Genomic DNA, 357,441 nt, shown 5'->3' on the forward strand with positions numbered 1-357,441 from the left:
AACACGATCGACGTCGAGCCTGCTCGCCGTCGAGCCCACGTGAGGGAGGTCGATCAATGCGTTGAGGGTTCCACCGCCGAAATCGAGGCAGTAGAACTGCACTTGCTCCGGCGTGTGCGTCGACGCCATGGACATGATCAGAGTGCGCACGGCAGTCGACTTTCCGGTCTGGGGACCACCGACTATCGCCAGATGCCCCTGTGCGCCGGACAGATCGACCTGCAGGAGATCTCGGCGCTGATCGAACGGTCGGTCGACGATGCCGATCGGTGCCCGCAGCGTCGCCGGTCGCTGGGCGAGCGCCGCCGGATCCGTGGCTCCGACCAGGCTGTCGAGCGCCGGCGACCGGTCGAGCGGAGGGAGCCAGACGTCGTGAGCCGGGTTACCGTGCCCACGAACACGTTCGACGACGACGTCCAGAACCGTACGGACGTCCTGAGTGTCGTCCACGCTCGTGGCGCCGTCCGCCAGGAGGTCCGCGGTGTCGACCGGGTGCGTTTCCTCCACCTCGCGCGCCCGGTCGCCGGGCGAAACCGGTACGGGGAACGCACCGAACAGCTTCGGAACGATGTCGACGTCCGTACGTCCGTTCACCTGACGTGCCGTACGCGGACGAACGTACGGACCCGACACGTAGGACGCCGCGAACCGCATGATCTCGGCAGAGTCGCACTTGAGGTAGCCCGCGCCGGGTTGCGCCGGCAGGTGGTAGGCGTCGGGAACCCCCAGGACCGTCCGAGACTCGTTCGCCGAGAACGTCTTCAATCCGATCCGGTACGACAGGTGGCTGTCCAGCCCGCGAAGCTTGCCTTCCTCGAGTCGCTGACTGGCCAGCAACAGGTGCATGTGCAGCGATCGCCCGAGACGTCCGATGGCGACGAAGAGATCGGCGAATTCCGGCTGCTGACTGAGCAACTCCGAGAATTCGTCGACGACGATGAACAGTGCGGGCATCGGCGCCAGGGCCGCGCCGGACGATCGGGCTTTCTCGTAGTCCGTGACGTTGGCGAAGTTACCGGCGTCTCGGAGGAGTTCCTGACGGCGGTTCATCTCACCGGCCAGCGCATCCTTCATCCGGTCCACGAGTGCGAGGTCGTCGGACAGGTTGGTGATCACGGCGGCGACGTGCGGCGCGTCCTCGAGCCCGGCGAACGTCGCGCCACCCTTGAAGTCCACGAGGACCAGGTTCAACTGATCCGGGGAGTGGGTCGCCACCAACCCCAGAACCAATGTCCGGAGAAACTCCGATTTTACGGATTCGCGCCTGTGACGCCAATAATTCGGCCCCGGTAGGTGCTCCAACACCGACCAGGGCCTCGGACCACGACGGGGACTATCCGCCATGAGCCTTACCGACAGTATATCGGCAGATGCCGACAACCGAGTTACGTTGCGCTGCAATGTATGCGACCGCGCGCTGGGCACCGTACACCCGCCGGCACCGCCGGTCCCCGTCCGCTGCTACGCCTGCCGGACCGGCCAGTGAGTGCCGAGCAGCGTCTACTCGACGCGATCCACGAACTCGACGCCGCTCTAGCCGCGGCCTCCAACCCAGCCAAGTACGACACGGGCATCGCCGAAGTCGACGATTCAGGCGACGAGCGCGAGCACATGCGCTACTTCATCGCCGAAGCTCAGGTGATCGTGCGTCGCGCGATGCGCGCCCACTACGACACATAGCCCACCAGCTCGACGTCGTTCTCTGGCAGCGCCCGACGTAAACCAGCCTGCCCCGGTTGACTGTGACCCCTTTGTAAATCCCCGGAGACCCGGCCCAGGGCACCGTCCGTTCGACTGATCCCCGAACGGGTGGCGATACTGCATAGCCACGCGCCCTCTCCGGCGCGGGGCTATCAGGCGTGGAGCGGACACCGTGGGGTCGGAAATTTGGCGGGAGCCTTGGGGGGTCCAGGACAAGCCAGGCCTTTAGTCCGTCGATCGTTAATCGGTCCGGCAACCATCGTTTAATCTGCACCGATGACAGATGACAAGGACTCTTCATCGCGATTCTTCAACAACTGGCAAGAACAGTTCATGCAGTCACCGGACCTCACCGCAGCGTTCCGACACTCTGCCGAGGAAGAGTCGAGGCGGATGCAGGAGACCAACCGAAAGATTGAAGAAGTCGCCAAAGCTAAACGCGAGGAAAAAGCACGTGAAGTCGCCGACCGAGAACGCGCTGTCGAGCTGGCCGAGCAACAGCTACAGATCGCAGAGGACAGCCGCCAAATTGCCAAAGACAGCAGGGACGCCGCGAAGTCGAGTCTGTCGATCGCAAAGTGGGCGCTCGCTGTAGCGGTGATCGCTGTGCTCGTCGCCGTGGTCGCTATTCTCGTTACGACCCTTGCGACCTGAAAATGAAAAGTGGGCAGCGGCTCTGTCGAGTCGCTGCCCACCTTTGCCCAGCTGTCTTAGCCCGTCGTTTCCTCTGTCTCGATCACGACGACACCGTCCGGGCGTGCAATTTGTGGAGCCGCCCGCAGCTCAGCACGCGCGCGAACCTGGTTCTTACTGAAGTCGTCCGACACGTTCTCGGACCAGCGCACAGCGACCCCAGCGTCAGTGCGGAGCGCCACGGAGCCGGCAGACAGCAGAACGCCTTGTCCGTCCGTGAGTCCGGCCGACACTGCGACGGGTACACCGTGCAGCCGGCGCGCCGCACGGTCGACGGGCGAGTCGATCATTTCGAGCTGCCCGGACCCCGGCGCGCGGGTCAGCTCGATTGCTTCCCAATCCGCCGGCGAGAAGCAGAACCCGGTCGGCGTCAGGCCCTCGGACTCGAGCTGCGTGATCGCCTTGCGCGTGGTGGTGATCCGATCACCCGCGAATGCTTGTTCGCGACGCCCGGCCGTGGCGAGGATCCCCTCGAAATTCTGGCCGGTACCGTCGCCGGAGAGCAGCTGCGCCTCCAGCGCGATTTCCAGACCGTAGATCAATTCGGACCCGACGAACTGCTCCAGGCCGGCGAGGTCTTGCAGTAGGTAGTGGTCGATCGGGTCGGACAGGTGCGCGACGACAGTCAGGTCACCCTTGACTGGCTCGAACGCGAACTTCGACGTCGGCTTCGTGGTGCCCGGCGCGATAGGTGCCGCGTTCATTTCGCGCAACGTCTGGCGAAGGTACTCGAACCGCGACGGACTGTTCGCAATTACGGGAATCAGGTCGAGCAGGCCGGCGGCCCGCTTGCCCAGTGCGACGGGCGACGTCGCGACCTGCACCGCGCCGACGCTCTCCCCGCTCGACGTGATCGCTTTGCGGCCGCTCACCCCGGAGGGCGTCATCATGCCGGCCGCGATCTTGCGAGCAAACCCGGCACTCTTCAGGCTCAGCACCCGGCCGCCGTTCACACCGCCGGCCGCCCCGAAGTCGCCGGGATCGTCGGGCAGGTCCGACCCGTCGCCCTCGTTCGGCTGGCTGGCGATGTTCTTCAGCGCGTTCTGTGTGTCGTCGTTGGCGGCGATCGCGGCGCGGTACGACTTGATATCGGTATCGAGCTTGGTGATTTCTTTGATCTGCTCCGCAGAGAAATCGCCCTGGTGTTTCTTCAGCTCCGCCACTCGTTCGAGTGCGGCTTTCAGCTTGGACTGTGGACCCATGATGTACCCCTAGATGAGATGCGCACATAGCGCGATAATTGAAAGATGTTTTGAGACAGGCTCTTTCGCATTCGCGGGATTGTCGCCGCGGGCCGCGGCCGCGCCGCTGGCGTTCGTGACAATCCGGCGGGGCCAACTCCCGAGACTGGATGCGCCGCCGGCTCTGCCCCACCGAGCAGTAGCGAGCGACGGCACCCAACCTCACGAGCCGGCAAGCCCGAAGGACGCACCGCCAGCCAGGACCGGCGATGCGTGTGCAACGTTAGCGCCGGCCGGCGGCCGCGTCGACAGGCATCGCGTCGAGGTCAGCGTGAACCGGCACGAGCACCCGGTTTTTCACCGACCACTCGACGAGTCGTCGACCTTTCATCAGACCGCCGACCTTCCGGACCGCATCGCGAATTGCGGCCCACTCATCGCCGTACATAAGCTCACCCGATACGTCGACTCCACCCGCTCGATTGGCAGAAAGACCGTCGACGTACCCGACGATATTCATAGGGTCATCAACCCGGCCGCCCAGAACGACATATCCTGGAAGTTCCAGCGTTACAGTCGATTTCAGCGAAATAGTAAACGCACCCGTATCGTCGAACTTGATAACCCGACCCTGTATGGCATCCATTATCGATCACCTCGCGTCAGCTCGTCGAGGAACAACAGCAGGTAGGCGTCCGGCTCGTCGGGCGATAGTCGGTTCGCGAGCGTCGCGCCGAGGCCGGCGAGCGCGACGATCATTCGAACAAGCCCATTCTCTTCCGCCATTGCTTCCGAAATGACTGCGTTCATGTTCGCCAGATCGTGGTTCTGCGACGCTAGCGAGACGCGGGCGGCCCGCGTCAGGTCTGCCGGCATCAGTTCCCTAACCGGTTCGTGTGCGCTCATCGCCGGTAGCTCCTGCCCTCTAGTTCCCCGGCCGCTCGCATCTCACCGAGCGACCCATGCCAGCCGTTGTCGACCCATGTTTCGTCGACGGGTGCCGGATCCGCGATCGGGTCCGGGTCGTCGTACGCGCTACGTTCACTCATTGGCCCGTGTCTCCCGTCTGCGTATCACGCGAAATATGTTGCACTGTAAGGCGATTCTTGTGAACTCCACCTTGCAGTCCTCGCGTGGAAGCGAGGTTTATCACGACTGCCTCAACCTTGTAACCAGGCTCGGGCACCACCACGGACGCAACGTTCGTCATCGTCACCGGCCGCTGGTCGTCCATCTGCGCCATAACGAACGTATAGAGACTGTTATCGGGCCGCAGCACTCGAATCTCCCACCAAATGTGACCGGTGAGAGTGGAGACGAAATCGAAAAACAACTGGCACCGAATATCCCACAGACCCTCACTTTCGAGCACAATTCGACCGCCCTCGAGCCTGCACCCGCGCATCGGGCCGACTTGGTTCGTGAACGGCAGCGGCTGACCACTCCACCGCGGATTCGTGTGGTTCATGTATGCCGACCCGTAGTCGAGCAACGGCGACAGCAGATCCTGACGATGGTTGAGGTCTTCCTGCTCGATCGCCGTCCGCTGGCCCTGCTCGTACGTCTCTTGGACCATGTAACCGAACCGTCGTAAAGACTGCTCGGCCGCTTCCTTGTCGACGCCCCGCGGAATCGGTAGCTGTACGGCCTTCCTCACCATGCTCTAGCCTCCGTCTCTCGTTGTGAGCGCCTGGTGCGCTCGGGTGGTAGTTGAATCAGCGGCTCGTGCGCGTGTACGCGCGCGATGGGTGGTCACCCTCCGGGGGGAGAGGACGGGTACCGACCCGAAGGGGTCCGGCTGGCCGGCGATCCTGTGATCGGAAAGCCCCTCCCCCTTTGCACCGAAATCGCTGTGACCTGCAATAAGTGGCGTGTGTGGCGTGTCTTCTGTATGTCCTGAATGCGCGTGTGCGTAGGGCGAACCTGGAAACGCGCCACTCACGCCACCTACGGTTGCGTAGGTTTGGTTCTCACTCATCGGTTGCGAGTCCGATTCCTTGTCGGATCCGGGTTCCGCCGCCGCCTTTGCGGGACGTGAATCCCTTCCGGTCGAGTGCTTCGCCGAATGCTTTCTTGGTCCCCGGTTCCGTTCCGTCGTCGGCGGCCCACTTACGCCAGGCGTCGAACAGTTGGCCGGCCGGCACACTCACGAGCGGGGACTCGACACAGGAGTCCTTCACGAACCGTCCGAGCGCGTCCGCGTCGGCTTGGTACGCGTCGGTTGCGGCGAGCACCGCAGCCGGCTCAGCTAGTCCTGTGCGTAGGTACTCCGCCCATCCCTCTACGGCCCACGTCAGAATCGCGTCCGCATCGCCCTCCAGCTTCTCTGGGAGCGACTTGTCGCGCCGTTCTGGTGGCACCACTACCGAGAAAGGCACGACGCGAATGCGCGCCCAAATGGCGGGGTCGTCGCCGGACACCTTGGGTAGGTGGTTGGTCACGAGCGCCGGCGTGTGGCTGGCCTCGAACTCGACGAAGTCCTGCCGCATCCGACGCGCCCGGATCCGGTCGCCGCCAGTGAGCCGCTTCACGGTCGCCTCGGCGAGCCGGCGGCCCTTGTCGGACTCGGACACCACGACCCACCGGACACCGAGCAGATCCATTTCTCCGGTCGGGTGTGCACCTTCGCGCGCCATGAATAGGTCCGGTTCGGCCACTGTCGAGTAGTCGCCGAGCGCGTGCCCGAACGCGCCGTAGAACACACCCTTACCGTTGCGGCCGGATCCGGTCAGAATCGCGAGCGTGTGCTCGAGCACCCGGCCGCAGAGCGCGACGCCGGCGTACCGCTGCACGAAGCGTCGAACGTCGACGTCGGGTAGCACTTGCTCCAGAAACATTTCCCAGGGCAGCGACGCCTTACCCGGCACGTATGCAGCCGTCGTCGCTTTCGTGATCCTGTCGGCCGGCCGGTGTGGTTTGAGCTCGAGGGTGTGCAGATCGACGGTGCCGTTCGCCGCGTTCAGCAGGTACGGGTCACGGTCGAGGTCGTTTACTGTGAATGCGAATTGCTTTAGGGCGGATGCTATTTCGAGCACACCGTTAATGCCGGCCGCGGTCTCGCATCGGCGGACGTCCTTCCGGAGGTCGTGGTCGTTGAGCGAGTCGGCGAGGCACGACCGGAGCAGTTCGGCGACGGATCGTTTCGCGATCCCGTGGGTGTCCTCCGTCCACCGCCGGCCGTCGTAGGTAAACCATCCGATCCCGTGCACGAACATGAGCAGATCGGCGTACGCGCGGGCGAGCATGTAAGCGATTCGCACCTGCCCGCGGTGGACGTCCTCGGGGCGCGCGTCGGCCGGCGCGCCCTGGTCGACCGCCGTATCGGCGGACGCCGCAGCGGCCGTCACTTCGGCCGTCCTGCAAGTCGGGTAATGAGCTGCCGCGTTCCGTCGTCGTCCGCGAGGGCGTAGGCCGCGCGCAGATCCGCGACCGCGAAACTGCCGTCGACACCGATCGTCGCCAGGTGCAGAACTGTCGCCAGAGTTGCGGCCGGCATCACGGCCGGCCTCGTGCAGTTGCACGTCATCGGGTCGTGACACCCGCAATCCAGCGCCGGCATACGCAGCGCGGCCGCTGTCCGCGGGGGCATCTTGCCGGTAAATCTTGGTGTTATAGTCACCGGAACCACTGCCTTTCGAGTGAGGTGGTTACGTGCAGGTCACTCCCGCCGGGTGGCCTGCACTTTTTTGTCAGTACTGCCGCCGCCACATGCGCGCCTCGCCGGCGACCACGCCGTCGACGAGCTGCTTTCGTTCGTCCATGTCCGCGAGGAATCGCCGGCAGGCAGCGAGCGCCGGGCAGACGCCGCAGAGGTAGATCCCGGTTGCCTGCCGTTTGCGCATATCGCGCCACGTCTCGCCCGGTGCCGATCCATCCCAGAACGTGATTCGGCCGACCTCGGGCCGGTAGGTCGGCCGCTGGCAGATGCCCTCGTCCTCGGGTCGGGTCATCGGGCAGCGCCGCGGATTACGCCGGCGATGCGCTCCACTGCGTCGGCCGATAGTGGCGGCGCTTGTGCTGCAACGTGTTTCGCGTAGTCCCGAATGCGCGCTTCGGCCGCAACCCTGCGCAGCTCGGTTGTGTCGCCGCCGTGCCGCGCCGTGTTCGCGAGCCGGCGAATTAGTACCTTTGTGTCGTCGCTTGCGTTGTAGCCACGTGTCATTTGTCCCGCTCCCAATGCTGTCGTCTTCGCTCGCGGAATGACGATCTACCGGGGGGCACGCAAGCCTCAACACCCGAAAAACGTTGTGCCTCATAACGTTATGAGCGCGTGTTTACAGAACGCGCCGGCCGTGCGGCCCGCACTTTATAGCGCGCTTACGCTGGGCACGTTCATACGAAAAACAGCGGACGCGACCAAGATCGGCCGCGCCCGCTGCTGCTGTTTCCTACCTAAAATGTGATTATCGACACATTCGCCTAGCCGACCTTCCAGTCGATCTGCACACCCTCCGGCCGGAAATAGACGCCGCCCGGCGCGCGCCCCGGAGGAACGGGAAGGATCGTCACCGTCATAAGCGCGTCAAGGATCCGCCGGCGACGGTCGAGCGACAGTCCGCCGGCGCGATCCTCGCCGACGCCCCACCAGACGCCGGCGATGTGTTCCGGCCCCGGCAGGTCGGAGAACGGTCCGTCAGTGACCGCGCGGGCGATCTGGTCGTCGAGTTCGTCGAGCTGCGATCGACACCGTTCGGACCCGGAGGCCAGTTGTGCGCGCGTCAGCTCACCGTCTGCAAACATGCCGGCGAGCTGTTCCATTCGCACCTGTACCGCCCGCCGCTGCACCGTTAGCGCGTCCACGTCCACGTCGACGTCGACGGACTTCGGCGCGATCGCTGCCCGGAAGTCCGGTTGCTGTAACCGTTCGACGACAAGAGTTTCGACGAACAAGTCGAGGGGTGCCTGTTCGCGCCCGACGTGTGCCGTCGCGACGCCGCGAGTCCGGTTCTTGCAGCGGTAACGGGTACGGCCGTCCCGGTGGTATACGCGCACCTGGTCGCTGCCGCAGACGCCGCAGCGATAGATCCCCGATCCGAGCCACTTCACCGCGCCGCCGGAATTGTTCGTCTTACGCGTCGGATCGTCGAGGAGTCCCTGTATCGCCTGCCACTGCTCGACGGGTACCAACGCCGGCCATTGCGCGACGCCGACGACTTCCCCGTGGTGGGTCGACAGGCCGGCGATGCGCGGCGACCGGACCAACGAGCGGACCGCCGTCGACGTCCAGGCCGACCGCCCGGTCGTTGTCGAGACACCTCGTTCGTTCAGATCGGCGACGACTGCCCGGAGTGATGCGCCGGCGAGCAGATCGGCGACGATGCCGGCGACGACGCCAGCTTCGGCTGGCCGCACGGTCACGCCGTCCGGCTCATAGCCGTAGCAGCGCCGGCCGCCGTTGTTCTTCCCGGCGCGCGCCGCTTGTTCACGTGCGCGCCGGATCCTGTCGCCCTTGTGTTCTGACTCGTACCGCGCCCACGCGCCCACGGTCCGCGCCACCGCACGACCGGAAGGGCTAGACAGATCCCATGCTCCAGATCGAACGGTGTGCGTCGTTGCGTCCCGTCGCTCAGATAATGCGATGTAGTCCTCAAGTTCGACGGGCGAGCGGTGCAACCGATCTGGAGCCCAGGCCAGCACACCGGAAACACTTCCGGATGCTATGTCCTGCAATAGTTTTGAGTAACCAGGCCGCGGCGCGCCCGAGTACGCACTCACCGAGTTGTCAACGTACACGCCCGCCACTTCCCACCCGAGCCGTTCGGCGAGCGCGCGACAGTCCTTCTCTTGCCGCTCGACGCCCAGCCCCTCCCCGGCCTTGTCACGAGAGATTCGGCAATAGATCCCGGCGCGCACAGTCATAAGTGCTAGAGTAGTCGTAGGCGAGAATCCGCATTTCCCGATCCCGTTGCACCGATGCACAGTCCGTGCGGACCCATGCCGTTCTCCGCGGATTCCTTCAGGTCGATCTCGACCGCGCTTCCGTCGGGCGCGACGCCTATCGGTACTCGCAGCCGGTCGCGCCCACGCCTCGGCGTCCACACACGCATCGGATCGAGGTCACCGACATCGGGGATCGCGAGCAGTCGGTTCCATGTCGATATCGACTCACCCTCGTCGACGGTGACGTCGCTGTGCCGAGCGGTGGTCGTACGGAAGGGAGACAGCCGCCGCGCCACCGTTTCCGCTGCTGCGACACTCAGCGTGTCCGCCTGCCCGAAGATCTCGACGCCGGGGCCGCTGACCGCACCCACCGTTCCGTTCTCGGTGACGAGTCGCAGCCCTCGACTGGACGCGAGCGACGTCGCGAATCCGCAGAGATCCAGCACCGTGACCGCCTCCAACCCGGTTCGTGTCACGTCGGTGCCACTGTTGTCCAGCAATCCCCCGTCGACGACGATCACGATGTGCGCGACACCGGCTGTTGCCGGCGCGCCGCGCGTGAACCTGTTGCGCAGTGAAAGTTGCTCGCCCAGAGCACCTTCGAGTTCGAGGAACGAGCCGTAGATCATCCGAGCACTGCCGACTCCGTCTTCGAGAAGCTCGTGCTGCGCGTGCGGGAGCCACTTGATCCAGTCCCAGTGCATCACCGTGTCCGGCCCGCACACCACTGCGATGCGCACCTGATCCGGGTCGTGGAAGGTGCACAGCGACGCGATCATCGCACGCACCGTCGCCCTCGCAGCGGAACGGTCCCCGGTGAGGGCGATCGCCGCGAATCCGCGCAGCGACAGCGCGGTCGGCAGGTCGTTCACGACCGAATGCGCACGCACGAAGCGCCTGAGGGATACCGCCGACACCGGCTCCAATTCCTCGACCGGGCCGGTTTCCGGTGGCACGAGCCGGGTGGCCAATCTCTGCGTGCCACGGCCGATCCGCACGTGGCAGAAATCGGGGTCCGCGGTGCGTCGTTCCCACATTCGGTGGGTTCCGGCGAACGACCAGAGGACGGCCGGATCCGGATGCGACCATTCGAGGGCTGTGCGCTGCGCGTCGGCCGTGACGCGCACGTCCTTGCGCAATTGGTCCAGGTAACGAAGGTAGTCCTTGCGGTCCTCGTTCGCCTCGGCGGTCCGCGCGCCGCCGCCTTTTCCTCCGCCCGCGACCATCCCCAGCATCGATACCAGCATCATCGCCGGGAACATCAGCATCATGGGGTTCGCGGCCATGCCGGAGGTGAACATCAACGCGACCATGCCGACCATCGCCGCCACCATGACCACCGGCATGAGCTTCATCAGCAGATTTCCCGGCACGATCCGAGGAATTTCGGGCGGCGCCTGAAGGGTGACCTCGCCACCAGGGGTTCTGGGCACCGGACGGCGGGCACCACGAACGAAACGAACCGTACTCACGCTGCTGCCCCCACCGTCTCGCGCTGTCCCCCCCGACACGAAGACCGCGCTCGTTCCCAGGCGAGAGCGACTCCGGCCCGAAGGCTAACGCATGCGCGCACGGTGAGCCAGCCCTCGCGTCGAGCGTCGGAATAGCTCGCAGTCCTCGCTGGTTGTCTTCACGAAGAGCGTTCGGTCGCTCTCGAACACGATATTTCTCGTCGAAAGGCTGGCAGCGCGCATGTCCTTATCCCCGTCGCAACCGTTCTCCGTACCGGTGTCGATCCTCGATCTGGCACACATAGGTCCAGGTGAAAGCGTCAGGGACAGCTTCGATGCGAGCGTCGAACTCGCTCGACACGCGGAGAAATGGGGTTACCGGCGAATCTGGTACGCCGAGCACCACAACATGCGCACCATCGCGTCGTCGGCGACCAGTGTGCTGATCGGTCACGTCGCCGCGAACACAACCACCATCCGGCTCGGGTCGGGCGGAGTGATGTTGCCCAACCACGCGCCGCTGACGATCGCAGAGCAGTTCGGCACCCTGGCCACGCTGCACCCGGGACGCATCGATCTGGGCCTCGGCCGAGCACCGGGCAGCGACCAACAGACCATGCGTGCGATGCGCCGAGACCCGTCGTCGGCGGACCGCTTCCCGCAGGAAGTTCAGGAATTGCAGGGGTTCCTCTCCGACAATTCTCTCGTGCCGGGCGTGGTGGCCACGCCGGGAGCAGGCACGGGGGTACCGCTGTACATTCTGGGGTCGTCGTTGTTCGGCGCGCAGCTCGCGGCCGCGCTCGGTCTGCCGTTCGCTTTCGCGTCGCACTTCGCACCCGATGCGCTCGAGCAGGCCGTATCGATCTATCGCCGTGAGTTCCGCCCGTCGGACCAGCTGGACGCCCCCTACGTCATCGCAGGTGTCAACGTGATCGCGGCCGACACCGAAGCCGATGCGCAGCAGCAGTTCCTCGCGACCAAACGCAGTCGCGTCAGCCTGCTGCTCGGCCGTGGGCGAACCTTCACCGACGAGGAAGCGGACATGCTTCTCGACGCGCCGCAGGGCCGACAGATCATGCAGATGACCAAGTATTCGGCGGTGGGAACACCGGCAACGGTCCGGGATTACCTCGATCGGTTCGTACGCCACGCCGACGCCGACGAGTTGATCGTGGCGTCCGGGGTCGTCGACCGAGCGTCGTGGCTGCGCTCCTACGAACTCCTTGCCGAGGCGACGAATCTGCGGAGCGAGGAACCTGCGACCAGCGCAGTCTGATCGAACCGTCCGGCACGTCGCCGCAGGCCCCTGCTTCCGAGTATCGTGGGCCACGCTCGTAGCCAGGGGGGCACGAGCGGGGTGACTGTGCACGACGGGGGAACATCAGTGACGAGGGACGAGCAGTGACGGGGGATGTTTCGCAGGCCGTGAACGGACACGGCGCGCGGTTGCAGCCGAACTCGGTGGAACCGAGCACCAGGAGCGACGTGCGGGATCGTGGCGCTGCAGCGCCGCTCGACCTGTGTCGACTGACGGTGCTCGGCAAATCCGCACAGGTGGACATGGCTCTACCCACCGACGTGCCGATCTCGCTGTTGATCCCCGGCATCGTGGACATCGTCGACTCCCGTGCAACAGCTGCCAACGACAGACACGGCCGAGACTGGGTGCTGTCGAAAGTGGGGATGCCGCCGATCTCGGGCACGGCAACGCTCAACGAGGCATCGGTTCGCGACGGTGAGCTGCTCGTTCTCGGTACCGCCGACGCCCCGGCGCTACCTCCCCTTCACGACGATCTGATGTTCGCGGTGGCGTCCGTCGACAGCTCGGGGGATGGCTCGAGGGACGGCCTCTGGACAGCCGCCACCGCGCGGCGAGTGGGTTTCGTGACAAGTGCGTCGGCGGTGTTGCTCGCCTGCATCGCCGTGATGCTTCCACTGCTGCAACTCGGCGGTCGCGTCGACGCCGGTGAGGTCGGCGCCCGGAGCGTCACTGCAGCCGTGGCCGCGGCGACGACCGCAGTGCTGATGATCGTCGCGGGAACCGTCGTCGGGAGATTCTATCGGGACGACAGCACCGGTGTTTTTCTGTCCGCATGCGCGCTCCCACTTATGTTCGTGGCCGGATCTCGGTTCGTTCCAGGAGAATTCGGGGCACCACACCTCCTGCTCGGCGGGGCTCTGGTCGGCGCCTCAGCCGTTCTTGCACTGCGTACCGGCGGCCACGGATCCGCAGTGTTCACCGCGGCGAGTGCCGCAGCAGTCACCGTGTGCGCAGGCGCAACGGTGTCGATGTTCACCGATCTTCCGGTGAGCACCATCGGAGCGGGGACCACCGTGGTTGCGTTGGCCGCCTTGGCGGCCGCACCTCGTGTGTCGATGATGCAGGCAGGACTTCCACTACCTCCCGTACCGACGGCAGGAGCTCCGCTCGACGACGCAGGCGACGAAGACCCCACCAGCGCGGCCGAACTCGCCGATCGGGCGCGGCGAGCCCGTAGTCACCTGACCGGTCTCGTGTGTGCCGGCGGCGCGGCGGCCACGGGTGGCGCCCTTCTGGCTGCGCTCGGATCGAGCGACGCCATCTATCGGCCGGGCGTGTCCCTTGCACTCGCGACGGCCTTGCTCCTGCTGTTGCGCGGGCGAACCTTCGCGCAGGTGACCCACGCGCTTCCTCTCGTCCTCGGCGGTGCTTCGATCCTTCTGACTTTGCTCGCGGCCGTCGTGTTCACTCCGGCCGTATCCGATTCGGACGCGATCCAGCCGGCAGTCTTCGTCGCATGCGTCGCTGTGGCGCTCGTGGCGCTGTTCTTCGGTTCGGCCGTGCCCACCCGGGAGTACTCCCCGGTCCTTCGGCGCACTGCAGAACTGATCGAGTACGCGGCGATCGCCACCGTGATCCCACTGGCGTGCTGGGTGTGTGGCTTGTACACGGCCATGCGCGCGCTGTGACGGTCCGATCGAGTCGGCGCGCCCGGGCACGAACACTGACGGTTCCGATCGCTGCCGCGATGATCTCGGCAACCGTCGGAGCCGGAGTCGCGAGCGCGGACCGGCCCGTCGTCGATCCGGGGCTGCTGCCCGAACCGGGGCCTGCCGCCCCTCTCGATCCCACCGAGCAACGAAACGCCTGTGTTCCTGTCTCGGAGATCCCGGACGGCAGCGCGATTCCCGCGGAGCTTCAGGCTCTGGACTTCGCGTCCGTGTGGCCCATCACCCGAGGCGCCGGGCAGGTCGTCGCCGTTATCGACACGGGCGTCTCACCGCACCCGCGACTGCCTGGTCTGCGGCCGGGAGGCGACTACGTTCACACGGGCGACGGACTGTCCGATTGCGACGCCCACGGAACTCTCGTCGCCGGTCTCATCGCCGGGTCACGGGTGGAGGGCAGCGGCTTCGCCGGCGGCGCTCCGGAAGCACAGATTCTGTCGATCCGTCAGTCGAGCAACGCGTTTCGGATCGTCCGCGAAGGCGGTGAGCCCGACTCCGAGGATCCTGCTGCAGCGAACGCGTCGGGCTACGGCAACGTGATGACCATGGCGATGGCCGTACGCACTGCCGCGGACCTCGGCGCGACCGTCATCAACATCTCCGAGGTGGCGTGCGTACCGGGTGGGACGGGTCCTGTCGACGGCCCCCTGGGCGCGGCCGTCGAGTACGCCGCCACGGTCAAGGACGTCGTCGTGGTCGCAGCCGCAGGCAACACCGGAGGCGGCGGGTCCGCGTGCGCCACGCAGAACCCCCTACCCGACCCGACCGATCCGTTCGCCGATCAATGGGATCGCGTCGCCACGATCGCAACACCGGCATGGTTCGACGATCAGGTTCTCACCGTCGGGTCGGTGAACCCCGACGGATCACCGGCGGCGTTCACCCTCGCGGGCCCGTGGGTGGACGTCGCGGCACCGGGCACGGCGATCACGTCTCTGTCGCCGACGGGCACCGGACTCGCCGGCGGCACCATCGACAATCAGGGCGGTGTGACTCCGATTCAAGGAACGAGTTTCTCGGCTCCCCTGGTCGCCGCGGTTGCTGCACTGATCAGGGCGCACCGGCCCGACCTTCGGGCTGCCCAGGTCATCGAACGCATCGAGGCCACAGCGCACGCACCCGCCGAGGGCTGGAATCCTTTCGTCGGTCACGGCGTCGTCGATCCGCTGGCCGCGGTTACCGGGCAGGTACTCGACGACTCTGCGCATTTCCCTGCCTCGCCGGTCGACATCGCCGCGCCACTCGTGCCGGAGCCGCCCGACACCCAGCCGCGGACGGTGGCTCTGACCGGCGCGGCGGCGGTCGGTGTCGTCCTCGTTCTCGGTCTCGGATTGTCACTGCCCCTGCGGCGCAGGGTCGTTCCTCATTCGAACGGAAGCAGGGCTGCGTCCGGATCTGGTCCGACACCGTCGTGAGCGGTCAAGGCTGCGTCTCGACTCAAAGCCGGCCCTACGCCGAGCAATTCGACTATCTGCCAGGGTGCGGACGCAGCCGCTCCGAAGCCGAGTGCCTTGGCCGCGTCCGCATCCGCGACCCCGTACCGCACGCCGGTGTCGGCCACGAAGAAGTATCCGTCTCGTCGCACGCTCGTCGGCGAGATCCCCGTGGTCTGCACGAAACCTCCGCTACCCGGCTGCACGAACACTTCGTCGGCCGCAGGTCCCCCACCGTCGGCCTGCGCCAACGCAACGGGTCGAGCAGAGTCCGGCAGCGGAAGCACTCGGCCCGAGGAGAATTCGAGACGTGCGGTGGGGCCGCCGTCGGGCGCGTCCTGTGGGAGCCAGGCCACGCAGCCCACCGGCTCGGACTCTCGATCGACGATCGACGGACGGGACCGCGGAAAAGTCTTCACCGCGAGCGAGTCGGCCGACGGTGCATCGCTGAGTGCGTCGGGAGTCAACGAGTCGATCTCCGGACTCCCCTGCGAGTCGGCGAACGTGATCAGCTGCGCGGTGGCAACGCTGACCTCCTGAATCCCCTCGGAGAGGACCACGTAGTAACGATCCTCGGTGTCGACCACTTTCACCACCGAGCCGACGGTCTTCCCCGCGAGCGAGTAGGCGGGTGACTCGCCCGCCCGCGGAATCAGCGGCGGTGTGATCGGAGGAACCACGGGCACGGTGTTGGCCAGTGCCTCGCTGACTCCGGAGGGCACGGTGTTCTCGAGCCCGAGCGCTCGAACGACCGACCTGTCGTTCAGATCGATCGCGGCGCGTACACCGTCGTAGACGAGAAAGATCCCGTCTCCGGTCTCCCACAGGAAAGCCTGGGTGTCCTGCAATTGTTCGATGCCGTCACCGTGTCGGGGATCGCCTGCGATCACGGTCGTGCCCGCCACGGACCCCGCCGCGCCAACGGTGTCGCAGACGCTCCACGCGACCGACGTACCGTCGACGTCGTACGGCAGCGACGACGGCGCACCGGGTATGCCCACCAACGCCCCTCGCGGCCTGTTCGCGAGCTCGCTGTCCTTGACGATCGTCGGATCGTCCGCCTGCCCGACGACGAGGCGTGCCGACGCGAGATTCAGCACGGGATGGAAGGTTTCGTCGACGCGGACGAACATCGCGCCGGATTCCTTGCCGACGACGATCGCCGAGTCGCCGATCTTGTCCTGGGGCCGCAGCAGAGCGAGCGCTGCGCACCCGGCAAGTCCGATGCACGCGATCACGAGACCGACTGCAAGTGCACGGGATTGAGAGCGCATGGGGTCGTGCAGCATTCGCACGTCCCGCCGAACCAATGCGTGTTCCATTCGGCGAACGAGGAATCTGTATCCGCCGACCTGCCATTTCGTTGTCGGCGTCGCCGCCACGGTGCCCCCTACCGTTTCTTCGGACCCGACACACCCTCGGGTCCGTCCCCGGCGCACACCCTACTACCCACCCGGCCACGACCGCCGTCGACGACCGCTCGGGGACGGCGAGCACGAGGTTTCAACATCGTTGCGCACAGCGTAGAGTCGCCGCTGAGCCGCGATGGGGGTCCGGCTCGTCACACGGACAGCCTTCGGGGGGAGGATTTCATGATGGCCGCGCTACCGGGGCGCCGTCGCCCGGCCCGCACGTCGGTATTTCGAGCACCGACCCTGCGTCGAGCTCTGGGAGTCGAAGTATTCGCGGTCCTGGTCTGCCTCTCGGCGGTGCTTGCCAAGCTTCCGCCCCTCACCGTCGTGCTGTGTGCACTGCCGTTCGCGCTGCTTCCGTTCGTCGTCGTGGGCGGACGCCCCCTCCTCGACTGGGGGTTCACGTCGGCTCGATATCTGGCGGGGACCGTCCCCTCGACAGGCGTCACCACCGAGTACATCGACGGCGACGGAACCGCCGTCGGAGTGCACCGGCGAGGGACCATGGTCTCGTGTGTGTTGGAACTTCTCCCGACACCTGGAGCCACCACCAGGCTCGGACGGTCGACCGCCATGACCGACTCTGCGTTCGGCCTCGGCGACCTCACTGAATCTCTTGTCCAACACGACATTTCTCTGAGCCGAATCGACATCGTCTCACACGGCTCGAGAACGGCGCCGGGATCACCTGCGACGGACGTGTACGAGAACCTGATCGGCCCGCTCCCCGCCGTCTCGGCTCGGTCGGTGTGGGTCACCGTGACGCTGGACGAGCGGAAGAACCGTGAAGCAGTCGACGCCCGTGGCGGCGGCCGCGACGGTCTGGACCGGACGATCGCGATCGCTACCCGGCGGGTTGCGCGGGCGTTGGAGGCCGGTCGCGTACGTACTCGGACGCTCACACGCTCGGAGATTCACGCCGCCGCCTCACGCATGTGCCGCGGGACGTCGTTCGAATCCCTCACCCAGCGTTGGTCGTTCGCTCCTCTGCCGGGAGTGATCAGGACCGGTTTCGGGATCGATTGCCGAGGGCTGGACACCGAAACTCTCGAAGATCTGTGGTCGGTGCCCGCGTCCACGTCGACCGTCGTCCTCCGCATCCAGCCGAGTTCGGGTGTCGGCGTGGTGTTGCTCTCCGGATCCTGCGGATTCGTCACCAGGTCGGCAGTCCCGACGCCGTCCATTCCGCGTCCGGTGTCGATGCGTGGTCGCCAACGGGAAGCCCTGCTCACGTCACTGCCACTCGCGATCACCGCCCGCGGGTACGCCGATCCCGTCAGATCCATCGACCAGGATCACGCAGCACAGCTCCGGTTGCCGACGTCGGGATGTGGGCAACTTCTCGGTTCGGACGCATCCGGCCACGGAGTCGCGGCGCGGATCCACGGCACGGACATCGGATCGGTTCACGTCGCCGGCGAGCTGTATCTCGCCCAGCAGCTGGTCTTCAGGGCTGTCGCCACGGGTGCACGTATTCTGATCCGTACCGACAGACCCCACGCGTGGGGTCCACTCGTCGACTCGCTCGCAACTCCGGAGCGGTTGAGAATCGACGGAGGCCCACACCGAACCGGTACACGGGTGGATCTGGTGGTGCACGACTTCTCCGACACGATGAGCACACCGGGTCAGGTCCGCAACGACGGGGTCACCGTGCTGACACTCACCGAGCAGATTTCACGAACACCGATGCCGGACCCGACGGTGTCCATTCACCAGCCGGGCGCGGCCGGTGATCGCATCCGGGTTCGAACGTCCACGAGCGAGGTGGAACTGGTCCTGGTCACCATCCCACAGGAGACAGCCTTCATCGGCCGACCGCGCAGTCTGCGACGTTCGAACTCGACCTACTGACCGGCTCCTAGGAATGCGGATACGGGTCGACAGCGCCTCGTGCCGCTGCAGCCGACGCCCACCACCACAGCTGATCGAGCATTCGGTTCGCTGAATCCAACTCGGGGCCGGTCTCAGGAATCCGATTGCCGCCGAACACCTTTCGCGCACGTGCGAATCCGACGCTGTCTCGCACCGTCACCATGTGCAGTTCGGTTGCAACCGAACGCAACTGCTCCACCGCTCGCGCACCTCCGAACATGCCACCGTAGGACACGAACCCGATCGGCTTGCCTCGCCATTCGTACTTCAACGTGTCGAGGGCGGTCTTCACCGACGCCGGGTAACCGTGGTTGTATTCGGGCGTCACGACGACGACCGCGGCGGCCGACGAGATCGTCTCGGCCAGTCTCTCGGCACCCGCCGACGGCGACAGATCCGACTGCAGCTCCAATTCCAGCAGATCGAGCAGCGACACGGAGAACTCCGCCCGCTGCCCGGCGACATCCACGAACCACTGGGCCACCGAAGGCCCCAACCGCTGCGGCCTGACGCTCCCGACGATCACCGCGAGTTCGATGCGACCACTGCTCATCGGTCGAGCCTAACGGCGACCGGTCAACAACAGAATCCGGAGGCCGGAATCTCCGGACGGACTTCGCGGGTTGCTGCATTACGTTCGGCGAGTTCCTCGTCCTGTGGATAGTCGACACCCACCAGGGAAAGACCGTGTGCCGGAGCGACCGTCACCGCGCTGGACCTCGAGCGGGTCTCGAGCAACGACGCTGTCCACTCCGGACTTCGTCGTCCCTCCCCCACCGCCTGCAGAGCGCCCACCAGGCTCCTCACCATCGACCAGCAGAATGCGTCGGCGCTCACGTAGGCCGTGACGTGGTCGCCGTCCCGCTGCCAGTCGAACCGTTGAAGCTCCCGGACCGTGGTTGCACCCTCGCGGCGCTTGCAGAATGCGGCGAAATCGTGGAGCCCGACGAGCCTCGCCGATGCGTCGCGCATCGCGTCGAGGTCGATCTCCCGCGGCCACGACACGATCGATCGACGGTCCAACGGGTCGACTCCGTAGCGTGCCACGCTGAACCGGTACTCGTAATGTCGTCGCAGCGCCGAGAAGCGTGCGTCGAAGTCCTTGCTGACCGTCGTCAATGCCGTGACACGCACGTCGGCCGGTAGAAACCTGGCCATTCGTCGTATCAGTCGATCCGGTTCGTCGACGCCCCCGACGACGTCGGCATGCGCGACCTGTCCGCGTGCGTGGACGCCCGCATCGGTGCGGCCGGCGACGGTCAACTCGACGGGCTGACGTAGCACTGTCGAGAAGGCTTCCTCGAGAACACCACACACCGTGCGGATCCCTGGCTGACGTGCCCAGCCGGAGAAGTCGGTTCCGTCGTAGGAGATGTCGAGGCGCAGTCTCCGGGACGCCGAAAAAGCGGACCCGCCGTTCCCGGTGGGAACGACGGGTCCGCTTGCGCTGAACTCCGAGACCAAAGTGGACTAGTCCTTCTTGCCCTGGTCTTCGGTGGACACAGCTTCGGCCTCGGACGCGTCCGACGCGTGGGCGTCCTTGTCCTCGATGCCCTCGACGACGGCGTCGGCGTTCTCGACCTGAGCGTCGGTCGCGTCGGCTTCGACAGCCTCGACGACGTTCTCCTCGGCCGACTCTGCAGCGGCGGGAGCCTCTGCAGCAGCCGGTGCGGTCTGCGACGCCTTCACGCGACGAGCGCGATCGGCCTCGTTGGACACCGTCTGCTCGTTGACGAGTTCGATGATGGCCATCGGTGCATTGTCGCCCTTGCGGGGGACGGTCTTGATGATGCGTGTGTAGCCACCGTCGCGATCGGCGAAGAACGGCCCGATCTCGGCGAACAGCTTGTGCACGACATCTTTGTTGTTGATCGTCTTGAGAACCTCACGACGATGAGCGAGATCACCCTTCTTGGCGTGGGTGACAAGCTTCTCGGCGTGCGGACGAAGGCGCTTGGCCTTCGACTCGGTGGTGGTGATGCGGCCGTGCTCGAAGAGTGCCGTCGCCAGGTTGGCCAGGATGGCCTTCTGGTGCGACGCCGACCCGCCGAGACGGCGGCCCTTGGTGGGCTTGGGCATGATGAATCTCCTAGTAAGAGCTCAAAGCGAGCTGATTACAGCTGTTCTGTCTCGGCGTAGTCCTGCTCGGCGCCTTCGCTGTCCGCGAAGGATCCAGCATCGGTGTCGCTCCACGTTCCCGTGGTGGCGTCGTATCCGGGCACGGTGGTCGGATCGAAGGACGCGGGGCTGTCCTTGAGCGAGAGGCCGAGCGAGTGCAGCTTGACCTTCACCTCGTCGATGGACTTCTGTCCGAAGTTACGGATGTCCAGCAGATCGGACTCGGTACGGCCAACCAGCTCGCCGACGGTGTGAACACCCTCGCGCTTGAGGCAGTTGTAGGAACGGACGGTGAGGTCCAGGTCCTCGATGGGGAGTCCGAAGGAAGCGATGTGGTCGGCCTCGGCGGGCGAGGGTCCGATCTCGATTCCTTCTGCTTCGACGTTCAGCTCACGGGCGAGGCCGAAGAGCTCAACCAGGGTCTTGCCCGCAGATGCGAGCGCGTCCCGCGCGGTGATGGAGTTCTTGGTCTCCACGTCGAGAACGAGCCGATCGAAGTCGGTGCGCTGTTCGACGCGAGTGGCCTCCACCTTGTAGGTGACCTTGAGCACGGGCGAGTAGATCGAGTCGACCGGGATACGGCCGATCTCTGCGCCCGAAGCCTTGTTCTGAACGGCGGGGACGTAACCGCGACCGCGCTCTACGACGAGCTCGATCTCCAGCTTGCCCTTGTCGTTCAAGGTCGCGATGTGCAGATCCGGGTTGTTCACCGTGACGCCGGCCGGGGGAACGATGTCGCCTGCGGTGACAGAGCCGGGGCCCTGCTTGCGGACGTACATGGTGACCGGCTCGTCCTCTTCGGAGCTCACGACGAGACCCTTGAGGTTCAGGATGATGTCGGTGACATCTTCCTTGACTCCGGGGACAGTGGTGAACTCGTGGAGAACGCCGTCGATGCGGATGCTGGTGACAGCAGCGCCGGGGATCGACGACAGCAGGGTACGGCGGAGCGAGTTGCCGAGGGTGTAACCGAAGCCAGGCTCGAGCGGCTCGATGACGAATTTCGAGCGGTTGTCGGCGATGACCTCTTCGGTCAACGTCGGGCGCTGTGAAATGAGCATTGTGTATTCCTCCTGTACGGACGTCCGCTATTTGACGTCCACGTGTGGAGGCGAGAACGCCTGCGGGTATCGATGACACCCGCAGGCGTGCTGCGCCTTACTTCGAGTAGTACTCGACGATGAGCTGCTCCTGGAGCGGCACATCGATCTGTGCGCGCTCCGGTACCCGGTGAACCAGGATGCGAAGGCGGTTGGGAACGACCTGCAGCCACGGGGCAACCGGACGATCGCCGTAGCTCTCGCGTGCAACCTGGATCGGGAGAGTCTGTGCGGACTTCTCGCGGACATCGATGATGTCGTACTGCGAGACGCGGTAGCTGGGGATGTCCACTCGCTGGTTGTTGACCAGGAAGTGTCCGTGCGTGACCAGCTGGCGTGCCTGACGACGCGTGCGAGCGAGGCCCGCACGGTAGATGACGTTGTCGAGTCGCGTCTCGAGGATCGTCAACAGGTTCTCACCGGTCTTGCCGGGGCGCTTGTTGGCTTCCTTGTAGTAGAGACGGAACTGCTTCTCCATGACGCCGTAGGTGAAGCGTGCCTTCTGCTTCTCCTGCAGCTGGAGCAGGTACTCGCTCTCCTTGATCCGCGCGCGACCGTGCTGGCCGGGCGGGTAGGGGCGACGCTCGAACGCCTGGTCGCCTCCGACGAGGTCGACGCGCAGACGACGCGACTTGCGGGTAGCGGGACCGGTATAACGTGCCATTTTCTAAACCTTCCTTCCCGCTAGACCCGACGCCGCTTGGGCGGACGGCAGCCGTTGTGCGGCTGAGGGGTGACATCGGAGATGGTGCCGACCTCCAGGCCAGCAGCCTGGAGCGAACGGATAGCGGTCTCACGGCCGGAGCCGGGACCCTTGACGAACACGTCGACCTTCTTGACGCCGTGCTCCTGCGCCTTGCGGGCAGCGTTCTCGGCTGCGAGCTGCGCGGCGAACGGAGTCGACTTACGCGAGCCCTTGAAGCCCACGTGTCCCGACGACGCCCACGAGATGACGTTGCCTGCCGGGTCGGTGATCGACACGATCGTGTTGTTGAACGTGCTCTTGATGTGCGCAGATCCGTGCGGGACGTTCTTCTTGTCCCTGCGACGCGTCTTCTGCGTCTTCTTCGGGCCTGTACCGCGTGCTTTAGGGGGCATTACTTCGCCTTCTTCTTGCCGGCAATGGTGCGCTTGGGGCCCTTACGGGTGCGCGCATTGGTCTTGGTGCGCTGTCCACGTACGGGCAGACCACGACGGTGGCGAAGGCCCTGGTAGCAGCCGATTTCGATCTTGCGACGGATGTCGGCCTGCACCTCGCGGCGCAGGTCGCCCTCGACCTTGAGGGACTCCTCGATGTACTCGCGGAGCTTGGTCAGATCTTCGTCGGACAGATCCTTCGAACGCAGATCCGGGCTCACGCCGGTTGCGTCGAGAATCTCCTTCGAGCGGGTACGGCCGACGCCGTAGATGTAAGTCAGTGCGATCTCCATGCGCTTTTCGCGCGGCAGATCCACACCTGCGAGACGTGCCATGTGGCATTCCTTTTCATGTCCGGAGGTCTGCTCCCAGTCCGTCCCCTGTGCCTCTGTACTGCCGAGAACCTTGCGGCTCTCCAAAACTCAGTGGGGCCCCGGCCTCCGTGCCGGGGGTGTGCCGCAACTCGAATGTTGCGGTTGGTGCTGGGAGGTCTTCTTCTAGCTATGTGCCAAGCAGAAACGCGAATGCTCGGTGGTTATCCCTGACGCTGCTTGTGACGCAGGTTGTCGCAGATGACCATGACTCGTCCGTTACGACGAATCACCTTGCACTTCTCGCAGATCTTCTTGACGCTCGGCTGAACCTTCACGTCGTTGATCTCCTGTGTGTAGCCCTCGCGCACCGCACAGCGGTACGTCGCGAGCATGGTTCTCTCCGACCGGACCTGGCCGGAGAAGCTTGTTACTTGTAGCGGTAAACGATGCGTCCACGCGTGAGGTCGTACGGAGAGAGCTCCACTACGACGCGATCCTCGGGGAGGATGCGAATGTAGTGCTGGCGCATCTTTCCACTGATGTGTGCGAGCACCTTGTGGCCGTTCTCGAGCTCAATGCGAAACATCGCATTGGGCAAGGGTTCGACTACCCGGCCCTCGACCTCGATGGCACCGTCTTTCTTAGCCATATCCTCCGCGTCCCTGGCTTAACACCTGGTTGATTGCATCTGTTTTGCGTTACCGTGATGCTCACTGGCCACCGACCGAAGGCCGGGGGAAGCAACCGGTCGAACACCCGCCGGCTTGCGCAGGCATGCGAACAACCGGAACGCAGAGCGCACCGCCGACCTATGCTACCGGCAAAGTCGCACCAGGCCAAATGCATGATCGACCCATGGCAAGCTGAACTGATGCGCGCGGTGATCCAACGGGTTTCGGAAGCATCCGTCACGGTCGACGGCCACGTCGTCGGCTCCCTGATACCGGCCCCCGGAGGCCAGGGCCTGGTCGTCCTCGTCGGCGTCACCCAGTCCGACGACGCACGGATCGCCGACGCGCTGGCGGACAAGATATGGCGGATGCGAATCCTCGACGGCGAGAAGTCTGCAGCCGACGAACTCGCGCCGATCCTGGTGATCAGTCAGTTCACGCTGTACGCCGACACCTCGAAAGGACGTCGACCGTCCTGGAACCGCGCTGCGCCCGGCGCCGCAGCCGAGCCGTTGGTCGACCACGTCGTACATCGACTACGCGACCTCGGCGCCACCGTCGAGACCGGGCAATTCGGAGCGCACATGAAAGTGTCACTGGTCAACGACGGACCGGTCACCATCACCGTCGAACTGTGAATTACTCGAGCGCCGAACTACTCGTGCGTCGAACTACTCGAACCTCGGACTACTCGTACGTCGAACTACTCCGGCCGCAATGTCAGAATGCGGGGGCCGTCCTCGGTCACGGCGACAGTGTGCTCCCAGTGCGCGGCACGAGAGCCATCGGTGGTGACGACAGTCCATTCGTCGTCGAGAATCTCGGTTTCGTACGTACCGAGTGTCAGCATCGGTTCGATCGCGAGAGTGGACCCGACCACGAGTTCGGGACCTTTGCCCGGAGCGCCTTCGTTGGCCAGAAACGGTTCCATGTGCATCTCGCGGCCGATGCCGTGGCCACCGTAGCCGTCGACGATTCCGTACTTGCGGCCGTGCAACTTCTCGGCGGCGTACGTTCCGTTCTCGATGGCGTGTGAGACGTCGGTCAGCCGGTTGCCCGGCAGCATGGCAGCGATTCCTGCCTCCATCGACAACCTCGTGGCCTCACTGAGCAACTCGTCGGCTTCGATGATGTCTCCGACGCCGAACGTCCAGGCGGAGTCGCCGTGCCAGCCGTCGAGAATTGCGCCGCAGTCGATGGAGACCAGGTCACCGGCAACGAGAACATCCGACGCGGAAGGGATTCCGTGAACCACACGGTCGTTCACCGACGAGCAGATGCTGCCGGTGAACCCGTGGTAACCCAGAAAGGACGGAACTGCGCCCGCGTCACGGATGATCGCTTCCGCGACGCGGTCGAGCTCCAACGTCGAGACACCCGGCTTGGCCGCGTCGCGCACGGCAACCAGTGCGGCGCCAACCACGGCGCCGGCCGCAGCCATGGCGTCGAGTTCGCCAGGACTGCGAAACGGCACTACCTTGCGCTTACGACCGAACGCCATTACTTGTCGGTGCCCTCGATCGCCTTCAGTGCGCGAGCACTGACTTCTTCCACGTCGCCGATCGCGTCGACGGTGACGATCTGGTCCGTGTAGTAGTCCAGCAACGGTGCGGTCTCGTCGCGGTAGACCTTGAGGCGATTGCGGATGACGTCTTCCTTGTCGTCCTCACGTCCGCGAGCGAGCATGCGCTCGACCACGACGTCCTCGTCCACGACGAAGGACAGGACGGCGTCGAGCTTGGCGCCGAGATCGGCGAGGATTCCGACGAGTGCTTCCGCCTGGCCGACGGATCGGGGGAACCCGTCGAGCAGGAAGCCGTTGACGGCATCCGGCTCTGCGAGGCGGCTGCGGACCATGTCGACGGTCAGCTCGCTCGGGACGAGATCACCGGCGTCGAGGTACTTCTTCGCTTCGATTCCCAGTGGAGTCTTCTCACCGATGTTGGCGCGAAACAGATCGCCGGTCGAGATGTGGGGAACGCCCAGCTTCTCCGACAGGACTGCTGCTTGGGTGCCTTTGCCTGCACCGGGAGGACCAAGAAGAACGAGTCTCACTTGAGGAACCCTTCGTAGTTACGCTGCATCAACTGACTTTCGATCTGCTTCACGGTATCGAGGCCGACGCTGACCATGATCAGCACGGCGGTGCCACCGAACGGCAGGTTCTGCGCGCCGCCGGAGCTTCCGATGTCGAGGAACAGGTTGGGCAGCACGGCGATGGTGCCCAGGTAGATAGCGCCCGGCAGGGTGATGCGGCTGAGGACGTAGTTCAGATAATCGGCGGTCGGCCTGCCCGGACGGATTCCGGGGATGAAGCCTCCGAACTTCTTCATCTCGTCGGCGCGTTCTTCTGGATTGAAGGTGATGGCGACGTAGAAGTACGTGAAGAAGACGATGAGGCCGAAGTAGATGGCGATGTAGACCGGGTTCGCCGGATTCACCAGGTACTCGTTGATGATTCGCTGCCACCAACTGGGGTCCACGGCGGTGCTTGCGGACGTGAGCTGGGCGATCAAGTTCGGTAGGTACAGAAGCGAGGACGCGAAGATCACCGGGATGACTCCGGCCTGGTTGACCTTCAGAGGGAGGTACGTCGACGAGCCGCCGTACATCTTCCGGCCCACCATGCGCTTGGCGTACTGGACAGGGATTCGGCGCTGGCCCTGCTCGACGAACACGACGCCGGCGATGATGAGGAACGCAGCGACGCAGACGAGCGCGAAGACGAGGCCTCCGCGGCTGTCGAGGATGGACTTGCCCTCGGACGGGATACGCGACGCGATTCCGGCGAAGATCAGCAGCGACATACCGTTGCCCACACCACGTTCGGTGATGACCTCACCGAACCACATCACCACGGCCGCACCTGCGGTCATGACGAGAACGATGATGACGAGTCCGAAGATCGACTGGTCGGCGATGATGTCCTGCTGGCATCCCTGAAGGAGCTGTCCGCGTGAAGCGAGAGCGACGAGGCCGGTCGCCTGCAGGATCGCGAGCGCGATCGACAGGTAACGGGTGTACTGCGTCATTTTCGCCTGGCCGGACTGGCCCTCCTTGCGGAGCTGCTCGAACTTCGGGATGACGACCGTCAGGAGCTGAACGATGATGCTCGCAGTGATGTACGGCATGATGCCGATCGCGAAGACCGACAACTGCAGCAGCGCACCACCGGAGAAAAGGTTGATGAGCGAGTAGATACCCGCTTGGTCACCACCGGAGACCTGGTCGATGCAGGCTCGGACGTTGGCGTAATCCACACCCGGCGACGGAAGCGTAGCGCCGAAGCGGTACAGGGCGACCAGACCGAGTGTGAACAGGATCTTCCGTCTCAGGTCAGGGGTCCTGAGGGCCGACACGAAGGCGGAAAGCAAAGATCCTCCTGGCACGACTGCGATGGCATCGAAACTTGCATCGAGCCACCAGGCTCTCGGCTGTTCGATCTTGGATTGCGCACGACACGGGTCGTCCGCATGAAACGCATGTTCACGTAACTCTAGAACTCTAACAGTGCGCGACGAACCGCCGGACGGACAGTCCGCGCACCACCCGACCGGTCGGCGGGCGAACTACTGCACTGCAGCGATGGCCGCAGCGTTGCCCTCGAAAGGGGTTGCCGCTGCGGCCATCGTCACACTGTGTGCTCACTCGACCGGAGTCGAGTTCGCGGCTATACCTCGGTTGCAGAACCGCCGGCAGCGGCGATCTTTTCCTTGGCGGAACCGGTGAACTTGTTGACGGAGATGTCGACCTTCACGGTCAGCTTGCCGTCGCCCAGAACCTTGACGGGCTCGTTCTTGCGGACTGCGCCCTTGGCAATCAGGTCAGCGATGCTGATCTGGCCACCCTCGGGGAACAGGCGCTCGATGTCGCGAAGGTTCACGACCTGGAACTCGACACGGTTCGGGTTGGTGAAGCCCTTGAGCTTCGGGAGACGCATGTGAAGGGGCATCTGACCACCCTCGAAGCGTGCCGGCACGTTCTTGCGTGCGCCGGTTCCCTTGGTACCGCGACCTGCGGTCTTGCCGCGCTTGCCACCTTCACCGCGGCCGACGCGAATCTTCGCCGACTTGGATCCGGGTGCGGGGCGCAGGTGGTGCAGTTTGATGGTCATGGTTAGACCTCCTCAACTGTTACGAGGTGGCGCACCACGTTGACCAGTCCGCGAGTCTGCGGGGTGTCCTCGCGGACGACGGACTGGCGGATGCCTTTGAGTCCGAGGGTCCGCAGACTGTCCCGCTGGTTCGACTTCTGGCCGATGGTGCTCTTGATCTGAGTGACCTTCAGCTGTGCCATTACTTCACCGCTCCTGCCTGTGCACGCGCACGCAGCATTCCGGCAGGTGCAACCTCTTCGAGGGTGAGTCCACGGCGAGCCGCGACTTCCTCGGGACGCTGCAGATCCTTGAGGGCTGCGACGGTGGCGTGAACGACGTTGATGGCGTTGTCGCTACCGAGCGACTTCGACAGCACGTCGTGGATGCCTGCGCACTCCAGCACGGCGCGAACAGCACCACCGGCGATGACACCGGTACCGGCGCTGGCCGGGCGGAGCATGACGACGCCTGCTGCTGCTTCACCCTGGACGGGGTGCGTGATGGTGCCGCCGATCATCGGTACGCGGAAGAAGCTCTTGCGGGCCTCTTCGACTCCCTTCTGGATGGCTGCGGGAACTTCCTTGGCCTTGCCGTAGCCGACGCCGACCAAGCCGTTGCCGTCTCCGACGATGACGAGGGCGGTGAAGCTGAAGCGACGACCACCCTTGACGACCTTGGAGACGCGGTTGATCGCGACTACGCGCTCGATGAAGTTCGACTTCTCGGCAGCGTTTCCGCCACGCGAGTTGTCACGGCGGTCGCGTCCACCACGGTTGTCACCGCGGTTGTCGCCACCACTGTTGGGTCCACTGTTCTGTCCGGCGGGGCCATTTCCGCCGTCACGCCGTTGACGTCCCGGCATCAGGCTGTCCTTCCGTTGTCAGTTGCAGTCATCATCAGAATGCCAACCCGCCTTCACGAGCGGCATCGGCCAGAGCCGCGATGCGGCCGCTGTAGCTGTTGCCGCCACGGTCGAAGACGACCGCGTCGATTCCAGCTGCCTTGGCGCGGCTGGCGATGAGCTCGCCGACCTTTGCGCTCTGCGCCTTCTTGTCTCCGTCGAGCGCACGCACGTCGGCTTCGATCGTCGATGCGGAAGCCAGGGTGTGGCCTGCCAGATCGTCGACGAGCTGAACGTGGATGTGGCGCGAAGAGCGGTTGACGACCAAGCGAGGACGCTCGGGCGTTCCGGAGATCTTCTTGCGGAGACGGAAGTGGCGACGCGCCTTCGAGAGGCGACGCTTCGTCGAGATGTCCGTGCCGCGAGGCGTGCGGTCGACCTTCGCCTTGTCTGCTGTTTGCTGGCTCATATCACTTACCCGTCTTTCCGACCTTGCGGCGGATAACTTCACCCTCGTAGCGGATGCCCTTGCCCTTGTACGGGTCCGGACGCCGCAGACGACGAATGTTGGCAGCGATCTGGCCGACTGCCTGCTTGTCGATACCGGTGATGGTGAAACGCGTGGGCGACTCGACCGTGAAGGTGATGCCTTCCGGCGCCTCGATCAGCACAGGGTGGCTGTACCCGAGCGCGAATTCGAGATCCTTGCCCTTCAGCACCGTTCGGTAACCGACGCCGTGAATCTCCATCTTGGTGGTGTAACCGTTGGTGACACCGGTGATGAGGTTCGCGACCAGGGTGCGCGAGAGACCGTGCAATGCACGGCTACGACGCTCGTCGTCGGGGCGGGTCACGGCGATGCTGCCGTCATCCGCACGTGCGATCTGGATGGGCTCGGCGATCGTCAGGCTCAGGGCACCCTTGGGGCCCTTGACCGCGACGTTCTGGCCGTCGATCGTGATGTCGACGCCCGCGGGGACCGCGACCGGCAATTTTCCAATACGTGACATGGTGGTGGCCTCCCCTACCAGACGTAGGCGAGGACTTCTCCGCCCACACCCTGCTTGGCCGCCTGACGTTCTGTGAGCAGACCGGTGGACGTGGAGATGATCGCCACGCCCAGGCCGCCGAGAACCTTGGGCAGATTGGTGGATTTTGCGTATACGCGAAGACCAGGCTTCGAGATACGACGCACGCCCGCGAGGCTGCGCTCACGGCTGGGCCCGTACTTCAGATCGACGATGAGGGTCTTGCCGACCTCGGCGTCTTCGGTGCGGAAATCAGCGATGTAGCCCTCACGCTTCAGGATGTCGGCGATGTTCGCCTTCAGCTTCGAGTGGGGAAGCTTCACCTGGTCGTGGTACGCCGAGTTGGCGTTGCGCAGACGGGTCAAGAAGTCTGCAATTGGATCGGTCATCGTCATGGTGTGACCTGTGCACCTTTCTCGCAGCGGTTCCCATGCAACACGTGCGAACTGGTGCCCCCTGGGTTGGCGAACAACCCGGGCCTGGCTCGTCACATCGTGGGCCTACAACGAAGTGAACATGTCCTGACCGACTGTTGCCGGTCAGGGGTTGCGCTCCAAGCAATGCATCTCTGCACTGCCAGGTGTTTCGAGCTTCCGCGTGGTGATGCCGCGTGCGGAGAACTCGAGGTTGCGTCTGTATTGCAAGGACTCGTGTGCAGGCACGACGAAGCCCGGGCAACCGCACTAGTGTAGGCAACCGGTGGGCAAACTCCAAATCGTTCGCCCTCAGTCCTGATCCAGCCTGTCGACGTCGATACGCGGCGCACCCTGCCCCGTCGCTCGGTTGACGACGTAGGTGACCGCCCACAGGACGACGCCGAGCAGCAGCATGGCACCGGCGATCTTGTACTGAATCATCTGTGCATCGGTTCGAGCCCACGGGCCCACCAGGAACAGGCACAGCACTGCTCCGGCGACCGGTACCCAGAACGGCGCTCGGAAGAAGGTCTTGTCCGCCCGTTGCTTCAACACCAGGCAGGCGACGTTGACCACGGCGAACACTCCGAGCAGCAACAAGCCGGTGGTTCCCGACAGGGCGCTGACCACCGAATTGCCGGACAGCCGATTGACCACGACGATCAGCACCACCGCAAGAACAGTCGTGAAAAGGATTGCGGTCCAGGGCGATCGACGTTTCGGAAGTACTGCTCCGAGTGCCGTCGGCAGGACTCGCTGCTGGGCGAGACCGTAAATGCATCTGCTGGCCATCAGCATGTTGATGAGTGCAGTGTTGGCCACGGCGAACACCGTCATGTAGGGGAATATCTCGTCGATGGGGAGACTCGGTGCACCGACGCGCACGACGTGCAACAGAATTCCTTCGCTTCCCGAGTCGTAGTTCAGCGGTAGAACGGCGATGACCGCGACGACGACCAGCACGTAGATCAGGCAGGCGATGCCGAGACCGGACAACATCATCTTCGGGAAGATCTTCTGCGGCTCTTTCGTCTCCTCGACCATGTTCACGGAATCCTCGAAACCGACCATGGCGAAGAACGCGATCGTCGTGGCGACCGTCACCGCGAGAAACATGCCTTTCTCGTTCTGGTCCTCGAACACCACGAGGTTGGCGATATCGCCCTCGGCACTCCCCCGGCCCACCGCGACGAATCCGATCACGATGACGATTGCCAACGCAGCCATTTCGATTCCGGTCAGGACAACGTTGAATTTCACGGATTCTCCGACGCCCCTGAGGTTGATCGCTGCGAGAAAGCCCATGAACAGCAGCGCGACGACGAGCTGAGCCGTCGAGCCTGTTGGTATGTCGAACCAACCGAGTCCGTCTGTGGTGCTGAATGTTTCGTGTAGCCCGGCGAGCAAATTACCGGCCACGACGTTCGACGACGTCGCCGCGCTGGTGATGCCGGAACAGATGACGGCGAAAGCCACGATGAATGTCGCGAAATGAATTCCGAAAGCTTTGTGGGTGTACAGAGCCGCGCCCGCAGCCTGCGGGTATTTCGTCACCAATTCCAGGTAGGAAAAGGCCGTCAGAGTCGCGACGACGAATGCGAGCACGAACGGTACCCACGCGATACCACCGACGTTGGAGATCATGTCGCCCGTGACGGCGTACACACCTGCACCGAGGATGTCGCCGACGATGAACAGAAGCAGTAGCCCTGGCCCGAGGACGCGTTTCAGTTCGCCTTTTTCTTGCGCTTCGTCGTGCTTCAGTGTTGCCATGGCGAACCTCCGAAAGCGTCGGTTCGGTTCACGATAGACCTGCAGGCGTGGTCTGGATACTCGAAACGTCCACCCGTTGCAGCCGGTTCGATCGAGGTCGATAGTGCAGGTAGAGGGCGCACACGAAAAACGGGCGTGGGTTCCTGTCGGAACCCACGCCCGTCAGCGTGATGCGTCAGCGTGGTAACTACGCGAGGCCCTGAGACATCGCCGTTTCAGGGCCTGGAGGTCACCAGGAGCTCTTGTGAACGCCGGGGAGTTCTCCGCGGTGCGCCATTTCGCGAACGCAGATACGGCACAGGCCGAACTTGCGGAACACGGAGTGGGGACGGCCGCAGCGGTTGCAACGCGTGTAACCACGCACTGCGAACTTCGGCTTCTTGTTGGCCTTGTTGACCAATGCCTTCTTCGCCATGGACTCAGTTCTCCTTGAACGGGAAGCCGAGGTGCTTGAGCAGCGCGCGGCCTTCTTCGTTGTTGGTTGCGGTGGTCACCACGGTGATGTCCATGCCGCGCGGACGATCGATCTTGTCCACGTCGATCTCGTGGAACATCGACTGCTCGTTGAGGCCGAACGTGTAGTTGCCGTTGCCGTCGAACTGCGTGCCGCTCAGGCCGCGGAAGTCCCTGATTCGGGGAAGGGCAATGGAAGTCAGGCGGTCCAGGAACTCCCACATGCGGTCGCCGCGAAGCGTGACGCGGGCACCGATGGGCATTCCTTCGCGAAGCTTGAACTGTGCGATGGACTTGCGGGCCTTGCGGATCTCCGGCTTCTGGCCGGTGATCGCTGCCAGGTCGGCAACTGCACCGTTGATCAGCTTCGCGTCACGGGCGGCGTCGCCGACACCCATGTTGACGACGACCTTGACGACACCGGGGATCTGCATGACGTTGTCGTATGCGAACTCGGTGTTCAGGGCGTCCTTGATCTCGGCGCGGTAGCGCGCCTTCAGCCGGGGCTGCGTGTTCTCAGTGGTAGTCATCTCAGATGTCCTTCCCGTTCTTCCGGGAAACACGAACGCGCTTGCCGGTCTCTTCGTCGGTCCGGTAGCCCACGCGAGTTGGGTTTCCGTCCGAGTCGATGACTGCAACGTTCGATACGTGGATCGGGGCTTCCTGCGTGACGATTCCGCCCGAGGATGCGCCACGCTGGTTCGCGGAAACCGCGGTGTGCTTCTTGATCCGGTTCACGCCCTCGACGAGGACCTTGGAGTCAGCGGGGTAAGCCTGAATGACCTTGCCCTTGGCGCCCTTGTCCTTGCCGGCGATCACGAGAACGGTGTCGCCCTTGTGCACCTTCATTTACAGCACCTCCGGGGCGAGCGAGACGATCTTCATGAACTTCTTCTCACGCAGCTCGCGGCCGACCGGGCCGAAGATGCGGGTTCCGCGAGGGTCGTTGTCCGGCTTGATCAGCACGGCAGCGTTCTCGTCGAAACGGATGTAGGAACCGTCCGGGCGACGACGCTCCTTGACGGTGCGGACGATGACGGCCTTGACGACCTCGCCCTTCTTGATGTTTCCACCGGGGATGGCGTCCTTCACCGTAGCTACGATGATGTCGCCGATTCCGGCGTAGCGACGTGACGAGCCACCGAGAACGCGGATGCAAAGGATTTCCTTCGCGCCCGTGTTATCAGCAACGCGTACTCGCGACTCCTGCTGAATCACAAACTTCTCCTAGACCTGGATGTGCATACGTGCCGGATTTCCGTCCCGACACGCGCGGTCGGCTACCGCGGAGCGGGCGCACGAAGACACACCGCTGCCACAGGCAACCGGTCAAGTGTAGGGGACGCACCGGATCGAATCCAAATCGTGGCTGGTCGACACGTACGCATCCACTACGTCTCCGGGTAACCCGACGCGTGGCGGCCTGCGCCTGTGGGCCGCGCCGCACGTCGTGCACACTGGAACACGTGAAGACCCTCGCCCGCGGGGAGAATTGCCCCGCTCCCCCTGGGACGTTGACTGTCACGCTCCGAACTTCAGCGACAGTCGACGTATCGGCACTGCTGCTCGGCGCTGGCGGAAGAGTGCGCTCGGACGACGACCTGATCTTCTACAACCAGCCTTCCGGCCCCGGAGTGCAGTACCACCGGGACCCGAGCGGGCACCGGATCACCGTCGAACCCGAACGAATTCCCGCAGGTGTCGACACAGTGGCCATCACTGCCTCGCTCGACGGCACCGGTGCACCGACGTTTGCTGCCTCCGGGCCCGTCGAGACAAGTGTCGTCGACTCCACCGGGACCACCGTCGTCACGTACCCGGCCGACGCATTGGGCGCCGAGAATGCACTCGTGTGCCTCGAGATCTACCGACGCGGTGACGCCTGGAAGATCCGTGCCGTCGGGCAAGGCTTTACCGACGGCTTGGCCGGTGTCGCGACCGCGTTCGGGATCACCATCGACGACGACAGCGCGCCGCCCGACCCCCCGAGTCCCGCCCCGATCACAGTTCCGACACCGACCCCGACCCCGACATCAGGAGGACACCTCCCCATGAGAAGCGAATTGTTCGCACCCGCCCACGCGGAAGTGCCAGGGGCGGGTATCCAGAAGCAAGGCAGCAAGATGTGTCGCGTCGGCATGAACGGCGAGATCATGGCCAGGGCTGGTTCGATGGTTGCCTACCAAGGCGATCTTCAGTTCGAGGCCAAAGGATCCGGCGGGCTCGGCCGTGCGCTGAAGCAGGCGCTGTCCGGAGAGGGCGTACCACTGATGAAAGTCTCGGGCCGCGGGGATCTGTTTCTCGCCAACGCGGCTCAGGACGTCCATCTGATCGACCTCGACGGTACCGACGGCCTCACGATCAACGGCGCCAACGTGCTGGCGTTCGAATCCAGCCTGACCTACGACGTCAAACGCGTTCAAGGTGCTGCGTCCGGCGGTAACGCCGGCTTCTTCAACTGTGTGTTCACCGGGCGTGGGCGGATAGCGATCACGACCGACGGTGTGCCGGTGGTTCTCCAGGTGGATCAGCCCACTTTCGCGGACCCGCAAGCCGCGGTTGCCTGGTCGTCGAGCTTGTCCACCCGTGTGAAGAAGAACGATTCTTTCGGGCTCGGGACATTGATCGGGCGCAGCACCGGCGAGCGGTTCACCCTGGAGTTCGGCGGCCAGGGTTTCGTCGTGGTTCAACCGTCGGAACAGCCTCCGGGCGGTTTGATCGGTGGCGGCGGAAGCGGAGAGCAGGCGGGGGTCGGCGGGGCGTTGGGTGGTCTGCTCGGTCGGTGACCGGTGGCGGTGGGCACCGAAACCGATATCTCGGTACGGTTCACGGAGTGGGGAAAAAGTCCGAAGCACCAGGGGGTCGTGCTTGATCGAATTGCCGGCTGCAGCGCGCGACAACGACACTGACTGGTGGCGGACTCTACCGCTGGACAGGGTCACTCGGCTCCACGGCTCGACGTACCGGAGCCTCGCAGAGTCGGTGGATCCGCTTCCGCCGCCCGCGCCTGCGGTGACGTTCTATTCGTTGTCGTCCGTCCGTGTTTCCTCCGCGCCCTCGATCGTCGGCGAGGTAGTCGACGCGCTGGAATCGGCTGCGGTACAACTGACGTCGCTTTGGCTTCCCGACGCAGGCTCGAGTTCGGGTTCGTCGCTCCTCGACCGGCACGCCGCGCGACTCGCTGCACGCAGAGTCGCTGCGTCGGGGCCACATTTCGGACCGTACCTGGCAGCTCTCGCCGACGCCGCCGTCGTCGGGAGTCCACCGCGGCCGCTCGCGTTTCCGATCGAGACACGGGCCGAGGGAGCGGCAGGAATCATCGCTGCCGCCCATGGTCGTGATGCATGCGCCTTGGTGGTCGACGTGACGGACTCTCACGACCCCACCGAGGTCGCCACCGCCGCCGAATGGCTGTGCGCACACGGACGACTCGGGGTCTGGCTCACGGGCACCGGCTCACACACCGTCGACCGATTCCCCACCGTTCGAGTGGCGGCGCCCGCGGTCTCGGACACCGTGTCCACCGTCGTGGATCGAATCCGGCCGCTCGGCTATCCCCCAGTCGAAGGAAGCCCGCACCCGGGCAGCGTGCCCGAGACGACGCTGTACCGGATGCTCGACGCCTCCGACTGGGCTACAGGTCGCGAACACAATCGTTCGGTCAAACTCTCCGATCTGTCGCAACCGTTCACCGTCGACGTACTCTGGCGTGCCGAAAAGGTCGTGGTCGAGATCGATGGTGACGAACACCGTGCGGCAGTTCGATTCTCGCAGGACCGCTTGCGCGACAATCAACTTCAGACTCACGGTTACGTCGTGTTGCGTTTCACCAATGCTCATGTCGTATCCGACCCACAACAAGTGGTGGCGGCCATCCGCCGAGTAGTGACAGCACGACGATCGAGAGGGAATTGACCGATGAGCACCGCCGACCTGACTGGCACCGAGGCAGCCGTACTCCTCGTTCTCATGGCCGAAGCCACCGCGGTACCCAATCCACAGCTGAACAATCTCGGGCCCGAGCTGAAGAAGGCCTCTCGCGACAAGTTGACGAAGTCGGGCCTCATCGAAGTGGGCCGTGCCGGGAGGTCGATGACGCTCGAGTTGACCGACAAGGGTTGGAAGGCGTGTGCTGATCTGATGGGCACTGCGCCTCCCGCTCGTTCGTCGGGGCCGGGAAAGGCACTCTTCACCGTTCTCGCAGGCCTGCGTCGCTGGTTCGACGAATCCGACACCCGGCCCGCCGAGATCTTCTCGCCTCGTGCCGCGGCTGCGTCGACGACGGCGAGCGACGCACCGACGGATCACGAGGTCGAAACACGGATCCGGGAGGTGTATGCGCGGCTGGTCAGGGAACCTGGCACCGCGGTCCGCTTGTCGCGCCTTCGACCGGAGCTGTCCGACATCCCCCGAGACGCGCTCGACGCGGCCCTGGCGCGGCTTCGCCGAGCCCCCGATGTATCGCTCATTCCCGAGGAGAATCAGAAAACGTTGACCGCAGAAGATCACGCCGCAGCCGTCGTCGTCGGCAACCAGCGCAATCACCTGATCGAGATCGAGCTGTGACCGCCGACCAACAGATCCGAGCGCTCGAGTCGGTCAGGCTGAGCTGGGCGCCCACACCGGACGATGTCTGGCGATCGCAGTCCAACGTTCATGTCCCTGGCATGCACGAGCGGGTGTTCGCCGAAGTCATGCGTGCCTACGACGATGCCGAGCACTCGGACGATGCCAGCCCGCTCGGCGTCGTGGTTCGCGGTCCTGCCGGCTCCGGTAAGACTCATCTCCTCGGTCAGGTGCGGGAGGAAGTTCAGGCGAAGGGCGGGTATTTCTTCCTCATCCGGCTCCTCGACGCCGCAGCATTCTGGCGGTCGACGCTCATGGGCATGTTGGACGACCTGATGCGGCCGTCGGGCGATGGGTCGGACAGCCAGCTCGCACTTCTGTTGAGGCGATTGACCGCCATCGCCGGACTGGCCGATTCAGAGCGCAGCAAGGTCATGGGCGAGTCGATGATCGACGCAGATACGTTGAACGCGTTCGTGACTGCGTTGTACAAGGCGCATCCTCGGCATCGTCGTACTTCGCAGCACACGCTGCGAGCGCTCGTGTTGTCCATCGCACCCGACTCGTCCGTCCAGGATCTGGGCGATGCGTACCTGCAGTCCATCGACGACGTCGATCCCGAAGAATTCTCCGAGTGGGGTATTCGCCGGGCCGAGCTCGGCCACCAGGGTATTGCGGAGAACATCTCGCGTTTGCTTGCGATCACCGGACCCACGGTGTTGGCGATCGACCAGATCGACACGCTCGTTGCGCAGGCCAGGACCGGAACCGATCAGGCATTCGCCGAAGCACAGGAGGACAAGGTCGTCGAGCACCTCGCTCACGGCCTGATGTCCCTACGCGAGACCCTGCCTCGAACGGCGTCGATCTTGTCGGCGCTGTCCAGTGCGTGGGAGCTGATCGCGGCGCGCGGCGTGGCGCCGGTGCAGGATCGCTTCCGGGTCATGCAACCGCTCAAGCCGATTCCGTCGTCGGAGGTCGGCCGTCTGCTTCTGGGCCGACGTCTCGCGGCGTGCTTCGACGAGGCGGGCTTCGCGCCTCCTCATCCGACGTGGCCGGTCGCTCCCGAGGCATTCGAACAGGCCCCGGACTTCACGCCGCGCCAACTTCTGATCGCGGTGGATCGGCACATTCGCCACTGCCTCGACACAGCCACGGCGTCGGAACTGACCAGCTTTGCGGACCGGAGCGGGGCGACGGCAACCACGTTGGTCGCTCCTGCGAGTGAGCTCCTGGCTCTCGACGAGCACTATGCGGACCTGGTGAACAACGCCGACGTGTCCGTGCCGTTGTCGCCCGACAGCGAAGATTCAGTCGTACCCGCCCTGCTGACCTCCGGTTTGACCGCGTGGATTCACGAACATCAGAGCTCCGACGACAGTCTCGCTCAGGATCCTCCGCCCAGTGGCAAGCCCGCCCTGCACGCTCGCCTTCGTCATACCGTCGACACCGACACCGACGACGAGGAGCACTGGTGCTTCCGCGCCGTCACGTCTCCCAACGCTCGGGCTGCACTCGCTCGCGTCGAACGCGCCGTCACCACGGCAGGACTTCACATCGACATGCCGCGGAGACGGCTGATCCTGATTCGTAACGAGCCGTGGCCGTCCGGGGCGAAAACCGCGCAAACCATCGCTGCGCTCCGACGCGCCGGTGGAGTCGAAGTTCGACTCGGCGACGACGATCGACGTGCGCTGACCGCGTTGGGCGTCCTGCTTGCGGAAAACGCGCCTGCCCTGACGTCGTGGCTCCTCGCCCGGAAACCGGCGCACTCCATAGATCTGTTCCGGACGGTTCTCCCCGAAGTGAGTGTCGTCGACGACGAGACTGCACTGATCGCACCGCCCGCCGCCGCTGACGGAAACGGAACGGCCGTTGTCGATACAGCGGCGGCCGACGCTGTTCCTCCTCGAGACCGCTCTGCAACCGAACCGAACAAGATCGTCATCGGCCAGGAAACCAGTACCAATGCCGACGTCACGGTCCCACTCGAAGCGCTACGCAAGCACACCGCGATCTTCGCCGGCTCCGGATCGGGAAAAACGGTGCTGATACGGAGACTGATCGAAGAATGTGCCCTGCAGGGTGTCTCGGCAATCGTTCTCGACGTGAACAACGACTTGGCCCGGCTCGGTACGCCCTGGCCCTCGGATGAACGAACCTGGCCGCCCGGTGACGAGAACAAGGCCGACGCCTACCTACGCAACACCGACATCGTGGTGTGGACGCCTCGCAAGTCAGCGGGTCGCCCGTTGAGTTTTCAGCCGCTCCCCGACTTCGCCAGCGTTGTCGGTGACGCGGACGAATTCGATGCCTCCGTCGAGTCTGCGCTGGCTGCGCTCGAACCCGCCGCGGGGGTCATGGGTTCCTCACAGAAGGCGAGGCACGGACGAGCCGTACTGCGCCAAGCGCTGGACGGTTTCGGAAGGCGTTCTCGAGGAGGCACACTCGGGGACTTCATCGACCTGCTCGAAGAGTTTCCCGAGGACGCGAGCGAGATGCGCGACGCGGTGCGCATCGCCGCAGGCCTCGCGGAGAACCTGAAGGCTGCGTCGGCCAACGATCCGATGTTCGCGGGCTCGGGAACGCCGATCGACCCGGCAGTGTTACTGACACCAGCCGACGGCAAGAAGGCTCGGGTCTCGGTCATCAACCTCTCGGGTTTGACGACCGACGAACAAAAGCACAGCTTCGTCAACCAGCTTCAAATGGGGCTGTTCGCGTGGATCAAGAAAAATCCGGCAGGCGATCGACCCCTGGGCGGGTTGTTCGTCATGGACGAGGCTCAGAACTTCGCGCCATCGGATCGATCGACCCCGGCAACGCAGAGCACCTTGGCCCTCGCGTCGCAGGCGCGGAAGTACGGATTGGGGCTCGTGTACGCCACTCAGTCTCCGAAGGGGCTGCACAACCGCATAGCCGGCAACGCGTCGACCCAGTTCTACGGGTTGCTCAACAGCCCGTCCCACGTGGAGGCCGCCAAGGAGATGGCGCGGGTGAAGGGAGGACATGTTCCCGATGTCGGGCGCCTGCCCGCAGGGCAGTTCTACGCCGCGATCGAAGGGACGGAGTTCCGTCGCACCGCCACTCCCCTCTGCCTGACATACCACCCGAAGAGTCCGCCGACCGAAGAAGAGGTTCTGCTCATCGCGCGGGGCTGATGCGGAGTCCGAGGCAGCGAAACACGAAAAAGCCCACTTCCGAGAGGAAGTGGGCTTTTCGCAGCAGTGAATGCTTACTTGGCTTTTTCGAGGACCTCGACCAGTCGCCAGTGCTTCGTGGCGGACAGCGGGCGGGTCTCCATGAGCTGAACGCGATCGCCTACTCCGGCGTCGCCCTTCTCGTCATGTGCCTTGACCTTGGTGGTCCGACGGATGACCTTGCTGTAGAGAGGGTGCTTGACCCTGTCTTCCAGCTCGACCACGATCGTCTTCTCCATCTTGTCGGATACGACGTATCCGATGCGGGTCTTGCGGTTGTTGCGTCCTTCAGTCACAGTCTTTTCCTCGCTCATGCCGCGTCACCTGCAGTGTCGTCGGCAGGACCTGTGGCCAGACCGAGCTCACGCTCACGCAGGACGGTGTAGATGCGCGCGATCTCGTGACGAACGGTGCGCAGTCGACGGTTGTTGTCCAGCTGGCCGGTAGCCATCTGGAAGCGAAGGTTGAACAGCTCTTCCTTCGACTCACGCAGCTTGGTGACCAGCTCTTCACCGGTGAGCTCGCGGAGCTCTGCGGCTGGGGTTCCGGTAGCCATCAGAACTGCTCCTCCCTGGTGATGATGCGTGCCTTCATCGGCAGCTTGTGGATTGCGCGCGTCAGGGCCTGACGTGCGACGGCCTCGTCGGGGAACGAGAGCTCGAAGAGCACGCGACCCGGCTTGACGTTCGCGACCCACCACTCGGGCGAACCCTTACCGGAACCCATTCGGGTCTCGGCAGGCTTCTTGGTGAGCGGACGGTCCGGGAAGATGTTGATCCAGACCTTGCCGCCACGCTTGATGTGGCGGGTGATCGCGATACGGGAGGCCTCGATCTGACGGTTGGTGATGTAGGCGGGCTCGAGAGCCTGGATGCCGTAGTCACCGAACGTCACGTGGTTGCCGCCCTTGGACGCACCCGATCGCTTCGGGTGGTGCTGCTTCCGGTGCTTGACCCGGCGTGGGATCAACATCGTCAGCCCTCCTGATTCGGCTCGGTCGAGGCCGGAGCCTCTGCGGATGCCGCACGGCCTGCCTCGGTGCTCGTCGCGGTGGTGCCCGAAGCACCGGAACGACGCGGACGCGAGGGACGCTCACGGCGCGGGCGATCGTTGCCTGCAGCAGGTGCAGCAGCGGCCAGTTCACGACGGCCACCGACGATGTCGCCCTTGTAGATCCAGACCTTCACGCCGATACGGCCGAAGGTGGTCTTTGCCTCGTACAAGCCGTAGTCGATGTCCGCACGGAGGGTGTGCAGGGGCACACGGCCTTCGCGGTAGAACTCCGAGCGAGACATCTCGGCGCCGCCGAGACGGCCGGAGCACTGGACACGGATGCCCTTGACGTTCGGCTGACGCATGGCCGACTGGATGGCCTTACGCATTGCACGACGGAAAGCGACGCGGTTGCTGAGCTGCTCTGCTACACCCTGGGCCACGAGCTGAGCCTCGGACTCGGCGTTCTTGACCTCGAGGATGTTCAGCTGGACCTGCTTGCCGGTCAGCTTCTCGAGAGCTCCGCGGATGCGGTCGGCCTCGGCGCCACGACGACCGATGACGATGCCCGGACGTGCCGTGTGGATGTCCACGCGAACACGGTCACGGGTGCGCTCGATCTCGACCTTCGCGATACCTGCGCGCTCCATGCCGGTGGCGAGGAGCTTGCGGATGGCGACGTCTTCCTTGACGTACTCCGAGTACTGCTTGTCTGCGTACCAGCGCGACTTCCAGTCAGTGGTGATACCCAAGCGGAAGCCGTGCGGGTTGATTTTCTGACCCACTACTGAGCCCCTTCCTTGGACGCCTGGCCCTTACGACGGTTACGACTTGTTCCGCCGGTCTTGGGCAGGCTCTCGACGATCACCGTGATGTGGCTGGTGCGCTTGCGGATCCGGAAAGCACGACCCTGAGCGCGCGGCTGGAAACGCTTGCCCGTCTTGCCCTCGTCGACGAACGCGGTCGCGACGATCAGCGTGCTGGGGTCGAGATCCAGGTTGTTCTCTGCGTTGGCCGCTGCGGAGGCGATCACCTTGGCGACCGGCTCGCTGGCTGCCTGCGGCGCGAACTTCAGGATGTTGAGCGCGTCCTCGACGGAGCGCCCGCGAACCAGATCCACGACGCGACGAGCCTTCATGGGCGTGACGCTGACGTGCTTCGCGACGGCCTTGGCAGTCGGGTTGGCGGTTTCGGTGTTGCTCATCGCCTCTTCGCCTTCCGGTCGTCCTTGATGTGACCCTTGAACGTGCGGGTCGGTGCGAACTCTCCGAGCTTGTGGCCGACCATCGAGTCGGACACGAACACCGGCACGTGCTTGCGACCGTCGTGGACGGCGAAGGTGTGACCGATGAAGTCGGGGAGAATTGTCGATCGACGGGACCAGGTCTTGATGACCTGCTTGGTTCCCTTGTCGTTCTGGACGTCAACCTTCGCGAGGAGGTGATCGTCTACGAACGGGCCTTTCTTCAGGCTGCGTGGCATTCTGAACTCCCTCCTAGCGCTTGTTCTTGCCGGTACGACGACGACGGACGATCAGCTTGTCGCTCGCCTTGTTCTTGCGGGTACGGCCTTCAGGCTGTCCCCAGGGGCTGACCGGGTGGCGTCCACCGGAGGTCTTGCCCTCGCCACCACCGTGCGGGTGGTCGACCGGGTTCATCACGACACCACGAACGGTCGGGCGCTTGCCCTTCCAACGCATACGGCCGGCTTTACCCCAGTTGATGTTCGACTGCTCGGCGTTGCCGACCTCGCCGACGGTTGCGCGGCAGCGCACATCGACGCGACGGATCTCGCCGGACGGCATACGCAGCGTCGCGTAGGGGCCTTCCTTACCGAGGAGCTGGATGCTCGCGCCGGCCGAACGTGCCATCTTCGCGCCGCCGCCCGGACGAAGCTCGACCGCGTGCACGGTCGTACCCGTCGGGATGTTGCGCAGCGGCAGGTTGTTGCCCGGCTTGATGTCGGCGCCTGCACCCTGCTCGATGGGCGAACCCTGAGCGATGCCCTTGGGGGCGACGATGTAGCGCTTCTCGCCGTCTGCGTAATGCAGCAGTGCGATGTTGGCGGTGCGGTTGGGGTCGTACTCGATGTGAGCGACCTTGGCCGGCACGCCGTCCTTGTCGTTGCGACGGAAATCGATCAGACGGTATGCACGCTTGTGACCGCCACCCTTGTGCCGGGTGGTGATACGACCGTGTGCGTTACGTCCACCGCGACCGTGCAGGGGGCGAATCAGCGACTTCTCGGGCGTGCTGCGAGTGATCTCCGCGAAATCGGAGACACTGGCGCCGCGGCGGCCCGGAGTGGTCGGCTTGTACTTACGGATTGCCATGAGTCTTCTCGTCCTTATATCCGAAGAGTCCCAGTCGCTTACGCGACCGGACCTCCGAAGATCTCGATGGGCTTGCTGTCGGCGGAGAGCGTCACGAGCGCGCGCTTGGTGTCCTTGCGCTTGCCGTAACCGGTGCGGGTCCGCTTGCGCTTGCCCTGACGGTTCTGCGTGTTGACGCTGGTCACGGTGACGTCGAAGATCTTCTCGACGGCAATCTTGATCTGCGTCTTGTTCGAATCCGGGTGCACCAGGAAGGTGTAGGTGCCTTCCTCGATCAGTCCGTAGGACTTCTCGGAGATGACCGGTGCAAGCAGGATGTCGCGGGGATCGGCGATGGTGGTCACTTGCTTCCCTCCTCGTTCTTCGCAGGCCCTGCGATGAACGTGTTCAGCGCTTCCACGCTGAAGACGACGTCATCGGCTTCGAGCACGTCGTACGTGTTGAGCTGATCGGGTGCGATGGGGTGCACGCCGTCCAGGTTCTGAACGCTCTTCCACGCTGCAACGTCCTCGCGGCCGACAACAAGAAGAAGCTTCTTGCGATCGGAGATCTCACCGAGGAAGGACTTCGCGACCTTGGTCGACGGAGTCTGTCCGGCAACCAGTTCGGTGATCACGTGCAGACGCTCGCTGCGAACCCGATCGGAGAGGGCGCCGCGCAGTGCAGCTGCCTTCATCTTCTTCGGGGTGCGCTGGCTGTAGTCGCGCGGCTGCGGTCCGTGGACCGTGCCTCCGCCGACGAACTGGGGAGCGCGAGTCGAGCCCTGACGAGCCCGGCCGGTGCCCTTCTGCCGGTACGGCTTCTTGCCGCCACCGCGAACCTCGCCACGAGTCTTCGTGGAGTGAGTTCCCTGACGAGCAGCAGCGAGCTGAGCCACGACGACCTGGTGCAGAAGCGCGATGTTGGCAGGCGCATCGAAGATCTCGGCGGGGAGATCGACGGTGCCGTTGGTCTTGCCGCCGGCTTCCTTGACGTCGAGCGTCAGGTTGGTCTTCTTCTCGAGGCTGGTCATGCCCGAGCACCACCCTTCAATGCAGACTTGACGATCACGACATTGCCGCGACGGCCCGGGATTGCTCCCTTGATCAAGAGCAGACCGTTCTCGCTGTCCACCTTGTGGACCGAGAGGTTCTGCGTGGTAACGCGGTCGCCACCCATGCGGCCGGACATACGCATTCCCTTGAAGACGCGACCGGGAGTGGCGCAACCGCCGATGGATCCCGGACGACGGTGCACGGCCTGGGCGCCGTGGCTTGCGCCCTGGCCCTTGAATCCGTGGCGCTTCATGGTGCCTGCGAAGCCCTTGCCCTTGCTGGTGCCGGTGACGTCGACGAAAGCGCCGTCCTCGAACACTGCAGCGGTGAGCTCCTGGCCGACCTCGAACTGCGAGGCGTCGGCGACGCGGATCTCCACGACATGGCGGCGAGGCGTGACGCCTGCCTTCTCGAACTGGCCGGTGGTCGGCTTGTTCACCTTGCGGGGATCGATCGCGCCGAAGGCGACCTGGACGGCGCTGTAGCCGTCGCGCTCCTGCGTGCGGATCTGGGTGACCACGTTGGGTCCGGCCTTGATCACGGTCACGGGAACGACGCGGTTGTTCTCGTCGAAGACCTGAGTCATTCCGAGCTTGGTGCCCAGAATGCCTGTGGCAGGCCGATTCTTGTTATCAGTCATCGTTGTCTCCGCGCTCACTGGATGTTGACGTCGACACTGGCAGGCAGATCGATGCGCATGAGCGCGTCGACCGTCTTCGGCGTCGGGTCGAGGATGTCAATGAGCCGCTTGTGAGTACGCATCTCGAAGTGTTCGCGCGAATCCTTGTACTTATGGGGCGAACGGATGACGCAGTACACGTTCTTTTCGGTCGGCAACGGCACCGGTCCGACGACGCGGGCACCCGTACGGGTGACCGTCTCGACGATCTTGCGCGCTGACGCGTCGATCGCCTCGTGGTCGTAGGCCTTGAGCCTGATGCGGATCTTTTGTCCCGCCACGCTTAGTGTCCTTTTCTTGCCGCTTGTCGTGAAGCCGGCCTTGTGGCCTGCTCCACCTCGTCTGCACAGTCCCCGAGCCGCTCGGCGAAAACCGAAGAGACTCGAACTGCCCTCGTGCTCACACGACGAACCGAACGTTGGCGATCAGGAAAGACCCGATCCGTTGCCGCTGTTCATCTGTCATGGTTCTCCGGTCCACGCGGTCGGGCGTGTCGTATTTCTACTGACACTTCTTTCCGCTTGCTCTTCTTCGATGACCGGGTGCGCGAGGCGTTCCTTCATCTCCGAGCCGGCAAACCGAACGCACTCACGCGGAGTGCTGGTCCTGTTCTGCTCTTACCTGGCGCAGGCCGCACGAAAGCGCGTCCCGTGTCCAGGCAACCCGACCAGTATGCCGTAGACCGCGCCGGAGCACAAATCCCTCCCTATGCGCATTCGCCGCTCGCACCTTACTCGGCAGTAAGATGCGAGTATGACCGCCACCAGTACTACCTACGGCCTGTGGAAGAAGCTCCCCGACAACGTCGTCGGGCAGACGATCTTCTCGATCGGCATGTGTCTCAGGGTCCCGTACTTCGGATCCGTCCTCCCCCGCGTGAAGTCCCTCGAGCCAGGTCGTTGCGAGGTGACTGCCCCGAAGTGGTGGGGAATCAGGAACCACTTGGGCACATTTCACGCGATCGCCGCGTGCAATCTCGCCGAGGTGGCCATGGGCATGCTCGCCGAAGCGACGGTGCCACCGACGCATCGCTGGATCCCGAAGGAGATGACGGTGCGCTATCTGACCAAGGCCACCACATCACTGACCGCGGTAGCCCTGCTCGATTCACCCGATTGGGCAACCGTCACGGAGGGTTCGGACGTCGTCGTGCCCGTGTCGATTCGCGACAGCGCCGGAGTCGAGGTCGTCCACGCGAACATCACCATCTGGATCTCCGCCGCGAGCCGACAGCGGTGATACTCGACGAATGAAGTCGTATGACGCTGTCGTGGTCGGTGGCCGTGGAGCCGTCGGCACCCTTCTGGCCGGGCTCCTCGTCTCCGACGGGCTGTCCGTCGTCACCGTGGATGTCGACGCAACCGGCGATCCGCAGCACGGCTGTGACCATGTGCAGGGCAACATCGTCGATCCGGACGACACTCTCCGCGAGTTGTTGGCGTCGACGACCGTCGTCGTCCTGGCGGTCCCGGAATCGGTAGCTCTTGCCGCGCAGGTACCGAATTCCGGCCGGGACATACTGCTGGTCGAAACACTGTCGGTGAAGTCCCGATTCGCCTCCTCGGTCGAGGCTCGGTGGACGCAGGCCTCCGTGCTCGGTATCAATCCGATGTTCGCTCCGTCCCTCGGGATGGACGGACGCCCTGTCGCGGCGGTCGTCCACCGGGACGGCCCCCGCGTCGGCGAATTTCTTGCTCGTCTCGAAACGTGGGGCGGGCTGATCGTGCGAGTGAACGCCGACGAGCACGACCGGGTGGCTGCCGCAACGCAGGCTCTGACCCACGCTGCTGTGCTGGCGTTCGGATCTGCTCTCGCCTCGCTCGACGTCGACCCGGCGCTCGTGCACGCTCTCGCCCCTCCCCCTGCTCGTACCGCCTTGGCATTACTGGCTCGGGTGACGGGCGGTGAACCGGAGGTCTACTGGGATGTGCAATCCGGAAACCCCCATGCGGTGACCGCGCGGTCCGCGCTGGCGTCGGCGATGTCCGAGTTGAATTCGGTCGTCGAGGACGGCGTAGTGCCTGACTTCGAGAAGTTCCTCGATCGCGCCGAGTCGGGCCTACCCGATCCCGCCGGATACGCGGCTCTCTGCGCTGCACTCTTCGGTATCGTGCGAGAACAAGGACGTGAGGAGAACCGGTCATGATCGACAATCCATCACTGCCCGAGTTCGACCCGGATGATCCAGTGGAGAGCGCGATCGTGTCGAGGCTGGCCGGCAACTGGGCCAATCGGGCCACGGTCAAGAAGCCCGAACCCGATCTGGACGACCTGTTCGATCATGCCAAGCACGACTTCCCGGAAGCTCTGATCCCGTTTGCGGAACACGACGTGTACCTCTCGCTGCCGGACGAGAAGCGGAAACGGATCCGGGCCTGGGGCTGGATCGCGTTCAACAAGAACGTCATGGACGTGGAACAGCACGTGGTCAATCCGGGCTTCTCACTCCTTGCCCAGGACGTGTTCGACACCGGAATGGGTGACGTCCTCGCGATCGCTGTCACGCAGGCGATGGTCGACGAGCAGTACCACACCCTCATGCATCTGAACGCGAGCGCGCTCACCCGTCGTCAGCGCGGATGGGCGATGCCCGAGCGACAACTCCCGTTCAGCGCGACAGTCCGTGCTCAACGCGCCGCGCAGCTCGGTGCGGCGAACTCCGGAGCTGCTGCATTGAGCGCCCTCGCGTACACGACTGTCGCGGAGATCTCGATAACCTCCTACCTGGACTTGATCGAGGACGACGACATCATCCAACCGGTGAATCGCGCAACGGTGAAGCTCCACAATCGCGACGAGTACTGCCATGCCTCGATCGCCGACGAGATGGCCAAGATCGTCTTCGGCACACTGGACGACGGCGATCGGAGAGTGTTCCTCGACGGCCTCGCCCAGGGCATGAGAGCGTTCTCGGGCACGGACTTCTCGACGTGGGAAGCTATTCTTCGAGCCGAGAAGGTCGACGGCTTCGAGACAATGCTTCGAGACATCGTCGACGACGGGAGCCGGGATCACCTCGTCCAGGACTACAGCGGCATTCGATCACTGTGCCGCGAACTGGACGTCGAGGACGAAATAGGAATCGAGTGGTCGTGAGCGATGTGAAATCGCCATCTTTCCCGGCAGGTAACATTTCGGTCCGGTGCCTGGATTGAACTGACGGGTACGCGCTCACCGAATCTCGCCTTCCGAAGAATCCGACTGCACCACCGACCGCACGGAGTATCGATGCCCTTTCCCGAGGACGTAGCTGTACTGGTCGAAGACGTCCACAAATCTTTCGACGACGTGCACGCCCTCCGAGGCATCAGCTTCTCGGCTCCCAAGGGGACCGTTCTCGGAATACTCGGCCCCAACGGCGCTGGTAAGACGACCACGGTCAAAGTTCTGGCGACACTGATCAAACCGGACACCGGCAGGGCACTCGTCGCGGGCCACGACGTCGTGACCGATGCACCTGCGGTCCGCAGGTCCATCATGATGACGGGCCAGTACGCCGCCCTCGACGACACTCTGTCCGGACGGGAGAACATCGAGCTGTTCGGTCGACTGATGGGCCTGGACAAGAAGGCGTCGAAGGCCCGCGCCCACGCGTTGCTCGAGGAATTCGACCTGGCGGACACCGGCAAACGACCGGTGCGCGGATACTCCGGTGGAATGCGCCGCCGCATCGACATCGCATGTGGTCTGGTCGTTCGTCCGGAGGTCGTGTTTCTCGACGAACCGACGACGGGGCTGGATCCGCGCAGCCGTCAGGGCGTCTGGTCACTGGTCGAGGCACTCAAAGCGCAGGGCATCACCGTGCTGCTCACCACGCAGTACCTGGAGGAAGCCGACGTTCTGAGCGACAACATCATCGTCATCGACAAGGGAACGGTGATCGCGGAGGGAACGTCGGATCAGCTCAAGGCGATGACGGGAGGCAACTTCTGTGAAGTTGTCCCGGTCGATCCGAATCGCCTGCCGGAGGTTGTGAGGATTCTGGGCGAATTGGTGCCCGGCGTCGTGGCACGGGAACTCGCGCCCGGCGCAGACCGCATCTCCATCCCTGCTCCGGACGGTGCTGCCACTTTGTCCGAGGTTCTTCGTCGAATCGACCATGCAGGCATTCCCTTGGCAGACATCGCACTGCGCCGGCCGTCTCTGGACGACGTCTTTCTCTCCCTGACCGGCCACTCCAACACCGCCGCCACGCAGTGACCACGACTTCTCGAGACTCGACGGTGGCTGCTGCCTCGACCTCGGCAACGCCGACCGGCCGCACCCGTGCCAAGGCTCGTTTCGAGCCCTCGGGGTTCGTGCAGTGGAAAGTCCTCACCGCGCGCACAGTCCGAACCATGGTCCGCAAAGGTGAGCTGTTCATCGCAGTCCTCGCACCCCTGATCTTCACGCTGGGCTTCTTCCTGCCGCTGAAGTTCGTCATGCAGTTCCAGGGGATCGACTACGCGCAGTTCCTCATGCCGATCATCGTTCTGCAGGCAATGGCGTTCACTGCGATTTCCTCGGCGCAGCGAGCCTCGACGGAGACCCTGACGGGTCTGTCCACCCGCCTGAAGACCATGCCGGTCGTCATCGGCGCTCCTCTCATGGCACGAATGACGAGTGCGTTCCTCCGGTCGACGGTGACTCTGACTGCCGCTCTGATCTACGGGCACGTCATCGGGTTTCGATTCAGCGCGGGGTTCGACCAGGCCGTCATGTTCGGCGCCATGGCGCTGGCAATCAGTACCGTGCTGTCCTTCGGCGCCGATGCGATCGGAACTCTCTCGAAGAGCCCGGAAGCCACCAGTCAGGCGCTGACGTTGCCGCAGTTGATCCTGGGTATGGCGTCGACAGGGTTCGTTCCGGAGTCCGGCTTTCCCGAGTGGATTCGCCCGTTCGTGCGTAATCAGCCGATTTCACAGTTCGCGGCAGCGATGAGGGACATGGCCGACGGGACGGTCCAGCTGTCGGTCGTGCTCCCCGCCGTTCTCTGGATCGTCGGCCTTACCCTTGTGCTCGTTCCACTTGCCCTGTGGGCGAGCCTGCGACGGAGAGACTGATCATGACCGACATTCAGCCGCGCGCCGCTACCCGTGAGACGTTCGGGTTTCCGGAGCCCACGACGATGCTGCCGGAGTCGTCGGCACGTGCTCTGTTCGTCCACAGCACCATCCAGTGCACTCGCTTGCTCAAGCGTTGGTCGAGAGACCCTACGACCATGATTCAGGCCATGCTCTACCCGGCATTGATGCTTCTGATGTTCCGAGTGGTACTCGGGGACTCGATTTCGATGGCCACCGGGCAGCCCGCCGTGTACGGCCAGGTGCCTCTCATCGTGCTCATCGGCGCAATGTTCGGCTCCATCGTCAGTGCAGTGGGCCTCAAGCAAGAACGCATGAACGGGTTGCTGCCGCGTTTCTGGACTCTGCCCACCCACCGTGCAGCCGGATTGGTGGGTCGGATGATGGCCGAGGCCGTGCGTGTGTTCGTGACCACGCTGGTGATCATCGCCATGGGGTTCGCGCTCGGATTCCGGCTCAACCAGGGCTTGCTGGCCGGACTGGGCCTCGTGCTTCTACCCATCGCGTTCGGGATCGGGTTCGCGGTCCTGGTGACGTTTCTGGCCACCGTGTCACGAGACGCGCCGCTGGTCGAGTTGGTCTCGATTCTGTGCACTCTGCTGCTCTTCTTCAACTCCGGGTTCGTGCCGGTGGCGGCGTACCCGACTTGGCTGCAGCCTGTGGTTGCAGCGCAGCCCATGTCGTGTGCGGTGGATGCGATGCGTGCCTTCGCTCTGGGCGGACCAACACTGACGCCCGTCCTGCAGACTCTCGCGTGGTCCTTCGGTCTGGTGATCGTGTTCCTCTACCCGGCTATCCGCGGTTACCGTCAGGCGTCCAGTTCCGCCTGAGCAGTTTTCTTTTATGCTGTCGATATGACAATCGACGCGCACCGAACTGTTCGCCCGACTGTTTCCGTCGTAATTCCGATGAATGGAATTATCAGCCAACTCGACGAACAACTCGACGGATTGGCACAGCAAAATTATTCGGGGGAATTCGAAGTCGTAGTAGCCGACAACGGAGTCGGCGATTTACTGAGGCGCCACATATCCGACCATTCGCTCAATACTCGTATGAAAATTCAGTACATCGACGCTTCCGAGCAGGCAGGTGTGTCGTTTGCCCGAAACTGCGGCGCACGGCACGCGTCGGGCGAATTTCTCGCCTTCTGTGATGCGGACGACATAGTCCACGAGAACTGGATCAGTTCACTTGTCGGCTTCGCGCAGGATTTCGACGTCGTCGGAACGGCTGTGGAGACCGCGGGGATCAACACCGCGAAGGCAATGTCCTGGACGCCGTCCATGCCCGCCGAGCGGCAGGGACGGACCACATTTCTGCCTCACGCCATCGGCGCCAGCATGGGGGCCTGGACGGGCGTGTGGCGTGACCTGGGAGGGATGGACACCTCCTATCACGCCAGCGAGGACGTCGAGTTCTGCTGGCGAGCACAATTGGCCGGGTACACCTTCGGATTCCTACCGGTGGCCGAGGTCGCCTACAGGCTGCGCGAAGAGTTGCGGCCATTGCTTCGGCAGTCCTACAAGCTGGGGTACGGATTCGCGAGGCTGCAGGGCGAATACCGCGCCCGAGGCTGCCCTCCGGTCAGCGTTCGGCGGGTCGCTTACTGGTGGACGCTACTGATACTGGGAAATCCTCTGGTTCCCTCATTCGTCACCAAAGTTTCACGCGGCCAATGGGCACGAGCGGTTGCCGCGCATGCCGGTGAGGTGCGTGGAGGCTTGAAATATCACACTTTCGGCTGGTAGCCATTTGCATTTACCCGCATGTCTCGTAATGCTGGGTAGATGTGCCGATCCGACGGGCGACAATTGTCGCTCTCTCCGATGACGGCATCGGACGCGCTTCTGCTGGACACAGAACTGGTCGAAGCGACCTGAAGCAAACTGCAGGGGATGGACGAACCGCAGTGGACCAACCAACAAGGAGCAAGCAGTTGAACGCATGCGTACGACGCGGCCGAGCTTTCTTCACGACGCGGTCACTACGTGCACTCGTTTCAATGTGTGCCCTGGTCGGACTCGCTGCTGTGATCGGCGCACCGACTGCGTCCGCGCAGCCGGGAGTCGAACCGGAGCCGTTGTCCCTGGAGCGCATGGGTACGCCTCCCGAAGGCGCGAACGACTTCTCGTGCAAGCCCTCCGAAGCGCATCCTCGCCCGGTCATCCTGGTCCACGGAACCGACACCGACATGCAGGAGAGCTGGCCGAAACTTTCGCCCGAGCTCGCTGGTCAGGGCTACTGCGTGTTCGCTCTCAACTACGGCGCGATGCCGGTGATGTGGGACCACAGTCGCCTCGTCTGGGGAATCGACGACATCGAGCAGTCAGCGAGCGAGCTCGGCCAATTCGTCGACTTGGTCCTGTCGAGCACCGGCGCTTCCCAGGTCGATCTCGTCGGACATTCGCAGGGAGGCACGGTCTCGCGGCAGTACCTCAAGTTCAACGGTGGTGCCGATGCATCCGACGCGTCGCGCAGCAAGGTGAACCAGGTCATCACTCTCGGCGCCACCAACCACGGAACCAGCTTCAACGGGCTGCAGCAGCTGTACCTCCTCGCGGCATCGTTCGGGCTTCCCCGCGATCTGACGTCGCAACTGGTGTTCGGAATCGCGGGCACACAACAGCTCATCGGTTCGCCCTTGTTGAAGAAGCTCAACGCCGGTAGCGAAGTCATGCCCGGTGTCGAGTACACCGTAATCGCAACCCGCAAGGACGAGGTCGTGACGCCTCCGGAGCGAACCTTCCTGAACGACGGCGGTACCGGCCAGGTGAAGAACGAGTGGGTCCAGGACATCTGCCCCGGCAACACGGCGTCGCACATGGGTCTGACGCGTGATCCGGATGTGTTCTACATGATCAGTCGCGCGTTGGATCCCACGTACCCGGACTCGCACCCCTTGGAGTGCGCTCCACAGTCCTGACCCGCCGCTACTGCGCCCACGGGTGGTCGATGACCACGTCCACGACATCCGTCCCACCGAGGTCCACGTCGGCGCCACTGCCGTGAACGACGTGCGTTGCCCAAGTGTCGTCGACGAGGTCGGGCACCTGGGCACTCCGGTCGTCCATCACGAGCGCAGCTCCCGTCGCGGCCGCGACGGCCACCGTCAGGACGTCGCGATCCCCGAGAAAGTGTCGTCGATCTGGCCGAGTCACCGAGCGTGCGTCACGATCGACGGTCAGCAGGCGTGCCTCGTGGTCGACGGCGAAGGTTCGCCCTGACGTCGACGCCGACTGCGCCAGCCGATGGTGCGTGACCACTTCCCCGCCGGAGATGACGGCCGTGTCGTCGGGGTCGATACCGAAGCCTCGTACGCCCCGGTCGACCGGCCGCGTCGATCGGCCGGACAGGCTCGCGTCGTCGACGGAGATCCAGGGAAGCGCCGAGCCGGACGGATCCGAGAAACCTACACCGACCGCGACCTCGCCGGCGTCGAGAGACACCGCGCCTCCGGCTGACCAGACAGCAAGGATTGCCCAGACGCCCTGCTCGGAGAACGGGAGATGGATCGTCACGGGTGTCCCCCGGCCGACGCCCTCGGACATCAGCAAGCGGGCCAACTGCGCGACGTGGTCCGAAGTCCGGACGTAGGACTGCTCGCCGTCTATGTCGACGATCATCGGCGCACCCGGTTCCGCTTCGACCGCTGCGTCGAACATCGCCGCCATCGTGCGCTGGGCGGCCAGGCTCGAGTCGGCATCGCGGGGCTCGGGTGGAGGCGGGGCGGGCTGGGCGATCTCGATGTCGCCGACGACGGCGTCGTCGGCGATCCCGAACGAACGCAGAACCGACAACAACACCTCGGCGACGTGGACCACCGTGGACTCGTCGTACAGGTCGGTCGCATAGATCAACGAGCACGCGGATTCGGCTCGCCCATCGGATGCAACCGCATCCGAGAACACGAACTGAAGGTCGTATCTCGCGACGTGTTCTTCCGCCTCGAGTGCGGACACGGCCAGATTCGGAAGTTCGAGAACGGTGGTCGCGTGATTCTGTAGTGCGAGCAGCACCTGGAAGAACGGCGATCGAGACCTCGATCGCGGTGGGTCGAGCATGTCGACGATGCGATCGAACGGCACATCGGCGTGCGAGAACGCGTTCAGGTCGGTCTCGCGCACCAGGGCAAGCACGTCGCCGACGGTCTCGGATCCGTCGAGCGGTGTTCGCAGGACCACGGTGTTGACGAACATCCCCACCATGTCGTCGAGGGCCGAGTCCCCGCGTCCCGCAACCGGTGTCCCCACGGCGATGTCGGCATCGCCGGACAGTCTGGCCACAACAACAGCGAGGGCAGCGTGCAGTGTCATGAACAGCGTCACGCCATGACGACGAGCCAGCGTGTCGAGGGCCGACCGCAAGTCCGCGTCGACGACGAAGCGGTACTCGGCACCGACTCGACCGACGCCCACGTCCCGTGCTCGATCGACGGGCACACCCCGCTGCTCGAGAAGTCCGTCCAGTGCAGTCCTCCAGTACGACTCCTGCCGTGACACCAGCGAGTCCGGGTCGTCGGTCGACCCCAGCGCCTCGAGCTGCCACAGCGCGTAGTCCGCATACTGAACGTCGAGCGGTGTCCACGACGGCTCCGTGCCGCGAATGCGTGCGTTGTACGCGATCAGCAGATCGCGCGTCAGCGGTGCCATCGAGAAACCATCAGCTGCGACGTGGTGGGTGACGAACACCATGACGTGCTCGGTGGGCGTCACCTCGAGAACACGCAGGAGCACCGGGACCGACGCGGTGACGTCGAACGGGGTCGCGAGTATCTCGCGTACACGATCGACGACGTCGTCACCCGTGATCTCTTCGACCACGAAGTCGATTGCTGCATCCGCGCGTGGAAGAACGACCTGCGTGCCGACGCCGTCGATGTCGGGATAGTACGTTCGCAGGGTCTCGTGGCGACCGACGACGTCGTCTGCGGCCCGACGCAGGACGTGGACGTCGAGGGTGCCGCTCGCTCGCAGCGCGAACGCGATGTTGTAGTCCGTGGACGTCGGGTCGAGTCGAGCGAGCAGCCACATGCGTTGCTGCGCCGGGGAGAGCGGAAGCGTGTCGGGTCTACCGAGAGACACCAGTGTTCGACGCCTGCCCGTCCCGACCTGGGACGCGATCCTCGCCGCGAGAGCCGACACCGTGGGCGCTTCGAACAGCGCTCGTAGGTCGACCTCGGTGTCCAGAGCCGCGCCCAGTCGGGCGGTGACCTGGGTCGCGACCAACGAGTTGCCGCCCAGCGCGAAGAAGTCGTCGTCCGAGCCGACCCGGTCGTTACCGAGGACGGCCGAGAATGCCTCCGCCACCGCTTCTTCCACGGCGGTGGACGGGGCGCGGTACGCCGTGTCGACGACGGTCGGTGCAGGCAGTGCGCGCCGGTCGAGCTTGCCGTTGACGGTGAGGGGCAGATCTTCGAGTTCGACGAAACCGGACGGAATCATGTAGTCGGGCAGTCGTTCTCCTACGGTTCGACGGATCGAGTCGAGGTCGCGAGACGCACCGGCCGCACGTACGAAGTACGCGACGACCCGAGGCCCGAGCGGTGGGTCCTCCCGCACGACGGCAACCGCTGTGGCTACCGAGGGATGGGCCGCAGTCGCTGCTTCCACCTCACCGAGTTCGATACGGTAACCACGGACCTTGACCTGTTGATCGGCTCGACCCGAGAATTCGAGCTCGCCGGTCTTCCCGGAGACCACCCATCGGACCCGGTCACCGGTGCGATAGAGAGGTTCGCCGTTGTCCCCGAAGGGGTTTGCTACGAAACGCGTCGCTGTCAAGCCCGGTCGTTCCAGATAGCCGCGGGTCACTTGAGAGCCACCCACGTAGAGTTCGCCTTCGACGCCTACCGGCACGGGATGCAGGCGACGATCGAGTACGTGTACGGACAGGCCCGCAATCGGCATCCCGATTATCGAGCCGGACTCGACGTCGGATGCAGCGATTCGCCGGACAGTGACATGCACCGTCGTCTCCGTGATTCCGTACAGGTTGAACAGTGCAGGACCATGGGCTTCGCCGTCGCCGTGCCTGCCGAACCACGTGCGCAGACGCCTCGGTTCGAGCGCTTCTCCCCCGAACAGCACGTGCCGGAGAACGAGTTCCGTCGACGACTCGGTGTCCACGTCGACCAACCGTTGAAACGCCGACGGCGTCTGATTGAGAACTGTGACACGCTCGGAGGCGAGTAGTTCCCGAAACACCTCGGGAGAACGAGCGGTGTAGTGATCGACCACGACGAGCGTGCCGCCGTGAAGGAGGGCTCCCCACATCTCCCACACGGAGAAATCGAATGCGAACGAGTGGAACATCGTCCAGACGTCGGTCGCTCCGAACTCGAAGACGTCGTTCGTCTTCTCGAAGAGGGTCAGCACGTTGTCATGGGTGACTCCGACGCCTTTCGGCTGCCCCGTCGATCCCGACGTGTAGATGACGTACGCGAGCGACCCACGACGCAACGACGAATGCCGTTCTGCATCGGTCACTGTCGCCTCGGAGCGCCGATCCACCTCGGCCGCGGTAGGAGCGACAGCCGCCATGTCGACGGCAGGCAGTCCACCGAAGCGTGAGTCGACGCCCTGGTACACGGCCGCGACCGGGGCGCAATCGTCGAGGACGAAACGAACCCGATCGTCCGGGTGGTCCGGATCGATGGGGAGGTACGCGGCGCCCGAGGTGACCACGGCGAGCAGCGCGACCACGAGGTCCGCCGATCGGGGCAGCGACACAGCGACCGTAGCTTCCGGGCGTGCACCCAGCGCGATCAGTTCGCGAGCGATCACGTTCGCTTTCGCCGCGACATCTCGGTAAGTCCAGGATCTGCCCCCGTCACGCAGTGCAACGCGATCGGGTACCTCTCCGGCCATGGCATGGAACCGGTCGACCAACGTGGAGAATGCGGACGGCATCGGGTCGTCGGTTGTCTCGGTGACGAGTGCGAGCTCCAGCTCCGCAGCCGGAAGCAGCGTCACGTCCCCCAGCGGCTCGTGCGCCTGCTCCACGAGCGCGGACGCAGCACGTGCGTAGGCGTCGGCGATGCGCTGCACCGTGGCTCGATCCAGTGCATCCGCGGCGTACACGAATTCGACGTCCCACCCGGCCACGTCACCGGCGTCGTAGGCGTCGGCCACCGTCACCTGCAGATCGAATTTCGCCTCGACGGAATCGAATTCCACCCCGCTGATGGTCAGGTCGGGCAACTCCAAGTCGATCCGAGCGAGGTTCTGGAACACGAACATCACTTGGAAGAGCGGGTGTCTGCCGCGGATTCGGTGCGGATCCGTCACATCGACGATTCGCTCGAACGGCACGTCGGCGTTGGCGAACGCGGACAGATCGGTTTCACGTACGTCGGCCACGAACCGGTCGAAGTTCGCGGCCGGATCGACCCGGGTGCGCAGAACGAGAGTGTTGACGAACATACCGATCATCTCGTCGAGGCGACTGTCCCCACGACCCGCGACAACGGTTCCGACGGTGATGTCCTCGTTGGCGGACATTCGCGACAACACCACGGCGAGGGCGGCGTGCATGACCATGAACGGAGTTGCCCCGACGCCTCTGGCGTACGTTGCCACCGCATCTCGCGTCGACCGATCGATGGACACGACGACGGCGCCTGCCCGTTCCTCGGCAGCGGCCGTCGTCGTCGCGCGAGAACTGCTGCGCGGCAACTCGATTTCGGCAGGCACGTCCGACAGCTGCCGGACCCAGTAGTCGATCTGACGCGACGCGGGCGATGCGGGATCGTTTTCGGAGCCGACGAAATTGCGCTGCCAGACTGCGAAGTCCGCATACTGCAGGGGCTGAGGATCCCATGCGGGTTCGTTGCCGGTCGCCCGAGCTGCGTACGCGCGCGCCAGGTCCCGGGTGAGCGGACCTACCGAGAATCCGTCCACGGAGATGTGGTGGGCGACGACGACGAGGACGTGCTCGTCTGCGGACTCCCGCAGCAGAACCGCGCGTACGGGAACCGTCTCGGTCACGTCGAATCCACGAGACACCATCTCGAGGACTCGCGCGGTAGTCGACGCGGAGTCACTGTGCTCCACACGTAGTGCAACCGAACGGTGGGGTTCGACGAACTGGAAGCCGACCCCGTCGACGTCGGGGTAGCGCGTCCGTAGGATCTCGTGTCGGGTCGTGACGTCGTGAAAGGCCTCGACCAGGGCTCCGACGTCGAGGTTTCCTGTTATCCGGATCAGCGCGGGCACGTTGTTCGCTGCCGAACGAGGATCGAGTCGGTTGAGGAACCACATGCGTTGCTGCGGTAGGGACAGCGGAGCCGGGGTGTCGTGGTCCGGTCGTCGCGCCAGAACGCCTCGGACCGACCGCGTGGTCTCCCGCTCGATTCGTCCTGCGAGGACCTCGACTCCCGGAGCGTCGAACAACATCCGAAGGGGAACGTCGGTGGACAGCTCTGCTCCCAACCGCGCCACCACCTGGGTTGCGATCAGCGAGTTCCCGCCCAGGGCGAAGAAATCGTCGTCCAGACCCACTCGGGGTGCGCCGAGCATGTCCGAGTAGGTCGAGGCGACGATCTCCTCGACGGGAGTCGACGGCGCCCTGTGCGTCCGCACCTGGACCGCGGGCGCGGGCAGCGCCCGACGGTCGAGCTTGCCGTTCGGACCGACCGGCAGCCGGTCGACGACGACGATCGACGTCGGAACCATGTAGTCGGGGGCGAAGCGCGCAGTAGCCGCACGGATGTCCGCTGCGTCGATGCTCGCCCCGTCCTCGGGTACGACGTACGCCACCAAGGAGTCACCGACGATTGCGTCGGTGTGCAGTACCACGACGGCCTGGCGAGCGTTGGGATGAGTGAGCACTGCAGCCTCGACCTCACCGCATTCGATGCGCTGGCCTCGAAGTTTCACCTGGAAATCGCTGCGGCCCACGTAGTCGAGTTCACCGACGGGGTTCCACCGCACCAGATCTCCAGTCCGATAGAGTCGTCCGCCCGTCGAATCGAACGGGTCGGCGACGAACCTCTCGGAAGTCAGTGTCGGTCTCGTCGCATAGCCTCTGGCGAGTTGTACCCCTGCCAGATACAGCTCCCCCACGACACCGGGCCATACCGGGTTCAAGCGCGAATCGAGCACGTACACACGGGTGTTCGAGACCGGCCGGCCGATGGGTACGGTCGGCGCAGCGGAGTCGACGATGTCGTACCGGGTGACATCGACGGCGGCCTCGGTGGGTCCGTACAGGTTGACGAGGTCGGTTCCAGCCAGAATTTCCGATGTCGCACGCACTGTGGCAGCGGGGAGCGCTTCTCCGGATGCGAAGATCCGCCGCAGCCTTCGCGCCGACCGCGCGTCCGGATGAGCGGTGAACACCGCGAGCATCGACGGTACGAAGTGCGCGACGGTGACGGAGTGCGTCTCGATCAGCCGTGCAAGATAGGTGGGGTCGCGGTGACCGTCCGCATCCGCGATCACCAGCGTCGCCCCGATCCCGAGCGGCCAGAACAGCTCCCACACAGACACGTCGAACGTCAGCGGAGTCTTGTGGACCACGACATCGTCGGTGCCCAGTGGATAGCACTGCTGCATCCAGTCCAGCCGATTGACGACGGCGCGGTGGCTGACCACCACACCCTTCGGCCTGCCGGTCGACCCGGACGTGAAGATCACGTACGCCGCGACGTCCGGATGGTGCCGATGGACCGACACAGTCGCGTTCGGTTCGCTCTCGACCGTGTGGTGCACGTCGATGGTGACGACCCCGGTTGTCGCCTTCGACAACTCCACGCTCGACGCAGCACCGTCGACGAGAACGACTGAGGCTTCGGACGCCTCCAGAACGTAGTGCAGGCGCTCGATCGGTTGCTGCGGATCGATCGGTACGTAGGCACCGCCGGCATCGAGCACGGCGTACACCGCGAGGACCGACTCGAAAGACCGTGACACTGCCACACCGACGGTGGTCTCCGGTCCGACACCTGCGTGTTGCAGCGTCCGAGACAGCGCCTTCACCTGATCGGAGAACTGTGCGTAGGAGATCTCGTGGTCACCGTGGCGAATCGCAATCGAATCGGGAGACCTCTGGGCAACCCGGCGGAATCGATCGAGGAGCATGTCCTCGCGGGCAGCGACCGCGGTTCGGTTCCATTCGGTGAGAACCGATGTCGTCTCGTGGTCGTCGAGAAGGTCGATGTCACCGACGACCGCGAACCGATCGGTGACCATGGCCTCGAGTATTCGGACGAATCGCCGTCCGGCTGCGGCGATGGTGTCTTCGTCGAACAGCTCGGTCAGGTAGAGGAACTGAGCCGACATTCCTGCGGGTTCGCCGGAACGGTCGAAATCCTCCGACATGGTCAGGTACAGATCGAACTTCGACAGCCCGGTTTCCAGTTCGACGCCCGCGGCGCGGATCTCCGGGAGCTCGACGCTTGTGCGTTCGAGATTCTGGAACGCGAGCATCACCTGGAACAGAGGTTGTCTCGCCGTCGACCTCGTCGGATCGAGTATCTCCACCAGCCGCTCGAACGGAAGGTCCGAGTTCGCGAACGCGTCGAGGTCGGATTCGCGCGTCGACGCGAGCACGTGCCTCACGGTGTCCGAGGGACGGATCTCGGATCTGAGCACGAGCGTGTTGACGAACATGCCGATCACATCGTCCAGCGCACGCTCACCACGGCCTGCGATCGGCGTTCCGATCGTGACGTCTTCCGTTGCCGCCGCACGTGCCAACAGAATCGCGAACGCTGCGTGCACGACCATGAACGGCGTGCATCCCACGTCGAGGCCCAGCGCGACGACGGCGCGATGCAATGCACCGCCGATCGCGAAGCGGTGAACGGCACCGCGCTCGGACTGCACGACCGGGCGAGGACGGTCGGTCGGTAGGTCCAGCTGCTCGGGGCTCCCTGCGAGACGCCGCTTCCAGTAGTCGATCTGCGTGCGAACCAGAGATTCCGGATCGTTCTCCTCCCCGAGGACCTCGCGCTGCCACACCGAGAAGTCGGCGTACTGCACCTTCATCGGCTCCCACATCGGTGTCCGACCTCCGACTCGTGCCGCGTATGCGTACACGATGTCTCGCATGAGGGGACCGATGGAGAAACCGTCGGCGGCGATGTGGTGGACGACGACCGCGAGGATTCCTTCGGTATCGCCGACTCGGAACAGATGGGCACGGAACGGCGGAGCTTCGGACAGCGCAAAACTAGTGTTCACCAGCACGCGGATGCGTCCGAGCGCGTCGTTCTCGGTGCAGGTGTCCACACCGAGCTCGAACGGGCTCTCGTCGATACGCAGAATTCGTTGGTGGCCGACACCGTCCACATCCGGATACACGGTGCGTAGCGTTTCGTGGCGTTCACGGATGTCGTCGATGGCCGTTCGGAGGGCTGTCTCGTTCAGCTCACCGGTGAGACGGACGACGATGGGAATGTTGTAGGCGGCGGAGTCCGGTTCGAACTGATCCAGGAACCACATTCGTTGCTGCGCAAGGGACAGCGGTATTCGTTCCGGACGTGTGCGCGCCGTCAGGGGTGCGCGCCGCTTCTTCCCGACGCTGCGATCGATCACTGCTGCCAGGGCAGCCACCGACGGTGCGTCGAACACGGCGCGGACATCGAGGTAGACGTCGAGTTCTGCGCCGACCCGGGCGGTCACCTGAGTGGCGAGAAGCGAGTTGCCACCGAGAGAGAAGAATTCGTCGTCGCGCCCGACTCGATCGACACGCAGGAGGCTGCTGTAGACCTCGGCGACTACGTGCTCGGCGCGAGTACGCGGCTCGGTGAACTCTGTGCGCTCGAACATCGGCTCCGGCAGCGCTCGCCTGTTCAGTTTGCCCGACGGTCCGAGCGGGAGCTCGCCGATCACGAGGAACGCCGACGGAACCATGTATTCGGGCAGTACCCGCCCGGCCACATCCCGCAGCCGTTCGGTGTCCACGGACGACCCGTGCGAGGGGACGATGTAGGCAACGAGCCTGTCACCTCGCACATCCACCACGGCGTGGTGGACCGAGCCGTCGCGGAGAAGAACGTTCTCGATCTCCCCGAGTTCGATGCGCAACCCTCGCAGCTTGACTTGAAAGTCCGAGCGGCCGAGGTATTCCAGCTCGCCGTCGGTGCGCATCCGTACGACGTCACCCGTGCGATAGAGCCTCGCCCCGTCGATCGAGAACGGGTCGGCGACGAACCGGTCAGCCGTCAGGTCCGGCTGATTCGAGTATCCGCGCGCGAGTTGCACGCCGCCGAGGTACAACTCCCCTTGCCCACCCACGGGGACCGGGTGCAACCTCGGATCGAGCACGTGCACACGAGTGTTGAACACGGGACGTCCGATCGGTACGCCGTCGGTGTCGGTGTCGGAGAACTCGTGGTGGGTCACGTCGACGGCAGCCTCCGTGGGGCCGTACAGGTTGACCACGCGTGCACCCGGCAGTGCCGTCTGCAGCGACGATGCCGTTGCGGACGGCAGGGCTTCTCCCGAGCAGAACACCCATCGCGGCGCGACGTTCGCCGGTGCCCTATCGGAGGCGTACACGGCGGCCATCGACGGTACGAAGTGCAGGACCGTTACCTGCTGGGACGACAGGAGCGAGGCCAGGTAGTTCGGATCACGGTGGCCGTGCGGACGCGCGATCACCGTTCGAGCACCGATGTGCAACGGCCAGAACAACTCCCACACCGACACGTCGAACGTCACCGGAGTCTTGTGCAGGACGACGTCCTCTCGGGTCAACCCGTATTGTTCCTGCATCCAGACGAGCCGATTCACGATGGCGCGGTGGTCGACCGACACCCCCTTGGGGGCACCCGTCGATCCCGACGTGAAGAGAACGTAGGCAGTGTTCGCCGCGGTGAGCGTACCGAGACGATCGGCGTCGGTCAGCGGTCCGGGCGAGAAGGCGCGCAGGTCGATCTCGTCCACGGACACCACCGGGACACTCGATGCTTCGAGCGCCTGGCTCGAGATCGACGCGCCGACAAGGTCCTCGTTCCTCGACAGCACCAGCACAGCGTTCGACGCCGTGACGATGTGCCGCTGCCGCTCTCCAGGCTGATCCGGATCCATCGGGACGTATGCAGCACCAGCTGCCTGCACGGCGTAAATGGCCACGAAGAGGTCGAAGGAGCGATGCATCGAGACCGCGACTCTCGTTTCCGGACCGACGCCTCGCGAGATCAGGTACCGCGCAAGCGTGTTCACGCGTGCGTCGAACTCCCGATAGGTCAGAGTGACGTCGTCGCACGTCAGAGCGTCGGCATCGGGCGACGCTGCCGCGCGCGCAGCGTACATCGACACCAACGTCGACGTCTCGTCGAACTCGTGATGGGTCGAATTGATCTCGTCGATCAACCAGCGACGCTCGGCGGCATCGATCAGAGCGATGTCGCCGACGACCGCCGTCGAATCCTCGGACACCACGTCGAGGAGAAGACGAACGCGAGCGGCCAGCGCGTCGACGGTCGACGTATCGAAGATGTCGCGCGCGTACGTGATGGAGAATTCGATGCCGTTCGGGTCACCGGAGCTGGAGTAGCTTTCGGAGAAGACCAGTTCGAGGTCGAATCTGGCGGCATGGACGGCGACCTCCACGGGCGACAACGCAAGTCCGGACGCCTGTACGGTCGCGCGGCCTCCGTCCTGGAAGGTCAACAACACCTGGAACAACGGGTGACGTCCAGAGAAACGAGGTGGGTCCAGTATCTCCACCACACGGTCGAACGGAAGGTCCGCGTGAGCGAACGCGGACAGGTCCACCTCGCGTACTCGGGCCAACACGTCGTCGAAGGTCGCCGACGAGTCCACCGGCGTCCGCAGCACCAGCGTGTTCACGAACATGCCGACGACTGCGTCGAGATCGGTCTCACCGCGGCCGGCAACCGGTGTACCCACGACCACATCCGATTCACCGGACATCCGCGCCAACAACACTGCGATGCAGGCGTGCACCACCATGAACGGAGTGACGCCCCGGCGTCCGGCGAGTTCGACGATTCGCCGATGGACGGCTGCATCGAGACGTCGGGAACTACGTCCACCCGATCCCGACCGAACTGGCCCTCGCGGCCTGTCCGTCGGGACGATCGTCTCCTCCGGCGCACCGGCGAGTGTCGTCGACCAGAACCTTTCCTGAGCCGCAGCCAGTGACGTCGGATCGTCGGATGCCCCGAGCAGCGCTCGCTGCCACACCGTGTAGTCCGTGTACTGCACCGGTAGCGGTATCCACTCGGGCGCGTGCCCAGCGAGGCGCGAGACGTACGCTTCCGTGACATCCGACGCAAGAGGGCGCATGGAGAAGCCGTCGGCTGCGATGTGATGGACCACGAAGATCAAGACGTGATGCTCGGATGCCGTGCGCAGTAACCTGACTCGGAACGGCGGCGCGGCCGTGACGTCGAACGGCGTCGTGGCGGCCCGCTCCAGGTGACGCATCACCGACGACGGATCCGCGTCGACGACGCTCAGATCGATCGGGGCATGCCCTGGATCGGCCACCGATTGGGTGCCTGTCCCGTCGACCTCCGGGTAGGTGGTCCGCAGTACCGCCTGGCGAGCGACCACGTCACCGACAGCTGCCGTCAGAGCAGTCGGATCCAGCGGCCCGCGCAGTTCGAGCGCCAGCACGATGTTGTCGGCGGCGGACTCGCTGTCGAGCCTGGCCGAGAACCACATTCGTTGTTGGGCAGCCGAGAGCGGGACGGGGTAGGTCACCGGCAGACGCCCGAGCACGGCGGTGCCGTCGGGCCCGGAACCGGCGGCGAACTCGACGACCGTCGCCCACTGTTCCACGGTCGCGTTGTCGAAGAAGTCACGGACGACGGTGCGTACGCCGAATCGAGAATTCACACGGGACACCGCACGCGTCGCCGCCAAAGAGTTCCCACCGAGGGCGAAGAAGTCGTCGTCCAGCCCGACGCCGGATACACCGAGGAGCACCTCGAACTCCTCCGCGACACCGATTTCCGTGTCGGATTCCGGTGCGCGGAAGGCGGTTCGTTCGGCCGGGGGGTCAGGAAAGCTTCGCCGATCGAGTTTGCCGGAGTGTCCGAGTGGCATCGCGTCCAGTTCCACCAGGGCACTCGGCACCATGTACGCCGGAAGCACCGCCTTCAGCCTGGCCGTCGCCGCCTCCTCGTCGAATTCGGACGATCTCGTCGGCACCACGTATCCGACCAGGCGGTCGCCGCGCACGATCACCGCGCATTGAAGCACGGAGGGATCCTGCTGCAGAACGGTTTCCACTTCGCCGAGCTCGATCCGCAGTCCGCGGAGTTTGACCTGGGAGTCACTGCGGCCGAGGTAGACCAGAACCCCGCCGTCGGTCCACTTGACCAGGTCCCCGGTGCGATACATGCGTCGACCTGAACCGAATGGGTCGGCCACGAACCGATCCGCAGTGAGCTGCGATTTTCCGACGTATCCGCGTGCCAGTTGAATACCGGCGAGGTACAACTCTCCGACCGTCCCATCGGGCACGGGGCCGAGTGCACCGTCGAGTACATACAGCTCGGTGTCGTCGGCAGCTACGCCGATGGGTACAGGTCCGTCGCCTGCCCCCGTCACGTGGTGCGCGGTCACGTCGACGGCGGCCTCGGTCGGCCCGTACAGGTTGTGCAGCTCGGCAGCCGACAGCGATGCGAACCGTGCTGCGGTGGCGGCACCGAGCTCTTCGCCCGACGCGAAGAGGTATCTGAGACTCGAAATATCCTCTACGCCGACGACATCGACGAACACCGCCAGCATCGACGGGACGAAATGCGCGACGGTCACGTCGGTGGACCGGATGGTCGTCGCAAGGTATTCGGGGTCGGTGTGCCCACCCGGCTCCGCGACGACGAGCGTCGCACCCACTTGCAGCGGCCAGAAGAACTCCCATACCGACACGTCGAAGGTGAACGGTGTCTTCTGCAGGACGACGTCCCGCGCGTTCAGCCGGTACAGGCGCTGTCGCCAGTGCAGGTTCGCGGCGATTGCGCGGTGCGAGACCCCGACGCCTTTCGGCCGACCGGTCGATCCGGACGTGAAGATCACATAGGCCAGGTCGTCCGGCGCCGGTCCCGACAGATCCCCGTCACGGGCGTCGGAACCGTGGGTCAGGAGGGTTCGAACATCGACGACGGGCACTTCGGACGGCAGCCGGTGGGCCATGGTGTCCTCGGTGACGATCAGTACCGGCTCGGCGACGTCGACGATGTAGTCGAGCCGCTCGCGCGGATGATCGGGGTCCAACGGTAGATAGGCGGCGCCGGACTTGACGATTCCGTACATTGCCACGATCAACTCGACCGACCGATGCATGGCCACGCCGACGGTTCGGTCGGGCCCGGCACCCAGCGACACGAGGTGACGTGCCACCTGCTCGGCTCTCCGATCCAGCTCTCCGTAGCTCAACACCTGGTCTCGAAACCGCACCGCAGGGCTGTCCGGTGTGCTCTCCACGACAGCGTCGAATTCGTCGAGCAACGTGCCGGACGGCCTGACATCGTCGCCGTCGAGCTCGGGGGCGGCGACGAGACGGGACAGCGAGGCGGCGAGCTCGGTGAGAACGCGGTCGAACGCACCCTCGTCGGACTGGAAGGTCGCGGGAAGCAGGTCTCCCAGGACCAGAGCGAACAGCGCGTCCGGTCCGAGGACCCCACCCATGCTGGAGTCCAGCCGGTCCAGTGCCTCGGCCAGCTGACCGAATCGGACGGTCACACCGTCGAACACGAGGGCGGGACGATCGGCCTCCGCGTGCGCGACGGACGTGACGAGCCTGCGAACGTCGGCGACCGAGAGGGGCAGGCTGTGGTCGGGATCGACAACCATGTGGTGCAATCCTCCCCACCCTCGATCGAATGTTCGGTACCGCGGTGTTCGCGTGCCGAACAATCAAGAGCGGTCTACCTTGCCCACGATACTGTGACGAACGCGTCGTCTCCGGTCGGGGCTGGGCGTTTTGTGAAACTTCCCTGACCGTCAGTCTCCTCTGGTCGCACCGGGAACCGACGGTGCGAGGGCCTCGCCGATGGTCACGGACGGGTCGATCGACACGGCGTCGAGAAGACGTGAGACGCCGGCTGCCAGTCGTTCCGCCGTTTCTTCGCGAAACAGGTCGGTCGCATAGAGCACGGTTCCTGCCAGCGCGACGTCGCCCGCGTCACCCGTCACGTCCTGAAACACCAGCTGAAGCTCGTATTTGCTGACCCCGTAATCGAAATCGACCGGTGTGATCCGCAAGCCAGGCAGTTCCAAGCCCGGCCACCCGAGGTTCTGGAAACTGACCGTCGTCTGAACGGGCAGTTCACCGGTGTCGACTCGGCTCAGCACGTCGTCGATGGGCACGTCTGCATGCTCCAGAGCACTCAGGTCGACGGCGCGACTGTGCGCGAGCAGGTCCGTGAACGCGGTATCCGGGTCGACACGCGTTCGCAGCACCACCGAGTTGTTGAACTTCCCGATGAGCCCGTCGAGTTCTGCGAGCCCTCGACCGGCCGTGGGAATTCGAACGGCGATGTCGTCGGATCCCGATTCGTGACCGAGCACTGCTGCCACTGCAGCGTGTACGGCCATGAACAGCGATGCGTTGTTCTCCAAGGCCAACGTTTCCACGGTTCGACGAACGTCCGCGGAAATCACGAAGCCGACATTCGCACCCGACGTCGTCACCGTCGCCGGACGTGCGTGATCGGTCGGGACACGTCCGGCCGACGCGAGGCCGTCCAATCGCGACCGCCAGTACTCGACCTGTCGGTGTGCCAGCGACTCTGGATCATCGGGGTCACCCAGGACGCTTCGAAGCCACAGGGCATGGTCGGCGTACTGGATCGGCAGCGGCTCCCACTCGGGCGTACGGCCGTCTGTTCGCGAGACGTACGCGGTCAGCACGTCCGTGGTGAGAGGACGCATCGAGAATCCGTCACCGGCGATGTGGTGCAAGACGAAAACGAGAACGTGGTCGACCGGCGATACCCTCAACACCGCGGTTCGCACAGGGACCTCGGCGGTCACGTCGAAGCGGGTCGCCGCTACCTTCTCCACCGCGGAGACGATGTCGTTCTCGTCGACGTCGATCGGTTCGAGGTCGAGCCGAACGTCGTGGGCTGCGACTGCCTTCTGGTGTCCGACACCGTCGACATCCGGATAGACGGTTCGAAGTACCTCGTGCCTGTCGACGACATCGAGTGCCGCCGCACGCAACGCGGAGACGTCCAGTTCTCCCTGCATCCGTACGGCCACAGGAATGTTGCGCGCGTGGGTCTGCGAAAGACGGTTGTCCTCCCACAGCCGCTCCTGATTGGGGGACAACGGGACCAGGGTGGCCCGCTGTGTCGTCGTGGACGGCGCACCGGCAGCACCGAAGGTCACCGGATCCGGTCTCGGATCGTCCGCCAGGTGATATGTCCGACGAAACTTTTCGCGGGCAACCAGGTCGGCGACAGCCAGGTCGACAGCGTCCGCATCCAGGTGGCCCGACAGTCGAGTGCGCTCCCCGTATCTCTCGGTCATCGCTGCGATTTCGCGAGCCAAACCTGCGACCGTCGGCGCGTCGAACAACAACCGGGCGGGCACGCAGCAGTTGAGCCGTGATCCGACACGTGCTGCAACCTGGGTTCCGATCAGCGAGTTCCCACCGAGTTCGAAGAAGTTGTCGTCCGCGCCCACCCGGTCGCGGCCGAGCAGTTCCGCATACACGGCGGCAACTGCTTTCTCGGCGAACGTCGACGGTTCACGGAACTCACGCGCGGTGAACTCCGGCTGCGGCAATGCAGAACGATCCACTTTGCCTGCACCGGTGAGCGGCACGTGATCGATCAGCACGACAGCCGACGGAACCATGTGCGACGGCAGTGACCGGCCCGCCCACTCCTTCAATTCAGCGGCGTCGGGTGCTGCGGATTTCGAGGGCAGAACGTAGGACGCCAGCGCAGTGGTTCCGGCACCGGCGTCGACGCCTGTCGTGAGGGAGAAATCGACGTCCGGGTGAGATCGAAGGACAGCGTCTATTTCACCGAGCTCTATTCTGAATCCGCGAATCTTCACCTGGAAGTCGTTGCGGCCGAGGTACTCCAGACCGCCGGACGACGTACTGCGAACAAGGTCGCCCGTCCGGTACATACGTCCACCGGAGGAATCGCGGGGGTCGGCCACGAATCGCGCCGCGGTCAACGACGAGCGACCGTGATATCCCCTGGCCACACCGGGTCCGGCAAGGTACAACTCTCCAGCGACCCCCGGTGGAACAGGCGCGAGACGCGCGTCGAGAACGTGAGCGCGCATTCCGTCGACAGGGCGGCCCATCGTCACGGGGGAACCGTCCCGGATCGGATCGGACATCGTCGCGAAGATCGTGGCCTCGGTGGGTCCGTACCCGTTGATCAGCGACCTGCCGGGTGCCCACCGTGCGACCAGATCGGCCCCGAAGTCCTCGCCTCCCACGACCAGAACCTCCAGGTCGTCGAGTCCGTTGCCGTCCACCGATGTCAGGGCCGCAGGGGTCGAGAAGCCGTGCGTGACGCGTTCTCGGCGAAGTAGCTCGACGAGTTCTTCGCCGCCGTAGTTGTCCGGAGGCGCGATCACCATCGTTGCGGACGAGCCGATCGCGATCAGATAGTCGAACACCGACACGTCGAAGCTGGGTGAGGTGAAATGCAGTGTCCGGGAACGATGGGTCAGGTCGAGCGTCCGCACTGCCTGAGCGCACAGGGCTGCCAGCCCCGCATGCGTCACCACCACCCCTTTCGGCGTGCCCGTCGAGCCGGAGGTGTAGATGAGATAAGCGGGGTTCTCGGCACGCAGGGTACCGGTTCGTTCGCTCGTGGACACCGGCTCGTCGGACAGTTCGCCCAGGCGCGCCCCCGTCTCGGTGTCGTCGAGCGCGGTCCATGCGCACGCATTCGGTAGCCCGGCCGGGTGCATGGTGGACGACGACAGATGCTCGGTGAGGGTGAGCCCTCGGCTCGCGCCCGAGTCGGTCACCATGTGGCGGATGCGTTCGGCCGGGTAGGACGGGTCGACCGGAAGGAAGGCGCCTCCCGATTTGACGACGGCCCACACCGCGACGATCGACTCGATCGATCGAGTCAGAGCGAGTGCGACCACGACTTCGGGGCCGACTCCGCCGGAGATGAGGTACCGAGCCAGCCTGGACGACCGGGCGTCGAGTTCGGCGTACGTGACCGTCCGCTCGCCGTCGACGATCGCGACGGCGCTCGGATCTCGTTCGACCGCGGTACTCAGCAACGCCGGTAGCAGCGTGACCCGACTACGGGCCGGTCTACGTCCCCGTTGCCCGCGATCCTTTCGTTCACCCTTCACTCGGTCACTCGACGACGTGGACCGCGAACTCATACGTGAACAACCCCTCGACCGTGCTCGTTGGACGCCGCCTCGTGGCCAGGTCGCCCGCCGTTCGTCGTGGGCAGGCTTCGTTGGAAACATGCTCACCCGGACTCGACGAACTATTACAACACGATTACGAAAAGGTTCGGCGAACACCCGCCGACCGCGCGGCGAACAGCGCATCAGCCAAGTCACACTGAGGTTTTGGATTCTGAGACAGTCGCCCGAACAAGCCGCATACGGTCGAATGTCCGAAATAACAGGATCGAAGTCGAATCGAAAAGTGCATAGCAATACTTTCGATTGTTATGCACTATTTCGACGAGTTCACCACTTTCGAGACGATGGCCAATGCGCGAGCAGATGCCATTCCCCAGTGAGTTTCTTCGACCACCTGATTGTCCACCCGGCCGGTGAGGAAGGGTTGCCATCCATCTGCGCCGACTCTGCCCGTCGGATCGTCTACTCCGGCGGTGAAGTACACCACGTCACCGTCGAAGACCTCGGGCACGTGCCCGGCCAGCAGGGAGCGTGCCTCCTCTGCGCCGGAGACCACGTCGGCTATTCGCTCCGCCGAGATCTCGGAGAACGGAGCGGGGAGAGTGGCAACGGCGGCAGCTATGGACTCCGCGGTGACGTCCGAACCGTCGAACGTGGCATCCGGTAAGAGTGCGCCGAACAGGTGCGACATCGTCACGGGGGTGGCACGCGCGGCGACGTCGGCTGCTTCCTCCGATCCGCCCAGCGCGCTGTCCATCATCGCCAGAAGTCGAACGGTGCTCCCCTGTTTCTGAAACCGCACTGCGACGGCATGAGCCAGGACACCCCCGAGCGACCATCCCAGGAGTTCGTACGGACCCTCCGGTTGAACGCGTCGAATTTCGTCGACGTACCTGTCGGCCCAGTCCGCTATGGATCTCGGAGCCCACTCGGGCTCCGTCAGTGCCGGTGACTGCAGTGCGGTGATGCCGATGTCGGACGCCAGCGTCTGCGCCAACCCTCCGAACGACCACGACACGCCCACTATCGGATGGAAACACCACAGTCGACGACCGGACGACGAGGGTCGTATCGGCAACACGACGTCCAATGCTGTCCGGGCGTCCGTGACCGCAGGTCCTTCGTCGATTCTGCGCGCCAACGCGTCGACGGTCGATCCCGAGAACATCCACAGCAACGGGACCTGGAAGCCGACCGCCGTGCTCAACCTAGCCACGATCTGGGTGGCCACCAACGAATTGCCACCCAGTTCGAAGAAGTCGTCGTCGAGGCCGACCTGCTCGACTCCGAGCACGTCCGCGAACACGTCGGCCACCGTCTGCGCTGTCGGCGATGTCGGTGCACGGAACTCCCGCACCTCCATCTCGGGCTCGGGCAACGCAGCACGGTCGAGCTTTCCGTTGACGTTCCGAGGCAACTCGTCCAGCACGACGAACGCGGCCGGGATCATGTACGACGGAAGCCGTTCGGCCACCGCCGCTTTCACCGCACCTGGATCGACGTCACCCGACGATCCCACGACGTACGCGACCAGGCGGTCCCCCAGCCGCTCGTCCGACCGCGCCAGAACGGCGACGTCACGAACTCCGGGCACACCGGCGACCACGGACTCGATCTCGCCCAGTTCGATTCGAAATCCACGGATCTTGACCTGGAAGTCACTGCGTCCGATGTAGTCGAGTACTCCGTCGGCTCGCCACCGGACCAGATCACCGGTGCGGTACATCCTCTCACCACTCCCGGCAGGGTCGGCGACGAACCGATCCGCGGTCAGGTCGAACCGACCCTGATATCCCCGAGCCAATTGCACTCCGGACAGGTACAGCTCGCCCACGACGCCGACAGGAACCGGATGCAGACGCGAATCCAACACGGCCACACGACAATTCCACTCCGGCCGGCCGATCGGTACGACGGAGTCGATCGGAAGCTCGAGCTGGATCGACGTGACCGACACCGCGGCCTCGGTAGGACCGTACACATTGTCGAGGCGGAGGTTTCCGCCGCCGAGCACCGTCCGCGCAGTCGACGCAGGCAACGCCTCACCGATGGCCAGTACCCGACGAATCGACGACGGCAACGCCCCACCCGATGCCTCCACCATCGCCGCGAGCACCGATGGCACGACGTGCAATGTCGTCACTGCTTCGTGCTGCACGAGCGTCGACAGATACACCGGATCGCGGTGCCCGTCCGCAGTGGCGATCACCAGGCGACCACCCACGACCACCCACGACCACAACTCCCACACCGACAGGTCGAACGTCGCAGCAGTCTTGAGCAGGAAGACGTCGGACTCGTCCAATTCGTACTCGGCGCGCATCCATTCGAGCTGATTGATCACCGAACGATGCGACACCGCGACCCCCTTGGGGCGACCGGTCGAGCCGGACGTGAAGATCACGTACGCGGTGTTGTCCGGGCGCAACGGCACCGCCCGATCTTCATCCGTCACCGCCGTACCGTCGACGCCGCCGAGGTCCAGATCCTCGATGTCGACGACCCGCTGCCCGGCCGGAATCGACGCGCCGGCGAACTCGGCACCGTCTCCACCGGCGATCAACACCACCACGGGCGCGGCGGACCCGACGATGTATCCGACACGGTCCGCGGGTTGATCCGGATCGACGGGCACGTACGCACCGCCCGCCTTGACCACCGCGAACATCGCCCACACCATCACCTCCGACCGCCGGATGGCGACCGCGACCGTGGATTCGGGCCCGACACCACACGAAATCAAATATCGAGCAAGACGGTTCACGCGTTCGTCGAACTCCCGGTAGGACCACGATCGATCCCCGAACGTCAACGCGATCGCATCCCGACGACCGGACACTGCCGAGTCGACAGCGGCCACCAGAGTCGCCCCCGAATCGATCTCGTGCGCCGTCTCGTTCCACGTCACCACCGTGAGCTCGCGCTCACTCGCGCCCATGATGTCCACATCACCCACGACGACGGAGGGGTCCGACGCCACCGCAGTCACGAACGCGACGAACCGATCCACGATCGACCGGGCGGTGTCCTCGTCGAACAACGCCGTCGCGTACTTCAGGGTGGCGCCCATCCCTGTCGCATTACCGTCCTCGTCGTACTGGTCGGAGACGATCAGATGCAGATCGAACTGCGCGACCTCGGCGTCCGCATCGACCGCGGACACCGACAGCCCTGGCAGTTCGAGCACCGCCTTCTCGATGTTCTGAAACGACAGACCGACCTGGAACAGCGGATGACGTGCAGTGGACCGCGCGGGGTTGAGCACCTCGACGAGCCGCTCGAACGGAACGTCCGCGTGCGCCAGTGCACGCACGTCCACCTCGCGCACAGCAGCCAACGTCCGCTCGAAGCTCGCCGACGGATCCACCTCGGTCCGAAAGACCAACGTGTTCGCGAACATTCCGATCAGATCGTCCAAGGCAGCTTCACCGCGACCTGCGATCGGCGACCCGACTGCGATGTCCACCGAACCGGACAGCCGCGCCAACACACTCGCCCACGCTGCGTGCACCGCCATGAACAACGTCGCGTTGCTCGACCGTGCCGCCGCCGACAACGACTCCTGGACCGAGGCGTTCATCGAGAAATCGATCTTCCCGCCGGCAAAGGACTGCACAGCAGGTCGCGGCCGATCCGTCGGCAACTCCAGCTGATCCGGAAGCCCGGCGAGCTCCTGCTTCCAGAACGACAACTGTTCGAACGCAATCGATCTCGGATCGTCTTCGGAACCGAGAACTTCACGCTGCCAGATCGCGAAATCTGCGTATTGAACCTCCAGCGGCGCCCACCCCGGAACCCCACCGGCAGACCGGGCACCGTACGCAACCATCACATCGCGGGTCAACGGACCCATCGATCCACCGTCGGCGGAGATGTGCTGAACCACCAACGCCAACACGTACTCGGTCTCCGACAACCGGTACAACCGCACCCGAACCGGCACCTGGGCGGTGACATCGAAGGATGTGGCCGCCAATGCTCGCACTACAGACACGATCTCACCAGGATCGACATCGACGACCTCGAGATCGACACCTGCCTGGGCGGCGGGCAGAATCTTCTGCACCGGCCCCGACTCGTCCTCGGGATACAACGTCCGTAACGGCTCGTGCCGTCCCACCACGTCGTCGATCGCAGCCCGTAACGCATCGACGTCCAGAGCGCCGGACAACCGGATCGCGACGGGAATGTTGTACGCGGCAGATTCCGCGTCGAACCGATTCAAGAACCACATGCGCTGCTGCGCCAACGAAACCGGAATACGATCAGGACGCGGCAGCTCTCCCAACGCGATGCGGCGAGCAGCTCCTGCCTTTGCGTCCACAGCCCGAGCCAGGCCGGCGACCGTGGAATCCTGGAACACCTCACCTGCAGCGATGTTGACGTCCGTGGCAGCGCCGATTCTCGCCGCGAGTCTGGTCGCGGACAGGGAATTGCCGCCCAGTTCGAAGAAGTCGTCGTCGAGCCCGACCTGTTCGATCCCGAGAATCGTCGAGAACACCGCTGCCACCGCGCGCTCGGACGCTGTTTCGGGAGAACGATATTCACGACTCGCGAACACCGGTTCGGGAAGCGCGTCACGGTCGAGCTTGCCCGACGGGGTGAGCGGAACGGTGTCGATCTGCATGATCGACGCGGGCACCATGTGTTTGGGCAGCACACCGCCGGCGAATGCCGTGAGCTCGGCGGCATCGATCTCGTGGCCTACGACCGGACGGACGTAGGAGACGAGCGCAGTGTCTCCGGTCGGTCCAGGAACTCCGACGGTCACCGCGAACGCCACGGCGTCGTGCGAGCACAACGCGGTGTCGATCTCGCCGAGTTCGATACGGAACCCGCGGACCTTGACCTGGAAGTCGTTCCGCGCGAGATATTCGAGAGCACCGGAGGCCGTGACACGAACGACGTCCCCCGTTCGGTACATCCGTGTTCCCTGATCGGCCGACGGATTCGCGACGAAGCGAGACGAGGTCAAGCCCGGACGTGACTCGTACCCGCGCGCCAGACCGGCGCCGTCCAGATACAGCTCACCGGCGACGCCGGTTGGAACGGGGCGCAGCCGGCGATCCAGAACGTGCGCTGTCGTACCGACGATCGCCTTACCGATGACCACGGGATCTCCGGGCCTCAGTGCCGGCGAGATGGTGCTGGCGACGGTGGATTCGGTTGGCCCGTACGCGTTGAAGAAGGAGCGGCCGGGCGCCCACGCCTCGACGAGTTCGGGTGGACAACTTTCACCGCCGACCACGACGGCCACCAAGTCGTCCAGGTCGACCGGTTCCACCGACGCCAGGGCTGCGGGTGTGACGAACGCGTGGGTGATGCGGTTCCGCCGTAGGAAGGCACCCAGTTCCGCTCCACCGTAGATGTCGGTCGGTGCCACGACCATCGTGGAACCGGCGGCAACGGCCATCGACAGTTCCAGCACCGACGCGTCGAAGCTCGGTGATGCGAAGTGCAGTGTGCGTGCCTGGCTGGTGAGCCCGTAATCGGCCTTCTGAGCTGCCGTGAGGTCGGCGAGTCCACGATGGGTCACGACGACGCCCTTGGGCAGACCCGTCGAGCCCGACGTGTAGATCAGGTACGCCGGATTGTCGCTACGGAGAACTGCGGTCCGATCCGACACCGAGATTCGCTCGTCGGAGACGCGGTCCAGTTCGGTCTGGAATCTTGCGTCGTCGAGGACCGTCCACACACACTCGTCGGGCAGAGAGTCCCGAAATTTGCTGGTGGTCAGGCCGACTCGCGCGCCGGAGTCCGAGATCATGTGCTGCACTCGGTCCGCTGGATACGTGGGGTCGACGGGTAGGAACGCGGCTCCGGTCTTGGCGACGGACCACACCGACAGCACCGATTCGATCGATCGAGTCATCCCGATCGCGACGACCGATTCCGGCCCGATTCCAGACGAGATCAGCACGCGTGCGATCCGGGACGATCGACGATCGAGCTCGGCGTAGGACAGCGCGATGTCTCCTGCTACCAACGCGGTGTGCGACGGGTCCAGTTCGACGGCCGCCGCGAGCAACTGAGGCAGCAGCGGAGACGTGTTCCGTACCCTGCGGGGTCGTGGAGGCCTGGGTCTGCGCGTCGACCGTGCACGGTCGACATCCGAGGGTCGGTCGTCGCTCATGCGTCGCGGTCCGTGCGGTAGCCGGTGCAGTCCATGCAGTACACGATGTCCATTTTTGCTGACTGCACGTACACGTTCCGTTTCGCCCCCTCGATCGACGCTCGGCCCTGGGGCCGAAGCTCGGTTACATCCACACCGGTATGCGAACTACAGGTGGTTCGATGCACTCGGCACCGCAGATTGCGTACCCCACCGTTCATCGATTGCCGAGCGGACGACGTTACTGCGCGGTAAGGTCCGCCCGGCCGGGCCGAGACCGCTCCCTAGTGGCGCCCGAAAGCTCGTTCGCCTGCAGTCAACCGAGCCTCTCCGATCGCACGGGCCGAGGTTTCGTTCTCTGTCGGTGCGTCGACGAGAACGACGAACTGGAGGTCCTCGGACTCTTCCTCGGCCAGCTCCTCGACTCGATCCGCGGTGACGAACGCATGCGTGACCCAGTCGTCCAGGACCGCATCGCTCAGCGAGACGTCGGCCGCAGGTACCACCCACGCCGCTCCGACGAGAGCTGACGACAGCAGCGTGGACAGATGCCAGAGCGGTCCCGCAGCGACATCCGCGAGCACCCGTGACTCGAACGTCATCGACAGTCGTGCATCCGCGGCGAGCAACGACGCCACCAACTCACTCTGGGCGATCACGAACGGCTCGGTCGCTCGATCGTCGACCACGACGACAGCCGCGTCGTCGACGGCGAGCAGTCGAGTGCGCGCAGAGTACGCAATCGGTCGACGCGATGCGGACTGCACGGCCTCGGACACTGCGGAATCGTCGAGCGCAACGAGCTGCGCACCGTCACTCTTCTGGGACACTGCCATGTCCGACGCCGAGGTGCCGATCACCCACGTCGCATCCGCGCTCGTGCCGAGTACCGATGCGGGTGTGTCCGCCTCCGACACCACCACGGCGGCACCCGCGAACACGACCGCAAGCACGGTCACTACCCAGTCCACCGACATCGCGACGTCGACGACCACGCGATCACCGGGCCCGACACCGCGGTCGACCAGGACACGCGCCAGCGCGGACGACCGTCCTTCGATGTCGATGTAGGACATCTCGTCACCGTTGTCCACGACCGCGGGAGCCTCCGGATCGAGCTCGACCACGGATCCGATCACCTGCGGCAGCGACCGTTCGACGGCGACGGCCGTGGCGTCGTTCGCCCCAGCCGAGGTCGTCTGCGCGTCGGTTCGAGCTCTTTCCTCGTCGGACATGATCTCGATATCACCGACGATCACGAACGGATCCGACGCGACAGCCTTGAGGATGCGCGTCAGCCGGTCTGCGAACGACGCCGCAGTCTGCTCGTCGAACAGGTCGGTGGCGTACAGCAGCGAGCCGAACAGTCCGGCAGGTTCGCCGGCGTCGTCCATCCTGGACTCGACGGTGAACTGCAGGTCGAACTTCGCGCCGAGCTCCCCCGCTTCCAGGCCTTCCACCGACAGTCCCGGCAGTTCCAACTTCACCCGTTCGAGATTTTGGAACGACAAGGCAACCTGGAAGATCGGGTGGCGTGCCTGAGACCGTGCGGGGACGACGGCGTCGACGATCTCCTCGAACGGCAGGTCGGCGTTGCCGAATGCACCGAGGTCGACCGTCCGCACGTCGTCGACCAGACCGGAGAACGTTCCACCGAAGTCGACGTGGGTGCGCAGCGCGAGGGTGTTGACGAACATGCCCACGAGATCGTCGAGTTCGGCGGCTCCGCGTCCCGCCACCGGGGTTCCGACGACGATGTCGCTGCTGCCGCTGAGACGGCCGAGAAGAACAGCCAGACCAGCGTGCACGATCATGAACAGCGAGGTGCCACGATCGCGCGCGAAGTCGATCAATCCTGCTTGCGCCGCGGGGTCGACATGGAACGGCGTCGAGTGCCCTCGCATCGACTGGGTCGGCGGACGCGGACGGTCGGTCGGTAGATCGACAGCCTCCGGAATTCCCGAGAGGGTCTGCTTCCAGTAGTCGAGCTGTGTCGACGCCGGCGATCCCCCAACGGTCGTGTCGCCGAGCACCTGGCGTTGCCACAGTGCGAAGTCCGCGTACTGCACGGGGAGCGCAGTCCACATCGGTGGGGTGCCCTGCGTCCGGGCCGAGTAGGCCACCATGACATCCCGGGCGAGCGGCGCAATCGAGGCGCCGTCGGCGGAGATGTGATGGACGACGAGGGCAAGCACGTGCTCGGTCGGGCTCAGCTGAACCAACCCCACACGAACCGGTACCGTCGCCGCGACGTCGAATCCTCCGAGAACCAGCTGGGCGACTGCCTCGAACGCCTCTTCTTCACCGTCGACGACTGTGGGACGCAGGTCGAACACGACCTCCTGCGGTGACAGGATCTTCTGCTCCGGACCGTCGGTGTCCGACGGGTAGGTCGTACGCAGCGTTTCGTGGCGAGCGACGACATCGCCGATCGCCGCGGCGAGCGCATCCTGGTTCAGCTCGCCGGTCAAACGCACCGCGAGGGGGATGTTGTACGCGCTCGACTCCGGGTCGATGGTGCTCAGCACCCACATCCGCTGCTGCGCCAGCGACAGCGGCAGCCTCGCCGGACGCTCGGTCGCGACCAGAGGTGCCCGGCTACCCGTGCCGGCCAGACTCTCGACTGCGGCGGCGAAGGATTCGACCGTCGAGAAATCGAACAGTGTTCTGACCGGAATCGACGCATCGAGCGCCGCGCCGACGCGGGACACGACCTGGGTAGCGATGAGCGAGTTGCCGCCGAGGTCGAAGAAGTTGTCGTCGAGACCGACCCGTTCGAGCCCCAGGACCTCGGTGAAGACACTGGCAACCGTGACCTGAGCCTCGGACGTCGGTTCACGGAACTCCGACAGCTGGGGCGCCGGGTCCGGCAGCGCCTTGCGGTCGAGCTTGCCCGCTGAGCCGAGGGGGAACTCGTCGAGCACGACGAACGCCGCGGGCACCATGTACTCGGGCAGCGACTCCGCGACGGTGCGCCGGATCGCGTCCACGTCGACGACTCGACCTGCTGCGGGAACGACGTAGGCGACCAGCCGGTCACCACGGACCAGAACGACCGCCTGTCCAGCCGAATCCGATTGCAGCACAGAGGATTCGATCTCTCCGAGTTCGATGCGCAATCCGCGCAGTTTGACCTGGAAGTCGGACCGTCCGATGTACTCGATCTCGCCGGCGGAGTTCCACCGCACGAGGTCGCCGGTGCGGTAGAGCCGCGCGCCGTCGACGCCGAACGGGTTCGCGACGAATCGGTCCGCGGTGAGATCGGGGCGGGACGAGTATCCGCGCGCCAGTTGCACGCCACCGAGATACAACTCGCCGACCGCGCCGACGCCGACCGCGTTCAGTCGCGCGTCGAGAACGTACACCTGCGTGTTGTGGACCGGTCGACCGATCGGGACGGCGGCGATATCAGCTTCGGAGACCTCGTGGAAGGTGACGTCGACAGCCGCTTCCGTCGGTCCGTACAGGTTCACCAATCGGGTGGACGGAAGAACCTCGGCGAGAGCACGCGCCGTCGACGTCGGCAAGGCTTCACCTGACGAGAACACGATCCGCAGAGACCTGTCCGACGCCGCAGACGGCTCGGCGGCGAACACCCCGAGCATCGACGGAACGAAGTGCGCCACGCTCACGCGTTCCGCGGCGATCAGCTCTGCGACGTACTTCGGATCACGGTGCCCGTCCGGCCGTGCGATCACCAGTCGAGCGCCGATCTGCAACGGCCAGAACAGTTCCCACACGGACACGTCGAACGTCGTCGGCGTCTTCTGCACCACGGTGTCGTCCACCGTCAGCTCGTACTCGTCCTGCATCCACACCAGACGGTTGACGATCGAACGGTGCTCGACGACGACGCCCTTGGGCTTTCCGGTGGAACCGGAGGTGAACAGAACGTACGCGGGATCCCGAGGCGTGAGTGCTCCCGTGCGCTCGGCGTCGGTGAGGGGACGGTCGGGGTGGACGGTCGTGTCCACGTCGTCCAGCACGACCACGTCGTCGCCCGCGAGTTCTCCGCGATCACGCGTCGTCGTCAGGGTCAGCGCGGTGGCCGCAGTGTCGAGGATGTAGGAGATTCGCTCGGTCGGCTGCGACGGATCGACCGGAACGTACGCGGCCCCTGCCTTCAGCACCGCGTAGATGCCGACCATGAGCTCGATCGACCGGCCGACCGCTACTGCCACCGTTCCGCCCGGACCGACGCCGCGCTCGACGAGGTACCGCGCGAGGCGGTTGGCACGCGAGTCGAGTTCTCCGTATGCGACGGCCTCGCCTTCGTAGGTCAACGCCACTGCATTCGGCGAGATCGACACGCGTGACTCGAACATCGAGACCAGCGTCGCCGACGGATCCAGATCGTGATCGGTCGAGTTCAGCTCCACCAGCAATCGGCTTCGCTCCGCGTCGTCGACGAGGTCGATATCACCGACGACGACCGAAGGATCAGCCGCGACCGCACCGAGCACCGTGACGAACTGCGCGGTGAGTAGTTCGATCGTCGACGCGTCGAACAAGTCGGTGGCGTAGACGATTTCGGCCTCACGGACCGGTGCGCCGTCGAGGCCTGCAGTGGGCTCCCCGACAGTTACCTGAAGGTCCATCTTGGCCACCGCGGCGTCGAAGTCGATCGACGATGCCTTCAGACCGGGTAGCGAGAACGAGGTGGATGCGAAGTTCTGGAACGTGAGCAGCACCTGGGTCAACGGGTGTCGTCCACCGACTCGCGGTGGATCGAGAACCTCGACGACACGCTCGAAGGGAACGTCCGCGTGTGCAAAGGCGGACAGGTCCGTTTCGCGGACGACCTTCAACAGGTCGACGAACGTCGAGGTTCCTGCCACCGGCGTTCGAAGCACCAACGTGTTGACGAACATTCCGATCACGTCGTCGAGCTCGGCTTCACCGCGACCGGCGATCGGAGTGCCCACCACCACGTCGGATTCACCGGACACCCGCGACAACAACACGGCCAGCGCACCGTGCACCACCATGAACGGAGTCACGCCGGCACGGGTTGCCACGGAATCGATGGCTGCCACCGTCTTCGCGTCGATGGTGAAGCGGTGGGCGGCACCCCGCCCACTGGCCACGGCGGGACGGGAACGATCGACCGGTAGTGCCGGCTCGTCCGGAGCATCACGCAACCGTTCGAGCCAGTACCGTTCCTGGGCAGCCATGGGTGACGTCGGATCGTCCGAGGACCCCAGTACTTCGCGCTGCCACAACGTGTAGTCCGCGTACTGCACCGGCAGGGGCGACCATCCCGGCTCGTCGCCTGCTCCGCGCGCCACGTAGGCCGTCACCACGTCTCGGATCAACGGCATCATCGAGAAGCCGTCGGCCGCAATGTGATAGGCGACGACGACCAGCACGTACTCGTCATCGCCGAGGTCCAGCAGCCGAATTCGAACCGGCACCGACCGGGTGACGTCGAATCCTTCGGACACGATCGTGGTCACCGCAGAGACCACGTCGGCCTCGGAGACCTGCTCCACCCGGAAGTCCGGTCGAACAGCCGTGGCAGGAAGGACCACCTGGATTCCGGTTCCGGAAGATTCCGGGTACACCGTGCGCAGACTTTCGTGGCGAGCGACGACATCGTCGATCGCTGCACGCAACACATCGACGTCGAGTGCACCGCTCAATCGCACCGCCGCCGGGATGTTGTTCACCGCCGACTCGGGCTCCAGACGGTTCAGGAACCACATACGCTGTTGCGCAGGCGACAGCGGAATGCGGTCCGGTCGCGGGCAAGGGGTCAGAGCGGGGCGGGCGCCGGAGCCCGACTCCACGCGTGCCGCAAGGGATTCGACCGAAGACGCATCGAAGACCATGCGCACCGGAACTCGACTGTCCAGGGCGACTCCGAGTCTGGACACGAGCTGAGTCGCAACGAGCGAGTTGCCGCCCAATTCGAAGAAGTCGTCGTCGAGACCCACCCGTTCGAGACCGAGTACGTCCGCGAAGACGTCTGCGACGATCTCCTCGATCGGTGTGCGAGGTGCTCGGAACTGCGTGGCATGGACCGTCGGGGCGGGAAGCGCCTTCCGGTCCAGCTTGCCGGAGGTGTTCAACGGGAACTCGTCGAGCGTGAGGATCGCACCGGGAATCATGTAGCGAGGCAGCGCCTCGGCAAGCGAATCGCGCAGTTCGTCGATGTCGATGTCGGTGTCCTCGGCGGACGCAGGAACGACGTATCCGACGAGTTGGTCACCGGTGTTCGTCTGCACCACCGCAGCGGCGGACAAGCCCACCCGCGGGTGGGCAGCGAGCGCGGCCTCGATTTCACCCAACTCGATACGTTGCCCACGGAACTTGACCTGGAAATCGGTGCGACCGATGTACTCGAGCGTGCCGTCGGATTGCCACACCACGAGGTCGCCCGTCCGATACATCCGGCTGCTCGCCGAGGACGAGCGAGACACGAACGGATTGGCCACGAATCGATCGACCGTCAGGTCGACTCGACCGTGGTAGCCACGCGCAAGCTGGACGCCGGCAAGGTAGAGCTCGCCCGGAACTCCGACCGGGACCGGCCGGAGTCGTGAATCGAGCACGTAGACAGCGGAATTCCACTCGGGTCGCCCGATGGTGACAGCCGAGCCGATCGCGGTGTCGGTCACGTCCGCGTACGTGATCGACACGGCCGCCTCGGTGGGGCCGTACAGGTTGTGCACCCGCGCGTCCGAGACTCGCGCGAAGTCACGGACCGCTTCTCCGGGAAGAGCTTCACCGATGACGAAGATCTGCTGCACGGACCGAAGCGCCGCACGTCCTACCGCCGATGCGAACACCGACAGCATCGTGGGAACGAAGTCCGTGACCGTCACGTGTCGCTGCGAGATCACCTCGGCGAGGTAGCGGGGGTCGCGATGACCATCGGGGGTGGCGAGCACCAGTTGTGCTCCCACTCTCAGCGGAAGGAAGAATCCCCAGAGCGAGACGTCGAACGTCGTCGCGGTCTTCTGCAGATACACGTCCGACGCGTCGAGCGAGTACTCGGACTGCATCCATTCCATCTGGTTCACGATCGCGCGGTGACTCACCGCTACGCCCTTGGGACGGCCGGTGGACCCGGACGTGAAGATCACGTATGCGACGGACTCGGCAGACGCACGAGAACGCGGCAGGACCACGTCCTTGCCGCCCCGGAACTCGGCCGCCGCGGAGTCCACGTCGATCGCTCGGACGGCCCCGGGAGGTGTGAACAGGTCCCGACCGCGCACGAGGACGCAGACCGGTTGTGCGGCACCGAGTATGTAGTCGATTCGCTCCACCGGGTGATCGGGGTCGATGGGGACGAAGCCTGCGCCCGCACGCAGCACCGCATACATTCCGACGACCAGGTCGATCGATCGGCGCATCGCGATGGCGACCAAAGCGTCGGGCCCCGCGCCTGCGTCCACCAGCACGCGCGCGAGTTCGTCCACCCTCGCGGCGAATTCGCCGTACGTCAGAGAGTCGTCCTCGTACACCACCGCGACGGCGTTCGGTGTCTCGCGCGCGGCGTCGGCGAACCGGTCGAGCAGCATCGCATCGTCGACGGTTCGTCCGGTCTCGTTCCATCCGGCAACGAGCAGCTCCGCCTCGTCCGCAGCGACCAGTTCGATATCGCCGACGATCACCGTCGGCTCGTCGGTGATCTGCTCGAGAACGCGGAGGAATCGCCGTTCGAGCGTCTCGACGGACGCCGGATCGAAAAGGTCGGTTGCGTAAGCGAATTCGACGGACCATCCATTGCCGTCGACCGGCTCACTGACCGCGACCTGCAGATCGAACTTGGCGATCCCGGCGTCGAAGTCGACTGCCGACACGGACAGATTCGGCAGCTCCAACGAGGATCGGCCGAGATTCTGGAAGAAGAGCGCTACCTGAAAGAGTGGGTGACGCGCCGCGGACCGAGCCGGATCGAGTATCTCCACGAGGCGTTCGAACGGTAAATCGGCGTTGGCGAATGCCGCGAGATCCGTGCGGCGCACCGTGTCGAGCAGGTCCTCGAAGGATGCCGCGGTATCCACGTCCGTTCTCAGGACGAGGGTGTTGACGAACATACCGATCATGTCGTCCAGCGCTGCGTCGCCGCGGCCGGCGATGGGCGCACCGATGGCGATGTCCGACGTTGCCGACAGTCGTGCGAGCAGGACGGACAACGCAGCGTGCACCACCATGAACGGAGTGGCTCGGTGCTCCTGCGCGGTCCGTTCCACGGACGCGCGAAGCTCGCCGGAGACCTCGAATCGGTGGGTTCGACCGCGATTGCTCGCCACGGCCGGACGGCGACGGTCGAACGGCAGATCCAACTGAGCAGGGAGCCCGGCGAGCGCGCTCTGCCAGTAATCCTTCTGCGCGGAGATGATCGAATTCGGATCGTCCTCGGAGCCGAGCACTTCCCGCTGCCAGAGCGTGTAGTCGGCGTACTGGACGGCAAGTGGTTCCCAATCGGTGTCCAGCCCTGCCGCGCGTGCGGTGTAGGCCCGGACGACGTCTCGCGTCAGCGGACCGAGCGAGTACCCGTCCGCGGCGATGTGATGGACGACGAACACCAGAACGTGCTCGGTCGACGACACCTCGAACAGGCTCGCGCGGAACGGCGCTCGCCCGGTGACGTCGAAACCGGCGAGCACGGTCTCCTCGATCGCTGCCGGAAGCTCGTCGGCGTCTATCGGGATGGGGGCGAGGTCGGGGATGACAGCGCGGGTCGGCACGACTTCCTGGCTGCCCACCCCGTCCACCTCTGGGTACACCGTCCGCAGAGATTCGTGGCGGGCCAGTACGTCGGCGACCGCGACGTGCAGTGCATGTCTGTCCAGCAGGCCGGACAACCGGATCGCGACCGGGATGTTGTTGACCGCCGACTCCGTGTCCAGTCGGTTGAGAAACCACATGCGCTGCTGCGCGAGGGACAGTGGCACACGATCGGGCCGCGGACGCGGGACGAGAGGTACCCGTGCCCCACCGCTTGCCTCGCTCTCGATTCGTGTCGCCAGGGCTGCGACGGTCGAGGTTTCGAACATCAGTCGAACCGGAACCGTCGTGTTCAGCGCAGCACCCAGCCGTGACACGACTCGTGTGGCGATCAACGAGTTTCCGCCGAGCGCGAAGAAATCGTCGTCGACTCCTACCCGTTCGGCCCCCAGCACCTCACCGAACACGCTCGCGACGATCTCCTCGACGGGGGTCGACGGCGCGCGGAATTCTGCCGCTTCCACCTGCGGTTCGGGTAGTGCTCCACGATCCAGCTTTCCGGCGGAATTGACCGGGAACTCGTCGAGTTCGACGATCGCGGCCGGCACCATGTACGACGGCAGTTCACGTCGTAGCGTCTCTCGCAGTTCGGCCGCGTCCACACGGTCGCTCGCCGGCGACGCGACGTAGAGCGCTATCCGGTCGTTGCGCACGACGGCAACTGCATCCGCGACGCCGGGAACGGTACGGGCGACAGCGTCGATCTCGCCCAGTTCGATACGCAGTCCTCGCAGCTTCACCTGGAAATCGGTTCGGCCGATGTACTCGAGGTCGCCTCGTTGGTTCCAGCGCACGAGGTCGCCGGTGCGATACATCCTCCCGCCGCCGAACGGATCGGCGAGGAACCGGTCGGCGGTCAGATCGGGTCGACCGTAGTACCCGCGCGCGATCTGCCGTCCGGACAGATACAGCTCACCTGCGACACCTACCGGTACCGGATGAAGACTGCCGTCGAGTACGTACGCAGCCGTGTTCCACACCGGGGTGCCGATGGGTACGGATGCGTCAGCTGGAGCTTCCGCGCCGGAGACCGAACGGGCCGTCGCGTGAACAGTGAATTCCGTTGGGCCGTAGAGGTTGTGCACCGAAGCGTCGGTCACTTTCGACAGTGCGGTCACCGTCGAGGTCGGCAAGGCCTCCCCGGCCAGTTGGATCAGGCGGAGAGCCGAGAGGTCGCGGCCGACCGACTCTCCCAGGAACGCACCGACCATCGACGGCACGAAGGACAGCGCGGTGATTCCCTCCGATTCGACCACATCCACCAGATAGGCCGGATCACGGTGACCGTCCGGAATCGCGACGACGAGTCGCGCCCCGGATGCGAGCGGTACGAACAACTCCCACACCGAGACGTCGAAGGTGAACGGCGTCTTCTGAAGCACCGAGTCCTGACTGCTGATCCCGTATTCGGCCGCGAACCACGCTGTCTGGTTCGCTGCGGCCGAATGCGATACGGCGACGCCCTTCGGCCTGCCGGTCGAACCGGAGGTGAACACGACGTAGGCGACGTTGTCGCCTCGGGGCGCTCGGCGATCGACGTCGGACAGCGGGGCGCCCGACAACTCGGACAGACTCAGTCCGTCGAGGCGAACGGTCTCGGCGACTCCACCGGCCACATCGGCGTCGGACGTCGTCAGTACGACGGAGGCACGCGAGGTCTCGAGAATGTACCGGTTCCGTTCGGCCGGCTGGCTCGGGTCGATCGGTACGTACCCACCGCCGGCCTCGAGTGCCGCGTACACCGCGACCATCATGTCGAGCGAGCGTGGAATCGCAACCGCGACCAATACTTCCGGACCGACGCCCCGTCCGAGCAGGTACCGCGCGAGCCGAGCGACACGGGAGGCGAACTCGGCGTACGTCAGCGATTCGTCACCGAACTGCAGTGCCTGCCCGTGCGGAGACTCCGCTACTGCCCGATGGAACCCGTCCAGCAGGGTGACGTCGGCGACGACGTGGTCGGTCGCATTCCACTCGTGCAGCACCCGAGTCCGCTCGGACTCGTCGACGATGTCCACGGATGCCACCGGCAGATCGGGCGTCGAAACGGCCGAGTCCAGCACGAGGAGGAACCGTCGCGCCATGTCCGCGACCGTTGGTTCGTCGAAGAGATCGGTGGCGTAGGTCAGATCGAGCGACCACCCGTCCCCACGATCGGACACGGTCACCTGCAGGTCCGTCTTCGCGACAGCGGTGTCGAACTCCACGCCCGACACCGTGAGACCGGGGAGCCGAAGATCGGTCGAACCGACGTTCTGGAACACCAGGAGGACCTGGAAGAGCGGATGACGGGCCTGCGACCGAGCCGGGTCCAGAACCTCGACGAGTCGCTCGAACGGTACGTCCGCGTGCGCGAAGGCGTCGAGATCGGTGTCTCGGACGGAATTCAACAACTCGGTGAAGCTCCGGCGGTCCTGAACGTCGGCTCGCAACACCAACGTGTTGACGAACATGCCGACCAACTCGTCGAGTACCTGCTCCCCTCGTCCCGCCACCGGGGTCCCGACCACGATGTCCGACGTGCCCGACAGCTTCGCCAGCAACACCGAGAGTGCGGCGTGCACCACCATGAACGGGGTAGCGCCTCGGCCCGAGGCCAAAGTCTCGACCCTGCGCCGCATCTCGGCGTCGACGAAGGCCGAGTAGTTCGCGCCGCGGCCCGACGCCACGGCCGGTCGACGTCGGTCCGAGGGCAGATCGAGTTGGACCGGACTATCGGCGAGTGCGCCGATCCAGAATCGTTCCTGTTCGGCGATGAGCGAGTTCGGATCGTCGTCCGATCCGAGTACCTCTCGCTGCCACAGCGAATAATCGGCGTACTGCACCTCGAGTGGCGCCCATTCCGGCGCCGCCCCTGCTGTGCGTGCCACGTATGCGGACACGATGTCCCGGGTGAGCGGAACCATCGAAAAACCGTCTGCTGCAATGTGATGCGCGACCACGACGAGTACGTGTTCGCTCGACTCCAGTTCCAACAGTGTCAACCGGACGGGAACCTCGGACGTCACGTCGAAGCCTGCCGACACCAGCTCGACGACTCGGTCCAGAACGGTCTGCTCACTCACGACGACGGTCTCGAGTTCCGGAGTGCGGTCACCCATGTCCGCGACGACCTGACGGCCCACACCGTCGGTGTCGGGGTACAGCGTTCGAAGCACCTCGTGGCGTTGGACCACGTCCTCGACTGCCGTGGTCAGCGCATCCTTGTCCAATTCGCCGGACAACCGGATCGCGACGGGGATGTTGTCGACGGCCGACGTCGGGTCCAGTCGATTGAGAAACCACATGCGCTGCTGTGCCATCGACAGGGGGACGACGTCGGGGCGTTCACGTCGAGTCAGGGGCACGGAGGTGGCCGATGTTCCCGACGCCAGGGCACTCTCCACCGACGCGGCGAGTCCCGCAGCCGTCGGAGTGTCGAAGAAACCGCGGACGTCGACCTTGACCTTCGAGTCCGCGTTGACGCGAGCGACCGCGCGCGTCGCGCTCAGGGAGTTGCCGCCCAGAGCGAAGAAATCGTCGTCGACGCCTACTCGGTCGACACCGAGAACGTCCTCGAACACGGCGACGATCGCGCGCTCGACGTCGTTCTCGGGGGCGCGGTACTCGGTCGCCAGGTCCGCGGAGCCGGGCACGGGAAGTGCCTTACGATCGAGCTTTCCGCTGGCGTTCAGCGGAAACTCGTCGAGCGCGACGAACACGGCCGGCACCATGTAGTCCGGCAACGTGCCGCGAATTCCGGCCGCCAACTGCTCGGAATCCGCCGTGCCCGTCGAGGTGACGACGTACGCCACCAATCTGTCGTCGACTCCGTTGTCGGACTCGTCGGAGACGACGACCACCACGGCCTGGCGAACCTCGCCCAGCGTGAGCAGCGCTGCCTCGATCTCGCCGAGCTCGATACGCAGACCGCGAAGTTTGACCTGGAAGTCGGTGCGTCCCAGGTAATCCAGCACCCCGTCGTTGTTCCACCGCACGAGGTCGCCGGTGCGGTACATCCGCTCGCCGGACGAGGAGTTCACGTTCGCGACGAAGCGGTCGGCCGTCAGATCCGGGCGGCCCAGGTACCCACGCGCCAATTGCACACCCGACAGATAGAGCTCACCCGGTACCCCGGGCGGCGTCGGGTTCAAGCCTTCGTCGAGTACGTGCAGTTCGGTGCGCGGCACCGCCGATCCGATCGGAACGGACACCGCGTCGGCACTGTCGGTCCGGTGGAAGGTCACGTCGACGGCGGCCTCGGTCGGGCCGTAGAGGTTGTGCAGTTCCGCGTCGAACAGCTCGTGGAACCGGCGAGCGGAGCTGGCCGGAAGTGCCTCGCCGGACGCGAACACCTGCTTCAGTGCCGGCAGGCTGTCTCGCTCGTCCGAACCGTCGAACTGGCCGAGAAAGACCGTCAACATCGAGGGCACGAAGTGAGTCGTGGTCACCCCGTGCGCACGCATCGTGTCGGCGATGTAGGCGGGGTCGCGATGACCGTCCGGCGCCGCGATCACCAACCGTGCCCCTGCCTGCAGCGGCCAGAAGAACTCCCACACCGATACGTCGAACGTGAACGGTGTCTTCTGCAGAACGACGTCGGCGTCGGACAACGGGTACGCCGCCTGTCGCCAATCGAGGTTCGCCACGATTGCTTCGTGCGAGACGGCGACACCTTTGGGTCGTCCCGTGGAGCCGGAGGTGAAGATGACGTAGGCGGTGTTGCTCGGACGTGCCGGGCCGAACGGCCGCTCGGCGTCGGTCAACGGGTCGGACGAGTAGTCGTCGAGCGGCTCGGTGTCCACCGACAGAACCGGGATGCCGTCCGGCAGCGCCACGTGCTCCCCCGACGAGGTGAGCACGAGCAGCGGCTCGGCGATGCCGACGACGTAGGCGATTCTCTCCGCAGGGTGACCCGGATCGATGGGGACGTAGGCGCCGCCCGCCTCGACGATCGCGTACATCGCGACCACAAGGTCCACGGAGCGGGAGATGGACAGGCCGACTCGAACATCGGGGCCGACCCCCAGTTCGACGAGTCGGCGAGCCAAGCGATCGACGTGAGAGGAGAATTCGCCGTACGTCAGGGTCCGGCCGTCGAATTCGAGGGCAACGGCGTCCGGAGTGCGGTCCGCGCGATCGCGGAAACGGGTGGCCAAGGTGACGTGTTCCCCCACACCCGTCTGTAGGGAGTCCGAGCCGAGAACCGAACGCACGTCGCTCACGATTGCGGCGACGACGGACTCCAGACCACCGTCGGCCGACTCGACGGCTCCCGGAGCGAGCGTCGACAGCGCAAGCGGAACGAGGGCGTCGGCGCCGAGAACCCCGCCCATGGCAGCATCCAGATTCGTCAGCTCCAGTTGGACGGCACCGTAGGACACGACATTGCCGCCGATGTCGACGGTCCTGTCGGGCTCGGCCGCGACGACACGGTCGACGAGCCCAGGTAGATCTTCGATCGCCGTCGAGTGCGAACCGGATCCACCAGACACCATCTACTTCTCCTCCTGATCACGACACGCGTCGAGTACCCGGTCGATTATCCCTACTCCCACGACAGCAGCCGACGTCCCCCTCTCCCGCCGAGGAATTACTCGGTGGGGACGTCAGCTGACGTCGTGGGTCAGCTGTCGTCGTGGGTCAGGGGCCGACTACGTCCTCGGCCGCGGAAATCATCGTCGCTACCGCTTCCGCGTACCCCTGAGCACCGAGCGCAGGGAGAATTCCAGGCACCAACTGCGACAGAGCAACGGTGACCAACGCCTCGGGCTTGAGGGTCGTACCCATCGCCTTGGACACCGACGCGAGCTTGTCCGACAACTCCTCGAACGAGATCTCCCGCCCCTCGTGCGCCAGAACGGTCGCCGCAGGGCTCACCGACGCAGCCTCCGACACCAGCGACGGAAGGTCGTCCACTGTCCGCGGAGCTCGTTTCGGTGTCAGCGCCGCACGTTCCGACTCCGTCAGGATGTCGATCGATCGAAGCGTCACGGACGGATCCTGGGTGACCGTGTCGAGGATGCGCCGGAACCTGTCCGCGATCTTCTCGACGGTCGATCTCGTGAAGATCGAGGTCGCGTAGTTCAGCAGCGCCCGGACGTCGGTGAGCGCACCGAACTCGTCGAACTGCTCGATCGCAGTCAACTGCAGGTCGAACTTGGCTTGATCCTCGTCTGCCGCCAGGGTCGACACCTCGAGCCCGGGAAGCTCGAACGTGCCGCTGACAGCGTTCTGGAACGTCAGCATCACCTGGAAAAGCGGCGAATACGCACTGGATCGCGTTCTACCCATCTGCTCGACGAGCCGCTCGAACGGCACGTCGGCGTTGCCGAAGGCCGCCAGGTCGCGGTCACGCGTGTCCGCCAACAACTCGGAGAACGTCGACCCTCCCTGCACGGACGAACGCAACACCAAGGTGTTGACGAACATGCCGACCAGATCGTCGAGGGCTTCCTCGCCTCGGCCCGCCGTCGGCGTTCCGACAGCGATGTCGTCGGTGCCGCTGAGCCTGGCCAGCAGCACCGCCAACGCACTGTGGACCACCATGAAGACGGTCGCGTTGTGCTCGCGAGCGGTCTTCTCGATACGCCCCGCGATATCGGCACCGAGCGTGAACTCGTACGCCTCACCGATCGTCGACTGCCGCGCCGGTCGCGGATGATCGGTCGGCAAGGGCAACAAGTCCGGAAGCCCGGCCAACTCACGAGTCCAGAACGCGAGCTGCCCACCGAGTGCACTGTCCGGGTCGTCCTCACTACCGAGCACCTCGCGCTGCCACAGGCTGAAGTCCGCGTACTGCACCGGCAACGGTGCCCACTGCGGAGCATCCCCCGCGGCACGAGAGGTGTACGCGAGCATCACGTCGCGGATGAGCGGGCGCATCGAGAACCCGTCTGCCGTGATGTGATGCGCAACGAGCGCGAACACGTGATCGGTGTCGGACAAGGCGAAGAGAGCCGCACGAACCGGCACCTCGCTCGTCACGTCGAAGCCTTCACCGAGGATCGCGCCGACGCGGCCGAAGACGTCGCTCTCCGTGACGGGAATCGGCGTCAGATCCGGCAGAGCGTCCGACACCGAGCCGATCAGCTGGATCGGTCCGTCCTCACTGTCCGGGTACCGCGTCCGGAGCACTTCGTGACGTTCGATCACATCGGCCATGGCGGCTGCGAACGCTGCCGTGTTCAGCGCACCGGTGAACCGCACGGCTGCCGGGATGTTGTACGCAGCCGACGAGGTGTCCACCTGATTGATGGTCCACATCCGTTGCTGCGCAAGCGACAGCGGAACCGCGTCCGGCCGGATGCGCGGAGCGAGCGGAACCCGCGCCCCGCCACCGACGAGTGGCTGAACCCGTGCGGCCAGCGCCTCCACCGACGACGCTTCGAAGATCGTCCGCACCGGAATGCGGGTATCGAGGGCTGCGCCCAGTCTGGACACCACCTGCGTCGCGATCAGGGAGTTTCCGCCCAGTGCGAAGAAGTCGTCGTCCAACCCGACACGAGCGAGACCGAGCACGTCGGACAGCGTTCGTGCGACGACTTCCTCGATGGGATTGGTCGGGGCCCTGAACTCCCCGACGGTCGTCTCCGGCTCCGGCAGTGCTGCGCGATCGAGCTTGCCGTTGGCGTTCAGCGGCAACGCATCCAGCATCACGTACACCGACGGAACCATGTACGACGGGAGGATTCGGGTCAGCTCGATCCGAATCGTCTCGGCATCTGTGCCGTCTTCGCCCCCGGCGAGGTTCGGCACGACGTACGCCACCAGCTGGTCACCGGTGCGTCCGTCGTTGTAGACGGTCACGGCGGTGTCGCGAACGGAATCGAGTCCGCGCAAGGCAGATTCGATTTCACCGAGTTCGATGCGGTATCCGCGAACCTTGACCTGGAAGTCCGCACGCTCGATGTACTCCAGCTCACCCGAGCGCGTCCACCGCACGATGTCGCCCGTTCGGTACATACGTTCCGAGCTCGCATACGGATTTGCGACGAATCGATCGGCTGTCAGATCGACCCGACCGTGGTAGCCACGCGCCAGCTGAGATCCCGCCAGGTAGAGCTCACCGCTGACGCCGACGGGAACGGGCTGCAGACGCGCATCGAGAACGTGAACCCGACTGTTCCACTCCGGTTTTCCGATCGGAACCGTCGTGGTGTCACCGTCGACGACGCGGTGCGAGGTGATCGACACCGCCGCCTCGGTGGGCCCGTACAGGTTGTACAGCTCCGCGGAACTCGCCTTCTTCAGCGCCGACGCGGTCGCCGCGGGCAGTGCTTCACCGATCGCCAGGACTCGCCGCAGCGTCGGTGGCAGTGCACCGTCGGACACCGTGGTCAGCATCGACAACATCGACGGCACCACGTGCAGTGTCGTCACCTCGTGGTCACGGAGCAGACCCAGCAGGTAGTCCGGATCACGGTGACCGTCGGCCGAGGCGATCACCATGGATGCACCGACGGTGAGGGCGGACCAGAACTCCCACACCGAGAGGTCGAACGTCGCAACGGTTTTCAGCAGCACCGAATCCGACGAGTTCATCCCGAATTCCGCGTGTTTCCACACCAACTGGTTGACGATGGCGCCGTGCGAAACCGCGACGCCCTTCGGCTTACCGGTCGACCCGGAGGTGAAGATCACGTACGCCGTGTTGTCGGCGCGAAGCGCGCGGTTGTCACTGCGAAGCGCGCGCGCGTCCGTCGTCCGGCCTGCATCCGCGTCCTTCTCGAGATCCGTCAGATCGACGGAGCCGTCGATGACGACGTTCTCGCGAGCCGTGGTGATCACGCAGACCGGTGCCGCCACGGACAGGATGTACTCGGTGCGTTCGATCGGCTGATCTGGATCGAGAGGAACGTACGCACCCCCGGCCTTGGCGATCGCGTACATCGCGACCACGAGGTCGGTGGACCGTCGAATGGCAAGTCCCACCAGACTTTCGGGTCCGACGCCGCGCTCGACGAGCGACCGCGCGACGCGCTCGACGCGAGCGTCGAACTCGGCGTAGGTGAGCGAGACACCGTCGAACACGACCGCGGTCGCGTCCGGGCTGCGCCGTACCTGCGCGTCGTACAGATCGACGAGAGTTCGGTCCGCCCCGAGGTCGCGAGCGGTGTCGTTCCACGTCGACACCAGCTCGACGCGTTCGCCGGGCGAGGTGATGTCGATGTCTCCGACCGGAACGTCCGGCCGCGCCACGACCTCCTCCAGGACGCGGACGAAGCGTGCGACGACGGCGTCGACCGTCTCTGGCTCGAAGAGATCGGTCGCGTAGGTCATCAGCGCCTCGAAGCCCGCAGGCGCACCCGAGTCGTCGTACTTGTCCGCCAGGATCAGGTGCAGATCGAACTGCGAGTTACCCGAGTCCGCGTCCACCGCCGACACCGTCAGATCACCGAGCTCGAGGGCCGTCTGCGCCACGTTCTGGAACGAGAAACCGACCTGGAACAGCGGGTGCCGTGCCGTCGACCGCGTGGGGTTGAGGACCTCCACGAGGCGTTCGAACGGAACATCAGCGTTGGCGAACGCCCGTAGATCCGTCTCGCGTGCCTGCGCGAGCAGGTCCACGAAGTCCCGGCCGCCGTCCACGTCGAGTCGGAAGACCAGAGTGTTGACGAACATGCCGACGAGATTGTCCAGCGCCGCTTCTCCGCGTCCTGCGATGGGCGTACCGACGGCGATGTCGTTCATGCCCGACAGGCGCGCGAGGAGTACCGAGAACGCCGCGTGCACGGCCATGAACACGGTCGCATTGTGTGCGCGAGCGAGCTCCTGCAGTGCGGCGTGTGTACCGGCCGGAACCGTGAACTCGACGCGGCCGCCCCGGAAACTCTGGTCTGCAGGACGCGGCTTGTCGATCGGCAGGGTCAGCTGGTCCGGCAGGTCTGCGAGTGCAGTCTTCCAGTAGTCCAACTGTTGCGCGCCGACCGACGTCGGATCGTCTTCTCGGCCGAGAACCTCGCGTTGCCACAGCGCGTAATCGGCGTATTGGACCGGCAGTGGTGTCCACTGCGGTTCGGTGCCCGTCGTCCTCGCCGCGTACGCGGTCATCAGGTCGGTCGTCATCGGAACCATCGACGAACCGTCGGCGGAGATGTGGTGAACCACCATCGCCACGACGTACTCGTCGGCACCGACCCGGAACAGGGTGACGCGTACCGGAACTTCGGTCGTGACGTCGAATCGGGTGGCGGCCAGCGCCATCACCTTCTCGGTCACCGACGCCGGATCGGCATCCTCGATGTGCAACGAGATCCCGGCACGCTCGGACGAGAGCACCCGCTGTACGGCACCACCGTCCGTTTCCGGGTAGACCGTTCGGAGCGTCTCGTGGCGTGCCACGAGGTCACCGATGGCCGCGGAGAACGCGTCCTCGTCGAGGCGGCCCGACAGGCGAAGTGCCATCGGGATGTTGTACGCCGTCGACGCACTGTCGAAGCGGTTGAGGAACCACATGCGCTGCTGCGCCAAGGACAACGGCACGTTCGCCGGCCGTTCGCGGGCGACCAGTTCGGTGCGCCCACCTCCGACGGCGGACTCGACGCGTGCAGCCAGGTCGCCGACCGACGAGGCTTCGAACAACAGCCGCACCGGCACCGACGCATCCAAGGCACTACCGAGCCGAGACACCACCTGCGTTGCGAGCAACGAGTTTCCGCCGAGCGAGAAGAAGTCGTCGTCGACACCGACGCGCGCGACACCGAGCACGTCTGCGAACACTCCCGCGACGATCTCCTCGATCGGTGTCGACGGCGCACGGAACGCCGTGGCCACCGCCGCGGGCTCCGGCAGAGCACGCCGATCGAGCTTGCCGTTGACCGTCAACGGAATCTCGTCCATCTGCACGAACGCGGAGGGAACCATGTACTCCGGAACGGACTGCGCCGTTCCCGCTCGCACCGCGTCCAGGTCGGCAGAACCCACCACGTAGGCAACGAGACGAACCGCACCCGGCGAGTCCTCACGCACCACGACCGCCGCCGCTGTCACGCCGTTCTGAGCCGAGACGGCAGCCTCGATCTCGCCGAGCTCGATGCGGAATCCTCGCACCTTGACCTGATCGTCCGCACGGCCGAGGTACACCAGCTCGCCGCTACCGTCCTCACGCCGCGTCCATCGAGCAACGTCGCCTGTGCGGTAGAGCCGACCCTCGCCGAAGGGATTGGCCACGAACCGCACCGACGACAGGTCGGCGCGTCCGAGGTAGCCACGAGCCAACTGCCCACCGGAGACGTACAGCTCGCCCGCCACTCCCACGGGCACCGGGTTCAACCGAGTGTCGAGCACGTAGACACCCAACCCTGTGATGGGTGCACCGATCACCGACGCCGAGCCGATGGACTCCGCCGTCAACGGGCGGTAGGACACGTGGACCGTCGTCTCGGTGATGCCGTACATGTTCACCAGTCGCGGCCCCGCCGTGCTGCCGTCGCCGTGGCGGTCGAACCATCCAGCGAGACGACGAGGCTCGAGAGCCTCACCACCGAAGATCACGTACCGCAGAGACAGCTCACCCGCATCCGCGGCCTGCACCCGGTCGAGTTCGGCAAGTTGGTAGAACGCCGACGGCGTCTGATTCAACACCGTGACACGTTCGGCGGCGAGAAGCTCGCGGAACGCTTCCGGTGACCGGGACGTGAAGTAGTCCACCATCACCAGCGTGCCGCCGAAAGCCAACGGACCCCACAGCTCCCACACCGAGAAGTCGAACGCGTAGGAGTGGAACATCGTCCACACGTCGTCCGGCCCGAAACCGTACGATGCGTCCGTGTTGTCGAGAAGTCGGACGACCGTACGATGCGGAATCAGCACACCCTTGGGACGACCCGTCGAACCCGACGTGTAGATGACGTACGCCAAGTGCTCGGGACGCAACGGAGCGCGTCGATCCGCATCGGACACCCTGTCCGCATCCTCACGGCCGTCACTCTCTCCGCTGACACCGATGCGCCCCTCGCCTTCGAGTCGAGACAAGTCCACGACCGGGAGGGAACCGGCGCGCACCGGTGCCATCGACTCGCCCTCCAGCACGGCCGAATCGGTGAGGACCGCAACCGGACTCGCATCGTCGACCATGAACGCGATCCGCTCGGACGGGTACGACGGGTCGATCGGCAGGTAGCCTGCGCCGGCCTTCAGCACCGCCAACAAGCCCACGATCAACTCGACCGACCGCGGGAGCGCCACCGCAACGAGCGCATCCGGACGTGCTCCGACCTCGATCAGAGCTCGCGCGACACGATCGGCCCGGCCGTCGAGTTCCGCGTACGTCACCGACTCGTCTCCGAAACGGACGGCTACACCACCCGGATGCGCGGACACAGCTGCCTCGAACCGATCGATCAGCGTCGCCTCGCTCACCGACACGTCCGAACCCGACGAACTCCACTGAGTGAGAACACGATCACGCGTCAGCGCATCGACGATCTCGATGTCACCGACCGCCCGAGACGAATCGGTCACGACACCACCGAGAACAGCGAGGAACTGCTCCCCCATCGACACGACCGTCGACTCGTCGAACAGATCGGTCGAGTACGAGACGTAGCAGGTGTAACCGCCGCCGGTCTCCTCCTCGAAGGTGAACTGCAGGTCGAACTTCGCGATCTCCGCATCGAACTGCACCGCCTCCGCGGACAGGTTCGGCAGTTCCAGGGCCGTGCGACCGAGGTTCTGGAATGCGAGCACCACCTGCACGAGCGGATGACGAGCCTGCGACCGCTGCGGGTCCAGGATCTCCACCAAGCGCTCGAAGGGAACGTCGGCGTTGCCGAACGCCTGCAGATCGACTTCACGTGCCTGTGCCAGCACCGCGTCGAACGCAACTGCAGGCGACACCTCGGTGCGCAGTACCAGCGTGTTCACGAACATGCCGATCAAGTCGTCCAAGCGCGCATCACCGCGTCCTGCGACGGGCGTACCGATCGCCACGTCCTCGGACGCGGACAACCGCGCCATCAGCACGGCCAACGCTGCGTGCACGACCATGAACACGGTCGAATCGTGTGCCCGCGCAAGCTCTTCGAGACTGCGGTGCAGAGACGGTGAGACGGAGAACTGTGTGGTTCGCCCGCGGTAACTCGCCACGTCGGGTCGAGCGTGGTCGAACGGTAGGTCGATCTGATCCGGCAACCCGGACAGCTGAGACCTCCAGTAGTCGATCTGCGCCGACACGAGCGACGACGCGTCGTCCTCACTGCCCAGAACGCTGCGTTGCCACAGCGTGTAATCCGCGTACTGCACGTCCATCGGTTGCCACTGCGGTCGATCGCCGGCAGTGCGTGCCGCGTAGGCCGTCATCACGTCGCGCGTCAGAGGGCCCATCGAGAACCCGTCTGCAGCAATGTGATGCACGACGAACACCAGAACGTGCGACTCGGGGCTCACTTCCAGCAACCGAATGCGCACGGGGACGTCTCGAGTGACGTCGAACCCGATCGAGACGATCGACACGACCTCGTTCACCACGTCCGATTCGGACACAGCGTGCGGCGCCAGATCGATGGAGACCTGGGACGGCTCGAGGATCACCTGATGCCCGACACCGTCGACCTCGGGGTAGACCGTCCGCATCGTCTCGTGTCGGCTGAGGACGTCGGTCACCGCGTCGCGCAGCGCCTCGGTGTTCAACTCGCCCGTCAGTCGTATCGCGACGGGGATGTTGTTGACCGCGGAGGCAGAGTCGAAACGGTTGAGGAACCACATCCGCTGCTGAGCGAGCGACAGCGGAATCCGTTCCGGGCGGTCCTGAGCCGCCAGTGCGACACGGCCCTGCGAGCCCGTTCCTTCGGCCCCCACGTGTGCTTCCACTGCACGTGCGAGACCGCCGACCGTGGTGGCGTCGAAGAGAACCCGGATCGGGACCGTCGTGTCCAGGGCAGCGCCGAGCCTGGCGACGACCTGCGTCGCCACCAGTGAGTTGCCGCCCAGGGAGAAGAAGTCGTCGTCCAGGCCGACGGACTCCACGCCGAGCACGTCGGAGAACACCGTCGCAACGGCCTGTTCGATCGGAGTCGAGGGCGCACGGAATTCCGCGGCCGAGACCTCCGGATCGGGAAGTGCCCTGCGATCCAGCTTGCCCGAGCTCGTCAGCGGAAGACCGTCCAGCAGCACGACAGCCGACGGAACCATGAACGCAGGCAGTCGAGTCTCGGCTTCCGACGAGATGTCCGCGACTGTCGTGCGTGCCGTCCACGGAACGACCCATGCCACCAAACGATCGTCGCGTACGGCCACCACAGCCTGTGCGACCGCAGGGTCTGCGACGAGGGCGGCCTCGATCTCACCGAGCTCGATTCGTTGTCCGCGCAGCTTGACCTGGAAATCGGAGCGGCCGACGTACTCGAGTTCGCCGGCTGTGTTCCACCGCACGACATCACCCGTGCGGTACAGCCGCCCGAGTCCGAAGGGGTTCGCGACGAATCGGTCCGCGGTCAGATCAGGTCGTGAGCTGTAGCCGCGTGCCAATTGAACGCCACCGAGATACAGCTCTCCCTCGGAGCCGTCGGGAGCGGGCCGAAGAGCGTTGTCGAGCACGTACACCTGCGTGTTCCAGACCGGTCGACCGATCGGGACACCGCGGGTGTTCGCGGCGACGAACTCGTGATACGTCACGTCGACTGCGGCTTCGGTCGGCCCGTAGAGGTTGACCAGCCGCGCCGACGGAAGCAGCGACACGATCTTTGCCGCAGTCGATTCCGGCAATGCCTCACCGGACGCGAACACCCACCGAAGGTCGCGAGCATCGGCTGCACCTGGTTCTGCCGAGAACACACCGAGCATCGACGGCACGAAGTGCGCCACCGAGACCGACTCCCGCGCGAACAGCTGTGCGAGATATGCGGGATCGCGGTGACCGTCCGGCCGCGCAACGACGGTTCTCGCGCCGACACGCATGGGCCAGAACAGTTCCCACACCGACACGTCGAACGTCACCGGTGTCTTCTGTACGACGGTGTCGGCGTCGTGCAGTCCGTACTCGGCCTGCATCCACTCGAGGCGGTTGACGATGGCGCGATGAGTGATCGTGACACCCTTGGGCCGACCCGTCGAACCCGAGGTGAACAGCACGTATGCACTGTTGTCCGGCCCGACGGTCCGGTCCGACGGACCGAGCGCAACCGCCGGATACTCCGACAGCGACAGCGTGTCGATGTGCACCACCGGGGGTGAACCTGCACCCAGCTCCACCGCGTCGCGCTCGGTCGAGAGCACGAGCACCGCGTTCGCCACGTCCACGATGTACTCGAGACGATCGACAGGCTGTTCCGGATCGAGAGGAACGTACGCTCCGCCTGCCTCCACGACGGCGTAGATGCCGACCATCAGATCGATCGACCGGCGCATGCCGACTGCCACCGCGATCTCCGGCCCGACACCGTGGCCGGCCAGGTAGCGCGCCAGCCGATGGACGCGGTCGGCGAACTCGCGGTAGCTGATCGTGTCGCCTTCGAACGTCAAGGCAGGTGCGTCGGGAGTCGATTCTGCGCGGGAGAAGAAGGCGTCCAGGAGCAACGCCTCGTCGACGGCATGATCGGTCTGGTTGCGATCGACGACCAGGGCATGACGTTCGTCGTCGCCGAGAAGGTCGAGGTCGCCGACCCTGACGCTCGGATCGACGGCCACCGCGGTGAGAATGCGCTCCATCCGGCCGATCAGTGCTGCCACGTGATCTTCGTCGAACAGGTCCTCGAAGTACTTCAGTGTCAACCGAATTCGGTCGTTCGCGACGATGAGCAACGTCAGCGGGTAGTGCGTGCTGTCGTTCGACTCCACACCGGACACGGCCATGCCGTCGATGTTCGACGCCTGGGCCGCGAGCCCTTCCTCGTCGACGGGGTAGGACTCGAAAACGGTCAGTGTGTCGAAGAGTGCACCGACACCGGCTGCGCGCTGGATGTCGGTAAGCCCGAGGTAGTGGTGATCGAGCAGATCGGCTTGCTCGGCCTGGAGCCTCGTGAGCGCCGACTCGACGGACTCGGCCGCGTTCAGGCGAACACGGATCGGGAGTGTGTTGATGAACAGGCCGACCATCGACTCGACGCCGGGAAGTCCTGCAGGCCTGCCGGATACCGTCGCGCCGAACACGACGTCGTCCCGTCCGGTCGATGCCGACAGCAGGATTCCCCACGCGGCCTGAACCAGCGTGTTCACGGTGACTCCGAGGCGGGCGCCCAAGTGCGTCAGCGACGAGGACAACTCTGCCGACAGGACTGTCTCCACGGCACCCGACCGTGACGTGATCTCACGTCCCGCGGCACCGGCAGCGAGAATCGTCGGCTCCGGAGCGTCCTCGAACGCTCGGGCCCACACGCCTTCGGACCGTGCTCGATCCTGACGTGCGATCCAGGACAGGAACGTTCGGTAGGACGACACACGCGGCAGACCGGACGCGTCGCCGTGCGCGGCGTACAGAACCAACAGGTCCCGCATCAGCAACGGCATGGACCATCCGTCGAGCAGGACGTGGTGGTTCGCGAACAGCAGCCGACTGTCGTCCTCGGTGATCTTCACCAGGGTGAAACGCACGAGAGGTGCCGTGGCGGTGTCGAATCGAGCTTCCTGCTCCCCCGCACGCAGCTCCTCGTACGCACGCTCACGATCTCCCGACGGGAGTCCGGACAAGTCGTGCTCGGCCCACGGGAGTTCGACGTCGTCCTGGACCACCTGAACGGTGGAGCCGTCGGCGACCGTCACGAACGCGGTCCGCAGGTTGTCGTACCGGTCGACGAGCGACGCCGCAGCGGTACGAAGACGACCGGCATCGACGTCGCCGGTCAAGCGCAGAACCATCTGCATCGTGTACACGTCGACGGACGACTCCGCGAGCAGTGCGTGGAACAACAAGCCCGATTGCAGCGGCGCGAGCGACCAGATGTCACGCGTCGACGGGTAGCGCTGTTCGACGACGTCGATCTCGCGCTGACCGATACGGACCAGCGGGACGTCCGACGGTGTCAGACCGCCTGCGGTACCGTCCGCCACGTGAGCGGCCAGAGCGGTCAGCGCGCCCACCCAGAGATCGGCCAGTTCCCGAACGTCGTCTGCATCGATGGCACCGACGGGGAATGCGAACGTCGCAGCGAGCGCCGAATCGTCCCCGGCTCCGCGGACGATCGCATTGATGTCGACGGTCTTGTTCGCCGCCATGTCGGCGTCACCGCTGATGGTCAGATCGTCGAAATCGGTTGCGGGCAGCCACCCTTCGATTCCTTCCGGAACCTCACCGGTGCTACCACGACCGAGGTAGTTGAAACTGATCTGACCGGTCGACAGCGAGCCGAGCTCGTTCGCGGTGTCCTCGTTGAGGTACCGCAACAGCCCGTATCCCATGCCCTTGTCCGGAATGCCGAGCAATTGTTCCTTGACCAGCTTGACCGCGGCACCGATGGAGGGGCCACCGTCGAGTGCGTCGGCGAGGTCGACTCCGGTGAGGTCGAGACGGACCGGGTACATGCTGGTGAACCATCCGACGGTGCGCGAGAGATCCGCACCTGGAATCAGTTCTTCTTCGCGGCCATGCCCTTCGAGTTGAACCAATGTCGCAGGCGCATCCACTCCGCGACGCGCACGGAACTCTCGTACGGCAAGGGCAAGACCGGCCAACAGCCCGTCCGACACTCCACCGTGGAAGGCATCGGGCACTGCGGTCAGCAGGGCGCGAGTCACGCTCGGCGACAACTCGATCGCACAACGTTCCACCGTCGACGTGACGTCACGGGCAGGGTCGAACGCGCGCGTACCGAGGACCGGATCCGGAGTTCCCGCGACGCTGCGCCACAGATCCATCTCCGAGAGACGACGAGGCGAACGCGCTTCGTCCGCGAGGGCGTGCGCCCAGCGACGCTCCGACGTGCCGACCTCGGGCAGAGCGGGGACTGCACCCGCCGCCGTCTGCGCCCAGGCGGAGACGAAGTCCGGCACGAGGATTCGCCAGGACACGCCGTCGACGACGAGGTGGTGTGCCACGACGACGAGACGGCCGCTCCTCGACGAACCGAAATCGACCCAGACGAAGCGGAGCATGTCGCCTGCGAACGGGTCGAGATGCGACATCGAATCGTCGACGGCCGCTGCGGTACGAGCCAGAACCTCGTCGAGGTCGAGCTCTGCGCCCACTTCGATGCGGTCGACGAGACGATCGATCGACACCGAACCGGGTGCGGAAGTCTCGAGACCCCACCCCTGGGACTCGTTCACCAGGCGCGCCCGGAGTCCGTCGTGGCGGTCCACCACGGCGAGGATGGTCGACACGATTCCCTGACGGTCGATACCGACGGGCAACTCGAGGGTCACCGACTGCACGAAGCGATCGAACGACCCACCCCGATCGGTCATCGAACGAGCGAACGGAAGCAGTGGTGCCCAACCGATTCCGCCACCGTCGAGCTCACCGAGAACGACCTCGTCGACGAGGTTCTCGGCAGCGGCGGCCACCGAAGCGAGACCCGCGACGGTCTTCTGCTCGAAGACGTCGCGTGGGGTGATCACGACACCTCTCGCCCGAGAGCGTGCAACGAGCTGGATCGACACGATACTGTCGCCGCCGAGCGCGAAGAACGAGTCGTCGATGCCGACCGCGTCGAGACCGAGGACGTCCGCGAAGACCTCGCTGAGTACTCGCTCGACATCGGTTTCGGCACCGCGGAACTCGGCCGAGCTCTCGAACGTGTGCTCCGGCAGCGCTCTACGGTCGAGCTTGCCCGACGGTCCCACCGGAAGTTCGTCGAGAACGAGAACCGACACCGGAACCATGTACTCCGGAAGCGTGGTCGCCGCCGACGCGACTACAGCATCGACGTCCACCGACGCGCCTGCAGTGGGCACGACGTAGGCGACCAGCTGATCGCGTACGACCAGTACTACGGCCTGAGCCACCGAATCGGCACGCAGAAGAGCGGACTCGATTTCTCCCAGCTCGATTCGCAGACCACGAAGCTTGACCTGGAAGTCCGAGCGACCGATGTACTCGAGCTCGCCGTTCGACGTCCAGCGAACCAGGTCGCCGGTGCGGTAGAGGCGGCCACCGTGCCTGTCCGCCGGATCGGCGACGAACCTGTCGGCCGTCAGATCGGGACGCGAATGGTAACCGCGAGCGAGCTGCACACCGGCGAGATAGAGCTCCCCCACCATCCCGACCGGCACCGAGCGAAGTCGATCGTCCAGCACGTGAACTCGGGTGTTGTACACCGGACGCCCGATCGGCACCGACGCGACGTCCGCGTCGACGACGTCGTGGTAGGTCACGTCGACGGCCGCTTCGGTGGGGCCGTACAGGTTGACCAACCGAGCGGCCGGCAGAACCGACCCGATCGTCCGCGCAGTGGCCGGCGGCAACGCCTCACCGGACGCGAAGATCCATCGAAGCGCGTCGGCACCGTTCGCTGTGGGCTCCGCGGCGAACACGGCAAGCATCGACGGCACGAAGTGCGCGACCGAAACCCGCTCGCCGCGCATCAACTCCGCCAGATAGACCGGGTCGCGGTGTCCGTCCGGCCTCGCGATCACCAAACGGGCGCCGATCTGCAACGGCCAGAAGAGTTCCCACACCGACACGTCGAACGTCACCGGTGTTTTCTGCACCACCACGTCATCGGCCCGTAGACCGTACTGGTCCTGCATCCAGACAAGGCGGTTCACGATGGCGGCGTGAGTGATCGTCACGCCCTTCGGCCGACCTGTCGAGCCCGAGGTGAACAGCACGTATGCCGCATTCGACGGACGCAGAACACCGATGCGGTCCGCGTCGACGAGCGGCGCATCCGAGTACTCGTCGAGCCCCAGACGGTCGATCTCGAGCACCACCGCGTCGTCCGCGCGGAACCGTTCTCGCGACGTGGTCAGAACCGTCGCCGCCGCGGAGGTGTTCAGGATGTACTCGACGCGATCGGCAGGCTGATCCGGATCGATCGGCACGTAGCCTGCACCGGTTTCCAGCACGGCGTACACGCCGACCATCAGATCGAGCGAGCGCTTGAAGGCAACCGCGACAAGCGATTCCGCGCCGACACCGCGCTCGACGAGGGCACGGGCGAGTCGATTGACCCGGCCATGGAACTCGGCGTACGTCAGCGATTCGCCATCGAACGTCAGCGCCACCGCGTCGGGCGTCCTCGCCACCTGGGCGTCGAACATCGAGACGAGCGTTGCCGACTCGTCGACATCGTGAGCGGTGTCGTTCGCGGCAGCGATCAGTGCGCGTTCGCTCGGGTCGGACAGGTCGACGTCGCCGATAGCGACCGTTCGATCCGCGGCGAAAGCCTCGAAAATGCGTTCCAGCCGGCCCATCATGGTGGCCACGGCAGCGCCGTCCAGAACATCGGTCAGGTACTTCAGCTTCAGATGCACCTGTGAATCCACCGCGATGAGCAGCGTGAGCGGGTAATGGGTCGCGTCCTCCAGCTCGACCCCGGACACCGACATGCCGTCGATGTTCTTCGCCTGTTCGGCGAGACCGGCCTCGTCGACTGGATACGACTCGAACACCGTCAGGGTGTCGAACAACGCTCCCAGATTCGCAGCTCGCTGAATCTCGTTGAGCCCCAGGTAATGATGATCGAGCAGATCGGCTTGTTCACCCTGCAACCGCACCAGTACGGACTCGACCGATTCGTGGCCGTCGAACCGGACACGGACAGGGAGGGTGTTGATGAACAGACCCACCATGGATTCGACGCCTGCCAGACCCGCCGGGCGTCCGGACACCGTGGCGCCGAACAACACGTCGTTGCTTCCTACGGACCGACCGAGGAGCAGACCCCACGCTGCCTGAACCATCGTGTTCAGCGTGACACCGAGTTGCGCTCCGACCGAGTGAAGCGCCGACGACAACGCCGGGCTCAGATCCAGAATCACCTCACCGATATCGGTGGACGCCTCTCCGGCACGCTCGGCCGACGTGAGCATCGTCGGTTGCTCGACACCTGCCAAGGCCTCGATCCACTTGTCGACCGAGACGCGTGCGTCCTGCTCCGCGACCCAGCCGAGGAACGACCGGTAGGAGCGCACGCGAGGCAGCAACGACACGTCACCTGCAAGCGCGTACAGAGCCAGGAGATCTCGCATCAACAGCGGCGTCGACCATCCGTCGAGAAGAAGGTGGTGACTCGACACGAGGAACCGTACGTCGGTGGCCGACACGGTCACGAACGTGAACCGCATCAGCGGAGCCGACGTCAGATCGAACGGCTCGATCTTGTCGGCCGCACGGAGCTCGTCGAAGGCCGCCTCGCGCTCCGATTCCGGCAGCGACGTCAGGTCGACGTCCCTCCACGGCACGTCGACTCGATCCAGCACCAACTGAACCGACGTACCGTCCACATTCTGTACGAATGCCGTCCGTAGGTTCTCGTACCGGTCGAGCAGCGCCTGAGCAGCACCGTGAAGACGCTCACGCTCGACGTTTCCGCTCAGCCGCAGCACGACCCGCATCGTGTAGACGTCGACCGACCCAGCCCGTGCGTCGGTCGACTGGGCGATCAACGCATGGAACAGCAAGCCCGACTGCAACGGGGCGAGCGACCAGATGTCCGCCGCCGCAGGGTACGTCGCCTCCCATCGATCGATGTCGGCCTGCGACACGGACACGAGCGGAACGTCCGACGGAGTCAGTCCCCCTGCGTTGTCTCCTGCCACGTGTTCGGTCAGCGCGGTCAGCGCACGATCCCACAGCTCGACCAGTTCGGACACCTGGGTGCGGGTGAGCATCCCTGTCGCGAACGTGAAACTTGCGGTCAGACGGGGTCCGTCGACAGTGTCGACAACGGCAGAGTTGATGTCCACCGCGGCATTGGCCGGCATGTCCGGATCACCCGGTGCACCGACGTCCGCCAACCCCGCGGACGGGAGCCAGGCGCCGCCGGTCAGTTCCGCCGAGATGCCCTCGGTGGACACGCGTCCCAGGTAGTTGAAGCTGACCTGCGGAGTGCTCGCGCTGGACTGCAGAACCTTGGCCGTCTCACCGTTCAAGTAGCGGAGCAGACCGTAGCCCATTCCCTTGTCCGGCACAGCGAGGAGCTGTTCCTTCACGGCCTTGACCGCGTCGCCGACCGCTGTGCCACCGGCCAGAGCGTCGTCGACGTCGATCCCGTTCAAATCGAGCCGGACCGGGAACGCACTGGTGAACCATCCGACGGTGCGGGAGAGGTCCGCACCCGGCACGATGTCTTCCTCGCGACCGTGGCCCTCGAGCTTGACCAGGCTCTCGGAGGTCACAGCGCCGGTTCGGGAACGCCATTGGCCGAGAGCCAACGCCAGGGTGGCCAGAAGTCCGTCGTTGACACCACCGTTGAACGCGCTCGGTACTCGGGTGAGCACGGCGTCGGTGACCGCCGCGGACAGTTCGATGTCGACGCGGTCGGTCGACGACAGCGTGTCGACTCGCGCGTCGAACGCGCGAGAACCGATTCGCGGATCGGCACCTGCCAGAACGTCTGTCCACCAACCGATTTCAGCTTCACGCTCGCTGTCGTGAGCGGCGTCGACCAAACCGTGGGCCCACCGACGCATCGACGTACCGACGGCAGGAAGTGTGATCGGCTGCTCGGCCGCTCCCTGCCCCCATGCCACGGCGAGGTCGGGCAGCAGGATTCGCCACGACACGCCGTCGACCACGAAGTGGTGTGCAACCAGGAGGAGGATGCCTGCCCGCGCAGGCCCGTCACCGACGAAGTCGAACCAGACGACTTCCAACATCCGACCACGCTCGGGATCGAGGCGGTCCTTTGCCTCGTCGAGTGCGGACTCGGCACGCGCGCGAACCTCTGCGTCGTCGAGCCCGGAGTCGAGCTCGACGCGAACCAGCAGATCCTCGACGTCGACGGTGCCGTGATCCCGGACGTAGAACGTCCACTCGCCGCCTTCGGCACGCTCGACGACGGACCGAAGCACGTCGTGGTGATCGACGACCGCGCCGATGGTCCTGCTCAGCAGCCCGTGGTCGATGCCGGTGGGCAGCGTGACCGCCACCGACTGCGCGAACCTCGAGAATCCACCCGGACCTTCGAGGATGGATTTCATGATCGGCGTCAGTGCCAGCGGACCCAGTCCGCCGCCGGGCAGCTCTTCCACCACCGGGACGTCCGTGGTCTCGCTCATCACGGTGGCGACCTCGGCAAGCGCGGCAACGGACTTGCGCTCGAACACGTCCCGAGGGGTGAACGAGATACCCCGTGCGCGCGCCCGCGAGACCAGTTGAATCGACACGATGCTGTCGCCGCCGAGAGCGAAGAACGACTCGTCGACGCTCACACGCTCCATGTTCAGAACATCGGCGAAGACTTCGGCGATAATCGTCTCTATTTCTCCGGTCGCACCGCGGAATTCCTGTTCGGCGAACACCGGTTCCGGTAGCGCCGCACGGTCCAGCTTGCCCACCGGGGTCAACGGAACACTGTCGAGGACGATGATCGACGCCGGGACCATGTGCGCAGGAAGAGTTTTCGCCACGAACTCGGTGAGACCCTCGACGTCCACTGTCGCCCCACGCGCCGGGAGCACATAGGCAACCAGACCGGTTGCGCCGCTGGGAAGTTCACGTCCGAGCGTGGCCGCGAAGGACACGCTGTCGTGTTCGGTCAGTACTGCGTCGACCTCGCCGAGTTCGACACGGAATCCGCGGACCTTGATCTGGAAGTCCGATCGCCCGACGAACTCGATGGTCACGGCGTTCGGGTCGGCGATCACGGCGTCCGATCCGAAGGTCCAACGGACGACGTCGCCGGTGCGGTACATGCGCGCACCGGGAGCACCGTACGGATTGGCGACGAAACGCGACGACGTCAGATCCTCGCGCTCGTGATAGCCCCGGGCGAGAGCGCCGCCCGCGAGATAGAGCTCACCTGCGGCACCGACGGGAACCGGGTGCAGACGCGCGTCGAGAACGAGCGCCGACATTCCGTGGATCGGTCGGCCCACGGTGATGGGCATGCCCGGCCGAAGCTCGGCGAACGTGGAGATGATCGTTGTCTCGGTCGGACCGTACCCGTTGAAGTACGTACGGCCCGGCGCCCACCGAGCGAGGAGATCGGGGGTGGTGACGTCGCCGCCGACGGAGACGACCCGGAGACTGTCGATCCCCGCCGCGTCCACTGTTCCGAGCACGGCGGGGGTGATGATCGTGTGGGTCACCTGCTCGGTCACGAGCAACTCGGCGAGGTCCTCGCCGCCGATGATGGTCGACGGCACGACGACGAGGGTCGCGCCTTCGGAGAACGCGGCCATCCATTCGAGAACCGACGGGTCGAAGCTCGGCGAACAGATGTGCAGGAACTTGGATGTTCGGTCCAGGTGATACAGGTCGGTCGCCGCGTCGAGCACGCCGCCCAGACCACTGTGCGTGACGACGACGCCCTTGGGGAGTCCCGTCGAGCCGGAGGTGTAGATCACGTACGCGGCGTGATCGATGGACAGCGGCGACGTGCGATCCGCGTCGGTGATCGGAGTGTCGGACTGCCGAGAGACCGCCGCTGCGAAATCGGCGCCGTCGGTCACGAGCCACTCGATCGCCGAAGGCAGTTCCTCGACGTGGTCGCTCGACGTCAGGCCGAACAGTGCGCCCGAGTCGCCGACCATGTGCTCGATGCGTCCGGACGGGTAGTTGGGATCGACCGGAAGGTGTGCAGCGCCTGACTTGGCCACCGCCCAGACCGCGGCGACCATGTCGTACGAGCGCGGGAAGGCGAGTGCGACGATGCGATCCGGGCCGGCGCCACGTTCGATCAACGCGCGCGCGACACGCGTGGACGTCTCGTCGAGTTCTCGATAGGTGATGGAGCGGCCGTCCGCGCGCACTGCCACACCGTCGGGATCGATGTCGACACCGCGCTGGAAGATCTCCGGCAGAGTACCGCCGTGCGTCACCTCGTCGCCGTGGACGTGAGTCAGCCACTGGTACTCGTCGTTCTCGAGAATGGTGAGGTCACCGACCGGACGATCGGGTCGCGCGACGACACCTTCGAGAATTCGAACGAACCGGCGAGCGAACACCTCGACCGTCGAGCGGTCGAACAGAGCTGTCGCATAGGTGAATTCGGCGGAGATACCGGTCTGCGCACCCGATTGATCGGTGTGCTCGGACAACAACAACGACAGATCGAACTTGGCGACGTCGATGTCGAAATCGACCGCGCTGACCTTGAGCCCCGGCAGTTCGAAGCTGGTCTGCGGCAGATTCTGGAACGACAACGCGACCTGGAACAGCGGGTGGCGTGCTGTGGAGCGTTCCGGGTTCAGGATCTCCACGAGTCGCTCGAACGGCACGTCGGCATTTCCGAATGCCTTGAGGTCGCCCTCGCGAGTCGCCTCGAGGAGGTTCTCGAACGAACGACTCGGTTCCACGTCGGAGCGCAGAACGAGCGTGCTGACGAACATGCCGATCACGTCGTCGAGTTCCGCTTCACCACGCCCGGCGATCGGCGTGCCGATTGCGATGTCCGACGTTCCGGACAAGCGGGCCAACAGAACTGCAAGCGCCGAGTGAACGACCATGAACAGTGTCGTGCCGGTACGGCGAGCCAGTTCGACGAGGTCTCGGTGCAATTCCGGTTCGATACGGAAACTGCTGGTGCCACCGACGAAGGACTGTACGCCGGGACGCGGACGATCGAACGGCAGAACGAGTTCCTCGGGCAGACCCGCGAGCGTCGACTTCCAGAAATCCGCCTGCGTCGAGATCAACGACCGAGGGTCGGATTCGTCTCCGAGTGCTTCACGCTGCCACAGAGTGAAGTCCGCGTACTGGACCGCGAGCGGAGCCCACCCAGGCTCCTCGCCGACCGTTCTGGCGGCGTAGGCGATCATCACGTCGCGCGTCAACGGGCCCATCGACCAACCGTCGGCGCTGATGTGGTGCGCGACGAACACGAGCACGTGCTCGGTGTCGGTCACGGCGAACAGCTCGGCGTGGAGCGGTACTTCCCGCGTCACGTCGAACCCTGTCGAGACCACCGACGCGATTCGTCCCGGAAGGTCGTCCTCGGCAACGGTGACCGGCACCAACACGGGAACAGCCGACGACGTCGGCAGAATGACCTGTGAGGCGACTCCGTCGGTCTCCGGATAGACCGTGCGCAGCGCTTCGTGACGCTCGAGCACGTCGGCGATGGCGGCCTGCAGCGCCGACACGTCGAGGCTTCCCGAGAGCCGGATTGCCACCGGGAGGTTGTTCACAGCGGACTCGGTGTCGAAGCGGTTGAGGAACCACATGCGCTGCTGCGCGAGCGACAGCGGAATGTGATCCGGACGTGGGCCTGCGACGAGTGCGACGCGACCACCACCGACGTGCGATTCCGCACGGGCAGCGAGACTTTCGACGGTCGAGGCCTCGAACAGCGTCCGTACGGGCACGCGGGCTCCGAGAGCAGCACCGACTCTCGACACGACCTGCGTCGCGACGAGCGAGTTTCCGCCCAACTCGAAGAAGTCGTCGTCGAGACCCACGCGCGGCACACCGAGGACCTCGGCGAACACACCGGCCACGATTTCCTCGACCGGTGTGCGGGGCGCACGGAACACTCGCGCTTCGAACACCGGATCGGGCAGAGCCCGGCGATCGAGCTTGCCGGACGCGTTCAACGGGAGAGCATCGAGCACGACGAAGGTGGACGGCACCATGTAGGTCGGCAGCACCGTGGAGACGGCGGATTGCAATGCCCCGGTGTCCACCGTTGCACCCGGGACGGGAACGACGTAAGCGACGAGCTGATCGGAACGAACCAGAACGACCGTCTGAGCCACCAACTCGTGTCCGAGCAACGCGGATTCGATCTCGCCGAGCTCGATGCGAAGACCGCGCAGCTTGACCTGGAAGTCCGTGCGTCCGAGGTAGTCGAGTTCCCCGGCAGCAGACCATCGAACGAGGTCGCCGGTGCGGTACATCCGAGTGCCGTCGCCGAAAGTCGAGGCAACGAAGCGATCTGCCGACAGGTCGGGACGACCGAAGTAACCGCGTGCAACCTGTGCGCCCGTCAGATAGAGCTCTCCCGCGACGCCGATCGGAACCGGACGCAACCGAGAATCGAGCACGAGCACCCGTGCGTTCCAGACCGGCGACCCCATGGGCGCCGAGGCGCCGGGGACGGACACGCCCGGAGTCCCTGCCACGGCACGCGCGGTCGCGTGAACCGCGAACTCGGTCGGACCGTACAGATTGTGGATCCGTGCGGAAGGAAGCGCCGACGCAGCGGATCGGACCACCGAAGTCGGAAGAGCCTCACCTGCAACCAGAACCGTCCGCAGTGAAGGACATCCGTCGGGACCGACGGCCGAGACGAATGCGGACAGGACGGACGGCACGAACGACGTCGCGGTGACGCCCTCCGACTCGATGACGGACACCAGATACGCCGGGTCGCGATGACCGTCCGGCTCGGCGACGATCAGACGGCCACCGGCAGCGAGCGATCCGAACAGTTCCCACACCGACACGTCGAACGTGAACGGAGTTTTCTGCAGAACAACGTCTTCGGTGCTCAGACCGTACTCGGCAACCAGCCACGAGATCTGGTTCACCACGGCGGAGTGCGAGACAGCGACGCCCTTGGGCTTACCCGTGGATCCGGACGTGAAGATCACGTAGGCGACGTTGTCCGCGCGGAGCGGCGCGAGGCGATCCGCATCGGTGATCGTCGCCGCCGAGTGAGTGCTCGTGTCGAGCGAGTCGACCACGACGATCGGTACGTCGACTCGGATGTCCAGGTCGTCGTGTGAGGTCGTCAACACGGCGATCGGCGATGCGACCTCGAGAATGTACCCGTTGCGCTCGGCCGGCTGGTCCGGGTCGACCGGGACGTAGCCCGCTCCCGATCGCAGTACTGCATAGAGAGCGACGATCATCGACAACGATCGACGCATCGCAACGGCGACCGACTCGTCCGGTCGCGCGCCACGGGCGACGAGTTCGCGTGCGAGGCGATTGACACGTGCGTCGAGGTCTGCGTAGGTGACGCCCTGCCCGTCGAACACGACGGCAACCGAATCGGGGCGTGCGGCCACCTGCGCGTCGAAGGCATCGAGAAGTGTTGCGTCGACGCCGAGTTCGTGCTCGGTGTTGTTCCAGGATTTCAGAATCAACCCACGCTCGACGGCGTCGTACAACTCTATGTCACCAACGGGAACGGAACTGTCTGAGATGACGGCGCCGAGCACGTGCAGGAAGCGGTCTGCGAACGCCTGAATCGTCGATTCGTCGAACAGATCTGTCGCGTAGGTGAATTCGGCCGCGAGACCGTCCGCGTCGCCATCCGATGTCAGTCGCTCGGTGAGGGTCAGCTGCAGATCGAACTTCGCGACGGCGACATCCAGATCGAGGCTGTCGATGCTCAGAGCGGGGAGGTCGAGATGAGTCGGCCCGAGGTTCTCGAACGACAGCATCACCTGGAACAGAGGGTGCCGTGCCGTCGACCTCGACGGGTTCAACACCTCGACGAGGCGCTCGAACGGAATGTCCGAGTGCGCGAATGCCCCGAGCGCAGCTTCGCGTGCGTGAGCCAGCAGGTCGTTGAAGCTCTCGTGGCCGTCGACGTCGGTCCGCAACACGAGGGTGTTGACGAACATGCCCACGACGTCGTCGAGAGCCTGCTCGCCGCGCCCCGCCACCGGAGTTCCGACGACGATGTCCTCGGTTCCCGACAGGCGTGCCAGGAGCACCGCCAGCGCTGCGTGGACCACCATGAACAGCGACGCATTGCGCTCTCTACCGAGATCGAGAAGCCCCGCATGGATTCGCGGCTCGATCTCGAATTCCACCGTCCCACCGCCGAACGACTGACGCGCGGGGCGCGGACGATCCGTCGGGAGGTCCAGTTGATCAGGGAGCCCGTCGAGCGTCGACTTCCAATACGCGACCTGCTGAGAGATCAGCGAGGACGCGTCGTCCTCCGATCCGAGGACCGCGCGCTGCCACAGGGTGTAATCGGCATACTGGACCGGAAGCGGAACCCATGCCGGCGACTCCCATTCCGTCCGTGCGGCGTACGCGATCATCACGTCGCGCGCGAGCGGACCGAGCGACCAACCGTCGGCCGAGATGTGGTGGACGACGATCGTCAGAACGTGCTCGGTCGGGGTGATCTCGAACAGCTGCGCGCGCACCGGAACGTCCGCGGTGACGTCGAAACCCGTGGCGGCCAGGTGCGCGATGGATCGTTGTAGATCAGTCGCAGTGGTCGATACCGGCATCAGGTTGGGAACGATCTGTGCCGCGTCCTGAACAACCTGATGCGGACCGTCCGCCGAGTTGGGGAACACCGTCCGCAGCGATTCGTGGCGGTCGATCACGTCCATGATCGCGACCTGCAACGCCGGCACGTCGAGAGCTCCGGACAGACGGAGCGCGATGGGCAGGTTGTAGGTGGCCGACTCGGTGTCGAAACGGTTGAGGAACCACATACGCTGCTGCGCCAGCGACAGCGGAATACGTTCCGGCCGAACACCTCTGGAGAGCTCGATGCGAGCGCCTCGTCCAGCTTCCTGCTCGACCCTGATCGCCAGCTGGGCTACCGTCGGTGACTCGAAGATCGCCCTGACCGGCACCTGCGCGTCGAGCGCAGCACCCAGCCTGGCGACGACCTGAGTCGCGACCAGCGAGTTTCCACCGAGTTCGAAGAAGTCGTCGTCCAGGCCGACGACGGATGCCCCGAGGACGTCGCTGAACACCGTTGCCACGGTCTCTTCGATCGGTGTCGTGGGGGCGCGGAACTTTCGAAAACTGATTCCCAACTCCGGCTCGGGGAGTGCCCGGCGGTCGAGCTTTCCGATCGGTGTCAACGGGACCTCGTCGAGCACGACGATCGCCGACGGCACCATGTAGTTCGGCAGCAGCCGCGACACGTATCTCGCCAACTCGTCACTGTCGATGCCGGACGAACCGTGCACGTAGGACACAAGTGCCGTCTGCCCCGACGCGGTTTCCCGGCCCAGGGTGGCAGCGAACGTCACCGCGGGGAAACTCTCGAGCGCCGCGTCGATCTCGCCTAGTTCGATGCGGAACCCTCGGACCTTGACCTGGAAATCGGATCGTCCGACGTACTCGATGTCGAAGTCGTTGGTCCACCGCACGACGTCGCCCGTCCGGTACATACGCGTACCCGACCCACCGAAGGGATCGGCGACGAATCGTTCCGAGGACAGTCCCGGACGACGGTAGTACCCACGCGCCACGGCTTCGCCCGATAGATAGAGCTCACCTGCGACACCCACGGGGACGGGGTTCAACCGGGTGTCGAGGATCAGTGCCCCGACTCCGGGTACGGGGCCACCGACGGTGATTCGCTCACCGACGAAGAGCTCACCGCGCGTCGAGACGATGGTCGTCTCGGTAGGACCATAGGCATTGAAGTACCGGCGTCCCCTGGCCCAGCGGCCGACCAGATCTGCAGCCGACGCCTCGCCGCCGACGGACAGCAGTTCGAGATCGTCGAGGCCGGCGGAATCCATCGAGCCGAGTACGGCAGGTGTGATGACGGCGTGCGTGACGGACTCGTGGGCGAAGAGCGTATGGAGCTCGGGGCCGCCGATGATCGTCGGCGGCACCACGACCAGTGTGGCACCGGCGGAAGCAGCAAGTGCCCATTCCAGGACAGACGGGTCGAAAGACGGTGAGATCACGTGCAGGAAGCGCGATTCAGGCGTGACACGGTACAGCTCACGCGAGGAATCGATCAGTCCGGACAGGCCACGATGAGTGACACTCACACCCTTGGGCAGGCCTGTCGAACCGGAGGTGTAGATGACGTAGGCGACGGAGTCGAGAGTCACCGAGGACAGGCGGTCCGCGTCGGAAAGCGCTGCGCCCGAACGGCCTTCGACGGACGACTCGAACTCCTGCGCGTCGATCGGCCACCATTCGCACGTAGCGGGCAGGGCGTCGACTCGCGCCGAGGTGGTGATGCCGACAACCGCACCCGAGTCCGACAACATGTGGCGCACCCGATCCACGGGGTACTCGGGGTCCACCGGCACCCATGCTGCGCCGGTTTTCGCGACTGCCCAGATGGACAGAACCATCTCGAGCGATCGCGGAAACGCAAGAGCGACCACGGTTTCCGGGCCGATTCCACGCTCGATCAAGTACCGCGCGTAGCGGTTGGTGAGTACGTCGAGCTCGCTGTAGGTCAGATCCGCTCCGGATGCGCGTACAGCCGCGCCGTCGGGGTTGGCCGCAACACCGGCGTCGAGGAACTCGTGCAACAGTCGCTGCGAGTCGACGGTGCCACCGTGCACCGACGTCAGCGTCGAGGCTTCGTCGGCCGCGAGAATGTCGATCGCACCCACCGGAATCGACGGATCGGCCACGATGGCGTCCAGGATCCGCACGAACCGTTTCGAGAAACTCTCGATCGTGGCCTCGTCGAACAGATCTGTGGCGTACTCGAAGACTGCTTCGATCCGGCCAGGGCGTCCGTTCTCGTCCTGATGCTCGGTCAACCACAACTGCAGGTCGAACTTCGCAATGGGAACGTCGAGTTCCTCCGCGGCCACCTCGAGGCCCGCGAAGCTGAGCTCACGCTGGCGGGCGGACTCGAGTGACAGAGCGACCTGGAACAGCGGGTGTCGTGCGGTCGAACGCGCCGGATTGAGTACTTCGACGAGCCGTTCGAACGGGATGTCGGCGTGCGCGAACGCCGGCAAGTTGGTGTTCCTGACCTGATCCAGCAGGACGTCGAACGACGAGTGCGGGTCGACCCGCGCGCGGAGCACGAGGGTGTTGACGAACATGCCGATGATGTCGTCGAGCTTCTGGTCTGCTCGACCGGCAATCGGCGCGCCGATGGAGATGTCCGTCGTTCCGCTCAAGCGCGACAGCAGAACTGCGTATGCAGCCTGAACCACCATGAACAGCGACGCCTGATGCGAGCGAGCCACGGAGCTCAAACCACGATGCACATCCGGTTCGATCACGAAGCGGCTCTTGGCGCCCCCGTTGGTCGCAACGGCCGGGCGAGGTCGGTCCGAAGGGAGGTCGAGCTGATCGGGGAGTTCGTCGAGTGTGCGCAACCAGAACGCGATCTGCCGTGCCGACAGCGAGTTCTCGTCGGATTCGGCGCCCAGGACCCGGCGCTGCCAGAGTGCATAGTCGGCGTACTGGACTTGAAGCGGCGTCCAGCTCGGCGACCGCCCGTCGGTACGCGCTTCGTAGGCGACCATGATGTCACGTGCGAGGGGCCCGAACGACGAACCGTCGGCCGCGATGTGGTGCAGCACCATCGCCAACACGTAGTCGGTGTCGGACAGCTTGAACAGCTCGATTCGGAACGGAGCCTGAACGGAGACGTCGAATCCACCCCGCGCGAGATCGATCAGACTGTCCACGAGCTGGGCCTCGTCGACGTCCGTCACGTTCAATCCGTCGAACACGTCCTGTGCCCGCAGAACGACCTGTTGTGGAGCGTCGTCGATCTGAGGGTAGACCGTACGCAACGTCTCGTGGCGCTCGACGACGTCTGCGAATGCGCGCTCCACGGCCGATCTGTCGACGTCGCCGCGAAGTCGCACCATGAACGGAAGGTTGTACGCAGCGGTATCCGGATCGAACCTGTTCAGGAACCACATGCGCTGCTGAGCCAATGACAGCGGCACCACATCCGGCCTGGGCCCTGCCACGAGCTCGGGCCCCACCGAGCCCTGCGCGAGAGCGCTCGTCGCACGCGCTGCCAGAGCACCGACCGAGGGCGCCTCGAACAGTTCACGTACGCCCAGGCGCACACCGAGTGCAGCCCCGACGCGGGTCACGAGTTGCGTTGCAACCAAGGAGTTTCCGCCGAGCTCGAAGAAGTCCTCGTCGAGTCCGACACGGGTCGCGCCGAGTACGTCCTCGAACACGCTCGCGACGACCTGCTCCGCGTGGGTCTGGGGCGCGCGGTATTCACGCGCACTGCTGAAGACGGGCTCCGGCAATGCCTTTCGGTCGAGCTTGCCGCTCGTGTTCAGCGGGAACGCATCCAACACCATGACGGATGCAGGCACCATGTACGACGGTAGCGACCGGCCCGCTCGCTCCACCACGGCCGCGACGTCGATCGACTCGCGGGATGATGGAACGACGTACGCGACGATCTGTTCACCAGTAGCCGTCTCCACCACGAGAACCACGGTCTGCGAGATCGTCTCGTCGGCCAGTAGCACCGTCTCGATCTCACCGAGTTCGATTCTCTGGCCGCGGAACTTGACCTGGAAATCGGTTCGTCCGATGTAGTCCAGATTGCCGTCGGCGCGCCACTTCACGAGGTCGCCCGTGCGATACATGCGGTCCCCGCCCGCACCGAAGGGGCTCGCGACGAAGCGATCCGAACTCAGGTCGGGGCGACCGACGTAACCACGTGCGAGTTGGACGCCCGCGAGGTAGAGCTCGCCGGCTTCTCCGATCGGCGACGGCCTGAGCCTGCCGTCGAGCACGAACGCACGGGTGTTCCATTCCGGGACACCGATCGGGACGGTTCTGACGTCCTGAATCCCGCTCTCGTAGTAGGTAACCGACACCGCGGCCTCGGTCGGGCCGTACAGATTGTGCAGACCCGCCCCGCACAGTTCGCGGAATGCTGCCGCGGTCTCGGCAGGGAGCGCTTCGCCGATGACGAAGACGTGGCGGAGCGAATCACAGGTTCCGACAGGGGCATTGGCGACGAACACTGTCAGCATCGACGGCACGAAGTCCGTGACCGTCACGCCGTGTTCGGCAATCCTGTCCGCGACGTAGATCGAGTCTCGATGCCCGTCAGGGGTCGCCAGCACCATCGTTGCACCCACCTGCAGCGGCAGGAAGAAGCCCCACAAGGACACGTCGAACGTCGTCGCCGTTTTCTGCAGGTAGACATCGGAGGCGTCGAGGCCGTATTCCGCGCGCATCCACTGCAACTGGTTGTCGATTGCCGCGTGCGACACGGCAACACCCTTGGGGCGCCCCGTCGAACCGGACGTGTAGATGACGTAGGCCGTGTTGTCCAGGCGCAACGGAGCGACGCGATCTCGGTCCTCGACGCGCGTGCAGTCCATCGAGTCGACATCGAGGAGGTCGATCTCCACCGCCTCGACACCGTCGGGCAGGTCGACCTCGTCGCGGGCCACGGTGAGGACGCACAGCGGATCGGCGGACTCCAGGATGTACCTGGTGCGCTCGGCGGGATGGTCGGGATCGATGGGAACCCATCCGCCGCCGGCCTCGACGATGGCGTACATCCCGACGATCAGATCGAGTGACCGCCTGATCGACAGACCCACCAGCGCTTCCGGCCCGACCCCCTTGCTCACGAGAAGTCGCGCGAGACCGCTGACGCGGGAGGCCAGTTCACCGTAGCTGAGCGTTGTTCCCTCGTAGACCAAGGCCGTTGCGGAAGGATCGAGGTCCACGCGTGCGTGGAAATCCGACAGCAACGTCCGCTGGGAAACCTCGTGGTCGGTCTCGTTGAAACCACCGACGACAAGCTCCTGCTCGGTCGTGGTGAGCAACTCCAGATCCCACACACGGTCGGTGGGTGCCGCGGCGACGAATCGATCGAGGAATTCCACGAAACGAGCGTGGTTACGTTCGGATTCCGTTGCCGAGTACACGTTGGGGTTCGACTCGAAGTCGATGTGGGTCTGCTTTCCACCCACGCTCTGATACAGGTTCAGACCGAAATCCTCGATGAGACCCGTCGACAGAACGTTCAGTGTCCCGACCATGGACCCGAGACGTACCTCGCTGAAGAACAGCATGATGTTGACCCAAGGGCCGAAGAAGGACGCCTGCCCGGTGGTGCTGCCCGCATCGCGTCGGATGTCCTCGTGGCGGTAACGCTGATGCCTGAGCGCACCGGACACCTCGGTGGTGACCTTGGACAGCAGCTCCTCGATGGACATGTCCGTCGTCACCGTCAGACGCAACGGCACCACGTTGGACACCATGCCACCGGACCTACGCAGGACTGCCGTCGTGCGAGCGGTCACCGGCAAACTGAGGACGACATCCTGCGTGCCGGTCATCTGAGCCAGGTAGCTCGCGAACGCAGCGATGACCACCGTCGCAGTCGTGGTGTCGGCAGACTCGACCAGTGCAGCGAGGTCCGCGGTCGTCCCCGCGGACAACGATCGACTGTCGATCTGACTGACAGGTGCGGGGGCGGCAGTACGGCCACCGAGGCTCGTGGGGGCCTCGATACCCGCGACCCGATCGGCCCAGTACGTCTTGTCGTTCTCGAACCGGCTCGACTCACGGTACGCAACCTCGGCCTCGTACACCTTGCTGAGATCGGAGGCCTTGCTCGGCGGTGGCTCGTGCCCCTCCACGGATGCCGTGTACAGCTCGGCAGCACGATTCATGAACGTGACCGCGCCGAAGCCGTCGAGCACGACGTGGTGGACTCGGTTGAACCAGAAGTACCTGTCGTCCTCGAGGTGCAGAACGGTTGCCGCGATCAGTCGATCCCGGAGAATGTCGATGGGCGCGCTGTAATCTGCGCGCATCCAGTCCTGAGCTGCACTGACCGGGTCCGGTTCACCCCGCAGATCGATGTAGCCGAGTGGATCCTCGAGGGTGGAGTCGACGAACTGGCGTGGCTCGGAATCGACCTCCACGATGCGGACGAAACCGGACTGCAGCTCCAACGCCGCGCGAGACTGCGCTGTGCGCAGTGCATCCAGATCGAGATCCCCGCGCAGCTCGACGTACTGAGCGATGTTGGCGGGCACCGACGGATCCACGTGCTGGGCGAACCACATGCCCAGCTGTGCGGGAGAAAGCGGGAAAGACGAGTCCGGCACTTCCTGATGCGCCTGTGCTCCTCCGACTGATTCGTCCCAACCTAGCGGGTCCAATCGAATCCTCTCTTTCCCACAATCACACGCCTTCGGTCCGCGTCGACAGCTCCGACACTTCCGAACACCGAACTCACAAATCTAATTGGTATCTGCAACGAGAACTAATCGACGCCCCAACAGTCGCCGATGTTACTCATGGGTACATCTGCGCACATGGGATCAGCCGTTACACGGCCATCTGCCTCGGTCCCATCACGTGGGATATCGATTCGGACAGCGCTCCGTGGGACCCGAAACGACGAGGACCGGATCTACGTCTGCCGGCGACGTTTGCGCCTGTGCACATCACTTGTCCAATCTACAGGGCATCGCGGAGAGCGGACCGAGCCCGGCACACCAACTAATCCCCTCCACTCGCGGTCCACTCACGCAGTCGCGTTCATGGACGCGATCACTTTCGTCGGCTTGATCCTCACGACCAGCTCTCCGGGCACGCCGTTGCGTCGACCGAATTCCTCGGCACGGTCCGAGCCCATGTACCGACCACCGATGGCCGTGGCTGTCCTGAGCAGGTCGTCGGGATCCTCCGATGTCTCCGCCACACCCTGGACCTGTACGAACCCGTACGGCGGCTCCTCCAGGTCGACCGACAACACCAGCCGCGGATCCCTGGCGATCGCCTTACCCTTCGCCGTGTCCGCGCCCGTGTTGAACACGACGGCGTCGTCCTCGAGCACGAACCACACCGGCGCCACCAACGGCCGACCGTCCGACGCCACGAAGCCGAGCTTTCCGGTTCGTGTCCCCGTCAGCAGAAAATTCCTGACCTCGAGATCCGCAAGAGATGCCATGCTCGCAACGCTACCGCCGCACTCCGACACGCCTCATTCCGCAGGCTCCACTCGCGCTCTGTTGGCTCATTCCGCAGGCTCCACTCGCGCCTCCACGATTCGCCGCGCGATGGCGAGGTAGGTCTCGACCAGTTCCGACGGCGCCAGGGGCCCGTCCGGCCGATACCAGCCGGCGACTCCGATGCACATCGTCGTGACTGCTCGCGAGGCGTCCTCGGCGTGATCGAGGCCGAAGTCTCCGGATGCGATCCCGTCGGCGACGATGGCGTCGACCATGCGCTGCTGCTCGTCGCGCCTACCGACGTAGTCGATGCGGTTCACCTCGTCGAGGCTTCGGATCTCCGTCGACCCGAGGAATGCCTGCTCACGCCGGTGCATGTGGAACAGCAGCAACGACTCGACCACGGCGTCGAATCGTTTTCGTGGCGACGGCCCGGCCTCGGTCTCTGCTGATCTCGATCTCTCCAGCAGCTCGTCCATCGCTGCTGTCATCAGTCCGACGAGCAGGGCCTGCTTGGACGGGTAGTGGTGGTACAGGCCAGGGACGGACAACCCTGCTCGTCCGGCGATTTCTCGTACGGAGGTGCCGTGATATCCCTGGTCGACGAAAGCCGACAGAGCTGCGGCCAACGGCGCGGGCAGCGTCGACGCCTCGTATCGGCGCCAGGAACCGGTGTCGTTCATGCGAAGGCACTGTCGAACGTCAGCCTGCCGCCGAGCACGGTGGCGAGAATGGGGACGGCACGGAGATCGCGGTTGCCGAGCTGTGCAGGATGCTCGGCGAGCAGCACCAGGTCCGCCTTCGACCCGAGTTCGACGGAGTGTCGCCCCCCGGACGCCGCGGCGAGCGCGACGCCCAGCGGCAGTGCTTCCGACGGCTGCCACGGTGGTCGCTCGTCGTCGGTGCGCCAGACGGCGTCGGCGACCGCGTCGAGCGGGCTGGGAGGACTGACGGGGGCGTCGGACCCGAACAGCAGCCGCGCTCCCGCCCGGTGCAGAGACAGGTAGGGGTACGCGATCGAGCTTCGTCCCGCCCACAGCTCGTCGGCCACGTCCCGATCGCTCATCGCATGTTGGGGCTGAATCGACGCTGCGACGCCTGTGGCGGCGAATCGCGGGATGTCGCCGGGGCGGATCTGCTGAGCGTGCTCGACGCGGCCTCCCCCGCCGACAGTCTTGAATGCGTCCAGTGCGAGCGAGTTGGCGCGGTCCCCGATGGCGTGGATCGCCGGAGTGATGCCGCCCGCCCTGGCGCGCCTCATGACGGCCACGAGGTCCTCGGGCGTCTCGAGCAGCACCCCGCTCGACGTGCCGCCGGGATACGGGTCGTGGCAGCAGGCCGTCCTCGTGTTGAGCGAACCGTCGAACATGACCTTCAGCGGTCCGAGCGCGACACCGTCGGCGACGATGTCGCCGGTGGCTGCGCCGCGTTCCAGTTCGTGGTCGAGCCACTCGGGCCAGACCGTGAAGTCGACGCGGACATCGGCGCGCCCCAGCGCCGACCGTCGGGTCCACACAGCTCGATTGTCCGCGTACTCGAAGTCGGTGACGGCGGTGATACCTCGTCGTGCGAGTTCTCGTGTCGCGGCGAGGGCACCGCGATCACTGTCCACGGGGTCGGCCAGCCGATCGAGAGCGCCGAGGCCCTCCATGCAGTCGTGATCTCGAAGCACACCCGTCGGATGATCGATCCCGAGGTCGTCCAGGAGCGCAGGGCTGAGCCACAGAGTGTGCAGATCCATGCTCGTGATCGCCGCTCGACGGCCGGGCAACGCGTTCTGCAGGATGTCCTTGTGCGGGGCGTCCGGCCACAAGGCGTCGCGGAATCCCTGCGCTCGGAGAATCCCCGAACCGTGCCGCTCGTTCGAGCGAGCCAGGATGTCCGCGAGATCCGCAGCGGAATCGGCACCGGAGACGTCGATGCGCGTCAGCGACGTCGCCCACTGCGTCAGATGAACGTGGTTGTCGACGAAGGACGGCAGCAGAGCCGCGCCGCGCCCGTCGAGAGTGTCGCCCTCGATCGCGCTGCCCGACGCCGTGGTTGCGCTGATGTCGGCGATCCGGCCGTCGACCGTCTGTACGTCCACCGCGCCGCCGCCTGGAGTCAGGACCACGTTCTTGATCAACACACCCGGACTCTAGAACACCGAGGGACGTGAGACCGTGATGCGGTGACGAACTCGAAGCCCGGCTACCACGCCACGATCACCGTCCGCTGGTCGGACATGGACGCTTTCGCGCACATCAATCATGCGCGGATGGTCACTTTGCTGGAGGAAGCCAGAATCGAGTGGCTGCTCAGCACGGGAGACGCGCCAGGGGAACGTCCGGAAGATCGGGCCGCGCAGGCCAACGAGTCCTTGATCAAGAGCGCGTTGATCGCGAACGTGAACATCGCGTACAAGAAGCCCCTGCGCCACTCGGACAGTCCGCTCGATGTCACGCTCTGGTTCGAGCAGGTGCGTTCGGTCGATTTCACGATCGGTTACGAGGTGCGCGCAGCGGGCGCTGCGGCGGACTCCGCTCCGGCCGTGCTGGCCACGACACGAATGGCGATGGTCGACGTCGGATCGGAGCGCCTGCGGCGGATCAGTCCAGCGGAGAAGGAGTACCTGGCGAAGTGGACTCGTCAGCCCTGACGATTCCGACCGACATCCGTGTACCAGTCGATGAGGTCCGGGGCGTCGACGGCCGATCGGTCGAGGGAACGCGCGGCGTCTCGCCCCTGAAAGATCTTCTTCAGCGGCACTTCGAGCTTCTTGCCGGTCCGGGTGTGCGGAATCCCGGGCGCAGCGATGATCACGTCCGGTACGTGCCGAGGCGATGCGTGTCGACGAATCGAGTCCTTGATCTTGTCCTGCAACACGTCGCTCAGCTCCTCGCCGTCCGCCAGCACGACGAACAGTGGCATCCAGTAACCACCATCCTCGGATTCGACTCCCAGGACCAGAGCTTCGACTATTTCCGGCAGGGATTCCACGGCCTGGTAGATGTCGGCACTGCCCATACGAATTCCATTGCGGTTCAACGTCGAGTCGGACCTGCCGTGCACGACGACGCTCCCGTGGTCGGTGCGCGTGATCCAGTCCCCGTGCCTCCACACGCCGGGATAGGTGTCGAAGTACGCGTCTCGGTATCGCTCTCCGTCGGTGTCGTTCCAGAACCGCACCGGCATCGACGGCATCGGCTTCGTGACCACCAGTTCCCCGACCTCCCCGGTCACGGAATGTCCGTCCTCGTCGAACGCGTCGAGCGCAACTCCGAGAAACGGCGCCGACAACTCCCCCGGCCACACCGGAACAGTGCGAACACCGCCGGCAAATGCGGACACGACATCGGTTCCACCCGAGATGGAGAACACCGGAACCCGCTCACCGACGCTCCGCGCCAACCACTCCGACGACGACGCAGGCATGCTGGACCCGGTGATTCCGATCGCGCGAAGCGCACTCAGATCGTGATCACGAGACGGAACGGAGTCCGCTTTGATGCAGGACAGAACGTAACCAGGGCTGGTGCCGAGGAACGTCACCGACTCCGCCGCCGCGATCGACCACAACCCGTCGGGCGCGGGATAGGACGGGCTCCCGTCGCTGCACACGATGGTCGCCCCGACGAGCAAGCCGGCGACCTGGAAGTTCCACATCATCCAACTCGGGCTCGTGTACCAGAAGAAGACGTCGTCGGCACCGATATCCGATTGCAGCGCAACGGCCTTCAGATGCTCGAGCAGGACTCCCCCGTGCCCGTGGACGATCCCCTTCGGCAGACCTGTCGTGCCGGACGAGAACACCACCCACAGCGGGTGGTCGAACGGAACGGGCGTCGTGACCCACTCGTGCTCGCCTGCCGTGCACTCCTCCCACGACATCGCTCCTTCGGCGACATTGCTTCCGACCTGGACGACCGTCCGAACTGTCGGCAGGCCATCGCGTAGTTCTGCCGCGTCGGCACTCTTGTCGTGGAACTTGCCGCCGTAGGAATACCCGTCGGCGACGACGAGGACCTTCGGGTCCAACTGCCCGAGACGATCGATCGCCGCCGACGGTGAGTAGTCCTGTCCACAGGCCGACCACACCGCCCCGATGCCGGCCGCTGCGAGGAATGCGACCACCGCCTCCGGGATGTTCGGTAGGTATCCGACGACACGGTCCCCTGGCACGACGCCCTCGCGGCGCAGAGCGTCCGCCAACGCAGCACACTGACGCGCGAGTTCGGCCCAGGAAAGCTCGGATCGGGCACCGTCCTCACCGACGTGGACGATGGCCGGACGATCGTCTCGCACGTGGCGTCTCACCTGGTCGACGTAGTTGAGCTCGGCTCCTGGAAACCACTGCGCCCCCGGCATATCGGACGAGCCGAGCACCGAGGTCGCGGGCTGGGAGGCAACGACGTCGAAGTAATCCCAGACCTGACGCCAGAACTCATCCAGATTCTGCGTCGACCATCGCCACAGCGCCGTGTAATCCGGCAGCGAGACGCCGTGCCTGCGCTCCACCTCCCGCGTGAAGTCGGTGATGCGAGCGCTCTCGACGTCCTCCGTCGACGGTGTCCACTGCGGTTCGGTCATGCGTTCCAGTATCCCCTGAGCGTCGCTTCGCACAACGGGGATGTGCGTTCACAACGCTGATGCGTGTTGTGAAAACACCATCGACGTTGTGAGGACACCGGACGGAATGGTACGAGCGAACCAGAATTCATCCACAACCCCCTCGTTCGTCCACAATCGGACGCGAGGGGGTGGTTTCGACGCCTCATCAACTGCACGATCACCGCATGCATCCCGACGCCGATGGCTTCCTCACCCGTGCAGCAGCATCCGCCGCCGGATACAGCGACGACGAGTTCCGTCGAATGATCGCCTCCGGTGAGATCAGAAAGGTCGCCACCGGGATCTACTGTCCAGCAGATCGATTCGATGCTCTGACACCGACGGGCGTTCATCGACTCAGAGCCGTCGCCGCAGTTCGAGGAAAGCGGGGACATGCGGTGAGCCACGTCTCCGCTGCGGTGCTGCACGGCTTGACGATGTGGAACACCGACCTCGGGCGCGTGCACCTCACGGCCGATCGTGCGACAGGGGCCAGGAGGACCTCGAGCCTTCACGTGCATACGGGCCGTCTGACGCCGTCCACCACTGTCGAACTCGGGCCGGTACCGGTTACCTCCCCGGCGCGCACGATCGTCGACACCGCGCGCGTGCTCGACCTGGATCATGCAGTGGTGATCGGCGACTCGGCACTGCGCAAGTTCGCGATCACGCCGGACGAGCTCGCCGACGCCCTCGAGCGGAGTTCGAGGCTGCACAACATAGCCGCAGCGCGGCGGGCGGTTCACCGGATGAACGGACTCAGCGAAAGCGCAGGCGAATCCCTCAGTCGACTGCGGATGGAGGAGCACGGAATACCCACTCCCACTCTGCAGTACAGAGTCCCCTTGCTCGATTTCCGGGTGGACTTCTTCTGGCCGAAGTTACGAATCATCGGCGAGTTCGACGGGCTGGGCAAGTACGGCGGCGACTCCCGGAACCTAGCTCGCGAGAAGGCCAGGGAGGACGCCCTGCGTGACGAGGGCTACCAGGTCATCCGCTGGGTCTGGAGGGACCTGTGGAATTTCGCGGAGGTGTTCATGCGATTCGAACGAGCCAGGGCCCGTGCACTCATGAGCTGAATGTGCGTTCACAACCGCGCTGACTGTCCTCGGAGCACGGCACCTGCCTCCGAGAACTAGATCAGATCCAGCGACCGCTCGCGCATTTCGACTTTGCGGACCTTGCCTGTGACGGTCATGGGAAACTCGTCGACGATGTGCACGTAGCGCGGAATTTTGTAGTGCGCCAGTTTGCCCGCACAGAAGGCGTGGATCGAATCCGCGTCCAGCGGGGTTGCTCCGTCCTGCATCCGTATCCAGACCATCAGTTCCTCACCGTATTTGGCGTCGGGAACCCCGATGACCTGGGCGTCGAGGATGTCGGGGTGGGTGTACAGAAATTCCTCGATCTCTCGGGGGTAGACGTTCTCGCCACCGCGGATGACCATGTCCTTGATGCGGCCGGTGATGGAAACGTAGCCGTCGGAGTCCATGACACCGATGTCGCCGGTGTGCATCCATCCGTCGGCGTCGATGGCCTCGGCTGTTTTCTCCGGCTGGTTCCAGTAGCCCAGCATGACCGAGTATCCGCGGGTGCACAGTTCACCGGACTCCCCCTGGGCGACGGTCGATCCGTCGACGGGGTCGACGATCTGCACCTCGAGGTGCGGCCCGACGGCGCCGACGGTGGAGACGCGTTGTTCGATGGTGTCGTCGCTGCGTGTCTGCAGCGACACGGGGGAAGTCTCGGTCATGCCGTAGCAGATGGACACTTCGGCCATGCCCATCCTTTCGATGACCTGCTTCATCACCTCGGTGGGGCACGGCGAGCCGGCCATGATGCCGGTGCGGAGCGAGGACAGGTCGTACGAATCGAATTCCGGTAGAGCGAGTTCGGCGATGAACATGGTGGGTACCCCGTACAGGGACGTGCACTTCTCCTGCTCCACGGCGGCCAACGTGGACGCCGGATCGAACGAGAGTCCGGGAACGACCATCGCCGCACCGTGCGACGTACAGGCCAGGTTTCCCATCACCATCCCGAAGCAGTGATAGAACGGCACCGGAATGCACACGCGATCGTGTTCGGTGTAATGGCACAACTCACCGACGAAGTACCCGTTGTTCAAGATGTTTCGGTGACTCAGGGTCGCGCCCTTGGGAAACCCTGTTGTGCCCGAGGTGTATTGAATGTTGATCGGATCGCTCGGCGCCAACGAGCTCTGCACGTCCGCGACCAGGGAAGGGTTTGCGGCGAGTGCCCGGTGTCCGCGGTCGGTCATCAGTTCCCAGCCGAAGCTCCCGATGAAAACGACCTCCCGCACGGTCTCCTCGCGTGCGTCCTCGATCATCGCGCCGTAGTCCGAGCCCTTGAATTCCTGCGCGGACAACAGAACCGACACTCCGGCCTGATTCAGGACGAATTTCAACTCGTGCGTGCGATACGCGGGATTGATGTTGACCAGAATTGCGCCGATCTTGGCGGTCGCGTATTGCGCGAGCACCCATTCGGGACAGTTGGGCGCCCAGATTCCCACTCGATCACCTGTCGTCACGCCTTTGACCAGCAGGCCCGCGGCGAGCAGTTCGACGTCGGCGAGCAACTCGGAGTACGTCCACCGTCTGCCGGAGGGGACGTCGACCAGTGCATCGTGACCGGCGTACTCGGCTACGGTTCGGTCGAGGTTCTGGCCGATGGTCTCCTCGAGCAACGCTGTCGACGACGGCCCGGACGAATAACTACGACTTTCCATGTCGACCACAGTAGTGATTGCCGTCACAAGTCGCCTACCCCCGAAAGGGTGTACTACTCGATGGTCAGCACTTCGGAGTTCTCGAGTGCGTCCGCGCGCGAGGTGTCCTTCAACGCAACACCGGACCTGCCGAGCCTGCGAGCGCCGGCGACGAGACTGGCAACGATCCTGGCGGACTGCTCGTACCCCAGCCCTTCCGGCGGATGAATGTTGGAGATGCAGTTGCGGTCGGCGTCGGACTTTCCGGGTGCAGGCAGATGCGTCAGGTAGATCCCCAAGCTGTCCGCTACCGACAGCCCTGGCCGCTCACCGATGAGTACGACGACGGTGCGAACACCCATTGCCTCCGCGATGTGGTCACCCAACGCGACGCGGGCCTCGGTGGCGATGACGGGCGGGGCAAGGCTGTACACATCGGACAGTTCTTCGACCAGCGCCGCGAGCATCGACGGTCCGTGATCCATCAGGGCCCGGGGTGACAGCCCGTCACCGAGGACGAATCCGAGGTCGAAGTCACCTGGGGTGATGGAGGACAGGTCGTCGGGGGTCCGTCCGAGATCGGGCCGTCGCAGATACTCCGCGCGAGAGGTCGCCTTGGACGTCACGACCGCCGGTACCCCGATGCCGATCTTCTCCACGGCCGCCGCTGTGTCGTCGACGTCCAGTGGCATGTGCACGGCATCCCGCGCAGCCGCGTGTGCCGATCGGAACTCGAGCACTCGGCGGGTGGGCAGCGAGTCTCCGGTACGCCCCAGTCCGATTCGCGCCTGCGTGCTCAGACGCAGCTCCTGCCAGAATCCGTCGTCGGCGCGTTCTACGGCGCTCATCGTGCACTCGTCAGCGAACGCAACGGCGACCTCAGTGCGTCGACGTCGAGGATTCGACCGCTGCCATCGACCATGCCGAGCCGGTCCAGCCATGCTGCGAATTCCGGTGCGGGCTTCAGCCCGAGCACCTGCCGCACGTACAGAACGTCGTGGAAGCTCAGACTCTGGTAACCGAGCATCACGTCGTCGGCTCCGGGGACTGCGATCACGAACGCGACTCCGGCTGCACCGAGCAGCGTGAGAAGGGTGTCCATGTCGTCCTGGTCCGCTTCGGCGTGGTTGGTGTAGCAGACGTCGACGCCCATCGGCAGGCCCAGGAGCTTGCCGCAGAAGTGATCCTCCAGCCCGGCACGGACGATCTGCTTGCCGTCGTACAGGTACTCCGGTCCGATGAATCCGACGACGGTGTTGACCAGTAACGGTTCGAGATCACGGCACACGGCGTATGCGCGTGCCTCCAGGGTCTGCTGGTCGACCGGGCGTCCCCCGGCGCCGAGGTGGGCGCCTGCACTGAGCGCCGAACCCTGCCCCGTCTCCAGATACATGACGTTGTTCCCGACGGTTCCCCGGTGCAGCGACCGGCCTGCCTCGTTGGCCTCTCGCAGCAATGAGACGTTGACACCGAAGCCTGAATTGGCCCCTTCGGTCCCTGCCACGGACTGGAACACCAGATCCACCGGAACGCCCTTGGAGATGAGTTCCATCGTCGTCGTGACGTGCGAGAGCACACACGACTGTGTGGGGATCTCGAACCGTTGCCGGATCTCGTCCAGCAGAAAGAGCAGATCGGACGTCGCGTGCGGCGAGTCCGTCGCCGGGTTGATGCCGATCACTGCGTCACCCGATCCGAGCAGCAGACCGTCGAGAGTCGCGGCGGCGATTCCGCGTGGATCGTCGGTCGGGTGATTGGGCTGCAATCGCGTGCTCAACGTCCCAGGGAGTCCGACGGTTGTCCTGAACGCCGATGTCACCTCGGCAGCCCGCGCCACCGAGATCAGATCCTGATTGCGCATGATCTTGCTGACGGCCGCAACCATTTCCGGAGTCAACCCCGGTGCGACGGATCGCAGAGTCGACGCCGAATCCTTCGAGGCGGCGGCGTCGAGCAGCCAGTCTCGGAGCCCACCGACCGTCAGATGCGAGATCGCACCGAAGGCGGTGCGGTCGTGCGAGTCGATGATGAGCCGGGTGACTTCGTCGCTCTCGTACGGAACCAGAAGATCTTCGAGGAACACGTCGAGCGAGACGTCGGACAGTGCCCATTGCGCGGCAGCTCGTTCGGCGTCGGACTGTGCCGCGCACCCGGCCAATTCGTCGCCCGACCGCAACGGTGTTGCCTTCGCCATCAGCTCGACGAGGCCGTCGAACGAGAAGTTGGCACCGGATACCTGGTGTGAGTACGTGCTCATTCGAGTTCGGCTTCTGCTTTCGCGAGGGCTGCGAATTCTTCGTCCGGCGAGTTCGCGACGAGATGATGACGGCTGTAGAGCCCGAAGTACAGCATGAACGCGGCGAAGACCCCGAGGCACCACAGCGCTGCCGTGCTGTCGACGAGGAACGTGGCGACCACAGCCAGCGCTGCGACGACGAGTGCGAAGCCCGTGGTGACGATGCCGCCCGGGGTCCGGTACGGCCGCGGCATGGTCGGTTCTTTACGTCGCAGAACGATGTGACTGACCATCATCAGAACGTAACTGAGCGCGGCACCGAACACGGCCATGTTGAGCAACATCGCTCCCTGACCCGTGAGCGAGAGGAGGAAACCGATGATGCCGGGGACGATCAGCGCGAGCGTCGGCGCTTTGCGAGAGTTGGTCACCGACAGGGTCTTCGGCAGGTACCCGGCCCGCGACAGCGCGAAGAGCTGACGCGAGTAGGCGTACATGATGGAGAAGAAGCTGGCGACGAGGCCGGCGAGCCCGATGTAGTTGACCACCTTGGCGGCCGTGCCGTCGCCGAGGGCTTCGACAAGCGGGTTGCCCGACGCCTGCATGGCGTCGGCGCCGCCCGCACCGGTCACCAGGAGCAGAACCCCGGCGCCGGTCAGCAGCAGGACGCCCATGGCCGCGATGATGCCGCGCGGCACGTTCTTGGTGGGATCCTTCGCTTCTTCTGCGGCGAGCGGAACCCCTTCGATGGCGAGGAAGAACCAGATCGCGAACGGAACCGCCGCCCAGATTCCGAGATAGCCGAACGGAAGGAAGCTCGACGCGCCCGCGGCGTCCGTCGGCGCGATGTCGGTGAGGTTGGCCGAGTCGAATTGTCCCAGTGCCGATACCGCGAAGATCACCAGACCGACGAGGGCGATGGCGGTGATGACGAACATGATCTTGAGTGCCTCACCGGCACCTGCGAGGTGGATGCCGATGAAGATGGCATACACCGCGAGGTACACCCACCAACCGTCGGTGATGCCGAACAATCCGAGAGACTCGACGTACGCACCGATGAAGGTGGCGATGGCTGCCGGAGCGATGGCGTATTCGATGAGAATGGCGGTGCCGGTTGCGAATCCACCCCACGGTCCGAGTGCGCGACGAGCGAACGTGTACCCACCGCCCGCCGCCGGTAACGCCGACGACATCTCGGCCATGCCGAGGACCATGGCCAGGTACATGCCTGCGATGAGGATGCCTGCGATGAGCAAGCCACCGAAGCCACCCTGTTCGAGACCGAAGTTCCAGCCCGAGTAGTCACCGGAGATGACGTAGCTGACGCCGAGTCCAGCGAGGAGGACCCATCCCGCCGTGCCCTTCTTCAGCTGGCGTTTGGCCAGATAGTCGCTGCCCTCTACGTGCGACTCGGTCCCGTCGTGATGGGTGGGTGTTGGTTCTGTGACGGACATGGCCGGCCTCTCTCGAAGCGATGCGACTTCTTTCGCGGGTGAGCGAATCCGAATCAAGATATGCCCGCGGTGTAAGCACCGAGTCATCGCAATATGACGAGCGAATTACGTCAGTGGTTCGGTGTCGGACCGACATCTCCCTCGTCGGGTTCTGCGACTGTCAGTACTGCGTCCACCACAGCCTTGTTGGTCTCGAGCTCACGCTCCAGCCGCCGGAGTGTGTGCGCGATCGAGGATTCGACCGAGTCGCCGACGAGGTCGACGCTCGCGACCAGAAGGATCTGCTTCGGACCGACGAATTCGATGCGAACGAACCGAACGGACGCCACCTCCGGAAGCTGTTCGATTCGCTCCACCACTGCGTTCCATAATGCTCGCGAACCCGGTTCGCCGGTGAGGAAACGTCGATTTCGGTCGATGAGCACGAAGGCGACGACGGCGAGCAGAACACCGACGAGAATCGAACCGACGGCGTCGTAGGCACTGGACCCGGTGAGCTGATGCAGTCCGATGCCTGCAGCGGCAATGACGATGCCGATGAGGGCCGCGCTGTCCTCGGCGAACACGGCACGCAGTGTCGGATCGGACGTCTCGAGTGCGTAGTCGAAGAAGTCCTTCTCGTACTCGGCTGCTTCACCGCGGATCTGCCGAACCGATTGAAGGAACGAGATTCCCTCCAGCACGAACGCCAGCGCGAGCACGACGTACGCGACGGTGTAGTTCTCGCTGCTGGATTCGCTCGCGAGGAGCGAGGTGATGCCGTGCCAGATCGACACCGCGGCGCCCGCGACGAACAATCCGACCGCGGCGAGTGTCGACCAGAAATACGCTTCCCTGCCGTATCCCAGCGGTCTCCGGTCGTCGGGGCCGCGGGAGCCTCGTTTGTTGGCGACGAGCAGGAATATCTCGTTGCCGGTGTCCGCCCACGAATGCGACGCCTCGGCGACCATCGACGCCGAACCCGTGATCACCGCAGCGACTGTCTTGGCAATCGCGACACCCAGATTGGCGCCGAAGGCGATGACGACGGTGCGGAGGCTCTCGGTCTCCGCACCGGCAGGCGTCGTACTGGAAGATTTCACGCGTTCGACTGTAGGCGCCCACCTCCCTTGTGAGTGGTCAGCCCTGCAGCATGCCCGGGACCGGGCAGGCGTCGACCGCTTCGGCGACGACGATGACGTCGTCGGGAACGGGAGGCCTGCGCCCCTCTTCCCAGTCGACTCCGACGAACGGTGTCAGCTCCTTCAGTACGTCGAACTCCTCCTGAGTGAACGCCCGTCCGCGGCTGAGAAATCGAAGCCCCTCAGGCGTTTCCAACGAGAACCCGGAACCACGCCCGGGCACCACGTCGAGCACCATCTGGGTGTGCTTCCACGCCTCGAACTGTGAACCTGAAATCCATACGGGCACTGCGTCGTCGCCCTCGGGGAGATCGTCCGGGATGTCGCCGACGCCGAGCCGCAGATCCAACAGACCGAGCAGCACATCCCGATCGCCGACGATGAATTCCCCTGCTGGATAACACATCGGCGACGAGCCGTCGCAGCACCCTCCGGACTGATGCATCATCAACGCGCCGTGGATCCCGCCGAGGCGACGGAGAAGCTCCATCGCCCCGGCGGTGGCTCTGAGACGCGCAGGCGGAGCCGGAGCCGGACCCGATGCGCTGAGACGCGCTGGAGGTCGCGCGTCGGACATCAGAAGAAGCCCTGAGCCTTCTGGGCGTAGCTGACCAGGAGGTTCTTCGTCTGCTGGTAGTGGTCGAGCATCATCTTGTGGTTTTCACGACCGATGCCGGACTGCTTGTACCCGCCGAAGGCAGCGTGCGCCGGGTACTGGTGGTAGGTGTTGGTCCACACTCGCCCGGCCTTGATGTCGCGGCCGGCGCGGTAGGCGACGCCACCGTCACGAGACCACACGCCGGCGCCGAGGCCGTAGAGGGTGTCGTTGGCGATGGAGATCGCTTCGTCGTAGTCCTTGAAGGACGTGACCGAGACGACCGGTCCGAAGATCTCCTCCTGGAAGATACGCATGTTGTTCTTGCCGGTGAAGATGGTCGGCTGGACGTAGTAGCCGCCGTTGAGATCTCCGCCGAGCTGTGCGCGCTCTCCGCCGGTGACGACCTGAGCGCCTTCGCCCTTGCCGATCTCGATGTAGGAGAGGATCTTCTCGAGCTGATCGTTGGATGCCTGCGCACCGATCATCGTCTCGGTGTCCAGCGGATCACCTTGGCGCACTGCCTTGGTACGAATCGCGGCGAGCGCCAGGAACTCGTCGTAGATGTCCGCCTGGATGAGCGAGCGGGACGGGCAGGTGCAGACCTCGCCCTGGTTGAGGGCGAACATCGTGAAGCCCTCGAGCGCCTTGTCCTGGTAGTCGTCGTTGGAGGACAGGACGTCGGAGAAGAACACGTTGGGGCTCTTGCCGCCCAGTTCGAGGGTGACGGGGATCAGGTTCTGCGAGGCGTACTGCATGATCAGGCGGCCGGTGGTGGTCTCGCCGGTGAACGCGATCTTCGCGATACGCGGGCTCGACGCGAGAGGCTTGCCCGCCTCGGTGCCGAAGCCGTTGACGATGTTGACGACGCCCGGAGGCAACAGGTCACCGATGATGGAGATCAGGTGCAGGATGGACGCGGGCGTCTGCTCGGCCGGCTTGAGCACGACGGCGTTGCCTGCGGCAAGTGCCGGCGCGAGTTTCCACACGGCCATGAGGATCGGGAAGTTCCAGGGAATGATCTGCCCGACGACACCGAGCGGCTCGTGGAAGTGGTAGGCCACCGTGTCGTCGTCGATCTCCGACAACGAACCTTCCTGTGCCCGAATGCATCCGGCGAAGTAACGGAAGTGGTCGACGGCGAGCGGAATGTCGGCGTTGAGGGTCTCACGGATCGGCTTGCCGTTGTCCCAGGACTCGGCGAGCGCAATGGACTCGAGGTTCTCCGCGATGCGGTCGGCGATCTTGTTGAGGACCACGGCGCGCTCGGCTGCGGAGGTCTTGCCCCAGGCGGGTGCGGCGGCGTGTGCAGCATCGAGGGCGAGTTCGATGTCCTCGGACGTGGAGCGGGCGACCTCGCAGAAGTTCTCACCGGTGACGGGAGTCGGGTTCTCGAAGTACTGGCCCTTGACTGGTGGTACCCACTCGCCACCGATCCAGTTGTCGTAGCGCGGCTGGAACGACATCTTTGCATCGGCGGTACCTGGACGGGCATAGACGGACATCTAGTGACTCCTTCGTCGTTCATCAACTGATGTGATTCAAGACACTAGAGTGCGCAACGTTGCAACTACGTTGCTGCACTGCGTGCAATTTCTGCTGGGCGCCCGGCCCGACGGATCAGACGCCGAGCTGGCGGTCGAGATGCTCGATTCTGGCGCTGACCTGCCCGTACAGTGCGGAGTCCTGACTGAGCGTGGCCCGGTACGCTTCCCACGCGTACACATCGGTGCGCCCGTGGATCGACGACGTCCACTGGGCCAGCAACACCGGATCCCCTGCCCGCAGCAGCGCGGCTTGGACCCGGGAGCGAAGTTCTTCTCTGATGTCCTCGATGCCGGGTGCCGTGGACCCGGGAAGAACGGGACCGGTGTAGATGCGCAACGCCCCCTCGATGTCGCCGCGGTCGAGGGCGCGCCGGATGTCGGAGACATCGGTGGTCAGTTCGCCTACGAGCCGATACGGCCTCGACGCCAGACCTGCACTTCCGAATGCTTTGCGTAGTCGCGACATCTCGGCGCGGATGGTCACCGAGTCCAATTCCTGCTCGTCGAGCAGTACGGCGAGATGATCGGAACTGAGACCCTCCGGGTGATCGGCCAGGAGCAACAGGATCTCCGCATGCCGCTGCGACAGCGCGCTGCGACCGCTTCCTTTCGTCAACCCGGGCCGGCCCGAACCGAGCACCTCCAACCGAGGAGCACTGTCACCCAACGACTTCGGCGAATTCATCAGATGCACACGCAATTCCGACTCGGCGGCGGCGACAGTGGCGCGAATCAGAGACAACACCTCGGGAACCGCAACGCGAGGACCGCCGGTGATATCGATCGCGCCGAGGATCTGTCCGCTCGTCGGGTGATGGACGGGCGCCGCGGAACAACTCCACTCGTGCACGGTCCTGCTGAAGTGCTCGGCGGCGAAGATCTGGACGCAGTGGTCGACCGCGAGCGCCGTGCCGGGAGCGTTGGTCCCTTTGCTTTCTTCGCTCCAGTCGACGCCTTCGGCGAAGTTCATCGACATCGCGCGATCCTTCGCAGCCGAATCTCCCTCGACCCACAGCAGCCGGCCCTCGGCGTCGGAGATCGCGACGAGCAAGCCGGTGTCCGCGGCATCCTCGACCAGCAGCTTGCGGATGACCGGCCTGATGATGGACATGGGGTGCTCGGAGCGATAGCGCTCCAGTTCCGCACCGGACAACACGATCGAGTCGTTTCCACCGTCGGGGTCGACACCTTTGGTGCGGCTGCGCATCCAGGAATCGAGGACCACGGAACGAACACTGGCGGTGGCCGAGGAGTCCTCCACGAAAGAGCGGTGCGCTGTGGTCACCCGACGTGCGAGCACGTCGATGTCCTCACCAGGGCGAAGGGCCACCCAGGGGTTCCCCTGTCCTGGCGTTCTTCCAGTCATCACACAAGTACCTCTTCTGGCGCGGTCACACTACTGTAACGCAGCTCACACACGCAGAATACAGGCCCACCGAGCTCGGCGGGGATCGCCGAGGCCGGAGGGCCCGTGCATTCTCGACCTGCGTCGCGGGGGTTACCGGACCGAGCTGGGTGCCCGGCGCGGTCAGCGCTTTTTGACGGTCGCCGAGATGTCGATGCCGGTGTCGCCCGAGGCCTTCATTTTCTTGTCCGCGCGCTTCTCCTTCAACGACTTTCCTTGTTTCTTGGACATCGAACTGCGAGGAGATTTGTCAGACATGGCGGGGTGCCCCATTCTCTGCGGAACCGAGAATGGTCCACAGACCACGAACTTACGCCACCGAGCCACGAATGAGGCGGCAGGCGCGTTCGGCGAGCATGATCGCCGTCGCGTGGGGCCCTCGCGAAGGAACGACGGGGAAGGCAGACGTGTCGACCACGTACAACCCGTCGACGCCGCGCACCGCGCACGTGTCGTCCAGGACGGCGTCCTCCCCGCCCATCGCGCAGCTTCCCGAGAGGTGAAGCGATGTCCCCAGCCTGGCGCGCACGAACCCGTCGAGGTCGCCCTCGACGGATTCGGTGTTCTCGATGAGCTCGGCGACGAGTTTCAGTCCGGACGCCAACGCCCGCCGGTCGGCGACGGATTCCAGGTATCGGTACCGAACCCGGGGCGCGATCGCCGGGTCCGACGACACCAGCTCGATGTCCCCTCTCGACTCGGGTCGCATCAGGCCGACTCCGATCAGCGGATCCCCGGCCGGGAGGCCTGCGATCATGCGGTCGAACGGAGCCGAGTAGGGGCGGATCTCGAGGTCTCCGACGTGCAGCACCGCCTCCATGGGCGACGATGCGGGACCGGTCGACGAAACACTGTACGGCAGAGTTACTTCCGGATGATCACTGAAACCACGTCCCACGTTCGGTTGATCCACGACGGTCCGGATGTCGAGCGCGCCCAGCCGGCCCGCAGGCCCGATACCGGAGAGCATCAGCAGCTGCGGGGTCCGAACTGCTCCCGCACACAATATGATTCGCTCCGCCCGTAGCATCTCCCTCGTACCGCCGTGGTCGACGGCGACCCCGACCGCGCGCATCCGATCGACGACGATGCCGAGAACAGTTGCGTCGCTGCGGACCTGAAGGTTGGGACGATCCGACGCCGGAAGAAGGTACGCCAGAGCGGCATTCGTTCGCACCCCTCCGGAGATGTTGCGCGGCACCGGGCCTACGCCGTCCGCCGAGTACGGCGAGTTCTTGTCCTCGTCGAACGCGAACCCGGCGCGTTCGGCCGCAGCAACGAAGGCCTCTGTCATGGCGCTTCCCGCTCCGGGCAGCACCCGCGACACGGGCATCGGTCCCTCGCTGCCGTGATAGGGCCCGGTGAAGTCGAGGTCCCGTTCCAGCGCCGAGAAGTACGGCAGTACATCCGCGAAAGACCACGATGCAGGCCACGCATCGAAGTCGTCCGGCCGGGCGCGCACGAAGTATCCACCGTTGACCGCGCCCGACCCACCGAGCACTCGCCCCCGCGAGACCCGAGCGGCGATACCGTCCGCCAGATCGGCGGAGTACGTGTCGAGCCACGGACTGTCGGCCCCCAGGGGAAGTACACGTGCGTCGAGCACATCCAGCGGAACCTCGTCGACGGTCCGGAATCCGGGCCCTGCTTCGAGGAGCCGGACCGAGCACGAAGGATCCTCGCTGAGCCTCGACGCGACGACGGCGCCGCACGATCCGCCGCCGACGACGATCACGTCGACCGTGCGGCTGGGGCTCATGTGTCCATTCGGGGTGTCAAGGCTTTCAGGCTGCGAGACCGTGCCGCCCCGGTCCACAGTCCGGCTCCGTACGCGACATCGTCGACGCGCTTGAAGAACGCGTATCGAATGGGGTCGAGCCCACCGAGCTCGCGATGCTTGTACCAGTCCGTCATCGCATCTGCGACAGCGATTCCCAGCGCAATCCTGCGAATTCGACTCGACAGCACGACCGCCAGAAGTGTGATGGGCCAATAATGTCGACACATCGCCGACGCGAGTTGCCAGAGCCCGCCGATGAACCCTTCCGTTGCCAGGATCGCCGCGATGCGGGTCGGTTGGTCGAGCCCGAGGAACATCCTGCGGAGCCTGCCTGTCGTCGCCCCGAGCGTCAGCAACGCGCCCAGTAGGCCGAACTTGGTGAAACTGATCGCGAACAGGCAGGAGATCAGAGTCCACGGTGACATCGAGAGCGGGGGCACCATGCCCGGATGCCGGTCCGCGAGTGGACTTGCTCCGGTGCCGTAGAACAGCTTGCGGCCGAACCACCGACCGAACGTGACGCGATGATCGTGCGCGACGTTGGCAACGGGCTCGTAGCGCAGCCGCCACCCCGCCTCCTGCAACCGCCAGCAGAGATCGACGTCCTCGGCGACGTGCATGGATTCGTCGAATCCGTTGCACTCCTCGGCGACGTGGCGACGGATGAGCATTGCGGCGCTCGGGACGTAGGAGACAGAGCTGCCCGCTCGAACCGCGGCTTCCTTGCGACCCAGGTCCAGCGACGACCGGGCGTGCTCGTACCGGGCCAGAGCGTTGCCTTCGGGTTCGAGAGCCACGATCCTCGGCGCGACCAGTGCGACCGCAGGGTCGGAGAAATGCCCGAGCATGACCTCGAGCCAGCCCTTGCGCGGCACCACATCCGAATCCAGGAATGCCACGAAATCAGTTGTTGCGGACCGAAGCCCGGTATTGCGCGCTGCAGCGGGCCCCCGAGAACTCTCGTGCCGCAGCGTCGTCACCCCGCCGATGCTCCACGCAACCGGCGGCACCGTGACCGGCTCGTCGGATCCGTCGTCGACGACGATGACCTTCAGTCCGTGCAACGCAGGAAGGAGGCGGGACAGCCCTGCCGCGTTGTTCTTCAACGGGATCACCACGGTGACGTCCTGCGGAGACGGAATGGACATCGGTCGCGGATTCGCGACACCGGAGTCCAGCAGTTTCCGCGCCACGAGCGCGGACTGCGAATCGGTCACCTCGAGGAATCCGTCGCCGATCATCGCCGCAGCGGTGGGTGCCAGTTTCAGCATCCGAGTCGGGGAACCCCCGATCAGAACGCGCCCCTCCGAGTATGTGCGTACACGAGGATCGACGCGCACCCCGAATCCATCAGGCAATCGTCCTTGACCCATCAGGTGATCGTAAGCGGACATTGCCGCGAAGTGGTATCCGTGGACGCAGAAATTCGGAAACATACCCACGGCCTGTTCGAACGCGATTTTTCGGACCGCAGGTTCACGTCAACATGCCCCGCTCCGACGGTCCCCATCGCTGCAACGCATCCGCCGCGAGGGCGCACATCTGCCCCAGGACGGTCTCGCCTTCGGCCGCCGACGACCCACGGGGGTCACCCAGCACTCCGTTCGGGGTAACCGCTCGGACACCACCGGAACGCAGCAGAGGCAGAAGGTCCGCGAGCGAGTCCGTGTTCCCGACCTCGATACGCGACTTGTCCACCACCTCCGGGCAAAGATGCAGCAGCAGTGAAGTTTCGGTACGGCCGGCGTGTGCGTCGGCACCCGGAACGACACAGGGCAACCACGCCACGTCGCGCCCCTCGTACCGCAGCAGCCGAACCGCCGCGGCCAGCGCACCGACGTTGCCGCCGTGCCCGTTGACGAACACCAGACGGTCCGCCCACCGGCACGCCGACCTGCCGTACTCGACGAGGATCGCCTCCAGCGCGTCCGCACCGATAGAGATGGTGCCGGGGAAGCCCTCGTGCTCTCCGCTCGCCCCGTACGCGATCGACGGCGCGACGACCACGCCGGGCAATCGCTCCGCCACGGCCTGGGCGACCCGAGTATCGGTGTCGAGAGGTAGATGAGGCCCGTGCTGCTCGACTGCACCGACCGGCACCGCCACAGTGCGTCGACCGTCGACCGCCGGCCATCGATCGTCGGCCAAGCGTCGATACGAGGAGGACGGTTGCTCGGTCTCGGCCACTGTCGAATGGTATCCGCTTGCGCCGATCTGCCTCGATTCGTTTCCACTCCGCACGTCACACACAGGAAACAATCCGCCATTAGCGTGCGCACCAGAGGCACGAAAGGAGCACCATGCCCCCACGTCGGCGATCGGTACTGCTGGCGCAGTTGAGCATTGCCGAACCGGGCGGTGCACAACCCGCCATTCTCGACGAGCTCCGACGAGTGATCCTGTCCGGGGACGCGCCGCCCAACACTCCCATCCCTCTCGGCGATGTGGCCGAACTGTTCGGCGTGAGCCGAATCCCCGTGCGTGAATCGCTGAAAACACTGATCGGCGAAGGTCTGGTGGACCACCGCCCCAACCTCGGATACACCGTCGCACAGTTGACCTCGGCCGAGCTCCGCGAGATGTACATCGTTCGTGAGGTACTGGAGTCGGCGGCGCTCGCCACCGCAGTCGCACTGGCCGACGAGCAGGATCGGGAGCGAGCTATCGAGGCCGATCGACTTCTCGAGGAATCCATTTCCGCCGATGATCCCCGCGAATACCATCGCCGCAGTCGCGAGTTCCACATGGCACTGACCAGGCCGTCTCGAATGAAACGATTACTGCACATGCTCGAGTCCGCATGGAACATCACCGAGCCGATACAGCCGATGGTGCAGGTCGCGGGGTCGGACCGCGCGTCCCTGCATGCGGATCACCGGTCGATGCTCGACGCGTTCCTCGACCGCGACGCGGCAACCCTGCTGGCCATTTCGCAGTCTCACTCCGCCCGCCTCAACACCGTCATCTCGTCCATCACGAGCGATACCGGGTTGCTGGCCGATTCGCCCGGAGACTGACGTCTCGAAAGATATATTCCTGCCGTCACGCAGGGGCAACACTTCGTCGCTACTTTTTCTTCACCGGACTCGGGCCACCGAAGGCAGAGGCCGATCACACCCGAAGCGCTCTTTCGCACGACGTACCAGGAGCATCGATGACAGACACAGCGAACAGCTCGATATCGCCTGTCGGCGACATGATCGAGGCAGCAGGCCATCCCGTCGGCGGTGGACTGATCAAGGACAGTTACGACCCGAGACTGACCAACGAAGACCTGGCGCCGCTGAAGAAGCAGTCGTGGACGTCGTACAACCTGTTCGCGTTCTGGATGTCCGACGTGCACTCCGTCGGCGGATACGTCACCGCAGGTAGCCTTTTCGCGCTCGGGCTGGCCAGTTGGCAAGTCCTGGTGTCCCTGCTCGTCGGCATCACCATCGTCTACTTCTTCTGCAATCTCGTCGCCAAGCCCAGCCAGGTGGCGGGCGTTCCCTACCCGGTGATGTGCCGGGCGTCGTTCGGTGTCCTGGGCGCCAACATCCCGGCGATCATCCGCGGTCTGATCGCGGTGGCCTGGTACGGAATTCAGACATTTCTGGCGTCGGCGGCGCTGGACATCGTCCTGATCAAACTGTTCCCGTCGCTTGCTCCGTACGCCGTCACCGCCGATTACGGCTTCGCAGGCCTCTCCGCTCTCGGATGGGCGAGCTTCCTGTTCCTGTGGGTACTGCAGGCGGCTGTCTTCTGGCGCGGCATGGAGTCGATTCGTAAGTTCATCGACTTCTGCGGGCCTGCCGTCTACGTGGTCATGTTCGCGCTGTGCGGCTACCTCATCTGGAAGGCCGGTTGGGGTGCAATCGATCTGAACCTCGGCGAAGTCGAGTACACAGGATTCAGTTCCGTTCCGGTCATGCTCGGCGCCATCGCTCTCGTCGTCTCGTACTTCTCCGGCCCCATGCTCAACTTCGGCGACTTCTCCCGTTACGGAAAGTCCTACGCCGCAGTGAAGAAAGGGAACTTCCTCGGTCTGCCGGTCAACTTCCTGGTCTTCTCCATCCTGGTCGTGGTCACCGCGTCCCTGACGCTGCCCGTGTTCGGTGAACTCATCACCGACCCGGTGGAGACGGTAGCCCGGATCGACAGCACCTTCGCCATCGTTCTCGGTGCGTTGACGTTCACCATCGCGACGATCGGCATCAACATCGTCGCGAACTTCATCTCCCCCGCCTTCGACTTCTCCAACGTCAGCCCGCAGAAGATCAGTTGGCGGGCAGGCGGCATGATCGCCGCCGTCGGCTCGGTCCTGATCACCCCGTGGAACCTCTACAACAACCCCGAGGTCATCCACCTCACGCTCGAGACGCTCGGCGCATTCATCGGCCCACTGTTCGGCGTCCTGATCGCGGACTACTACCTGGTGCGCAAGCAGAAGGTCGTCGTCGACGAATTGTTCACCATGTCTCCTGCCGGAAAGTACTGGTACTCCAAGGGTTACAACCCCGCTGCCGTGTACGCCACGATCGTCGGTGCACTGATCGCCATGTTCCCGGTGCTGTTCAACGGCGCCATCGAGGGAATGGAGATCGCCGGGATGGCGACCGCGTCCAAGTACAGCTGGTTCATCGGATGTGGAATCGGGTTCGGGCTGTACTACGTTCTCGCCACCAGGACCAAGCTCGCCGTGACGAACCATCTCGACGATTCCGTGAGCGCATAGGATTCTGCAGGTGCTCATCAAGGTCATCAATCCCAACACCACATCGTCGATGACCGACACGATCGGCAGGTGTGCCCGGGCCGTAGCCGGTCCGGGCACGCTCGTCGACGCGGTCAATCCGACGATGGGGCCCGCCTCCATCGAATCGCACGTCGACGAAGCACTCAGCGTGCCAGGCATTCTCGAACAGATCGCGATCGGCGAACAGCAGGGCGCCGACGGTTACGTCATCGCCTGCTTCGGCGATCCGGGCATGGACGCCGCCCGTGAAGCGGCCGCAGGCCCCGTCGTCGGGATCGCCGAGGCTGCGATGCATGCTGCGAGCTTCCTCGGTCGAGGGTTCTCGGTGGTCACCACTCTGCAACGCACCACGGGCAGAGCACAGGACCTCGCCGACCACTACGGTTTCACCCGGTCATGCCTCGCGGTCCACGCATGCGACATTCCTGTCCTCGACCTCGAGACCGACCCCGACGCCCGCAAGATCGTCACCGAAGCATGTCGTGACGCTCTGGAATCCGACGGAAGCGACGCCATCGTGCTCGGCTGCGCCGGCATGGCCGACCTGTGCGAGCACATCTCGTCGGAGATCGGGGTGCCGGTCGTCGACGGTGTCGCCGCGGCAACACTCGCCGTTCAGTCGCTCGTCACCATGGGCCTGCGCACAGGAAAGCGCAGCGAATTCGCACCACCTCCACCCAAGGCATACTCGGGTTTGCTGTCCGGCTTCGGGAGTTCGTGACGTCCGGCGCAGGACTGTGCCCGTTGCGGCGTGGACGACATGTGCCGCCCGTCGGCCTATCGTCGAAGCATGGACGAGTTGATCGCGTGGGCGAACGACCTCGCGGCCGGACCGGGCCGAAGAATTCTCGGGATAGCCGGGGCGCCCGGCGCGGGCAAGTCGACGCTCGGTGGACGCCTGGTCGACGGGCTCGGATCCGACCGCGCAGTGCTGGTGCCCATGGACGGGTTCCATCTCGCCGACGCCACCCTCGACGCACTCGGGCGTCGGGCCAGGAAGGGCGCGCCCGACACGTTCGATGCCGCGGGTTACGCGCATCTGTTGCGTCGCCTCCGACACGAGTACGACGCCGGGATCGTCTACGCGCCGCGCTTCGACAGAACCCTCGAAGAGCCCATCGCAGGCAGCATTGCGGTCGCCCCGGACGTGCCGTTGGTGATCACCGAGGGAAACTATCTTCTGCTCGACGAGGGGGACTGGCCACTGGCACGTGCCGAGATCGACGAAGTCTGGTTCATCGACATCGACGACGAACTGCGTCGCACCCGACTCGTGGAGCGGCACAGCATGTTCGGTAAAACGGATTTCGAAGCACGAGCGTGGACGCTTGGAAGCGACGAGGACAACGCTGTCCTCGTCGCCTCCACCGCATCTCGTGCAGACCGCCGCGTTCGTCTGTGAGGGTTACTTGACCGCGTCGACCTCCACCTCCACGAGCCAGCCGGGAACGGGGAGGGTGGCGACTTCGAGGGCGAAGCGGGTCGGTCGTGCCGAGTTGCGCTCCATGGGTGCCGCAGGCTCCGCGGTACCCATCGGTACCAGTTCCGTCTCGTCCGAGTCCAGGTTGGTGTTGGCGAAGAACTGCCGGTAGGCCCGGTTCCAGCCGGCGAAGTCCGCGACCGCGGCACCGGGTGCGTTGTCGAGGAACACACGCATGGTCACCACGTCCTCGAGCGAATAGCCTTCGGCTTCGAGGTTGTCCCTGATTTTCTTCAGGACGTTGATGCCTTGCGCTTCGGTGACGGTGACGCCGTCGGGGAGCGTGCCGCCGGAGAACTCGTCGGTGTCGACGAAGGACTCGGGAGTGCCGGTCGGAGCGGCGTCGTTCATCGCAGTGGGGCCGATACCGCTCGTCTTGTACACCGTTGCATCCCCTGCGATCTCGACTCCCTGGGCGATCATCGGATTCGACTCCCCCGCTTCGAGGACCGACCTGGCGCCCGGCGCCGTGTCGGTCGAGGTGTCGGCGGCCGAGGAGTCCGACGAGCACGCCGCCGTGAACACGACGGCACCGGCAGCGAGCGCGGCGAAGAAGGAACGTGTGACCTTGGACAAGAGATTTCCTTTCGTGGAAGTGAGAGGTCAGGACGCGACGACGCGCTCGTGGAGCGCAGTGACGACGTCGCGTGCGGAGGTGAAGGCGCCGTGCTGCCACGCGATGGCATTGGACAGGTGGTCCCCGGCGAAGTAGATGCGATCGACCGGCTCCAACAGCAACTCGTACTCGGCCGTGGCCGTGCCGCCGTGCGATCCGCCCGACCCTGCCCAGTTCGCCCACGCGCTCTCGGAATACTTGGTTCGGCGCCAACTTCCCGAGAACGAACTGGAGATGTCCTTGGTGTACTTCTCACCGTGGAGCAGCGAGCCTTCGGCGAGAGCTTTCGCCAGACGCTGTTTGTGCGTGAGCGATTCGAATGCCACGTGCCGTTTGCCGGAGTTGTAGTAGCCGACGACCACGCCGCGATCGGAGTTGTAGTGGTCGTAGGGGAACATGATCTGCGAGATGTCCAGATCGGTGTTGCTGGCACCGCCGTAAATCCGCTCGTCGGTCTCCCACCACCGACGCGAGTACTCGATGCCCAGCTTGCCCGACGACGACGCCTTCGCCGCGAGATTGGCGGCGAGTACGTCCGCAGGGAGGTTGGTGTCCAGCCTCCCGATGAGGTTCGGGGGAATCGTGCAGATCACGTAGTCCGCCGAGATCGACTGTGCGGATCCGTCCCTTCACGTACTCGACCGTCGCGCCACCGGAGGTGTTCTTCATGGACGTGACTTCGGCGCCGTAGACGATGTTGTCCTCGCCGATGGACTCGGCGAACGCGTAGTAGATGCGGTCCATGCCTCCCACGGGGGTGAACATCAGCATGGCCTGGTCGTACCCGAACTCGAAACTGAAGTTACGCCCGATGCCGCTGCGGATGACTTCCGACATGCCGAACGGCTCGGTCTCGGTACCGAAGTCCAGGCCGGCGCCCGGTTCCGAGGAGTACCCGCGCCGCGACGAGCCTACGTATCTTCCGTCGTCGGACAGGTCTCCGAAATCGGAGAGAAACTCCGACAGGGCGTCCTTGTCGTCCGCGGTGAGCACGTCGTCGAGGGCACCGCGGCTCGCGGCCTTCTGCAGCAACTCCGACATGTACCCGTAGGTGTCGGCTTTTGCTGCACGGTAGGACACGGACTTCTGATTCAGAGACGTGTCGCTCTTGTAGTTGACTACGGTGTTGGCATTCTGGTTTCCGAATGTCTGGAGTTCGACGCCGAGTTCCCTGCAGTAGTCCATCGTGATGTGGCTCTGCGGAATTCGGGTTGCTCCGATGTTGTAGAAGTGCCCCTCGGAGAAGGTGCACTTCTGCGTTTCTCCGTTGAGATCCGTTTCCTCCGCTCCGCCTCGGATCGACCACACGCGTCCACCCGGACGCTGCCGAGCCTCGAGGACGGTCACGGAGTACCCGGCCTTCTGCAACTCGTACGTGGCGCACAGTCCCGCGGGCCCACCGCCCAGCACGACCACGGTGGGGCTGCCGTCGACTCGCCCGATCAGATCGGCCATCGCCGGTGCCTGGAATCGTGAGGGGGCTGCTGCCGCCGAGGGCGCCAACCCCAGCGTCGACATCGCTCCGTAAGCGAGACCCGCACCGCCGGTGACTCCGAGTCCCCGCATGAACGATCTCCGTGTAACTCCCATGTGCTCTTCCACTCCTTCTGCCCACCCCAGGTAGCCCTGGCCGTCGAAATCACTGGTTTCGAGTCAGGGCAATCGTGGAACGCACACAATTCCGGAATGCGTAGCGCAGGAAACGTCTTGCGACAGATGCAGTGAGAAGTGGTAGCGGATTCGCCGAGGCTTATCACTCGCGTGCGAACAGGTGAAGCATTCACGAAATCGGGGCGCAACAATTCACGGCTATTTTTCGGCCATCATGTCTGCACTGGAACACGCCATCACCGCGTCCTTCGCAGCGCGGGAGCCCGAGCGCCCTGCACTGTCACCGTTGCGCGCCCTCGGCCGTCGGCAGCTGTCGGGAGTCGAAGTGTTCGCGCAGTCGGTGGCCACGACGGCGCCCGCCGCATCGATGGTGATTCTGCCGCTCACGATGCTCACCCACGAGACCATGCTCGCCGGTGTTCTGACGATACTGGCGGCGACGATCGTGGTGTCGTTGATCGCCTTCTGTGTCTCCCAGTTCACCCGGAGGTTCTCCTCGTCCGGAGGTCTGTACAGCTTCGCGGTCAAGGGGTCGGGACCGAGGGGCGCACTGACCGTGGGCGCAGCGATGCTGTGCAAATACTGCGCGAGTGGCGCAATGACCCTGTACTTCGGAGGACAGGCCGTCCGAACGGTTCTGCACGAGCTGGGCGTGCCCACCGGCGGAATCCTGGGTATCGCCGCGGTGCACGGTGTGATCGCAGCGGCGATGCTCGGATGTCTGCTCCGCGGAGTCAGATTCGCCGCGACGGCCATCCTCGTAGTGGAAGTCTGCTCGCTGCTGTTCATAACCGCCCTTCTCGTGTTTCCCAGCAGCGGCCCGGTCGAGATCGAACCGTCCGGGGCGCCGAACGGACTCATGATCGTCGCGCTCGGCGCCATGTTCTCGTTGGCCGGTTTCGAGAGCGCCACCTTCTTCGCCCCGGAGGCGAAGCGGCCTCTCGTCAACGTCACCAGAACCGTCCTCCTCACCCCGATCATCTGCGGTGCGCTGTTCACGTTCGCCGCGTGGGCTGTCTGGTCCGGCCGCGGCGGCGTGCTTGTCGATGCCTACCAGCACGGGACGTCGACGGGTATCGACGCGTGGCTCGTCGTGGCATTGAATCTCGGCCTGAGTTTCTCGTGGTTGGCCTCGGCCATGGCATCGTCGAATGCGGCGTCGCGCCTGCTGTACACGATGGGCGTCGAGAACGTGGTCACGCGCCGAGTCGCCCGCGTGCACCGAGTGTTCCGAACCCCGCACGTTGCTCTCTGGATCGTCGTCGGACTCGTCGTCGGGCTCGGTTCGCTGCTCGCGATCGCCGCCGGCATCCCGATCTTCGACAACTTCCGGTTCCTGGACGACGTTCGCTTGCTCGCCCGTGCGGCCGTCATCGTCGGATACGCCGTCGCCTCCGTAGCTGCAGTGGCGTTCCTGCGACGCATCGGCGAGCTGACGACACCCGTCGTGTGCGCCGGAGTGCTGGCATGTGCCTCCGGCACGGCGATTCTCGCGAATCTTCTGTTCACGGTCGGTGTGCAGCAGAACATCACGCTGCTCGTCATGCTCGGTCTGCTCGGCGCGTCCGGACTGGCGTGGCGCGCGGTTCTCCACCACAGACGGCCCCGGTCGCTCGACGCCGTCGGCGTCTTCGACAGCGCGGAAAGTCACGACGTACTGCCCGGAGCGGTGACGTACGGTGAGAATTCGCGCGGAGCCGTTGCCCTGGTGAAATCTCCTGCGTCCGAATCGCGCTGATGGCTCTTCGCACCGCACGAACCCACGAGCTCGGAGGACACGAACCCCGCGCAGTCCAGAAGGCACTTGCGCTGCTCGAAGCCGTTGCCCGTCTCGGTTCGGGTGCGACGGCCAAGGAAATCGCCCACGCGACGTCGACGCCGCCGGCAACGGCGTACCGATTGCTCAACATCCTGGTGGCCGACGGCTTTCTCGTACGGATCGACGATCTGTCGGGCTTCGCTCTGGGTCGTCGAACGCGGGAGCTCGCCGGAGCCGCACCGTCGACGGAGGTGGACTATTCACAGGTGATCGACACGGTACGAGGTCGGACCCGCTTCGGGGTCTATCTGGCGACGTACGCCGGCGACCGCATCCGGCTTCTCGATCGGGACCCGGACCACGAGCTCACCGGCGAGACGGCCCTGACGACACACGTGCACGCGTCGGCGATCGGAAAATTGTTGTTGGCCAATCGGGCCGACGGAAACTCGTTGGCGGATCTGCGTAAGTTCACATCCCACACCATCGTCGACCTCGCGGACCTCGCGATCGAGCTCAGTCGAATCCGTGCCACCGACGTCGCCACGGAACGCGACGAGATCAAGATGGGCAGGTCCGCCGTGGCGGTGCCGGTCCGCGACGACACGGGTGGGGTCTCCGGGTGCATCGCCGTGATCGGCCGCACCGGACGGCTCGATCCGGAGGATCCCGAGCTGCTCGACCTCCTGAGATCCAGTGCGAGCCAGATCACCCTGTGCGGGTGACGATGTCCGACGGTGACAGGTCCTGCACCGAGGAACACCCGAGGCCGAGGACCGCGGAGTCGAGGCCTCCGCGCAGAATGTCGAGAACGTTCTCGACCCCCGGCTGACCTGCGGCCGCCAGCCCCCACAGGTACGCACGACCGATCAACACCGCGCGTGCACCGAGGGCGACGGCTTTCGCGACGTCGCTGCCCCGGCGGACCCCACCGTCGAGGGTGATCTCGACCCGCTCCCCCACAGCGTCGACGATGCTGGGCAGCAGGCGGATCGACGCAGGTGTTCCGTCGAGGTTGTTTCCGCCGTGGTTGGACACCGACAGCGCCGTGCAACCGATGTCGACGGCTCGCTCCGCGTCGTCGACGCGTGCGATTCCCTTGAGCATGAACGGCCCACCCCACTGGCTACGCAGCCACGCAATGTCCTCCCACGTCGGGAGCGGTGTCCTCGTCCACTCGCGGTACGCGCCGAAGAACGTCGGTGGAGCGCCGCCGGGAGGGGTCAGATTCGGAGCCGTCAGATCAGGGATCGCCCCCGAGCGCACCCACTGTCCCAGCCACCGAGGATGCAAGACGGCCTCCGGCGCGAACCGAGCCATGGTGCGTAGATCGACCCGCTCCGGAATGGCCGGGCTCCCCCAGTCCCTGCCCTCCGAGAACGACCAGTCCATCGTCAGTATCAGCCCGACCGCGCCCGCTGCACGCGCTCGTTCGACCAGGTGAGACAGGAAGTCCCTCGACCCCACCCAGTGCAGTTGGAAGAACGTCTGCGGGTTCGCCGCGACGACGTCCTCGATGGACTTGCTCGCGAACAACGACAACCCCATCGGAACACCCTGCGCGGCAGCAGCTCTGGCCACCGCGACTTCACCGTCCGGATGTACCGCCTGCACACCCGTCGGCGAGATCACGACCGGGAACGACATCGGCTGACCCATCAACGTCGTCGACAGATCGCGTGTATCGGACAATCCCGCGACTCGGGGTGCAAATCCCAATTCGGCGAATGCAGCCGTGTTGTCCGCGACCGTGATGCCCTCTTCGGAACCGGCCAGCAACGCCGAATACACGGATCGGGGAAGCCGCTTCTTCGCGCGCCGCTGTGCCTCCGCGACAGTCTCGAACCACTCCTTGTCGTTGGACACTCTCGGTCAGACGCCGAGCTTCCGGTCGAATCCGAGCGGCATCACGACATCCGACGGCGACAGGTCGTGCACCGAAGAATGACCGAGACCGAGAACTGCCGAATCGACACCACCGCGCAGGATGTCGAGAACATTCTCCACACCGGCCTGACCGTTGGCGGCCAGACCCCACAGGTAACCTCGGCCGATCAACACAGCCTTGGCGCCGAGGGCGAGGGCCTTGACGACGTCGCTCCCCCTCCTGATTCCACCGTCGAGGGTGATCTCGATCTGGTCGCCGACGGCATCGGCGATTGCGGGCAACGCTCGGATCGGTGCCGGGGTTCCATCGAGGTTGTTTCCGCCGTGGTTCGACACGGAGATCGCGCTGACCCCCGCGTCCACGGCCTTCTTGGCGTCGTCGACGCGCATGACTCCCTTCAGCATGAACGGACCACCCCACTGCTCGCGCAGCCAGGCGACGTCCTCCCACGTCGGAAGTGGGGTACCCATCCATTCGCCGTAGGCACCGAAGAACGTCGGCGCAGCACCACCGTCGGGCGGGGTGAGATTCGGGGTGGTCAGATCGGGAATCTTCCCGGTCTTCGCGAACTCCCACAGCCACTTCGGGCGGGTGATGCCCTCCGGCGCGAACTGCCACATCGCCTTCAGATCCATCTTCTCCGGAATCGACGGGCTACCCCAGTCGCGACCGTTGGAGAACGACCAGTCGAGCGTCATGATCAGACCCACCGCGCCCGCTGCACGTGCACGTTCCATGCGCTGCAGCAGCACTTCTCGCGAACCGACCCAGTACATCTGGAAGAACGTCTGCGGGTTCGCCGCCGTGACTTCCTCCACGGATTTGCTCGCGAACGAGGACAGGCCGATCGGGATTCCTCGTGCCGCCGCCGCCCTGGCCACGGCGACCTCGCCGTCGGGGTGCACCGCCTGCACACCCGTCGGCGAGATCATGACCGGGAAGGAGAGTGGTTGCCCCATGACTGTCGTCGCCAGGTCACGCTTGTCCGACAGACCTGCCACGTGGGGCGCGAAACCGAGCTCGCCGAACGCCGCGGTGTTGTCGTCGACGGTGATACCCCGTTCCGAGCCCGCCACCAGGGCGGCGTACACGGACTTGGGTAGACGCTTCTTGGCACGCCGCTGCGCCTCGGCAACGGTTTCGAACCACGCACTCTTGGCCATGACTGATTTCTTCCTATTCCATTCCTGCGAGGGGATTCTCGTCGCAGATCTTTGCCGGGGGCCGCATCATCAACGTGAGCGGAACCGATTTGCGGGGTGTCTTACGTTCACCGGACCGAGAATGATCGACGCTGGACTTGGGGATCTCCCCCGCCGCAGCCAACGCGAGTTCGCCGTTACCGATGACGCATTCGGGATCCGGACCGTCCATGGGGAGGCCGGTGAAGAATTTCGCAGCCATGCAACCGCCGCGGCACGAGTCGAAGAACGAGCACTTGGTGCACGCCCCCGACGTTTGCGGCGACCGCAGTTCCTGGAACAACTCCGATGTCTGCCAGACGGATTGGAACCCGCCCATACCGTCTTTCGCATCACGGACGATGTTGCCGGCGAGGAACTGCTCGTGGATGGCGAAGGGGCAGGCGTAGACGTCTCCGATCGGGTCGATCAAGCAGACGACACGGCCGGCGCCGCACAGATTCAAACCGGGCAGTGCGTCACCGAACGCGGACAGGTGAAAGAAGGAGTCTCCGGTGAGCACACCTTCGCCGTTGGCGACGAGCCAGTTGTACAGCTCGCGCTGCTGTCCCGCCGTCGGATGCAGATCGTCCCAGACGTCGGCTCCGCGTCCCGAGGGCCGAAGTCGCGTGATACGCAGTGTCGCACCGTACTTGTCGGCAAGCGCTTTGAAGTCGTCGAGCTGACTCACGTTGTGGCGAGTGACGACGACGGAGATCTTGGCGTCCTCGAACCCGGCTTCACGCAGGTTCTCCAGTGCACGGCAGGCCATGTCGAACGAACCGGGTCCGCGTACCGCATCGTTGACCTCGGCGGTGGCACCGTCGATCGAGATCTGTACGTCGACGTAGTCGGAGGCAGCCAGACGAGCAGCCACGTCCTTGTCGATCTTGACTCCGTTGGTCGAGAACTTCACACCGACCTGATGGGCCGTCGCATAGTCGACGAGCTCCCAGAAGTCGGATCGAACCGTCGGCTCACCACCACCGATGTTGACGTAGAACACCTGCATTTTCTGCAGCTCGTCGATGATCGATTTGCACTGTTCGGTGCTCAGTTCACGGGGATCTCGACGACCCGAGGACGACAGGCAATGCACGCAGGAGAGGTTGCAGGCATAGGTCAGTTCCCAGGTCAGGCAGATCGGCGCGTCGAGGCCGAGTTCGAATTGGTCGACCAGCTTGCCCACCGCGGGTGGTGGTGCCGGTCTTTCGAGCATGGAGGTCATTTCGCTGTCCTCTTGGAGTTGAGGGGTGTCCGGCGCCCGAAGGGCTGGTTCGGGCGTCAGAGCTTGGTGATCATCTTCGAATCGGCCAGAGTGGCAAGCGCTCTGACGTACGGCGCGCGGGCTGACTGGTCGATTCCGGCTGCGGAGATCGCAGACTTCATGTCCGGATGCTGCGGGAAGGATTCGATGATCGCTACGATCGTGCGATTCTTCAGAAAGGAGAGCTTCCGTGTCCCGAAGTGGTAGAGCAGCGCCCCGAAGGATTCGGGGCGCAGCGCCACCTGCGGGTGAAGAGCCCACCGAGCGTCGAGGTCCACGGCTGGGAGTGCCTTCACGGGTGCCGACATGTCAGTAGACGCCGCACATGCCGTCGATGGACACTTCTTCCACCAGCGATTCTTCGATCAGGTCGGATTCGACCACGGCTGCGTTCGTCACATCGGTCTTCGGGTTCTGAGACATCGGTGTACCTCCATCGGCGAGACTTATCGGATGGGTCACAGTCATCGGTGACAGTGACTTGGTTCACCACCATAATGGCATCGAGTGCACAAAGACACCTATCGGAGAGAAAAAAGTGGTCAGTCGCAAGAAACCGTCCAGCCGGGTAGGTCGTCGCCCGTCCACGACGCGGGGGCAGATCAGCGATATCGCGATCGAACTGTTCGCCAAGAACGGTTTCGACACCACGAGCGTCGACGACATCGCCGACGCCGCGGGGATCGCCCGTCGTACGTTCTTCCGATATTTCGCATCCAAGAACGCGGTGCCGTGGGGTGATTTCGACGAGCAGTTGACGGCGTTACGCAGCCTGCTCGATTCGCTTCCCGACGACATTTCGCTCGCCGACGGCATTCGGTCGGCACTCCTGAAGTTCAATACTTTTCCCGACGACGAGACGCCCGTTCATCGCCAGCGAATGGAACTCATCCTCCGCAATCCAGCACTGCAGGGCTATTCGATGCTGATGTACGAGGGGTGGCGTGAGGTGATCGCCCAATACGTGGCGGCCCGAACCGATTCCGAGCCCACCGACCATTTTCCGCGAACCGTTGGCTGGATGGTCCTCGGTGTGGCAATCTCGGCGTACGAGCAGTGGTTGACGGACGACGAGTTGGACCTCGCTTCGTTGCTCTCCGATGGCGCTCGCACCCTGTACGGAGGTCTCGACGCCGATGCCGGCGCACCGAGCCCGCGCACCCCCTAGGAAAGATCCGACATGACCGAACTCGACGCTCTGGCCCCAGCCCACCAGAGGCGATGGACTCACGACAGCGTGACCGTCGAATACTCCGAGTCCCTCCCGCCTGGCGCAGTCGAGGTGCGGTGCTCCGCGCCACTGCGCGTCGAGCACGCGTTGACGTCCACGCACATCGGCGAGAGTCTGGTGCACCGCATCACGGATCTGACTCTGTCGCAGCGCGAGTTCGAACTCGTCATGGTGGGGCTGGTACTGACCACGGTGGCCGATCCACTGCAGGCGTGGACGACCTACTATCGAAACTCGCTCGACGACCTCCTCTCGGGTGCAGCCGAATTCGCGCCTGTTCATGCACGTGCCGAGACCCTTGTCACGGGGTCAGTTCTGGATCTCGGATCCTGCTTCGGCTTCTTCCCGCTCCGGCTCGCCCTCGACGGCGTCGACGTCACCGCCACGGACCTGTCCGCCGGGACGATGACTCTGCTGCGCACCGTCGCCCCGCACCTGGGCGCCACGCTCGACGTTCTCACCTGCGACGCGTCGGGGATTCCGGTAGCGCCGAACAGCGCGGACACCGTCACTGCGCTTCATCTGCTCGAGCACGTGGACGAGGAACTGGGCGGACGAATCGTCGCCGAGGCCATCCGAATCGCCCGCCGACGCGTCGTGATCGCGGTCCCGTTCGAGGCCGAGGCAACAGCCTGCCACGGACACGTCAGGACGTTCGACGCTGCCGCACTGACGGCGTTGGGGCTGAGCACAACCCTGCCCTACGAGGTGGACGAATTCCACGGCGGCTGGCTGGTTCTCGACACCACGCCCGCCGATGCACGGGTGGTGTCGATCAGATGAGACCTTGCTTGCTTGCCGCATAGACGGCTTCCGCCCGCCGGCTCACCCCGAGCTTGCGCATGATGTTGCTGACGTGGAACTTGACCGTCGTCGCGGAGATGAACAAACGGGTGCCGATGCTGTTGTTGGACAACCCTGTTGCCAGTAGGCGTAGCACTTCCAGTTCACGGTCGGTGAGACGCTCCACGGCAGATCCCTGACCGTTGAGCGATCGGATGACCGCTGACGCACTGCGCGAGTCGAAAGCACTCTCACCACGAGACACGGCCCGAATCGCTCGAACCAACTCGGTGGTGTCGACGTCCTTGACGACGTATCCGCGCGCCCCCGCGTGCACGGCCTCCACCACGAGTCGGTCGTCGAGGAACGTCGTCAACACCAACAAACCGATGGTCGGGTGCGCACCGGACAGCTGCGCACACAGAGCCAAGCCCTCGTAATCGGTACTCGCCGAAAGCTTGAGGTCCATGAGCACGATGTCCGGTTTCACGCGTTCGACGACGGCGAGGCCTTCCGCTCGCGACGACGCTTCACCGACGACGGACAGGTCCGCTTCACGTTCGAGGACGGATCTGAGTCCGTCACGGAGGATGGCGTGATCGTCGACCAGCACGATTCTGACCACTGTCGTCGATACTGTCATGATTGCTCACTCTCCTCGAGAAGGAATGCGTACCGAGATGCGCACACCTCCGATTCGGGCCCGGCGGATTTCGAGAACACCGCCGTGCTCACGTGCTCGTGCTGCCATGTTCGCGAGTCCGCGGTGCCGGCCGTCGACATCGTTGTTCTCCGCCAGCCGCTGCATCAGGCGTAGATGCGCGGGGTCACCGGTGCCGTCGTCGGCGATCGAGAGCGAGACGCCACCCTCGCGGTAGGCGAGCCGGATGACGGCTCGGTGCGCGCCCGCGTGAACGGCAGTGTTGAACAACGCTTCTCCAGCGATCCGCAGCAGATCGTGTTCGCAGTCGCTGCCCAATTCCACCGGCGTTCCCTCCACGCGAAGCGAGACCTGTAGCTCGTCGGGCATATGCACCACCGACAGTTGTTCGAGCATCTCGGGCAGAGATGTGCGATCCGCGTCCTGCGCGTGATTGAGCGCGTAGATGGCCGACCGCAGCTGCTCGACGGCACGTCGGGTGAGATCCTTGGCCAGATCCAGTCTTTCGGCCCGCTCGCCGGCTGGGATGTCGCCGAGGCACACCTCGATCTGCATGCCCGCGGACAGCACTGCTTGGGTCACGCTGTCGTGCAACTCGCGTGCGATTCGGTGGCGTTCCTCGTCGAGTACCTGGTGACGATGCGCAGCGCCCAACTGCCGCTGGGTGGCTTCGAGTTCGGCGTTGCGGACAGCGAGATCCGCGGCGGTGCGGTGTGCTTCGGAGTAGGCACTCTCCGCACGTTCGAGCAGGACTCGCCTGCTCTGGTACAGAGCGGAGTTCTGCAGCGCCACAGCGGTTTGACTGGCCAGAATGCTGAGGACGGCGGAGTCGGTCGCGTCGAGCACTCGATGCGTCGAGGTCCATGCAGCGAACGCTCCGACCACACCGCCGTCCAGCGCGATCGGAACGAAGGCGTGGTGGGATTCGATCTGTGGCTCCCGTCCGTCGCCGATCCTCGCCAGCCGGATCGACTCCAGGCACTCCACGACGTCGTCCGGTAAGGGAGGACCGACGACGTTGTCGACCAGGAACGGCGTGGCGTCCGGCCCGAGGACCAGACGTCGGGGTCCGGCGTCCGGCAGTGCGCCGTCGGCGAGGGCGAAAACCACCCACTGTGCACTCAGATGCGCCCGCGCGGCTTCGGCGACCGCGCAGATCAGCGTCTCCGGCCCGTCGACCGTACGCACCAACGCCCTGGAGATCAGTTCGAGTGCGTGTACGACGCGTTCGAGCCGCTCGGCGGCGCCCCGATACTGCGGATAGAACGTGCTCTTCCCCGACCGCAGCCCAGTCAGTAGCGACAGGTCCGGCTGCTGGGCGGTCACAGTGCGGTCCTGAACAACGCCGCCATCTCCTCGTGGGACGCGTGGCGGGGATTGGTGGACATGCATGCGTCGCGCAGCGCGTTGGTGGCGAGGACCTCGATGTCGGCGTCGCTGACGCCGATCTCGGCGAGCCCCTTCGGAACTCCGACCTGGCGTGCCAGCTCTTCGACCCGTGCGGCGACGGCAAGCGCTGCTTCCTCGGCCGGTCCACGACCCTCCGGCAGCCCGAGGCTGGTCGCGATTGCCACGTAGGGCAGCGGGTCGGCTGCGGCGTTGAATCGAATGACGTGAGGCAGCAACACACCGTTGATGACCCCGTGGGGCAGGTCGAGCAGTCCCCCGACCTGATGACTCATCGCGTGCGTGGCACCGAGAATTGCGTTGGTGAAGGCCAGGCCCGCCTCGAGGCTTGCCTGCGCCATGGAGGTTCGCGCCGTCATGTCGGTCGGTACGTCCATCGTCTGCGCAAGGTGCGAGGTCACCATCGTCACGGCACGAAGCGCGTGGTGATCGGTGAGCTGGTTGTGGCCGAGCGAGACGAACGCTTCGATCCCGTGAGTGAGCGCGTCGAGACCCGTTGCAGCGTTGAGCCATTCCGGCATCGTGGTGAGCAACCGAGGATCGATGACGGTGATGTCCGGGACGAGTGCGCGCCCGAGGATGGTGATCTTGGTCGAGCGGGTGGTGTCGGTGACGATGCAGAACTGCGACACGTCGGCCCCGGTCCCGGACGTCGTCGGCACCATCACGAGCGGCGGAATCGGCCGCGTCGCGCGGTCGACTCCCTCGTAGTCCAGTATCGAGCCGCCGTTGCCGGCCAGGACCGCGATGCCCTTGGCAGCGTCCATCACCGACCCCCCGCCGATGGCGACGATGACGTCGCAGCCCGATTCCTGATAGATCTCGTGGCCCGCCTCGATCTCGACATCCTTGGGGTTGGGGGTCAGCCCGCTCCACGACGTCGGGGACAGGCCCTGTGCTTCGAGGTGATGACCGAGCTGTGCGACCCAGCCTGTGTCGATGAGGCCCGCGTCGGTCACGACCAGCGGGCGCTGCGCCCCGAGGCGCAGAGCTGCGTGCGCAACTTCGCCGAGTGAATCCTGGCCGAACACTATCTCCGGCGCATGGAATTTGAGCACGCGTGGCGCCTCGACCGAACTGCGGTGCGAGTGCAGATCGTGCAGCGCCTGTCCGGTCTCGGCAGTCTCGATCATCGGGGCCCCTGTACGTTCCGGTAGCGGAGTATCCCCCTACCGTGTGATCAAGGTTACAGCTCCACGCCAGGCATCCCCACCAGCCGACGTCCAGGTGGGTGCCTGCCCGATCGGGTAGGTACGGCGGCCGCGAACGCGGCCGCCGTCGCCACCGCGGCACCTGCTGATCGTGCTCGGTGTCACCCGACCGAGCTCGCGCTCTCACTGCGGGACGCGAGAACGAACCCGGTCGACGAGAGGACCGCGAGAACGATCACGAAAGCGCCGTAGACCAGCGTCGTCGGCTCGAGACCGAACGTGTGCACCGCGATCCCGCCGACGACAGCCGGAACACTGAAGGCCAGGTAGCTGAGGACGAAGGTCGTAGCGAAGACGCTTCCGCGCTCGTCCGCTGGAACGAGGCCGCCGAGTGTGCGCATGGCGCCGAGGAACGTCGCTCCCCATCCGGCACCGGCGACGACGGACCCGACGAAGTACAGCGGGACCGTCTCCGTCGCAACGGAGACCAGCGAGGCGGCGACACCCAGCGCCAGCACGAGCGTTCCCACGATCATCACCGTGCGCGGCGGCAGAGTCCGCACCACGGCAGCGGACACCGCGCCGGAGAAGAACAGCGCGAATATCTCGACACCGCCGATGATGTGGTTGTCGATGCCGAAGATGGTGCCGATGATCGACGGTCCCAGAGACAGGTGGAACCCGCCGAGCGACCACGTCGCTATCAGCGCGGGCACGATCATGAGGAACGGAACGCGCGCTCCGGTGGGGAACGCCGCTCTCGGCAGCAGCAGCCGAGCGAGGTGGCGTTTCGATTCGATGGTGCGAAGCGACGATGTCTCGGGAACGAAGACCACCGCCGCCGCGAGCAGAACCACCGCCGCGATCAACAGCGCGTAGACCAGGACGGTCGGAGCGGGCGCCAACTGTACGAGCAGCCCCGACCCCAACGCACCGGTGGCAAGCCCCACCGACGGTGCGACGCTGTTGACCAGGGGCCCCGCCGTACTGTTCGGCTGCAGATCGATGACGGCCGCGCTCAGCGCACCGGTGGCGGTACCCGCGGCAAGGCCTTGCACCACTCTCGCGGCGATCAGACCGCCGACCCCGTCTGCGGCGATGAACAGCACGAGACTGATCGCCAGCAGTACCAGCGCGCCGATCAGGATCGGTTTCCGGCCGACGTGATCCGACAGACTTCCGACCGTGAGGAGAGCCAGGAGCAGCGCGAGGGCGTACACCGCGAACACGACGGTCAGCATCGTCGAGGAAAATCCCCACGACGCTTGATACACGGGGTAGAGCGGTGACGGGGCGGCGGACGACGCCATGACGACCAGGTAGGTGACGCCGACGGTCCAGAAGGCCAGCGACGCGGACATCCTCCGCGAGGATGCGACGGGAATCGTCGAATCGAGATCGGTGTTGACCATTCGTAGCCTCCGGGCGGGTCGCTAAAGCCAAGATCATTGCTTTTACTCACGATAGACCGAGGCGCCGCTTAAAGCCAATCGGTTTGCAATAATGGTGGAATGTCCGAAGTCGAGCCGTCCAGCGTCCGCCGCCCCGGGGGCAGGAGCGCCCGGATACGCACCCTCGTCCACCGGGCCGTGACCGATTTGATTGACGACGACGCCGAGCCGTTGACTGTGCCGCTCGTCGCCCAACGTGCCGGCGTCGCCGCGACCACCGTCTACCGTCGGTGGGGTGATATCGACACTCTCCGAACCGAAGTGGCACTGGAGGTTCTCTCTGCGGATGCCGACGTACCGGACACCGGCGACCTCCGTCGTGATCTACACGTGTGGTGTGAGTTCCTCGTCACGGACATCACGCGGCCGGAGAAAACCGCGTTGCTTCGCTCCCTGATCGGGGCCATGCGCGACGCCGACAGGAGCCGTTGTCTCGACAAACGCGAAGACCAGATCGACACGATCCTGCGGCGTGCCACGGAGCGCGGAGACGACGCGCCGTCGCACCGCACCGTCATGGACCACGTCGTGGCCCCGCTCTACTTCAGAGTCGTGTTCGGACTCGGCGGAACAGACGCAGCCTTCGCGCGGTCACTGGTGAACGATGTGCTCGCCCGCCAGCAATCGGCCCTCTCGATGGGCGAGAGCACTGGCCGGTAGCGACCCTGCTCGTCCACTCATCGACACCGTGACCGTTCCGCTGCCGCCGGTCGACTTCCCGAGCTCGTCGATCCTCCGAAGTGCCTGCCGCGCAACAGCTTCCGCACTGTCGAACAACCGAGTTCCAGGGGGCAGAGCCGCGGCGATCTCGGCCGCCACCAACGGGTAGTGCGTACACCCCAGCACGACCACATCCACGTCGGCGGGCGTGCGGTCGGCGGCCTCGCGAATCGCTGCGGACACAGCGGAGGAATCTCCGCGGTCGATCGACTCCGCCAGCGAATGGCACGCAACGGCGGTGACCGTGCGGCCGGCCGCGAACTCCTCGATCAGTCGCGCTTGATACGCACTGGCCGTCGTCGCTGCCGTCGCCCACACCGCGAAGCGATCACTCTGTGCCGCAGCAGGTTTGATCGCCGGAACGGTGCCGATCACCGGAACGGATCCCACGTGCGCTCGCAGGTCCGCCAACGCCGTCACGCTCGCGGTGTTGCACGGCAGTACCAGAGCCTCCGCGCCAGCCTCGATCCCACGATCCGCGGCCGCCAGCACACGCTCGATCACCACATCGTCCGGCTTCGGACCCCACGGCGCATTGTCGGGATCCATCAACAGGATCAGATCGAGCTCGGGACGCAGCTGCTTCAGCCACGCCGACGTCGGCAACAGGCCGAGCCCCGAGTCGATCAATCCGACAAGCATCCGATTCAGCCCAGTGCCTGCTCGACGTCGCCGACGAGATCGGCTGCGTCCTCGATGCCGACCGACAGACGAACCAAGTCGTCGGGGACCTCCAGCAACGACCCGGCTGTCGACGCGTGCGTCATGGCGCCCGGATGCTCGATCAGCGACTCGACACCTCCGAGCGATTCGGCGAGAGTGAAGATCTCGGTCCGTGCGCAGAAGTCGAGGGCGGCTTGCTTGCCACCGTTCAAGCGCACCGAGATCATGCCGCCGAAACGCCGCATCTGCTTCGCCGCAACCTCGTGCGACGGATGCGACGCCAAACCCGGGTAGATGACCTGGGAGATAGCGGAGTGGCCGCTCAGCAGCTCGACCAGCTTCTCCGCGTTGTCGCTGTGCCGTTCCATGCGCAGCGCCAAGGTCTTGATACCCCGAAGAGTCAGGAATGCATCGAACGGGCCGGGCACACCGCCTGCACCGTTCTGCAGGAACGCGAACGCCGCGTCGAGCTCCTCGTCGTCGGTGACGAGAGCACCACCCACGACGTCGGAGTGCCCGCCGATGTACTTGGTGGTCGAATGCAGTACGACATCGGCACCGAGCTGTAGCGGCTGTTGCAGGTACGGCGACGCGAACGTGTTGTCGACGACCAGCTTGGCGTTCTTCTCGTGGGCGACACCGGCAAGCGCCTCGATGTCACCGACGTTCAGAAGCGGGTTCGTCGGAGTCTCGACCCACACGAGCTTGGTGTTGGGGCGGATCGCGTCACGCACTGCGTCGACGTCGGACACCGCGGCCACCGAGTACTCGATCCCCCACTGAGTGAACACCTTGTCGATCAGCCTGAACGTGCCGCCGTAGGCATCGTTGGGAATGACGAGGTGATCACCGGGACGCAACGTCGCGCGGAGCAGCGCATCCGTCGCCGCCATGCCCGACGAGAACGCACGGCCGTACGTGCCCGACTCGATCGCGGCAAGATTCGCTTCGAGCGGCCGACGCGTCGGATTACCGGTGCGGGCGTACTCGAAGCCACTGCGCATACCGCCGACGCCGTCCTGAGCAAACGTCGAACTCGCGTAGATCGGGACATTGACCGCGCCGGTCAGCGAGTCCGGCTCGTAACCGGCATGAACCGCTTTGGTCGAAAACCCCTGCCACGAACTGCTGTCTGCCTTGCTGCGCTGCTCACTCATGACTTTCAGCCTAATAGGGTCATTACTGCAGGCTCCACTCCCGCCTGGTTGGGTCATTACTGCAGGCTCCACTCCCGCCTGATAGGCGAGAGTTCTCGGTAGCCTTCGGGAGACACTGCAAAGCGAAACGAGGCGTTTGACCGTGGCTGATTCACAGACCGTCGACGAGCTGTTCTCCATCGACTCCCTTCTGGATTCCGAGGAGAAGGACATCCGCGACACCGTTCGAAAGTTCGGCCGCGAACGTATCCGGCCCCACCTCGCGGACTGGTTCGAGGACGGCACCGTCCCCGCGAGGGAGCTGGCTAAGGAACTGGGCGCACTCGGACTGTTGGGGATGCATCTCGAGGGTTACGGGTGCGCGGGCACGTCTGCCACTGCCTACGGCCTCGCCTGCCTGGAGCTCGAGGCCATGGATTCCGGCATTCGTAGCCTTGTCTCCGTCCAGGGTTCGCTGGCGATGTTCGCGATCTGGAAGTACGGCTCCGAGGAGCAGAAGCAGCAGTGGCTGCCCGGTATGGCCGAGGGATCGCTCATCGGTTGCTTCGGGCTGACCGAGGCCGACTACGGATCCAACCCGGGCGGAATGCGGACGCGGGCCAGGAAGGACGGCAGCGACTGGGTCCTCAATGGCTCCAAGATGTGGATCACGAACGGCCCGGTCGCCGATGTCGCCGTCGTCTGGGCTCAGACCGACGAGAAAATACGAGGGTTCGTCGTCCCGACGGACACGCCGGGGTTCACGGCGAACACCGTCAAGAAGAAGCTCTCGCTTCGTGCGTCGATCACCGGCGAACTGGTGCTGGAGGACGTCCGGCTGCCCAGTGATGCCGTGCTCCCCGACGCTCATGGACTACGTGGCCCGCTCAGCTGTCTCAACGAAGCCCGCTTCGGCATCATCTTCGGCGCGATGGGTGCGGCACGTGACTGCATCGAGTCGGCCATCGAGTACTCGAAGACACGGGAGGTGTTCGACAAGCCACTCGGCGGTTACCAGCTGACGCAGGCCAAGCTCGCGAACATGGCACTCGAACTCGGCAAAGGTCAACTGCTCGCGCTGCACCTCGGCCGACTGAAGGACAAGGGCGAGCTGCGCGGCGAACAGGTGTCCGTCGGCAAGCTCAACAACGTGCGCGAAGCGATCGCGATCGCCCGCGAGTGCCGGACGATTCTCGGTGCCAACGGCATCACCCTGGAGTACCCGGTGCTTCGTCACGCCAACAACCTGGAGTCCGTCCTCACGTACGAGGGAACGTCCGAGGTACACCAGTTGGTGGTGGGGCAGGCACTCACCGGCACCAGCGCGGTTCGCTGATCCGCTGTGAGTGGTTGTGTACGGCCCGCCATACACAACCACTCACGTAGGGGGGTCAGGCGCCCTTGGACAGGAACCCGAGCAGGTCGTGTCGGGTGATGACGCCGACGGGCTTGCCCTCCTCCACGACCATCAGGGCGTCGGTCTCTCCGAGAGCCTTGGTGGCGTCGGAGACGTTCTCGCCTGCACCGATGAGGGGGAACGGCTCGCTCATGTGCTTGGCGACCGGGTCCGCCAGTGACGCACGGCCCTCGAAGACCGCGCTCAGCAGTTCGCGCTCGGTGACACTGCCCGCGACCTCGCCCGCCATCACAGGAGGCTCCGCGCCGACGACCGGCATCTGCGAGACGCCGTACTCGCGCAGGATCTCGATGGCGTCACGCACGGTTTCCGACGGGTGCGTGTGCACCAGGTCGGGAAGGGCGCCGGACTTGCCGCGGAGCACGTCGCCCACCGACGGCTCGTCGGTCTTGCCGTCCAGGCGCGAGCGAAGGAAGCCGTAGGACGACATCCAGTCGTCGTTGAAGATCTTCGCGAGGTAGCCACGACCGCCGTCGGGCAGCAACACGACGACGAGAGCGTCGGGGCCTTCACGCTCGGCGACACGCAGGGCGCCGACGGCAGCCATACCGCACGATCCGCCGACCAGGAGCCCTTCTTCGCGTGCGAGGCGTCGCGTCATGTCGAAGGAGTCGGCGTCGGACACGGCGATGATCTCGTCGGGAATGGACGGGTCGTAGGCCGACGGCCAGAAGTCCTCACCGACGCCCTCGACGAGGTACGGACGGCCGGTGCCACCCGAGTAGACCGAGCCTTCGGGGTCGACGCCGATGACCTTGACCTTGCCGTCGGAGATCTCCTTGAGGTACTTGCCTGTTCCGGAGATGGTTCCACCCGTTCCGACGCCCGCGACGAAGTGGGTGATCTTGCCGTCGGTGTCGGCCCAGATCTCGGGTCCGGTGGTTTCGTAGTGGCTCTGCGGGCCTGCCGGGTTGGCGTACTGATTGGGCTTCCACGCACCGTCGATCTCGCGCACCAGGCGATCGGACACGCTGTAGTAGCTGTTGGGGTCCTCGGGAGCGACAGCCGTCGGGCAGACGACCACCTCGGCTCCATAGGCGCGCAGCACGTTGCGCTTGTCCTCGCCCACCTTGTCCGGGCACACGAAGACGCACTTGTAGCCACGCTGCTGCGCGACGAGGGCCAACCCGACCCCGGTGTTGCCCGAGGTCGGTTCCACGATGGTCCCGCCCGGCTTCAACTCGCCCGACGCCTCGGCAGCGTCGATCATCTTGATGGCGATGCGGTCCTTGCTGGACCCGCCCGGGTTGAGGTATTCGACCTTGGCCACAACCGACCCCGCGTTGTCGCCGACAACAGAGGAGAGCTTGACCAACGGGGTGTTGCCGATGAGTTCGGTGACGTGCTGAGCGATGCGCATGACTTCATCTTCCCAGATCGCGCTCGGAGCGGAGTCCTCGGAACGACTCGATCGCACCCGACGCGCTTCTCGGTACCCCCGAGACACCGCGAACGGATGCTTACGATGGACGTGTGGCGCAGACCGTGGCAAAGAGAACGTGTCGGTGAGTCGGTGGAAGGGCGCAGCCAAGGCGGGCGCCGCGACGGTGATTGCAGGCTCGTCAGCTGGGACAGCGTCGTGGGCTGCGTACAAGCATCTGATGGCCCAAGCGACGTCTGCTCGCGGGGTGATCGGACGCTCGACGGCAAAACCTCCGGAGGCCGACGGCGTCTACGGGCCCGGTGATCGCACGCCGGAACGGTGGCGAATCGGGAGTTCGGCAGATATTCATCTGATGATCTTCGGCGACTCGACTGCCGCGGGCGTCGGCTGCACTGTCGCCGACGAAGTACCGGGAGTCCTGGTTGCCCGTGGGCTCGCCGACGAAACCGAGAAGCGGGTCCGGCTGAGCACCAAAGCAATCGGCGGCGCGACGTCGAAAGGCCTGGAGGGCCAGGTCGACGCGATGTTCGTCGCCGGCCCGCCACCGGACGCCGCGGTCATTCTGATCGGCGCGAACGATGTCACCAAGAAGTTCTCCATCGCGGCGTCGGCCGCGCGACTGGGCAACGCAGTGGAACGCTTGACGGCGAAGGGCACGGTCGTCGTCGTGGGAACGTGCCCCGATCTCGGCGTCGTGACCGCGATACCCCAACCTCTGCGAACGGTCGTCCGAAACTGGGGTCTTCGGCTGGCACGCGCACAGTCCGACGCGACCCTGAAAGCAGGCGGGCACCCCGTGGCGTTGGCGGACTTGCTGTCTCCCGAGTTTCTCGCAGCCCCGGACACGATGTTCTCCGCGGACCGGTTCCATCCGTCGGCTGCCGGCTACGAACTCGCCGCTCGCCAGTTGCTTCCTGTCCTGGCTGCGGCGTTGGGCGAGTGGCACGGTGGTCCGCTCCCCGAGCTCCCCGACGTGTCCGCCGCGGCCGAATCCCGCCGTTTCGTGCCGCGCGCGGCGGCATCGTTGGAGAGTTTCCTACGTCGCCGACGAAGCGAAACGGAGGCGCACAACCAGCCCTACCCGCCGGTAACTTAGTATCCACGGTAATCAACCCTAGGAGAGTTCATGCCAGAAGCAGTGATCGTCAGTACCGCTCGTTCACCCATCGGCCGCGCGATGAAGGGCTCGCTGAAAGACATCCGTCCCGACGACCTCACCGTGCAGATGGTCGCCGCCGCGCTCGCGAAGGTTCCCGAGCTCGACCCGACCGACATCGACGACCTCCTTCTGGGATGTGGCCTTCCCGGAGGCATGCAGGGCAACAACCTCGCTCGCATCGTGGCAGTCCTGCTCGGCTACGACTCGCTTCCCGGCACCACCATCACCCGCTACTGTTCCTCCTCGCTGCAGACCACGCGCATGGCCTTGCACGCCATCAAGGCAGGCGAGGGCGACGTGTTCATTTCCGCAGGCGTCGAGAGCGTCTCCAACTTCATTCACGGCAGCTCCGACTCCCTGCCGCAGAGTCACAACCCGCTGTTCGCCGACGCCGAGGCACGCACCAAGAAGGCGCAGGAAGAGGGCGCGGACAGCTGGACCGATCCCCGCGAGAGCGGCGAGCTGCCCGACGCGTACATCGCCATGGGTCAGACCGCCGAGAACGTCTCGCTGTTGACCGGCATCAGCCGCGAGGATCAGGACCACTGGGCCGTCCGCAGCCAGAACCGGGCCGAGGAAGCTATCAACTCCGGCTTCTTCGAGCGCGAGATCACCCCGGTCACACTCCCGGACGGCACCGTCGTGTCCAAGGACGACGGCCCCCGTGCGGGCACGACCTACGAGAAGATCAGCGAGCTCAAGCCGGTCTTCCGCCCCAACGGAACGGTCACGGCAGGCAACGCGTGCCCGCTGAACGACGGAGCGGCCGCACTCGTCATCATGAGTGACACCAAGGCCAAGGCGCTCGGCCTGACGCCGCTGGCCCGCATCGTGTCCACCGGCGTCACCGGAACCTCCCCCGAGATCATGGGACTCGGACCGATCGAGGCCACCAAGCGGGCGCTGAAGATCGCGAATCTCTCCATCTCCGACATCGACCTGTTCGAGATCAACGAGGCGTTCGCGGTGCAGGTCCTCGGTTCGGCACGTGATCTCGGCATCGATCACGACAAGCTGAACATCTCCGGTGGCGCAATCGCCGTCGGTCACCCGTTCGGCATGACCGGCGCGCGCATCACCACGACCTTGCTGAACAACCTGAAGACACAGGACAAGACGTTCGGCGTGGAGACCATGTGCGTCGGCGGCGGCATGGGAATGGCCATGGTGCTCGAGCGTCTCAGCTGACGCGTCCTTCGAGCCACCCGCAGGAACGCGAAAGGCCCCGCACTCACGAGGAGCGCGGGGCCTTTCGCGGTGACTACTAGTCGTTGTTGAAGTAGCTGAGCAGTCGCAGGATCTCGACGTACAGCCACACCAGCGTGATGGTCAGGCCGAGGGCCACACCCCAGGCAGCCTTTTCCGGCGCCTGCGCGCGGATGAGCTGGTCCGCCTGATCGAAGTCCAGCAGGAAGCTGAACGCGGCGATGCCGATGCAGACGAGGCTGAAGATGATGGCGATGGGTCCGCCGTCGCGGAGGCCGAGGCCGCCGTCCATGAAGAAGCTGGCGACGAGGTTACCGAGCGCCAGCACGACGACGCCGATGAGTGCACCGACGATCATGCGGGTCAGGCGCGGGGTGACGCGGATGGCACCGGTCTTGTAGACGACGAGCATTCCGAAGAACACACCGAACGTACCGAGCACGGCCTGCGAGATCAGCGTTCCGGCCGACGCACCCTGGATCGGGAACGTGAACAGGAACGACAGAGCACCGAGGAAGATGCCTTCGGCGACCGCGTAGGCAAGCACGACTGCCTTGCTGTCCATCTTGCGGCCGAACGTCGCGAACAGGACCAGGCCGAGACCGACCAGACCGCCACCGATGACGAAGGGAGCTGCGAGGCCGGGGTTACCGTCGACGAGGATGAACGAGACGATCGCAGTGAGCGCGAGCACACCGAGCGTGATGCCCGTCTTGGTCACGACGTCGTCGATCGTCATCGCCCGCGACGTGGGGCCTGTCTGGTAGGGATCGCCGTAGGCCTGCGGCTGACCGAACTGCTGAGCAGCCTGCGAGGCACCTGCCGTCGCAGAGCCGAACGTGGCGTATCCGCCGCCCTCTTGCTTGGGCAGGTTGCGGAACACCGGGTTGCTGGAGGTGCGCACCGTGTCGCGTCCTTTCTGAAGGGTGAATCCTTCTTCGAGTTCGAGCCCGTCGCGTCGCGCCGAGCCCGACAACCGGTAGTGAACCGGCAGCTGTACGTAAAACTCCCACATACGGACAAAAGTTCCCAGTCGGACCACACGACTTCCGACAATTCGGACTCTACCTTCCTTCGTGACGAACCGCGCAGACACCGGCAGTTTCCCGCGGCGCCTCGGCGGGCACTATGGATCACATGAGTATCGAAGACGGACCAGGCGACACTTTGGACCAGAGCGAAAGCCTCGACTCGGACGAGGTGCGCAACGACGACGGCGACGACATCGTCGATGCACCGGACCATTACAGCGAGGCCGACCGGTTCGGAACGACGCCGAACGAAGCGCTCGAAGGCGAGAGCCTGGACGAGAAGCTGAGCGAGGAAGAGCCCGACACCGCCCTCGAGGACGAGGAACGGTCGGTGGCGGAAACTCCGGACGACGAGCTGACCGAGGAGATCGTGGACCACGAGATCGTCGGTTCGGACGAGGACCCGGACATCGATTACGCGGACGGCCAGCGTCAGGCCGAGATCGTGGAGGGGACACTCGTCGAGGACCGGGGCCGCGATCGCGGCCAGATCGACGGCACGCCGGAAGACGGCGGCCCGGTCGAGTAGACGAGCTGGTCAGACGACCGACCGGGTGACGGTGAATTTTGCGTTCTTCCCCGCCACCGCGGTCGGTCCCACCGCGTCGGCCAGTGCGCGCCGGTAGTTGAGATGAGTGTTGTAGACGGTCCACATCTCGCCGTTCGGACGTAACACCCGCCCTGCTGCCTCGAACAACTTCTGGGCGCTGCCGGTGTGCAGGGACGCCCCTTCGTGGAACGGCGGGTTGCACACGATCAGATCGACGGAGGAGTCGGGGAACGTGGAAAGTGCGTCGTCCCGCACGACGTCGATGTCCAGACCGTTCGCCCTCGCGGTCGCAGTCGCCGACGCCACCGCCGCGGCGGATCTGTCGCTTGCGTGGACCCGAGCCTCGCTCCGCGCACGGGCCAGCAGGCAGGCGAGTATCCCGGTTCCGCAGCCGAGGTCGACGATCTGACGAGCACCGGGCAACATCCGGTCCGTGAATTCGGCCAGGAACCGGGTTCCGACGTCGAGCTTCGCCCCGGCGAACACCGCACCGTGCGCGACGACGGTGAGATCGAGGTCGTCGAGCACCGCGGTCACGGGATAACTTCGAGTCTCGGAAGGGACGGGTTTCGACGCCGTCAGGACGCGAGCTTTCTGTCTGCCCCGGCCCGCGGTGACCGTCTCGAAGGACGATCGGAGCACGGCGTTCATCGCCGGCGCCATGTGCTTGTCCCGGCCACCCGCGAGCACGACCACCCCCGGATCGGAGTGGGCGGCGATCGCCTCGGCGATCTCGGTCAGTTCTGCGAGGCTGCGCGGCAACTGCATCAGCACCAGGTCCGCGCCGCTGAGCAACGACTGGTCCAACGCGTGGTGAGTGTGCGCCCCGGACATGCCCGCCGAGGTCGCATTGCGATCGAGTGCGAGTTCGCCCGTGTACGAATCCTGGTGGACGCGAATGCCGGTCACGCCGTACTGCACCTGCAGTCCGAGCGTGAGCGCGCCGTAGCGATCACCGATCACCGTGATCCGTCGGGCGGCCACGTCCGAAACCGATTCGCCTACCGTGTCGAGCAGAAGCCGGTCCGCGGCGTCGACGGCAAAGAGGTTGACGGCCTCCGCGTCGGGGCGGCGACGGAGTCCGGACAGGACAGATTCGAGATCGGGCACGACGCCCAGTCTCCCACCCCTCGACGTCGCTTTCCAAAAACGTTGGCGGTCAATATTTTTCTCGCGTGCTGCTCAGCGCGTCCAGGTGGCGTTTTCCCTCGAACGGGGGCATGCTTCATAAGATGGAACCGAATATCAAGATCGAGGCTCTTTTCAGCCACGCTGACAAGACTGCCGCCGAATCCACGTCCGAGAACAGCAAGCCCGCCGTGTACACGCCTCTGTTCAGCGGAGAAGCCGGGTCAGGCCAGATAGCGTAGGTAGTCCAACGCCTTGTCCGCGTGCACGTGAGCACGCTCGCTCGTCACCACCAGCCGCACCACCCTGTCGCGATCGATGACGAACGTCGTTCGCTTCACCGACAGGAGCTGACGGAGGATTCCACGCTTCGCAGCGTGAGACGAACGGTTGGAAATTTCCTGCCGGCGTCGGCGGCGCATGAGCCACCCGCCACGCCTGACTCCGAACTGGCCCGCCACCGAGGCGTCCGAGTCGGCGAGCAGCGGATAGTCGAAGGAACGCTGCAACGCGAAGTGCGACTGTTTGTCGGTGGTGTCGGTGCTGATCCCGACTCGTTGAGCCCCCAGGGCCTCGAACGACCGGCCCAGATCCCGGAAGTGGCAGGCCTCGGCCGTGCAGACCGGACTGGACGCCGCAGGATAGAAGAACAGCACCACCGGGCCCCTGGCCAGCAACTCACCGAGGGACCGCACATTCCCCTCGTGATCCGGTAGCCGAAAATCCGGCGCCGTTTGTCCAGTACGCATGCTGGACAGGGTACGTGTCCGATTCAGTCCGTCGGGACGAGCAGTGAAGATTTCAACCGTTCGACCTGGTCGACGCCTATTCCGAGCTCGCTCAGATATCCGTCGAACGATCCGTAGAGCTCGTCGACGACGCTCAGCCCGTGTCGGTAGTACTCCTCGGTGACACCGAGGACGGCGTTGGACAGAAACACCGAGCTGCCATCGCTCGTGCTCTCGCGGCCCTGCCCGTCACCGTCCGACCAGATGTCGGACAGGTGCGCGCGCAGCGGAGCGATTGCCGCATTGCTGGCCAGGTAGTCGGTCAGGATGTCCTGTTCGAGCACCCCCGCCGCGCGCAGGACCGTCGCTATCGTCCATCCGGCGCGATCCTTGCCCGCAGCGCAGTGCACGAGAACGCCACCACTGCCGTCCGAGACCGCGTCGACGACGCGACGGATGGCCACCTTCGCCCCGGCGAGCGAGGGAAACGACGTGTAGGCGCGCATCATGTACTGCAACTGCGCATCGGCGTCGACGACGTTGCCGAGCTCGTGCGGGGCGCGTTCACCCTTGTGGTTCTCGTACGGAGTGCTGTGCACCCGGACCGAGGACGGCACGCGATCACGACCGGCGCGGTCGATCTCGGACTGCCCACGAAGATCCACCACGTGGCGCACTCCGGTACGGACGAGCATGTTCTCGCCCTCGGAATCCAGCCGGCTCAGCTCGGAGGATCGAAACAACCGGCCTCGCCGAACCTCGCGACCGTCGGCCGTCCGAGCGCCCCCGACATCGCGGAAGTTCCACGCTCCGGACAGTCGGAACTGGTCGGTTGATTCGATACTGGCCATGAACGCACACTAGCCACGAGGCGATGATCCGCGATCTGCCGGGGCGCCTTCGCACGCACGGAACGGTCGTCGCCACTACCGTGAATCCATGACCGATTTCGACCGCACCGACGCCCGCCTTCTGCTCGCCCTGTGCGCGAAACCGCGTGCTACCGGCGTCGAACTCGCCGGAGATCTCGGTCTTTCTCGCAACACCGTGCAAGCTCGACTCACTCGGTGGGAGGACAAGGAGGCCCTGACGCCCATCGATCACCGAGTTCGGCCGCGCAGTCTCGGCTACGCCTTGCAGGCCTTCGTCACCACGAGGGTCGATCAGCATCGACTCGCAGAAGTCACCGACCATCTGGGAACCATTCCGGAGGTGCTCGAGGTGTTCGGACTCTCCGGTGCCTCCGACATGCACATCCGAATCGCGGCCGTCGACGCCGACGACCTCTACCGGGTGGCGGGTCTGATCCTGAAGATCCCGGGCGTGGAACGCACCAACATGTCGATCGCGATGAGCGAGCTCATCCCCTACCGGACCAAGCCGCTGCTCGAGCGGGCTTCCGGCCTCGAACCTACTGCGGGCGTACGCAGCCGGGACGCCGAGAGCCCGGACAGTCGGAATCGGCGCCGCCCCCGACGCGACGCCGACCGACCTCGACCGTAGCTCATCACGGGCACAGTCAGGTAGCGCCGAACGCGCAACCTCAGTGGTCACCGAGCCGAAGCGGGGCAAGCTGTTCGAAGACGTCGCCTGGTCCGGGATTGGTCGCGCGGGAAGATCCGCCGAGATGGTGCACGACGCCCCACACCGCGTTGAGGGCCGTTTGGATCGCGCCTTCCGCCCAGCCTGCCGTCCACGAGATGTCGTCGCCGGCGAGGAACAGTCCGCGATGGCGCTCGTCGAAGGAGTCCTGCACGAAATGACCGAACAAGCGCTCCTGGTATCGGTAGTGACCGGGGAGGTTCGCTTTGAACGCACCCAGGAAGTCGCGTTCGGTTTCCCACGACACGGTCACCGGTTCGCCGACGATGTGGGAGCGGAAGTCGACCCCCGGGTAGATCCCTTCCAACGATCTGAGCACGAGGTTCATTCGTTCGGTCGGGCCGAGCGCCAGTAGCTTGAGGGAGTCGTCGGACCAGGTGTAGGACAGGCAGATCAGACCGGGCTTTCCCTCTCCTTGATCGAGCAGGTACGTACCTCGGCTCATCCGGTCGGTCAGCGTCATGCTGACGACGTCGCGCCCGGTGTTCGGGTCCTTGTCCTTCCAGAACGGTCGGTCGACGAGCACGAACACCTTGGTCGACCCCATGTAGTGGGTGCGTTCGATCGCGGTCCAGTGGTCGATCGGTAGCAGGTCGTCGTCGCATTCGATGGTGGACAGCAACATCCAGCTCTGTGCGGTCACGATGGCAGCGGGATAGGTGCGCTCGCCGCCGTCCGCGTCACCGACGACTATTTCAGACCCCGTGCGGCGTAACCGCACCACGCGCGGTGAGGTGCTGCCGTTGTTGAGCGACTCCACCGACGTCCCGTCCGGCCAGTGATCGGACGTCGTCGACGCGCGCCACAGACCGACCGGAAGTTGTTGCGATCCACCGACGATGCCTCGGTGGTGATCGTCGGCAGCGGTGACCACGACTCTCAGTATCTCGAGAATGGAATTGGGGTAGTCGGTGTCCCAGCCACCTGTCCCGAAACCGACTTGCCCGAACACTTCTCGCAACTCGAAGGACCTGAAGTGTTCGGAGGACGCGAGGAATCCGTAGAACGTCTGGTCGTCGAAGCGCTGCACCAGCTCGTTCCACAAGGTCTTGATCTCACCGGTGTCGCGAGCGCGGATCGCCCGTTGCAGCGGAACGAGATCCGCGTGGTCCTCGAGCGTGCGCTGCCATGCCCGGGCCACCTCGCCGAAGACATCGGGCAGATCGTCGAGGCTCTGCGCGTAGTGACTGGTTCCCTTGAGGTCGATGACCGTACTCGGCGTAGCCTCGGCAAGTGGGTTGGGAAACGGCTCGGTCTGCAGTCCGAGCACGTCGAGGTAATGGAACAGCGTCGTGGACGACGGCGGGAATCTCATGGCGCCCATCTCGGCCACCACCCCGGGATGGCCGTCGAACGGAATGGACCGCATGCGTCCACCGATTCGATCCGATTCGTAGACAACCGGTTTCAAACCCAACTTGGCGAGCTCGTACGCCGCCACCATTCCGGCCAGTCCCCCGCCGATGACAGCGACCTCGCTGCCGAGCGCCGAGGCGGGCACCTCACCCAGCCCGTCCGCATGCGCGACGTAGTCGTCGTAGGCAAAGGGAAAGTCGGGACCGAACATCGTCAACGGACGCTCGTCCGAGTCGGCGGACGTACTGTCCGGCGTCACCGGCGTGGTCATGAAATTCCCTTTCTGGCATGTAGATACAGGTCCGGTCGACGGTCGGCAAGATGAGTGTTGATCGACCGGGACCGGGCGAGCATCTCCGTATCGATGTCGACCACCAGGGACTCCTCGCCGCGGCCCGCGCGAGCGAGTTCGCTCCCGTCGGGAGCGATGGCACACGTCAGGCCGCAGTACTGCAGCTCGCTTTCGCGGCCGCATCGGTTCACGTAGGCCAGGAACATCTGACTCTCGTACGCCCGCGCGGGGACGACGTGGGTGGCGACGACGTCGAACGGCGTCATGAGCCCCGTCGGCACGATCAGGAATTCGGTGCCGGAATCGGCATGTGCTCGAACGGCTTCCGGGAACTCGACGTCGTAGCAGATCAGCAGACCGCACCTCACTCCGTCCAGGTCGAACTGCGCGACGAGTCGATCACCGGGGACGAAGTGGCCGCGGTCCAGGTCCCCGAAGAGATGGGTCTTGCGGTAGCGCGCCACGAGCGAACCGTCGGCGCCGACCACCTGAACGGAGTTGTACACGACGGATCCGTCTCGTTCGGGATATCCGTAGACGACGGCCACGCCCGTCTCGGACGTGATGCGGGCGACGGCGTCGAAGATCGGGCCGTCGGCAGGTTCGGCCCGGGCCGCGACGAGCTCCCCGATGTCGTATCCGCTGATCGACATCTCGGGCGTGACGAGGATGTCGGCCCCTGCACGTGACGCACTGTCCGCTGCCCGGCCGACGGCGGCGAGGTTCGCTTCGACGTCACCCGAGAACTCGGGGCCTTGATAGAGCGAGGCACGCAGGGCGGTCTTGCTCATGAATTCTCCTCCCCGAGGTGCTGTCGTCCTGCCCGAGAGCGTACGGAAGTCCGGCGTCCCCGGGAAACATCCGGTGGGACGATCCGAAGTCTGGCATCGTCAGCGTCATGAGCCCCGAACGACCATCTGTCGGTCCCATCGGTCCGGTCGACGCAACCGTGGTGCCCCGGTATGCCGAGCCGACGACGTTCGCGCGGTTACCGCGGCTCGACGAGGTGTCGCGTGCCGACGTCACGATTCTCGGTGTGCCGTTCGATTCCGGCGTCAGTTATCGGCCGGGCGCTCGGTTCGGTCCCGGTCACATCCGAGCATCCTCGAAGTTGCTTCGTCCCTACAACCCCGCGTTGAAGGTCTCCCCGTTCGCAGATCGTCAGGTCGCGGATTTCGGTGACATCGGGGTCAATCCGTTCGACATCACCGAAGCCCTTGCCACCGTCGAGTCCGCGGTGACCGGACTGCGACAGGACGGTTCGTCGGTGCTGACGATCGGCGGTGACCACACGATCGCGCTGCCGATCCTGCGTTCGCTCGCGCGTGACCACGGTCCGTTGGCGGTGCTGCATTTCGACGCGCACCTGGACACGTGGGACACGTATTTCGGGGCGCCGTTCACGCATGGGACCCCGTTCCGCCGGGCCAGCGAGGAAGGCTTGATCGACCTCGAGCGCTCACAGCACATCGGGATCCGAGGGCCGCTCTACAGCGAGCAGGATCTGGAGAACGACCGCATCCTCGGTTTTCAGGTCGTTCGGTCCGACGACTACGAAACCGACGGCGTCGCGAGCATCGTCGAACGCATGCGTGCTCGCCTGGACACCGGCCCGGTCTACGTGTCCGTGGACATCGACGTGCTCGATCCTGCACACGCGCCGGGGACGGGGACACCGGAGGCGGGCGGGCTCACGTCGCGCGAGTTGCTGAACACCCTGCGCGGACTGGTCGGAGTAGACGTGGTCGGTGCGGACATCGTCGAGGTGGCACCCGCATACGACCACGCCGAGATCACCGGAATCGCCGCTGCCCACGTCGCGTACGAGCTGTTGTCGGTCCTCGCGGCGAACGCGTGATCGGATCACCCGGACGGTCGGCCCGGGCTGCGTTGCCACCTCGACCAATACGATGACCAGGTGGCACACGATCGCGCGATCCCGACGAGCCAAGACCGACGACGCAGCGTCGCCGACCTCGCGGCCGAGGATGCCGGCGGGCTGTCCACGGAGTTGCTCGGGGATTTTCTGGAGGTCCTGACCTCTGCGGTGTCCGAGGGTCGCACGTTGTCGCGTCGACAGCTGCGGACTCTGCGCACCCACGGGGACACCGCGGCGCGGCAGGGCGTCGCCCTCCGGGCACTGCTCGATCTGTACCTGTCCTCCGCCTGGCGCCTGTGGCGGGAGCTTCCTGCGATCGTCGACGCCGACCGAGACCCACAGGCCGTCGTGACGGCCGGTGAGGTGATGCTGCACGCCGTCGACGACGCGGTCGCCGAGCTCGCCGAAGGATTCCAACTCGCCAGGCGAGTGCTGGTACGTGCGGAGGAGTCGGCCCGGCGTGAATTCGTCGACGACCTGCTGTCCGGTAGCGCGGACATCGCGGGAGTGATGGGCAGGGCGGAGACGTTCGGTCTGGATCTGACCGGGCCTCATGCGGTCGTGGTCGTCGCGGCCAGTACGCCGTTCACCGACGGTGGCCGGGTCATCACCGAGGTGGAACGCGCGGTGGAAGGAAGCAAAGCGGACTCGGAGGTTCTCGTCGCGAGCAAGGAAGGCCGCCTTGTCGTGGTGTTCGCTGCCCCGGATCACGCAGCGGTGGAGTACGTCGTCGACCGTGTTCGCGAGGCCACCGAGAGGGTCGATGTCTCGGGGACATGGACCCGGCGGATCGGAGTGGGGCGGACGGGGCCCAGCGTGGCCGGTGTCGTGTCGTCGTATCGTGAAGCAGTCGATTCGCTCGACCTCGGCGCGAAGCTGGGCCTGGGCACTGTGGTGGTGGATGCACGTGACCTGCTGGTGTACCGGGTGCTGTTGGACGACAAGGCCGCAATCACGGATCTGGTGCACACGGTTCTGACTCCGTTGCTGACTGCACGTGGCGGCGCAGGCCCCTTGCTCGACACGTTGTTCGCCTTCTTCGGAACAGGCGGAAATTCTGCCTCGACAGCCCGGGCGATGCATTTGTCCGTTCGTGCCGTGACCTACCGTCTGGCCCGAGTGGCCGAACTGACCGGCCACGACGTCGGCGATCCGGCCGAACGATTCACCCTGCAGACGGCCGTGTACGGCGCCAGATTGCTCGGGTGGCCGACGGGGAGCTGAGCTCCGGGTCACGTTTGAGCCGAGTCAGCGCCTCTTGTTGCCGGGATACGGCAACCGAAATCGGTCAAACATGTCCGCGTTCGGACGATGACTGCCGCAATCGATACAGGCACACTTGAGGAGTCGCGGTCGCAAGCGGCCGCCGAGAACCTTCTATCGACAAGGAGCACCGTTTCATGGCATCACTGATTCAGAAACTGCAGGTGTTCGCCCGTAGCCCTCAGGGTAAGAAGCTCATTGCGCAAGGGCGCGCTTTCGCCACCAAACCCGAGAACCAGGCCAAGCTGAAGAGCCTCGGATCTCGATTCACCAGTAAGGACACTCGCCGATGAACGTCCCCGTATGGGCGTGGGCGGCTTTCGCAGCCGTTGTCGTCATTCTGTTGGCCATCGACCTACTTGCCCACCGCGGCGCACACATCATCGGCTTCCGGGAAGCAGCTTGGTGGAGTGCGCTCTGGGTCGGCGTCGCTCTCATCTTCGGTGGCGTCGTGTTCGCCACTCTCGGTACCACGGCAGGCGTCGAATACACGACGGCCTGGTTGTTGGAGAAGAGTTTGTCGGTGGACAACCTCTTCGTCTTCGCGCTGATCTTCGGATACTTCAAGGTCCCCCGTGAGTACCAGCACCGCGTTCTGTTCTTCGGCGTCGTCGGCGCCCTCGTGTTCCGCGGAATCTTCCTCGCCGCGGGTGTCGCGATCGTCAGCAAGTTCACCGTCGTTCTGTTCGTCTTCGCCGCCATCCTGCTGTACAGCGCATGGAAGCTGATGAAGGACGAGGAGGACTCGTACGATCCGAGCCAGTCCATCGCAGTGAGGTTGCTGCGTAAGGTCATCCCGGTTCGCGACGAGTACGACGGCACGAAGTTCTTCGTCAAGGAAGCCGGCAAGCGCGTTGCCACCCCGCTGCTCGCCGTCGTCGTCGCCATCGAGGCAGCAGACCTCGTGTTCGCGGTCGACAGTGTGCCCGCTGTTCTCGCGGTCAGTGACGACCCGTTCATCGTGTACTCGTCCAACGCGTTCGCGATCCTCGGCCTGCGCGCCCTGTACTTCCTGCTCTCGGGTCTTCTCGAGAAGTTCCACTACCTGTCCAAGGGCCTCGCGATCATCCTCGGATTCATCGGCGTCAAGCTGGTTCTGCAGGCAAGCCACAAGGTGATCAGCACGTCGATCCCCGAGATCCCGTCCATGGTGAGCCTGGTGGTCATCATCGTGGTCCTCGCAGGTTCGATAATCCTGAGCCTGAAGAATCCGCCGAAGGAGTCGGCAGATTCAGCAGATTCGATCGAGGCGGACGATCCGGCCGGCCCCGCAGGCAGCACGTCGGCGAGCCTGACCAAGGATCGGTCGACGGACCTGAAGACCGAGTCCGACCTCGGTGGAGGGTCGGAACCGAAGTAGTCTTCCCCACATACGTACCCGGGGTGTTTCGACGCGAAGCACCCCGGGTACGTGCGTTTCATGACCAATTCGAATTCCTACACAGTTCCCGGATTGAGCACCGACCAGGGCGCGCGCGTCGCTGCACTGCTGCAGGACCGCCTCAACGCCTACAACGATCTCCATCTCACCCTCAAGCACATTCACTGGAATGTCGTGGGACCCAACTTCATCTCCGTGCACGAGATGCTCGACCCTCAGGTCGAAGCGGTTCGTGGGTTCGCCGACGACGTGGCGGAGCGTATTGCGACGCTGGGTTCAGCCGCACTCGGAACGCCCGGCACCATCGTCAAGGAGCGTTCGTGGGACGACTACTCGATCGGCCGCGCAACGGCCATCGAGCACCTCGGAGCCCTCGACTTGGTCTACGTAGGCGTCATCGGTGACACTCGGAAGGCCATTGCGGAGATCGGCGAGATCGATCCCGTCACCGAGGATCTGCTGATCGGGCAGAGCGGCCAGCTCGAGCTCTTCCACTGGTTCGTTCGTGCGCACCTGGAGAACTCCGGCGGTCAGCTCTCGACCGCGGGCGCGTCGAGCGAGACCGAAGCGGCGTCGAACGCCGGCTGATATCCCGCACACTTCACGCCGCAACGCCCCGACTTCGGTCGGGGCGTTGTCGTTTCTGTCACCCGAAACCGGCACCGATCACAAAAACGGGCCATCCGGTCGGGTCGCGTCGCCACGTGAAATACGAACTCCGGAGACGGTCGCCTGTGAAATGTTCGAAACATCCGTCCCGCCCGCATATTCGGCAGGAGTTCGGGTACTCACCTCCTGTTCGACGATCAACGAACGAAGGTCGGCGGTTGTCGCACGAGCGGCACCGAACTCGAAAGAAGGTAAGACAGTGATCGTCCTGGGAATCATCCTCGCGCTGATCGGCATTTTCGCCAAGATCAGCATTCTGACCACGATCGGCATCATCCTTGTCGTCGTCGGAGCAGTCCTGACCATTCTCGGTGCCACCGGCCGCGCAGTCGGTGGGCGCAAGACCTTCTATTGATTCTCACTCCCACTCACACGTGCGGGGCCCGAACCGAATCGGTTCGGGCCCCGTTCGTCTGTCTTCACAGCCCTTCGAGGGTGCGCGTCATGGCGTCGACGGTCTTGTCGCCGATACGTTCGAAGATCAGCTTGAACACCGGGTCCGACAGTTTCGCGAGTCCGTTGAACGTGATGGTTGCGACGTAGGTGATTCGAGTGGAGTCGTCGCCCGCGTCCTCGAACGCGATGTGGTCCACTGTCGTCGCCGTCTTGTTCCTACCTTCGAACTCGACGACGTCCTGCCTGTCCTCGACCAACCGGTACGTCAATTCGGTGCTGATCCCGGCGAGCTTGGATTCGTTGTGCCATTCGGTACCGACACCGATCGGTCCCGGTGTCGATCGGACACACCGTTGCGTGCCCGGGTCCCATGCTTCCGCGTGTGCGAAATCCCGAAGGTAGTCGACGACGACCTTGCGTGGGCGCCGGACGGTGAATGTGCGTTCCACGTGAACCATGGTGTTGTCCTCCAATGCCGAAAGCGTGACTTTCGGCTACCCACGCTCACGGCATCCCACACGCTGTGTCGGCAGGTTCAGCCGTGTGACGGTTGCCATCCCAGTTCGGGACCGAGAACCGCTGCCATGTCGGTCAGAATCTGCACGTAATCCGAGTGATCGAAGCTGAACGGTAGTGCGAACGCCACTTCGTCCACCTCGCGGAAGGCCGCGTTGTCGTACAACCGGTCGGCGATCTCACGCGAGGTTCCGACCAGGTCGGCTGCGAACATCATCCTCGCCGGCCCCTGCGGGGTTGCCGTGCGTGCCCGTCTGGACTCCGCGTACGCACGGTACTTCTCCACTTGGTCGGTGGACGCAGAATCGGTCGGGATCACCACGAGTCCTTGTGACACACGCGCCGCGCTCTTCTGCGGGTGATGCTCGCGGAACGTCGTGATGTGCGATTGCTGGATCTCGTCGAAGTTCTCCGACTCCTCGGCTTTCACCACACTGCTGACGAGCAGGTTCATTCCTGTCTCGCCTGCCCACCGAGCAGATCGAAGACTGGCGCCCCCGTACCACATTCGGTCCCGCAGGCCTGGCGAATGGGGTTGAACACGGTCGGAGAACTGCTCGATCCCGACCGTGCCACTCCAGTTCGACGCGGGCTGACCGGAAACCAGCGACAGAAGGCGGTTCACTCTGGCGTAGCTGAAATCCTCGACGTCGGCGGTGTCCGGATACAGCGCGTTCTTCACTCGGTCGAATTGCATGGGTGGTCCGACACTGACACCCGGGTTGATACGACCGCCGGAGAGCACGTCGACCGTCGCGAGGTCCTCGGCGAGTCGAAGCGGGTTCTCCCACCCGAGTGGAGTCACCGCCGTTCCCAGCTCGATTCTGCTGGTGCGCTGCGACGCCGCAGCCATGATCGCGATCGGGGACGAGATCCCGTACTGCAGGTGGCGGTGACGCAGCCACGCGCTGTCGAATCCCAGTTGCTCGCCGAGTTCGATGATCTGCAGTGTCGATTCGTGGCCGAGCGCGGGGTTGTGCTCGTCGAACAATCCGATCGTCAGAAATCCGAGTTTTCGCAGTTCGACCGAGCGTGCAGGCATGAGAAAAAGCCTACAACCGGATGACCTCACCTGTTTCCGCGGCGCGGCGTGCGGCGTCGAGCACCTCGAGAGTGTGGATGACCTCGGACGCAGGGACCGGTTGCGGGCCCTCGCCGCGCACAGCGGCGGCGAAGTCGCGGTAGTAGTTCTTGTAACTCCCCTGCGCGGACGGAACCTTCTCTGCACCCGCGTCCGTATGCAGTGTGCCCCAGCGCTCTTCGAGCTCGTAGCCGAACGTGTCCGGCTCGTCCACCGGGCGACGGCCGGCGAAGACGGCCTGCGCCTGGACGTCGGTTCCGTCGGAGTAGTAACTGCCGTCCGTTCCGTACACCCGAAGCTGGCGCGCCTGGAAGTGGTTGACCTTGGTGGCGGACAGGGTCGAGTGAACACCGCTCTCGTGGTCGAGATCGACGACGAACGCGCTGTCGGTTCGATCGTCGCCCTCGCCGGCCCAATCCATGCGCGCGTACACGCTGGTGGCGCGACCGAACAACCACAGCGCCTGATCGACCAGGTGGGCTCCCAGGTCTCGCAGCAGTCCACCGGTCGGTCCGAGTTCGAGCGTGGCGGGTTCGTCGAGATCGAACCTCGACTCCACTCGCCAGATCCGGCCGAGCTTGCCGCTGTCGATCACGCCGCGCAGAGTCAGGATGTCGGCGTCCCACCGCCGGTTCTGGAAAACACTGAGAAGTACTCCGGCGTCGGCCGCGGCATCCACGAGGTCCTGTCCGCCCCGGGGGTCGGGCGCAAAAGGTTTGTCGGCAATGACGTGCACACCGCGCGCGACGGCCTCGAGAACCAGCTCCCGACGCGTCTCGGGTGGGGTCGTGATGGTGACGGCGTCCACGCCCGCATCGATGAGTTCGGTCAGGCTGCCGTACACCGGCGTGCCCGGCGCATCGAGTTCGACCTGAGCCGCACGTTCGGGAGAACGCGTGACGATGCCGACGAGTTCGACCCCTTCTGCCGCTTGTACGAACGGCACGTGAAAGTACCGCCCCCCGACGCCGTATCCGACAACTCCCAGACGCATGAGATCTCCTTTTGTTAGGACAACCGTACACATTACGCGTCAGCGAAGTGCGTAACCACCGTCGGGATACAACGTGGAGCCTGTCGTGTACCCACTGGTGAGGAGGTAGACGACGGCATCGGCAACCTCGGATTCCACCCCGACCCGCCCCAGTGTGGTCGCGGACGCGAACTGTTCGAACGCGGGGATGCGGACGTCGTCGGGTCTGCTCCGCCACAGATGTCCGTCGATCGTTCCCGGCGACACCGAGTTCACTCGAATGGGCGCGAGCTCTACCGCCAATCCCCTACCGAGGCCGTGGCAGCATTGGCCGCGACGTACGCAGGAGCCGCTCCCGGTGGCCTGACACTGGCAGCACCGGCCATCAACACTATCGATGCGTCACTGGTCAGCGTGTTCACCGCAGCTTTGACCACGCGGTACTGACCCCAGAATTTGGATTCGAACGCCGACGCCGCGTCCGCTTCCGACAGCTCGCGAAGCGAACCCGTCACATAGGTCGCGGCAGTGGTGAACAAACCGTGCACCGAGTCGAGCTCGGCGAAGAAGTCCTCCACCGATGCGGGTGACGACGTGTCGACCACTTGCCACCTCGCGCGTTCGCCCAGTGCGTCCGCCGCCTTCTCGAGGGTCGACGATGTACGGCCGCCGAGGACGACCGATCCGCCTGCCCCGACGACTTTCTCGGCCACCGCATAGCCGATTCCGGTTGCGCCACCGATCAACACGACCGTTCTACCCGCCAGGTCACTCACGTCGCCATCTCTCCTCGTGTTCTTCGACTGCACCGAACCTGTTTTCGACACAGCACGATCGGAGGTCTAACAGAGCAGGCGATCGAAGGGGAGGGCTGAACTCGAGTTGATTTTTATGTCTGGGCCTTGCGACGGTTGTTCCAGGCGATATCTACTCTGCGGTCCCAAAGTATGTGTTTCAATCGACTCGCGGTATCGATCGGAGGGGTGGAACACGATGACCAGTGCGCTGACATCGTCCGAGGTGCACTACGAGTGGGCCGTCGACGCGATGGAATCACTCGCCGTCAAGGGCATCGTCAAGGTCGTGATCGCGTTCGCGACACTTGCCATGGCAGTTGTGGTCACGCTGGAAATGGTGTTCGGCTACGGCGCAACGACACCCATCCCCTCCGCAGTCCAGTGGATATCGATGATGACGGCCTATGCGATGGGGCTGTTCTGGCTGTTCGGCCCGTGGCCAACGCTGAACCAGGCATTCGCGTTCGTGACGATTGCCAACATCGCCATCTTCTCCGCGACGATCGTTGCCGACTTTCCGCCGGAGATCACCCTCGGAAAGACAGCGTTCTTCATCGAGATTGGGATGTTCGTCGGATTCTTCTTCGAGAAGTGGATGCTCGCCGCGCACATTCTGTTGTGCGTTGCCGCCACCACCTTCATCGCCGTGTACGTCGTCGCCTACAAGGACGTGGCGGTCTTGATGTCCTTTGTCGTCTGGTCTCCCGTGGTGGTCTCCATCGGCGGCTTCGTACTTCTACTGCACTTCGCAGCGCGATCGATGCGGCTCGAATTCGAGTGAGCCCACCAGCTCAGTCGAGCGCCGCGACCAACGCAGGCAGGCCGAGTGCCGCCGTCGTGCGTAGGCGGTGGTCGGCCATGTCGGAAATCTCGGTTTCCACCGGATTGATCTCGACGACGACGGCACCCGTGCTGCGAGCCATCGCTGGCAGGCCGGCGAACGGAAACACGACACCGGACGTGCCGACGACGAGCACGAGGTCCGCGTGTTCCACCGCGGAGACCGCTGCCGTCCACTGATCCTGAGGGAGCGGTTCTCCGAACCAGACCGCCCCCGGCCTCATCGGCCCGCCGCAGAACGGGCACTCGGGAGGTACGACGCGTTCGATCTCCTCGTCGACCACGTCCGCTTCCGGCTGCGAGTGCACTCCACACTCCGAGCACCGGGGATCGAACAGACTTCCGTGTACGTGAGCGATCACGTGCGAGCCCGCTCGCTCGTGCAGGTCGTCCACGTTCTGCGTGGCAATGTCGAGATGTGTGCGTTGTTGCCATTCCGCCAGGGCCAGGTGCCCCGCATTGGGCGCGGACCGCCGGACCAGTTCGGCCCGCCAGCGGTACCACCCCCACACGAGGTCGCTGTCACGCGCCCAGCCCTCGGGGCTGGCGAGATCGGCGGGATCGAACTGCGACCACAGGCCGGTGTGGGCGTCACGGAACGTCGCGATTCCCGACTCCGCCGACATTCCTGCGCCCGTCAGAACAGCGACACGGGTTGCCGTGCGCGCGAGATCGATCACTGCACCGGAAAGCTCCGCGTTCACGCGAGCCAGTCTCGCACGAGATCAGGACTGGAACCGACGTGCGTGCTCCTCGACGCGTGCGCGGTGATCGGCCCAGAACGCAGTTTCGTCCGACGGCATGTTCTCGTTGCCGAGCGTGAGGCCGACCGATCCGTCGATCAACTCTCGAAGGATGTCGGCGTGCCCCGCATGTCGGTCCATGTCCGCGATGACGTGTACGACGATGCGGTGCAAGGTCACGGTGGCCCGTTCACGAGGCCAATGCGGGACCACGCCGGTGGCGTCGAGCGGAAGCTCGGCGATGGTGCGGTCCGAGTGTTCCCAGATCTGTCGGTACAGCCCGACGATGTACTCCGTGGATTCGTCGGCCTTGGCCCACAGGTCTGCGTGCGGGTCCTCGCCCTCCTCTGCCCACGGCACCGCTTCGTGGAAGGGCCGGTCGAACGTCCAGCCGAAGTATCCGAGTTCGACGACGGTGAGATGCTTGATCAGACCGAGCAGGTTGGTGCCGGTGGGTGTCATCGGACGACGCATGTCGTACTCGGACAAGCCGTCCAGTTTCCAGAGGAGTGCAGTGCGTCCTGCCTGCAGGTACCTCTGCAGATCTTCCTTGGCCGATTCCATCATGCTTCACAGCCTCGCAGACCCGTCCGACACGTGCAGCTCGTCGGGTTTCATTACCGTTTCGAGACCCGGAGACCCGAAACGGACACTACGGACTCCATCGAATTTCGTTGGGGGCCAGGACATCACCAGGAGATTCGAGGCGTCTCGTTATGTAATCGTGATGTTTGTTACGAATTCGTTATTGTTCGTGCATCCCTACGGATACCTTGTTCCGTCACGATGATTGCAGCGAACAACTATCGACTCGGGAGGAACAGATGACGCACGTTCTGCTCGACCAGGAGACCGAGGTACAGAGCTCGGCGTCGGCATCGACACTGGTCGTATCCGGTGACATCGATCTGATCACCGCACCGTCCTTCGCTCGTCGTCTGAGCGAGGCCCTCGAGCAGAATCCACACGTCGAGCTGGACATGTCCGGTGTCACGTTCTTCAGCAGCGCAGGCGTCGACGTCCTCGCGTCGGTCGACACGGCTGGGGGCCGGACGCTGACGATCACCTCCTGCCCCCTCGCGGTCGGGCGAACGCTGGACGTGCTCGGATGGCCGTCTCATCTTCGTCTCCTCGCGAGCGCATCACACGCGTGATCCTTTCGCCCCACACGAGAACAGCAGGTACACGGTGAGCTCCCCTCGGTTCGCTCCTGGCGACGTGATCCCGGTCGAGCTCGACCCGGGGCACACCACCTCTCGCTCGACGGGGGTTCTCGTAGACGCAGTCGTGATCGACCACGTCGCGTTCTCGCGCAATCCGGCATCGGTTCTCAGCACCGTCGAATCGGCGCGTGCGCAAGCGCGGCCGGTCGCGCTCGACGGTGTCGGCACGGGACCGGAGTCACTTGCCCTGCTTCCGCTGATCGAGCCGGATGTCATCATCCTCGCGCCCGAGATGACCGGTAGCGCGACCGACGTCGCCGCGGCCAGAGCACTGCACGTCCTTGCTGCCCAGGCCGAGCGCACCGGAGCTGTCGTGGTGGCACGGGGCGTGGATTCCGATCGAGACCGGGACAGAGCACTGGCGCTCGGAGCCACGTTCGGCCTGGGCGATCTCTTCCGTGCCGACGGTGGCGACGTGCGCCCGGACGCGGTGACACCACCTACGTGGAACACCCCGTCCAGCGATCACACGTCCGCGTTCGTCATCGCGTCGACCGACCAGACGACGACGGTCAGCACGAAGAAACTGCTCGTGCAGATGAGCATGCACATCGAGGCACAGGCTTCCGACGCAGGTCCGGACACATTGGTGCTGGGGACATTTCAGCATTCCCGGCACTTCACTGCGCGCACGCGGCGCAGATGGCGCACCCTCGCGGGCCGGACCGCGTACACCGGCGTCTACGGCATCGGCCTCGGAGAGCTGGCAGTGCCCGGCATCGTCGGGTCGTCTCTCGACGCCTCGGACGACCTGGTCGACGAATGGAATGTCGTGGTGCTCGGGCAGTTCTTCTGCTGCGTACTGTCGGCCCGGGACCTGCACCGAGGCGAGGACGATCCGGACCGCGAGTTCGAGTACGCCATCACGCACGACCGGGCGACGGTCGTGCGATGCGCTCGGACCGTGTTGTCACGGTCCGAGCCCCGCTGACTCTCGTGGTTCGGCCGACCGGTCAGGATCCGATCGGTTGACCGAAGAGTCCGGCAACCAGATCGCCGACGACGTCCTGCCACACCGGCCAGGTCCGTGAGTCCAGAGCCATCGAGCCGACGTCGGTGGTGCGGCAGCCCGGCTCGGCCGGCACTCCGGCGAACCGGTCGCGCAGCCACAGCAGCGCACTCGGCGCAGCAACCACTTCGAGGGTGAGGTGTTCGCTGAAGTGGTCACGCGTGTAGGTGACGCTCGCGTTCGGGTCGGCGCAGTACGTGTCGACGAGCGTGTTCACCGGCCCGACGGGTACCAGCCAGTCCGGGTTGGATTGGTACATGTACATGGGGAATCGGGGGACGGATTTGCCCATCTGTAGCTTGGCGAGCGCGCTCTGCGCTACCGGCTCGCGAAGCGGATCGCCGGGAGTGTCGAACAGCCCTTTGAGGTTCACGAACGGTGCGATGGCCGAGTTCCATCCGATGCACAGGTTCTGCTTCGCGCCGAACATCGCTTTGCCCAAGGGGTTGAGCTTCTGGTCGATGAACTGCGCGAGCTCGGGATCCTCACGGGAGACTCCGATGATGCCGGATGCCACGATTCCTGCACCGAGCGCATTGTTCGAGTTGTCGACGAGCGCACCCACATCGGCCACGATTCCGCCTTCGGCGGCCCCGACGATGTTCAGGTCGGGGGCGTAGCTTTCGTGCAGCTCGGCGGCATGACCTGTCGCGATGGATCCGCCGGAGTACCCCATCATTCCGACCTTCGTCGCGCGTCCGTCCAGCCCGAGCGGGTCGAAGTTCTCGGCGGCACGGATTCCGTCGAGTGTGATCCGCCCGGCGAGTGGGCCTGCCGCGAAGGCCGAGTTCGGCCCTTGGTGGTCGGGCACCACGACGGCCCAGCCCTGGGCCAGGGCGGCCTGGATCTCGAGGAACTGCGCTCCCCCGGTGATCGCTCCGGTCAGCGGCCAGGGAATGGAGCCTTGCTGCAGCACGTACGACGACGCACAGTAGGCACCCAGTGAGTCCTCGGCGATCTGGAAGGACAGCAGTGGCCTGCCCGGAACGTATCCACGGGGCTTGAGCACGGTGGCCACCGCCGGGATCGCTTCGTCGCGACTGTCGTTGGACCGGTACGACAGTTGCCAGGCGTCGACGTTGACCGGGAGGACACCGAGGTTGGCCACGTTCACCGGCCGAGACGCAATGATCTGGCCGGGATCGGCAGCGGAGACGATCGACTGCTCCGGCGAGTAGAACCCCGTGTCGAACTCCGGAATCGCCGGGAACGCCGGCTGCGCTACCACTGGCGGCGCGGTGGCGGTCACCGCGACGGCGACGCTCGCAGCCGCAACCACACCGAGAACCACTCTTCGAACGGACATTCAGCCTCCCCGAAAAACAAGTTAGATGTATTTGTCTAACTTCGACTCCGTGGAGACTAGATCAGAAGTGATGTGGATTACAACCACCTGATCCCGTGGCCGCTCGCAGGCTCGGCTCTTGCCCTAGTGCAGGAGCAGCGAGTCGAGGAACCCGACCATGATGTTAGTGAGGTCCTCGACATCGGGTCGCGGATCCGCCGTGCTCCATTGCTGCACGAGCGCGATGAGGGCCCCGATGAACGCCGTCGACGCCATCTCGTAACCGCCCGGCGGCACGTAATCCTCACCCACCGCCGACCGGACGGTCAGCGCGAAGAACTCGCGCCACACCGCGCGCTCGGCCAACCGATGCTCGTCCATGCGACGACTGACGCCGACACTGTCCACGAACGAGATACGGGCCCTGCGTGGATCTTTGCCGATCGACTCGACGTACGCCCCCATCGCCGCCGTAGCAAGCTCGTGCGTGTCGGAGGTCGTACACCGCGCGACCGCCTGCGTCGTTGCTGCCTTGGCGTCCGCCTGGATCGAGTCGTACAGCGCGATGAGCGCGTCCTCTCGGCTCGCGAACTCGTCGTAGAACTGCCTGCGCGCCAACCCGGCCGAACGACACAGGTCCGCAACGGAACTAGCTGTGTATCCCTTCTCGGAGAACACGTCGAGCGCGGCGGCGAGAAACTGCGACCGCCTCCGGGAACGACGATCCTCGACGGCGATGCCGCCATAGGTTCGATTGTCGCCGTCCGCGGTGCTCACCGGACGAGTTTAGCCGTGACGGCGGCGTTCCAACCGGACGACGACGGCCTTGGACACCGGAGTGTTGGATTTGCGCGCGACGTGGTCGAGAGGAATCAACGGGTTGGTCTCCGGGTAGTACGCTGCCGCGTTTCCGCGAGGCGTGGAGTAGGCGACGATTCTGAACCGGTCGGCACGACGCTCGGTGACGGTGCCGTCGGGAAGTGGCCACTCGGAGACGAGGTCCACCACCTCCCCGTCGACGAATCCCATCGACGCGATGTCGTCGGGATGGACGAACACCACCCTTCTGCCACCTTTCACGCCGCGATAGCGATCGTCGAGGCCGTAGATGGTGGTGTTGTACTGGTCGTGGCTCCGCATGGTCTGCAGCATCAGCCGCCCCTCGGGGACCGGCAACCACGTCAACTCGTTGACCGCGAAGTTGGCCTTGCCGGTGGAGGTGTGGAAGGTACGACTGTCGCGGGGAGGATGCGGAAGCCCGAACCCTTCCTTCTGCCGGACCTTGCGATTGAAGTCCTCGAACCCGGGGACGACCCGCGAAATGGAGTCCCGAATCCAGTCGTAGTCGTCACGGAAGCTCCCCCACGGCACCGAATGCCCCGGCCCGAAGAGCTTTTCGGCGATTCCGCACACAATGGACACCTCGGATCGCATGAATGCGCTCGACGGCCGAAGGCCACCGCGCGAGGCATGCACCATCGACATCGAGTCCTCGACGGTCACGAACTGCTTGCCCGACGCCTGCACGTCGCGGTCGGTCCGTCCGAGCGACGGCAGGATCAGAGCGCTTCGTCCGTGGACCAGATGGCTGCGGTTCAGCTTGGTCGAGACCTGAACGGTCAGGGAGCAGTTGCGGAGCGCCGCTTCGGTGACGGCGGTGTCCGGTGTCGCCGAGACGAAGTTGCCGCCCATGCCCATGAAGAAGGTGCCGCGGCCGTCGCGCATCGCTCGGATCGAGTCGACGGCGTCGAGTCCATGGTCGCGGGGAGAGTGGATGCCGAACTCGTCGTCGAGTGCCGCGAGAAACGACTCGGGCATCTTTTCCCAGATGCCCATGGTGCGATCACCCTGGACGTTCGAATGTCCACGCACGGGGCAGACACCGGCCCCTGGCTTTCCGATCATCCCCCGCAGCAACAGCAGGTTCACTGCTTCCTCGATGGTCGCGACGCCGTGGGTCTGCTGCGTCAGCCCCATCGCCCAGCAGACGATCGTCTTCTCCGAGTGGACGAGAGCCTCCGCGGTGTCGCGGATCTCGCGCATCGACAGCCCGGTGGCCTCCAGCACGACGTCCATGTCCACACCGCGGATATGGTCGATCCAGTCGTCGAATCCCGCCGTGTAGGTCTCGACGAAGGCCCGGTCGATCACGGTGCCCGGCGCCTCGTCGTCTGCGTCGACGAGCATCTTTCCCAGGCCCTGAAACAGCGCCATGTCCCCGCCCAGCCGGATCTGCAGGTACTCGTCGGCGATGGCGACGCCGTCCCCGACGACACCGCCGACCTTCTGCGGATCCTTGAACCGCCTCAGCCCGGCCTCGACCAACGGATTGATCGCGATGACCTTCGCTCCGTTGCTTTTTGCCTTCTCCAGGGTGGACAGCATGCGGGGATGGTTCGTGCCGGGATTCTGGCCTGCGATGAGGATGAGGTCGGCGTTCTCGATGTCCGGAACCGACACCGAGCCTTTGCCGATTCCGATCGATGCGCTGAGCGCACTCCCCGAGGATTCGTGGCACATGTTGGAGCAGTCCGGCATGTTGTTGGTACCGAAGGACCTGATCAGTAGCTGGTACAGGAAGGCAGCCTCGTTCGACGTGCGTCCGGAGGTGTAGAAGATCGCCTGTTCCGGGGTGGCGAGTTGCCTGAGCTCGTCGGCGATCATGCGCTCGGCGCTGTCCCAGTCGATCTCCTCGTAGTGGGTCGCTCCCGGCCGCAGCACCATCGGGTGCGTGATGCGACCTTGCTGGCCGAGCCAGTACTCGGTCCGCCCGAGCAGGTCGTCGATCGAGTGCGTCGCGAAGAAGTCCGGTCCGACCGTTCTCCTGGTCGCTTCTTCGGCGACCGCTTTCGCGCCGTTCTCGCAGAACTCGGCGTGCTTGCGGTGTCCGGGAGTCTCCGGCCATGCGCACCCCGGGCAATCGAAACCCTTGCGCTGATTGAGTTTTGCCAGCGAATACGCGGTGCGGCCGGGGCCCATCTGCTCGACGCCTCGCTGCAGGGACACGAGCACGGCCGGAACGCCCGCTGCGTAGGACTTGGCTTCGGTGACGACGATGGACTTCTCGTCGTACTCGTACTCGTGGGCTGACACTCTACGACGGTGCACCATCGCGACCGCACACGTCCAAGACGTGGCTCCTACCGAGCGATAGGCGACGCCGATGAAGCCCGGTCGAGCCCGCGAGCGGTGTTCTCCAACGCCCGGATCAAGCTGGATCCCTGACTGTCCCTGGCCGTCACCAGTCCGATGACCGGCGCGTCCAGCGCGCTCGTCAACGGGGTACACCGAAGCCCCGGTGGTTCTCCGAACACCTGACGCCACACGCGCGGAACGACGGACGCCCACTGCCCGGTCTTCACGTGCGCGTACAGCGAGGCGATGGAGTCGGTCTCGATCTGCGGCGTACTGGCGGCACCGTCGTAGGCGAAGAACTCGTCGAGGATTCTGCGTCCACGCATCATCGACGGCAGCGTGCACATCGGAAACTGTGCGGCGTCGCGCCAGGTGACACCGTCCTCCCGAAACGGACCGAAGTCGGCCGCGGTCAACAGGTCGTAGTACTCGCGGTAGAGGGGAAAGGTCCGGTACCGTTCGTGGACATCGTCGTCCAGGTAGGTGATACCCCCGTCGAGCTCGAAACGGTCGATGCGGCCGGTGATCTCGTCGGACGGGAGATCCTCCGACAGTGAGACGGTCACCAACGGATGGTGCAGACACAGTGGTCCGGTCAGGTCGGCCACTGTCGCCGACGCCGTGGGCACCACGCCCAGACGTACCGCGCCGGTGACGCCGGACCGCAGAGTTGCCGCTTCCTCCTGAAGGGACTTCTGGTCGGCGACGATACGGCGCGCCCACCGGACGATCTGTTCACCCTCGGGGGTGAGTCCCTCGAACTTGTGGCCCCGGACGATCAGCGGAAGGTCGAGCTCGACTTCGAGCTTCCGGATCGCTTCGGACAGCGCCGGTTGCGAGACGTGGCATGCCTGAGCCGCGCGTGTGAAGTGACGTTCACGCGACAGCGCCACGAGGTATTCGAGTTGCCGGAAGAGCACGCCGTCACCCCCGTTCGGCGGGACCGGTCGTCCCTCGGACCACCAGGCGCGGCCGGAGAACGCTCGACGACACCTCGGTGCGGTCGTCGTCGAGGCGTGAGGTTGCTGCGCTGATCGCGCGGCGCGCCTGCTCCTTGGGTTCCTGACTGACGGTGGTCAGGTCGATGTGGGCCATTCTCGCCAGCGTGCTGTCGTCGTACCCGGTCACCGAGATGTCGCCGGGAACGGAGACTCCTCGTCTCTGCAGCGCGTCGAGCAGGCCGACTGCACTGCGGTCGTTGGCAGCGACGATCGCGGTGGGAGGCTCGATGTCTCCGTCGAGGAACGCGTCGACGGCGGCGGGCGCGTAGTTCTCGGTGAAGTCGCCCTCGACAACGGCCATGTGTTCGTCCAGCCCGTGACGGTGCATCGCGCGGCGGTAGCCGGCCTGGCGGTCCTTGCCGATCGACCCGTACCCACTGAAATGCGCAATTCTGTTGTGCCCCAGCGACACCAGGTGATCGACGACGTCGCTCATTCCCCGCGAGTCCCCCGCCCGCACGGCGTCGACTCCGCCGATTCGTCGACCCACCGCGACGATCGGCACCCGCCCTGCCCACGCTCTGAGGTCGACATCCGACGCGGCGGGCCCGAGCAGAACCACTGCCTCACAGCGGAAGTCGAGGAGTGTCTCCATGACGGCGGCTTCGGCATGCGTCGGCGTGACGGCACCGAGCACCACCTCGTACCCGACCTTGTCCGCCTCGGCCACCATGTGCTCGACCATCTCCGCGTGGAACGCATTCCTGATGTCGGTCATGACGCCGATGAGGTGTGTGCGCCGGAGGGACAGCAGAGCTGCGGTTCGATTCGGTCGGTAGTCCATCTCCTCCGCAACGGCGAGGACCCGGGCCTTCGTCTCCGCGCTGGGACCCGGAACTCCACGAAAGATCATGGACACCAGGGCCTTGGACACCCCTACCTTGTCGGCGATGTCCTGCATGGTCACCGATCTTCCGGCGTTCATGTCTTCTCGTCTCCGTTCCCGCCCGTGAGAGCGTGTCGAACTGCGGCAACGCCGTCCTTGACATCCGCGCGATCGGTGACCCATAGTATCCCTACTAGACCGGTCAAATAGACCGAACTAATTCCGCGACACTCCGAAAGAAAGCAGCACGTTCATGACAGAGAACTCGCTCGGTGTAGCCGTCATCGGTGGCGGTATGGCCGGACGCGCCCATGCCGCCGGGTACCGGATGGCGTCGACGCTGTTCGGCACCGACCGCCCGGATGTACGTTTGGTGGCCATCGCGGACACCAACAAGGGTGTCGCGGACGATACCGCCAAGCGGTACGGCTACGAGCGCGCCGAGTACAGCTGGCAGGCGATCGCCGAGGCACAGGACATCGATGTCGTGTCCGTCGTCGTCGCCAATCACCTGCACCGTGAGATCGTCGAGGGCCTGCTCGCTGCAGGCAAGAACGTGCTGTGCGAGAAGCCGCTGGCAGGGTCGCTGGCCGATGCGGAGTCGATGGTCGCCGCGGCCGCGGCATCGAGCGGTATCACCTCGGTGGGCTACACCTACCGCCGGTCCCCGGCCGTGCAGGCCATCGCCGACGAGCTCGCCGCCGGTCGCCTCGGTGAGATCGTGCACTTCGACGGCCGCTACCGCGCCGATTACTCCCTCGATCCGACGGGGCCGATCACCTGGCGGTACCGCGGTGGGCAGGGAACCGGTGCACTCGCCGATGTCGGCAGTCATCTGATCGATCTCGCCGAGTACGTCGCCGGACCGATCGTCGAGGTCCGCGGGGCGCAGTTCTCCACCGTCGTCACCGAACGCCCCGTCCCGGTCGGGGTCACCTACGGTCACACCAAAGCCGAAACCACCGGGGAGACGGCGCCGGTGGAGAACGAGGATATCGCCACCTTCACCGCGCAGTTCGCCGGCGGATTCGTCGGAACCTTCTCCGCCTCGCGGGTCTCGCACGCCAATCCCGACGGTCTGTCCTTCGATGTGTTCGGCACGCGCGGGTCGGCGTCGTGGGCGCTCGAGCGAGCCGCGGAGTTCCACATCTCCACCACCGACATCGACGAGACGGTCAATGGCCGCCGTCAGGTCATCATCGGACCCCAGCACCCCTACATCCAGGGCGGGCTGCCGATGGACGCCGGCGGCGTCGGGCACGGCAAAGCCGAATTCTTCGCCTACCAGGCACGGGCATTCCTCGACCAGGTCGCCGGACTGACCGGCCTGCCCCCGCTCCCGGACTTCGCGCACGGACTGCGCGGCATGCAGATCGTCGCCGCCATCGCCGAATCCGCTGCCGCGAACGGCACCGCAGTCAAGATCTGACCCACCCTCTACTTGCAAGGAAGCTCACGATGAAACTCGGCGTCTACAACGCGATCCTGCACGACAAGTCCCTGCCCGACGCCATCGCGACGGTGGCCTCACTCGGTCTCGAAGGCATCGAGATCAACTCCGGTGGATTCCTGCCACCGGTGCACATTCCGGTCGACGACCTGCTCGCCGGCACCATCAGCCCAGCCGACTACCTCGCGGTGTTCGAGGGCACGGGCGTCTCGATCGCCGGCCTGAACTGCAACGGCAACCCACTGCACCCCGACCCGGAGGTCGGCCCCGAGGACGCCGAGGACCTGCGCAAGTCCATCCGTGTCGCCGGTCTGCTCGGCATCGACCGGGTGGTGACGATGTCCGGTCTGCCCGCAGCCCACGAGGGTGGGACGTGGCCGGCATGGCATGTCAACACCTGGGATTCGGGATACCTCGACTCCTCCGATTACCAGTGGGATCAGGTCGCGGTGCCGTTCTGGAAAGAGATCGACGCTCTCGCCCGTGAGCACTCAGTCAAGGTCGCCATCGAGATGCACCCGCAGAACCTGGTGTTCAACCCACCGACGCTCAAGCGCCTCGTCGACAAAGGCGGCCTGAGCAACGTCGGCGCCGAAATGGACCCCTCGCACCTGTTCTGGCAGGGCATCGACCCGGTCAAAGCCATCGAATGGCTCGGCCCCCTGGTCTTCCACGCCGCAGCCAAGGACACCCGAATCAACCCCGACTGCGAGATCTACGGAGTCCTCGACGACCGATTCACCCGCGCACCGCAGGACGGACCCCGCACCAGCCTCGGCGGCAAGCACTTCGTCAATGTCTGGCCGCAGGACTCCGCGTGGGACTTCGTCGCCGTCGGCAACGGACACGACGTCGACTTCTGGACCCGGTTCCTGCGCGCCCTGCACTCCGTGGACCCCGACATCGCCGTGAACATCGAACACGAGGACACCGCCTACGGCCCCCTCGAAGGGCTACAGATCGCCGTCGACACCCTCAACAAAGCCAAAGCGAACCTGTAGCTTTCTCACCGCATTACAACGCCGGCGCTGGACATCACCTCGGTGGTGTCCAGCGTTCGTGGTCACCAGGCCAACCACGGTTCGCCATCGATCAGCAAGATGCCGACCTCCTCGGCACTCCGACGCTCGGTCGTGAACAACGCGTTCAGCAGCTCCGATTCGGACTCGCCGGTCCGCGCGGCCCAGCGCCGTGCACGGTTCAGTGCCCTGGACGCCGTCACCGAGACCGAGGCACCGTCGCAGTCGACGGTCACCCTGCCTGCCAGTCCGGGTCCGATGCATCCGGTCAGGGCACCCCACGTCGCCGACGAGAACTGCACAGGGCCTCGAACGTGCACGACGAATCGGCAGCGAAGCCGCACGGATCGCTCGGGGGTCCCGACGCGCACACGTGAATCATCCAGTGCCAACGCGTCGTACACTGCGGGAGCACCTTCTCCCGTCAGCCACACCGCGCAGTCGACGCCACGCACGATGCCGGCGACAGTGACCATCACCGATGCCGGTGATGCCTCCGCCACGTCGAGGATCACCGCAGCGTCCGGGATCCGATAGGCCAGCCCATGTCGTCGGGCGCTGGGATCGGTGATCAACGGTGCGAGAGCCACGGCCTCGGTGTTCTTCTCGTCGGTCCGGTCCGTGACGTCTCGCCCCGCCCAGTCCGGCCCGTCGTGCCACGCAACTGCCTGGGGATCGTGGGCGAACACTGCTCCTGCCATGAACGCACGATTGGCGAATTCCCAGTCCTCGCCGCCGTACCGGACGAAGGTCTCGTCGAAGCCGCCGATCTCCTCGAACAGTTCACGGCTGCAGGTCAACACTGCACTGATGACGAATTTGTATCCGTCCCAACCCGGTCGGAGAAGGTTGCCCGTCCGGCCGTAAGCGCTGGACAACCAATCTGGTTCGCCGAGTTCCCGTGGAGTACGAAGCCAGTCCGACAGTTCCGATACGTTCACATCGCTCAGATCGGCGTGTCCTCGCCGCCCGACGACGACCGTGTCCGGAGCCACTGCAGGCAGAGCCACAGCGGTCTCGAGGTACCCGGGCGTCGGGACGGTGTCGGCGTCGAGAAAACACAGAACCTCGCCCGTCCCCGCACGCGCACCGAGGTTGCGGGCCGCGGCGGCCCGAAACCCCTTGTCCTCCTGGCGCACCACCGTCACCGCCAGCCTGTCGCGCCAGTCGTCGACGACAGGCGGCGTCGGTGAACCGTCGTCGGCGATGACCACCTGCATCCTGTCGGACGGGTAGCGCTGCTGAGCCAGGGCTTCGAGTACGAGCGACAATTGGTGCGGCTGATCGTAATACGGGACCACGACGGTGACGCTCGGCAACTCCACCATGTCCGGCGTCAGATCCCAGCGATTGTCCGGCACGACGTACCGACCCTGGATCTCGAGAGCCCGCGTCATCCGCGCCAGCCCGTCAGAATCGAGTCGTACTCCCGGGCCACATCGTTCGGAGTGGGCCGCGGCACCACGTGCGGTTCGATCCAGGTCGACGACGGATGGCGAACCGCCTCGGCGATCGCGTCCCGCAACGAATCCTCGTCGTCTCCGTGCACACGAACCACACCGGGCGATCGCTTGTCCAGTTCCTCGGTGTACGCGTTGCGAGGGACGAGTGGGCGGCGTCTCGCTGCAATCCACGTGTTGATCGACCCCGACGCCGACAGGTGCCGATGGAAGGCGACAGGAACGGTCGCAGCCGCCAAGCGTCGATACATATCGAGTTCCGGGAGGAATCCGGTGATCTCGCAGGGCCTTCCGGCTTCGGCTGCCGTGCACCGCAACTGATCGATCAGATCCTCGTGCCCTGGCGACGCAGTCCCCAACGCGACGAAACCCACGGACCGCGGTAAGTCGGCCATCGCCCGGAGCGTCTCGATGTGCCCCTTCCCCGGATACAGGAAACCCAGCACGGCAACACGCGCACCCGACGATCCGCCCTCCATCCCTTCAGGCCCTGCAGGCTCCGCTCTCGGCCTCGGCATCATCAGCGGAATCACCTGTGGATCGACGGACGCGTCGGTGAACTCTCGGAGCAGCGATGCCTCGTGGTCGCTCGACACGATCACCCCGGCCGCCTGGTCGATCACTGTCCGGTAGAACCGAACTCGCGTCTCGAACCCCGATCCGTCGGACGGTTGTGGCACGTCGTGCACGGTCACCGAGTGCCGCGCGGGCAGCCTGGCGCACAGTGCCGCGTAGTTGGGCGCTGCTGATACACGGTCGCCGAAGAGTCGGTCGGTGACATGCAGGTGTACGAGTGAGCACTCCCCGATCCAGGCAGGGAGTTCGGACTCCGGTCCGTCCAGGCGCACTGCCCGGTGCGTCGGTTCCCCCAACTCTCGTGCAACGGACGCGCCGTACTCGACGACGCCGTGTGCCGGTGGCCCTACCAGGACATGGCCGATCTGGGGCATCATGCAGCCATGTCCAGAATGTCGAGGAGATCGGCGTAGCGCTGAATTGCCGCGTCGACGAACGGCGGATTGTCTCGATACCACTGCAACTGAACCCGTCGGATCTCGTCCTGGGACACGGACGATCCGTCGACGAGCCATGACGGCCTGGGCCGAGCCTGCAGGTCGAGAGCTCGTACGACGCGCTCGTCGAGCGGAGAGACGATGTTGCCCAACAATTCTCGATCGGGCTCGGCGGGCGGGCCACAACCCAGCGCGTCGAGAATGCGGGATCCGAGCGCCGTCAACACCGAGTTTCCCGGGTGGTTGACGGTGTTCGCGGCGCCGGCGCCCGCTGGAAGCAGAAGATCGGACACACCGACGTCGCACTGGGCGCGTTCGCGCCGGGCGAGTTCCGCGATGCTCCACGCTGCGACGTCTGTCACCTGACGAGCACTCAGCGGGACGTCCCACCCGGCCGAGTCACCGTCGCGGGCGGCGATCACCGTCCTGAGGTCGTGGTAGGGAACGCCTGCGGGCGTCGCGGACGGGGCGCTGGGGTGCCGCACGATAACCTGGAACGGATACAACCCGCTGTATCGCAGGACCGGCCACACGATCTTCTCCGCTCGAGTCGATCGGAGTGCGTCCACGTCGTCCGTCCCGATCGGTAACCCGCGGTAGCCGGAACGCACGGGTTGGGACAGCAGCACCGCACAGCGCGCCATCAGGTCACGAACGTGCGGTAGGTCGCTCTCGGTGAGCTCGTGGACCGGAGGAACCCGCACCGTACGGTAAGGAAGGTCCGCCGCGCTCGAGACCACGATCCGCAGGGCCTCGGCCTGGCAGTTCCCCCACACGACCAATAGCGGCCGTTCGTCGCCCGTCGTGTCGGAGACTCCGTAGAAATCTCCGTAGTGAATGCGACGCCCCTCGTCGGGATCGTTCGACGTCACGGGCTCCCTGTAGTATTCGGTTGTCGCAGGAGACACTCCCTCTCGAGCAGTCGGGTCCGGGCTCATCACACGTCCCGTATAACCGTTCTGTCGCGAAGGAACCCTCATTTGATCAACCCCACCCCGATCGATCCAGCGTCGATCACCGTGGCTTCCGTACCCACCGGCCACACCTATGTCGCGCACCTGGGTTCCGACGGAGTCCGTCGACTTCCCGACCCGGTCCCGCCGGGCGCCGAGGGAACCGGTCGTTGGTGGCCGCCGCGTTGGCTCGAACCGGAGTGGACGAAGCGTCATCTGTCGTCGTTCGACGTGCTGCACGTGCATTTCGGTTTCGATTCGTTGCCACCCGAGCAGCTCGGCGAGGTGATACGCACGGTGCGATCGGCGGGCAAGCCTCTGGTCTACACGGTGCACGACCTCCACAACCCACATTTCGTGGACAACTCTCTCCACGAGGCTCACCTCGACATGCTGATCGAAGCGGCCGACGAGGTGATCACCCTCACGCCGGGCGCTGCGCGGGAAATCGAATCCCGTTGGGGACGTCACGCAACCGTCGTGCCGCATCCGCACGTCGCCCCGATGGAGCTGATCGGTCGACGTCGACCGCACACCGAGTCGTTCGTGATCGGAGTGCACGCGAAGAGCCTGCGCACCAACCTCGATCCGTTGGCCGTCCTGGGGACTATCGTCGACACAGCTGCCCAATTGCCGGGTGCAACAGTCCGAATCGATATCGACGACCAGGCATTCGACTCGCACCCGGAGGACGCTGCCGCGATCGCCGCCTTCGGGACACACGAGGGCGTCGACGTTCGAGTTCACCCTCGGTTCGACGACGAAGAACTGTGGACGTACCTGACCGAGATCGACGTGTCGGTTCTGCCGTACCGATTCGGCACGCATTCGGGATGGTTGGAGGCGTGTGTCGACATGGGGACTGCGGTCGTGGTTCCCGATTGTGGCTACTTCGCGGAGCAAACCCCCTGCCGCGTCTTCGGTTTCGGCCTCGACCGTTTCGACGACGCCGGGCTGGCCGATGCGCTGCACTCCACGTACGACGACGTCGTGGCGCGGCGAACCTCACAGTCCGACACCGGCGAATTCCTGCGTACGAGCCGGGAAGTCGACCGGGAGGAGGCCGCACGCACGCATGCACGCATCTATCGCCGTGCACTGTCCGAGCGCCCTGTGACCACCGGGACACGACGATGACCGACAGCCTGCGCGTAGCACTGCTCGGCTCGTCGAACTTTCCGATCGCCGAGCCGTACGCGGGTGGAATGGAAGCGCACATCGGTCAGCTGTCTCGTGCATTGACCGAGCGCGGGCACTCGGTGACCCTGTTCGCGGCGGAAGGCTCGTCCCTCGATGTCGCGGACGATCTTCTGAGCGTTGCGCGGTTGGAGCTGTCCGACATCTCCAAGGCCGACATCACCACTCCCGCACGTGCCGTCAGCGAGCACCACGCGTACCTGTCGGTGATGATGCAACTGGCCGGCGAGCTGTCCGACGCGTTCGACGTGATCCACAATCACAGCCTGCATTACCTGCCCATCGCGATGTCGCGCACGGTGCGCACTCCTATGCTCACCACCCTGCACACTCCCCCGTTCGCGTGGCTCGAATCTGCGGTGGCACTGTCCGGAAGCACCGGCGTCGAATTCGCAGCCGTCAGCGAACACGCTGCGCGCCAATGGTTCCCTGTCACCGGCCCCGTCAACGTCGTGGCGAACGGGATCTCGCTGGAGCGATGGCCGGAAGGTCCGGGAGGCGCCGGCGCAGTGTGGTCGGGCCGATTGGTACCCGAGAAGGGGCCTCATCTGGCCATCGACGCCGCACGCGCAGCCGGATTCTCGCTCACCCTCGCGGGCCCGGCGTCGAACACGGCGTACTTCGAGGCGGAAGTGGCGCCCAGACTCGGTGGAGACGTCACGTACGCGGGCCACCTGCGTCAACGTGAACTCGCAACGCTCGTCGGCTCCTCCGCTGTCGCATTGGCGACGCCGGTCTGGGAGGAGCCCTACGGTCTGGTCGTGGCCGAAGCGCTTGCGTGCGGAACTCCCGTCGCTGCGTTCGATCGCGGTGGTATTCCCGAGATTCTGGATCCGACGTCAGGACGACTGGCTCGTCCGGACTCGGTCGAGGATCTTGCACGGGCGATGATCGAAGCCCGCACCCTGTCGCGGCACGACGCTCGGGCACGCGCCGAGTCGGCATGCTCCGAGCGCCGCATGGTAGATCAGTACCTGAGCCTGTACGACACCATGATGTCCGGCGCCGCGCTGTGATCGGCTACTACGCACACCATCACGGCACCGGCCACATGACACGTGCGACCTCCATCGCTGCGGCGACCGACGAGCACGTCACAGTGCTGTCCTCGCGACAACCGTTCCCGCACAGCGACGTCGAATGGTTGCAGCTCCCGCTCGACACCCCACAACCCAGCGACACCGGCGACCCCGAGTACCCGGCCGACGAGACTGCCGGAGGAATCCTCCACTGGGCCCCGACGGGCGTGCGCGGCCTGACCGATCGCATGGCGCTGATCGCCGAGTGGGTGGCCCGCGTGCGCCCTCGGCTCGTCGTCGTCGACGTGTCGGTGGAAGTGACCCTGCTGGTCCGCTTGCTCGGGGTGGACGTCGTCGTCATGGCCATGCCAGGCGAGCGGACGGACACTCCCCACACCCTCGCGTACCGAGCAGCGTCGGCGATCGTCGCGCCGTGGTCGCGATCGGTCTACGACCCGAAGTGGCTTCGGCCGTATGCGGACAAGACCACGTACGTCGGTGCGATCAGCAGGTTCGACGGCCGCGCCCGGGAGACGGTCGGCAGCGACGCCTCCGTGGTCGTTCTCGGCGGTGCGGGTGGCACGACGCTCGTCGCGTCCGATATCGAGCTCGCCGGTGCAGCCAACCCTGAATTTCGCTGGATCGCAGCAGGAATCGATGCCGCGTCGTGGAGAGCGGACGTCTGGCCACTGCTGTGTTCGGCCACGGTCGTGGTGACCCACGCCGGGCAGAACGCGTTGGCCGACGTCGCGGCCGCGGGGTCGCCGGCAATCGTCATTCCACAGGATCGGCCGTTCGACGAGCAGATCGCCAGCGCGCGTGCCCTCGGTTCGGCATCCGTGGCGGTCGTGACCGATGCATGGCCTGATCCGGACGGCTGGACAGCGCTGCTGAACCGCGCGACCGAGCTCGGCGCGTCGGGGTGGGATCGCGTGGAGCAGCGCGGGGCGGCCGGCCGTGCCGCCCGTGTCCTCGACGCCGGGGCGATCGTCCGATGAATCTGACTGTGGTGACGGTCGTCTCGGGCCGTCACGAACACCTCCGCGAGCAGATCCGCGGGTTGGCACGGTCGACGCGGCCTCCGGACCATCACGTCGTGATCGCGATGGGCGATCACCGGATCGTCGACGTTGTGGCCGACGTCGTGGCCGACACCGGCACCGCGACAGTGCGGTACATCGATACGGTCGACGGGCGCCTACCTCTGGCTCACGCGCGCAATCTCGGAGCACAGGTGGCAGTGGATCAGGGCGCGGACATCCTGCTGTTCCTGGATGTCGACTGCATACCGGGCCCGGAGATGGCGGCGACCTACGAGCGCGCCTGCACGGACTCCGCGAACACCATGTCCCTGCTCTGCGGACCGGTCACCTATCTACCCCCACACCCGGAGCGGTGGTCGGAGGAAGAGTTGATCACGCACACGAATCCCCATGGTGCGCGGCCGAATCCGGCCGTCGGAGCCGTCGAATCGGGATCGAACTACGACTTGTTCTGGTCACTGTCGTTCGCGGTCACCGCTCCGACGTGGGCACGGCTAGGCGGATTCTTCGAGGGCTACACGGGTTACGGCGGTGAGGACACCGACCTCGCAGCCACGGCCCGAGCGTCGGGAATCGGTCTACGGTGGGTGGGCGGCGCCCACGCCTATCACCAGCATCATGCGGTGTCCTCGCCTCCGGTCGAGCACGTCGACGACATCGTGCGCAACGCTCGCCTGTTCCACCATCGGTGGAACAGGTGGCCGATGGAAGGATGGTTGGCGGAGTTCGAGCGGCGCGGGCTCGTTGCCCGCACCGCGGCCGGACGCATTCAGCGCCTCGGCGAACCCCTCTGAGCGTCGTCAGTTACCGGGCGAGGTGCCTTCGGAATCGTCCACGAAGGCCCAGTCGCCGTCATGGTCGACTTCGAGACGCCACCCGAGTTCGCTGTTGTCCGCCTTCTCCTCGATGAACCAGTTGTACGCGTCATCGGCGCTCTCGATGTTCTTGGTCGCGACGACGTCGCCTGTCGGATCGAGCACTCTGTAATCAGCCATGAGTGTGTCGTACCCCTCGGGCCGTCGATTCAAAACTCGGTTTGCTCGATCCTTGCCGGGGTACTGGGCTGCAATGACCGAAGTCAGCTCCCCTCATCCCCTCGGCGTGACCCTGCTACCCGACGGCACGGCCGATGTCGCGGTCTACTCGGAGACCGCGGATTCCATCGCTGTCGTCGTGGTCGACGCATCCGGCGCCGAACTTTCCTCGACCACTCTCGACACGCGGACCGGGCACGTGTTCCACGGTGTCGTCGACGGCCTGACGGTCGGGTCGCGGTACGGATTGCGGGTGGACGGGCCGTGGAGTCCCGCGGACGGTCTTCGTCACAACGTGCACAAGCTGCTGGTGGACCCGTATGCCCGAGCCATTGCGGGCAGTGTGGACTGGAACGAGTCGGTGTTCTCGCACCTGCACGACGAGCCCGAGACGCGAAACGACGAGGACTCGGCGTCGTCGATGATTCATTCGATCGTCGTAGGCGACGACTTCGACTGGGGTGACGATGCACCTCCGCGGATCCCTCTGTCCGAAAGTGTCGTCTACGAAGTGCACGTCAAGGGTTTCACCGCGCGCCATCCGGGCGTCGACGAGGACATTCGCGGTACCTATGCGGGTCTTGCCCACCCGGCTGCGGTCCAAGCGCTCGTCGATCTCGGGGTCACCGCCGTCGAATTGCTCCCGATTCATCAATTCGTCCAGGACTCGCACCTCCTGGAAGAAGGGCGGCGCAACTATTGGGGGTACAACTCGATCGGCTTCCTCGCTCCGCACAACGAGTACAGCCATGCGGGTGACACCGGCGGCCAGGTCAACGAGTTCAAGTCCATGGTCAAGGCGCTGCACGCCGCGGGAATCGAAGTGATTCTCGACGTCGTGTACAACCACACCGCCGAGGGCAATCACCTCGGTCCTACGTTGTCGCTCAAGGGGATCGACAACCGTTCCTACTATCGTCTGGTCGAGGAAGATCGCGGCTCGTACTTCGACACGACCGGCACGGGCAACAGTCTGAACGTCGGCCATCCTGCCGCGCTGGCCCTGATCATGGACTCGTTGCGCTACTGGGTGACCGAGATGCATGTCGACGGATTCCGCTTCGACCTCGCGAGTACGTTGACTCGCCAGGATTCCGATCTGGACAAGCACAGCGCCTTCCTCGATCTGGTTCATCAGGACCCGACGCTGGCGTCGGTCAAGCTGATCGCCGAACCCTGGGACACGCAGGGCTACCAGGTCGGCGGCTTTCCGGCGCGATGGTCGGAGTGGAACGGGAAGTTCCGTGACGACGTTCGTGACTTCTGGCGTTCGGAGCCAGGCAGTCTCGGGGCGTTCGCGCAGCGCATCACCGGCAGCCCCGACGTGTACGAGAGCACGCGGCGCCCGACGCTCGCCAGCGTCAATTTCGTCACCGCGCACGACGGGTTCACTCTCGCCGACCTGAATGCGTACGACGACAAGCACAACGACGCCAACGGCGAGGACAACCAGGACGGTGAATCGGACAACCGGTCGTGGGGCTGCGGCGCCGAAGGCCCGACCGACGACGAGGGCGTGTTGGCTCTCCGTGCCCGGCAGCAACGCAACCATCTGGCGACACTGCTTCTGTCCGCCGGTGTACCGATGATTCTCGGCGGCGACGAGATCGGACGAACCCAGCAGGGCAACAACAACGCGTACTGCCAGGACAACGAACTGTCGTGGTTCGACTGGGACTCTGCGGACACCGATCTGCAGGCCTTCACTCGTGAGCTGATCGAGCTGAGAAAATCGCACGCAGCGTTGCGTCCGAGGTGGTTCCGCCACGACAGCGAGTCCGATGCGGACACCTACGTCGATTTCTACCGCGCCGACGGCGAGAAGCTCACGGACGAGGACTGGTCCGACGGGTCGGCGCTGTCGATGCTGGTGGTTCTCGCGTCGGCCGAAGACGACGAAGTGTTCGGGTGGGCGGTGAATGCGTCGAGCGAGACGGTGGAGTTCGGCCTACCGTCCGGCAGTTGGCGCCAGGTCCTGTCGAGCGACCCGCAGCAGGCGTACGAGGAGTCGGGACCATCGATCCTGATCGCGGATCATTCGTTCACGCTGCTCGCCCGCTGACGTGCGCGGAAATGTAGGCCCTGGCCTACATTTCCGCGCACAGCCAGGGGTCAGAACCAGGCCGGGTCCGTCTCGAGGGTGGTGAGGTCCAGGCTGGACAACAGTGCGAACTGGGGTCCGGTCCTGGGCAGTTCGTGGCGGAAGAAGTATCGGGCGGCCTGACGTTTGCCGTCGTAGAAGTCGCCGGTCTTGCCGTCGGCCGCGTTGTGCTGTTCCAGCCACATCCACGCAATGACGACGTGGCCGACGGCCTCGAGGTACACCGACGAATTCGCGAGTGCCACCTCGGGATCGCCGGTGCCCCACAGAGTTGCCGTGACCTCGAGGACGCTCCCCCATGCGGACTCGAGCGCCGACGCGTACTCGTCGGTGCCGAGTTCACGGGCACGACGGATGGTTCCGTCGATTCTTGTTCCGAGCAACGGCAGGGCTGCCCCACCCTGCATCGTCACCTTGCGGCCGAGCAGGTCAAGCCCCTGAATGCCGTGTGTTCCTTCGTGAATGGGATTGAGCCTGTTGTCTCGGTAGTACTGTTCCACGTCGTAGTCACGGGTGTAGCCGTATCCGCCGTGCACCTGGATGGCCAGACTGTTCGCTTCGAGGCACCACTGCGACGGCCAACTCTTGGCTATCGGTGTCAGCAGGTCCAGGAGCAGCGTCGTCTCGCTGCGCACCGACTCGTCCTCGGTGGTGTCCTGCTCGTCCACGAGCTTGGAGCAGTAGAGACCGAGGGCCAAAGCACCCTCCACGTAGGACTTCTGCGCCAACAGCATCCGCCGGACATCCGCGTGCTCGATCAGCGCAACGGGCGGCGAGGACGGATCCTTCACGCCGAGAGCACGACCCTGTGTTCGGACCTTCGCGTACTCGACGGACTTGAGGTAGCCGACGTACCCCAGCGAGATCGCCAGGAAGCCGACACCGATTCTGGCCTCGTTCATCATGTGGAACATGTAGCTCAAACCACGATGCTCCTCGCCGACGAGGTAACCGACCGCGCCGGGGCCACCGTGCACGGCATGCGTTCCGTCGCCGAAATTCAGCAGCGTGTTCGTCGTACCCCGGTTGCCCATCTTGTGATTGAGACCGACGAGTGTGACGTCGTTGCGTGTACCGTCCGGCAGCACCTTGGGCACGACGAACAGTGAGATGCCCTTCACTCCGGCGCCGCCGCCCGCGGCTTTCGCCAGGACGAGGTGCACGATGTTCTCGGTGAGCTCGTGATCTCCTGCGGAGATCCACATCTTGGTGCCGGTGAGGCGGTAACTACCGTCGTCCTGCTCGACCGCACGCGTGGTGATGTCGGCGAGCGACGACCCGGCCTGCGGTTCGGACAAGCACATCGTCCCGAAGGACTTGCCCTCGAGCATCGGGCGGACGTACTGATCGATCTGTTCCGACGTGCCGTACGTGGCGATCAGGTTGGCGTTCGCCATGGTCAGGAACGGATACGACGAGGTGGACGCGTTCGCCGCCTGGAACCAGGCCATCGCAGCCCGCGCGACGGTGGTGGGAAGCTGCATCCCGCCGAGCGATTCGTCGAACTGTCCGGCAATCAGACCGGACGCCGCGTAGATGTCCAACGCAGCCTTGACGTCGGGGATCATCTCGACGGTACCGTCGGTGCGCATCCGCGGCTCGGTGGCGTCGGACAGCTTGTTGTGCGGCTCGAAGTGCTTGCGCGCGATGTCCGCACACAGGTCGAGGACGGCGTCGAACGTGTCCTTGGAGTGTTCGGCGAATCGCTTTCGGGTCGTCAGAGACTCGACGTCGAGCCACTCGTAGAGGAGAAAGTCGAGATCACGGCGGGACAGTACGTCGGTCATGAGAGATTCCGTTCGCGCAGGGAAATACCTACAGGCTAGCCCGCCGGCGAACGCCGATCAGGCGCTTACGCCGACGTCCGACGTCGAGACGGACCAGTCCCGCGGCTCGCTGAGCGCGAGTGCACGCGTCCGTTCCAACGCCGCGGGATCCGTGATCGAGGGGAGCAGCAGCTGCCACATGTCCGACAATCGGGCGTAGAGATCCGCCCTCCCGCTGAGCACCTCCGACAGGGTCTGAACACCGGTGAACGCACCGACCACGAACTTGGCCAGCGCCTCGGTGTCGACTCCGTCGGCGAGGTCGCCCTCCTCGGCTGCCCTGTCCGCGAGCAGTTGGATCGAGTCGATCCAGTCGCGGTACGGGCGCTGAACCGGTCCTTGCATGCTGCCGATCTCGAGCGTCAACCGCATCCCGCCGCGGGCCATCGGCTCTTCCAGGAGTTGGCGTGCCATCTCCTGGCTGACGCAGATCATGCTGTCCAGCGCGCGCGGAACCTCTGCAGTGATCGCACGTACACCATCCATCGCAAGCTGATGTTGGGCGTCGATGACCGCATGGGCGAGCTCCTCCTTCGAGGAGAAGTGGAAGTACATCGCGCCTTTGGTGACTCCGGCGTGCGCCAGGATGGTCGACAGACTGGCGGTTCCGTACCCGTGCTTCTCGAAGCTCACCGCTGCACCGAGCAGCACTGCTTGACGTGTGTTCTCAGCTCTTTGCTGCACGAGCACCAACCGATCCTGAAACTCGCTCGCGTGTACGCGAGGCAGCCGACATGTAGTGCACTGGTCAACTATATCGGGTCGGGGTCGGTTGTTCGAATGACCCAGCCATTCCTTGGCGTGCACCGACGTCGTAGACAGCCGCCCCGGGAAGCTCCGAGGCCTCCCCCACCGGCCAGGCCGAGGGCTCGTCGCCCAGCTCCCGCAGCTGGTCGATCTGCTCCACGCACCACGGCGACACCGCACGCCCCCGGGCCACGTCGTCGACGAACTGCACCCACGGCACCCACGTGGCGTCGGCGACCTCGTCGGGATCGACCACCGGGTCCGGACCGTCGTATTCGACGCCGAACACGGGGCAGATCTCGTACTCGACGATTCCGTCGTCCATAACCGCCCGGTAGCGGAAACGAGGTAGCAACAGGAAGGGGCTTCCGACCTCGATGCCCAACTCCTGCCGCAGGCGCCGAACGACCGCGCCGCCGAGATCCTCGCCCGGCGCGGGATGGCCGCAGCAGCTGTTGGTGGTCACACCCGGCCACGTCTTCTTGTGCAGCGCGCGCCGCGTGATCAGCACCTCGCCCCGCGAATTGAAGACGTAGGACGAGAACGCGAGATGCAACGGTGTGGTCGTCGTGTGCACGGTCGATTTGGGGTGGGTGCCGATGGCCCGCCCGTCCTCGTCGACCAGAACCACGTACTCGGTGGTCACCTCGTGCGAAGTCGAGGACTCGGGGTGCGACGTCGAGGTCATGTGCCCATGTTCCCAGACCGAAGGCGAGTTCAAACGTCAGCGTTCACACATCGTTCTCCGGCGGCTGGATGCCGAGTATTCATGCACCCCGCGTCGGGTGCGAGTCCGAGGGCGTGAGGAACGCGCGCTGCTCGTCCGACAGTCGCTCGGCCCGTCCGTCGACGACGTGCACCAGTACGAACGTGGACACGGCCGCACGCTCACCACCCTGTTCGATGGCGACTCGTACGGTGATGGACGTACGGCCGACCTTCGTCGCGACGACGTCGACCTCGGCGACGCCGGTGAACAGTTCCCGCGAGAAGTCCGCGGTCACGTTCGCGACCATGACGTCCAGGGCCGTCAGCCGACCGTCGCTGACGTGGCTCAACGCATCGGCCCACGCCTGGCTCGCCAGTTCCAGGGCGAGGTACGCGGGCACATGTGCGGCATCGACGGTCGCCCCGTCCCGCGCAGGCCTGTGAGTCAACGGCATCGACGCTCGGTACATGGCCGGGACGCTACCGTTCGTCAGCGCCGAGGCATCGGTGAGCCTTTCTCTTCCCCGTCCCGAAGCGCGGTTCTACCATCCATAACAAACCTCTCGACTTTTTCTGAGCTACAATTGTTCTTCGAGTCGGTTTCACTCTCACAGATCGCTGCCAACAATGAAGTCCCTGCCCACGCTCTCTCGAACGAACTCCACCGCACCCACGCTGATCTTCATGGCCGGTGCACCGATGGAGTCGGCGACCGACGACGCGGCACTCGCGAAGGCTCTTGCCGAGTTCGCGCACGTCGTCTGGGTCGAGCCGACCTCGTGGGACACGCCGGGATCTGCCGCGGGGTCCGAGCGCGGCCCGCGTCGTCGACGCAGGACCACGAGGTCGGAATTCGTCCGCATGTCACCACGCTTCTCCCGGGTCAGGACGTTCGTGGGCACCCGCCCCCGGTCCGCTTTGACGCGCGCGCTGGCACGGCGCGCCACCGATCGCGCGATCGCGTCGGCACTGACCGAGCTCGGAACCACGTCGGATGCCGTCGTTCTGACCGATCCCGTCGGCAGATTCCCCGTCGACGTGGGCGGACACCGTTTGCTGTACGTCACCGACGATTGGGTGAGCTCGGCGCCGAGCCGCGGCCTGTCACGGCGCGCTGTCCTTCGGTCCATCGAGGTCAACTGCAGTCGCGCCGACACCGTCGCTGCGGTCTCTCAGACGCTGGCCCTACGGCTGCACCTGTACTCCAAGACCTTCGACGCGGTGCGCGTCGTGCACGCAGGGTGCACGCTCCCGGAGACGGACTTCGAGACGGGCACGGACGCACCGAGCAATAATTCCGGCGCACCGCGTCGCACCTGCCCGGCAGTGTTCGTCGGCGACCTCGACGACAGCATCGATTACGACATGCTCGACGCGGTAGCCGCCACGTCGCTGAACATCGCAGTGATCGGTGACCGCTCGCCTCGGCTGTCCTCGGCGGGATCCGCGCGTGTCGACGCGTTGTTGTCCAGGCCGAACGTCCAGTTGCTCGGCTCCCGCACCGGCGCATCGACGGACGGGCACCCGGCTGCGGAGCACGAGGCGGTTACGTACATGGCGGCAGCCGCAGTCGGGCTCGCTCCGCACACCCTCGACGCGGGCACTCGGGCGCGGTTCCCGACGCACACCCTCGACTATTTGGCTGCCGGCCTACCGGTCGTCACCACCGAACTACCGTCGACGCGGTGGCTGGACTCCGAGCACGTCACTATTGCCCACACTCCGGACGAGTTCGCTGCTGCGGTCTCGGCACTCGCACGCGCCACCGCTGACCCGGAGGCTGTGGCCTCTCGCCGCGAACTCGCGTCACTCCACACTTGGTCCGCGCGGGCGACCCTCGTCCTACGCCTGATGTCCATCTATCGCGAAGCCCCCACCGGTGCAACCGATTTCGGTGGCACTCGTCAGCCGGGTCGATCCCGGGCACCGCACGTCGACCGCCGTCGGTAGCCACCGCCGGATCAACCGTGCGGGGCCGCGATTCTGCGCACCGCCTCCACCGCAGCCGCGCGTCGCGCTTCGTTCGGTCTGCGACGGTCCCCCGCGCCGTAGTGCCCGACGGCGAACGACATGACCACGTCCGTCACCACCATGAGCAGTTCGACACTGTCCCAGGAGTCGTCGATGCGTCCGTCTCGCTGGCCGGAACGGATGTGACCGATCTTCGCGGAGATCGCCGCCGCCCGGGAATCGTCCGTCGGCCGGTGCGACTCCTCGAGGTCGGCCCACCTCTGGAGACGCACATGATCAGGGAACGCCACGAACTCGTCGAACAGTCGCCCTGCGTACCCCGGGAGGTCGTCGCCTCGGAGGGCGGTGTGAGCCGTCGTCGACGCGACCCACCTCTCCGACACCGCGGCGAAGAGTTCTTCCTTGCCGGCGAAGTACGCGTACAACCGCTCCTTGCTGGCTTTCGCCTCGGAAGCGATGCGATTGATCCGCGCCCCGGCGATGCCGTGACGGGCGAACTCCGCCTGTGCAGCATCGAGAATGCGTTCGCGAGTGGCTTCGCCTGCTGACCTCACGCCCTGATCCTAATTCCTGCGGCAACATCGTCGAGTCGGGAGCCTTGCCGAACCAATCGGTTCGGCGTAAGTTCCGAACCAAATGGTTCGGCAACTAGAAGGAGATCCCGTGGATATCGCCGACGCACGCTCGAGGTTCACCGAGCTCGCGAACAAGACCGACGGTGTGCTTCCCGCCGACCTCGACGCAGTGTGGTCCGCACTCGAGCCGGTCCGCGCGGAAGACGTGCTCGGTGCGTGGAAAGGATCGCAGTTCTTCACCGGACATCGCCTGTGCCGCAAGCTCACCGCCGGCAACTGGCATGGGAAGAATTTCGAATCACTCGAGCGGGCACAACCTCTGATCTGCAGAAACGACAACGGTGAGCTGTATTCGGACATCGAGACCGGAGGCGGCGAAGCGAGCCTGTGGAACATCGAGTTCCGCGGGGAAGTGACGGCCACCATGGTCTACGACGGCGCACCCATCTTCGACCATTTCAAGCGCGTCGACTCGAACACGTTGATGGGCATCATGAACGGGAAGCCCGCGCTCGTTCTCGACGGCGGCCACCACTACTACTTCGCCCTCGAACGCGAGTGACCATGCGCATGTCCGCTGCCGTGTCGCGGGGACCGAACACTCCGTTCACGCTCGAGCAGGTGAATATCGACGATCCGCGCCCGGACGAGATACTGGTACGTGTCGCCGCAACCGGACTGTGCCACACGGACCTGTTCACCAGAGCAGCGACGCCCGCGAAGTCCGGGCCCGCGATCCTCGGCCACGAGGGCGCGGGAGTGGTCGTGGAGGTAGGGCGCGAGATCGAGGGTGTTGCACCGGGCGATCACGTCGTACTGACCTACCGGCATTGCGCTCGGTGCGACCAGTGCCTACGAGGCAACCCCGCTTACTGCCTGCGTTCGTACTCCCTCAACCGCCTCGGGCCGAGGCCGGACGGCACCCATGTGGTGACGTCGGACGGAGCTGGAGTGAACACCCGGTTCTTCGGTCAGTCGAGTTTCGCCGAGTACGCGATCGCGCATGCAGACAACGTGGTGGTGGTGGACCGCACTCTGGACTTGAATGTGATCGCTCCGCTGGGGTGTGGATTTCAAACCGGCGCCGGTGCGATTCTCAATGTCCTTCGACCCGAATCGGATTCGTCGGTAGTGGTGTTCGGTGCAGGCAGCGTCGGATTCTCGGCGATGCTCGCGGCGAAATCGGCCGGTGTCCAGGCGATCGTCGCGGTGGATCCAAACGACACCCGTCGTGATCTTGCGCGGTCGTTCGGGTTCGAGGCAGTCGATTCCGCTGCCGGAAACGTCGTGGAACAGGTGCGCGACGTCACCGGAGGCGGCGCGACGCACGGGCTCGACACCACCGGCATTCCCGCCGTCGTACTCACCGCTCTGTCGACCCTGCGAGCTCGCGGGGACCTCGTCGTTCTCGGACTCGGTGACCGCGAGCTGACCATCGACGTTCAGGATCTGATGCTGAGCGGCAAGAGCATCAGAGGGTGCATCGAAGGCGACTCGGTCGCGAGGGAGTTCATCCCACAGCTGACCGACCTGTACGCCCGTGGCGACTTCCCGGTGGATCGCCTCACGACCGAGTACCCCTTCTCGGACCTGGAACGCGCGATCGCCGATCAGCGTGCGGGCTCCGTGGTCAAACCCGTGCTCGTGTGGTGACGAGCCCTGACCGTCGCCAGCGCAACGAGCCCGGCCACCGCGAGCACCATCACGAAGAACGCAGGTGACAGGATGTTTCCGGTCCTTTCGACCAACCACACCGCGACGAACGGGGCTGTGCCACCGGCGATGATGACTCCCAAGTTCCATCCCATCGCGACTCCGGTGTAACGCGAGCGCTTGTCGAAGAACTGCGGAATGATCGTGTAGACACCCACCTGCGTGGCCGTGCTGTTCAGCATGATGACGACGAACGCGAGTGTCGCGACGACGATGCCGTGGTGCATCAGACCCATCATCGGATAGGTCAGCGCCACGAATCCGACGAAACCGATGGTCATCAGCCTGACGGTGCCGATCCGGTCTCCCAGTACACCAGCGAGAGGCATTGCCAGAGCGGCGATTCCGATCGCGAGTGTTGCAACCCAAAACACCGAGGTGGAGTCGTAACCGAGTTGCTTGGTGAGGTGGATGGCCATGTAGGTCAGTCCGATGTACGCGGTTCCGTTCACTGCAGCACTCAAGGCCGTTGCCTGAGCAAGTGCGCGAGGCTGTTTCAAGAACACTGCGCTGAGCGGGGCGCTCGACTCGTGGGCGTCGGAGGCTCCGGACGCCGACTTGCCCAGCCCTCCGTCTGCATCGTGCGTCTCCTCGACGCGGGTGCGGATCCACAGGCAGAAGACCGTCAATGGAAGGGCAAGCAGGAACGGGACTCTCCACCCCCAGCTGTCCATCGATGCGTCCGTCGTCAGCGCCGACACGGCGCCCGCGACGGCAGCTGCCAGTGCGAACCCGCCGGTCGATCCCATCGGGGTGAACGCGCCGTACGTGGCCTTCAGATGCGAGGGCGCCGATTCCGAGATGAAGGTGGCCGATCCTCCGACCTCACCACCTGCCGAGAATCCCTGCAGCAAGCGTACGAGGACGAGCAGAACCGTCGCCCAGACGCCGATCTGCGCGGGCGTGGGCAGAAGGCCCATCGCTGTGCTGCCGACTCCCATGCACACGAGAGTCGCCATCAATGCTTTCTTACGTCCCAACCGGTCACCGACATGGCCGAACACGATGCCGCCCAGCGGCCGGACCAGGTACGCGGTCCCGAAGACCGCCAAGGCGGACAGCAGCGACACGACAGGCTCGTCGCTCGGGAAGTAGATCGGCGCGATCACCACCGCCAGGTAGCCGTACAGGCTGAAGTCGTAGTACTCGATCAGCGTGCCCACGCCACCGGCCAGCGCGGCGCGGCGGGCGGTTCTCCGCTTGGCCGGCGTCCACGAGTCGGCGGTCGTCGAGCTGAGATTCTGTGCGGTCATGTGTATCGACTTTCTCGTCATGAGTGTGACCTGCGTCATTCGGAATGATGGGCACCGAACGATCGATTGTCAACTACTGAACACTGTATTTCCGCGTTCAAGTGCACAGATAGCGTTCTGTCGACTCAGGTCGAGAAACTTGACAAGCGATCGCTCGGCCCCAACGATGGTGAGAAATCGATCACTGCACGACGATCGCAGGACCTAGGACGAGGCGGAACAGTGAAGCAGCTCGACGACACCCTCCGAACCGACGATCGCCCGTGGACCGACCTGTATCCGAGCACGGTCACGCCTGACGCGGCGTCGGCTTTCCCGACCCTGCTGGATGCGTGGAACGCACACGTGTCGGCGACGCCCGACGGTCCTTCGGTGCACTACCTCGGTGCCACCCTCACGTTCGGGGAGATCGACGCCGCTGCCGACGCGCTCGCGCAGACGGTGCACGATGCAGGCGTAGCACCGAAGGATCGCATCGCGGTGTACCTGCAGAACGATCCGCACTGGCTCGTCGCAGTCCTCGCCGCCTGGAAGATCGGTGCGATTCCAGTGGCCGTCAACCCGATGCTGCGGGCAGGTGAGCTGGAACATCACCTCGTCGACAGCGGCGCTACCGCGCTGATCTGCCTCGACAGCCTGTACACCGAGTCCGTCGCCCCGATTCGGGAGAAGACGGCACTCGACATCGTCGTCACCACGCATCCGCTGGACATGACCCCCGACGCGTCGGTGCCTGCGTCGTTGCGTGCACACATCCCTGCGCCACAGTCGTTCTCGGACACCATCGCATGGACAACAGCGGTCACCGGACGCGGTGCGCCGTCCACCCACCCGGCTGGTGCCGACGACATCGGCATTCTCACCTACACGTCGGGCACGACGGGCCGTTCCAAGGGAGCGATGAACCTGCACGGTTCGCTCGTGCACAATTCCACGGTCTACACCCAGTGGTGGGACCTGCGCGCAGATCGTGACGTGATCATCGGTGTCGCCCCCGTATTCCATATCACCGGCATCGTCGCGTGCCTCGGGATTCACATCGTCAGCGGTGCGCCCCTAGTTCTTCTGCACCGCTTCGACGCCGAGGAGACCCTCCGGGCGATCGATGAGTGGCGCGGCACGTTCATGATCGGGGCGAGCACCTTGTTCATCGCCCTCAGCAATCATCCGGCGAAGGACGAACTGGCCCTCGGTTCGCTCACCAAGACCCCGTCCGGAGGGGCACCCGTGTCGCCCGCGCTCGTGGATCGCGTCCGAGAGGCGACGGGGTGGGTGTTGCGCGGCGCGTACGGAATGACCGAGACGACGTCGCCGACACACCTCGGGCCGCCCGAGACCGATCCGCCGGTCGATCCCGACAGCGGCGCGCTGTCCGTGGGAATCCCGGTGCCGGAGGCGAACGTTCGTATCGTCGACCTGAGCGACGGACATGACCTCGGGCCCGGCGAGGTCGGGGAAATCGTCGTGTCGGGCCCCATGGTGGTGCCAGGTTACTGGCAGATGCCGGAGGAATCCGCTCACGCGATTCGCGACGGGTGGCTGCACACCGGCGACGTCGGCAAGGTCACCGAGGACGGCTGGCTCTTCGTCGTGGACCGGCTGAAGGACATGATCAACGCAGGCGGCTACAAGGTGTTTCCCCGCGACGTCGAAGACGTGCTGTACCAGCATCCGGCGGTGCGCGAAGCTTCCGTCGTCGGAGTCCCCGACGACTATCGCGGCGAGACCGTGAAGGCGTTCGTCTCGCTGACGGCGGGGGCGTCGGTGACACCCGAGGAGCTCATCGAATTCTGCAAGACCCGAATGGCAGCCTACAAGTACCCCAGGGAACTGGTTGTGCTGGAGGAACTTCCGAAGACCACGAGCGGAAAGTTGCTTCGCCGCGAACTTCGGAACTCCTGACGGCGCTGCTCGAAACCTTCGAAAGGGACTGGTAATGGACACCACGACGGTGGACGAGCTGGACGTGGTTGCAGTGCGCGAGTGGTTGGCCCGCGTGGAGTCCTCGCCCGTGAACGAGCTGACCGCTCGCCTCATCGCCGGGGGGCGTTCCAATCCCACCTACGAACTGGGTGATGGCAGCAGAAACTGGATTCTGCGTCGCCCTCCTCGGGGACACGTCCTTCCGACCGCCCACGACATGGGCCGAGAGTATCGAGCTCTGACGGCGCTGAGAGACAGCGCAGTACCCGTGCCGAGAACCGTCGGACTCTGCGAGGACACGACGGTGATCGGTACGACCTTCTACGTGATGGACAAGCTCGACGGCGTCACTCTCCGCACCCAGGAGGACACTGCGACACTCAGCGAGTCGCAGCGCCGCACGCTCGCGGAGTCGATGTCCACCGTGCTCGCTGATCTGCACTCCATCGACCCCGCCGCGGTGGGCCTGGCGAACTGGGGCAAGCCCGACGGGTTCCTCGAGCGGCAACTCGCCCGCTGGCTTCGGCAGTGGGACGCATCCGCGACCTCGGAACGGCCCGAGGTCGCCGAACTGCACCGCCGACTACGCTCAGGCTTCCGCCGCGGAGCTATCCGGGAATCGTGCACGGCGACTTCAAGATCGACAACATGATGGTCAACCGTTCCGATCCGACGAAGATTCTGGGTGTGCTCGACTGGGAGATGTCCACGCTCGGAGACACCCTCACGGACCTCGGAATGCTGTGCTCGTTCTGGGACCATGCCGGTGAGTTCCACAATCCGATCACCGCAGGTGCCACCGCACTGCCCGGTTTTCCCACCCGCGACGCGATGGTGCAGCGGTACCTCACGACACGCGGTATCGACGTGCCCGACATCGACTGGTACCTCGTGTTCGCCGACTTCAAGATTGCGGTCATTCTCGAAGGCATCCACGCGCGTCACGCCCAGGGTCACACCGACGGCGAGGATTTCTCACGCGTCGGCGACATGGTCGGGCCGCTGCTCGGCCGCGCGCTCGATCGCGCATATGCTTCCTCAGTCACCGGCCTTGCCGGCTGAACAGTCAAAGGACATCGCCATGACGCACGCCGTGAACACTTCCGCCATGCCCGCTGCCGTCGACGTCGCATCTCTGGATCTTCGTCCGTCCGAGACCGCGCTGCGTTTGCGCGAGAGCTTGGTCGAGTTCATGCACACGCACGTCTTTCCCGCCGAGGCCGAGTACGAGCGCTACCGCGCCTCGGTGGGCCCCGAGGACAGCTCGCTTCCTCCCGTCGTCGAGACGTTGAAGAAGGAAGCGCGCGCACGCGGTCTCTGGAACTTGTTCCTCCCCGCCTATTCCGGGATCAGCCAGCTCGACTACGCAGGACTCGCCGAAATCACCGGGTGGAGTTTGCATCTGGCGCCCGAGGCCACCAACGGCCAGGCGCCGGACACCGGCAACATGGAATTGCTTCATCTGTTCGGCACGGAGGAGCAGCAGCGGACGTGGCTGGAGCCGTTGAAGGAAGGTGAGATTCGGTCCGCGTTCTCCATGACCGAGGTCGAGGTTGCAAGCTCCGACGCCACCAATATCCAGACCCGAATCGTCCGCGACGGCGACCACTACGTGATCAACGGCCGGAAGTGGTGGACCAGCGGTGCAGCCGACCCGCGGTGCCGGTTGCTCGTCGTCATGGGCAAGACCGACCCCGACGCTCCGACGCATCGTCAACAGTCGATGGTGCTCGTACCGATCGATACTCCGGGTGTGACCGTCGTACGCGATGTTCCGGTGTTCGGCCGGCTGGATCAGCACGGGCACTGCGAGGTGGTCTACGACGACGTCCGAGTACCCGTCGCCAACATTCTCGGCGAGGAGGGCGCCGGTTTCGCGATCGCGCAGGCACGCCTGGGCCCCGGCCGTATCCACCACTGCATGCGCGCACTCGGTGCTTCCGAGCGAGCACTGTCGTTGATGGTGTCGCGGGCGCAGTCCCGCGTCGCGTTCGGCAAGCCGCTCGCGGAACAGGGTGTGGTGCAGGCCCAGATCGCCGAGTCGCGCATCGCGATCGATCAAGCACGCCTGCTGTGTCAGTACGCATCGAAGATCACCGACGTGCACGGCAACAAAGCCGCGGCACCGTACGTCTCGGCCGCCAAGGTGTCGGTCCCCCGGGTGGCGCTCGACGTCATCGACCGCGCCATCCAGGTTCACGGCGGCGCAGGCGTCAGCGACGACGTGCCACTCGCCGCGATGTACGGCTGGCATCGGGCCATGCGCATCTTCGACGGCCCGGACGAAGTCCACGTGCGTACCATCGCGAAGTCCGAACTGCGCGGAGGTCCAGCGGTCAGAAGTAGGCGTACTCCGACATTCGGATGACCGGCACTACCCGGCTGCCCTGCCGCAACGCTGTCGTGTCGTCACGGATGGACGTTTCCAACGCGGTGAAGACCGCCGATCCTTCGACCAGTTCCGCGATCAGGTCTGGTCTGGTGGGACGCTCACCCGACGCAAGCACGGGAACGAGGTGCCCTGGTCGGGTGAACTCACACGCCAGTGCATCGCAGTGCGCGAGCGCGCGAGCAGTCGCGGCACGGTCGGCTCCTGAAATACCTGTAGTGGTGCCGTCGACTACATCCACCGACACCCTGGGTGAGCCCAGGTAGAACGAGTTGCGCTGGGACCAGGCGACCGGTGGGAGATCGAGTCGCTCACACGTCTCGTCGTCGACGGTGATGCAGACGAATCCCGATCCGAAGCGAATCAGATGCGCCATCACGGAAACGTCGACGCCCTGCGCTGCGACAACCAGATCACATCCGGTTCCACGAAGATCGTCGACCACCACAACAGGTGCACCCTGCGACAGCGCAATTCGGGCACGTCGGCGTGCGGACCAGGAACGGGCGGGTACGTAATGCCGCGTGGCGGTGGTCATCTCAGACCGTGATCCCGACACGCGACCAGAACGCCTCGAAGCTGGACGGCACCATGTCGGTGCCGCGCACGACCTTGCCGTCGACGAAGCGGTGCGTCATGACCATCGTGATGTCGAGTTCGTCGTCGCCGAGCTTGCGATACGCACGAATGTTGGCGGACACCAGTTCGTCGCCGACGACCTCGACGCTGATGACCTCGTTGGCGGACGCATCCAGCTTGGCGAGCACACCGAACGCCTCGAGGAACTCGCCCTTGGTGTAGAGCCGCAGGGTGCCTTCGAGGGTGAATCCCGCCCACGTCAGGTCGTCGGAGTACAGCGCGACGAGGGGGCCGGGGTCGCCCGCGTCCGCCGCCGCGAATGCTGCCTTCAATGCTTCTGCATTCTGCTGACTCATGGGTGTCGAACCTCCGTGTCGTGATGATGAGACCCCTGACGGGTCCTGTGTCCTGAATCACTCTGCCCGCCCCGCCCCACTCCGAGAACCGTCCTACTACGTGGTCCGTTACTGGCGGAGGTTCACGCTGGTCCACGGCCTGTAACTTACGTCCGATCACCATGCGTGACCGAAGTTGACCCCCGCACATTGACAACGCAGCATCCGGTGAACGAGAGTGATCCACATCTCATTCCGATGACGTGCCGAGGAGGCCGTATGAATGCCGACGAGTGGCGCGAGATCCATACGCTTCGTTCGTCGGGAGTTCCCATCAAAGGCATCGCGCAGAGATTGTCGATGTCTCGCAACACCGTTCGACGCGCACTGTCCTTGGACGCGCCCCCGGACGACCACCGCAGCATTCGTCGATCCGCCGACGACCACGTCGATGCCTCGATTCGTGACATCATCGCCGGCGCACCGGAGCTCGGAGTCGGCGAGATCGGCCGGCGTGTCGGGTGGGACGGGGCGCGGACGACGCTGGTGCGCCGAGTCGACACGGCACGCAGGCAGTTGTCCGAGCTCGCCGAAGCGCCGCCCGAGTGCGAATACACACCGTCGCTGCCGAATTACGCGACACCGTTCGTCGGTAGGGATTCCGAACTGCGCACACTGCAATTGCTCATCGGCACCGAGCGCCTCATCACGATCAACGGTCCCGGCGGCATGGGCAAGACGCGGTTGGCCGTCCACGCCGCCAGTCGTTTCCGTCGAGCATTCGCCGACGGCGTCCGTGTCGTCGAACTGGCGTCCCTGCACATGCCTGAGCTGCTGCCGCAGGCCGTTGCCGACGCGCTCGGCATGTCGAATCGCGGTCTGCAGAGCACGGCGACCCAGAACACGTTGATCGACTACCTCGGTAGCCGTCGAATGTTGTTGGTAATGGACAACTGTGAGCATCTCCTCGATGCCAGCGCGGGACTGATCTCCGCTCTTCTGCGCGGCACGACCCAGGTGCACATCATCGCGACTTCTCGTGAGGTTCTCGGCATCCCGGAGGAGCATCGGTTGGCGTTGCAGCCCATGCACACCACTTCAGGCATGCAGCGTGCCGCACCCGGTGCAGTGGAACTCTTCGAATCCAGGGCGTCGGCGATCCTTCCGACGTTCTCGATCACTCCGTCCAACCGAGACGCGGTCGAGCGGGTCTGCGCTCGCCTCGACGGAATGCCACTGGCGATCGAACTTGCGTGCTCGAGATTGAGTGTTCTGTCGATCGATCAGCTCGCCGCTCGGCTCGATCATCGCCTCGACCTCCTCACCGAAGGCAATCGAACCGGGCCGACCAGGCACCGAAGCCTTCAGGCCACCGTGGACTGGAGTTACGAGCTGTGCACCAGGGAGCAGCAATTGCTCTGGGCACGAACATCGGTATTCGTCGGCGGATTCGACCTGGACATGGCCGAGCAGGTGTGTGCAGGTAGCGGCATCTCCAGTCACGGCATTCTCGACGGCGTGTTCGCGTTGGTGGCCAAGTCGATTCTGCAGCGGATCGAGGAGAACGGTCAGGTCCGCTTCCGAATGCTCGAGACCCTGCGCGAATACGGATTCGCACAGTTGACGTCGGAGGAGGCCGAGGCGCTGCGCAACCGTCATTTCGCATGGTGCGCCGATGTGTTGCACCGCGCCGCAGACAGCTGGTTCGGCCCGGACCAGCTAACCACCAGCTCGTGTGTGCACGACAACCGCGCGGACATCAGGTACGCGCTAGAGCGTGCACTGCGCTCCCCCGATTCCGAGCAGGCGCGTCGCGGTGCGAACCTGATCGCCGACGTCTGGTTCCTCTGGGCGTGTGGGATCTCCGTCCCCGAGCATCGGCTCTGGCTGGACCGGGTGATCGGGCAACCCGAGTTCGCCGACATCCGAGACAGGGCTTCGGCCACGGCCGGTCTGGTGATGACGCTCCAGGGAGACCGTGTCGCCGCCGACGAGGTGTTGCGACGTGCGATCGAATCAGGTGGCGACGATCCGCTCGTGCGCGCGTTCTCGACGCATGTGCTGGGTCTCAACGAGTTCTTCGACGGCCGATTCGACTCGGCTGTCGACTTCTTGACCACCTCACGCGAGCTCTACCGCCATATCCCCGAGCGTGTGGACCTGCTGTGCACCATGAAGATTCATCTGGGAATGGTGTACAGCTTCACCGGCAAGCTCGACGAGGCCCACGCCGCGTTCGAATGGGTCAGGGTTCTCGCGGAGGACAGCGGTGAGACCTGGCTTCGTTCGTACGCCGTCTACGGCCTAGGGCTGGTCGCGCTGGTGGCCGAACGATTCTCCGAAGCAGCCGACTTCGCGGTGACCGCGCTCGATCTGCACCGGGCGTTCGACGACGTCGTAGGAACTACGCTGATGACCGACCTGCTCGCGTGGGCCGAGGCAGAATCCGGATCTGCCGACCGCGCAGCGGTACTGCTCGGTGCGGCGTCGGCGATGTGGGGTTCGTTCGGCGAACAGCTCTACGGTTCCGAGCACTGGATCGACAAACGAGAGACGTTCGAGCAACGAGCGCGCACTGCTTTGGGTGCGACAGAGTTCGAGGAACACCGCGCGTCGGGTTCGACCATGTCGGTCTCCGAACTCACCCGATACGCACTCGGCGAGACTGCTCTGACGAGTCCGTCCAAGAATACGTCCACTGCGGCCGTACCCGTCGTCGCGCTCTCGCCCCGCGAGCGTGAGGTCGCCGAGATGCTCGCGCAGGGCATGTCCAACAAAGACATTGCCGCCACACTGGTGCTGTCACCACGCACTATCGAAGGCCACGTCGAACGCGTTCTACAGAAATTGGGGATGAGCCGCAGACAGGAAGTCGCGGGGTACTTCCAGACGGTCTAGCGGCGCGACCCGACGACCCGGGCCGCGCCGTGAGAACTAGACCTTGCTCAGGGCGCCGGCATCGATCGGCAATGCGATGCCCGTGACATAGCGTGCTGCGTCCGAGGCGAGCCATACGACGCCGTTGCTGATGTCCACCGCGTCGACCCACGGAACTGGCAACGTGTTCATCGCGCCCTGACATGCTTCACGGAAGTCGTCCTGGGTCGGATGTTCCAGATCGGGACGAAACAGCTTGTACATCGGCTCGTTGTCGATCATGTCGGTCAGCACCGACGTCGGATGAATCGAGTTGCAACGAATGCTGTACTGACCCAGCTCGTTCGACGCAGTACGTGCGAGCCCGGTGACACCGTGTTTCGCAGCGACGTAGTGCGCGAAGTTCGGGAATCCTTGAATCCCGCCGGTGGACGAGATCAGAATGATCGAGCCGCCCTCACCCTGGGAGATCAGGTGCGGCACCGTGGCGCGCATCGTCTTCCAGACGCCCGAGAGATTGATGTCGATCATCTCGTCCCACTGCTCTTCGCTCAGCTCGTGCAGTGGGGCGGAGGAAAAGATGCCGGCGTTGGCGACGACGGTGTCCAGACGCCCGAGCTCCGCAATACCCTCGGACACAGCCGCTTCGAGCTGTCCGAGCTCGCGCACGTCGGCGACGACGGCGTGTGCACGACGGTCGAACTTCTCGATCTCGCGAACCGTCTGGTCCAGATCCTCACGGGAGGATCCCTTGTACTTGGTCGTCTCCGGCTTGCTGCAGAGATCGACGACGATGACGTCGGCACCTTCTTCCGCGAGCCGAACTGCGTGCGAACGTCCCTGTCCGCGCGCGGCTCCGGTGACGAGGGCTACTTTTCCTTCGAGCTGTCCCACTGCGTTCTTCCTTCTCTGTCGACGGGTTTCAGGACTGGTGGTCATAGCCGGGCACGATCGCCTTGGCGGCCTCGACCAGACTGATCTGATCGACCAGCATGTGCTGTGTGGCAACCGCGATATCGCGGCTGCAACGACCGAGCGCACTGGGGTTGCGGATCGCCTGGCTTCCTGCCCATCGGTGCGCGAACTGCACGATCTCACCGGCCACTTCCTGCACCCAGGTGGTAACCTGACGCAATCGCGCGCGCTGCTCGTCGGTGATGTCCTCACCGCGGCGCGCGGTGTCCTCGGCGTCGCCGTGCGCCTGGTAGACGTACGCGCGAGCGGCCTGAAGCAGAGCCTCGTTCTTCGCGAAGTCGCGAAGGAAGAGCTGCGATTCCCCGACGGGACCGTCGTAACCTGGTCGGTTCTTCTTCGACGCGATCTGCACTACCTCTTCGAGTGCGCGCGTGGCGATTCCGAGGGCGACCGGGGCGTGACCCCCTACGCCGATGCCGAGAAGACCTAATTTGTAGACGGGTTCAGGTCGGACGGGCACCGTGGAGAAGGTTTCCATCGTGAACCTGTCCGGGACGAAGACGTCGTCGACGAGATAGTCGTAGCTTCCGGTTCCGACCATGCCCATCACGTCCCAGTTTCCGAGAAACTCCACGTCGGTACGGGGCAGGAAGCCGATTCGGCAGTCCGGGCCGCCGTTGGCGTCGAGCACGGGGTTGCCTGCGTCGTCGTGTACGACGAATCCTGCACCGATCCACGATGCGTGCGCCGATCCGCTGCCGAACTGAAACTTGCCGGTGACCCGATATCCGCCGTCGACGCGCACTGCCTTACCGGTGGGCATGATCATGCCTGCGGTGATGCCGCGGGCCGGGCCGTCGAACATTTCGCGGGCTCCGACATCGTTCATGAACCCGACTGCGACTCCGGTGGAGAACGCATTGGCCATCAGCGCCCAGCCGGTGGACCCGTCGGCGCGTGAGATCTCCTCGATCACCTTCAAAGCTTCGACGATTCCCTTTCCGCCGCCGCCGAATTCGGCAGGGACGAGCAGCCAGAAGAGCTCCTGCTCGACGAGAGCTTCGTAGACGGCCGACGTGATGGTGGCGTCGGATTCGATGGTGTTCGCTTCGCGTTCGACGACACGGGCAACCGTTCGTGCCCGTTCGGCGTAATCAGGCGACAAGCTGGTGATGACGGGAGCGTCGATGGTGCTGGTCATGTGCTGTACGACCTTTCGTTCGAGCACGGCTTCGGTATGACTCACATCACAATGCTCGGCGCAGCCCCCGGACGGACGCGCAGAACTACGTGATCCACTACGTGCTTGCGAGAACCCGACCGGGACCAGGGGGAAAATCGATAGCATCTCGGTCATGCAGTCGCAGGTGGAGCACACGCGGTCGTGGCAGGACGTGTTGTCCGCCGAGCACATGCGTCGAATTCTCGAAGTCCTGGAAGTGGCGCGGTCGTCGGCAGGTGGGACTCGATACAAGGAAGCCTTGGTGGATGCCATCGCGACGGTGTTCGACGTCCGCGACGTGACGTTCTTCTTCGGCACGACCTATCCGACGGTGTTCGCCGATCCCGCTCCTCTGCTCACCGGTGCCGCCGAGCCGTTGCTGCGTGAATATCAGGAAAGGTGGCGGGACAAGGACGTGTTCGCGCTCCCCCGGGCACGACGCGTACTCACCGACGACGGCTTCGCGACGCTCGACGATCTGGCGAGACTTCCCGTGCCTCAACGTTCCTACGTCGAGGATTACCTTGCGCCGCACGGGATGGGCACGGCGTCGGCGATTCATCTGCGGTTCGCCGACGGTGAGGCGTTGGTGGGCATGTTCGACCGTGAACGGTACTGGGATCGGAGCGACATCACCGCGATGAAGTTCCTGGCCGGTCATCTGCGTGCGAGTGCGAGGTCCGTCGCCATCGGAGAAGCGCCCCCCGAGGCGGATCCGTTCGTCGGGCTCAGTCCGCGGCAGTGGGATGTCGCGGAGCTGATCGGCGACGGTCTGACCAATGCAGAGATCGCGCTCGAGCTGAACCTGACGGAGATGACGGTCAAGAAGTACGTCAGCCGCATCTTCGACACGACCGGTTTCCGCAATCGCGCTGCTCTCGCGGCGTCGGTGTCTCGGCGGGTCAGCCTGTAACTGTCCTCTTTCGAGGACTGTTTCACGCTGTGGCGTGGGTCATACGGTGATCGTGACAATGTTGCCCGTCACACCTGGAGATCACATGACGCGCCTGAAGTTCGGAACGTTCCTCGCCCCGATCCACACCCCCGGTCAGAATCCGACGCTGCTTCTGCAGCGCGATCTCGAACTCGTGGAGTACTTGGAGAAACTGGGGTACGACGAGGCATGGTTCGGCGAGCACCACTCGGCGGGCGCCGAGATCTATGCCTCTCCCGAGATCATGATCGCCGCGGCGGGTGAGCGTACGAGCCGCATCAAGCTGGGCACCGGCGTCACGTCCGTGAGCTACCACAACCCACTGTGGGCGGCCGAGCGGATGGTGATGCTCGATCACCTCACGCACGGCCGCGTCCTGTTCGGGCTCGGACCGGGCTCGCTTCCCACCGACGCCGCGATGCTCGGCCTGTCCCAGATCGACACGAGGGAACTGCTCGCCGAGAACGCCGACATCATCATGCGTCTGCTGCGCGGAGAGACCGTCACCGCCAAGACTCGCACCCATGAACTGTTCGACGCCAAGATCCAGATGGCGCCGTACTCCGACCCACTGTTCGACGTCGTCGTGGCGGCCATCGCGTCGCCCACCGGCGCTCGTCTCGCAGGGAAGCACGGAATCGGTTTGCTCTCCATCGCAGCGACTCTGACGCCCGACGGGTTCAGCGCGCTGCAGCATCACTGGGGGATGCTCGAAGAATTCGCCGAGCAGGCAGGCCGCGCCGACGAGGTGGATCGTTCGACGTGGCGTCTCGTCGGACCGTTCCACATCGCCGAGACCGTCGAGCAGGCCTACGAGGACGTCGAACACGGAATCGAATACTGGTTCAACTACCTTCAGCATGTTGCAGCGTTCCCGCAGATGGATGTTCGCGGTACCAACAAGAAGGAAATGATCGACTTCATCAACACCTCCGGCATCGGCGTCATCGGTACCGCCGAGCAGGCCCGCGCTCAGGTACAGCGCCTTGTCGATCAGTCGGGCGGTTTCGGGACTCTGCTGGTCCAGGGCCACGACTGGGCGAATCCGCAGGCCACCAGGCGTTCCTACGAACTGTTCGCCCAGGACGTCATGCCTTATTTCCAGGGCCAGGCGCAGCCGATGCTCGACGCCGCCGAGCGTGCGCAGGCCGTCCGAGAAGGGCAGGCCGACGAGCACCGCAAGGCCGTCGACCACATGACCAAGAAGTACAACGCAGAACTCGGGCGGTGATCGGACATGGCATCGGTGTCTGTGCGCCAGGAGTACTCGCAGTCCGCGGAATCGGTGTGGGCCGTGGTCGGTGACCCGGCCGGCGCCGCGAACTGGATTCCTTCACTGGACACGTCGAGGCTCGACGGCGAGGTACGACACGTCGTCTTCACCGACGGCAATCCCGCCCGGGAGCGGATCGTGTCCCACGACGACGACTCCCGTACGTACACCTACGAATACATCGACGGGCCACTTCCGCTCGCGAAGTACACCTCCACCATCCGCGTCGACGCCACCGCGAACGGATCCGTCGTCTCGTGGGACGCCGAGTTCACCGCTGCCGGTGACGATCCGGCTGCCCTCGAATCGCAGCTCGAGACCGGAATCGGCGAGATCTACCAGGGCGCACTGGACGAAGTCGCTCGCGTGGCCGCATCGTGAGCGAATCGTTGACGAATTTGTTCGAGAAGGTCACGGTGATGCACTCGGCCGATCACTGGGCGGCTGCTCACCGCGACCTGACCGACATCTTCGGCCCGGCCTCGTTCTCCGACGGCGCTGCGTGGGCGGTGTTTCCCGGACTCAGTCTGTCCGACGAGCAGGGGCCTTCGTGGTCCCTGCTCGCCAAGACCGGCGATCTCGACGCCGTCGCACGGGAGGCGGCACGTCTGGGGTGGGCGGTCGGCGAACCCACGGTAGGCGGGCACGAGGCACGCCTTCCGTTGACCACGCCGGCGGGCCTCACCGTCGTCGCATATTCCTCTACCAGCCAGGGACTCTCATGAACGACACCGCTGTCGACCCCACCCACTTCCGCACGGTGCTCGGCGAATTCAGCACCGGGGTGGTGGTCGTGACCTCGCTCGAGTCCGAGAACACTCCCATCGGGCTGGCCGTCGGATCGTTCGCTTCGGTGTCACTGGACCCACCACTGGTGGCGTTCTTCGTCGCGCACACCTCCACGACATTCCCGAGAATCTCTGCTACAGGACGATTCTGCGCGAACATCCTGTCCCACGATCAAGTCGATGTGTGCCGGGCGTTCTCCCGTTCCGGAGGCGACAAGTTCGACGGAGTCGCATGGGAACCGTCGCCGAGTGGAAGTCCCGTTCTCGACGGGGTGCACGGATGGATCGACTGCACGATCACATCGGTGCAGCGGCTGGGCGATCATGATCTGGTGGTCGGAGAGGTTCACCAGCTCGACGCAGCGGTCGGTGATCGCTCGCCGTTGGTGTTCTACCGCTCCGCGTTTCACGCGCTGCGCTGATCCGGTACGACCACCCCTCGGTGATGCACGACCGTGTGCACCACCGAGGGTCTCGGTCAGCCGACCTTCATTTCACCCATCTCGCCCCAGCCGGTGGCGCCGATGGTTTCGCTGATGATCTTCGGAGTGGAGGCGAGTCCCTTCGGCAGTTCTTCGACGGCCTTCTTGAAGTGATCGCTGTTCACGTGCGCTCCACCTGCGTCACCGTCGCGGAATGCCTCGACGAGGACGTAGACGTTCGGCTCTTCCAGGCTGCGTGACCATTCGAACCACAGATTGCCTTCCTCGGCGCGTGTTGCTGCGGTGAACTCGGCCACGTGCTCCGGCCAGCGCTCGGTCCAATCGGGCTTGGTCTCGAACTTGACGACGATGAAGATCATGAAAGCTCCTATGCGTTGACGAGATCAGGGGGTCAGGATCGCACGGCCGCGGATGGCACCGGCATCGAGATCGTCGATGGCACTTTGGAAGTCGTCGAGCGCGTACTTCGCGGTGTGCAACACCACCGATCCCCGAGCAGCCAAGGCCATCAGGTCGCACAGGTCGTTGTAGGACCCCACCAGGTTACCGATGATGTTGATCTCGGACGACACGATGTCGATGGTGGGGACGTCGATGTTCTCGCCGTATCCGACGACGTAGTAGTTGCCGGCGCCGCGCAGCATCGCCACGCCTTCCTTCGTCGCGCCGCCTTCGCCGACGAAGTCGATGACGGCTTCGCCGCCGTTGCCGTTCGTCAGGTCCAGCACCTGCTCGATGTGGGTGCCGTCGGCGACGATGCCGTGATCGGCCCCGATAGATGTGGCCAGTTCGACTGCCGCCTGGTTGCGGTCGACGACGACGATCTCCGCGGCTGTCAGCGATTTCAGTACCTGAATACCGATGTGCCCCAGGCCTCCTGCACCGATGACGACCACCTTGTCACGTGGCGTCAGGTGCTTCGACGCCTTGGCTGCCGCGTGATACGCCGTCAAGCCTGCGTCGGCGAGGGCCGCGACGTCGGCGGGTTCGAGAGAGTCGTCGATCTTGACGACGCTTCGCGCGGACGTCTTCAGGTACTCGGCGTATCCACCGTTGGTGTCGATGCCGGGGAACTGATTGAATTCGCAGTGCACGTCGTCCCCGGATCGGCAGGCGCGGCACAGTCCGCACGTGATCAGCGGGTGGACGATCACCTTGTCGCCTTCGGCGACGTTGGTGACGGCGGACCCGACCGCGTGCACCCATCCCGCGTTCTCGTGACCGATCGTGTACGGCAGCTGTACGTTCGATTTCTCTGCCCACTGCCCTTCGAGGATGTGCAGGTCGGTTCGGCACACCCCGGCGCCGCCGATCTTCACGATGACGTCGAAAGGTCCTGTGGGCGTTGGAATCGGGAGCTCCGTCATCTGCAGTTTGTCGTGGTATCCCACAACCTGTACAGCTCTCATCGTGCTCATGTTCTCGTCCTTAACGGGGTTTCAAGCGTTGACAGTGGTGCGATCGGGGTCGTCGTAGCGGGTCCGAAGCAACCCTCGGCAGAAGTGCGCATTGCCGTCGATCGAGATGCGCGTCGACCGTGCACGTCGCAAGGCAAGCGGTACGTCGATCTGGGCATAGTCGTTTCCCTCGTGATCGACCATCACCAGGCTGTCCGGAGTCGTCGGCAGTCCGATGGTGCTTCGTCGCCGCAGCAATGCATGTGTCGTCTCGTCTTCTGGCAGCTCACCCAGCAGAACAGTGCCCATCTCACGCATGTCGCGTGACGGATCCCTCCGCAGAAGCGCCGTCAGGCACCGCTCCATCGCCGCGACGTGGGCCTTCCGCTGAAAGGTCGTCCGGAGCTCTTCCAGATCGTCCTCGGCTTCGTGGGCGAACGTACCGCGATAGCCCGCATCGGCGGCGAGACCGGCGTTGATGATCGCCGAATCATGGTGATCGTCGAGTTCGACGGTGACCTGCGCGGTCCACTCGAGCGTCGTCAGAACGTCTTTCGCATCCGAGGCCATCAGATACGCGAAGTTGGGCGCGCAGAACGACGTCGGAAGCCGCAAGTGCACCACTACGTCACCCTCGCCCGACACGGTGACGGACTGTACGAAATCGAGATCGGTGATGGGCTGGTCGAGCTCGGGATCGACGACCGCCCCGAGTGCCTCCAGCGCCGCAGCTTCTCTGATGTCCGGCACGGCTACGCACCCACCAGATGCTCGTCGGCGGCTTGTTCTGCGCCGCGGGGTCCGGTCTCCGTCTCATCGGCGTCGGCTAGACGGAGATCCTCCGGGACCGGAATGTCGTACATCTTCGCGGCGTTCAGGCCGAGGATCTTCTTCTTCTGGTCCAGGGTGATCTGCGGATACTCGCTCAACTCGTCGGGGATCTGGAATTCGACGAATGCCTCGATCAGCCACCTCGGGGTCCACAAGGCGTAGTCGGAGGAGAACTGGATGCGATCTTCGCCGAGCCAGTACAGAAGTTCTCCGATGATCTGAGCGAAGTACTTCGGCCTGGTGTGCATGAAGGGCATGGCGACGGCGAGTCCGGCATGCACGTTCGGTTCCTGGGTCGCGATCCAGCAGAAGTCCTCCAGCCGCGGAAGCCCGCAGTGTTCGACGACGAAGTTCAGATCGGTGAAGTCGGTCGCGATGTGGTCGACATCGGCGACATCGAAGGCGTCGCGGTCGAGCGGCCTGATCGTCGGACCTTTGTGGACGTGGATGTTGGTGATTCCGAGTTCACGGCACACCTCGAGGTAGCGGCGCGTCCAGTCGTCGTCGAGCTTGTATCCGCGGGAATCACCGTTCCACTCGGCGGTGTAGAGCTTCACGCCTTTGAGGCCGAATCGCTCGGCATCGGCCCGTAGCTGATCGAGACCCGCCTCGCCGTTGCGAGGATCGAAATTGTGGTTGTACGTCAAGATGTCGGAATGCTTCTGGGTCAGCGCCCACGCTTCCTCGGTCTGGCCGAATCCGTTCACGTAGAACTCGCCCAGATGAGCCGGCTGAAAGATCGCGTGGTCGACGTAACCGTCGATGAACAGGTCTTTGATCAGGCGTTCACCGCCCTGGTAGAGGTACTCGTCGTACGTCCAGAGCTCGGATTCCGGTGACAGGTTGCGGTGATAGTCGTAGAAGCAGTCGATGAACTGCTTGCCGTGGATGTTGCGCTGGTTCTCCTTGCGCGCATCCCACAACGCCACGTGCGCGTCGACGATGAAGAAGCTGTCGTCACCCTTTTTGTACATGTCGATCCCTTCCGTCGTGTGACTGGCGCCACAGTTCGTAGTTTCGACGGTAGGTCCGTTCGCCCCGGCTGCCGAGGCCCTGGCTGTCTCAATCTGAGACGTCGCATGGTCCCTCTGTTATGTAATCTGGATCACATGCATCGGAGACGGTGCGCACTCCCGACCACGAGGACTTCGGTGATCGACGACCACCCCGCCCTGAACCGCCGCGACGACGTACCGGACACCCTGGTGCCCGGTCGTCTACGTGCGTCGTGGTTGCGTAGTGAGCGGTACGGCATCTCGATCGACGCCGTGGAGCCGGTGTTCGCGGGCACCGAACCGCCGGAATCCCTGTTCCACGAGTGCGGCAACGAGGTACTCGCCGATCTACACCGAACGTTGTCCAGCGAACCCGTCGGCATGATGCTGACGGACGCCGACGGTGTTGTCCTGAGCAGGGTCAGCGGCGACCACTCTCTGCTGCGTGCACTCGACGCGGTGCATCTTGCTCCCGGCTTCGGTTACTCCGAGCGGGAGGTGGGCACCAACGGTCTCGGTCTGGCGCTCGCCGACATCGCACCCACCCTCGTCAGAGCCGAGCAGCACTACTCGCACAGTCTGACCGGTTTCACCTGTGCCGCTGCACCGGTCGTCGACCCTGCCACGGGCAGGCTGGAAGGCGCAGTGAACCTGACGACGTGGGCGCGAACGTCGAGTGATCTGCTGCTGACGCTCGCCAGGTCGGCGGCCAGCACCATCCGCACGTCGATGCTGGCACGCGGTTCGGGGAACACGCCGCGTCCGACGACGCGGCGCGGCCTCTTCAGGATCGTGCACGCCGCGGGCCGCGCCGTCGCAGACCTCGGTTCCGAGTGGACGACGGCAGTGGCCGAGGCACGATCCGCGATGGACGACGGCATGGCCGTCGCCGCGATCGGCCGGGCGAGCAGCGGACGTTCGACGCTGCTCGAACAATCCGCTCGAGCAGCGTTTCCTCGGCACCGCATCCTCGTCGCATCCGCGCCGGAACCGAACGATCTGCAGACCTGGCTCGACCTGTGGTCGTACGAAGCCGGTCGACCGGACACCGCAATCGTCGTCCGGGACGTCGACGCCCTGCCCGCATACGCCGCCGAGCATCTCGACGGCCTGCTGTTCGCATCCGACGTACTGCGCATGCCTGTTTCGATGACGGCCGAACGGCTCGAGTCGGTGCCGACGGCTCTCCGCAGGCGCGTCCGATCGGTCGTCTCCGTCGCGGCCCTTCAGAACCGTCCCGACGACGTCCTCCCCCTCGCCCGGCACTTCGCCCGCGAGATGCGCGGCCGCGACGTCCAGTTCACGGACGCAGCGGAACGCGCTTTACGCAACTACGACTGGCCGCACGACGTCGCCGAACTGAAGTCGACGATCACTCGGGCGGTCGGGCGTTCCGATGTGGTCGACACACACGTACTACCCACCGAAATCCTGGCCGGCCCCACCCGTCGACTGTCCAGCATCGAGGCCTTCGAGCGCGGCGAAATCGTGCGCCTTCTCTCCACCGGCCCGATGACGATGCAGCACGCCGCCGAACGCCTCGGAATGAGCAGGGCAACTCTGTATCGCAAAATTGCCTACTACAAAATCGACATGAAGAGTTCTCGCTGATCGGCATTCGTTGTCGCCGCGAGTCAGAACCCGATGGGCAGTCCGGCGTAGTTCTCCGCCAAGCCGGTGGCGCCAGCTTCGCTCGACGCCACCCAGCGTAGCTGGGACAGCTGAAGTTGAGCGTCGAACGCATCTGCGCTGGTGTGCAGCATCGTGGTCATCCACCACGAAAAGTGGGTGCAGCGCCAGACTCTGCGTAAAGCGTTGTCGCTGTACTCCGCTGCTGCCTCTTCGTTGTTCCTACGCACCAGTGCCACGAGGGCCGGTGCGAGCAGTGCGACGTCGGCGACGGCAAGGTTGAGGCCTTTGGCACCGGTCGGTGGGACGATGTGCGCCGCATCGCCGGCGAGGAAGAGGTTGCCGTGCCGCATCGGGGTCTGAACGTAGCTGCGCATCGGCAGCACGCTCTTCTCCGTGATCGGGCCCGGCGTCAGCTCCCACCCGTTCTGGCCGTGGCCGAGCCTGGCGGCCAACGAATCCCATATCCGATCGTCGGACCAAGTGTTCACATCGGTTCCATTGGGAACCTGCAGGTACAACCGGCTGACGGTGTCCGAGCGCATCGAGTGCATCGCAAATCCGTCATGGTGCCAGGCGTAGATCAGTTCGTCGGTCGACGGGGCGACGTCGGCCAGGACACCGAGCCACGAGTACGGATACGTCCGTTCCCAGGTCTGCCGAACCCGGCCCGGCACCGTCGCCCTACTCGGGCCGAACGACCCGTCGCATCCGGCGATCACTGCGGCGTCGACGCGCACCTCCGCGCCGGAAGCATCGGTGAACGTGACGTAGGGAGAGTCGGATTCGACGTCGTGCAGCGCAGTGTCGGACACTTCGTAGTAGATCTGCTGACCCGCTGCTTCGCGGGCCGCGACCAGATCCTTCGTCACCTCGGTCTGGCCGTACACCCAGACGCTACGGCCCACGAGATCGGTGAAGTCGATGTGGTGACGCTCCTCCGGCCACTGAAGGTAGATGCCCCGATGTTCCTGGCCTTCGGCGTGCAACCGAGCGCCGAGGCCGATGTCGTCGAGCAGCTGAACCGTCGAGTGCTCGAGAATTCCGGCGCGGATACGCGAGAGCACGTATTCCTGGCTCCGCGTCTCGACGATGACGGACTCGACGCCCTGCTCGGCGAGCAAGTGAGACAAGAGCAGACCGGCCGGGCCTGCGCCGATGATGGCTACTTCCGTACGCATACCGTTCAGTAGACAACGTGCTCGGCACCTCAACAAGTAGCCCCCTCACTGCTCACCGAGTCGATACAGCGTGGCGTCGATGGCGTCCACGGCGACGACGATGGTGGATATCGCGGCCGCGTCGGCGCCTGCCTCGGAAAGTCCCTCGTGCACAACTTCGCTCAATCGCATGGCCTCCGGCAGGTGTTTCCCGAGCATGCGCGAGTAGGGACTGTGGTGACGCGCCGGGTCGTGGCCCAGTTCGTCCAACGCGTCGGCGACGGTGTCGAGTAGGTCCGCGACATCGTCGCGCAGTCCGTCACTCGAGTCCTCGGACCTGCTGGACAGCCCTTCCACTCCGACAACCACGGCTGCCAGCGAAATCAGCGTTCGATCGAGTGTGCTCGCCGCGGGCCGATAGATACGATCGCCGCCGACCCGGCTCCACGCGCGGCGTCGCACATTGCCCCGCAAGCTGTCTCTGCCTCGATCGAGCGCTGCCGTGACACCGGAGGCTTTGAACAACTCCCACAGCTCGGTCCGACGTTCCCGATGCACCTGAGTCCCGTCCCGCACCGCGCGGGCCAGGTTACGCAGCAGCTCGGCCTGGCCTCTGGATCGTACGACGATGAGGTCACGTGCCTCGGAGAGGAATTCGGGGGGCACCACGACGGCGTTGACAGCAAGCCCGACGACGGCACCGAGCGCGACGTCCCCGATGCGGTAGAGCACCATCACCTCGTCGGTCGCAGTTCCGTACAGCAGCACCAGGAGCGCGGTGATGGCCACCCACATACCATCCGGCGCAAACACTTTCATTCTGCCGACGACCGTCCCGACGGCAACCGCCGCAGCCAGAGCCGGCACCATCGGCGCTACGCTGCCCGCTACGGCTGCAATCGCGACGCCGACGGTGACGACGGCGACTTGACGAAGGGCCGCAGTGCCACTCGCACGCACGGTCACACCGATCATGAACAGCGCGGTGTACGGCGCGAGGAAGCTCTGCGGACTACCGATGACGTGATCGGCCAACCACCACGCGGCCATCGCTGCAATCGTCGACTTCGTGGCCGCGACGATCCACGGCCGCCCTATGGAACGGAAAATTGCTGTACCCGACACATTCGGGTGCTACCCCGCTACGCGGAACCTCGAAACTCCGCCGCCCATGCCTGCGCAGACGGCGACCCGTCGGCGAGTTCGGTCTCGATCGTTCGCACGAAGCTGCGCGAGTTCTCGTCGTGCATCGCGCGCAGGACAGCGTCCGGATCGCCGGCGACAACGAGATCGAACAGCCGTCGGTGCCGTTCCGCTCGTTCGACGAGAGTCTCCTCGGCTGCCCGGGCCGAGCGGTTCATGCTCATGCACAACTGCAGCTGGATGGACAACGAACGATAGGACTCTTCCAGTCGACGATGATCTGCGAGCGCCACCAGCGCGGCGTGGAACCGGTAGGAATCCTCGACGGCCACGTCTTCTCGACCCGAGGCCGCGTGCGACGTCATGAGTTCGAGCGTCTCGCGCAACGCCGCGAGTGCGGACTCCGACTTCACCGGTACACCCAGACGTACAGCCATCGCCTCCAAATTCTCTCGCAGAGTGACGATTTCGTAGACGTCCTGCATCGTGAGGGGAGTCACCACCGCACCCACGCGCGGAGTCTGGACCAGCAACCCCTCTTGCTCGAGGATGCGCATTGCTTCCCTGAGCGGTGGCCGACTGACTCCGAGCTCGCCCGTCAACCTGTTCTCGACGACGCGATCGCCCGGACGCAGCTCGCCGCGGAGAATTTTCGACCGCAGTGCGTCCGCAGCCAGAGCGGTGAGGCTGGGCGGGTCCGTGACGAGTCTGCCTGCACGTGGGAGTGGTTTGCTCATATCAGCCGTTACGGTACCGCCCACACGACGCGACGCCGTTCTGCTCAAGTAATTAGGTTAACCTCTCGTTGTCTACAATAGCCCGGAGGTTGACCGATGATTGCACTGTCCACCGGACGCGGACGGCTCGAACCAGGTTTCGAGTTCGCGGCCGCCGCGGGTGTCTCGGCTTTGGAACTCGCGTGCCAAGAGCCGGAGAACAGGCCGGGCTCGTTCGACGACACACGTATCGCGACCGTCCGTGGACTCGTCGAGCGCTTCGGAATGACGTGCGTGGTGCACTCCGCGTCCGCGGTCAACTGCGCGGAGACCGATCCGACGGTCCGGCCCGCCGTCGTCGCGCATCTGCTCGAGTACGTCGATCTCACCGATCGCCTCGGCCTCGACACTCTGATCGTTCATGCGGGCTACCACTTCGGACTCGGTCTCGACGAACCGCTCGACGCCCTCGCGCGAACTCTCGGTGAGGTCGCGGTGCGGGCGCACGACCGTGGTATCACGATGGTTCTCGAGAACATGAACGTTCTTCCCGTCGAAGCCGAGATTCGCTACCTCGGATGCACGGCCGCGGAGGTTCTGGCAATTCTCGATTCCGTCGATTCACCGGCACTCGAGGCGTGCCTCGATGTGGGCCACGCCCATCTGCTCCCGGGCGGAGTGTCCGAGTTCGTCGAGGTGCTCGGACCACGCATCGCCTATGTACAACTCACCGACAACGACGGGGTCGTGGACGATCACCTGGCGCTCGGACGAGGAACCCTGGATGTCGCAGCTACATTCGACGTCCTCGGCCGAGCCGGATACGACGGATTGATCGGCATCGAACTGCACGACCCCACCGACCGAATGGACAGCCTCCGATACCTACGGTCGATCGGACTGACCTGACCACAGCAACCTCCTGGCAAACGGACCCGAACTATCGAAAGACGCCCCGACCACCAACTTTCCGACCGGAAGGTCGGTTCCAGTTGGACTCTGGATCGCCAACTTCGACCATCATGGGCGCTATGCTGGCCGGGACCTGTCCCTACTCGACCCGAGGCACTGACCTATGAGCGTGTTGACGCGTCGATCCGGTGTGGAGCCGCAGCGCTCGACTGCGCGGTTCGACACGCGCACGGCGATGGTGATCGCCAGCGCCACCGGCGCGCTGCCTCTGCTCGCCATCGCGATGATCTCGCCCACGTTCCTCAAGCCCGGAGCGTTCCCTCTTCTGTGCGCGATCGTGGGCTTCACGGCACTCACCGTGGTGTTCGCACTGAAGATCGGCCGCCTGACCGACCTGCAATTCGCGATACTCGGCAGTGGCGGCATGGTCGGAGTCGCGATCTCCGCCTATCTCATCGCCGATCCGTCGGGCACACGCGCAGTCACGTCGATGCTGGCAGTCGTTCCCGCCATCGCCGCTGCTGGGTCGCCGCCGAAGATCACCGCCGCCGTCACCGCTGGATCCGTAATTCTCGCGACGTGGCTGTCGTCGATCACACTGTCCGATTCCGGACTGGCCGTCACCGTCGTCGCGGTCGGTGCAGCGGCGACCACCGTCCTGGTGCCCGTCGTACTGATCGCCGCGTTGCGTCGCTCGCTTCTCGCGGTGAACGGACGGCTGAGCGTGCTGGCCAACACCGATCCGCTCACCCGCTTGCTGAACCGACGGGGAATGTTGTCCCAGGTCGAGGCCCTCCTGGACAAGGCGTGCATCAGCCGCGGCAGGTTGTGGGCGTACGTCGTGGACATCGACCACTTCAAGTCCGTCAACGACACGCTCGGTCATGCGGCCGGAGACCGAGTGCTCGTCACCATCGCCGAAGCGCTGCGCCACGCAACCGCTCGAACCGGATCGCAGGAAGCCATCGTCTCGCGCATCGGCGGCGAAGAATTTCTGATCCTCACCGAACTCCAGCCACGCACTCCACTCGAGAACGCAATCCTGGACAGTGTTCGCGCGGAGTGCGAGGTCACCGTCAGCGTGGGCTCGGTGACGGTGGACGTCCGAGCTGCGCTCGATCCCCGGCTCAACTTCGGTGCCGCGAGTGAGAGTTCGCACGTCGAGCACGTCGTCGACACCATCATGCACGCCGCGGACAACGCGCTGTACGACGCGAAGTCCAGCGGGCGTGACCAGTCCGCGCATGCAGGTGCTGTCCTGGTCACCTGGGAAGCGCACACTCCCGAGCAACGAAGTGACCTGGCAGCCGAGGTCGCGCGGCGCGCGATGCCGTGAGAAGAACGTCCTCAGGCCACGGCCGAAGACGAGCTGGAACCGCACAGAGCGTGCGCGTCCCGAACCATGTCCTCCCACACCGCGGGCTGAGCCTCGCGCGAGAACGTCTCGCGGTCCCACCACATCAGCCGAGTCCGGTACTGATCGCTGGGGTACGCCGCCGCAGGCACGTCGACGTCGATACGACCACCCGACGACTCCCACTGACGGAGAACGTGGTCGGCGGCGCTGGCGAACAAGTAGCGACTTCCGGTCAGCTCGATGGTCGGCAGCGCCGTACGCGCCAACAGGGCCGAGACCTCGCGACCCGGGCTTCCCTTGCCCACCCAGGCGCTCTTCATCTCCACGATGCCGTAGGGCAACCGCGCTCGGAGTTGCCCGGTGACCACGTCGAGTCCGGGCGAGTTCTCCCACTCGACGAGGACATGCGACTGTTCGACGAGGGTGTACGGTCCCTGCGCGCGCACTCCCCCGAGCATCTCTCCGGACGAGTCGAGAACCACGTAGAAGAGAGTGGTCGTCGCACCGGACGCGACCTCGTCGATGTCCAGCGCCCGGGTCACCCCGTGCCGCGAGTACGACGACCAGGCACCGTCGACGTATCGATCCCACAGTTCGGGTGCGGCCGCGGGTGTTGCGACCACGAGTTCCATCGTGCCATCTGTCGTCACGCTCGATCGCGGTCCGAAGGACGATCCGAGCAGGCTGTTCACCGAGGTGAGGCGAGGCCTGATGCCGCGGATGTCCCGGCCCTTGTACTGAACGGCCGAGTGGTGGACGGCCGAAGTGCGCGCTGATCCTGAGGTGTGTGCAACCACGTCTTGACTCCTTGAGAACGGTCCAGATCCCCGAATGGAACCGGACGAGGGCACTGCCGGACGGCAGTCCACTCATTCTTCCTGGTAGTTGGGGTCGTTTGCCCAGCTAGCCACTCCGATGACCTGCAGAAAGCCCGCAGGTGATGAGATCGCACACACGCGAGCAGGCCGCTTTCCAGATTTGCGGTTCAATCTTTGTGTCAGGTCACGACCACCATCGATGCCGCTCGCCACAGCGTCCGGGGCAGTGTTCCGCTACCTTGACGGCAGCGGCACGACTTCCGGCCGCATCGGACGAAGCAGCGAAGAACGAGGGTGACGTGGCAGAGCACGTTGTGTTGAATGTGGCCGAGACGGACGACCGCGAACTGTACGACGAGATTGCCGCGCGAAGCGGAATCCGTGTCTTCGACACCACTGGCACACAACGTGAATCGCTCCGCGAGCTTCGTCCGGCACCGGCGGCGGACGTGCTCGAGGAACCTCTGCGGTGGGTGCACTACCCGTGGCGCCACGCGCTGGTTCGGGTCCTCGGTCCCGCTGCATTTCGGTTGCTCCGGTTGGATCGGAACCGAAACAAGATCACCGCGTCGGAGCAGAACGCCCTGTCCGATCTGCGCGTAGGCGTGGTCGGACTGAGCGTCGGACACGCCGTCGCGCACACCCTGGCCATCGAAGGCCTGTGCGGTGAACTACGTCTCGCGGACTTCGACGAGCTCGACCTGTCCAACCTCAACCGAGTCCCGGCGTCGCTCTTCGATCTGGACGTCAACAAGAGTGTCGTCGCATCCCGTCGAATTGCAGAGCTCGACCCGTACCTGTCGGTGGTCGAGTTCCAGGACGGGTTGACGCCCGAGACGATCGACTCGTTTCTGGACGGTCTCGACATCGTCATCGACGAATGCGATTCTCTCGACGCGAAATTGACGCTTCGCGAGAACGCACGCCGCCGGGGCATACCGGTGATCATGGAGACCAGCGACGGCGGAATACTCGACGTCGAGAGGTTCGACGTGGAGCCGGATCGTCCCCTGCTGCACGGGCTGCTGGGCGACCTCGACGCCTCGGCGCTCCGCGACATCACGCCGGCGCAGAAGGCGCCGCTGGCGGCACGAATTCTCGATCCCGCCAAGCTCACTCCGCGGATGCTCGCATCGGTGCCGGAGATCGGCAAGACGTTGTCGACGTGGCCTCAGCTCGGCAGCGACGTCGCGCTCGGTGGAGCATCCGTCGCGGCCGTCGTCCGATCCTTCGGCCTCGGAAACCCACCGAGCTCGGGCCGAGTCCGCATCAACCTCGATGCGCACATCGCGGCGATCGAGGACCTACGCACCGAAGCGTGAGAGCGCGCCCCTCAGCTGTGCCAGTCCACAGCGGTGAACGGCGCCTCGGTGGTGATTCGGCCTGCGATGCCCGCGTGAGCGAACTCCTTGGCCACGGACACCGCGTCGGCGACGTCGGTGCCCTTGGCGAGTTCCGCGGTGATCGCGGCGGCGAACACACATCCCGCGCCGGACACCCGCTCATTACCGATCTTCGGCGCGCGTAGCACCGTGACGTCGGTTCCGTCGAAGAACACGTCGACGGCCTCGTCACCGGGCAGACCGGCGCCGCCCTTGACCGCGACGTAGCGCGGGCCGAGATCGGCGATGCGCCGGGCTGCCTCCGCGAGGTCGTCGACCGTCTCGAGCGACTCCATGCCGGACAGCGTCTGCGCTTCGAAGAGGTTGGGGGTGACGACGGTCGCGAGTGGAAGGATGTCGCTGCGCAGCGCATTGTCGGTGTCCAGGGCGGCGCCAGGCTCCTGCCCCTTGCAGATCAGAACCGGGTCGACGACGACGTGCCGCCACGGCTGCTGCCTGAGCGAGGTCGCGACGGTCTCCACGGTTTCCGGAGTTCCGAGCATCCCGATCTTGACGACGTCGAGAGCGTGCGCGGACGTGGCTGCCTCGATCTGGTCGGCGATGACCTGGCCGGCGATCGGGACGAATCGGTGACCCCAGCCCGACTTGGGGTCGAACGACACGATGCATGTGATGGTGCCGACGCCGTAGACACCCAGTTTCTCGAACGTCTTGAGGTCGGCCTGCAAGCCGGCACCTCCGGTCGCTTCCGAGCCTGCGATGACGTACGCGATCTTCGACATGCGGCCATTATTGCGGAGTACCCGATGCCCACTCGAATCGGACGCTGCCCTCGTGGTCACCGTCTTCCTTTTGTCCGATTCGATACAGTCGATGCAATGAACGACGCGTACCTTGCCGCAACCAGCACCGAACTCGGCGGAATCGCCGGGTGGGCAGTCGGCCTGATGGAGACCATCGGCGGACCGGGGGCAGGCATCGCCGTCGCCGCCGAGAACTTCTTTCCACCGTTGCCCAGTGAGATCATTCTTCCGCTGGCCGGCTTCACCGCGTCGCGCGGCGGAATGTCGCTCGCCGAAGCCTTGTTCTGGACCACCGCGGGATCCGTCGTCGGCGCACTGGTCCTGTACTGGCTCGGTATGAAGCTGGGCCGGGATCGGATGTACGCGATCGTCGACCGAATCCCGTTCGTCGACACCGGCGACCTCGCCAAGGCCGAGGACTGGTTCACTCGGCACGGCCGCTCGGCGGTGTTCTTCGGCCGGATGATCCCCGTCGTCAGATCCGGCATCTCCATACCGGCTGGCGTGTCACGAATGCCGCTGGCCCAGTTCACCCTGTACACGACGCTCGGAAGCCTGCTCTGGAACTCGATCTTCGTCCTCGCCGGATTCTTCCTCGGTGAGAACTGGCACTATGTCGAGACCTACGCGTCGATCTTCCAGTACGTCGCAATCGGCGCCGCAGTCCTCCTCGTCGGATGGTTCGTGACGAAGAAGATCCGGGCACGTAAGTCCACCGAGCAGTCGACCGGTTCGGTCACCGATCGACCCGAGGGATGAGCGCTCAGTCCAGCAGCTCGGCGGTGCGCAGCGCCGCGCGCACGTCCTCGTGATGCCACTCGTCGAGTTCGACGAGCGGGAGGCGAATACCGCCGGCCATCAGACCCATCTCCGCCAGCGCCCATTTGACCGGGATCGGGTTGGGCTCGGCGAACAGGGCGCTGTGCAGACCCGCGAGCGTCGCGTCGATCTCCGACGCCGACTCGGCGTCACCTTCGATCGCGGCAGCACACATCCGGGCCATCGCCGCCGGTGCGACGTTGGCGGTCACGGAGATGTTGCCGTGGAATCCTGCGAGCATGCTGGCGCGGGCGGTGCCGTCGTCGCCGGAGTACAGCGCGAAATCGTCCAACTCGAGCGCGACGAGATCGCGGACCCGGTCCAGGTCACCGGCGGCTTCCTTCAAACCCACGATGTTCGGAATCTCGGCAAGTCGCGCGACGGTGGACGGCAGCATGTCGCACCCCGTACGAGACGGCACGTTGTAGAGGTACTGCGGGATGTCCACGGCCTCGGCGATCGCGCGGAAGTGCCGGTACAGGCCCTCCTGCGGCGGCTTGACGTAGTAAGGCGTCACCAGCAGGGCACCGTCGGCACCCGCGGCGAGCGCGGACTTGGTCAGGTGGATGGCCTCGGACGTCGAGTTCGCGCCGGTACCGGCGATGACGGGCACCCGGCCTGCCACGACGCCGATGGTCCGCCTGATCACCTCGGTGTGCTCGGACACCGACAGCGTCGATGCCTCGCCGCTGGTGCCGACGGACACGATCGCGGACGTGCCTTCCGCCACCTGCCGTTCCACCAGTGCGTCGAGCGCGGAGAAGTCGACTTCGCCCGAGGTCTTCATCGGGGTGACAATTGCAACGACGCTGCCGGTGATCACGCTTCTGACGCCTTCCGTCATGTGTTCGAATTCCGCTCGGAATCGTAGACGAACATGGTGAATAGCCGAGAACAGGCACAGTGATGGGTCGTCTACGGTTAGGTGTGGAATCTCCGATCTCGAACTATCTCCGCACTGTGCTCGACGAGTGTCGCGGGTCCGACGGCGGATCCATTCCGCAGGGCAATACGGAACTGGCACGGGCGGACACAGATTTGTTCGGTATCGCGCTCGCCACCGTCGGCGGCTCGGTCTACACCGCGGGCGACGCCGAGTACGAGTTCTCGGTTCAGTCCATCGCCAAGACCCTCGCATACGCGTTGGCCCTCGACGACCGTGGCCGCGACGCGATGGCCGAGGTCGTGGACACCGAACCGTCCGGTGATTCGTTCAACGAGATCTCGCTGGAACCCGAGACGGGCAGGCCGCGCAATGCGTTGATCAATGCGGGCGCGCTCGCGGTTCATTCGATGATCGAGGGTGCGTCCTCCGAAAATCGCGCCGAACGAGTCCGGTTGCTGCACAGTCGGCTTGCCGGCCGCGAGCTGTCCATCGACGCCGCGGTCCACGAAGCCGAGCTGGAGGCCGACGACCGCAACACCGGTATCGCACACCTGTTGAAGGCAGTGGGAGTCCTCGGGGCCGACCCCGCCGAGGTCGTCGACGGTTACGCCCGCCAGTGCGCGATCTCCGTGAACTGCCGCGACCTCGCGACCATCGCGGCGGTCATGGCAAACGGCGGTATCAGCCCGGAGACCGGAGAACGACTGCTCGACACCCAGCACAACCGGCACGTGCTGTCGGTGATGGCGACGTGTGGAATGTACGACGGCACCGGAAGTTGGATCTCCACGGTCGGGATTCCGGCGAAGAGCGGAGTGGCGGGCGCGATCATCGGAGTACTGCCCGGGCAGGTCGGCATCGCTGTCGTGTCACCGAACCTGAACGAGCACGGCAACAGTGTGCGCGGAGTGGCCGTGTTCGAACGGCTGTCGAGGGATCTCGAACTGCATATGATGCACGTCTCTCCGACCGGTGACTCTGCTGTCCGGACCACTGCCGACGGCGAAAACGAGGCGACCGTCGAGTTGCAGGGTGACCTCCGCTTCGCCGGAGCGGAGTCGATACTGGTCGCACTCTCTCGGACGACAGCGCGAGCATTGGTGCTCGACTTCGAACACGTCCGGGCAATCGACGACGCCGCCCGGTCGCTTCTGCAGCATGCCGTGGATCGACTGCGCGAGGAGAACCGAGACGTGACGATCAGAGATCCGCAGAACCTGATGTCGGCGCCCTGAGCTAGTCCCGTCGGCGCTTGGTCTTGGCCGCGTACATCTGTTGATCCGCTCGCGCCACGAGGGCCGCACAGTCCTCGTCGTCGAGACGCTCGACGGCACCGACGCTGACCGCCAGGGTCAACAACCTGCCGTTCCAGGCGACCGGCTCACCCGTCAGTGCGCGGTCGAGCACGATGCACAGGGCATCGAGTGACGGTTCGGGGGAAGGCTGCGGCAGCGCGACGACGAACTCGTCGCCCGCGAACCGGCCTGCGATGGCGTTGCCGGGCAACCACTCTCGCAATCGGAGCGCGACGGCTTCCAGGAGGCTGTCGCCGGCACTGTGCCCGTGGGTGTCGTTGACGATCTTGAGATTGTCGACGTCGATGAACGCCAAGGTCACCGCGCCATCGTCGGCAATCCAACTGTTCAGATGGTCGAGAAACACTGCCCGCCTGGACAGTCCGGTCAGATCGTCGCGCTCGGCTCGACTCCGCCACAGATGGGCGTCGTGCACCACGGGGTTGACCAGATCCATGCACACGATGAAGACCTCGTGCCCCGCCAGCACGCCGACACCCACGTGCATCCAGCAGGAGACGATCACACCGTCCTTGCGACGCAGCTGCCGCAGCGCCCTTCTCGGTTCGGTGCGTCCGTTGACGTCCACCGGCGACGACGCGATGTCCAGCGCCATCCGGCGGGCCGACACTCGCTCGGAATCCGGAATGAAATCAGTGACGGGCGCGCCGGTGAGATCGCCCGCGTCGTACCCGAGCAGCTCACGGCATTCCCCGTTCGCGGCGACGATCACCGAATCCAAGCTGTGCACCACGACGGCGATGGGGAACTGAGCCACCACTGCGTCTATCGCGATGACCTCGTCCTCGGTGAAGCCTCGGACATCGGGACGACGGGTCGGCGTGTCGCCGAGTCCTGCCCCGCTGGTACCGCCCATCGAAACCGCCCCGCCGCCGTGTCCAGTGAACAGCCGTCAACACTACAGAGCGAACCGCTCCGCGGCAGTCGAACAGAACGCTTCGCCTGATGCGGTCAACGCCAGGCGAACACGGGTTGCTCGAAGTCCGCGACCCGAGTGTGCCGCCGGTGCAGCACGACTTCCCTGAACTGGTGCACGATGGCCCCTGTCGGCGCATGCACCAGCGAGGTGCGAAACGGCCACTGAACCACGGGCTTGTCCGATTCCTCGATGGAGACGAATCGAGGGTCGGAATCGATCTCGGCGGCGTCGACCTCGTAGACGGTGGCGACCTCACCGGGGTCGACCGTCATCGTCGACAACGTGTCTCCGACCCACACCACGAACGGAGTGATGACGTATCCGGACCGGGTGCCGTAATCGTCGAGGCGGCCCAGGATGTCCGACGGCTCGGCCGTCAATCCGACCTCCTCGGCCAACTCCCGCAGACACGCCTGCGGCGCGGTCTCACCTGGGTCGAGGCTGCCGCCTGGCAGCGCGAACTGCCCTGGGTGCGCGCGGAGCTTCGAGGGCCGCTTCGTCAGGATCATCCGGCGGTCGCCGGCCGCCCCGCCGATCGCGACGGCCACCGCCGCTCGCCTACCGTCGACGCGGAGTTCCCGATGTTCGAAGTCCGCGAGCGCGGCCACCATGGCGTCGCGTTCCAGTCTCGATTCTTCGGCCATCTGCGAAGCCTAGACAGGTTCGGTCAGCACACCGAAGTGACGCACCGTGCCGGACAACCCTGGCACTTCCTGCCGGGGACTCCACGTCAGAAGTCCGTCCGCGCTGTCGGAGTAGAAATACTTTCCCTCGGTGTAGGCGTCGAAGTAGATTCGCCAGTGTCCGTTCGGCAACTGGACGACGGCGGGTCCTTCGACCAGCGCGCCCCAGTCCCCCGGCGGAACGAACGTGTAGGGCCCGGCGAGAGTGGGCGCTATCGCGTGTTCGAGCACCTTGTTCGTCTCGTTCTTCGTGAACGCGTGATAGACCGCTCCTGCTTTGACCACGGTCGTATCGATGCGATCGGCACCGAGGCCTGCAATGGGAAGCGGAAAGCTCCACTGCGTCAGCGACGGGTCGAGCGCGGTCATCAGATACGGGACGAACCCGCCCCCTGTCGACATGGACAAGATCAAGTTGACCCGATCCCCGTCGACGAACCACTCCGGTGCCCACGCCTTCGTGGTGAACGGTGAAAGAGAAGGTCCGTCCGACGACCCCGCGGAACCCGTCAGACCGGGAGGACCTGCCGAGCCGGTGCCGTCTCCGGTGCCCGGCAGAAACGCGCAACACAACGGGACGGGATAGTTGCCCATGGGCGTCCAGTCGACGCGATTGCTACTGCGCGCGAAACCGATGTTCGCTCCACCGCCCGTCGTGTACGCGACGTAGTACTGGCCGTCGGAATGCCGGAAGATGCTGGGGTCGCGAATCAGTCCGGACGGCGGCCGGAACGCGGCGTCACGAACGGATCCAAAGGCGCTGCCGTCGGTGGATTCGTACACGTCCATATCGCGGTCACTGGAGGTACTGAAGCCCACGATGGTGTACCGAACAGCGCCGGGCTGTGCCTCACCGATGCCCGCCCCTGCCACCGTCAGTCCCAGGACCAGGCAGAGGACCGTCCACAGAGCGGCGGGACCTGGACGCGCAGTCGGCTTCACCGTCAGGAGTATCCACGTAGACGCGCGTCGGGGGGTCACTTCCGCATGGACCTTGGTAATCGTTACAACAAAAAAGTGCGTTCACAACGGCTGTCACCGTTGTGAACGCACCGAGAGCGTTGTGAGGAGTGTGCGGCTACACCGTCGCCGGGACGTCGTCGAACGCGTCCAGCAGCTCTCCTCGTACCAGGAACGAATACGCGCCCGCACCCGTCGGCTCGTTCTGAACCAACACCAATCCGTCGTCTCGAACGTCGCCGATGGTCACGACCACCGTGCTCTCCCCCGCTGTGAACCTAGCTCTGTCTCCAATTTGCACGAGGACCTAGGTACCCGCTCGCAGTGCTTCCAAACTCCACCGTGAACCCGAATGTCGAGGCCGACGCTCGATACAGTGCACCCATGCACACTCCTGCTTATCCGAATGTCCTGGTTACCGGCGCGTCCGGGGGCATCGGCCGGGCCACGGCACGAGCATTCGCAGCAGCTGGACATCGCGTGGCCGTGCACTGTTCGACGGCAGTCGACGCTGCGGCGAACACAGTGGAACTCCTCGACGGCACCGGACACATCACCGTCGCCGGTGATCTCTCGTCGCCGACGGGTGGGCCGGGGATTGTCGACGAGGTGATCGACCGCTTCGGAAGTGTGGACGTGTTGATCAACAACGCCGCCGTCGGGCCGACCGAAACGAACCGGCATCCCATCACCGAGGGGTCGTTCGAGGAGTGGGAGTCGGCCTGGCGAGAGATGCTGCAGGTCAATCTCATCGGAGCGGCTCATACGACATGGGCCTTTGCCCGCCACCTCGTAAACAGGGGCAGGCCCGGATCGATCGTCTCGGTCGGCTCGAGGGGCGCACTCAAAGGAGAGCCGGACTACCCCGCGTACGGTGCAAGCAAGGCCGGACTGCATGCGTTCAGCCAATCGATGGCGGCAGCGCTTGCACCGCACGATATTTCGGTCACCGCTGTCGCGCCCGGGTTCGTGTCCAGCGAACGCCAGGCGGCCACACTGGCCGGAGAACGCGGCGACGACATCCGTCGCCAGAGTCCGTTCGGCCGAGTAGGCACACCGGAGGAGATAGCGTCGACGATCGTCTTTCTCGCCTCACCCGAAGCCGCCTGGTGCAGCGGCACGGTGGTCGACGTCAACGGGGCGTCGTACCTACATCCGTGAGTGCATGGATGGAACGGTCACCGCACCACGTCGTACACGACCTTGACGACGCCGTTGGAGTACGCCTCGGATTCGCGGAGAACGAGACGCTGCTCCGGGCGTGAGTCGTGGCCGAAAAGATTTTTGCCGGACCCGAGGACGACGGGGAACACCAGCAGGTTGTAGCGGTCGATGAGTCCGGCGTCGGCCAGACTGCGGGCAAGTTCGCCGCTGCCGTGGATGAAAATGGCTCCCCCGTCGGATTCCTTGAGAGCTGCGACGTCCTCGGCCGATCTCAGGATGGTCGTCTCGCCCCAACCGTCGACCAGAGCCGTCTCGCCGAGAGTCGTCGACACGACGTACTTGGGGAGGTCCTTGTAGCTCGCGTGGTCCTCGGACCCGACCCAGACCGGCGCGAAGACCTCGTAGCTGCGGCGGCCGAACATCAGGGCCGTCGTCTCCTGCAGTTCCTCGCCCTTCAGCGAGAACGTCTCGGGTACGAACTCGGTGCGTACGACCCAACCACCGCTGGGGTGTCCTTCCTCTTCACCGCCCGGCGAATCCAGCACGCCGTCGACCGACATGAAACCCGTCCACACCAATTCACGTGCCATCCGATATTTCCCCAGTTCTCGTTGGTCCTGTGTGATCCCGCGAGGCACCCTGTCACGCCCCGCCGGATCACTGTACAAACCGGACCACCCATTCCAGAAGTGCCGAGTGGAACGTGAACGGCAGAAAAATCTACGCGTCGTGACCGATGTTCCGCAGCCCGCCCGTCGCGCATGATCGTCTTCGAACACCCTGCACGCCCTGCCGAAGACCGCAACGGCACCCTCACACCGGAGAGCGAGAAACCACATGTCCGAGCCGAAGAACCTCAATCCGCTCTCCATATTCACCGGCTTCATTCCCTGGATCGCGTTCTCTCTGGTCGCGCAGAGAATGGCGGCCAACGGCGTCGCCTGGAGCGCACTGTTGGCCGCGGCCATCGGTCTGGTGTTCGTCGTCCGAGGCCGACGCACGGGCAACCCCACGATGATGGACATGTACTCGCTGGTCCTCTTCTCCCTGATCGCCGTAGTCGGCTTCGTCGGCGGCGAGAACATCGACAACTGGCTCTTCGAGTGGGGCCGGCCGCTCGTCGGCGTCGTACTCGGCCTCATCCTGCTGGCCACGGCATCCACGCGCCCGTTCACCGCCGAGTACGCGAAACGGTCTACTCCTCAGGAGTACTGGTCCTCACCGCTGTTCCGACGCATCAACTTCGTCCTGTCCGCCACCTGGGGCGTCGCGATCACCGTGATGGGCGCCGCGTCCGTACTCGTCACCGCCCTCGACGCGCACGCCACCGGAACCGACAGCCCCTACCTGATCGACTTCTTCCTCAATTGGGCGGTACCGATCATCCTGATCGTGGTCATGGTGCACGTGACCAACACCTACCCGGACAAAGCAAGCGCCCAGGCCGCCGCCCGCCTCGGCGACGCCGCCTGACCGACGAGAACGAAAGACCCGGTGCCGTGACGGCACCGGGTCTTTCTCGTTCACAGGAACCTTCCAGCCGAGAGCCAGGGTTCTCACCGGATCGACACCCACTATTGAACCTACTGAGCCACCGAATGCCCCAGAGGAGCAATAGACATGACCCGAGTACCAGAACCCACCGATACGCCCGACGGCCCGGCTTACGAAGGGCGCCTTCTCGATCGGCCCACCGAGGAGGTCGTCGATCAAGGTGCCCGCTTCGACATGACCACGTTGGTGACTCGTCGTAGAGTTCTCAGCGTCGTGGGCGCCGGGGCAGGCGCGTTCGCGTTGGCAGCGTGTTCCACCTCGTCGGATACTGGCAGTGCAGCCGCGTCCACGACGACATCGGCCGGTTCCACGACGGCGACCGCCACCGACGAAATTCCCGAGGAGACCAACGGCCCTTACCCGGCCGACGGCACCAACGGTGTCAATGTCCTCGAGGAGTCCGGAATCGTTCGCAGCGATGTGACGTCGAGCCTCGACGGCGGCACCACTGTGTCGGGAGTGCCTCTGTCGCTGACCTTCTCGGTCACGGACCTGGCGAACGGCAACAACCCGTACGACGGAGTCGCCGTCTACATGTGGCAGTGCGATGCAGCCGGCCTCTACTCGATGTATTCCGAAGGCGTCGAGGACGAGACGTATCTTCGCGGAATCCAGGTCGCCGATTCCAACGGACAGGCCACCTTCCAGACCATCGTCCCCGGTTGCTACAGCGGACGCTGGACGCACATCCACTTCGAGGTCTATCCGGACGCGGCCTCCGCAACGACTGCCGAGAATGCAATCGCCACATCCCAGATTGCATTTCCTCAGGACATGCTCGACACGATCTATCAGCTCGACACCTACCCCGGCTCGGCCGAGAACCTCGCTCAGATCGGCAGCCTCGACAACGACAACGTGTTCGGTGACGGCTACGACCTGCAGATGGGAACGTTCTCCGGAGACGCCGCTTCCGGGTACGTCGGATCGTTGGCAGTAGCCGTGGATGCCGGCACCGAACCCACGATGAGTGCACCTCCCGGCGGCGGCGGACCGGGAGGAGGTGGCCAGCCGCCGATGGGCGGCGGCACCCCGCCCGCAGGCGGACCGCCGAACGTCGGCTCCCAGGGCTCCAACTGATCTCGCTACTTCACTTCGACACTTAGGAAAACACCATGTTGCACAACCTGACCGGATGGCACGCACTCATCGTCCTCGCCATTCTCCTGCTCGTCTTCGGCTCCACCAAACTTCCGTCGCTCGCCAAGGGCGTCGGCCAATCTCTGCGGATCCTCAAGGACGAGGTGCGTGAGGAGACGGCCGGCTCGTCGACTCGTGACCGCACCGGTGCCGAGAACGACACCACGACCGTTCCGTACCGACACGCATCATGACCGCAGCGACTACCACCGTGCGCGGCACGATGCCGCTGGCCGGTCATCTTCGCGAGGCTCGACGCCGCGCGACGCGCGCGGCGGTGTCGCTGCTGATCGGCATCGTGATCGGGTTTCTGCTGTCCGATTCGATACTCGACGTTCTGCGCACCCCGGTCGAAGAGTTGGCCGCGACACGGGCTGCCAGTTTGAACTACGACACTGTGACCGGCGCGTTCGATCTCCAGCTGAGAATTGCCCTGTTCGCGGGGATCATCGTGTCCAGCCCGGTCTGGCTGCGCGAGCTGTTCGCCTATCTCGCACCGGGGTTGAACAAACGCGAGAAGAAATACGTCGTCGGATTCTCGGCTGCGGCCGCGCCGCTCTTCGCCGCTGGTTGCGCCTTCGGGTTCCTGTTGTTCCCGCGCATGGTCAGCGTGCTGGCCGGCTTTTCGTCCGACCAGGACAGCACCATCCTGAACGCGTCCTACTACGTGGACTTCGTCATGAAGATCGTCCTTGCGACCGGAATCGCTTTCGTACTTCCGGCGTTTCTGGTCATGCTGAACTGCCTGGGGATCGTGTCTGCGCACGCCCTGCGGCGCAGCTGGCGCGTAATGGTCGTCGTCATCGCGCTTTTCAGCGCGCTCGTCACCCCGGCGGCCGACGTTCTGTCCATGTTCCTCGTCGCGCTCCCGATGTCGGGGCTGTTCGGTGCAGCCCTCGCCATCACAGCGGTGCACGACAAGAGAGCTTCCCGACGCTCACTCCACGACACACCACTGTCCACGCACTCCTGAAACCCGGAGCACCACCATGTTCGGTTTGACCTTCGAAAAACTCTTCCTGGTCGCAGTCATCGCCGGATTCCTTCTCGGCCCCTCGCGCCTACCCGGCTACGCGCGCAAGTTAGCTCACGGGGTCCGCTCGCTTCGTGACTTCGTCGACACCACGCGCACCGAGGCAGAGGAGGAAATGGGGGTCAAGTTGCGACGCAGCGAATGGGAATCGATCGACCTGCGGCAGTACGATCCCCGGCGAATCGTCCGCGATGCGTTGAACGAGAAGGACGCACAGCCCTCGGATGCACTACCCGAAGACGCACCGTTCGCCGAGGCGGCCACCGTGCGGCCGGGTCAGAAGTACCTCGTGACGGGGACCTCGTCGCACCCGAAGCGAATACTCATCGCCTCTCTTCCCGAGAGCGACCCGCGGCGCATGGCTGCCGAGGTGGACCCTGCAAAGTGCGAGTCTGTGGTGACAGTCGAGAAAACCTGAGATTTTCACCCCTCCGCCTGCTCGTCCTCTTCGGGTTCGAAGGACGACTGGTCGGTGTGCCCGACAGCAACTCCGTCGTCGGTGTCCGGGATGGACCCGTCCTTGCCCAATCCGTCGTCGCCGCTGCCGGTGTTCTTGTCGGTGGGTGTCTCGCTGGTGCTCATCGTCGAACTCCCTGTGTCGGTACTGCTGTTGTCGGTAGTGCTGCTTACCTCCCCGGCATCGCATCAAACCTTCGGGGTAGCACGCCCGCTACGCCGTACCTTCACCACCGGGAACGGCGAGCGGAGGCTGGGGCATTTTCGGGGGCGGGTGTGGGGCCCCGAGTGGGGGTGCGGGTGGTCCAGCAGGAGGTGTCGGCGCACACTCGCCGGACGGCGCTGCCGGAGGCGCGGGCGGAGGAGGAAGTTCCCCGCCGCCCGGTGGCGTCGGAGGCACCGGAGGCACCGGAGGCACCGGAGGCACGCCGTCCTCAGGGACTGCGGGAGGCGGAGGTGGCGTCGCGCAGTCGTCAGGTGGCGACAGCGGTGGTTGCGGCGGCACCGGCCGTGACGAGTCGTCGGCGTGCGACTCGTCGGTCGTCACCGGCGGCGGGGCGGAAGGCGGCCCGTCGGCGGCGGCGATACCCGCCCCGGAGATCGTTGCCAGCGCCAGAATTCCCGCACCCAGGGTGACTCGCCGAGCGTCGAAGTGCTTGATCTTCATCGTTGTCCTCTCTCGGTCCGTGATTCGGTCCAAGAGACAACCTCGTCGGCGAAACTGAAGTACGGCTGAAGAGTGGCCGGACGACACTGTTCCTTCAGCCAGTCTTCAGGAGCGACATCCGACGCTGCCGCATGATGGGAGGGTGAACGAAAGTCGAAACGCCGGTGCTGCCCGGGTGCTGGTCGTCGAGGACAGCGACACCATCGGCATGTCGGTCGTTGCTGCGCTGGAGCACGACGGACACATCGCGCTGCGTCGCCCGGACGGTAGCGACCTGGAATCGACGCTGACCCAGTTCGCTCCGGACCTGGTCATTCTGGACATCATGTTGCCTGGACGCAGCGGCATCGAGCTACTGCCGACCATAAAGTCGAAATGTGATGCGGCAGTGCTGCTGTTGACCGCCAGGGACGCGGTGGCCGACCGAGTCGACGGGCTTCGCGGCGGGGCCGACGACTACCTCGTCAAACCTTTCGACATGGCGGAACTGCTTGCTCGCGCCGTCGCGCTGCTGCGCAGGCTCGGACGAACTCCGAGCACCATCCGGAGCGGCGACGTGTTGATCGACTCCGAGGCTGGATCGGCGTCGCGGGCAGGAGTCGATCTTCAACTCACTTCCACCGAATGGCGACTACTCACCTACCTGGCCCGCCAACGGGGGCGCACCGTGAGCAAAGTCCAGATCCTGACGCAGGTGTGGGGATACGAGAACTACGATCCCAACTGGTCGAGGTCCACATCAGTTCGCTGCGCAAGAAGCTCGAGCTGCACGGACCCCGCGTGATCGACACCGTCCGAGGCATCGGGTACGTGCTGCTCTCATGACGAGAACCGGAACGGGGTTGCGGACCGCGTCGCTGCGACGCCGTCTCGTCATCTCGACGATCGTCGCGGTGATTCTCGTGCTGGGGGCAGCGGTAGCAGCGACGGAGATACTCGTCGGTGCACAGTTGAAGGCAACGGCCACCGCGCAGCTGGACGACCGCGTGCAGCGAGCCCGGTCGATCCACGACACGGGTGCCGACCCGGCCGCCGTCGTCACAGCGGCCCAAGGCGGGGGAACCACCGCTCGATTGGTCACCACCGACGGACGAACGTACGGAAACCCCGATCTCGATGCGGAGGCGCCCACTCCTGATCCCCCGCAGCCGGGAGACCCCGCGGCTCCCCCGGCCGCTCCGCTTCAGCCTCCCGGCCCCCCGCCGTCGGGTACCGACTCGGAGTCCGTGACGACCCAGCTGTCCGACGGTTCCCTGCTCACGGTCGCGGTGGACACCGCAGCCATCTCCGATGTTCGAGACCAACTCCGATCCGTACTCGTCGCCGTGTTCTTGGTTGCGCTCGTTCTCGTCGGCCTCGCCGTCGTGGTCATCGTTCGAACGTCACTGAGACCGCTGCATCACATGACCGTACTTGCCCGACGCATCGCGAGCGGCGCTCGAGGCGACCGGCTCGACCCGGACCGGACGAACACCGAAATCGGGAGCGCTGCCGCAGCTTTCGACGAGATGCTCGATTCGGTCGAGGCCGCGGAACAGAGAGAACGGACCACCTCGGCGAGAACACGACAGTTCTTCGACGATGCAGCCCATGAACTGAGAACACCGATTGCCGGCATTCGCGCCGCTGCGGAGACCTTGATCCGCGCCGGCGCCGACGCCGACGCGAACGTGAGAGAAGAATTGGAAGTGCTGCTGGTTCGTGAGTCGGGTCGAGCCGCGCGCCTCGTCGACGACCTGCTGTCGCTGGCACGAATCGACGAGGGCGTCGTAGTCGACCGTCGGCCGGTGGATCTCGACGCACTCGTCGCGGCGGACATCGAACGACTTTCCGTCGCAGCCCCGGGCAGGACCATCGAGGCGCACGGCAGGAAGGGCGTCGTTGCGGAGGGCGATCCGCTCAGACTTGCACAGATTCTCGCCAATCTGACCAACAATGCAGTCGCCTATTCTCCGCACGACGAACCCGTGTCCATCACGATCTCGCACACCGTCCACGACATCCGACTTGCAGTACGTGACAACGGTATCGGCATACCAGCCGGAGAACGAGAACGCGTCTTCGAGCGCCTCGTCAGGCTGGATCGGGCCCGAACGATCGGGTCCGGATCAGGACTCGGGCTGTCCATCGCACGTGATCTCGCCCGCGCCCACGGAGGAGAGCTCGAATGCCACGGAAACGGACCGGAGAACGGATCGACGTTCGTACTCCTGTTGCCCCGAGGGCTCGTGACGACGTCTGCACCGTCGAGGGCGTCCCAGCACCGCGTGGCGTCCCCGCAGCAGGCAGGAAGGCGCGCCCTCGGCTGATGCCACCTGGGCAGTATGGTCGACGAATGACTGTGCGAGCGGGTGTGGTGGTCACCGGAACCGAAGTTCTGTCCGGTCGGGTGACCGACAGGAACGGGCCATGGGTAGCGCAACAGCTGCTGGAGATGGGCGTGGACGTCGCGCACATCACGGTCTGCGGTGACCGACCCGCCGACCTGACAGCGCAGGTGCAATTTCTTGCCGACCAACATGTCGATCTGATCATCACGACCGGCGGCCTGGGTCCGACAGCCGACGATCTGACCGTAGCGACGGTCGCCGCACTGTACGGCCGCGAATTGCATCTCGATCCGGAACTCGAACGGCACATCGACGCGATCATCGAGAGATGGCGAAGCCGGATGAGTTCCGCGATCGACTCCGAGCCGTTGCAGGCAGGTATCCGAAAGCAAGCGTTGGTTCCGGTTGGCGCACTGTCCATTCCGCCGACCGGAACCGCACCGGGTGTCGTCGTGCCGGCCGACCGAGCCGGGGGCTTGCCTGCTGTGCTGATCCTGCCCGGGCCTCCTCGTGAGCTCCAGGCGATGTGGCCCGCTGCGCTCGAGACCGAGCCGGTCGCCGAGGTTCTGGCCCGACGCACGCAGATCCGTCAGAGCACCATCCGTGCGTACACCTTGTCCGAGGCCGACCTCGCCGCCACTCTGCGGACCGCTGAACGTCGGATCGCGGGATTCGACGATCTCGAGATCACCACCTGCTTACGACTCGGAGAACTCGAAATCGTGACCCGCTACGCGGAGAGTGCAGTGTCGTCGTACGCGGAGCTCGTGGCGCTGATCGACGAACATCATGGTGCTCGAGTCTTTTCCGACGACGGGTCCACGATCGACGACATCGTGGCCGACCGGCTGGCCGGCCGCCGAATCGGCACCGCAGAATCGTGCACAGGTGGAATGATCGCCGCCCGCCTCACCGATCGAGCGGGCTCGTCGGCCTATGTCGTCGGCGCCGTTGTGTCTTACGCGAACGAGACCAAGATCGGTCTTCTCGACGTCCCCGCCGACATGATCGACGAGCACGGCGCCGTCAGCGAACCGGTGGCGGCCGCGATGGCGGAGGGGGCGTTGAGGCGAGTCGGCGTCGATATCGCGGTCTCCACCAGCGGGATCGCGGGTCCCGGGGGTGGCACCGACCTCAAGCCGGTCGGCACCGTCTGCTTCGCCATCGCCGAAACCGGTCGACCGACCCGCACCCGCACCCTTCGGCTCCCCGGCGACCGGGCGAGCGTACGAGCACTGTCCACGACCGCAGCCATGCACATGATCGCCGACGCCCTGGCACCCGCCCGGTGAAAGTAGCCCGAAAGCACGTCCGGCGACACCGTCGATCACGATGCGCTGCAGGCTTCCCCGGAAGGCCGCGAGTTCGTTCGTCGGAGCGCCGCGGGATGGGGTGAAGCGCATCTGACTTCGGGCGGCGACGCCGATCACGTCGCATCCGCGGTCGAGGCCACTACCAAGTTCTATGCGCCCGATCCGAACTGACCTCGAACAACCGTTATATATACAAGAAGTAAACTTTCGTAACCTGTATTGACAAGTGGCCCTGTCAGGGTCGACAGTCGATGCATGCACTCACAACGAAACTACGACGTCGTGATCGTCGGCTCGGGCATCGTCGGGCTCGCTCACGCCTATCACGCCCATCGGCGGGGACTGACGGTCGCCGTCGTCGATCACGCGGACACCATTGCCGGCGCGTCGGTCCAGAACTTCGGACATGCCTGCATCACGGCGCAATCGGGCGAGGCATCGGACTACGCCCGAGCCGGACGCAGCCATTGGCTGGATCTGGCCGCATCCGCCGGCTTCTGGGCTCGCGAATCGGGAACACACTGCGTCGCCAAGCACGACGACGAGCTCGAGGTTCTTCGACAGTTCGCTGCCGTTCGCGGCCCCGAAGAGGCTCGACTTCTCGACCGAGGCCAGATCCTGGAGCGACTGCCCATTGCCGCCGACGGCGTGACCGGCGGCCTGTACATGCCTCTCGACCTCCAGGTGGATCCCCGTCAGGCAGCACCGGCGATCGCCGCCTGGCTCGAGTCTTCCGGCGTGGACTTCCACTGGCGAACCGCTGCAACGTCGTTCGATACCGGCACCGTCCACACGTCGCGGGGAGATCTTCGTGCCGACACCATCTTCGTGACGGTGAACTACGACATCGATCGACTGTTCCCCGAGTACGCAGAGCGCGGCGGCCTTCTGAGGTGCCGCCTGCACATGATGCGTGCGCGGATCGAATTACCGACGCCACTGCCCACTCCCCTGTTCACCGGTTGGTCATTGCTTCGCTACTCGGGTTTCGACGGCTTGCCCGCGACAACCGACGTCGCAGCCCGGCTCGCAGAGCAGTACCCCGCCTACACGGCCCTCGATCTACATCAGATGTACACACCGCAACCCGATGGATCGATCCTCCTCGGAGACACACACGTTCGAGACATCTCCACCTCACCGTTCCAGAGTGAAGCCGGGTTCGACGCCCTGATCACCGAGGCGAAAGCCATGTTCGGCGTCGCCGCGATCGATGTCTCCGAGCGTTGGCAAGGCGTCTACAGTTCTGCGCCCGACTCGGAGTTCCTACGCGTCGAACCGATCCCGGGTGTGCACGTCGTCACCGTCACCACCGGTATAGGCATGACCACGAGCATGGGGCTGGCCCAGTCCAGCCTCGATCACGCACTCGCACAACCCATCGTTACCTCGATAGGAGTAGACGCATGAACACCTCGCACACCCACCCGATCGATCTTGTCGTGTTCGACATGGCAGGAACCACCGTCGAAGACAGTGGTCTGGTCCAACGATCGTTCGCTGCTGCCGACGAACATGCGGGCCTCTCCCACGATTCGGATGAGAAGGCACGCATGCTGCAGTACGTCACCGACACCATGGGCCAATCCAAGATCGAGGTGTTCAGACACCTCAGCGGGGGCAACGAAGAACAAGCGCAGTCTGCCAACAAGGCTTTCGAACGGTGCTACGGCCAACTGGTCGCCGACGGCGCCTGCAGTGCTGTTCCAGGGGCCGAGCATCTCTTGGCGGAGTTGCGGTCGACCGGGGTCGCCACCGCTCTGACAACAGGATTCGCCCACGAGACTCAGCAGGCCATCCTGGCCGCTCTCGGCTGGCAGGACGTCGCGGACATCGTGCTGTGCCCAGGTGACGGTGTACGCGGACGGCCGTTCCCCGACATGCCGCTGACTGCGCTCCTCCGTTCGGGCGCGTCATCGGTTCAGTCGATGCTCGTGGTCGGTGACACCACGTCCGACATCACCAGCGGAATTCGATCGGGCGCTCGGGCTGTCGTCGGAGTTCTGACTGGTGCGCACAACGCAGACCAGCTCCGTGCAGCGGGAGCAAGCCACGTCGTCGACAGCGTCGCCGACCTCCCGTCTGTACTCGACACGCTGCGCTGATCGGCTCCGTTCGACATTCTCTCTCAGGTACGACTTTTCTCAGGTTTCCGCGGAGCAGGGCCCGACCGGCCCTGTCCGCCGAATCCATCGGCCGGGCTCCGGTAGGACGAACCCAAGGCCACTCCGTCTGTGTCGTGAAGGTCTCTCACGATTCTCGCCCGTTCGTCGCTTCTCGCGACCAGGGCGCAACTTTCTTCTACGCTCATTTCGCACGACGCTGCGAGAGCTCTCGCACGTCCGAACCAAGGTGCACACGATGACGAAAGCCCTGAGCTCGACCCACGAGAAGATCGCCCGTTACGAACGTTGGCGGTTCCAGATCTTTGCGATCACCTGGATTGCCTACGCCGGTTTCTACTTCACCAGACAGGCGTTCTCCGTTGCCAAACTGGGGATTCTCGAAGACCCCGTGCTGTCCGTGACTCTCACCAAGTCCACCCTGGCCAATCTCGACGCTGTCTACCTGGCTGCGTACGCGGCCGGCCAATTCTTGTGGGGATCGGTCTCCGACCGGTACGGGCCGAGGATTGTCGTCCTCGGAGGTCTGGCCATCTCCGCTGTCGCGACTTTGTTCATGGGACTGCTTCCCGCGCTTGTGTTTCTGCTGCCGCTCATGATCATTCAAGGCCTGTCGCAATCCACGGGATGGTCAGGAACCTTGAAGAACATGTCGCAGTTCTTCTCCATCTCCGAACGCGGCCGCGTCCTGGGCTTGTGGAGTACCAACTACGCATTCGGTGGCCTCGTCGCCGCGCCCGTGCTGGGGTGGTTCGCATACAGTCTCTTCGACAGCTGGCGGGCGGCGTTCACGACAGGTGCGCTTATCGTGGCCGCGGTCTTCGTTCTCGTGTTGGTGTTCCAACGAAACAGTCCGACAGATGTGGGGCTGCCACCGATCGAGGACTATCACCCCAGTGCGGACATTGCCCCACTCGAGCCCGAATCCGCTGTTGCCGAACCGACCCGGTCCGTTCGTGAAACCTTCGCCGTGGTGATCAAGGACCGTATGGTGATGACGCTCGGCGCGGCCTACTTCCTGCTCAAACCCGCTCGCTACGCAATCCTGTTGTGGGGTCCGGTCATCGTCGCCGAACGGCTGCAGGGTGCGGACAACTTCGTCGCCATCACCGTACCCATCGCATTCGGCATCGCAGGCGTGCTCGCGCCCATTCTGATCGGCAGGATCTCCGACAAGGTGTTCAAAGCACGACGTATACCTGCGTGCGTACTGAGTCTCGTTGCCCTGACAATGGTCCTGGCACTGTTCACACCACTGACCGCAGCGGGGAACGTCTGGATCATGGTGGCCGTTCTCGCAGTCATCGGGTTGACCATCTACGGTGCCGACGCCATGATCTCGTGTGTGTCCGCGGTGGATTTCGGAACTTCGAAACATGCTGGAGCAGCCGCAGGCATCGTCAACGGTTGTGGATCCATCGGTGCGATCTTCGGTGGGCTCCTGCCCGGCTACCTCGACACGACAACACTGTTCTACGGCTTCGCCGGCGCAGCGTTCCTGGCGATGCTGCTCCTGCTGCCGCACTGGAATCGCATGCCTGCCGCCGACTGAGCGGCTCGGTCAGCTACCGGAGTTGTCGGGAGCGATCATCCGCGGGTCGACGGTCCGTGAGTTGACGATGCTGAATACCACTTGATCCGACCGATAGCGATCGTCCGCGTATTCGAACGCGATCCCGTACTGGTCACGCGAGGTCCGACGCTCTCGGAGCAACGGACTACCCTCGGCGATCCCGAGGCTGTCGGCATCGACCGAATCGGCCGAGACAGCGTCGAGCACATGTGACATCGACTCGAAACGCACTCCCCGACCGGTGAGGTAATCGGTGATCGAGCCCGAGTCGGTCTCGAATTCGAACAGCAGTGAGCCGACGGCGTCGACGAAGACGCTTCTCTCGATCATCGTCGGTTCGCCGTCCAGGTACCGAACACGCACCACCTCGACGACGAAATCGTCGGGCTCGATTCCGAGCGCCGTGACGGCCGATGGAGATGCCCGACGACGCGACACTTCCAGGGTTTTGCTTCCCGCCTCGCGCCCCGTTCTCCTGGCCCATTGGGAGAACGGGGTGAAGGTGTCCAGGGTCTGCGCCGCATCGTTGCTCCGCACCACTGCGGGGCGACCTTGCGACAGTTGCACGAGGCCTTCGGCCGACAACGACGCCAGTGCCTGACGGACCGGGCCTCGTGAGACCTCGTACTGGGCGCACAGTGCACTCTCGCTCGGCAAGGAATCTCCGACAGCGTATTCACCGTTGGTGATGGCCGAACGGAGTTGCCGAGCAACGAACTCGTGCCTTGCCTCGGCCACGTCCGATCACCTCCCACCATGCTTTGATCCGATCCTCATCGTAATCCGCGCCCAGGCACGCACCGGTAACCACACCGTGGCCGTCGACGTCGGGCGCTTCGTGCGCTTGTTTCGCCGTGCGAGAGGGCAGGTGTGGTGCAGACTTCGTACCGGGTCGGTGAAGTGAAGGAGGGTACGCATCGTGGCCGAGTCACGTCGAGAATTCACTGGCCTGGGGCCGCGCGTATCCGACATCGATGCCCACACCGCCTCGATCGGGATCACTCGTTTTCGGATCGCGGACGGACTCCTCGAATGGGACGCCCGTGCCACCGACATCTTCGCTGCGGGAGCCGATCCTCGGCCCCCGATCGACATCTGGCGCGATCGGGTGCACCCCGACGATGCCCAATTACTGGTCGATCTGTACGGCGACGCCAGCGAGAACATCGGTGCCGAGTGCATCTACCGGATCGTTCTGCCTGACGGAAGTATCGGGCACGTCCTGACCCGCAGCGTGTCCATCGAGTACACCCCCGACGGCACTCCGGAGGTCCTGACCGGCGTGGTGTCGAGAGTTCACCCGCACGAACCCACCCACCAGCTCAGCGCCGCGTTGGACAGTGTGTCCCTCGGTTTCGCCATCTTCGACACCGACCTGATCATCCGGTACGTGAACGCGCAGACAGAGCACCACCTCGGTGCCCATCGGTCCGAGTTGCTCGGCCGACATCTCCACGAGGCACTCCCCACCACGAAGGGCTCGTACTTCGACGACCTTCACCGTGACGCAGTCCGAACACGAGGAGAAATCAGGATCGAAGTGCCCTCGCTCTTCATTCCCGGCACGATCATGGAGGTCACGGCCAATTACGTCGACGGAGTCGTCGCCGTCAGCTTCCGGGACATCACCGCCGTGACCGTCACGATGGACCACCTGCTCGGCGCTTACCGAGAGTTGCTGAGCGCGTCTCGACTGGACGACCTCACCGGTGTCCTCAACAGGGCCGCACTGTTCGAGCGGATCGATCGCATCAGCACCGAGATCGGCGCCCCCGCAGCCGTCCTGTTCATCGACGTCGACGACTTCAAGACGATCAACGACACACACGGCCACCTCATCGGCGACCAGGTGCTACGGATCACCGCCGCCCGACTCTCCGAGCAGTGTGGCACCGACATCGTCCTGGGCCGAATAGGCGGCGACGAATTCGTCGCCGCTTTGTTCCCGGACACGGAACTCGGCAGCCACGTCGACCCGGCCGACATCGCGGACTGCCTTCGCATCGCAGCGCGGGCACCGATTCAGCTCATGAAGTGCACCATCAACATCGAACTGAGCATCGGCATCGCCCGCAACACCGGCCTCTCCACTCTCGAAGACCTGCTCACCCGAGCGGACATCGCGCTGTACGAAGCGAAAGCAGGTATCCGCCACATCGACCGGCAGTGAATTCTCGCGACAGTGCCATACCTGCAGCCGCTCGTCGGATCCGAGATTCAGTGTTCGGGAACGCCCCGGGAACTCTGGGCGTCTTCCGATCGAATTCCGAGTTCGGCGAGGATCGAATCGGTGTGCGCACCCAACGCCGGGACCGGATCGAAACGCGGTTCCACTCCGCTCAGATTGGCCGGTGGCAACAGAGCTCGGACCTTTCCGCCGGGTGTATCGACTTCGCGCCATCTTTCACGGCCCGCCAACGACGGATGCGACAAGAAGTCTGCAACCTCGGCCAGCCTGCCGTTGGCGATACCGACCTTGTCCAACAATTCCAGAACGGTCGACGTCGGCATCGTATCGGTACGGGCCGAGATCAGCGCATTGCATTCTGCGCGATGGGCTACGCGCGCAGTGTTGTTCACGAACCGCGGATCCGTCGCCAACGACGCGTCCTGCAGTACGTCGGTGCAGAACCCCAGCCACTCCCGTTCGTTCTGAATCGACAGCAGCACAGTGCCGTCGGACGTCGGGAAAGGTCCGTAGGGGACGATCGTCGCATGCTCCGCGCCGACTCGCCCGGGTTGCTTTCCTCCGTACTCGGTGTAGTAAGCGGGTGAGCCCATCCATTCTCCCAGCGCCTCGAACAGGGCAACTTCCACCGCATGCACCACGCCGGTCGTGGCTCGGGTGAACAGAGCCGTCAGTATGCCGCTGTAGGCGTACATTCCGGCCGAGATGTCTGCGATGGACAGGCCGACCTTCGACGGCACGTCGTTCGGACCGGTCAAGGACATCAGTCCGGACTCACCTTGGACAAGCATGTCGTACGCCTTGCGCTCGGACCACGGCCCGGTGTTGCCGTAACCGGATACATCGCAGGGGATCAAACGAGGGAAGCGCTTCTGCAAGGACTCCGCGTCGAGGTCCATACGAGCGGCGGCCCCCGGCGCCAAGTTCTGCACGAACACGTCGGCCGTGCCCAAGAGCTGCTCGAGGACCGCTCGCCCGTCCTCCGACTTCAGATCGACGGTCAAGGATTCCTTGGAACGGTTGAGCCACACGAAGTAGCTCGCCTCGCCGTTCACGGACTGGTCGTATCGCCGAGCGAAATCTCCGCCGTCCGGTCGCTCGATCTTGATGACCCGGGCACCCAGGTCGGCGAGCTGTCGTGTCGCGAACGGTGCAGCAACAGCTTGCTCGATGCTGACCACCGTGATTCCGGCGAGGGGGAGGGATGCCGAACCTGTCATGGTTACGCCGCCTTTCAAACGTACGGCCATATTGTCATGCGCTTTGGTGCATCGTCAACAGTCGTAGCCATCTGACTGTGGAGAATCGACCGAAATCCCTTTGACACAACCAATATCACTACACACACACATGCGTCGCGTCGCGTTCCGCGATGCAAGCGTCGAACAGATAATGTACGGCCATGACTTGAACGGCACACATGTCGGTGGTGTAATGATCGGGTTGCCGAGCTCGCCCACTTGCTCGCTCCCCCGTCTTGGTCGTTACACCGGCAGGAGATTCATGTCGCCCCAGAACCCGCGCCTGACGGCATGGCGCGACCGTCTGCCCAGCCCGAGTCCCGGTCTTGCATGGCAACGCTTCGCGCGATGCGACGGGTACGACACGGACGTCTTCTTCCCTCCCGAGAACGAGAGCCCTTCCGCCCGCGATCGTCGCGAAATAATGGCCAAGCGCATCTGCGGAGACTGTCCCGTCTTGATGCGTTGCCGCGCGGAAGCCGTTCTGACGCAGGAGGCCCACGGCGTGTGGGGTGGACTGTCGGAACGGGAACGACGCTACGTCAAGCGGCCGTACACATTCGCGGTCGCCGCGTCGAGCTAGCGTACGACGCCTCGAGTCCAGCGTTGCTCGTCAGCGCCGCAGTGTGATGCGGTACGTGTAATGCTCGGGCAGAAAGTAACTCGACGCCAGCTCGCAGAGTTCGTCCCTGTCGTTGGAGTACAGGCGATCCACTCGAAGCATGGGATGCCCGGCTTCACAGCGCAGAACGTCGGCGACGTCAGCGGTCGCCGGCGCGACGGTGATCGATTGGTCCGCTCGAGTGATCGGCGAATCGAGGTGGGGCTCCAGCAACCCGATCAATGTGTATGTGCTCGATGCCCCTTCGGCCAACTCGGGGGCATCGAGCACATGCCTGGCAACGGTTTCCGGAAGAAAAACCCTGGTGTGGGCGAACGGCACGCCGTCGTGCTCACGGCGAAAGGTGACGCCGTACACCAGATCGGTATCGAGACGCAGTCTGCTCGCGGCCTCGATGTTCGCTTGCCGACGCAGCGGGCTGACGATGTGCATCGTGGTGTCCGACGACAGGTTCATCAGATCCTCGATCGATCCGAGTTGCCTGAGGTATCTGCCGGTCTGCTCGGTTGCGAACGTCCCGCGGCCGGGTACACGGTGGACGATTCCCTCGGCAACGAGATCGTGAAATGCCCGACGGATCGTCTGACGACTCGCTCCGTGCTCGGCCGCCAATTCCGCCTCGGTGGGAAGCCGAAGGCCGTCCTTGTATGCACCCGCCGCGATTTCGCTGCGCAGTTTGTTCGCGACAGTGCGATAGACGGGTTCGGACGGCCGTTCGGTTTCAGTCATGACCGACAGATACTAACGCCGCGGCAGCGCTACAGCTTTCCTCGCGACACGAGTTGACTTGCGATGACGTTGCGCTGGATCTCGTTGGTGCCCTCGCCGACGATCATCAGAGGCGCGTCACGGAAGTAGCGCTCCACGTCGTACTCGGTCGAGTAACCGTACCCACCGTGGATGCGAACCGCGTCGAGAGCGATTTCCATGGCAACCTCGGAGGCGAACAACTTGGCCATTCCGGCTTCCATGTCGCAGCGTTCGCCGCTGTCGAACTTCTCGGCGGCGTGCAGTGTGAGCTGACGGGCTGCGGTGAGCTTGGTGGCCATGTTCGCCAGGTAGTTTCCGACGGATTGGTGCTTCCAGATGGGCTTGCCGAAGCTCTCGCGCTGCTGCGCGTAGGCAAGCGAATCCTCCAACGCCGCAGCCGCGACGCCGAGCGCACGACATGCAACTTGAATCCGGCCGGTTTCCAAGCCCTTCATCATCTGCCCGAAGCCGGCGCCGGGCACCCCGCCGAGGATTGCGTCGGACGATATCCGGTAGTTGTCGAACGACAGCTCACAGGTCTCGACACCCTTGTATCCGAGCTTCGGGAGGTCCCGCGAGACCGTCAGGCCCGGCCCGTGCTCGACCAGCACGATCGAAATTCCCTTGTGTCTCGGCGTTGCGGACGGATCGGTCTTGCACAGAAGGGCGATCACGCCGGAGCGGCGGGCATTGCTGATCCACGTCTTCGACCCGTTGATGACGAGGTCGGCCCCGTCGGACTTGGCGCTGGTGGACATGGCCTGAAGATCCGATCCCCCGCCCGGCTCGGTCAATGCCATGGTGGCTCTGACTTCACCCGTGGCCATCCTGGGCAGATACTTCTGCTTCTGCTCCTCGGTTCCGTACATCGAAATGAGTTTTGCCACCACGGTATGTCCACCCATTGCGCCGGCGAGACTCATCCAGCCACGCGCCAGTTCCTCGGTCACGTGGACGTAGCACGGCATCGTGACGGGCGATCCGCCGTACTCTTCCGGAACAGCCAGACCATAGATCCCGATCTGCTTCATCTGCTCGATCCACTTCTCCGGGTACTCGTTCGCATGCTCGACGTCCTGCACCGTGGGCTTGACCTCACGGTCCACGAATTCGCGGACGGTTTTCACCAGGAAGGCTTCTTCGTCGTTCAGTTTGAGGCTCATCATCACTGCTTCCGAATCGAGAACCGAGACGCACTCGGCCGGACCTATTTGTACGGCCATTTTGCGCTCAATATATTTAATTGTCAACCTCATGTTCTACAGGTGAGCACCTCTTCCACGGTGCGGGTCATCGTGATCTGGATCTGCGACAACGACTGGTGTGGTTGCATTAGGCGTGCTGGCCCTACGTGATCCACAGCACTGTCGGACAGAATCAACGATTGGCGTACCGAGGTCTCCAGAAGACCGCCGATGACGGCAAGCACAAGCGAGCCCGCCGGAATTCCCCACGTACGCAACAGGTAGCCCACTGCGCCGAAGACGATCGCCACCCACATGTTCCAGGTGTTGTTGTCGTGTTTGGTGACGACCATTACGTTGGCCGACGGTTAGAAACCTGGGTCACATCAACTGATTGAACAGTACCGAACCATCGATCCTTGCGATTGGCCTTGGTAATCAGCGATCCCTATCCATGCTGCCGCTGGAACGCTGCTCGCGCTCCCGGATGCAACGGGACTCCGTAGGTCTGAATCAGGGACTGACCGTCCAGGAACTGTGCTCCGGCAGTACCTTCCGGAATCAGGGCCGAGGCCTGACCGATCAGGGTGTCGACGATCGCCGACGCCACTTCGTCCGCGAGCGCCGACGTCGTCACCAGCAGACTCGGAATGCCGATCGTCGGCGTCTCGGGGTTGTCTGCGCCGTACAGGCCAGGAGCGAGTGACACAGGTTCGTACGTCGGGCCGTACCGCTCGCGTAGAGGGCGCACTGCGCGTCCGAGATCGATCAATCGAATTCCCGCCGGCGGTCCGTAACCGGGCCGCGGGATGGCGGCCGGCGTCGGAACGCCACCGGCCCACATCGCGGCCGCCACCGTTCCGTCGGCCAACGAATCGAGAACGGTCGTGAGAGATACGGGTGTCAGGATCACGTCCTCCGGCGCCAGACCGATCGCAGCGAGTAACCGTAGACCTGTGGCTTCGGTCCCGGAGCCCTTCGCTCCCAGACTCACCGGCTTACCGCGCAGGTCGTCGAACGACCGCAGTCCGCTGTCCGCTGCAACCGCGAGTTGCACGTAGTTGGCGTACACCCGCCCGATCGCCCGCAGCGACGACATTCTGGTCGCGGCGTCTGCTGCTGCATCCGCCAGGCTCAGGCCGAGATCGGTCCCACCGTCGGCCAGCATCTCCAAATTTCTGACCGAGCCGTTGGTGTTCTGCACCTGGATCGTGACCGCAGCGCCGTTACGCGCGGTGGAGGCGGCGAGAAGATCGGCGAACGCAGCCTGGAACCCACCCGGTTCGCCCGACGCGAGCTGGACGACTTTCGGTTCGGCGGTGCATGACAGGAGCGGCACCGACAGGCCCGCGCAGGTCGCGGCGAGCAGGAATTCTCGTCGATTCATCATGGCGCACCGCCTGATTCCGGATCCTGGGCGGGCGCGCCGATGTACTCGGCACCGTGGATCGCGGATGTTCTCGTGGCTCGTGGAGACCGAGGGAGGACAACTGTCACTCGAAGGCCGCCGAGGAGGCTCCGGTCGAACTCCAGCTCCCCGTTGGCCCGTCGAACCAATGCGGCGACGATCGACAAGCCGAGTCCTGCACCGTTTCCGGTTGTCACGAACGGGTCCGTGAGCGAACCGAGCGCAGCGGTGTCGACACCGACACCTGTGTCCTCGACGGTCACGAGGACTCGATCCCGGTCGCGATCACCCGATTCGAGTACCGGCGGCGCCGCCTCGATTCCTGCCACTATTCTTACGCCTTCACCAGCGTGTTTCGTTGCGTTGTCGAACAATACGTCCAGAATCTGAGTCAGATCCGACTCCCGGATACGTACCCTGGTCTCGTGATCGAGATCGGAACCGACCTCGATCAGCGCACCGCGCTCACGCACCACCGACGACCAGAAATCGACTCGATCGAGCAACACTGCGTGCGCGCCACAGTCCTCGGCCACTCCCCCGCCGTGCAAGACCGGCGTTTGCGCGGATGCATAGCTGAGAAGCTCGTCCAGGATGACATGCAGACGTTCGGCTTCTGCCGCGACGATCTGCACGTCGTCGCGGAGCCGCTCCGGCGCATCGACAGCAAGCATGTCGATCCGGAACTGCAACGCAGTGAGTGGGTTTCGTAGCTGGTGCGCCGTCTCGGCGATCAACCGCTCCTGCGAATCGACCGCACCGACGACGGAATCCATCAGACTGCCGAACGTTCTTGCCAGACTACGGATCTCCGGCGGACCACCGGCGGCGTCGACAGGGTGAGTTCGGTCGCTCCGAGGCGACGGGACGTCGCCGCGCCTGAACGGAAGTCGAGTCTCGAAGTCTTCCATCGACGACGCCAGTGACGACAGTGGCGAGAGCACCCACCTCCCGACGGCCAGCGACAACCCCACGAACATCGCCATCGCCAGTGCGAATCCCCCGGCAATGACAAGCCATCCGCGCAGAATGTCGCCTCTGGCGTCGAGCGTCGACGCTTCGATGACGACGGCACCGTTGACCTGGGCACCAGTGCCGATCGGCCGAACGAACAACACCGGGTCCGAACCGAGAGGCGTCAGTCGATCGACGTCGGTGCTCCGCTCGTTGCGCAGTCCGCGCGCGATCGCGTCCTGCACTCGTCCGTCCACATTCATTCCCGCGGAGTAGTCGTCGATCCCTCGCGTGGAGACCACCAGCACGGGATCGCCGTACACGGCCTCGTAACTGTCTGCTTCCAGTTGCAGTGCGGTCAGTTCTCCGGTGGTGACGTAGTCCTCGGCGATCACGGAGAATCGTTGTACATCGCTGTCACGTATCGCGACGAACGCACGCGTTCGCGATTCGGAGACGGTCAGCGCGAGGGGCACCGCGAAAGCGGTCAGTGCGATCGTCCCGAGGACGACGAGAACCAGAACCAGACGAGTGCGCATCAGTGTGCACTCGGATCGTTCCACCGGTAGCCGAACCCGCGGATGGTCGAGATGGTGCCGGGCCTGTTCAACTTGGCCCGCACGCCCGCTACATGGACGTCCAAGGACCGACTCACCGTCGCGAACGCGTCCCCCCACACCTTGTCGAGGATCTCTTCCCGGCTGACCGCTGCCCCCGGAGACTCGACGAGTAACGCTACGATTGCGAATTCCTTGGCAGTCAGAGCGATCGGTTCACCCCCTACCTCGACGAGCCGAGTGGTGAGGTCGACGACGATGTCGCCGCTGGTCACGGTGTCGGCTGCCGTATCCCGGTCCCTCGCGCTCCGACGATGAATCACGTCGATGCGCGCGACCAACTCCGCCAGCCGGGCGGGCTTCACGAGGTAGTCGTCCGCCCCGAGACGCAGTCCGCGTACGACGCTGCGCTCGTCGCCGCGAGCAGTGAGGACGATGACGGGCATGGACGTGACCGTTCGAAGCTGACGCAGCACCTCCATCCCGTCCTGATCGGGCAGTCCGAGATCGAGGATCACGAAGTCCGCGTTCTTGTGGTCCAGCAACAGGTCGCTACCGCGACCGAAAATTGCCACTCGGTGGCCGAATCTGCGAAGTCCTGCGGCGACGGCCGCGGCCACCGACTCGTCGTCCTCCACCAATGCGATGTTCACTCGCGCTCCTGCATTCCATTACCGGCGAGGCCGATACGTCGCGAATGCCGACTGCCGCCGACCGTGACAACGGTCGGCGGCAGGGTCCCGATCAGGGAACTGTCGGCACCTTGTTCAGCTCCTCGGTGACGATACGCTGCCCGCCGCCGACCGACCGTCGGATTCGACGCCGCTCTGCTGCGTGGAGGTCTGCACGTCACCGACGGCTTCACTGGATGCGATGCCATCGGGGTCGAGGGTCGAACTACCCCGTGTCTCCTTCATGATCAGAGCCGCCACGAGAGTCAACGCCGCGCACGCGGACACGTAGTAGAAGTAGGCACTTTCGAACCCAGCCTGCTTCAGTCCGAGCGCAATCGGTTCCGCGGTGCCGCCGAACACGGCCGCAGTCAAGGCATGCGGCAGTCCGACGCCGAGTGCACGGACCTTGGTCGGGAACATTTCGGCCTTCACGATTGCACTCAGTGCGCTGTAGAAGGTCACGATCGTCAGGCCGCACATCATCAGCAAGAAGGCGGTGACCGGATTGGTGGTGGCGCCGAGCGCCGTGAGAATCGGAACGGTGAGGAATGTTCCGCCGACACCGAACGCGATCATGACCTTACGTCGACCGATCCTGTCGGACAACGCGCCGACCAAGGGCTGCATGCACATGTAGCAGAACAGAGCAATGAAGTTGATCCACGCAACCGTCTTGGCGTCTATTCCGGATGTGTTGATCATGTACTTCTGCAGGTACGTCGTGAAGGTGTAGAACGCGATGGTACCGCCGATGGTCAGGCCGAACACGAGTGTCAGTTGCTTGGGGTACTTGAACAGGGTCCGCAGCGAGCCTTCGGGTTTGGTTCCCGATGCCGCCGCCCGTGCCTTCTCCTCGATGTACTGATCGGACTCCTCCATACCGCGGCGAATGAACATGACCACGATCGCGGCGACTGCACCGATGACGAACGGGATTCGCCAGCCCCAGGCCATCATCTGCTCACGCGTCAGCACCTGCAGCAGGACGATCTGAATGAAGAGTGCCGTGAGCTGACCCAGGATGATCGAGACGTACTGGAAACTCGAGAAGAAACCACGGCGCGCAGGTGTAGCGACCTCGGAGAGATACGCCGAACTGGAACCGAACTCGCCGCCGACCGACAGTCCTTGGACGAGTCGCGCGACGACGAGAATGACGGGTGCGGCGAGCCCGATCGTCGCGTAGCTGGGTGCAACTGCGATGAGCAGGGATCCGGCAGCCATCATGCACACAGACAACGTCAACGCATTCTTGCGTCCGTACCTGTCGGCATACCGTCCCAGGATGTACCCGCCCAGCGGCCGCATCAGGAAACCGACGGCAAAGACGACGGCCGTGCTCAGGAGCTGCGCAGTCGGATCCTCGCTGGGGAAGAACGCAGGAGCGAAGAACACGCTGAATGCTGCGTAGACGAACCAGTCGTACCACTCGACGAGGTTGCCGACGCAGCCACGGATGACGTTGCCGACGACTTTGTTGCGAGAGTGGGCCGGTTGTTCGGATGGCTGTGTGGCCATGATGCGGCGACCTTTCTTGTGACCTGAAGAAGTTCCTGGAGCCACTGTGGCTGCCATCACAAGCACAGGGGAAGGGAAAGTGCCGAAACCTTACGTCGCCTTAAGATTGGCATTTCGCCTGCGAGACAACAGCACACCGCATCCGACCCGGCGACTGAGCGTACTCTCGGCGACTCTCGCCACCAGCTGAGTACACTCTATATTCATGAGTTCGAGCTACTCGGAGGAACGTCGGCCCCGCCATCGCTTACGCCTCAGCGACGAGGCGGCAGCGCACGTGCGGGAACGAATACTCGCGGGAGATCTCCGCGCCGGCGAATTCATCCGGTCGGAGACGGTCGCCGACGAATTGGACATCAGCGCCACCCCGGCTCGCGAAGGCCTTCTCGTACTTCAGTCCGAAGGTTTTCTTCGGGTGATGCCGCGCAAGGGCTTCGTGGTGGCGCCGCTCGACCCGAAGGACATCGAGGACGTGTTCACCGCCCAGTCACTACTGGCTGGGGAACTTGCTGCGCGCGCGACGACCAACACGGACCCGTCGGTGGTGTCCTCCCTCGAAAGGATTCAGGATTCGTTGGAGGAGGCTGCACAGCTGAAGAACTACGACGAGGTGGAGCGGCTCAATCATGCGTTCCACCGCACGGTCTACGCGTTGGCCGACAGCCCGAAGCTACAGTGGCTCGTCGGATCCACTCTCGGGTACGCGCCTCGCAAGTTCTTCGCTGCAATTCCCGGATGGCCGGAGGCCTCTGCCCGTGACCACCGCCGCATCGTCGAATTGCTTGCTGCGGGCGACTCCGACGGAGCCCGCGAGGCGATGGCAGAACACATCCTCGACGCGGGGCGACTGCTCACTTCTCACGTGCAGAACATGCACACGACGAAATAGGAACTCAGCGGCCGAACAGCGAGCCGGCGGCAACGCCGGTGAACCGGGCGATCGCGTCGAACGTCTCCGCTGCTCTTTCCTCGAAGAACGCGTGCCTGACGCCGGGGAAAGTACGGACCTCGGCGTTCGGGAGGCGTGAAGCGAGCAGTTCGCTGTTGATCACGGGTGCCAACAGATCGTCGGTGCCGTGCAGGATCAGCGCCGGAGATGCGATGGTGGACAACACGTCCCATGCGTCGTGGGTCGCACTGGCACGTAGGTGTTCTGCTCGCGCGTCGCCGGTCATGTTCACATCACCGAGAGTGAAGTACGGCGGTGGGACATCTGCCAGGAACCGGTCCGTGTACATCAGGGACGCCAGGACGTCCCGGGTACTCGACGAGTCCGCGACGAGGGACATACGCACTTCCTCCGACCGCTCCACCGCGTTGGCGCCGCCCGGTGTGGTGCATCCCAACACCAGTCGGTCGACACGGCTGGGCGCGTCGGCTGCGAGCCACTGCGCGACACGTCCACCCATGGACGTGCCGAAGACATGGCATCGCGCGATTCCGAGCGCGTCCAAACACCGAACAGCGTCCTGGGCAAGCTTTCTCGTGGACAACGGTGCTGCCCCGAGTGGGGTCTGCCCGGTCCCCCGGTAATCGAAGGTCACGACAGTGAAGAAGTCGGAATAGCACGACTGCACTCGGTCCCACCAGTGATGATCGTTGGCCTGGCCCGCGAGCAACAGCAGTGGTGGACCCGACCCGGTCACTTGAAGCTCTACGCGCACAGCGTCTTCCACCCGCACGCGCTCTCGATACTCTCCTCGCACAGCTACCTCGTCGTCGTGGCCACAATGCGCGCCGCGCGCGCCAGCACCGGTGGATCGACCATATGACCGTCCACACTGGCAACCCCACCGCCGGAGGGCAGCGACGCCAGTATCTTCTCGGCCCAGGCCACTTCGACGCGAGTCGGAGTCAACGCAGTCTTCGCGGTCTCGACTTGCGATGGATGGATACAGAGTTTTCCACTGAAACCCAACGATTTTCCGTACACGACATCCGACGCGAGGACTGTCGTGTCGCTCAGATCGGTGGTCACGCCATCGATCGGTGAGTCGATCCCGGCGGCAGCGGCCGCGAGAACCAGCGCCGATCGAGCTGCGAGGAGCGCCTCTCGAGCATCGGGGTCGACGCCTAGTTCGGCCGCTAGATCGATGTGCCCGAGGGCCGTGCGCACCACTCCCGGTGCCGATGAGATCGATTGGGCTGCAAGCACTCCGCGCGCGGTCTCGATGAGAGCGATGACCGGGATCTGCTCGCCGAGCTCGGCCAGTACCGCTGGATCGTCCGCCTTGGGGACCATCACCGCGGCGCCCGCGTTCACTGCTGCCGCGACGTCCGCCTCCCAGTGCGGAGAGGTCCGCGAATTGACCCTCACGACCGCGTTCGTGCCTCCACGAAGCCATTCGACGACGTTGTCGCGCGCACTGTCCTTGTCACCGACGGCTACTGCGTCTTCCAGGTCGAGAACGATCAGGTCGGCGCCCGAGGCGATGGCCTTGTCGAAGCGTTCGGGTCTCGTCCCCGGCACGAAAAGGAACGTCCGCGCTACCGCGGTTCGTTGCGAGAGTGTCATCGTCATCGTCGTACTGCCTTCGCCGATGCCGCCGCGGCGACAGAACCCGCGACCGCCAACGTGGCAGACCGGCCGTCCTCGGCGGCCGTCCCCTCGACGACGAAGAGATCGTCGACGAACACCGGGTGAAGAAGCCGGAAGGAGAATGTCGCGACTTCCGAATCTCCCCATGCCTGTCCCACTACATCGGCCATCAGCGTCGCGAGCAGTGGACCGTGCACCACGAGTCCCGGGTACCCCTCGACACCGGTTGCGTACGGAGCGTCGTAGTGAATGCGGTGTGCATTCGCAGTCAGCGCGCTGTATCGAAACAGCGTCGCCGACGGTACGGAACGCGTCGTTGCCCATGTCGCTTCGGGCGAGGGCTCCACTTGGTCGGACGATGATTCGAAGGTTCGAGTGGGCCCACCACTGTCACTGCGGTAGACGATCTGCTGCTGCTCGGTGCGGCAGAGCCGGCCTCCTTGCTCGAAGTCGTGACGAACGACGACGAAGACCATCTCGCCGGTCTTGCCGTGTTTCGGAGTCACCGATTCGACGGACGACCGGCGCACGATCGGCTCCCCGATACGCAGGTTGTCGTGCGAAGTGATGGTGGAGCCTGCGAACATACGGCGTCGGTCCGGGATCGGCGGGTAGAAGTGCCCTTCCGCCGGATGGCCGTCCAGTCCGAGTTCGGAGGTGGGAGGCCAGTCCTGGAAAGCTGTCCAGTGAGCGAGAATTGGAACGACGCCGTCACCGAAACGCGCCTCGTCCAAGTCGAGTGTGCGAGCGAGTTGCGTCACCCGTTCGAGGTGCACGACGTCCACAGTCTCGACGGGGTCCGGTGCCCATCCGTCGACGTACTTCGCGAGCCCGACCGCGTCGGCCGTGTCGTTGCGCGTCATCCCAGTCTCCTTCTAAAATCTTTTGTAGAAAATATTCTACATGGATGTCACCGACACCACTGTCTCCGTGTCCTCGAACGCCTTGCGCAGTCGACTACCCATCGGGGACCAGACCCCACTCGCCACAACGTCGTCGATGACGTTGCCGAGCAGAGCCGAGACGGCATCGACAGCCGCCGACCTGCGTCCACCGGGACGAGCGATCACCAGGGTCCGCGTGAGGGTCGGTTCGGTGACCACCATGACGACCGCCTCCGAGCTCTGTGAGTCGTTCACCGCACTGGAGGGCAGCAGGGACCACCCGTGGCCCTCCGCAACCAAGGACCGCTGCAGACCTACCTCGTTCGTCTCGAAGGGAACCGCCAAGTCGACACCGAGCTTCGCAGCGGCTGATTCGATCAGCGTTCGTAGACCGTGCGGTGAACTCGGAAGAATCAACGGAAGACCCAGAACGTCGGCCAGAGGCATCGTCTGCCCATCCTCGACGGCTCCCGGAGGCGCGATCGCTCGCATCTCCTCGACGGAGACCTCGGTGCAACGAAACCCATCCGGAAGTGGCTGATCGAAGAGAAGCGCCACATCCACATCACCCCCTTCCAACCATTTGGCGAGGTACCCGGCGTAACCGGATGTCAGTCGAAGCCGGATCCCCGGATGCGCCGCAGCTACCTCCGCCGCAATACGAGGCCCGACGATGTGAGCGGAACTCGGAAGCAAACCGATCGTCACCAATCCGCGGAGGTCGTCACCACTGGCACCGGCCTCTTCCCGCGCTCGATCCAGCTCGTGGAGCGCACGTCGAGCACGGTGGAGCACCTGCTCACCCACGGCCGTCAATCGCATTCCTGCCCGCGTTCGCTCGAAGAGCGACACGCCGAGTTCTGTTTCCAAAGAGGCGATCTGGCGCGTCACGGCCGGTTGCACGACATGCAGAACCCGGGCCGCGCGCGTGACACTACCTGTGTCCGCTACGGCGATCAGCGCGCGTAACTGCCTTATCTCCATTCGGCATTTCCTCCATTCGTTCCCGTGATCGATGCATTCCTAGAAAGCATTACCACCCGCTAAGTATGTCAGTCCATGATGGGTAAACAACGACCGAATCGGAAACGGAGAACCACATGAGCACGACTGATACGGGGCCCGCATGGCAGAAGGAGGTGTTCGACGTACTTCGCGCAGGTGATGTCAAGCAGATCGCCTACGTGCCCGACGCAGGACACTCCTACGCAATCCGCGCCGCCATCGACGATCCGACGATCGAGGACGTCGTGCTCACCACCGAGGAGGAAGGCGTGGGTGTCGTCAGCGGAGCGTGGCTGGGCGGGCAGCGTGCTGTGCTGCTGATGCAGAGCAGTGGCGTCGGAAACTGCGTCAACATGTTCTCCCTTCTCGAGATGTGCCGCTTTCCTTTTCTCACGCTGGTGACGATGCGAGGCGAGTACGCAGAATTCAATCCCTGGCAGATTCCCATGGGCTCCGCAACCCAGGAAGCGCTGGAACTCATGGGCATCACGGTCTTTCGGGCCGATCAGCCCGACGAGGTCGGAGAAGTCGTGTCTGCAGCGTTCGACACCGCATTCCTTGCCGGAGAACGAGTCGCCGTCCTCCTCGGACAAACCCTGATCGGACGAAAGAAATGGGAACGCAAATGAGCGAGACAGGCACGCTGTACACGATCGACCGACGCACATTCGTGGGCGCCCTTCTGGCCGATACCCCTGACGCGCTCGTCGTCACCGGGCTCGGTTCGCCGTCGTACGACGTGTTCGCGCAGGGTGAGCGTGACCGCAACTTCTATCTATGGGGCGCGATGGGTGCGGCAGTACCGGTCGGGTTGGGGCTCGCGCTTGCACAGCCGGAAGAATCCGTCATCGTCATCACGGGAGACGGCGAGCAGCTGATGGGGGTAGGCACCCTGGGATCGGTAGCGGTCAAAGCACCACCGAACCTGACCATCGTCGTGCTGGACAACGGACACTTCGGTGAGACCGGGATGCAGCGCAGTCATTCCAGCCTCGGAACCAGTCTGTCCGCGGTGGCAAGTGGATTCGGAATCCCGCGTGCGGAGACGATCGATTCGCTCGACGGCGCCAAGACCATCGCCGAGGCAGTGGTCGCACGCACCCAGACCAGCTTCTTCCAGGTGTACATCGACACGGGCGAACCTCCACGGGCGTTGCCTCCTCGTGACGGAGTCGCGGTCAAGAACAAAGTTCGAGCTGCACTCGGTTTCTCGACCTTCTGATTTCCACATCCCTTCGACGACAGGTTTTCTCATGGAGAAGTACCTTCTGCACATCGACGGCGAACGTCGCTCATCCTCGACCGGTGAATTCTTCGAATCGGACAATCCGTTCGAAGGGCGGCCGTGGGCACAGATCGCGCGTGGAAATGCCGATGACGTCGATCGAGCCGTCACCGCAGCACACCGCACCATGACGAGCGGTTCGTGGGCCGAGATGACGCGGAGTCAGCGCGGTCTGGTCTTGACGAGAATCGCCGACCACCTGGCCGAGAATGCAGAATCTCTGGCGCGCACAGAAGTACGTGACAACGGCAAGCTCTACAGCGAGATGCTCGGTCAGTGCCAGTACGTACCCCACTGGTTTCGCTACTACGGAGGGTTGGCCGACAAGATCGAAGGGACCGTCGTCCCGATCGACAAAGCGGGATACTTCACCTACACCCAGAAGAATCCGATCGGTGTGGTCGGGATCATCACACCCTGGAATTCCCCGCTGCTGTTGCTCGTCTGGAAGCTCGCGCCCGCTCTGGCCGCAGGGTGTTCGGTGGTGATCAAGCCGTCCGAGTACACGTCGGCGTCCACACTCGAATTCGTTCGGCTGCTGGAGGAAGCGGGTTTGCCGATCGGAGTCGTGAACGTCGTAACCGGGTTCGGAGCCGAGGTCGGGAGCCCGCTGGTCGACCATCCTCTCGTGCGCAAGATCAGCTTCACCGGTTCGGACGCCACTGGTAGGCGCATCGGTGAACAGGCGTCACGCCAGTTCAAGCAGGTGTCCCTCGAACTGGGCGGCAAGTCGCCGAACATCGTGTTCGACGACGCCGACATCGAGGCGGCCGTCAACGGCGCAGTATCCGGCATCTTCGCAGCTACTGGTCAGACCTGTATCGCAGGATCGAGACTCCTTGTGCAGCGGTCCATTCACGACGACGTCGTCGACAAGGTCGTCGCCTTGGCGCGGAGCGCTCGGATGGGTGATCCGATGGACGCGCAGACGCAGGTAGGACCCGTCACCACCCGCGACCAGTACGACAAGGTGCTGCACTACATCGATGTCGGCCGTGAAGACGGCGCTACGCTCGCTCTCGGCGGCAAAGCGGCCACCGGTGATGCCTGCGGAAACGGGTGGTTCGTCGAACCCACCATCTACACGGGCGTCGACAACTCTTCACGGCTGGCGCAGGAAGAGGTTTTCGGACCCGTCCTCGCAGTGATTCCGTTCGATACCGAAGACGAAGCCATCTCGATCGCGAACGACTCACGGTACGGCCTGGGCGCAGGAGTGTGGACGCAGAACATGGGTCGCGCATTCCGTGTCTCGGCGGCAGTGCACACGGGCACGGTGTGGGTCAACACGTACCGCGCCGTCAGTTACATGATGCCCTTCGGGGGCGTAAAGGACTCCGGCCTCGGCCGTGAGAATGGAATCGGGGCAGTCGAGGACTACCTCGAGACCAAAAGTGTATGGATCAACACCGGCGCACCAGTCGGAAATCCATTCGTGATGCGTTGACAATCACACGATCCAGATGCCGCCCGGCAGCCACAAGCTGTCCGGGCGGCACCTGTTTCCGGTCCGCGTCCGCACATCCGGTTGCGAGGCGTCTCGGTGCCAGACGGAATCGGACCTTCCGTGCGCCACACGATGAGCTGTTCAATAGTGTGGACCAACGCTTTCCGGCTGATGGAGCACAGCGCTTCGCTCCCGCCGGCGAGCCGGAGAAGATCGCGGATTGGAGTCACCCGACAGTGGAGCCGAACAAGTTGTCCCGATTCGATGTGTCGACGACCGTCGACGGCGTGCGGGTCGATATCGCCGGTATGTATCGCAGTGGGATCGGTGAGCCGATCGTGTTCCTGCACGGCTTCGGTTCGACGAAAGAAGACTATTCGGACGTCGTTCAACGAACGGAATTGTCCGACAGGCCTGTCGTCGCCTACGACGCGCCGGGTTTCGGCGCGTCGCGTTGCGGACAGCCCCAGCGCCTTTCGATTCCGCTTCTCGTCTCGACCGCGCTCGCCGTACTGGATTCTCGGCCCATCGATACCTTTCATGTCATCGGACACTCGATGGGCGGTCTGACCGGCTTGATGCTTGCGTCCGACCATCCGAATCGGGTGCTGTCGTTCATCGACATCGAAGGCAATGTCGCCCCCGAAGATTGCTTTCTGAGTCGGCAGATCATCGATGGCGATCCGGATCCCGAGGTGTTTCTGGACGAATTCACTCGGAAAGCGTGGGACTCACGTTTCTACTCCAGCGCCCTGTACTCGGCCGGTCTGGCGCACAAAGTTCAATCCAATTCGGTCCGCGGCATCTTCGAGTCGATGGTCGATCTGTCGGACAACGGTAACCTCATGTCTCGATTCGTCGGTCTACCGATCCCGAAGATGTTCATGTACGGGGAACAGAACAGTTCACTCTCCTACCTGAGCCATCTCTCGAACAGCGGGGTCGAGTTAGCCGAGATTCCTTCGAGCGGACACTTCCCCATGTACTCCAACCCGCCCGAGATGTGGCGACGTGTGTCGGAGTTCCTCGTGTCGAACTCCAGTTCTCCTGTCCCAGAGCAACTCTGACGATGTCAGGTGTAGGGACGCGCGCCTGTGGACCTACAGCGCACTCAGTGCCGACCTCAGCTTGTCGAGTGCGGCGTCGAGTGTCTGGTCGCTTACCGCAAAGCACAGCCTCAATCCACCTGGGGCGCCGAAGGCCTCGCCCGGAACGACCGCGACACCTACCTCCTCCAGAAGCCACCCGGCCAACTCCGCTGACGTCGACACTCCAGAGTGGTTTCGGAGGAGAAGCTGCTCGACCGAGGAGAATACGAACATCCCGCCGTTCGGCACAGGACAGTCCACGCCGTCTATCTCACGAAGCGCAGCTACGGTCCGATCACGGCGAGTCCGGTAGTGCTGCACTGTCGACAGCAAGTCGGCTCGGTCGTGCGTGACCGCCTCCAGGGCTGCGACTTGGGTGATCAGCGGGACGTGTGTGATCGTCTGCGAAACGTGGCGCGTCGCTGCCGCCACGATGGCGCCCGGCCCGACAAGCCCGGCTTGGTAGCGGTCATGTCGCGCTACCGAACCGGTACAGGTCCAGAGTGGTCTTTCCCGCGCGAAGTTCCTCGAAGATCCGCTGCTCGTCCGCCGCCCGCGCGTCCGAGAGGTCGAGCACGCGTTCCACCTCGTTCTGCGGGATGGCTATGACGCCATCGGCGTCACCGACCACCATGTCTCCGGTTTCGATCTTCGTACCACCGACATCGACCGGCACCCCGAACGCGCCGGTAAATCCCTTGCGCGTACCGATGATGGAGATTCCTCGCGAGAACACTGGGAAGTCCATTGCGGCCAGTTCTACCGTGTCTCGGACTGCACCGTCGATGACAAGACCGATCAGTCCTCGTTGTCGCGCCGCGACTGCGAGCACCTCACCCCAGTGGCCGTGTCGAGCCCCACCGGCGTCCACGACAAGTACGTGACCGGACGGCGCCTGGGCTACCGCGTTGTGCAGCGCGAGGTTGTCTCCACCTACACCTTGAACGGTGTACGCAGGACCGGCGACGCGTGCTCCAGCCCAGGCGGGTCTGATAGCAGGGTCGAGAGCAACGTCGAGCTTCGATGCTTCGTAGATCGTGGCCGTCGCATGCCCACGCGCGAGATCCGTCATGTGGCGCTCTGCAGTGTGTGGTAGGAGAACTGCCGGCGCGCTTCATGCAGGGTGCTCCCGGAGCGGACGGCGTCGACGATGTCGGATTCGGTCTGCTCGATCTTCTCGGCGAGTGCAACGACCTCCGCGGCCTTGTCCGAAGCGACGACGAGAACCCCGTCGGAGTCCGCTACCACGATGTCGCCCGGCTCGATTCCGACACCGTCGATGTGGAGTGTTCCTTGTACCTCGACGAGCCGTACGCGGTCTTTTCCGGTTCGCATGAACCGCGCCACGCTCCACATCGGATAGCCCAGTTCGAGGGTGGTGGAGGTGTCGCGGCACGCCCCGAAAACAACGGTGCCTGCGATTCCGCGCGCCGCGGACGCTCGGGTCATGATCCCGCCCCACACCGTGCAGTCGGTACGACCCTGGTTGTCGATGATTATGACCGAGCCCGGTTCCACATCGTCGAGGAAGTCGCCTACCGTCCCGGGCTCATCGGTGATCGGCTCGTATCTGACGGTATAGGCAGGCCCGACAGCTCGAATCCGAGAGGCCGGATCGAGGGGCCCGATCCCGTGCAGGGAGCCGGCTTGCCCCAGCGCATCCAACGCGTCCGAAATCGACGCCGTAGGAATCTTTCCCAGGCGGGATACGATCGAGTTACTGGTCATGTTCTTCACTTCCTGCTAGTCGTGCGTCGTGCAGTGCATCAGCTATCGCGATGCCGTTGTGTAGGTCGCGGGCGATGCTTCTCTCACGCTCGACGATCTCCCGTGCGCCCGCCAGCACCGTGGACACCTTCGCGCGTGGCACGACAGCCACACCGGTCTCGTCCGCGACGACGACGTCTCCCGGCGACACCGACACCCCCGCAATGATCACTGTGTCGCCGGTGGACTTCTGCTGAAGGCGCCCACGCGCGGTAACTGGGATTCCACCACGGGAAAACACCGGATACCCCAATTCACGTGCTTCACCGATGTCGCGGCAGCAGCCGTCGGCGATGGTGCCGCGGACTCCCCTGAGGCTGGCGCCGAGACTGAGTAGCCCACCCCAGCACGACACGTCTGTGCGACCGGCATTGGCGATGACGATGATGTCGCTCTTGCCCGCGGTCGACACGGCTGTGCTCGCGATGTGCGGGCCGGCAGGACCAGGCACATACGGTTCGAGTTGAACCGTCACCGCAAACCCGACAATTTTCGATCCCGACACGGGAGCGATGCCGCCGATGCCACTCGGGAGACCAGCACCGTCGAGCGCGTCACTGACGGCCGCACTGTCGAGTTTCGCAAACTCGTCGAGAATCATTGTGTCGTCCATGCGAACAATTCGACCTCCACTGAGCGATATTGTGAAGGTCCGATTTGATCTGCCATCGATATGGAGAACGACTCAGTGGTCGAAATTCGTCAGGCTCGGTACTTCATCGCCGTTGCCGAAGAACTGCACTTCGGACGGGCGGCGTCTCGACTGCACATGTCGCAACCACCGCTGTCACAAGCTATTCAGCAGATCGAGCGAGACACTTCCGTCAAGCTGCTGAACCGGTCGAGTCGTTCCGTGAGCCTTACCCAGGCCGGGTCCGTGTTTCTCGAACACTGCCGAACTCTCGTCAAGCAAGCACAATTGGCAGAAACTGCTGCCCTGCAAGCCCAGAACGGTTACCTGGGGCAGGTTTCCATCGGGGCCGTATCGTCGGCCTTCGAGAACTTGCTGCCGAACGCGATCGCTGTCTATCGCCGGACTCGACCCGATGTCGAGATGTTCTTTCGCGAAGTCGATACCCATGTCGGGGCCCGAGCCGTGCTGCAGCACGATGTGGATATAGCGATCGTGAGACAAGCAACTGCCCCGTCCGGTTGTCGGGTGGTTCCACTACGGCAAGACCACTTCGTTGCGGCCGTGCCATCGACCCACCCTCTCGCGTCCACGGTCGGATCGATCGAATTGGCCTGGCTCGCCAAGGAAGCATGGATCTGGCTCCCGCGCGAGATTTCACCGGGGTACCACGACGAGATGGCTGCCGCATGCAGAGAAGCCGGCCTGACACCGGACACCCGCCACCGAGCAAACTCGATCAACAGCCAGATCGCCATGGTCGAATGCGGGCTGGGAGTGACAATCGTGCCGCATTCCTCGGCCTCGACGCCGTCCGACAGAGTCTCGTTCCTCGAACTCGTCACCCGGGCCCCTCTGACAGATCTGTCGATCATCTCTCGAATCGACACCGAACCCTCGATCGATCACTTCGTCGACTGTGCGACGCGGGTCGCTGCGATCGCGTGAGCCGGACAGACGGGCCGACTGTCCCGAATGCGCGTATCTTCGAGATCGCCGAGGGTGCCGAAAGAACCCACTCGGTGGCAACGCACGACTCGGTGCAACCCGTTGGAGGAGCTGTGGGCAAGAAACCGGCTGCACGGTCCCTGTACCGCGATGGCGCCGGGAGCGTCGCGCTGATTGCAGGCATCGTTGCAGTCGTCTGCGCGTTCGTCCCCTTCATCGGCGACTATCTCGCGATCCCCGCGGGCCTGGTAGCCGTCGTGTGCGGATGGGTCGGCCTCAGCCGCGCCGTCGACGGAACGGCCACCAATGGGCGCGAGGCAATGATCGGCGCCGCACTCGGCGGAACGGCGTTGTTCGTGGTGTTCCTGATGTTCGCCGCCTCGTACATGTAACCGTTCCGCCAGCGCGGAGCCCTCCGCGCACTCGGCGCCGGCTAGAACGCTGCGAGATTCTCGCGAAAGGTCGGCTTCGAATAACCGTCTCGGATCGCACCGCGGCGCCGGAGAGCGGGCGCGAGCCCGTCGCTGATCTCGGAGATCACCTTGCGAGTGACCGGAGACGCGATGAGGAATCCGTCGCCGCCCACGTAGTCCATCGCCTCGTCCATTTGTGCTGCAACGGATTCGGTGGTGCCCACGAGTTCGATGGACTCCACGGTCGGGTAGTTGGCGATGATCTCGCGTAATGTCTTGCCTGACTTTGCCATGTCCTCGAGGGTGCTCTTGTGCCCGTTGTACTTCGTCAGATCCGGTACAGGCGCGTCGATGTCGAATTGTGAGAAGTCGGTGCTCGAAAGGTAGGACATCGCAGCCAATACTCCGTCGATGTTGTTCTTCTGGACCTCGCGCATTCTGTCCCGTTTGACTGCCGCTTCTTGGTCGGTGTCGGCCATGATCGGGCTGACCAGAAACAGCACCTTGACATCGTCCGGTTTGCGTCCGTACTCGAGCAACCTCTTGCTGATGTCCTCGCGATACTCGCGCATCGCATCGAGTCCGCGCACGTTGGCAATGATCGTGTCGGCATGCTTGGCTCCGAACGCGCGACCTGCAGGCGAGCCGCCCGCCTGACAGATGACCGGACGCCCTTGTGGTCCACGTGGGACGTTGAGGGGACCGCGGGAGGCGTAATATTTCCCTTCGAACCCCACCTTGTGAATCTTCTCGTGGTCAGCGAAGACGCCGGATTCGGCATCGAGAACCAGGGCGTCCTCCTCCCACGAGTCCCACAGCTGAGACACGACGTCGATCCATTCGTCGGCCATCTCGTACCGCAGGCCGTGTTCGATCTGCTTCGGCAAGCCGTAGTTCTGGGCAGCACCGTCAGCACTTGCCGTCACCAGATTGATGCCGATCCTGCCCTTGGTCACATGATCGAGCGTTGCCATCAAGCGAGCAGCGAGAAAAGGCGGATAGAAGGTCGTTGCGACGGTGGCGATAATTCCGATTCGCTCGGTTGCCTGGGCCATCAGAGGTACGAGCGGCATCGGATCGAATCGGACGGTGGTGCCGCGACGCACCGAACTTTCGAACGTTCCGCGATACACGTCCGACAGAACGGAGGAGTCCTCCAGCATGATGTAGTCGAAGCCCGCCCGTTCGAGACTGCGCGCCGCGTCGACGAACAGATCCGGCCGCCCGACGTCGGCAGGTACATTGCCGGACCATGGCTGATTCCAGCCGTAGACACCGAATCCGGTTGTGAAGAACCACCCGAGATGCATCATGCGCCTGCACCTCTGGTCGGTCCTTGTTCGGGTTCGGCGTGATCGCGGGGCAGAAGTACGTTCATCGAAGTCCTCTCGGGTTTCCATGGGCAGCGGTAACGCTGCGTGCGCACCAGCTTGGGGGAATCGGATTAACGAACATGGCCCAGGCGTAACTGACCGATTACGCCGCGCACTCGGCCTGCTGGGGGCCGTTTCGGACGCCGATAACGCCACAGAGAGGTAGATCACAATGGCGTTTAGAGGATTCTCAAGGCTCTGACCAGGCATTTCACCTGGCGTAATACTTCGGTTACGCCTCGAGGCGCTTTCAGTAACGAGTCTGAAGAAAGCTCTGCGGTCAAGGCAGTACATCTGCTGATGACGAACGGGTTGGAGGATCGTGATGAGTGGCACTGTGCGCGGTGCATACGCCGAGATCGACGCCAGGCACCTCGGCAAGAGTTTCCATCGCCGTGGGTCCGGCAAGGCTGCTGTGAACGACATCAGCATGAAGGTCACGTCTGCGTCGGCCATCGGAATCGTCGGTGAGTCCGGGTCGGGCAAGTCGACGTTGGTCCGAATGATGTGCGGGCTGCTGGAGCCCACCGATGGCACTGTGGCGTACAACGGCGCAGCATTACCCGGCGTGTTGTCGACCCGAGGAGGACGCCGCGAATTTCGTTCCCGCATACAGTACGTCGCTCAGGACACGACGTCGTCGTTCGATCCGAGGCGAACGCTGCGTGACGCCGTGCGGCTACCTGCGCAGCGTTTGCTCGGTATGGACACCGAGACGGCGAACGTCCGCGTCGACGAGACACTCGCGTCTCTCGAACTGGACCCGTCGATGGCAGATCGGTACCCCGCCGAAGTCTCGGGAGGTCAGCGGCAACGCTTCTCGATCGCACGTGCGCTCGTGGTGAAACCGCGGATTCTGTTGTGCGACGAAGTGGTCTCCGCGCTCGATGTGTCGGTCCAGGGAGCAATACTGAACATGCTCAAGAGTTACTGCGCGGCCGAGGACTGCGGCTTGGTGTTCGTGTCGCATGGTTTGCCCGCCACAGCCTTCATCGCCGACGACATCGTCGTCATGCGTAGCGGCGTCATCGTCGAACAGGGCACCACCGACGACGTGGTCGAGCGACCGCAGGACCCGTACACCGAGCAGTTGCTCGAGGCGTACAGAGGACTCGACGAAGTCGAGCAGCTAGCCGTGGCAGCAGCCCGATGAACGCGCTGCAGAATTTCGTCGGCCGCCAGCGTTGGTGGCTGGGGCGTGTGGCGGTGCTACCTCTACACCTGCTGGTGTTCGCAGTTGCAGCCTTCTTCCTGGTGCGAGCGATCCCCGGCGACCCTGCGCGTGAAGTAGTCGGACCTGAGGCCACCGAAGCAGACTATCTGGCCACCAAGGCCGAGCTGGGACTCGACGGAAGTCTGTGGAGCCAACTCATGTCCTATCTGGGTAACCTCCTGCACTTCGATCTCGGAAACGCCATCATGACGGGTAGACCGGTGACCACTGACATCGCTGACCGCTTACCCGGCACACTCGAACTGGCCGGCATCGCGTTCACTTTTCTCGTCGCGGTGACTCTGCTGTTGTCAGCCATTGTCGTGGCGTGGCCCGGCTCTCTCGCATCGCGCGCCGTGCGCGGTTACGCCCAGGCAGCGGGCGCGGTGCCCGAGTTCGTCGTGGGCGTCGTCGGAATCTTCCTTTTCTATGCGACGCTTCAGGTCGTCCCGGCCCCCTCGGGGCGGGTGCGACCTGGGCTGACCGAACCCGATCCGATCACTTCTCTCCCTTTGCTCGACGCCGTCCTACGCGGGGACACCGTGGTGGTGTCCTCGATGGCCTCACACCTGTTGTTGCCGATCTCGGTTCTCGTGGTCTCGGTTACGCCCATTCTTCTCAAACAGCTTCTGACTGCGTTGGATTCGAGCCTGACCGCGGGCCCGACGCTGTTCAAGGTTGCTACGGGATCGGCGCGCAAGTACATCTATCTCAGTGCCTATCGGCGGGCCCTCCCTCCGACGGTGTCACTGTTCGGCATGGTCTTCGGTTCGCTGCTGGGCGGTGCCGTGATTCTCGAGACTCTCTTCGGCCTCGGCGGAATGGGCACCTATGCCGTGGAGGCCGTTGCCGCAACGGATCTCATTGCTCTACAGGGCTTCCTGTTGGTGGTTGCCGCGATATCGCTGATCGTGTTCCTGTGTGTAGACCTGATCAACATGCTGCTCGACCCTCGGCGCAAGCCGGGTCGGCAAGGAGGTGCTTCCTAGATGGCCGGCGTCACGACTTCTGCACGCGAGACTCGAAAGACGAAGCGCGCCTCACCCAAGACCCTCCTGCTGTTCGTGCCCGTCGCCCTCGTGCTTCTGGTAGCGCTCGTCGGACCGTGGATCGTACCGTTCGATCCGACGAAAGTTGTCGGCGCGCCGTCGCTTTCACCGAACTCGGAGTTCCTGCTGGGCACCGATTCCACGGGACTCGACGTGTTCTCTCGAACCATCGCCGGCGCACGGATCGACGTCACCATCGCGTTGTTCGTCACGATCGCATCGACAGTGGGTGGCATTCTCATCGGCCTCACGATCGGAATGAACGAGTCAGGACGTGGGCTCGGCGGATTCCTGGCGCGCGGCGCCGCCCGGTTCCTGGACCTCCTCGAGGCAGTACCCACCGTGATCGTCGCACTCGTCGTCGTCTCGTTCTTCGGCACTTCGTCGTTGACGATGATCTTCACGTTGTCGGTGATTCTCGCACCGATTCAGGCACGGTTGGTGCGCACCGAGGTCTTGCGGGTTCGAGGAGACGCCTACCTCGACGCTGCCCGGCAGGCCGGTCTCAGCGAGACCCAACTCGTCTTCCGGCACGTGCTTCCCAACTCGTCCGTCCCTGCGTTGCAGAACGCGTCGGTGGTGTTCGGACTGACGATCATCCTGACCGCGGCTCTCGGCTTCCTCGGAGTGGGTCTCGCACCTCCCACACCGGAATGGGGATCGATGATCACGCGCGGCGCCGGCGATGCGGCGATCGGAAAGCTCTGGGCCGCCGGCGCACCCGCGTTCGCTCTGTGCGCGACAGTGGCTTCCGTCGCCATCGTCGGCCGTCATCTCACGAAAGACACGCGTCGCTCCCACTGACGCGGCGGGAGCGCAGCCGGCGGAGTGACCCCATTCGTGCGCGGGAGCGCAGCCGGCGGAGTGACCCCATCAGCACACGGACAGCGCTGTCCGAGCACGTGCACCTCCCATTTTCACGGGCGTCGACAAATTGACACGCGACACCCGTCGATCCCCCATGCATCGACGAAGGAGACACTCGTAGTGAAACACTCCCATCGCCTACCTTTCGGGCTCAAGTGGTCCATCCCGCTTCTCGCGGGCGCGCTCGCGCTGAGTGCGTGCTCCGACGGTGGGTCCGCAGGATCCGACGCGGCCAGCACCGGCGAAATCATCGTCGTGACCCCCGACCAGGCGTCGAACGTCGTCCGTGACTACGGCTACACCGCGGGTACGGACAACCAGGACGTCACGAACAACATGCACGCGCAGCTCATCCGCAAACCGTACGTGGAAGAGGACGGCTCGGACGCTCTGGTGCAGGACTACTACAACTTCGAGCCGTACTTGGCCGAGAGTTACGACGTCAGCGAGGATCAACTCGTCTACACCTTCAAGCTGAAGCAAGGTGTGTCGAGCCAACAAGGTAACGAACTCGACGCCGACGACGTGCTGTGGTCCTTCGAGCGCAAGTTCGCGACTCCGGGTGGCGGTATGGCCGGTTACTTCAAGCCGATGCTGACCGACCCGGTCACTCAGATTCAGAAAATCGACGACTACACGGTCAGTTTCACCGTGGAGAAAGCGGGCTACGGCCTGACGTTGCTGGCTAACCTGGCCGAGAACATCGGATCGATCTACGACAGCAACTATCTCATCGAGAACGCCACTCCCGACGATCCTTACGCCGTGCAGTGGGGTGCCGAGGACATGATGCGCGGCAATTTCGGTTACGGCGCTTACATGTTGGAGTCGGTGACTCCGGGCCAGGAGATCGTCATGAAGGCTAACCCCGACTTCGTCCTCGGCGAGCCCGAGGTGAAGCGGATGATTCGACGAGTAGTCGCCGATCCTGCAACGCGCGCCAACATGGTCACCCGCGGGGACGCCGATGTTGCGCTCGCGCTGCGTTCCTCGGACCAGGCAACGCTCGAGGGAAACGAGGCGGTCACGGTACCGACGACCACCTCGAACCAGTACCTGCTGTACGCGATGAACACCACCACTGCCCCATTCGACGACGTGCGGGTGCGCCAGGCCATGGCCTACGCGATCCCCTACGACCAGATCATGTCCGACGTCTTCTTCGACCGCGCGTACAAGTACAACCACGTTCTGGACGACAAAGCGCCCAACTGGGATGGATCCGCCCTACCGCAGTACGACGGTGATCCGGAACGTGCGAAGCAGATGCTCGCGGAGGCCGGCATGCCGGACGGCTTCGCGTTCACGCTCAGCGTCAACAACCAGCTCCCCGCTGCGCAGGACACTGCAATTCAGATTCAGTCGTACGCTGCCGAAGCCGGCATCGACGTCACCATCTCCGAAGTTCCTGCGGCTCAACTCAACGCTGAGCAGCTCGACGGGAAGATCCAGGCCAGCCTCTCGATCGGCGCATCGGTGACCATGACCCCGCCGTACTCGCTGCAGTTGCTCACTCAGCCGGGTGGTGGCTCGAACACCGCACTGTGGAACGATCCCGAATTCCTGGGTCTCGTCGATCAGGGACTGAATGCAGGCGACGCTCTGAGCCCGGAGGCCGGGGAGTACTGGAACGCGGCAGAGCTTCGTATGACCGAGCAGGCGCCGTACATCTTCATTGCTCGTGTGCGCCCGTCGGTGGCCTTGGAGGCAGGCATCGACGGCTTCGTTCAACGCACCGATTTCCGTATCGACTACTCGAACCTGTCGTTCCCGCAGTAGCTCCGCCCGTTCGGTCGGTGGTCATATCCCGCCAACCGACCGAACTGCGTGCGAGAACGCAGAAGATACGCGGCGAAATCGGGCGGCTACCAACCGCGCCGCTTCTCGAAACATCCCCGCGGTGAAGTCGACTCACACACCGGCAGAAACGAACGGACTATGACAGACAAAAGATTTCATCTCGGCTGGTTCGGCAGCTTCGTCCCGGCCGCCTGGAACACCACTTTCGAAGGCACCGACAGCGAAGACTGGTTGAACGGCGACTTCTACGTCGACTTCGCCCGTACGCTCGAGCGCGCATGCTTCGATTTCCTTCTGCTCGAGGACTCGTCGATGGTCTCGGACACCTACGGCGGGAGCTCGGAGGCGACACTCCGCACGGGTGGATGGGCTCCGAAGGGTGACCCCATGGCTCTTGCGCCGCTCCTGACGCGTGCGACGGAGCGATTGGGAATCTCCATCACGGCGTCCACGTCGTTCTATCCTCCTTACCTGCTGGCTCGGTCGATCGCGTCGCTCGATCATCTCTCGTCGGGGCGTATCGCGTGGAATGTCGTCACCTCCAGCGAGGATCGCGCCGCGCAGAACTTCGGAATGGACACACTTCCGCCCCACGACGAGAGATATGCCCGCGCCGACGAATACGTCGGACTGGTCGAACAACTCTGGGATTCCTGGGATGCCGACGCGGTGGTGATGGACCGCGCGACATCCACCTACGTGGACCACACCAAGGTCCACACCGTCGACTTCCGGGGCAAGTACAACTCGTCCCGCGGCCCCCTCAACACCCTCCCGTCCCCCCAGGGCCGTCCGGTGATCACGCAAGCAGGCGGCTCCCCCGCCGGCCGCGATTTCGCGGCCAAGCACGCCGACATGGTCATGGCGCTGCCCAAGGGCGTTCCCGCGATGAAGGAGTACCGCGCCGACATCCGGAGGCGCATGGTCGAACACGGACGCGACCCGGATTCGGCGAAGGTGATGTACGTCGTCTCACCGATTCTCGGCGAGACACATCAGGATGCTCTCGACCGCAAGGAGCGCAAAGCCGACGCGGTGCGCGCCAATCCGATGGGTCCGCTCATCGGATGGTCGGCGAGCATGGAGATCGACTTCTCCACGTTCGATCTCGACAAACCACTTCCCGAGGACGTCCACACGAACGGTCATCAGTCCACACTGGAGAACTTCCGCAAGTGGGCAGACGGACGGACACTCCGCGAAGCATGCGTCGCCTACCGCACCGAATCCATGGAGCTGGTCGGCACTCCCGACGAGGTGGCCGAGCAGATGGGCGAGGCCATGGACGAGATCGGCGGTGACGGATTCCTCATCTGGAGCCAACCCCACAACCGACGCTACATAGGAGAAATCGCCGACGGACTGGTTCCCGCCCTGCAACGACGTGGACTGATGCGAACCGAGTACACGGGCGAACACCTTCGCGATCATCTTCTCGAATTCTGACTCGACACGTCTCGATCACTGGAGAACAACATGACTGCCAACAAGTTTCACCTGGGCTGGTTCCTCGGCGCCGGGTTCGGTGTCCAATCCTGGAACCAGCCGTGGTCCGGTACCGGTGCCACCGACTGGATGATGCCCGATCAGTACGTCGACCTTGCACACTCGCTCGAACGCGCGTGTTTCGACTTCCTGATCATGGAGGATTCCGTGCAGGTCTCCGACACCTACAAGGGGTCGATGGAGTACTACCTCGCGACGGCATCTGCCGCGCCCAAACACGATCCCGCTGCACTCGCGGCAATCCTCTCCTACACCACCAAGCACCTCGGCATCGTGCCGACGCTCACCACGACGTTCTACCACCCGTACACCGTCGCCCGTTTGATGTCGACGCTCGATCACATCGCGGAGGGTCGCATCGGCTGGAACATCGTGACCGGCAGCAACACCCGTGCAGCACAGAACTACGGCTTCGACATGCCCGAGCACGATCTTCGGTACGACATGGCCGACGAATTCGTCGAACTGACTCGCAAGCTGTGGGACTCGTGGCAGGAGGGCGCGGTGGTGGCCGACACCGCGCCAGGTGGCATCTACGCCGACCACGAGAAAGTGAACCGGATCGACTTCGAGGGCAAGTTCTACAAGTCCCGAGGACCGCTCAACACCGTTCCCAGCCCACAGCGACGACCGGTGTTCCTGCAGGCAGGAGGCTCGGACAAAGGCAAGGAGTTCGCCGCCAAACACGCCGATGCCATCATCTCCAACCCGCACGGCACCGACAAGATGCGCCGCTACCGCGAGGACATTCGCCAGGGTGCCGCCGAAGCCGGTCGTAACCCCGATGACGTCAAGGTCATGTATCTGATCTCGCCGATCCTGGGTGAGACGACTGCCGAGGCCAAGGCAAAGCACCAGCGACGCCAGGACGCAGCATCGCGCAACATCGATGGCCTGCTGGCCGGCCGGTCTCATCTGTCCGGTATCGACCTCAGCCAGTTCGACCTCGATGCACCGTTGCCTGCGGACCTCGAAAGCAACGGCCACCGAAGCAGTTTCGCCGAGTTCAAGGGAGACGGGACACAGACCCTGCGCGAGCGGATCACCAGCCACAGTGCAATCGACACGCTCGAATTCGTCGGCACCCCGGACGATGTCGCCGACATGATGGACGGCGTGATGCAGGAGGTCGGTGGCGACGGGTTCCTCATTGCCGGGGCGCCGATGAACCGCAGATACGTCGCCGAGATCACCGACGGGCTCGTCCCCGCACTCAAGCGTCGCGGGTTGACCCGTACCTCCTATGAGCACAAGCACTTCCGCGACAACCTTCGCGCATTCTGATCTGTCGATCGCATACACGTAAGAAAGAGGACACATGTTCCACTTGGGTTGGTTTCTGAGCTGGCAGGTACAGTCGTGGAACCAGATGTGGTCGGGTGAGGGCGGTACCGAATGGAACCACCCCGAACTCTACATCGACATGACGCGGGCACTCGAACGTGCAGGCTTCGACTACATCATGTTCGAGGACGGCTCGTTCGTACCGGACTCGTTCGGCGGCAACGCTAAATGGTGGTTGGCCAACGCACGGTCGGTCCCGAAGCAGGATCCGCACTCCCTGCTCCCCATCCTCAGCCAGTTCACAGAGCACCTGGGGCTCATCGGCACGATGACGACGTCCTTCCATCCGCCCTACATGGCAGCTCGCACGGCTGCGACGCTCGATCATCTCAGCCACGGCCGAGCAGGCATCAACCTCGTCACCTCGCACAACGTGCGCACCGCGCAGAATTTCGGGTTCGAGGAGATGTTCGAGCACGACCACCGGTACGAGATGGCGGACGAGTGGATCGATCTTGTCAAGCAGCTGTGGGCATCGTGGGAGCCGGACTCCGTGCGCCTCGACCGTGAGGCCGGAGTGTTCGCAGATTTCGAGAAGGTCCACGCCATCGACTTCAAGGGCACGTATCACTCGTCTCGTGGACCGCTGAACACGACGCCGACGCCGCAAGGCCGTCCGGTGATCTGCCAAGCCGGTGGCTCTCCGGCGGGACGCGGATTCGCCGCCAAGCACGCCGAAACCATCTTGGCTCAGGTCGAAAACGTCGAGGCGATGAAGACGTACCGTGACGACGTTCGCGCACGAATGGTCGCTGAGGGCCGAGATCCCGACTCGTGCAAGATCATGTTCATCGTCAGTCCCGTTCTCGGTGAGACCCAGCGCGAGGCCGAGGACAAGCACGAACGCATCCTCGCCGGCTTCCGCAACGACATCGACGTCAACCTCGCCTCGATGTCCTACGCCAGCGGAATCGACTTCTCGAAATTCGATCTGGATGCGCCGATTCCTTCGGTGGAGACCAACGCAGGCCGCGGCACGATGGCGTTGATTGGAGCGAACACGACCGGAATGACTCTGCGCGAGGCAGCGAGCTCGGACATCCGCAAGTCAGTAGACCTGATCGGGACGGCCGACGCCGTGGCCGAGCAGATGGGTGAGATCGCAGCGGAGGTCGGCGGGGACGGATTCTTGATCGCCGGCAGTGTGCACCGCAGGTACATCAGCGAGATCACCGACGGCCTGGCGCCCGAGCTGCGCAAGCGAGGCTTGATCCGCGACGGCTACGCGCACGAGTTGTTCCGCGACAACCTGATGGACTTCTGATCGACGCTGCAGGGGCGTACACGCCGGTGGATGCGCGGCCACCGTCGCGCCCCGACAACTATCCGTGGCGAGTGCTGTCCGTCACCGGGCTAGGCATGAGCATCACCTTCGTCTCGGTGAGCATGCTGCCGGTGGCCTTGCCGGACATGAGCGCAGGCTTGAACGCCTCTGCAGCGCAGACCGATTGGTTCATGCTCGCGTATCTGCTGACGACCGCCGTCTTCATTCTGGTTCTGGGAAAGGTAGCCGACATCCTCGGCCGACGGCCGGTCTACCTTGCGGGCCTCGCACTGCTGACGGTCAGTGGTGCGGTGATCTCACTGTCGAGCGATCCAGCTCTGGTGATCGCGTTACGGGTCGTGCAGGGCGTCGGCGCTGCCGCGGTGATCACCAACACCACCGCGCTGCTGGTCGAGGCCTTCGCGCCAGCGCAACTGGCGATCGGAATCGGTTGGAACATCACGATCATGTCGCTCGCCGTTTCGATCGGCCCGCTCCTGGGCGGTGTTCTGACCGAAACGTCAGGGTGGCGCGGCGTCTTCGGAGTCGTCGTACCCCTCGGAGTGCTCGGGACGGTCTGGGCCGCGATCACATTGCGCCGGACCGATCGGCCACCCCGCGTCGCGAGGTTCGACTACGCCGGTGCGGTGGGATCGATGGTTGTGCTCGGATGCCTCGTCTACGGGGTGAACCGTGGTGGCAGTGTCGGGTTCGGTTCGGTGCACGCGTTGTTCCCCTTGGCCGTGGTCGTCCTGGGCCTTCCCTTGTTCTGGTGGTGGGAACGGCGCACCGTCGACCCGATCGTCGATCCCGCCTTGCTGACCAGCCGCTTCCGCGGCTGCGCCTACAGCGCGTCGTTTCTCGTCACCATCGCCGAGGGTGCAGTGGCGGTGACGATGTCCCTGTACCTCCAGAGTGTCGAAGGACGGAGTCCGATCGAGGCAGGACTGCAGATCACGGCACTGGCGGTCGGCACGACGATGATGTCGCCGATCGCCGGTCGGCTGGCGACTCGCGTACGGACGCGAGTGCTGACCACGGCCTCCACGCTCGGCACGGCCGCCGTACTCACGGTGTTGGCTCTGCACATCGGCGGACCTGCAGCGGATGTGCCTGTCGTCGTCGTACTCTTCGCGCTCGGACTGACCGGTGCGATCTTCAAGACCGCAAATGCTGCGGCAATCAACGTCGGCGTACCGCCCAACCGATCCGGCATGGCGAACGGGCTCCGTGTATCGCTGGACAACACGGCGGTGACGGTCAGCACTGCGCTTGCGTTGGTCCTGGCCGTGTCGGCATTGCCTCCTGCGCTCCGCGAACTCGTCTACTCCGGGGACGCCCTCATGCTGCCGGCATCGGAAACAAGCTCCCTGACAACAGGGTTCGTCGTAGCAATCGCAATGATGGCGGGCAGCGCCCTCGCCGCCAGTGTTCCGTCGACACTGCGCGGAGTCCGAGACGACGAACCGTCGGAAATCCGGAGAGTCCGTCGCCTTTCATCCGAACGACAATCGAGAACAAGGAGTACACGGCAATGACCAAATTTCATCTGGGGTGGTTCACCAACTTCTCCAATCCGCCGTGGAACACCACGTGGGCCGGCGACGAGGGCAAGACGTGGGCGAACGGTGAGCTGCACGTCGACTTCGCGCGAGCACTCGAGCGGGCCTGCTTCGACTACATCATGCTCGAGGATTCGTCGATGGTCTCGGATGCTTTCGAGAACTCGTCCCGCGTCGACCTGAAGTACGGCCTCTACGCCCCCAAACACGACCCGGTCACGCTGGTGCCGGTGCTGACGGCCGCGACCAAGCACATCGGAGTCATCGCAACCTGCTCCACATCCTTCTACCCACCGTGGCTGCTCGCTCGCCGCTTCTCGACGCTCGACCACGTCAGCAAGGGCCGTGTCGGCTGGAACGTCGTCACCTCCAGCGAAGATCGTGCTGCGCAGAACTACGGTATGGACAAGCTGGCCGAGCACGACCAACGATACGAACGCGCGGACGAATTCGTCGATCTGGTCAAGCAACTCTGGGCATCGTGGGAGGACGACGCGATGGTGCTCGACCGCGAGAGCGGCACGTACGTCGATCACACCAAGGTGCACGTCACCAATTTCCGTGGCAAGTTTCACACCTCGCGCGGCCCCCTGAACCTTCCGAAGTCCCCGCAAGGTGAACCGGTGATCTGCCAAGCCGGCGGCTCACCGCGCGGCCGGGAGTTCGCCGCGCGCAACGCCGAGACCATTCTGAGCGCGGCCAAGGATCCTGTCGCGATGAAGGCGTTCCGGGACGACATCCGGATGCGAATGGAGAAGGCAGGACGCGATCCTGACAGCTGCAAGATCATGTTCATCACCCAACCCGTGCTTGCCGATACCGACGCCGACGCGAGGGCGAAGGTCGAACGAATGACTGCGGACGTCGACTCACGTATCGAATCCGCACTCGGTCACATCTCGGCCCTCACCGAAATCGACCTCTCGAGTTACGAACTGGACGAGGAGTTTCCCGAACTGTCCACCAACGGACATCGAACGACGTTGGGCGACTTCCTCTCCTACGGAAACACGCCGCGCAAGGCTGCTCTCGGATGGTCGATGAAGAACGTGCACTACGTGGGAACACCCGACTCGGTCGCCGAGCAGATGGGCGAGACGATGGACTTCGTCGGAGGCGACGGCTTCCTCATCACGGGCAGCATCGGACGACGCTACGTCGGCGAGATCACCGAGGGGTTGGTGCCTGCACTGCAGCGACGCGGCCTCGTACGCACGAAGTACGAGCACGCGCACTTCCGTGACAACCTCCTGTCGTTCTGATGCGCTTCCCTCGACGCGATTCGGTCGTGCCGGGCCCGGTGTACGCATTGGCGTTCGTCAACGTGTGTATCGGGCTCGGGTACGGCGTCGTCGCACCGGTCATCCCCGTGTTCGCACGGGACTTCGGTGTCAGCGACCTCGCTGCATCGTCCGTGGTCAGCATCTACGCGTTCACTCGCGTGCTGGCCTCGTTCGGTGCGAGCCGCATCCTGCTCCGCTTCGACGAGCGGACGGTACTCACGATCGGCCTGCTCCTCGCTGCGGCATCGTCACTGGCTGCGGCCTTCGCACCCACGTTCCTGGCTCTGCTGTTGCTCCGAGCGGTCGGGGGAATCGGGACGGCGATGTTCACCGTATCGGGGCAGCAACTGCTGTTCCGTTACAGCACAGCAGAGAGCGGAGGGCGTACGGCGTCGGTGTTCCAGTCGGGTTTCCTGATCGGCGGGGTACTCGGTCCGGTTATCGGGGGTGCCGTCGCCCTGGTATCACTGCGAGCCCCCTTCCTGACGCACGCGATCACCCTGATAGTCGGAGTTGCAGTGGTGTGGCTGGCGTTCCGATCCAGCGACCGCAAGGACGCGGCAGCCGGCGTCGAGCACGACCTGTCCACGCGACCCGAGCAGATGAGTCTGCTGGACGCGCTTAGTCATCCCGGCTTTCGCGCGGCGATCTCGTCCAACTTCGCCAACGGGTGGATAGGCAACGGCGTTCGCTTCACTCTCGTTCCACTGTTCGTCGCAACCGTCATCGGTGGGAGCCCGTTCGTCTCGGGGTTGGTCCTGGTCGTCGGTGCGATCGTACAGATCGTCGTGGTCAAACCCGCCGGGATCCTCGTCGACCGATGGGGGCGTCGCCCGATGCTGGCCGCAGGATCGGCCTTGATCTTGCTCGGCATCGTTCTGCTCGCTGTCTTCCCGACCCTGTTGGTGCTCGTCTCGACCATGATCCTGTGGGGTATCGGCGGAACATTCGCAATGGTGGCGAGTGCTGCAACGGTAGGAGACGTACTGCACGGGCGGGGAGGAACGCCGATCGCCGTGTACCAGGTGACCTTCGACGTCGGAACCATGCTCGGCCCACTCGTCGCCGGTGCAGTGGCCGCGCAGACCTCCTACTCCCTGGCATTCACCGCAAGCGTTCCCGTGGCAATACTGGCCGTTCTGCTTGCGCTCCGGCCATGGCGAACCAACGGAACGGCGACCCCGGATTCCAAGGTGGTCGTCACCGACGAATCCGCGACCTCGGCGTCGTCCATCAGATCTTTACCGACCAAGGAACATCGCGAGCACCGCTCGAGAAATGAGGAGAGATGTCAACACCGTTCACCCTCGGCTGGTTCACCAACTATCTCGTCCCGGACTGGACGGGCCCGTGGGCAGGAACCGGCGGAACGGACTGGGCAGACGGATCTTTCGCTGTCGACATCGTGCGGAAGTTCGAGCGAGCGGGAATCGACTTCGTGATGCTCGAGGACTCGACCGCGCTCACCGACATCTACGGGGGCACGTTCGAATCCGAACTCAAGTGGACACCGAGGGCACCCAAGCATGATCCGATGGCTCTGGCATCGAGACTCGCGTACGAGACCGACGACATCGGCATCGTCGTCACCGCATCGACGAGCTTCTATCCCCCATTTCTGCTGACACGGTTGCTCTCCACCCTCGATCACCTCAGTCACGGCCGAATCGGCTGGAATATCGTCACCTCGACCGGCGACCGAGCGGCTCAGAACTTCGGCCACGACACCCTCCCTGGCCACGACGAACGATACGAGATCGCCGAGGAGTTCGTCGACGTGGCCAACGCCCTGTGGGCGTCCTGGGACGGCGACGCCGCGTCGCCGATTCACCCTGGCTTGGAGTCCTACGTCGATCACACCAAAGTTCGCACCATCGACCACGCCGGTAAGCACTTCAAGGTTCGCGGTCCGCTGAACACACTGCCGAGTCCTCAGGGCAAACCCGTCATCTGTCAGGCGGGAGCGTCCCCGTCGGGCATCGATCTGGCTGCCCGTGTCGCCGATCTCGTGGTGTCCGCGCCGAAGGGCCGCGCTGCGATGCGTACGTATCGAGACACGATTCGCTCGCGCGCAGCTGGTTTCGGCCGAAATCCGGACGATGTCAAGGTTCTGTACATGGTGACGCCCATCCTGGGCGAGACCGAGAAGGACGCACGCCGTCGCGCGGAGCGTTACTACGAGCCCACCGACGCCGCGATTGCGCGGCGTCTGATCATGCTGTCCGGCGACATCGACTTCTCTCGGTTCGACGTCGACCAGCCGATTCCGGACGATCTGCACACCGAGGGGAGCACCAGCATCTTGGAGAATCTACGTACCTGGGCGGCAGGACGGACCATCCGCGAGACTGTCGCGGCAGAACGAACAGAGTCGCTCAGGCTCGTCGGGACGCCTGCATCGGTAGCCGACGAAATGGAAAGCGTCATCGAGGAGGTCGGTGGTGACGGGTTCCTGTTCTTCGGCGGTGGTGGCGGTGTGCTGAACCGGCGATACGTCGACGACGTGTGCGACGGATTGATGCCAGAGCTTCGTCGCCGCGGCGTCGCCGGCACCGGGTTCCGAGGCCAGAGCCTCCGTGAGCACCTGGCAGGTGCGCGATGAGCACGCCGCGGATGCACCTCGGTTGGTTCACCAGCTTCCGTCCTCCGGTGTGGACATCGCATTGGACCGGGTCCGACGCCGATTCCTGGGCGGACGGACGCTTCCATGTGGAGATGGCGCGGGCTCTCGAACGCGCGGGCTTCGATTACCTGATGCTTGAGGACTCATCGATGGTGTCCGACATCTACGGTGGGACAACCGAGTTCGACCTCGCCAAGGCTCAGTACGCGCCCAAACACGATCCGGTAGCCCTCGTTCCGATGCTCGCAGCCGCGACCTCCCGGCTCGGGATCGTCGCGACGATGTCGACAAGTTTCTATCCCCCGTATCTGCTCGCGCGTACCGTCTCGACGCTGGATCACATGTCGCACGGACGAGTCGGGTGGAACGTGGTGACCTCCAGCGAGGATCGCGCTGCGCAGAACTTCGGAATGGACGCCCTGCCACCGCACGACGAACGATACGAGCGCGCGGAGGAGTTCGTCGAAGCAGTCGACGCGTTGTGGAAGTCGTGGGAACCGGACGCGGTGGTACTGGACCGCGAGTCGGGTACGTACGCGGACCACACCAAGGTCCACGATGCGAACTACGTCGGAAAGTTTCATCGCACGCGGGGGCCGCTGAACACGCTCCCGATGCCGCAGGGGCGTCCGGTGATATGCCAGGCAGGCGGTTCACCCCGTGGACGCGCGTTCGCGGCACGCAACGCGGACACCATCATCTGTCAGGCTCAAGGCATCGAGGCGATGAAGGCCTACCGCGACGACGTACGAACGATGGCATCCGACGCCGGTCGCGATCCCGACTCGATCAAGATCATGTACATCGTTTCTCCGGTCCTGGGTGAAACCGATGCCGAGGCAGCCGAGCTCGATGCTCGGTCCAGGGAAGCGACCGACGGCCGAGTGCACGCGGCATTGGCGCACCTGTCGGCTGTGACGGGCAACGATCTGTCGACCATGGACATCGACGCTCCCCCGCCGCCGTTGTCCACCAACGGTCACCGCACCACGTTGGCGGATTTTCTCGCCGGATCCGGAGGCAGCAAGTTCAACGAGGACGGCTCCGAGAAGACGCTCCGGCAACTCGCGGCGACGTGGTCGATCACGTCGGTCCCCCTGGTCGGAACTCCGGAGACAGTGGCCGAACGAATGGAAGAGGTGATCGACGCTGTCGGGGGTGACGGTTTCCTGATGACCGGAAGGCTCGGTCGGCGTTACTACACCGAGGTCACCGACGGGCTCGTGCCAGCGCTGCGGCGTCGAGGATTGGTGCGTGACGGCTACGCGCACAGGCACTTCCGAAGCAACCTGCTGGACTTCTGACCCACGTCTCGAAAGCCGCTGTCCTACTGGACAGCAACGGAGCCGGCACCAGTGCCGGCTCCGTTGCTGTCGATCACAGGTGCGGAGACATTCCGTGTTGGTCGGCGGATCCGATTATCGCCACGCGATCGGCACGAAAGTGTGTGAAGCTCAGCTCTGCCGGGCGTCCCTCGGAGTCTCTGGTGATCAGTTCCCGCAACAGCACCGGCGCACCGACCTGCATGTCCAGCAGCTCCGCCGCACGTTCCTGGCATGAGATCGCCTCCACAACCGAACTGCTGCCGCCGTAGACGGTGCCGAAGATCCGATTGTGCGCCACAGCTATCGGCGGGTACTCGGAATGGTTGCTCTCGATACGGGTGATGAATTCTTCGATCTCGAAATCGGTGATGCAGTATCCAACGCGGAGATACAACGGGTTGCCCCCCATCCGCCCCACCTGCTCGAGCAACACCACAGTGTCCACCTCGGTGCCGATGAAGTTCTGCAGTACCGCAGGCGCGGCAATCCTGCGGCATTCGAGTGTATCCACGGTCAGTCGGCCTTCGTCCGGCATTCCAGCCCAGGCACGCGGGCCGACCTCTCCATCGCGGACCGCAACGATGTCGTGAGCGACAGACGTCCCAGCTCGACGGGCACGGAGCACCACACCATCGTCGGCCAGCATCTGCAATGCCTTGCGCACCGCGTTTCGGGTCGCCCCGAGCGTGTCGATCAAATGCTGCTCCGACAGGGTCTCGTCGTGCGGCATCGTTCCGCGACGAATTCCTGAACGAATCAGCTCGTAGACGCGGCGCGGCGACGTGACGAACTTCTCCTGACGTGCAGCTTGGGCACGCAGATACCGTGCGCGCTGCTCGTCCGCCTGGCGACGGCGATGCGCTGCGACGATGCCGAACTCGTTGTCGAAAAAGGGACGGGTCATGCTGTCGAGGCCTTTCGGTGATAAACGTTCGCACGCAGAATCGAACGACAGGGAGACGGGTTGGCCGCGACGATGAGATCAACCGGTTCGACGAGTCTATCGGAATGGGGCCGCAGTGCCGCTGGTCATCCAGCGGCACATGAACGCACGAGTATGTGCGATTTCCCAGGTCAGCACAGCATCAAGCGACCGATTCGGTCCGCGTAATACGTTGTTTACCAACGGGATCGGTCTGGGAAACACCCCTGATGAAGCATTACCGACGTAATCGACCTCTTCGGACGCCTCGGTGGGAGCATGAATGACGACAACAGCGGAACGCTCGATTTCCTCGAACACGGTGCAGGACCGAGTAATCGACGCGGTTGACACGTCCACGTCGAGCAATTCTGTACTCAGCATCAAGAATCTTTCTGTGACATACGGCACGGGGACGTCGGCCGTCGCCGCGGTGAAGGACGTCTCGTTCGACATCGCTCCCGGTGAGCGGGTTGCCCTGGTCGGCGAGTCGGGTTCGGGGAAGTCGACACTGGCCATGACGATCGCCGGGCTGATCGGCGCATCGAGTGGCGCGTCCGTCGTGTCGGACACCCTCGAATTCGAGGGTGTGCCGCAACAGCCGAGTACGAGGCGCAGCGTTCCGAGCCGGACCGACGGTATCGCCATGGTGTTCCAGGATGCGATGACCGCTCTCGATCCTGTGTGGACCATCGGCGGCCAGTTCAGCCACGTTCTCGCCGGGGCAGGTGTCACCGGTCGTCGCGCACGTGCAGATGTCACCGCGCATTGGCTCGACAAGGTCGGTCTGCACGACGTCGGCCGAGTGATGCGCAGTCGTCCCTACGAGCTGTCCGGAGGAATGAGGCAGCGGGTCATGACGGCGCTGGCGCTGTGCGGGTCACCCAGGCTCCTGATCGCCGACGAACCAACCAGCGCGCTCGACGCGTCACTTGCGCGCGGAACGATGGAGTTGTTGCAGGATCTCACGCGCGAGGAGGGAACAGCGCTCCTGGTCGTCAGCCACGACATCAAACTCTGCTTGGAATTCTCCGACACGATGCTCGTGATGTACCGAGGAGAGCTCGTCGAGCAGAAACCGTCGACCACCATCGTCTCGGGCGCTACCCACCCCTACACGAAGGGACTTCTCGGGTGCGTGCCTACGTTGGCAAACCGGTCGGCGTCACGGTTACCCGTACTCGGGGACTTCGTCACGAACTGATCCACGCCCTGACCTCGTGCCGAGAACACAACGCCGACGGACAGCTCATGTGCGGCCGACCTTCATCGCACGTCGAGCGGCCGGGTGCAGGCGGCTGCCGAGCGTCCGATGGAACTCGTCCGCCCTTGCCGGGTCTGCGCGCTTTACTTCCCGCAACGCAGTTCCGAGCGCGGTGTGGACGAACACTTCCGGGTCGTCGATCAGGGTTTCCAGAATGCGCAATGGATCGTCGAGTTCGCCGTTTCGGATCAGCCAGTAACAGGCGACGATCGACGTCCGCCGTTCCCACAGGTTGGCCGAGCCGGCGAGGACGTGCAGAGGCTCCTTCGGCCTGTCGAGCAGATACTGTCCGACCACGCGCGGCGCAGCTCGATCCACCAGATCCCATGTATCGATGTGCGCATGCTCGTCCAGGTACAGCTCGTACAAGTCCGTCCGCTCGGTATCGGCCGCACTGCCTTTCCGTGCACGTGCGTCGAGAATGCTGACCCCGACCATGCGAACCTCGAACCAGTTGGACTGCACGAGTTCTCGGACCGTGCCCAAGTCCAGCCGCCAGTTCGCCTTCGCCAGACCGAAGACCGATCCCATGCGAACCCCGATGATCTGGTTCCGATCGACTCGACGGGCAATCAGATCCACCTGGTCCGGACTCGACAGTGCACGAAGCTCCTGTTCGATCCTCTCCACGTCACCCATTTCGTTCACTCCCTACAGCGCGCAGCCACTTGTCCCGTGCTGGTACCGACCGGCACCGACGGCAGAACTCATCGGTGAACGAGGAAGTGCTCGTGTTGCTTGGATCAGCGCGCGCGTGCCAGACGATCGCCGGCCATGCCGCGGTGCATGACCCGGTTCCCGACGACGCCGGTGTGATCGGCTTTGTGCATGACGCATCGGTTGTCCCAGATGACGACGTCGTCAGGGGACCAGGAATGGCGCAGGACGTTGTCCTCACGGGTCGAGTGGTCGACGAGGCGCCTGATGAGGTGCGACGCTTCGTCGGCCGTCGACCCGGACACGGCAGTACAACGCGCGGGAGCGGTGAGGTACAGCGCTGTGCGACCTGTCACCGGGTGCCTCAGAACCAGTGGATGCTCGGCTGATCCTTCGATGCCGTCGAGTCCGGTGACGGTGTGGGTGACGGTCGCGTGTTCGACGAGTTTCTTGTCCTCGGCGGTGAGTGTGTCGTAGGCGCGATACTGGTTGCTGAACAGTGTCTGCCCACCGTCCCTCGGTACTTCGACCGCTCGAAGAGCGGTGTACGCCGGTGGGACGGGGATGTAGGTGGTGTCGACGTGAAAGGTCGATTTCGGCGGGGTTGTTCGCCCGACGTTGGTGATGACATTGAGGTCCGGGTATCCCTCGACGGGCGTCTCGCCTTCGGTGAACATCAAGTCCCCGAGGCTTTCGAGGAAGGCCGCGAATTCGTCGTTCCCGACATGCTGGCCCGGCAGTACGGCGGCGCCGTGCTCGGCGAGCAGGTGCCGTAGAGCATCGACGTCCGAGGGGCCGAGTGGGCCGACCGCAACGTCGGTGACGCGCACTCCCAGAGGGTGCAGAACTTCACTGTTCACGATCGGACCCTTTCTCTGTCGAGTTCGCGCAGCGACAGCTCGAACAGTTCGGTCACCGAGATCCCTGCTTCGCGAGCCATGACCGCAACGACGCTGCCCGGCGAGTAGGAGCAATACAGCCCGGCTTCCAGAAACCAGGGATTGCCGTCGGGATCGATGCGGAAATCGAACAATCCGTAGTGTCGACAACCGAGAGCGCGATAGGCGACACGGGCAGCCGCCCATACCTTTTCCGTGATCGGGTCGTCGACGTCGACGATCCAGGCCTTGCTCGAATCCTTGGCGACCAGGTACAGGTCACCCTCGTCGGTGCGGTTCAGCTTGTCCGCGGAACTTCGAATCGGGTTCGACCCACCGACTGCGTACTCCTCCAGCGGCAGACACATCAATTCACCGTCACGAGAGAGGATTCCACAGCGGACCTCCCGGCCGAGCGGAACGTACGTTTCCACCAGAGCACCGTCCGAGTGACCCAGCGCAGCACGAACGGCATCATCGAGACCTCCGGCATCCCTGACCAACTCGACACCTACCGAGTTGTCGGCGTCCACCGGTTTGACGACCACCGGGAACGGCACCGTGGTGCTTCCGGCCGATCGGAGGACTTCACCGCGCGGTACCGCAACGCCTGCCGCCTCCACGATCGCTCGCGCGACGTCCTTGTCCGCGGTCATGGCCATTGTCTCCGGTCGATTGCCGAGAACCGGGATGGACAGCAAGTCGAACATCGCTCGGTAGCTGGTCATTCCGGGTCGGCAGAACATCTGTGGAACGACGACGTCGATGCCTGCTGTGTTCGCCCACTCCATTGTTTGCCCGACGGTCCTCACCTCGGCCTGATTCAGCGCGTCGAGACGATCGACGATCTGCCAGTGACCGCCCGGTGTCACGACGGCGATGTGAACGCGGTAGTCGGGATTACCGTCGATCGCGTTCAGAAATCCCTGAGCGTAGACCGTGGAGAGATCGACGTGGAACTGGTCGACGGGCGAGCCCGCCAGTACGAGCACAGTCGTCGGCATCAGTCTCCTCCCTGCTCGACGAGTTTTCCGATGTTGAAGTCGATTCGAGACCAACTGCGCCCGGACACTGCACTCTTCACCAGCAGGACCGGAATCTGTAGGTGGTGAACGAGCAAGTACGGGAGTGGATCCCACCGCGCGAAGATGGCGTCTGTCCCCTCCACGATGATGCGAAGCCGGTGCCGACGATTTGGCTCGGTCAGCAATCGCCACACCTCGTGGTAGGTCCAGAACGTCGGCTTGGATTCGCGCGTCGGAAGCACTGCCGACTCGACTCGTCCCAGATATCCCTGGGCCAGCAAGTCCTGGTCGTAGAACATCGTGATCGCGGAGTGCGTGCGCGGGTTGCACTCGATCGCGTACACCCGGCCGTCCGCGGCCTGGATGAAATCGAAGGACAGCTGCCCGGTGACACCGAGTTCGCCGACGAAAGTCTCGACCCAGGACCGGATTTCGGGCACGTCGACCATTTCGTAATTCACCTGGAACGCGGATGATGTGCAGCACGCGTACACGGTGAGATTCCCGTCGCGGGCGGTGCCGTGGGTGCAGTACTCCTGTCCCGAGATGAATTCCTGCAGGATCCACGCGTTGCTCTCGGAGATGTCCAGGGTGCGTGCGAATTCGATGTTTCGCTGCGGTGTCGCGCTAGACAGACGCGTCAAATCCATTCTGCCGACGGGGTTGTACGCGATCTGTTTCAGGATGTATTCGCGCCCGGGAGGAAAGTCGAACGAGGCGATGTCGTCGACCGACGTGATGCGCCTCCAATCCGGCACCGACAGACCCATCGACGCGGCTGCCTCCGAGAAGGTGGACTTGTCGTCCAACATGCGCACAGTCTCGGGGTCGGCGTGCACCACCTCGCAGAGATCGCCGAGCAGCGCCGCAGCATCGGCGTCCGGCACGCTGGAGGCAGGGCTCGCGACCGGGACGAAGACGTCGACTTGCTCACGAAGCACCACATCTCGCAGGGCGCGCGCATACCCGGGGTCCGTCGGTTCGGGAACACAGTGGAACGCGTCCACCGCGCGCGAGAACCGGTGGCCGGTGAACCGATACTTCGACGACTCGACGAGGACCACACGATGGCCCGCGCGGTGGAAAGCACGCGCCAAGCTCAGAGCCTTGGTCATTTTTCCACCGCTCACCATGACCGTCCGTCCCGACGTCGGGGCGGCCACGCGACGCTGATCGAGCAGCGCGAGCGCCACGACGATCAGATCGATGGGGAGGGTGACCGTCAGCGCACCGAGTGCACCGACCGTGCGAGCCAAGGCTCTGAACTGCATGGTGGGCTAAGCCTCCACTCGTCGTATCAACGTGACACCGTCGCGTAGCGGAAGGAGAACCTGCTCGACGCGCGAATCCTCGGTCACGAAGGTGTTGAACGCGTCGACGGCGTCGCCGTTGACGGTCCGGTGCGCCGGGTCCGCATAGGGAGTGCCCTGAAGCAGCGTGTTGTCGACTGCGATCACCGCCCCCGGTGCCAGTAGATCGGTGTCCAGAAGACGACGGTAGTACTCGAGGTATCCGGTCTTGTCCGCGTCGATGAACACCAGGTCGAACTGAGCCGACTCTGCTGCAAGTCTGCCGAGGGTGTCCAGTGCCGGCCCTACCTCGACCGATATCCGGTGACCGACCGGCGACGACGAAAAGCACTCACGTGCGAAGTCCGCAACGAACCGGTCGACCTCGCACGCGACCACCGTGCCGCCGTCGGGCAACGCCTCCGCCATGGCCAGCGCGGAGTATCCGGTGAACATACCGATCTCCAGGACCCGTCGAGCGCCGGTCGTGTGCACCAGGAACTTGAGCACCTGACCTTCGACGTGCCCGGACAGCATCTCCTGCTCCAACGGACCGGATCCGGACACCACTGTCCGGGAATCCCAGTCCATTCCCTGCGTACGCCGGGAAAGGTCCTGGAGAGCGGGCGATTCGGGAGTGGTGTGCGTGTCGAGGTACGGATCGAGACCGTCTGCCAGGTCCCGGGCGCGACGCAACCGCTGTGCGAAGTCCTCGCCGGTCTCTCCGCTGTCGTAGGCCCGGGCGAGTTCGCGCAGCTCCCTGCCCAGGATCGTCGTCGGTGTCACCGGTCGAGAGGTACGCAGAACCCCATCAGTCATCGGAACCACCGGTGAACATGGCGATTCCCTCTCCCCCACGGTCGAAATCGAGGCAGACCTTCTTGTGCAAGGCCAAGGCGTCCGCCAGCTCGGCGGTGGTCAGGTCGTTGAGGAATCGACACGAACCGATGGGATCGGGAACCGCGGCGCGCAGGATGCCGTCCCTGGTCTTCAGGATCGACGCGGTGGCCGCGGTCAGCAGCTCGGGCGTCAGATGATCGCTGTCCAACGCCAGACCAAGCCGGTTCATGACGCCCAGGATGCGATCTCTGTCGGCCGTCGAGATCAGACCTCGTTGCTCGGCGACGGTGGTGGACAACGCCATGTCGATGTTGATCGCGTGCCCGTGGAAGAAGGGCTGGGGAGGCGTCAGTTCGAGCGTCGGGCTCCAGGTGTGGCCGAAGGCGATGACACGGTCCAGTTCGATCTCGTGCAGGTTGGGCGCCTCGAGCTCGAGCATCGTCTCGATCGCCTGGTAGGTCAGGCGATGTGCGATGTCGCGCATCTCCGGCGTACCGCCCGAGTGCCCGAACTTCGTTGCCAACAATTCGGGTCCGTGCTCGTCGAGCATGTCGAAGATGGTCTGGTTGCCGACCACCGAGATCTTGATCAATTCGGCCATGCCGTTGCGGATCTGGTCCTCGGGCAAGGTCGCGAGGAACGAGAAGTCCAGCAAAACCTTCTGCGAAGCATGGTAAGCGCCGAGGCGATTCTTGTGCTTGTTGTAGTTGACAGCGACCTTGATGGACACGCTCGCGTCGATCAGGCCGATCAGCGTGGTGGGTATGCGGATGTACGGGGTGTTGCGTCGATAACTGGCGCACGCGAACCCGGCAACGTCGGTGGTGAGGCCACCTCCGACCACGAGCACGGGTTCGGTGCGGACCAGTCCGAACTCATCGAATTCGCCCACGATGCGCTCGAAGGTCTCGAGCGACTTGGCGGTCTCGGCAATGGTGACCGGTACGACGGTCAGCGCGATGCCATGGTGATCGAAATACGCCTGGGCGCGGTCGCCGTACAGCGAACGAACAGCCTCGTCCACAACCAACAGGCACCGACCGTACGGCTGATAGCTCTCGGCCAGTTCGGTATTGGTGACATCGAAGACGCCATCGACGTACACCAGATCGTATTCGATCCGCTCGTACCCTTCGACGTGAAACGCCCGGTCGGATGCCGTCACGCTAGCTTGCATGTTGCTCATCGGGATGTCCTTTCGTTCTCGCGTCGAACGTTCACGCGCGGCCCTTGGCCCACTGAGCGAGCTGGTCGGGTTCGAGCCGATCGACAGTCTTCAAAGCAGCCGAGAAGTCTCCGCCGACGGTGTTCGCGTTCGGGAAAGCGATGCATCGGATGGACGCCGCCGTCGCCGACTCGACTCCACCGACGTTGTCCTCTATGGCAATACAATCGTCCGCCTTCTCGCCGAGACCGTCGATGGCGAACCGGTACACCTCGGGGTCGGGCTTGACCTCGGACACGGAGGTTTTGTCCACAACGATGTCGAAGGACTCGGTGCCGAGTTTCTCGAATGCATTCAGCAGCGCACTGACATTTTCCGTGGATGTGGTCGTGACGAGGCCGAGCTTGTAGCCGTGCTCTCGCGCGCCGGCTACGGTGTCGAGAACGCCGGGGCGGGGCTCGATACCTTCGGTTGCCAGAAGACGTTGAAAGATATCGGATTTGGTTGCGTGGACGGCGTCGGAATCGACTTGCTCTCCACGAGACGAGGCGAACTGGGCGATCCGTCCGGCGCCGCCGTTACTCGTCAGCATCGCCGAGTAGTCCTCGCGCGACCAGTTCCAATCCAGGTCGTGCGACGCGAACGCCTCGTTGAATGCTCGGCGCTGAAGTTCCGACGTGTCGGCCAGCGTGCTGATGGACCCGAAAAGAACTGCAGTCATGTAGGACTCCTAGCGAGATGTCATGTGCCGTAGTCGGTCTCGTTTCCCGTATTCGCACGGGGCGTTCGGATGAAGCCGGCATCGGACTTGTATCGATCGCCGACCAACTTCGTTCTTCCCCACCAACTGTGTCGACGCGGCATGTCGGACTCGTCCCTACGTATGTCACAGATGTATAACGAAAAGTAACGGAACGATAACGCCCATTGAAGCTGGGCATACGTAAGTCCGCGGCGGGTTGCCGCGATGATGTGGTCGCGCAGTACGCGGCCAGGTTCAGGATGAAGAACCTCGGCGTGGTGAGCCGAGATATCAGCCGGCTTCGACAGCGGCGAGCGCGTCCTCGCGCGTCGAGTGAATGGCCATCACGGACCCCAGCCCGAGCAGTTCGAGAGGGCGACGAGTGGCGGTGCCATCGGCGACCACGGTAATGGTGGTGAGCTCGCCCATTCGGTCGTGCGCTGCCGCCAGGACGGTCATCGCGCTCGATCCGAGAAATCCCACGCCGGTGAGATCGACGATCAGTGCTGCCGGTGTGGGCGTCAGCGCGGAGTCGATCTCCGACGCGAAGGACGGTGCGGTACCCAGGTCGATGTCGCCGGTGACGGCGACGACGACGGCGTTGCCGACGACCTCGCGTCCGATGTCGAAGCGAGCTGTGCTGTCTCGAGCGGGCACGTGTACTCCCTTGTGGCGATGAAGCGTGTCGGGTCTGAGGATGCGGGCACCGGGCTAGACCACGCGCGAACAAGCCTACAAGGAGGTGCCGACATCTACGTCCGAGTGGCGGCGATCGCCGCGAACGCCGCGGGGCGGTCGGCGACTGTCGTGATCACCCGATCCAGACCACTGAGCAAGATGGGTCGCTGCACAACCGCATGTGGGGCAACCAATACGCCCATGGCGCCGGACGGAAGCGAATCGACGGTACGAACCAGCACGCTGACTCCGCTCGAGGACAGAAAATGCACGCCGGTGAGATCGATCACGAGTCCGTGCACCGCCTGCGCAGCGACCGAATAGGCGCGGTCCGCCAACTTCGGCGCACCGACAAGATCCAGCTCGCCCGTGACGGCGAGCACCGTGACACCGTCCTGCTCGGACGATTCGACGGCCAATGCCTCGCCCGCAGGCTCGTTCACCATGACTCGACGCTACGCGTAGCGAGTTTCTGCACACGCTCTTCGGATTGCACGCACGCTCGATGCGTCGAATGCCGACTTTCGGGTAACCGGGCGTCATGGCTTCTTTACGAACATCTCCGTCCGGCCCCGTGTGATTGTCGAACCACCCGAGCCCACCTCGGCTCGGTGGACCCACAGTGACCCCGCGACCGCCGATCTCGCCGCCCAGCTGCGGCGTAATCTCCATGAATGGCTCGACGCGCGACATCTCTCCGATATCGCCCCTGACGTGGTGCTCGCGTCGTACGAGGTGATGGCCAACAGCGTCGAACATGCTTACCGCGACGTGTCGTCACCTGGCCCGCTCACACTCACCGCCGTGCACGAGGCCTCCGCGCTCACGGTGACGGTGTCCGATACCGGTTCCTGGAAGCCCGCCGAGCCGACCCCGCATCGCGGGCGCGGGCTGGAACTCGCCGACGCGATCACCGATCACGTTGCCGTCGATCACGGATCCGGCACTTCGACCACTCTGACCTGGAACCTCGACCACTCCCAGCGATGACGCCTTGCCAGTCGGCTGCTGTCACACACGCCGATCTGATAGAACAAATGTGTGAACGCGTATCGAATTCGTGCGCTCGGCACCAGCGGGCCCAGCCAGTGCTGTCAGTACAGAAGTGACTTTCTGTGATGCCCGCAGACACGCTGCGCTTTCTGGATACCGCCCCGGCAGGCTACCTGGCGATACGGGCGAGCAGCCAGTGCGTCGTATACGCCAATGCGACGGTGTGCCGGACGATCGGCCGAGCATGGTCCGACGTCGTCGGGCGCCGCGTCCACGATCTTTTCGCGGACTCCAGCGCGGACACGGTGACGGCCCTGCTCAGCGCGAGCCCTGACGCCGACACCGAGACTCCCGTCGGCGCTACCGCGGACTTGGTCACCGGTCCGGATTCGGTCCTGTCGATGTTGGTCATGGCCAATCGAGACATCCAGGATGACGACAGCACCATCAGGTTCACTCTGCACAGTGCGACCTCGCACCGAATTCGAGAACAGACCCTCATCGAGGCCCGCGACGGGGCGCTCACCGCGCAGGCCACCACCGCCGACGCGTTGACACGGTCGCAGGACGCGCTCGAAGCTGCTGAGGACGCGCGCAAGGTCGCCGAGGCCGAACGCACGCAGATACAGATTCTCGCGACGACCCTGCAGCGCACCCTTCTTCCTCCGGTGTTGAGTTCCCCGGCAGGAACCGACGTGGCGGCCTACTATCACCACGCGGTCATCGAGGAAGTCGGCGGCGACTTCTACGACGTCTTTCCCCTCGACGAGTCCACGTGGGGATTCTTCCTCGGAGACGTGAGCGGCAAAGGCCCAGGAGCGGCAGCGGTGACGTCGTTGACTCGCTACACGCTCCGGGCGGCGGCTGTGTTCGACCGCGACCCGATCACTGTTCTTCAAAATCTCAACACCGTTCTGTACCACGAGTTTCGCGGGGACGACCCACGCTTCTGCACAGTGCTTTTCGGCACCATCACCCCAGCAGTCGACGAAAAGACGACAACCATCCGGCTCGCGAGCGGCGGTCACCCCCCGGCATTGCACCTGCGGGCCGACGGCAGTGCCGAGTACATCGACACCATCGGTGGCCAACTCGTCGGAGCACTTCGAACCGCACAATTCAGGGCCGCCGACGTGATCCTGGAAGCTGGAGACGTGCTTCTGCTCTACACCGACGGTCTCACCGAGGCGCACGTCGGACCGGGGAAGGCGCGCTACGACGACGCCGGAGCACTCGAAACGTTCGCGAACGACGCGGCCCCGACAACCGCGGCGAGAATCGTCGACGATGTGATCGGCCTGTTGAACAGCTTCGGGTCCGGGCTTCAAGACGACGTCGCGGTACTCGCTCTCGGCGCGCCCTGAGAACGGCGGATCAGCTCACCGCGCCGGGTCCTCGTCCAGGATTGCGGCCACACGGATTTCCACACGCATTCCGTAGGCTCCCAAGGCCTGCACACCGATTTCGGTCCAGATCGGTGCACGGTCGCCCATACGTCGACGCATCTGCTCCACCATCACCCGTCCGTGGGTCTCGCCGATGTATCCCGCAACCTCGGGCACGTGGAAAGAGTCGACGGACACGACGTCGCGCCACGTGGCACCTGCCTGCTGCAATGTGCGTTCGACGTTGTCGAATGCCGCGACGATCTCTTCCTCGAGATCGGAAGGGAAGTTGAACTCGTCGTCCCACCCGCCCTGCCCGGAGATCTCGACGCGGTTGCCGATGCGAACGGCCTGGTTGTAGTGCATGTTCGTCAGCTGAGTGTCTCCGTAACCCGGGGTGGCGAAGAACTGAGGTGTAGTCACGATTCGACCTTTCGCATGTGTATTGACTTCAATCTTGAAGTCAATTTCCACAGTGCATCACTTCACGCTTGAAGTCAAATGGCCGACGGGGCCCGATCGGTATGGTGAGCGGATGGCGCAGATGGAGATTTCGGGTGAGAGCGACGGCAAGCAGTCGCTGTGGCTCACCGCGTCGGAAAAGGAAGCATGGACTGGCCTTGTCTCGCTCGTCCTGCTGATGCCCGGACGGCTCGAGGCACCACTCCAGCAGGAGGCGGGCTTGACTCTCTTCGATTACCTGACCCTCAGCCACATCTCCGAGGCGCAGGATCGGCGAATTCGAATGAGCGAACTCGCGTATCTGGCAAACGGATCGTTGTCACGCTTGTCCAACGTGGTCAAGCGATTCGAGCACAAAGGGTGGGTCGAACGCTCACCCGACCCCGAAGACGGTCGTTACACCACGGCCGCACTGACCCAGGAAGGCTACGACGTCGTCGTCGCCGCAGCCCCGACACACGTCGCTGCCGTTCGACAGTTCGTGCTGGACCCACTGACAGACGAGGATCAGCAAGCCCTGGCACGCATTTCGGAAAAACTGAAAATCAGGCCCGAGGACTTGGCCTGACGAGCCACCCTTCCAAGATCGGTGAATTCGGAAGGTGTCAACAATCGACGCGGTCGTAACACAACGATATCGCCCCAGTGTCGCCGACGGCGTGGTCGGTCAGCCGCCACCGACTGCGCGACACGTCGCCGAGGTCGAGGAATCGCCGCCCTCCTCCCACCAGCTCGGGCATCAACGACACGACGAGTCGGTCCAGTTCACCTGCGTCGAGCAGCTCGTGAATGATGCTGATGCTCGCCAAGATCAGTATGTCACCGCCAGGTTCGGAGCGTAGCTCTCGTACGACGTCGACCGGGCTGCATTCTCGCCGTTCGGTGTTGGTCCAATCCGCATTCGCGTCCGTGTGCGAGAACAAGATCTTCCGAACACCGTTGAGCCACGTGGAAAATGCTCGGTCCCGGTCGTCGGCGTCCGGGTCTTCGGCAACAGCTGGCCACACCGACCTGAAACCGTCGTAATTGGTGCGCCCGACAAGAACTGCGTCGGCCCCGGAAACGGTATCGACCAAAGATTCCCGAATGGCGTCGCTGAACGCGTGGGGTATTACCCACTCCATATCGTCGTTACCCCCGGGGCCGGTGATTCGTCCATCCAGAGTCAGGGAGACGTTGGCTATCGTGCGTCGCATTGCGTTCATACTGTTCCTCCGTTCACGGTGACATTCTCGTGAGTTCCGACTTCGAACCAGCACGGAATTCATCGGTACCGACGTTTCAGGAACAATCCCGAGCCACCGCCGGGTACAGCGGTGGATTCAGACGCGCGAATCCGTCCTGCCGGTAGTACGGGAAATAGGGGTACGGCGCGTCGGTGTCGGAGACGTTGTCGAGCAACTCGCGATGCGGAGCACTCAGCGACCATCCGGCAGCTCCGAGGTTCTCGTTGAGTTGTTCCCGGTTGCGCGCGCCGATGATCACGCTGGAGACACTGTGCCGATCGCTCAGCCAGTTCAGGGCCACTTGCGCAACGGTTTTGGCGGTGTCGTGCGCAACGCGATCCAGCGCGTCGACGACGCGGTAGAGGCGCTCGTCGTCGACCGGCGGCCCGGCAGAGGCGGTGGCGTGCAGCCTGCTGGACGACGGGAGCGGGACACCACGGCGGACACGTCCAGTCATTCGACCCCACCCCAATGGGCTCCATACGATCGCCCCGACTCGCTCTTCGACCGCGAGCGGCATCAGTTCCCACTCGTAGTCCCGACCGATCAGCGAGTAGTACACCTGGTGAGCCACCGGCCGTGCAGCTCCACGCTCGTCGGCGGTCGACAGCATCTTCATCAGCTGCCATCCCGAGAAGTTCGACACCCCCGTGTACAGAATCTTGCCGCTCCGGACCAGCTCGTCGAGTACGTCGACGACTTCCTCCATCGGCGTCGAGGCGTCGTAGGCGTGGAGCTGGAACAGGTCGATCCGATCGGTTCCCAGTCGGCGTAGCGCCGATTCCACCGCCTGAACGAGTCGCCGACGCGAGGTGCCGTAATCGCCGGCACCGTCCCCGGTCGGGAGCGCTGCCTTGGTGGAGATCACGACCTTGTCCCGTCGTCCACGAAGCGCGGCACCGAGAACCTCCTCGGATGCACCGTCCGAGTAGACGTCCGCGGTGTCGAACAGGTTCACGCCGGCGTCGAGGCACTGATCGACCAGTTCACGGGCGGCGTCGACGTCGGTAGTCCCCCACGCTCCGAAGAAATCACCGCGTCCGCCGAACGTGGCGGCGCCGAAACCGTACTCGGACACCACCAAATCGGAGCTTCCAACTCGTCGATACCTCATATCGAACCTTTCTAACGGGACTGCATTTCCGTTAAGACCATACAACGGTTCGCAACAAAACGGAACTGCAGTACCGTTAGTGGCTGCAATGCCGTACGATCGGGCACCATGACCGTTGCGACGAAAGGCAAGCCCGCAACCGCGACAGCGCGCCCGGGCGGCCGCACCGCCCTTGTGCGCCGCGCAGTGCTCGCAGCCACCGAGGATGCGCTGATCGAGTACGGGTTCGCCGGTGTAGAGCTCCCCGCCGTCGCCGACGCCGCGAAGGTAGGCAAGACGACGGTGTATCGACGATGGGGATCTCCGCAAGCATTGGTGTCGGACCTTCTCGACGACATGGCTGCTCGATCGGTCAGTGCAACGCGGACAGGCGATTTCACTGCCGACCTGTCGGCAAACGCCGACCTGGTCGTGAAAACCCTGACCGATCACCGCACCGGCAGACTATTCTCCGCGCTCATCGCCGCCTCGACGCACGACGCGGACACCAAGCAGGCATTGGCGGATTTCTATCGAACGCGAGTGTCGGAGTGGGCGGCCGCAGTGATCGACGCCGTCGAACGTGGCGACCTGCCTTCCGACACCGACGCCGCCGAAGTCGTTCGATATCTGTCGGCACCGCTGTACTACCAATTCCTGACCACCACGAAGCCACTCGATGCAGCAGACGCCGACCGAGCAGTGCGAGCAACAGCAGCAGCGGCACGCGCGGGCGTATTCGGCGGACGAGAACAGGACACCCGTGGAGACTCCTGACGGCACGTTGCCGCAACCCGAGACAGTCGTCGTGGATGGAGTCTCGATCGCGACGTACGTGCTCGAACCGCCGACAGAAGCCGTCGGCGATGTGGTCATCTGCCATGGGACGCCGTGGTCTGCAGCAGTATGGGCAGGCGTCGCCCACCACCTGAGCCGGGATCATCGGGTTCACCTCTGGGACATGCCGGGCTACGGCCGGTCCGGAACCCTGGACGCGGCAGTCGATCTCGACACCCAGATGTCGAGATTGGCTCGGCTGCTGTCACTGTGGGGCGTGAACCGTCCGCACGTCATCGCCCACGACATCGGCGGCGCGGTCGCACTCGGTGCACATGTACTGCATGGCGTCGACTATGCATCGTTGTTTCTTTGGGACATCGTCACACTGGACCCCTGGGGGTCGCCATTCTTCAAGCTCGTCGCCGAGCACACCGACGTGTTCGGCGCGCTTCCCGCACCATTGCACGCTGCGCTCGTGCGCGAATACATCGCCGGTGCTGCCCGGCGGCCGCTGAGTTCCGAATGGCTCGACACCCTGACCGGGCCCTGGCTCGGGGAGGTCGGACAGCCCGGGTTCTACCGACAGATCGCCGCCCTGCGCCCCGACCACACCCAGCCCTTGGTCCGCAAACTGGCGGAAGTTCGCTGTCGGACTCGAATCGGCTGGGGCACCGATGATCCCTGGATACCGGTGGAGCAAGCAACCCGGCTTCGGCAATCGCTACCGGGCGAACCGGCCGTGATCACACTCGACGGCGTCGGACACCTGGCGCCGATCGAGTCCTCGGCCGACGTATGCAGGGCCGTCGACGATTGGATCCGTTGATGATCGGGTCCGTTGACGTATGTGCATGCTACCCGGCGTTGCCCGCCACGACGGCTTCAGCCGCACGAGCCTTGGCGAAGTTGGCGATGCTCTGGGCGTAGTGCGGGGTTTCGAGTTCGCAGTGCTGCCCCGACGCCTTCTGCCGCGCTGCTGCGGCGTCTTCGAAGGTCTGTCCGCTCGAAGTGATGAACTCGAGGAATTCCTCGGTGGGGTGCGAGGTGACCGTGTTGATGTAGCGCAGATTGTCGCCGTCCAGTTGTTCGATGCCGAGCTCCCAGATCACCTGAGTGGTGGTCCATCCGGCTGCCGAGAAGACGTCGGAGATCGAGACCATCTTGCAGTAGTGCCTGCTGGCGACCTCGAAACGGTACTGCTGGATGACGAGACCGGTGCCGATCATCTCGACATTGATCGACATCGGGGTGCCGTCGTCGTCGACGGTGTAACCGGCGGCCTTGTGATCCCCGGGTGCGCAGCGCTGATACTCATGCGTGGGAAGGGTTTTGAGCCACTGCTCGATATCGACGAAGTCGAGCGGCGCAGTGACGTCGGCGGTGACCACCGCATGCGAGAGTTGAAGATCGGGACGAGGAGTTGCGCTCATGGTGTTCTTCTTTCGAGTTGAGCCGGTCATCCGGCGACTTGTTCGACAAGAAGAACTCTGGTGCACATCGGAGGCGAAAACATTGAAGGTCTCGTTACTCGTCCACTACCGGCTGCCCGGTATCACGATCTTCGAGCCTCCCGCACGCTTTTCGCATGACCGTTCGAACCGCTGGTCGTCTCGTTCGGCGAGCGCCGCGACGTCGTCGTCGGTGTCCGCGCTGAGAACCGCGACGGCGAGTTCGTCACCGCCCACTCGCCACGCAACGTCCGACGCACGCACGTCTTCTGTCCGTGCCCAGCGACGACGTTCTTCACACCCGAAACCCAGGGTCGAGATCTGACCACCGTCGACGACCCCAACGTATCTTCGGGCGCATCGGAGTCTCGATCCACCGGCCCGCACACCTCGACCGAGCACTGCGGTTCAGCCGGATCCGCCCGCTCACCTCTCTGACGCAACCGCAGAAACCGATAGCACCCTTGACAGCGTACTTGTATTTTGCAAGTGTGCTCGCATGAGCCTGTTCATCACCTGCCCCGTCGACGACGTCGAGCGCGCCACCACCTTCTACACCGCCCTCGGCTGGACCCTCAACGCAGAGATGTCCGACCACAACGTCTCGTGCTTCGCGATCACGCCCGGGCAGTACGTCATGCTCGGCAGCCGCGAGATGTACGCAAGCGTCGGAGGTACCGAGGATTTGATCGGCGGGCCGGACACCCCGTCGAAGGTCACCGTTTCCTTCGACCTCGCCAGCCGCGAGGCCGTCGACGAACTCGTCGAACGTGCAGGCGCCGCCGGTGGTCGAATCGGTGACACCGACGACTACCCGTTCATGTACCAGCGCCAGTTCGACGATCCCGACGGCTATCACTACTCCCCGTTCTGGATGAAGCCGGACGTCGACTCGCCCGCGTGAGCGACCTGGCCGCAGCGCTCGACGTCGTCGGCGCTCGGTGGGCTTTACTGATCGTGGAGCGACTGCTCGACGGGCCGCAACGCTACGGCGATCTCCAGCGCGATCTCGGAACGCCGACGAACATGCTCGCGACCCGTCTGCGCGAACTCGAAGCAGCAGGCGTGTTGACCCGTCTTCCGTTGAAGCACAACACACGAGCCTACGCACTCACCGAACGCGGACATGCCCTGCGCACGGCGATCGACGCGCTCGGGCGTTGGGCAGCGGACGCAGAACGCCGAGGATGACCCCCGTGGCCATGGTCCGAAAAGCGATCGAATGCCGAGAACAGGCCGGCGCAGGAGTCGCACGCCCAAGTCTCGCGGTCAAGACGTCGCCGTGCGAGAACGCAAGGTGTCGCCGACTGTGCCGAGGAACTGGTCGGTCGACAAAGATGCGTGATCGTCTGCGCAGAGCACGGCGAGGTCCTTGGTCATCCGGCCACTTTCCACCGTCGTGACCACGACGTCCTCGAGCATTCGAGCGAAGCCGACGACCTCGCGGGTTCCGTCCAGTTTCCCACGGTGTTCGAGCGCTCGGCTCCACGCGAAGATCGACGCGATCGGGTTCGTCGACATCGTCTCACCCCCTCGGTGTCGGGCGAAATGTCGGCGAACAGTTCCGTGGGCCGCTTCGGTGAGACATGTCTTCCCATCGGGAGACAACAGGACCGACGTCATCAACCCCGGCGACCCGAAGCCCTGGGCCACGATGTCGGATTGCACGTCCCCGTCGTAGTTCTTGCACGCCCACACGTATCCACCCTTCCACTTGAGAGAAGATGCCACCATGTCGTCGATCAGACGGTGCTCGTACATCAGACCCGCCGCGTCGAACGTGGCCTTGAATTCGGTCTCGAAGACATGGTCGAAGATGTCCTTGAAGTGTCCGTCGTACGCCTTGAGAACCGTGTTCTTGGTCGACAAGTAAACCGGGTAGTTCTGCTGCACACCGTAGTTGAGCGTAGCCCGCGCGAAGTCGGTGATCGATTGGGTGAAGTTGTACTGCCCCTGCACCACACCACCGAGGCTTTCGTCGGTGAACCGCACCAACTCGTGCTGGACCGGTTCACCTCCGTCGTCGGGGGTGTAGGTGATGGTGACGGTGCCTGGACCCGGCACCGCGAAGTCCACTGCTCGGTACTGATCACCGAAGGCGTGACGCCCGATGACGATGGGTTCGGTCCAACCGGGGACCAGGCGCGGCACGTTCGAGATGATGATCGGAGACCGAAAGATCGTTCCGCCGAGTATATTTCTGATGGTCCCATTGGGCGAACGCCACATCTTCTTCAGACCGAGCTCTCGAACCCGCGCCTCGTCGGGAGTGATCGTTGCGCACTTGACGCCGACGCCGTGCCGTGCGATCGCACGGGCGGCATCGAGCGTCACCTGGTCCTCGGTACGGTCACGGTTGCCGATCCCCAGATCGTAGTACTCGAGATCGATGTCGAGGTACGGACGAACGAGCGTGTCCTTGATGGATTCCCACATGACGCGTGCCATCTCGTCGCCGTCGAGCTCGGCGATGGTGCCGTGAACCTTGATTCTGGACATCGAAACGCGTGCTCCCGTGTCGGATTCGAAAATGGTGTCGGACAGATGGAAACCGGACGGCCTCGTGCGTGCCCGTTTCGGCTCCATCGGAGAGAAAGGTGATCGACTCAGGTATCGATCCGCGTACGTGCACGCACCCGGTTGATCGCTGTGTACAGCAACACGATCGCGAGCACACCGTAGAGCACCCAGGTGATCGGGCTCCCGACGAGAATCGACGCATTCCCACCGCTCGACATCATGGCGTTGCGCAAGCTGGTTTCGGCCAGCGGGCCGAGGACCACGCCGATCATCACCGGTGCAAGCGGAAAGCCGTAGCGCCGCATCAAGAATCCGACGAATCCGATCCCGAACACGAGGAGGAGGTCGGTGACGGCCGCGGACGTGGCATAGACACCGAGCGCACAGAACACCGTGATGCCCGCATACAGGTAGGGCCGGGGAATCAACAGTAGCTTCGCCCAGATCGGGGCGAACGGTAGATTCAGGATCAGCAGCATCAGCAGTCCGACGAACAGGCTGGCCAGCAGAGCCCAGACGAGCTCGGAATTGCGCTCGAACAGTAGCGGTCCGGGCTGTAGGCCGTACTGCTGGAACGCTGCGAGCATGATCGCCGCGGTCGCCGACGTCGGTAGGCCCATTGCGAGGAGCGCCCCCATAGCTGTGCCGGAGGTTGCGTTGCCTGCGGCCTCGGGTGCGGCGACGCCGCGGATCGCTCCCTTGCCGAACTGCGGGTCTCTCCGTCTGCGGTCGAGACGCCGCTCGGCGCTGTACGCCATGAACGTCGGCACTTCGGCGCCGCCGACCGGGATCACACCGAACGGAACTCCGAAACTCGTCCCACGAAGCCACGCGGGCAGCGCTTCCCGGAATTCACCGCGAGAGAGAAACGGTCGACCGGTGACGGTTCCCATCTCGGGAGCCTTCGTTCGGTGAATGCGCGACGCGACGTAGAAGACCTCGCCGAGAGCGAGGATCCCGACCGTGATGACGATGATGCTGACACCGTCGAACAGTTCCGGAACACCGAGCGTGAACCGCTGCGTTCCGGAGATACCGTCGATTCCGACGACGGCGAACGCGAGCCCGATCAGCAGGGCAGCGAGGCCTTTCGTCACCGATTCGGAGACCACCGACGCCACGGCCATGAACGCGAAGATGGCGAGGGCGAAATACTCCGCCGGCCCGAAGTTGACGGCGAGATCAGCCAGCGAGGGCGCGAAGAACACCACCAGAGTCGTAGCGATGAGGCCGCCGATGAAGGCGCCGATAGCGGAGGTCGCCAATGCCTGCGGGGCACGGCCACGCTTGGCCATTCGGTGACCTTCGAAGGTCGTGGCGATCGCGGTCGATCCACCGGGGGTGTTCATCAGAATTCCCATGGTGGAGTCGCCGAAGAGGCCACCGAAATAGACGCCGGCGAACATGATGAACGCGCCGGTCGGGTCGAGGGTGAACGTGACGGGGAGCAGCAGCGCGACGGCCATTGCAGATCCGAGGCCGGGAAGGACGCCGACTGCGGTTCCGAGGAACGCTCCGATGAACACCCACAACAGGTTCATCGGAGTCAACGCTTGGGCGAAGCCGCCCATCAACAGTTCGAGGCTCTCCATCAGAGGATTCCCTCCAGAACGCCTGCCGGAAGATTCAGGTCGAGGCCGGCCGAGAAGAACGCCTGCACTGCGCACGAGAAGACGAAAGCGATTCCCAGATCCATGACCGGCCGTGGGCTGCCCATGGCGCGAGCGACCAGCCAGAACAGCAGGGCTGCAGAGAGGATCCACCCGACGGGCACGAGCAGCGCCGTGAATGCCAGAAAGGCGAGAAGCGTCGTTCCCAGCGACTTCCAGTCACTCTGAGTCTTGTAACGAGACTTCCCGGGATACAGCAGTTCCGAGTCCGGACCTTCCGGGGTGCGAAGCATCTGAATCGTCAGCACGATGGCAAGCACGTAAGCGCACACAGCGATGATGACGGGGAAGAACGCGGGCCCAGGCGTGGCCGCACTCCCTGGCACCTCCATCGTCAGGATTCCGTAGGTGAGGTACACAGCCAAAGCGAACACCAGCGCGGCAACGACGAGTCCGCTTCGACCACGCGTCGGGCCGAGGTCGTGATCGGTTGTGTTGACGTCAGGCCGGGCGCCTGCGTGATCAGTGGTCATGTTGCTCGGCCTTCACTGCCAGTACTGGAACGTCGGCGCCCATGAGGATGCGTTGGGCGTTGGAACCCAGAAGAAGTTTTCCGACGGCGGAGCGGCGTCGGATTCCGAGGACGATCATCTGTGCGCCGATCTCTTCGGACGTATCGAGCAGTTCGTCTGCGGCGTCGGGGTCGTCGCGGTGTCGGCCGATCCACCGAACAGTGCGCTCGTCGTCGAAGCCGACGACGGGCGCGTCGATGCTGCGGTCCTCGTTGGTGGTGAAATTGTCCAGATCGAACGCGACCAGGTCGGTCTCTTCCGAGTTCGCGAGCCGATGTCCGTGCCGTAGCGCGGCCCGGCCTTCGGGAGTGTCCGAGTAAGCGACGAGAACGCTCACGGTGTGTTCCTTTCGAGGGAGGTAGGAGTCAGTAGCCGAGGTCGGCCCAGATGCCGTCGACGAATTCGGTTTCGGACCGAAGCCCGGCCGCGAATTCCTCGCCGGCAGCAAAGGTGTCGGTCCAACGGTTTCGCTCGAGGGCGTCTCGCCACTCCGGTGTCTCGACCATCTCGGTGACAATCGCTTCGAGCTCGGTGCGTTGCTCTTCGGTGATGCCGGGAGGAGCCACGATGCCCCGCCAGTTGGTGAGGGAGACGTCGTAACCCAACTCGATCAGTGTGGGTAAGTCGATGCTGTCCACCGGTTCGGGAGCGGAAATCGCAAGAGCCCTGAGGTTTCCCGCCTCGATCTGATCGACGAAGTCCTCGTACCCGCTGACGGACGCCTTGATCGTTCCCGACATGAGCGAGGTAGCGAGCTCGCCGCCGCCTGAGTAGGCAATGTAATTGACTCCGGCCGGGTCGATGTCGTTCTCCTGGGCCATGCGACTGATGATCATCTGGTCCACACTGCCGAGAGAACCGCCGCCGAAGGCGAACCGGTCGGGGTCGGCGCGCCACTCGACCATCAGATCGTCGAGAGTCTGGATCGGCGAATCCGCGGGGACGACCACGACGTCGTAGTCGTCGGCCAACCGGGCGATCGGGGTGACGTCTCCGAGATCCACATCGGAGCCGTTGATGTTGATAGCGCCGAGCATCGTGATGCCCATGACCATCATGGTCGCCGAATCACCTGCCATGCCGGTGAATTGACTGAGTCCGATGGTGCCGCCCGCGCCCGGGATGTTGACGACCTGCGTGTTGTTGACGATGCCCTGAGCGCGCAGCGCCTGCTGCGCCTCGCGCGCAGCTCCATCCCAGCCACCACCGGCAGCAGCGGGAGCGATGAGGGTCAGCTGAGAACGGGCGTCCGCTCCCCCGCCGCTCGACGCCGCATCGACGACGCCAACCGCGACGATCGCAACAGCGGCCACGATTCCCACCGCGGCAAAGGCACGTCGACCGACCTTCGACACACGACGTGGGCGCTCGGGAGAACCTGTAGCCTCGGCCGGTTCGTCGGGATTGTCCGGGGATTTCAACGAGCACACCTCGATCGGTTCTGCGACGGAACGCCAGACGACGTTCTCAGGTTGCAGGTTATAACCTATATGCAGTGATGTCCAGCACACTCGCCAGATCGATCTAATCGGGTCACAAGAGTGGGACCCGGCCACATTCACTCACACAGACGACGTATCACCGAGTGCGACGATTGCCCGACGCCCCAGACTGTGGCGAATATGCTCGGACATGCGCTGCGACGCCGCGTCGGCATCTCCGGCTGCGACTGCCTCGTAGATGGCGGTATGTTCCGATTCGACCCTCGATCGATCACGCTTGGAATCGCCACCGTGCCGTAGGCCGACCAGCCGGTACCGGTCGGCCTTGTCCCACAGTCGCTCCAGTATGTCGACCAGGACCGGGTTGCCCGACGCGCAGTAGACGGAACGGTGGAATTCGCGATGCCGTAGCAGGGCTTCCAGGTCTCCCGCGTCGGTGATGGGCTCGAGGCGACTGAGCGCGAACTCGATCTTGGCGATGTCGGAGTTCGTGCGATTGAGTGCTGCCAGCGAAGTCGCGAGCGGGTCCAGACTTTCCCGCACCTGATAGAGATGCCGAGCTTCCTCGGCCGACACCGACGTCACCCGAGCATCTCGGTGCGCCTCGAGGTCGATCATGCCCTCGGCGGCAAGCCGTCGTATCGCTTCGCGCAGAGGCGTGGTGCTGACGCCGAGCTCCGCCGCCAATTTTGCTTGCCCGATGACCGAGCCGGCCGCCAAGTCTCCGGTGAGGATTCGAGTCCTCAGCTGCGCATACGCGTAGTCGTTCTTGGTGAACGCGGTGTCGGGATAACTCATCCGGTTGCCCTCTTCGATCGCACGACGGAACAGCGAACTCTCGCTCGGCGAATATAGCATCCAGCTTCGGAAAAACAGGTTATAACCTATAGTGTCTGCATGCGCTCCTTCTCCACGTCCGCGGTCACCGATGCCGACGGCCGGACCCTGAACATCGTCGATGTCCAAGCGACCGTCGGACCGGACATCTACCGTCGGTGGCCGGTCGTGCTGCGCCTACTGGCCGAGAACGTGCTCCGCACGGCACCGGCCGAGGTCTCGACGCGGGCACTCGCCGACCTTCGGTCATGGTTGGACGGCCGATCGAGCAGTGCCGAGATCCCGTTTCTACCCGGCCGTCTGATGATGCACGACACCACAAGTACACCAGCGTTGGTCGACATCGCCGCGATGCGCGACGTCGTGGCATCCCGCGGCGGAGACCCGTCCACATTGAGTCCGGTTCTACCGGTGGAGGTTTCGGTCGACCACTCCTTGGCCGTGGAAGCTTTCGCCGACACCGATGCCGCGTCGATCAACCTCGCGCACGACATGCGGCGCAACGGCGAACGGTACCGCTTCCTCGCTTGGGCGTCGGGCGCGATGAAGACGGTGCACATCAACCGACCCGGCACGGGCATCATGCACACGATCAATCTCGAACAACTCGCCACAGTGATAACCGTCGAACATCGGGACGGCGTCGAGTGGGCGGTACCGGACATGATGCTCGGAACGGACAGCCACACGCCGATGATCAACGGTCTCGGCGTCCTGGCTTGGGGAATCGGGGGACTCGAAGCCCAATCGGTGATGTTCGGAATGCCCACCACACTGCAGATCCCCGACGTCGTCGGCGTGCGGTTGACCGGCGCGATGCCTTCGGGGGTCATGGCCACCGACCTCGCGTTGACGGTGACCCACCGACTTCGAGCTATCGGGGTGACCGGGGAGTTCGTCGAATTCTACGGGCCTGGGGTCTCGTCCTTGACCGTCGGAGACCGCTCTGTCGTGGCGAACATGGCCCCCGAGTACGGCGCAACCACAGGCTTCTTTCCAGTCGACGAGCATGCGCTGGGCTACTTCGCGGATACCGGTAGAACCGAACAACACGGCTATCTCGTCGAAACCGCCCTCCGGGCGTCGGGACTGTGGTTCGACCCGGATGCCGAACCCGAGTACACGCGAACCATTTCCATCGATCTTTCACTCATCGAAACATCGGTGGCCGGCCCACGCCGCCCACAGGATCTGATTCCGCTCTCCGCGGCGCGGGACGCGATCCGGGCGGAGGGAACACCACCACGGAACGACGGTGGCGCTCTCCCCGACTTTCCCGTAGCCATTGCATCGATCACCAGTTGCACCAACACATCCGACCCACGACTGCTGATCGCCGCAGGTTTGCTCGCCAGAAGAGCACGCCTGCTGGGCCTTGTCGTGCCGGCGTGGGTCAAGACATCCTTGGCCCCCGGCTCCCCATCCGCTGCCAGCATTCTCGACAGAGCAGGACTGCTCGACGACCTGTCCCACGTCGGTTTCGACATCGTCGGTTACTGGTGCGCGACGTGCATCGGAAATTCGGGTGGTCTGCTCGCAGCCACTGCCGATGCCGTCGATACGGGCAGCCGCGCGCTGGTCGCGGTGCTGTCCGGCAACAGAAACTTCCCGGGCCGGGTACACCCCGATCTCGAACTCGGACTGTTGATGTCGCCGCCGTTGGTGATCGCGTACGCTCTCGCCGGCGACGCCTCGATCGACCTGACCACCGAACCGTTGGGACTCGACAGCGGTGGCAATCCAGTTCGTCTCGAGGACATCTGGCCCGATGCCGCCGAAATCGACCGTGTCCTCGCCCTCGCCCGCCGCCCTCGAGACGTTGTCGACGACTTCGCTGCTGCGTCGAAGAACACCTTGTGGGACGCAATCAAGGCGCCGACAGGGCCGCTGTTTCCGTGGGATCCCTCGTCGACAGCACTGCGCCCGTCGCCCTTCGCCGAAGCAGCGTTCGCTGACAGCGTCCTGGGCGAATTCAGTTCGCACCCGTTGATGGTCCTCGGTGACGACATCACGACCGACCACATCTCGCCCGCGAGCGCCATTCCGAAGAACAGCGCGGCCGCGGAATACCTGGTCGATCGCGGGGTTCCGCGCAACGACCTCAACGTCTTCGCATCGCGCCGAGGAAACTGGGAGCTCATGTTGCGCGGCGCTTTTCACAATCGAAACGTCCGCAATGCGTTGGCTCCCGGCGCGCCCATCGCACATACAGTGCACTCCCCGAGCGGGGATCTGATGCCCCTCATGGCGGCGGCACAGCGCTACGCCGACGACGGTGCTTCCGTGGTGATCGTTGCCGGCGAACGCTACGGAATGGGCTCCTCGCGAGACTGGGCAGCGAAAGTCGTTCGCATACTTGGAGTTCGGGCCGTCCTTGCCCGTAGCTTCGAACGCATCCACCGGTCGAACCTCATCGGTGTCGGTGTCCTTCCGTTGATCGTTCCGGCCGAGGCAGCGGAAGTCCTCGCGACGTGCGTACCCGGCGATCGCATCGTCGTCGATGCCAGAGCAGAAAATCTTCACACCCGGACCGCGACGGTGAGACTGGTCCGGACGAACGGCTCGACACTCGAATTCGATGTCGCAATCGCCGTCGAGACGGAACAGGACGAGCAACTGTTGCTACGCGGCGGCGTCATCCCGACCATCCTGGATCGATCGACGATCAGCGCTGTGTGAGAGCACCGAGACCTACAAGGCTACGATCCGACTCCGGTTCGGTCAAAATCCCAGCGGAGTTCCGACGACGATGGGACCGACATCCCGAGCTACATCACCTGCTACAGCGATCGCCTTGCGGCCGATCGCTCCGTGCGGTCGGGCCTCATCGTCCAGATCGTGATACCCCATGTGATTGAACGCCTTGACGACTCGTGATTCCGTGAGAATGCGCTGAACCAGCTCACTCGTGGATCCGTCGGGAGTCGCCAGGTCGTCTCGGATACCGTCGTTCTCCCACCAGTAGTTCATCGCGTCGACTACGAGTGTGCCGCGAAGCTCGTCGACCGGAACGCTGGTGTACTTGCCCAGGGGCACTGCGAGAACGACGATGTCGCCCGCCGCGACCGCGAGGCGGGCGAGAACTGTGCCCACTTTGCCGGCGCCCAGAATGCCGATGGTCGAAGGCGTCATCGGGTAGCCGATACCTCAGCAGGAGCGGTACGCAGAAGCTCGCGGACACGCGGGGCGACTTCCCGGCCGAGGAGTTCGATGGTCTGCGCGCGTGCACCCCGGGGCAAGTGAAGAATGTCGTACTTGAGATCGAAGCGCGAGAGGTGCAGCGCACGGGCACTTCTCGCGATTTTCTGCGCCACGGTCTCCGGCGACCCGACGTACAGCGCCCCTTCTTCCAATTCTGACTCGTACCGTTCACGAGTCGGCGCGTAGAAGCCACGTTCACGTTGCAGTTCCTCCACGAGCGGTTTCCAGTACATCCACCACAGTTCACGTGCTTCCTCGTCGGTCTCGGCGACCAAACCGATGGCGTGCTGGCCGATGGGCAGCTGCGGGTGGCCGAACTGCTTCAACGCCCGCTCGTAGAGTTCGACGTTGGAAGCAAACCGCTCGGGGCGCCCGCCGATGATCGCCATCAGCAGTGGAAGGCCGTATTTGGCAGCTCGTATCACCGACGCCGGACTTCCTCCCACACCGATCCACGTCGGAATCCCGCCGACCGGCATCCGAGGATGCACACGCTCGTCGACCAGAGCCGGCCGATAGCGGCCCGACCAGGTGACCTGCTCCTCGCGCTGGAGGCGCATGAAAAGCTCGAGGCGCTCGTCGAACAACTCTTCGTACTCGGCGAGGTCGTATCCGAACAGCGGGAACGACTCCTTCGAGCTCCCGCGACCGAGAACGATCTCGGCTCGCCCATTGGATATTGCGTCGACGGTGGCGAAGGATTGATACAGACGCACAGGATCGTTGGTGCTGAGCACAGTGACCGCAGTCCCCAGTTTGATGCGTGTGGTCGATGCTGCAATACCTGCGAGCAACACCGGGGTCGCGGCGTCGGTATGGCCCTCGCGGTAATGCTCGCCCATACTGAACACATCGAGCCCAACAGACTCCGCAAGCCGTGCTTCTTCGATCAGAAGTCGGATGGTCCCGGCATCGGAGAGCTGTTTGTCATCCTCGGTCGCGATCTCACCGAACGAATCCAAACCGACCTCGAATTTCATCGGATCTCTTGTCATGAAAGAACTTCCTCGCTGCTTGTGTACGTTCGGCAGGCGATGAACTCAGATTCGGTTCGACGCCTGGGCAGAGTTACTTGCGGTCAGAAGCCGTAGGGTCCGAATCTCCCCCACGCCACGAACGCCGAGAGGATCGCCAACACAAGGCCCGGCGCCGCGGCGGGAACACCGTCGCCGCGCCGAAGATGCACGACCACCGCACCGAGCATGACCACCGTCAGCCCCGTTGCAGCCCACGGCACCAGAGGATCGGGCAGTCCGGTGAGCGCGGGAAGGATCAACCCGAGCGCGCCCAGCACCTCCACAACGCCGATACCGCGAACGGCATTCTGAGGCAGATCTGCCACATACGGGGTCTTCTCGATCATCTGCTCGCGCTTACCTACGATCTTCGATCCGCCGGCGGCAAGAAAAACCACAGCCAGCAGACTCGCCAGTACCCACAAGACAACGTTCATGTTCAGCCTTCGTTTGAAATTTCAAGTGACACACGAAGAGTACGGGTCGATGTTTGAAATTTCAAGTGATCTATCATGGAGCCATGACAGACGACAACCCGTGGCTCAACCGTGACGAAGTACGGGCATGGCTGTCGGTCATCGGCCTGACCGAATCGCTTCCGCAGCTACTCAGTGCACAGCTCAAAAAAGAATCGTCCATCAACAGTTTCGACTACATGGTGCTCGCAGGATTGTCCGAATCACCCGATCGCACAATCGGGATGACCGATCTGGCAGCCTTTGTCACCGGTTCCCTGTCGAGGTTGTCGCACGCACTGACCAAGATGGAGAAACACGGATGGGTTCGCCGACAACCCATGGCAGAGAACGGCAGGCAGACCGAAGTAGTACTCACCGACGAAGGGATGTCGGCGGTCGAACACGCCGCACCCGGCCACGTCGGCCTGGTGCGGCAACTGTTCATCGACACTCTCGGATCGGACCAAGCGCTCGAACTCGGCCGGCTCGCCGGGCTCGTTCTCGCCGAGGTCAACCCGGCGGGAAAGCAGATGATCGACGAGCGATACAGCAAACGGTCCTGACGCAACGCCCCAGCGCACCCTGAACGGACGACATGACGCGTTTCGGTAGAGTCGACGTTCGAACGTCAGGTACCACCGACGAAATCGCCGAGGAGTGAGTCGACCAGTGACCTTGACGCCTCGACTGCCGGAACCTGCCGCGACACGCGCGCGTGAGCCCAGCAAAGGCGACCGCCGCGAAGCCGCGATCCTGCAGACCGCGTGGGGTCTGCTGTTCGTCAAGCCCCTCGGATCGATCACGGTCGGCGACCTGACCAAAGGCGCCGACATCTCCAGGTCGACCTTCTACTTCTACTTCGAGTCGAAGGATGCCGTCGTCCGCGCTCTTGCCCAGCGGGTCGGAGACGACATCCGCCAGGCGACGAAGGGCTTCGGACTCGGCGCCGACGGAACCGTCGAAGACCTGCGTTCTGCGATCGCCGGATATATCGACAGATGGCGTCGGTCCGGGCCCGCGCTGCGGGCGATGGCCGAGCACACAGCCGAAGACGCGGACCTGCGCGAGTTCTGGCACGGCGTGACGGAGGACATCCTCGCCGAGGTGGCGGAGACCATCGAGCACGCACGACGTTCCGGCGCAATGCTTCCGGGACCTCCGACGCCGCTCGACCTCGCTCGGGCGCTGTTCGGGATGCTGCTCTCGGCAGCGCAGAGTTGCTCCGAACGCGATGCCTCCGATGGCGACGTCGACCGATTGGTGGAGACCCTCACCGTTGTGTTCGAGCGCGCTTTGGGCACCATCCCGGGGTGACCGGCAATCGATTGCCGCAAAAATCGACACTTTTTCGGAAATCGTTGATTTTTGGCCTGCCGTCCGGCTACCGTGAGCTCATCACGCCGATGAGCACGCCGTCGGCACCACCCAGGGGCCCGGCACTTCCTTCCGCGGAACCGACCGGCCAACCGGAAGGCTCGAACACATGGCACAACACTCTCCCCACGGGGCTTCGATCAGCCGACGGAATCTCTTGTTCGGCGTCGGCGCCGTTGCGGCCGGGGCGATGTTCGCGCCCGCACTCGCACGTGCCGGCGGTGGCCCTGGAGTGACCGGCGCCTTCGCTTGGCCCAGCTCCGCGCTCGACGCCGCGGCGGCGCAAACGGTGGATCCGAACCAATTCATCTCGGTCGACCAGTTCCGCGCGTGGGGCCAGACCTTGGACGACATCGGTTTGCGCGCAACCGGTTCCGAAGAACACGAACGCTATGTCGACACCCTCGCAGGCGAGTTGGCGGCTGCCGGAGTGTGCGATGTCCACTTCGAGAGCGTAAAGATCACACGGTGGTTGGCGACCGACTGGGCACTGGCCATCGACGGCGTCTCGGTACCCGTACCGTCCTACGTCCCGTACAGCGGGGCCACCGGCCCCGAGGGAGTAACCGGACCTCTCGTCTACGTGGACGAGCAGACCCTGTCGAACCCGCTCGGTGCGCCACGACTCGACGGCAAGATCGCCGTCTACGACGTGCCACTGACTTCGATACCGATCGCAGCGTTTCGTGCGCTGCAGTACCCGGGTGGAATCTACGATCCGGACGCCGAATTGTCGGACCTCGATTTCTACAAGCGGCCGTGGTTCAACGGCGTCCCCGATCGCCTGGAGCAGCTGGCGACACTCGGCGCCGTCGGGTCCATCGGCGTTCTGGACCTGAACGAACACTGGGCAACCGGACAGTATTTTCCCTACGACGGCATCTTCCGTGACTTCCCCAGCTTGTACGTCGACCGCGACACCGGCGCACAACTGAAAGCGCGAGCTGCCGGAGGGGCACAGGGCACGATCGTGCTCCAAGCCGATATCGCCGACGTCGAAACCAACAACATCGTCGGCGTCATTCCCGGCATGTCCGACGAGATCACCATGCTCCACACGCACACCGACGGAACGAACGGCCTGGAGGAGAACGGGCAGTACGGAATCCTCAGTGCAGCACAATATCTCGCTCGCTTGCCGATCGAGTCGCGCCCGCGGACAATCCTGATCCTGTTGGCCAGCGGCCACTTCCACGACGGCGTCGGAACTCTCGGTTTCCTGGCCCGCCACTACACCGATCTCGTTCCGCGTATCACCGCGACGGTGACGGTCGAGCACCTCGGCGCGCTCGAATACTTACCTACCCCCGACGGTGACGTGCGAGCCACCGGCATGCACGAGCCCGGAATCTACTTCTCCTCCGGAGGGCGCGCACAGGTCGAGGCCGCCGCATCGATGATCCGGCGAGCCGACGCCTCACCTGCAGGCGTCTCACGCGCGTTCCTACCCAACAAGTTCGGCGGCCCCGACAGTGCGGTGAACGTCAACCCGGATCTCGCTCCCCTACGGACCGTGCAGCGTCCTCCCCTGTACTTCCCCGGCGAAGGCACGTACATCTACAGCGTTGCGAACCTCCCCGTGTCGAACTACATCACCGGCCCGTATTACCTACTCAACGTGGGCATGTCCACGGTCGACAAAATCGACTTCGATCGAATGCGAGACCTGTCCATGGCTTTGGTGAAGCAAACTCTCGAACTCGGGGCGTCCAGCCGCGCCGAGATCGCCGCCTTCATCTGATATCGGTGAGGACACACATCATGAGCACGTTCGAAAATGTGCAGCGCCAGCTGCAGCCGATACGCCGACGGTCCCTGCGCGCTGTGTCCGTTGTGGCTGCCGCACTGGGGATCCTGGTGTTCGCAGCTCCGTCTGCATTCGCCGAAGTGCCTGAGGTTTCGGTAACGCAGCCCGGCCAAGCACAGACAGGCCCGGGTAGTTCGGACTACTCGAACCTCGACTACACGGTCTCGAGCGGCGGCATCGGCAGCGACGCCTGGTACGTCTTCGAACCCTCGACACCGACCCCATCGAACGCACCCGTCGCTGTCATCACCCACGGCTACTTCGAATTCGACGGATACGAGGCACACCGCTCCCTCATCGAGCACACCGTCGAGCAAGGCAACATCGTCGTCTACCCGCGCTACCAGACGACTGCAGCTACCGCATGCCCCGGACCGTTCTTCATCGAACCCTGCATCGCGTCGGCGACGGCCGGAATCAAAGGCGCACTCGACTTCCTCACGACCAACCCCGCCCACGTTCAACCGGACCTGAGCCGCGTCAGCTACTTCGGCCATTCCTTCGGCGGAATCATCACCACCAACATCAGCAACCGGTACCGCGAACTCGGACTCCCGGAACCGAAAGCGATCTTTCTCGACGATCCACACGACGGTGGATTTGCCGGCGTAGGCGAGCCCGCACTCGACGACGATCTGAGCGGCATCCCGGCCGACACCGTCTTTCAGTGCTACGTCGGCGAGTCAGGCGTCATCGGAGAACAGGGCAAGCAAGACTCGAGCTGCAACGCGATCTTCCCCAGGCTCGGGCAGATACCCGAGGCGAACAAGGACCTGATTCTGTCGTACGACGATGACCGCGGCTCCCCCGCGCTCTCGTCGAAACACGGAGTGTCCAACGGCGGCGCCCTCGTCGGCAACCAGTTCATCCCGGCGCCCAACCCGCCCGACGCCTACGATTTCAAACTGTGGCAGCTGTGGGACGCAGCTCGCAACTACGCCTACACCGGAGCCGAAGCCGAATACGCAGTGGGAGACACCCCGCAGCGGCGTGACAACGGAACCTGGAGTGACGGCGTACCCGTGCGCGAGTTGAAGATTCAGAAGACCGCACCGATCGGACCCTGATTCCAGTCACCGAACGTAGGCCTGTTGCGGCCGCGCGTGGTGAGTTAGCCTGCAGAAGTGAGTAAGCAGACCGTTCTGTTCGCGAGCGCACTGAGCGCCGCCCTTGTTCTCACCGGGTGATCGTCGTCCGGCGAGGACGCTACGGCTGCCCCCTCCGACGGGTACCCGGTCACCGTGACGGGACCACTGGGCGAATCGACCATCGATTCCGTGCCCCAGAGAGTGCTTCCACTGTCCGCAACCGACGCCGACTTCGTGCTTGCAGTGGGTGCATCCCCGATTGCCATTCCTGAACTGACACAATCGGACTCCGCTACCGGCGGCGCCGGCGTCTACCCGTGGCAGCAGGGGCTCTACGCCGACGGGATCCCGACGATCGCGGCAACCACCGACGCCGAGATCGAACCCATCGCAGCCCTGACTCCCGACCTGCTGGTCGGCACCGCGTTCTGGGGACTGACCGAACAGACGTACGGCCCACTGAGCTCGGTGGCCCCGGTGGTGCATTTCGACACCGCTACCAACGCCGACCCGTGGCAGGACTACCAGCGCAAAGTCGAGAAGGCCTTGAACCGGGAATCGGAGGCCGACGCCGCCATCGCCGACGCCGAGAACGCAATTGCAGCCGCGCACAACGACAATCCCGCACTGGAGGGAAAGACGTTCAACGCCATCATCTCCCCGGCCGAGGACGGTGTGTACATCCTGTGCTCGGATGAGGACAACATGGCCAGGACCATGAGCGACCTCGGTCTCGCGCTCAGCGTCTACGCCAAGACCGTCGAATGCGACGGAGGAAAGGGCCAGGTCAGCTGGGAGAACGTGCCACTACTCGACGCCGACCTCCTGTGGGTCATTCCCGACACGGCCGAGGATGCAGCAATCCTCGACACACAACCGCTGTGGGGACAGATTCCAGCCGTCGAGCGAGGAGCCGTCGTCACCGTTCCGAAATCCGAGGGCCTGCCTTTCGCATTGGCGTTCCCCTCACCGCTGTCGTTGACCTGGGCCGTCGGAGAGCTCGCGCCGAAACTTGCCGAGGCAGCCGAACGCTGACCTGCGTGCGAATCCCCAATCAAGTTCGACGGCAACACTGGTCATGCAGCGGATTCGAAAGAATCGAATTCGAATGGTCGCTGGGGAAAGTCGGCACAGCAGCCGGTGAACGGTTCGAACAATCGACGTCGAAAGTTCTACGACCGGCTGGTCGCGGATTCGGGGTGGGAAGCCGGGCCGCAGTAACGTCGACCGGCGAACAGTACGGCAACCCGGTGGAATCGATGACCGCATTCCTCGCCCAGCTCGACCGATACCCGCACATACGGCGACGCAGCCGGTCCGTCGGTGCAGTTCCGGACTCACCCGGAACCCTCATGCGATCCGACGACACGATCGAGCTCACGGACACGAACTCGGCGGGACTCCAGCACCAGCGTCCGCATCGTGTACCAATGCGATAAGTTCTCGCTATGGCGCGTGGCATCGCAGGGACGGCGCGGGGAATCACCCTTCAGCAGTTGCGGTACTTCGTGGAAGTGGCCGCCGAGGGATCCATCAGTGCCGCGGCCGACCTTCTCTACGTCGCGCAACCGACCCTGTCGTCCGCATTGAAAGACATCGAGAATCGCGTAGGGCGTACGCTCTTCCTTCGCTCGACCCGCGGCGTGACGCTCACCGAGGACGGGGCGGAATTCCTAGGCTATGCGCGTCAAGTGGTCGAGCAAGCAGAGCTCCTGGAACAACGCTATCTGGGCCGCGGACCCTCTCGGCGGCTGCTGGCCGTGTCGACTCAGCACTACTCGTTCGTCGTCGACGCCTTTGCCCGGATGGTGAAGGCATCCGAAGCGGCAGAATATGCGTTCACTCTTCGCGAGACCCGTACGTGGGACATCATCGAGGACGTTCGCACACTGCGAAGTGAGCTCGGTGTGCTGTATCGCAACGAGTTCAACGCAAACGTGATCGACAAGTTGATTCGCGAAGCCGGACTGGTGTTCACGCCGCTGTTTCTGGCGTCGCCGCACATTTTCGTCGCCCGCACGAATCCGCTCGCAGAACGAACGAGCGTGACGCTGAGTGATCTGGAGGATCTGCCCCGGCTCACCTTCGACCAGGGCGCCAACAACTCCTTTTACCTGGCTGAAGAGATCCTCTCCACCCGTTCGTCGAAGCAGGACATCCGGGTGAGTGATCGGGCGACCATCTTCAACCTCATGATCAGTCTGGCTGGATACACGATCTCTACCGGCATCGTCTCGGACGATCTCGATCCGTCCATCGTCGCCGTACCTTTGGACGTGGACGAACGAATCGAGATCGGTTGGATCGGTCATGCCTCGGTGTCCTTGACCGCTCAGGCCCGGCGATTCGTGCTGGAGATGCGCGACGTCGTCTCAGGATTCGGAGTCGATCTTCTGGGATAGCCATTCGCTATATCCAGCTATCGTTCGAAGCAATTAGCCTATGACGGTCGGTCTGTCTACACTCATTTTCGCGTCACTTTGCGCCCCCGATCTTCGAGTATCTCGGCCCGAGAGTCCATCTGGGGCACGAGGATGCGGTGGGCCGAAGTGCTGCACAGAACCAAGCAATCAGCCGTGCGGCGACGCCCTCGTCGCTGTAGTTACCGCACATGATCGGGGCAACTCTCCACAATGACGAACGACTGTGCCTTCAGCATCGATACGACACGCTTCGACGAGGACTACACACCGTCGACCAGCTCGCGCAGTACGACGAATTTCGCCAATCTCGCACGGGGCGAGGGTCGCCGACAGAATCTGCGCAATGCGGTGACGATGATGAATACCCGTGTCAACGAGTTGGTGCACTGGGACAACCCACGTGGTGACCGCTACAGCCTCGACCTCGACATCGTTTCCGTCGACCTGCATCTCGCGTCGGCCGGGGATGGATCCGCATTCCCGGTGATCGAAGTGCTCGATGTCGACATCGTCGACGTCACGACCGGATCCCGCACCGAGGGAATCGTCGGGAACAACTTTTCCTCGTACATTCGTGATTACGATTTCAGTGTTCGGCTCCAGGGGCACCGAGCAACGGGAATTCCCAGCGACTTCGGCGACCTGCACGGGCAGGTGTTCCAGCGTTTCGTCGAGTCGGACGAGTATCGCGAACGATTCTCGCAGCCGCCGGTCATCTGCATCAGTGTGTCGACGTCCATGACGTACCGCCGTCTTTCCAATCACCATCCGATTCTCGGGGTGGAGTACGTGGCGGACGAGCAGTCGCTCACCGACCGGTACTTCGAGAAGATGGGGCTCCGCGCGCGATACTTCATGCCTCGCGGTTCCGCCGCTCCACTTGCCTTCTACCACCGTGGTGACTTGCTCAACGACTACTCGTTTCTCGCGCTTGCAGGAACGATCGCGACGATGGAAACGTTTCAGAAGATCTACCGTCCCGAGATCTACAATTCGAATACCGCAGCGGCGCAGGTATATCGGCCCAGTCTCGACAACGGCAACTACTCACTGCCACAGGTGAGTTACGACCGTGTCGAGCGCACCGGCCTCGCAGCCACCCAAGGAAAGTTCACCGAGGTGAATCTCATCGAACCGTACGGCACCGTTCTCGAACGGTGGGCTTTCGCGCAGACGGCCTGAGCCCGCAGAACCGAAAGGTACCAGAGATGAACACCCTCCTACCCACCTCGATCGTCGGTAGCCTGCCCAAGCCCTCCTGGCTATCCGAGCCCGGAAAGCTGTGGTCCCCATGGAAGTTGCGAGACGGCGAACTGCGCGAAGGGAAACTCGACGCCCAAACCCTTGCGGCGCTCGAGCAAAAGCAAGCCGGGCTCGACATAGTCAGCGACGGTGAACAAACCCGTCAACACTTTGTGACCACGTTCATCGAGCACCTCAGCGGCGTCGACTTCGATCGACGCGAGACCGTGCGAATTCGAGACCGCTACGACGCAAGTGTTCCAACGGTAATCGGCGAAGTCAGCCGCGAAAGGCCTGTGTTCGCCGACGACGCCGCCCGCCTCAGAGCGACAACCGACCAGCCGATCAAGTGGGCCCTGCCCGGTCCGATGACAATGGTCGACACACTCTGCGACGACCACTACAAGAGCCGCGAAAAGCTTGCGTGGGAGTTCGCGACGGCGCTGAATCAGGAAGCGAAGGACCTGGAAGCGGCAGGCGTGGACATCATCCAGATCGACGAGCCTGCGTTCAACGTGTTCTTCGATGAACTGAAGGACTGGGGCGTGGCGATGCTCGAGCGTGCCACGGACGGGTTGAGCTGCGAGACTGCCGTGCACATCTGCTACGGGTACGGCATCAAGGCCAACACCGATTGGAAGGCGACGCTCGGGGCAGAGTGGCGTCAATACGAGCAGTCGTTTCCACTGCTGCTGCAGTCTTCGATCGACATCGTGTCGCTGGAGAGCCACAATTCGCGGGTACCGGTCGACGTGATCGAATTGCTTCGGGGCAAGAAAGTCATGCTGGGAGCGATCGATGTTGCGAGTAGCACCATCGAGACGCCCGAGGAAGTCGCCGCCACCCTTCGACGCGCCCTCCCGTTCGTCGACGCGGACAAACTGTATCCGAGCACCAATTGCGGTATGGCGCCTCTCGATCGACGGGTCGCGCGAGAAAAGATGCGCACGCTCGTTGCCGGGACCGACCTCGTGCGACGCGAGCTGTCCTAGCGGCGCGACGGCACCCGAATACCTTGCGACACATCCGTTGCAAGGCACGTCCAGTCCCAGCGCAAACCTGGGAGGAGGAACGGGTGCTCCTCCCCCCAGGTCGTTTCAGTGTTGTAGTGCCGGGTAGTCGGTGTATCCCTCTGCACCGTCCGAGTAGAAGGTGCTCTGGTCCGGAGTGTTCAGTGGAAGGTCTTCCTTCCATCGGCGGGCCAGATCCGGGTTGGCGATGGCGGGACGGCCGACCACGACAGCGTCGCCGAATCCGTCGTCGACCAGCGACAGAGCTTCGTCCCTGCTGGTGATTTCGCCGAATCCACTGTTGACGAGAACAGGACCGCCGAAGGTGCGGCGCAGATCCTGGACGAGCTCACCCGACGGATCCTTGTGCAGCACACTCAGGAACGCCAGACCCAGCGGAGCGATCCCCTTCACCAGGGCGGCGTAAGTCGCGTGTACGTCGTCGCGGTCGGTTTCGAGCGCATCCTGAATGTTGTGCTCGGGCGAGATTCGAATCCCGACCCGGTCGGCTCCGATGGCGTCGGCGACCGCTTGCGCGACCTCCACGACGAACTTCGCGCGGTTCTCGGGTGTGCCGCCGTAGGCATCGTCACGCTGATTCGATGCGGGCGAAAGGAACTCGTGCAGCAGGTAACCGTTGGCGGAGTGAATCTCGACGCCGTCCAATCCTGCTGCGATGGCGTTCTTGGCTCCTTGGACGAATTCCTCGATCACCGAAGGAAGTTCGTCGGTCGTCAGGGCGCGAGGCACGGGGTACGGCTTCTTCCCGTCGTAGGTCCGTGTCTCACCGTCGATGGCGATCGCGCTCGGGGCGACGACCTCGTAGCCGCCTGTTGTCGCCTCGTGCGTGACACGGCCTGCGTGCATGACCTGAGCAACGATCAGACCACCCTCGGCGTGCACGGCGTCGGCGACATTCTTCCAGCCGTCGATCTGCTCGGGCGTGACGAGGCCGGGTTGGCCGGGGAATCCCTGACCCGCGTGCGACGGATACGTGCCTTCGGTGACGATCAGACCGAGCGAGGAACGCTGACGGTAGTGCTCGACCACCAGCGGGCCGGGAACTCCGTCACGCCCGGACCGCACCCGCGTGAGCGGAGCCATCACAAGCCTGTTCTCGAGGTCGAGGGCACCTAGCGTCAACGGAGAAAACAACTTCACTGATTCGACTCTTTCCAGACGGGGGCGATACTTACATCGGCTAACCGTCGGAGAACAGTCGGGTATTCCGGTCAGAGATGATCGTCACCATCGAGGGGTGTGCGACGGGACGTCGCGTGTCGCTACCGGCGCGTCAGGTTTCTGTTGTCTCGATCGGACTTCGCTGGCGCCGGACGATCCCCGTGACCACGGCGATGATGGCACCGACAGCGAGCACGACGGCCGATGCGAACGGGAGTGCGTTGTCCACGGCGCCCACCGCCAGGACGGCGGGGATCGCCAGCCCCGGCCATGGCATCACAGTCTTCCAATCACCCGAGCTCCACCCGAGGATGGAACAGATCCCGACGACGAACAGCACGACCCCGCCGCACAGGATCCAACGGCCCGCGTCGGTCAGCTCCCCGACGGGATGCAGAACATACTGCTGAATCCCGACCCCGAGCAGCGCAACCCCCAGAGCAACAGGAAGATGGCCGTAGACATACCCATCGGCGCGACCGCTTTCCACCGCCCGATCGTCGTCCTGGATCTCGAACTTGGCTTCCGCACCGGCGATGTCGAAGTACATCCACCACACGGCAGCCGCAATGGTGAATCCCAGTGCTGCCACCGACAATGACGACCAGGCCCACGAAGTGTCACGCATCCCGAGCACGACGGCCGAAACCGATTCACCCAGGACGAGAATGACAAAGAGTCCGAAGCGTTCCGGAAGATGGTCGAGGTGAAGCGGCACGTTCTGACCCCACCGGGTCGCCGCGAACGGAGCAGCCGCCTCGACAGCGATGCCTACCGCCCACAGGACGTAGGTGAGCGGCGACGGAACGAACAGCGAAATCGTCCAGATCACGATGCTGATGACCGTCGCCGCGAGATAGAGATCGATGGTGGCCCGTACGTCGGCGATATGCCGCCACGCACGGAAGTAGAGCCCGGCGAGAAGCACCCGGGTCGCGATGTATCCGATGCCGAACGCGACGGTGCCGCTACCACCGATGGCCGTGGTCGCACTCGCCGCCATCACCGCGACCGCGAACGTCGCGGCCAGTTTGAGCACCCGATAGAGAACGTCGTTCGTGTCGAATCTGTTGGCGTACAACGTAGTCGTCACCCACGACCACCACGTGACAGCGAACAGTCCGGTGAACACCGCTACCCCGTGCCACCCCAGGTCGTCCTTCAAGCCGATCGCGAGCTGATGAACAACCAGAACATAAGCGAGATCGAAGAACAGCTCCAGCCGCGTTGCGGCACGATCGTCCTTGGTTCGAAGTCGAGGCGGCTGAAACACCGGGGTGGATTGATCGGCCCCGGAATCACCGTCCGCATGTGTTTCGGGGGAATCGTCCATGCCGACACATACCCCACCCGGTCCAACTCAACCTCGACCAGAGTTGGAGCACATCCCGCGCGGGGACTTTGCTAGCTCGGGTCGTGGTCCCGTAGCCCGTCGCGAACGGCCATGAGGTAGACGGCGAGGAGCCTGTCGATCGTCGTGGGATCGGCTCCCAGGTTTCCTGGTCGCCAGGCGAGCGAGAGCAGACCGTTCAACGCCGCCCACAGGGTGGTGGCGAGGTCGTCCGGATCCAAGTCTGCTCTGACCGATCCAGATCGGGCGCCCTCCCTCAGAACCTCTGCGAGGCGGGCGTTCTGAGCCTGGGTGAGCGCTGCGATCCGCTCGACGGCGTCGGATTCGTCGGGCGGTTCGACCAGAATCCGGAATTCGTGAGGACGTTCTCGCGCGAACCGTGCGTAGGCGGCGGCGACCAGCAGGAGGCGTTCCTCCACCGTCCCTTCCGATTCGTACGCAGCGTCCATGTAGACGCGACTTTCGTCGAGCGCCTCCTCCGCCACTGCGGTGAGTAGCGCCGAGCGGCCCCCGACACGGTTGTAGATGGTCTGTACGGCAACATCCGCCTGCTCGGCCACCGCCTCGAGGGTGAGCGCCCCGACGCCATGAGCAGCGATGATGCCGCGTGCGGCCTCCAGCACCGACCGGCGGTTGGCAGCTGCGCGCCGCTGAGTGCGCGTCGTTCCCGTTTCGGCCATCACCGCGTAACTGTAGCCCATTCAATTCATGTAACTACTTCCATTTTTGGAACCTCTTACATATTGTGTGCTTATGACACGCACCGACGACCGATTCCCGTCCGGCGACGGCCAGTGCGCCGCCTGGTTGTACGCGCCGACCGACGAGCCCCACCAGGGCGGCAGATGCCGTCCGATCATCGTGATGGGTCACGGCCTCGGGGGAATCAAGGAGATGGGACTCGACGCCTTCGCTCGACGGTTCACCGCCATGGGCTACCTGTGCCTCGTGTTCGACTACCGCCACTTCGGTGAAAGCAGCGGCGAGCCACGTCAACTTCTCGACATCGATACGCAACTGAGCGACTGGGACGCCGCAATCGCCCATGCGCGCACCCTGGACACCGTCGACCCCGCCCGGATCGTGTTGTGGGGAACCTCCTTCGGCGGCGGACACGTCATCGTCACCGCCGCACGCAACCCCGATGTCGCCGCAGTGATCACTCAGTGCCCGTTCACCGACGGCCTCGCCGCAGCACGAGCCATCCCCCTCCCTGTCGCCGCGAAAGTGACCGCCCGCGCGGTGCGTGATGCCGTCGGGGCCAGGTTCGGCCGACCGTCGGTGATGATCGACACCTACGGCCCGCCTGGGTCGACCTCCCTCATGACCAGTCCGGACAGCGCTGCCGGTATCACTGCGCTGATCCCACCGGGCCTGGATGTACGCCGAGACGTCGCAGCTCGATTCGGACTCGACATCGTCCGCCATTTCCCGGGACGCAGTGCGAGCAAAGTGAAGTGCCCGATCTTCTACGCCATCTGCGAGCGCGACAGCGTTGCACCGCCGATCCCGACCCAGCGGTACGCCGCACGCTCTCCACGCGCGGAGATAAAGCTCTACGACGCCGGCCACTTCGACATCTACGTCGGTGCCGATTTCGAGCGCAACATCGCCGACCAACTCGACTTCCTGGGTCGGCACGTTCCCGTCACCGAAAAGAATGACACCGAAACGAAAGGCACACGAGCGTGATCGACTACAACCTTGCCGGCCGCACCGTCGTCATCACAGGATCCACCGGCGGACTCGGTTCCGCCCTGGCGACAGCACTGCGCTCGCGCGGCGCCAATCTGGCCCTTCTCGACCTGGACGGCGACGCGGCAGCCCTACAAGCTCGCACTCTCGGCCCGGCGGCCGTTGCCCGGGGGTGGGCCGTGGACGTCACCGACCTCGACAGCATCCAGTCGGCGGTCGGCTCGGCGGCCCGACATTTCGGGCGAGTCGATGTTGTGATTGCCAACGCGGGCATCGCCGCTGTGCAACCGCTCGAATCGATGGACCCTGCCCTGTGGGAACGAATCATCGACGTCAACCTCAGTGGAGTCTGGCGAACGTTCAAAGCATCGCTGCCCCACGTCGTCGAGCGGCGCGGATATCTGCTGGCGATCTCCTCGATGGCCGCCTTCGTCCACTCGCCACTGAACGGCCCGTACGTCGCAAGCAAAGCGGGCGTCTGGGCGCTGTGCGACGCGACTCGCCTTGAACTGCGTCACCGTGGCGTCGGGATCGGAAGCCTTCACCCGACGTTCTTCCAGACACCGATGATGGACGCCGTGCAAACGGACCCAGTGGCCACCACGTTGTGGGGCGGCAACCGCGCGGGCCTGTTCAAGATGATCCCACTGGACACCGTCGTCGCCGCCGCGGTGACAGGAATCGAGAATCGATCCGACATGATCGTCCCCACCCGCTCGAACGCCCTCGCCGCCCGCATACCCGGACTCATCCGTCCCATCACCGACCGAATCGGGTTTCGCCACAATGTGATCCCGCGAGCAGTAGAACTCGCTTCGCACGCATCACCGTCATGAAGCCCGGGACAACGCGCCGAAACAGGCTCGAGCGAGCGACCCGCGCTCACCGAGCGAGTCCCTGCGGGACAAGTTCTTCCAGTCGCTCGACGACCTGCTCACCACGCTATCGGACTCGTCGCGCCAGACGCGACGCGGTGACGCAGGCTATGCCGTCAGAGCGAGCGCCGTCAGCTGACGTAGCAGTCCGACTTTGGTCTCCGGTCCAGACACCACAGCCTGCGAGCGCCGCGCGGTCGAACCCGACAGCGTCGCGAAAACCTGTTCCGACGTTCCGGTCACGGTGACATCAGCGGGCGCACCAGAACAGATGACGGTCGCGTTCACTCCCGACACGTCCGACGTCACAAGCACGCTTTCACCATCCGCGTCGATGCGCGCAGTGACCGTCGGAAACCGCTTCTTCGCAGGGAGGGCATCGGGCTTCGGAAACAGCGCCATGACCGAGAACACCAGCCAGCGACCGCGGCTGTGATCCGCGCCTGCACCGGCGGACATGAGCGGCGACGCCCACCTGGCGAGTTCGACCAACGGCGCCTGCAAACCTCGACCCCACTCGGTCAACGAGTAGACCCGCGACGACACCGGCGCCGCCTCCTCGGTGGACACCACAATTCCCGCGGCTTCCAAACTGCGAAGCCGCTGAACCAGCAAATTCGTGGCAATACCAGGCAGGGACCGATGCAAGTCCGAATATCTGCTCGGCCCGATCAGCAACTCCCGCACCACCAACATCGTCCATCGATCACCCACTACATCGAGACCGCGAGCGAGTGCACAGAATTCACCGTAGGACTTCACGATCGAAGCATACACTTGACTTTCTGAACCTTTTACTTGAAATAATCAAGCAGTGACCTCCCCACTGCAACTGCGAGCCCCCTCCCGCCTACCGGTACTGATCGTGCTGTGCTCGGCGACGCTGGCCATCAGCCTCGCCACAACCGCCATCAACGTCGCGCTCCCCTCTCTGGCGCTCGAACTGCGCGCCGACAACCGACAGCTCCAATGGATCGTCGATGCCTACAATCTCCTGTTCGCGACCTTCGTCCTCGCATTCGGCAGCCTCAGTGACCGCTACGGCCGCAAAGGCGCCCTCATCCTCGGCCTGTCGATCTTCGGCGGCGGAGCAGTAGGGGCCTCGTTCGCCGACAGCGCCGCACAGTTGATCGCCTGGCAAGCTCTGATGGGCCTCGGTGCCGCATTCGTCTACCCGACGACCCTGTCCATCCTCTCGAACGTCTTCACCGAACGAGCAGCCAAAGCAAAAGCGATCGGAGTCTGGGGCGCAACAACCGGAGTCGGCGTCGCAGGTGGACCGATCCTCGGCGGCTGGCTACTCGAACACTACTGGTGGGGCAGCGTCTTCCTGGCGCTTGCCGTTGCAGCCCTCGGAGCCATCACCGCAGTGCTCGTCATCGTGACGACCTCTCGTGACCCGAGCACACCGCGTATCGACGTCGGCGGCCTCGTCCTGTCCGTGCTCGCCGTCGGCACCCTCGTCTACACCGTCATCGAAGCCCCCGAACACGGCTGGGCCAGTATCGCCTCATTGGCAGGATTCACCCTCGCAGCCGCGCTCTTCGTCGCTCTCGTGTTGTGGGAACGCAATCACAACGACCCGATGATCGACGTCACCCTCTTCGTCAACATGCGATTCACCGCCGCAAGCGCGTCGGTCACCTTCGCCTACTTCGCGTTGTTCGGCTTCATATTCCTCATATCGCAGTACTTCCAACTCGTACGCGGATACGGTCCACTGGAGACGGGCCTGAAGTTCATACCCGTCGCAGCATCGATCGCTGTCGGCTCCGTCCTCGGCACAGTCCTGGCAGTGCGCATCGGCAACAAAATCGTCGTCTCCGTCGGCCTGATCCTGTTCACCTCGGCTTTCGCATGGATCTCCACGCTCAGCACCGCCACCAGCTACCTCGAAATCGCCGGTCAGATGATTCCCCTCGGACTCGGACTAGGCCTGACATCGGCACCGGCAACCGAAGCCATCATGGGCGCCGTCCCGAAAGAGAAAGCAGGCATCGGCTCCGGCATGAACGACGCCACCAGAGAAGTGGGCGGCACCCTCGGCGTCGCGGTCATCGGCAGCGTCTACGCCTCGCTGTACACCTCCGGCCTGACCGCCACCGACACCGCATCGAACCTGCCCGACGACGCCACATCCGCCGTACAAGACTCCATAGGCGGCGCCGTCATCGCCTCCGAACAGATACGCGCAGCGGGCGATTCGTCCACAGCGGACGCAATCGCCACCGCTGCCAACACCGCATTTCTCGACGGTCTCGCCGCAGGCTCCTACGTCGCAGCAACAGTCACAGCAGTCGGCGCCGTCATCGCAGCAGTATTCCTGCCCTCGCGCCCCCAATAGTCGTGGCGCATCCGCGTGCAAGCCAGGTGCCCGTTGACCAAGCGCGAATTTCGGGGCACTGATCTACGTTCGGCGACTTGAAAGAACCTCGGCCGACATCTCTCGTTTCGGCACGCTGGCGGGCCTGTCTCTACAAGCCTGACCCGCACTCCACGTTCACTCGCGCCTTCCAGCCAACCGCGATGTCGGTGGACGCCCCACATCGACTCACTAAGGATGGTCTTCGCTCGCGCGGTCGACCACGTTCACCTTGTTGTCCCCCTCCGCTGCGCGAGCGCCATCTGGAGCATGTCAGTCGGGGTGTAGAGCCGGACTTGCCTGAATGTCAGATCGCCTAGAGCGCTCCCGTCTCCGGCGGAGCTCGAGGGACTGCAACCCAGCGCCCCTCCGTCGAGCGACAGAATGTCTTCCCGAGGAAGTAGGGGTGCGGCTTCAGCTCCTGGACCGCACGTTCCACGGGAATGGTTCCGACAGCGTTCAGAACTAGCAGGGCAGGTCACACGAGTAATAGATTCGATTGCTCGATACAAGCGAGAGTGAAGCCACGGATGTGTCCGCAAAATTTCTACATTCGGCTTCGCCTTGTACAGATCCCGGTCGGCCCCTTGGGTCAGAGCGTCCACAGTTCGATTCAACCCGCGCACGCGCTGATCTCGCGATCCTGATCGTCGGTGCCGCATTGCCTGAACTTGCGGTCGTTCGCTTTCCACGTCCTCCCGGCGAGATCAGTTCGACGCAACTACAACAGTGCTCCCAGCGCCGTATAAGTCCGACATTTTATTATTAGACGTTGCGTAAACTGTCTAACCATGATTGCCTGTGTGTGCCGCGCCTCACATCGGAAGGAAGCACTATGCCATCAGCTGTAATCGACGAACGCCTCATTCAGGAAGGCAAACCGAAGGTTAACTCGCTGGTATCGGTAAACGGACTGGCAAAATCCTTCGGTCGACGTGGCCAGGAGACTCAGGTACTTCGCGACATCAATCTCGAGGTAACAGATGGAGAACTGCTGGTACTCCTCGGTCCGAGCGGATGCGGGAAGACGACACTCCTTCGGTCACTGGTGGGACTGGACCAACCCGACGCAGGCCGCATCGAGCTCGGGGGAACGTGCGTCGTCGACGCATCCAGGGGCGTGTTCGTTCCAGCGAACCGCCGTGACGTCGGCATGGTGTTCCAGAACTACGCTCTATGGCCTCACATGAAAGTGCGAAACAACGTGGCCTACCCACTTAAGTCTCGCGGACTTGGTGCCGCACTCAAGGACGGAAGAGTCGAAGAAGTACTCGACATCGTTCAGTGTGGCCACCTCGCGGACCGATACCCGCCGGAGCTAAGTGGCGGCCAACAACAACGCGTTTCGCTCGCTCGAGCCCTGGCGCCGCGTCCGGCTCTACTCCTTCTGGACGAGCCTCTCAGCAATCTGGATGCGCTACTCCGCGTCGAACTCCGAGCTCAACTGCGACTGCTGCACAGAACGCTCGGATTCACGGCAGTTCACGTCACCCATGATCAGGAAGAAGCGATCGCACTCGGTACGCGTGTGGCGGTGATGAGGTCCGGACAAGTCGAACAGATCGGGGATCCTGCAGAGGTCTACAACGCTCCGGCAACCGAGTACGTAGCGGACTTCTTGGGCGCCAGAAACAAACTGGAACTGAACGCGCAGTCCGGCGGCTCGGAGATCATCGGCAGCCCGATCACAGGACTCACAGTCGATTCGCTTCGTGGGACACACTCCATCCGGCTCAGAGATGAACACATACTGGTCCGACGAGGCCAAGATGGCCCTGTTGCCGATACCGAGGCACGCTCGGATGGCACGACAGTATGGATCCCCAACGGGCGTGTAGTCGAACTGCTGCCCGGTATCGAAACTTCCGAATGCGTCATCGAGGTCGGTGGCATCCGGTTGTTCTCGCGGGTACACAACCGCTCCAACTCCGCTAGAACAGGCGACCCCGTGGACGTCGGTTTCGACATTCAGGACGCTCGATGCTACAACACCGAGACCGAGGGATTGGTCGCAAACTGGGCACGGACATCTGCGCACGACGCCACAGAGGCCACCCGATGACCACTGGTCTCGCCGAGCGGCCGTCGGAAACGCCTCCCGCTGTGAACAGCTCAGCCGGCAGTGCACGTCCGATTGCTGCGGGACGTCGATTGCGTCGCCAACTCCCCTGGTTGATGCTGACTGTCCTTGTCGGCGCAATCGTGCTGCTTCCAATTGTTCCATTGCAGGAGCAGGCATTTGCCGACGGCGCAGCCGGAATCCGGGGCATGCTCGAACTGCCTGGCGTAGGCAAGATGTTTCTCACGACGCTGATCCTCGGCATAGGGGCTTTGGTCATCGCCCTTGTCGTTGGCACCGGCCTTGCGTTGTGCATGAACGCGACATCACCCCGTACTCGCAAGTACCTGGCATTCATGCCGATCCTCCCCATGATCATTCCTGGCGTTGCGCACGTGGTCGGGTTCGTATTCTTGTTTTCTCCGGAGAATGGATACGTGAACACGTTGTTACGGGCAACACCGTTTTTCGGCGGCGAGTCAGGTCCGATCAATGTGTACAACCAGTTTTGGATCATCGTCTATACCGGCGTGAATCTTGCTGCATTTGTCTACCTTTTCGTGTACGCAGGTCTGAGGAACCTCGGCCACGACTACATGCTCGCGGCGAGGGTCAACGGCGCCGGTTCTCTCAGGATCCTGTTCACCGTCACTATCCCTCTGCTGAGACCCATTTTCGTGTACGCCGGCGCGGTGTGCTTCCTCCTTGCGCTAGGGCAATTCACCGGGCCACTTATTCTCGGACGCAGAGAGGGCCTAGATGTTCTGACCGTACGAATGTTCGAACTCTCGGCTCAGTATCCGATCGAGTACGCCGTAGTCGCTGCACTTGGAACTCCTCTGATCGCGGTCGCACTCGGTCTCGTCCTGCTACAACGTCGCCTGATCGGCAACCAGGATCGTTTCGTAGGATCTGTAAGCGCGCCCAACCAAGTGAAATCCAGCCGATGGGCGAACACTGCTGCTGCGTCGACCGTCATCGTGTTCACCGCCCTGTCGGCCTTTGCCCCCCTCGTCGCATTGGCGTTCGTCGCGCTGTCTCCGTTCTGGAGTGGATCGATTTCCTTCGATGCGCTCACCTTGCAGAATTTCTCGCTGGTCTTTCAGGACAGAGTTTTCGTGCAATCCATCTTCAACAGCACATTTGCTTCGGTGAGCGCAGTCCTGTTGGTGCTACCGATTGGGACGCTGGTGGCCCTAGCGATCTACAACAAGGACCGTCTGTGGCGACCCCTACCTGCAATTCTCGATGTCTTCGCCAGTCTTCCACTCACCATGCCGGGCGCTCTACTCGGATTCGGCTTCCTCTTCGCCTATTCGAGTCCGTCGATCGGCCTGTATGCAACCAAGACCGGTCTCGTACTCGCGTACTTGACGATCATGGTGCCGTACGCTGTACGGTATCAACTCGCGACGCTCGTGGCCTTAGGGCGCACCACTGTGGAAGCATCCCGTGTAAGCGGGGCTGGTTCGATACGGACTTTTACTCGAATAATTCTTCCCCTGGGACGCGCAGGAATGGCGTCGTCCGCAGCAATTATGTTTGTCCTGTTGATCCACGAGTTCGGCGTATCCCTCTTGATTCGCTCCGCGGAAGTGAACGTCATGTCGGTCGTTCTGTTCGAGCAGTACGATGCCGGCGGATATCCGCAGGTAGCGGTAATCGCCATTGCAATGACAGTCATAACCGCATTCGGCGTATTCTTCGCCATGCTATTCGGAGGCAGTCGTGCGCTCGAGAAATTCTAAGGGTAAGAAGTCTACGACGATGACAAAAATTCTGAGACTGGTCACCTTGTCCACCACCTCCATCATGGTTGCTGCACTGACAGCGTGTGCACCCCTTTCAGAACTGATGGGTGACGACGGTCGAACGGTTCGGGTCTACAGCGTCGCCGCACCATCTCAGAACCAGAGACTGGAGGACGCCTTCAATGCTTCTCATCCCGACATCAACCTGAAGATCACCCGTGGAGCGTCCGATCTAGTGCCCAAGGTGGACGCCGAGATCGCCACGGGCGCCGACGGTGCGGACATTTTCATCATGTCCGGTGATTCATGGTTCCTCCGCAACAAGGAGAACCTGGTACCGGTCCAAGGCGCATCCGCCGAAAGCTACCCGGACTGGGGTGTCGACGGCTTCGCCCCGATCGTCTTTTACTCACCGTTCAGCATGATCCTGTGGAACACGGACACCTTTCCGGCAGGGTTCAAGACCTGGCAAGACTTACTTGCGCCAGAGGTGGCCAACAGGGTGGGTGTCAGAGACACCATGAGCGCGGTATTGGCAGCGTACTTACAGTATCTGCAAGACAAGAACGGTATGGACTACCTACCGGAGTTGGCAGAGCAGAACCCGAAGTTCTACCCATCTCTGATCCCGATGGCTCAAGCCGTCGCATCCGGCGAGATCGGCGTCGCATACACCGCCAGCCCTGCTGTTGTCCGCGACCTCGTCAACAGGGGTGCGCCAGTGGCAGCGACGCTGATCGAGGATGGATTTGCCTCACCGTTCATCGCGGGAGTTCTCGAAAAATCTCCGCGCCAGGACGACGCCCAAATCGTGATGGACTATCTGCTGTCGCCTGAGGGTCAGCAAGTCTTCAATGGCGACGGAGACGCCGGTAGTCCCATCGACGGCCTGGCGGGCACCATCAACACCTCCCAGATGCGTGTCCTCACCGAGGAGAATACGCCCAGGGAGCTGATTGCCGAGTGGGGCCGTAAACTGCGCGACATATTCAACCGGGGCTGAGTGAAGGGCCCAAGACCGATCCATGCATTTTCTGAACAGCGGCGATGGTCGGTGCGGAGTTCGCACCGACCATCGCCGATGTTCAGTGAATCGATTACCGGGCGGTCGCCTAACAGTCAAGACGATAGAAATCACGTGCGGTGCCACCGAACAGCGCGTGCCTTTCCGCATCCGAAGCACTTATCGTCATTTTCTTGTATGCATTCCACAAGGTCGAGTAATTTACACCCATTTTTTCCACAGGAAAATTACTTTCGAACATGCATCGATTCGCTCCAAATGCTTCGATGCACTCATTGATCCACGGACTCCATGAAGTAACGAGCTGATCGGACGTCGGTGGTGTCGCCGCAGACACGTAGTCGTAAGCTGCACCCCGCGCCAGGAGTCCACCGAGTTTGCAGGACACATTCGGCCGTTCCGCCAAGGCCCGAATTGCCTCACGCCACCTCTTGAAGTGAAGTTGCTGGTCCGACGCATAGGGGCCATACCCAAGTGGGCCTCCACAATGATCGACGACAATTCTCAACTTCGGAAGCGCGTCGGCTACGTCCGCAACCTCGTCGAGCTGATTTTGGAACAGCCACGCGTCGAAAGAAAGGTCCCGCTCCGCTAGTACAGCCAATCCTGCCCGAAAACCTTCTTCGGAGAGCATTCTCGGACGTTTCGCGGCCTGGGTATTCTCTATCTCGCAACTGGAATCCCATCCCGTGCTGAAACGAACACCTTTGAATCTCCCGTCACCCGCATCGAGATGACGATCGAGGACCGCACCGACCCTCGAACCCAGCGTCAAATCTGCGAAACCCACAATGCCTGCAGCGAGTACGGGGAATCCGCCGGGGCTGGTCCGACTGGTATTCGACACCACCTTTTCAGTCTCCCCGACGGGTCTCAACTCCTCGGGTCCGGTCGTCAGATAGCCGTTTCCACACTCGACGTACACAGTCGATGTGACTCGATGTCCGCTCTGCACGTCTTCGGACAAATCTGCCACATCGTAGATGTATGGGTTATCCCAGAAATGGTGATGCGAGTCGACCATCTTAAGCTCGGGTTCGATGACCGGTTCGGGTCGCTGTTGCGAAAGCCAGCTCGCTTGCGGTTCGTAGATAGCTCCGTAGTGTTCAGGCCGTCCTGAGTCCGATACGCGAAAAAACCGTTCATCTACCATAGTTGCGCTCCTGTTTTCGATATCCGGTTGATCACATGTCCACATTCTCTCGATTTGTCACGATGCCTGAATTCGCCGACAAGTAAGTCCCGGGTCCGACTTCCAAAAGTCAGACCCGGGACTTTCCTCTCTAGCAGCAGCTGGCACTCCACGCGGCGCGTCTGTTTTGGTTATACCTCGCCACGTGCCGCGGCCACGGCATGCGATTTGTTGACGGCGGGATCGATGAGAACAGCGCCGAGAAGACCTGCAGTGCAGATACCGGTCAGAAAAATCGCCGCATACCAGAAGGAACCACCGCCCGCGCCCACCAAGGCAGTCATGAAAATTGGTACAGGCCCGGAAAGAAGCGCTGCAGATACCTGATAGGTCAACGCAGAACCTGTGTAGCGTAGCTCCGGCGGAAACACCGTAGTGAAGATCAAGGCGGTCACCGAGTACGCAACTCCGTGACCGATCCCTAGGCCGATGATCATTGCTGCGACGATGGCAACGGCGCTACCGGTGTGAATTATCCAGAACACCGGTATCGGCGCGATCGCCAACAACGTCAGTGCAGACAGGAAAATGCGTTTGGGACCCAAGCGATCCGAATGCCAGCCGACAACCCCCACACAGCACAGGTGGACCAGTCCGGCCACGATCACTGCAAGCAGAACCGTGGTCCTCGATAGACCGACCTCTGCTGAACCGAAATTCACCGCGTAAGTGCTGTAGGCATAGAACGCCGCACCGAGACCTCCGTTGGCGAAGCCCAGAGCAAGCATGGTTCGCCAGTGGTTACGGATTACTTCTTTAGCCGGATTCTTGACGAGCGTCTTGTTGGCTTTCTTCTCCTCGAACACCGGCGACTCTTCGAGTTTGAGCCGAATGTATAGCGCAATCGGAAAGATCAATGCGCTGACCAGGAACGGAATACGCCAGCCGTAACTCTCGAGCGCATCCTCGGGCATGTAGTAAGCGATCAAGCTGACGAGGTTGGCAGCGACCAAGGCAGCCGGAATGCCCATCTGCGCGACGCTGGTGTATCGCCCACGCAGATGTGCGGGCGCGTGCTCGATCGACAAGGTAGCAACGCCGGAGAACTCACCGCCCGCCGACAAGCCCTGAATCATGCGGAAGAACACGAGAAGCAAGGGCGCCCAGAAGCCGATCTGGTCGTAGGTCGGCAGCAAGCCCGTCGCTATCGTAGCCAAGCCCATACCGATGAGGGTGATGAACAATACTGTTCGTCGGCCGTAGCGATCGCCGAGGTGACCGAATATATAGGCCCCGAGCGGGCGCATCAGCCACGCCGACGCGAATGTGCCGAAAGCGAACAAGGTTCCTACGGTCGGATTGTAGGAGGGGAAAAAAAGTTTGTTCAACACCAGAGCGGCTGCCACCCCGTACACGAAATAGTCGTACCACTCCAAAGCCGTACCCAAGAACAGGGCGGTTCCCAACCTTGCGAAGCTCGTCTTTTCCGGCGACGATGTCTGGTCTTCTGCCGCGTTCGTTGAAGCTGATTTCATATCTGCCTTACTGGATTCGTCAATGGTGTGTGCACAGAATCTGCGTCTTATCGCCGATGCTCACCGTCCATCGGACTGCAGACGACGGACAGGATCTTCGCTGTTGCGACGACGTATCGGGATTCGCTTGGCTATTTGAATTGCGCCACGATCGGACTCAACCTGTCATTTACCTACATGCACGTGATTGTACTCACTGTAAAAACAAGTACATCAGTCAAACGTCGGACTGTCAAACAGTCACACCCTCGAGCACGCTTCCCGTGCTGAACACGCCCGACAGGAGATTTGGTGTTCGTCCTTCGGCCGCTGATGTTCAGCCGTTGTGCGTTCTTCAGGTCGACCTTCGGCCCGTAGCCAAGACAAGAACCAGTGCCGCGCCGACCAGCACGGTGTATCCAACGGTCACATCGAGCAGCGACCTGAATCGCACCAGTTGTCCTGTAATCAGGCTCGGCAGCGCTGCGCCGGTGTACGAGAGGGCGTAGATCACCGAAAGAAGCCCCGCACGTTCATGCAAACCAGCTGTCGGGAGCAGGAGCCTCATACTTCCAGACATGCCGGCTCCCATCCCTATACCACCGACGACACCGGATCCGATGAACAGCAACGTATTACCAAGGGACAGCGCCGTCACCAGCCCGGCAGCGCACCCGAAGACGAGGATCATGCCGAACCTCTGCGCGGCGATCGGCGTCAGCTTCGTCGTTACCGGCCCGCCCAGGATCACCGGCGCCATGTAGGACGCGAATACAGCGGCGGCAACGACGGCGCTGTCCGAACTCAGATCGTCGGCCGCAACGGACGGTCCGAACGATTGGTAGTAGCCACCGAGCGCCCAGGTGGAGGCGAAAACTGCCGCCGAAGCAGGCAGGTAGGGACGCGCGCTGGCCGGCAGGGTCATCGCCGGAACAAGAGAACGCACAACCCCTTTCCGTCGAGTGACGGTCTCAGGACCGTAGAAGATCCACACCACGGCGGCAATCAGCATCGCAGCGAAGACAACAAACACGAGCATTCGCGGCGAGGGACCGAACTCCACGAGGACACCCGAGGTGAACGCCCCTGCCGAAAGGCCGACCGTAGTAGCGGCACTGGTCACTGCGGGGAGGAGCCAGGCCGGCCTCTTCGGCGCAGTATCGACCGCATACGCAGCCAATGCGCTCGAGGCCAGACCAGCAGCAAGCCCTTGCAGACCGCGTCCTACAATGAGCGCCACCACACTGTGGACGGTGAGGAAAACTAGACACCCTGCAGCAGCCACCAGGAGGGCAGCAATCGATACAGCCTTGCGGCCGAGGTAGTCGGACAGGCGCCCAAGGACAACGAGCCCAACCACAGCGGCCAGCATGTATACAACCGCAACCCGCGCGAGATCGGTGTTGGTGACTCCATCCTCGGCGCGATAGGTGTCGTACAACGGGATCGCAATTCCGCCGGCGGCGAAGATGGTCGTGAAAGACACTGCGGCAGCAATGAATCCTCGGCGTGGATGTCGATCAGGCCGAACAGGGGGCACCGGAGTCACGGGCACAAACCCGGCTTCCTTCTACGGTAGAGCAACATTCCTATCAGGAGAACCACCGCGGACACAGCTATGAACATTCCTGTTCTGTGCAGACCCCGATCATCCATCACCGGACCCGAGGTAAGCTGCAGCGTGACCACAGCTAAGTTTGCGCCGATGAAAGCCACGGTTCGATACATTCCGATGGCAGTTCCTACCTCTGCCACCGATGACACCGAGTTTATTATGTTCTGATTTCCGATGTTGTTGAAGCCATTGGGAATTCCGAGAACACCGGCAACGAGCAGTAGGACGACAATCGGAGCGGCGCTGCTTTCCACGGTTGCTATCAGAACGCCGCCTATCAGCATCGCCGTAGTGCCCACGAAAAGTGTTCGGCGACCGCCGAATCTCGCGTAAGTTCGAGCACCGAGCATCGTAGACAGCACGGTTACACCCGCCACCGGCAACATGGTGAGACCAGTCTCGATCGGAGTCATGCCGCGCGATGCCTGCAACCACTGTGGAATTCCGAAGAACACGCAGTAGAAGCAAGTGTAGGTAACAAGAGCGCCTCCAAGCGTTGCTGCCAGTGCGCGATTACCCACCAGGGCACGCACGTCGAGAAATGGATCTTCGGTTCGCCACTCCCGCAGGACGAACAACCCAGACGTCACGAATATGACCGGTAGCGTCCACCAGAGAGGGGATCCCCTGGTCGATATCAGAAACAACATCAGCGATGTGACCGAGACAACGAACAAGCCGATACCGGCAGCATCCAAGGTTCGAACAACATTCCTGATCGAGACGCGCTCGTTTGCGGTTGTGCCGACATCCACGCAAAGAACCGCGATTGCGCTCAGCCCCACGAACGGGAGGTTCACCCACAAAATCGATTGCCACCCGAAAGCACCCACCAACAAGCCGCCCACGGTGGGGCCCAGTGCAGCGACCGACTGACCGCACATCACAATCGTGGTGAGTGCAGTGCGTGAGTCGGATCGATACTTTGCGCCGTAGGCACGCACCATAGTCATGGCGTTGGGCATATGAACCGATATACCGACCCCCAGAAGCACATACGCGCCGATCAACCAACCAATACTCGGCGCAAAGGCACCGACGGCGGATCCGACCGCGACGAACACGAGTCCTGCGAGAAATACCCGACGCGCACCAAGCATCGCGCCGAGACGACCTGCCATCGGCGCGCACACCGCCGTGGTGATGTACATGGCCGAAATGACCCATGAAACAGGCGCGTCGGTGCCGAATTGTGCTGCGATAGCAACGATAGCGACAGCGATCATCGATGAGTTGAGCGGTTGCAACACGGTTCCGGAAGCTACGGCGCTACTCACCTTCAGGGGAACAGAAGGCCAGTTCTGTTGGGCCCGCTCGTCGAGACTCACGATTGCGGCGTCCGGGCTCTGACGTCAGTGGCAACAGACAACCGTCGTAGCAAAGTTCCGGCGGCGTAGAGGACTTCTCTTTCGACGTCGGTGCAGTGCTCGTTCAAGGCGATCGCCAGCCATTCACTCCGCTTGCTGCGATCGGCCAGCAGCTTTCCACGCCCTTCCTCGGTTATCGAAATAACTTGTGCGCGTCCGTCCGTCGGGTCTTGACTGCGAGACACCAGACCTTGCTCTTCGAGCAGCGCCACGGTCCTGGCTACAGTCTGAGGTGTGACGTGCTCGATGTCAGCAAGCGTGCGAGCGCTCATCGCACCGACGTGATCGAGATTAGACAGAGCTTGCAGCTGGGTAGGACTCAAGAGGTGTCCCGAGATCGTCGCTCGGATCGCCCGGTTGAAGAGCACGATGTCTTCCCGCAGACGCTCAACTCGCTCATTCATGGAAGCAGCCTCTCGAATTAGACAGTAATGCTTACTACTATATGGCCCTTGTTCGTATCATTCGGAGATTTATCTGACATTTTAGGCAGCTAAGCTGACTATTTCGACTTGAGGTCGGCGTGGCCGTCCGCCGGAGAATGCCCGCCGCCCACATGCGCTTCGCCGACCCGCACCTCGACGGCCGTAACCTCGATCGCTTCAATTGAAGGGCTCGCGAAACCTGAAGTGGTGTAGCACATCGCACGCCTGGCGTCGACTTGCTGCTCGGTCATCGCCAGCTGGCCTCGTCCGCGGGAGAAGAACGCGGTCAGCCAGGAGATCACGGTGGTGAGGCGGCTGCGG

299 protein-coding genes and 7 pseudogenes (1 of these 306 cut by a window edge) are annotated in these 357,441 nt (G+C 64.2%); 125 read left to right on the top strand and 181 right to left on the bottom strand.

The window, feature by feature from the left end:
* A pseudogene (gene eccCb, locus CH290_RS25145) lies at positions 1-1,257 on the bottom strand (type VII secretion protein EccCb) (its annotated part extends 1,311 nt beyond the left edge of the window); the annotation flags it as partial.
* 225 nt (positions 1,258-1,482) lie between these two features.
* Between eccCb and CH290_RS25150 the strand changes: the two are divergent.
* Positions 1,483-1,680, top strand: coding sequence for a hypothetical protein (locus CH290_RS25150; RefSeq protein ID WP_033189912.1), 198 nt, complete (start codon positions 1,483-1,485; stop codon positions 1,678-1,680).
* 297 nt (positions 1,681-1,977) lie between these two features.
* The gene (locus CH290_RS25155) at positions 1,978-2,355 is read left to right on the top strand and encodes a hypothetical protein (RefSeq protein ID WP_033189911.1); all 378 of its coding nucleotides are present in this window, start codon (positions 1,978-1,980) and stop codon (positions 2,353-2,355) included.
* A 56-nt stretch (positions 2,356-2,411) separates the two neighbouring features.
* Here the strand turns inward: CH290_RS25155 and CH290_RS25160 are convergent, their stop codons facing one another.
* The 10 genes and pseudogenes from CH290_RS25160 to eccCa form a co-directional block, all read right to left on the bottom strand.
* Positions 2,412-3,596 carry a phage major capsid protein gene (locus CH290_RS25160; protein ID WP_052083214.1) on the bottom strand — a complete coding sequence of 395 codons (1,185 nt, stop codon included), beginning with the start codon at positions 3,594-3,596 and terminating at the stop codon, positions 2,412-2,414.
* Between the two features lie 262 nt (positions 3,597-3,858).
* Positions 3,859-4,221, bottom strand: a complete 363-nt coding sequence (locus tag CH290_RS25165) for a hypothetical protein (RefSeq protein ID WP_052083213.1) — start codon at positions 4,219-4,221, stop codon at positions 3,859-3,861.
* Positions 4,221-4,481 (bottom strand): hypothetical protein, encoded by a 261-nt coding sequence (locus CH290_RS25170; RefSeq protein WP_141216241.1) that lies wholly within the window; start codon positions 4,479-4,481, stop codon positions 4,221-4,223. Before CH290_RS25170 ends, CH290_RS25165 begins: the two co-directional genes overlap by 1 nt.
* Entirely contained in the window at positions 4,478-4,624 is a 147-nt protein-coding gene (locus CH290_RS30375; protein ID WP_155295544.1) for a hypothetical protein, read from the bottom strand. The genes CH290_RS25170 and CH290_RS30375 overlap by 4 nt, the downstream gene beginning before the upstream one ends.
* Positions 4,621-5,235, bottom strand: coding sequence for a hypothetical protein (locus CH290_RS25175; protein WP_094620673.1), 615 nt, complete (start codon positions 5,233-5,235; stop codon positions 4,621-4,623). The genes CH290_RS30375 and CH290_RS25175 overlap by 4 nt, the downstream gene beginning before the upstream one ends.
* 310 nt (positions 5,236-5,545) lie before the next feature.
* Positions 5,546-6,922, bottom strand: coding sequence for a DNA primase family protein (locus tag CH290_RS25180; protein WP_033189909.1), 1,377 nt, complete (start codon positions 6,920-6,922; stop codon positions 5,546-5,548).
* Complete coding sequence (locus tag CH290_RS30380; protein WP_155295543.1) at positions 6,919-7,071, bottom strand: hypothetical protein; 153 nt, start codon at positions 7,069-7,071, stop codon at positions 6,919-6,921. Before CH290_RS30380 ends, CH290_RS25180 begins: the two co-directional genes overlap by 4 nt.
* A 193-nt stretch (positions 7,072-7,264) precedes the next feature.
* A complete protein-coding gene (locus CH290_RS25185) occupies positions 7,265-7,525 on the bottom strand; it encodes a hypothetical protein (RefSeq protein WP_033189908.1) in 261 nt (86 codons plus the stop codon).
* Positions 7,526-7,994: 469 nt separating this feature from the next.
* Complete coding sequence (locus tag CH290_RS25195) at positions 7,995-9,434, bottom strand: recombinase family protein (protein WP_033189906.1); 1,440 nt, start codon at positions 9,432-9,434, stop codon at positions 7,995-7,997.
* Between the two features lie 26 nt (positions 9,435-9,460).
* Positions 9,461-10,927: pseudogene (gene eccCa / locus CH290_RS25200) on the bottom strand (type VII secretion protein EccCa); the annotation flags it as partial.
* Between the two features lie 220 nt (positions 10,928-11,147).
* Here eccCa and CH290_RS25205 point away from each other — a divergent pair.
* The 3 genes from CH290_RS25205 (at position 11,148) to mycP (ending at position 15,309) form a co-directional block, all read left to right on the top strand.
* Positions 11,148-12,182, top strand: coding sequence for an LLM class flavin-dependent oxidoreductase (locus tag CH290_RS25205; RefSeq protein ID WP_033189905.1), 1,035 nt, complete (start codon positions 11,148-11,150; stop codon positions 12,180-12,182).
* A 125-nt stretch (positions 12,183-12,307) separates the two neighbouring features.
* Positions 12,308-13,855, top strand: coding sequence for a type VII secretion integral membrane protein EccD (gene eccD / locus CH290_RS25210; protein ID WP_230621033.1), 1,548 nt, complete (start codon positions 12,308-12,310; stop codon positions 13,853-13,855).
* Complete coding sequence (mycP, locus tag CH290_RS25215; protein WP_033189903.1) at positions 13,813-15,309, top strand: type VII secretion-associated serine protease mycosin; 1,497 nt, start codon at positions 13,813-13,815, stop codon at positions 15,307-15,309. The genes eccD and mycP overlap by 43 nt, the downstream gene beginning before the upstream one ends.
* Here mycP and eccB read toward each other — a convergent pair.
* The gene (gene eccB, locus CH290_RS25220) at positions 15,258-16,709 is read right to left on the bottom strand and encodes a type VII secretion protein EccB (protein ID WP_033189902.1); all 1,452 of its coding nucleotides are present in this window, start codon (positions 16,707-16,709) and stop codon (positions 15,258-15,260) included. The two genes, mycP and eccB, sit on opposite strands and share 52 nt — an antisense overlap.
* A gap of 210 nt (positions 16,710-16,919) precedes the next feature.
* Between eccB and eccE the strand changes: the two genes are divergently transcribed.
* Positions 16,920-18,593, top strand: coding sequence for a type VII secretion protein EccE (gene eccE, locus CH290_RS25225; RefSeq protein WP_080734053.1), 1,674 nt, complete (start codon positions 16,920-16,922; stop codon positions 18,591-18,593).
* A gap of 7 nt (positions 18,594-18,600) precedes the next feature.
* Here eccE and CH290_RS25230 read toward each other — a convergent pair whose 3' ends face one another.
* The 9 genes from CH290_RS25230 to infA all read right to left on the bottom strand — a co-directional run bounded on the left by CH290_RS25230 (position 18,601) and on the right by infA (position 23,932).
* Entirely contained in the window at positions 18,601-19,167 is a 567-nt protein-coding gene (locus CH290_RS25230; RefSeq protein ID WP_019663579.1) for an NADPH-dependent FMN reductase, read from the bottom strand.
* 23 nt (positions 19,168-19,190) lie between these two features.
* On the bottom strand, positions 19,191-20,078 hold the full coding sequence (gene truA / locus CH290_RS25235) for a tRNA pseudouridine(38-40) synthase TruA (protein ID WP_033189900.1): 888 nt from the start codon (positions 20,076-20,078) through the stop codon (positions 19,191-19,193).
* Positions 20,079-20,084: 6 nt separating this feature from the next.
* Positions 20,085-20,693 (bottom strand): 50S ribosomal protein L17, encoded by a 609-nt coding sequence (gene rplQ / locus CH290_RS25240; RefSeq protein ID WP_019663577.1) that lies wholly within the window; start codon positions 20,691-20,693, stop codon positions 20,085-20,087.
* Positions 20,694-20,728: 35 nt separating this feature from the next.
* Complete coding sequence (locus CH290_RS25245; protein ID WP_019663576.1) at positions 20,729-21,793, bottom strand: DNA-directed RNA polymerase subunit alpha; 1,065 nt, start codon at positions 21,791-21,793, stop codon at positions 20,729-20,731.
* Between the two features lie 97 nt (positions 21,794-21,890).
* Positions 21,891-22,496 (bottom strand): 30S ribosomal protein S4, encoded by a 606-nt coding sequence (gene rpsD, locus CH290_RS25250; protein ID WP_019663575.1) that lies wholly within the window; start codon positions 22,494-22,496, stop codon positions 21,891-21,893.
* Positions 22,497-22,516: 20 nt separating this feature from the next.
* Positions 22,517-22,930, bottom strand: a complete 414-nt coding sequence (gene rpsK / locus CH290_RS25255) for a 30S ribosomal protein S11 (protein ID WP_019663574.1) — start codon at positions 22,928-22,930, stop codon at positions 22,517-22,519.
* Positions 22,930-23,304 carry a 30S ribosomal protein S13 gene (gene rpsM, locus CH290_RS25260; protein ID WP_019663573.1) on the bottom strand — a complete coding sequence of 125 codons (375 nt, stop codon included), beginning with the start codon at positions 23,302-23,304 and terminating at the stop codon, positions 22,930-22,932. Before rpsM ends, rpsK begins: the two co-directional genes overlap by 1 nt.
* A gap of 200 nt (positions 23,305-23,504) precedes the next feature.
* Positions 23,505-23,618 (bottom strand): 50S ribosomal protein L36, encoded by a 114-nt coding sequence (gene rpmJ / locus CH290_RS25265; protein WP_025347279.1) that lies wholly within the window; start codon positions 23,616-23,618, stop codon positions 23,505-23,507.
* Positions 23,619-23,710: 92 nt separating this feature from the next.
* A complete protein-coding gene (infA, locus tag CH290_RS25270; RefSeq protein WP_005140011.1) occupies positions 23,711-23,932 on the bottom strand; it encodes a translation initiation factor IF-1 in 222 nt (73 codons plus the stop codon).
* Between the two features lie 222 nt (positions 23,933-24,154).
* On the opposite strand from infA, the gene dtd reads away from it, so the two are divergent.
* Positions 24,155-24,592 carry a D-aminoacyl-tRNA deacylase gene (gene dtd, locus CH290_RS25275; protein WP_033189899.1) on the top strand — a complete coding sequence of 146 codons (438 nt, stop codon included), beginning with the start codon at positions 24,155-24,157 and terminating at the stop codon, positions 24,590-24,592.
* A 65-nt stretch (positions 24,593-24,657) separates the two neighbouring features.
* Here dtd and map read toward each other — a convergent pair whose 3' ends face one another.
* From map to rplN, 14 genes are all read right to left on the bottom strand, one after another.
* Positions 24,658-25,455, bottom strand: coding sequence for a type I methionyl aminopeptidase (gene map, locus CH290_RS25280; protein WP_033189898.1), 798 nt, complete (start codon positions 25,453-25,455; stop codon positions 24,658-24,660).
* Positions 25,455-26,009, bottom strand: coding sequence for an adenylate kinase (locus CH290_RS25285; RefSeq protein WP_019663568.1), 555 nt, complete (start codon positions 26,007-26,009; stop codon positions 25,455-25,457). Before CH290_RS25285 ends, map begins: the two co-directional genes overlap by 1 nt.
* Positions 26,006-27,328 (bottom strand): preprotein translocase subunit SecY, encoded by a 1,323-nt coding sequence (secY, locus tag CH290_RS25290; RefSeq protein WP_019663567.1) that lies wholly within the window; start codon positions 27,326-27,328, stop codon positions 26,006-26,008. Before secY ends, CH290_RS25285 begins: the two co-directional genes overlap by 4 nt.
* A gap of 296 nt (positions 27,329-27,624) precedes the next feature.
* Complete coding sequence (gene rplO, locus CH290_RS25295; RefSeq protein WP_019663566.1) at positions 27,625-28,068, bottom strand: 50S ribosomal protein L15; 444 nt, start codon at positions 28,066-28,068, stop codon at positions 27,625-27,627.
* A gap of 2 nt (positions 28,069-28,070) precedes the next feature.
* Positions 28,071-28,250, bottom strand: coding sequence for a 50S ribosomal protein L30 (rpmD, locus tag CH290_RS25300; protein WP_019663565.1), 180 nt, complete (start codon positions 28,248-28,250; stop codon positions 28,071-28,073).
* Positions 28,250-28,912, bottom strand: a complete 663-nt coding sequence (gene rpsE / locus CH290_RS25305; protein WP_019663564.1) for a 30S ribosomal protein S5 — start codon at positions 28,910-28,912, stop codon at positions 28,250-28,252. Before rpsE ends, rpmD begins: the two co-directional genes overlap by 1 nt.
* A 34-nt stretch (positions 28,913-28,946) precedes the next feature.
* A complete protein-coding gene (gene rplR / locus CH290_RS25310) occupies positions 28,947-29,360 on the bottom strand; it encodes a 50S ribosomal protein L18 (RefSeq protein ID WP_020111156.1) in 414 nt (137 codons plus the stop codon).
* A 1-nt stretch (position 29,361) separates the two neighbouring features.
* On the bottom strand, positions 29,362-29,901 hold the full coding sequence (rplF, locus tag CH290_RS25315) for a 50S ribosomal protein L6 (protein ID WP_026347514.1): 540 nt from the start codon (positions 29,899-29,901) through the stop codon (positions 29,362-29,364).
* A 14-nt stretch (positions 29,902-29,915) separates the two neighbouring features.
* Entirely contained in the window at positions 29,916-30,314 is a 399-nt protein-coding gene (gene rpsH, locus CH290_RS25320; protein ID WP_019663561.1) for a 30S ribosomal protein S8, read from the bottom strand.
* Between the two features lie 330 nt (positions 30,315-30,644).
* Positions 30,645-32,108: an APC family permease gene (locus CH290_RS25325; RefSeq protein WP_033189897.1), complete on the bottom strand. Its 1,464-nt coding sequence runs from the start codon at positions 32,106-32,108 to the stop codon at positions 30,645-30,647.
* 229 nt (positions 32,109-32,337) lie between these two features.
* Complete coding sequence (locus CH290_RS25330) at positions 32,338-32,523, bottom strand: type Z 30S ribosomal protein S14 (protein ID WP_019663559.1); 186 nt, start codon at positions 32,521-32,523, stop codon at positions 32,338-32,340.
* A gap of 4 nt (positions 32,524-32,527) precedes the next feature.
* Positions 32,528-33,091, bottom strand: a complete 564-nt coding sequence (gene rplE, locus CH290_RS25335) for a 50S ribosomal protein L5 (RefSeq protein ID WP_019663558.1) — start codon at positions 33,089-33,091, stop codon at positions 32,528-32,530.
* Between the two features lies 1 nt (position 33,092).
* Entirely contained in the window at positions 33,093-33,410 is a 318-nt protein-coding gene (gene rplX, locus CH290_RS25340; RefSeq protein ID WP_019663557.1) for a 50S ribosomal protein L24, read from the bottom strand.
* Positions 33,411-33,779, bottom strand: coding sequence for a 50S ribosomal protein L14 (rplN, locus tag CH290_RS25345; protein WP_008718280.1), 369 nt, complete (start codon positions 33,777-33,779; stop codon positions 33,411-33,413).
* A gap of 248 nt (positions 33,780-34,027) precedes the next feature.
* Here rplN and CH290_RS25350 point away from each other — a divergent pair, with 248 nt between their 5' ends.
* The 4 genes from CH290_RS25350 (at position 34,028) to CH290_RS25365 (ending at position 40,288) form a co-directional block, all read left to right on the top strand.
* On the top strand, positions 34,028-35,347 hold the full coding sequence (locus tag CH290_RS25350; protein ID WP_033189896.1) for an AIM24 family protein: 1,320 nt from the start codon (positions 34,028-34,030) through the stop codon (positions 35,345-35,347).
* 82 nt (positions 35,348-35,429) lie between these two features.
* Complete coding sequence (locus tag CH290_RS25355; RefSeq protein ID WP_019663555.1) at positions 35,430-36,476, top strand: endonuclease domain-containing protein; 1,047 nt, start codon at positions 35,430-35,432, stop codon at positions 36,474-36,476.
* Positions 36,477-36,479: 3 nt separating this feature from the next.
* Positions 36,480-37,127, top strand: a complete 648-nt coding sequence (locus tag CH290_RS25360) for a hypothetical protein (RefSeq protein WP_020111159.1) — start codon at positions 36,480-36,482, stop codon at positions 37,125-37,127.
* Positions 37,124-40,288, top strand: coding sequence for a helicase HerA domain-containing protein (locus CH290_RS25365; protein ID WP_033189895.1), 3,165 nt, complete (start codon positions 37,124-37,126; stop codon positions 40,286-40,288). Before CH290_RS25360 ends, CH290_RS25365 begins: the two co-directional genes overlap by 4 nt.
* A 74-nt stretch (positions 40,289-40,362) precedes the next feature.
* On the opposite strand, the gene rpsQ is transcribed toward CH290_RS25365, so the two are convergent.
* From rpsQ to rpsJ, 11 genes are read right to left on the bottom strand one after another with little or no spacing between them, the layout of a single operon-like run.
* A complete protein-coding gene (gene rpsQ / locus CH290_RS25370) occupies positions 40,363-40,641 on the bottom strand; it encodes a 30S ribosomal protein S17 (RefSeq protein ID WP_019663552.1) in 279 nt (92 codons plus the stop codon).
* Positions 40,638-40,883, bottom strand: a complete 246-nt coding sequence (rpmC, locus tag CH290_RS25375; RefSeq protein ID WP_019663551.1) for a 50S ribosomal protein L29 — start codon at positions 40,881-40,883, stop codon at positions 40,638-40,640. The genes rpsQ and rpmC overlap by 4 nt, the downstream gene beginning before the upstream one ends.
* Positions 40,883-41,299, bottom strand: coding sequence for a 50S ribosomal protein L16 (rplP, locus tag CH290_RS25380; protein ID WP_019663550.1), 417 nt, complete (start codon positions 41,297-41,299; stop codon positions 40,883-40,885). The genes rpmC and rplP overlap by 1 nt, the downstream gene beginning before the upstream one ends.
* A gap of 2 nt (positions 41,300-41,301) precedes the next feature.
* Positions 41,302-42,105, bottom strand: a complete 804-nt coding sequence (gene rpsC / locus CH290_RS25385) for a 30S ribosomal protein S3 (protein ID WP_019663549.1) — start codon at positions 42,103-42,105, stop codon at positions 41,302-41,304.
* Complete coding sequence (rplV, locus tag CH290_RS25390) at positions 42,105-42,524, bottom strand: 50S ribosomal protein L22 (RefSeq protein WP_019663548.1); 420 nt, start codon at positions 42,522-42,524, stop codon at positions 42,105-42,107. The genes rpsC and rplV overlap by 1 nt, the downstream gene beginning before the upstream one ends.
* On the bottom strand, positions 42,521-42,802 hold the full coding sequence (gene rpsS, locus CH290_RS25395) for a 30S ribosomal protein S19 (protein ID WP_008718309.1): 282 nt from the start codon (positions 42,800-42,802) through the stop codon (positions 42,521-42,523). Before rpsS ends, rplV begins: the two co-directional genes overlap by 4 nt.
* Before the next feature lie 13 nt (positions 42,803-42,815).
* On the bottom strand, positions 42,816-43,652 hold the full coding sequence (gene rplB, locus CH290_RS25400) for a 50S ribosomal protein L2 (RefSeq protein WP_019663547.1): 837 nt from the start codon (positions 43,650-43,652) through the stop codon (positions 42,816-42,818).
* A gap of 38 nt (positions 43,653-43,690) precedes the next feature.
* Positions 43,691-43,996, bottom strand: a complete 306-nt coding sequence (gene rplW, locus CH290_RS25405) for a 50S ribosomal protein L23 (RefSeq protein WP_019663546.1) — start codon at positions 43,994-43,996, stop codon at positions 43,691-43,693.
* Positions 43,993-44,664, bottom strand: a complete 672-nt coding sequence (gene rplD / locus CH290_RS25410) for a 50S ribosomal protein L4 (protein WP_019663545.1) — start codon at positions 44,662-44,664, stop codon at positions 43,993-43,995. The genes rplW and rplD overlap by 4 nt, the downstream gene beginning before the upstream one ends.
* Positions 44,661-45,326 (bottom strand): 50S ribosomal protein L3, encoded by a 666-nt coding sequence (gene rplC / locus CH290_RS25415; RefSeq protein ID WP_026347512.1) that lies wholly within the window; start codon positions 45,324-45,326, stop codon positions 44,661-44,663. The genes rplD and rplC overlap by 4 nt, the downstream gene beginning before the upstream one ends.
* 14 nt (positions 45,327-45,340) lie before the next feature.
* The gene (gene rpsJ / locus CH290_RS25420; protein WP_003938093.1) at positions 45,341-45,646 is read right to left on the bottom strand and encodes a 30S ribosomal protein S10; all 306 of its coding nucleotides are present in this window, start codon (positions 45,644-45,646) and stop codon (positions 45,341-45,343) included.
* Positions 45,647-46,118: 472 nt separating this feature from the next.
* On the opposite strand from rpsJ, the gene CH290_RS25425 reads away from it, so the two are divergent.
* From CH290_RS25425 to CH290_RS25460, 8 genes are all read left to right on the top strand, one after another.
* A complete protein-coding gene (locus CH290_RS25425) occupies positions 46,119-46,604 on the top strand; it encodes a hotdog fold domain-containing protein (RefSeq protein WP_020111161.1) in 486 nt (161 codons plus the stop codon).
* A gap of 10 nt (positions 46,605-46,614) precedes the next feature.
* Positions 46,615-47,511, top strand: coding sequence for a prephenate dehydrogenase dimerization domain-containing protein (locus tag CH290_RS25430; protein WP_033189894.1), 897 nt, complete (start codon positions 46,615-46,617; stop codon positions 47,509-47,511).
* Positions 47,508-48,461 (top strand): AurF N-oxygenase family protein, encoded by a 954-nt coding sequence (locus CH290_RS25435; RefSeq protein WP_020111163.1) that lies wholly within the window; start codon positions 47,508-47,510, stop codon positions 48,459-48,461. The genes CH290_RS25430 and CH290_RS25435 overlap by 4 nt, the downstream gene beginning before the upstream one ends.
* Positions 48,462-48,593: 132 nt before the next feature.
* A complete protein-coding gene (locus CH290_RS25440; RefSeq protein ID WP_033189893.1) occupies positions 48,594-49,565 on the top strand; it encodes a daunorubicin resistance protein DrrA family ABC transporter ATP-binding protein in 972 nt (323 codons plus the stop codon).
* 23 nt (positions 49,566-49,588) lie between these two features.
* The gene (locus tag CH290_RS25445; protein WP_020111165.1) at positions 49,589-50,407 is read left to right on the top strand and encodes an ABC transporter permease; all 819 of its coding nucleotides are present in this window, start codon (positions 49,589-49,591) and stop codon (positions 50,405-50,407) included.
* Between the two features lie 2 nt (positions 50,408-50,409).
* Positions 50,410-51,258 (top strand): ABC transporter permease, encoded by an 849-nt coding sequence (locus CH290_RS25450; RefSeq protein WP_027498700.1) that lies wholly within the window; start codon positions 50,410-50,412, stop codon positions 51,256-51,258.
* Between the two features lie 24 nt (positions 51,259-51,282).
* Entirely contained in the window at positions 51,283-52,179 is an 897-nt protein-coding gene (locus CH290_RS25455) for a glycosyltransferase family 2 protein (RefSeq protein WP_020111167.1), read from the top strand.
* Positions 52,180-52,433: 254 nt separating this feature from the next.
* A complete protein-coding gene (locus tag CH290_RS25460; protein WP_020111169.1) occupies positions 52,434-53,354 on the top strand; it encodes a lipase family alpha/beta hydrolase in 921 nt (306 codons plus the stop codon).
* A 7-nt stretch (positions 53,355-53,361) separates the two neighbouring features.
* Here the strand turns inward: CH290_RS25460 and CH290_RS25465 are convergent, their stop codons facing one another.
* The 8 genes from CH290_RS25465 to CH290_RS25500 all read right to left on the bottom strand — a co-directional run bounded on the left by CH290_RS25465 (position 53,362) and on the right by CH290_RS25500 (position 124,265).
* Positions 53,362-67,206 carry a non-ribosomal peptide synthetase gene (locus tag CH290_RS25465; RefSeq protein WP_052083209.1) on the bottom strand — a complete coding sequence of 4,615 codons (13,845 nt, stop codon included), beginning with the start codon at positions 67,204-67,206 and terminating at the stop codon, positions 53,362-53,364.
* Between the two features lie 150 nt (positions 67,207-67,356).
* On the bottom strand, positions 67,357-70,728 hold the full coding sequence (locus CH290_RS25470; RefSeq protein WP_052083208.1) for a non-ribosomal peptide synthetase: 3,372 nt from the start codon (positions 70,726-70,728) through the stop codon (positions 67,357-67,359).
* A 304-nt stretch (positions 70,729-71,032) separates the two neighbouring features.
* Positions 71,033-76,852: a non-ribosomal peptide synthetase gene (locus tag CH290_RS25475; RefSeq protein ID WP_230621032.1), complete on the bottom strand. Its 5,820-nt coding sequence runs from the start codon at positions 76,850-76,852 to the stop codon at positions 71,033-71,035.
* Positions 76,853-77,115: 263 nt separating this feature from the next.
* On the bottom strand, positions 77,116-91,050 hold the full coding sequence (locus CH290_RS25480) for a non-ribosomal peptide synthetase (protein WP_094620674.1): 13,935 nt from the start codon (positions 91,048-91,050) through the stop codon (positions 77,116-77,118).
* A 145-nt stretch (positions 91,051-91,195) separates the two neighbouring features.
* Entirely contained in the window at positions 91,196-121,288 is a 30,093-nt protein-coding gene (locus CH290_RS25485; RefSeq protein WP_094620675.1) for a non-ribosomal peptide synthetase, read from the bottom strand.
* Between the two features lie 422 nt (positions 121,289-121,710).
* Complete coding sequence (locus CH290_RS25490) at positions 121,711-122,136, bottom strand: PPOX class F420-dependent oxidoreductase (protein ID WP_033189889.1); 426 nt, start codon at positions 122,134-122,136, stop codon at positions 121,711-121,713.
* A gap of 66 nt (positions 122,137-122,202) precedes the next feature.
* Positions 122,203-122,820: a TetR/AcrR family transcriptional regulator gene (locus CH290_RS25495; RefSeq protein WP_033189888.1), complete on the bottom strand. Its 618-nt coding sequence runs from the start codon at positions 122,818-122,820 to the stop codon at positions 122,203-122,205.
* The gene (locus tag CH290_RS25500) at positions 122,817-124,265 is read right to left on the bottom strand and encodes an amidohydrolase (RefSeq protein WP_019663530.1); all 1,449 of its coding nucleotides are present in this window, start codon (positions 124,263-124,265) and stop codon (positions 122,817-122,819) included. Before CH290_RS25500 ends, CH290_RS25495 begins: the two co-directional genes overlap by 4 nt.
* A gap of 42 nt (positions 124,266-124,307) precedes the next feature.
* Here CH290_RS25500 and CH290_RS25505 point away from each other — a divergent pair, with 42 nt between their 5' ends.
* Positions 124,308-124,775: an acyl-CoA thioesterase gene (locus tag CH290_RS25505; RefSeq protein WP_019663529.1), complete on the top strand. Its 468-nt coding sequence runs from the start codon at positions 124,308-124,310 to the stop codon at positions 124,773-124,775.
* Here CH290_RS25505 and CH290_RS25510 read toward each other — a convergent pair.
* A complete protein-coding gene (locus tag CH290_RS25510; RefSeq protein ID WP_019663528.1) occupies positions 124,766-126,706 on the bottom strand; it encodes an acetoacetate--CoA ligase in 1,941 nt (646 codons plus the stop codon). The genes CH290_RS25505 and CH290_RS25510 overlap by 10 nt on opposite strands.
* Positions 126,707-126,912: 206 nt before the next feature.
* Between CH290_RS25510 and CH290_RS25515 the strand changes: the two genes are divergently transcribed.
* Positions 126,913-127,806: a hypothetical protein gene (locus tag CH290_RS25515; RefSeq protein WP_033189887.1), complete on the top strand. Its 894-nt coding sequence runs from the start codon at positions 126,913-126,915 to the stop codon at positions 127,804-127,806.
* 56 nt (positions 127,807-127,862) lie between these two features.
* Here CH290_RS25515 and CH290_RS25520 read toward each other — a convergent pair whose 3' ends face one another.
* From CH290_RS25520 to mftE, 12 genes are all read right to left on the bottom strand, one after another.
* On the bottom strand, positions 127,863-129,479 hold the full coding sequence (locus CH290_RS25520) for an AMP-binding protein (protein WP_052083218.1): 1,617 nt from the start codon (positions 129,477-129,479) through the stop codon (positions 127,863-127,865).
* Between the two features lie 53 nt (positions 129,480-129,532).
* Positions 129,533-130,306, bottom strand: a complete 774-nt coding sequence (eutC, locus tag CH290_RS25525; RefSeq protein ID WP_020111180.1) for an ethanolamine ammonia-lyase subunit EutC — start codon at positions 130,304-130,306, stop codon at positions 129,533-129,535.
* Positions 130,303-131,715: an ethanolamine ammonia-lyase subunit EutB gene (locus CH290_RS25530; protein WP_019663524.1), complete on the bottom strand. Its 1,413-nt coding sequence runs from the start codon at positions 131,713-131,715 to the stop codon at positions 130,303-130,305. The genes eutC and CH290_RS25530 overlap by 4 nt, the downstream gene beginning before the upstream one ends.
* Entirely contained in the window at positions 131,712-133,151 is a 1,440-nt protein-coding gene (gene eat / locus CH290_RS25535) for an ethanolamine permease (protein ID WP_019663523.1), read from the bottom strand. Before eat ends, CH290_RS25530 begins: the two co-directional genes overlap by 4 nt.
* 110 nt (positions 133,152-133,261) lie before the next feature.
* Positions 133,262-134,233 (bottom strand): cation diffusion facilitator family transporter, encoded by a 972-nt coding sequence (locus CH290_RS25540; RefSeq protein ID WP_019663522.1) that lies wholly within the window; start codon positions 134,231-134,233, stop codon positions 133,262-133,264.
* A gap of 37 nt (positions 134,234-134,270) precedes the next feature.
* On the bottom strand, positions 134,271-134,762 hold the full coding sequence (locus tag CH290_RS25545) for a DUF779 domain-containing protein (protein ID WP_020111182.1): 492 nt from the start codon (positions 134,760-134,762) through the stop codon (positions 134,271-134,273).
* Between the two features lie 86 nt (positions 134,763-134,848).
* Positions 134,849-136,372 carry an aldehyde dehydrogenase gene (gene adh / locus CH290_RS25550; RefSeq protein ID WP_019663520.1) on the bottom strand — a complete coding sequence of 508 codons (1,524 nt, stop codon included), beginning with the start codon at positions 136,370-136,372 and terminating at the stop codon, positions 134,849-134,851.
* A gap of 115 nt (positions 136,373-136,487) precedes the next feature.
* The gene (locus CH290_RS25555; protein WP_033189885.1) at positions 136,488-137,780 is read right to left on the bottom strand and encodes a sigma-54-dependent transcriptional regulator family protein; all 1,293 of its coding nucleotides are present in this window, start codon (positions 137,778-137,780) and stop codon (positions 136,488-136,490) included.
* A 162-nt stretch (positions 137,781-137,942) separates the two neighbouring features.
* Positions 137,943-138,077, bottom strand: coding sequence for a hypothetical protein (locus CH290_RS30970; RefSeq protein WP_019663518.1), 135 nt, complete (start codon positions 138,075-138,077; stop codon positions 137,943-137,945).
* A 52-nt stretch (positions 138,078-138,129) separates the two neighbouring features.
* On the bottom strand, positions 138,130-139,578 hold the full coding sequence (gene mftG, locus CH290_RS25560) for a mycofactocin dehydrogenase MftG (RefSeq protein WP_033189884.1): 1,449 nt from the start codon (positions 139,576-139,578) through the stop codon (positions 138,130-138,132).
* Complete coding sequence (gene mftF / locus CH290_RS25565) at positions 139,575-140,972, bottom strand: mycofactocin biosynthesis glycosyltransferase MftF (RefSeq protein ID WP_027498702.1); 1,398 nt, start codon at positions 140,970-140,972, stop codon at positions 139,575-139,577. Before mftF ends, mftG begins: the two co-directional genes overlap by 4 nt.
* Before the next feature lie 103 nt (positions 140,973-141,075).
* A complete protein-coding gene (mftE, locus tag CH290_RS25570; protein ID WP_020111186.1) occupies positions 141,076-141,786 on the bottom strand; it encodes a mycofactocin biosynthesis peptidyl-dipeptidase MftE in 711 nt (236 codons plus the stop codon).
* A 113-nt stretch (positions 141,787-141,899) separates the two neighbouring features.
* On the opposite strand from mftE, the gene CH290_RS25575 reads away from it, so the two are divergent.
* The 4 genes from CH290_RS25575 to CH290_RS25590 all read left to right on the top strand — a co-directional run bounded on the left by CH290_RS25575 (position 141,900) and on the right by CH290_RS25590 (position 145,736).
* Complete coding sequence (locus CH290_RS25575; protein WP_019663514.1) at positions 141,900-142,616, top strand: GntR family transcriptional regulator; 717 nt, start codon at positions 141,900-141,902, stop codon at positions 142,614-142,616.
* Positions 142,617-142,753: 137 nt separating this feature from the next.
* Positions 142,754-144,313: an NCS1 family nucleobase:cation symporter-1 gene (locus CH290_RS25580; protein WP_170947555.1), complete on the top strand. Its 1,560-nt coding sequence runs from the start codon at positions 142,754-142,756 to the stop codon at positions 144,311-144,313.
* Between the two features lie 10 nt (positions 144,314-144,323).
* The gene (locus CH290_RS25585; RefSeq protein WP_033189882.1) at positions 144,324-145,055 is read left to right on the top strand and encodes an aspartate/glutamate racemase family protein; all 732 of its coding nucleotides are present in this window, start codon (positions 144,324-144,326) and stop codon (positions 145,053-145,055) included.
* A 39-nt stretch (positions 145,056-145,094) separates the two neighbouring features.
* Positions 145,095-145,736 carry a nucleoside/nucleotide kinase family protein gene (locus tag CH290_RS25590; RefSeq protein WP_254924973.1) on the top strand — a complete coding sequence of 214 codons (642 nt, stop codon included), beginning with the start codon at positions 145,095-145,097 and terminating at the stop codon, positions 145,734-145,736.
* Between the two features lie 3 nt (positions 145,737-145,739).
* Here CH290_RS25590 and CH290_RS25595 read toward each other — a convergent pair whose 3' ends face one another.
* Positions 145,740-146,390 carry a Rid family hydrolase gene (locus CH290_RS25595; RefSeq protein ID WP_019663510.1) on the bottom strand — a complete coding sequence of 217 codons (651 nt, stop codon included), beginning with the start codon at positions 146,388-146,390 and terminating at the stop codon, positions 145,740-145,742.
* 27 nt (positions 146,391-146,417) lie between these two features.
* Positions 146,418-147,996: pseudogene (locus tag CH290_RS25600) on the bottom strand (flavin monoamine oxidase family protein).
* Between the two features lie 259 nt (positions 147,997-148,255).
* Here CH290_RS25600 and CH290_RS25605 point away from each other — a divergent pair.
* Positions 148,256-149,779 carry an APC family permease gene (locus tag CH290_RS25605; RefSeq protein WP_019663508.1) on the top strand — a complete coding sequence of 508 codons (1,524 nt, stop codon included), beginning with the start codon at positions 148,256-148,258 and terminating at the stop codon, positions 149,777-149,779.
* Positions 149,779-150,525, top strand: a complete 747-nt coding sequence (locus tag CH290_RS25610) for an IclR family transcriptional regulator (protein ID WP_019663507.1) — start codon at positions 149,779-149,781, stop codon at positions 150,523-150,525. The genes CH290_RS25605 and CH290_RS25610 overlap by 1 nt, the downstream gene beginning before the upstream one ends.
* Here CH290_RS25610 and mftD (CH290_RS25615) read toward each other — a convergent pair.
* From mftD (CH290_RS25615) to mftA, 5 genes are read right to left on the bottom strand one after another with little or no spacing between them, the layout of a single operon-like run.
* Positions 150,509-151,666 (bottom strand): pre-mycofactocin synthase MftD, encoded by a 1,158-nt coding sequence (mftD, locus tag CH290_RS25615; protein ID WP_033189881.1) that lies wholly within the window; start codon positions 151,664-151,666, stop codon positions 150,509-150,511. The two genes, CH290_RS25610 and mftD (CH290_RS25615), sit on opposite strands and share 17 nt — an antisense overlap.
* Before the next feature lie 6 nt (positions 151,667-151,672).
* On the bottom strand, positions 151,673-152,851 hold the full coding sequence (mftD, locus tag CH290_RS25620) for a pre-mycofactocin synthase MftD (RefSeq protein WP_020111190.1): 1,179 nt from the start codon (positions 152,849-152,851) through the stop codon (positions 151,673-151,675).
* 13 nt (positions 152,852-152,864) lie between these two features.
* Positions 152,865-154,097, bottom strand: a complete 1,233-nt coding sequence (gene mftC, locus CH290_RS25625) for a mycofactocin radical SAM maturase (protein WP_026347504.1) — start codon at positions 154,095-154,097, stop codon at positions 152,865-152,867.
* Between the two features lie 56 nt (positions 154,098-154,153).
* On the bottom strand, positions 154,154-154,444 hold the full coding sequence (gene mftB / locus CH290_RS25630; RefSeq protein WP_033189880.1) for a mycofactocin biosynthesis chaperone MftB: 291 nt from the start codon (positions 154,442-154,444) through the stop codon (positions 154,154-154,156).
* 1 nt (position 154,445) lies between these two features.
* On the bottom strand, positions 154,446-154,559 hold the full coding sequence (mftA, locus tag CH290_RS25635) for a mycofactocin precursor MftA (RefSeq protein ID WP_019663502.1): 114 nt from the start codon (positions 154,557-154,559) through the stop codon (positions 154,446-154,448).
* 115 nt (positions 154,560-154,674) lie between these two features.
* Here mftA and mftR point away from each other — a divergent pair, with 115 nt between their 5' ends.
* Positions 154,675-155,304 carry a mycofactocin system transcriptional regulator MftR gene (mftR, locus tag CH290_RS25640; RefSeq protein ID WP_019663501.1) on the top strand — a complete coding sequence of 210 codons (630 nt, stop codon included), beginning with the start codon at positions 154,675-154,677 and terminating at the stop codon, positions 155,302-155,304.
* Positions 155,305-155,316: 12 nt separating this feature from the next.
* Positions 155,317-156,150 carry a mycofactocin oligosaccharide methyltransferase MftM gene (gene mftM, locus CH290_RS25645; RefSeq protein ID WP_020111192.1) on the top strand — a complete coding sequence of 278 codons (834 nt, stop codon included), beginning with the start codon at positions 155,317-155,319 and terminating at the stop codon, positions 156,148-156,150.
* On the opposite strand, the gene CH290_RS25650 is transcribed toward mftM, so the two are convergent.
* The 4 genes from CH290_RS25650 to CH290_RS25665 form a co-directional block, all read right to left on the bottom strand.
* Positions 156,143-156,793, bottom strand: coding sequence for a MadR family response regulator transcription factor (locus CH290_RS25650; RefSeq protein ID WP_026347503.1), 651 nt, complete (start codon positions 156,791-156,793; stop codon positions 156,143-156,145). The genes mftM and CH290_RS25650 overlap by 8 nt on opposite strands.
* Positions 156,794-156,799: 6 nt before the next feature.
* Positions 156,800-158,137 carry a MadS family sensor histidine kinase gene (locus CH290_RS25655; RefSeq protein ID WP_019663498.1) on the bottom strand — a complete coding sequence of 446 codons (1,338 nt, stop codon included), beginning with the start codon at positions 158,135-158,137 and terminating at the stop codon, positions 156,800-156,802.
* The gene (locus CH290_RS25660) at positions 158,134-159,351 is read right to left on the bottom strand and encodes an iron-containing alcohol dehydrogenase (RefSeq protein ID WP_019663497.1); all 1,218 of its coding nucleotides are present in this window, start codon (positions 159,349-159,351) and stop codon (positions 158,134-158,136) included. The genes CH290_RS25655 and CH290_RS25660 overlap by 4 nt, the downstream gene beginning before the upstream one ends.
* A gap of 179 nt (positions 159,352-159,530) precedes the next feature.
* The gene (locus CH290_RS25665; protein ID WP_020111193.1) at positions 159,531-160,781 is read right to left on the bottom strand and encodes an MFS transporter; all 1,251 of its coding nucleotides are present in this window, start codon (positions 160,779-160,781) and stop codon (positions 159,531-159,533) included.
* Positions 160,782-160,958: 177 nt separating this feature from the next.
* Between CH290_RS25665 and CH290_RS25670 the strand changes: the two genes are divergently transcribed.
* Positions 160,959-161,480 (top strand): TetR-like C-terminal domain-containing protein, encoded by a 522-nt coding sequence (locus CH290_RS25670; protein ID WP_230621031.1) that lies wholly within the window; start codon positions 160,959-160,961, stop codon positions 161,478-161,480.
* Here CH290_RS25670 and CH290_RS25675 read toward each other — a convergent pair.
* Both CH290_RS25675 and CH290_RS25680 read right to left on the bottom strand, forming a co-directional pair.
* Positions 161,412-162,182: a glutamate racemase gene (locus tag CH290_RS25675; protein ID WP_033189878.1), complete on the bottom strand. Its 771-nt coding sequence runs from the start codon at positions 162,180-162,182 to the stop codon at positions 161,412-161,414. The genes CH290_RS25670 and CH290_RS25675 overlap by 69 nt on opposite strands.
* Before the next feature lie 5 nt (positions 162,183-162,187).
* Positions 162,188-163,360, bottom strand: coding sequence for a cystathionine gamma-synthase (locus CH290_RS25680; RefSeq protein WP_033189877.1), 1,173 nt, complete (start codon positions 163,358-163,360; stop codon positions 162,188-162,190).
* A 142-nt stretch (positions 163,361-163,502) separates the two neighbouring features.
* On the opposite strand from CH290_RS25680, the gene CH290_RS25685 reads away from it, so the two are divergent.
* The gene (locus CH290_RS25685; protein ID WP_020111195.1) at positions 163,503-164,675 is read left to right on the top strand and encodes an acyl-CoA dehydrogenase family protein; all 1,173 of its coding nucleotides are present in this window, start codon (positions 163,503-163,505) and stop codon (positions 164,673-164,675) included.
* A 55-nt stretch (positions 164,676-164,730) separates the two neighbouring features.
* Here CH290_RS25685 and CH290_RS25690 read toward each other — a convergent pair whose 3' ends face one another.
* Positions 164,731-166,116 (bottom strand): cystathionine beta-synthase, encoded by a 1,386-nt coding sequence (locus CH290_RS25690; RefSeq protein ID WP_026347501.1) that lies wholly within the window; start codon positions 166,114-166,116, stop codon positions 164,731-164,733.
* Positions 166,117-166,255: 139 nt separating this feature from the next.
* Between CH290_RS25690 and CH290_RS25695 the strand changes: the two genes are divergently transcribed.
* Both CH290_RS25695 and CH290_RS25700 read left to right on the top strand, forming a co-directional pair.
* The gene (locus CH290_RS25695) at positions 166,256-167,236 is read left to right on the top strand and encodes an SGNH/GDSL hydrolase family protein (protein ID WP_019663490.1); all 981 of its coding nucleotides are present in this window, start codon (positions 166,256-166,258) and stop codon (positions 167,234-167,236) included.
* A 30-nt stretch (positions 167,237-167,266) separates the two neighbouring features.
* Entirely contained in the window at positions 167,267-168,487 is a 1,221-nt protein-coding gene (locus CH290_RS25700) for an acetyl-CoA C-acetyltransferase (RefSeq protein ID WP_033189876.1), read from the top strand.
* 76 nt (positions 168,488-168,563) lie between these two features.
* On the opposite strand, the gene CH290_RS25705 is transcribed toward CH290_RS25700, so the two are convergent.
* On the bottom strand, positions 168,564-169,409 hold the full coding sequence (locus tag CH290_RS25705) for a Bax inhibitor-1/YccA family protein (protein ID WP_026347500.1): 846 nt from the start codon (positions 169,407-169,409) through the stop codon (positions 168,564-168,566).
* 233 nt (positions 169,410-169,642) lie between these two features.
* Here CH290_RS25705 and CH290_RS25710 point away from each other — a divergent pair, with 233 nt between their 5' ends.
* The gene (locus CH290_RS25710) at positions 169,643-170,065 is read left to right on the top strand and encodes a hypothetical protein (protein WP_026347499.1); all 423 of its coding nucleotides are present in this window, start codon (positions 169,643-169,645) and stop codon (positions 170,063-170,065) included.
* Positions 170,066-170,074: 9 nt separating this feature from the next.
* Here CH290_RS25710 and CH290_RS25715 read toward each other — a convergent pair whose 3' ends face one another.
* The 3 genes from CH290_RS25715 to CH290_RS25725 all read right to left on the bottom strand — a co-directional run bounded on the left by CH290_RS25715 (position 170,075) and on the right by CH290_RS25725 (position 172,793).
* Positions 170,075-171,196: a class I SAM-dependent methyltransferase gene (locus CH290_RS25715; RefSeq protein WP_033189875.1), complete on the bottom strand. Its 1,122-nt coding sequence runs from the start codon at positions 171,194-171,196 to the stop codon at positions 170,075-170,077.
* 242 nt (positions 171,197-171,438) lie between these two features.
* Positions 171,439-171,963 (bottom strand): peroxiredoxin, encoded by a 525-nt coding sequence (locus tag CH290_RS25720; RefSeq protein ID WP_026347498.1) that lies wholly within the window; start codon positions 171,961-171,963, stop codon positions 171,439-171,441.
* Between the two features lie 23 nt (positions 171,964-171,986).
* On the bottom strand, positions 171,987-172,793 hold the full coding sequence (locus tag CH290_RS25725; protein ID WP_020111199.1) for a tyrosine-protein phosphatase: 807 nt from the start codon (positions 172,791-172,793) through the stop codon (positions 171,987-171,989).
* 88 nt (positions 172,794-172,881) lie between these two features.
* Here CH290_RS25725 and CH290_RS25730 point away from each other — a divergent pair, with 88 nt between their 5' ends.
* Positions 172,882-173,445, top strand: a complete 564-nt coding sequence (locus tag CH290_RS25730; protein WP_019663482.1) for an Lrp/AsnC family transcriptional regulator — start codon at positions 172,882-172,884, stop codon at positions 173,443-173,445.
* Between the two features lie 40 nt (positions 173,446-173,485).
* On the opposite strand, the gene CH290_RS25735 is transcribed toward CH290_RS25730, so the two are convergent.
* Together CH290_RS25735 and CH290_RS25740 are read right to left on the bottom strand one after the other, a co-directional pair.
* Positions 173,486-175,171 carry a flavin monoamine oxidase family protein gene (locus CH290_RS25735; protein WP_033189874.1) on the bottom strand — a complete coding sequence of 562 codons (1,686 nt, stop codon included), beginning with the start codon at positions 175,169-175,171 and terminating at the stop codon, positions 173,486-173,488.
* Complete coding sequence (locus tag CH290_RS25740; RefSeq protein WP_020111201.1) at positions 175,168-175,983, bottom strand: carbon-nitrogen hydrolase family protein; 816 nt, start codon at positions 175,981-175,983, stop codon at positions 175,168-175,170. The genes CH290_RS25735 and CH290_RS25740 overlap by 4 nt, the downstream gene beginning before the upstream one ends.
* A 107-nt stretch (positions 175,984-176,090) precedes the next feature.
* Here CH290_RS25740 and speB point away from each other — a divergent pair, with 107 nt between their 5' ends.
* From speB to CH290_RS30390, 6 genes are all read left to right on the top strand, one after another.
* Positions 176,091-177,050, top strand: coding sequence for an agmatinase (gene speB, locus CH290_RS25745; protein WP_033189873.1), 960 nt, complete (start codon positions 176,091-176,093; stop codon positions 177,048-177,050).
* Between the two features lie 60 nt (positions 177,051-177,110).
* The gene (locus CH290_RS25750) at positions 177,111-178,295 is read left to right on the top strand and encodes a PucR family transcriptional regulator (protein ID WP_020111202.1); all 1,185 of its coding nucleotides are present in this window, start codon (positions 177,111-177,113) and stop codon (positions 178,293-178,295) included.
* A 176-nt stretch (positions 178,296-178,471) separates the two neighbouring features.
* Positions 178,472-178,627 carry a hypothetical protein gene (locus CH290_RS30385; protein WP_019663477.1) on the top strand — a complete coding sequence of 52 codons (156 nt, stop codon included), beginning with the start codon at positions 178,472-178,474 and terminating at the stop codon, positions 178,625-178,627.
* Positions 178,624-179,694 carry a TerC family protein gene (locus CH290_RS25755; protein WP_020111203.1) on the top strand — a complete coding sequence of 357 codons (1,071 nt, stop codon included), beginning with the start codon at positions 178,624-178,626 and terminating at the stop codon, positions 179,692-179,694. Before CH290_RS30385 ends, CH290_RS25755 begins: the two co-directional genes overlap by 4 nt.
* A 60-nt stretch (positions 179,695-179,754) precedes the next feature.
* Positions 179,755-180,303: a Dps family protein gene (locus CH290_RS25760; protein WP_019663475.1), complete on the top strand. Its 549-nt coding sequence runs from the start codon at positions 179,755-179,757 to the stop codon at positions 180,301-180,303.
* Between the two features lie 280 nt (positions 180,304-180,583).
* Positions 180,584-180,739, top strand: a complete 156-nt coding sequence (locus CH290_RS30390) for a DUF6131 family protein (protein ID WP_094653298.1) — start codon at positions 180,584-180,586, stop codon at positions 180,737-180,739.
* A gap of 64 nt (positions 180,740-180,803) precedes the next feature.
* Here CH290_RS30390 and CH290_RS25770 read toward each other — a convergent pair whose 3' ends face one another.
* The 4 genes and pseudogenes from CH290_RS25770 to CH290_RS25785 form a co-directional block, all read right to left on the bottom strand.
* A complete protein-coding gene (locus tag CH290_RS25770) occupies positions 180,804-181,238 on the bottom strand; it encodes an SRPBCC family protein (RefSeq protein ID WP_026347496.1) in 435 nt (144 codons plus the stop codon).
* Positions 181,239-181,315: 77 nt separating this feature from the next.
* Positions 181,316-182,338: an LLM class flavin-dependent oxidoreductase gene (locus CH290_RS25775; protein WP_033189872.1), complete on the bottom strand. Its 1,023-nt coding sequence runs from the start codon at positions 182,336-182,338 to the stop codon at positions 181,316-181,318.
* Positions 182,339-182,348: 10 nt separating this feature from the next.
* Positions 182,349-183,371: a Gfo/Idh/MocA family protein gene (locus CH290_RS25780; protein ID WP_033189871.1), complete on the bottom strand. Its 1,023-nt coding sequence runs from the start codon at positions 183,369-183,371 to the stop codon at positions 182,349-182,351.
* Positions 183,372-183,410: 39 nt separating this feature from the next.
* Positions 183,411-184,126: pseudogene (locus CH290_RS25785) on the bottom strand (SDR family oxidoreductase).
* 217 nt (positions 184,127-184,343) lie between these two features.
* Here CH290_RS25785 and CH290_RS25790 point away from each other — a divergent pair.
* Positions 184,344-184,928 carry a hypothetical protein gene (locus CH290_RS25790; protein ID WP_019663469.1) on the top strand — a complete coding sequence of 195 codons (585 nt, stop codon included), beginning with the start codon at positions 184,344-184,346 and terminating at the stop codon, positions 184,926-184,928.
* Between the two features lie 10 nt (positions 184,929-184,938).
* On the opposite strand, the gene CH290_RS25795 is transcribed toward CH290_RS25790, so the two are convergent.
* Complete coding sequence (locus tag CH290_RS25795; RefSeq protein ID WP_033189870.1) at positions 184,939-185,691, bottom strand: SIR2 family NAD-dependent protein deacylase; 753 nt, start codon at positions 185,689-185,691, stop codon at positions 184,939-184,941.
* A 21-nt stretch (positions 185,692-185,712) separates the two neighbouring features.
* A complete protein-coding gene (locus tag CH290_RS25800; protein WP_033189869.1) occupies positions 185,713-186,297 on the bottom strand; it encodes a DinB family protein in 585 nt (194 codons plus the stop codon).
* 257 nt (positions 186,298-186,554) lie between these two features.
* Here CH290_RS25800 and CH290_RS25805 point away from each other — a divergent pair, with 257 nt between their 5' ends.
* Together CH290_RS25805 and CH290_RS25810 are read left to right on the top strand one after the other, a co-directional pair.
* Positions 186,555-186,884, top strand: a complete 330-nt coding sequence (locus CH290_RS25805) for an STAS domain-containing protein (RefSeq protein WP_019663466.1) — start codon at positions 186,555-186,557, stop codon at positions 186,882-186,884.
* Between the two features lie 34 nt (positions 186,885-186,918).
* Positions 186,919-187,884 (top strand): DICT sensory domain-containing protein, encoded by a 966-nt coding sequence (locus CH290_RS25810; protein WP_230621030.1) that lies wholly within the window; start codon positions 186,919-186,921, stop codon positions 187,882-187,884.
* A gap of 22 nt (positions 187,885-187,906) precedes the next feature.
* Here CH290_RS25810 and CH290_RS25815 read toward each other — a convergent pair whose 3' ends face one another.
* From CH290_RS25815 to CH290_RS25835, 5 genes are all read right to left on the bottom strand, one after another.
* Positions 187,907-189,268: a lipase family protein gene (locus CH290_RS25815; protein ID WP_170947556.1), complete on the bottom strand. Its 1,362-nt coding sequence runs from the start codon at positions 189,266-189,268 to the stop codon at positions 187,907-187,909.
* A gap of 123 nt (positions 189,269-189,391) precedes the next feature.
* A complete protein-coding gene (locus CH290_RS25820) occupies positions 189,392-190,024 on the bottom strand; it encodes a TetR/AcrR family transcriptional regulator (protein WP_020111212.1) in 633 nt (210 codons plus the stop codon).
* 9 nt (positions 190,025-190,033) lie between these two features.
* Positions 190,034-192,358: an FdhF/YdeP family oxidoreductase gene (locus CH290_RS25825; RefSeq protein ID WP_033189867.1), complete on the bottom strand. Its 2,325-nt coding sequence runs from the start codon at positions 192,356-192,358 to the stop codon at positions 190,034-190,036.
* A 29-nt stretch (positions 192,359-192,387) separates the two neighbouring features.
* On the bottom strand, positions 192,388-193,302 hold the full coding sequence (locus CH290_RS25830; RefSeq protein WP_020111214.1) for a LysR family transcriptional regulator: 915 nt from the start codon (positions 193,300-193,302) through the stop codon (positions 192,388-192,390).
* 4 nt (positions 193,303-193,306) lie between these two features.
* Positions 193,307-194,308 (bottom strand): LacI family DNA-binding transcriptional regulator, encoded by a 1,002-nt coding sequence (locus CH290_RS25835; RefSeq protein ID WP_033189866.1) that lies wholly within the window; start codon positions 194,306-194,308, stop codon positions 193,307-193,309.
* Between the two features lie 154 nt (positions 194,309-194,462).
* Here CH290_RS25835 and CH290_RS25840 point away from each other — a divergent pair, with 154 nt between their 5' ends.
* Positions 194,463-195,638, top strand: a complete 1,176-nt coding sequence (locus tag CH290_RS25840; protein ID WP_033189865.1) for a Gfo/Idh/MocA family protein — start codon at positions 194,463-194,465, stop codon at positions 195,636-195,638.
* A 29-nt stretch (positions 195,639-195,667) separates the two neighbouring features.
* A complete protein-coding gene (locus CH290_RS25845) occupies positions 195,668-196,660 on the top strand; it encodes a sugar phosphate isomerase/epimerase family protein (protein WP_020111216.1) in 993 nt (330 codons plus the stop codon).
* Between the two features lie 62 nt (positions 196,661-196,722).
* Here CH290_RS25845 and CH290_RS25850 read toward each other — a convergent pair whose 3' ends face one another.
* The 3 genes from CH290_RS25850 to CH290_RS25860 are packed head-to-tail and all read right to left on the bottom strand — an operon-like array spanning position 196,723 to position 200,023.
* Entirely contained in the window at positions 196,723-198,075 is a 1,353-nt protein-coding gene (locus CH290_RS25850) for a glycosyltransferase family 2 protein (protein ID WP_033189864.1), read from the bottom strand.
* On the bottom strand, positions 198,072-199,091 hold the full coding sequence (locus CH290_RS25855; protein ID WP_027498707.1) for a glycosyltransferase family protein: 1,020 nt from the start codon (positions 199,089-199,091) through the stop codon (positions 198,072-198,074). The genes CH290_RS25850 and CH290_RS25855 overlap by 4 nt, the downstream gene beginning before the upstream one ends.
* Complete coding sequence (locus CH290_RS25860) at positions 199,088-200,023, bottom strand: WcbI family polysaccharide biosynthesis putative acetyltransferase (protein WP_033189863.1); 936 nt, start codon at positions 200,021-200,023, stop codon at positions 199,088-199,090. Before CH290_RS25860 ends, CH290_RS25855 begins: the two co-directional genes overlap by 4 nt.
* 108 nt (positions 200,024-200,131) lie before the next feature.
* Here CH290_RS25860 and CH290_RS25865 point away from each other — a divergent pair, with 108 nt between their 5' ends.
* From CH290_RS25865 to CH290_RS25880, 4 genes are read left to right on the top strand one after another with little or no spacing between them, the layout of a single operon-like run.
* Positions 200,132-201,241 carry a glycosyltransferase gene (locus tag CH290_RS25865; protein WP_033189862.1) on the top strand — a complete coding sequence of 370 codons (1,110 nt, stop codon included), beginning with the start codon at positions 200,132-200,134 and terminating at the stop codon, positions 201,239-201,241.
* On the top strand, positions 201,238-202,317 hold the full coding sequence (locus CH290_RS25870) for a glycosyltransferase (protein WP_033189861.1): 1,080 nt from the start codon (positions 201,238-201,240) through the stop codon (positions 202,315-202,317). Before CH290_RS25865 ends, CH290_RS25870 begins: the two co-directional genes overlap by 4 nt.
* The gene (locus CH290_RS25875; protein WP_033189860.1) at positions 202,314-203,318 is read left to right on the top strand and encodes a glycosyltransferase; all 1,005 of its coding nucleotides are present in this window, start codon (positions 202,314-202,316) and stop codon (positions 203,316-203,318) included. The genes CH290_RS25870 and CH290_RS25875 overlap by 4 nt, the downstream gene beginning before the upstream one ends.
* On the top strand, positions 203,315-204,157 hold the full coding sequence (locus CH290_RS25880) for a glycosyltransferase family 2 protein (RefSeq protein WP_033189859.1): 843 nt from the start codon (positions 203,315-203,317) through the stop codon (positions 204,155-204,157). Before CH290_RS25875 ends, CH290_RS25880 begins: the two co-directional genes overlap by 4 nt.
* 6 nt (positions 204,158-204,163) lie before the next feature.
* Here the strand turns inward: CH290_RS25880 and CH290_RS25885 are convergent, their stop codons facing one another.
* A complete protein-coding gene (locus CH290_RS25885) occupies positions 204,164-204,358 on the bottom strand; it encodes a hypothetical protein (protein ID WP_019663450.1) in 195 nt (64 codons plus the stop codon).
* Between the two features lie 73 nt (positions 204,359-204,431).
* Here CH290_RS25885 and glgX point away from each other — a divergent pair, with 73 nt between their 5' ends.
* On the top strand, positions 204,432-206,459 hold the full coding sequence (gene glgX, locus CH290_RS25890) for a glycogen debranching protein GlgX (RefSeq protein ID WP_020111224.1): 2,028 nt from the start codon (positions 204,432-204,434) through the stop codon (positions 206,457-206,459).
* 50 nt (positions 206,460-206,509) lie between these two features.
* Here glgX and CH290_RS25895 read toward each other — a convergent pair whose 3' ends face one another.
* The 4 genes from CH290_RS25895 to CH290_RS25910 form a co-directional block, all read right to left on the bottom strand.
* The gene (locus tag CH290_RS25895; protein ID WP_033189858.1) at positions 206,510-208,285 is read right to left on the bottom strand and encodes an acyl-CoA dehydrogenase; all 1,776 of its coding nucleotides are present in this window, start codon (positions 208,283-208,285) and stop codon (positions 206,510-206,512) included.
* Between the two features lie 57 nt (positions 208,286-208,342).
* Positions 208,343-209,008, bottom strand: a complete 666-nt coding sequence (locus CH290_RS25900) for a ScbR family autoregulator-binding transcription factor (RefSeq protein WP_080734070.1) — start codon at positions 209,006-209,008, stop codon at positions 208,343-208,345.
* Positions 209,009-209,072: 64 nt separating this feature from the next.
* A complete protein-coding gene (idi, locus tag CH290_RS25905; RefSeq protein ID WP_033189857.1) occupies positions 209,073-209,759 on the bottom strand; it encodes an isopentenyl-diphosphate Delta-isomerase in 687 nt (228 codons plus the stop codon).
* 79 nt (positions 209,760-209,838) lie between these two features.
* Complete coding sequence (locus tag CH290_RS25910) at positions 209,839-210,234, bottom strand: acyl-CoA thioesterase (protein WP_230621029.1); 396 nt, start codon at positions 210,232-210,234, stop codon at positions 209,839-209,841.
* A 172-nt stretch (positions 210,235-210,406) separates the two neighbouring features.
* Between CH290_RS25910 and CH290_RS25915 the strand changes: the two genes are divergently transcribed.
* Positions 210,407-211,729 (top strand): glycosyltransferase family protein, encoded by a 1,323-nt coding sequence (locus CH290_RS25915; RefSeq protein ID WP_019663444.1) that lies wholly within the window; start codon positions 210,407-210,409, stop codon positions 211,727-211,729.
* A gap of 11 nt (positions 211,730-211,740) precedes the next feature.
* Here CH290_RS25915 and CH290_RS25920 read toward each other — a convergent pair whose 3' ends face one another.
* Positions 211,741-212,304 carry a TetR family transcriptional regulator gene (locus CH290_RS25920; protein ID WP_033189855.1) on the bottom strand — a complete coding sequence of 188 codons (564 nt, stop codon included), beginning with the start codon at positions 212,302-212,304 and terminating at the stop codon, positions 211,741-211,743.
* Between the two features lie 109 nt (positions 212,305-212,413).
* On the opposite strand from CH290_RS25920, the gene CH290_RS25925 reads away from it, so the two are divergent.
* Both CH290_RS25925 and CH290_RS25930 read left to right on the top strand, forming a co-directional pair.
* Positions 212,414-212,887, top strand: a complete 474-nt coding sequence (locus tag CH290_RS25925) for a DUF4334 domain-containing protein (RefSeq protein ID WP_019663442.1) — start codon at positions 212,414-212,416, stop codon at positions 212,885-212,887.
* 2 nt (positions 212,888-212,889) lie between these two features.
* Positions 212,890-213,978: an NAD(P)-dependent alcohol dehydrogenase gene (locus CH290_RS25930; protein ID WP_033189854.1), complete on the top strand. Its 1,089-nt coding sequence runs from the start codon at positions 212,890-212,892 to the stop codon at positions 213,976-213,978.
* Here the strand turns inward: CH290_RS25930 and CH290_RS25935 are convergent.
* Complete coding sequence (locus CH290_RS25935) at positions 213,936-215,291, bottom strand: MFS transporter (RefSeq protein ID WP_230593881.1); 1,356 nt, start codon at positions 215,289-215,291, stop codon at positions 213,936-213,938. The genes CH290_RS25930 and CH290_RS25935 overlap by 43 nt on opposite strands.
* A gap of 222 nt (positions 215,292-215,513) precedes the next feature.
* Between CH290_RS25935 and CH290_RS25940 the strand changes: the two genes are divergently transcribed.
* The 3 genes and pseudogenes from CH290_RS25940 to CH290_RS25950 all read left to right on the top strand — a co-directional run bounded on the left by CH290_RS25940 (position 215,514) and on the right by CH290_RS25950 (position 219,582).
* The gene (locus CH290_RS25940; protein ID WP_033189852.1) at positions 215,514-217,193 is read left to right on the top strand and encodes an AMP-binding protein; all 1,680 of its coding nucleotides are present in this window, start codon (positions 215,514-215,516) and stop codon (positions 217,191-217,193) included.
* A 34-nt stretch (positions 217,194-217,227) separates the two neighbouring features.
* Positions 217,228-218,276 (top strand): annotated as a pseudogene (locus CH290_RS31195) (phosphotransferase family protein).
* Between the two features lie 19 nt (positions 218,277-218,295).
* Entirely contained in the window at positions 218,296-219,582 is a 1,287-nt protein-coding gene (locus CH290_RS25950; protein ID WP_170947557.1) for an acyl-CoA dehydrogenase family protein, read from the top strand.
* On the opposite strand, the gene CH290_RS25955 is transcribed toward CH290_RS25950, so the two are convergent.
* Both CH290_RS25955 and CH290_RS25960 read right to left on the bottom strand, forming a co-directional pair.
* Positions 219,551-220,141 (bottom strand): 3,4-dihydroxy-2-butanone-4-phosphate synthase, encoded by a 591-nt coding sequence (locus CH290_RS25955; protein ID WP_052061823.1) that lies wholly within the window; start codon positions 220,139-220,141, stop codon positions 219,551-219,553. The genes CH290_RS25950 and CH290_RS25955 overlap by 32 nt on opposite strands.
* A 1-nt stretch (position 220,142) precedes the next feature.
* Positions 220,143-220,538, bottom strand: a complete 396-nt coding sequence (locus tag CH290_RS25960) for a nuclear transport factor 2-like protein (RefSeq protein WP_033189851.1) — start codon at positions 220,536-220,538, stop codon at positions 220,143-220,145.
* 258 nt (positions 220,539-220,796) lie between these two features.
* On the opposite strand from CH290_RS25960, the gene CH290_RS25965 reads away from it, so the two are divergent.
* A complete protein-coding gene (locus CH290_RS25965; RefSeq protein ID WP_052083206.1) occupies positions 220,797-223,415 on the top strand; it encodes a LuxR C-terminal-related transcriptional regulator in 2,619 nt (872 codons plus the stop codon).
* Positions 223,416-223,451: 36 nt separating this feature from the next.
* On the opposite strand, the gene CH290_RS25970 is transcribed toward CH290_RS25965, so the two are convergent.
* Positions 223,452-224,288 (bottom strand): mycofactocin-coupled SDR family oxidoreductase, encoded by an 837-nt coding sequence (locus tag CH290_RS25970; protein ID WP_033189850.1) that lies wholly within the window; start codon positions 224,286-224,288, stop codon positions 223,452-223,454.
* Between the two features lie 28 nt (positions 224,289-224,316).
* Positions 224,317-225,510, bottom strand: a complete 1,194-nt coding sequence (locus CH290_RS25975) for an acyl-CoA dehydrogenase family protein (RefSeq protein ID WP_033189988.1) — start codon at positions 225,508-225,510, stop codon at positions 224,317-224,319.
* Positions 225,511-225,664: 154 nt separating this feature from the next.
* On the opposite strand from CH290_RS25975, the gene CH290_RS25980 reads away from it, so the two are divergent.
* The 5 genes from CH290_RS25980 to CH290_RS26000 all read left to right on the top strand — a co-directional run bounded on the left by CH290_RS25980 (position 225,665) and on the right by CH290_RS26000 (position 228,948).
* The gene (locus tag CH290_RS25980) at positions 225,665-226,444 is read left to right on the top strand and encodes a helix-turn-helix transcriptional regulator (RefSeq protein ID WP_020111236.1); all 780 of its coding nucleotides are present in this window, start codon (positions 225,665-225,667) and stop codon (positions 226,442-226,444) included.
* A gap of 85 nt (positions 226,445-226,529) precedes the next feature.
* On the top strand, positions 226,530-227,696 hold the full coding sequence (locus tag CH290_RS25985) for an LLM class flavin-dependent oxidoreductase (RefSeq protein ID WP_033189987.1): 1,167 nt from the start codon (positions 226,530-226,532) through the stop codon (positions 227,694-227,696).
* 6 nt (positions 227,697-227,702) lie between these two features.
* Positions 227,703-228,119 carry an SRPBCC family protein gene (locus CH290_RS25990; RefSeq protein WP_033189849.1) on the top strand — a complete coding sequence of 139 codons (417 nt, stop codon included), beginning with the start codon at positions 227,703-227,705 and terminating at the stop codon, positions 228,117-228,119.
* Positions 228,116-228,463, top strand: a complete 348-nt coding sequence (locus CH290_RS25995) for a hypothetical protein (protein ID WP_033189848.1) — start codon at positions 228,116-228,118, stop codon at positions 228,461-228,463. The genes CH290_RS25990 and CH290_RS25995 overlap by 4 nt, the downstream gene beginning before the upstream one ends.
* Positions 228,460-228,948 (top strand): flavin reductase family protein, encoded by a 489-nt coding sequence (locus tag CH290_RS26000; RefSeq protein ID WP_033189847.1) that lies wholly within the window; start codon positions 228,460-228,462, stop codon positions 228,946-228,948. The genes CH290_RS25995 and CH290_RS26000 overlap by 4 nt, the downstream gene beginning before the upstream one ends.
* A 56-nt stretch (positions 228,949-229,004) precedes the next feature.
* Here the strand turns inward: CH290_RS26000 and CH290_RS26005 are convergent, their stop codons facing one another.
* Genes CH290_RS26005 through CH290_RS26020 form a run of 4 tightly spaced genes read right to left on the bottom strand, consistent with a single transcriptional unit; the run spans position 229,005 to position 232,171 of the window.
* Positions 229,005-229,328 (bottom strand): putative quinol monooxygenase, encoded by a 324-nt coding sequence (locus CH290_RS26005; RefSeq protein ID WP_019663431.1) that lies wholly within the window; start codon positions 229,326-229,328, stop codon positions 229,005-229,007.
* A 24-nt stretch (positions 229,329-229,352) separates the two neighbouring features.
* Positions 229,353-230,378, bottom strand: coding sequence for an NAD(P)-dependent alcohol dehydrogenase (locus tag CH290_RS26010; RefSeq protein WP_033189986.1), 1,026 nt, complete (start codon positions 230,376-230,378; stop codon positions 229,353-229,355).
* Positions 230,379-230,408: 30 nt separating this feature from the next.
* Positions 230,409-231,116, bottom strand: coding sequence for an iron-sulfur cluster assembly protein (locus CH290_RS26015; RefSeq protein ID WP_019663429.1), 708 nt, complete (start codon positions 231,114-231,116; stop codon positions 230,409-230,411).
* 2 nt (positions 231,117-231,118) lie between these two features.
* Entirely contained in the window at positions 231,119-232,171 is a 1,053-nt protein-coding gene (locus tag CH290_RS26020) for an amidohydrolase family protein (RefSeq protein ID WP_020111240.1), read from the bottom strand.
* Positions 232,172-232,348: 177 nt separating this feature from the next.
* Here CH290_RS26020 and CH290_RS26025 point away from each other — a divergent pair, with 177 nt between their 5' ends.
* Positions 232,349-233,803 carry an AAA-type ATPase lid domain-containing protein gene (locus CH290_RS26025; RefSeq protein ID WP_033189846.1) on the top strand — a complete coding sequence of 485 codons (1,455 nt, stop codon included), beginning with the start codon at positions 232,349-232,351 and terminating at the stop codon, positions 233,801-233,803.
* A gap of 23 nt (positions 233,804-233,826) precedes the next feature.
* Here the strand turns inward: CH290_RS26025 and CH290_RS26030 are convergent, their stop codons facing one another.
* Genes CH290_RS26030 through CH290_RS26040 form a run of 3 tightly spaced genes read right to left on the bottom strand, consistent with a single transcriptional unit; the run spans position 233,827 to position 236,861 of the window.
* Positions 233,827-235,002: a 4-hydroxybenzoate 3-monooxygenase gene (locus CH290_RS26030; protein WP_033189845.1), complete on the bottom strand. Its 1,176-nt coding sequence runs from the start codon at positions 235,000-235,002 to the stop codon at positions 233,827-233,829.
* 45 nt (positions 235,003-235,047) lie between these two features.
* Positions 235,048-236,106, bottom strand: a complete 1,059-nt coding sequence (locus CH290_RS26035; RefSeq protein WP_230621026.1) for an FUSC family protein — start codon at positions 236,104-236,106, stop codon at positions 235,048-235,050.
* A gap of 17 nt (positions 236,107-236,123) precedes the next feature.
* A complete protein-coding gene (locus CH290_RS26040) occupies positions 236,124-236,861 on the bottom strand; it encodes a GntR family transcriptional regulator (RefSeq protein ID WP_033189843.1) in 738 nt (245 codons plus the stop codon).
* 96 nt (positions 236,862-236,957) lie between these two features.
* Between CH290_RS26040 and CH290_RS26045 the strand changes: the two genes are divergently transcribed.
* Both CH290_RS26045 and CH290_RS26050 read left to right on the top strand, forming a co-directional pair.
* Entirely contained in the window at positions 236,958-237,749 is a 792-nt protein-coding gene (locus tag CH290_RS26045) for a sugar phosphate isomerase/epimerase family protein (RefSeq protein ID WP_033189842.1), read from the top strand.
* Positions 237,750-237,915: 166 nt separating this feature from the next.
* The gene (locus CH290_RS26050; RefSeq protein WP_020111245.1) at positions 237,916-239,088 is read left to right on the top strand and encodes a GGDEF domain-containing protein; all 1,173 of its coding nucleotides are present in this window, start codon (positions 237,916-237,918) and stop codon (positions 239,086-239,088) included.
* 11 nt (positions 239,089-239,099) lie between these two features.
* Here the strand turns inward: CH290_RS26050 and CH290_RS26055 are convergent, their stop codons facing one another.
* Entirely contained in the window at positions 239,100-239,906 is an 807-nt protein-coding gene (locus CH290_RS26055) for a hypothetical protein (protein ID WP_020111246.1), read from the bottom strand.
* A 260-nt stretch (positions 239,907-240,166) separates the two neighbouring features.
* Between CH290_RS26055 and CH290_RS26060 the strand changes: the two genes are divergently transcribed.
* Entirely contained in the window at positions 240,167-241,249 is a 1,083-nt protein-coding gene (locus CH290_RS26060) for an Rv1355c family protein (RefSeq protein WP_052061819.1), read from the top strand.
* 11 nt (positions 241,250-241,260) lie between these two features.
* Here CH290_RS26060 and thiD read toward each other — a convergent pair whose 3' ends face one another.
* Entirely contained in the window at positions 241,261-242,052 is a 792-nt protein-coding gene (thiD, locus tag CH290_RS26065; protein ID WP_019663419.1) for a bifunctional hydroxymethylpyrimidine kinase/phosphomethylpyrimidine kinase, read from the bottom strand.
* A 96-nt stretch (positions 242,053-242,148) separates the two neighbouring features.
* On the opposite strand from thiD, the gene CH290_RS26070 reads away from it, so the two are divergent.
* Positions 242,149-242,832 carry a DedA family protein gene (locus CH290_RS26070; RefSeq protein ID WP_033189841.1) on the top strand — a complete coding sequence of 228 codons (684 nt, stop codon included), beginning with the start codon at positions 242,149-242,151 and terminating at the stop codon, positions 242,830-242,832.
* 4 nt (positions 242,833-242,836) lie between these two features.
* Here the strand turns inward: CH290_RS26070 and dapA are convergent, their stop codons facing one another.
* A complete protein-coding gene (gene dapA / locus CH290_RS26075) occupies positions 242,837-243,736 on the bottom strand; it encodes a 4-hydroxy-tetrahydrodipicolinate synthase (protein WP_033189840.1) in 900 nt (299 codons plus the stop codon).
* 83 nt (positions 243,737-243,819) lie between these two features.
* Between dapA and glsA the strand changes: the two genes are divergently transcribed.
* Positions 243,820-245,013: a glutaminase A gene (glsA, locus tag CH290_RS26080; RefSeq protein ID WP_033189839.1), complete on the top strand. Its 1,194-nt coding sequence runs from the start codon at positions 243,820-243,822 to the stop codon at positions 245,011-245,013.
* Between the two features lies 1 nt (position 245,014).
* Here the strand turns inward: glsA and CH290_RS26085 are convergent, their stop codons facing one another.
* The 4 genes from CH290_RS26085 to CH290_RS30395 form a co-directional block, all read right to left on the bottom strand.
* Positions 245,015-245,950, bottom strand: a complete 936-nt coding sequence (locus tag CH290_RS26085) for a sensor domain-containing diguanylate cyclase (protein WP_033189838.1) — start codon at positions 245,948-245,950, stop codon at positions 245,015-245,017.
* 95 nt (positions 245,951-246,045) lie between these two features.
* Positions 246,046-246,657 (bottom strand): NUDIX hydrolase, encoded by a 612-nt coding sequence (locus CH290_RS26090; protein WP_033189837.1) that lies wholly within the window; start codon positions 246,655-246,657, stop codon positions 246,046-246,048.
* Positions 246,658-246,666: 9 nt separating this feature from the next.
* Positions 246,667-247,638 carry a glycoside hydrolase family protein gene (locus CH290_RS26095; protein WP_033189984.1) on the bottom strand — a complete coding sequence of 324 codons (972 nt, stop codon included), beginning with the start codon at positions 247,636-247,638 and terminating at the stop codon, positions 246,667-246,669.
* Positions 247,639-247,774: 136 nt separating this feature from the next.
* Entirely contained in the window at positions 247,775-247,912 is a 138-nt protein-coding gene (locus tag CH290_RS30395) for a hypothetical protein (protein WP_020111254.1), read from the bottom strand.
* 128 nt (positions 247,913-248,040) lie between these two features.
* Between CH290_RS30395 and CH290_RS26100 the strand changes: the two genes are divergently transcribed.
* Positions 248,041-248,817 carry an SDR family NAD(P)-dependent oxidoreductase gene (locus CH290_RS26100; RefSeq protein ID WP_026347487.1) on the top strand — a complete coding sequence of 259 codons (777 nt, stop codon included), beginning with the start codon at positions 248,041-248,043 and terminating at the stop codon, positions 248,815-248,817.
* 17 nt (positions 248,818-248,834) lie between these two features.
* Here the strand turns inward: CH290_RS26100 and CH290_RS26105 are convergent, their stop codons facing one another.
* Positions 248,835-249,410, bottom strand: coding sequence for a dihydrofolate reductase family protein (locus tag CH290_RS26105; RefSeq protein ID WP_033189836.1), 576 nt, complete (start codon positions 249,408-249,410; stop codon positions 248,835-248,837).
* A 247-nt stretch (positions 249,411-249,657) separates the two neighbouring features.
* Between CH290_RS26105 and CH290_RS26110 the strand changes: the two genes are divergently transcribed.
* The 5 genes from CH290_RS26110 (at position 249,658) to CH290_RS26130 (ending at position 252,965) form a co-directional block, all read left to right on the top strand.
* The gene (locus CH290_RS26110; RefSeq protein WP_019663409.1) at positions 249,658-250,293 is read left to right on the top strand and encodes a DUF3159 domain-containing protein; all 636 of its coding nucleotides are present in this window, start codon (positions 249,658-249,660) and stop codon (positions 250,291-250,293) included.
* Positions 250,294-250,440: 147 nt separating this feature from the next.
* Entirely contained in the window at positions 250,441-251,454 is a 1,014-nt protein-coding gene (locus CH290_RS26115) for an intradiol ring-cleavage dioxygenase (RefSeq protein WP_019663408.1), read from the top strand.
* Positions 251,455-251,489: 35 nt separating this feature from the next.
* Positions 251,490-251,708, top strand: coding sequence for a twin-arginine translocase TatA/TatE family subunit (locus CH290_RS26120; RefSeq protein ID WP_019663407.1), 219 nt, complete (start codon positions 251,490-251,492; stop codon positions 251,706-251,708).
* Positions 251,705-252,487, top strand: coding sequence for a twin-arginine translocase subunit TatC (gene tatC, locus CH290_RS26125; RefSeq protein WP_019663406.1), 783 nt, complete (start codon positions 251,705-251,707; stop codon positions 252,485-252,487). Before CH290_RS26120 ends, tatC begins: the two co-directional genes overlap by 4 nt.
* Positions 252,488-252,503: 16 nt before the next feature.
* Positions 252,504-252,965, top strand: coding sequence for a twin-arginine translocase TatA/TatE family subunit (locus tag CH290_RS26130; RefSeq protein ID WP_019663405.1), 462 nt, complete (start codon positions 252,504-252,506; stop codon positions 252,963-252,965).
* Between the two features lie 5 nt (positions 252,966-252,970).
* On the opposite strand, the gene CH290_RS30400 is transcribed toward CH290_RS26130, so the two are convergent.
* Both CH290_RS30400 and CH290_RS30030 read right to left on the bottom strand, forming a co-directional pair.
* A complete protein-coding gene (locus tag CH290_RS30400; protein WP_019663404.1) occupies positions 252,971-253,129 on the bottom strand; it encodes a hypothetical protein in 159 nt (52 codons plus the stop codon).
* An 88-nt stretch (positions 253,130-253,217) separates the two neighbouring features.
* A complete protein-coding gene (locus CH290_RS30030; protein WP_141217830.1) occupies positions 253,218-253,670 on the bottom strand; it encodes a hypothetical protein in 453 nt (150 codons plus the stop codon).
* Between the two features lie 208 nt (positions 253,671-253,878).
* Here CH290_RS30030 and CH290_RS26135 point away from each other — a divergent pair.
* From CH290_RS26135 to CH290_RS26160, 6 genes and pseudogenes are all read left to right on the top strand, one after another.
* Positions 253,879-254,495: pseudogene (locus CH290_RS26135) on the top strand (response regulator transcription factor).
* Positions 254,492-255,979 (top strand): HAMP domain-containing sensor histidine kinase, encoded by a 1,488-nt coding sequence (locus tag CH290_RS26140; RefSeq protein WP_020111259.1) that lies wholly within the window; start codon positions 254,492-254,494, stop codon positions 255,977-255,979. Before CH290_RS26135 ends, CH290_RS26140 begins: the two are co-directional and overlap by 4 nt.
* A gap of 26 nt (positions 255,980-256,005) precedes the next feature.
* Complete coding sequence (locus CH290_RS26145; RefSeq protein WP_033189835.1) at positions 256,006-257,292, top strand: competence/damage-inducible protein A; 1,287 nt, start codon at positions 256,006-256,008, stop codon at positions 257,290-257,292.
* A 276-nt stretch (positions 257,293-257,568) separates the two neighbouring features.
* A complete protein-coding gene (locus CH290_RS26150; protein ID WP_033189834.1) occupies positions 257,569-258,723 on the top strand; it encodes a TIGR03364 family FAD-dependent oxidoreductase in 1,155 nt (384 codons plus the stop codon).
* Positions 258,720-259,418, top strand: coding sequence for a phosphonatase-like hydrolase (locus tag CH290_RS26155; protein ID WP_019663398.1), 699 nt, complete (start codon positions 258,720-258,722; stop codon positions 259,416-259,418). The genes CH290_RS26150 and CH290_RS26155 overlap by 4 nt, the downstream gene beginning before the upstream one ends.
* Positions 259,419-259,674: 256 nt before the next feature.
* A complete protein-coding gene (locus tag CH290_RS26160) occupies positions 259,675-260,988 on the top strand; it encodes an MFS transporter (protein WP_033189833.1) in 1,314 nt (437 codons plus the stop codon).
* Between the two features lie 9 nt (positions 260,989-260,997).
* Here CH290_RS26160 and CH290_RS26165 read toward each other — a convergent pair whose 3' ends face one another.
* Positions 260,998-261,747, bottom strand: a complete 750-nt coding sequence (locus CH290_RS26165; protein WP_019663396.1) for a GntR family transcriptional regulator — start codon at positions 261,745-261,747, stop codon at positions 260,998-261,000.
* Positions 261,748-261,928: 181 nt separating this feature from the next.
* Between CH290_RS26165 and CH290_RS26170 the strand changes: the two genes are divergently transcribed.
* Complete coding sequence (locus CH290_RS26170; RefSeq protein WP_019663395.1) at positions 261,929-263,179, top strand: GGDEF domain-containing protein; 1,251 nt, start codon at positions 261,929-261,931, stop codon at positions 263,177-263,179.
* 47 nt (positions 263,180-263,226) lie between these two features.
* On the opposite strand, the gene CH290_RS26175 is transcribed toward CH290_RS26170, so the two are convergent.
* The gene (locus CH290_RS26175) at positions 263,227-264,417 is read right to left on the bottom strand and encodes a CaiB/BaiF CoA transferase family protein (RefSeq protein ID WP_033189982.1); all 1,191 of its coding nucleotides are present in this window, start codon (positions 264,415-264,417) and stop codon (positions 263,227-263,229) included.
* Between the two features lie 283 nt (positions 264,418-264,700).
* Between CH290_RS26175 and CH290_RS26180 the strand changes: the two genes are divergently transcribed.
* Positions 264,701-265,021 (top strand): WhiB family transcriptional regulator, encoded by a 321-nt coding sequence (locus CH290_RS26180; protein WP_094620708.1) that lies wholly within the window; start codon positions 264,701-264,703, stop codon positions 265,019-265,021.
* Between the two features lie 30 nt (positions 265,022-265,051).
* Here the strand turns inward: CH290_RS26180 and CH290_RS26185 are convergent, their stop codons facing one another.
* The 7 genes from CH290_RS26185 to CH290_RS26215 all read right to left on the bottom strand — a co-directional run bounded on the left by CH290_RS26185 (position 265,052) and on the right by CH290_RS26215 (position 272,105).
* Positions 265,052-265,789 carry a GntR family transcriptional regulator gene (locus tag CH290_RS26185; protein ID WP_033189832.1) on the bottom strand — a complete coding sequence of 246 codons (738 nt, stop codon included), beginning with the start codon at positions 265,787-265,789 and terminating at the stop codon, positions 265,052-265,054.
* 29 nt (positions 265,790-265,818) lie between these two features.
* Complete coding sequence (locus CH290_RS26190; protein ID WP_033189980.1) at positions 265,819-266,973, bottom strand: acyl-CoA dehydrogenase family protein; 1,155 nt, start codon at positions 266,971-266,973, stop codon at positions 265,819-265,821.
* A gap of 89 nt (positions 266,974-267,062) precedes the next feature.
* A complete protein-coding gene (locus CH290_RS26195) occupies positions 267,063-267,347 on the bottom strand; it encodes a hypothetical protein (protein WP_033189831.1) in 285 nt (94 codons plus the stop codon).
* 95 nt (positions 267,348-267,442) lie between these two features.
* On the bottom strand, positions 267,443-268,384 hold the full coding sequence (locus CH290_RS26200) for a TAXI family TRAP transporter solute-binding subunit (RefSeq protein ID WP_033189830.1): 942 nt from the start codon (positions 268,382-268,384) through the stop codon (positions 267,443-267,445).
* A complete protein-coding gene (locus CH290_RS26205) occupies positions 268,381-269,895 on the bottom strand; it encodes a sensor histidine kinase (RefSeq protein WP_052083205.1) in 1,515 nt (504 codons plus the stop codon). The genes CH290_RS26200 and CH290_RS26205 overlap by 4 nt, the downstream gene beginning before the upstream one ends.
* Positions 269,895-270,566: a response regulator transcription factor gene (locus CH290_RS26210; RefSeq protein ID WP_033189829.1), complete on the bottom strand. Its 672-nt coding sequence runs from the start codon at positions 270,564-270,566 to the stop codon at positions 269,895-269,897. Before CH290_RS26210 ends, CH290_RS26205 begins: the two co-directional genes overlap by 1 nt.
* Before the next feature lie 114 nt (positions 270,567-270,680).
* Positions 270,681-272,105, bottom strand: coding sequence for an MFS transporter (locus CH290_RS26215; RefSeq protein WP_080748760.1), 1,425 nt, complete (start codon positions 272,103-272,105; stop codon positions 270,681-270,683).
* Between the two features lie 205 nt (positions 272,106-272,310).
* Here CH290_RS26215 and CH290_RS26220 point away from each other — a divergent pair, with 205 nt between their 5' ends.
* Entirely contained in the window at positions 272,311-272,994 is a 684-nt protein-coding gene (locus CH290_RS26220) for a GntR family transcriptional regulator (RefSeq protein WP_033189828.1), read from the top strand.
* A 4-nt stretch (positions 272,995-272,998) separates the two neighbouring features.
* Here the strand turns inward: CH290_RS26220 and CH290_RS26225 are convergent, their stop codons facing one another.
* From CH290_RS26225 to CH290_RS26240, 4 genes are read right to left on the bottom strand one after another with little or no spacing between them, the layout of a single operon-like run.
* A complete protein-coding gene (locus CH290_RS26225) occupies positions 272,999-273,769 on the bottom strand; it encodes an alpha/beta fold hydrolase (protein WP_230621025.1) in 771 nt (256 codons plus the stop codon).
* A gap of 44 nt (positions 273,770-273,813) precedes the next feature.
* On the bottom strand, positions 273,814-274,626 hold the full coding sequence (locus tag CH290_RS26230; protein WP_033189826.1) for an HpcH/HpaI aldolase/citrate lyase family protein: 813 nt from the start codon (positions 274,624-274,626) through the stop codon (positions 273,814-273,816).
* The gene (locus CH290_RS26235; RefSeq protein ID WP_033189825.1) at positions 274,623-275,507 is read right to left on the bottom strand and encodes an HTD2 family dehydratase; all 885 of its coding nucleotides are present in this window, start codon (positions 275,505-275,507) and stop codon (positions 274,623-274,625) included. Before CH290_RS26235 ends, CH290_RS26230 begins: the two co-directional genes overlap by 4 nt.
* 36 nt (positions 275,508-275,543) lie before the next feature.
* Positions 275,544-276,512 carry a LysR family transcriptional regulator gene (locus CH290_RS26240; RefSeq protein WP_052083203.1) on the bottom strand — a complete coding sequence of 323 codons (969 nt, stop codon included), beginning with the start codon at positions 276,510-276,512 and terminating at the stop codon, positions 275,544-275,546.
* A gap of 116 nt (positions 276,513-276,628) precedes the next feature.
* On the opposite strand from CH290_RS26240, the gene CH290_RS26245 reads away from it, so the two are divergent.
* The 4 genes from CH290_RS26245 (at position 276,629) to CH290_RS26260 (ending at position 280,332) form a co-directional block, all read left to right on the top strand.
* Positions 276,629-277,162 (top strand): thiamine pyrophosphate-binding protein, encoded by a 534-nt coding sequence (locus CH290_RS26245; RefSeq protein WP_033189824.1) that lies wholly within the window; start codon positions 276,629-276,631, stop codon positions 277,160-277,162.
* On the top strand, positions 277,159-277,755 hold the full coding sequence (locus tag CH290_RS26250) for a thiamine pyrophosphate-dependent enzyme (protein WP_033189823.1): 597 nt from the start codon (positions 277,159-277,161) through the stop codon (positions 277,753-277,755). The genes CH290_RS26245 and CH290_RS26250 overlap by 4 nt, the downstream gene beginning before the upstream one ends.
* A 31-nt stretch (positions 277,756-277,786) precedes the next feature.
* A complete protein-coding gene (locus CH290_RS26255) occupies positions 277,787-279,265 on the top strand; it encodes an aldehyde dehydrogenase (RefSeq protein WP_033189822.1) in 1,479 nt (492 codons plus the stop codon).
* 149 nt (positions 279,266-279,414) lie between these two features.
* A complete protein-coding gene (locus CH290_RS26260) occupies positions 279,415-280,332 on the top strand; it encodes an alpha/beta fold hydrolase (protein WP_212555963.1) in 918 nt (305 codons plus the stop codon).
* Positions 280,333-280,365: 33 nt separating this feature from the next.
* Here CH290_RS26260 and CH290_RS26265 read toward each other — a convergent pair whose 3' ends face one another.
* From CH290_RS26265 to CH290_RS26280, 4 genes are read right to left on the bottom strand one after another with little or no spacing between them, the layout of a single operon-like run.
* The gene (locus CH290_RS26265) at positions 280,366-280,785 is read right to left on the bottom strand and encodes an aminotransferase class I/II-fold pyridoxal phosphate-dependent enzyme (RefSeq protein WP_052083202.1); all 420 of its coding nucleotides are present in this window, start codon (positions 280,783-280,785) and stop codon (positions 280,366-280,368) included.
* Between the two features lie 37 nt (positions 280,786-280,822).
* Positions 280,823-281,425: an RraA family protein gene (locus tag CH290_RS26270; protein WP_033189821.1), complete on the bottom strand. Its 603-nt coding sequence runs from the start codon at positions 281,423-281,425 to the stop codon at positions 280,823-280,825.
* Complete coding sequence (locus CH290_RS26275; protein ID WP_033189820.1) at positions 281,422-282,081, bottom strand: RraA family protein; 660 nt, start codon at positions 282,079-282,081, stop codon at positions 281,422-281,424. Before CH290_RS26275 ends, CH290_RS26270 begins: the two co-directional genes overlap by 4 nt.
* Positions 282,071-282,733 carry an RraA family protein gene (locus CH290_RS26280; protein ID WP_052083201.1) on the bottom strand — a complete coding sequence of 221 codons (663 nt, stop codon included), beginning with the start codon at positions 282,731-282,733 and terminating at the stop codon, positions 282,071-282,073. Before CH290_RS26280 ends, CH290_RS26275 begins: the two co-directional genes overlap by 11 nt.
* A 75-nt stretch (positions 282,734-282,808) precedes the next feature.
* Here CH290_RS26280 and CH290_RS26285 point away from each other — a divergent pair, with 75 nt between their 5' ends.
* Together CH290_RS26285 and CH290_RS26290 are read left to right on the top strand one after the other, a co-directional pair.
* Positions 282,809-283,699 (top strand): LysR family transcriptional regulator, encoded by an 891-nt coding sequence (locus CH290_RS26285; protein ID WP_033189973.1) that lies wholly within the window; start codon positions 282,809-282,811, stop codon positions 283,697-283,699.
* 113 nt (positions 283,700-283,812) lie between these two features.
* Positions 283,813-284,091 (top strand): hypothetical protein, encoded by a 279-nt coding sequence (locus tag CH290_RS26290; RefSeq protein ID WP_026347485.1) that lies wholly within the window; start codon positions 283,813-283,815, stop codon positions 284,089-284,091.
* A 41-nt stretch (positions 284,092-284,132) separates the two neighbouring features.
* Here CH290_RS26290 and CH290_RS26295 read toward each other — a convergent pair whose 3' ends face one another.
* Complete coding sequence (locus tag CH290_RS26295; protein WP_019663393.1) at positions 284,133-285,425, bottom strand: NtaA/DmoA family FMN-dependent monooxygenase; 1,293 nt, start codon at positions 285,423-285,425, stop codon at positions 284,133-284,135.
* A 385-nt stretch (positions 285,426-285,810) separates the two neighbouring features.
* Here CH290_RS26295 and CH290_RS26300 point away from each other — a divergent pair, with 385 nt between their 5' ends.
* The 12 genes from CH290_RS26300 to CH290_RS26355 all read left to right on the top strand — a co-directional run bounded on the left by CH290_RS26300 (position 285,811) and on the right by CH290_RS26355 (position 301,300).
* Positions 285,811-286,638 carry an ABC transporter ATP-binding protein gene (locus CH290_RS26300; protein WP_020111263.1) on the top strand — a complete coding sequence of 276 codons (828 nt, stop codon included), beginning with the start codon at positions 285,811-285,813 and terminating at the stop codon, positions 286,636-286,638.
* A complete protein-coding gene (locus CH290_RS26305) occupies positions 286,635-287,687 on the top strand; it encodes an ABC transporter permease (RefSeq protein ID WP_033189818.1) in 1,053 nt (350 codons plus the stop codon). Before CH290_RS26300 ends, CH290_RS26305 begins: the two co-directional genes overlap by 4 nt.
* On the top strand, positions 287,688-288,551 hold the full coding sequence (locus CH290_RS26310; protein ID WP_020111265.1) for an ABC transporter permease: 864 nt from the start codon (positions 287,688-287,690) through the stop codon (positions 288,549-288,551). It begins immediately after the preceding gene.
* A gap of 183 nt (positions 288,552-288,734) precedes the next feature.
* A complete protein-coding gene (locus CH290_RS26315) occupies positions 288,735-290,393 on the top strand; it encodes an ABC transporter substrate-binding protein (RefSeq protein ID WP_052083200.1) in 1,659 nt (552 codons plus the stop codon).
* 159 nt (positions 290,394-290,552) lie between these two features.
* A complete protein-coding gene (locus CH290_RS26320; protein WP_033189817.1) occupies positions 290,553-291,860 on the top strand; it encodes an NtaA/DmoA family FMN-dependent monooxygenase in 1,308 nt (435 codons plus the stop codon).
* A 30-nt stretch (positions 291,861-291,890) separates the two neighbouring features.
* Entirely contained in the window at positions 291,891-293,204 is a 1,314-nt protein-coding gene (locus tag CH290_RS26325; protein WP_033189816.1) for an NtaA/DmoA family FMN-dependent monooxygenase, read from the top strand.
* 34 nt (positions 293,205-293,238) lie between these two features.
* Complete coding sequence (locus CH290_RS26330; protein ID WP_020111269.1) at positions 293,239-294,528, top strand: NtaA/DmoA family FMN-dependent monooxygenase; 1,290 nt, start codon at positions 293,239-293,241, stop codon at positions 294,526-294,528.
* Positions 294,529-294,623: 95 nt separating this feature from the next.
* The gene (locus CH290_RS26335) at positions 294,624-296,066 is read left to right on the top strand and encodes an MFS transporter (RefSeq protein ID WP_141216236.1); all 1,443 of its coding nucleotides are present in this window, start codon (positions 294,624-294,626) and stop codon (positions 296,064-296,066) included.
* Complete coding sequence (locus CH290_RS26340; RefSeq protein ID WP_033189815.1) at positions 296,063-297,352, top strand: NtaA/DmoA family FMN-dependent monooxygenase; 1,290 nt, start codon at positions 296,063-296,065, stop codon at positions 297,350-297,352. The genes CH290_RS26335 and CH290_RS26340 overlap by 4 nt, the downstream gene beginning before the upstream one ends.
* Positions 297,352-298,815 carry an MFS transporter gene (locus tag CH290_RS30825; RefSeq protein WP_052083199.1) on the top strand — a complete coding sequence of 488 codons (1,464 nt, stop codon included), beginning with the start codon at positions 297,352-297,354 and terminating at the stop codon, positions 298,813-298,815. Before CH290_RS26340 ends, CH290_RS30825 begins: the two co-directional genes overlap by 1 nt.
* The gene (locus CH290_RS26350) at positions 298,779-299,975 is read left to right on the top strand and encodes an NtaA/DmoA family FMN-dependent monooxygenase (RefSeq protein ID WP_020111273.1); all 1,197 of its coding nucleotides are present in this window, start codon (positions 298,779-298,781) and stop codon (positions 299,973-299,975) included. The genes CH290_RS30825 and CH290_RS26350 overlap by 37 nt, the downstream gene beginning before the upstream one ends.
* Positions 299,972-301,300 carry an NtaA/DmoA family FMN-dependent monooxygenase gene (locus CH290_RS26355; protein WP_033189814.1) on the top strand — a complete coding sequence of 443 codons (1,329 nt, stop codon included), beginning with the start codon at positions 299,972-299,974 and terminating at the stop codon, positions 301,298-301,300. The genes CH290_RS26350 and CH290_RS26355 overlap by 4 nt, the downstream gene beginning before the upstream one ends.
* A gap of 73 nt (positions 301,301-301,373) precedes the next feature.
* On the opposite strand, the gene CH290_RS26360 is transcribed toward CH290_RS26355, so the two are convergent.
* Positions 301,374-302,225, bottom strand: coding sequence for a GntR family transcriptional regulator (locus tag CH290_RS26360; RefSeq protein WP_020111275.1), 852 nt, complete (start codon positions 302,223-302,225; stop codon positions 301,374-301,376).
* A gap of 415 nt (positions 302,226-302,640) precedes the next feature.
* On the opposite strand from CH290_RS26360, the gene CH290_RS26365 reads away from it, so the two are divergent.
* A complete protein-coding gene (locus tag CH290_RS26365; RefSeq protein ID WP_230593870.1) occupies positions 302,641-303,447 on the top strand; it encodes an ABC transporter ATP-binding protein in 807 nt (268 codons plus the stop codon).
* A 45-nt stretch (positions 303,448-303,492) separates the two neighbouring features.
* Here CH290_RS26365 and CH290_RS26370 read toward each other — a convergent pair whose 3' ends face one another.
* The 9 genes from CH290_RS26370 to CH290_RS26410 form a co-directional block, all read right to left on the bottom strand.
* Positions 303,493-304,146, bottom strand: a complete 654-nt coding sequence (locus tag CH290_RS26370) for a DNA alkylation repair protein (RefSeq protein WP_033189813.1) — start codon at positions 304,144-304,146, stop codon at positions 303,493-303,495.
* A gap of 104 nt (positions 304,147-304,250) precedes the next feature.
* Positions 304,251-305,024 (bottom strand): TauD/TfdA dioxygenase family protein, encoded by a 774-nt coding sequence (locus tag CH290_RS26375; protein WP_033189812.1) that lies wholly within the window; start codon positions 305,022-305,024, stop codon positions 304,251-304,253.
* Complete coding sequence (locus CH290_RS26380; protein WP_033189811.1) at positions 305,021-306,046, bottom strand: D-alanine--D-alanine ligase family protein; 1,026 nt, start codon at positions 306,044-306,046, stop codon at positions 305,021-305,023. Before CH290_RS26380 ends, CH290_RS26375 begins: the two co-directional genes overlap by 4 nt.
* Positions 306,046-307,338, bottom strand: coding sequence for an ATP-grasp domain-containing protein (locus CH290_RS26385; RefSeq protein WP_033189810.1), 1,293 nt, complete (start codon positions 307,336-307,338; stop codon positions 306,046-306,048). The genes CH290_RS26380 and CH290_RS26385 overlap by 1 nt, the downstream gene beginning before the upstream one ends.
* A gap of 6 nt (positions 307,339-307,344) precedes the next feature.
* Positions 307,345-308,175, bottom strand: a complete 831-nt coding sequence (locus CH290_RS26390) for an O-methyltransferase (RefSeq protein WP_033189809.1) — start codon at positions 308,173-308,175, stop codon at positions 307,345-307,347.
* A complete protein-coding gene (locus CH290_RS26395) occupies positions 308,168-309,382 on the bottom strand; it encodes a sedoheptulose 7-phosphate cyclase (RefSeq protein ID WP_033189808.1) in 1,215 nt (404 codons plus the stop codon). The genes CH290_RS26390 and CH290_RS26395 overlap by 8 nt, the downstream gene beginning before the upstream one ends.
* A gap of 31 nt (positions 309,383-309,413) precedes the next feature.
* On the bottom strand, positions 309,414-310,082 hold the full coding sequence (locus CH290_RS26400; protein WP_033189807.1) for an HAD family hydrolase: 669 nt from the start codon (positions 310,080-310,082) through the stop codon (positions 309,414-309,416).
* 312 nt (positions 310,083-310,394) lie between these two features.
* Positions 310,395-310,760 (bottom strand): STAS domain-containing protein, encoded by a 366-nt coding sequence (locus CH290_RS26405; protein ID WP_019663382.1) that lies wholly within the window; start codon positions 310,758-310,760, stop codon positions 310,395-310,397.
* A 95-nt stretch (positions 310,761-310,855) separates the two neighbouring features.
* The gene (locus CH290_RS26410) at positions 310,856-311,227 is read right to left on the bottom strand and encodes an STAS domain-containing protein (RefSeq protein ID WP_033189806.1); all 372 of its coding nucleotides are present in this window, start codon (positions 311,225-311,227) and stop codon (positions 310,856-310,858) included.
* Positions 311,228-311,357: 130 nt separating this feature from the next.
* Between CH290_RS26410 and CH290_RS26415 the strand changes: the two genes are divergently transcribed.
* Together CH290_RS26415 and CH290_RS26420 are read left to right on the top strand one after the other, a co-directional pair.
* A complete protein-coding gene (locus CH290_RS26415; protein ID WP_033189805.1) occupies positions 311,358-311,771 on the top strand; it encodes an ATP-binding protein in 414 nt (137 codons plus the stop codon).
* 128 nt (positions 311,772-311,899) lie between these two features.
* On the top strand, positions 311,900-313,138 hold the full coding sequence (locus CH290_RS26420; protein WP_141216237.1) for a PP2C family protein-serine/threonine phosphatase: 1,239 nt from the start codon (positions 311,900-311,902) through the stop codon (positions 313,136-313,138).
* 15 nt (positions 313,139-313,153) lie between these two features.
* Here the strand turns inward: CH290_RS26420 and CH290_RS26425 are convergent, their stop codons facing one another.
* Positions 313,154-313,582 (bottom strand): Rid family hydrolase, encoded by a 429-nt coding sequence (locus CH290_RS26425; RefSeq protein WP_020111284.1) that lies wholly within the window; start codon positions 313,580-313,582, stop codon positions 313,154-313,156.
* A 112-nt stretch (positions 313,583-313,694) separates the two neighbouring features.
* Here CH290_RS26425 and CH290_RS26430 point away from each other — a divergent pair, with 112 nt between their 5' ends.
* Positions 313,695-314,189 (top strand): MarR family winged helix-turn-helix transcriptional regulator, encoded by a 495-nt coding sequence (locus CH290_RS26430; protein WP_019663377.1) that lies wholly within the window; start codon positions 313,695-313,697, stop codon positions 314,187-314,189.
* 37 nt (positions 314,190-314,226) lie between these two features.
* On the opposite strand, the gene CH290_RS26435 is transcribed toward CH290_RS26430, so the two are convergent.
* Positions 314,227-314,826 (bottom strand): dihydrofolate reductase family protein, encoded by a 600-nt coding sequence (locus CH290_RS26435; protein ID WP_033189803.1) that lies wholly within the window; start codon positions 314,824-314,826, stop codon positions 314,227-314,229.
* Between the two features lie 76 nt (positions 314,827-314,902).
* Complete coding sequence (locus CH290_RS26440) at positions 314,903-315,961, bottom strand: aldo/keto reductase (RefSeq protein WP_033189802.1); 1,059 nt, start codon at positions 315,959-315,961, stop codon at positions 314,903-314,905.
* Between the two features lie 108 nt (positions 315,962-316,069).
* On the opposite strand from CH290_RS26440, the gene CH290_RS26445 reads away from it, so the two are divergent.
* Together CH290_RS26445 and CH290_RS26450 are read left to right on the top strand one after the other, a co-directional pair.
* A complete protein-coding gene (locus tag CH290_RS26445; protein ID WP_033189801.1) occupies positions 316,070-316,717 on the top strand; it encodes a TetR-like C-terminal domain-containing protein in 648 nt (215 codons plus the stop codon).
* Entirely contained in the window at positions 316,704-317,546 is an 843-nt protein-coding gene (locus CH290_RS26450) for an alpha/beta fold hydrolase (RefSeq protein ID WP_033189800.1), read from the top strand. The genes CH290_RS26445 and CH290_RS26450 overlap by 14 nt, the downstream gene beginning before the upstream one ends.
* Positions 317,547-317,574: 28 nt before the next feature.
* Here CH290_RS26450 and CH290_RS26455 read toward each other — a convergent pair whose 3' ends face one another.
* Positions 317,575-318,150, bottom strand: coding sequence for a hypothetical protein (locus CH290_RS26455; RefSeq protein ID WP_033189966.1), 576 nt, complete (start codon positions 318,148-318,150; stop codon positions 317,575-317,577).
* 105 nt (positions 318,151-318,255) lie between these two features.
* Complete coding sequence (locus tag CH290_RS30405; protein ID WP_155295542.1) at positions 318,256-318,432, bottom strand: hypothetical protein; 177 nt, start codon at positions 318,430-318,432, stop codon at positions 318,256-318,258.
* 235 nt (positions 318,433-318,667) lie between these two features.
* Here CH290_RS30405 and CH290_RS26460 point away from each other — a divergent pair, with 235 nt between their 5' ends.
* Both CH290_RS26460 and CH290_RS26465 read left to right on the top strand, forming a co-directional pair.
* Complete coding sequence (locus tag CH290_RS26460; protein ID WP_033189799.1) at positions 318,668-319,072, top strand: VOC family protein; 405 nt, start codon at positions 318,668-318,670, stop codon at positions 319,070-319,072.
* On the top strand, positions 319,069-319,359 hold the full coding sequence (locus tag CH290_RS26465) for a winged helix-turn-helix transcriptional regulator (protein ID WP_019663370.1): 291 nt from the start codon (positions 319,069-319,071) through the stop codon (positions 319,357-319,359). The genes CH290_RS26460 and CH290_RS26465 overlap by 4 nt, the downstream gene beginning before the upstream one ends.
* Before the next feature lie 78 nt (positions 319,360-319,437).
* Here CH290_RS26465 and CH290_RS26470 read toward each other — a convergent pair whose 3' ends face one another.
* The 6 genes from CH290_RS26470 to CH290_RS26495 all read right to left on the bottom strand — a co-directional run bounded on the left by CH290_RS26470 (position 319,438) and on the right by CH290_RS26495 (position 325,110).
* Entirely contained in the window at positions 319,438-320,667 is a 1,230-nt protein-coding gene (locus tag CH290_RS26470) for an NADP-dependent isocitrate dehydrogenase (protein WP_033189965.1), read from the bottom strand.
* 107 nt (positions 320,668-320,774) lie between these two features.
* Positions 320,775-322,280, bottom strand: coding sequence for a tripartite tricarboxylate transporter permease (locus tag CH290_RS26475; RefSeq protein WP_033189798.1), 1,506 nt, complete (start codon positions 322,278-322,280; stop codon positions 320,775-320,777).
* Positions 322,280-322,831, bottom strand: a complete 552-nt coding sequence (locus CH290_RS26480) for a tripartite tricarboxylate transporter TctB family protein (protein WP_033189797.1) — start codon at positions 322,829-322,831, stop codon at positions 322,280-322,282. Before CH290_RS26480 ends, CH290_RS26475 begins: the two co-directional genes overlap by 1 nt.
* Entirely contained in the window at positions 322,821-323,207 is a 387-nt protein-coding gene (locus CH290_RS26485; RefSeq protein WP_033189796.1) for a universal stress protein, read from the bottom strand. The genes CH290_RS26480 and CH290_RS26485 overlap by 11 nt, the downstream gene beginning before the upstream one ends.
* 28 nt (positions 323,208-323,235) lie before the next feature.
* Complete coding sequence (locus CH290_RS26490; RefSeq protein WP_033189964.1) at positions 323,236-324,225, bottom strand: Bug family tripartite tricarboxylate transporter substrate binding protein; 990 nt, start codon at positions 324,223-324,225, stop codon at positions 323,236-323,238.
* A 207-nt stretch (positions 324,226-324,432) separates the two neighbouring features.
* On the bottom strand, positions 324,433-325,110 hold the full coding sequence (locus tag CH290_RS26495) for a GntR family transcriptional regulator (protein ID WP_033189963.1): 678 nt from the start codon (positions 325,108-325,110) through the stop codon (positions 324,433-324,435).
* Between the two features lie 99 nt (positions 325,111-325,209).
* Between CH290_RS26495 and acnA the strand changes: the two genes are divergently transcribed.
* On the top strand, positions 325,210-327,828 hold the full coding sequence (acnA, locus tag CH290_RS26500; RefSeq protein ID WP_033189795.1) for an aconitate hydratase AcnA: 2,619 nt from the start codon (positions 325,210-325,212) through the stop codon (positions 327,826-327,828).
* A gap of 42 nt (positions 327,829-327,870) precedes the next feature.
* Here the strand turns inward: acnA and CH290_RS26505 are convergent, their stop codons facing one another.
* The 3 genes from CH290_RS26505 to CH290_RS26515 all read right to left on the bottom strand — a co-directional run bounded on the left by CH290_RS26505 (position 327,871) and on the right by CH290_RS26515 (position 329,803).
* Positions 327,871-328,281 carry an NADPH-dependent F420 reductase gene (locus CH290_RS26505; protein WP_052083197.1) on the bottom strand — a complete coding sequence of 137 codons (411 nt, stop codon included), beginning with the start codon at positions 328,279-328,281 and terminating at the stop codon, positions 327,871-327,873.
* A complete protein-coding gene (locus CH290_RS26510) occupies positions 328,278-329,345 on the bottom strand; it encodes an LLM class flavin-dependent oxidoreductase (protein ID WP_080748756.1) in 1,068 nt (355 codons plus the stop codon). The genes CH290_RS26505 and CH290_RS26510 overlap by 4 nt, the downstream gene beginning before the upstream one ends.
* Before the next feature lie 83 nt (positions 329,346-329,428).
* The gene (locus CH290_RS26515) at positions 329,429-329,803 is read right to left on the bottom strand and encodes a DoxX family protein (protein ID WP_033189794.1); all 375 of its coding nucleotides are present in this window, start codon (positions 329,801-329,803) and stop codon (positions 329,429-329,431) included.
* Positions 329,804-329,886: 83 nt separating this feature from the next.
* Between CH290_RS26515 and CH290_RS26520 the strand changes: the two genes are divergently transcribed.
* The 8 genes from CH290_RS26520 (at position 329,887) to CH290_RS26560 (ending at position 338,750) form a co-directional block, all read left to right on the top strand.
* A complete protein-coding gene (locus CH290_RS26520; protein WP_033189793.1) occupies positions 329,887-330,387 on the top strand; it encodes a MarR family winged helix-turn-helix transcriptional regulator in 501 nt (166 codons plus the stop codon).
* A 106-nt stretch (positions 330,388-330,493) separates the two neighbouring features.
* Positions 330,494-331,138: a TetR/AcrR family transcriptional regulator gene (locus CH290_RS30985; RefSeq protein WP_052083196.1), complete on the top strand. Its 645-nt coding sequence runs from the start codon at positions 330,494-330,496 to the stop codon at positions 331,136-331,138.
* A gap of 169 nt (positions 331,139-331,307) precedes the next feature.
* The gene (locus tag CH290_RS26530; protein ID WP_141216238.1) at positions 331,308-332,939 is read left to right on the top strand and encodes a zinc-binding metallopeptidase family protein; all 1,632 of its coding nucleotides are present in this window, start codon (positions 331,308-331,310) and stop codon (positions 332,937-332,939) included.
* A gap of 20 nt (positions 332,940-332,959) precedes the next feature.
* Complete coding sequence (locus CH290_RS26535; protein ID WP_033189792.1) at positions 332,960-334,072, top strand: alpha/beta hydrolase family protein; 1,113 nt, start codon at positions 332,960-332,962, stop codon at positions 334,070-334,072.
* Positions 334,073-334,246: 174 nt separating this feature from the next.
* Positions 334,247-335,128: an ABC transporter substrate-binding protein gene (locus tag CH290_RS26540; RefSeq protein ID WP_094620712.1), complete on the top strand. Its 882-nt coding sequence runs from the start codon at positions 334,247-334,249 to the stop codon at positions 335,126-335,128.
* Between the two features lie 413 nt (positions 335,129-335,541).
* The gene (locus CH290_RS26550) at positions 335,542-336,495 is read left to right on the top strand and encodes a LysR family transcriptional regulator (protein WP_019663369.1); all 954 of its coding nucleotides are present in this window, start codon (positions 335,542-335,544) and stop codon (positions 336,493-336,495) included.
* A gap of 231 nt (positions 336,496-336,726) precedes the next feature.
* Complete coding sequence (locus tag CH290_RS26555; RefSeq protein WP_033189790.1) at positions 336,727-337,698, top strand: putative oxygenase MesX; 972 nt, start codon at positions 336,727-336,729, stop codon at positions 337,696-337,698.
* A gap of 26 nt (positions 337,699-337,724) precedes the next feature.
* A complete protein-coding gene (locus CH290_RS26560) occupies positions 337,725-338,750 on the top strand; it encodes a methionine synthase (RefSeq protein ID WP_170947558.1) in 1,026 nt (341 codons plus the stop codon).
* A gap of 105 nt (positions 338,751-338,855) precedes the next feature.
* On the opposite strand, the gene CH290_RS26565 is transcribed toward CH290_RS26560, so the two are convergent.
* From CH290_RS26565 to CH290_RS26575, 3 genes are all read right to left on the bottom strand, one after another.
* Positions 338,856-339,929 (bottom strand): alkene reductase, encoded by a 1,074-nt coding sequence (locus CH290_RS26565; protein ID WP_019663366.1) that lies wholly within the window; start codon positions 339,927-339,929, stop codon positions 338,856-338,858.
* 133 nt (positions 339,930-340,062) lie between these two features.
* Positions 340,063-341,283 (bottom strand): low temperature requirement protein A, encoded by a 1,221-nt coding sequence (locus tag CH290_RS26570; RefSeq protein ID WP_033189788.1) that lies wholly within the window; start codon positions 341,281-341,283, stop codon positions 340,063-340,065.
* 71 nt (positions 341,284-341,354) lie between these two features.
* Positions 341,355-341,981, bottom strand: a complete 627-nt coding sequence (locus tag CH290_RS26575; RefSeq protein WP_033189958.1) for a TetR/AcrR family transcriptional regulator — start codon at positions 341,979-341,981, stop codon at positions 341,355-341,357.
* Positions 341,982-342,054: 73 nt separating this feature from the next.
* Between CH290_RS26575 and CH290_RS26580 the strand changes: the two genes are divergently transcribed.
* Positions 342,055-342,993, top strand: coding sequence for an alpha/beta hydrolase (locus CH290_RS26580; RefSeq protein WP_033189787.1), 939 nt, complete (start codon positions 342,055-342,057; stop codon positions 342,991-342,993).
* Entirely contained in the window at positions 342,990-343,832 is an 843-nt protein-coding gene (locus tag CH290_RS26585) for an SDR family NAD(P)-dependent oxidoreductase (RefSeq protein WP_033189786.1), read from the top strand. The genes CH290_RS26580 and CH290_RS26585 overlap by 4 nt, the downstream gene beginning before the upstream one ends.
* 147 nt (positions 343,833-343,979) lie before the next feature.
* On the opposite strand, the gene CH290_RS26590 is transcribed toward CH290_RS26585, so the two are convergent.
* Positions 343,980-344,633, bottom strand: a complete 654-nt coding sequence (locus tag CH290_RS26590) for a winged helix-turn-helix transcriptional regulator (protein WP_033189785.1) — start codon at positions 344,631-344,633, stop codon at positions 343,980-343,982.
* A 52-nt stretch (positions 344,634-344,685) separates the two neighbouring features.
* Here CH290_RS26590 and CH290_RS26595 point away from each other — a divergent pair, with 52 nt between their 5' ends.
* The 4 genes from CH290_RS26595 (at position 344,686) to CH290_RS26610 (ending at position 351,046) form a co-directional block, all read left to right on the top strand.
* Positions 344,686-346,215 (top strand): MFS transporter, encoded by a 1,530-nt coding sequence (locus CH290_RS26595; RefSeq protein ID WP_033189784.1) that lies wholly within the window; start codon positions 344,686-344,688, stop codon positions 346,213-346,215.
* Between the two features lie 853 nt (positions 346,216-347,068).
* Positions 347,069-348,295 carry an ABC transporter ATP-binding protein gene (locus CH290_RS26600; RefSeq protein ID WP_052083194.1) on the top strand — a complete coding sequence of 409 codons (1,227 nt, stop codon included), beginning with the start codon at positions 347,069-347,071 and terminating at the stop codon, positions 348,293-348,295.
* Positions 348,292-350,040 carry an ABC transporter permease gene (locus CH290_RS26605; RefSeq protein ID WP_170947559.1) on the top strand — a complete coding sequence of 583 codons (1,749 nt, stop codon included), beginning with the start codon at positions 348,292-348,294 and terminating at the stop codon, positions 350,038-350,040. The genes CH290_RS26600 and CH290_RS26605 overlap by 4 nt, the downstream gene beginning before the upstream one ends.
* A gap of 46 nt (positions 350,041-350,086) precedes the next feature.
* Complete coding sequence (locus tag CH290_RS26610; protein ID WP_170947656.1) at positions 350,087-351,046, top strand: ABC transporter substrate-binding protein; 960 nt, start codon at positions 350,087-350,089, stop codon at positions 351,044-351,046.
* Positions 351,047-351,155: 109 nt separating this feature from the next.
* On the opposite strand, the gene CH290_RS26615 is transcribed toward CH290_RS26610, so the two are convergent.
* The 6 genes and pseudogenes from CH290_RS26615 to CH290_RS26640 form a co-directional block, all read right to left on the bottom strand.
* Positions 351,156-352,220, bottom strand: a complete 1,065-nt coding sequence (locus CH290_RS26615; RefSeq protein WP_080748753.1) for an amidohydrolase family protein — start codon at positions 352,218-352,220, stop codon at positions 351,156-351,158.
* Positions 352,221-352,390: 170 nt separating this feature from the next.
* Positions 352,391-353,734 (bottom strand): MFS transporter, encoded by a 1,344-nt coding sequence (locus tag CH290_RS26620; protein WP_052083192.1) that lies wholly within the window; start codon positions 353,732-353,734, stop codon positions 352,391-352,393.
* A 334-nt stretch (positions 353,735-354,068) separates the two neighbouring features.
* A complete protein-coding gene (locus CH290_RS26625) occupies positions 354,069-355,199 on the bottom strand; it encodes an MFS transporter (protein WP_052083191.1) in 1,131 nt (376 codons plus the stop codon).
* Positions 355,200-355,258: 59 nt separating this feature from the next.
* A complete protein-coding gene (locus tag CH290_RS26630) occupies positions 355,259-356,656 on the bottom strand; it encodes an MFS transporter (protein WP_033189781.1) in 1,398 nt (465 codons plus the stop codon).
* A complete protein-coding gene (locus CH290_RS26635) occupies positions 356,653-357,099 on the bottom strand; it encodes a MarR family winged helix-turn-helix transcriptional regulator (RefSeq protein ID WP_033189780.1) in 447 nt (148 codons plus the stop codon). Before CH290_RS26635 ends, CH290_RS26630 begins: the two co-directional genes overlap by 4 nt.
* Positions 357,100-357,197: 98 nt before the next feature.
* Positions 357,198-357,441: pseudogene (locus CH290_RS26640) on the bottom strand (hypothetical protein); the annotation flags it as partial.

Origin of the sequence: Rhodococcus sp. 06-156-4 (assembly GCF_002259345.1) — a bacterium.
Lineage (GTDB): Bacteria > Actinomycetota > Actinomycetes > Mycobacteriales > Mycobacteriaceae > Rhodococcoides > Rhodococcoides fascians_E.

Coding starts and splice junctions, on each gene's coding strand:
- CH290_RS25155 (WP_033189911.1), top strand. CDS start 1,978: ATGACAGATGACAAGGACTCTTCATCGCGATTCTTCAACAACTGGCAA.
- CH290_RS25160 (WP_052083214.1), bottom strand. CDS start 3,596: ATGGGTCCACAGTCCAAGCTGAAAGCCGCACTCGAACGAGTGGCGGAG.
- CH290_RS25165 (WP_052083213.1), bottom strand. CDS start 4,221: ATGGATGCCATACAGGGTCGGGTTATCAAGTTCGACGATACGGGTGCG.
- CH290_RS25170 (WP_141216241.1), bottom strand. CDS start 4,481: ATGAGCGCACACGAACCGGTTAGGGAACTGATGCCGGCAGACCTGACG.
- CH290_RS30375 (WP_155295544.1), bottom strand. CDS start 4,624: ATGAGTGAACGTAGCGCGTACGACGACCCGGACCCGATCGCGGATCCG.
- CH290_RS25175 (WP_094620673.1), bottom strand. CDS start 5,235: ATGGTGAGGAAGGCCGTACAGCTACCGATTCCGCGGGGCGTCGACAAG.
- CH290_RS30380 (WP_155295543.1), bottom strand. CDS start 7,071: ATGCCGGCCGCAACTCTGGCGACAGTTCTGCACCTGGCGACGATCGGT.
- CH290_RS25185 (WP_033189908.1), bottom strand. CDS start 7,525: ATGACCCGACCCGAGGACGAGGGCATCTGCCAGCGGCCGACCTACCGG.
- CH290_RS25195 (WP_033189906.1), bottom strand. CDS start 9,434: ATGACTGTGCGCGCCGGGATCTATTGCCGAATCTCTCGTGACAAGGCC.
- CH290_RS25205 (WP_033189905.1), top strand. CDS start 11,148: ATGTCCTTATCCCCGTCGCAACCGTTCTCCGTACCGGTGTCGATCCTC.
- eccE (WP_080734053.1), top strand. CDS start 16,920: ATGATGGCCGCGCTACCGGGGCGCCGTCGCCCGGCCCGCACGTCGGTA.
- CH290_RS25230 (WP_019663579.1), bottom strand. CDS start 19,167: ATGAGCAGTGGTCGCATCGAACTCGCGGTGATCGTCGGGAGCGTCAGG.
- rplQ (WP_019663577.1), bottom strand. CDS start 20,693: ATGCCCAAGCCCACCAAGGGCCGCCGTCTCGGCGGGTCGGCGTCGCAC.
- CH290_RS25245 (WP_019663576.1), bottom strand. CDS start 21,793: ATGCTCATTTCACAGCGCCCGACGTTGACCGAAGAGGTCATCGCCGAC.
- rpsD (WP_019663575.1), bottom strand. CDS start 22,496: ATGGCACGTTATACCGGTCCCGCTACCCGCAAGTCGCGTCGTCTGCGC.
- rpsK (WP_019663574.1), bottom strand. CDS start 22,930: ATGCCCCCTAAAGCACGCGGTACAGGCCCGAAGAAGACGCAGAAGACG.
- rpsM (WP_019663573.1), bottom strand. CDS start 23,304: ATGGCACGTCTCGCAGGTGTGGATCTGCCGCGCGAAAAGCGCATGGAG.
- infA (WP_005140011.1), bottom strand. CDS start 23,932: ATGGCTAAGAAAGACGGTGCCATCGAGGTCGAGGGCCGGGTAGTCGAA.
- dtd (WP_033189899.1), top strand. CDS start 24,155: ATGCGCGCGGTGATCCAACGGGTTTCGGAAGCATCCGTCACGGTCGAC.
- map (WP_033189898.1), bottom strand. CDS start 25,455: ATGGCGTTCGGTCGTAAGCGCAAGGTAGTGCCGTTTCGCAGTCCTGGC.
- rplO (WP_019663566.1), bottom strand. CDS start 28,068: ATGACCATCAAACTGCACCACCTGCGCCCCGCACCCGGATCCAAGTCG.
- rpmD (WP_019663565.1), bottom strand. CDS start 28,250: ATGGCACAGCTGAAGGTCACTCAGATCAAGAGCACCATCGGCCAGAAG.
- rpsE (WP_019663564.1), bottom strand. CDS start 28,912: ATGCCGGGACGTCAACGGCGTGACGGCGGAAATGGCCCCGCCGGACAG.
- rplR (WP_020111156.1), bottom strand. CDS start 29,360: ATGAGCCAGCAAACAGCAGACAAGGCGAAGGTCGACCGCACGCCTCGC.
- rplF (WP_026347514.1), bottom strand. CDS start 29,901: ATGTCACGTATTGGAAAATTGCCGGTCGCGGTCCCCGCGGGCGTCGAC.
- rpsH (WP_019663561.1), bottom strand. CDS start 30,314: ATGACGATGACCGATCCAATTGCAGACTTCTTGACCCGTCTGCGCAAC.
- CH290_RS25325 (WP_033189897.1), bottom strand. CDS start 32,108: ATGGCAACACTGAAGCACGACGAAGCGCAAGAAAAAGGCGAACTGAAA.
- CH290_RS25330 (WP_019663559.1), bottom strand. CDS start 32,523: ATGGCGAAGAAGGCATTGGTCAACAAGGCCAACAAGAAGCCGAAGTTC.
- rplE (WP_019663558.1), bottom strand. CDS start 33,091: ATGACTACCACTGAGAACACGCAGCCCCGGCTGAAGGCGCGCTACCGC.
- rplX (WP_019663557.1), bottom strand. CDS start 33,410: ATGAAGGTGCACAAGGGCGACACCGTTCTCGTGATCGCCGGCAAGGAC.
- CH290_RS25360 (WP_020111159.1), top strand. CDS start 36,480: ATGAGCACCGCCGACCTGACTGGCACCGAGGCAGCCGTACTCCTCGTT.
- rpsQ (WP_019663552.1), bottom strand. CDS start 40,641: ATGAGCGAGGAAAAGACTGTGACTGAAGGACGCAACAACCGCAAGACC.
- rpmC (WP_019663551.1), bottom strand. CDS start 40,883: ATGGCTACCGGAACCCCAGCCGCAGAGCTCCGCGAGCTCACCGGTGAA.
- rplP (WP_019663550.1), bottom strand. CDS start 41,299: ATGTTGATCCCACGCCGGGTCAAGCACCGGAAGCAGCACCACCCGAAG.
- rplV (WP_019663548.1), bottom strand. CDS start 42,524: ATGAGCAACACCGAAACCGCCAACCCGACTGCCAAGGCCGTCGCGAAG.
- rpsS (WP_008718309.1), bottom strand. CDS start 42,802: ATGCCACGCAGCCTGAAGAAAGGCCCGTTCGTAGACGATCACCTCCTC.
- rplB (WP_019663547.1), bottom strand. CDS start 43,652: ATGGCAATCCGTAAGTACAAGCCGACCACTCCGGGCCGCCGCGGCGCC.
- rplD (WP_019663545.1), bottom strand. CDS start 44,664: ATGACCAGCCTCGAGAAGAAGACCAACCTGACGCTCGACGTCAAGGAA.
- rplC (WP_026347512.1), bottom strand. CDS start 45,326: ATGACTGATAACAAGAATCGGCCTGCCACAGGCATTCTGGGCACCAAG.
- CH290_RS25425 (WP_020111161.1), top strand. CDS start 46,119: ATGACCGCCACCAGTACTACCTACGGCCTGTGGAAGAAGCTCCCCGAC.
- CH290_RS25430 (WP_033189894.1), top strand. CDS start 46,615: ATGAAGTCGTATGACGCTGTCGTGGTCGGTGGCCGTGGAGCCGTCGGC.
- CH290_RS25435 (WP_020111163.1), top strand. CDS start 47,508: ATGATCGACAATCCATCACTGCCCGAGTTCGACCCGGATGATCCAGTG.
- CH290_RS25440 (WP_033189893.1), top strand. CDS start 48,594: ATGCCCTTTCCCGAGGACGTAGCTGTACTGGTCGAAGACGTCCACAAA.
- CH290_RS25450 (WP_027498700.1), top strand. CDS start 50,410: ATGACCGACATTCAGCCGCGCGCCGCTACCCGTGAGACGTTCGGGTTT.
- CH290_RS25455 (WP_020111167.1), top strand. CDS start 51,283: ATGACAATCGACGCGCACCGAACTGTTCGCCCGACTGTTTCCGTCGTA.
- CH290_RS25460 (WP_020111169.1), top strand. CDS start 52,434: ATGTGTGCCCTGGTCGGACTCGCTGCTGTGATCGGCGCACCGACTGCG.
- CH290_RS25465 (WP_052083209.1), bottom strand. CDS start 67,206: ATGGTTGTCGATCCCGACCACAGCCTGCCCCTCTCGGTCGCCGACGTT.
- CH290_RS25470 (WP_052083208.1), bottom strand. CDS start 70,728: ATGAGTTCGCGGTCCACGTCGTCGAGTGACCGAGTGAAGGGTGAACGA.
- CH290_RS25475 (WP_230621032.1), bottom strand. CDS start 76,852: ATGAGCGACGACCGACCCTCGGATGTCGACCGTGCACGGTCGACGCGC.
- CH290_RS25480 (WP_094620674.1), bottom strand. CDS start 91,050: ATGGTGTCTGGTGGATCCGGTTCGCACTCGACGGCGATCGAAGATCTA.
- CH290_RS25490 (WP_033189889.1), bottom strand. CDS start 122,136: ATGGCATCTCTTGCGGATCTCGAGGTCAGGAATTTTCTGCTGACGGGG.
- CH290_RS25495 (WP_033189888.1), bottom strand. CDS start 122,820: ATGAACGACACCGGTTCCTGGCGCCGATACGAGGCGTCGACGCTGCCC.
- CH290_RS25510 (WP_019663528.1), bottom strand. CDS start 126,706: ATGACCGAACCGCAGTGGACACCGTCGACGGAGGACGTCGAGAGCGCT.
- CH290_RS25515 (WP_033189887.1), top strand. CDS start 126,913: ATGCATCCCGACGCCGATGGCTTCCTCACCCGTGCAGCAGCATCCGCC.
- CH290_RS25520 (WP_052083218.1), bottom strand. CDS start 129,479: ATGGAAAGTCGTAGTTATTCGTCCGGGCCGTCGTCGACAGCGTTGCTC.
- eutC (WP_020111180.1), bottom strand. CDS start 130,306: ATGAGCGCCGTAGAACGCGCCGACGACGGATTCTGGCAGGAGCTGCGT.
- CH290_RS25530 (WP_019663524.1), bottom strand. CDS start 131,715: ATGAGCACGTACTCACACCAGGTATCCGGTGCCAACTTCTCGTTCGAC.
- eat (WP_019663523.1), bottom strand. CDS start 133,151: ATGTCCGTCACAGAACCAACACCCACCCATCACGACGGGACCGAGTCG.
- CH290_RS25545 (WP_020111182.1), bottom strand. CDS start 134,762: ATGGAGCTTCTCCGTCGCCTCGGCGGGATCCACGGCGCGTTGATGATG.
- adh (WP_019663520.1), bottom strand. CDS start 136,372: ATGTCCGTCTATGCCCGTCCAGGTACCGCCGATGCAAAGATGTCGTTC.
- CH290_RS25555 (WP_033189885.1), bottom strand. CDS start 137,780: ATGACTGGAAGAACGCCAGGACAGGGGAACCCCTGGGTGGCCCTTCGC.
- CH290_RS30970 (WP_019663518.1), bottom strand. CDS start 138,077: ATGTCTGACAAATCTCCTCGCAGTTCGATGTCCAAGAAACAAGGAAAG.
- mftG (WP_033189884.1), bottom strand. CDS start 139,578: ATGAGCCCCAGCCGCACGGTCGACGTGATCGTCGTCGGCGGCGGATCG.
- mftF (WP_027498702.1), bottom strand. CDS start 140,972: ATGGGTCAAGGACGATTGCCTGATGGATTCGGGGTGCGCGTCGATCCT.
- CH290_RS25575 (WP_019663514.1), top strand. CDS start 141,900: ATGCCCCCACGTCGGCGATCGGTACTGCTGGCGCAGTTGAGCATTGCC.
- CH290_RS25580 (WP_170947555.1), top strand. CDS start 142,754: ATGACAGACACAGCGAACAGCTCGATATCGCCTGTCGGCGACATGATC.
- CH290_RS25590 (WP_254924973.1), top strand. CDS start 145,095: ATGTGCCGCCCGTCGGCCTATCGTCGAAGCATGGACGAGTTGATCGCG.
- CH290_RS25605 (WP_019663508.1), top strand. CDS start 148,256: ATGTCTGCACTGGAACACGCCATCACCGCGTCCTTCGCAGCGCGGGAG.
- CH290_RS25610 (WP_019663507.1), top strand. CDS start 149,779: ATGGCTCTTCGCACCGCACGAACCCACGAGCTCGGAGGACACGAACCC.
- mftD (WP_020111190.1), bottom strand. CDS start 152,851: ATGGCCAAGAGTGCGTGGTTCGAAACCGTTGCCGAGGCGCAGCGGCGT.
- mftC (WP_026347504.1), bottom strand. CDS start 154,097: ATGACCTCCATGCTCGAAAGACCGGCACCACCACCCGCGGTGGGCAAG.
- mftB (WP_033189880.1), bottom strand. CDS start 154,444: ATGTCGGCACCCGTGAAGGCACTCCCAGCCGTGGACCTCGACGCTCGG.
- mftA (WP_019663502.1), bottom strand. CDS start 154,559: ATGTCTCAGAACCCGAAGACCGATGTGACGAACGCAGCCGTGGTCGAA.
- mftM (WP_020111192.1), top strand. CDS start 155,317: ATGACCGAACTCGACGCTCTGGCCCCAGCCCACCAGAGGCGATGGACT.
- CH290_RS25650 (WP_026347503.1), bottom strand. CDS start 156,793: ATGACAGTATCGACGACAGTGGTCAGAATCGTGCTGGTCGACGATCAC.
- CH290_RS25660 (WP_019663497.1), bottom strand. CDS start 159,351: ATGATCGAGACTGCCGAGACCGGACAGGCGCTGCACGATCTGCACTCG.
- CH290_RS25665 (WP_020111193.1), bottom strand. CDS start 160,781: ATGGTCAACACCGATCTCGATTCGACGATTCCCGTCGCATCCTCGCGG.
- CH290_RS25675 (WP_033189878.1), bottom strand. CDS start 162,182: ATGCTTGTCGGATTGATCGACTCGGGGCTCGGCCTGTTGCCGACGTCG.
- CH290_RS25680 (WP_033189877.1), bottom strand. CDS start 163,360: ATGAGTGAGCAGCGCAGCAAGGCAGACAGCAGTTCGTGGCAGGGGTTT.
- CH290_RS25690 (WP_026347501.1), bottom strand. CDS start 166,116: ATGCGCATCGCTCAGCACGTCACCGAACTCATCGGCAACACCCCGTTG.
- CH290_RS25700 (WP_033189876.1), top strand. CDS start 167,267: ATGCCAGAAGCAGTGATCGTCAGTACCGCTCGTTCACCCATCGGCCGC.
- CH290_RS25710 (WP_026347499.1), top strand. CDS start 169,643: ATGAGTATCGAAGACGGACCAGGCGACACTTTGGACCAGAGCGAAAGC.
- CH290_RS25720 (WP_026347498.1), bottom strand. CDS start 171,963: ATGCGTACTGGACAAACGGCGCCGGATTTTCGGCTACCGGATCACGAG.
- CH290_RS25725 (WP_020111199.1), bottom strand. CDS start 172,793: ATGGCCAGTATCGAATCAACCGACCAGTTCCGACTGTCCGGAGCGTGG.
- CH290_RS25730 (WP_019663482.1), top strand. CDS start 172,882: ATGACCGATTTCGACCGCACCGACGCCCGCCTTCTGCTCGCCCTGTGC.
- CH290_RS25735 (WP_033189874.1), bottom strand. CDS start 175,171: ATGACCACGCCGGTGACGCCGGACAGTACGTCCGCCGACTCGGACGAG.
- CH290_RS25740 (WP_020111201.1), bottom strand. CDS start 175,983: ATGAGCAAGACCGCCCTGCGTGCCTCGCTCTATCAAGGCCCCGAGTTC.
- speB (WP_033189873.1), top strand. CDS start 176,091: ATGAGCCCCGAACGACCATCTGTCGGTCCCATCGGTCCGGTCGACGCA.
- CH290_RS30385 (WP_019663477.1), top strand. CDS start 178,472: ATGGCATCACTGATTCAGAAACTGCAGGTGTTCGCCCGTAGCCCTCAG.
- CH290_RS25755 (WP_020111203.1), top strand. CDS start 178,624: ATGAACGTCCCCGTATGGGCGTGGGCGGCTTTCGCAGCCGTTGTCGTC.
- CH290_RS25760 (WP_019663475.1), top strand. CDS start 179,755: ATGACCAATTCGAATTCCTACACAGTTCCCGGATTGAGCACCGACCAG.
- CH290_RS25770 (WP_026347496.1), bottom strand. CDS start 181,238: ATGGTTCACGTGGAACGCACATTCACCGTCCGGCGCCCACGCAAGGTC.
- CH290_RS25775 (WP_033189872.1), bottom strand. CDS start 182,338: ATGCCTGCACGCTCGGTCGAACTGCGAAAACTCGGATTTCTGACGATC.
- CH290_RS25780 (WP_033189871.1), bottom strand. CDS start 183,371: ATGCGTCTGGGAGTTGTCGGATACGGCGTCGGGGGGCGGTACTTTCAC.
- CH290_RS25790 (WP_019663469.1), top strand. CDS start 184,344: ATGACCAGTGCGCTGACATCGTCCGAGGTGCACTACGAGTGGGCCGTC.
- CH290_RS25800 (WP_033189869.1), bottom strand. CDS start 186,297: ATGATGGAATCGGCCAAGGAAGATCTGCAGAGGTACCTGCAGGCAGGA.
- CH290_RS25805 (WP_019663466.1), top strand. CDS start 186,555: ATGACGCACGTTCTGCTCGACCAGGAGACCGAGGTACAGAGCTCGGCG.
- CH290_RS25815 (WP_170947556.1), bottom strand. CDS start 189,268: ATGTCCGTTCGAAGAGTGGTTCTCGGTGTGGTTGCGGCTGCGAGCGTC.
- CH290_RS25825 (WP_033189867.1), bottom strand. CDS start 192,358: ATGGTGCACCGTCGTAGAGTGTCAGCCCACGAGTACGAGTACGACGAG.
- CH290_RS25835 (WP_033189866.1), bottom strand. CDS start 194,308: ATGAACGCCGGAAGATCGGTGACCATGCAGGACATCGCCGACAAGGTA.
- CH290_RS25840 (WP_033189865.1), top strand. CDS start 194,463: ATGACAGAGAACTCGCTCGGTGTAGCCGTCATCGGTGGCGGTATGGCC.
- CH290_RS25845 (WP_020111216.1), top strand. CDS start 195,668: ATGAAACTCGGCGTCTACAACGCGATCCTGCACGACAAGTCCCTGCCC.
- CH290_RS25850 (WP_033189864.1), bottom strand. CDS start 198,075: ATGACGCGGGCTCTCGAGATCCAGGGTCGGTACGTCGTGCCGGACAAT.
- CH290_RS25855 (WP_027498707.1), bottom strand. CDS start 199,091: ATGATGCCCCAGATCGGCCATGTCCTGGTAGGGCCACCGGCACACGGC.
- CH290_RS25870 (WP_033189861.1), top strand. CDS start 201,238: ATGACCGACAGCCTGCGCGTAGCACTGCTCGGCTCGTCGAACTTTCCG.
- CH290_RS25880 (WP_033189859.1), top strand. CDS start 203,315: ATGAATCTGACTGTGGTGACGGTCGTCTCGGGCCGTCACGAACACCTC.
- CH290_RS25885 (WP_019663450.1), bottom strand. CDS start 204,358: ATGGCTGATTACAGAGTGCTCGATCCGACAGGCGACGTCGTCGCGACC.
- glgX (WP_020111224.1), top strand. CDS start 204,432: ATGACCGAAGTCAGCTCCCCTCATCCCCTCGGCGTGACCCTGCTACCC.
- CH290_RS25895 (WP_033189858.1), bottom strand. CDS start 208,285: ATGACCGACGTACTGTCCCGCCGTGATCTCGACTTTCTCCTCTACGAG.
- idi (WP_033189857.1), bottom strand. CDS start 209,759: ATGACCTCGACGTCGCACCCCGAGTCCTCGACTTCGCACGAGGTGACC.
- CH290_RS25910 (WP_230621029.1), bottom strand. CDS start 210,234: ATGCCGTTGACTCACAGGCCTGCGCGGGACGGGGCGACCGTCGATGCC.
- CH290_RS25915 (WP_019663444.1), top strand. CDS start 210,407: ATGAAGTCCCTGCCCACGCTCTCTCGAACGAACTCCACCGCACCCACG.
- CH290_RS25930 (WP_033189854.1), top strand. CDS start 212,890: ATGCGCATGTCCGCTGCCGTGTCGCGGGGACCGAACACTCCGTTCACG.
- CH290_RS25935 (WP_230593881.1), bottom strand. CDS start 215,291: ATGACCGCACAGAATCTCAGCTCGACGACCGCCGACTCGTGGACGCCG.
- CH290_RS25950 (WP_170947557.1), top strand. CDS start 218,296: ATGACGCACGCCGTGAACACTTCCGCCATGCCCGCTGCCGTCGACGTC.
- CH290_RS25955 (WP_052061823.1), bottom strand. CDS start 220,141: ATGACCACCGCCACGCGGCATTACGTACCCGCCCGTTCCTGGTCCGCA.
- CH290_RS25960 (WP_033189851.1), bottom strand. CDS start 220,538: ATGAGTCAGCAGAATGCAGAAGCATTGAAGGCAGCATTCGCGGCGGCG.
- CH290_RS25965 (WP_052083206.1), top strand. CDS start 220,797: ATGAATGCCGACGAGTGGCGCGAGATCCATACGCTTCGTTCGTCGGGA.
- CH290_RS25975 (WP_033189988.1), bottom strand. CDS start 225,510: ATGACCAGCACCATCGACGCTCCCGTCATCACCAGCTTGTCGCCTGAT.
- CH290_RS25980 (WP_020111236.1), top strand. CDS start 225,665: ATGCAGTCGCAGGTGGAGCACACGCGGTCGTGGCAGGACGTGTTGTCC.
- CH290_RS25985 (WP_033189987.1), top strand. CDS start 226,530: ATGACGCGCCTGAAGTTCGGAACGTTCCTCGCCCCGATCCACACCCCC.
- CH290_RS25990 (WP_033189849.1), top strand. CDS start 227,703: ATGGCATCGGTGTCTGTGCGCCAGGAGTACTCGCAGTCCGCGGAATCG.
- CH290_RS26000 (WP_033189847.1), top strand. CDS start 228,460: ATGAACGACACCGCTGTCGACCCCACCCACTTCCGCACGGTGCTCGGC.
- CH290_RS26005 (WP_019663431.1), bottom strand. CDS start 229,328: ATGATCTTCATCGTCGTCAAGTTCGAGACCAAGCCCGATTGGACCGAG.
- CH290_RS26010 (WP_033189986.1), bottom strand. CDS start 230,378: ATGAGAGCTGTACAGGTTGTGGGATACCACGACAAACTGCAGATGACG.
- CH290_RS26020 (WP_020111240.1), bottom strand. CDS start 232,171: ATGTACAAAAAGGGTGACGACAGCTTCTTCATCGTCGACGCGCACGTG.
- CH290_RS26030 (WP_033189845.1), bottom strand. CDS start 235,002: ATGCGTACGGAAGTAGCCATCATCGGCGCAGGCCCGGCCGGTCTGCTC.
- CH290_RS26040 (WP_033189843.1), bottom strand. CDS start 236,861: ATGAGCAAACCACTCCCACGTGCAGGCAGACTCGTCACGGACCCGCCC.
- CH290_RS26045 (WP_033189842.1), top strand. CDS start 236,958: ATGATTGCACTGTCCACCGGACGCGGACGGCTCGAACCAGGTTTCGAG.
- CH290_RS26050 (WP_020111245.1), top strand. CDS start 237,916: ATGAGCGTGTTGACGCGTCGATCCGGTGTGGAGCCGCAGCGCTCGACT.
- thiD (WP_019663419.1), bottom strand. CDS start 242,052: ATGTCGAAGATCGCGTACGTCATCGCAGGCTCGGAAGCGACCGGAGGT.
- CH290_RS26070 (WP_033189841.1), top strand. CDS start 242,149: ATGAACGACGCGTACCTTGCCGCAACCAGCACCGAACTCGGCGGAATC.
- dapA (WP_033189840.1), bottom strand. CDS start 243,736: ATGACGGAAGGCGTCAGAAGCGTGATCACCGGCAGCGTCGTTGCAATT.
- CH290_RS26085 (WP_033189838.1), bottom strand. CDS start 245,950: ATGGGCGGTACCAGCGGGGCAGGACTCGGCGACACGCCGACCCGTCGT.
- CH290_RS26090 (WP_033189837.1), bottom strand. CDS start 246,657: ATGGCCGAAGAATCGAGACTGGAACGCGACGCCATGGTGGCCGCGCTC.
- CH290_RS26100 (WP_026347487.1), top strand. CDS start 248,041: ATGCACACTCCTGCTTATCCGAATGTCCTGGTTACCGGCGCGTCCGGG.
- CH290_RS26105 (WP_033189836.1), bottom strand. CDS start 249,410: ATGGCACGTGAATTGGTGTGGACGGGTTTCATGTCGGTCGACGGCGTG.
- CH290_RS26110 (WP_019663409.1), top strand. CDS start 249,658: ATGTCCGAGCCGAAGAACCTCAATCCGCTCTCCATATTCACCGGCTTC.
- CH290_RS26115 (WP_019663408.1), top strand. CDS start 250,441: ATGACCCGAGTACCAGAACCCACCGATACGCCCGACGGCCCGGCTTAC.
- CH290_RS26120 (WP_019663407.1), top strand. CDS start 251,490: ATGTTGCACAACCTGACCGGATGGCACGCACTCATCGTCCTCGCCATT.
- tatC (WP_019663406.1), top strand. CDS start 251,705: ATGACCGCAGCGACTACCACCGTGCGCGGCACGATGCCGCTGGCCGGT.
- CH290_RS26130 (WP_019663405.1), top strand. CDS start 252,504: ATGTTCGGTTTGACCTTCGAAAAACTCTTCCTGGTCGCAGTCATCGCC.
- CH290_RS30400 (WP_019663404.1), bottom strand. CDS start 253,129: ATGAGCACCAGCGAGACACCCACCGACAAGAACACCGGCAGCGGCGAC.
- CH290_RS30030 (WP_141217830.1), bottom strand. CDS start 253,670: ATGAAGATCAAGCACTTCGACGCTCGGCGAGTCACCCTGGGTGCGGGA.
- CH290_RS26140 (WP_020111259.1), top strand. CDS start 254,492: ATGACGAGAACCGGAACGGGGTTGCGGACCGCGTCGCTGCGACGCCGT.
- CH290_RS26145 (WP_033189835.1), top strand. CDS start 256,006: ATGACTGTGCGAGCGGGTGTGGTGGTCACCGGAACCGAAGTTCTGTCC.
- CH290_RS26150 (WP_033189834.1), top strand. CDS start 257,569: ATGCACTCACAACGAAACTACGACGTCGTGATCGTCGGCTCGGGCATC.
- CH290_RS26155 (WP_019663398.1), top strand. CDS start 258,720: ATGAACACCTCGCACACCCACCCGATCGATCTTGTCGTGTTCGACATG.
- CH290_RS26160 (WP_033189833.1), top strand. CDS start 259,675: ATGACGAAAGCCCTGAGCTCGACCCACGAGAAGATCGCCCGTTACGAA.
- CH290_RS26175 (WP_033189982.1), bottom strand. CDS start 264,417: ATGACAGGTTCGGCATCCCTCCCCCTCGCCGGAATCACGGTGGTCAGC.
- CH290_RS26180 (WP_094620708.1), top strand. CDS start 264,701: ATGTCGCCCCAGAACCCGCGCCTGACGGCATGGCGCGACCGTCTGCCC.
- CH290_RS26185 (WP_033189832.1), bottom strand. CDS start 265,789: ATGACTGAAACCGAACGGCCGTCCGAACCCGTCTATCGCACTGTCGCG.
- CH290_RS26190 (WP_033189980.1), bottom strand. CDS start 266,973: ATGAGCCTCAAACTGAACGACGAAGAAGCCTTCCTGGTGAAAACCGTC.
- CH290_RS26195 (WP_033189831.1), bottom strand. CDS start 267,347: ATGGTCGTCACCAAACACGACAACAACACCTGGAACATGTGGGTGGCG.
- CH290_RS26200 (WP_033189830.1), bottom strand. CDS start 268,384: ATGATGAATCGACGAGAATTCCTGCTCGCCGCGACCTGCGCGGGCCTG.
- CH290_RS26205 (WP_052083205.1), bottom strand. CDS start 269,895: ATGCGCACTCGTCTGGTTCTGGTTCTCGTCGTCCTCGGGACGATCGCA.
- CH290_RS26215 (WP_080748760.1), bottom strand. CDS start 272,105: ATGGCCACACAGCCATCCGAACAACCGGCCCACTCTCGCAACAAAGTC.
- CH290_RS26220 (WP_033189828.1), top strand. CDS start 272,311: ATGAGTTCGAGCTACTCGGAGGAACGTCGGCCCCGCCATCGCTTACGC.
- CH290_RS26230 (WP_033189826.1), bottom strand. CDS start 274,626: ATGACGATGACACTCTCGCAACGAACCGCGGTAGCGCGGACGTTCCTT.
- CH290_RS26235 (WP_033189825.1), bottom strand. CDS start 275,507: ATGACGCGCAACGACACGGCCGACGCGGTCGGGCTCGCGAAGTACGTC.
- CH290_RS26240 (WP_052083203.1), bottom strand. CDS start 276,512: ATGGAGATAAGGCAGTTACGCGCGCTGATCGCCGTAGCGGACACAGGT.
- CH290_RS26245 (WP_033189824.1), top strand. CDS start 276,629: ATGAGCACGACTGATACGGGGCCCGCATGGCAGAAGGAGGTGTTCGAC.
- CH290_RS26250 (WP_033189823.1), top strand. CDS start 277,159: ATGAGCGAGACAGGCACGCTGTACACGATCGACCGACGCACATTCGTG.
- CH290_RS26255 (WP_033189822.1), top strand. CDS start 277,787: ATGGAGAAGTACCTTCTGCACATCGACGGCGAACGTCGCTCATCCTCG.
- CH290_RS26270 (WP_033189821.1), bottom strand. CDS start 281,425: ATGACGGATCTCGCGCGTGGGCATGCGACGGCCACGATCTACGAAGCA.
- CH290_RS26275 (WP_033189820.1), bottom strand. CDS start 282,081: ATGACCAGTAACTCGATCGTATCCCGCCTGGGAAAGATTCCTACGGCG.
- CH290_RS26280 (WP_052083201.1), bottom strand. CDS start 282,733: ATGGACGACACAATGATTCTCGACGAGTTTGCGAAACTCGACAGTGCG.
- CH290_RS26295 (WP_019663393.1), bottom strand. CDS start 285,425: ATGATGCATCTCGGGTGGTTCTTCACAACCGGATTCGGTGTCTACGGC.
- CH290_RS26300 (WP_020111263.1), top strand. CDS start 285,811: ATGAGTGGCACTGTGCGCGGTGCATACGCCGAGATCGACGCCAGGCAC.
- CH290_RS26305 (WP_033189818.1), top strand. CDS start 286,635: ATGAACGCGCTGCAGAATTTCGTCGGCCGCCAGCGTTGGTGGCTGGGG.
- CH290_RS26310 (WP_020111265.1), top strand. CDS start 287,688: ATGGCCGGCGTCACGACTTCTGCACGCGAGACTCGAAAGACGAAGCGC.
- CH290_RS26320 (WP_033189817.1), top strand. CDS start 290,553: ATGACAGACAAAAGATTTCATCTCGGCTGGTTCGGCAGCTTCGTCCCG.
- CH290_RS26325 (WP_033189816.1), top strand. CDS start 291,891: ATGACTGCCAACAAGTTTCACCTGGGCTGGTTCCTCGGCGCCGGGTTC.
- CH290_RS26330 (WP_020111269.1), top strand. CDS start 293,239: ATGTTCCACTTGGGTTGGTTTCTGAGCTGGCAGGTACAGTCGTGGAAC.
- CH290_RS26335 (WP_141216236.1), top strand. CDS start 294,624: ATGAGCATCACCTTCGTCTCGGTGAGCATGCTGCCGGTGGCCTTGCCG.
- CH290_RS26340 (WP_033189815.1), top strand. CDS start 296,063: ATGACCAAATTTCATCTGGGGTGGTTCACCAACTTCTCCAATCCGCCG.
- CH290_RS30825 (WP_052083199.1), top strand. CDS start 297,352: ATGCGCTTCCCTCGACGCGATTCGGTCGTGCCGGGCCCGGTGTACGCA.
- CH290_RS26355 (WP_033189814.1), top strand. CDS start 299,972: ATGAGCACGCCGCGGATGCACCTCGGTTGGTTCACCAGCTTCCGTCCT.
- CH290_RS26360 (WP_020111275.1), bottom strand. CDS start 302,225: ATGACCCGTCCCTTTTTCGACAACGAGTTCGGCATCGTCGCAGCGCAT.
- CH290_RS26370 (WP_033189813.1), bottom strand. CDS start 304,146: ATGGGTGACGTGGAGAGGATCGAACAGGAGCTTCGTGCACTGTCGAGT.
- CH290_RS26380 (WP_033189811.1), bottom strand. CDS start 306,046: ATGCCGACGACTGTGCTCGTACTGGCGGGCTCGCCCGTCGACCAGTTC.
- CH290_RS26385 (WP_033189810.1), bottom strand. CDS start 307,338: ATGCAGTTCAGAGCCTTGGCTCGCACGGTCGGTGCACTCGGTGCGCTG.
- CH290_RS26390 (WP_033189809.1), bottom strand. CDS start 308,175: ATGACTGATGGGGTTCTGCGTACCTCTCGACCGGTGACACCGACGACG.
- CH290_RS26395 (WP_033189808.1), bottom strand. CDS start 309,382: ATGAGCAACATGCAAGCTAGCGTGACGGCATCCGACCGGGCGTTTCAC.
- CH290_RS26400 (WP_033189807.1), bottom strand. CDS start 310,082: ATGACTGCAGTTCTTTTCGGGTCCATCAGCACGCTGGCCGACACGTCG.
- CH290_RS26410 (WP_033189806.1), bottom strand. CDS start 311,227: ATGGTGAACGAGCCTGCGGGCGAGGCATTGGCCGTCGAATCGTCCGAG.
- CH290_RS26420 (WP_141216237.1), top strand. CDS start 311,900: ATGCCCGCAGACACGCTGCGCTTTCTGGATACCGCCCCGGCAGGCTAC.
- CH290_RS26430 (WP_019663377.1), top strand. CDS start 313,695: ATGGCGCAGATGGAGATTTCGGGTGAGAGCGACGGCAAGCAGTCGCTG.
- CH290_RS26435 (WP_033189803.1), bottom strand. CDS start 314,826: ATGAACGCAATGCGACGCACGATAGCCAACGTCTCCCTGACTCTGGAT.
- CH290_RS26440 (WP_033189802.1), bottom strand. CDS start 315,961: ATGAGGTATCGACGAGTTGGAAGCTCCGATTTGGTGGTGTCCGAGTAC.
- CH290_RS26445 (WP_033189801.1), top strand. CDS start 316,070: ATGACCGTTGCGACGAAAGGCAAGCCCGCAACCGCGACAGCGCGCCCG.
- CH290_RS26455 (WP_033189966.1), bottom strand. CDS start 318,150: ATGAGCGCAACTCCTCGTCCCGATCTTCAACTCTCGCATGCGGTGGTC.
- CH290_RS26460 (WP_033189799.1), top strand. CDS start 318,668: ATGAGCCTGTTCATCACCTGCCCCGTCGACGACGTCGAGCGCGCCACC.
- CH290_RS26470 (WP_033189965.1), bottom strand. CDS start 320,667: ATGTCCAGAATCAAGGTTCACGGCACCATCGCCGAGCTCGACGGCGAC.
- CH290_RS26475 (WP_033189798.1), bottom strand. CDS start 322,280: ATGGAGAGCCTCGAACTGTTGATGGGCGGCTTCGCCCAAGCGTTGACT.
- CH290_RS26480 (WP_033189797.1), bottom strand. CDS start 322,831: ATGACCACTGATCACGCAGGCGCCCGGCCTGACGTCAACACAACCGAT.
- CH290_RS26495 (WP_033189963.1), bottom strand. CDS start 325,110: ATGAGTTATCCCGACACCGCGTTCACCAAGAACGACTACGCGTATGCG.
- acnA (WP_033189795.1), top strand. CDS start 325,210: ATGCGCTCCTTCTCCACGTCCGCGGTCACCGATGCCGACGGCCGGACC.
- CH290_RS26505 (WP_052083197.1), bottom strand. CDS start 328,281: ATGACGCCTTCGACCATCGGCATTCTGGGCGCCGGCAAAGTGGGCACA.
- CH290_RS26510 (WP_080748756.1), bottom strand. CDS start 329,345: ATGACAAGAGATCCGATGAAATTCGAGGTCGGTTTGGATTCGTTCGGT.
- CH290_RS26515 (WP_033189794.1), bottom strand. CDS start 329,803: ATGAACGTTGTCTTGTGGGTACTGGCGAGTCTGCTGGCTGTGGTTTTT.
- CH290_RS26520 (WP_033189793.1), top strand. CDS start 329,887: ATGACAGACGACAACCCGTGGCTCAACCGTGACGAAGTACGGGCATGG.
- CH290_RS26530 (WP_141216238.1), top strand. CDS start 331,308: ATGGCACAACACTCTCCCCACGGGGCTTCGATCAGCCGACGGAATCTC.
- CH290_RS26535 (WP_033189792.1), top strand. CDS start 332,960: ATGAGCACGTTCGAAAATGTGCAGCGCCAGCTGCAGCCGATACGCCGA.
- CH290_RS26550 (WP_019663369.1), top strand. CDS start 335,542: ATGGCGCGTGGCATCGCAGGGACGGCGCGGGGAATCACCCTTCAGCAG.
- CH290_RS26555 (WP_033189790.1), top strand. CDS start 336,727: ATGACGAACGACTGTGCCTTCAGCATCGATACGACACGCTTCGACGAG.
- CH290_RS26560 (WP_170947558.1), top strand. CDS start 337,725: ATGAACACCCTCCTACCCACCTCGATCGTCGGTAGCCTGCCCAAGCCC.
- CH290_RS26570 (WP_033189788.1), bottom strand. CDS start 341,283: ATGGACGATTCCCCCGAAACACATGCGGACGGTGATTCCGGGGCCGAT.
- CH290_RS26575 (WP_033189958.1), bottom strand. CDS start 341,981: ATGGCCGAAACGGGAACGACGCGCACTCAGCGGCGCGCAGCTGCCAAC.
- CH290_RS26580 (WP_033189787.1), top strand. CDS start 342,055: ATGACACGCACCGACGACCGATTCCCGTCCGGCGACGGCCAGTGCGCC.
- CH290_RS26600 (WP_052083194.1), top strand. CDS start 347,069: ATGCCATCAGCTGTAATCGACGAACGCCTCATTCAGGAAGGCAAACCG.
- CH290_RS26605 (WP_170947559.1), top strand. CDS start 348,292: ATGACCACTGGTCTCGCCGAGCGGCCGTCGGAAACGCCTCCCGCTGTG.
- CH290_RS26615 (WP_080748753.1), bottom strand. CDS start 352,220: ATGGTAGATGAACGGTTTTTTCGCGTATCGGACTCAGGACGGCCTGAA.
- CH290_RS26620 (WP_052083192.1), bottom strand. CDS start 353,734: ATGAAATCAGCTTCAACGAACGCGGCAGAAGACCAGACATCGTCGCCG.
- CH290_RS26635 (WP_033189780.1), bottom strand. CDS start 357,099: ATGAATGAGCGAGTTGAGCGTCTGCGGGAAGACATCGTGCTCTTCAAC.